At 65.0% G+C, this 451,778-nt stretch carries 420 protein-coding genes, 2 tRNA genes, 3 other RNA genes and 11 pseudogenes (2 of these 436 only partly in view); 205 read left to right on the forward strand and 231 right to left on the reverse strand.

Going from position 1 to position 451,778, the window contains the following annotated elements:
- From ACCQ03_RS10160 to ACCQ03_RS10200, 9 genes and pseudogenes are all read right to left on the reverse strand, one after another.
- Positions 1 to 272 carry the beginning of a transporter gene (locus ACCQ03_RS10160; protein ID WP_209226479.1) on the reverse strand. The gene continues 574 nt to the left of window position 1, outside the view, so 272 of the gene's 846 nt are visible here — the first part of the coding sequence; it begins with the start codon at positions 270 to 272; the stop codon falls past the left edge of the window.
- Positions 273 to 319: 47 nt separating this feature from the next.
- Positions 320 to 507, reverse strand: a pseudogene (locus ACCQ03_RS10165) (hypothetical protein).
- A gap of 91 nt (positions 508 to 598) precedes the next feature.
- Positions 599 to 1,333, reverse strand: a complete 735-nt coding sequence (locus tag ACCQ03_RS10170; protein WP_335338808.1) for a DUF2058 domain-containing protein — start codon at positions 1,331 to 1,333, stop codon at positions 599 to 601.
- Positions 1,334 to 1,351: 18 nt separating this feature from the next.
- A complete protein-coding gene (locus ACCQ03_RS10175) occupies positions 1,352 to 1,588 on the reverse strand; it encodes a SlyX family protein (protein ID WP_209226684.1) in 237 nt (78 codons plus the stop codon).
- A pseudogene (locus ACCQ03_RS10180) lies at positions 1,581 to 1,802 on the reverse strand (UDP binding domain-containing protein); the annotation flags it as partial. The gene ACCQ03_RS10175 and the pseudogene ACCQ03_RS10180, both read right to left, overlap by 8 nt.
- A gap of 59 nt (positions 1,803 to 1,861) precedes the next feature.
- Positions 1,862 to 1,930 (reverse strand): annotated as a pseudogene (locus ACCQ03_RS10185) (hypothetical protein); the annotation flags it as partial.
- Positions 1,931 to 1,955: 25 nt separating this feature from the next.
- On the reverse strand, positions 1,956 to 2,879 hold the full coding sequence (locus ACCQ03_RS10190) for an FKBP-type peptidyl-prolyl cis-trans isomerase (protein ID WP_228507876.1): 924 nt from the start codon (positions 2,877 to 2,879) through the stop codon (positions 1,956 to 1,958).
- Positions 2,797 to 2,982 (reverse strand): hypothetical protein, encoded by a 186-nt coding sequence (locus ACCQ03_RS10195; RefSeq protein ID WP_244664084.1) that lies wholly within the window; start codon positions 2,980 to 2,982, stop codon positions 2,797 to 2,799. Before ACCQ03_RS10195 ends, ACCQ03_RS10190 begins: the two co-directional genes overlap by 83 nt.
- 35 nt (positions 2,983 to 3,017) lie before the next feature.
- Positions 3,018 to 3,575, reverse strand: coding sequence for a glutathione peroxidase (locus tag ACCQ03_RS10200; protein ID WP_057678253.1), 558 nt, complete (start codon positions 3,573 to 3,575; stop codon positions 3,018 to 3,020).
- Between the two features lie 133 nt (positions 3,576 to 3,708).
- On the opposite strand from ACCQ03_RS10200, the gene ACCQ03_RS10205 reads away from it, so the two are divergent.
- The 7 genes from ACCQ03_RS10205 to ACCQ03_RS10235 all read left to right on the forward strand — a co-directional run bounded on the left by ACCQ03_RS10205 (position 3,709) and on the right by ACCQ03_RS10235 (position 8,345).
- Positions 3,709 to 3,957 carry a hypothetical protein gene (locus ACCQ03_RS10205; protein WP_081022799.1) on the forward strand — a complete coding sequence of 83 codons (249 nt, stop codon included), beginning with the start codon at positions 3,709 to 3,711 and terminating at the stop codon, positions 3,955 to 3,957.
- Positions 3,958 to 3,959: 2 nt separating this feature from the next.
- Positions 3,960 to 4,322 carry a GntR family transcriptional regulator gene (locus tag ACCQ03_RS10210; RefSeq protein ID WP_003483692.1) on the forward strand — a complete coding sequence of 121 codons (363 nt, stop codon included), beginning with the start codon at positions 3,960 to 3,962 and terminating at the stop codon, positions 4,320 to 4,322.
- On the forward strand, positions 4,319 to 5,194 hold the full coding sequence (locus ACCQ03_RS10215; protein WP_209226482.1) for an ABC transporter ATP-binding protein: 876 nt from the start codon (positions 4,319 to 4,321) through the stop codon (positions 5,192 to 5,194). The genes ACCQ03_RS10210 and ACCQ03_RS10215 overlap by 4 nt, the downstream gene beginning before the upstream one ends.
- Positions 5,191 to 6,177 (forward strand): hypothetical protein, encoded by a 987-nt coding sequence (locus ACCQ03_RS10220; RefSeq protein ID WP_041019234.1) that lies wholly within the window; start codon positions 5,191 to 5,193, stop codon positions 6,175 to 6,177. The genes ACCQ03_RS10215 and ACCQ03_RS10220 overlap by 4 nt, the downstream gene beginning before the upstream one ends.
- A gap of 10 nt (positions 6,178 to 6,187) precedes the next feature.
- Positions 6,188 to 7,006, forward strand: a complete 819-nt coding sequence (locus ACCQ03_RS10225) for a DUF4097 family beta strand repeat-containing protein (RefSeq protein WP_057678255.1) — start codon at positions 6,188 to 6,190, stop codon at positions 7,004 to 7,006.
- Between the two features lie 31 nt (positions 7,007 to 7,037).
- Entirely contained in the window at positions 7,038 to 7,568 is a 531-nt protein-coding gene (locus tag ACCQ03_RS10230) for a DUF2884 family protein (protein ID WP_057678256.1), read from the forward strand.
- A gap of 354 nt (positions 7,569 to 7,922) precedes the next feature.
- Entirely contained in the window at positions 7,923 to 8,345 is a 423-nt protein-coding gene (locus ACCQ03_RS10235) for a hypothetical protein (protein ID WP_057678257.1), read from the forward strand.
- A gap of 125 nt (positions 8,346 to 8,470) precedes the next feature.
- Here the strand turns inward: ACCQ03_RS10235 and ACCQ03_RS10240 are convergent, their stop codons facing one another.
- Positions 8,471 to 9,874 (reverse strand): class II fumarate hydratase, encoded by a 1,404-nt coding sequence (locus tag ACCQ03_RS10240; RefSeq protein WP_209226487.1) that lies wholly within the window; start codon positions 9,872 to 9,874, stop codon positions 8,471 to 8,473.
- 220 nt (positions 9,875 to 10,094) lie between these two features.
- Between ACCQ03_RS10240 and ACCQ03_RS10245 the strand changes: the two genes are divergently transcribed.
- Positions 10,095 to 11,480, forward strand: a complete 1,386-nt coding sequence (locus ACCQ03_RS10245; protein WP_209226489.1) for a hemolysin family protein — start codon at positions 10,095 to 10,097, stop codon at positions 11,478 to 11,480.
- A 10-nt stretch (positions 11,481 to 11,490) separates the two neighbouring features.
- Here ACCQ03_RS10245 and ACCQ03_RS10250 read toward each other — a convergent pair whose 3' ends face one another.
- Positions 11,491 to 12,474: a CAP domain-containing protein gene (locus ACCQ03_RS10250; RefSeq protein WP_150145778.1), complete on the reverse strand. Its 984-nt coding sequence runs from the start codon at positions 12,472 to 12,474 to the stop codon at positions 11,491 to 11,493.
- A 166-nt stretch (positions 12,475 to 12,640) separates the two neighbouring features.
- Between ACCQ03_RS10250 and purB the strand changes: the two genes are divergently transcribed.
- Complete coding sequence (gene purB / locus ACCQ03_RS10255; RefSeq protein WP_041019230.1) at positions 12,641 to 14,008, forward strand: adenylosuccinate lyase; 1,368 nt, start codon at positions 12,641 to 12,643, stop codon at positions 14,006 to 14,008.
- Positions 14,009 to 14,267: 259 nt separating this feature from the next.
- Positions 14,268 to 14,768 carry a DUF3060 domain-containing protein gene (locus ACCQ03_RS10260; RefSeq protein ID WP_057678261.1) on the forward strand — a complete coding sequence of 167 codons (501 nt, stop codon included), beginning with the start codon at positions 14,268 to 14,270 and terminating at the stop codon, positions 14,766 to 14,768.
- Between the two features lie 120 nt (positions 14,769 to 14,888).
- On the opposite strand, the gene ACCQ03_RS10265 is transcribed toward ACCQ03_RS10260, so the two are convergent.
- On the reverse strand, positions 14,889 to 15,152 hold the full coding sequence (locus ACCQ03_RS10265) for a PDZ domain-containing protein (RefSeq protein ID WP_057678272.1): 264 nt from the start codon (positions 15,150 to 15,152) through the stop codon (positions 14,889 to 14,891).
- Between the two features lie 343 nt (positions 15,153 to 15,495).
- Between ACCQ03_RS10265 and ACCQ03_RS10270 the strand changes: the two genes are divergently transcribed.
- From ACCQ03_RS10270 to ACCQ03_RS10330, 13 genes and pseudogenes are all read left to right on the forward strand, one after another.
- The gene (locus tag ACCQ03_RS10270) at positions 15,496 to 16,983 is read left to right on the forward strand and encodes a ribosomal protein uL16 3-hydroxylase (protein WP_209226492.1); all 1,488 of its coding nucleotides are present in this window, start codon (positions 15,496 to 15,498) and stop codon (positions 16,981 to 16,983) included.
- A complete protein-coding gene (locus ACCQ03_RS10275) occupies positions 16,980 to 17,912 on the forward strand; it encodes a GNAT family N-acetyltransferase (protein ID WP_209226494.1) in 933 nt (310 codons plus the stop codon). Before ACCQ03_RS10270 ends, ACCQ03_RS10275 begins: the two co-directional genes overlap by 4 nt.
- 180 nt (positions 17,913 to 18,092) lie before the next feature.
- Positions 18,093 to 20,921, forward strand: coding sequence for a 2-oxoglutarate dehydrogenase E1 component (locus tag ACCQ03_RS10280; RefSeq protein ID WP_057678264.1), 2,829 nt, complete (start codon positions 18,093 to 18,095; stop codon positions 20,919 to 20,921).
- Between the two features lie 42 nt (positions 20,922 to 20,963).
- Positions 20,964 to 22,178, forward strand: a complete 1,215-nt coding sequence (gene sucB, locus ACCQ03_RS10285; RefSeq protein ID WP_057678265.1) for a dihydrolipoyllysine-residue succinyltransferase — start codon at positions 20,964 to 20,966, stop codon at positions 22,176 to 22,178.
- A gap of 241 nt (positions 22,179 to 22,419) precedes the next feature.
- Entirely contained in the window at positions 22,420 to 23,856 is a 1,437-nt protein-coding gene (lpdA, locus tag ACCQ03_RS10290) for a dihydrolipoyl dehydrogenase (protein ID WP_209226497.1), read from the forward strand.
- A gap of 214 nt (positions 23,857 to 24,070) precedes the next feature.
- A complete protein-coding gene (locus ACCQ03_RS10295; RefSeq protein ID WP_209226500.1) occupies positions 24,071 to 24,664 on the forward strand; it encodes an LOG family protein in 594 nt (197 codons plus the stop codon).
- Positions 24,665 to 24,930: 266 nt separating this feature from the next.
- Positions 24,931 to 25,456, forward strand: a pseudogene (locus ACCQ03_RS10300) (IMPACT family protein).
- Positions 25,453 to 27,222, forward strand: coding sequence for an ABC transporter transmembrane domain-containing protein (locus ACCQ03_RS10305; protein WP_209226504.1), 1,770 nt, complete (start codon positions 25,453 to 25,455; stop codon positions 27,220 to 27,222). Before ACCQ03_RS10300 ends, ACCQ03_RS10305 begins: the two are co-directional and overlap by 4 nt.
- 241 nt (positions 27,223 to 27,463) lie before the next feature.
- A complete protein-coding gene (locus tag ACCQ03_RS10310) occupies positions 27,464 to 28,363 on the forward strand; it encodes a hydrogen peroxide-inducible genes activator (protein ID WP_057678269.1) in 900 nt (299 codons plus the stop codon).
- A gap of 89 nt (positions 28,364 to 28,452) precedes the next feature.
- Positions 28,453 to 30,141 carry an ABC transporter transmembrane domain-containing protein gene (locus tag ACCQ03_RS10315; RefSeq protein ID WP_209226507.1) on the forward strand — a complete coding sequence of 563 codons (1,689 nt, stop codon included), beginning with the start codon at positions 28,453 to 28,455 and terminating at the stop codon, positions 30,139 to 30,141.
- Complete coding sequence (locus ACCQ03_RS10320; RefSeq protein ID WP_057685027.1) at positions 30,125 to 31,210, forward strand: efflux RND transporter periplasmic adaptor subunit; 1,086 nt, start codon at positions 30,125 to 30,127, stop codon at positions 31,208 to 31,210. Before ACCQ03_RS10315 ends, ACCQ03_RS10320 begins: the two co-directional genes overlap by 17 nt.
- Complete coding sequence (locus ACCQ03_RS10325) at positions 31,207 to 32,610, forward strand: TolC family protein (RefSeq protein WP_039569039.1); 1,404 nt, start codon at positions 31,207 to 31,209, stop codon at positions 32,608 to 32,610. Before ACCQ03_RS10320 ends, ACCQ03_RS10325 begins: the two co-directional genes overlap by 4 nt.
- 440 nt (positions 32,611 to 33,050) lie before the next feature.
- Positions 33,051 to 33,245, forward strand: coding sequence for a hypothetical protein (locus ACCQ03_RS10330; RefSeq protein ID WP_008577231.1), 195 nt, complete (start codon positions 33,051 to 33,053; stop codon positions 33,243 to 33,245).
- A 274-nt stretch (positions 33,246 to 33,519) separates the two neighbouring features.
- On the opposite strand, the gene ACCQ03_RS10335 is transcribed toward ACCQ03_RS10330, so the two are convergent.
- The 6 genes from ACCQ03_RS10335 to hrcA form a co-directional block, all read right to left on the reverse strand.
- Entirely contained in the window at positions 33,520 to 34,641 is a 1,122-nt protein-coding gene (locus ACCQ03_RS10335; protein ID WP_057679957.1) for a prephenate dehydrogenase, read from the reverse strand.
- Positions 34,638 to 35,546: a pyridoxal kinase gene (gene pdxY / locus ACCQ03_RS10340; protein ID WP_057679956.1), complete on the reverse strand. Its 909-nt coding sequence runs from the start codon at positions 35,544 to 35,546 to the stop codon at positions 34,638 to 34,640. The genes ACCQ03_RS10335 and pdxY overlap by 4 nt, the downstream gene beginning before the upstream one ends.
- A 516-nt stretch (positions 35,547 to 36,062) precedes the next feature.
- Positions 36,063 to 37,190 carry a molecular chaperone DnaJ gene (dnaJ, locus tag ACCQ03_RS10345; protein ID WP_008577236.1) on the reverse strand — a complete coding sequence of 376 codons (1,128 nt, stop codon included), beginning with the start codon at positions 37,188 to 37,190 and terminating at the stop codon, positions 36,063 to 36,065.
- Between the two features lie 143 nt (positions 37,191 to 37,333).
- Positions 37,334 to 39,262 carry a molecular chaperone DnaK gene (gene dnaK, locus ACCQ03_RS10350; RefSeq protein ID WP_057679955.1) on the reverse strand — a complete coding sequence of 643 codons (1,929 nt, stop codon included), beginning with the start codon at positions 39,260 to 39,262 and terminating at the stop codon, positions 37,334 to 37,336.
- 141 nt (positions 39,263 to 39,403) lie between these two features.
- The gene (gene grpE, locus ACCQ03_RS10355) at positions 39,404 to 39,922 is read right to left on the reverse strand and encodes a nucleotide exchange factor GrpE (RefSeq protein WP_017156777.1); all 519 of its coding nucleotides are present in this window, start codon (positions 39,920 to 39,922) and stop codon (positions 39,404 to 39,406) included.
- Positions 39,923 to 40,020: 98 nt separating this feature from the next.
- Positions 40,021 to 41,052, reverse strand: coding sequence for a heat-inducible transcriptional repressor HrcA (gene hrcA / locus ACCQ03_RS10360; RefSeq protein ID WP_017156776.1), 1,032 nt, complete (start codon positions 41,050 to 41,052; stop codon positions 40,021 to 40,023).
- Positions 41,053 to 41,189: 137 nt separating this feature from the next.
- Between hrcA and recN the strand changes: the two genes are divergently transcribed.
- Entirely contained in the window at positions 41,190 to 42,854 is a 1,665-nt protein-coding gene (recN, locus tag ACCQ03_RS10365; protein WP_057679953.1) for a DNA repair protein RecN, read from the forward strand.
- Positions 42,855 to 43,537: 683 nt separating this feature from the next.
- On the opposite strand, the gene fur is transcribed toward recN, so the two are convergent.
- Entirely contained in the window at positions 43,538 to 43,948 is a 411-nt protein-coding gene (fur, locus tag ACCQ03_RS10370) for a ferric iron uptake transcriptional regulator (RefSeq protein ID WP_005988392.1), read from the reverse strand.
- A 104-nt stretch (positions 43,949 to 44,052) separates the two neighbouring features.
- On the opposite strand from fur, the gene ACCQ03_RS10375 reads away from it, so the two are divergent.
- Entirely contained in the window at positions 44,053 to 44,448 is a 396-nt protein-coding gene (locus tag ACCQ03_RS10375; RefSeq protein WP_008577244.1) for an outer membrane protein assembly factor BamE, read from the forward strand.
- A gap of 266 nt (positions 44,449 to 44,714) precedes the next feature.
- On the opposite strand, the gene ACCQ03_RS10380 is transcribed toward ACCQ03_RS10375, so the two are convergent.
- Positions 44,715 to 45,002 carry an RnfH family protein gene (locus ACCQ03_RS10380; RefSeq protein ID WP_170922369.1) on the reverse strand — a complete coding sequence of 96 codons (288 nt, stop codon included), beginning with the start codon at positions 45,000 to 45,002 and terminating at the stop codon, positions 44,715 to 44,717.
- 1 nt (position 45,003) lies between these two features.
- Positions 45,004 to 45,435 (reverse strand): type II toxin-antitoxin system RatA family toxin, encoded by a 432-nt coding sequence (locus ACCQ03_RS10385; RefSeq protein ID WP_005913723.1) that lies wholly within the window; start codon positions 45,433 to 45,435, stop codon positions 45,004 to 45,006.
- A gap of 60 nt (positions 45,436 to 45,495) precedes the next feature.
- Here ACCQ03_RS10385 and smpB point away from each other — a divergent pair, with 60 nt between their 5' ends.
- Positions 45,496 to 45,999 (forward strand): SsrA-binding protein SmpB, encoded by a 504-nt coding sequence (smpB, locus tag ACCQ03_RS10390; RefSeq protein ID WP_005913721.1) that lies wholly within the window; start codon positions 45,496 to 45,498, stop codon positions 45,997 to 45,999.
- Between the two features lie 150 nt (positions 46,000 to 46,149).
- Here smpB and ACCQ03_RS10395 read toward each other — a convergent pair.
- A pseudogene (locus tag ACCQ03_RS10395) lies at positions 46,150 to 48,599 on the reverse strand (S8 family serine peptidase).
- Positions 48,600 to 48,734: 135 nt separating this feature from the next.
- On the opposite strand from ACCQ03_RS10395, the gene ssrA reads away from it, so the two are divergent.
- Positions 48,735 to 49,131, forward strand: a transfer-messenger RNA (tmRNA) gene (gene ssrA, locus ACCQ03_RS10400).
- A gap of 164 nt (positions 49,132 to 49,295) precedes the next feature.
- Positions 49,296 to 50,480: a tyrosine-type recombinase/integrase gene (locus tag ACCQ03_RS10405; RefSeq protein WP_506185206.1), complete on the forward strand. Its 1,185-nt coding sequence runs from the start codon at positions 49,296 to 49,298 to the stop codon at positions 50,478 to 50,480.
- On the opposite strand, the gene ACCQ03_RS10410 is transcribed toward ACCQ03_RS10405, so the two are convergent.
- The 4 genes from ACCQ03_RS10410 to ACCQ03_RS10425 all read right to left on the reverse strand — a co-directional run bounded on the left by ACCQ03_RS10410 (position 50,477) and on the right by ACCQ03_RS10425 (position 53,434).
- Positions 50,477 to 50,902: a hypothetical protein gene (locus tag ACCQ03_RS10410; RefSeq protein WP_209226511.1), complete on the reverse strand. Its 426-nt coding sequence runs from the start codon at positions 50,900 to 50,902 to the stop codon at positions 50,477 to 50,479. The genes ACCQ03_RS10405 and ACCQ03_RS10410 overlap by 4 nt on opposite strands.
- Positions 50,903 to 50,923: 21 nt before the next feature.
- Positions 50,924 to 51,508: a Panacea domain-containing protein gene (locus ACCQ03_RS10415; protein WP_506185207.1), complete on the reverse strand. Its 585-nt coding sequence runs from the start codon at positions 51,506 to 51,508 to the stop codon at positions 50,924 to 50,926.
- A 756-nt stretch (positions 51,509 to 52,264) separates the two neighbouring features.
- Entirely contained in the window at positions 52,265 to 53,200 is a 936-nt protein-coding gene (locus tag ACCQ03_RS10420; RefSeq protein WP_209226515.1) for an SOS response-associated peptidase family protein, read from the reverse strand.
- 9 nt (positions 53,201 to 53,209) lie between these two features.
- Entirely contained in the window at positions 53,210 to 53,434 is a 225-nt protein-coding gene (locus ACCQ03_RS10425) for a hypothetical protein (RefSeq protein WP_209226517.1), read from the reverse strand.
- Positions 53,435 to 53,494: 60 nt separating this feature from the next.
- On the opposite strand from ACCQ03_RS10425, the gene ACCQ03_RS10430 reads away from it, so the two are divergent.
- The gene (locus tag ACCQ03_RS10430; RefSeq protein ID WP_209226521.1) at positions 53,495 to 53,698 is read left to right on the forward strand and encodes a hypothetical protein; all 204 of its coding nucleotides are present in this window, start codon (positions 53,495 to 53,497) and stop codon (positions 53,696 to 53,698) included.
- A 259-nt stretch (positions 53,699 to 53,957) separates the two neighbouring features.
- Entirely contained in the window at positions 53,958 to 54,401 is a 444-nt protein-coding gene (locus tag ACCQ03_RS10435; protein WP_209226523.1) for a hypothetical protein, read from the forward strand.
- Here the strand turns inward: ACCQ03_RS10435 and ACCQ03_RS10440 are convergent.
- From ACCQ03_RS10440 to ACCQ03_RS10565, 26 genes are all read right to left on the reverse strand, one after another.
- Entirely contained in the window at positions 54,395 to 55,120 is a 726-nt protein-coding gene (locus ACCQ03_RS10440; RefSeq protein ID WP_209226525.1) for a hypothetical protein, read from the reverse strand. The genes ACCQ03_RS10435 and ACCQ03_RS10440 overlap by 7 nt on opposite strands.
- Positions 55,121 to 55,420: a hypothetical protein gene (locus tag ACCQ03_RS10445; protein ID WP_209226528.1), complete on the reverse strand. Its 300-nt coding sequence runs from the start codon at positions 55,418 to 55,420 to the stop codon at positions 55,121 to 55,123.
- On the reverse strand, positions 55,420 to 58,857 hold the full coding sequence (locus tag ACCQ03_RS10450) for a TipJ family phage tail tip protein (protein ID WP_244664065.1): 3,438 nt from the start codon (positions 58,855 to 58,857) through the stop codon (positions 55,420 to 55,422). Before ACCQ03_RS10450 ends, ACCQ03_RS10445 begins: the two co-directional genes overlap by 1 nt.
- 23 nt (positions 58,858 to 58,880) lie before the next feature.
- Positions 58,881 to 59,483, reverse strand: a complete 603-nt coding sequence (locus ACCQ03_RS10455; RefSeq protein ID WP_209226533.1) for a tail assembly protein — start codon at positions 59,481 to 59,483, stop codon at positions 58,881 to 58,883.
- A complete protein-coding gene (locus ACCQ03_RS10460) occupies positions 59,480 to 60,235 on the reverse strand; it encodes a C40 family peptidase (RefSeq protein WP_244664064.1) in 756 nt (251 codons plus the stop codon). The genes ACCQ03_RS10455 and ACCQ03_RS10460 overlap by 4 nt, the downstream gene beginning before the upstream one ends.
- 51 nt (positions 60,236 to 60,286) lie before the next feature.
- Positions 60,287 to 60,985, reverse strand: coding sequence for a phage minor tail protein L (locus ACCQ03_RS10465; RefSeq protein WP_209226698.1), 699 nt, complete (start codon positions 60,983 to 60,985; stop codon positions 60,287 to 60,289).
- A complete protein-coding gene (locus tag ACCQ03_RS10470; protein WP_209226536.1) occupies positions 60,982 to 61,482 on the reverse strand; it encodes a DUF4376 domain-containing protein in 501 nt (166 codons plus the stop codon). Before ACCQ03_RS10470 ends, ACCQ03_RS10465 begins: the two co-directional genes overlap by 4 nt.
- On the reverse strand, positions 61,479 to 62,336 hold the full coding sequence (locus ACCQ03_RS10475; protein WP_209226538.1) for a hypothetical protein: 858 nt from the start codon (positions 62,334 to 62,336) through the stop codon (positions 61,479 to 61,481). Before ACCQ03_RS10475 ends, ACCQ03_RS10470 begins: the two co-directional genes overlap by 4 nt.
- Positions 62,337 to 62,345: 9 nt before the next feature.
- Positions 62,346 to 62,678: a phage tail protein gene (locus tag ACCQ03_RS10480; protein WP_209226540.1), complete on the reverse strand. Its 333-nt coding sequence runs from the start codon at positions 62,676 to 62,678 to the stop codon at positions 62,346 to 62,348.
- On the reverse strand, positions 62,678 to 65,899 hold the full coding sequence (locus ACCQ03_RS10485) for a phage tail length tape measure family protein (protein WP_209260564.1): 3,222 nt from the start codon (positions 65,897 to 65,899) through the stop codon (positions 62,678 to 62,680). The genes ACCQ03_RS10480 and ACCQ03_RS10485 overlap by 1 nt, the downstream gene beginning before the upstream one ends.
- Positions 65,900 to 66,037: 138 nt before the next feature.
- On the reverse strand, positions 66,038 to 66,352 hold the full coding sequence (locus ACCQ03_RS10490; RefSeq protein ID WP_209226544.1) for a phage tail assembly chaperone: 315 nt from the start codon (positions 66,350 to 66,352) through the stop codon (positions 66,038 to 66,040).
- Between the two features lie 28 nt (positions 66,353 to 66,380).
- Entirely contained in the window at positions 66,381 to 66,773 is a 393-nt protein-coding gene (locus ACCQ03_RS10495; RefSeq protein ID WP_209226547.1) for a hypothetical protein, read from the reverse strand.
- Positions 66,774 to 66,870: 97 nt separating this feature from the next.
- Positions 66,871 to 67,338, reverse strand: coding sequence for a hypothetical protein (locus ACCQ03_RS10500; RefSeq protein ID WP_039439176.1), 468 nt, complete (start codon positions 67,336 to 67,338; stop codon positions 66,871 to 66,873).
- A gap of 94 nt (positions 67,339 to 67,432) precedes the next feature.
- Positions 67,433 to 67,864, reverse strand: a complete 432-nt coding sequence (locus ACCQ03_RS10505) for a hypothetical protein (RefSeq protein ID WP_209226551.1) — start codon at positions 67,862 to 67,864, stop codon at positions 67,433 to 67,435.
- Between the two features lie 43 nt (positions 67,865 to 67,907).
- Positions 67,908 to 68,309, reverse strand: coding sequence for a phage tail terminator-like protein (locus tag ACCQ03_RS10510; protein WP_209226553.1), 402 nt, complete (start codon positions 68,307 to 68,309; stop codon positions 67,908 to 67,910).
- Positions 68,306 to 68,731 (reverse strand): hypothetical protein, encoded by a 426-nt coding sequence (locus ACCQ03_RS10515; RefSeq protein ID WP_244664062.1) that lies wholly within the window; start codon positions 68,729 to 68,731, stop codon positions 68,306 to 68,308. Before ACCQ03_RS10515 ends, ACCQ03_RS10510 begins: the two co-directional genes overlap by 4 nt.
- On the reverse strand, positions 68,712 to 69,809 hold the full coding sequence (locus ACCQ03_RS10520) for a phage minor head protein (RefSeq protein WP_209226556.1): 1,098 nt from the start codon (positions 69,807 to 69,809) through the stop codon (positions 68,712 to 68,714). Before ACCQ03_RS10520 ends, ACCQ03_RS10515 begins: the two co-directional genes overlap by 20 nt.
- Positions 69,809 to 70,165, reverse strand: coding sequence for a hypothetical protein (locus ACCQ03_RS10525; protein WP_209226559.1), 357 nt, complete (start codon positions 70,163 to 70,165; stop codon positions 69,809 to 69,811). The genes ACCQ03_RS10520 and ACCQ03_RS10525 overlap by 1 nt, the downstream gene beginning before the upstream one ends.
- Positions 70,162 to 70,674 (reverse strand): DnaT-like ssDNA-binding protein, encoded by a 513-nt coding sequence (locus ACCQ03_RS10530; protein WP_209226560.1) that lies wholly within the window; start codon positions 70,672 to 70,674, stop codon positions 70,162 to 70,164. The genes ACCQ03_RS10525 and ACCQ03_RS10530 overlap by 4 nt, the downstream gene beginning before the upstream one ends.
- A gap of 2 nt (positions 70,675 to 70,676) precedes the next feature.
- On the reverse strand, positions 70,677 to 71,207 hold the full coding sequence (locus ACCQ03_RS10535; RefSeq protein WP_209226561.1) for a hypothetical protein: 531 nt from the start codon (positions 71,205 to 71,207) through the stop codon (positions 70,677 to 70,679).
- A gap of 49 nt (positions 71,208 to 71,256) precedes the next feature.
- Complete coding sequence (locus ACCQ03_RS10540; protein ID WP_244664061.1) at positions 71,257 to 72,204, reverse strand: DUF2184 domain-containing protein; 948 nt, start codon at positions 72,202 to 72,204, stop codon at positions 71,257 to 71,259.
- A gap of 13 nt (positions 72,205 to 72,217) precedes the next feature.
- Positions 72,218 to 72,658: a structural cement protein Gp24 gene (locus ACCQ03_RS10545; RefSeq protein ID WP_209226566.1), complete on the reverse strand. Its 441-nt coding sequence runs from the start codon at positions 72,656 to 72,658 to the stop codon at positions 72,218 to 72,220.
- Between the two features lie 3 nt (positions 72,659 to 72,661).
- Entirely contained in the window at positions 72,662 to 73,756 is a 1,095-nt protein-coding gene (locus ACCQ03_RS10550) for a DUF2213 domain-containing protein (RefSeq protein WP_209226570.1), read from the reverse strand.
- 3 nt (positions 73,757 to 73,759) lie between these two features.
- Entirely contained in the window at positions 73,760 to 75,574 is a 1,815-nt protein-coding gene (locus ACCQ03_RS10555; RefSeq protein WP_209226573.1) for an anti-CBASS protein Acb1 family protein, read from the reverse strand.
- The gene (gene terL / locus ACCQ03_RS10560) at positions 75,574 to 77,142 is read right to left on the reverse strand and encodes a phage terminase large subunit (protein WP_244664060.1); all 1,569 of its coding nucleotides are present in this window, start codon (positions 77,140 to 77,142) and stop codon (positions 75,574 to 75,576) included. Before terL ends, ACCQ03_RS10555 begins: the two co-directional genes overlap by 1 nt.
- Positions 77,057 to 77,551: a terminase small subunit gene (locus ACCQ03_RS10565; RefSeq protein WP_209226576.1), complete on the reverse strand. Its 495-nt coding sequence runs from the start codon at positions 77,549 to 77,551 to the stop codon at positions 77,057 to 77,059. The genes terL and ACCQ03_RS10565 overlap by 86 nt, the downstream gene beginning before the upstream one ends.
- Before the next feature lie 121 nt (positions 77,552 to 77,672).
- Here ACCQ03_RS10565 and ACCQ03_RS10570 point away from each other — a divergent pair, with 121 nt between their 5' ends.
- Positions 77,673 to 77,954 carry a hypothetical protein gene (locus tag ACCQ03_RS10570; RefSeq protein WP_209228042.1) on the forward strand — a complete coding sequence of 94 codons (282 nt, stop codon included), beginning with the start codon at positions 77,673 to 77,675 and terminating at the stop codon, positions 77,952 to 77,954.
- 54 nt (positions 77,955 to 78,008) lie between these two features.
- On the opposite strand, the gene ACCQ03_RS10575 is transcribed toward ACCQ03_RS10570, so the two are convergent.
- From ACCQ03_RS10575 to ACCQ03_RS10630, 12 genes are all read right to left on the reverse strand, one after another.
- The gene (locus tag ACCQ03_RS10575) at positions 78,009 to 78,485 is read right to left on the reverse strand and encodes a hypothetical protein (protein WP_209226581.1); all 477 of its coding nucleotides are present in this window, start codon (positions 78,483 to 78,485) and stop codon (positions 78,009 to 78,011) included.
- Positions 78,482 to 78,628, reverse strand: coding sequence for a hypothetical protein (locus ACCQ03_RS10580; protein ID WP_209226585.1), 147 nt, complete (start codon positions 78,626 to 78,628; stop codon positions 78,482 to 78,484). The genes ACCQ03_RS10575 and ACCQ03_RS10580 overlap by 4 nt, the downstream gene beginning before the upstream one ends.
- Positions 78,629 to 78,630: 2 nt before the next feature.
- Complete coding sequence (locus tag ACCQ03_RS10585; protein WP_280514365.1) at positions 78,631 to 78,762, reverse strand: hypothetical protein; 132 nt, start codon at positions 78,760 to 78,762, stop codon at positions 78,631 to 78,633.
- Positions 78,755 to 79,033 (reverse strand): DUF7940 domain-containing protein, encoded by a 279-nt coding sequence (locus ACCQ03_RS10590; RefSeq protein ID WP_046735401.1) that lies wholly within the window; start codon positions 79,031 to 79,033, stop codon positions 78,755 to 78,757. Before ACCQ03_RS10590 ends, ACCQ03_RS10585 begins: the two co-directional genes overlap by 8 nt.
- Complete coding sequence (locus ACCQ03_RS10595; protein ID WP_209226588.1) at positions 79,030 to 79,350, reverse strand: hypothetical protein; 321 nt, start codon at positions 79,348 to 79,350, stop codon at positions 79,030 to 79,032. The genes ACCQ03_RS10590 and ACCQ03_RS10595 overlap by 4 nt, the downstream gene beginning before the upstream one ends.
- A complete protein-coding gene (locus ACCQ03_RS10600; protein WP_209226593.1) occupies positions 79,350 to 79,841 on the reverse strand; it encodes a glycoside hydrolase family 24 protein in 492 nt (163 codons plus the stop codon). Before ACCQ03_RS10600 ends, ACCQ03_RS10595 begins: the two co-directional genes overlap by 1 nt.
- An 801-nt stretch (positions 79,842 to 80,642) precedes the next feature.
- Complete coding sequence (locus ACCQ03_RS10605; protein WP_209226596.1) at positions 80,643 to 81,188, reverse strand: hypothetical protein; 546 nt, start codon at positions 81,186 to 81,188, stop codon at positions 80,643 to 80,645.
- Positions 81,178 to 81,426 carry a hypothetical protein gene (locus tag ACCQ03_RS10610; protein ID WP_064508840.1) on the reverse strand — a complete coding sequence of 83 codons (249 nt, stop codon included), beginning with the start codon at positions 81,424 to 81,426 and terminating at the stop codon, positions 81,178 to 81,180. The genes ACCQ03_RS10605 and ACCQ03_RS10610 overlap by 11 nt, the downstream gene beginning before the upstream one ends.
- On the reverse strand, positions 81,423 to 81,944 hold the full coding sequence (locus ACCQ03_RS10615; protein WP_209226598.1) for a RuvC family protein: 522 nt from the start codon (positions 81,942 to 81,944) through the stop codon (positions 81,423 to 81,425). The genes ACCQ03_RS10610 and ACCQ03_RS10615 overlap by 4 nt, the downstream gene beginning before the upstream one ends.
- Positions 81,941 to 82,162 (reverse strand): hypothetical protein, encoded by a 222-nt coding sequence (locus tag ACCQ03_RS10620; RefSeq protein ID WP_209226600.1) that lies wholly within the window; start codon positions 82,160 to 82,162, stop codon positions 81,941 to 81,943. The genes ACCQ03_RS10615 and ACCQ03_RS10620 overlap by 4 nt, the downstream gene beginning before the upstream one ends.
- Positions 82,159 to 82,332 carry a hypothetical protein gene (locus tag ACCQ03_RS10625; protein ID WP_209226601.1) on the reverse strand — a complete coding sequence of 58 codons (174 nt, stop codon included), beginning with the start codon at positions 82,330 to 82,332 and terminating at the stop codon, positions 82,159 to 82,161. Before ACCQ03_RS10625 ends, ACCQ03_RS10620 begins: the two co-directional genes overlap by 4 nt.
- Entirely contained in the window at positions 82,329 to 82,724 is a 396-nt protein-coding gene (locus ACCQ03_RS10630; protein ID WP_209226603.1) for a hypothetical protein, read from the reverse strand. The genes ACCQ03_RS10625 and ACCQ03_RS10630 overlap by 4 nt, the downstream gene beginning before the upstream one ends.
- A 71-nt stretch (positions 82,725 to 82,795) precedes the next feature.
- Here ACCQ03_RS10630 and ACCQ03_RS10635 point away from each other — a divergent pair, with 71 nt between their 5' ends.
- Positions 82,796 to 83,320, forward strand: coding sequence for a hypothetical protein (locus tag ACCQ03_RS10635; RefSeq protein WP_209226605.1), 525 nt, complete (start codon positions 82,796 to 82,798; stop codon positions 83,318 to 83,320).
- Positions 83,321 to 83,322: 2 nt separating this feature from the next.
- On the opposite strand, the gene ACCQ03_RS10640 is transcribed toward ACCQ03_RS10635, so the two are convergent.
- From ACCQ03_RS10640 to ACCQ03_RS10660, 5 genes and pseudogenes are all read right to left on the reverse strand, one after another.
- The gene (locus tag ACCQ03_RS10640; protein ID WP_209226606.1) at positions 83,323 to 83,964 is read right to left on the reverse strand and encodes a hypothetical protein; all 642 of its coding nucleotides are present in this window, start codon (positions 83,962 to 83,964) and stop codon (positions 83,323 to 83,325) included.
- A 110-nt stretch (positions 83,965 to 84,074) separates the two neighbouring features.
- Positions 84,075 to 85,430 (reverse strand): annotated as a pseudogene (gene dnaB / locus ACCQ03_RS10645) (replicative DNA helicase); the annotation flags it as partial.
- Positions 85,431 to 85,453: 23 nt separating this feature from the next.
- Positions 85,454 to 86,530 carry a helix-turn-helix domain-containing protein gene (locus tag ACCQ03_RS10650; RefSeq protein WP_209226609.1) on the reverse strand — a complete coding sequence of 359 codons (1,077 nt, stop codon included), beginning with the start codon at positions 86,528 to 86,530 and terminating at the stop codon, positions 85,454 to 85,456.
- A complete protein-coding gene (locus tag ACCQ03_RS10655; protein ID WP_209226611.1) occupies positions 86,527 to 86,718 on the reverse strand; it encodes a hypothetical protein in 192 nt (63 codons plus the stop codon). Before ACCQ03_RS10655 ends, ACCQ03_RS10650 begins: the two co-directional genes overlap by 4 nt.
- On the reverse strand, positions 86,715 to 87,353 hold the full coding sequence (locus tag ACCQ03_RS10660; protein ID WP_244664058.1) for a phage regulatory CII family protein: 639 nt from the start codon (positions 87,351 to 87,353) through the stop codon (positions 86,715 to 86,717). Before ACCQ03_RS10660 ends, ACCQ03_RS10655 begins: the two co-directional genes overlap by 4 nt.
- 113 nt (positions 87,354 to 87,466) lie before the next feature.
- Here ACCQ03_RS10660 and ACCQ03_RS10665 point away from each other — a divergent pair, with 113 nt between their 5' ends.
- Positions 87,467 to 87,772: a hypothetical protein gene (locus ACCQ03_RS10665; protein WP_209226614.1), complete on the forward strand. Its 306-nt coding sequence runs from the start codon at positions 87,467 to 87,469 to the stop codon at positions 87,770 to 87,772.
- Positions 87,773 to 88,029: 257 nt separating this feature from the next.
- Here ACCQ03_RS10665 and ACCQ03_RS10670 read toward each other — a convergent pair whose 3' ends face one another.
- On the reverse strand, positions 88,030 to 88,269 hold the full coding sequence (locus ACCQ03_RS10670) for a hypothetical protein (protein WP_209226617.1): 240 nt from the start codon (positions 88,267 to 88,269) through the stop codon (positions 88,030 to 88,032).
- A gap of 76 nt (positions 88,270 to 88,345) precedes the next feature.
- Between ACCQ03_RS10670 and ACCQ03_RS10675 the strand changes: the two genes are divergently transcribed.
- The 22 genes from ACCQ03_RS10675 (at position 88,346) to ACCQ03_RS10780 (ending at position 102,094) form a co-directional block, all read left to right on the forward strand.
- Positions 88,346 to 89,038, forward strand: a complete 693-nt coding sequence (locus tag ACCQ03_RS10675) for a S24 family peptidase (RefSeq protein ID WP_209226620.1) — start codon at positions 88,346 to 88,348, stop codon at positions 89,036 to 89,038.
- 89 nt (positions 89,039 to 89,127) lie between these two features.
- On the forward strand, positions 89,128 to 89,580 hold the full coding sequence (locus ACCQ03_RS10680; protein WP_209226623.1) for a hypothetical protein: 453 nt from the start codon (positions 89,128 to 89,130) through the stop codon (positions 89,578 to 89,580).
- Between the two features lie 149 nt (positions 89,581 to 89,729).
- Entirely contained in the window at positions 89,730 to 90,098 is a 369-nt protein-coding gene (locus ACCQ03_RS10685) for a hypothetical protein (RefSeq protein WP_209226628.1), read from the forward strand.
- Positions 90,095 to 90,316 (forward strand): hypothetical protein, encoded by a 222-nt coding sequence (locus tag ACCQ03_RS10690; RefSeq protein ID WP_209226631.1) that lies wholly within the window; start codon positions 90,095 to 90,097, stop codon positions 90,314 to 90,316. Before ACCQ03_RS10685 ends, ACCQ03_RS10690 begins: the two co-directional genes overlap by 4 nt.
- Entirely contained in the window at positions 90,313 to 90,552 is a 240-nt protein-coding gene (locus ACCQ03_RS10695; protein WP_209226632.1) for a hypothetical protein, read from the forward strand. The genes ACCQ03_RS10690 and ACCQ03_RS10695 overlap by 4 nt, the downstream gene beginning before the upstream one ends.
- A complete protein-coding gene (locus tag ACCQ03_RS10700; protein ID WP_126969031.1) occupies positions 90,549 to 90,764 on the forward strand; it encodes a hypothetical protein in 216 nt (71 codons plus the stop codon). The genes ACCQ03_RS10695 and ACCQ03_RS10700 overlap by 4 nt, the downstream gene beginning before the upstream one ends.
- Positions 90,764 to 90,886, forward strand: coding sequence for a hypothetical protein (locus ACCQ03_RS10705; RefSeq protein WP_280514366.1), 123 nt, complete (start codon positions 90,764 to 90,766; stop codon positions 90,884 to 90,886). The genes ACCQ03_RS10700 and ACCQ03_RS10705 overlap by 1 nt, the downstream gene beginning before the upstream one ends.
- Positions 90,883 to 91,137, forward strand: coding sequence for a hypothetical protein (locus tag ACCQ03_RS10710; protein WP_209228019.1), 255 nt, complete (start codon positions 90,883 to 90,885; stop codon positions 91,135 to 91,137). The genes ACCQ03_RS10705 and ACCQ03_RS10710 overlap by 4 nt, the downstream gene beginning before the upstream one ends.
- A gap of 38 nt (positions 91,138 to 91,175) precedes the next feature.
- A complete protein-coding gene (locus ACCQ03_RS10715; protein WP_209226635.1) occupies positions 91,176 to 91,784 on the forward strand; it encodes a hypothetical protein in 609 nt (202 codons plus the stop codon).
- Positions 91,781 to 92,059: a KTSC domain-containing protein gene (locus ACCQ03_RS10720; protein ID WP_209226638.1), complete on the forward strand. Its 279-nt coding sequence runs from the start codon at positions 91,781 to 91,783 to the stop codon at positions 92,057 to 92,059. The genes ACCQ03_RS10715 and ACCQ03_RS10720 overlap by 4 nt, the downstream gene beginning before the upstream one ends.
- 531 nt (positions 92,060 to 92,590) lie before the next feature.
- Positions 92,591 to 93,439: a hypothetical protein gene (locus ACCQ03_RS10725; RefSeq protein ID WP_209226641.1), complete on the forward strand. Its 849-nt coding sequence runs from the start codon at positions 92,591 to 92,593 to the stop codon at positions 93,437 to 93,439.
- Between the two features lie 2 nt (positions 93,440 to 93,441).
- Positions 93,442 to 95,196 (forward strand): lambda-exonuclease family protein, encoded by a 1,755-nt coding sequence (locus tag ACCQ03_RS10730; protein ID WP_209226643.1) that lies wholly within the window; start codon positions 93,442 to 93,444, stop codon positions 95,194 to 95,196.
- Complete coding sequence (locus ACCQ03_RS10735; protein ID WP_244664057.1) at positions 95,196 to 95,423, forward strand: hypothetical protein; 228 nt, start codon at positions 95,196 to 95,198, stop codon at positions 95,421 to 95,423. Before ACCQ03_RS10730 ends, ACCQ03_RS10735 begins: the two co-directional genes overlap by 1 nt.
- Positions 95,420 to 95,677, forward strand: a complete 258-nt coding sequence (locus ACCQ03_RS10740; RefSeq protein WP_209226648.1) for a hypothetical protein — start codon at positions 95,420 to 95,422, stop codon at positions 95,675 to 95,677. The genes ACCQ03_RS10735 and ACCQ03_RS10740 overlap by 4 nt, the downstream gene beginning before the upstream one ends.
- Complete coding sequence (locus ACCQ03_RS10745) at positions 95,677 to 96,003, forward strand: hypothetical protein (RefSeq protein WP_209226651.1); 327 nt, start codon at positions 95,677 to 95,679, stop codon at positions 96,001 to 96,003. The genes ACCQ03_RS10740 and ACCQ03_RS10745 overlap by 1 nt, the downstream gene beginning before the upstream one ends.
- The gene (locus ACCQ03_RS10750; RefSeq protein ID WP_209226653.1) at positions 96,000 to 96,155 is read left to right on the forward strand and encodes a hypothetical protein; all 156 of its coding nucleotides are present in this window, start codon (positions 96,000 to 96,002) and stop codon (positions 96,153 to 96,155) included. Before ACCQ03_RS10745 ends, ACCQ03_RS10750 begins: the two co-directional genes overlap by 4 nt.
- Entirely contained in the window at positions 96,148 to 98,661 is a 2,514-nt protein-coding gene (locus tag ACCQ03_RS10755; protein WP_209226655.1) for a DNA methyltransferase, read from the forward strand. The genes ACCQ03_RS10750 and ACCQ03_RS10755 overlap by 8 nt, the downstream gene beginning before the upstream one ends.
- Positions 98,658 to 98,873, forward strand: a complete 216-nt coding sequence (locus ACCQ03_RS10760) for a hypothetical protein (RefSeq protein WP_209226658.1) — start codon at positions 98,658 to 98,660, stop codon at positions 98,871 to 98,873. Before ACCQ03_RS10755 ends, ACCQ03_RS10760 begins: the two co-directional genes overlap by 4 nt.
- The gene (locus ACCQ03_RS10765) at positions 98,870 to 99,550 is read left to right on the forward strand and encodes a hypothetical protein (protein ID WP_209226660.1); all 681 of its coding nucleotides are present in this window, start codon (positions 98,870 to 98,872) and stop codon (positions 99,548 to 99,550) included. Before ACCQ03_RS10760 ends, ACCQ03_RS10765 begins: the two co-directional genes overlap by 4 nt.
- Entirely contained in the window at positions 99,547 to 100,182 is a 636-nt protein-coding gene (locus ACCQ03_RS10770) for a J domain-containing protein (RefSeq protein ID WP_209226664.1), read from the forward strand. Before ACCQ03_RS10765 ends, ACCQ03_RS10770 begins: the two co-directional genes overlap by 4 nt.
- Entirely contained in the window at positions 100,179 to 100,406 is a 228-nt protein-coding gene (locus ACCQ03_RS10775) for a helix-turn-helix transcriptional regulator (RefSeq protein ID WP_209226666.1), read from the forward strand. Before ACCQ03_RS10770 ends, ACCQ03_RS10775 begins: the two co-directional genes overlap by 4 nt.
- 206 nt (positions 100,407 to 100,612) lie before the next feature.
- Complete coding sequence (locus ACCQ03_RS10780) at positions 100,613 to 102,094, forward strand: tyrosine-type recombinase/integrase (RefSeq protein ID WP_209226670.1); 1,482 nt, start codon at positions 100,613 to 100,615, stop codon at positions 102,092 to 102,094.
- A 71-nt stretch (positions 102,095 to 102,165) separates the two neighbouring features.
- Here ACCQ03_RS10780 and ACCQ03_RS10785 read toward each other — a convergent pair whose 3' ends face one another.
- The 3 genes from ACCQ03_RS10785 to ACCQ03_RS10795 form a co-directional block, all read right to left on the reverse strand.
- Positions 102,166 to 103,137, reverse strand: a complete 972-nt coding sequence (locus ACCQ03_RS10785) for an IS5 family transposase (RefSeq protein WP_150147813.1) — start codon at positions 103,135 to 103,137, stop codon at positions 102,166 to 102,168.
- A 39-nt stretch (positions 103,138 to 103,176) separates the two neighbouring features.
- Positions 103,177 to 103,374, reverse strand: coding sequence for a hypothetical protein (locus ACCQ03_RS10790; RefSeq protein WP_209228048.1), 198 nt, complete (start codon positions 103,372 to 103,374; stop codon positions 103,177 to 103,179).
- Positions 103,375 to 103,450: 76 nt separating this feature from the next.
- Positions 103,451 to 103,699, reverse strand: a complete 249-nt coding sequence (locus ACCQ03_RS10795; RefSeq protein WP_039570443.1) for a hypothetical protein — start codon at positions 103,697 to 103,699, stop codon at positions 103,451 to 103,453.
- 199 nt (positions 103,700 to 103,898) lie between these two features.
- Between ACCQ03_RS10795 and ACCQ03_RS10800 the strand changes: the two genes are divergently transcribed.
- A complete protein-coding gene (locus tag ACCQ03_RS10800; protein WP_057677844.1) occupies positions 103,899 to 105,554 on the forward strand; it encodes a sensor domain-containing diguanylate cyclase in 1,656 nt (551 codons plus the stop codon).
- Between the two features lie 189 nt (positions 105,555 to 105,743).
- On the opposite strand, the gene ACCQ03_RS10805 is transcribed toward ACCQ03_RS10800, so the two are convergent.
- Complete coding sequence (locus ACCQ03_RS10805; RefSeq protein ID WP_057677830.1) at positions 105,744 to 106,049, reverse strand: hypothetical protein; 306 nt, start codon at positions 106,047 to 106,049, stop codon at positions 105,744 to 105,746.
- A gap of 94 nt (positions 106,050 to 106,143) precedes the next feature.
- Between ACCQ03_RS10805 and ACCQ03_RS10810 the strand changes: the two genes are divergently transcribed.
- Positions 106,144 to 107,118, forward strand: coding sequence for a GGDEF domain-containing protein (locus tag ACCQ03_RS10810; RefSeq protein ID WP_209225323.1), 975 nt, complete (start codon positions 106,144 to 106,146; stop codon positions 107,116 to 107,118).
- A gap of 246 nt (positions 107,119 to 107,364) precedes the next feature.
- On the opposite strand, the gene ACCQ03_RS10815 is transcribed toward ACCQ03_RS10810, so the two are convergent.
- The 6 genes from ACCQ03_RS10815 to ACCQ03_RS10840 all read right to left on the reverse strand — a co-directional run bounded on the left by ACCQ03_RS10815 (position 107,365) and on the right by ACCQ03_RS10840 (position 115,081).
- Positions 107,365 to 108,789: an efflux transporter outer membrane subunit gene (locus tag ACCQ03_RS10815; protein ID WP_209225325.1), complete on the reverse strand. Its 1,425-nt coding sequence runs from the start codon at positions 108,787 to 108,789 to the stop codon at positions 107,365 to 107,367.
- Entirely contained in the window at positions 108,783 to 109,511 is a 729-nt protein-coding gene (locus ACCQ03_RS10820; RefSeq protein WP_017159388.1) for an SDR family oxidoreductase, read from the reverse strand. The genes ACCQ03_RS10815 and ACCQ03_RS10820 overlap by 7 nt, the downstream gene beginning before the upstream one ends.
- 42 nt (positions 109,512 to 109,553) lie before the next feature.
- Positions 109,554 to 112,718 carry an efflux RND transporter permease subunit gene (locus ACCQ03_RS10825; RefSeq protein ID WP_209225327.1) on the reverse strand — a complete coding sequence of 1,055 codons (3,165 nt, stop codon included), beginning with the start codon at positions 112,716 to 112,718 and terminating at the stop codon, positions 109,554 to 109,556.
- 178 nt (positions 112,719 to 112,896) lie between these two features.
- The gene (locus tag ACCQ03_RS10830) at positions 112,897 to 114,087 is read right to left on the reverse strand and encodes an efflux RND transporter periplasmic adaptor subunit (protein WP_057677827.1); all 1,191 of its coding nucleotides are present in this window, start codon (positions 114,085 to 114,087) and stop codon (positions 112,897 to 112,899) included.
- A complete protein-coding gene (locus ACCQ03_RS10835; protein WP_209225329.1) occupies positions 114,084 to 114,857 on the reverse strand; it encodes an SDR family NAD(P)-dependent oxidoreductase in 774 nt (257 codons plus the stop codon). Before ACCQ03_RS10835 ends, ACCQ03_RS10830 begins: the two co-directional genes overlap by 4 nt.
- On the reverse strand, positions 114,854 to 115,081 hold the full coding sequence (locus ACCQ03_RS10840) for a hypothetical protein (protein ID WP_057677826.1): 228 nt from the start codon (positions 115,079 to 115,081) through the stop codon (positions 114,854 to 114,856). Before ACCQ03_RS10840 ends, ACCQ03_RS10835 begins: the two co-directional genes overlap by 4 nt.
- Positions 115,082 to 115,209: 128 nt before the next feature.
- Between ACCQ03_RS10840 and ACCQ03_RS10845 the strand changes: the two genes are divergently transcribed.
- Positions 115,210 to 116,244, forward strand: coding sequence for an XC_2801 family transcriptional regulator (locus ACCQ03_RS10845; protein ID WP_017155746.1), 1,035 nt, complete (start codon positions 115,210 to 115,212; stop codon positions 116,242 to 116,244).
- A gap of 831 nt (positions 116,245 to 117,075) precedes the next feature.
- Here ACCQ03_RS10845 and ACCQ03_RS10850 read toward each other — a convergent pair.
- The 9 genes from ACCQ03_RS10850 to ACCQ03_RS10890 all read right to left on the reverse strand — a co-directional run bounded on the left by ACCQ03_RS10850 (position 117,076) and on the right by ACCQ03_RS10890 (position 129,588).
- A complete protein-coding gene (locus ACCQ03_RS10850; protein ID WP_209225331.1) occupies positions 117,076 to 117,801 on the reverse strand; it encodes a YiaD family glycine zipper/OmpA-like lipoprotein in 726 nt (241 codons plus the stop codon).
- A 271-nt stretch (positions 117,802 to 118,072) separates the two neighbouring features.
- Positions 118,073 to 119,491, reverse strand: coding sequence for a cryptochrome/photolyase family protein (locus ACCQ03_RS10855; protein ID WP_057677825.1), 1,419 nt, complete (start codon positions 119,489 to 119,491; stop codon positions 118,073 to 118,075).
- Positions 119,492 to 119,596: 105 nt separating this feature from the next.
- Positions 119,597 to 121,027: a replicative DNA helicase gene (locus ACCQ03_RS10860; RefSeq protein WP_003483586.1), complete on the reverse strand. Its 1,431-nt coding sequence runs from the start codon at positions 121,025 to 121,027 to the stop codon at positions 119,597 to 119,599.
- A 221-nt stretch (positions 121,028 to 121,248) separates the two neighbouring features.
- Positions 121,249 to 121,803, reverse strand: a complete 555-nt coding sequence (locus ACCQ03_RS10865) for an NADPH-dependent FMN reductase (RefSeq protein ID WP_057677823.1) — start codon at positions 121,801 to 121,803, stop codon at positions 121,249 to 121,251.
- Between the two features lie 167 nt (positions 121,804 to 121,970).
- The gene (asnB, locus tag ACCQ03_RS10870; protein ID WP_209225333.1) at positions 121,971 to 123,911 is read right to left on the reverse strand and encodes an asparagine synthase (glutamine-hydrolyzing); all 1,941 of its coding nucleotides are present in this window, start codon (positions 123,909 to 123,911) and stop codon (positions 121,971 to 121,973) included.
- A 178-nt stretch (positions 123,912 to 124,089) separates the two neighbouring features.
- Positions 124,090 to 124,728: a glutathione S-transferase family protein gene (locus tag ACCQ03_RS10875; RefSeq protein WP_039570421.1), complete on the reverse strand. Its 639-nt coding sequence runs from the start codon at positions 124,726 to 124,728 to the stop codon at positions 124,090 to 124,092.
- Between the two features lie 125 nt (positions 124,729 to 124,853).
- Complete coding sequence (locus ACCQ03_RS10880) at positions 124,854 to 127,397, reverse strand: DUF3857 domain-containing protein (protein ID WP_209225335.1); 2,544 nt, start codon at positions 127,395 to 127,397, stop codon at positions 124,854 to 124,856.
- Between the two features lie 80 nt (positions 127,398 to 127,477).
- Positions 127,478 to 128,653, reverse strand: a complete 1,176-nt coding sequence (locus ACCQ03_RS10885) for an acyl-CoA dehydrogenase family protein (RefSeq protein ID WP_162267527.1) — start codon at positions 128,651 to 128,653, stop codon at positions 127,478 to 127,480.
- Positions 128,654 to 128,796: 143 nt separating this feature from the next.
- Positions 128,797 to 129,588: a glycine zipper 2TM domain-containing protein gene (locus ACCQ03_RS10890; RefSeq protein ID WP_209225337.1), complete on the reverse strand. Its 792-nt coding sequence runs from the start codon at positions 129,586 to 129,588 to the stop codon at positions 128,797 to 128,799.
- A gap of 145 nt (positions 129,589 to 129,733) precedes the next feature.
- Here ACCQ03_RS10890 and ACCQ03_RS10895 point away from each other — a divergent pair, with 145 nt between their 5' ends.
- Together ACCQ03_RS10895 and ACCQ03_RS10900 are read left to right on the forward strand one after the other, a co-directional pair.
- A complete protein-coding gene (locus ACCQ03_RS10895) occupies positions 129,734 to 129,949 on the forward strand; it encodes a DUF6116 family protein (protein ID WP_057678452.1) in 216 nt (71 codons plus the stop codon).
- Positions 129,949 to 130,716 carry a TatD family hydrolase gene (locus ACCQ03_RS10900; RefSeq protein ID WP_209225339.1) on the forward strand — a complete coding sequence of 256 codons (768 nt, stop codon included), beginning with the start codon at positions 129,949 to 129,951 and terminating at the stop codon, positions 130,714 to 130,716. Before ACCQ03_RS10895 ends, ACCQ03_RS10900 begins: the two co-directional genes overlap by 1 nt.
- A gap of 51 nt (positions 130,717 to 130,767) precedes the next feature.
- Here ACCQ03_RS10900 and ACCQ03_RS10905 read toward each other — a convergent pair whose 3' ends face one another.
- Positions 130,768 to 131,598 carry a tRNA threonylcarbamoyladenosine dehydratase gene (locus ACCQ03_RS10905; RefSeq protein WP_057678450.1) on the reverse strand — a complete coding sequence of 277 codons (831 nt, stop codon included), beginning with the start codon at positions 131,596 to 131,598 and terminating at the stop codon, positions 130,768 to 130,770.
- Between the two features lie 74 nt (positions 131,599 to 131,672).
- Between ACCQ03_RS10905 and ACCQ03_RS10910 the strand changes: the two genes are divergently transcribed.
- Positions 131,673 to 132,101, forward strand: coding sequence for a cytochrome c (locus ACCQ03_RS10910; RefSeq protein ID WP_057678449.1), 429 nt, complete (start codon positions 131,673 to 131,675; stop codon positions 132,099 to 132,101).
- Between the two features lie 132 nt (positions 132,102 to 132,233).
- Positions 132,234 to 132,713: a glycine zipper 2TM domain-containing protein gene (locus ACCQ03_RS10915; RefSeq protein WP_017155734.1), complete on the forward strand. Its 480-nt coding sequence runs from the start codon at positions 132,234 to 132,236 to the stop codon at positions 132,711 to 132,713.
- 137 nt (positions 132,714 to 132,850) lie between these two features.
- On the opposite strand, the gene ACCQ03_RS10920 is transcribed toward ACCQ03_RS10915, so the two are convergent.
- Entirely contained in the window at positions 132,851 to 133,066 is a 216-nt protein-coding gene (locus tag ACCQ03_RS10920; protein WP_003483561.1) for a cold-shock protein, read from the reverse strand.
- 227 nt (positions 133,067 to 133,293) lie between these two features.
- Here ACCQ03_RS10920 and ACCQ03_RS10925 point away from each other — a divergent pair, with 227 nt between their 5' ends.
- Entirely contained in the window at positions 133,294 to 133,779 is a 486-nt protein-coding gene (locus ACCQ03_RS10925; protein ID WP_039569613.1) for a DUF456 domain-containing protein, read from the forward strand.
- A gap of 259 nt (positions 133,780 to 134,038) precedes the next feature.
- Positions 134,039 to 135,172, forward strand: a complete 1,134-nt coding sequence (locus ACCQ03_RS10930) for a phospholipase A (protein WP_039569611.1) — start codon at positions 134,039 to 134,041, stop codon at positions 135,170 to 135,172.
- Between the two features lie 391 nt (positions 135,173 to 135,563).
- Here ACCQ03_RS10930 and ACCQ03_RS10935 read toward each other — a convergent pair whose 3' ends face one another.
- The 4 genes from ACCQ03_RS10935 to ACCQ03_RS10950 form a co-directional block, all read right to left on the reverse strand.
- Positions 135,564 to 136,202 (reverse strand): carbonic anhydrase, encoded by a 639-nt coding sequence (locus tag ACCQ03_RS10935; RefSeq protein WP_017155731.1) that lies wholly within the window; start codon positions 136,200 to 136,202, stop codon positions 135,564 to 135,566.
- A 185-nt stretch (positions 136,203 to 136,387) separates the two neighbouring features.
- Positions 136,388 to 137,023 (reverse strand): glutathione S-transferase family protein, encoded by a 636-nt coding sequence (locus tag ACCQ03_RS10940; protein ID WP_057678448.1) that lies wholly within the window; start codon positions 137,021 to 137,023, stop codon positions 136,388 to 136,390.
- Between the two features lie 109 nt (positions 137,024 to 137,132).
- Positions 137,133 to 137,228, reverse strand: a complete 96-nt coding sequence (locus tag ACCQ03_RS10945) for a hypothetical protein (protein ID WP_017155729.1) — start codon at positions 137,226 to 137,228, stop codon at positions 137,133 to 137,135.
- 37 nt (positions 137,229 to 137,265) lie between these two features.
- Positions 137,266 to 138,783, reverse strand: coding sequence for a fumarate hydratase (locus ACCQ03_RS10950; protein WP_057661651.1), 1,518 nt, complete (start codon positions 138,781 to 138,783; stop codon positions 137,266 to 137,268).
- A 297-nt stretch (positions 138,784 to 139,080) separates the two neighbouring features.
- On the opposite strand from ACCQ03_RS10950, the gene ACCQ03_RS10955 reads away from it, so the two are divergent.
- Together ACCQ03_RS10955 and ACCQ03_RS10960 are read left to right on the forward strand one after the other, a co-directional pair.
- Positions 139,081 to 140,961 (forward strand): ABC transporter ATP-binding protein, encoded by a 1,881-nt coding sequence (locus ACCQ03_RS10955; RefSeq protein ID WP_017155727.1) that lies wholly within the window; start codon positions 139,081 to 139,083, stop codon positions 140,959 to 140,961.
- A 215-nt stretch (positions 140,962 to 141,176) separates the two neighbouring features.
- The gene (locus ACCQ03_RS10960; protein ID WP_209225341.1) at positions 141,177 to 141,956 is read left to right on the forward strand and encodes a ferredoxin--NADP reductase; all 780 of its coding nucleotides are present in this window, start codon (positions 141,177 to 141,179) and stop codon (positions 141,954 to 141,956) included.
- 147 nt (positions 141,957 to 142,103) lie between these two features.
- On the opposite strand, the gene ACCQ03_RS10965 is transcribed toward ACCQ03_RS10960, so the two are convergent.
- The gene (locus tag ACCQ03_RS10965; protein ID WP_057679840.1) at positions 142,104 to 142,589 is read right to left on the reverse strand and encodes a glutathione peroxidase; all 486 of its coding nucleotides are present in this window, start codon (positions 142,587 to 142,589) and stop codon (positions 142,104 to 142,106) included.
- A 376-nt stretch (positions 142,590 to 142,965) separates the two neighbouring features.
- Here ACCQ03_RS10965 and ACCQ03_RS10970 point away from each other — a divergent pair, with 376 nt between their 5' ends.
- The gene (locus ACCQ03_RS10970; RefSeq protein WP_209225343.1) at positions 142,966 to 145,164 is read left to right on the forward strand and encodes a M3 family metallopeptidase; all 2,199 of its coding nucleotides are present in this window, start codon (positions 142,966 to 142,968) and stop codon (positions 145,162 to 145,164) included.
- A 232-nt stretch (positions 145,165 to 145,396) separates the two neighbouring features.
- Here the strand turns inward: ACCQ03_RS10970 and ACCQ03_RS10975 are convergent, their stop codons facing one another.
- From ACCQ03_RS10975 to ACCQ03_RS10985, 3 genes are all read right to left on the reverse strand, one after another.
- Positions 145,397 to 145,897 carry a MarR family winged helix-turn-helix transcriptional regulator gene (locus ACCQ03_RS10975; protein WP_209225454.1) on the reverse strand — a complete coding sequence of 167 codons (501 nt, stop codon included), beginning with the start codon at positions 145,895 to 145,897 and terminating at the stop codon, positions 145,397 to 145,399.
- Between the two features lie 66 nt (positions 145,898 to 145,963).
- A complete protein-coding gene (locus ACCQ03_RS10980) occupies positions 145,964 to 146,809 on the reverse strand; it encodes a DUF3298 and DUF4163 domain-containing protein (protein WP_057679837.1) in 846 nt (281 codons plus the stop codon).
- Between the two features lie 51 nt (positions 146,810 to 146,860).
- On the reverse strand, positions 146,861 to 147,130 hold the full coding sequence (locus ACCQ03_RS10985) for a GNAT family N-acetyltransferase (RefSeq protein WP_209225457.1): 270 nt from the start codon (positions 147,128 to 147,130) through the stop codon (positions 146,861 to 146,863).
- Between the two features lie 227 nt (positions 147,131 to 147,357).
- On the opposite strand from ACCQ03_RS10985, the gene ACCQ03_RS10990 reads away from it, so the two are divergent.
- Positions 147,358 to 147,546, forward strand: a complete 189-nt coding sequence (locus tag ACCQ03_RS10990; protein WP_209225345.1) for a hypothetical protein — start codon at positions 147,358 to 147,360, stop codon at positions 147,544 to 147,546.
- Between the two features lie 303 nt (positions 147,547 to 147,849).
- Here the strand turns inward: ACCQ03_RS10990 and ACCQ03_RS10995 are convergent, their stop codons facing one another.
- Positions 147,850 to 148,458: a rhomboid family intramembrane serine protease gene (locus tag ACCQ03_RS10995; protein WP_003483519.1), complete on the reverse strand. Its 609-nt coding sequence runs from the start codon at positions 148,456 to 148,458 to the stop codon at positions 147,850 to 147,852.
- A gap of 7 nt (positions 148,459 to 148,465) precedes the next feature.
- Complete coding sequence (locus ACCQ03_RS11000; RefSeq protein ID WP_061112159.1) at positions 148,466 to 150,046, reverse strand: POT-type proton-dependent oligopeptide transporter; 1,581 nt, start codon at positions 150,044 to 150,046, stop codon at positions 148,466 to 148,468.
- A gap of 344 nt (positions 150,047 to 150,390) precedes the next feature.
- Between ACCQ03_RS11000 and ACCQ03_RS11005 the strand changes: the two genes are divergently transcribed.
- The 3 genes from ACCQ03_RS11005 to ACCQ03_RS11015 all read left to right on the forward strand — a co-directional run bounded on the left by ACCQ03_RS11005 (position 150,391) and on the right by ACCQ03_RS11015 (position 154,763).
- Complete coding sequence (locus ACCQ03_RS11005) at positions 150,391 to 152,160, forward strand: M14 family metallopeptidase (RefSeq protein WP_150145754.1); 1,770 nt, start codon at positions 150,391 to 150,393, stop codon at positions 152,158 to 152,160.
- Positions 152,161 to 152,339: 179 nt separating this feature from the next.
- Positions 152,340 to 154,529 (forward strand): beta-glucosidase family protein, encoded by a 2,190-nt coding sequence (locus ACCQ03_RS11010; protein WP_209225460.1) that lies wholly within the window; start codon positions 152,340 to 152,342, stop codon positions 154,527 to 154,529.
- Between the two features lie 147 nt (positions 154,530 to 154,676).
- A tRNA-Leu gene (locus ACCQ03_RS11015) sits at positions 154,677 to 154,763 on the forward strand.
- Between the two features lie 130 nt (positions 154,764 to 154,893).
- Here the strand turns inward: ACCQ03_RS11015 and ACCQ03_RS11020 are convergent.
- A complete protein-coding gene (locus ACCQ03_RS11020) occupies positions 154,894 to 155,280 on the reverse strand; it encodes an STY0301 family protein (RefSeq protein WP_370512613.1) in 387 nt (128 codons plus the stop codon).
- 188 nt (positions 155,281 to 155,468) lie between these two features.
- The gene (locus ACCQ03_RS11025) at positions 155,469 to 155,855 is read right to left on the reverse strand and encodes a hypothetical protein (protein ID WP_057678308.1); all 387 of its coding nucleotides are present in this window, start codon (positions 155,853 to 155,855) and stop codon (positions 155,469 to 155,471) included.
- A 354-nt stretch (positions 155,856 to 156,209) separates the two neighbouring features.
- Here ACCQ03_RS11025 and ACCQ03_RS11030 point away from each other — a divergent pair, with 354 nt between their 5' ends.
- Positions 156,210 to 156,410: a hypothetical protein gene (locus ACCQ03_RS11030; protein ID WP_158011221.1), complete on the forward strand. Its 201-nt coding sequence runs from the start codon at positions 156,210 to 156,212 to the stop codon at positions 156,408 to 156,410.
- 32 nt (positions 156,411 to 156,442) lie between these two features.
- Here the strand turns inward: ACCQ03_RS11030 and ACCQ03_RS11035 are convergent, their stop codons facing one another.
- From ACCQ03_RS11035 to ACCQ03_RS11050, 4 genes are read right to left on the reverse strand one after another with little or no spacing between them, the layout of a single operon-like run.
- Positions 156,443 to 158,023, reverse strand: coding sequence for a DHA2 family efflux MFS transporter permease subunit (locus ACCQ03_RS11035; protein ID WP_209225347.1), 1,581 nt, complete (start codon positions 158,021 to 158,023; stop codon positions 156,443 to 156,445).
- A 6-nt stretch (positions 158,024 to 158,029) separates the two neighbouring features.
- Positions 158,030 to 159,223, reverse strand: a complete 1,194-nt coding sequence (locus ACCQ03_RS11040; protein ID WP_057678307.1) for an HlyD family secretion protein — start codon at positions 159,221 to 159,223, stop codon at positions 158,030 to 158,032.
- A gap of 10 nt (positions 159,224 to 159,233) precedes the next feature.
- Positions 159,234 to 160,724: an AdeC/AdeK/OprM family multidrug efflux complex outer membrane factor gene (locus ACCQ03_RS11045; RefSeq protein WP_057678306.1), complete on the reverse strand. Its 1,491-nt coding sequence runs from the start codon at positions 160,722 to 160,724 to the stop codon at positions 159,234 to 159,236.
- Between the two features lie 23 nt (positions 160,725 to 160,747).
- Positions 160,748 to 161,188, reverse strand: coding sequence for a MarR family winged helix-turn-helix transcriptional regulator (locus ACCQ03_RS11050; protein ID WP_017155712.1), 441 nt, complete (start codon positions 161,186 to 161,188; stop codon positions 160,748 to 160,750).
- Positions 161,189 to 161,310: 122 nt separating this feature from the next.
- On the opposite strand from ACCQ03_RS11050, the gene ACCQ03_RS11055 reads away from it, so the two are divergent.
- The 4 genes from ACCQ03_RS11055 (at position 161,311) to ACCQ03_RS11070 (ending at position 166,109) form a co-directional block, all read left to right on the forward strand.
- On the forward strand, positions 161,311 to 162,162 hold the full coding sequence (locus ACCQ03_RS11055) for an AraC family transcriptional regulator (RefSeq protein ID WP_209225349.1): 852 nt from the start codon (positions 161,311 to 161,313) through the stop codon (positions 162,160 to 162,162).
- Positions 162,163 to 162,223: 61 nt separating this feature from the next.
- Complete coding sequence (parC, locus tag ACCQ03_RS11060) at positions 162,224 to 164,467, forward strand: DNA topoisomerase IV subunit A (RefSeq protein ID WP_209228047.1); 2,244 nt, start codon at positions 162,224 to 162,226, stop codon at positions 164,465 to 164,467.
- Positions 164,468 to 164,975: 508 nt separating this feature from the next.
- Positions 164,976 to 165,215 (forward strand): hypothetical protein, encoded by a 240-nt coding sequence (locus ACCQ03_RS11065; RefSeq protein WP_057679638.1) that lies wholly within the window; start codon positions 164,976 to 164,978, stop codon positions 165,213 to 165,215.
- Positions 165,216 to 165,452: 237 nt separating this feature from the next.
- Positions 165,453 to 166,109 (forward strand): thiopurine S-methyltransferase, encoded by a 657-nt coding sequence (locus ACCQ03_RS11070; protein ID WP_057679639.1) that lies wholly within the window; start codon positions 165,453 to 165,455, stop codon positions 166,107 to 166,109.
- Positions 166,110 to 166,449: 340 nt separating this feature from the next.
- Here ACCQ03_RS11070 and bfr read toward each other — a convergent pair whose 3' ends face one another.
- The gene (gene bfr, locus ACCQ03_RS11075) at positions 166,450 to 166,935 is read right to left on the reverse strand and encodes a bacterioferritin (protein WP_003485327.1); all 486 of its coding nucleotides are present in this window, start codon (positions 166,933 to 166,935) and stop codon (positions 166,450 to 166,452) included.
- A 146-nt stretch (positions 166,936 to 167,081) separates the two neighbouring features.
- Here bfr and ACCQ03_RS11080 point away from each other — a divergent pair, with 146 nt between their 5' ends.
- From ACCQ03_RS11080 to hpaM, 3 genes are all read left to right on the forward strand, one after another.
- Complete coding sequence (locus ACCQ03_RS11080; protein ID WP_209225353.1) at positions 167,082 to 169,499, forward strand: penicillin acylase family protein; 2,418 nt, start codon at positions 167,082 to 167,084, stop codon at positions 169,497 to 169,499.
- 408 nt (positions 169,500 to 169,907) lie between these two features.
- Positions 169,908 to 172,046: a TonB-dependent siderophore receptor gene (locus tag ACCQ03_RS11085; RefSeq protein ID WP_150145752.1), complete on the forward strand. Its 2,139-nt coding sequence runs from the start codon at positions 169,908 to 169,910 to the stop codon at positions 172,044 to 172,046.
- 359 nt (positions 172,047 to 172,405) lie between these two features.
- Positions 172,406 to 173,536, forward strand: a complete 1,131-nt coding sequence (gene hpaM / locus ACCQ03_RS11090) for a type III secretion-associated outer membrane-bound protein HpaM (protein ID WP_209225355.1) — start codon at positions 172,406 to 172,408, stop codon at positions 173,534 to 173,536.
- A gap of 66 nt (positions 173,537 to 173,602) precedes the next feature.
- Here hpaM and asnB (ACCQ03_RS11095) read toward each other — a convergent pair whose 3' ends face one another.
- The 7 genes from asnB (ACCQ03_RS11095) to map form a co-directional block, all read right to left on the reverse strand.
- On the reverse strand, positions 173,603 to 175,297 hold the full coding sequence (asnB, locus tag ACCQ03_RS11095; protein WP_209225357.1) for an asparagine synthase B: 1,695 nt from the start codon (positions 175,295 to 175,297) through the stop codon (positions 173,603 to 173,605).
- A gap of 129 nt (positions 175,298 to 175,426) precedes the next feature.
- On the reverse strand, positions 175,427 to 175,567 hold the full coding sequence (locus ACCQ03_RS11100) for a hypothetical protein (protein WP_506185208.1): 141 nt from the start codon (positions 175,565 to 175,567) through the stop codon (positions 175,427 to 175,429).
- 22 nt (positions 175,568 to 175,589) lie between these two features.
- The gene (dapE, locus tag ACCQ03_RS11105) at positions 175,590 to 176,720 is read right to left on the reverse strand and encodes a succinyl-diaminopimelate desuccinylase (RefSeq protein WP_057679644.1); all 1,131 of its coding nucleotides are present in this window, start codon (positions 176,718 to 176,720) and stop codon (positions 175,590 to 175,592) included.
- A 246-nt stretch (positions 176,721 to 176,966) separates the two neighbouring features.
- Positions 176,967 to 177,323, reverse strand: a complete 357-nt coding sequence (locus ACCQ03_RS11110) for an arsenate reductase (RefSeq protein ID WP_057679645.1) — start codon at positions 177,321 to 177,323, stop codon at positions 176,967 to 176,969.
- 190 nt (positions 177,324 to 177,513) lie between these two features.
- A complete protein-coding gene (gene dapD / locus ACCQ03_RS11115) occupies positions 177,514 to 178,710 on the reverse strand; it encodes a 2,3,4,5-tetrahydropyridine-2,6-dicarboxylate N-succinyltransferase (protein WP_209225359.1) in 1,197 nt (398 codons plus the stop codon).
- 21 nt (positions 178,711 to 178,731) lie between these two features.
- On the reverse strand, positions 178,732 to 181,341 hold the full coding sequence (locus ACCQ03_RS11120; protein ID WP_017155700.1) for a [protein-PII] uridylyltransferase: 2,610 nt from the start codon (positions 181,339 to 181,341) through the stop codon (positions 178,732 to 178,734).
- A complete protein-coding gene (gene map / locus ACCQ03_RS11125; protein ID WP_008576697.1) occupies positions 181,338 to 182,114 on the reverse strand; it encodes a type I methionyl aminopeptidase in 777 nt (258 codons plus the stop codon). The genes ACCQ03_RS11120 and map overlap by 4 nt, the downstream gene beginning before the upstream one ends.
- 318 nt (positions 182,115 to 182,432) lie before the next feature.
- Here map and ACCQ03_RS11130 point away from each other — a divergent pair, with 318 nt between their 5' ends.
- From ACCQ03_RS11130 to bamA, 16 genes are all read left to right on the forward strand, one after another.
- Positions 182,433 to 182,957, forward strand: coding sequence for a Csu type fimbrial protein (locus ACCQ03_RS11130; RefSeq protein WP_057679657.1), 525 nt, complete (start codon positions 182,433 to 182,435; stop codon positions 182,955 to 182,957).
- 8 nt (positions 182,958 to 182,965) lie between these two features.
- On the forward strand, positions 182,966 to 183,736 hold the full coding sequence (locus ACCQ03_RS11135; RefSeq protein WP_039574789.1) for a fimbrial biogenesis chaperone: 771 nt from the start codon (positions 182,966 to 182,968) through the stop codon (positions 183,734 to 183,736).
- A gap of 16 nt (positions 183,737 to 183,752) precedes the next feature.
- Positions 183,753 to 186,104, forward strand: a complete 2,352-nt coding sequence (locus tag ACCQ03_RS11140) for a fimbria/pilus outer membrane usher protein (RefSeq protein WP_150145742.1) — start codon at positions 183,753 to 183,755, stop codon at positions 186,102 to 186,104.
- On the forward strand, positions 186,101 to 187,135 hold the full coding sequence (locus ACCQ03_RS11145; protein WP_150145740.1) for a Csu type fimbrial protein: 1,035 nt from the start codon (positions 186,101 to 186,103) through the stop codon (positions 187,133 to 187,135). The genes ACCQ03_RS11140 and ACCQ03_RS11145 overlap by 4 nt, the downstream gene beginning before the upstream one ends.
- 48 nt (positions 187,136 to 187,183) lie before the next feature.
- A complete protein-coding gene (locus ACCQ03_RS11150; protein WP_057679649.1) occupies positions 187,184 to 187,516 on the forward strand; it encodes a hypothetical protein in 333 nt (110 codons plus the stop codon).
- A 2-nt stretch (positions 187,517 to 187,518) separates the two neighbouring features.
- Positions 187,519 to 188,232 (forward strand): fimbrial biogenesis chaperone, encoded by a 714-nt coding sequence (locus ACCQ03_RS11155; protein ID WP_057679650.1) that lies wholly within the window; start codon positions 187,519 to 187,521, stop codon positions 188,230 to 188,232.
- A gap of 434 nt (positions 188,233 to 188,666) precedes the next feature.
- The gene (gene rpsB, locus ACCQ03_RS11160; protein ID WP_011346896.1) at positions 188,667 to 189,464 is read left to right on the forward strand and encodes a 30S ribosomal protein S2; all 798 of its coding nucleotides are present in this window, start codon (positions 188,667 to 188,669) and stop codon (positions 189,462 to 189,464) included.
- Between the two features lie 169 nt (positions 189,465 to 189,633).
- Positions 189,634 to 190,512: a translation elongation factor Ts gene (gene tsf, locus ACCQ03_RS11165; protein WP_007962895.1), complete on the forward strand. Its 879-nt coding sequence runs from the start codon at positions 189,634 to 189,636 to the stop codon at positions 190,510 to 190,512.
- A gap of 275 nt (positions 190,513 to 190,787) precedes the next feature.
- A complete protein-coding gene (locus ACCQ03_RS11170; protein ID WP_057679651.1) occupies positions 190,788 to 192,311 on the forward strand; it encodes a sensor domain-containing diguanylate cyclase in 1,524 nt (507 codons plus the stop codon).
- 105 nt (positions 192,312 to 192,416) lie between these two features.
- Positions 192,417 to 193,139 (forward strand): UMP kinase, encoded by a 723-nt coding sequence (gene pyrH, locus ACCQ03_RS11175; RefSeq protein WP_005911727.1) that lies wholly within the window; start codon positions 192,417 to 192,419, stop codon positions 193,137 to 193,139.
- Between the two features lie 189 nt (positions 193,140 to 193,328).
- Positions 193,329 to 193,886 carry a ribosome recycling factor gene (gene frr, locus ACCQ03_RS11180; RefSeq protein ID WP_057661986.1) on the forward strand — a complete coding sequence of 186 codons (558 nt, stop codon included), beginning with the start codon at positions 193,329 to 193,331 and terminating at the stop codon, positions 193,884 to 193,886.
- Positions 193,887 to 193,903: 17 nt separating this feature from the next.
- Positions 193,904 to 194,662 (forward strand): polyprenyl diphosphate synthase, encoded by a 759-nt coding sequence (gene uppS, locus ACCQ03_RS11185; RefSeq protein ID WP_057661990.1) that lies wholly within the window; start codon positions 193,904 to 193,906, stop codon positions 194,660 to 194,662.
- Positions 194,659 to 195,486 carry a phosphatidate cytidylyltransferase gene (locus ACCQ03_RS11190; RefSeq protein ID WP_003485370.1) on the forward strand — a complete coding sequence of 276 codons (828 nt, stop codon included), beginning with the start codon at positions 194,659 to 194,661 and terminating at the stop codon, positions 195,484 to 195,486. Before uppS ends, ACCQ03_RS11190 begins: the two co-directional genes overlap by 4 nt.
- 2 nt (positions 195,487 to 195,488) lie before the next feature.
- Complete coding sequence (locus ACCQ03_RS11195; protein WP_057679652.1) at positions 195,489 to 196,679, forward strand: 1-deoxy-D-xylulose-5-phosphate reductoisomerase; 1,191 nt, start codon at positions 195,489 to 195,491, stop codon at positions 196,677 to 196,679.
- A 26-nt stretch (positions 196,680 to 196,705) separates the two neighbouring features.
- Positions 196,706 to 198,052, forward strand: coding sequence for an RIP metalloprotease RseP (rseP, locus tag ACCQ03_RS11200; RefSeq protein ID WP_057679653.1), 1,347 nt, complete (start codon positions 196,706 to 196,708; stop codon positions 198,050 to 198,052).
- 83 nt (positions 198,053 to 198,135) lie between these two features.
- Positions 198,136 to 200,502 carry an outer membrane protein assembly factor BamA gene (gene bamA / locus ACCQ03_RS11205; RefSeq protein WP_209225361.1) on the forward strand — a complete coding sequence of 789 codons (2,367 nt, stop codon included), beginning with the start codon at positions 198,136 to 198,138 and terminating at the stop codon, positions 200,500 to 200,502.
- A gap of 74 nt (positions 200,503 to 200,576) precedes the next feature.
- Here bamA and ACCQ03_RS11210 read toward each other — a convergent pair whose 3' ends face one another.
- Positions 200,577 to 200,768 carry a hypothetical protein gene (locus tag ACCQ03_RS11210; RefSeq protein WP_039575407.1) on the reverse strand — a complete coding sequence of 64 codons (192 nt, stop codon included), beginning with the start codon at positions 200,766 to 200,768 and terminating at the stop codon, positions 200,577 to 200,579.
- Positions 200,769 to 200,897: 129 nt separating this feature from the next.
- Here ACCQ03_RS11210 and lpxD point away from each other — a divergent pair, with 129 nt between their 5' ends.
- From lpxD to ACCQ03_RS11255, 9 genes are all read left to right on the forward strand, one after another.
- Positions 200,898 to 201,911 carry a UDP-3-O-(3-hydroxymyristoyl)glucosamine N-acyltransferase gene (lpxD, locus tag ACCQ03_RS11215; protein ID WP_057679654.1) on the forward strand — a complete coding sequence of 338 codons (1,014 nt, stop codon included), beginning with the start codon at positions 200,898 to 200,900 and terminating at the stop codon, positions 201,909 to 201,911.
- Entirely contained in the window at positions 201,908 to 202,366 is a 459-nt protein-coding gene (gene fabZ, locus ACCQ03_RS11220) for a 3-hydroxyacyl-ACP dehydratase FabZ (protein WP_003485378.1), read from the forward strand. Before lpxD ends, fabZ begins: the two co-directional genes overlap by 4 nt.
- Before the next feature lie 25 nt (positions 202,367 to 202,391).
- A complete protein-coding gene (lpxA, locus tag ACCQ03_RS11225) occupies positions 202,392 to 203,183 on the forward strand; it encodes an acyl-ACP--UDP-N-acetylglucosamine O-acyltransferase (RefSeq protein ID WP_017155686.1) in 792 nt (263 codons plus the stop codon).
- Positions 203,184 to 203,212: 29 nt separating this feature from the next.
- Complete coding sequence (gene lpxB / locus ACCQ03_RS11230) at positions 203,213 to 204,499, forward strand: lipid-A-disaccharide synthase (RefSeq protein ID WP_209225463.1); 1,287 nt, start codon at positions 203,213 to 203,215, stop codon at positions 204,497 to 204,499.
- The gene (gene rnhB / locus ACCQ03_RS11235; protein ID WP_150145738.1) at positions 204,496 to 205,221 is read left to right on the forward strand and encodes a ribonuclease HII; all 726 of its coding nucleotides are present in this window, start codon (positions 204,496 to 204,498) and stop codon (positions 205,219 to 205,221) included. Before lpxB ends, rnhB begins: the two co-directional genes overlap by 4 nt.
- 263 nt (positions 205,222 to 205,484) lie before the next feature.
- The gene (gene dnaE / locus ACCQ03_RS11240) at positions 205,485 to 209,066 is read left to right on the forward strand and encodes a DNA polymerase III subunit alpha (RefSeq protein ID WP_209225363.1); all 3,582 of its coding nucleotides are present in this window, start codon (positions 205,485 to 205,487) and stop codon (positions 209,064 to 209,066) included.
- Positions 209,067 to 209,225: 159 nt separating this feature from the next.
- Positions 209,226 to 210,185, forward strand: coding sequence for an acetyl-CoA carboxylase carboxyltransferase subunit alpha (locus ACCQ03_RS11245; RefSeq protein WP_047693638.1), 960 nt, complete (start codon positions 209,226 to 209,228; stop codon positions 210,183 to 210,185).
- Between the two features lie 57 nt (positions 210,186 to 210,242).
- Positions 210,243 to 210,998 carry a tetratricopeptide repeat protein gene (locus ACCQ03_RS11250; protein WP_057662007.1) on the forward strand — a complete coding sequence of 252 codons (756 nt, stop codon included), beginning with the start codon at positions 210,243 to 210,245 and terminating at the stop codon, positions 210,996 to 210,998.
- A 92-nt stretch (positions 210,999 to 211,090) separates the two neighbouring features.
- The gene (locus ACCQ03_RS11255) at positions 211,091 to 211,540 is read left to right on the forward strand and encodes a hypothetical protein (RefSeq protein ID WP_057662011.1); all 450 of its coding nucleotides are present in this window, start codon (positions 211,091 to 211,093) and stop codon (positions 211,538 to 211,540) included.
- A 206-nt stretch (positions 211,541 to 211,746) separates the two neighbouring features.
- On the opposite strand, the gene ACCQ03_RS11260 is transcribed toward ACCQ03_RS11255, so the two are convergent.
- Positions 211,747 to 212,193 carry a HemJ family protein gene (locus ACCQ03_RS11260; RefSeq protein ID WP_017155679.1) on the reverse strand — a complete coding sequence of 149 codons (447 nt, stop codon included), beginning with the start codon at positions 212,191 to 212,193 and terminating at the stop codon, positions 211,747 to 211,749.
- A gap of 73 nt (positions 212,194 to 212,266) precedes the next feature.
- On the opposite strand from ACCQ03_RS11260, the gene ACCQ03_RS11265 reads away from it, so the two are divergent.
- Both ACCQ03_RS11265 and ACCQ03_RS11270 read left to right on the forward strand, forming a co-directional pair.
- Complete coding sequence (locus tag ACCQ03_RS11265; protein WP_057662016.1) at positions 212,267 to 212,869, forward strand: methyltransferase; 603 nt, start codon at positions 212,267 to 212,269, stop codon at positions 212,867 to 212,869.
- Between the two features lie 442 nt (positions 212,870 to 213,311).
- Positions 213,312 to 214,655, forward strand: coding sequence for a polyhydroxyalkanoate depolymerase (locus ACCQ03_RS11270; protein ID WP_209225365.1), 1,344 nt, complete (start codon positions 213,312 to 213,314; stop codon positions 214,653 to 214,655).
- Between the two features lie 127 nt (positions 214,656 to 214,782).
- Here the strand turns inward: ACCQ03_RS11270 and ACCQ03_RS11275 are convergent, their stop codons facing one another.
- Positions 214,783 to 215,700: a sensor domain-containing protein gene (locus tag ACCQ03_RS11275; protein ID WP_150145736.1), complete on the reverse strand. Its 918-nt coding sequence runs from the start codon at positions 215,698 to 215,700 to the stop codon at positions 214,783 to 214,785.
- Positions 215,697 to 216,059, reverse strand: a complete 363-nt coding sequence (locus ACCQ03_RS11280; protein ID WP_057662021.1) for a PadR family transcriptional regulator — start codon at positions 216,057 to 216,059, stop codon at positions 215,697 to 215,699. The genes ACCQ03_RS11275 and ACCQ03_RS11280 overlap by 4 nt, the downstream gene beginning before the upstream one ends.
- Positions 216,060 to 216,423: 364 nt before the next feature.
- Here ACCQ03_RS11280 and ACCQ03_RS11285 point away from each other — a divergent pair, with 364 nt between their 5' ends.
- A complete protein-coding gene (locus ACCQ03_RS11285) occupies positions 216,424 to 217,977 on the forward strand; it encodes an alginate export family protein (RefSeq protein ID WP_057679321.1) in 1,554 nt (517 codons plus the stop codon).
- Positions 217,978 to 218,264: 287 nt separating this feature from the next.
- Here the strand turns inward: ACCQ03_RS11285 and ACCQ03_RS11290 are convergent, their stop codons facing one another.
- Positions 218,265 to 219,641: a hypothetical protein gene (locus ACCQ03_RS11290; protein ID WP_057679320.1), complete on the reverse strand. Its 1,377-nt coding sequence runs from the start codon at positions 219,639 to 219,641 to the stop codon at positions 218,265 to 218,267.
- A gap of 440 nt (positions 219,642 to 220,081) precedes the next feature.
- On the opposite strand from ACCQ03_RS11290, the gene ACCQ03_RS11295 reads away from it, so the two are divergent.
- From ACCQ03_RS11295 to ACCQ03_RS11305, 3 genes are all read left to right on the forward strand, one after another.
- Positions 220,082 to 220,756, forward strand: coding sequence for a DUF502 domain-containing protein (locus ACCQ03_RS11295; RefSeq protein WP_209225367.1), 675 nt, complete (start codon positions 220,082 to 220,084; stop codon positions 220,754 to 220,756).
- A gap of 4 nt (positions 220,757 to 220,760) precedes the next feature.
- Positions 220,761 to 221,537: a queuosine precursor transporter gene (locus ACCQ03_RS11300; protein WP_057679319.1), complete on the forward strand. Its 777-nt coding sequence runs from the start codon at positions 220,761 to 220,763 to the stop codon at positions 221,535 to 221,537.
- Between the two features lie 274 nt (positions 221,538 to 221,811).
- Complete coding sequence (locus tag ACCQ03_RS11305) at positions 221,812 to 223,749, forward strand: DUF885 domain-containing protein (RefSeq protein ID WP_057679318.1); 1,938 nt, start codon at positions 221,812 to 221,814, stop codon at positions 223,747 to 223,749.
- An 80-nt stretch (positions 223,750 to 223,829) separates the two neighbouring features.
- On the opposite strand, the gene mmuM is transcribed toward ACCQ03_RS11305, so the two are convergent.
- The 4 genes from mmuM to ACCQ03_RS11325 all read right to left on the reverse strand — a co-directional run bounded on the left by mmuM (position 223,830) and on the right by ACCQ03_RS11325 (position 227,393).
- Positions 223,830 to 224,795, reverse strand: coding sequence for a homocysteine S-methyltransferase (mmuM, locus tag ACCQ03_RS11310; RefSeq protein WP_057679317.1), 966 nt, complete (start codon positions 224,793 to 224,795; stop codon positions 223,830 to 223,832).
- On the reverse strand, positions 224,792 to 226,189 hold the full coding sequence (gene mmuP, locus ACCQ03_RS11315; protein ID WP_057679316.1) for an S-methylmethionine permease: 1,398 nt from the start codon (positions 226,187 to 226,189) through the stop codon (positions 224,792 to 224,794). Before mmuP ends, mmuM begins: the two co-directional genes overlap by 4 nt.
- 140 nt (positions 226,190 to 226,329) lie before the next feature.
- Complete coding sequence (locus ACCQ03_RS11320; protein WP_057679315.1) at positions 226,330 to 226,755, reverse strand: hypothetical protein; 426 nt, start codon at positions 226,753 to 226,755, stop codon at positions 226,330 to 226,332.
- A gap of 56 nt (positions 226,756 to 226,811) precedes the next feature.
- Positions 226,812 to 227,393 (reverse strand): hypothetical protein, encoded by a 582-nt coding sequence (locus ACCQ03_RS11325; RefSeq protein WP_170922373.1) that lies wholly within the window; start codon positions 227,391 to 227,393, stop codon positions 226,812 to 226,814.
- Between the two features lie 748 nt (positions 227,394 to 228,141).
- On the opposite strand from ACCQ03_RS11325, the gene gloA2 reads away from it, so the two are divergent.
- The 18 genes from gloA2 to ACCQ03_RS11415 all read left to right on the forward strand — a co-directional run bounded on the left by gloA2 (position 228,142) and on the right by ACCQ03_RS11415 (position 244,428).
- The gene (gene gloA2 / locus ACCQ03_RS11330; RefSeq protein ID WP_017159538.1) at positions 228,142 to 228,531 is read left to right on the forward strand and encodes an SMU1112c/YaeR family gloxylase I-like metalloprotein; all 390 of its coding nucleotides are present in this window, start codon (positions 228,142 to 228,144) and stop codon (positions 228,529 to 228,531) included.
- Positions 228,532 to 228,725: 194 nt separating this feature from the next.
- Positions 228,726 to 229,271, forward strand: coding sequence for a hypothetical protein (locus ACCQ03_RS11335; protein ID WP_209225369.1), 546 nt, complete (start codon positions 228,726 to 228,728; stop codon positions 229,269 to 229,271).
- Positions 229,261 to 229,824: a hypothetical protein gene (locus ACCQ03_RS11340; protein ID WP_209225371.1), complete on the forward strand. Its 564-nt coding sequence runs from the start codon at positions 229,261 to 229,263 to the stop codon at positions 229,822 to 229,824. Before ACCQ03_RS11335 ends, ACCQ03_RS11340 begins: the two co-directional genes overlap by 11 nt.
- A gap of 89 nt (positions 229,825 to 229,913) precedes the next feature.
- A complete protein-coding gene (locus tag ACCQ03_RS11345; protein WP_039574777.1) occupies positions 229,914 to 230,363 on the forward strand; it encodes a DUF2147 domain-containing protein in 450 nt (149 codons plus the stop codon).
- Between the two features lie 258 nt (positions 230,364 to 230,621).
- Positions 230,622 to 232,706 carry a methionine--tRNA ligase gene (metG, locus tag ACCQ03_RS11350; RefSeq protein ID WP_209225373.1) on the forward strand — a complete coding sequence of 695 codons (2,085 nt, stop codon included), beginning with the start codon at positions 230,622 to 230,624 and terminating at the stop codon, positions 232,704 to 232,706.
- A gap of 345 nt (positions 232,707 to 233,051) precedes the next feature.
- Positions 233,052 to 233,642 (forward strand): HAD family hydrolase, encoded by a 591-nt coding sequence (locus tag ACCQ03_RS11355; protein WP_057679760.1) that lies wholly within the window; start codon positions 233,052 to 233,054, stop codon positions 233,640 to 233,642.
- 1 nt (position 233,643) lies between these two features.
- Positions 233,644 to 234,072: an Rnf electron transport complex subunit RnfB gene (rnfB, locus tag ACCQ03_RS11360; protein ID WP_057679759.1), complete on the forward strand. Its 429-nt coding sequence runs from the start codon at positions 233,644 to 233,646 to the stop codon at positions 234,070 to 234,072.
- A gap of 613 nt (positions 234,073 to 234,685) precedes the next feature.
- Positions 234,686 to 235,474, forward strand: a complete 789-nt coding sequence (locus ACCQ03_RS11365; protein ID WP_057679762.1) for a hypothetical protein — start codon at positions 234,686 to 234,688, stop codon at positions 235,472 to 235,474.
- 85 nt (positions 235,475 to 235,559) lie between these two features.
- Positions 235,560 to 235,922, forward strand: a complete 363-nt coding sequence (locus tag ACCQ03_RS11370) for a DUF4345 domain-containing protein (RefSeq protein ID WP_209225375.1) — start codon at positions 235,560 to 235,562, stop codon at positions 235,920 to 235,922.
- Between the two features lie 58 nt (positions 235,923 to 235,980).
- Complete coding sequence (locus ACCQ03_RS11375; RefSeq protein WP_003485439.1) at positions 235,981 to 236,544, forward strand: sigma-70 family RNA polymerase sigma factor; 564 nt, start codon at positions 235,981 to 235,983, stop codon at positions 236,542 to 236,544.
- The gene (locus tag ACCQ03_RS11380; protein WP_057679758.1) at positions 236,541 to 237,374 is read left to right on the forward strand and encodes an anti-sigma factor; all 834 of its coding nucleotides are present in this window, start codon (positions 236,541 to 236,543) and stop codon (positions 237,372 to 237,374) included. The genes ACCQ03_RS11375 and ACCQ03_RS11380 overlap by 4 nt, the downstream gene beginning before the upstream one ends.
- 223 nt (positions 237,375 to 237,597) lie before the next feature.
- On the forward strand, positions 237,598 to 238,596 hold the full coding sequence (locus tag ACCQ03_RS11385) for an acyl-CoA desaturase (protein WP_057679757.1): 999 nt from the start codon (positions 237,598 to 237,600) through the stop codon (positions 238,594 to 238,596).
- A complete protein-coding gene (locus ACCQ03_RS11390) occupies positions 238,593 to 239,843 on the forward strand; it encodes an NAD(P)/FAD-dependent oxidoreductase (protein ID WP_057679756.1) in 1,251 nt (416 codons plus the stop codon). The genes ACCQ03_RS11385 and ACCQ03_RS11390 overlap by 4 nt, the downstream gene beginning before the upstream one ends.
- Positions 239,843 to 240,727 carry a DUF1365 domain-containing protein gene (locus ACCQ03_RS11395; RefSeq protein WP_209225466.1) on the forward strand — a complete coding sequence of 295 codons (885 nt, stop codon included), beginning with the start codon at positions 239,843 to 239,845 and terminating at the stop codon, positions 240,725 to 240,727. Before ACCQ03_RS11390 ends, ACCQ03_RS11395 begins: the two co-directional genes overlap by 1 nt.
- Positions 240,724 to 242,019, forward strand: coding sequence for an SAM-dependent methyltransferase (locus ACCQ03_RS11400; protein WP_057679755.1), 1,296 nt, complete (start codon positions 240,724 to 240,726; stop codon positions 242,017 to 242,019). The genes ACCQ03_RS11395 and ACCQ03_RS11400 overlap by 4 nt, the downstream gene beginning before the upstream one ends.
- Positions 242,016 to 242,561 (forward strand): DUF2878 domain-containing protein, encoded by a 546-nt coding sequence (locus ACCQ03_RS11405; protein WP_057679754.1) that lies wholly within the window; start codon positions 242,016 to 242,018, stop codon positions 242,559 to 242,561. Before ACCQ03_RS11400 ends, ACCQ03_RS11405 begins: the two co-directional genes overlap by 4 nt.
- Positions 242,558 to 243,340 carry a DUF1295 domain-containing protein gene (locus tag ACCQ03_RS11410; RefSeq protein WP_017155649.1) on the forward strand — a complete coding sequence of 261 codons (783 nt, stop codon included), beginning with the start codon at positions 242,558 to 242,560 and terminating at the stop codon, positions 243,338 to 243,340. Before ACCQ03_RS11405 ends, ACCQ03_RS11410 begins: the two co-directional genes overlap by 4 nt.
- A 17-nt stretch (positions 243,341 to 243,357) precedes the next feature.
- A complete protein-coding gene (locus ACCQ03_RS11415) occupies positions 243,358 to 244,428 on the forward strand; it encodes an SAM-dependent methyltransferase (protein ID WP_057679752.1) in 1,071 nt (356 codons plus the stop codon).
- Between the two features lie 158 nt (positions 244,429 to 244,586).
- Here the strand turns inward: ACCQ03_RS11415 and ACCQ03_RS11420 are convergent, their stop codons facing one another.
- Both ACCQ03_RS11420 and ACCQ03_RS11425 read right to left on the reverse strand, forming a co-directional pair.
- Positions 244,587 to 244,934, reverse strand: coding sequence for a RidA family protein (locus tag ACCQ03_RS11420; protein WP_008578235.1), 348 nt, complete (start codon positions 244,932 to 244,934; stop codon positions 244,587 to 244,589).
- 10 nt (positions 244,935 to 244,944) lie between these two features.
- Positions 244,945 to 245,651, reverse strand: a pseudogene (locus ACCQ03_RS11425) (DUF998 domain-containing protein).
- Positions 245,652 to 245,915: 264 nt separating this feature from the next.
- Between ACCQ03_RS11425 and mprF the strand changes: the two are divergent.
- Entirely contained in the window at positions 245,916 to 248,480 is a 2,565-nt protein-coding gene (mprF, locus tag ACCQ03_RS11430) for a bifunctional lysylphosphatidylglycerol flippase/synthetase MprF (RefSeq protein ID WP_057686991.1), read from the forward strand.
- Positions 248,481 to 248,914: 434 nt separating this feature from the next.
- Here mprF and ACCQ03_RS11435 read toward each other — a convergent pair whose 3' ends face one another.
- The 7 genes from ACCQ03_RS11435 to ACCQ03_RS11465 all read right to left on the reverse strand — a co-directional run bounded on the left by ACCQ03_RS11435 (position 248,915) and on the right by ACCQ03_RS11465 (position 254,346).
- Entirely contained in the window at positions 248,915 to 250,285 is a 1,371-nt protein-coding gene (locus tag ACCQ03_RS11435; RefSeq protein ID WP_209225377.1) for a virulence factor, read from the reverse strand.
- A gap of 69 nt (positions 250,286 to 250,354) precedes the next feature.
- Positions 250,355 to 250,549 (reverse strand): oxidoreductase-like domain-containing protein, encoded by a 195-nt coding sequence (locus ACCQ03_RS11440; protein WP_057679082.1) that lies wholly within the window; start codon positions 250,547 to 250,549, stop codon positions 250,355 to 250,357.
- Between the two features lie 63 nt (positions 250,550 to 250,612).
- Positions 250,613 to 251,218 (reverse strand): HD domain-containing protein, encoded by a 606-nt coding sequence (locus tag ACCQ03_RS11445; protein ID WP_209225379.1) that lies wholly within the window; start codon positions 251,216 to 251,218, stop codon positions 250,613 to 250,615.
- A gap of 34 nt (positions 251,219 to 251,252) precedes the next feature.
- Positions 251,253 to 251,855 (reverse strand): RNA 2',3'-cyclic phosphodiesterase, encoded by a 603-nt coding sequence (gene thpR, locus ACCQ03_RS11450; protein WP_104619911.1) that lies wholly within the window; start codon positions 251,853 to 251,855, stop codon positions 251,253 to 251,255.
- Positions 251,856 to 252,128: 273 nt separating this feature from the next.
- On the reverse strand, positions 252,129 to 252,584 hold the full coding sequence (locus ACCQ03_RS11455) for a PA2169 family four-helix-bundle protein (protein WP_017158528.1): 456 nt from the start codon (positions 252,582 to 252,584) through the stop codon (positions 252,129 to 252,131).
- A gap of 221 nt (positions 252,585 to 252,805) precedes the next feature.
- Positions 252,806 to 252,976, reverse strand: coding sequence for a hypothetical protein (locus ACCQ03_RS11460; RefSeq protein WP_057679079.1), 171 nt, complete (start codon positions 252,974 to 252,976; stop codon positions 252,806 to 252,808).
- Between the two features lie 158 nt (positions 252,977 to 253,134).
- Positions 253,135 to 254,346 carry an MFS transporter gene (locus tag ACCQ03_RS11465; RefSeq protein WP_057679078.1) on the reverse strand — a complete coding sequence of 404 codons (1,212 nt, stop codon included), beginning with the start codon at positions 254,344 to 254,346 and terminating at the stop codon, positions 253,135 to 253,137.
- Positions 254,347 to 254,566: 220 nt separating this feature from the next.
- On the opposite strand from ACCQ03_RS11465, the gene ACCQ03_RS11470 reads away from it, so the two are divergent.
- Positions 254,567 to 255,685: an alkene reductase gene (locus ACCQ03_RS11470; protein ID WP_209225381.1), complete on the forward strand. Its 1,119-nt coding sequence runs from the start codon at positions 254,567 to 254,569 to the stop codon at positions 255,683 to 255,685.
- Positions 255,686 to 255,895: 210 nt separating this feature from the next.
- A pseudogene (locus tag ACCQ03_RS11475) lies at positions 255,896 to 256,157 on the forward strand (hypothetical protein).
- Positions 256,158 to 256,238: 81 nt separating this feature from the next.
- Here the strand turns inward: ACCQ03_RS11475 and ACCQ03_RS11480 are convergent.
- Positions 256,239 to 256,574, reverse strand: a complete 336-nt coding sequence (locus tag ACCQ03_RS11480) for a zinc ribbon domain-containing protein YjdM (protein ID WP_057679076.1) — start codon at positions 256,572 to 256,574, stop codon at positions 256,239 to 256,241.
- A 114-nt stretch (positions 256,575 to 256,688) separates the two neighbouring features.
- Here ACCQ03_RS11480 and ACCQ03_RS11485 point away from each other — a divergent pair, with 114 nt between their 5' ends.
- The 5 genes from ACCQ03_RS11485 (at position 256,689) to ACCQ03_RS11505 (ending at position 261,474) form a co-directional block, all read left to right on the forward strand.
- Positions 256,689 to 257,735 (forward strand): cation diffusion facilitator family transporter, encoded by a 1,047-nt coding sequence (locus ACCQ03_RS11485; RefSeq protein ID WP_209225383.1) that lies wholly within the window; start codon positions 256,689 to 256,691, stop codon positions 257,733 to 257,735.
- 340 nt (positions 257,736 to 258,075) lie between these two features.
- Entirely contained in the window at positions 258,076 to 258,549 is a 474-nt protein-coding gene (locus ACCQ03_RS11490; RefSeq protein WP_017155634.1) for an FKBP-type peptidyl-prolyl cis-trans isomerase, read from the forward strand.
- 152 nt (positions 258,550 to 258,701) lie between these two features.
- Positions 258,702 to 260,075, forward strand: a complete 1,374-nt coding sequence (locus tag ACCQ03_RS11495; protein WP_150145724.1) for an Hsp70 family protein — start codon at positions 258,702 to 258,704, stop codon at positions 260,073 to 260,075.
- Between the two features lie 189 nt (positions 260,076 to 260,264).
- The gene (locus ACCQ03_RS11500) at positions 260,265 to 260,450 is read left to right on the forward strand and encodes a hypothetical protein (protein ID WP_017155632.1); all 186 of its coding nucleotides are present in this window, start codon (positions 260,265 to 260,267) and stop codon (positions 260,448 to 260,450) included.
- Positions 260,451 to 260,880: 430 nt separating this feature from the next.
- The gene (locus ACCQ03_RS11505) at positions 260,881 to 261,474 is read left to right on the forward strand and encodes a mechanosensitive ion channel family protein (protein WP_150145720.1); all 594 of its coding nucleotides are present in this window, start codon (positions 260,881 to 260,883) and stop codon (positions 261,472 to 261,474) included.
- A gap of 181 nt (positions 261,475 to 261,655) precedes the next feature.
- Here the strand turns inward: ACCQ03_RS11505 and ACCQ03_RS11510 are convergent, their stop codons facing one another.
- Positions 261,656 to 261,922 carry a DksA/TraR family C4-type zinc finger protein gene (locus ACCQ03_RS11510; RefSeq protein WP_057679071.1) on the reverse strand — a complete coding sequence of 89 codons (267 nt, stop codon included), beginning with the start codon at positions 261,920 to 261,922 and terminating at the stop codon, positions 261,656 to 261,658.
- Positions 261,923 to 262,093: 171 nt separating this feature from the next.
- On the opposite strand from ACCQ03_RS11510, the gene ACCQ03_RS11515 reads away from it, so the two are divergent.
- A complete protein-coding gene (locus tag ACCQ03_RS11515; protein ID WP_008578215.1) occupies positions 262,094 to 262,348 on the forward strand; it encodes a DUF2789 domain-containing protein in 255 nt (84 codons plus the stop codon).
- 153 nt (positions 262,349 to 262,501) lie between these two features.
- Here the strand turns inward: ACCQ03_RS11515 and ACCQ03_RS11520 are convergent, their stop codons facing one another.
- Positions 262,502 to 262,675, reverse strand: a complete 174-nt coding sequence (locus ACCQ03_RS11520; RefSeq protein WP_003489471.1) for a DUF1328 domain-containing protein — start codon at positions 262,673 to 262,675, stop codon at positions 262,502 to 262,504.
- 376 nt (positions 262,676 to 263,051) lie between these two features.
- Here ACCQ03_RS11520 and ACCQ03_RS11525 point away from each other — a divergent pair, with 376 nt between their 5' ends.
- From ACCQ03_RS11525 to ACCQ03_RS11535, 3 genes and pseudogenes are all read left to right on the forward strand, one after another.
- Positions 263,052 to 263,579 (forward strand): M48 family metallopeptidase, encoded by a 528-nt coding sequence (locus ACCQ03_RS11525; RefSeq protein WP_033478454.1) that lies wholly within the window; start codon positions 263,052 to 263,054, stop codon positions 263,577 to 263,579.
- Between the two features lie 191 nt (positions 263,580 to 263,770).
- Positions 263,771 to 265,025 (forward strand): annotated as a pseudogene (locus ACCQ03_RS11530) (2OG-Fe(II) oxygenase).
- 156 nt (positions 265,026 to 265,181) lie between these two features.
- Positions 265,182 to 266,282, forward strand: a complete 1,101-nt coding sequence (locus ACCQ03_RS11535) for a Glu/Leu/Phe/Val dehydrogenase dimerization domain-containing protein (protein ID WP_057679963.1) — start codon at positions 265,182 to 265,184, stop codon at positions 266,280 to 266,282.
- 114 nt (positions 266,283 to 266,396) lie between these two features.
- Here the strand turns inward: ACCQ03_RS11535 and ACCQ03_RS11540 are convergent, their stop codons facing one another.
- Positions 266,397 to 269,243 carry an autotransporter serine protease gene (locus ACCQ03_RS11540; RefSeq protein WP_209225385.1) on the reverse strand — a complete coding sequence of 949 codons (2,847 nt, stop codon included), beginning with the start codon at positions 269,241 to 269,243 and terminating at the stop codon, positions 266,397 to 266,399.
- A gap of 153 nt (positions 269,244 to 269,396) precedes the next feature.
- Between ACCQ03_RS11540 and ACCQ03_RS11545 the strand changes: the two genes are divergently transcribed.
- From ACCQ03_RS11545 to pdeM, 12 genes are all read left to right on the forward strand, one after another.
- Complete coding sequence (locus ACCQ03_RS11545; RefSeq protein ID WP_057679961.1) at positions 269,397 to 270,572, forward strand: thiolase family protein; 1,176 nt, start codon at positions 269,397 to 269,399, stop codon at positions 270,570 to 270,572.
- 122 nt (positions 270,573 to 270,694) lie between these two features.
- Positions 270,695 to 271,036 (forward strand): hypothetical protein, encoded by a 342-nt coding sequence (locus ACCQ03_RS11550; RefSeq protein ID WP_003489455.1) that lies wholly within the window; start codon positions 270,695 to 270,697, stop codon positions 271,034 to 271,036.
- 228 nt (positions 271,037 to 271,264) lie between these two features.
- Positions 271,265 to 271,591 carry an XAC1346 family secretion chaperone gene (locus ACCQ03_RS11555; protein WP_011346837.1) on the forward strand — a complete coding sequence of 109 codons (327 nt, stop codon included), beginning with the start codon at positions 271,265 to 271,267 and terminating at the stop codon, positions 271,589 to 271,591.
- Positions 271,592 to 271,698: 107 nt separating this feature from the next.
- The gene (locus tag ACCQ03_RS11560) at positions 271,699 to 273,408 is read left to right on the forward strand and encodes a diguanylate cyclase (protein WP_209225387.1); all 1,710 of its coding nucleotides are present in this window, start codon (positions 271,699 to 271,701) and stop codon (positions 273,406 to 273,408) included.
- Positions 273,409 to 273,635: 227 nt separating this feature from the next.
- Positions 273,636 to 274,193: a bactofilin family protein gene (locus ACCQ03_RS11565; RefSeq protein WP_057679959.1), complete on the forward strand. Its 558-nt coding sequence runs from the start codon at positions 273,636 to 273,638 to the stop codon at positions 274,191 to 274,193.
- Positions 274,190 to 274,552 (forward strand): hypothetical protein, encoded by a 363-nt coding sequence (locus ACCQ03_RS11570; RefSeq protein ID WP_209225390.1) that lies wholly within the window; start codon positions 274,190 to 274,192, stop codon positions 274,550 to 274,552. The genes ACCQ03_RS11565 and ACCQ03_RS11570 overlap by 4 nt, the downstream gene beginning before the upstream one ends.
- A gap of 58 nt (positions 274,553 to 274,610) precedes the next feature.
- Positions 274,611 to 274,685: non-coding RNA, sX9 sRNA (locus ACCQ03_RS11575), on the forward strand.
- Positions 274,686 to 274,957: 272 nt separating this feature from the next.
- Positions 274,958 to 275,980, forward strand: a complete 1,023-nt coding sequence (locus ACCQ03_RS11580) for a ligase-associated DNA damage response exonuclease (RefSeq protein ID WP_057686992.1) — start codon at positions 274,958 to 274,960, stop codon at positions 275,978 to 275,980.
- On the forward strand, positions 275,977 to 276,210 hold the full coding sequence (locus tag ACCQ03_RS11585) for a hypothetical protein (protein WP_057677997.1): 234 nt from the start codon (positions 275,977 to 275,979) through the stop codon (positions 276,208 to 276,210). The genes ACCQ03_RS11580 and ACCQ03_RS11585 overlap by 4 nt, the downstream gene beginning before the upstream one ends.
- Complete coding sequence (locus ACCQ03_RS11590) at positions 276,207 to 277,811, forward strand: ATP-dependent DNA ligase (RefSeq protein ID WP_057677996.1); 1,605 nt, start codon at positions 276,207 to 276,209, stop codon at positions 277,809 to 277,811. The genes ACCQ03_RS11585 and ACCQ03_RS11590 overlap by 4 nt, the downstream gene beginning before the upstream one ends.
- A complete protein-coding gene (locus ACCQ03_RS11595) occupies positions 277,808 to 280,309 on the forward strand; it encodes a ligase-associated DNA damage response DEXH box helicase (protein WP_057677995.1) in 2,502 nt (833 codons plus the stop codon). The genes ACCQ03_RS11590 and ACCQ03_RS11595 overlap by 4 nt, the downstream gene beginning before the upstream one ends.
- Complete coding sequence (gene pdeM / locus ACCQ03_RS11600; protein WP_057660848.1) at positions 280,299 to 280,943, forward strand: ligase-associated DNA damage response endonuclease PdeM; 645 nt, start codon at positions 280,299 to 280,301, stop codon at positions 280,941 to 280,943. The genes ACCQ03_RS11595 and pdeM overlap by 11 nt, the downstream gene beginning before the upstream one ends.
- A 26-nt stretch (positions 280,944 to 280,969) precedes the next feature.
- On the opposite strand, the gene ACCQ03_RS11605 is transcribed toward pdeM, so the two are convergent.
- The 10 genes from ACCQ03_RS11605 to rlmD all read right to left on the reverse strand — a co-directional run bounded on the left by ACCQ03_RS11605 (position 280,970) and on the right by rlmD (position 290,886).
- The gene (locus tag ACCQ03_RS11605; protein ID WP_209225392.1) at positions 280,970 to 282,241 is read right to left on the reverse strand and encodes an FAD-dependent oxidoreductase; all 1,272 of its coding nucleotides are present in this window, start codon (positions 282,239 to 282,241) and stop codon (positions 280,970 to 280,972) included.
- A 95-nt stretch (positions 282,242 to 282,336) separates the two neighbouring features.
- Positions 282,337 to 282,543 (reverse strand): transcription antiterminator/RNA stability regulator CspE, encoded by a 207-nt coding sequence (cspE, locus tag ACCQ03_RS11610; RefSeq protein WP_003488188.1) that lies wholly within the window; start codon positions 282,541 to 282,543, stop codon positions 282,337 to 282,339.
- 87 nt (positions 282,544 to 282,630) lie between these two features.
- Positions 282,631 to 283,383 carry an S-methyl-5'-thioinosine phosphorylase gene (locus ACCQ03_RS11615; protein ID WP_057677993.1) on the reverse strand — a complete coding sequence of 251 codons (753 nt, stop codon included), beginning with the start codon at positions 283,381 to 283,383 and terminating at the stop codon, positions 282,631 to 282,633.
- An 87-nt stretch (positions 283,384 to 283,470) separates the two neighbouring features.
- Positions 283,471 to 284,025 (reverse strand): hypoxanthine-guanine phosphoribosyltransferase, encoded by a 555-nt coding sequence (locus tag ACCQ03_RS11620; RefSeq protein WP_057677992.1) that lies wholly within the window; start codon positions 284,023 to 284,025, stop codon positions 283,471 to 283,473.
- Positions 284,025 to 285,029 carry a beta-N-acetylhexosaminidase gene (gene nagZ / locus ACCQ03_RS11625; RefSeq protein WP_150145716.1) on the reverse strand — a complete coding sequence of 335 codons (1,005 nt, stop codon included), beginning with the start codon at positions 285,027 to 285,029 and terminating at the stop codon, positions 284,025 to 284,027. The genes ACCQ03_RS11620 and nagZ overlap by 1 nt, the downstream gene beginning before the upstream one ends.
- A gap of 107 nt (positions 285,030 to 285,136) precedes the next feature.
- Positions 285,137 to 286,714: a cryptochrome/photolyase family protein gene (locus ACCQ03_RS11630; protein ID WP_244663993.1), complete on the reverse strand. Its 1,578-nt coding sequence runs from the start codon at positions 286,712 to 286,714 to the stop codon at positions 285,137 to 285,139.
- 180 nt (positions 286,715 to 286,894) lie between these two features.
- Positions 286,895 to 287,929, reverse strand: coding sequence for an NAD(P)/FAD-dependent oxidoreductase (locus ACCQ03_RS11635; RefSeq protein WP_057677989.1), 1,035 nt, complete (start codon positions 287,927 to 287,929; stop codon positions 286,895 to 286,897).
- A 16-nt stretch (positions 287,930 to 287,945) separates the two neighbouring features.
- Positions 287,946 to 288,629 (reverse strand): DsbA family oxidoreductase, encoded by a 684-nt coding sequence (locus ACCQ03_RS11640; protein WP_057677988.1) that lies wholly within the window; start codon positions 288,627 to 288,629, stop codon positions 287,946 to 287,948.
- A 217-nt stretch (positions 288,630 to 288,846) separates the two neighbouring features.
- Entirely contained in the window at positions 288,847 to 289,344 is a 498-nt protein-coding gene (locus ACCQ03_RS11645) for a CYTH domain-containing protein (protein WP_057677987.1), read from the reverse strand.
- 207 nt (positions 289,345 to 289,551) lie between these two features.
- A complete protein-coding gene (rlmD, locus tag ACCQ03_RS11650; RefSeq protein WP_209225396.1) occupies positions 289,552 to 290,886 on the reverse strand; it encodes a 23S rRNA (uracil(1939)-C(5))-methyltransferase RlmD in 1,335 nt (444 codons plus the stop codon).
- A gap of 158 nt (positions 290,887 to 291,044) precedes the next feature.
- On the opposite strand from rlmD, the gene ACCQ03_RS11655 reads away from it, so the two are divergent.
- Positions 291,045 to 291,767 carry an Hpt domain-containing response regulator gene (locus tag ACCQ03_RS11655; protein ID WP_008574276.1) on the forward strand — a complete coding sequence of 241 codons (723 nt, stop codon included), beginning with the start codon at positions 291,045 to 291,047 and terminating at the stop codon, positions 291,765 to 291,767.
- A gap of 402 nt (positions 291,768 to 292,169) precedes the next feature.
- Here the strand turns inward: ACCQ03_RS11655 and recO are convergent, their stop codons facing one another.
- The 9 genes from recO to rpoE all read right to left on the reverse strand — a co-directional run bounded on the left by recO (position 292,170) and on the right by rpoE (position 301,174).
- Positions 292,170 to 292,892, reverse strand: coding sequence for a DNA repair protein RecO (gene recO / locus ACCQ03_RS11660; RefSeq protein ID WP_150145714.1), 723 nt, complete (start codon positions 292,890 to 292,892; stop codon positions 292,170 to 292,172).
- 229 nt (positions 292,893 to 293,121) lie between these two features.
- On the reverse strand, positions 293,122 to 294,021 hold the full coding sequence (gene era / locus ACCQ03_RS11665; RefSeq protein ID WP_057677986.1) for a GTPase Era: 900 nt from the start codon (positions 294,019 to 294,021) through the stop codon (positions 293,122 to 293,124).
- Positions 294,018 to 294,698, reverse strand: coding sequence for a ribonuclease III (rnc, locus tag ACCQ03_RS11670; RefSeq protein WP_017155605.1), 681 nt, complete (start codon positions 294,696 to 294,698; stop codon positions 294,018 to 294,020). Before rnc ends, era begins: the two co-directional genes overlap by 4 nt.
- Positions 294,688 to 295,095, reverse strand: a complete 408-nt coding sequence (locus tag ACCQ03_RS11675) for a DUF4845 domain-containing protein (RefSeq protein WP_081022815.1) — start codon at positions 295,093 to 295,095, stop codon at positions 294,688 to 294,690. Before ACCQ03_RS11675 ends, rnc begins: the two co-directional genes overlap by 11 nt.
- Positions 295,096 to 295,896, reverse strand: coding sequence for a signal peptidase I (gene lepB, locus ACCQ03_RS11680; protein ID WP_007970507.1), 801 nt, complete (start codon positions 295,894 to 295,896; stop codon positions 295,096 to 295,098). It abuts the gene before it with no gap.
- 97 nt (positions 295,897 to 295,993) lie between these two features.
- Positions 295,994 to 297,784 carry a translation elongation factor 4 gene (lepA, locus tag ACCQ03_RS11685; RefSeq protein WP_057677984.1) on the reverse strand — a complete coding sequence of 597 codons (1,791 nt, stop codon included), beginning with the start codon at positions 297,782 to 297,784 and terminating at the stop codon, positions 295,994 to 295,996.
- A gap of 193 nt (positions 297,785 to 297,977) precedes the next feature.
- Positions 297,978 to 299,555 carry a DegQ family serine endoprotease gene (locus ACCQ03_RS11690; protein WP_057677983.1) on the reverse strand — a complete coding sequence of 526 codons (1,578 nt, stop codon included), beginning with the start codon at positions 299,553 to 299,555 and terminating at the stop codon, positions 297,978 to 297,980.
- A 108-nt stretch (positions 299,556 to 299,663) separates the two neighbouring features.
- A complete protein-coding gene (locus ACCQ03_RS11695) occupies positions 299,664 to 300,557 on the reverse strand; it encodes a sigma-E factor negative regulatory protein (RefSeq protein ID WP_057677982.1) in 894 nt (297 codons plus the stop codon).
- On the reverse strand, positions 300,554 to 301,174 hold the full coding sequence (gene rpoE, locus ACCQ03_RS11700; RefSeq protein ID WP_017155600.1) for an RNA polymerase sigma factor RpoE: 621 nt from the start codon (positions 301,172 to 301,174) through the stop codon (positions 300,554 to 300,556). The genes ACCQ03_RS11695 and rpoE overlap by 4 nt, the downstream gene beginning before the upstream one ends.
- 235 nt (positions 301,175 to 301,409) lie before the next feature.
- Between rpoE and ACCQ03_RS11705 the strand changes: the two genes are divergently transcribed.
- Positions 301,410 to 303,491 carry a 3-hydroxyacyl-CoA dehydrogenase NAD-binding domain-containing protein gene (locus ACCQ03_RS11705; RefSeq protein WP_057677981.1) on the forward strand — a complete coding sequence of 694 codons (2,082 nt, stop codon included), beginning with the start codon at positions 301,410 to 301,412 and terminating at the stop codon, positions 303,489 to 303,491.
- A gap of 159 nt (positions 303,492 to 303,650) precedes the next feature.
- On the opposite strand, the gene ACCQ03_RS11710 is transcribed toward ACCQ03_RS11705, so the two are convergent.
- From ACCQ03_RS11710 to ACCQ03_RS11720, 3 genes are all read right to left on the reverse strand, one after another.
- The gene (locus ACCQ03_RS11710) at positions 303,651 to 306,503 is read right to left on the reverse strand and encodes a TonB-dependent receptor (protein WP_209225398.1); all 2,853 of its coding nucleotides are present in this window, start codon (positions 306,501 to 306,503) and stop codon (positions 303,651 to 303,653) included.
- Between the two features lie 316 nt (positions 306,504 to 306,819).
- Positions 306,820 to 308,427, reverse strand: coding sequence for a tetratricopeptide repeat-containing sulfotransferase family protein (locus tag ACCQ03_RS11715; protein ID WP_057677979.1), 1,608 nt, complete (start codon positions 308,425 to 308,427; stop codon positions 306,820 to 306,822).
- 33 nt (positions 308,428 to 308,460) lie between these two features.
- The gene (locus tag ACCQ03_RS11720) at positions 308,461 to 308,934 is read right to left on the reverse strand and encodes a hypothetical protein (protein ID WP_057677978.1); all 474 of its coding nucleotides are present in this window, start codon (positions 308,932 to 308,934) and stop codon (positions 308,461 to 308,463) included.
- 142 nt (positions 308,935 to 309,076) lie between these two features.
- Here ACCQ03_RS11720 and ACCQ03_RS11725 point away from each other — a divergent pair, with 142 nt between their 5' ends.
- Positions 309,077 to 310,579 (forward strand): sulfotransferase, encoded by a 1,503-nt coding sequence (locus ACCQ03_RS11725; RefSeq protein ID WP_057677977.1) that lies wholly within the window; start codon positions 309,077 to 309,079, stop codon positions 310,577 to 310,579.
- A gap of 19 nt (positions 310,580 to 310,598) precedes the next feature.
- Here ACCQ03_RS11725 and ACCQ03_RS11730 read toward each other — a convergent pair whose 3' ends face one another.
- The 7 genes from ACCQ03_RS11730 to ACCQ03_RS11760 form a co-directional block, all read right to left on the reverse strand.
- Positions 310,599 to 311,882, reverse strand: a complete 1,284-nt coding sequence (locus tag ACCQ03_RS11730) for an aspartyl/asparaginyl beta-hydroxylase domain-containing protein (protein ID WP_057677976.1) — start codon at positions 311,880 to 311,882, stop codon at positions 310,599 to 310,601.
- 158 nt (positions 311,883 to 312,040) lie between these two features.
- Complete coding sequence (locus ACCQ03_RS11735; protein ID WP_039568319.1) at positions 312,041 to 313,018, reverse strand: cation diffusion facilitator family transporter; 978 nt, start codon at positions 313,016 to 313,018, stop codon at positions 312,041 to 312,043.
- Positions 313,019 to 313,246: 228 nt separating this feature from the next.
- On the reverse strand, positions 313,247 to 314,149 hold the full coding sequence (gene mmsB / locus ACCQ03_RS11740; protein ID WP_017155592.1) for a 3-hydroxyisobutyrate dehydrogenase: 903 nt from the start codon (positions 314,147 to 314,149) through the stop codon (positions 313,247 to 313,249).
- 153 nt (positions 314,150 to 314,302) lie between these two features.
- Entirely contained in the window at positions 314,303 to 315,490 is a 1,188-nt protein-coding gene (locus ACCQ03_RS11745) for an enoyl-CoA hydratase/isomerase family protein (RefSeq protein ID WP_057677999.1), read from the reverse strand.
- Complete coding sequence (locus ACCQ03_RS11750; RefSeq protein WP_209225400.1) at positions 315,490 to 316,290, reverse strand: enoyl-CoA hydratase; 801 nt, start codon at positions 316,288 to 316,290, stop codon at positions 315,490 to 315,492. Before ACCQ03_RS11750 ends, ACCQ03_RS11745 begins: the two co-directional genes overlap by 1 nt.
- Positions 316,287 to 317,468 carry an acyl-CoA dehydrogenase family protein gene (locus tag ACCQ03_RS11755; RefSeq protein ID WP_209225402.1) on the reverse strand — a complete coding sequence of 394 codons (1,182 nt, stop codon included), beginning with the start codon at positions 317,466 to 317,468 and terminating at the stop codon, positions 316,287 to 316,289. Before ACCQ03_RS11755 ends, ACCQ03_RS11750 begins: the two co-directional genes overlap by 4 nt.
- Before the next feature lie 10 nt (positions 317,469 to 317,478).
- A complete protein-coding gene (locus ACCQ03_RS11760) occupies positions 317,479 to 318,984 on the reverse strand; it encodes a CoA-acylating methylmalonate-semialdehyde dehydrogenase (protein WP_209225404.1) in 1,506 nt (501 codons plus the stop codon).
- Between the two features lie 138 nt (positions 318,985 to 319,122).
- Here ACCQ03_RS11760 and ACCQ03_RS11765 point away from each other — a divergent pair, with 138 nt between their 5' ends.
- From ACCQ03_RS11765 to galA, 4 genes are all read left to right on the forward strand, one after another.
- A complete protein-coding gene (locus tag ACCQ03_RS11765; RefSeq protein ID WP_039568309.1) occupies positions 319,123 to 320,526 on the forward strand; it encodes a helix-turn-helix domain-containing protein in 1,404 nt (467 codons plus the stop codon).
- Positions 320,527 to 321,029: 503 nt separating this feature from the next.
- Positions 321,030 to 323,723 carry a TonB-dependent receptor gene (locus ACCQ03_RS11770; RefSeq protein WP_209225406.1) on the forward strand — a complete coding sequence of 898 codons (2,694 nt, stop codon included), beginning with the start codon at positions 321,030 to 321,032 and terminating at the stop codon, positions 323,721 to 323,723.
- A gap of 196 nt (positions 323,724 to 323,919) precedes the next feature.
- Positions 323,920 to 325,131, forward strand: a complete 1,212-nt coding sequence (locus ACCQ03_RS11775) for a glycoside hydrolase family 53 protein (protein ID WP_209225408.1) — start codon at positions 323,920 to 323,922, stop codon at positions 325,129 to 325,131.
- Complete coding sequence (galA, locus tag ACCQ03_RS11780) at positions 325,128 to 327,695, forward strand: beta-galactosidase GalA (RefSeq protein ID WP_209225410.1); 2,568 nt, start codon at positions 325,128 to 325,130, stop codon at positions 327,693 to 327,695. The genes ACCQ03_RS11775 and galA overlap by 4 nt, the downstream gene beginning before the upstream one ends.
- A gap of 237 nt (positions 327,696 to 327,932) precedes the next feature.
- Here the strand turns inward: galA and ACCQ03_RS11785 are convergent, their stop codons facing one another.
- Entirely contained in the window at positions 327,933 to 328,286 is a 354-nt protein-coding gene (locus tag ACCQ03_RS11785) for a hypothetical protein (RefSeq protein ID WP_017155583.1), read from the reverse strand.
- A gap of 166 nt (positions 328,287 to 328,452) precedes the next feature.
- Entirely contained in the window at positions 328,453 to 330,381 is a 1,929-nt protein-coding gene (locus tag ACCQ03_RS11790) for an alpha-L-fucosidase (protein ID WP_057677969.1), read from the reverse strand.
- A gap of 948 nt (positions 330,382 to 331,329) precedes the next feature.
- Here ACCQ03_RS11790 and ACCQ03_RS11795 point away from each other — a divergent pair.
- Positions 331,330 to 333,580 (forward strand): annotated as a pseudogene (locus tag ACCQ03_RS11795) (methyl-accepting chemotaxis protein).
- Positions 333,581 to 333,985: 405 nt separating this feature from the next.
- Here ACCQ03_RS11795 and ACCQ03_RS11800 read toward each other — a convergent pair.
- From ACCQ03_RS11800 to ACCQ03_RS11825, 6 genes are all read right to left on the reverse strand, one after another.
- Positions 333,986 to 335,122, reverse strand: coding sequence for an aminotransferase class I/II-fold pyridoxal phosphate-dependent enzyme (locus tag ACCQ03_RS11800; RefSeq protein ID WP_057678384.1), 1,137 nt, complete (start codon positions 335,120 to 335,122; stop codon positions 333,986 to 333,988).
- Between the two features lie 11 nt (positions 335,123 to 335,133).
- Complete coding sequence (locus ACCQ03_RS11805; protein WP_209225412.1) at positions 335,134 to 335,925, reverse strand: SDR family oxidoreductase; 792 nt, start codon at positions 335,923 to 335,925, stop codon at positions 335,134 to 335,136.
- Complete coding sequence (locus ACCQ03_RS11810; RefSeq protein ID WP_209225414.1) at positions 335,922 to 337,157, reverse strand: aminotransferase class V-fold PLP-dependent enzyme; 1,236 nt, start codon at positions 337,155 to 337,157, stop codon at positions 335,922 to 335,924. The genes ACCQ03_RS11805 and ACCQ03_RS11810 overlap by 4 nt, the downstream gene beginning before the upstream one ends.
- A gap of 24 nt (positions 337,158 to 337,181) precedes the next feature.
- Positions 337,182 to 338,633, reverse strand: coding sequence for an FAD-dependent oxidoreductase (locus ACCQ03_RS11815; RefSeq protein ID WP_209225416.1), 1,452 nt, complete (start codon positions 338,631 to 338,633; stop codon positions 337,182 to 337,184).
- Positions 338,630 to 339,724 carry a tryptophan 2,3-dioxygenase family protein gene (locus tag ACCQ03_RS11820; protein WP_244663997.1) on the reverse strand — a complete coding sequence of 365 codons (1,095 nt, stop codon included), beginning with the start codon at positions 339,722 to 339,724 and terminating at the stop codon, positions 338,630 to 338,632. Before ACCQ03_RS11820 ends, ACCQ03_RS11815 begins: the two co-directional genes overlap by 4 nt.
- Positions 339,725 to 339,803: 79 nt before the next feature.
- Complete coding sequence (locus tag ACCQ03_RS11825) at positions 339,804 to 340,331, reverse strand: VOC family protein (protein WP_057678388.1); 528 nt, start codon at positions 340,329 to 340,331, stop codon at positions 339,804 to 339,806.
- 1,370 nt (positions 340,332 to 341,701) lie between these two features.
- On the opposite strand from ACCQ03_RS11825, the gene mutS reads away from it, so the two are divergent.
- The 4 genes from mutS to katG all read left to right on the forward strand — a co-directional run bounded on the left by mutS (position 341,702) and on the right by katG (position 347,934).
- Complete coding sequence (mutS, locus tag ACCQ03_RS11830) at positions 341,702 to 344,323, forward strand: DNA mismatch repair protein MutS (protein ID WP_057686994.1); 2,622 nt, start codon at positions 341,702 to 341,704, stop codon at positions 344,321 to 344,323.
- 85 nt (positions 344,324 to 344,408) lie between these two features.
- Positions 344,409 to 344,648: a hypothetical protein gene (locus ACCQ03_RS11835; RefSeq protein ID WP_139790903.1), complete on the forward strand. Its 240-nt coding sequence runs from the start codon at positions 344,409 to 344,411 to the stop codon at positions 344,646 to 344,648.
- Entirely contained in the window at positions 344,645 to 345,259 is a 615-nt protein-coding gene (locus ACCQ03_RS11840; protein ID WP_209225420.1) for a DUF937 domain-containing protein, read from the forward strand. Before ACCQ03_RS11835 ends, ACCQ03_RS11840 begins: the two co-directional genes overlap by 4 nt.
- A 428-nt stretch (positions 345,260 to 345,687) precedes the next feature.
- Entirely contained in the window at positions 345,688 to 347,934 is a 2,247-nt protein-coding gene (gene katG, locus ACCQ03_RS11845) for a catalase/peroxidase HPI (RefSeq protein WP_209225422.1), read from the forward strand.
- A gap of 121 nt (positions 347,935 to 348,055) precedes the next feature.
- Here katG and ACCQ03_RS11850 read toward each other — a convergent pair whose 3' ends face one another.
- The 4 genes from ACCQ03_RS11850 to ACCQ03_RS11865 all read right to left on the reverse strand — a co-directional run bounded on the left by ACCQ03_RS11850 (position 348,056) and on the right by ACCQ03_RS11865 (position 350,247).
- On the reverse strand, positions 348,056 to 348,463 hold the full coding sequence (locus ACCQ03_RS11850; protein WP_209225424.1) for an RNA-binding S4 domain-containing protein: 408 nt from the start codon (positions 348,461 to 348,463) through the stop codon (positions 348,056 to 348,058).
- Between the two features lie 224 nt (positions 348,464 to 348,687).
- On the reverse strand, positions 348,688 to 349,344 hold the full coding sequence (locus ACCQ03_RS11855; protein WP_150145696.1) for a glutathione S-transferase family protein: 657 nt from the start codon (positions 349,342 to 349,344) through the stop codon (positions 348,688 to 348,690).
- Positions 349,345 to 349,402: 58 nt separating this feature from the next.
- Positions 349,403 to 350,098, reverse strand: a complete 696-nt coding sequence (locus ACCQ03_RS11860; protein WP_209225426.1) for a helix-turn-helix transcriptional regulator — start codon at positions 350,096 to 350,098, stop codon at positions 349,403 to 349,405.
- Between the two features lie 73 nt (positions 350,099 to 350,171).
- Positions 350,172 to 350,247: non-coding RNA, sX9 sRNA (locus ACCQ03_RS11865), on the reverse strand.
- 375 nt (positions 350,248 to 350,622) lie between these two features.
- Between ACCQ03_RS11865 and ACCQ03_RS11870 the strand changes: the two genes are divergently transcribed.
- On the forward strand, positions 350,623 to 352,116 hold the full coding sequence (locus ACCQ03_RS11870) for an MATE family efflux transporter (RefSeq protein ID WP_209225428.1): 1,494 nt from the start codon (positions 350,623 to 350,625) through the stop codon (positions 352,114 to 352,116).
- 254 nt (positions 352,117 to 352,370) lie between these two features.
- Here the strand turns inward: ACCQ03_RS11870 and rplS are convergent, their stop codons facing one another.
- From rplS to ffh, 7 genes are all read right to left on the reverse strand, one after another.
- Positions 352,371 to 352,778 carry a 50S ribosomal protein L19 gene (gene rplS / locus ACCQ03_RS11875; RefSeq protein WP_003484215.1) on the reverse strand — a complete coding sequence of 136 codons (408 nt, stop codon included), beginning with the start codon at positions 352,776 to 352,778 and terminating at the stop codon, positions 352,371 to 352,373.
- A 144-nt stretch (positions 352,779 to 352,922) separates the two neighbouring features.
- Positions 352,923 to 353,681 carry a tRNA (guanosine(37)-N1)-methyltransferase TrmD gene (gene trmD / locus ACCQ03_RS11880; RefSeq protein ID WP_057680058.1) on the reverse strand — a complete coding sequence of 253 codons (759 nt, stop codon included), beginning with the start codon at positions 353,679 to 353,681 and terminating at the stop codon, positions 352,923 to 352,925.
- A 57-nt stretch (positions 353,682 to 353,738) separates the two neighbouring features.
- Positions 353,739 to 354,251 carry a ribosome maturation factor RimM gene (gene rimM, locus ACCQ03_RS11885; protein ID WP_017158014.1) on the reverse strand — a complete coding sequence of 171 codons (513 nt, stop codon included), beginning with the start codon at positions 354,249 to 354,251 and terminating at the stop codon, positions 353,739 to 353,741.
- Positions 354,252 to 354,294: 43 nt separating this feature from the next.
- Positions 354,295 to 354,552, reverse strand: coding sequence for a 30S ribosomal protein S16 (rpsP, locus tag ACCQ03_RS11890; protein ID WP_003484223.1), 258 nt, complete (start codon positions 354,550 to 354,552; stop codon positions 354,295 to 354,297).
- Positions 354,553 to 354,648: 96 nt separating this feature from the next.
- Positions 354,649 to 355,446: an aminotransferase class IV family protein gene (locus ACCQ03_RS11895; RefSeq protein WP_209225430.1), complete on the reverse strand. Its 798-nt coding sequence runs from the start codon at positions 355,444 to 355,446 to the stop codon at positions 354,649 to 354,651.
- Positions 355,437 to 356,507 (reverse strand): NAD(P)H-dependent flavin oxidoreductase, encoded by a 1,071-nt coding sequence (locus tag ACCQ03_RS11900; protein ID WP_057686997.1) that lies wholly within the window; start codon positions 356,505 to 356,507, stop codon positions 355,437 to 355,439. Before ACCQ03_RS11900 ends, ACCQ03_RS11895 begins: the two co-directional genes overlap by 10 nt.
- Before the next feature lie 739 nt (positions 356,508 to 357,246).
- Positions 357,247 to 358,623 carry a signal recognition particle protein gene (gene ffh, locus ACCQ03_RS11905; protein ID WP_017158010.1) on the reverse strand — a complete coding sequence of 459 codons (1,377 nt, stop codon included), beginning with the start codon at positions 358,621 to 358,623 and terminating at the stop codon, positions 357,247 to 357,249.
- A 344-nt stretch (positions 358,624 to 358,967) separates the two neighbouring features.
- Between ffh and ACCQ03_RS11910 the strand changes: the two genes are divergently transcribed.
- On the forward strand, positions 358,968 to 359,759 hold the full coding sequence (locus tag ACCQ03_RS11910) for a cytochrome C assembly family protein (protein WP_017158009.1): 792 nt from the start codon (positions 358,968 to 358,970) through the stop codon (positions 359,757 to 359,759).
- Between the two features lie 271 nt (positions 359,760 to 360,030).
- Here the strand turns inward: ACCQ03_RS11910 and ACCQ03_RS11915 are convergent, their stop codons facing one another.
- On the reverse strand, positions 360,031 to 361,080 hold the full coding sequence (locus ACCQ03_RS11915) for an aldose epimerase family protein (RefSeq protein WP_209225432.1): 1,050 nt from the start codon (positions 361,078 to 361,080) through the stop codon (positions 360,031 to 360,033).
- Between the two features lie 237 nt (positions 361,081 to 361,317).
- Between ACCQ03_RS11915 and ACCQ03_RS11920 the strand changes: the two genes are divergently transcribed.
- Positions 361,318 to 362,901, forward strand: a complete 1,584-nt coding sequence (locus tag ACCQ03_RS11920; protein WP_209225434.1) for an alpha-N-arabinofuranosidase — start codon at positions 361,318 to 361,320, stop codon at positions 362,899 to 362,901.
- A gap of 227 nt (positions 362,902 to 363,128) precedes the next feature.
- Here ACCQ03_RS11920 and ACCQ03_RS11925 read toward each other — a convergent pair whose 3' ends face one another.
- Complete coding sequence (locus ACCQ03_RS11925; RefSeq protein WP_017159693.1) at positions 363,129 to 363,497, reverse strand: response regulator; 369 nt, start codon at positions 363,495 to 363,497, stop codon at positions 363,129 to 363,131.
- Positions 363,490 to 364,653, reverse strand: a complete 1,164-nt coding sequence (locus tag ACCQ03_RS11930) for a two-component system sensor histidine kinase NtrB (RefSeq protein ID WP_209225436.1) — start codon at positions 364,651 to 364,653, stop codon at positions 363,490 to 363,492. The genes ACCQ03_RS11925 and ACCQ03_RS11930 overlap by 8 nt, the downstream gene beginning before the upstream one ends.
- 159 nt (positions 364,654 to 364,812) lie before the next feature.
- On the opposite strand from ACCQ03_RS11930, the gene ACCQ03_RS11935 reads away from it, so the two are divergent.
- The 6 genes from ACCQ03_RS11935 (at position 364,813) to trxC (ending at position 371,862) form a co-directional block, all read left to right on the forward strand.
- Positions 364,813 to 367,986, forward strand: coding sequence for a response regulator (locus ACCQ03_RS11935; RefSeq protein ID WP_209225438.1), 3,174 nt, complete (start codon positions 364,813 to 364,815; stop codon positions 367,984 to 367,986).
- The gene (locus tag ACCQ03_RS11940; protein WP_170922300.1) at positions 367,959 to 368,807 is read left to right on the forward strand and encodes a CheR family methyltransferase; all 849 of its coding nucleotides are present in this window, start codon (positions 367,959 to 367,961) and stop codon (positions 368,805 to 368,807) included. The genes ACCQ03_RS11935 and ACCQ03_RS11940 overlap by 28 nt, the downstream gene beginning before the upstream one ends.
- Positions 368,804 to 369,388, forward strand: coding sequence for a chemotaxis protein CheB (locus ACCQ03_RS11945; RefSeq protein ID WP_057679870.1), 585 nt, complete (start codon positions 368,804 to 368,806; stop codon positions 369,386 to 369,388). Before ACCQ03_RS11940 ends, ACCQ03_RS11945 begins: the two co-directional genes overlap by 4 nt.
- Positions 369,385 to 370,515 carry a hybrid sensor histidine kinase/response regulator gene (locus tag ACCQ03_RS11950; RefSeq protein ID WP_017158000.1) on the forward strand — a complete coding sequence of 377 codons (1,131 nt, stop codon included), beginning with the start codon at positions 369,385 to 369,387 and terminating at the stop codon, positions 370,513 to 370,515. Before ACCQ03_RS11945 ends, ACCQ03_RS11950 begins: the two co-directional genes overlap by 4 nt.
- A 361-nt stretch (positions 370,516 to 370,876) precedes the next feature.
- Positions 370,877 to 371,242, forward strand: coding sequence for a DUF1428 domain-containing protein (locus ACCQ03_RS11955; RefSeq protein ID WP_039569667.1), 366 nt, complete (start codon positions 370,877 to 370,879; stop codon positions 371,240 to 371,242).
- A 173-nt stretch (positions 371,243 to 371,415) separates the two neighbouring features.
- Positions 371,416 to 371,862 (forward strand): thioredoxin TrxC, encoded by a 447-nt coding sequence (trxC, locus tag ACCQ03_RS11960; protein ID WP_057679869.1) that lies wholly within the window; start codon positions 371,416 to 371,418, stop codon positions 371,860 to 371,862.
- Positions 371,863 to 371,968: 106 nt separating this feature from the next.
- On the opposite strand, the gene ACCQ03_RS11965 is transcribed toward trxC, so the two are convergent.
- Positions 371,969 to 374,338, reverse strand: coding sequence for a TonB-dependent receptor (locus ACCQ03_RS11965; protein WP_209225440.1), 2,370 nt, complete (start codon positions 374,336 to 374,338; stop codon positions 371,969 to 371,971).
- 246 nt (positions 374,339 to 374,584) lie between these two features.
- Between ACCQ03_RS11965 and ACCQ03_RS11970 the strand changes: the two genes are divergently transcribed.
- Positions 374,585 to 376,291: a glycoside hydrolase family 43 protein gene (locus tag ACCQ03_RS11970; protein ID WP_209225468.1), complete on the forward strand. Its 1,707-nt coding sequence runs from the start codon at positions 374,585 to 374,587 to the stop codon at positions 376,289 to 376,291.
- A 104-nt stretch (positions 376,292 to 376,395) separates the two neighbouring features.
- Here ACCQ03_RS11970 and ACCQ03_RS11975 read toward each other — a convergent pair whose 3' ends face one another.
- From ACCQ03_RS11975 to ACCQ03_RS12015, 9 genes are all read right to left on the reverse strand, one after another.
- Complete coding sequence (locus tag ACCQ03_RS11975; protein ID WP_039583397.1) at positions 376,396 to 378,351, reverse strand: response regulator; 1,956 nt, start codon at positions 378,349 to 378,351, stop codon at positions 376,396 to 376,398.
- A complete protein-coding gene (locus tag ACCQ03_RS11980; RefSeq protein WP_017156593.1) occupies positions 378,341 to 379,216 on the reverse strand; it encodes a sensor histidine kinase in 876 nt (291 codons plus the stop codon). Before ACCQ03_RS11980 ends, ACCQ03_RS11975 begins: the two co-directional genes overlap by 11 nt.
- Complete coding sequence (locus ACCQ03_RS11985) at positions 379,213 to 380,211, reverse strand: ATP-binding protein (RefSeq protein ID WP_081022818.1); 999 nt, start codon at positions 380,209 to 380,211, stop codon at positions 379,213 to 379,215. Before ACCQ03_RS11985 ends, ACCQ03_RS11980 begins: the two co-directional genes overlap by 4 nt.
- Before the next feature lie 2 nt (positions 380,212 to 380,213).
- Positions 380,214 to 380,609, reverse strand: coding sequence for an ATP-binding protein (locus ACCQ03_RS11990; RefSeq protein ID WP_017156591.1), 396 nt, complete (start codon positions 380,607 to 380,609; stop codon positions 380,214 to 380,216).
- The gene (locus tag ACCQ03_RS11995; protein WP_003484273.1) at positions 380,606 to 380,968 is read right to left on the reverse strand and encodes an STAS domain-containing protein; all 363 of its coding nucleotides are present in this window, start codon (positions 380,966 to 380,968) and stop codon (positions 380,606 to 380,608) included. Before ACCQ03_RS11995 ends, ACCQ03_RS11990 begins: the two co-directional genes overlap by 4 nt.
- 1 nt (position 380,969) lies before the next feature.
- Complete coding sequence (locus tag ACCQ03_RS12000; protein ID WP_017159688.1) at positions 380,970 to 381,812, reverse strand: STAS domain-containing protein; 843 nt, start codon at positions 381,810 to 381,812, stop codon at positions 380,970 to 380,972.
- A 659-nt stretch (positions 381,813 to 382,471) separates the two neighbouring features.
- Positions 382,472 to 384,796 (reverse strand): tetratricopeptide repeat protein, encoded by a 2,325-nt coding sequence (locus ACCQ03_RS12005; protein ID WP_057679524.1) that lies wholly within the window; start codon positions 384,794 to 384,796, stop codon positions 382,472 to 382,474.
- Between the two features lie 25 nt (positions 384,797 to 384,821).
- Positions 384,822 to 386,690: an ATP-binding protein gene (locus tag ACCQ03_RS12010; protein WP_209225442.1), complete on the reverse strand. Its 1,869-nt coding sequence runs from the start codon at positions 386,688 to 386,690 to the stop codon at positions 384,822 to 384,824.
- Between the two features lie 207 nt (positions 386,691 to 386,897).
- Positions 386,898 to 388,253: a helix-turn-helix transcriptional regulator gene (locus ACCQ03_RS12015; RefSeq protein ID WP_170922306.1), complete on the reverse strand. Its 1,356-nt coding sequence runs from the start codon at positions 388,251 to 388,253 to the stop codon at positions 386,898 to 386,900.
- Positions 388,254 to 389,128: 875 nt separating this feature from the next.
- On the opposite strand from ACCQ03_RS12015, the gene ACCQ03_RS12020 reads away from it, so the two are divergent.
- Positions 389,129 to 389,920: a response regulator transcription factor gene (locus tag ACCQ03_RS12020; protein ID WP_057679521.1), complete on the forward strand. Its 792-nt coding sequence runs from the start codon at positions 389,129 to 389,131 to the stop codon at positions 389,918 to 389,920.
- Between the two features lie 528 nt (positions 389,921 to 390,448).
- Here the strand turns inward: ACCQ03_RS12020 and ACCQ03_RS12025 are convergent.
- The 13 genes from ACCQ03_RS12025 to murJ all read right to left on the reverse strand — a co-directional run bounded on the left by ACCQ03_RS12025 (position 390,449) and on the right by murJ (position 406,983).
- Entirely contained in the window at positions 390,449 to 390,835 is a 387-nt protein-coding gene (locus ACCQ03_RS12025; protein ID WP_057679520.1) for a DUF805 domain-containing protein, read from the reverse strand.
- A gap of 411 nt (positions 390,836 to 391,246) precedes the next feature.
- A complete protein-coding gene (radA, locus tag ACCQ03_RS12030; protein WP_057679519.1) occupies positions 391,247 to 392,638 on the reverse strand; it encodes a DNA repair protein RadA in 1,392 nt (463 codons plus the stop codon).
- 318 nt (positions 392,639 to 392,956) lie between these two features.
- Positions 392,957 to 394,837, reverse strand: coding sequence for a M61 family metallopeptidase (locus ACCQ03_RS12035; protein WP_209225444.1), 1,881 nt, complete (start codon positions 394,835 to 394,837; stop codon positions 392,957 to 392,959).
- 167 nt (positions 394,838 to 395,004) lie between these two features.
- Complete coding sequence (cyoD, locus tag ACCQ03_RS12040) at positions 395,005 to 395,340, reverse strand: cytochrome o ubiquinol oxidase subunit IV (RefSeq protein WP_017156584.1); 336 nt, start codon at positions 395,338 to 395,340, stop codon at positions 395,005 to 395,007.
- Positions 395,340 to 395,972: a cytochrome o ubiquinol oxidase subunit III gene (gene cyoC, locus ACCQ03_RS12045; protein ID WP_008577121.1), complete on the reverse strand. Its 633-nt coding sequence runs from the start codon at positions 395,970 to 395,972 to the stop codon at positions 395,340 to 395,342. The genes cyoD and cyoC overlap by 1 nt, the downstream gene beginning before the upstream one ends.
- Complete coding sequence (cyoB, locus tag ACCQ03_RS12050; protein ID WP_209225446.1) at positions 395,969 to 397,969, reverse strand: cytochrome o ubiquinol oxidase subunit I; 2,001 nt, start codon at positions 397,967 to 397,969, stop codon at positions 395,969 to 395,971. The genes cyoC and cyoB overlap by 4 nt, the downstream gene beginning before the upstream one ends.
- On the reverse strand, positions 397,969 to 398,904 hold the full coding sequence (cyoA, locus tag ACCQ03_RS12055; RefSeq protein ID WP_011346764.1) for a ubiquinol oxidase subunit II: 936 nt from the start codon (positions 398,902 to 398,904) through the stop codon (positions 397,969 to 397,971). The genes cyoB and cyoA overlap by 1 nt, the downstream gene beginning before the upstream one ends.
- Positions 398,905 to 399,264: 360 nt before the next feature.
- Positions 399,265 to 399,340, reverse strand: a tRNA-Thr gene (locus ACCQ03_RS12060).
- Positions 399,341 to 399,416: 76 nt separating this feature from the next.
- Positions 399,417 to 400,367: a 4-hydroxy-3-methylbut-2-enyl diphosphate reductase gene (gene ispH, locus ACCQ03_RS12065; RefSeq protein WP_014089639.1), complete on the reverse strand. Its 951-nt coding sequence runs from the start codon at positions 400,365 to 400,367 to the stop codon at positions 399,417 to 399,419.
- A gap of 66 nt (positions 400,368 to 400,433) precedes the next feature.
- Positions 400,434 to 400,952, reverse strand: coding sequence for a signal peptidase II (lspA, locus tag ACCQ03_RS12070; RefSeq protein ID WP_057677382.1), 519 nt, complete (start codon positions 400,950 to 400,952; stop codon positions 400,434 to 400,436).
- A 311-nt stretch (positions 400,953 to 401,263) separates the two neighbouring features.
- Positions 401,264 to 404,095 (reverse strand): isoleucine--tRNA ligase, encoded by a 2,832-nt coding sequence (ileS, locus tag ACCQ03_RS12075; RefSeq protein ID WP_057677383.1) that lies wholly within the window; start codon positions 404,093 to 404,095, stop codon positions 401,264 to 401,266.
- A 6-nt stretch (positions 404,096 to 404,101) separates the two neighbouring features.
- Positions 404,102 to 405,202: a bifunctional riboflavin kinase/FAD synthetase gene (locus tag ACCQ03_RS12080; RefSeq protein WP_209225448.1), complete on the reverse strand. Its 1,101-nt coding sequence runs from the start codon at positions 405,200 to 405,202 to the stop codon at positions 404,102 to 404,104.
- Between the two features lie 188 nt (positions 405,203 to 405,390).
- A complete protein-coding gene (gene murJ, locus ACCQ03_RS12085; protein WP_057677385.1) occupies positions 405,391 to 406,983 on the reverse strand; it encodes a murein biosynthesis integral membrane protein MurJ in 1,593 nt (530 codons plus the stop codon).
- Positions 406,984 to 407,099: 116 nt separating this feature from the next.
- Between murJ and rpsT the strand changes: the two genes are divergently transcribed.
- Positions 407,100 to 407,369 carry a 30S ribosomal protein S20 gene (rpsT, locus tag ACCQ03_RS12090; protein ID WP_003484323.1) on the forward strand — a complete coding sequence of 90 codons (270 nt, stop codon included), beginning with the start codon at positions 407,100 to 407,102 and terminating at the stop codon, positions 407,367 to 407,369.
- Positions 407,370 to 407,460: 91 nt separating this feature from the next.
- Here rpsT and obgE read toward each other — a convergent pair whose 3' ends face one another.
- The 3 genes from obgE to rplU form a co-directional block, all read right to left on the reverse strand.
- Positions 407,461 to 408,513, reverse strand: coding sequence for a GTPase ObgE (obgE, locus tag ACCQ03_RS12095; protein ID WP_057677386.1), 1,053 nt, complete (start codon positions 408,511 to 408,513; stop codon positions 407,461 to 407,463).
- Positions 408,514 to 408,753: 240 nt separating this feature from the next.
- Positions 408,754 to 409,014: a 50S ribosomal protein L27 gene (gene rpmA, locus ACCQ03_RS12100; protein ID WP_003484326.1), complete on the reverse strand. Its 261-nt coding sequence runs from the start codon at positions 409,012 to 409,014 to the stop codon at positions 408,754 to 408,756.
- 12 nt (positions 409,015 to 409,026) lie between these two features.
- Positions 409,027 to 409,347, reverse strand: coding sequence for a 50S ribosomal protein L21 (gene rplU, locus ACCQ03_RS12105; protein ID WP_003484328.1), 321 nt, complete (start codon positions 409,345 to 409,347; stop codon positions 409,027 to 409,029).
- A gap of 292 nt (positions 409,348 to 409,639) precedes the next feature.
- On the opposite strand from rplU, the gene uvrA reads away from it, so the two are divergent.
- Both uvrA and ACCQ03_RS12115 read left to right on the forward strand, forming a co-directional pair.
- Positions 409,640 to 412,606, forward strand: coding sequence for an excinuclease ABC subunit UvrA (gene uvrA, locus ACCQ03_RS12110; protein ID WP_057677387.1), 2,967 nt, complete (start codon positions 409,640 to 409,642; stop codon positions 412,604 to 412,606).
- Positions 412,606 to 413,010 (forward strand): acyl-CoA thioesterase, encoded by a 405-nt coding sequence (locus tag ACCQ03_RS12115; RefSeq protein WP_057677388.1) that lies wholly within the window; start codon positions 412,606 to 412,608, stop codon positions 413,008 to 413,010. The genes uvrA and ACCQ03_RS12115 overlap by 1 nt, the downstream gene beginning before the upstream one ends.
- A 116-nt stretch (positions 413,011 to 413,126) precedes the next feature.
- Here the strand turns inward: ACCQ03_RS12115 and ACCQ03_RS12120 are convergent, their stop codons facing one another.
- Entirely contained in the window at positions 413,127 to 413,555 is a 429-nt protein-coding gene (locus tag ACCQ03_RS12120; RefSeq protein WP_057677389.1) for a copper chaperone PCu(A)C, read from the reverse strand.
- 65 nt (positions 413,556 to 413,620) lie between these two features.
- On the opposite strand from ACCQ03_RS12120, the gene ACCQ03_RS12125 reads away from it, so the two are divergent.
- The 5 genes from ACCQ03_RS12125 to ACCQ03_RS12145 all read left to right on the forward strand — a co-directional run bounded on the left by ACCQ03_RS12125 (position 413,621) and on the right by ACCQ03_RS12145 (position 418,181).
- On the forward strand, positions 413,621 to 414,391 hold the full coding sequence (locus tag ACCQ03_RS12125; RefSeq protein ID WP_150145684.1) for an enoyl-CoA hydratase/isomerase family protein: 771 nt from the start codon (positions 413,621 to 413,623) through the stop codon (positions 414,389 to 414,391).
- 70 nt (positions 414,392 to 414,461) lie between these two features.
- Positions 414,462 to 415,367: an acyl-CoA thioesterase II gene (gene tesB / locus ACCQ03_RS12130; RefSeq protein WP_057677390.1), complete on the forward strand. Its 906-nt coding sequence runs from the start codon at positions 414,462 to 414,464 to the stop codon at positions 415,365 to 415,367.
- Between the two features lie 232 nt (positions 415,368 to 415,599).
- The gene (locus ACCQ03_RS12135) at positions 415,600 to 416,112 is read left to right on the forward strand and encodes a putative signal transducing protein (protein ID WP_057677391.1); all 513 of its coding nucleotides are present in this window, start codon (positions 415,600 to 415,602) and stop codon (positions 416,110 to 416,112) included.
- A gap of 109 nt (positions 416,113 to 416,221) precedes the next feature.
- The gene (locus ACCQ03_RS12140) at positions 416,222 to 417,415 is read left to right on the forward strand and encodes an RNA polymerase sigma factor (protein WP_150145680.1); all 1,194 of its coding nucleotides are present in this window, start codon (positions 416,222 to 416,224) and stop codon (positions 417,413 to 417,415) included.
- Between the two features lie 280 nt (positions 417,416 to 417,695).
- Positions 417,696 to 418,181 carry a hypothetical protein gene (locus tag ACCQ03_RS12145; protein WP_209225450.1) on the forward strand — a complete coding sequence of 162 codons (486 nt, stop codon included), beginning with the start codon at positions 417,696 to 417,698 and terminating at the stop codon, positions 418,179 to 418,181.
- Positions 418,182 to 418,347: 166 nt separating this feature from the next.
- Here ACCQ03_RS12145 and ACCQ03_RS12150 read toward each other — a convergent pair whose 3' ends face one another.
- The gene (locus tag ACCQ03_RS12150) at positions 418,348 to 418,947 is read right to left on the reverse strand and encodes an EF-hand domain-containing protein (RefSeq protein WP_150145678.1); all 600 of its coding nucleotides are present in this window, start codon (positions 418,945 to 418,947) and stop codon (positions 418,348 to 418,350) included.
- 40 nt (positions 418,948 to 418,987) lie between these two features.
- On the opposite strand from ACCQ03_RS12150, the gene ACCQ03_RS12155 reads away from it, so the two are divergent.
- A complete protein-coding gene (locus ACCQ03_RS12155; protein ID WP_057677392.1) occupies positions 418,988 to 419,902 on the forward strand; it encodes an arginyltransferase in 915 nt (304 codons plus the stop codon).
- Complete coding sequence (locus ACCQ03_RS12160) at positions 419,856 to 421,184, forward strand: endonuclease/exonuclease/phosphatase family protein (RefSeq protein WP_057677393.1); 1,329 nt, start codon at positions 419,856 to 419,858, stop codon at positions 421,182 to 421,184. The genes ACCQ03_RS12155 and ACCQ03_RS12160 overlap by 47 nt, the downstream gene beginning before the upstream one ends.
- 265 nt (positions 421,185 to 421,449) lie before the next feature.
- Here the strand turns inward: ACCQ03_RS12160 and purT are convergent, their stop codons facing one another.
- On the reverse strand, positions 421,450 to 422,652 hold the full coding sequence (gene purT / locus ACCQ03_RS12165) for a formate-dependent phosphoribosylglycinamide formyltransferase (protein WP_057677394.1): 1,203 nt from the start codon (positions 422,650 to 422,652) through the stop codon (positions 421,450 to 421,452).
- Between the two features lie 125 nt (positions 422,653 to 422,777).
- On the opposite strand from purT, the gene ACCQ03_RS12170 reads away from it, so the two are divergent.
- The 4 genes from ACCQ03_RS12170 (at position 422,778) to ACCQ03_RS12185 (ending at position 425,194) form a co-directional block, all read left to right on the forward strand.
- The gene (locus tag ACCQ03_RS12170) at positions 422,778 to 423,647 is read left to right on the forward strand and encodes an SPFH domain-containing protein (protein WP_017160216.1); all 870 of its coding nucleotides are present in this window, start codon (positions 422,778 to 422,780) and stop codon (positions 423,645 to 423,647) included.
- Positions 423,648 to 423,805: 158 nt separating this feature from the next.
- On the forward strand, positions 423,806 to 424,090 hold the full coding sequence (locus ACCQ03_RS12175; protein ID WP_017156562.1) for a hypothetical protein: 285 nt from the start codon (positions 423,806 to 423,808) through the stop codon (positions 424,088 to 424,090).
- Positions 424,087 to 424,269, forward strand: a complete 183-nt coding sequence (locus ACCQ03_RS12180; protein WP_017156561.1) for a type II toxin-antitoxin system antitoxin — start codon at positions 424,087 to 424,089, stop codon at positions 424,267 to 424,269. The genes ACCQ03_RS12175 and ACCQ03_RS12180 overlap by 4 nt, the downstream gene beginning before the upstream one ends.
- Positions 424,270 to 424,396: 127 nt before the next feature.
- Positions 424,397 to 425,194: a M15 family metallopeptidase gene (locus tag ACCQ03_RS12185; protein ID WP_057677396.1), complete on the forward strand. Its 798-nt coding sequence runs from the start codon at positions 424,397 to 424,399 to the stop codon at positions 425,192 to 425,194.
- A 75-nt stretch (positions 425,195 to 425,269) separates the two neighbouring features.
- On the opposite strand, the gene ACCQ03_RS12190 is transcribed toward ACCQ03_RS12185, so the two are convergent.
- The 5 genes from ACCQ03_RS12190 to ACCQ03_RS12210 form a co-directional block, all read right to left on the reverse strand.
- On the reverse strand, positions 425,270 to 425,944 hold the full coding sequence (locus tag ACCQ03_RS12190; RefSeq protein ID WP_033478221.1) for a DNA-3-methyladenine glycosylase family protein: 675 nt from the start codon (positions 425,942 to 425,944) through the stop codon (positions 425,270 to 425,272).
- A gap of 2 nt (positions 425,945 to 425,946) precedes the next feature.
- Entirely contained in the window at positions 425,947 to 426,333 is a 387-nt protein-coding gene (locus ACCQ03_RS12195) for a DUF423 domain-containing protein (RefSeq protein ID WP_057677397.1), read from the reverse strand.
- 81 nt (positions 426,334 to 426,414) lie between these two features.
- On the reverse strand, positions 426,415 to 427,596 hold the full coding sequence (locus ACCQ03_RS12200) for a polyketide cyclase (protein ID WP_017156557.1): 1,182 nt from the start codon (positions 427,594 to 427,596) through the stop codon (positions 426,415 to 426,417).
- 350 nt (positions 427,597 to 427,946) lie between these two features.
- Positions 427,947 to 428,588, reverse strand: coding sequence for a response regulator (locus tag ACCQ03_RS12205; RefSeq protein WP_008574699.1), 642 nt, complete (start codon positions 428,586 to 428,588; stop codon positions 427,947 to 427,949).
- Positions 428,588 to 429,784 carry a sensor histidine kinase gene (locus ACCQ03_RS12210; RefSeq protein ID WP_005915636.1) on the reverse strand — a complete coding sequence of 399 codons (1,197 nt, stop codon included), beginning with the start codon at positions 429,782 to 429,784 and terminating at the stop codon, positions 428,588 to 428,590. The genes ACCQ03_RS12205 and ACCQ03_RS12210 overlap by 1 nt, the downstream gene beginning before the upstream one ends.
- A gap of 233 nt (positions 429,785 to 430,017) precedes the next feature.
- Here ACCQ03_RS12210 and ACCQ03_RS12215 point away from each other — a divergent pair, with 233 nt between their 5' ends.
- The 5 genes from ACCQ03_RS12215 (at position 430,018) to ACCQ03_RS12235 (ending at position 433,032) form a co-directional block, all read left to right on the forward strand.
- On the forward strand, positions 430,018 to 430,617 hold the full coding sequence (locus ACCQ03_RS12215) for a GNAT family N-acetyltransferase (protein ID WP_017156556.1): 600 nt from the start codon (positions 430,018 to 430,020) through the stop codon (positions 430,615 to 430,617).
- 3 nt (positions 430,618 to 430,620) lie between these two features.
- Positions 430,621 to 431,367: a septum site-determining protein MinC gene (gene minC, locus ACCQ03_RS12220; protein ID WP_057677398.1), complete on the forward strand. Its 747-nt coding sequence runs from the start codon at positions 430,621 to 430,623 to the stop codon at positions 431,365 to 431,367.
- Between the two features lie 35 nt (positions 431,368 to 431,402).
- On the forward strand, positions 431,403 to 432,212 hold the full coding sequence (minD, locus tag ACCQ03_RS12225; protein WP_005930297.1) for a septum site-determining protein MinD: 810 nt from the start codon (positions 431,403 to 431,405) through the stop codon (positions 432,210 to 432,212).
- A gap of 2 nt (positions 432,213 to 432,214) precedes the next feature.
- Positions 432,215 to 432,472 (forward strand): cell division topological specificity factor MinE, encoded by a 258-nt coding sequence (gene minE, locus ACCQ03_RS12230; protein WP_003484370.1) that lies wholly within the window; start codon positions 432,215 to 432,217, stop codon positions 432,470 to 432,472.
- Positions 432,473 to 432,540: 68 nt separating this feature from the next.
- Positions 432,541 to 433,032: a hypothetical protein gene (locus ACCQ03_RS12235; RefSeq protein WP_017156554.1), complete on the forward strand. Its 492-nt coding sequence runs from the start codon at positions 432,541 to 432,543 to the stop codon at positions 433,030 to 433,032.
- A gap of 185 nt (positions 433,033 to 433,217) precedes the next feature.
- Here the strand turns inward: ACCQ03_RS12235 and ACCQ03_RS12240 are convergent, their stop codons facing one another.
- Together ACCQ03_RS12240 and ACCQ03_RS12245 are read right to left on the reverse strand one after the other, a co-directional pair.
- Positions 433,218 to 434,534, reverse strand: a complete 1,317-nt coding sequence (locus ACCQ03_RS12240) for a sensor histidine kinase (protein ID WP_057677399.1) — start codon at positions 434,532 to 434,534, stop codon at positions 433,218 to 433,220.
- Entirely contained in the window at positions 434,500 to 435,216 is a 717-nt protein-coding gene (locus ACCQ03_RS12245) for a response regulator transcription factor (protein ID WP_017156552.1), read from the reverse strand. The genes ACCQ03_RS12240 and ACCQ03_RS12245 overlap by 35 nt, the downstream gene beginning before the upstream one ends.
- 216 nt (positions 435,217 to 435,432) lie before the next feature.
- Here ACCQ03_RS12245 and ACCQ03_RS12250 point away from each other — a divergent pair, with 216 nt between their 5' ends.
- From ACCQ03_RS12250 to ACCQ03_RS12265, 4 genes are all read left to right on the forward strand, one after another.
- The gene (locus ACCQ03_RS12250; protein WP_057677400.1) at positions 435,433 to 437,166 is read left to right on the forward strand and encodes an ArnT family glycosyltransferase; all 1,734 of its coding nucleotides are present in this window, start codon (positions 435,433 to 435,435) and stop codon (positions 437,164 to 437,166) included.
- 99 nt (positions 437,167 to 437,265) lie between these two features.
- Positions 437,266 to 438,030: a phosphatase PAP2 family protein gene (locus tag ACCQ03_RS12255; protein WP_209225452.1), complete on the forward strand. Its 765-nt coding sequence runs from the start codon at positions 437,266 to 437,268 to the stop codon at positions 438,028 to 438,030.
- A complete protein-coding gene (locus ACCQ03_RS12260; protein ID WP_057677401.1) occupies positions 438,027 to 439,694 on the forward strand; it encodes a phosphoethanolamine transferase in 1,668 nt (555 codons plus the stop codon). The genes ACCQ03_RS12255 and ACCQ03_RS12260 overlap by 4 nt, the downstream gene beginning before the upstream one ends.
- Before the next feature lie 110 nt (positions 439,695 to 439,804).
- The gene (locus tag ACCQ03_RS12265) at positions 439,805 to 441,820 is read left to right on the forward strand and encodes a M2 family metallopeptidase (protein WP_150145674.1); all 2,016 of its coding nucleotides are present in this window, start codon (positions 439,805 to 439,807) and stop codon (positions 441,818 to 441,820) included.
- Between the two features lie 117 nt (positions 441,821 to 441,937).
- Here ACCQ03_RS12265 and ACCQ03_RS12270 read toward each other — a convergent pair whose 3' ends face one another.
- Positions 441,938 to 442,657: a hypothetical protein gene (locus ACCQ03_RS12270; RefSeq protein WP_057677403.1), complete on the reverse strand. Its 720-nt coding sequence runs from the start codon at positions 442,655 to 442,657 to the stop codon at positions 441,938 to 441,940.
- Positions 442,658 to 442,910: 253 nt separating this feature from the next.
- On the opposite strand from ACCQ03_RS12270, the gene ACCQ03_RS12275 reads away from it, so the two are divergent.
- A complete protein-coding gene (locus ACCQ03_RS12275) occupies positions 442,911 to 443,882 on the forward strand; it encodes an IS5 family transposase (protein WP_150147813.1) in 972 nt (323 codons plus the stop codon).
- A gap of 115 nt (positions 443,883 to 443,997) precedes the next feature.
- Here the strand turns inward: ACCQ03_RS12275 and ACCQ03_RS12280 are convergent, their stop codons facing one another.
- The 3 genes from ACCQ03_RS12280 to ACCQ03_RS12290 all read right to left on the reverse strand — a co-directional run bounded on the left by ACCQ03_RS12280 (position 443,998) and on the right by ACCQ03_RS12290 (position 447,005).
- Complete coding sequence (locus tag ACCQ03_RS12280) at positions 443,998 to 444,333, reverse strand: FAD-binding monooxygenase (RefSeq protein ID WP_372359817.1); 336 nt, start codon at positions 444,331 to 444,333, stop codon at positions 443,998 to 444,000.
- Between the two features lie 130 nt (positions 444,334 to 444,463).
- On the reverse strand, positions 444,464 to 445,435 hold the full coding sequence (locus ACCQ03_RS12285; RefSeq protein WP_150147813.1) for an IS5 family transposase: 972 nt from the start codon (positions 445,433 to 445,435) through the stop codon (positions 444,464 to 444,466).
- Positions 445,436 to 446,033: 598 nt separating this feature from the next.
- Positions 446,034 to 447,005 (reverse strand): IS5 family transposase, encoded by a 972-nt coding sequence (locus ACCQ03_RS12290; protein ID WP_150147813.1) that lies wholly within the window; start codon positions 447,003 to 447,005, stop codon positions 446,034 to 446,036.
- A 79-nt stretch (positions 447,006 to 447,084) separates the two neighbouring features.
- Here ACCQ03_RS12290 and ACCQ03_RS12295 point away from each other — a divergent pair, with 79 nt between their 5' ends.
- The 6 genes and pseudogenes from ACCQ03_RS12295 (at position 447,085) to ACCQ03_RS12320 (ending at position 449,566) form a co-directional block, all read left to right on the forward strand.
- Positions 447,085 to 447,447 carry a hypothetical protein gene (locus ACCQ03_RS12295; protein ID WP_139790904.1) on the forward strand — a complete coding sequence of 121 codons (363 nt, stop codon included), beginning with the start codon at positions 447,085 to 447,087 and terminating at the stop codon, positions 447,445 to 447,447.
- Positions 447,444 to 447,791, forward strand: a complete 348-nt coding sequence (locus tag ACCQ03_RS12300) for a hypothetical protein (RefSeq protein ID WP_057677404.1) — start codon at positions 447,444 to 447,446, stop codon at positions 447,789 to 447,791. The genes ACCQ03_RS12295 and ACCQ03_RS12300 overlap by 4 nt, the downstream gene beginning before the upstream one ends.
- Entirely contained in the window at positions 447,788 to 447,991 is a 204-nt protein-coding gene (locus tag ACCQ03_RS12305; protein ID WP_209227352.1) for a Ras family protein, read from the forward strand. The genes ACCQ03_RS12300 and ACCQ03_RS12305 overlap by 4 nt, the downstream gene beginning before the upstream one ends.
- A 1-nt stretch (position 447,992) precedes the next feature.
- On the forward strand, positions 447,993 to 448,241 hold the full coding sequence (locus ACCQ03_RS12310; protein WP_057677406.1) for a hypothetical protein: 249 nt from the start codon (positions 447,993 to 447,995) through the stop codon (positions 448,239 to 448,241).
- A gap of 10 nt (positions 448,242 to 448,251) precedes the next feature.
- Positions 448,252 to 448,917 carry a hypothetical protein gene (locus ACCQ03_RS12315; protein ID WP_170922302.1) on the forward strand — a complete coding sequence of 222 codons (666 nt, stop codon included), beginning with the start codon at positions 448,252 to 448,254 and terminating at the stop codon, positions 448,915 to 448,917.
- 26 nt (positions 448,918 to 448,943) lie between these two features.
- A pseudogene (locus ACCQ03_RS12320) lies at positions 448,944 to 449,566 on the forward strand (DUF6615 family protein).
- A gap of 162 nt (positions 449,567 to 449,728) precedes the next feature.
- On the opposite strand, the gene ACCQ03_RS12325 reads toward ACCQ03_RS12320, so the two are convergent.
- The 3 genes from ACCQ03_RS12325 to raxB all read right to left on the reverse strand — a co-directional run.
- Positions 449,729 to 450,133: a hypothetical protein gene (locus ACCQ03_RS12325; RefSeq protein ID WP_042821546.1), complete on the reverse strand. Its 405-nt coding sequence runs from the start codon at positions 450,131 to 450,133 to the stop codon at positions 449,729 to 449,731.
- Between the two features lie 16 nt (positions 450,134 to 450,149).
- On the reverse strand, positions 450,150 to 451,403 hold the full coding sequence (locus ACCQ03_RS12330) for a multidrug effflux MFS transporter (protein WP_057677407.1): 1,254 nt from the start codon (positions 451,401 to 451,403) through the stop codon (positions 450,150 to 450,152).
- Positions 451,404 to 451,682: 279 nt separating this feature from the next.
- Positions 451,683 to 451,778, reverse strand: the 3' end of a protein-coding gene (gene raxB, locus ACCQ03_RS12335; RefSeq protein WP_057677408.1) for a peptidase domain-containing ABC transporter RaxB. Its footprint extends 2,061 nt past the window's final position; only the last 96 of its 2,157 coding nucleotides appear in the window; the start codon falls outside the window, past its right edge; it ends in the stop codon at positions 451,683 to 451,685.

Consider the following 451,778-nt stretch of genomic DNA (forward strand, 5'->3'; position numbering starts at 1 on the left):
TCGGTACTCGCATCCGGCAAGCCCTGCTCCCAGGCAAACGCATCTGGCTGCAACGCCTCCGCAGCGAATGGAATGCCCGGCCGGTCGAACGCCGGCGCATCGCCTGACTGCGCGCTGGCATGCCCGCTAGCGACACACAGCGCAAGCATCACCGCAGCTGACGCCGTTCGGCGCGGCGCCCGCACCGGCACGCGACTGCGGGCACGCATGTCGACAGCCGCCACGGCGTTGAATTTCAGGAATTTCGACGACAGGAACATATGCAGCACCATTGGCAGGACGGAGCAACCAGGCAAGGACGAAGGCACGGCAGAGGCCCTTAGCCTGCATCGACACGAACGGCGCGCATGGTGCCGCGCCGCCCGTGACCGGCTTGTATAGCGGCGCTCTGCACGCTGTCTTCCGTGCCAGCGGTCAGGGTGCCCCGAAGGCATTGCATGAAGCACCATGATCAAGCGACAACCTGCATTGAGCGCCCGACAATCCGATGTCCGCCATCTGGCTCACGCGGTGGCTGCGCGCTTATTGCCTGCGGAAAACGCAATGAAATGGGCACCGGTGGGCGCCCATGCACGACACACACCACCCATCGCGCGCCTTACCAGACCAGGTCGTCGGGCACCTGATACTTCGGATCAGCGTACGGGTCGTCGCCCGCTGGTGCGTTCGGGTCCACTTTCAAGGCGACCGATGGGGCGAACACCGCCTCGGCTTCGGCAAGCAGCTCGGCAGTCACCAGCAGATAGCGTCCGTTGAGTTGCAGCACGCCCAGCTCGCCGGCGTTGAGCGCCTTGAGCTGATCGGCGGTGACGTAAATGCGCTTGATCTTTCCGCCATACGGAAAATGCCGGGCGATATCCGCAGCGGCGTCATTCAAACCCTTGTCCTTCACCAACGCTTCGAGCTTGGCCTTGGCTTCGCGACGCAGGCGTGCTTCTTCCTGCTTCACTCGCTCGGCTTCGATGCGCTCGTCCTTCTCGCGCTGCGCACGGATCGCATAGGCCTTGGCCAGATCGATATCTTCGCGCGTGCGCGCCGGCTTGGGACCACGACGGTCTGCAGCGGAATGCGGTGGACGCGGCGCGGAACCGGGCTTGCCGTCGTGCCGACGCTCGGGCCTGCCAGCGGGCTTGCGCTCGCCATTGCCGTCGGTTGCCGCGGCGGCATGCGACCGCTGCGGGCCCCTGCCCTGGCCCGGCCGATTCCCCCCGGGTGCTGGCTTGCCAGCATTGCCATGTGCACGCGCTGCAGGCCGTGCATCGGGTTTGCGTTCGGGCTTGGGCGCGGACTTGAAGCCCAACCCAAGCAACTGGTCACGTAAGGTATCGCTCATGGCGGTGGCAATCTGCAATCAATAGTGCGGAGGCGGCGGTTCGTCCGCTGCATCGGCAAACAATGTGGAGCGCACCTTGCCCAGATCCTCGAGCAGGTGGCGAATCAGTTCGGCATTGCGTGCACCCGTCAAACGGGCGTCTGCAAGTGCTTCACTCAGTTCGTTGAGCGCCTGCTCCTGAAAGGAGAGGCGCGTTTCCAATTCGATCAACCGCGCTTCCAGCGCGCGGTCGTGCAGCGGGAATTGCTCATGCATATAGCGAACGGCCTCGTCCAATGGCGTAGTACGCCAGACCTGCGGCTTCGATCTCCTGCGGATCGTAAAGGTTGCGGCCGTCGAAGACGACATCGTCCTTCAAGGCCTGCTTGATCTTGCCGAAGTCCGGGCTGCGGAACTGCTTCCACTCGGTGACCACCACCAGTGCGTCGGCGCCTTCCAGGGCAGCGAAGGCATCGTCGCAGAAGGCCAGAACCCGCGATTGAGGGCATCAGGCTTGGCTTGATCGATATCCACGCAGACCACCTGATGCCCCACTTCCGCCAGGCAGGCACCGGTCACAAGACCCACGTAGCCGGTGCCGAAGATCGCAACGCGCATGGAATGGAATGCCTGCTGCGGAAGATCAGGGAAGGATGCCCATCAGTTCGACATCGAACGTCAACGTTGCGTCAGGTCCGATCGGCCCGCCCTGCGTGCCGTTCGGGCCATAGGCCAGGTTGGAAGGAATCCAGAAACGGTATTTCGACCCGACCGGCATCAACGCCACGCCCTCGGTCCAACCGGGAATGACTTGATCAAGACCGAACTCCGCCGGCTGGCCGCGCTGGTAGGAACTGTCGAAGACCTGCCCGTTGAGCAGCTTGCCTTCGTAGTTCACCCGCACCTTGCTGGTCCGCATCGGGCGCTCGCCGCTGCCCTGGCGCAACACCATGTACTGCAGGCCGGACGCGGTGGTGATCACGCCCTTCTCGGTCTTGTTCTTGGCAAGGAACTCATTGCCTTGCTTGCGATTGTTGGCAGCGGCGGCACCCTGCTTGGCAGAGGCGAATGCCTGCATGGTGGCGGCGGCTTCCTGCTGGGTCAGGCGCGTGGTGCCCTTGGCGAACACGGTACGCACCGCTTCCATCAGGATCGACAGATCGATCTCGTCCTTGATGCCGGCCAGCGACGGACCAACCGCACGATCGCCGAGCATCAGACCGACATTTTCCTTGGAAGGTGCAGCCGGTGCGGCGCCCGGCGCCATGCCTGGCACCTGCTGGCCGTTGCGGGCAGCAAGCGCGGTACGCAATGCGGTGTCGGTGGCCTGGGTCTGCTCATCCGACAACAGCGGCTTGCCGCCCTTGAATGCATTTTCGATGGCGCGTTGCATCGCGTTCACATCGATGTCCTGAGCAATCGGCTCGAACGAACGTGCCACGTCCATACCGATGGCGTAGCTGACGTTGTCGCGCGTGCTCTTATCAGACGATGCATTCAAAGCTGGCTTCTCCTTGGTGGCCGCTGCGGCCGGTTGCTGCGACATCGCCGGCATCGATGCCGCCATTGCCACCATCAGTAATGACGCCGCCGCGCCGCGCTTTCCCATCTTCATTCGATGCACTTCCCAAAAGTGAAAAGACACGCCACCGATGGCGCTGAATGTGCATTGTCGCATGCGCGCGCGGCGATGCGAGCGCTGCGCTCAGCGCGCCGGCGCCTTGAGCTCGCGTTCGATTGCTGCCAGCACGCTCGGATCGTCCGGTTTGATCTTGCTGGGGAACTGCGCAACCACCCGGCCATCGCGACCGATCAGATACTTGTGGAAGTTCCAGCCCGGCGCCACGCCAGTGGCCTGGGTCAGGCGCTGATACAGCGGCGTTGCCTCGGTACCCAGCACATGGACCTTTTCGAACATCGGGAACTTCACGCCATAGGTCAGCGTGCAGAATTCCTGGATCTGCTTCTCGGATCCCGGTTCCTGTCCCTGGAAATCGTTGGATGGAAAGCCCAGTACGGTGAAGCCGCGGCTGCCGAAGCGCTGGTTGAGCGCTTCCAGTCCTTCGTACTGCGGGGTGAAGCCGCACTTGCTGGCAGTGTTGACCACCATGACGACCTTGCCGCCGTAGGTACGGTTCAGGTTGATTGGCGTCTTGCCGGCCAACGGCCGGTACTCCACATCCAGCACCGGAGTGCCGGCAGCGAACGCGGAGGTTGCAAAAAAGCCAGTCAATACAAGAGCTAGCAGACGATTGAGCAACATGAGCAATGCCCTTCCAGAGTTGAGGCGGCGCACCGCCAAGGGGTGCCATCAGTTGGGGATGACAAACAGTTGACTGCCTGCGTGTCGGTGTTATAGTTGAATACAACACCAGTCACCCAACGCAGGGGAAAGCATGAACAGCACACGCTTGACGCGACCAGTTCCGCTGTTGCTGTTCGGCAGCACCCTGTTTGCCATTGGTTGCCTGGGAGCCGCTTCCAGTCAGGTGACGGAGTCCGGCGCCGATTATGGCGTGTCGGAGGCGGTTACGGAAAACGCGACAACTCCCCCCGAAGCGCGTTCCCGGCCTGGCCGGCATGTGTGCGCTTCGCTGTCGATGCCCTATTTCTCCTTCGCGCAGGCCCTGCGCCCACGGAGCTGATCATGAACGACATTCAGTGGAGCGACGGCGCTCCCATCTACCGCCAACTCAAGGAACGGGTGATTGCCATGATGCTCGATGGAATTCTCAAGCCCGGCGATGCCCTGCCCTCGGTGCGCCAGGTGGCAGCCGATTACCAACTCAACCCCATCACCGTCTCGCGCGCCTACCAGGAATTGGCCGACGAGAACCTGGTGGAGAAACGCCGCGGCCTGGGAATGTTCATGACCCCGGAAGCCGCACAGAAGCTGCGTGGCAGCGAACGCGAGCGTTTCTTGAATGAAGAATGGCCCGCCGTGCTGGAAAGGATCCAGCGCCTGGGACTGTCCATCGACGATCTGTTGCCACAGGGAAAAACACCATGACCGCCGTCTCCTCCGACCATGTGGTCGACGCACGTGGCCTGCGCAAGGCCTACAAGCATCGGCTCGCGCTGGACAACACCAGCTTCAGCATCGCCGCCGGCCGCATCGTCGGCTTGATCGGCCCCAACGGCGCCGGCAAGACCACCGCGCTCAAGGCGGTGCTGGGGCTGACCGATTTCGATGGCGAACTGAGCGTGCTCGGCATGGACCCGCGCACCCAGCGCAATGCGCTGATGAACGAGGTCTGCTTCATTGCCGATGTGGCGGTGCTGCCGCGCTGGTTGCGGGTCGGCGAAGCGATCGATTTCGTCGCTGGCGTGCATCCGCGTTTCGATCGTGCCAAATGCGAGCGCTTCCTGGCCAACACCCAGCTCAACCGCAAATCGCGGGTGCGCGAGTTGTCCAAGGGCATGATCGTGCAGCTGCATCTGGCGCTGGTGATGGCCATCGACGCACGCATCCTGGTGCTGGACGAACCGACCCTGGGCCTGGACATCCTCTACCGCAAGCAGTTCTACCAGCGACTGCTGGAGGATTACTTCGACGAGCAGAAGACCATCATCGTCACCACCCACCAGGTCGAAGAGATCGAACACATCCTCACCGATGTGATGTTCATCCGCGACGGCCGCATCGTGCTCACCGCCGATATGGAAAGCGTCTCTGAGCGCTATACCGAAGTCCTTGTCGGTGCCGAGCAGCTGGATGCAGCGCGCGCCCTGAAACCGATCGACGAGCGCGGCCTGCCGTTCGGCAAGACCGTGATGTTGTTCGATGGCGCGCCGAAAGAGCAGCTCGCCCGTTTCGGCGAAACCCGCAATCCCGGCCTAGCCGACCTGTTCGTTGCGGTCATGAAGGGGACCTACGCATGAATGCAGTGACCAACCAAGCATCACCCGCACGTACCTTCGCCTGGCTGCTCAAGCGCGAATATTGGGAGCACCGTGGCGGCTTCGTGTGGGCACAGTTCATCACCGGCGGCATTGCGGTGTTCTTCGCGCTGCTGGGCGCGGTGATCGGTGCGATCAGTGCGCGCCGCAACATGGTCGGCGACAGCATCACCATGGACGATCTGGCCGAATACACCCGTACGCTGGGCCAGGTCGGCGACGGCCTGCTGCTGGGCGGCATCGGCATCGCCTCGGTGGTCCTGGCGTTCGTGGTGTTTTTCTACGCGCTCGGCAGCCTGTACGACGACCGTCGCGACCGCAGCGTGCTGTTCTGGAAATCGTTGCCGGTGTCGGACGTGCAGACGGTGTTGTCCAAGGCCGCCTGGGCGTTGCTGCTGGCGCCGCTGATCTCCATCGCCATCGGTGCGGCGGTCGGCATGGCGCTGTGGTTGATTGCCATCGTTGGCGCCCTGATTGCCGGTGTGCCCAGCCCCTGGGCGCTGGCGACCCATTCGCACCCGTTTTCGCTGCTGTGGCTGTTGCTCAAGACCGTGCCGATGAGCCTGTTGTGGGCGCTGCCGACCGTGGGCTGGCTGATGTTCTGCTCGGCCTGGGCCAACAGCAAGCCGTTCCTGTGGGCGGTGCTGTTCCCGCTGCTGGCCTGCGTGATGCTGAGCATTCTCTCGGCGATGCCGGGCGTGTCGCTGCCGATCGGCTGGATCTGGTACGTCGTCGTCTACCGCGGCCTGCTCAGCGCCTTGCCCGGCACTTGGTCGCCTCTTGCCGTCAGCGGCAATCTGGACAGCAGCACCCTGCAAAACCCCAGCGACCTGGTGCAATGGGCCCTGCAGCACACCGACAGCACGCGCGTCTATGGCAGCGCGGACATCTGGATTGGCGCAGCCGTCGGTATCGCCTTGATCGCCGCTTCCATCTACCTGCGCCGCCGGCGCTCCGAAGCCTGAGGGACATCGCATGCGCCTGACCCTGAGCCTGGCCATCCTGCTCGCATTGCCCGCTGTTGCAGCAGCAGAGGAGCAGTGCAAATTCTCCGAGCCACGCAGCCTGGACCTGCAACTGACCGGCGTGAAGTCGGTCCTGTTCGAAGTCGCTTCCAACGACCTGCATCTGGACGCCTCGCCCAGCGGCGGCGGGAAACTGAGCGGGCGCGCCTGTGCTGCCAGGGCCGAATTGCTCGAGAACCTGACCGTGACCCAGAAGCGCGTCGGCGACAAGCTGGTGGTGAGCTTGAACGATGACCGCCGGTTTTCCTTCGGCAACAGCTATTCCTACCTGGACCTGCGCGGCAGCGTGCCGAACACGCTGCTGGTGCAATTCGACGTGGGTTCCGGCGATGCGCAGATCAACGGGGCCGCGGCAGTGAGCGCGGACGTGGGTTCCGGCGACATGACGATTCGTCACACCAAGGGCCGCGTGACCGCCAAGGTGGGTTCCGGCGATGTCGAGCTGGAAGATCTGGGCGCCCTGCGCGTGCTGGCAGTGGGCTCGGGCGACCTCAAGGCGCGCGAGGTGCACGGTGCGGCAGAGGTGGCGAAAGTGCAGTCCGGCGAGGTCAAGCTGCACGGCGTCGCAGGCAACATCAAGATCGGCACGATCGGCTCGGGCGATGTCGATATCCGCGATGTGCAAGGCAATGTCAACGTGGAGTCGGTCGCTTCCGGCGCGTTGAACGTCCGCAAGGTGCGCGGCGATCTGAACGTGGCACGCAAGGGCAGCGGCGATATCAGGGTGAGCGATGTCACCGGCAGCACGCGAGTGCCGGCAGACAAATGACGACTTCTTTCAGGATGTGGGGAGATTGCTGATGAAATTGCTTGTTTCGGCGGTAGTGATGAGCGTGTTGCTGGTGGGTTGCGGCAAGTCCGAACCCACCGTCAACGTCTCCGGCCAGGCCAATGGTGCCGGCGTGACCTTTATCGGCAAGAGCCTGACGCTCAAGCGCGATGGCTTGCCGGCCGCCACCATCAGCGTCGATGGCGCGCTCAGCATCGACGGCAAGCCGGTTGACTTGAATGACGCGCAACGTCAGGCGATGCGCAGCTACTACGCGCAGGTGCAAGGCGTGGCCAAGAAGGGCATCGACATCGGCACCCAGGGCGCGGCGTTTGGCGCACATGCGGCAGGCGAAGCGATCAAGGGCGTGCTCAGCGGCAACTCCGACCAGATCGGCGACAGGATCGAGGCCGAGGCAGACACCTTCAAGAACAAGGCCCTGCAGATCTGCGATCAGCTGGCCACGCTGCGCACCGCACAGGATGCAGCCGCGCACCTGGTGCCGGCCTTTGCGCCGTATTCGACGCTGACGCAGCACGACATCGACGATTGCCGCAAGTAGAGCGGCCGTGCGACGACCACGCCCACCGCCGGCCGGGCGTGGTCGTCGCACGGCGCGGCATGTGCCGCTCGTCCACTGCAATGCTTGTGCGCCACACGCCTGGTTGACGACCGTTCGCGGGGATGTGGCAGCGCTTGTTTCAGCAACGCTCGGCAACTGCGTATCTCACCGCCTGCGCAGCCGGTGCGGGGGCTGAGTGGCCGGCCCGGAATGCGCTCCGAGCCGGCGATGCGTGCACGGCGACCAAACAGATCGACGCCCTGCGACATTTTGGCAGGCGCCGGACCGCCGCTTTGCCGATTCGAAGACCGGGGCGGGATTACACTAGTGCGCTCCCCTCATTCCATCGACCCCATGAACAAGTTCGTGATGCTCTGCGTGGCGCTGCTGCTGTGCACGCTTGCTGCCTGTGGCGACCAGTCGTCTCGCCGCGCCGAACGCGGCAAGCCGCGCGTTGCGGTCACCACGCAATCGGTGATGATCCGCCGCCCGCCGGCTGCCAATGCCGAAATCACCCCCGACGGCACGCTCAAGATCGACGACATCGCGCTGCCGCAGAAAGAGCCGACACGCGCCAAGCTGCAGCTGCTGTTCGGCCACCTGCAGATGCTGCGTCAGCAGGCGGTCAACGAGGCCGGTCCGGATCCGGAGTACAAGTCGATCAAGCTGACCGCTACGCCGGAAATCCAGACCCTCAGTGGCGAGTTGCTGGATGAAATTCCGTCGCTGCAGCCGTATCGCGAGAGTTTCAGTAACGTGCAAGCCGAGCGGCACTGACGCTCGGGCACCTCAGCCAGGCGACGACCAGGCCGTCAAACCTGTAGGAGCGGGCTTGCGCGCGACAGGCGTCATCGACAACGCCCCATCGCGCGCAAGTGCGCTCTACGCAAGCACTGCGGTAATCAACCCCCGCCACCACCGCCGGCCTGGATACCGCCACGCGTCAATGCCGCCGGGTCGAGCAATCGCCGCAGTTCCGCTTCGCCGAGCCCGCTGTCTTCTTTTGCCACATCCAGTACCGGGCGCTGCTCCTTGTAGGCGCGCTTGGCAATCGCCGCGGCTTTTTCATAACCGATGATCGGATTCATTGCCGTCACCAAAATGGGGTTGCGGTCCAGCGCCTCGCGGACGCGTTCCTGACGCACCTTCAGCCCGGCAATGGCGGTGTCGGCCAACAGACGCGACACGTTGCCCAGCAGGGTGATCGAATCCAGCAGGTTGTAGGCGATCAGCGGCAAGGTCACGTTCAACTGGAAGTTGCCGGTCTGCCCGGCGATGGTGATGGCCGTGTGGTGGCCGATCACCTGCGCGCACGCCATCACGGTGGCTTCGGGAATCACCGGATTGACCTTGCCCGGCATGATCGAGCTGCCAGGCTGCAGCGCCGGCAGTTCGATTTCGCCCAGCCCCGCCAACGGGCCGGCATTCATCCAGCGCAGGTCGTTTGCGATCTTGATCAGCGCCACCGCCAGCGCGTTGAGCTGGCCGGACAACTCCACCGCGTCGTCCTGTGCGGCGAGTCCTTCGAACTTGTTTTCCGCGCTCTGGAACCTGGCTCCGCTCAGGCTGGACAAGGCCTTGGCCACCTTGCCACCGAAACGCGGATCGGCATTGATGCCGGTGCCGATCGCCGTGCCGCCCAGCGGCAAGCGGCGCAAGCGTTTGAGCGCGTCGTCGATACGCTCCTGCGCCGAACTCAGCTGCGCCGACCACGCGCCGAACTCCTGCCCAAAGGTGAGCGGCATCGCATCCATCAAATGCGTGCGACCGGTCTTGACGATCTTGTCCAGCGATTTGGCGCGCTTGTCGATGGTCTTGCGCAGATGCTTGAGCGCAGGTTGCAGATGTTCCTGCACGGCGAGCAAGGCCGACACGCGAATGGCGGTGGGCACCACATCGTTGGAACTCTGGCCGAGATTGACGTGGTCGTTGGGATGCACCGCATCCGTGCCGGCACGCGTGGCCAAGGTGGCAATCACCTCATTGGCATTCATGTTGGATGAAGTGCCCGAACCGGTCTGGTAGACATCGATGGGAAACTGCGCATCGAAGCGACCCTCGGCCACTTGCAACGCAGCGGCCTGCACGGTCTTGCCGATCGACTTGGGCAGCAATCCAAGCTCGGCGTTGACGCCGGCTGCCGCGGCCTTGATCAAGCCCAACGCGCGAATGAAACCGCGCGGCATCGGCTGCCCGGACACCGGGAAATTCTGCACCGCGCGCTGGGTCTGCGCACCCCACAGCGCATCGGCGGGCACCTGCAGTTCGCCCATGCTGTCGTGTTCGGTCCTGAAACGTTCGCTCATCTGCACTCTCCGCACATTGCTGATTTGTGGTGATGGATGGCTGGCGGCGGGCGTACCCACGCTGGCGAGGCTGTCTACGATACTCGCTCGCCGCGTTGCGACGATGTCGTCGCACGCCGTCGGCTAGACTGCCTGCTGATCCTGACGAGATACCAAGCCGCCATGGGCGATGAGCCTGACTGTAGAAACGTAAGTTCCGCATCGATTTCCGCGACACCGCTTGTCGCCGCTGCACATGCGGTCGCATGCCGATGTACCGCTCCCGCAGCGCATGGAGGCGGCCATGTGGGGTAACGTCCTGCTACTGTTGGTGGCATTGCTGCTGGTGCTGTTGAATGGGTTTTTTGTCGCCGCCGAATTTGCGCTGGTCAAGCTGCGGCACACGCAAGCGGTGGGCCTGGCGCAGACCAACGACTGGCGCGGGCGTTTGCTGCTCGGTGTACACGCGCATCTGGATGCGTATCTGTCGGCCTGCCAGCTCGGCATCACCCTGGCCTCGCTCGGATTGGGCTGGGTCGGCGAGCCGGCGTTCGCGCATCTGCTGCAACCGCTATTCGACACACTGGGCCTGTCGCCGGAAGCGGCACAGTTCACTGCGCTGGCAATCGCGTTCAGCCTCATCTCGTTCCTGCACATCGTGCTGGGCGAATTGGCGCCCAAGACCATGGCGATCCGCCGCCCGGAACGCATGTCGTTGTGGACCGCCGCGCCGCTATACGTTTTCTATTGGCTGATGTACCCGGCCATCTGGGTCCTCAATACCAGCGCCAATCGCTTCCTGCGCCTGCTCGGCTGGGGCGAAGTGGAACATCACTCGCATCGTTACTCACGCGAGGAATTGATGCTGATCGTCGGCCGCCAGGACCCGAACGCCGCGACGCCCGACCAGGGGCTGGCCTTGATGAGCCACGCGTTGGAATTGCCGGATCTGGTCGCCGGCGATCTGATGCGTCCGCGCGAGCACATGCGCAGCCTGCGCGAAGGCATGAACCTGCAAGCGGTGCTGGCCGAATTCAGTGAGTCGCGCTACAGCCGCTACCCCTGGTTCGATGCCGATGGCGAGCAAGTGCTGGGCATCCTGCACACCAAGGATCTGCTGGTGGCGATGGCGCGCGGCCAGAACCTGGACGATCTGCGTCCGCTGCTGCGCCCGCCCACTGTGCTGACCCTGGAAACGCCGATTCCCAACGCACTAGAGCAATTCCGCACCGGCACCACCCACCTGGCGCTGTGCGTGGAAGAAGAAGGCCGCATCCTGGGCTTTTTCACCCTGGAAGACCTGCTGGAAGTGGTGGTCGGCGACATCGAGGACGAGCACCGCCATGTGGTGCGCGATGCCCCGATCCGTGGCCAGGACGGCTCGCTGCTGGTCGCCGGTAGCACCTCGATCTTCCGCCTGGAACGCCTGCTCGGTCAGGATCTGAGCGCACCGGACCACGTCAATTCGGTCGGCGGGCTGATTTTGTATCAGCTGCAGCGCCTGCCGGAGGAAGGCGAAACGCTGGAACTGGATGGGCACCTGCTGACCGTGCGGCGCATGGCAGGCCACCGCATCCAGGCCGTCACGGTGCGTCCGGTGGGCGAAGCCGTCGACGCGGCAAGCTGAAGCCGTCGAGTCATTCGGCGGACGCGCCAGGCGATTGGCCGATGCGAAACCAGTAACGGTAATCGCGCGACTGCCCGCCGAACCGCACCCCGCGAATGGTCACGTCGTAGATCACACCCGGCTGCAGGCGCGGCACCCGGAACTGCAGGCTGTTGGGCACCCCGAAACCTTCGTGGTCGTCGCTCAGGTTGCGCACCTGCAGTTGGCGTCCATCGCGCTCGCGGATCTGCACATGCGCATCGGCGTAGTCGACATCGCGATTGGCGAACTTGCGCTTGCGGTCCGGCAAGGCGGTGAACGACAACAGCGCATCGTCGACGTAGTAGCGGCGCGGGTACTCGCCGATCGGCCAGGCGATGAAATCCTCACGCGTGCGCGCAGCGACGCCGACGGCGGGAACCAAGCGCAGCGCAGCACCGCTACTGACCGCAGCGCCGTCGCGACCGGCCACCATGCCGAAGGCGACGCGTTGCAGAAACGGATCCAGCAGCCAGCGCCGGTGCCCCAATCCACCGGCGCTGACGTTGTTGGCGTCGGTCAGCCACTCGATCACGATCTGTTCGGCGCTGGAAAAACGCAGCAGCGGCGAGCTGACCCCGCCATAGATCAGGCTGCGGCGCGCGCCCCTGGCTGCGGTGTCGGAATAACAGCGCCAGTGAGGCGTCGGCGTATGGCTGAGGCGGCCGTTGGCGGCAATGACCAAGGCCGCCTGGGTGGCTTCGGTCTCGGCCGCCGGGTCGTCGTCGACCGCCTCCAGACCGTGCAGCCGACGGATGTCGTTGATCAGCGCCAGCACGCGTTGTCGCTGCGCCGGCTGCAGCTCGCCGGCGCGGCAGCCGGCGATCGCGGGCGGGGTGCGATACAGCGCCGCCGCCTGCGCGGCGAAGTCGGCATCCTGCGCGGCGGCGGGCAGCGCGGCGGACAAGATCGCGAAGGCGAGGCGAGCGAAGATCGGGCGCATGGCAGGCCGGAACAGCGCGGGGAGCTCTACCATAAAGTGCAGCTCGCGCCATGTCGGGGCTTCTCTGCCGCGCGGATAGCCCGCCATTCAGCCCACGTCGGCGCGGGGTTGGAGGACCGGTTTTGCAGCGCTGCGGACCTGCCCGCGGCCCTGGCGGCGTAGAATGCTGGCCCCACCGTCACCGCTGCCTCCCTTGCCCATGTCGGATTCCGCCCTGCTCGCCCTGTCCCCGCTCGACGGCCGCTACGCCTCCAAGGTGGATGCGCTGCGCCCGATCTTCTCCGAATACGGCCTGATCAAGGCCCGGGTCAAGGTCGAAATCGAATGGCTGCTGGCACTGGCCAGCGAGCCGGGCATCGCCGAACTGGCGCCGTTCTCGGAAAGCGCCGCGCAGCGCCTGCGTGCGCTGGCCGATGGCTTCAGCGTCACCCATGCCGCCCGCGTCAAGGAGATCGAGCGCACCACCAACCATGACGTCAAGGCGGTGGAGTACTTCATCAAGGAGCAGCTCACCGACGACGCCGAGCTCGGGCCGGCACTGGAATTCGTGCACTTTGCCTGCACCAGCGAAGACATCAACAACCTCAGCTACGGCCTGATGCTAGAGCAGGCCCGCCGCGAGGTGCTGCTGCCTAGCCTGGACGGCATCGTCGCCTCGCTGCGCAGCCTGGCGCATGCGCAGGCGGCCCAGCCGATGCTCTCGCGTACCCATGGCCAGACCGCCTCGCCCACCACGCTGGGCAAGGAAATCGCCAACGTGGTCGCGCGCCTGGAGCGCCAGCGCAAGCAGATCGCCGCAGTCGAACTGACCGGCAAGATCAACGGCGCGGTCGGCAACTACAACGCGCACCTGGTGTCGTACCCGGACCTGGACTGGGCGGCGTTCGCACAGCGTTTCGTGGAAAGCCTGGGCCTGGTGTTCAACCCCTACACCACCCAGATCGAACCGCACGACAATGTGGCCGAAATCGGCGATGCCAGCCGCCGCGCCAACACCATCCTGATCGACCTGGCGCGCGACATCTGGGGCTATATCTCGCTGGGCTACTTCAAGCAGAAGCTCAAAGAGGGCGAAGTCGGCTCCTCGACCATGCCGCACAAGGTCAACCCCATCGACTTCGAAAATGCCGAGGGCAATTTCGGCATCGCCAACGCGCTGTTCGAACACTTTTCCGCCAAGTTGCCGATCAGCCGCTGGCAGCGCGACCTCACCGATTCCACCGTGCTGCGCGCACTCGGCACCGCGTTCGGCCACACCCAGGTCGCGCTGGATTCGCTGGCCAAGGGCCTGGGCAAGCTCACCGTCAACCCCGAGCGCCTGGATGCCGACCTGGATGCGGCCTGGGAAGTGCTGGCCGAAGCCGTGCAGACGGTCATGCGCCGCCACGGCCTGCCCAATCCGTACGAACAACTCAAGGCGCTGACCCGCGGCCAGGGCATTACCGCCGCCTCGATGCAGGCCTTCGTGGAAAGCCTGCAACTGCCCGAAGACGACAAGCAGCGCCTGCGCGCGCTCACCCCGGGCGCCTACACCGGCCTGGCCGAGCAGTTGGCGCGCGCGATCTGAGCTGACCGAACCGCACGCGCGGAGGGAGCCTGCGCAGCGGGTCACGTCATCGACCTCATCGGCGAAGCTGCATCGGCGAGCCTGCATCGACATGACCACATGCCGATGCAGCCCGATCAGGCCCAGTGATAACGAGTCCAAGACACCTCGCACCGGACGGATTGCACGTCGTTGGCGTATTGGACGCCCGGCCAGCGCCTGCACATGGATGACCCAACCGCACTGCTATCGTGCCGGCCTCACCTTCAGGAGATCGGCGATGCGCGTCACTCACACGGCACTGTCACTGTTGACGCTGGCAAGCGTCCTTGCACTGAACGGATGCGGCGGCGAGGGCCCCGCTGCGCAGGCGCTGTCGGGGGTTTCCACTCCCCTGACCGATCCGGCCAGCGGCGCAGACTGTGCCGGCAAAGACGTCCGACTGACCCGCAATGACAGCGAATGGATCCTGCACGGCGAGTGCGGCACGGTCACCATCACCGCCTCGCGTGGCGCGATGAATCTGGACACCGCACGCAGCATTCGGCTGGAGGGAAGCAACTTCACGGTGCTCAACGAGCAACTCGGTCAGCTCAGCGTGAGCGGTCACGACAACACGCTCAATCTGACCGATGTCGACACCGTGGATATCCAGGGCAACAAGAATCTGGTGCTGGCGCGCGCCGTCAAACAGGTACGGTTTTCGGGCAACGACAACACCGTCAACCCATCCAGCAAACCCGCACTGGACGACCGTGGCAGCGGTAACAAAGTGATGTGATGCGTGCTGGTGCGACACCCGCAGAGGTGGGCGTGCGCACCAGCGCGTTGCTGCACGGCCGCGTCGTTGGACAATGCCCTCAAGCAATACCGCTTGGGACAATGCGGATGTAGAACCTCGTCACGGCCACCGCGCGGCCACCAGCGCCACCTCGCGCGGCTCGGCCGCACCACGCACGATGACCAAACGCAGGGTCTGCCCGATCTTGCGGTTGGCGGCCTGCTTGGGCACGTCGGCCCCGCTTCCGGCCACCGTGATGCCTTGCGCGGATACGATCGCATCGCCGACCTGCAGCCCGGCAGTCGCTGCGGGCGAGACCGGCTTCACCGAATCGATCGTGGCCGAGGTCAGCGTGGGATTGAATGAAAACCCCTCGCCCTCCACTTCAAAACCCAGGCCGAACCAACCCTTGTCATCGGTGGCCTGCGCAGCGCCGTGCACCCCCAGCGTCGCCGTCAACAACAGCAACATCAGCGTCCGCCGATTCACGCACCCGATTTCCCGACTAGGGGAGCAGCACCCCACGGCTGCGATGCCGCAGTGTTCCAGTCAGGGACTTCCAACTCATGTGCCGTCGGACACCCTGACCAGTGCCAAGGCAGCCGCCGGCAACGCGTGAGATGCACCCCGCACAGGTGCACATCCGGCTCGGGCAGTCGACAATAGGCCATTGGCGCCGGCCGATGCCGCGCACCGCACTCTCTTCTACATCGTGTAAGGACCCCACATGGCCGTACGTAAAGCGACCCCACTTGCCATCGAAGTCCAGGCCCGTCCGGGACAGCCGCTGGGTATGCCGGTCGAGCGCTTCCTGCGCAATTACTGGCACAAGCACCCGCTGTTGATCCGCAACGCGTTCGCGGAGTTCGCCTCGCCGCTGCAGCCGGAAGACCTGGCTGGGCTGGCCTGCGAAGACGGCGTGCTGGCGCGCCTGATCAGCCACGACCGAGCCACCGACCGCTGGGACGTGCGCACCGGCCCGTTCCAGGAAGCCGATTTCCCGGGCCTGCCCGACCATGACTGGACCCTGCTGGTGCAGGACGTGGACAAATGGGACGCCGACGTACGTGCCCTGCTGGAGCACTTCCGCTTCCTGCCGCGCTGGCGCATCGACGACATCATGATCAGCTTCGCCGCCACTGGCGGCTCGGTGGGCGCGCATGTGGACCATTACGACGTGTTCCTGCTGCAGGGCCAGGGCCACCGCCGCTGGCAGATCGACGCACGCACCGTCCAGGGCCGCAAGGCCACGCCGCTGGCGTTCCGCGACGATGTCGAGCTCAAGCTGCTGCGCGAATTCAAGCCCACCCACGATTGGGTGCTGGGCCCGGGCGACATGCTCTACCTGCCGCCGCTGATCCCGCACCACGGTGTGGCCGAAGACGCCTGCCTGACCTTCTCCATCGGCACCCGCGCCCCCTCCTCGGCCGAGCTGATCGGCGATTATCTGGACACCTTGATCGCCGATGCGGACGAGGCCGTGCGCTATCACGACGAAGACCTCAAGCTGCCGGCCGACCCCTACGAGATCGACGTCACCGCGATGAACCGCGTGGTCGCTGCGCTCAACGCGCTGCGCATGAACGACCCCGACCGTCTGGGCGACTGGTTCGGCCGTTTCATGACCACCTATCGCGCCTCCGGCGACGTGGTGCCGGCGCCCGAGCCGATCCCGCGCGAAGCGGTCGAGCAGGCGCTGGAAGAAGGCGTGCTGCTGCACCGCCACCCGTGGTCGCGGTTGGCCTGGCGGCGCGCCAAGCGTGGCGCCACGCTGTTCTGCAGCGGCCTGGAGTTTGCGCTGTCGGCCAAGGATGCGTCCCGGCTGGCTGCAGTCGAAGAGATCGACGGCACGTTGTACGCGCAGTTGTCGCCGCGTGGCCGCGAGGTGGTGCTGGAGCTGCTGGCACAGGGGCACTACCAGCGCGCCCACGAAGATGCCGAGGACGACATTTCAGACGACGACCACGCGCATGCCCTGAGCGTGTCGGCCGACCACGACGATGAAGACGTCGAGGATGATGCGCCGGAGACGGACCAAGACATCGATACCGACGCCGATGTCGAACAGGTTGCCGACGCTGCCGACACCCCGGCAGAGGCGCTGGAGGCCGATGTTGAACCTGGCGATGACGCCGACGCCGCGGAGGACCTCGACAGCGCGATCGCCGACGAGCCCGATTCCGACAACAGCCACGACGCTACCAAGCCTGCATGAGCGCGCACGCCAGACCGCAGATCGTCACGCTGGACCCGGCCGCCGACGCCGCGGCACTGCGTGCGCTGCGGCTGGCCTGTGCCACCTACACCGCTGGCGACACCGACGGTGCCGAGTGGGATGCACTGGACCCGCTCAGCCTGCATCTGGCAGCGCGCACCGACGACGGCCAACTGATCGCCTCGGTGCGGCTCACTGCCGACCGCCGTCTCGACCGACTCGGCGTGCTGCCCGGCTGGCGCCGCCGTGGCGTGGCGGACCAACTGCTCGCTGCCGCGGTCGACGCGGCACGGCGGCACGGCTGGCCCAGCCTGCGCGCATGCCCCACCCCCACAGCGGAAGCGGTCTTCGCACGCCTGGGCTTCCTGCCCGACGCTGCCCCCCTCTTTTCAGCCGAGCGCATCGGCCAGCCCCAAGATGCACCCGGCACCGTCGTGCACCGTCGCCTCGACGGCCCGATGGCAGTCGACACCTTCACCGCAGCCTTGGCCGCCACTACCGGGCTGCTGTGCGCCGCGCGCCGCCAGGTGCTGATCTACACCCGCGCCCTGGACCCGCTCCTGTTCGACAACCCCGCGGTGCTCGATGCGCTACGCCGTTTCGCCACCGCCCGCCACGACAAGCGCGTGCATGTCCTGGTGCAAGACACCGCCAGCGCCGCGGCCAGCAGCAGCGCGATGCTGCGCCTGGCACAGCGCCTGCCCAGCGTGTTCCGGTTCCGCGCGGTCAGCGACCCGGTCGATGCAAGTTTTGCATCGGCCTATGTTGTCGGCGACGACGCCTACTACTTTCGTCCAACGGGTCATCGCTTCGATGATGGCGAAACCTGGCTGTCGGGTGCAGCGCGCAGCCGCCAGTTGGAGCGCGAATTCGCGCAGATATGGGAGCGCAGCGCGCTCTGGAACGGGCCGCGCGCGCTCGGCATCTGACCCCACAGCGCCCCTCGCACGTAGGCGCGCGCGCAATTGGTCTACCCCGCCGGTCAGCTTGCAGACGCCCCCTCACTAGCGCAAGGGGGTATAATTTTTCGAGATTTGAGACCGACCGACGGGGCATCTCGCCCTGCCGCTTCCGCACAATCATCCCCACAGCAGACCCGACTTACCATCGTGGATAATCTCCTAAAGCAGTTCGCGCAGTCATCGCAGCTCGCCGGCGGCAACGCCGCCTATATCGAGGATCTGTACGAGCAGTACCTCGTCGCCCCGGACAGTGTCGATCCGAAGTGGAAGAGCTACTTCGATGGTTTCGAAGGTCGCGGTGCCGGTGACGTACCGCATTCGGCGGCCATCGCCCACATCCTCACAGCCTCCAAGCAGGCTGCCAACGCCGGTACCGGCGCAGGCGCCAGCGACGAGCGCGAGCGCAATGTTGGTCGTCTGATCACTGCCTACCGCGCCCGTGGCCACCTCGGCGCACAGCTCGACCCGCTGGGCCTGGTCCCGCCGGTCAACCCGCCCGACCTGGACCTGCCGTTCCACAGCCTGTCCCAGGCAGATCTGGACAGCGAATTCAGCACCGGCGGCATCGGTGGCCAGCCGCGGATGAAGCTCAAGGATCTGCTGACGCGCCTGAAGGCGACTTACGCCAGCAGCATCGGCGCCGAGTTCATGCACATCCAGGAGTTCGACCAGCGCCAGTGGATTTACAAGCGCCTGGAAGACGCCGGCGGCAAGATTGCCGGCGATGCGGCCAGCCGCAAGCGCACCCTGGAGCGGCTCACCGCTGCCGAAGGCCTGGAGCGCTACCTGCACACCAAGTACGTTGGCCAGAAACGCTTCTCGCTGGAAGGCGGCGATTCGCTGATCCCGATGATGGACGAGATCATTCGCCAGTCCGGCAACGATCAGGTCAAGGACATCGTGATCGGCATGGCCCACCGCGGCCGCCTCAACGTGCTGGTCAATACGCTGGGCAAGAACCCGCGCAAGCTGTTCGACGAATTCGAAGGCAAGTTCGAGCACGCCCATGACGACCGCGCGCACACCGGCGACGTCAAGTACCACATGGGTTTCTCGGCTGATATCGCAGTCGGCACCGACAAGCAGGTGCACCTGGCACTGGCGTTCAACCCCTCACACCTGGAAATCGTCGACCCGGTCGTGGTCGGCAGCGTGCGTTCGCGCCAGGAGCGTTTCGGCGATGCCGAGCGCAAGGCCGTCCTGCCGATTCTGATCCATGGCGACGCCGCATTCGCCGGCCAGGGCGTGGTGATGGAACTGTTCCAGATGTCGCAGGCACGCGGTTTCGCGGTCGGCGGCACCGTGCACATCGTGGTCAACAACCAGATCGGCTTCACCACCAGCACCCGCGACGACGCCCGCTCCACGTTGTACTGCACGGACGTGGCCAAGATGATCGGCGCGCCGGTCTTCCACGTGAACGGCGACGATCCGGACGCGGTGATGTTCGTGTCCAAGCTGGCCTACGAATTCCGCCAGCAGTTCAAGAAGGACGTGGTCATCGACCTGGTCTGCTACCGCCGTTGGGGCCATAACGAGGCCGACGAACCGGCAGCGACCCAACCGGTGATGTACCAGACCATCCGCAAGCACAAGACCACCCGCGAGCTGTATGCCGCCAAGCTGGAAAGCGAAGGCGTGCTGAGCGCCGACGAGGCCAAGGCCCTGGTGGACGGCTACCGCAACAAGCTCGATTCGGGCGAGTACACCACCGAACTGGCCAAGCGCAAGCCGGACGAATTTGCCATCGATTGGTCCAAGTACCTGGTCGGCACCGCTGCCGATCCGGTAGACACGCGCGTCAAGCGCGAGCAGCTGGACCGTCTGGCCAAGCTGATCACCACCATCCCCGAAGGCGTCGAACTGCACGCCCGCGTGGCGAAGATCTACGAAGATCGCGTCAAGATGGCGGCAGGCGACCAGCTTGGCGACTGGGGCTTTGCCGAAAACCTGGCCTACGCCACCTTGCTGGCCGAAGGTCACAAGCTGCGTCTGGTCGGCCAGGACGCCGGCCGCGGCACGTTCTTCCACCGTCACGCGATCCTGCATGACCAGAAGACCGACGATTACTACCTGCCGCTGCGCCAGCTGGTGCAGAACCCGGAAGACGCCACCGTCATCGACTCGCTGCTGAGTGAAGAAGCGGTGATGGGCTTCGAATACGGCTACTCCACTACTGACCCGAATGCGCTGTGCATCTGGGAAGCGCAGTTCGGCGACTTCGCCAACGGCGCGCAGGTGGTGATCGACCAGTTCATCGCCGCCGGCGAAGCCAAGTGGGGCCGCATCGCAGGCCTGTCGCTGTTCCTGCCGCATGGCTACGAAGGCCAGGGCCCGGAGCACAGCTCCGCACGTCTGGAGCGTTTCCTGCAGCTGTGCGCGCTGGAGAACATGCTGGTCTGCGTGCCAACCACGCCGGCGCAGTGCTTCCACATGATCCGCCGCCAGATGCGCATGACCACCCGCAAGCCGCTGGTGGTGATGACGCCCAAGTCGCTGCTGCGCCACAAGCTGGCAGTGTCGAGCCTGGAAGAGCTGGCCGACGGGCAGTTCCAGCACCTGATCCCGGACGCCAAGGCCGACGCGGCCAAGGTCAAGCGCGTGGTGCTGTGCTCGGGCAAGGTCTATTACGACCTGCTCGAAGACCAGACCAAGCGCGGCCAGGACGATGTCGCCATCCTGCGTGTGGAGCAGCTGTATCCGTTCCCGCGTGCGCAGCTGGCCGCCGAGCTCAAGGCCTATGCCAACGCCACCGACGTGGTGTGGTGCCAGGAAGAGCCGCAGAACCAGGGTGCGTGGTACCAGATCCGCCACCACCTCAACTTCTGCCTGGCCAGCGGCCAGAGCCTGCATTACGCCGGCCGTGCCCGTTCGCCCTCGCCTGCCGCCGGCCACATGGCCGACCACATCATCGAGCAGCAGAAGCTGGTTGCCGATGCGCTGCTCAACCCGTTCAACGACCAAGTCGCTGAATAACTCCTCTTCCCCAAAGAACGAAAACCCTAGGACGCTCCCCGAATGGCCACCGAAGTCAAAGTTCCGGTACTGCCCGAATCCGTTTCCGACGCCACCATCGCCAGCTGGCACAAGAAGGCCGGCGAAGCGGTCAAGCGCGACGAGAATCTGGTCGACCTGGAAACCGACAAGGTCGTGTTGGAAGTTCCTTCGCCGGTCGACGGCGTACTGAAGGAAATCAAGTTCGACACCGGCAGCACGGTCACCGGCAACCAGATCCTGGCGATCATCGAAGAAGGCGCCGTGGCTGCCGCTCCACCGGCTGAAGAGAAGAAGGCCGCTGCACCGGCGCCTGCCGCTGCTGCGCCAGCAGCCGCTCCGGCACCGGCTGCCGCCGCCGCGCCTGCGGCTGCGTCCAAGTCCGCTGCCGATGCGCTGCCGCCAGGTGCGCGCTTCTCCGCAATCACCCAGGGCGTGGATCCGTCGCAGGTCGAAGGCACCGGCCGTCGTGGCGCGGTGACCAAGGAAGACATCGTCAACTTCGCCAAGGCCGGCGGCGTCGGCAAGGCCTCGGGTGCCCGCCCGGAAGAGCGCGTGCCGATGACCCGCGTGCGCAAGACCATTGCCAAGCGCCTGATGGAGTCCAAGAACTCCACCGCGATGCTGACCACCTTCAACGAGGTCAACCTGGCCAAGGTGTCGGCCGCACGCAAGGAGCTGCAGGACGAGTTCCAGAAGGCGCACGGCATCAAGCTCGGCTTCATGAGCTTCTTCGTCAAGGCCGCCGCAAACGCGCTGCAGCGCTTCCCTCTGGTCAATGCCTCGATCGACGGCGACGACATCATCTATCACGGCTACAGCGACATCTCGATCGCGGTATCGACCGACAAGGGCCTGGTCACGCCGGTGCTGCGTAATGTCGAGCGCCAGTCGTTTGCCGACGTCGAGCAGGGCATCGCCGACTACGCCGCCAAGGCGCGCGCCGGCAAGCTGGGCCTGGACGACCTGCAGGGCGGCACCTTCACCATCACCAATGGCGGCACCTTCGGCTCGCTGCTGTCGACGCCGATCATCAACCCGCCGCAGAGCGCCATCCTGGGCATGCATGCGATCAAGGAGCGTCCGATCGCCGAGAACGGCCAGGTCGTGATCGCCCCGATGATGTACCTGGCGCTGTCCTACGACCACCGCATCATCGACGGCAAGGATTCGGTGCAGTTCCTGGTCGACATCAAGAACCAGCTGGAAAACCCGGGCCGCATGCTGTTCGGCCTGTAAGCCTCAAAGCCCCTCTCCCATCGGGAGAGGGGTTGGGGGCGCCAGGCAACTGCGTCCGACTCAGCAATGAAGAATGAGCCGCCGCGAGCCACAGGGGCGAACTATCGGCTGTTCACTAACTCCATTTCGCAGTGGTTTGCTTCATATCGGGAATACCCGGAAAGCGACCACAGCGCACCCTCATCCGGCGCTACGCGCCACCTTCTCCCGCAGGAGAAGGGAAAGGCAAAGGACTCTAGAAATGGCTGAAAACTACGACGTCGTCGTCATCGGTGCTGGTCCGGCCGGTTATCACGCCGCCATCCGCGCGGCCCAGCTGGGCATGAAGGTCGCCTGCATCGACGCAGCACTGGGCAAGGACGGCAAGCCCGCCCTGGGCGGTACCTGCCTGCGCGTGGGCTGCATCCCGTCCAAGGCGCTGCTGGATTCCTCGCGCCAGTTCTGGAACATGGGTCACCTGTTCGGCGACCACGGCATCAGCTTCAACGACGCCAAGATGGACGTGCCCACCATGATCGGCCGCAAGGACAAGATCGTGAAGCAGTTCACCGGCGGCATCGCGATGCTGTTCAAGGCCAACAAGATCACCCCGTACTACGGTTTCGGCCAGCTGCAGCCGGGCAGCATCGTCAAGGTGAGCCAGCACGAAGGCGGCGAGATCGAGCTCAAGGGCACCAACGTGATCCTGGCGGCCGGTTCGGAGTCGATCGAACTGCCGTTCGCCAAGTTCGACGGCGACACCATCGTCGACAACGTCGGCGGCCTGGACTTCACCGCCGTGCCCAAGCGTCTGGCCGTCATCGGTGCCGGCGTGATCGGCCTGGAGCTGGGCAGCGTGTGGAAGCGCCTGGGCGCCGAGGTCACCATCCTCGAAGCGCTGCCGGACTTCCTGGCGCTGGCCGATGCCGAAGTGGCCAAGACCGCACTGAAGGAATTCAAGAAGCAGGGCCTGGACATCAAGCTGGGCGCCAAGGTCAGCAAGACCGAGATCACCGGCAGCGGCGACGCCAAGCAGGTGGTGCTGAGCTACACCGACGCGACCGGCGAGCAGACCCTGACCGTGGACAAGCTGCTGGTGGCCGTGGGCCGCAAGGCCGCGACCAAGAACCTGCTGGCCGAGGGCACCGGGGTCAAGGTCACCGACCGCGGCCAGATCGAGGTCGATGGCCATTGCCACACCGGCGTCGATGGCGTGTGGGCGATCGGCGACTGCGTGCGCGGCCCGATGCTGGCGCACAAGGGCTTCGAGGAAGGCATCGCGGTGGCCGAACTGATCGCCGGCCTGCCCGGCCACGTTAACTTCGACACCATTCCGTGGGTCATCTACACCGAGCCGGAAATTGCCTGGGTCGGCAAGACCGAGCAGCAGTTGAAGGCCGAAGGCGTTGCCTACAAGGCCGGCAGCTTTCCGTTCGCGGCGATCGGTCGCGCGGTGGCCATGGGCGAGCCGGCCGGCTTCGTCAAGGTGATCGCCGATGCCGAAACCGACCGCGTGCTGGGTATGCACCTGGTGGGCGTGGGCGTGTCCGAGCTGGTGCACGAAGGTGTGCTGACGATGGAATTCAACGGCTCGGCCGACGACCTGGCGCGTATCTGCCACGCCCATCCGACGCTGTCCGAAGCGATCCACGACGCCGCCATGGCGGTCAGCAAGCGCGCGATCCACAAGGCAAACTAAGACCGGGATTCGGGATTCGGGCGTGGGGATTCGTAAACGACTCCCTCTCCTGATCCTCTCCCGGCAAGCACATGACGCCGGGCTAAAAACCCGGCGTTATGTTTTTCAGGCACGGTCAAAACAATCCGCAACGTTCATTTCGGCGGGCCTCTAGATGGCATCGACGCATCGGGCGCCCGTTTTTACGAATCCCCAATCCCCAATTCCGAATCCCATGAAAAGCATCTGCGTCTATTGCGGCTCCAATGCCGGTAACAAACCGGCCTATGCCGAACGCGCCACTGCCCTGGGCACGCGCATTGCCGAGCAAGGCCTGCGACTGGTCTACGGCGGCGGCAACGTCGGTCTGATGGGCACGGTGGCCAACGCCGTCCTCGCTGCCGGCGGCCAGGTCACAGGCGTGATCCCCAAGCAACTGGCGGACTGGGAAGTGGCCCACCGCGGCCTGACCGAACTGGAGATCGTCGGCTCGATGCACGAGCGCAAGATGCGCATGTTCGAGTTGTCCGATGGCTTCGTCGCCCTGCCCGGCGGCTTCGGCACCATGGAAGAGATCTTCGAGATGCTGACCTGGCGGCAGCTCGGCATCGGCAACAAGCCCTGCGCCTTCCTGGATATCGCAAATTTCTACGCGCCGCTGATCGGCATGATCGATCGCATGGTGGAAGAGCGCTTCCTGCATCCGGATCAACGTACCGACCTGTGGTACGGCGCAGATATCGAGCAGATGCTCGAATGGATGCAGCACTACACGCCCGCGCAGGCATCGAAGTGGATCGACGAGAAGCGTCGCTCCACCCTGGTGTGAGCGAAAGCAGCCAAGACAAACGTCGTCTCACCGCGCGTCGGCCGGCTTGCCGAGGCGCCGCTCTCTGGTCGCCCGACCCACGATGACAGGCGCACGTCGCGGCTGCAGCGGCGTCGGCAAGCACGATGCCACGTGGTCGCAACACCTGTCGTCACTGCGACCCTGCGCAGGTGCTGCAGCACGATGGCACGTACACGGCGCGGTGTTGCCAGCTTGCAACGGCAGTCACGATGGCTGCGGCAATCCGCCGTACCGCCTCGCATAGAATGGCGGCGATGCTCGATACCCTCGCCGCTGATGCGCACCACAGTCTGGACATCAAGCACAGTCGCTTTTTGGCCCACGCTGCCGCACTGGAGGCTCCCGCGCATGCGCTGGAGAGACGACGGCGAGCCAAGCGGCACCGCCGGCCGGCCGATCCTGGCCGCCATCGATGGCCAGGGCTTCGATCGGGTGGTGGTGGTGGTCACGCGCTGGTATGGCGGCATCAAGCTCGGTGCCGGCGGGCTGGTGCGCGCCTACGGCGGTACCGCGGCCGAGTGCCTGCGGCTGGCAACGCGACAACCACTGATCGCGTTGTCGCTGGTGCAGGTACAGTGCCGGTTCGACGATCTGGGCCTGGTGCACGCAGCACTGGCGGCCTTCCATGCCGACAAACTGGATGAACACTTCGACGCCGAGGGTGCAGCGTTGCGCGTGCAACTGCCTGCCGATCAGCTCGCCGGCTTGAAAACCCGCCTGTGCGACGCCACTCGCAATCGTGTCCATCTCTCAACCCCGGAAGCCGCATGACCGAGCCAGCCGCTGCACGTCCCAGCCCGTTGCGGAAGCTGGGCAGCCTGCGCACCTTGTGGCCACTCGTCCAACGCCAGCGCGGCCTGTTCGCCGCCTGGCTGGTCGCACTGTCGATTTCCGCTGCCGCCACGCTGAGCCTGCCCGCAGCGGTCAAGCGCATGATCGACCAAGGCTTCTCCGGCGATGCGCAGATCAACCAGGCGTTCTCGCTGCTGTTCGCAGTCTCGGTCGTGCTGGCGTTGGCAACGGCGGCGCGCTTCTATTTCGTCGCACTGCTGGGCGAAAAAGTGGTCGCCGACTTGCGCGGCCGGCTGTATGCGCACCTGATCGGCCTGGACGCCGGATTTCATGACCGTAGCCGCAGCGGCGAATTGGTGTCGCGCCTGTCGGCCGACAGCGAATTGCTGCGTGGGCTGATCGGCACCACCATGTCGGTGGCCTTGCGCAGTTCGGTCACGGTGATCGGCAGCATCGTCATGCTGTTCGTCACCAGCCCGCGGCTGGCCGGCTTCACCTTGATCGGCATCCCGCTGGCAGTGCTGCCGATCGTGCTGGGTGCACGCCGCCTGCAGAAGATTTCGCGCGCAAGCCAGGACCGTGTGGCCGATGCCAATACGCTGGCGGCCGAAACCCTGGGCGCAGTGCGCACCGTGCAGGCGCATGCGCGCGAGCGTTACGAAAGCCAACGTTTCAGTACGGCACTGTTGACCGCCATCGACACCGCGAAGGTGCGCATCCGCACTCAGGCCACCGTGGCCGCGGTGGCGATCATGCTGATCTTCGGTGCGATCGTCGCGGTGTTGTGGCTTGGCGCGCACGATGTGATTGCTGGCCGCATGACGCCCGGCACGCTCGGCCAGTTCGTGTTGTACGCGATGATCGGCGGCGGTTCGGTCGGGGCGCTGGCCGAGGTCTGGAACGAGTTGCAGCGTGCCGCCGGCGGCATGGGCCGAGTGAGTGAATTGCTCGACGAACAACCGCTGATCGTGGCGCCGGCCACGCCGCAGGCCTTGCCGCAGCCGCTGCGCGGCGCGATCCATTTCGACCGGGTGGTCTTCCATTACCCGCAACGCCCGGACGCGCCGGCGCTGGACGGGTTCGACCTGCATGTCAGCCCCGGCGAAACCGTGGCGCTGGTGGGTCCGTCCGGTGCGGGCAAGAGCACGGTGCTGTCGATGCTGCTGCGTTTCCACGACCCGGACAGCGGCAAGGTGCGTATCGACGACATCGACCTGCGCGAGGTCGACCCGGTCCTGTTGCGCGAGCACATCGCGCTGGTACCGCAGCAACCCACGTTGTTTGCCGCCAGCGCGGCCGACAACATCCGCTACGGGCGCCTGCAGGCCAGCGATGCCGAGGTGGAAGCGGCGGCGGCGGCGGCCGAAGCCGATGTGTTCATCCGCGCCCTGCCCCAGGGCTACGCCAGCGAACTGGGTGAGCGCGGCACGCGCCTGTCCGGCGGCCAGCAGCAACGCGTGGCGATTGCACGTGCGCTGCTCAAGGACGCGCCGATCCTGCTGCTGGACGAAGCCACCAGCGCGCTCGATGCGCAAAGCGAGCGCGCCGTGCAGCAGGCGCTGGAGCGGCTGATGCAAGGCCGCACCACGCTGGTGATCGCGCACCGCCTGGCCACCGTGCTCAAGGCCGACCGCATCGTGGTGATGGATGCCGGGCGCATCGTTGCGCAGGGTACGCATGCGCAGTTGATCGCCGAAGGCGGTCTGTATGCGGAGCTGGCGCGGCTGCAGTTCATCGACCAATGAGCGTCGCCAGGCGCCGTCGTGCCAGCGATGGCACCTGGCGCAGCCAGCGAAACGACTGCGCTCGCCGCGAGACGGGCGCGGCCTTCGCTCGGCATCGGCCTGCGCCGCTCGTACACTGCGGTGACCGCGGTTCGCCCACCCTCGCCGGACGCGCTGCCGCTGCACTCGCCCGCCGCACGTGGCCCGTCTTGTCTCACCGGCCACGCCGGCCGTGCGCTCCCACGCAATCCGATGTGACCCCATGCCCCGCCCCAAAACCACTCTTCGCCAGCTGAGCTATTTCGTCGCGCTGGCCGATACCGGCAGCTTTACCCGTGCCGCCGAGCAGATGGGCGTCTCGCAGCCATCGTTGTCGCAACAGATCCGCGCATTGGAAGCGATCATCGGCGCGCCGCTGTTCGAGCGCGGCGCGCAGGCAATCCTGACCCCGCTCGGTCGCGAGCTGCTCGACCGCGCACGCAGCATCCTGCTCGATGTCACCGATCTGGAAGAGGTCCGCGCCACGGCCGCCGATACCTTGATCGGCACCATCCGCCTCGGCGTCTCGCCCACGCTCGGCGCCTATCTGATGCCCAGCCTGGTGGCACGCTTGCATCGCGAGCATCCGGCCCTGCGCGTGCATGTGCGCGAAGGCCTGCCAACCGCCCTCGCCGCCGACCTGAGCAACGGCACGCACGACCTGGTCCTCGCGCAACTGCCGGTGGCCGGCCGCGGCCTGCACAGCGAGCGGCTGTTTCGCGAACTGCTGCATGTGACCATGGCTGCCGATCATCCGCTGCGCACCAAGGCCTGCATCACCCCGGCCGACCTGCGCGGCGCCAACCTGCTGACCTTGATGCCGGAATACCGACTGGCAGAACAGGTTGCCGCGATCGCCATGGAGGTGGGTGCCAATGTCTTGCGCGATTACGAAGGCACCAGCCTGGACGCGATCCGCCAGATGGCCGGCATGGGCATGGGTCTTGCCTTGCTTCCGGACCTGTACGTGCGCCAGGAAATCCGCGAAGGCGACGACGTGGTGGTTCGGCCGGTCAAAGGCGGGCGCTACTATAGGGAGATCGGTCTGCTCTGGCGCCAGGGCGCCGGTCGCGCACCAGCCTTCGGTTTGATCGCCGATCTGCTGCGCGCGGTGGCTGCATAGGAAAATCCTATGCGGCACATAAGCGCTTCGGCCTTGTTTGCGGGCCGGCAACTCGTCAATGCTTCACTGAACTCATCAACGGATATCGAATGGCGGCCAAGCGGATTGGATGGCGGGAAGCGGCGAGCTGGCTGACGGAAGTTGTCGGCCCGGACATGCCGTATGTGCGCCTGACCCTGGTGTACGGCGTTGCGATCAGCCTGCTGTCGCTGGCCACGCCGATCTCGGTGCAGTTGCTGATCAACAGCGTTGCCAACACCGCGCTGCCCACGCCGCTGTGGACCTTGTCCGGCCTGCTGCTGGGCCTGCTGCTGCTGGTGGCGGCACTGAGCGCGATGCGGGTGTGGGTGATGGCGCTGTTCGAACGTCGCCTGTTCGCACGCGTGGTGGCGGAGATCACCGTGCGTGCGGTGCATGCGCAGAACCCGTTCTTCGCCGACCAGAACCGCGGCGATGTCTTCAACCGCTACTTCGATCTGGTGGTGGTGCAGAAGGCAGTGCCCAGCCTGGCGGTCGGCGCGTTCACCATCGTGCTGCAGTCGGCGGTCGGCCTGATCGTCACCAGCTTCTATCACCCGTTCTTCCTCGGCTTCAACGCGCTGCTGCTGCTGACCATCTTCTCGATCTGGATGATCTGGTCGCGCGGCTCGATCCGCTCGGCGGTCGAACTGAGCCAGGCCAAGCACAACGCCGCGCATTGGCTGGAAAGCGTCGGCGGCTCCAACGGGTTCTACAAATCCAGCCGCCATCTCAACTTCGCGATGGATCGCTCGGAAAAGGTGACCGCCGACTATGTCGACCGGCATCGGCGCCACTTCCGCTACACCTTCACCCAGACGCTGGCCTTCCTGCTCACCTATGCGGTGGCCAGCGCGGCGCTGCTGGCGCTGGGCGGCAGCCTGATCCTGCGCGGCGAGCTGTCGATCGGCCAGCTGGTGGCAGCCGAACTGATTCTGAGTGCGGTGTTCTACGGCATTGCACAGCTGGGCAGCTACCTGGACACGTTCTACGACCTGGTGGCCAGCGCGGAGGAATTGTCGCTGCTGTACGCCATCCCCCAGGAGCGCCCGGTGCTTGCCGCCGGCGAGGCGCCGCGCAATAGCGGGGTCCGCCTGGACGGGGTGGTGATCGAGGGCGCGCGTTTCGATTTCGCGCTGGAAGCCGGCGAGCAGCTGGTCACGCTGGCCGATGGCGGTGCCGAGCGCCTGCTGGCCATGGTGCTCAAGCGCCACGTCGTTCCCGACCGCGGGCTGGTGATGGTGGGTGGCGCGGACATGGCCACCTTCGATATGTACCTGCTGCGTTCGGAAGTCACCGTGCTCGACCGCCCGACCATCGTGGAAGTCACCATTCGCGAATATCTGGCAATGGCCTCGGCCGATGTGACCTCCGAAGCGATGCTGCAAGCCATCGATGCGGTGGGCCTGCGCGCACGCATCGCCGCGTTGCCGCAAGGCCTGGACACCCGGCTTGCCGCGTCCGGCTTCCCATTGTGGATTGGCGAGGTCATGGCGCTGAAACTGGCCAATGCACTGCTGGTGCGCCCGCGCGTGTTGATGCTGTCGCAGCTGTACGACCTGATCCCGGCCGAGCGCCTGACCCAGGTTCTGCGACGCTTGAAGGATGCAGGAACCACGGTGCTGCTGTGCACCGGGCGGCCGGAGAACATCACCCTGGATGGCTGGTTCCGGCTGGAGCCGGAGCGCCAGCAACGCTACGCCACGCGCGCCGAGCTGATCGCATCCACGCAGGAGGTGTCGCATGCCGCACGCTCCTGATCGCCTGGCGCACTTCCCCACCCTGGCGGCGATGCGTCCGCCCAGCATCGCCAAGGCAGTGGCCTGGATGCTGCTGATCGGCATCGGCATCGCTGCGGCGATCCTGGCACTGGCGCCGTGGGTGCAGACCGCCAGCGGCAAGGGCCAGGTCGTGTCGCTGGATCCCAGCGACCGCCAGCAGCCGGTCACCGCCTTCGTGCCGGGCCGCGTCGAGCGCTGGTACGTGCATGACGGCCAGCATGTGTCCAAGGGCGACCCAATCGCGCGTGTCGGCGACCTGGACCCGGACCTGCTCACCCGCCTGGCCAGCGAACGCGCGCAGGCACAGGCGGAAATCGCCGCCATCCAGCAGTCGCGTGCGGTGGCCAGCATCGATGTGGCGCGCAGCAGGCAATTGCTGGCCGAAGGCCTGGCCGGCCGCCGCGACTACGAGCTGACCCAGATCAAGGTGGCCGAAGCCGACGCCAAGCTGGCCGAATCGCGCGCCAAGCTGACCCGCATCGACATCCAGTTGAATCGCCAGTCTGCGCAGCTGGTGCGCGCCCCGCGCGACGGCCGCGTGCAGCAGCTCAATGCCGCCAGCGGCAGCGCCATGGTCTCGCCGGGCACCGTGCTGGCGGTGATCGCGCCGGAACGGGTGGAACGCGCGGTCGAGCTGTACATCGACGGCCGCGACGTGCCGCTGATCCGCCCCGGCCGCCCGGTGCGGCTGGAATTCGAAGGCTGGCCGGCGATCCAGTTCAGCGGTTGGCCGTCGGTGGCGCACGGCATGTTCGACGGCCGGGTGCGCGCCATCGACCCCAACGCCGCGCCCGATGGGCTGTTCCGCATCCTGGTGGAGCCGATGCCGGGCAAGCCGGCGTGGCCGGCGCAGGAATTCGCCCGCCAGGGCGGCAAGGTGCGCGGCTGGGTGCAGGGCGAAACGGTCAAGGTCGGCTACGAACTGTGGCGCCAGCTCAACAACTTCCCGCTGGAATTCGGCCGGCGCCCGGCTGCGACCACGCAGGAAGAGAGCAAGGCCAAGCCGGCCACACCCAAGTCCGAAGACGAAGCGACGGGCAAGAAATGATCGGCCGTCTTGTCGTCCTGTTGATCGCACTCTGCCCCGCTGCGGCACTCGCCCAGACCGCTGCACTGACCCTGGATGAGGTACTGCAGTCGTCGGCACGCTCCGCACCGCAGATCGTCGAAGCGCTGGCGAAGGTGCGCCAGGCCGAAGGCAAGGGCATCTCGGCCGATGGCGCCTTCGACACGGTGTTCGACATCGAAGGCCGTTCGCGCGAGGCCGGCTATTACGACGGCAGCACGATCGAAACCGGGGTCAAGCGGCCGTTCGAAGAGAACGGAGGCTATTACTACGGTGGCTACCGCTCCTCGCGTGGCTCCTTCCCGATCTACGAGGACAAGTCCTATACCGATCGCGGCGGCGAAGTGAAGGTCGGCGCGCTGTACGCGCTGCTGCGCGACCGCGTGATCGACGAACGCCGCACCAAGCGCAGTATCGCCAGCACCGATATCGATGTGGCCAAGTACGAGGCGGAAATGGTGGCCATCGGCGTGCAGCGGCGCGCCGTGGATGCGTACCAGAACTGGGTCGCCGCCGGGTTGAAGTTGCGCGCCTACAACGAGCTGCTGCAACTGGCCGAGCAACGCCGCAATGCGATTTCGCGCCAGGTCACGCTTGGTGCGCGCCCCACCATCCTGCTGACCGAAAACGACCAGAATCTGGTGCGTCGTCGCGCCCTGGTGGTGCGCTCGGAACAGGACTTCGCCAATGCGGCCAACGCCTTGTCGCTGTATTTGCGCGACGACGCCGGCATGCCGCTGATCGTGTCCGCCGAACGCCTGCCGGCCGACACCACGGCGCTGGAAGGACTGGCCGGCGCCAGCAAGATCACCGCGCCGGTGGAGCGCCCGGATTACCGCGCCGTGCTGACCCGCATCGACCAGGCCACCGCACGGCTGATGCTGGCCCAGAATGATCTCAAACCGCGCCTGGATGTCAGCGTGGAAGTCAGCAAGGATCTGGGCCCGCCCGGCGTCGGCGGCCCGAACCGGTCGCTGACCGACGCCATCATCGGCTTCCGTTTCAGCGTGCCGCTGGAAAACCGCGCCGCCAGGGGCCGCGTGGCCGAAGCGCGTGCCGAGATCGAAGCGCTGGATCAGCGCAGCCGTTTTCTGCGCGACCAGATTTCGATCGAAGTGGAATCGATCGTCATCTCGCTCAACGCCGCCGAACGGCTGGCCAAGATCGCCGATGAGGAACGCGGCCTGGCAGACCGCCTGGCCGCGGCCGAGCGGCGGCGCTTCGAGCTGGGCTCGGGTGACTTTTTCCTGGTCAACCAGCGCGAGGAGACCGCCAACGACGCACGCGTACGCCTGATCGATGCGCAGGCGCGCATCGCCTCCGCGCGTGCCGAACTGGCGGCGGCCACCGCCGACCGGGATGCGTTGCAGCTAAGCCGTTGACGGGGCGGCTGTGCGTCGGGCGGACGCGGTGATGCCGCAGCCATCGCGCCGTTGTGCAAGTGACTTCGCGGTGCCGCAACGTGGTATCCGTTGGGTTCAAGCAAAGCCTACGCGACGGACGCATTCAACCGCCCCGCAGGTGTCTGGCTGCTGTGCCCAGCGACGTTTCAGCGTGCCTGAAGCCTTATCGATCCCGATAGTGCAGGTGTCTGCTGCCAGGCAGCCGCCCATGCAACACACGTGTACCCAGCCGCTTGTCGGAGCGGCCAGACACGATCGCCACCTCGCCTGACGAGCTCAACCAACCGGTCTTGCAGACCTCACTGCATCACGACATCTGGGTAACACTCGCGTGCGCATGCTCGCCATACCGGCTCGACGCCGGGCGTGCGGATCCATCGAACTCTGCACTGCAACCTTAGGAACTTTCGGAGGTGCGTATGTCTTTCCGGCAATTTCCCGCAATCGGTGCAGATGGCGAGCCCTATGTCATCATCGAATTTCGCGACGAGCAACAACCGCGCGCAAACCCACAGTCGGCGCCGCGTTACGAGCTTCCCGACGGCCGACATCTGCAACGTCAGGGGCAGCGCTTCGTCACCGACGGCGGCGAGCTGCGCCTTTCCGCGCTCTAGGAACGGCAGTCAACCCTGCGCGCGTGGTCGCCTTGCAGACGTGGGCGGCGCATGAATAATCAGGACGTAGTAGACAATTCGTGGCACGGCGGCGCTCGGAAGCTGGCGCCGTCATGTAGTTAGCTGCCTCAGGCGGCACTGGTCAATTTTTGACCACCCACTACCTGGCCCTTGCGCTGCAAGGGCTAGCCGCAGTTATCCACACGCTTGTACAAGTTTCATCCACACCCTGTGTGGATGAAATCGATCACAATGGGCGGGCTTGGTCGCGCCACTAGCCACCGGAACGCTCCAGCACCCGACCGATCCCGCTGCGATCGATCTCGCTTGCTGCTTGCGCCAATGCGGCACGATCGCTTGCCACCTCGAAGCCGATACGGAAATGCAACTCGCCCATTGGCGTGCGCGATGAGTGGATCGAGGACAGGTTCACTCCATGCCGCTCGAACACATGCAGCAAGGCGCGCAGCGAGCCGGGCTGGTCCTCGGGCAGGTACACGCTCAGTATCAACGGCTCGGTGAGATCGGCCAGCAGGTAGCCCACGCGCTCGTAGGTGTAATTGGCTGCTGCAAGCGCGTCGTGCTGCAAGGCTTGCGCGTTGTCGTGAAGGAATTGGGTGCGGAACTGCGCACGCGCGGCATCGTCGCCCTGCGCCACAAGCGCACGCAGCTGCTGCAATTGCAGCAGCAAGCGGTCGAGCATCTCGCCCACGTACGGGTTGCCGAACTGGATGTCCTCGTAGATCGAGGGATTGAGCGAAAGAATGCGCGCGATCACTGCGGTATCCAGCTCAAACGATACCGAGCGATACGGCATCAGCGCGCGCAGCTCGCCCAGCAGCGGTGCGTAGTCGCGCAGGGTGCCGGCTTGCGCCAGGTGAGTGGCATGCACCATCGCCTGCACCAGCGCCATCACGCGGTCGTGGTGCTCCGGCGTGGCGTACACGCATTCGGCCTGCAGCGCGCTGCACAAGGTCTGCACCCAGGCCGACCAGTGCCGCAGCCGCGCTTCGCAGACCACCATCACGCGCCCCTTCAAGGTCGGCGATTTTGGCGGTGCAGTCATCGGATGCAGGCCGACCACGTCCGCCTGCGAGGTCAGCATTGCGGCGACCGGCGCCTGTTTGATCGAGGTGACATCCAGCCACAACTGCGCTGCAGCGCGCGCGCCGGCGAGTTCCACATACCGTTCGATCAGTGCGGCGGTATGGCGAATCGGAGCGGCGAAAATCAGTACGTCCGCACGCTGCGCCAGTGTGGCTTCGTCCATGCTGCCGCTGTCGGCCGGATCGAACCCGATCACTTCCAGCTGCATGCGCGTGCGCAGGAACTGCGCCAGCCAACGCCCATACGCACCGGCGATGCCGACGATGCCGATCACCGGCTGCGCAATCATGCCAATCGCTCGACGGCAAATCGCGGCGTCGCGGCAAGTGCGGCCGGCGCCGCGGCCAGCACGTCGAATTCCTCGAAACCTGCGGCCAGCGTCGCTTCCAGGGCGCCATGCACCCCGCTGAGCGCATGCCCCACCGCCTGCTCGAACGGCACATCGCGCAATAGCAGCCCGATCAGCAGGGCCATCAGCACATCGCCGGTGCCTGCCACATCGACCGGCAGGTGCGGGCTGGCCCAGCGATACACCGCCGCATCGCTGACCGCCAGGGTCACCAGCTCACCCGCAGCACCGGCCACGCTGTGTGCAAGCACCCACTGCGGCCCCCGCGCCAGCAACGCGCGCGCGGCAACGATGGCATCGCCCTGCTGCAGACTCGGCAGGCCGGTCAACCGCCCCAACTCGAATGCGTTGGGCGTTACCAGCCAGGCGTGCGGCAGCAAACGCTCGGCGAACACGCGCTCCAGCCCGGGCTCTACATACGGGCCGGTGTGCGTGTCGCCAATCACCGGGTCCAGGCAATAGCGCAGCTGCGGCGCCTGCGGCAAGGTCTGCTCCAACCAGTCGGCGAAGGCTTCGCCGTTGGCCAGGCTGCCGAAATAGCCGGACACCAGCATGCGGGCACGCTGCGGCAAGCCGCGTTCGGTGGCGCCCAGCAACAAATCCGCCAGCCAGTCGGCCGGCAGGATGCGCCCGCGCAGGGTCGCGTAGAACGGCGCGTTGCTCAGCAACGTGGTGGGCACTTCGGCCACACGCAGCCCCAGGGCGCGCAACGGCGGCACCGCAGCGCTGTTGCCGGCATGGCCGTAGACCAATTGCGATTGCACCGAAATCACATCGATCGGCGAAGGGCCGTCCGGACGCTGGCGGCGACCATGGACGAGGTGGCTGTCGGTTGCATCGCTCATGCGGGCGGCCGTGCTGGAAAGGATGGCACCGATTATCCGCGCAACCTTGCAAGGATGTCGTGGACGAACGATGTCGCCGGCACGGCACTGTTGAACACGCGCATTCGGTCACGTACACCAAGGCCAGAGACTCAAAGCCGCCAGTGCAGCACGATCGGCAACACCGTCGTTGCACAAGGTCAGACGCTGAGACGCATCGACGATGCTGCAATCCAAGGGCCCGAATGCACGATCAGGGATGGCTTTGGCTCGCATTGCGGGCAGCAGCGTGGCGTCTGAAGGCACGGACGATGCTCCAAAACGCAGGTGCCATGTGCGTGCATGTCCCTGGAAATCCCACCCCGAGGCGTTGCTGAAAAGCATGCGCCGACCGGCCATTCTCACGCGCTTATCGCGTTGCATCTGCAGCGTCGTCGCACATCGGCCACGTCGCGTGCGACCTACCGGGAAAAACCAAAAAAAGCCCGACGTGCAGCAAGCCGCACGCCGGGCCATCATGACATCACGCCGCCTGGGTCAGGACGTCATCCGATCCCAAAACCCCTTGACGCCATCGATGAAGGTGGCCGACTTGGGCGAATGCTTGCGTGCATCCTCACCGGTGAACGTGGCTTCGAACTGCTGCAGCAGTTCGCGCTGATCGGCGGTGAGATTCACCGGCGTTTCCACCACCACGCGGCAATACAGATCGCCTTCGCTGCGGCTACGCACCGAACGCACGCCCTTGCCGCGCAGACGGAACAGCTTGCCGGTCTGGGTCTCGGCCGGGATGCGGATCTCCGCTTCGCCGCCCAGGGTCGCCACGCGGACGGTATCGCCGAGTGCGGCCTGCGAAATGCGGATCGGCACTTCGCAATGCAGATCGTCGCCGTCGCGCTGGAAGATCGCATGCTCGCGCACGCGCACTTCCACATACAGATCGCCCGGCGGCGTGCCGGCCGGACCGGCCTCGCCCTCGCCTGCCAGACGAATCCGGTCGCCGGTATCCACGCCGGCGGGCACCTTGATCGACAGCACCTTGTCTTCTTCCACGCGACCGGCGCCGTGGCAGGTCTTGCACGGATTCTGGATCAGCGTGCCGCGGCCGTCGCAATGCGGGCAGCTCTGCTGCATGGCGAAGATACCGCGCTGGATGCGTACCTGGCCGCGCCCATGGCAGGTGCCGCAGGTCTCGACCTTGCCGTCTTCCGAACCGCTGCCGTGGCAAGGCGCGCATTCGACCAGCGTGGGAATCTCGATGCGGCGCTCGATGCCGGCAACGGCTTCTTCCAGATCCAGTTCCAGCACGTAACCGACGTCGGCACCACGTCGCGCAGCGCGCGGACCGGCGGCGCCACCGCCGAAAATATTGCCGAAGATATCGCCAAAGATATCTCCCATGTCCGGGCCACCTGGCCCGCCACCACCGCCCATGCCGTGCTCGAACGCCGCATGGCCGTGCGCGTCGTAGGCGCGCCGCTTGTTGCCATCGGACAGCACTTCGTAGGCTTCCTTGCATTCCTTGAACGCCGCTTCGGCAGCCGCATCGCCAGGATTGCGGTCCGGGTGGTGCTTCATCGCACAGCGCCGGTACGCCTTCTTCAGCTCCTCGTCGCTGGCGCCACGGGCAACGCCCAGCACTTCGTAGTAATCGCGTTTGCTCATGACAGGGAATCGGGAATTGGGAAACGGGAATCGTTCAAAGCGCACATCCTCGGTAAATCGCAATCGAAAGTGGGAGAGTCACACAATGGGAAGGAGCGATGCCGCGGCACCGCTCCTCCCATTCTCGATTCCCTATTCCCCACTCAGGCCTTCTTGTCGTCCTTGACCTCGGTGAACTCGGCGTCCACCACGTCGTCGGCGGCCTTGGAGGCCTGCGCGTTGCCGCTGGCCGCATCGGCGCTGCCGCCCTGCTCTGCTGCCGCAGCGGCTGCATACAACGACTGGCCGGCTTCTTCCAGCGTCTTGGTGCGTGCTTCGATCTGCGCCTTGTCGTCGCCCTTCATGGCGGTCTCCAGATCCGACAGCGCCGCTTCCACCTTGCCGATCACATCGCCGCCGACCTTGCTGCCATGCTCGGTGATCGCAGTCCGGGTGGCGTGGATCAGACCATCGGCCTGGTTGCGGGCCTGCACCAGCTCCTGGAACTTCTTGTCTTCTTCGCGGTTGGCTTCCGCGTCGGCGACCATGCGCTGGATCTCTTCGTCCGACAGGCCCGAACCGGCCTTGATCTCGACCTTCTGCTCCTTGTTGGTCTTCTTGTCCTTGGCCGACACGTGCAGGATGCCGTTGGCGTCGATGTCGAAGGACACTTCCACCTGCGGCATGCCGCGCGGCGCCGGCTCGATGCCGGACAGGTCGAACTTGGCCAGCGACTTGTTGAAGCGGGCCTGCTCACGCTCACCCTGCAACACATGCACGGTCACGGCCGACTGGTTGTCTTCGGCAGTGGAGAAGGTCTGCGAAGCCTTGGTCGGGATGGTGGTGTTCTTTTCGATGATCTTGGTGAACACGCCGCCCATGGTTTCGATACCCAGCGACAGCGGGGTCACGTCCAGCAGCAGCACGTCCTTGACGTCGCCGGCCAGCACACCGCCCTGGATCGCGGCGCCCACGGCCACCGCTTCGTCCGGGTTGACGTCCTTGCGCGGTTCCTTGCCGAAGAAGTCGGCCACCGCCTGCTGCACCTTCGGCATGCGGGTCTGACCGCCGACCAGGATCACCTCGTTGATGTCGCTGGCGCGCAGGCCGGCGTCGTTCAACGCGGTGCGGCACGGCTCGATCGACTTCTTGACCAGGTCTTCCACCAGCGCTTCGAGCTTGGCACGGGTCAACTTGATGTTGAGGTGCTTCGGGCCCGAGGCATCGGCGGTGACGTACGGCAGGTTCACTTCGGTCTGCTGGCTGGACGACAACTCGATCTTGGCGCGTTCGGCCGCGTCCTTCAGGCGCTGCAGGGCCAGCGGATCCTTGCGCAGGTCGATGCCCTGGTCCTTGTTGAACTCATCGACCAAATACTCGATGACGCGGTTGTCGAAGTCTTCGCCGCCCAGGAAGGTGTCGCCGTTGGTGGCCAGCACCTCGAACTGCTTTTCGCCATCGACTTCGGCGATTTCGATGATCGAGACGTCGAAGGTACCGCCGCCCAGATCGTACACCGCGATCTTGCGGTCGCCGCCGTTCTTGTCCAGGCCATAGGCCAGGGCTGCGGCGGTCGGCTCGTTGATGATGCGCTTGACGTCCAGACCGGCGATGCGGCCGGCATCCTTGGTGGCCTGGCGCTGGCTGTCGTTGAAGTACGCCGGCACGGTGATCACCGCCTCGGTGACCTTCTCGCCGAGGAAGTCTTCGGCGGTCTTCTTCATCTTTTCCAGCACGCGCGCGGAGATTTCCTGCGGCGCCATGCGCTTGGCATCGCTGGTCTGCACCCAGGCGTCGCCGTTGTCGTGCGCCAGGATGCCGTACGGCACGTGCGAGATGTCCTTCTGCACTTCGCCGTCGGTGAACTTGCGGCCGATCAGGCGCTTCACCGCGTAGAAGGTGTTCTTCGGGTTGGTCACCGCCTGGCGCTTGGCCGAGGCACCGACCAGCACTTCGCCGTCCTTGGTGTAGGCGACGATCGAAGGCGTGGTGCGATCGCCCTCGGAGTTTTCGATGACGCGGGCCTTGCCGCCGTCCATGATCGACACGCACGAGTTCGTGGTGCCGAGGTCAATACCAATGATCTTGCCCATGGATACGCTCCTGATGAGTCTTTAGCTGTGTCCGGCGACGCCGGGTCTGGCTGAGATGTGGGGGTGGTGCGCAGGTGTTCAAGCCACCGGCGCACATCTGTGTTTCATGCCTGCGCCTGGCAGTTCAGCCGGCGCTGCGGTTCAGTCGTGCTTGGCGACCACTACCAGCGCCGGGCGCAGCAGGCGGTCGTTGAGCAGGTAGCCCTTCTGGAACACCTGCACTACGTGGCCGGGCGCGATGCCTTCGGCCTCGCCCTGGCTGATCGCCTGGTGCTGGTCCGGGTTGAACGGCTGGCCGACCGGATCGAGCAGGGTCAGGCCGTTGTCGGCGGCCACCTTGAGCAATTGCTTGTAGGTCATGTCCAGGCCGTCGCGCAGCGGGCTGGGTTCGGTGCCGGCGGCGGTGAGCCCCGCGTCCAGGCTGTCGAACACCGGCAGCAGTTCGCCGAGCAGCTTCTCGTTGGCGAACTTGCGCGCGTTTTCCACGTCGCGGGCGATCCGCTTGCGCTGGTTCTCCAGGTCGGCGCGCTCGCGCAGGGCGTCGGCCTTGACCAGGGCGATCTCGCTGCGCAGCGATTCGATCTCGGCCTTGAGCGGATCGGTCTCGGGTGGATTCTGGGACAGGTCTTCGGAGTCGAATTCGGGGTGGTCTTGGTTCATGTGCAGTTCCCGGGCAAGCGGAACGCCCGCCCCAACGTCACCCCGTATATGGGCGCCTGCGCGCGTTTCAAGCAAAGCATCGCGCCGATCGATGCCGGTTATCGCGTGCCGGGCGACTCCATGGCCGCGCCCAGCACGTCGGCGGCGGTCTGCACCAGCGGAATCAGCCGGTCGTAGGCCATGCGTTTGGGCCCGATCACCCCCAGCACACCCAGCACCTGGCCATTGGCGGCGTAAGGTGCAGTGACCAGCGAGACGTCTTCCAGCGACACCATGCCGGTCTCCTCGCCAATGAAGATGCGCACGCCCGGTGCCTGGATGGTGCGTTCAAGCAGCTGCAGGATCTCGCGCTTGCTGGCGAAGGCCTCGAACAGTTCGCGCAGGCGATCCAGGTCCGACAGGTCCTGCACGCCCATCAGCCGGGTCTGCCCGGCCATCACCATGTCGTCGGCATCGGCCGGCACCAGCGCCTCGCTGGCCAGGTCCACGCTGTGCGCCAGCAGCTGCTCCATCTCGTTCTTGGCCATGCGCAGCTCGCGCAGCAGGCAGGCGCGGATATCGGCCAGCGCGCGCCCGGCAAACTGCGCATTGAGGTAGTTGGCCACCCGTTCCAGCTCGGCTGGCTCGTAGGCGCGCCGCGGCTCGATTACGCGGTTCTGCACCTCGTTGTCGGCGAACACCAGGATCGCCAGCACGCGGCGCGCATCCAGCGCCACGAAATCGATATGCCGGAACGCGAACTGCTCGCGGCGCGGCGCGCTGACCACGCCGACGAAATGACTCATCGCCGACAGCATCTGCGAGGCGCTGCCCAGCAGCGACTGGGTCCCGTTGCCGCTGGCCAGCTCCGCGCGCAGCCGGCGCACTTCTTCTTCGCCGGGCGGCTGCATCTGCACCAGGCTGTCGACGAATACCCGGTAGCCATGCGCAGTGGGCACGCGTCCGGCCGAGGTATGCGGGGAGCTGAGCAGGCCGACGTCTTCCAGGTCGGCCAGGATATTGCGGATGGTCGCCGGGCTGACATCCAGCCCCGCATGCTGGGCCAGCGTCTTGGAGCCCACCGGCTCGCCGTCGCGGATGTAGCGCGCAATCAGGGTGCGCAGCAACTGGCGGGCGCGGGGGTCGAGCATTGGGGACTGGGACGCGCGCATGGGATCATCCGGTGAGACAGCGCATAGATAATGTCTGGCCCCGGGGATGGCAAGCGTCCGATTCCCCGTCTGCCCCTGCCACCCTAAGCTTCCCCAAAGCATTCACACTCGACCTCATGCTCAGACACCTCTCGATCAAGGATTTCGCCGTTGTCCGTGCCACCGAACTGGAATTCGGGCCGGGAATGACCGTGGTATCTGGCGAAACCGGCGCCGGCAAGTCGCTGATGGTGGACGCGCTGGGCTTCCTGTCCGGCCTGCGCGCCGACAGCGGCGTGGTCCGTCATGGCGCCGAGCGCGCCGAACTGTCGGCCGAGTTCCAGCTGCCGGCCGAGCACCCTGGGCTGGGCTGGCTGGCCGATAACGAACTCGACGACGAGGCGCAATGCCAGCTGCGCCGGATCATCCGCGCCGACGGTGGCTCGCGCGCGTGGATCAACGGCCGCCCGGTCACCTCCTCGCAGCTGGCCGAACTGGCCTCCAAGCTGGTGGAAATCCACGGCCAGCACGAGCACCAGGCGCTGATGGCCCGGCACAGCCAGCTCGCCCTGCTCGATGCCTATGCCCGCAACAGCGCCCAGCGCGAGCAGGTGCGCCAGGCCAGCCAGCGATGGCAGGCGCTGCTGGACGAGCGCGATGCGCTGTCGGCGCAGGGCGATGTCTCCGACCGGATCGGCTTCCTGGAGCACCAACTGGCCGAACTGGAGCGCGAGGACCTGGACCCGGCCGCGATTGCCGCACTGGACGTCAATCACCGCCGCCAGGCCCACGCCACCGCGCTGATCGGCGCCTGCGACAGCGTCGCCCAGCAGCTCAACGGCGACGACGGCGCCAGCGCCCTGGGCCTGTTGCAGGACAGCCGCCACGATTTGTCGCGCGTGGCAGAGCACGAACCGCGCCTGGGCGAGGTGGACGCGCTGCTGGACAGCGCTGTCATCCAGATCGAGGAAGCGCTGGCCCTGCTCGACCGCGTGCGCGACGACCTGGAGGCCGACCCGGCCCAATTCGAGGCGATGGAGCGCCGCCTCGGCCGTCTGCACGACCTGGCGCGCAAACACCGCGTCACGCCGGACGAGCTGGCCGCGCATCGCGATCATCTGGCTGCCGAGGTCGAGAGCCTGCGCGGCGCCGACGAGCGCCTGCAGCAGCTCGACAAGCACATCGAAACCGCCACCGCCGCCTGGCGCAGTGCGGCCGGCGCGCTCAGCGACAGCCGCACCACCGCCGCCGAGGCGTTGTCGGCCGCCACCACCGCGTTGATCGGCGAGTTGGGCATGGGCGGCGGGCAGTTCCTGATCCAGCTGCAGCCGCACGAGGGCGCCCGCCCCGATCCCAACGGCGCCGAACGGGTGGAATTCCTGGTCGCCGCCAACGCCGGGCAACCCCCGCGTGCGTTGCGCAAGGTCGCCTCCGGCGGCGAGCTGTCGCGCATTTCGCTGGCCATCGAAGTGGCCGCACTGGGCCTGGACAGCGTGCCCACCATGGTGTTCGACGAAGTGGATTCGGGCATCGGCGGCGCGGTGGCCGACATCGTCGGGCAGAAACTGCGCGCGCTGGGCGAAGAGCGCCAGGTGCTGTGCGTCACCCACCTGCCGCAGGTCGCCGCCAAGGGCCACGCGCATTACCGGGTCAGCAAGGCGCCGGTGGACGGCATGACCCAAAGCGCGGTCGAACTGCTCGGCCCGCAGGCCCGCCAGGAAGAGCTGGCGCGGATGCTGGGCGGCGTGGAAGTGAGCAAGGAAGCACGCGCAGCGGCTCGCAAGCTACTGCAGAGCGCCTGATCGCGTCGAGCGCTCGCAAATTCAGAGTCCCCGTTCCCTCCCCCGCTGACGAGTCTCCCTTCCCGGCTGACAAGGCTCCCTTCCCCCGCCTGCGGGGGAAGGTGCCCGAAGGGCGGATGGGGGCGAGCCCTCCGCGACGCGACCACGGCAGGCGCGACAGGCGCAACAAGCGCAACAAGCGCAACAAGCGCAAACGGTATCTCCCCGCACCCGGCGCTGCGCGCCACCGTCTCCCGCCAGCGGGACAAGCGATGCCTGGCTGCGCGTGATCTGTCGGTTGCACTGCATCTGTCGGTTGCACTGCAACCGACCACCACCTGCCCCCTTCCCCCGCCTGCGGAGGAAGGTGCCCGAAGGGCGGATGGGGGCAAGCCCTCTGCGACGCGACCACGACAGGCGCAACAGGCGCAACAGGCGCAAACGGTATCCCCGCATCCGGCGCTGCGCGCCACCTTCTCCCGCCAGCGGGAGAAGCGATGCCTGGCTGCGCGTGATCTGTCGGTTGCACCGCATCCGTCGGTTGCACTGCAACCGACCACCACCTGCTCCCTTCCCCCGCCTGCGGGGGGAAGGTGCCCGAAGGGCGGATGGGGGCATGGGCCTGCAGCAAACCCACCAACACGCCCCAGCACGCACAAGGCGGCCGAAGCCGCCCCGTCATTACATCTCTGCAGACACCGAACTCAGCGCGGACGCTTCTTGCGCACGTACAGCACCAGCGAGTGCTCTTCCAGTTCGTAGCCGTGCTTGGCGGCGATCTGGCGCTGCAGCGCCTCGATCTCCTCGCTCTCGAACTCGATCACATGACCGGTATCGACGTCGACCATATGGTCGTGGTGACCGCCTCGATCCAGCTCGTACACGGCCTGCCCGCCTTCGAAATTGTGCTTCAGCACCAAGCCGGCCGCCTCGAACTGGGTCAGCACCCGGTACACCGTGGCCAGCCCGATCTCATCGCCGTGGTCGAGCAGTTGGCGATAGATGTCTTCTGCGCTGAGGTGATGCTGGTTGCTCTTCTGTTCGAGCAATTCCAGGATCCGCATGCGCGGATGGGTCACCTTGAGCCCGACTTTGCGCAGGTCGTGGGTTTCCATACGTTCTCCGTTCATTGGCGATTTAGCGCCAGCTGCCATCAAACGGGTCGCGGCGACCGGCGGAAGTGTATCATCGGCGTGATTTCCTCAGCACTTAATCCCCGATGCGTAATCTCCTGCTGGTCGCCGCCATTGCTCTTTCCACCGCTGGCTGCGGCATCATCTACAAGCAGCCGATCTACCAGGGCAATCTGATCAAACAGAACGCCGTGGAGCAACTGCAGGTAGGCCAGAGCAAGCAGCAGGTCAGCGCGTTGCTGGGCACGCCCTCGATCCCCGACCCGTTCCATGCCCAGCGCTGGGACTACACCTCCACGCAGCGCGTGGACCGCCTGGCGCGTACCGAGATCAAGAATTTCACGGTGTTCTTCGAGAACGAACAGGTCGCGCGCTGGGAAGGCGACTATTTCCCGTCGCAGGACGAGCAGTTGGCCAAAGCCGCACCCAAGCAGTTCGGCCGCAACCTGGCACGCGACAAGAAGAAGCAACGCGGCCGTTGATACCGCTGCTCGACGGTGTCGTGATCGTCTGATCGGACCAAAACGCATCCCTTCGAACGGATGCGTTTTTCGTTTTGCCTGATGCCAAGAGGGCGCTTCAGTGACCTCGCAGGGCTGCCGCCAGGACCGATCCGCCGCGCCTTGTCCGGCATGTCGTAGGTCCAAGCGGGCCCGTTCGACTCATAGAACACATCTGATTTTGCGGGGCAAAGGCCAGCAGCGCCGGCTTTGCAGCGACCTGACCTGCTTCGCAGCGCTGGGAATCGCTAGCTATTTGAGCCTGCTTTTTTGCTTGGTCCGGCACGCCGCCGCCGCGCCTCCTTCGGGTCCAGCAACAGCGGCCTCAGCAATTCGACCCGGTCGCCATCGCGCAATACCTGCTCCGGTCGCGCGATCAGTCCGTGCACCGCATGCGCGGCAGGGGCCTGCTCCAACGCCAGACCGGACGTGGCGACGGCTTCGGCTACCGTTGCGCCCTGCGGCAATTCCAGTTGCACCGAGCTGTAGCGATCCGGCCAGGCCAGCACGACCTCGATACGCATGCCGGCGCGCACCCTAGACGTCGCCGCGGTCGGCGACGCGCACGAAGTCGTTGACCATGCGGTCGGCCAAGCCCTGAAACCCCAGCGCCAGCGCCGGGCCAAGCAGTCGCGAGCTGGTTTCGACCTCCAGGGTCAGACTCACCTTGCAGGCGCCCTCGCCCAGCGCCTGGAACTCCCACAAACCTTCCAGGCGCTTGAACGGGCCATCGCGCAGGTGCATGACGATGCGCTCCGGGCGCTCGAGGATGTTCTCGGTGGTGAACCAGGTGCGGAACGAGCCCAGCCCCAAATCCAGGCGCGCCACGATGTGCGCCTGGTCCTGCTCAAGCACATTGGCAGCGTCGCACCAGCCGAAACGGCGCGGGTAGGCGGCGACATCATTGACCAGATCGAACATGCGGGTGGCGCTGTGTTCGACCAGGGCGCTGCGACGGATGGTAGGCATTCGCTAACTTGTGAAAGACGGAAGATCGTTTGACGACACCGAATCGGCGACAATGGGCGGATGAGCAAGAAACAGACCAAGGATAAAGCAAACGGCGCGAAGGCCACGAAAACCATCGCGTTGAACAAGCGTGCGCGCCACGAATACCACCTGGAAGAACGCTACGAAGCCGGCCTGGCACTACAGGGCTGGGAGGTCAAGGCGATCCGCGCCGGCCGCGCCAACATCGTCGATGGCTATGCCTATGTGCGCTCGGGCGAGATCTACCTGATCGGCGCGCAGATCACGCCGCTGATCCAGGCCTCCACCCACACGGTGCCCGTGGAACGGCGCGACCGCAAACTGCTGCTGCACCGGGCCGAGATCGACAAGGTGCTCACCCGCGTGGAGCGCGAAGGCTACACCCTGGTGCCCACCGCGCTGTATTGGAGCAGCAACAAGGTCAAGCTGGAAATCGCCCTCGCCAAGGGCAAGCAGAATCACGACAAGCGCGACGCCGCCAAGGACCGCGACTGGCAGCGCGACAAGCAGCGCGTAATGCGGCGGCATAATCGTGATGCCTGAGGGGCCGGGATTTGGGATTCGGGATTAGGGATTGGCTACAGCGGTTTTGCGTGGCTTTTTGCACTGCTGGCTTGCGATCCACACCTGGAGAGCGGCGAGGCTAAGCCACACCGCTCTTGCCAATCCCCAATCCCGACTCACGGCTCCGAATCACGTCGCTCCAAGCATCCGCATCAAATTCGGCACTCCCCTGCCCTGCACATAGCGGTCGCGTTGCAGGTCGGTGCAGGTATCCAGCAGCAATTGCTTGACCCGGTCCGGGAAGCCGATGAACTCGCGGCGCGCCGACAAGAAGCCCGCCAGCACGCCGGAAACATGCGGTGCGGCCATGCTGGTGCCGCTCATCTCCACCATCAGGCTGGACGGGTCGTTCGGGTCGAAGTCGTAGTAGGCCGACAGGATCTTCTCCCCTGGCGCAACCACATCCGGCTTGCTGCGGCCGTCGGCGGTCGGCCCGCGCGAGGAAAAATACGACACGCCATAGTTGTGCGGGCTGCTCTTGTGCACCGAGCCGACCACGATGGCGTCTTCCAGATTGCCCGGGTCGCTGATCGACAGATCCATGTTGGCCGCATATGCGTCACCGTCGTTGCGCATCAACCAGGCCAGGCCTTCGTTGCCGGCCGCGACCACCACCAGCACGCCTTGCCGCCACAGCCGGCGTAATTCGTTGCACAACGGCGTAAACCCGCAGCCGTAGCTCTCCGGGTCGAAGCAGCCGCCCAGGCTCAGATTGACGCCATGGATGACCAGCTCGCCGGCGCGCTCGTTGATGTCGGCCACCTGCTGCACCGCCTTGATCGTCCACGAATCGCGCCCGTTTCCGGCATCGTCGAGCACCTTGAAGCCGTACAACTGGGTCTCCGGCGCCATGCCGGAGACTTCCAGCGTACGGCCGGGCGTGCCGCTCGCATCCGGGATCGACGCGCGGCACTGCCCGGCGATGATGCCGGCGATATGCGTGCCGTGGCCATGCCGATCGAGCCGGGTAAACGCCGTGCCATCGCCGCGGGTCAGCCGTTTGGGCGCACCGCGTCGCGTGCAATCCCACTGGGCCACCACGTTGTCGCGCTCACCCTTGACGAAAAAAAATGCGGGTGATCGGCCGCGATGCCGGTATCCATCACCGCCCAACCGATCTGTTGCCCGCGCGCGCGATACGCCGTGCGTGCCGCATCGGCATGCAGCACGTTACCCGATACATGGATCAACGCGCGTTTTCCGGCATCGCGCCACACCCGCCGAAAGCCCAACGCGCGGTAGCGATCCTGCAGCGATTCGATCTCGAACCGGGTCAGCCGCGCAGACACGAAACGCTGCAGGCTGTCTTCCAGCTCGATCGCCTCATCCAGCGCATCGCCGCTCAGGCCGGTGGTACGCGCAGCGGCCTGACGCACATGCTGCAACAGCAATGCGCGCACACCGGCGGGGTCGTGCCCCAACACGCGCCGATCCAGTTCGATCAGCACATCGTGTCGGTACTCCGGGCCATGCGCTTCCAGCTGTTCGCTGAGGTCCTTGATCAGCACTGCATTGGACACCGGCTGATCGAAACCCACACCCACGGCTTGGCGCACCGCGGCGCGCACCTGCGGAATCGACAGATAACCCGACGCCGAATGCGGGTTGTGCTGCCAGTCCGGATTCAAACGCGCAGCGGCCAGGTTTTCGAAACGTCCTTTCGCATTGGCGATGTCGTCGGTGAGGTCCGGGTCCAGCGCGATCGGGTCGCGCGTTTCTGCCACATTGATCCAGCGCTGTACGCACTCGGGGAACGGCAGTTTGCGCGTGCCGGTCCAGCGCTTGAACATGCTACGCACCTGCGGCAAGCCTAGTGGCGAGCCCAGGGTGAGGAACAAACTGACCTCGCAGTCGGCGGCCTTCAGCTGGCGCAGCACATCAAAGGCGATCATCGAACCCTGGCTGTGCGCCACCACCACGAATGGCCCGCCGCCTGCGCGCAGCCGCTGCGCCAGACTTTCGCGTATCAGCGCCGCACGGTCCGGCACGAAGAACAGGTCATGTACGTCCTGCAACAATGCGGCGGAAATCAGCCGTAGCAACACCCGGTTGATCGCATCGATGGCCCCCTTGGCCTGCACGCTGCCGGGCACGGACGTGCCCTGAAGCTCGTCCAGCAGCCGATGCAGATCGGCACGTTCCTGCTCGCTCTGCGCCAGCGCGTCTGCCAACAGGTGCAGGTCCTGTTCGCCCGGCACCAGGCCAAGCGTACTCAAGGCGCGCTGCACACTTTGATTGAGCGCCGGACCCACATCGCGCGCATCGCAATTGCCCGGCTCGGCCACTGGATACCGCTCGCGATTGACCCAGTACGCCAGCCGCGTGCGCTCGCCCATGGGCCGCCCGAACAAGGCCTTGTCCCACTGGCAACGCAGCACATCGGCCGGCGGCTTGTTGCCGATGCCATGGATGTAGATCACCGTACGCGCCTTGCCTTGCACGCGGGTCGCCTTGGGCTCCTCGGCGCCGGCTTGCTGCGCACGCGGAGCGCGCGGCCGCGCCGCATGTTGCGTGCTAGCAGCAGCCTTGCGCGGCAGCGCGCGTGCAGGTTTCGAACGTGGGGGCTTGCCTGTCGCCATCGCATCGCTCCTTCGTTTGCAGACTGTTCCGTCCGGTACGGGACTGAAGCCACTGTAAGCGCTGCGCATCTCACTACTTGTGACAGGGCGCGCCGATCCCTACACTGAGCCGGTCAGCGTTTTACTGCTTTCCCCGGGGGTGCACTGGTTTCGACGGGGGTCGCGAAGTCGCTTGGCGCATGCCGAGGGGGCAGCTTTCCTCGTTAATCCAGCAGCAAACTTTTAGTTGCCAACGATGACAACTACGGTTCGGACTTCGCTATCGCCGCTTAATTGGCTTTAGTTGTAGTTCTACAGCCGCCTAAGGCGAACCCCCGAACCTACTTGTGCCCGTGCTCGTAGGTGTAGGGTCATTATCACGGAACCATCGGTAGTGGCTGCCTGTCAGCTACCGGTCAGATAAAGCAGGCTGGTTTCCAGGTGCGCTTTGCCAACCGTGCTGCCTGGGAACGAGATCTAACGGAGGGCTAAGCATGTAGTGCTGGGGATGGAGTGCTTCCGGACGGCGGTTCGATTCCGCCCACCTCCACCAATGAGCGGACCGACGAGGTCCTGAGAAGGCCGGGAACCCCCGTAAAACAAGGGTTCTCGGCCTTTTTCATGTGCGACACGGTGCGTACGTGAACGTATCAAGCCCTGCGACGTTGGGGGTACATATTGGGGTATCTCGCCGACCGGCTGACACAGATACCCCCAATGCCCCTGTCTGACCTTGCAATACGCCGTGCCAAGCCCACTGATCGACCGCAGAAGCTCTCAGATGGGGGCGGCCTGTATTTGATGGTGGCCGTGAACGGTGGTCGCTACTGGCGCTGGAAGTACCGATTCGCAGGGAAAGAGAAGCTGCTGGCCATCGGCGTCTATCCCGAGGTTCCACTGGCCCTCGCCCGCCAGCGCCGCGAAGAGGCCCGCCAGCTGCTGGCCCAGGGGATCGACCCGGGCGAGCACAAGAAAGCTGCCGCCGCCGCGCGCGCAATGCTCGGCGCCAACACCTTCGAAGTGATCGCCAACGAGTGGCTGGAAAAACGCAGCTGGGTGGAGGGATATCGCGTGAAGGTGGTCGGATGGTTCAAGAACGACGTGTTCCCCTACATCGGCGCGCGGCCGGCGGCGGAACTGGATGCTCCTGAGTTCCTGGCAGTGGCCAGGCGCATCGAGAAGCGTGGCGCCTTCGAGTCGGCGCACCGGATCATGCAGAACTGCGGCCAAGTGATGCGCTATGCAATCGCCACCGGCCGCGCCAGCAGAAACCCAGTGGCAGACCTGCGCGGCGCGCTGGCGCCCGCGCCACAGCGACACCACCCCGCAGTCACGGATCCCCGCGAGCTGGGCCAGCTGCTGCGCGCGATCGACGGCTACATGGGCAGCCCCATCACACGATGCGCGCTCGCGCTTGCCCCGATGGTGTTCGTCCGTCCCGGCGAGCTGCGGCAGGCCGAGTGGTCCGAGTTCGACCTCGACGCAGCGCGCTGGAGCATCCCCGAGGTGCGCATGAAGATGCGGCAGCCGCACCTGGTGCCACTATCGCGGCAGGCGCTCGCAGTGCTGGCCGAGCTGCAGCCGCTCACCGGCCAGGGGCGCTACGTGTTCCCCAGCGCCAGAACAGCGAAACGCCCGATGTCCGACAACGCTTTGAACGCCGCATTGCGCCGCATGGGCTACGAGGTAGGCACAGTGACCGGCCACGGCTTCCGCGCCACAGCTCGAACAATACTTGATGAGGTGCTGGGGTTCAGGCCCGACATCATCGAGCACCAGCTGGCGCACGCAGTCAAGGATCCGAACGGCAGGGCTTACAACCGGACCACCCACCTGGGAGAGCGCGTTCGCATGATGCAAAGATGGGCAGACTACATGGATGAGCTGCGAAGTCTTAACTAACTAGTCGGCGTCCAAACCCATATCCCCTTTAAATCCTTGACATACTTTTGTGGGAGAAGATGGTTGTCGCAAAGCGCTGGCCCAACTACCCGCATTGCATTTTCATGCAATTTTCCACGTCTTATAGAAGGGTAGCGCAGGAGCTGTGCCTGCAACTTTTCAATCGAATATTCATGACTTATTTGGTCGCAGGCCACGAAGCTGTCATGAGTTAGAAATATATGCTCAGACGCAAAGATTTGCGGCTGAGCCTTCACGTGAGCAGTACTAGCCTGCGCAAATTCAGTCCGCTCAGAATTGATCAACACCATCCGTAGCGGCGAAGTCTGAACTACTACGAAGAACTTATCTTTCGGAGGAGCACAAAGCGTGCAACGCAGGAAGAAAACATCACCTAATGAGATACCGAGTTGCGCATTCATCCGTGATCAACAAACTCTCTACTAGTGAGCCTCTCCGGGAGCACTGTCCTTGAGATGCTTTAAGACCTTTTCCGCTTCGTCGTATTGCTCGGCAATTACCTGCATGGGCATTTCAGTTGCTTTAACCAGCCTTCCGCCCTTTTTTCGCTGCCATGTCTTGGCCCACGCGTCGTCATGACTGAGGTCGCGAACCGCCCATTTACCCAGACGTTGATAAATTCCTACAACCTCGCCCAAGCAATCCACATCAGACCCAGACAGCTCGTCATAGTCGGGCTGGATCTTCATTTTCAACTCATGAGTGCTGCGGGTGTATTCGAAGTACCGACAGGCCTCGCTTAAGGCCGCATCTTGCACATCCCCCCTGACACACTTCACCAAATTGTACGCATGACTAGGAACCGGTCCTTGCTCCATTGCGACGTAGCTGTCGCCAGCAATGAAGCGCCCGAACCGCTCCAAGTGGATCTTGTCGGCCAGGTACATCATCTTCATCAACGAGTACATTGACTCGCCGGTCTGCTCGACCAAGTAGCCGATCGCTGCGATCGCTTTTTGAACATCGAAGGATCCGCGATCCGTCGATACAAGGCCCATCATGGCCATCTCCTGTGCACCTTCATCAGTGGTGCCTCTCTCACAGTGCCACTTAGCATTCTTGGCTTCGTAATGGCCCCTTGCGGTGCTCACTTCTAGTGGTGCTCCTCAGCTTGCGGCGCATGTTGCTGCATAAAAGTGCAGTTTGCCAGTGGCTCAAGTTGCAAAAGTCGAAGCAGCAAAGGTCATCGTCACGAAAACAAAAATAGTTCTTTCCCGTCAATGACTTGCCAGATCGCGTCACTTCACATTTCCGGCACTCCTTTCATCTTCGGCTGATATCTGGCTAACTTTAGGTCCACTTTGCGCAAATTGAGACGGCCTAGGACGGCCTAGGACGGCCTAGGACGGCCTGGGACGGCCTGATACGGGACGGGCCGGGCTAGGGCAGAGCTTCTGAACTAGCGGGCTAGACTGCGTGCGAACTCGGCCGCCACCTCGAGAGCCTGAGCGATCGGCAACGTCACAGGCGGCGGTACCATTGGGCTTCCGGTGATCGTCAGCGACACAGCTGCCTCAGTCTCCCCATTACGCCGAACCCTTGCCAGGACATCTGCCCCTCCTGGACCGACACGCAAGAGGTTCCATTCGCCTCGATCGACGTTCCCGCCGATAACGGGGTTGTGCCAGTTCATGTTGAGCGGGAGAGACGGCAGCGTCACACCTTCGGGAGCAATGGCGCTCGGCTCCTTAGATCGCTGAAGTGCGGCGCGATGTGCAGATCGGGATGGCATGGCTATCTATCCTGGTTGTCGCTGCTGCTGGTCATGCTGCTAGCCGGTGCTTGTAGAACGGGTGCCGCTTGTCGTCGAAGATGGCGTACAGCGCATCCAGGTTGCGCGGATCCGGGTTGAGCCAAGCGTCGACGTGTTCGGGCTTGATATTGATGATCGTCCGGTCGTGGCCAACAGTCGCCACCTCGGGCTCCGGCTCATCGGTGATGGCCGCGAAGCTCAGCAGGTCCGGCTGATCGCCGGCCGGATCTGTCCAGCGGGACCACAGGCAGGCCACCAGCATTGGCTCGCGGTCGCTGGGCTGGAACTGCACCACACGGTTTTTGCCGTCGGGCCCCTCCACGTTTTCGTAGAAGCGACCGACGACCACCAAGCCATGGGTATAGCCGAATTGCTCGCGCCAGAAGCCCTGCAGGTTGTCACTGCGGGCGTTGTAGGTGCCGGGATACTTGGTGTCGTAGATCGGCGGCCTGCCGGCGGGCCGACACTGGTAGCGCATCGGCTTGATGACGCGCTGGCCGCCCTCGGAGATGATCACCGGCGCGTAGTAGCCCGGGAAGATGCGGTAATCCCGCGCCTTGGCTTCGGTCCGCTGCAGGTCCGCGATGCGGCCCTTGATCTGCTCGATCTTGCTGGTGGCGATGCGCTGGTCGGTTGCTGCCTTCTTGGTCGGCTTGCCGCTGGCCAGCACCCGCTCGGCATCGGCCAGGCGCCAGGCCTGTTTGAACAGTTCCTGCTCCAGGGTCTGCGTGTCCTCGGCATCCCAGGCAGCCAGCTCAGTGGCAATGTTCGCCAGCTCACCCTCCCCGCCGGCGCGAAAGGCATCGTCCATCGCCTTCGGGGTCTTGGGCCGCTTGACGTCGTTCTGGCGCAACCACAGCTTCGCGAATTCCTTCAGCGACATGGTGGCGCCGTAGTGGCGCACGAGCTTGCGGTAATCGGCCTGGATCTCGGCGGAGTAGCACATGGCGGTCCCTCAGCAGTCGCGGCCGGCGTCTTCAAGGCCATGCCAAGCCAAGATCTCGTCGAGCCGCCGGGAAACGAATTGGGCGTCCTCGCCCGTGACGGCGCCGTCGCCAATAACGTCGGCCATGCCGGCGAAGGCTTGCCAGAAGTGACACCGGTCGGGGCTGCTCTTCAGCAGCGGCTGCACCGCGGCATCGAGGCTTTCCAGATGGGTTCGGAGTTCGGCTCTATCCATGCCGCCAGTATCGGCCGGCACGTCTCACCGCTTGAGACGCGGCGCCGTAGACTGCTTTGCATGGATACCAGCGCACCCAGCCTCTTCGAACAACTGCAGCAGCGGCTCGCCTGTGCTTCAGAGCCGTTGGAAGTGCTCAACCAGTTCGAGGCGGAGCTGCTGTATGCATTCCCAGCGGAGGCGCCAACCATCGTTGAACTGGTGGCGTCATGGGGCTACCGCTTGGGCGTGCTGGCACGCGAAGACCTCGACGGTTTCGTATAAGAGCCGGACCGGCGCTGCTCAGGCGCCACGCGGGTGAGCGGCCTGTGGCCCCGCGTCCGGCATGTGTAGGTTGCCACCGGCATGGGGTCGCAGATATCGGGTGGGACCGCAAAGTGGGGTCGGATTTTTCCTCACCAGGGCTGTGCGCCGCGCCTTCAAATGAACGTTTTTTCCTGAGCACGCGCCGAGCATCTTGGCTGCGCGCCGAGATGATCTCGCGCCGCCGGCAATGACCGGTGTAGCCGATCAGGAGAACGTAATGCATCCAGTCCTCGCCACCGCCACCTTGGCGCTGCTTGGCGCCACCCTTTCGGCCTTCGCCGCCGATCGATCGCTGGCGAAATCCAGCCAGACAAAGGAACTGCACAGCGAAATGTCCGCTGCGGGTGAGAGCCTTGACGACTTCGTGGCTCGGATCGCGCCGCGCGCCCGTGCCGTGTCGGTGAGCACCCGCTCCATCGTGTGTGGCGAGGTCCTGGGTGCCGGCCCTTATAGCCTGACGCTGAAGACCGATGGGCGGCAGGATTGGTGCGAGGTGCCGAAGACCGCGGCACCCTATCTGCTGGTCAACGGCATCGCGAAGGACGCGCGCGAAGATCACATCCCGGCCATCTACTACCGCCGGCCGGGCTATCTGATCACTCCCTGGAGCATCAAGTTTCAGGACCGCACTGGTGTGCGCCGCGTAGAGTCTGCTCAGTAGTTGCGGACGTTGAGCAGTAGGCAATCCACCTGCATGGTCCCAAACGTTCCGGGCGGCGCCGGTGGTGGGCCCTGGTTGCCCTCGGCATGGTCGTAGTACGTATTGATGCCCTTTGCTGACGCTGTTCCCGGCGTATACCGAACGCCTGCAACATAGCCAAGGCGATCCATCATCCAGCGAGGGCCGCCACCAATGAGTCCGCTCACGATGGTGTAAGACGCACCGGTGTGCCCTAGCGCGATCGCCACGCCGTCCGCCTGTGTCGGAAAGTCAGTCTGCGCAGTACCTGCGGTGGCCCGCATGCGGCCGATCACCCGCATGTACTTGTAACGCGAGTCGAAAGCGATGCGCCCGGTGGCCGGGTCGCGGAACCGTACCCCCTTGCTCATCACAAATGCCATTTGCGCCACATCCGTTGTGTCAAAAACGTAGTACTGGATTTCCGTGTTCGCCGTTTCGCACACAAGCTCAAAGGTAAAGGTGCTCCCGCTCTGGGATCGATTGCGGAGGCCAACAAACGAGGCGCAGGTGACGGCGATGAGCGGGGAGTTGCCACCGCCAACGGTGACGGTGGCGAAGCCGATACCCTGAGCCGCACCTCCCGAACTGGCCCCGACAGCGGTAACAGTGCCCTTCTGCTTCAACGCGAGGTTTTCGTAGCGCGTGTCGATCTGAATGATGTTCCCGCCCTCGGGGCGGATCCTCACGCCAAGGGCCATTCAATACCTCCCGTATGTGAGCACGCCGCCGATCTGCGCGCCCATGTTGCTGCCCCCGCCGTAATTCCAGCTGATCGTCCCGGCCTGCTCGTCCACGGTGAACAGCGGCGCCTGGGCAAACTGAGCGCTGCTGCTGGCGGAGAACCAGAAGTAAATCTCGTTGGTGCCGAGAGCCGGGACGGCGACCGATCCGCTGGAGCCCGCCGCGATGCTGATTGCGCCAAACTTGCTGGTGATGCGCGTTGAAATGTCGATCAGGATGTTGCCGTCTAGATCACGTTGCCGAATACCGCGCGCCATTAGAGCAGCTCCCCTGCCTCGAACAACGCAACGCTGCCAGCAGCGTTCCAGAATCGCAGCGCCTGCTCGTTGAGCGTCATGAAGCCTCCGTTGTTCGCACCGTTCATCGACAGCGTGCCGTTCTTGTCGAGCTTCCAGCGCGGCTGGCCATTCGCGCCCACACCGTTCGACTGGATGGTGTCGCCGATCATCGCGTTGGTGATCCAGGCATTGCCGATCAGTGCCTGGTTGATAAACGTCTGGCCGCCCTGGATCACAAATGGAGAGACCACCTGACCGTTGACGACGTTGATCACACCGACACGGTCACCTTGCAGCAGAATCTGGCTCTGGAAACTGCCGTCCTGCTGCTGCTCGACGCCTACACCCAAGCCGGCAATGTAGATTTGGCCCGCACTCGTGATTTGCGCCTTGACCGTGTAGGTGGCACTGATCTTGCCGTCTAGCGCCACGACGGTCTGACTCGCCTGCTGCACGCTCGCAGACACATCGCCGATTGATGATTCCACCGTGTCCAGGCGCTGGGCCTGGGCACGATCACCTTCCGCAATGACCGATTGCCAGGTACGCGTTCCTGCGAACACGTTGCGGTCGCCCGCATGCCAATCTCGATCGCCCGCATGCCTGTTGCTGATCTGGGCCACCAGGCCTTCCGTGCGCTCGCCAATGGCTGCCAGGCCGCTCTCCGGATCATTGATCTGCAGCTTGAGCGAATTGACCTCGCCCACGATGGCACCAGCCTCAGCGATCGCGTTGCCGACGTTCTGCCACTTCGTGCCCGGCGGCTCTTCGTTGCCCGGCTCCGCTGGCACCCAGCTCCAGATGATCCCGCCCCGCACGACCGTCTGTCCGGTGCTGTAGGTCGCCGCTTCGTCCCATACCAGCGGCACCAGGTCGCTGATGGACTCGATCGGGAGGCGGAGATCCTGCGACAACTCGGTCAGGCTGATCTTGCCGGCCAGGTACGCGAGAATTGCCGTGGCATCGGTGCTGCTCTCCCCCATGACGCCGTTTGTGAGCGGATACCACGGACCGATGTTGCCGCTTCGATCAACCAAGCGCCCCCAGAAGAAGAAGCGCGCACCGGCTGCAAGGCCGAGCATTGAGTGCTTCGCCTGCGGATATGCAAAGTCGCCCAGCTTGGTTGCGACCTCCAAGTTGTTGGCCGGGCTGTACCAGATCTCTGTCCGCTCGGTGTCGGTAGCACCGGGAGGGAACGACCAAGACAGTTCGATGCCGAAGATGATGCCAGTGGCGGTGAGGCTGGCCAGCGACGGCGGCGGCTCGATCTTGCCCGTGATTTCGGTAAGCGCGGACAGCGCCGGCATGGACACTGCATTGAGCGCGTTCACCGCGCGCACGCGCGCCAGATATTGGCCGGCGTAGATGCCGCGCACTTCCAGGTTGGTGGTGGTGGCCCGGCCGGCCTTCACCCATGCCATATCGTCCCGCCGCCACTCGACGTCGTAGGCGATCGCTTTGTCTGCCGGATCCCAGGCAATCGTCAGCACGTGTTGCGCAATGCCCTGCTCGACAAAGCTGTGCGACGACAACCGCACATTGGTGGGCGGCGGCTGCACGCCGGGTGGGATGATGCTGATCGGCGGTAGCTCGACGCGTGCGCCATCGTCGATCGCGGCGAACTTCTGCGGTACGTGCTCCAGCGCGGTGATCTGGTAGGTGATTGCGTTCTCGCCACCATCGCCATCGGCGACGGCAAGCACCCGAAAAGCCTGCAGCGCCAGCTCAGCGGTGGACACCACCCATACGGAAGTGGCCACGGGCACGCTGTCCCACGGCACTGCCACAGAGACCGTGTTCCCCGCGATGCCGCTGATCGTCCGGCCCTGGCTGCGGCCATTGCTGCCCAGAACGCGGATGGTGTCGCCCACGCTCAGGCCCGGCGGCACCACGTCGAGATCGACAGAGCGCGCGGCGCCAGCCTTGATTCGCCCACCATTGCGGCGGCCGGCGCGCTTCGGGTCGGCCACCTCAATGATGTCGCCAGGCTGCGGCACCACACCCTCGAGGCCTACGCCAAACGTGACGGTCTCGGTCTCCAGGTTCTCGGTGTACAGGATGTGCAGCCCGATGCGCTGCGCCTGCGCACGCGAAGTGCAGCCCATGGCCGCCACTTCGACCTGCTGGATGCCGTAGCGTGCGATGCCCGGTCGATACTCGACCGTCTCAACCTTGGCCCGGCCAAAGTCGTCCGGATCGTTCCAGGACACCAGAGCGACCGTGTGGCGCACCTTGCGCGCAGAGCCGGAGTACACGAACCGGCCGTCGATGACGTTGGTCTGGTTGAACGTGTAGACCGGGTCCTGCGGCATGTCTGCCGAGGCGAGCACCTGCCCTGCGGCGTAGTAGGTGATGCCGCGGAACACCGCCGCCATGTCCTGCAGCATTTTGTAGGCGTTCTGCCTCGTCTGCAGGTACATGTTGCAGGTGAAGCGCGGCTCTTTTCCGCCCTGCCCGTCGCTCACCAACTGATCGCAGTACTGCGCGATCTGATAAAGCCTCCAACGATCAACCCAGGCTGCGGGGATACGGTGACCAAGCCCGAACCGATCGTTTGTGACCAGGTCGTAGAACACCCAAGCCGGGTTGTTTGTCCAAGCCGGCTTCATGGTGCCGTCCCAGATGCCGGCATACGTGCGCGCCTGCGGGTCGTAGTTGCTCGGCACGGACACGATGCGGCCCAGAACGCGATAGGCGCGGGTTGGGATGGCTTGGAACTGGCTGGCGTCCACTTCCAATGCGGCGAGAGCACAGTTGGGATAGCGCAGTTTGGCGTCGATGATCTCGGTCATCGACTGCACCAGCGTGGTGTCTGCGATCGTAGCGCTGTTGGCGTTGGGCGTGAGACGGCGCACGCGGATCTGCCACTGGCTGCCCCCGGGCAGGTCGACGCGGTGGCTGCGCTCGTAGAGCGTGGTGGTCTTGCCGGTAAAGGCGTTAGAGATCACCGTGTTGAAGGCACCGCCGTCCGTGGCCACGTCGATCGCGTAGCTGACGCTGTGACCCTCGATATCGCCGTTCTTGGTGTTGGTCTTCTGCAGCGCCTGAACCGCAATGCGCACTCGGATGGCGGAGAGATCCGAGTTGGTAAAGCTGCGCACGACAGGCTGGTCGCTACGAAGCTCGACGTTTACCGAGTTCTCGTTTTCGACGCTTGGGAAGCCAGCCAGGTGCTCCTGATCCTGCGTGCCTGCGCGCGTCTCGAACCGCACGTTCTGGAAATTGAAGCCACCATCAGCGGCCTGCAAAGGGGTTCCATCCAGGTAGACCGAGCGCAGGCCATCCTTGAGCCCCGAAACTTCTCCCTCGCTGATGAGGTCGATGATCTTGGCGAAGGCGATCGATTGCAGGCTATCCGGCGTCTCTACCGGAGTGCGGGCAGAGCTGGCGCCCTTCTTGGCGCCCTGCAGAGTCATCGCCCTCGCTTGTGCATCACCACTCATTGTTGATCCTCCGCATAAATTCCGCCGCTGATAACAGCCGAGCCAGTCCACGTGTCGCCGTATGCCACCGGTGTCGGGTTGCCCTGCGCTTGCGTGTTGACTGGTCCGTTGAAGGCATAGCTCGGACGGTTGTCCGGACTGTCTTGCGTGCCAAGCCCCTTCTGCGTCGGCGACAGCATCTGCACCACGCCTCCGATAACCATCGCGATGCCAGCGTTGGTCAGGGGAACGCCCACCGCTCCCAAGCCGTAAGCGCTCAGCACGACACCAGCGACCACCAGGACAGCACCCACAATCGTCTGCAGCACTCCTCCACGCTTGGAACCCTGCAACACCGGTGCAATGCGGATCGCGTCATCGCCAGGGGGATCGTGCAGCTGGTCCTCGCGGAGGTTGCGGCGGCCGTTGAACACGGCAAACGTCAGGCCGCAGTCCTTGGCTCCCATGAGGAATGCCTGAAACCCTGGCAGCTGCACTGATAGCGCGCGGACAGCCTCAGCCGGCGATGCCACTGCAAGCCGGAACTCCTTCCCGAACTTGGCGCGCAGGACGCCGTACAGGCGTACCACGCGCACCTTGGGCACTGCATGCATGCTCATACGGCACCGCCGGCGGCGAGCTTGTGGCGCACAACGCGCACGGTGCGGTCTGCCCAGTACCCGCCGTAGGGCACGCGCGCGGACAAGCGGTCCGCGAGGTGGTGCAGCATCTGACCCTCGCCCAGATAGACGCCGGCATGGTTCGGCACCGGCGCACGGACCTGCATCACGATCATGTCGCCGCGCTGCGGATCGTCCTGGATCTCGGAGAAGCCCTCTGTCTGCAGACGCTCCAGCGAGTAAAGATCGCCGCCGTTGTTCCACCAATCGTCGGCACGCTCGTAATGCGACAGCTGGATGCCCAGCTCCCGAGCATAGAAATCGCGCACAAGCGTGTAGCAGTCGAGGACGCCATGGGCGAACTGACGCCCCACCAGCGGCGCGACGTAGCCGCTCGGCTTGATGGTCTGCACCTCACCGCACTCCGGCACGCCGTCGACCTGGCCGACACTGATGATGTGCCAGGTCAGCGCGCTGGCTTCGCACATCGCCTTGTCCGCATCCGATGCGTGCGCCGACGCGTTGGGGTGGCTGTGCACCAGCGCCACAATCTGGCCGGCATCCTCTGCGGTGGTGTAGTCCTCAGCCGGCAGGATGAAATGCTCGCTGGGCGTGGTCGCCACGTTTCGGCACCGCAGGTACTTCTCCCCGGCGTCAGAGAGCACAATCAGCCCGCAGCACTCGCGCGGGTATTCCGCAGCGGCGTGCGCCTGGATAGCCAGAAGCGTTGCGTGTTCCATGTAGTCGCCCATGAAAAAGGCCCGCACATGGCAGGCCTTGGTGTGATGGATGTCGGCCGCGCGCTACGTGCGCAGCAGACCGGCGGCGGGGAAGCCGCCGTAAGGCAGCGGGTTGTTCGCGCCAAAGCGCAACTTGCAGGAGCGGACCTTGCCGGCGCAGATATCCAGCGACGGATCGCTCACCGGGTTGTCGTTGATGTCAGCGACAGGCGGGCCGTTGTACCCGCAGTACGGGCCGCGGTAGCCGCCGCGAATGATCCAGCTGCAGGTGTTGGCGATGATCTGGCGGCCGGGCAACTGCTCTCCGTTGAGGTCCGCTGCGGTGGCCAGCTCGAACTCGACCACCTCGTGGTCTTCGCTGACCTTGCGCTCGATGAACCAGATTTCGTCTGGGAAGTGCTCGTCAGGGTCAGCGGTAGGATTACCGCCTGCGAAGTTGGCCGGATCCAAGTACTTGGCCAAGGTCTGCCGACGAATGATCCGCGCACCCACCAGGTCGTCGAACAGGAGGCATAACGCTGTGATGGTGCCATCAATGTTGCCGACCCGCAGGCGCGGGTTCGGTGGCTGGTCGCTGGTGCGCTCGAAGCCAGTGGCCTCAACCGGCCAGGGGTCATAGACCTGGCCCTGCCAAACAATCGGGTTTGACTGCAGGTGCGAATGGAACAGCAGCGAGTCGGCACCCAGCGAGGTCACGTCCAGTTCGAACACCGTCACGCGCGCGCCTGGCTCCAGGGTCTGAATGTCGGCGAGGATGCTCATGCCGGCCATCCAAGGTCGACGTCATACGCCTGCAATGCCTCCAGGCTGTCGATGGCGTCAATCGCTTCATGATGTGCACGTTCGGCGGTGAAACAAGCCTGCACGTGCGCACTGATCGCCGCTGCGATGCCTCTGATCTCGGCGAGCGTGAGCGTCACCCAGCCGCTGTTCGCCTTGAAGTCGACTCGATCGACTGTACCCAGGTCTGCGGCAGCGAGGACCGTGCTGATTCGGTTCTGGTCCTCGGTGGTGCTACCGACCTGCACGCCACCGATAGTGATGCCGCCTGTCTCACACTCCCATCGGCGCTGGGTCGCCGCAGCGCGCAATTCCGCGCGCAGCGACTCCGGAGATTCCGGTGGTGCGAACGGCTCCGGTACGCCGCCGCTAGCGCAGTAATCCTCGAAATCATCCCACCAACGGTGCCCCCGCGGGATGGTGGCACCGTCAGCAATCCGGATAACGCGATCCCAATTTTCCGTCAGCCGATAGCTCATGACGTGATCTCCGCATCGAAGAAATACCCAGCACCGAATGCAAACGCCTGGTTTGCGTTCACGAATACTTCAACGCCAGATTTGTAAGCGTTCGACCCGATACCAGAGCAGCCGTAGACATAACTCACATTGGAAAAGGTAACTGCCGGTGCGGCACGCATGGCTGCAGCGACGTATAGGCCGACACCTGTTTGCTGGGATGTGGCGCCGCGCATGAACAGGTTTCCGGCTGCCGCGTACCACTGACACAGTGCCGCCTGTTCTCCGGGTGATCTGTACTGGAAGCCCACAAAATCTGCGCCGCGCACGATTGCGAGGTTGCGGTAGGTGGCGCTTGCCGCAGTGAACTTCACGAGCAAATTACCCGTATTGCTACCGACTGGAGCGACAAGATTCACGTAGCGGCGCCCTGCGCCCGGCGTGATCGCAGATGCGACGCCTCCGACGTCCACAGTCAAGTTGCCGCCGCTCAGGTCATCGACGGCAATGCAGAGCGTTTTGCCAAAAGCATCTCGCGGAGCCTCAATGGCTTGGCACCATGTGCCACTCGTGTGAGTGATGACGCCGGTCGATTGATTGACGCTGACGTTGCACCCTCCAGGGGCTGCGAACATGCGGTCGTAGCCGAAAGCACCAGCGGCTAATGCGCCACCGCCAAAGTTTCGCTGGTTGACGCGAAAATCGCTATTGATCAGCAAGTTCTGTCCGACGGACCTGTACAACTTCGGGAGCTGGTCGATGGACGCGTATACCTCCGAGAACATGCTATTGATCTTGGAGAAAGCGATGTATGCGTCATCGCCAATATCTCCATTAGGATAAATTGTTGTCTGGTCGATTACTTGAAGTGCCATATATCGCCTTTAGGGCTGGAATGCCTGTTCAAAGGTGGTGCTGATGGAGAGCATCTCCCCACCCTCGCCGCGATCGCTGTAACCGTCGCATTGGTAGTAGCCCTGGCCGCCAATCCTTGGCGTCCAGAGAAACGAGCGACCGACGTGTGCGTCGAGAAACGCCGCGATTTGTTCCATCTGTGCTTTTGGCCCGGTGAAGGTCAGCTGGTAGGACCGCGAGATGGGATTGATGCCGTCGGCGACGCTTTGGCTGTACCCATCGCCGAACCTCGCACGACTGACTTGACCTGTTGCAGTTCCACCGCTCTGTGATGTCGGCATCCACGGGAAAACATCGGCCATCAGCGCACCCCCGTCAGCAGTCCACCTGGTCGCATCTGCTGCGCCAGCACCCGCTTCACCTCCGGCTCGATCAACTTCGCGAGCGAGCGTCCCATTGCGTTGTCGTCCCCGGCGGTTGCCGAGGTGCTGCTATTGCCGTCGCTCTGAACCACGGTGTTGATGCTCACGTTGACGGTGGGAGTAGCCGAGCCGCCCCCGTTTCCGGATGCCAACTGATGCATTGGCACCACGGTGCCGTCGTTGCCAGGAATCAGGTAGCTGCGGCCGCGTCGGTCGTTGAAGATCTCCGGCCGGTCGAACTCGCCCACCTCGTACATCGAGGAATTGGACACGTCACCGCCACCCGCGCGGCCACCACCGAAGCTCGCCCAGCTGCTGCCGGTGAAGCTGTCCACGTTGTTGCCGAAGTTGAGGTTGCTGCCGGCGCCTGCGCTTGTACCCGTCCAGGTTCCAGAGGAACCGCCTGCCAGGGAGCCGACGATCGAGCCGACCGCACCGACGATTGCTTGTCTTGCAGCGATGCGCGCCAGATCTGCGAGGATCGACTTCGCCAGGTCCGAGAACGACAGCTTGCCCGTTTGCACGAAGCGAACGAATGCATCCTCGGCTGCGCTGAGGCCGTTGACCAGCGTCGTTGCTGCAGCTTCCGACGCATTGCCAGCGCTGAACTCATAGTCTTCCCACACGCGCCTAAAACCCGTACGCCAATCGCCGAGCAACTGCATGCGCTGCTGCTGGTAGCTCCGCTCGATCTCCAGCGAGCGCTCCCTGCTCGCCTCGAGCAGCGCGACCTCGTTCTGGTACTCGCCCTGACTGAGCGGGTTCTGTCCGCGCTGCTCCTTTTCCAGCTTCTCCCGCTCGCGCAAGTACTCGCGCTGGATGTCCAGCTGCCGTTGCAGCACCTGTGTAGCGTCAGCACCGCGGCCGATACCCATCAGGTCAACGTCCGACTGCTCCTGCCGCTGCTTCTCCAGCTGCGTCAGCCGCTCGGTGAGCGCTGCCTGCGCCACCAGGTCGCGCTGCGTTTGCTTCGCCTTCTCGGCCTGCGCATCACTCGCCTGCAACAACGGGATAGCAGCTTTGAGTGCCTCGCGCTGCGCCGCGGTCATCGTATCGGTCTTGTCGGCCAGCAGCTGTTGGGCTTGGATCACCAGCCGGTCGCTGGTCGTGACCTTGTCGCCGCTTTCTGCCAGCTGCTGGTTGGCGGTGATCTGTCGCCGAATGCTCGCTACCAGGCTCTGCGCCGCGTTGTCGTCCGTGTTGGCCCTGCCGATGCCTTCCCGCTGGTTGAACTGCTTGTCGACCTGCGCGTTGGACCGTGCAATGAGGCGCTGCATCGATCCGTCGAAATGGCGGCTATCGTTCTCCGGCAGCTTGTTGTAGATCTCGATGATCTTGTTCAGCGCCTGCTGCTTGGACGCTGCACGGTCGAGTCCGGCCATGCGAGCGTTGAGCGCCTCCGAGGCCGCTTTTTCAGCCGTTTGGCTCTCCTGCAAAGCCTTGCTGTAGTCCTCCACCGCCTTGCGGTTGTCTGGAGTTTCTTCACTGATCGGCGCCGGCAGCCCGTATGGATTGCGGGCCTGTGCTGACAACCGGCTCATCTCCTCATTCAAACCGTGCAAGAACGCGAAGCCGGTGCGCGGGCCTGCGCTGGCCAGCTTTGCGATCCAGGAATCTTGCAGCCCGCTGTTGCGGCCCACATCCGTAAGCGCGCCGCCAAAATTGACCAGAGCACCCCAGGCACCGCTGATCTCGTCCTTGATGGTGCGCCACCCTTGCGCCATCCCCGGCATTACAGCCTCGGTCTGGTTCGCAACGTTGATGGATCGCTCGTAGTACAGCTGCAGCGCTTCGGCCACGGCCTCTTGCTGCCGCCCCTCTTCCTGCAGCGTGATGATTCGCTGCAGCTGCGCGGTGTTGAGGAAGCCCTCCTGCTTGTTGAGCTCCACCAGCGCATCGACCGGATCACGCGCGATGCGCTGGAACGCCTCGACGGTCTTGCTGGTGGCCTGGCCGGTGGATGCTTCCATGCGTGCGGCGGCTTCCGCCACCATCGTGAACTGCTTGCCGGCGAACTGGCCCGACGCAGCAACCGCCGTCAGTGCATCCACAGCGCCGCCGCGAGTCACACCGGTCAGCTTGTCCAGGTCCGACACCAGGCCACGGAACTGGCTGCCGCTGATGTCCGCATTGCGCCCGGTGAGGATGAGGTTCTTCTGGAAGTCGAACAGCTCATCCTGTCCCTGCTTCAGTGCCACGGCCAACGCGAGCGCAGCAGCTGCCGATACGGTCAACGGATTGACCATGCCCATCACGTAGGACGTCACCGCCTTCGCTGCCGGGCCGATGCCACCGAGCTGGTCCTTCAGCTGGCCACCCTGCTGGATCGCCACCATCCAGATCGGTTGCCCACTCACGATGCTAGTGACGATGTCCGTCATCTGCGCCGGAATCATGCGCATCGCTGCAGCTGTCTGGCGCGCCGACATTGCGTACTGCTCGTTGGTGTTCTTCGACTTGAGCAGGGCCTGACGGCTGACCTCGATTTGCGCCTGGTACTGCTGCATCACCTGCGGCTTGATGAGGCCCAGGTCGCCGGCGCGCTCCAGCCGTTCCTCCATGTCGGCCAGGCGATTGAGTCCCGCGACGGTGGGATCGATCTGCGACAGCAGGCGCTTGAGGTTGAGCTCCTGCACCTCCGCCGCGCGCGCCGCCTCCCTGACCTGATTCGCCGTCCGCGCTTCGGCCTCCTGCAGTGCGCGTGCCCGCGCGACCGTGCGCTCCTGCTCCGTGCCAGCGCGGGACAGCGCCGACGCGTGGTGATCGATGCCGGCAGCCGAATCTCGCGCCGCCTCAGCCAGTGCACGGTCCGACACGTTGGCCGTGCGTTGCGCCTCCGCGTATGCCATGGCCTGCTGCGCGACGCTGCGGTAGCGCGCCTCCTGCTGCTCCAGCTGCCGTTCCAGCTTCTCCGATGCGCTGGCGGTTGCCGAGGCACCGGCGGCGGCGTCCTTGCCCGCACCGCTGTATGCCTGCAGGCCGGCAGCGGTACCGGTCAGCCTGCTCTCCATCGCCACCAGCGCGCTGACGATCTCCGCCTGCACGCGGTTCATGCCCTGCAGCTCGGCAATGACCGTGCCGGTACCGGCGCCAATGCGATCCAGTGCTCCGCCCAAACGGTCGCCTAGCACCACCGCAGAGCGGTCGATCGAGCGCGACATCGACTGGAAGTAGCGCTCCAGCCGATCCGCCGAGCCACTGGCCTTGTCGGCTGCGGCCGCGTTCTGGTCCAGCGCCTTGGTGCTTTCCACAAGGCCACTGGAATCGACTCGAAAGCCAAGTTCGGCGATATCCATCAATCAGCTCCAGGTGTTGCTCGGTTCGGGCGGCCGCTCACGGGCCGCGGCTTGTTCTTCGCGCACGGCTCGTAGATAGGCGTCGTCCATGGCCATGAGCATTGCCACCTCATGCGGCAGGACATCGCGGCAGGTCAGCTGCTGCCACGCGCTCAGCTCGGTGTAGGACAGGGCCTCCGGGCCGCTTCCGCGCCTTCCTGAGATCAACCAGAACCACTCCCAGACGTGCGCGGCTTCTTCCGGCATGTCCACGTCAGGGGTCGGCTGTTCGAAGCGCGCGTTGCGCTCCCTGCGCGTCTCGCCCTTCGCGTCCGGCATGTCGTACCGGACGGTCAGATACGTGGCGTCAGAGATCCGCGTCTTCAGCGCTGCGAAAAAACTCGGCGCGGTTGCCCAGCTCCACCTCCAGCTGGTCGCCGATCCACGGCAGCTCCTTCAGCACCTTGCGCAGGGATTCGTCGGTGAGCGGCGGCTTGGCACCGTGGAAGGTCAGGTCGCCCAGCCATTCCCAGGCGCCCACAGAGGCGACCAGCATGTCGGTGCGCCCCTGTTCCATCTTCGCCGCGGTGACTTTGCCCCGGCCCTGCAGGCGGTCGTCCAGCGCCTTGCGGCTGGCCTCGCGCACCTTCGGGTGGCTGTCGGGTAGCAGCGTGATGCGCAGGCCCACCGGTGCCTCGGTGGCGGGATGCTTGATGTCGATGGCGCGCTCGGCGGCCACGATGGTGGTCAATTCGGTCATGGGTGATCCTTTGCGATCGATCCGGGAGGTGAAGCAGGGGAAGCCGGCCGGATCAGATCCGGCGTGTCAGGCGGCCGCCCTATCCCCTGCTGTTCGGTTACGGAGTGACGGGCGCCGGCACTTCCACGGGCACCTGATTCAGGGCCAGCGAATAGACATGCAGCACGAAGTCCTCATTGCGGCCGCCCGGCGTACGGGGGCCGGTGACCAGGCCGCGCAGGTACTCGATTTCGCCGGACGGACGCTCGACCTTCAGTGCATAGGCGCTGGTTACCGTGGGCTGGCCAGCTGCACGCATCGCGATCTGGCCTGGGTCTGCGAGGTCGCGCGCCATCTCCACCTCGGGGTCGCCGGCATTCGAGATGCCTTTGCCCTTCAGCGATACCGCCGTGTCCCACGTGTCGTAGGTGACGATGTTGGTGGTCAGACCGCGCTCGCCGACGCTGCCGACTTTCTTGACCTGCACATAGGTCAACGCTTCGAACTGGGTCTTGGTCAGATCGCTGTTCTGCGGCGTGGCGCAGATGTAGAGCTTGGAACCACTGTTGGTTTGTGCCTCAGCCATTGCTGATATCTCCTCGCGTTGGGCATAAAAAAACCCGCCACGGGGCGGGGTTGGAAAAAGAAAGCCCGCTTCTCGGCGGGCCGTCTGCTTGGCCTTACATTTTGAAGCCTGACGTGCTGTCGTCACTTAGTCCAAGGTCGTCTGGCGTCCTGTTGATCGATAGCGCCGACTGCTCAAGAACGTCTCTTTCGAAGTCCCGGGAGTCCGTGATCATCTTTTCCAACAGGGCAATCGCCGACTTGCTTTGTGCGTCGCCGGACTTCTGTTCAAGCTGCCTATTAAACTCAGCAATCTTGTCCCTGATCTTCTTGTTGAGACGAGCAGAGTCGACTGCGATCTTTAGCCAGAAGATGGCATACCTTGCCCCTTGAAGGCTTGGCGCAGCTCGTAATATTTGCGAGCGTTGAGAGTCGATTTCTGCCTGAATGCCAACCGCCATAGCTTTCAGTCCAGATGAGAGGTCGTCTGGCAGGTCATCCAAGACAATGCCATGTAGCTCAGCTTGCAAATCATCGATATCGGACATCTGTCACCTCGGCGGTATCTGAGCGCCAAGCCTAGCACCACACTTATCCCTCGAAGCCGCGCCACATGATGGTCACCGGATGCATATGCCGCTCCGGGTCTTGGATGATGGTTGAGGTCCAGGGCATGCGGTACACGCGCATGCCGGCGAAGTTCGTGCCCTTGGCGAAGGCGGCGATGATCTGATCGGTGATGCGCGTGCCGACCATGATCCCGCCGCCGGGGCGGTAGCACGCTGACAGCTGGCCGAAGCCCTGAAGCAGCGACGGGCCATCGTCGGCCATGCCGTAGTTCTGCGTCTCATTGGGGAACCACTGCAGCTCCAGCCATGCGCCATCCGTCGGCGGGGTGAAGGCCAGGCCCGGATAGGAGCACGGCAGGCCCTGCGCCGTAGCGAAGGCGCCGACCAGGCCTGCGAAGGCGTCGTAGATCGCGGTGTTGCTCATGGGATGCGTGCCTTCACCTTCGCGGTGACCTCGTCGACGATGAAGTCCCAGTTCTGCACGGCGGCGCGCATGAAGCCGTTGCCCGCCTGCTCGTATTGCCTGCCCAGGCTGTCCTTGCCACTGAATCCATGCTCCATGCGCAGCGCATAGGCGGCAGTCCAACCGGCCCACACCGACTCGCCCAGCTGCAGGGCGGCGAACACCAGCGCGGGATCGCCGCTCTCCGATGTCGCCGGGCCGTCCTTTGACGCCGCCCTTGAGTTGAGCAGCGTGCCTGTATCGACCGGCATCTTCCCGCCTTTTTCCTTGGGTGTGTTCGCCTGGTCCATCACAGCCTGCGCTGACTCGCGGAAGATGGCCTCCTGTCGCTGCTTCGCCTTCTCCGCGAATACCCGCACCTGGTCACCGAACCTGCTTGCCACGTAACACCTCCGCCGTCATGTCGATCCGGAACTGCTTCGTACAGCGGCAACCGACGATCTCGTCTGCGCCGGCACCGAGGTTGGTGTCGCCCGGGTAGTTCATCCGCGCGCCGCTGGGCGATTCGAACGGCTCGCCGAACATGCGCTGTTGCCCGTTCATGGCCTTGTGCGTGTGGCGCGTCCGCTTGTCGCCGGTATCGGACCAGGTGCCGATGACGTTCTCGACGGCCAGCGCACCCGATTCGATCTGCTGCCGGTAGGCCTCTTCCCGTCCGGCGTTCATGCTGCTGATCGATTCGGTTCGGGCGATCATCTCGCCGCGCAGCTGCAGCAGCCGGTCTGCATAGCGGCCGGCGATCTTGTCGATGTCGGCCCGCGACGCCGGCTTGCCGGCGGCGATCGCGCGCTTGACGATGCCGTCCAGCCGCTTGTCCCTCCGCTGCCGGCCGAAGTACTTCGCCATTTCCCGTGGGTCGCCGCTGGCCAGCTGCTGCCGCATGTTGATGACGAACTGGCCCTGCTGCGCCGTCAGCCCGACCATGCCGCCGCTGCGCCTACCGTTGGTACCCACGCGTCCCACGATGTCCAGCGCGCTCTGCCGAGGGTTCTGCCCAGCCGTCATGCCCTGTACCAGCACGCCGCGGATCAGTTCCCGCTGGTCGTTGACGATGCCGGTGACCAGCTTGGACGACGCCTCACGCAGCCACCGCTCTGCTGCAGGGTTCCGCAGGTCGAACTTCGGACGCAGCGCTGGCGACTGCACGGCTGTCCTCGGGCGGTAGTTGCCGGTGATGATCGGATCGAGCGTCAGGCGCATCCGCGGCATCTCCGAAACGCCCTGCTGCCCACCGGCACTGTATGCACTGCGCAGCGCCTCGGCCAGATCGGCAAACCGCGGCTCGTCCAGCCCCATGACAGTCAGCACGTCATCTACCCGGCCGGCCTGCAGTAGGTCGGTGATGAGCTGGACGCCCACCTGGTTGGTCACCTCACGGATGGCACGCAGGAACGCATCGCGGATGGCGGGCTCCAGCCGCGTCGCCAGCTGATCAAGTTGGCGGGCGGTCGTGGCGGCCATCAGCGTCTCGCGTGGAATTCGTAGAGCAGCACCTGCCCACCAGGTGACAGTGGCTGCAGGTCAATAAAGGTAAACAGATCGTTACCCAGCACGATCCGGTCGCTCAGGGCGGGCACGGTATCGATGGCGGTGCTGATCAGTCCCAGCCTGTCGCCCTTGAGCACCAGAGTGGCGTCCCTGTTGGTGAGGCTGTATTCCAGCTCCACCACCTTGCAGTCGTGCTGCGTGGCTGGGCCCGGCTGCGGGTTGTGCGGCGGTCCTGTCGGGGCGCCTGCGCGCTGGAGTTGCGCCGCATAGCCAAACTCTTCGATCAGCTCCTCCGCTACCGCCTGCATCTCGTCGTAGAACTGGCTCATACGACCATCACCGCCAGGCCCGTGTATGGGGTTCGCAGCAGCGGCCCGAGGATCTCATCGATCGCCGTGACCACTGGACGGTTCGGCACGCCCCCATCGGCGCCCTTCTCGCTATACGCCACCTCGATGGGGCCGACCTTCTTCCGGATCGCCTGAGCGCTCGCGACGAAATCGGGGGACAGGCTCCCCGGCCTGGCCAGCTCCCGCAGGGCCGCTTCATACGTTGCCCGCTCAACCTCGCCCGGGATCTCCTCCGGACCGATGGGCGCGCCCGCGTTGTCGGTTGCACCGGACCGGGGCCACTCGTTGGGCTGGCCCCGCCCTGCGGTACGCACGCCGGAGAACAGGGACTGCCACCGGCCCGACGCGAGCAGCACCCGGTACCGGCCGTCGATGTAGTCGGTGCCGCGCACCAGGGCTGCCGTGCGTGCCGCCTCGCTGCCTGCGGCCCAGGAGGTATTCCCCCGGGCCAGGTGATAGTCGTCTGCTCCTGCCAGCGTGCCGTACATGCTCAGCTCCCGCTGGTGGTCTTCGCGTGGTCGTCCAGCGCGGCCTGCAGCTTGTCCACGCCCCAGCGCTTGTCGTGCTTGATGCCGCCGGCTTCCAGCTTGGCGATGAGGTCGAGCTTCCGCTGGTCGGCTGCGGTCTGCGCAGCGATCACCGCCTGGGCGGCTGCCGCGGCCTCGGCCTTCAGCGTGTCGAGCGATGCGCTGATGCGTGCCTCGCGATCGACTTCGCCCAGCGAGTTCCAGTCCTCCAGGGACAGGGCCGAGGCCTTGAAGGCGTGCTGCACCACGTCGTCGCGGGTGACGCTGTCGCCGCCCTCGATCAGCAGGATGCTGTCCGGCAGGTTGAAGGTGCCCAGCAGGAACGGCTCGGTGTTGTCCTTCGATTCGCTCAGCACGTTGGCGGCGAGCCAGGCCTGCACGACGGCGTTCTTCTTGATGGTCGGCCAGTTCGGCACCGTCGCCGGTGAGCCCGGCACCAGCGTGGTGCCATCCGGGAGACTCAGCGGCGAGGTGTGATTGTTGCTGATTTGCATGTGGGTGCTCCGGTGTGGCCCCGGCGGTGACGCACGGGGCCGTGGTGGATCAGATGCCGTCGACGTAGACGACTTGCTTCGGGAGGCGCACGTCCAGGCCGCCCAGGCGCATCACGCCCGGGATGTCCCAGCGCAACGGGCCGGACTGCCAGGCGGGCAGGAAGCGGTCCGGCATCGGCATGTGCAGCTTCAGCACGTTCGCGTCGTAGCGGTAGGCGATCATGCGTGCCACACCACCGGCGCCCGCCGTGTCCAGGCCGCGCAGACCGCGCATGTCCAGCTGCTGGCGTGTGGTTGCCGTGTAGACGTTGTTGGCCAGGAAGTACTGCAACACGGTGAGGTCACTGTTTTCGCTCATCTTCTTGGTGGAGATGAGCATGTACTTCGACCACGGCAGCAGCAGACGGTCAGCGATGGCGGTGGTGTTGGTGCCATTGAACACATTGATCAGAGCCGCGTTCATGTCGCCGACCATCTGGTCCGAGGTCGCGCTTCCGGGTGCCTGCAGGGTGCCCCACGCACCGGTGGGCGCCGCAACCGGGGTCACGCCGGCCGCGTTGAACAGGCCGGTGAAACCCTTGCTCGCGTCGCCGAACAGCGCGACACGATCGACCATCTCCTCCGAGGCCCGGCGCGCGGCGGCGGCGTCCTCGTTGGGCAGGTTGATGCCGAGCCGCTGAGCGCGACCGATTTCTTCCCAGCCGTAGCCATAGCCGATACCCGCAGTGTGCACGCCGGTCTGGAACTGCGAGCGGTTGGTGCCGGCCTTCGGGATGTCGTCGGCGTTGCCGTTGATCCAGTCGGCCTTGCCGTACTGGTCCTGTGAGTAATAGGTGACCGACGTGGCGAACTCGCTGCCGGAGGTATCGACCGGGATCAGGTCGCGGTACTGGATGTCCGGGTAGACCGTGCGGTAAACGCCGGGCTCGATGATCGTGGTCTGCGAGACCACGAACCCCATGACTACCTGGGCGTCGAAGAGTGGATGTGCACGCATGTGGCTTGGCTCCTTAGCCGAGACGGACGACGGCCAACTGGCCCGCCGCGGTGGTGCTGGTGTCCCAGCGGGCGCCGGTGATGGCGGTGTTGTTGGTGGCGACGTTGGTAAACGCGCCGGCCGCGGTGAGGTACACCGGGTCACCAGCAGCGACGACGACGGAAGCGGTCACCCAGATGTCGCCCTTGGTGATGACGCGCGCCGATGCACGCTGCGGAAACAGATCCGAGCCCGTGGCCGAACGATCCAGCAGCGCGATGCCGACGAACTTAACGTTGGCGCCGCCGAAGGTGACGACGCCCTTCTCTGACGGGCCTTGGGCCACGGCCAAACCGAACGCGAGACCTGCGACGTCCTCAACGGTGCGGGAGATGACGGTGGCCGGAATCATCGTGGCCTGCATGCCGCGCACGGCCGCGGGCTGGATGTCCGGATAGTTGGTTTGCAGTGCCATGGCTTAGGCCCCCTGGTTCTTGGTGCGGTAATCGAGGCCGGCGACGGACGCGCCATAGCCGTTGTCCTGCATGACGGTGCGGTGTGCGGCGCCATCGCTCAGTGCGCGCGCGACCGGATCGAACGCCTTGAGGCCATCGGCGAGGATGTCGAAGCGCGCTTCGATGTAGGCGTCGGTCTTGCCGACGATGGCGGAGTCGCCGAGCTTGCCGATGACGGCGGCTTTGCGAACGTCCGCATCGCTCTTGCCCCGGTAGTCGCCGTCGTGGATGGCCTTGGCCGTGGCCAGCAGATCGCCACGCGCCTGCACGCGCGCATCCAGGGCGGCGGCATCCAGTACCTTGCCCTGCAGGTCGTCGATGGCGGCGTCGCGCTTGGCGATCTCCGCATCCTTCAGCGCGAGCGCTGCGGTGTGCTCGGTCGCCTGGCGCGCGGCAACGGCATTGGAGTCGGAGAGCTGGCGCTGCAGCTTGTCGATGGCCTGGGCGCCGGCGTCGGTGGTTTCGACGGACAGCCCATCGACCAGGACGGTCCGGGTCTTGATGTCAGGCATTGAAGTGTTCCTCTGAGGGTTGTCGTCGCCGATACGAAGGTGTTCACCGCCGCGCGCCCGGTCGACTAGCGCGAGATGGTTGTTGCGGATGTTTCGTTGCACCGCGTCGTACGGCTCGCCCTCCGGCGTTACGCCGTCCTCGAAGACGATCTCTGCGGTGTAGCCCTGGGATAGCTCGACCTTGCCGGCCTCCCAGTCAGCGATGGCTGCCTTGTCCATGAGCACCAGCGGCACGCGCACGAACTTGTCGTCGTGCCGCACTTCGTCGCCAGTCTGGCCGACGGCGTACTGCTTCCAGTTGCTGGCGTCGACCATCACCGGCGGGTGGTCGTTGGTCATCGGCCGGTGCGCGAAGCTGCGCAGCGTGGCGTCGGAGAACACCTCCTCAGGCGGCCGGTACAGCCGCACGATGGGCATGTCGGGCTTGCCGACCTCTGCCCCCAGGTATTCCTGGATGCCGGTGCGCGCCACTTTTGCATCGGCCACGAGGTAGCCGTCCGCGGTGCGGCGGGGCGCCGACACCGAGACTCGATCTGTCAGAAACATGGTTCAGTCCTCGCGGAGCTCTTCGAAGATTTCCGGGCCCAGCACGATGCGGCCCCGATACGGCTCAACCTTCGATAGGTCGATGGGCGCCTTGGTCAGGCTGATGTGCGGCGTGTAGTCGGGGAAGTCATGCGAGGCGCCTGCGCGGACAATCTCCTCATGCCTCCACACGAGCTGCGAGGACGCGAACAGGATCACCGCCGACATGCCGCCCAGCGGTTCGATGGCACGCGGGCCGCCGCGCGGGATGACCAGCTCACCATTGCTGTCCCCACTCCACTCACTCGCATTGCCAGCCTTGATCCAGTCGAAGCGCTGGCGCGAATAGGCCACCGTCACGTGCAGGTCGTCTGCGATGTCAGTGATTCCCTGCTCTCGTGCCCATGCCTCTATCTCTGCCGCGTTGAGTACATCGCGGCGCACATACAGCGAGCGAGGCTCGGCGTCGTTCAGCGCGTTGCCCTCGCTCTTTGCGGCGGCAGCCATCTGAGCTGCGGCACGCTCATCCTCCGCCTGCTCCTCCTGCCAGTCAGGATTCTCCCTGCTGAAGTCGTCCATCGCCGACTCCAGGCCAGGCGCTACGCCCGCCTCGGTCAGCATATTCACCGCGACCTCTGCCAACACCTCGTCCGGAATGAGCTTGGTGTCGGCCAAGGTCTTGATCGTGTCGGCAGTGGTCTTGCCGTTGGTGGCGCGCTCCGTGTCGCTGGTCTGCCACAAGCTCCGCCAGCTATAGAAAACTTCCTTCGGTCGGGTGCCGAGTGCCGAGTAAATCAGGCACTCATCCAACACCGACATGGCCGGCGTGTAAATCAGTTCCTGGCCTGACTTGATGCGGTCGTAGTAGTTCCGGATGTCGTTGTCGCCGGTGCTGTTCAAACCGCCGGGCGACTGCCCCAGCAGACGCGTCAACGGGATATCCGCTGCGCCCGAGACCTGCTGCAGGAAGGCGAGCATCACATCGACCAATCCGCTGAAAGACGCCGACTTCTGCGTGTACGTCTCCTCACCATCCAGCACCAACATGCCGTTGATGCTCTTGGCCACGGCCGCGAGCTGGAGCCTCTGAAGCAGCTGCTCCTCATACACAGGGTCGTCTGCCAGCTGCGACATGAGGTTCGGGATATTCAGTACATCGACCTTCGCCTCGAACACCAGGCTGGCGATGTTGGCGCTCGTGCTGTCCGCCTGTTTCACCGCGTCGCTGGTTGCCATCAGCACCGAGTCGCCCCATCCGTCACCGTGGTCAATATCCGGATCTGGACGATGGACGCCATGCAGGATGACCAGCCGCGAGGGGTGAATCTCGACCTGGCCGGCCCGTGCCGAGGTCAGCTTGTAGAGCGCAGGCCGACCGTAGGTGGGCGACTCAGCATCGCGATCCTGCTCGCCTGCAGTCAGCATGCGCTTGGTCAGCACGTTGAGGTGCTTGATGCCCTGCTTCCTGACGCGCGCCGGATCCAGCGGCTTGCTGGGATCTATGTCGCCGGTACCGATGTAGATCGCAGCGCCGCCGAACAGTCGCGCTTTGGTGTGCGCCTCCAGCAGCTTCACCTGTAGGCCCAGGCGCTTCTCCTCCGCCTCGAGTGCGCTGATCTGAGTCTGATCGGCATTCCAAGTCCGCCAGTTCCGGCAGCCGTCGAGCGCAGGGATGTCGATGATCTTGCGAGCGAGCCACGTGCCGCGATAGGCGTTGCTGGCATCCAGATCGCTCAGCGCCGCGAGCGCGTAGTGGCTGTGCACCGCCTTGTCGCGTGACGTGCCCAGGTTGGCAACGAGATTGACCAGCCCGTCTTTGAATTGTGCGAGCTTGCCCATCAGAGTGCGTTTCCAAGGTTGTAGGTGCTGCCGGTGACCAACTCGGCGAATGCACCGGATAGCGCGTCGACCTGGTCATCGTGTTTGGCGTTGGGGAACTCGGCGATTTCGTCGAGAAACGTGGCCACCCATGGCCCGCTCACCAGCTTGATGTTCCCGGCTTCGGCCTGAGCTTCCACGGGCGTTGCACGGACCTCCTTCGATCCAGATTCGAGCGATGCTTTGATATCCCAGCCCGCCAACAGCTTGATCTGGTGCGCGGCATTGGACTTACCGGCAGCACCCGGATCCTGCGGGATGCGCACCTTGACCGTCCTACCGTCCTGACGCGCCGTGTTCGTTAGCATCCGCTCCACGCCGGCGGGCGACACCCGGTCGCGGACGACATCGAGCACGTAGTAGACGCCGGCCACCTCCCCCAGCAGCAGGCCGACCGTGTAGTCCGGGTCGCTACTGGTCTTCTCCTTCGGATCGGTCGCTGCGAAGTCCCAGCGACGAACCTTGCGCGCGGACGAAATGGCCGGCGCGGCCTCTACTACCTCGAACCATTCCCGCTTGAACGTGCCGCCGTCACGCGGCGTCGGCCGCTGCTGATACTGGCCGGCGTATGCGTAGCTGCCTTTCGCACGCTTCAGTCGATCGACTTCGGCGCGTGGGAAGCGTTCGGGGAACAGCAGCTCACCTTCCTGCGTGCGCGGATCCTCGAAGAACAGCTCGCCGTCGATGTACGTGCGGCACGGCCCGCCGGTCTTCTTTCCGTCCTTGTCTGTTCGCTCTTCCTCGAACTCCATCGGGAGATTCAGGTGGACGAAGCCCAGATCCAATTCCATCGCCACCGCTGCAATATCCCGCTGATGCAGGCGCTGCATGATGATGACCATGGCCGACGACGTAATGTCGTTGAGGCGGTCGGTAATGCCTTCGCGGAAGATGCGGACGGCAGTCTTGCGCTCGGCGTCGCTCTCGGCGGTTTCAGTCGAATGCGGATCGTCGACCTTGACCCGGTCGCCGCGGCCGCCCGTCATTGAGCTGAAGGGTCGGGCCTCACTGAAGCCGTTGCCTGTGTTCTCGAACTTGCCCTTGGCGTTCTGGTCGCCGCGCAGCTTTATCGGCCAGGCGGCCTGGTACTGAGCGCTGTCGATGAGACGCCGCAGCTTGAGATTGTCGCGCAGGACGTTCGGCTGGCTGTAGGAGGTGGCCAGCGTCTGCAGGTCTGGACGCCCGCATGGGCCCCATTCCCACGCTGTCCAGAACACCAGCACCAGCGACTTCATCATGCCGGGCGGCACGGTGATCAGCAGGAACTGGATGCGCCCTTCGGTGACAGCCTCCAGGTGCTGGCACATCGCTCGCAGCGCCCAGCCGATCTTCAGCGGCCGCGTCGGCTCCAGCACCCGCCAGTGCTCCCGGATGAACCCCTCCAGCGACTGCGAGCGCGCCCTGATTCCTTCAACATTCTCGGTAATGCGCTGGCGTTCTCGCTCAGCCGCCCGCCTGGCCCTCTCCGCTCGGATCTCCGCCAGCGTCGGCAAGCGGACCGAGGATCTGTTCAAGGCGGTCGAGTTCATCGTCAGTGATCTTGCTCAGGTCGTAGGTGCCGATCGCCCCGGTGTGATGCCGCTTCTCCACCAGCAGGCCGGCGAGCTTGCCCTTGCCCATGGTTGCTGTGACCGCCGCGCTGGGCTGCTTCTCCTTCAGCGCCATGCGGCGCGCCTGCTCCAGCTCCGCCATCAGGCTGTCGACGGTCACCTCAGCCTTGGCAGCGAGGCGCTTCTGTCCGGCGCGCACCGCAGCGGCGACGGCCGGCAGTTTCAGAAGGCGCGAACCCTGCTGCTTGGCGGTCTTCTCGCTGTAGCCAGTGCGGATCGCCGCCTGCGCGGCGTTCTGGTCCTTCAGGTACTGTGCGACGAATAGCTGCTGCTTCTCGGTTAGCCCGGCCGCTGAAAGCGCATTGGGCTTAGGTTTCTTCCTGGGCATGTTTGGCTCCCCGCATGGGGCCTATGAAGGTTTGGCAGGCACAACCGTGCGTAGGGGCTTTGGCACCGGCCTTGCATCTGCCTTTGCGCACGCTTCGTGCGACCTCAAGGAACAGATGACGATGAAGCTCAGTACGCTCTGCTTAGCCCTACTGATGACAGTGACTGCCCCAGCAGTCGCAAAGGGTCCGGCAACCTCCGATGCTCAGATCAGAAAGGCGCTGATCGCTCAGTCAATCGACGGCTACTCCGGCAGTTGTCCCTGTCCGTATAACACCGCCAGAAACGGCAGCAGTTGCGGCCGCCGCAGTGCCTACAGTCGTGGCGGCGGGTATGCACCGCTCTGCTACGACAAGGATGTGACCAAGCAAATGGTTGCGGAATACCGCGCCACCTCAAGGTAGGCAGTGAGGGCGGGCGACACTTCGGCGCCCGCCTATGTCGTGAGCTAATCGTGGTCAGGGCCGGAGGGCCTGGTACCGATCGATGGCTTCGTCGCGCTCGGACTGAGCGAGCTCGCAGGCTCGTACAACTCGCGCCGCGCTTGCCCCGCGTAGTCGATCCTGTTCAGCAGCTTCTGCGGCAGCGGTGGCACCACCGGACAGGCGGTCGGTTTCACAGCCGGCCCACAACCGCCGAACCCGGCTAAGCTCGGAGTCACGGCCAGCAACAGCAGCCGCAATGCGCGCGTCGTAGTCAGCATCGATCTTGTCCTCTCGGGCGGTGGCCTTATCGCCTGCTTGCTGCGCGGCCCCAGCCTGTTGGTGTTCAGTGGCCCGGGCGGCCTGCTCACCGGCCAGAGCGCCCAGCGCTGCGCCCGCCTTCTGCTCGCTGATGGCACCCTCAGCTCGGTCACCGCGCCAGGCCCAGCCGGCCCCAAACATGGCAACCGACCACAGCAGCGTGGCGATGATTGCAATAGCGTGGCGGTTCATGCGGTCACCGTATGCAACCAGGGCTTCACCAATTCCCAGAGCCACGGCACCAGCCAGAACAACAGCGCGAAGATCGCTGCACCGGCCACCCCGGCCACGACCAGAAGCGCAGTAAATGCGCCATCCAAGCTATTTCCATACATGGTCAGATCCTTGCGTTGGTGTAGGAGATCCAGATCCAGGCCAGCGCGGCCAGCAGCAGGCCGCACAAGGCGACGATCAGCCAGCCGGGTGGATCGCGTGGAGGCGGCAAGCCGCGGTCCCAGCGCTCACTCATCGGCCGGCCGCTTCGGTTCCAGCGACGGCTGCTTGGCGCCGCGCAGGATCAGCGACGCCGACTTGATCACCAAGCCAACGCCGGCGAGTGCAGTAAGCGACCAGGGCGGCAGCGCCGCGCGCCAGTCATCGGGCAACTGGCTGTAGGCCACCGCCACAGAGCCAACCATCAGCGCAGCGGCGTCCAGCTTGGCGGACCACCATTTGTGCCAGTTGTGCAGATCCTGGACCGGCTCAAGGCCGACGCCCTTAATCACTTTTCGAAGGATCATCTAACACCCGCCAGGCTATGGATCTCCTCGAGCGCCCAGTGATAGAGCGGCTGATCCACAACAGTCACGCGCGTGATGCGCTTGCCATTGATGTCTCGCACGCTCACATGGGTGGACTGCTGCACGGCCAGAAGAACGAAGCCGATGCGCTTTCGCAGCGGGTCAGGCTCCTGCAACACCGCGATAGCATCCCCCACCATCTCGCGGATGGTTCCGAGCAGCTCAGCGGTGGGCCGCTTTGTGCGGTTGTCCAGCACCGACAGCACGCCTTGCAGCTGATTGATCGCCGGAATGACCGGCTTGGCCTTGGCGGGCATCAGCTTTGGGCCAGTTGGCCGCCGGCGCGCTTGTAAGCGGCCAGCAGGTTATCCAGCTTGTGCTCGTGCTGTCCGTAGCCAGCGCCTGGCAGGCTCGCCCAGATGTTGGACACCTTGGCGATTGCCTCTGTGACCTTGCCGGCTTGGATCAACGGCAGCGCACGGCGCTCGCGGATCTGCTGCAGCGCGATCTTGTCCTGGCTCAGCGGCGAGAAATCCGGCAAGCCCAATGTTTTGCGGTATGCGTCGTAGTAGCGGCGCAGCAGCTGGTACCGGCCTGCGGCAGTGGACGAGATGCGGAGCTTGGGCAACGGCACCAGCACACGGGGGTGGTCGGCGTAGCCTTGGAACAGGCCGCCCCCTACCAAAACGTCATAGCCGCGATCCTTGGTCGGCTGCCGACCGTTGTCGGTGCCCTCCGACCAGGCGAGCATGTCCAAAAAGGCCACGACATTGCGGCCACCAGCTTGTTCAGGCGTGATGACCGGCATGGTCACATCTCCAGGTTGAATAGTTGGCCGGTTACGGCTCCGGCAGCTGCCTTACACAGCCGATTCCCGGGCGTCTCACGACGACGCCGGCAGGCTGCCGCGCAGCCGGTTGGCGGCGCAGCAAACACGAATAGATGCCCGTCCCGCGCTCCAGCGGGTCGCATTGCTTGATCTGGCGAGGGGATCGGGCGAACTGACGCGGGCCACCGGCAGGTTCCAGTGCTTACCCCAGATAAGCCCCCGTTTGGCTCGTCTGGACCCGCAGACACGCGAAAACCCGGCGCTTGGCCGGGTTTTAGGGGGAACTTTTGACAGTACCCAAATCATGCAGATTGGTGACGTCACGTGTCAAGCCTTGCGGTAGATCGCCATATAGGTATTCTCGAGAACAAGCCAAGCGGCGGTGCCGAACAACTTGGCCAGGGCCCCTTAGCGGGGTGCCCGAGGGTGGCTTAGCGGCTGCTCAATGGGCCGGCGTGAGCGGCCCCATGTCGACCCACTCGCCCTGAGGGACTCAGGTTCGACTGGGGACTTGGGATAACTGCAAACAATGGTTCGAATTCGGAATGGCGTGTGCACGCGCAGAACCGACGTCGTAGCAACGCGACGATAAATAAAGCCGAGATCGCCAACGCGGTCCCGGGGTACCCCTGGATCGCTCGTGCCGGGAATCCCGACATGATTAAGATCCAGTTCGAGGTCCAGGTGGACCTGAGCAAGTTGATCAGGCTGGTGCCTGCGATCTTGCTCCTCCTGGCCCAATAAGCTGCACCCCGGCGCGACAGGTCACCGCGCCGGGACTTATGCAGCGCGGTGGGCATGCGCGCCTCTCAGATTGTCCACCGCCTTGGTCAGCTCATAACGATACTGGCGTAGCGTCAGCGCCCCCCCATATTGCTCCCCCGCTATTCTCGCCTTCACCGCTTGGCTCGCAGCCACGGTGAACTCAGTGCGCATCACCAGCACGCGTAGCGGGAACTGGCGTGACATCGAAGCCAACGCGCGGTCTATCCAGCGCAGGTCGTCGGGAATACCGATGTCGATGGCGACCTCCGAATTGTCGTGCGGCCGGTCGGCGTCGTTCGTTGCCCGGATCGGATCGACTGCCCAGGACGGGATCTCGTCCAGGCCTTTCAGTCCAGCCTGCTCTGCCATGAAGCGCCTGCGCTGCCGGCCATCGCGCTCGACCAGCTCGCAGAATGCCTGCTCGACAGTCTTGGGCGCATAGTCCTTGGCGTTCTCCAGCACGTGCCGGCTACGGTCGGCGCGGCTGTAGGTGTATCGGTTTGCGTGGGCATATCCCCAGCGGCGCAGCTCATCGAGCAGCGGATCCTCATTACGCCGCATGGCGAAATTCCTCCAACGTTTCATCATCCAGCCGGAACTGGGGCAGCCTGCCGTCGTCCTGGCACATCCCCATCTGCCGGCCCTCGTTGCCTTTGCAGTGCACGATCCCCAGCGTGCGGTCCCGGCAGCTGCAGAAGGCGCACAGCCCACGCTTGCGCACCGCTGCGGCGTAACGCTTCCGCAGCAGCTTCTCGTAATAGGCCTCCGGCCGGCTCAGGTTGGTCGGGTTGAGCGTCATGCAGCCAGGGCTCCTGGCTGCGTCTTCTGCACGTGCCACAGCGCCAGCAGCAGCGCCTCGGCGCGGCCGTCGTCCTTCTTGCGCTGCAGCTGCGACGCGGCGGACGGGAACCTGCGGATGGCCAGCTGCCGCGACGCGTCTTTGTCCTGACCGATCAGCCCGAAATGGCGCTTCCAGCTCTGCGGCTCGGCCAGGCTGAAGGGGATGCCCATCACCTCGAGCACCGCTTTCGCCTTGGCGTAGCTCTCGCCGAAGTTCATCGACGACTGCGCTCCGGCCTGCCGGCCGTCCTTGGGCGGCATCGCGCGCACCCGCTCCACGCAGCCGGCGAACACCGCTCCGGGATGCTGGCTGCGGATCTCGCGAATGAAGACCGCGATCGCGCGTGCATCCACTTCCTGCTTCTTGCCGACCGTCATCGTCGGCATGTCGAGGATCGGACCGGCCTCACCATCGATCAGCGCGGCCACGGCGCCGGACATGCCGGGGTCAATGCCAAACGTCACGCGCAGGGTCATCGGGCACCCGTCTTCAGTGCGTACGCCATCTGTGCACGAGCTCGCGTACTGGCGAACGCCTTCTGCTTGCCGGCGGCGACGCGGCGCTCCACCTCCGCGATCGTTTCCGCGCCATCGCGGATGGAATCGATGCAGCGAGCGTATGCCGGATAGGCAGCAGCGAACTCCGCCACGCTCCCGAACACTTTGCCCTCGAACCGGATCGGAGTGGTGCTCATGCCGCCTGTCTCCGGCTCTGATCCTCGGCGTCCCAGCCTTCGCGCCATGCTTCACGCTGCAGCTGGCCATCTTTGCCCATGCCGTACATGGGCGACTGTTCGCGCTTCTTGCCGGCCTGGCGAACGCGGCGGCCGGTGTCCACTGCCTGTTCGTATTGATGCTGGTTCATGCTGCCCTCGTGATGTTGAGTAGTTGGTCCTGGTAGTCCTGCCAGGCTTCAGTGCCGCGGCCGCCCAGGACGTCGAACGTCCAGGCGCGGAACTCACGTGCGTGGTGCTTGAAACTGGGTCCGAAGACCTCGCGCATGCGGTCGCGGGTCATGCCGGGTATCTGGTCGCCGTCGTGGTGCCAGGCTCCGAGCGCGACAACTGCGTGCTGGCCGATCTGCTTCTGGCCATGAAGGTCGCCGAGATTGCGGTGGTGAATTTCTGTGTGGCCGCACTGGATGGCGCGCTGCAAGCCAGCGGCGATGCGCCAGCGGCAGACGACGCAGCCGAGTGCGCGCGCGGCGTCCTGATAGGCCTGCTCGGATCTGGCGGCTGCTTTGATTGCGCGACGCATCAGCTTTCAGCCCTTGCGCTTGCCTGCCCACCTGCTGCGGGGCACGATGCGCGTAGCTCAAAAGGACCGTCATGGCCGACCCGACCTACTGCCCCTGGATCCTCGAAGCTCCGTGCCTCAAGCCGGAGGTATGGGCTGCTTGGGCACAGGCCTTCCTTGCGGCAGCTGCAATATTCGCTGCCGGCTTTATTCCGACATGGCAACAAAGATCTCGAGACAGGAAGGTTCGCGCGGACTACATCCGCCTGGTGGAGAACGCTAGCGCAACCGTGGAGCTGCAAATGTCGACACTCGCGCTTAATCAATACGACGAAACGCAAAATCGCTACTTGCAGCCACTGCTCGACTTTCCAGCAGGTGTTAAGGAGGCCTTCGCGTTCGTGCGATTTGACCAGCTGCCCGACTACGCCTTGCTGCCTCCAGTTTCGGATGCTCTCCAAGCACTTAATCGATTTGCTAACTCTTGGCACCACGTTAGAACCATGAGCGCTGTCGGCATGTTGCAAAAAGAGGACCAGAGGCGGCAGATTGAAGAGCTCACTGCCACCCGCGCGATCTTGAGTCGATGCGCGCTCGACGTTCGGCATGCAAGCTGACATCACGCAGCCCTCCGTGCCGGAGCCGGCTGCGTGCCCTGCCCGTTCGCCATGAGCCAGAACTCGGCCAGCACGTCGTTGATCAGCACGTGCGCGTAAGCGCTGCCGATGTGGCGAGTGATGCCTTCAAACAGCCGGCGGAACTCGTCCTCATCCATCGAGTCGAACGCCAGCGACCGCGCCACGGTGACCGGGATCGTTTCGATCCTGGGCAGGACTTCACGCAGCATCTTCGCGGCACCAGGGCCGAAGGCTGCATCTGACGCGGCCAGCACCGCGGCGACGACCGGCGTGGCGTCCATGTCGATTTGCTCGCAGCATACGTTCGCCTCGCGCTGCAACTGCTTGATCGCCTCGTGGCTGTCCAGGCCTTCCCAGCCCTCGACGTTCTCGACCATCAGCTGCCCGATCTTGTGCAGTAGCCGGTGCCGCCAAGCGTCGCGCGGCGCCTTGATTTCCAGCCGAACCTCCTGGCCGCGCCGATAGCCGCGCTGCTTCATCAGCTCGCGGTCGACCGGGTGCTCGGCGAGCATGGCCAGCCGCTCCTCGCCGGTTTCCATTACCACCACGCGCTCTATCAGCGCGTAGATGGGGCGCGATGCTCGTTTGGCGCGGATTTTCTTTGCTGCAGCTGTCATGGTCATGCGTCGACGTCCTGACGCGGCGCGCGCGGCTTGAGGTTGCGGAAGCCGCGCGAGCGCGGGACCGGCTTGCCGTCATCGCTTTCGATCGGTGGCGGCTGCCAGTACTCGGGCAGGTTCTGAAACTTGAAGCGCTCGGGCATGTAGAGCACGCGAACCTCACCAGGAGGACCGCTGCGCTGCAGCGGAACAAGCAGCTCGGCCGTGCCCTTCCAGCGGCTATCGCGGTGATAGACCTCGTCGCGGTAGATGAAGATCACCGCATCGGCGTCCTGCTCGATCGATCCGGAGTCGCGCAGATCCGCAGGCTGCGGGCGCTTGTCCGGTCGGTCCTCCAGCTTGCGGTTGAGCTGCGAAAGCAGCAGCACCGGCACGCCAAGCTCACCAGCGAGCAGCTTCAGGCCGCGGCTGATATCGCCGACGCCATTGGCGCGGTTGTCGCCCTGGATCTCCATCAGCTGCAGGTAGTCGATGACGATCAGGCCCAGCGGCTTGCGGGCGTGCTGCCGGCGCGCCTGTGAGCTGACGTGCTCGACGCGTGCGCGGCGTGGCCGGCTGACGAAGATGTCAGCTGCGCGCAGCTTGCGCATCGCGCTGGTGACGTTGGTCCAGTCCACGTCGTCCAGATCACCAGAACGGATCCGGTGGCCGTCGATGCCGCCGACCGACGCCAGCATTCGGTCGCCCAGCTCCTCGGCCTGCATCTCGAAGCTGAAGACCGCGACCGCTTTGCGCAGATTGAGCGCGACGTGCTCGGCAATGTTCTGCGCCAGCGTGGTCTTGCCCATCTTCGGGCGCGCCGCCAGCACGTACAGGCCGCCCGGCTTCAAGCCACCCAGCAGCGTGTCCAGGTCGTCGATGCTGGTGGTGATGCCGTGGATGCCGCCGCCCTCGCGGGAGCGCTCGCCCAGGCGCTCGAACACCCGATCCATCACCGGCGCCACCGCTTCGAGTTCGCAAGGCTGGCTGTCCATCAGCGAGCCAATGCGCGACTGCGCGGAGCCGATCAGCTCGATGCTGCTTTGCCCCTCCGGGTTGAAACCGGCGTTGGCGATATCGGTGCCGACCTGGATCAGGCGGCGCAGCCGCGCCTTGTCCGCGACGATCTCCGCATAGGCGCGGATGTTGGCCGCCGACGGCGTCGTGTTTGCGAGCTCGATCAGATACGCGCCCTCGCCCACCTGGTCGAGCAGCCCCTGGGCCTCGAACCAATCGCCCAGCGTTACCACATCGAACGGACGGCGCGGCTGTGCGATGGCCATCTCGCGAATGGCCCGAAACATCAGCAGGTGGTCGCGGCGGTAGAAGTCGCCCTCTTCGACCAGGTCGGCAATGTCGTCCCATGCGCGATTGACCAGCATCAGGCCGCCTAGCACCGCCTGTTCGGCTTCCACGCTGTGAGGCGGAATGCGAAATTGTTGAAGGCGATCGGCGCGGTCGCCGCGCTCTGTGCCGTATTCGGCGGCCATGCGCTCGATGTCGTCATGCATGCTCATGCCGCCACCTTCCCTGCTTGCGCCTCAGCGTCGCGCACACGGCGGTACTGCTCGCCGATGGTGGTCAGCGTGTAGCCGGTCGCAGGATGCAGGAACCAAATCTTCTGCCAGTTGCCGCGCACCGCGTTGCGGAAGACTGCACGCCAGTCCGCATAGCGCTTGGCGTCTCCGCTGTATCGGTCCGCAAACGACAACCACGCCAGCTCGATGAACTCCTCGGGGATTGCTGCTTTGTCCGCCCAGGCGAAAACCGGGTCGTCAGCACGGATTGCGTCCTCGTCACCGAGCGATGCGTTCCAGCTGTCGAAGGTCTGCATGCGCGTCTTCGGCGAAGCACTGGCGGATGCTTCGCTGCTGTTTCTTGTAGGTTCTTTACGGTTAGACGGCATCTCCTGCGGGGGTTGGTGCACGTGCTGCGGGGGTTGGTGCACGTGCTGCGGGGGTTTGCGCATCTCCTGCGGGGGTAAGGGTGCATCTCCTGCGGGGTGCATCTCCTGCGGGGCGAGGGAGGTGCTGTGGTTTCCGCCAGCGTTTGCGGGGTTCGTCACCCGCTGGTTGAGGCACAATTTGTTGCCGACGACGTTCTCAAGAAGCTGTGTCTCGGCCCGATTCGCCTCTAGGCGCGTGGCGTACTCCGCCAAGATTTCACGCTTGCAGGAATCCTTCTCGCTGGCGAGCCATGCAGAGTGCGCTCCCGACCCGAAATAGACATCGGCCTCCGGTGCGCAGGCACAGGTGCGGCTTCCGACATAGAAGCGCCCCGTGGGAAGATGCGTTATGCGATAGACGTAGTGGGCCTCGCGAGCGGACGTCCCAGTGAACGATCCGGGTGTGAGCCAGTACCGCGTATGTCGACCGTTTGATCTGTCAGTGGTAAGGACGCCGTTACCCTCAAGCCAGCGGATCGCACTTTGGACAGCCCGCTCGCTGAAGCAAGTGCGTTCGGCGATGGTGGGTATGGACGGCCAGCAGTGGCCCTGATCGTTCGCATTGTCTGCGAGGGAGATCAGAACTGCCTTGGGGGTCGGCGGCATCTGCATCGGCCAGCACTGGGACATGATCAGCGTGCTCATGCCAAACGCCCTGCCCGCTCCATGCGCTTTATCTGGCCCGAGCTGCGGCTCTCGCATTCGCGCTTCATGTCGAGCCAGTAGGCACGCGCCAGGTTCCGCTTACCGGCAACGGTGGCGGCACGCATAGCCCTAGCAATGCGACGGATACGGCGCTCGCGCTTCCAGTCTTCGATCAGCTGCTGGATCATGCCGCAGCCCTCGCCCGATCCACGGCTGCACTGGCATGCCGGGCAATCTGCGCTGCAATCGCCTGCAGGTCGCCGCAGATTCCGCCGATGGCCAGTGCTTCATTGGCGGTGATGCGGCCGTCATCTAATGCGTCGCCAATGATCTGGCACAGCTTCCCCTTGATCTCGCCAGCATCGATCAGCGCGGCAACGAGCGAACCTGCTTCGGGAACATCAGTCAGCACGACCGTGTAGCCGTGCTCGGCGGCCAGGGCATGCAGGATGCGGTGGTCGCCCGTCAGCCCCATGATCTCGCTGGCCTCGGTCAAGGTCAGATGGTGCGTGCGGGTATTGGGATTGACCTTGCTGCGCAGAACCGCCGCAGACATTGGCTTCTCTTCGCCGCGGTCATTGGTAGAGATGAGGCGTGTGGCCAGGGCCACGCTGCCACCGGGATAGTCGAGAACGGTTTTATGTGCTGCGTCGGCGATGTGCATCGGGCTGGGTACCTGAACGTAATATTTGGCGACCGCCCTGGCCAAGATGTGCGCCATGGACGCACTACAGAGACGGCTCAGAGCAGCGAGGAAACGGGCGCCGAATGTCACGACGATCATTCGGTGGAAAGGCAGCGTGTTCGCGCTGCGGTGGGTCAACGAACGGATGGACGTTCGACTGCTACGGAAGGGTTGAGACGTGGACAGGAGAGGCGTCGCCCCCCTTGCGGTAGGCTGCTGTTTCCACACGAACAGCCCGCAAGGAGGGCAACATGGACTTAGAAGCGCGAATCGAGAGATTGGAGCGGGAAGCCGGCGCGCATCGTCAGGAGCTGGACATCCTGATCGGGCGCACGAACGCCCTACACCAGGTGCTATTCCAGTTCGCCTTGGACAGGGACAACTCCACGCAAGTCCTCATGGAAAGGCTCGCGCAAGCAAACGAGCGAGCGCTCGCCGAAATGCTGCAGAGCGACCTTCCGGAGACGACGATCTCCGAACATCGTCGAGTGGCTCAGGAGTTCGTTGCTCTGTTGAACAATGCGCGCCTTGGGTTCCAGGCACCCGAGCAGCACTGACTTCAGTCGCTCTGCCGCCTTCGGCACTTGAGCTAGATAGACCCGTGCAGAAAATTCGGCCAGTCGCGTCACGATCAAAGGCGATGGTGGGGATGCCGTATGCATGCGGCTTAGGATTGCCATGGGCATTGAGGTCGACCAGTGCAAAACGCTCTGTAGTGAGCACGATGCGGTCAGGCAGCTTCGTGCCGCTCACGCCCTCCGATGCATTCGGCTTCAACAGCCAGTCGCGCACCCACAGCCGGGGATTAAAGCGGTCAGGCAGCATCGGCCACCTCGGCGTCGGGGGTGGCGGGCGGCCAGATGTCGGGCCGCAGTTCGGTCAGAGAGACAGCCCCCTGGCTCTGAACGTGCAGCTGGCGCACCAGGCCGCCATCGAAGCGCTGGCCTTTGCTCATCGCCTTGCGGAGATAGCCAATGGAAGTGCCAGCGCGAACGGCGTAGTCGGCCTGCTCGGCTGGGGTCAAGGTCGTGAGGTAGCTGCGCAGAGTGTCCATGCGCCAAATATTACTTTTTGGTAATTCTGAGTCAATACCTTTTGGTCAATTACCGATAGGTAAGGGAAAATCGGCTATGACCTCGACAGACCCCACCATCGTTGCGCTGCGCCGCGCCCGCCTGCGCGCCTGGATCGATGACCGCCACGCCGGTGTGCAGGCATCCTTCGTGGCTGCTGTCAGCATCAATCAAGGCGAGCTTTCCGGCCTGCTGAATGGAAAGAAGTCATTCGGTGAGAAAAAAGCTAGGTCGCTCGAGCAGGCTGCCGGCATGCCAAGCGGCTATCTCGACAGTGACTCAACTGCAACCGCTGCGGCCTCTACTGTCTTAGCTGCTGAGACCCCTTCGGGATACCTTCGCCTCCAGCTTTTTGAAGGAGCAGCAGGGATGGGGCAAGGGGTGGTGAACCAGGATTTCCCAGAGGTTATGAAGGTCATGGAGGTGGCCGAATGGGAGGTTCGCCGAAAGCTCGGCTTTCTCCCGAAACCTGGGCGAATCCAAATCATCACTGGGCGCGGACCATCAATGCGCCCCAAGATTGAAGATGGCGACATCGTATGGATCGACACGTCAATCGACTACTTCGACGGCGACGACTATTACCTGATCAGCTACGACGGTGAGACACAGATCAAGATGCTGCAAAAGCGAAGCGATGGTTTGTATGTAGTGAGCGCGAATCCTGAATTCAAAGAGTGGCGCTGCGATCCAACCGATCTTGCGGTTCGTGGAAAAGCGCTCGTACACGCCGGATTTCGCAGGTTCTAACAGGCCTGCCAGGGGATTGCAGCCTTGTTGCCATTGATCGCTGCTCAACGGATGGCCAACGGTAGCCGTCCACATAAGATGGGGGTTGCATGAAGATTGGTCTGATCGCGATAGGCGTACTAGTAGGTGCTTTGCTGTCCGGTTGCCTTCAACCGACGAAGCAACCACGGGCAGATCAGATTAGAGATGTGTCTGCTGATCGGTTATTTGACTTTGGCGCCCAGGCAGAACCTACGGGTTCGATTTCTGTTATCCGCGACATTGGCATGGTCGGAGCCGGCTGTCTCTTGGGGCTTTACATAGATGGCAAGCCTGCTGCGCACCTCAACGCTGGCGAGCGCGCATCAATAGCTCTGAGCGCAGGGCGGCACGTTATTACTTCTCGATCGGTTGGCGGCCGGGGTCTTTGCGGGGTTAATAGCGAAGAGCGCCAGGTCGCGCGCAGCCACAGCCTTGAGATCATGGTCGATCCAGGGCAAACCCGCTCCTACCGCATCCACACCGTGCTCGAAGGTGAGTCCAGCATCGAGCCCGCGCTGTAAGAGTTGGGCCTGGAGCCATCACCGCAGCCGACTTTCCTATGTCAAAAATAATTACCATCTGGTATTGACATAAAATTACCGTTTGGTGATCTACCTCCATCGCAACGAACTCCCCGGATCCCACCGGGGACGTGCGACGGAGAACGTAGATGTCCAGCACCCGCCACCCGTACCACCCGCAATGCGGCTGCGCGACCTGCAGCCGGCACGAGCTGTCGGACGAGCGCGCCGACGTCCTGGCTGGCGCCCTGCACCGCTCTGGCCACGTGCTCAGCGAAGCGCTTGGCGAACTGACCGACGAGCAGCTGGGCCTCATGGCCGGCCATATTGCAGATGGCAACGACGCCGCTGCCGCCGAGATCCTGCGCATCGCCGTCGCCGACTACCTATCTCAGCTGATCAGCGGCCGCATGGACGACGTGGACTGCTCGCGCATCGAGGCGGTGCAACACTACCTGGCGGTTTACGAAGCCAAGCCGGCGCCGGTCGCCGCGATGCCATGGCGGGTGGCTGCATGAAGACCATCCCGCAGTGCGGACCGAACGGCATCTGGGATCACCTCGGCTACTCGATTGACCGGTGTGCTCGCGGCGGCCGAACCATCACGCGCCCGGACGGATCGGTGGTCGACACCATCACGCGAGCACATGAGCGCGAGGACGGCTATGCGCGCGAGCTGCGTGCTGGGAAAGCAGAGCTGGCTTCTCATGGCTTCGAGATGGAGGAAGAGGCATGAGCGCCCCTGTCAATGTGCTGGCGGTGATGGATTCTGTGATCGCTGGTGAGCGCGAATGGGGCGCATACGAAGCTGCCAATGCACTGACGAATGCCCGCGCTGCAGTGGCCGAGCTGATCGAAGCAGCGTCAGGGATTGAGGGGCTTGCGCGCTTGCGAGCCGCCCCGCTCCGGGACTACCGAGCCGCGGTTGATCGGCTTACCGCTGCCCTGGCCCGCGTTGGCGGTGCCGCATGAGCGCCGTCATCCCCTTCCCTGTTTCTGCCCGCGGCGCCGATTTGGTGCGCGCCATTGCCACGGAGCGCGGCTACGGCCCGGTGGTAGCTGGCCAGCTGGCCCGGACCTTCCGACCCGACAACCTGCGCCCTCTACGCGTGCAGGCATCGCAGCACGTTCGCGAGCCTGACGAGTCTGCGACCGCGTTCGGCGACGGCCCGGAGGCTGCGTGATGGACAAGATGGACCAGAAGGAATTTCAGCGCCACGTGCTGCGCGAGGACGTGCCGTTCGCCCTGATTTGCATGGCCATCGGCTCAGTTTTGACGCTGCTGGCGCAGGTGGTGTTCTCGTGATTGGCCGCAGCTACGCCGGCTTTGCGTGGCTGTGTGCGTCAGTGCTGTTCCTGGCCGCGCTGGCGCTGTTCGCCTACATCCGGAACGCGCACGGCATCTGCTCGGCGGTGCTGGTTGTCGGCTTCGTGCTGTCGCTGCACCTGCCCCAGAGTTGGAGCAATGCCCGAGCACGTGCGCACCGCGCCGAGCCGCCGCCGGCTGTCGACCCCTCCATTTCCTTTACCAAACAGCCGCGCCGCGGCGTCCGTTGATCCCCGCCGGCGCGCCGGCACAACCCGACGAGGTTCCAATGTTTCAACTCGATAAACACGAGGCGTCCATCGCCAACGTCAACCAGCGCATCCAGCGCCATGGCGAGGAACGTCAGCTGGCCGCCGACATCAAGTTCGTGCTGAGCGTCAGCAACGAAGCGCTCGATTCGTTCGACCCCACCCTGCGCCATGACCTGTTCCGCAAGCCGGCGAAGGGCGAGCAGCAAGATTTGCCGCAGATCGGCGGCGACGGTCTGACCGCGGTGAAGCATCCGGCGCTGGAGCCGTTGAAGCTGAGCCACGAATTCACCGGCTTCGAGATGCACCTGGACGGCCTGCTGCAAGCCGGCAACCCGATTGTGCTGGTCGACGTGAAGCTGAAGCGCTTCGTGATCGAGCCGAAGGAAGGCGGCAGCCTGGCCATGTCGTTCACCGCATCGGCCGAGGTCGAGCCGCAGGAGCTTGCCGAGCTGTCGGAAGCGCTGATCCGCGAGGACGTGCTGCTGACGCTGATCGCGCCGAAGCGCGCCGGCACTGTTGCCGAGGATCTGGCCGAAGGCAGCGACACGCTCGATGCGCAGGACTCGGCCGCAGCCGCTGCCGAACTCGCACGCTTGGCCGAAGCCGGCCAGAAGGCTGCCGCATGAACGCGCCTCTGCATATCGCGCTGCAGGACGTCGAAAGCCGCCAGATCGCGGCGATAGGCCACGACGCCGCCAGCCAGACGCTGGCCGTGCGTTTCAAGAGCTGGAAGGGCGAAGCGACATCGCTCTACCACTACGACAACGTGACCGCCGAGGACTACGCCGCGCTGCAGGCGGCCGAATCCAAGGGTGGCCACTTCAACAAGGTGATCAAGGCAGACCCGGTGCGCTGGCCCTATCGCAAGGTGGAAGACCGCCCGCTCGCCGACGCGGCCTGATCCCGAACCCTGATCCGTGGCAGGTGTCCACGGACGCGATCGCACCGCGCATTGACCCTCGAAGGTCAGACGTTAAAGGCAGGAAGGGAACCGCCCGCACCGCCGATACGTGCGCAAGAAGGAGCGGAAGGCAAAAGCCTATGCAGTCGGGAAAGACCGGCCGTCTGGAAGCCCTTGGGTAGTTTCGTTGGACGTAAAAGCACAGCAAGGGAACACGGTCGGCAAGGTGCCATGAACCTTGTCTTCCCTGGGCAACACGGCGGTGAGAGCCCCGCGCCGGAGACGTACCCGGCACCTATCCATAGCGGAGCGGCCTGCGATCAACGAGCGTTCCTGTCTGTCGTATCGAAGACGAGGCCGCTCCGCTATGGAGGGAAAAGCGAAGTAGTGACTCGCTCAAACGTGACACCAGCAAATTGCCGAAAGCAATGGCACGACTGAGGCGGATATCTGGTAAGCCGCCGCCGGAATCACACCACCGGCCCCCTCCACCCATCGACAACACGCCGGCGCCGCCGGCAGGAGATTGCAGTGAGCAACGTAGCCGTCATTCCGCAAAACCAACAGGGTGCAGTTGCCACGCAGCCGCGCCAACAGTTCGACCTCAGCCCGCAGACGTTCGAGCAAGCGCTGACCTTTGCCGATTACCTCGCCGACAGCGACCTGGTCCCGAAGGACTTCAAGGGCAAACCCGCGAATTGCCTCATCGCCATGCAATGGGGTGCAGAGCTGGGTTTGAAGCCGCTGCAGGCACTGCAAAACATCGCGGTCATCAACGGCCGGGCCGCGCTGTGGGGTGATGCTGTGCTCGCACTGGTTCGCAACTCTCCTGTCTGCGAGTTCGTTGAGGAATGGGATGCCAACGAGACGGCTCATTGCAAGGTGAAGCGGAAGGGCGAGAAGGAGACTCTGGTGACCTTCAGCATGGAGGATGCCAAGAAGGCTGGCCTGGTCGGCAAGCAAGGCCCCTGGACGCAGTACCCGAAGCGCATGCGCCAGATGCGCGCCCGCGCGTTCGCACTTCGTGACGTGTTCACCGACGTGCTACGCGGCATGGCGATCGCCGAAGAGATCATGGATATCCAGCCGACGGGCTTTGCTGGCGCTGAGCCGGCACGCGCGGCGATCGAGGGCCACGCGGAACAGCAGCTGCCGCTGTACTCGGAAGCCGACTTCTCCGCGAACCTGCCGAAGTGGTGGGACATCGTCGCCAGCGGCAAGAAGACCGCCGACGACCTGATCGCGATGTTGCAGACCCGCGCGCGCTTCACCGCGAAGCAGCTGGAGGAGATCCGCAACCCGCCGACCGACGAGGGCGAGACCCAGAGCGACGTCGCAGCCGCTGCCGGCGGCATCACCCAGACCGCGGTGGAGCGCTGAGCATGAAGACCGTCAACCTGATCCAGGGCACGCCGGAATGGCATGCCCACCGCGCTACCCACCTCAATGCCAGCGACGCGCCGGCGATGCTCGGCTGCAGCCCGTACAAGACGCGCGCGCAGCTGGTGCGCGAAGTCGCTACCGGCGTTGGTGAGGAACACGACGACGCCACGCTCCAGCGCTTCGCCGATGGCCACCGCTACGAAGCCCTCGCGCGCTCCATCGCCGAACAGATCATCGGCGAGGATCTGTACCCATGCGTCGGCGAAGAGGGGAAGTACTCGGCCAGCTTCGACGGCCTGACCCTGCTCGAAGAAACCGCGTTCGAGCATAAGAGCCTCAACGACGACCTACGGCGCGCCATGGTCGACGGTTGCACGGGCGCAGATCTGCCGCTGGTCTATCAGGTCCAGATGGAGCACCAGGCGATGGTCTCCGGCGCGGCGCGAGTGCTGTTCATGGCCTCGAAGTGGCGCGGCGATGAGCTGGTCGAGGAGCGCCACTGCTGGTACACGCCGGATCCCGAGTTGCGCGCACGCGTCAGCGCCGGCTGGGAGCAGTTCGAGGCCGATGTCGCCGCCTACGAGCATGTCGAAAAAGCGGAACCGGTAGCCAGCGGCCGCGCTCCGGATACGCTGCCGTCGCTGCACATCGCCGTGACCGGCATGGTAACCGCGTCCAACCTCGCTGAGTTCAAGGCATCGGCCATGGCTGTGCTGAGCGGGATCAACCGCGAGCTGCAAACCGACGACGACTTCGCCAATGCAGAGCAGACCGTGAAGTGGTGCAAGGGCGTCGAGGAGCGGCTGGAGGCAACGAAGCAGCAGATCCTGGGCCAGACCGCCGACATCGACGCGGTGTTCCGGACGATGGACGACGTGGCCGCCGAAGCGCGCCGCGTGCGCCTGGAGCTGGACAAGCTGGTAAAGGTCGAGAAGGACAACCGCCGCAGCCAGATCGTCGCCAACGGCGTGCAGTCGGTGCGGGAGCACTATGCGTCGATCAATGCGGGACTCGATGCGCATGCGCTGGCGGTACCGGTAACGCTGGCGGCCGACATCGGCGCGGTGATCAAGGGCAAGAAGTCGATCAGCAGCATGCAGGACGCAGTCGGCGCCGCTGCCGCCAACGCCAAGATCGCCGCCAGCCAGCAGGCCGAGCGCGTGCGCGCCAACGTGCGCGTGCTGGAAATGGAGATGGGTACTTTCGCCGGCCTGTTCCATGACCGCGTGCAGCTGTGTGCCACGAAGTCGCCGGAGGATCTGCGCAACCTGATCACCGCGCGCATCACGGAACAGAAGCGCGTCGAAGAGCAGCGGCTGGAAGCGCAGCGCGAGAAGATCCGCCAGGAAGAGACCGACAAGCTGGCGCGCGAACAGCAGGAACGCGAGGAGGCGCAACGCCTAGCCGAAGCGGTCGCCGAGCTGGCACGACGCGCCACCGCTGTGCCATCCGCGGCCGTGTCGGCGCCGGCACCGGTTGCGGCTGCACCTGCTGCTCTCTCCCCCGCTCTCTCGCAGCCGGCGAAGCCTTTGGCCGCGCAAGCGCCGGTCGTGCGCATCAAGCTCGGCGACATCAACGCCAAGATCGCGCCGCTGACGATCACTGCCGATGGCCTGGCGCAGCTGGGCTTCCTGCCGGTGACCACTGAGCGCGCCTCGAAGCTGTACGACTCCGCGCAGCTGCCGGCGATGTTCACCGCTATGCAGCAGGTGTTCGCGCGGGCCGCCACGACCAGCTATCAGCAGGCCGCCTGATGTTGCGCACCTGCACCAGCTGCGCGCGGCGCCTGCGCGAATGCCAGTTCCCGACGCAGGGCGGTCGCGTCGTCAGCGTCTGCGCGCCCTGCCGGAACGACATCAAGCGGGCGCAGACAAGGCTCGCACCGATCCGCCGGGATCCCGAGCAGATCCGGCTCAACAACGTCGCTGCGCTGTGGCATGGCCCAGTGCGGCGCACCCACCTGCTGAGGAATGCCGCTTGAACCGACAGCACTCTCGCCGCGCACCGAAGCGCAACGGCGGCTTCTCCTGGGGCCGCTTCCCGACCAGCGACGGCGCCTTCATCACCTGGCGCATGTTCCGCCGCGATCACACCTGCGCGCTCCACATGCATGCGCTGACCTTCACCGCCAAGGACGAGCCGTCCTACGTCGCCAAGCAGCTGCGCCGCGCGCGCCGGCAGCTGCGCGATCGCGTGGACGAGATCGACCTGGCCGCTATGGGAGTTGCCGCGTAATGCCGATCCTGCCCGCAAACCGTGCCCGCTACCCCAGCAATTGGAAGACGGAGATCCGGCCGCGCATCCTCGCGCGCGCCGGGAACTGCTGCGAAGGATCGCCGGATCATCCGAACTGCAGGGCGGCCAACCACGAGCCGCATCCGGAAACGGGCAGCCGCGTCGTAATCACCATCGGCCACCTTGATCACGTCCCCGAGAACTGCGACGACACGAACCTGCGCGCCTGGTGCCAGCGCTGCCATCTGCACTACGACCGCCACCACCACGCAGCTACACGGCGCCACGGCAAAGCCTTGGCCGATCTCTTGGAGCAACCCGCATGACCATGCACCCGCATGACCGCCTCGCCGCACTGGAATGGGCACTGGCTCGCGCACGCGAGGCCGGAAAGGCCGACGAGCTGGTGCGGCTGACGCACGTGCAGGCACTGCAGGAACTGCGCGACGAAGCGCAGCGGGAGGCGCGCGGTGGCTGATCCCTACCGCGAGTTCCTGGAGCGAAAGGTGCGCGTCGCGCCGTCTCTTGGGTTCGACGTATCGCCCGACGACGTGCACCCGCTCCTCAAGCCGCACCAGCGCGACAGCGTCGTATGGGCATGCTCCGGCGGGCGCCGCGCCCTCTTCCAGCGATTCGGCCTCGGCAAGAGCATGCAGCAGCTGGAGATCATGCGGCTGGCGCGCGCGCATGCCGGCGGCGCCGTTGGAATCGTGGTGCCGCTGGGCGTGCGGCAGGAGTTTCGCCGCGACGCCGGCAAGCTCGGGCTGGACACGCGCTTCGTGCGCACCAGCGCCGAGGTGGATTCGAACTTCGATGGCATCCACCTGACCAATTACGAGAGCGTGCGAGACGGCAAGCTCGATCCCAACCTCTTCACCGCGGCCAGCCTCGATGAGGCATCGGTGCTGCGCAGCTTCGGATCGAAGACCTATCAGCAGTTCCTGACCCTGTTCGATGAGGTCCGGTACCGGTTCGTCGCCACGGCAACGCCAAGCCCGAACCGCTACAAGGAACTGATCCATTACGCCGGCTTCCTGGGCGTGATGGACACGGGCCAGGCCCTCACCCGCTGGTTCAAGCGCGACAGCACCCAGGCCAATAACCTCACCCTGTATCCGCACAAGGAGCGCGAATTCTGGCTGTGGGTGGCGAGCTGGGCGCTGTTCCTGCAGAAGCCATCCGACCTGGGCTACAGCGACGAAGGCTATGACCTGCCGGAGCTGACGGTTCACTACGTCGAGGTGCCGGTGGACCACGCCAGCGCCGGCGCCGAGCGCGACGGCCAGGGCAAGCTGTTCCGAGACGCCGCAATGGGACTGAAGGATGCCGCGAAGGAAAAGCGCGACACGCTCGGCGCGCGTGTGGCTGCCGTGCAGCAGGTAGTCGGCGCCAGGCCGGACGAGCATTGGCTGATCTGGCACGACCTCGAGGCAGAGCGGCATGCGCTGCAAGCTGCTATCCCGGCGGCGGTCAGCATCTACGGCGACCAAGAGCTCGATGAGCGCGAACAGGCGGTGATCGACTTCAGCGAAGGCGTGATCCCGATCCTGTCGGCCAAGCCAGTGATCGCCGGCAGCGGCTGCAACTTCCAACGGCATTGCCACCTGTCGGTATATGCCGGCATCGGCTTCAAGTTCAACGACTTCATCCAGTCCATTCACCGCATCCAGCGGTACCAGCAGGCGCACCCGGTGGAGGTGTGGATCGTCTACGCCGAGAGCGAGCGCGAGGTGCTGGCCAGCCTGCAAGCGAAGTGGACGCGTCACGAGGAGATGGTAGAGAAAATGAGCGAGATCATCAGGGAATACGGCCTCAGCGAGGCTGCCATGGCGCAGGTGCTGCAGCGCTCAATCGGCGTGGATCGCATCGAGGCCAGCGGTACCCGCTGGACAGTCGCGAACAACGATTGCGTGATGGAGACGCGCGGCATGGCCGACGACAGCGTCGACCTGATCGTGACCTGGATCCCGTTCGCCAACCACTACGAATACAGCCCGAGCTACAACGACTTCGGCCACACCGACGACAACGCGCACTTCTGGGCGCAGATGGATCATCTCAGCACGCAGCTGCTGCGGATCCTCAAGCCTGGCCGGATCGCGGCCATCCACGTAAAGGACCGGATCCAATTCGGCGCAGTGACCGGCGCCGGCGTGCCGACGGTCAGCCCGTTCCACGCGGAGGCGATCTTCCACTATCGGTCCCACGGCTTCGACTATATGGGCCTCATCACGGTCGTGACCGACGTGGTGCGCGAGAACAACCAGACCTACCGCCTGGGCTGGTCGGAGCAGTGCAAGGACGGCACGAAGATGGGCGTCGGGTCGCCCGAGTACATTGTGCTGCTGCACAAGCCGCAGACCGATCGCAGCCGCGGCTACGCCGACGAGCCGGTGCGCAAGCAAAAGTCGGATTACACGCGGGCGCGCTGGCAGGTCGATGCGCATGCGTTCTGGCGCTCGAGCGGCCGCCGGCAGCTCACGGCTGAAGAGCTGGCGCAGCTGGGCCCGGATAAGCTGGCCAAGCTGTTCACCGAGTACAGCCTGCGCGAGGTCTACGACTTCGAAACCCACGTGCGCATCGGCGAGGAGCTGGAGGCTCGCGGCGCGCTGCCCTCAACCTTCATGTCGCTGGCGCCCGGCAGCCATGACCCGGACGTTTGGCACGACGTCAACCGCATGCTGACGCTCAACGGCGAGCAGACCCGGCGCGGCCTGGAAAACCACATCTGCCCACTGCAGTTCGACATCGTCGATCGGCTGATCCAGCGTTTCAGCAATGCAGGCGAGCTGGTGTTCGACCCGTTCGGCGGCCTGTTCACTGTGCCCTACCGCGCATTGAAGTTGGGGCGCCAGGGCCGCGCCGCCGAGCTGTCCACCGCCTATTTCATGGACGGCGTGCGGTACCTGCAGGCGGCCGAGCGCGAAATCGCCATGCCGGATCTGTTCGCGACCATCGACCTGCAGCAGGACAAGGCCGCATGAAGCCGCAGCTGTTCCCGCGCGAGCCGCGCCGGATGAAGCAGCCTGCAAAGGATCTGCTGCGTCAGCAGCTGGCCATGGCCGCCGACCACATCGAGCGGGTCACCGCCGAGAACCACGCTTTGCGCGCGATGTGCGCAGACCTCATCAACACCTGCCAGGGCAGTGCCGACCAGATGCGCGCCGCCTTGGCGAATACGGAGAAATCAGCATGAGCGAACAATCTGGCAATTCCGGACAGTTGCAGGGCGATGCGATGGCGGTTGAGGGCAGCGTTGAATTGCGCCGACGCACTGATGGTGAGCGCGCTGCATACTTCGAAGGCGTGGAACAGGGAAAGCTTATCGCCGCCCGCCAGCCGGTGGGGCAGGAGCCGGTGGCGTGGCAGTGGCGCAGCCGGATAACGGGCGGCGCTTGGGACACATGGGAAAATGGCCGGTACTGTTCCGAGCCTGCGCCTTTCATGGACGTGGAGCATCGCGCGCTTTACACCGCCCCGCCCGCGCCCGCTGCTGTGCCACCGGATGTGCTGCGCGAAGCGATGTCGCTTGCCGATGCAGTCGAGAAGAATGGGGAGTGGAACGACGGTTGCTTCTACTACAACAGGCATGCGGCGAGCGAACTGCAAACTCCGCTGACGAACCTCCGCCGCGCCCTCGCCGCCCACCCCCAGCCGGCAGCGGCTGACATCGACGCAGCGCGCTACCGCTATCTGCGTGACCAACCCGTCGAGGGCGGCCCATACGGCACGCCGCGCATCGCGATCCCGAGTTCGGAGAGCCGCGGCCAGTTTGCGAACGGCGAGGATGCCGATGCGGCAATCGATGCGGCCATTGCAGCCGCTGCCCAGGCCGACCAGCAGGCCAAGCCGGCAGGCGAGGTGCAGCCGTGACCATTCCCGCATCCCCTCTGGCCTGGCCGGCAGGCTGGAAGCGCACACCCGGTGGCGTGCGTGATAAAGCCCGGTTCGGCAAAGCCTCTCGCGCCCGCGCGGGCGGCGGCTGGGACTACGGCCGGGAGCTGACCATCGCCGAGGGTGTCGATCGCGTGCGCCGCGAGCTGCAGCGCATGGGTATAGACGATGACGACCTGGTGATCAGCACCAACCTCGAGCTGCGCCTCGATGGCCTGCCGCGATCAAACCAGCGCGAGCCGGCCGACCCTGGCGTGGCCGTCTACTGGCTGGATCGCTACGACAGGACGCAGCCGCCCAAGTGCATGGCTATCGATCGCTATGACCGCGTGGCCGACAACCTGGCGGCGGTAGCCGCAACCCTGGATGCGATGCGCGCGATCGAGCGCCACGGCGGTGCTGCAATTCTGGAGCGCGCGTTCGCCGGCTTCTCCGCCCTGCCCGCGCCGGTGGCGCCGTCCTGGCGCGAAGTGCTCGACCCCGCAGACCCCGAGGGCAGCTACCGCCGGCTGCGCTCGCAACACCACCCGGACCGCCCCGGCGGCGATGCAACCGAGTTTCGGCGCGTGCAGCGCGCATGGCACGCATACCAGCAGGAGACCTCACGATGAGCGACACGACAAACACCCCGGCCCCAATACCTGCGCCCCGCCGATTTCTGAGGATCCGCGACGTGATGAGCCGCACCGGCCTGTCCAAGTCGACGGTCTATGCCAAGATCCGGCTGAAGCAATTTCCCGCCCACGTCCCCCTTGGATCGATATCGGTCTGGGTAGAGTCCGAGATCGACGAGTGGATGGAGGAACAAGTGGCCGCTCGCGACAAGGCCGCATGAGCTGGGGGTATCTGTGGGGGCATCAAGCAACCAGCGGCTGGCCTAGCGCTTTGCGATTCAACGAGTTACGTCGAATTAAGGGTAGAGCCCACCTCACCATCTGATCGCGGAAAAGAGCAGTAAGTGCTTGATTTCGCGAAGGTTCGGCCCGGGGTTTGATGATCGATTTGAGCCTGGTCTAGGTATCAAACGAGGTATCAAACCCCGTGCCCAAGCCTTATTTTCTGCGTCGCCCTGCTGGGCTCTATGTGCGCTTCTTCGTCCCGACCGACCTCCAAGCCCTCATCGGCTCACGCTACCTCGTCCGTCCCGTTCGCTTGGCCCTTGGTGATGCTGCACGTCTGGCCGTAGCTCGAACGGCTGTGGCACTCTCCGAAGCATTCGATCGGATGCGGCAGGGAGCAAGCAGCATGAAGGACGATTTGCTGAGCCAAGCTTTGGCTGCTCTGCAAGGGAACGAAGCTCGCCCCTACACCATCAAAGTTGGTGGCATGGAGCTGTCTGCTGATGGGGCCGAAGATCATGCTCGATTGCTCGAAGCGCTAAAAAATCTTCCACTTCCCTCTTCCACAGAAGTGGCGAAGAAAGCTGGGCCTTTGTTTTCTGAACGCGCAGCCATCCATGTTCGTGAAATGAAACGGGTTGCTCGAAGTGCGACCAACATCTTTGACACCGAATACAGCTTGGGGCTGTTCGTTGCGTTGGTTGGTGACAAGCCTGTTGAAGACTACAAAGCGGATGATGTGCGGAGCTTCCTAGAAGCCATCGAGCACTATCCCAGCAACGCGAGCAAGAAGGCAGCGTTTGCAGGATTGGCTCCTGCTGACATTTTGAAGAAAGCCAAAAAAGGCGGTTACGCCAAGCTTGGGATGCGCACGAAGGAAAAGCATCGGGACCGTTTGGCTGCATTTTTTAATGCATTGGCCAGCGAAGACCTAATCAGCAAAGCCCCTCACAAGGCTATTATTAATCGGTCAAAAGCCACCACAGATGAGCCAAGTCGCAATCCATTTTCAAAAGAAGAACTCAACGCATTGTTTGAGCCTTCAAAATTTAAAATGTGGGCTTCGAAGTATCCCCATCGTTGGTTCGGCACTTTGTTGGGACTGACCACAGGTGCCCGCATCAATGAAGTTGCGCAACTTTATGTGGATGATATTGATCAAGTGGGAGGGCATTGGGGGATCCATATTCGTGCAGCACGAGCCGATCAGCGCTTGAAAAATGCGCATTCTTCCCGCTTTGTGCCCCTCCCCTCTGCGTTGATTGAAGCAGGAATTTCGGTCTATCACGATGAGGTCAAGGCAGCTGGCTTTGACAGACTGTTTCCCCATCTGCCGTATCACAGTGAACATGGCTACGGGGATGCATTGGGCGACCAATTCCGGACTTATGCTAAGAAATGCGGATTGATGCAACGACTCAAAAGCTTTCATTGCTTTCGCCACACCCTTTCCAATGCGTTGATCAATGAGCATGGTGTTTCGGTGATGACCACTCAGCAGATTACAGGGCATGATCTGACGCTCCCACCTGGGCTGAAACATTATGTTGATCCGCCCACGGTTCCAGCCCGTTTGCAAGCCTTGGAGAAGTTCGGCCCACCCGTCAATTTCCCAGCTTATCAGCCTAAGGAAGGTCTGAACAACGCGATCGGAGGATGTGGTAAGCCATATCGGTCGCGGTGACCGCGCTCAGATCCTCGGTTTTTCGCCGTTTTTGGCGCTTTTTCGGGGTATCGTCCCGATTACGGGCGCACCTACCCCGCGGCGGTAATGAACTCTTTGCGCTTCAGCCACAGATTCGACAGCGCAAACAGCATCAGCATCTGTGCGGTGTTCTTCGCCAAACCGCGATAGCGCACCTTGACGTAGCCAAACTGGCGCTTGATCACCCGAAACGGGTGTTCCACCTTTGCACGCAGGCTGGCTTTTGTGTGCTCCCAGCGCTTGGCCAACTTCAGTTCGCGCTTGTTCTTAATCTGCTTCAGCTTCGAGGGCTTCTCCGCGATCAGGTAGCGCAGTTTGCGCTTGCGCTTCATCTCCTCGCGTTTCTCAAGCCCGGTGTAGCCGCTGTCCGCGCACAGCGTGTCCTCCTTGCCGTGCAGCAGCTTGTGCGCTTGTGTGATATCGGCCACGTTGGCCGCCGTGCACTCCACGTGGTGCACCAGCCCGGAGTCATCGTCCACCCCGATGTGCGCCTTCATCCCGAAGTAGTACTGGTTGCCCTTCTTGGTTTGGTGCATCTCCGGATCGCGCTCGCCATCCTTGTTCTTGGTCGAGCTGGGCGCAGCGATGATCGTGGCGTCCACGATCGTCCCGCCGCGCAAGCTCTGCCCCTTGCGCGACAGGTGCGCGTTGACCCGATTGAACAGCTTGCGCGCCAAATCGTGCTGCTCCAACAGATGGCGGAAGTTGAGAATCGTCGTCTCGTCCGGCACCTCATCCAGCCCGCCGATCTTGGCGAAACGGCGCATCGACACCGTGTCGTACAGCGCTTCTTCCGCCGATGGATCGCTCAGTGCATACCACTGCTGCAAAAAGTGGATGCGCAGCATGGTCTCCAGCCGATACGGCTGTCGCCCCGGCTGCCCCGACTTCGGGTAGTGCGGCTCGATCAGCGCCAGCAGGTCCTTCCACGGCACGACCTGGTCCATCTCGGCCAAGAACACCTCACGCCGCGTCCGCTTGCGCTTGCCGTTGTACTCCGCGTCGCCGAAGGTCAGCTGCATCGAAATCGTCTACTCGGGTCGTTGATCGATTGTGGCAGATCACGATGGATTGTTCAGAGTTTCCCTAGTGACGTGCACTGCGTGTTCGTGCGCTTGGTGACCGTCGACCGCGTCTGCAAGTCCTCCGGCGTCTGCGCACCGCGGAACGGCATCACCGCGGAGTTGATCGAATAAGGCCAGCAACGCGCTGGCTTCCAATTGCAGCAGCACCAGGGCGCTTTTGTTGGGCTCTTCCATTGCACTTGCTCCAGGGACGCTCGACAGCGCCCTGATCAGACCAGAGCAAATCGCGTGCCAGCCGTCAGCACCTTGCTCAGGCGTGCTCGCGCTGTTCTTGCGCCTTGGCGTGCATGGCTTCCAGCGTGACCATGCCGGCAATGCGGGCGGCGGCCATGGCGCTGCGATGGTCAGGAAAGGTCGACGACAGCGCAGCGCCTGCCAGGTTCGCGCCACGGCCAATGCCGATCTGTGCGATATCCCAGCCGGCAACCCAGCCATGGGCGGGGGTATCGCCTTTGGCGGCATGACAGGTGAGCTGGTAATTGCCTAGAAAAATGACCAATGGGCGCCCTTTTCGGTGACTGCTTGCCAGCATACCGTCACGATGCTGCGGCCGGGGGCAATGCGCCGTCTGCCAGCTGACTCGGCAAAGCGAAGTGGAGCGTAGGCACGCGACTTGCATCGACCTCGACCAGACAATCGTGCCGGGGAACGCGGTGTTGACCAAAAGAACCAAACGTCGCGCTGCCGGGGCATTGCTGGTGGGCGGGCTGATCTTTGTGCTGATCGGCGTGGGTGGATATCTCACCACGCAGCGTTCGCTGTCGGACGCCGGCTGGGTGACGCACACGCAGGAAGTGATTGCCAGCATCGACGAAATCCAGGCGGGCATGCTGTCGGCGGAATCGTCGGCGCGCGGCTACGTGCTGACCGACAACGAGGCCTTTCTGGGCGTGTATGCCGATGCGATCGGCCGCCTGCCCGAGCGCATCGTGCGGCTGGACGCCCTGGTGCAGGACAACCCGACGCAGCGGCGCAATGTGGTCGTGCTGAGCCGTTTGGTGGACGCGCGCCTGGTGCAGATCGACGAGCTGTTGCATCGCTATCGCAAGCAAGGCCTGGATGGCGCGCGTGCCGCCATTGCGCGCGGGGTGTTCCAGACCTCTTCATCGCTGCGCCGCCAGGTGCAGACCATGACGGAGCTGGAGCGGCAGCAACTGATCAGGCGCAACGCGGCCACCACACGCAGCGCACAGTGGGCGCTATGGGTGACCGTGATCGGCATTGTCAGTGGCTTGCTGGTGATGCTGCTGGCCTATCGCCTGCTGTCGCGCGAGCTGGAACGGCGCACGCGTGCCGAAGACGACGCCAGCCGGACCAGCGAGCGCCTGATCGAGTCGTTTGCCGCACTCGAACGCACCTCCGCTGGCCTGGAGGCGCTGGCACGCTACTCCGGGCTGCTGCAGAACTGCCGCAACGCCGAAGAAGCGCTGGAAATCACCGCACGCACGATTGCGCCGCTGATTCCAGGTGCCGCCGGCGCGGTCTACCTGCTACGCGCCTCGCGCGATCGTGCCGAACAGGTGGTCGCCTGGGGCGAGATGGCCGACGACGCCAGTGCCAGCATCGCGCCGGACAACTGCTGGGCGTTGCGCCGCGACCGCACCCATGTGGTGATGGACGCCAGCGCCGGGATGCTATGCCAGCATGCCGGCGTCAACCTCCCGGCGAATGCGGCCACCGCCTGCATTCCGCTCTCGGCGCAGGGCACGCAGTTGGGGATGCTGGCATTGCGTAGCGAAGACCCCGACGATCTGGCCTCGTTGACCGTGGCCGAGGCGGCAGCGGAACAACTCTCCCTGGCGCTGCACAACCTGCGCTTGCGCGAAACGCTGCGCCAGCAGTCGATCCGCGACCCGCTGACAGGCCTGTACAACCGCCGCTATCTGGAAGAAACCCTCAATCACGAGTTGGCGCGCTGCACGCGCCGGGCGCTGCCGTTGTCGGTGCTGATGCTGGATGTGGATCACTTCAAGCGGTTCAACGACCTGCATGGGCACAGCGGCGGCGACCGCGTACTGGCGGCCATTGGCGAATTGCTGCTGGCGCAGACGCGTGGCGAGGACATCTGCTGCCGGTACGGCGGCGAAGAATTGACGATCATCCTGCCCGAGGTCGATCTGCCAACCGCCTGCATGATGGCGGAGAAACTGCGCGTCAGCATCGAGGCCTTGCAGGTGATGGGCGATGGCGTCTGTCTGCCGAAGGTCACCGCCTCGTTCGGCGCGGCCAGCTTCCCCGATCATGCCGCCACCGTGGCTTCGTTGGTGCAACGGGCGGACGCGGCGCTGTATCGCGCCAAGCAGGGTGGCCGCAATCAGGTGGTGAGCGCGGACGTCCTTGCATTCGTGGCCTGAACAACGGCCAGGCGTGCTTCTGCGGCCTGCTGCCAAGACGGGTGTTGCGCGGTCCACACTCAGATCCGCATCGCGCGCGCTTTGCGAACCCTGCTGCGAGCATCTACGCGAAGATGCTCGTATCGTTCGCCGGCGCCCGCATTGCAGCGACTAACACTCAAGCACCTGGGCTCATGCCAAGACGAGGCCTCAGCCGCAGGCCTGGCCCGCATCATCGGTGGGAATCAAGACCGCACCGGCCAGCATGCCGTCGATACGCGTGCGCACATAGGCGGCATCGTCCTGCGCGGCGCTGCTCAGGATCGCTTCTGCACGCGCCTGAAAATCCAGGTAGTCGAAATCCGCATCTTCATCTGCCGACAACTTGGGCAACTGTTCCTGCAACGCGTCCAGGCGCGTGGCAAGTTCTTCGCGGGTGGGCATGGCAGACTCCGACAACCAAAACGATACGTTTGCGGCAACGCCGTCAAGGATGTGCGAAGCCTTGCGCTGCAACGCTTCACTTTCCTACCCATTGCGGCGATGAAGGCATGCTCAACTTTGACCGCGCTCCGCCGATAATGATGCCGACTCCTATAGAACCTTCCCTGTGATCCTCCACCTGCGGCGGGATTTTCGACTCGGCATCGTCAAGATGCTTGGGCCAATCACCGCGCTGTTGCTTTGCCTCTATGCGGTGTACCTGGCCATGACCGGTCAGGCAGTTGCGTGTCTGGTCACCGCTGCGCTGGGCGTGCTGGCGGCATGGCGGGGCTGGCAGATGCGCAGTGCCGAAGACACCGGCGCTGGCGGCGTGTGGCTGGCGTCGATCAATGTCGGCGGGTGCCTGGTGGCGTGCTGGACCGGGGGCGATGGCGCCCTGCCCTGGCTGTTTCCGGTGCTGGCCACCAATTATTTCCTGTGCGGCCCACGGCGCGCGGTGTTGTTGAGCTTGCCGCTGCTGGCCGCCTTGTTGTTCTTGCCCGGCCTGATCACCAGCCCCGGCCAGGGCGTGTCGACGATCGTGGTGACGCTGGTGACGCTGGCGGTGGGCTATGCGTTTTCGCTGCGGATGCAGGACGACCGCGTGCATCTGGAAGAACTGGCCTCGCTGGATGCACTGACCGGCTTGCCCAACCGTCGCATGCTGGAACGTGCGCTGACCCACCAGATCGATCAACGCCAACCGCACGACCGGCTCAACAGCCTGATCATCCTGGACCTGGATCACTTCAAGGAGGTCAACGATCTGTACGGGCATGCCGCCGGCGACGCGGCGCTTTCGGACCTGGCCACCATCCTGCGCTTCGAAGTACGCGACCCGCACCAGGTGTTCCGTTTTGGTGGCGAAGAATTTGTGGTGCTGCTGCGTGCCGGCTCGCTGGCCGAACTGGAAGCGGCCACCGAACGCTTGCGCAAGGTGATACGCAACGGCTTGCGCGGACCCGGCGGGCGCATCACCGTCTCGCTGGGCGCGGCGCGCCACGATGGCGAAACGCATTGGCAGGACTGGTTTTCGCGTGCCGATGCAGCGCTGTATCTGGCCAAGAACGGCGGACGCGACAGCGTGAGGATCGCCGAATAAACGCCTGGCGGTATGCATGCGTCGGCGTCTGCATATGCACCTGGCAGATGGGTTGATGCATGGCACGAATGCGATGGTGCTGACGAAACGCCGGTCGCGCACCTGCCAGAGAGGCGAGCGAACCGATGGCGTCGGATGCATGGCCGGTATCGCCCGCCATCACCGCATACCTTCGATCGCCTCGCTGAACGCTGACGCTGCAGCCAGACCTGCGGGGCGACCCACTGGCCGCCCCGCGCGCATCGTTCAACGACCGACCACGGCCACCGGTGCCGCAGGCGCTTGATCCTGCTTCCAGCCACCGAGCGCCTTGTACACGCCGACCACGCCGACATTCACCGCCGCTTCGGCCTGCGCCAACGCATCATCGGCCGCCAGCTGGGTACGCTGCGCATCCAGCAGGGTGAGGAAGTCTTCCGAGCCCTCGCGGTAGCGGATCTGCGCCAACTGCTCGGCACGCCGCGCGGCATTGGCCTGCTCCACCACGATGGCCAGGCGCGCCTGCTGGCGGCCATAGCCGATCAACGCGTTTTCGGTGTCTTCCAGCGCCAGCAAGACGGTTTGTTGATACTGCGCCAACGCACCTTCGGCCTGCGCCTTGCTGGCGCGCAACCGCGCGCGCACGGTGCCGAAATCGAAGGCGGCCCAGCTGATCGACGGGGTCACCGACCAGGCCTTGGCATTGCCTTCGGTCAACCTGGCCGCGTCGCCGGTCAGGAAGCCGACGAACCCGCTCACGCTGATGCGCGGAAACAGGTCGGCCGTGGCCACGCCCACTTGCGCGGTGGCTGCCGCCAGCCGGCGCTCGGCGCCGCGCACATCCGGACGCTGACGCAGCAAGCCGGCGGTATCGCCCAGCGGCAGCGGCCGCGCGAACGCCGGCATATCGCGCGCGGCCAAGGTGGCATCCAAGGCATCGGGTTGCTGGCCCAGCAACACCGCCAGACGGTGGCGGTATTGCGCCTCGGCGGTTTCCAGCAGCGGAATATCCGCTTCGATCGCCTTCAACCGCGCCAGGCTGCTCTGCACATCCAGCTCGCTGCCGGCACCCAGATCCCACCGCGTCTGCGTCAGCTTCTGGGTGTCGCGCAGGTTGGTGAGCGTGCGCTTGGAGACATCCAGCCGCTTCTGGGTGCCGCGCAGTTCGAAATAATTGCGCGCCACTTCGGCAGCAACGGTGACCTGCACGTCCTGCAGGTTGGCCTGCTCGGCATCCAGGTCGGCACGCGCGGCCTCCGATGCACGCCGCTGCCGGCCGAACAGGTCCAGCTCCCAGGCCGCATCCAGACCAAGCGTGGTCTGCTCGGTCAGAAAGCGCTGATTGCCGGCGATCACCTGCTGCTGTTCGCGACGATCGAAGCTGCCTTGCGCGGTGATATGCGGCGCCTGATCCAGACGGCGCTCGACGAACACCGCGCGCGCCTGCTTGACGCGCGCCACCGCGATGCGCAGGTCGTGGTTGGCGAACAAGGCGTCGCGCACCAGCTGTTCCAGCACCGGGTCGTCGAATTGCGACCACCAGTTGCCGACCGGCGATTCGGTGCTGAAGGATGCGTCCTGCGCGCCTTGCAGCGTCACCGCCGCGGGCGGATCGGGGCGGTAATCCGGCCCGACCGCGCAACCGCTGAGCACCAGCGCAGCCAAGGCCACGCTCAGGAAGTTTCTTACCATGGCAACACCTCTCCCAGATGGGTAAAGCTGCCGGTGGCACCGTGCGCATCCAACAGCGCCATTTGCACACTGCTGGCAGCGCCCTGCTCCACCTCGAGTTCCCCACCACCGTTCATGTCGGTCTTGACCGAGCCCGGATGCACGGCATTGACCTTGATGGCGGTGTCGCGCAATTCGTGGGCCAGATGCACGGTCCAGCTGTTCAACGCGCTCTTGGAGATGTTGTAAGCCGGAATCTTGAAATCGTAGATCGGCGAGCCGGGTTGGCTATGCAAGGTCAGCGAGCCGAGGAGGCTGGACACATTGACGATGCGCCCGGCCAGCGAGCGACGCAGCAGCGGCAGGAAGGCCTTGGTCACCTCGACCACGGCGAACAGGTTGGTGTCGAAGGTGCGCTTCCATACCTCCAGGCTCTGCTGCGACGGGGTGCGCTGCAGGTCATCGAGCATGATGCCGGCATTGTTGATCAGGATGTCCAGATGGCCATGACGCTGCTCCACCGTGCCCACGGCGGCAGCAACGCTGATGTCGTCGTTGACATCGAGCTGGATGGCCTCCACCGGCAGGCCTTCGGCCTGCAACTTGAGGGCCGCGGCCACGGCGTCGTCGCGCTTGCGCCCGGCCAGCAGCGTGTGCACGCCGGCCTGTGCGAGTTGACGAACGGTCTCCAGGCCGATACCGCGGGTGGCGCCGGTGACCAGTGCGATCTTGGTATTGCTCATGTGTAAATCCTTCGAATGTATGGAGGGGGAAGTAATGCGCGCTCAGGCGTTGACGTGGGCGTGATCGTGCGCAACTGCGGGCGGTGTCGCGGGACCGCGACGGATCACCCACTTGCGCAGCGCCACGTAGAACACCGGCGTCAGGAACAGGCCGAACAAGGTCACACCCAGCATGCCGGCGAACACCGTGATACCGGTGACCGAGCGCACTTCGGCGCCGGCACCATGGCCAAACACCAGCGGCACGGTGCCGGCGATGAAGGCGATGGAGGTCATCACGATCGGACGCAGGCGCAGGCGGCAGGCTTCCAGTGCCGCTTCAACGATGCCCTTGCCGTGCATTTCCAGTTCGCGGGCGAACTCCACGATCAGGATCGCGTTCTTGCATGCCAGGCCCATCAACACCACCAGACCCACCTGCACGAACACGTTGTTGTCGCCGCCGGTGAGCCACACACCGAACAACGCAGACAGCAAGGTCATCGGAACGATCAGGATCACGGCCAGCGGCAGCGTCCAGCTTTCGTACAACGCGGCCAGCACCAGGAACGCGAGCAACACCGCCATCGGGAACACGATCAATGCCGAGTTGCCTTGCGTGGACTGCTGGTAGCTCAGGTCGGTCCACTCGATGTTCATGCCGTTGGGCAGCACCTGCGGCGCCATGCTGGACAGCTTCTGCATCGCCTCGGTGGACGACAGCACGCGCGGATCCGCCTCGCCGATGAGGTCGGCAGCCGGGTAGCCGTTGTAGCGGATCACCGGGTCCGGGCCGTAGGTCTGGCCCAGCGTGACCATGCTGCCGATCGGCACCATGTCGCCGTTGGCATTGCGCGTGCGCAGGTTGGCGATGTCTTCCACGCTATCGCGGAACTGTCCATCGGCCTGGGCGATCACCTGGTAGGTGCGACCGAAGCGATTGAAGTCGTTGATGTAGGACGACCCCAGATAGGTCTGCAGCGTGTCGAACAGGTTGGTCAACGGCACGCCCTGCGCCTTGGCCTTGTCGCGGTCGACCTTGGCGTCGAGCTGCGGCACGTTGGCCTGGTAGGTGCCGATCGGGAACTGCATGCCCGGCGTTTGCGAGATCGCACCGGACATCGCATTCACCGCACTCTGCAACTGGCCATAGCCCAGGCCGGCACGGTCCTGGATGTACAGCGAATAGCCCGAGCCCTGGCCCAAACCCAGAATCGGCGGCGGCATGAAGGCGAATGCGAAGCCCTGCTGGATCTGGCTGATGCGTGCGTTGATTTCCGCATTGATCTGCGCGGCGGTGCGGCTGCGCTGGCTGAATGGCTTGAGCGTCAGGAACACCGTGCCGGTATTGGGCGTATTGGTGAACTGCAGCGGATTCAGGCCGGGGAACGCAATGGCGTGATCCACCCCGTCGGTCTGCAGCGCGATCTGGGTGATCTGGCGGATCACTTCATTGGTGCGCTCCAGCGACGATCCTTCCGGCAGCTTGGTGCCGGCAATCAGGTACAGCTTGTCCTGGGTCGGAATGAAGCCGCCCGGCACCAGCTTGAACATGAAACCGGTACCGACCAGCAGCAGCAGGTAGACCACGAACACCGCACCTCGCTTGCCCAGCGCACGCGACACCGCACCTTGGTACTTGTGCGAGCTGGTGTTGAAGAAACGGTTGAACGGGCGGAACAAGCGGTCGATCAACCGCGACGGACCGTCCTTGGGCGCGTCGTGCAACTTGAGCAGCATCGCCGCCAGCGCCGGCGACAAGGTCAGCGAGTTGATCGCCGAAATCACCGTGGAAATGGCGATGGTCACCGCGAACTGCTTGTAGAACTGGCCGGTCACACCCGACAGGAACGCCATCGGCACGAACACCGCGCACAGCACCAGCGCGATGGCGATGATCGGCCCGGACACTTCGCGCATGGCCTGATGCGCGGCCGCCAGCGGACTCAACCCTTCTTCGATGTTGCGCTCGACGTTTTCCACCACCACGATCGCGTCGTCGACCACGATGCCGATCGCCAGCACCAAGCCGAACAGGCTCAGCGTATTGATGGAGAAACCCAGCAGATACAGCGCGGCAAACGTACCGACCACCGACACCGGCACCGCCAGCAACGGAATGATCGAAGCGCGCCAGGTCTGCAGGAACAGGATCACCACCAGCACCACCAGCAGCACCGCTTCCAGCAGCGTGTGCACCACCGCGCTGATCGAATCGCGCACGAACACGGTCGGGTCGTACGCGGCCGACCATGCCATGTCCTGCGGGAACCGCTTTTCCAGCTCGGCCATCTTGGCGCGTACCGCATCGGACAATTCGATCGCGTTGGCGCCGGGCGACTGGAACACGCCCATGCCTACCGCGTTCTGGTTGTCCAGCTGCGAGCGCAAGGTGTAGTTGCCGGCGCCCAGTTCCAGGCGCGCCACATCGCTCAAGCGCACGATCTCGCCGCTGTTGCCGCTGCGGATGACGATGTTGCCGAACTCTTCTTCAGTGGTGAGGCGGCCCTGCGCGTTGATCGAGAGCAGGAAATCGCTCTTGTTGGGCATGGGCTCGGCACCGAGCTGGCCGGCGGAGACCTGCACGTTCTGCTCGCGGATGGCGGCGACCACATCGCTGGCGGTGAGCCCGCGTGCGGCCACCTTGTCGGGGTTCAACCAGATGCGCATGGCGTAGTCGCCGGCACCGAAGATCTGGATCTGGCCCACGCCCGGCAGGCGCGACAGCTCGTCCTTGACCTTCAAGGTGGCGTAATTGCTCAGGTATAGCGAGTTGTACTTGCCCTTGGGCGAGGTCAGATGCACGACCATGGTCAGCGTCGGCGATTGCTTCTGCGTGGTCACGCCCTGGCGGCGCACGTCTTCGGGCAGACGCGCCTGCGCCTGGCTGACGCGGTTCTGCACCTGCACCTGCGCCTGGTCCGGATCGGTGCCGGGCTTGAAGGTCACGGTGACCACCAGCACGCCGTCCGAGCCGGCCACCGACTTCATGTACATCATGTTTTCCACGCCGTTGATGGCTTCCTCAAGCGGCGTGGCGACGGTTTCGGCAATGACCTTGGGGTTGGCGCCCGGATACACCGCGCGCACCTGCACGCTCGGCGGTACCACTTCGGGGTATTCGCTGATCGGCAGCAGCGGCATGGCGATCAGGCCGGCGGCGAAGATGATGATCGACAGCACCGCGGCAAAGATCGGCCGGTCGATGAAAAAACGGGAAAAGTCCATTGGGATGGTCCTGAAAGAGGGTGCCGCCGGGTGGCGGCGCGGCACGGCGGCCCCGGGCCGGCCTGATGACGAGGCCGGCAGTCATGAGCTGCGATGCAGCGATGGATCAGTGCAGCCGTGGCAGGTGGCGCGCAGTCGCCGGGAAGGCGCGACGGCGCGCAACGCGCGTTGGCGATACCTAATTGGAAGCGGTGCGCTTGTCCGCCGCCGGCGCCATGGCCACGGTCTTGGCGTCCACCGGCATGCCGGGCATGAAGATCTTCTGCACGCCATCGACCACCACGCGGTCGCCGGCGGCCAGGCCGCTACGCACGATGCGCAGACCATCGGCACTGCGGCCGAGCTCCACATCGCGGCGCTGCGCCTTGCCGTCCTTGTCCACCACGTAGACGTACTTGCGGTCCTGGTCGGTGAGCACGGCCTTTTCGTCCACCAGCATGGCCTTGAACTGGCCGCTGCCCAGCAACTGCACGTGCGCATACAAGCCCGGCGTGAATTGCCGTTGCGCGTTGTCCAGCACCGCGCGGACGCGGATGGTGCCGGTGCTGCGGGTCACCTGGTTGTCCAGGAAATCCACGCGACCGGCGTGCGGGAAGCCCTGCTCGCCGACCAGCCCGATCCGCACCGGCAACTCGCCGCCACGTTCGTCCGGGCGCTCGCCGTTGCGGGCCATCTGCGAATAGCGCAGGAAGGTACCTTCGTCGGCGTCGAAATAGACAAACACCTTGTCCAGCGACACCAGCGTGGTCAGCACGCTGGCACTGTCGCCAGCCGTGACCAGGTTGCCGGCGGTGACCATCGCACGCCCGGCGCGGCCGTCGATGGGAGCGCGCACGCGCGTCCAGTCCAGGTTGAGCCTGGCGGTGTCCACCGCGGCCTGGGCGGCCTGCAGGTCGGCATCGGCCTGATCGGCGGCGGCGCGACGTTGCTCCCAGGTTTCGGTGGAGATGGCCTGCTGCTCGGACAATTTGCGTGCACGCGCAGCTTCGCTACGTGCCAGCGTGGCCTGGGTGCGGGCACGCACCAGCGAAGCGTTGGCACGCGCGAACTCGGCGCGGTAGCTACGCTCGTCGATGGTGAACAGCACATCGCCCTTCTTCACTTCCGCACCTTCGGTGTAGTTGACCTTGTCGATATAGCCGGACACGCGCGGACGCAGTTCGACGCTTTCCACCGGTTCGATGCGGCCGCTGAATTCGTCCCACTGGCTGATCTGCTTCATCAGCACCGGCGCGACGCTGACACTGGGCGGCGGCGGTGCGCCGGTCTCGGCGGCCTTGCTGCCGCAGCCGGCGAGCACGACCGCAAGCACGGCGCCCGCCAACACGGTACGCAAGGGAAAACGGAACGGGGTGGCGTTCGTGGTCATGGGGAAATCTCTCGGGTGGGGATGGGAAATTGCAGACCGGCCAGCCGGCTCGCCGACGGTGCGGCCGGCGGGCGACGACTCACGGTCACGATGGCTTGTCCGGGCTGGCCAGGTCCGGCGATCAGGGAAACAGCGGCGCGGCCGACGTCCACGGCACGGATCCATTCCGGACAGGCGTCCTTGGCGCGACCGGGCGTGCAGACCGGCTGCTCGACCGAGAGCAACTGCACGCGGACGCCCAACGGCTTGGCTTCCTCGTGCAACACCTGGGCAAGCATGCGGGTGGCGGAGGCCGCAACCGACCGATCGCCATGCGCCGACCAGGCACGCAGCGCGCACGGACTGCCGAGCAGCAGATAGCGGCCGCCGCCGTCGGCTTCGGCCAGCAGCGGCAGCAGGTGGCGGGCGGCAGCCAGATGCGGCAGCACGTCGCGCTCCAGGCGACGACGCAGGGCGGCCACCGGCCGATCCACCAGCCGCCCGGCCTTCGGCGGGCTGCCCAGGCTGGCGATCACCGCACCCAGCGGTCGTTGCCGCTGGGCCAGTTCGGTGGCCAGGCGCTGCGCGGACGCATCGTCGGCCACCGATCCCTGCACGATGTCCAGCAGCGGCGAGTGACCATGCTGCGCGCGCAGTGCGTCCAGCTTGGCGGCGTCGCGCCCAATCGCCACCGTTGGCATGCCGGCGTCCAGCAACGCAGAGACAATGCCCATGCCCACGTTGCCCGCGCCGCCAATGACGGCCGTCTCGGATTGAACCATCCCGCTCATGGGATTTTCGCTCCCGAGATCGGGATAATTCCGCGCCGCGCCCAGCGCGCCTGCAGTCCAGTTCGCTGCGCAGGCGCGCCGCCAGCCTGCCGCCGTGGCGAGCTGGAGAATTCGCGCAAGGCACTGTCGTAAGACCGTTTTTCCGTGGAAACGACCGGATCGAAGGCGTTTTCGATTGCGCTGCGCTTGCTGGAGGACACGCCGAAGACATTGCACAACCACATGGCCGTGCTCCTGCATGGAGGGGATGCCGCATAAGTTAGGCTTCAAAGCAGCACTTGATTAGTCCGGATTTAGGGGAATAATCGTCCCGTAAGCGGTCTAATCCCTCCTGGCCCCCGGAAGGCATCCCATGACTCACGATCTCAACGACACCTTGATCTTCGTCAAGGTGGTCGAACAAGGCAGCTTCATCGCCGCCGCCAACGCGCTTGGCCTGCCCAAGACCACCGTCAGCCGCAAGGTGCAGGAACTGGAAACCCGGTTGGGTGCGCGCCTGCTGCATCGAACCACGCGCCGCATCGGGCTGACCGAAGCCGGCTCGGTGTACCACGAACATTGCCAGCGCATCGCGCGCGAGCTGGAAGAGGCCGAAAGCGCGGTGGGACAACTGCAATCGGGCCCGCGTGGCTGGTTGCGTTTTACCGTGCCGTATTCGTTGGGCATTACCTGGATCGCGCCGTTGCTGGGCGAATTCCACGCGCAATATCCGGAAATCCAGCTGGACATGCATCTGGGCAACGAGAAGCTGGACCTGATCGGAGGCGAAGCCGACCTGGCATTGCGGGTTGGTGCGCTGCCCGATTCCAACCTGGTGGCGCGCAAGCTCGGCAGCTTGCGCACCCAGGTGTTCGCCAGCCCATCCTACATCGAACGCTATGGCGAGCCGCTGCATCCGGATGAATTGCAATTCCATCGCACGCTTGCCTTGCGCAAGAACCGCAACGTGCACAACAACCGCTTCTTCTGGTCGCTCAGCGATGGCAGCGATGTACGCGATTTCCCGGTCAATCCGCTGATGGTGGCCAACGATCCGGCTGCGCTCAACGGTGCGGTGTTGTGCGGCGAAGGCCTGTTGCTGACTGGCGATGTGATGGCCAAACCGTTCGTGCAATCGGGCCTGGTGCGCCGCGTGCTGGCCGGTTGGACCGGGCCTGAGGTGGACTTCAACGCGGTGTTCGCCGGTGGCCGACTGGTGTCGCCGAAAGTACGTGCGTTCGTGGACTTTTTGGTGACGCGCATGAACTTCGATGCGGACTACATGATGGCGCAGTGCCCTGCCCGTCTGGCCGCACAAAAGGCCGACCACGATGCAAAAGTCGACGTGGGCGCAGACGCGCAGTTGCGCGCCGAAGGCAAGCGGATTCTGGAAAACGTCACGGCATAGTGGCCGATCAAGCGTGCGCCGGCGGTGCCAGCCGTCTGGCGCAGCCCATAAGTTCATCGATGCAACTCAGTGAATGCATCTCTGTCACCACACGCGTACAGCCGACGATAGCTCGGTCGGTTTGCAAATGATCTCACTGCCGTAAGCGGTGAGTTGGGAAAGATCCAGACGTCCGTCGTGGCGTCGTCGGATGCGATCACCCGATGAGCGCAAAGCCGACTCGGTCGCGCGCGCGGTACCCCCGCCGCTCGCGGGACACGCCGTCAACCCGTCCATGGGGGCTCGATGGCGGCCCATGCCGCCAACGGTCCCGCAAGCGGCGAGGACACCGCACCAGAACGTTGGTCGGTCGCTCGGAAAGCGGCCCATCGTAGGAAAGGTGGTGGAGATACCTTCGCTTGAGCACTGCGAGCTAGCCGCACCTCCTTAAATCGCTAGCGAACGCATCAATCGCTCGCACAAATACAGCGACCACTCGACTGGTCCTTGCCCGCTCACCGTCGCGGGACCTTGAGCGGCATGGATGCCGCCACGGAGCTTACATGGACGTACTTGCAGCGTGTCCCGCGATGGTGGGCGGGCAAGGGCCCTGCAACAACATTCAGATCCGCGCTTTGAAGTTCCACAGTTGCGCCGACACATCAGCGCCGATGACATCGGAAGATCGAGACCTCAAAGCCGTGCAGACCAGACGTTCTAGACCCGAGCGATTGGTTAGCTGCTCTTGATCACACCATGCAGCAGAAAAACAGGCCGCTTTCGCGGCCTGTTTTGCGTACATCAGCACATCGCGGGTGAGTCATCCGACTCGCCACGATTCACTGCATCCCCTCAACGCATGCCGCTATTGCTGGCAGCGCCTTCGGCACGCAAGGGAATCAGGCGGATTTCGACGCGACGGTTCTTGGCCCGGCCGGCGTCGGTGGTGTTGTCGGCAATCGGATAACGCTTGCCGGCCCCCATGGTTTCCATGCGCTCGCGCTGCACACCTTGCGCCGTCAGGTACTGTGCAACTGCGCTGGCGCGCTCTTCGGACAGGCGTTGATTGACCGCATCGCTACCCACGCTATCGGTATGCCCCACCACTTCCACCATGGTCTGGTTGTACTCGCGCAGCGTGGAGGCCACGCCGTTGAGCGCGGTGTAGAACTGCGGCTTCAAAGCCGACTTGCCGAAGTCGAAGGTGATGCCGTCGGGCAGGTTCAGGCTGATGTTGTCGCCCTGGCGTTGTACTTCGATCCCGGTGTTGGCGGTGCGCTCGCGCAGCGCGCGCTCCTGGCGATCCTGGTACTGGCCGATCGCCGCACCGCTCAGTGCACCGATGCCGGCGCCGATCATTGCGTGCTGACGACGCTCGGTGGCGCTATCGCCGGTGAGCAGGCCTGCAGCCACACCAATGGCGGTACCGATCAGCGCGTTGCGGCCGGTTCGATTCTGCTGTTGTGTCTGCTCGCCGTATTGGTCGCGCTGCACATACGAGCCGCCGGTGGCGCAAGCGGACAGCGCAATGGCGCTGGCCAGTGCAACGGCAAGACTCTTGGTGGCTGCTGGGGACATGGTGTTCTCCTATGGCCGGACCATCCGGCGCTCAATCGTGTGCGCGAGGATAAACAGGCCCACGCGACTGGCGCATGATGAAAACCGCCGCAATCCATGCGCAGCAGGTGCGCCATTCAGGAAAACGTTTCCGGCGATGACACGCATTCGTGCACCACCACATCAATCAGCGCAGGCCGGTCAACGACGCGCGTTGCAGGCCCTGTACTCACTCATCAAACAGCACGGTGTGCACCATGCGAACGGGCACACGCGCATCGATCAGCAGCGACTAGGCACGCGACTTCGCATACGCGGCCAGCGCCGCATCGCGGCCCTCGGCCAAGCCAATGATTGGATTGCGCGGATACTCCGGAGCAAAGCGAGCCAGCGCCAATGGATGCAACCACGGCGCGAAGCGTTCCTTCACCGCAAGCTTGCCCAGCTCAGGCACCCAGCGCGTGATGTAGGTCGCCTGCGGGTCGAATTTTTCTGCCTGCGTCACCGGGTTGAACACGCGGAAATAGGGCGCCGCATCGGCGCCGGTGCCGGCCACCCACTGCCAGCCCAGCGTATTGTTGGCCAGGTCCGCATCGATTAGCGTGTCCCAGAACCAGCGCGCGCCTTCGATCCAGTGGATGCGCAGATGCTTGCACAAAAAACTGGCGACGATCATGCGCACGCGGTTGTGCATCCAGCCGGTATGCCAGAGCTGGCGCATGCCGGCATCGACGATGGGAATGCCGGTGCGGCCACGCTGCCAGGCCTGCAATGCCACCGGGTCGACCGTTGCCCAGTCGAATCCTGCAAAGCGTGGATTGAGATTCTGGTTGGTGGTGTCCGGGAAGTGATGCAGCAAGTGATACGCAAAGTCGCGCCAGCCCAGCTGCCGGATATAGCCATCGATTTCGGCGCCATTGCGCGCAGTGCGCTGCGCTTCCAGCGCGCTGGCAATCCGCCACGGAGCAATCTCGCCAAAGTGCAGATGCGGCGACAGTTGCGAGGTGCCGACGCGATCGGGGCGATCGCGGTTTTCGCGATATCCAGACAGCGCGCCGTCGATAAAGATCTCCAGCATTTCGTGCGCGCCGGCTTCGCCGGGCTGCCAGTGCTCCCAGAAGCCCTGGTCCCACTGCAGGCTGGGCACCAACTGCAGCGTGTCGAGCGCATCGGTCTTCAAGCTCGCAGGCAGCGGCGGCAGGCGACGCGGCGCATCCATGGCGGCGGGCAATTGCAGCTGCGTCAGCGCATTGCGCCAGAACGGGGTAAACACCTTGTACGGGCCGCCCTGCTGCGTGGACAACTGCCACGGTTCGAACAGCAGCGCGGCATTGCAGCTCTGCACCTCGATGCCGCGCTCGCGCAGGTCGCGCTTGATCTGTGCGTCGCGCGGCTGCGTGGCCGGCTCGTATTTGCGGTTCCAGTACACCGCCACCGCGCCGGTCTGCGCGATCACCTCATCCAGCACCTGCGCGCTGTTGCCGGAGCGAATGACCAGGCCGCTGCCGAGCGCACGCAACGCGTCATCCAGGGCTGCAAGGGCGCGATGCCGCCAGCTGCGCGATGCGGCGCCAGGCGTCCATTCGCCCTCTTCGTGCGGCGCGTCGATGTACAACGGAATCGGGTGATGCCCCGCATCGAGTGCGGCGCGCAAGGCCGGGTTGTCTTGCAGACGCAGATCGCGACGGAACCAGACGATGGCGTATGACATACGAGCTCGGCAGCGAACGATGAGGCTGCGCAGCATAAGCCAGCGGGCGCAACGATGGCGCGATGCCGGGCGCCGGATGACTGCCCGGCCGATCCACCGCAGCGCTTACTCGAAACTGCCCACCGAGTCGTGCGCCAGGTTGTCGAAGCGGGTGTATTCGCCGAAGAACTTGAGCTTGCACGAACCGGTCGGTCCGCCGCGGTGCTTGCCGATGATGATTTCGGCCAGGCCCTTGTCCGGCGAATTTTCCTTGTTGTAGTAGTCGTCGCGGTAGATGAAGACGATCATGTCCGCGTCCTGCTCGATCGCGCCCGACTCGCGCAAGTCCGCCATCACCGGGCGCTTGTCGGTGCGGGTTTCCAGCGAGCGGTTGAGCTGCGACAACGCAATCACCGGCACGTTGAGTTCCTTGGCCAGGCCTTTCAGCGAGCGCGAGATTTCCGAAATTTCGGTCGCGCGGTTTTCGCTGTTACCCGGCACCGACATCAGCTGCAGGTAATCGATGACGATCAGTCCCAGGTCGTGTTCGCGCTTGAGCCGGCGGCACTTGGAACGCAGCACTTCCGGCGAAACGCCCGGGGTGTCGTCGATGAAGATCTTGGTTTCCTTGAGCATCTTGATCGCGCCGGTCACGCGCGCCCAGTCCTCGTCTTCCAGCGCACCGGTGCGCAGGCGCTGCGCATTGATGCGGCCATTGGAGGAGATCAGGCGCATCGCCAGCTGCGAGGCCGACATTTCCATCGAAAACACCGCCACGCCCTTCTTGGACTTGATCGCGGCGTATTCGGCAATGTTCAGCGCGAAGGTGGTCTTGCCCATCGCCGGACGCGCCGCCAGGATGATCAGGTCGGTCGGCTGCAGGCCGGCGGTCATCGCATCGAAATCGGTGTAGCCGGTCGGCAGGCCGGTGATGTTGCCGCCGTTTTCGAAGCGGTTGCGCAGTTCTTCGAAGGCATCCTTCAATGCCCCGGGCATGGCCACGAAATCGGTGCGCCCGCGCGCGCCGGCTTCGGCGATCTTGAACACGGCCTTTTCGGCCGAAGACAGCAACTCGACGCTGTCGCGCCCTTCCGGCTGAAAGCCGTCGTTGACGATGGTGGTGCCCACCTCGATCAACTGCCGCAGCACCGCCTTGTCGCGCACGATTTCCGCATACGCGGCGATGTTGGCTGCCGACGGCGTGGTGCTGGCCAGCTCGATCAGGTACGCGCCATCGCCCACCTGCTCCAGCTTGCCCTGCGACTCGAACCATTCGCCCAGGGTCACTGCATCGAACGGGCGGTCTTTCTCGTTCAGTTCGCGAATCGCGCGGTAGATCAGCCGATGGTCGCGTCGGTAGAAGTCGTTTTCGGTGAGCTGGTCGTTGACCCGGTCGAACGCGTCCGGCGCCAGCATCAGGCCGCCCAGCACCGCCTGTTCGGCCTCGACCGAATGCGGCGGTACCCGCAGCTGGTCCAGACGTGGCTCGGGACGATCATAATCGTCGTCGTCGCGATCGCGACTGCGCTTGGAACGGAAACCAGGACGAGCGGACATGGACAAACAAACCTGACGCGGGGAGACGAGGGCAGGAAGCATAGTCATCGGCGCGGCCGACGACCATGCACAACTCTGTGGATAACTGCTGTATAGCCGGTGCATCCACGTTCTACGCGGCGGCCGTCGCAGATGCCGAGACCCTTGCGCCGCTTAGGTTTCCGCCCTCGCCCAAGGCCCAGCACGGCGCCGCAGCGACGTGCGGCGCCGCTGTGGTCAACTCAGCGCTTGAGATGTCCGATCAGGCCCAGGAACTGGTCGATGAAGCCCTGCAAAAACTTGCGGCTGTCGGCATTGGCGATCTGGTCGTCGGGCCCGAACAGGCCGTCCTTGTATTGCAGGAACACTTCCGGCTGGCCAAGCACATGCATATCCAGGTATGCCAGCACGTTACGCAGGTGCTGCTGCGCGGTAGCAGTGCCGATCGCGCCGACCGAGATGCCCACCACCGCCGCCGGTTTGCCGGCAAACGCGCTATCGCCGTAGGGGCGCGAGCCGGTGTCGATGGCGTTCTTGAGCACGCCGGGAATGGAGCGGTTGTATTCGGGGGTGACGAACAGCAGCGCATGGGCGGCGCGGATCTGCTGCTTCAGCCGTGTGCCTTCGGCGGGATAATCGCCGTCGCGGTCCTGGTTGTACAACGGGATATCGCCGATCTCCAGGTACTCGAACACGGCCTTGTCGCCGGCCAGATGCTCCAGCGCGCGCGCCAGCTGGCGGTTATACGACTCGGCGCGCAGGCTGCCGACCAGCACGGCAATGGTGAGCTTGCTCATGGGAATGCTCCGTGGAAACAGGGCCCCACCCTACCCAGCCGGATGCTCAGGGCCGGTGAAACGCCGCCGGCATCTGCGCCGCAGCGGCAATACGCAAACGCGCGCGCGGCAACGCGCATCGGCGGCTTTGCCCACCCCGCCGCGTGCGCAGACCCCAGCCTCAGGCGTCAGCGCACCACGGCCGCGCGCTGTTCGCGCCAGTGTGCCTGCCAAGCCTGGAACATCAGCACCGTCCACAGATGCGTATGCCATTTGCGCTCGCCACCGTTGAAGTCGCGCCACAGGCGGGCCACGCTGTCGGCGGCGAACACGCCTTCGCGCTGCAGGGCGCCGTGCGCCAGCAGATCGTCCGCCCAGCCGTGCAGATCGCCGCGCAGCCATGCGCTGACCGGTGCACCAAAGCCGCGCTTGCCGCGGTACACCATTGCGTCCGGCAGGTAGCGGCACAGCACGCGCTTGAGCAGATACTTGCTCACTCCATCGCGATATTTCAGCGACAGCGGCAGCGACCAGGCGAATTCGGCCACGCGCCAATCCAGCAGGGGCGCACGCGCTTCCAGCCCCACCGCCATGGTGGTGCGATCCACCTTGCACAGCAGGTCGTCCGGCAGGTAGGCGGCAAAATCGGCCAGCATCATCGCGTCGGCCGGCGTACCGGACCCATGCAGCGGATCGGCCAGGCTGTAGAAACTGTCGGGTTCGGTGGCGCCCAGCACCACCGCGGCCGGATCACGCCAGCGCGAAATGCGGTTGCGGTAGATGTCGCCGATGCCGCGTGCGCCGGCTTCGGCCACCAGCGCAGCGAGCCCGCCGGTGCGCGAGGATTCGCCATTGCGACGCGCTGCCACCGCCATCAGGCGACGCAGCGGGCCTGGCACCAGGCCGTGCATGCGCCAATTGCGCAGTGCGCGCTGATATCGGCCATAGCCGAAGAACAATTCGTCGCCACCATCGCCGGACAGCGCCACCGTGACCCCGCCGCGTGCCAGCCGTGCGACCAGCGCGGTCGGCACTTGCGACGCATCGGCGAAGGGTTCGTCGAACATGTCCGGCAGGTTCGGCACCACCGCCAGCGCGTCGGCGCCGCTGACATAGAGTTCGGTGTGGTCGGTACGCAGATGCGTGGCCACCTCGCGCGCCAGCGGCGCTTCGTCGTGGTGCGAGCCTTCGAAGCCAATGCTGAAGGTGTGCACCGGTTGCGCGCTCTGCGCCTGCATCATCGCAGTGACGATGGACGAGTCGGTGCCGCCGGACAGGAACACGCCCACCGGCACATCGGCCACCATGCGCAAGGCCACCGCATCGCGCAGCACGCTATCCAACTGCGCTTCGGCCTGCGCGTCGGTACCGGTGAACGGCGTCGCCAGCGCGCGTTGCATCGCCTCGCGGGCGTTCCAGAACGGTTGCTGCGCCTGGTCGGGACGATGCGCGGCCGCGCCGGTTGCGACAGCTTGCGCATCCATGCGCAGCACCCGGCCGGGCATCAGCTTGAAGGTGTGCTCGTGGATGCAGGCCGGTGCCGGGATATAGCCCAGCCGCAGCAGCAGCGTGAGCGCATCGCGATCCACGCCGTTGTCGAAATCCGGATGCTGCCACAAGGCCTTGAGTTCGGAACCGAACACCAAGGTGTCGCCGGCCCACCCGTAGTACAGCGGCTTCTTGCCGACGCGGTCGCGGGCCAGAAACAGGCAGTTGTCGCGCTCGTCCCACAACGCAATGGCGAACATGCCGTTGCAGCGGATCAACGTCTCATCCAGGCCCCACTCCACCACGGCCGCCAGCAGCACTTCGGTATCGGAGTGGCCGCGGAAGCGATGCCCAAGCGCGGAAAGCGCTGCGCGCAGCTGCGCGAAGTTATAGACCTCGCCGTTATAGGCCAGCACGTAGCGGCCATCGGCCGAGCGCATCGGCTGATGGCCGAGCGGCGACAGATCCAGAATGCTCAAGCGCTGATGCGCCAGCGCAATGCCTGCCTGCGCATCGCACCAGGTGCCGGCATCGTCGGGACCGCGGTGGCGCAAGGCGGCCCCCATCGGCCGCACCAGCGCATCGAGCTGTTCGCCATGCAGGCGCGGCGAAGCCAGCAACATTCCTGCCAATCCGCACATCGTCAGCGCTCCTGCCGGCCGGCCACGGCCAAGCGGGAGTCGCCGGCCCGCCTGACGCGTTGCACCCGCCCGAGCAGCCGCACGGCGCATGCCGATACCGATGCAGGAGCGTCAAGACAGCCGTCCGCCGGGCACACAGCACTGACCCGGCAAGCCACCTGCAGATCGCGCAGACGGCTCATGCCGCCACCGATGCAGCGGCCGGCATCGGCACGAAACGCGGCAGCGCCTGCACGCGATGCAACCACGCGCTAATCGCTGGCCAGCGATCAAGATCGAAACCACCGTCTTCGGCGCAGTGGGTGTAGGCGAACAATGCGATATCGGCGATGCCGTAGTCGCTACCGGTGAACCAGGCGTGCTGCTGCAGATGCTGCTCCATCACCGCCAGCGCCTGCTCGCCGCGTGCGCGCAGCTGTGGCAGCTCGGCGCGGCGTGCGGCGTCGCGTGGCGTCCACAGGCTGATGAACCGCGCCACCGCCACATAGGGCTCATGGCTGTATTGCTCGAAGAACATCCAGCTCAATGCCTGCGCCCGCTGCCACGCATCGGTGGGCAGATACGGTGTGCCTTCGGCCAGCCAGAACAGGATCGCGTTGGATTCGGTCAACACGCGGCCATCGTCGCGCTCGACCATCGGCACCTTGCCGTTGGGGTTCTTGGCCAGATACGCGGGCGTGCGGGTCTGCCCGGCCACGCTGTCCACCTCGACCCAGTGATAGCGGCTGCCCAACTGTTCCAGCAGCAGGCGCACCTTGTAGCAATTGCCGGAACTGGACATGCCATGGACGGTCAACGGGGGACGCACGCTCGACATCTGGCTGGCTCCGCGACAGCAACGAGGGGGCTGGCAGTGTCACAGCCCCGCGTGCCTTTGCAAAGCCCCGCACACAACAGCGGCGCACCGATGCCGGTTTGCATGCACTGCCGCGCCGACCTGCGTCAGGCCAAGGCCACCACCGCCACCGGCACGCTCAACACCGCCATCAGGATGCCCAACGCCGCCACCGTCAGCGCCCAGGCGCCGAACGCACGCGTGCGCGCGCAGCCGGCAGCGGCGGCCGCGGCCTGCACCGAGCAGACCGACCACCACAGCGCCCCCAGCATCAGCAGCAAGATGCATGTCGCCAGCTGCGCCATGCCGGCCGGATCGGTCGCGCCGGTGCGCAGCAATGCAACCTGGCCCTTGAGCGCGACCACGGCCGCCAACAGGCATACCAGCCACGGCAAGGCGCAGCCGGCCATTGCCGGCAACACCTGCCCAAGTGGGGCTCCGCTGCCCATCCAACGCAGGATCTGCTTGAGCAGCACGCCTCCCAGCAAGGCGATTGCAACCACGACAATGACACCACCGGCCTTGGCCCATAGCGGCAGTGCGTGCAGCCACACCCACGCCGACAGCAGCGTGGTCGCCGCAAACACCGCCCAGGCGCTCCAGCGCAACCGAGCGTGCTGCGGCATCCGCGTCACCGTGGCATAGGGATCGAACATGATTCCGCCCAGGCCACCGCCGCGCCACCAGAAAAAGCAGGCCACTAGCAACACCACCAGGGCCACCAAGCCGGCCAGCGGATAGCCGAGCGCACGCCAGTCGGGCGGCTGGGTGCGCCGCTTTGGCGTGAGATCGTGATTGAAGTACAACAGGTCGCGCGCGCGTTCCATGTCGGCAGCCGCGCGCGCCACGCCGTTGGCCGGAATACGGTCGGTGAAGCGCTGCCATTCGCCCACGATGACCATTTTTCCCTCGCGCATCGCAATGCTGCGCGAGAAGCGGAACCACGGATTGGCGACCACTTGCGTGTCTGCTTCCACCTGGATCGCCGGGTCGCCGTGCACGCGCACGGTCTGCCGCGCCAGCCGCGGGCCGCCCAGCGCCAGCGGACTCTTGCGCGCCTCTTTCGGTAACGCATCCATCCACTCGCCAAGCTGGAACAACGGGAAGCCCAGCTCATCGCCCTCCTCGGCTGACCACTCCAGCCGGTAGGCCTCGTGCGTGCGCACATTGAGCGGATCGGCAGCGTCGATGCTCGGCACGCGCACCTGGGTGAGCGCGGTGTAGTACTGCTGCATGAATTCCAGATAGTGCTCGCCCACCGTCTGCGCACCATCGTCGTCGAAGCTGCTGGCGACACGCTCGCCGCGGCCCTGGCGATACATGGTGTCCACCGTGAAGCTTGCCCAGCGCTGCGGCTTGCGCAGCGAAATGGAAATTTCTTCATTCACTTCGATCTGCGGCAACGCAGGCATCGGCGCAGGCACGTCAACCAATGTGTCCTGCCCCGCAATCACGGGCAATCCGCGCACGAACGGCAGCGGCCGACGCTGTGCCAACGGACCCTCTTCGCGATCGCGCGTGGCATCCACCCACACCTCGCCCTGCGGCAGATGCGCACGCACCACCACATGATCGAAGGCGTACGGACTGGGCAACCGCTTTTCCAGCCCATGCCCTTTGTCGCTGCTGACCAGCACCGGCTCGGCGCGGATGCCGGCCAGCTGCAGCAGTGCGATCAGCAGCGTCGCCTTGTCCTTGCAATCGCCGTAGCGGTTGCGCAGCGTCACTTCGGGCGCGTGCGGGGCGTGCGAGTTTTCGCCCATATCCAGGCCGACGTAACGGATCTCGCCCTGCACGAACGCCACGGCGCGCAGCAACGCACCTTGCGGGTCGTCGCTGCGCAACATCAGGCTCTGCGCCATCTTGGCGGCCACCTGCGGCTGCTCGAATGCACGCGGATACAGCTGCGCCGCCCAGGCCGCCACCGCCCCCCAACTGCCGGCGGTGGAGACTTCGATCACGCCATACGGGTCCACATCGTCCGGCGCGTCTTTTTCTTCCTGCACCGCTGCAATGTTGCTGGCGCCGATGTCCAACTGCGTCACCCCATCGAGCGTGCGCACGTTCCGGCCGAACCCCGGCGCGCTGATGCGCCACTGCAGCGGCAACTGGGCGGGATAGCGCACCCGCACCCGGCGTTCACCCAGCGGCACGCCGTAGCGCGCTTCGAACACGTCGTAATAGCCTTTGCCGAATACCGGATTGCTGCCGCTGATGGTCACGCCATAGTCGACACGGTCACCCACGCGCAGATCCGGCAAGGTGATCGACAGCGTCAGCGCGCCATCGATCAACCCATTCTCCAGGCCGCTCTCGCGCCGCAATTTGGCGTAATGCGCCTGGCTGCGCATATCGATCCGCTTGCCGGCGCGCCAGACATCCAGGCTGTTGAGCTCCAGCTGCTGGTACTGCGGCTGGTAGTCGATGGAAATCTGCCCGGCTTCCTCCAGGCTTTTGGCGCGCTGCACGGTGTAGCTAAGCCGGCGGTAGGCCTGCGGCGCGCGGCCGGTCAGATCGACCTGGTCGGACACCAGCTCATAGCGCAGCCCGGTGGCGCCAGGCACATTCTCGGGCACGGCGTCGGCCACCACCCACGTCGGCGTCGGCGCCATGCGTGGCGCCTCGTTGGCCCGCGCTGGCGCGATTGCCATGCCCGCGAGCGAACAAACGGTCCAGAAAACGCCGCGCAGGCGTCGCCTCACATCCTTGCCGATCAAGCCCCCACTCCTCGTCAAAACGCATTGAGTCCTGTCAGCGCACGTCCCACTACCAGCTGATGCACGGTTTCGGTGCCTTCGTAGGTGATCACCGATTCCAGGTTCAGCGCATGCCGGATCGCCACATGCTCGGTGGTGATGCCGGCCGCGCCCAGCAGGTCGCGGCATTGGCGCGCCACATCCAGCGCCATGCGGCAATTATTCCATTTTGCCAGCGAGATCTGCTCCGGCTGCAGCGTCCCGGCCTCCTTCAAACGCCCGAGCTGCAACGCGAGCAGCTGGGCGGTGGAAATCCGCCGCGCCATGTCGGCCAGTTTGATCTGCGCGCTTTGCGTGGCGGCCAGCGGTCGGCCGAACAGGATGCGCTCGCCGGCATAGGCCAGCGCCTCGCGCAGGCAGGCCACTGCCGCGCCGATCGCGCCCCAGGCAATGCCGTAGCGCGCCTGGTTGAGGCAACTCAGCGGCGCCTTCAAACCGGCCGCCCGCGGCAACCGCATCTGCTCGGGCACGAACACATTGTCCAGGAACAGTCCCGAGGTGACCGACGCACGCAGGCTCATCTTGTGGCTGATGTCCTGCGCGCTGAAACCGGCGCTGTCGGTTTCGACCAGAAAGCCGCGCACGCCATCGTCGGTATGCGCCCAGATAATCGCCAGCCCCGCAATGCTGCCGTTGGTGATCCACAGCTTGGCGCCGTTCAAGCGCCAGCCATCGCCCTCGCGCACCGCGCGGGTCGTCATCGCGGCCGGGTCCGACCCGCCCTGCGCCTCGCTGAGGCCGAAACAGCCGATGACCCGGCCGGCCGCCATTTCCGGCAGCCAGCGCAGCCGCTGTTCGTCGCTACCGTAGGCATGGATGGGGTACATGCACAACGACGACTGCACGCTGACGAAGCTGCGCAGGCCGCTGTCGCCGCGCTCCAGTTCCTGGCAGATCAATCCGTAGGACACCGCGCCCAGGCCCGCACCGCCCTCGCGCACCGGCAGGCTGGCGCCCAGCAGCCCCAGTTCCGCCAGTTCCGGAATCCACTCGCGCGGAAAGCGTCCGGCATCGAAGGCATCGCCGATCGCCGGCACCACCCGCGTATCGGTAAAGCGCGCGACCGCATCCTGCACCGCCCGCTCTTCGTCGGTGAGCAGCGCGCATACGTCGAACAGGTCATCGGGGCGCACCGGCATGTTGGCTTCCATCGCAAGCTGAAAGCGCGATTATCCGCCAGTTGCCGCCCCAACATGGCAGAGCACCAGTCCGGCCCTGGCGCTAACGAAAAGAGCCGGCAATGCCGGCTCTTTTCCAACGACTGCATCGACTGCGTGTCGCTGCGGCTGGCCCGTTACTGCCGGGTGCTCAAACCGTCCTGGCGCACGTTGGAGTCGACCGCCGTCGATGCCATCTGGGTCACCAGCTGGCCATCGACCACCGGCAGACGGTCGCCGGTGGGCTTGTCGTTCATGCGCACGGTCTTTTCGAACCCGTCGTAGCGGTAGGTGACGTCATAAGCCACCACGTTGTCGGCGTCGCCCAGCGAGATGCGCTCGCCCGGCTTGCTGTCCATGCGCATGGTGCCGGTGGTGCCATCGGCATTGCGATAGGTCACGTCGTAGCCGACCACGCGCGAAGACGAGGAGTTGGCATTTTCGGTATGGCACTGACGCTCGGTGCGATCGACGACCCGGCCGCCGACGTGGTTTCGGTCGACGCGGTTACCGATGAAGCCGCCGCCCACCGCACCTGCGGCGGTCGCCAGCTTGCGGCCGTTGCCGCCACCCACCTGGTTGCCGATCAGGCCGCCGATGACCGCACCGGCCACGGTGCCGCCGACGTTACCGTCGCGCTCGGGCAGACGCTCCTGCACCACGACATCGCGGCACACTTCACGTGGCGACGTGCTGGTGGTGGTCTCGCGGACGGCGTTGCTGTTGATCATCTGCGCATACTGCGGCTCGCGTTGGGTGATGGGGGCAACCTTGACCACATCGGCATATTCCAGGCCGCGCGGCGCCGGCTGGCCGTTGGCGACAAAATCGCCAGACGATGGGCGGTTATTCATGAAAGCGGCAGTGGCGGCACCTCCGACCAGCAAGGCACCAGCAGCGACCAGTATAGTTGTCGTATTGCTCTTCATCACCAGCTCCCTGCGGACGCACCGCGTTGTTGACGGCCGTGATTCCAGCATGGGAACCCTGAACGAAAAGGCGCTCGCTCATGAACACGGCGGTTAAGTTCAGCTAGCGGTTACTTCATGCATCTCTAACAGCCGGAACATTCGCATGCGAAATCCCTTGACCGCACGCGCGCTGGATTGGGCCAGCACGCTGCGCTATCCCACCTTGTTCAAGCTGGCCGCCGCGCTGTTTCTGATCGACGTGGTGATGCCGGACCCGATCCCGTTTCTGGACGAATTGCTGTTCGGCCTGACCACGCTGCTGCTGGCCAATTGGAAAACCCGCAAGGCGCCCGCGCCGGAACCGGTGCGCCGCGACTGATGCAGCTGATCGACAGCCATTGCCATCTGGATGCAGGCGAGTTCGACCACGACCGCGCGGCGGTGGTCGCGCGCGCCCGCGCCGCGGGCGTCATGCAACAAGTGGTCCCGGCGATCACCGCCGCCAGCTGGCCGGGCCTGCGTGCGGTCTGCGATCAGGCACCTGGCCTCTACCCCGCTTATGGCCTGCATCCGCTGTTTCTGGACCAACACCGCCCCGAACACCTGGAGCTGCTGGCCGAGTGGATCGAACGCGAGCGGCCCTGCGCGATCGGCGAATGCGGCCTGGACTTCTTCGTCGACGGACTGGATGCGCAGGCGCAACGCGCCTATTTCGATGCTCAGCTGCAGCTGGCCAAGCGCTTCGACCTGCCATTGATCGTGCATGCCCGCCGCGCCACCGAGGAAGTCATCGCCCGCATCAAGGCGACAGGTGGCCTGCGCGGCGTGGTGCACAGCTTTGCCGGCAGCCCCGAGCAGGCGCAGCAGTTGTGGAAACTGGATTTCATGATCGGCCTGGGCGGCCCGGTGACCTACCCGCGTGCCAATCGCTTGCGCGGGCTGGTGGCCAGCATGCCGCTGCAGCACCTGCTGCTGGAAACCGATGCGCCGGATCAGCCCGACGCCGGCAACCGCGGCCAACGCAACGAGCCGGCGTATCTGCGCACGGTATTGGACTGCATCGCCCAGCTCCGCGGGCAAGACCCTGCGCACATTGCTGCGCAGACATCGGCCAACGCACGCAGCCTGTTCGGCCTACCGCACTAGCGCAGCGTGCGTATCAGCGCGCACGGCCAGCACGACAGCGCGCAGGCCACATCACGACGCCGCAACCGCCTCGGCCGCCGGCGTCGCTGCCGCGGCCTTGGGCTTGAGCAACATGTCCAACGCCTTGCCCACGGCCACGAATGCAAAGGTACCGGTGATATGCGTGGCCGCACCCAGCCCTGCACCGCAATCCAGCTTGAGCGTGGCATCGGCATCGAGCTGCGGGCGGATGCCGCAAACGCTGCCATCGGCCTGCGGGTATTTGACGTTTTCCAGCGAATACACCGCGGGCACGCCGAAGTAGCGCTGCGGGTTCTTGGGAAAATTGAATTCGCTGCGCAGCTTCTTGCGGATCAGCGCCAGCATCGCATCGTGCTCGGTGCGCGAGACATCGCGCACGCGCACCAGCGTCGGGTCGGTGCGCCCGCCCGCCGCGCCAACGGTCAACAGCGGCAACTTGCGCCGGCGGCACCAGGCGATGGTTTCCACCTTGACCCGAAAGCTGTCGCAGGCATCGATCACCAGGTCGAAGCCCTCACCCAGCAAGCTGTCGATATTGCCCGAGGTCAGGAAAGCCTCGACCGCGTCGGCTTCGATGTCAGGGTTGATCGCCACGCAGCGCTCGGCCATCGCACGCGCCTTGTTGCGCCCGTATTGCCCGGCCAGCGCCGGCAGCTGCCGGTTGGTGTTGGACACGCACAGGTCGTCGGCATCGATCAGGCGGATGTGCCCCACCCCGGTGCGTGCCAGCGCCTCGACCACCCACGAGCCCACCCCACCCATGCCGACCACCGCCACGCGGCACGCCGACAAGCGCTCGACCGTGCCGACCCCATACAGCCGGTCGATACCGGCAAAGCGTTCACGCCATTGTGCTTTCATCGGCGTATTTTACGCGCCCCGCCCAGGGCGCGCCCACGCTGCCGCAACGAACGTTGCGTCCCAGGAGCCATCGCATGCACGCCCCGCCTCCCACCCAATCACGCGCCGCCCGCTACGCCTTCATGCTGGTGCTGGGCCTGCTGATCGGCCTGGTCGCCACGGTCATGGTGGCCAACGCACTCCGGTCACGACGCGACCCGGTGCCCGATAGCCTGATGCAGATCATGGCCTACCAGTTACGCGCATTGCGACCGGACGCAGGCGCCACCTGCACGCCGATGCAGCAACAGCGACGGCTGCAATCGCTGCGCCTGCTGGCCGACGAAGTCGAGCCGGCCTTCCCTGCGATTGGCGAGGATCGTCGCTTCAGCGAGCACGCGCAGGCATTGCGTGCCGTGCTGGACCAGGCCGCGCGCGTGACGCCGAGCGATTGCAGTCAGCTGGGCGAACTCCACTCCCGCATCTCCGATGCCTGCGAGGCCTGCCACCGCGACTTTCGCTGAGCTTTGATGAATACGACGCTCGGGTTTCGTTAAGCCTGCAGTGTCGTAGTTGGCAGGCCGTTCACCTGGACCATCACAGGATGACGTCGCCGCGGCCCCGGCCGCCTTTTCGAACCACCCCGGAGAGATTTCATGAAGACCCGACTGCTCGTCATTGGCCTGGCTGCAACCGCAACCCTGGTTGGCTGCGCCACCTCCCAACCCCAATACGGCAGCTATCGCGGCGACCGCGGTTATGACCAGGGCTACTCGCAACCGCAGCGCTGCGTGGACTGCGGCATCGTGACCCGGATCGATGAAGTCGGCCCCACCCGCACCGCGCCGACCGGCACTGGCGCCGTGCTGGGCGGCATCGTGGGCGCGGTGGCCGGCCGCCAGATTTCCAAGGAGACCGGCGGCAGTACGGGCAACAAGAACGTGTCGGCCGTGGCCGGCGCCGCTGCCGGCGCGCTGGCAGGCAACGCCATCCAGAACAACGTCACCAGCGCCAGCTTCGACGTGCAGGTGCGCATGGACGACGGCCGCGTGATCGTGGTCAACCAGCGCGACCTGGCTGGCGTGCGAGAGAACGCGTACGTGCGCGTGGTCAACGGCAAGGTCGTGCTGCGCTGATCCTTCCGCCCGGCGGGGCCTATGCCCTGCCGCTGCGTCGCCAGTTGGCAGGCGCCGCGAACGACACCGTTGCAAACAACAAAAAGGCCCGGTGACGGGCATTTTTGTTGCGTGGCTGATGCGCTCCGCGCAGCGGCTCAGACCACCTGCACTGCATCGGCCTGCAGGCCCTTCTGGCCTTGCACGACCGTGAAGCTGACCTTCTGACCTTCCTTGAGACTCTTGAAGCCCTGGATCTGGATCGCGCGGAAATGCACGAAGACGTCTTCGCCATTTTCGCGGCTGATGAACCCAAAGCCCTTGGCATCGTTGAACCACTTCACGACACCATTTTCGCGTTCGATGTTGGACATCTCGACTGACTCCCTACGACACTGTGATGGACGAGCGGTGGTGGCTGTGATTGCAAGGAGGAAGCGAGGTACAAGGATGTAGCGGATCAGGCGATCTACCGCATCAGGCCACGATTCACGGTGACCTTTGCAAACAGCAGCGGCTGCAACTTAACCCGCACAAAATGAATTTTCAAGCACCCCTTGCGCCTTTTTGTCAAGCCTGAATTAGGACCTGTGTAACCATCATGGATACCGTCGTCGTCTACTACGTCCTGGCCACGGCGCTCGTGCTGATCGGCCTGGCTGGCGTCATCCTGCCGGCCCTGCCGGGACTGCCGCTGGTGTTTGCCGGCCTGCTGGTTGCCGCTTGGGCCGACGATTTCACCCACATCGGCTGGGTGACGCTGGTCGTGCTGGGGGTGATCACCGCGCTGTCGTATCTGGTCGACTTCCTGGCCACGCTGTACGGGGCGCAGCGGGTAGGTGCCAGCAAGATGGCATTGTGGGGTTCGGTCATCGGGGGCATTGCAGGCATTTTCTTCCTGCCGATCGGGCTGTTCGTCGGCCCGTTCGCTGGCGCCTGGCTCGGCGAGTACTACCAGACACGCAAATCCGGCCAGGCCACCAAGGTCGGTCTCGGTACCTGGGTGGGCATCATGCTCGGCACCGCCACCAAGCTGGCGCTTGGCCTGTGCATGTTGGGTGTGTTCGCCATCGGCTGGTTTTTCTAGGGCTTTGCAACGGCTCGACGGCGGTGTACGCGCGTCTTGTCCGGGAGGCGCGTAACAGCCACCTGCGCTCACTCGACTGACGCGTGGCGGGGACACTCCATGCGCATACCGGCCTTCGGCAACACGTTGCAGGCAGCTGCTGGGGCGACGCAATTCAACCGAATGTTATGCCGTCGTGTACACACTGCGTATGCAGACGCGACCGTTAAGCTGGGTATCTCTGCGCCTGCCTGGCGCCTTCACTTTGGCCAGACCGCCCATGTCCAAGCACCACACCCGCCCCCTGATGCTGATCGCACTGGCCGCCGCGCCAGTGGCACATGCGCAGGAAATCGCACCGCAGCCGGCCTCGCCGCAAGCCTGCACCTCGGTGACCTCCGATGCCGCTCGCCTGGCCTGTTACGACAAGGCGCTGGGCTACACGCCGCAGCAAACCGCAGAGGCAGATGCCGCAGCGCAACTGGCCAAGCAGAAGGACGCCAAGCCCGACGATACGCGCACCATCAGCCGGGTCGGCGATTTCTTCCGCGCCGACGGCCAGGACCAACCGAAAGAAGAAGCCGTGGCCAATGCCGGCCGCGGCTCCTTGCTGGACCGACGATGGGAACTGGCCAAGGACTCCAAGCTGGGCACCTTCCAGCTGCGCGGCTACAAGCCGGTGTACCTGTTGCCGGCGTTCTGGACCAGCGACACCAACCGCACTCCGCAGTCGCCGAATCCGGCCAACTCGCTCGACACACCGCAGCAGCTGGACAGCACCGAGCTCAAGTTCCAGCTCAGCTTCAAGACCAAGGTGGTGGAAGACCTGTTCGGCGACAACGGCGATATCTGGATGGGCTACACCCAGAGCTCGCGCTGGCAGGCCTACAACGCCGATGCGTCGCGCCCGTTCCGCGAGACCAACTACGAGCCCGAAGCGATGCTGGTCTTTCGCAACAACTACAGCATCTTCGGCTGGAAGGGCCGCATGAGCGGCATCAGCCTCAATCACATGTCCAATGGGCGTGCCGACCCGCTGTCGCGTTCGTGGAATCGGGTGATCCTGAATTTCGGGCTGGATCGCGAGAACTGGGCGCTGACGCTGCGCCCGTGGTTCCGTATCAAGGAAGACCGCGCCGACGACAACAATCCCGATATCGAGGATTACATGGGCCGCGGCGATGCCACGCTGGTGTACAACAAGGACGGCCACGAATTGGCGCTGATCGCACGCCACTCGCTGCGTGGCGGCGACCGCTCGCACGGCTCGGTGCAGCTGGATTACGGCTTCCCCATCACCAACCTGTTGCGCGGCCATGTACAGGTGTTCGATGGCTACGGCGAAAGCATGATCGACTACAACCACAAGGCAACCTACATCGGTGTGGGCGTGTCATTGCTGGAGTGGTTCTAGGCACCGCGCGCAAACCGGCTGCGTTCGCCGCAAGGCGGCAGCAGCCGGTGTTCGGCATGTACTGCTTCAGCGTTGCGAGCCCTACGCGCCGCATGTACTGCTTCAGCGTTGCGAGCCCTACGCGCCATCCGCATTGCCGGCGACGTCGTTTGATCGCCCTGGCCGCGCCCAATGGTGTTGCAGGGTGCTCACGACAAGCGCTGCTGCCGATGATCGCCGGCACACGGGCCGGCGCATCGTGCAAGGCAGTCAAACGGCGAACTGCACCGAGTTGATCAATCGCAGGCCGGCATGTGCGCATGTCGGCCTTTTTCTTCTGCACACCCATGCGGAAAGACATTGCCCGCGGACCAACGCATGTCGCGCTGGCCGAGGCGTGCCTGTGCTCGACTCAGACGTCGAAGAAGTCCACCTTGCCGTCCTGCAAGGTGTAGTACGCACCGACCACGCGCACATTGCCGGCGCGCAATGGTTCGAGCAGTGCAGGTTCGGATGCCGCGCGCAAGCGGTCGACAGTACGCTTGACGTTGGCCTTGACCGAGTCGGCCAGCAGGTTGGTACCGCCCTTGGCCTTGGCGGTCAGCACCGCCGGAACGATCGGCTCGATCATCGCGCCGATTGCGCCAGGGAAGAACGTGTTGTTCTCCACGACCGACACTGCCGCGGCCACCGCACCGCAGCTTTCGTGGCCCATCACCACCACCAGCGGCACGCCGAGCTGGCTGACTGCATATTCGATCGAACCGAGCGCGGTGGTGTCGACGGTATTGCCGGCGTTGCGCACGATGAACATTTCGCCTAGGCCGCGGCCGAACAGGAGTTCCGGTGGCACGCGCGAATCCGAGCACGACACCAGGATGACGAACGGGGTCTGGCCCAGCGCAAGCTCCAGGCGGCGCTTGCTGTCGGAGATCACTTTCTTGGGGCGGTTTTCGACGAATGCGTTGTTGCCGTCACGCAGAATCTGCAGCGCCTGCTCGGCATTCAAATCGGTTTTCTTGGACGGCGCCGCGCGCAAGGCGAACGGCACGGACGCGGCAGCAGCCGCGATCGGCGCGCAACACGCGCACTGAAGCAATTTTCGACGCGATGCGGAATGCGACATGGACGAGGCCCCCTGCTCTGTGGTTGGTGTCGCGATCGTACTATGTGGCGGACGCGACCAAACGGGCGGATGGAGATTGCGATCAAAAGGCGCGGTCCGCGGACGCAGGTTCAGGTCCAGTCCGTCAGGCCCTCCCGGCGATAGGTTTCCTGAAACGCCGGGCGCGCCTTCATCCGCATTGCGTGCGCCTGCAGCGCAGGCCAGGTATCGGTCGGCCGCGGCATGTTGCGCGACCAGCGCATCAGCATGGTCAACATGAAGTCGGCTGCCGACACGGTTTTCCCGAGCAGATATGGGCCGTGGGCCTGCAGATGCGCATCGACCTGGGCCCAGGCCGCTTCGAGCTTGCGGCGGGCGTGCATCTGCGCCGCCTCGGCCTGCCCGGCCCCGGCCGGCTCGCTCGGGTAGAACCAGGCGCGGTACGCCGGCTGCAGGGTGTTGGCGCAGAAGAACATCCACTTGTAGTACGCCGCACGCTCGGGCGTGCCGACTGCCGGGGCCAGCCCGGCCTGCGGATGCAGGTCGGCCAGGTGCAGCACGATGGCTGCAGCTTCCGTGAGCACTTGGCCATCGAGCACCAGCGTGGGCACCACGCCGGCGGGGTTGAGCGCCAGGTACTGCGGCGATTTGTGCTCGCCGCGTTCGAAATCCAATGGGTGCAGTGCGTGCGGAATATCCAGTTCGATCAGCAGCCAATGCACCACCAACGCTGCGGTACTGGGGGAGTGGTACAGCGTGGCGACCATGCGGGGCTCCGGGATCGGTAGGGACAGGCGCGCAAGGCGGGCGACGTCTGCGCGGCGCACGGCGATTGTCGTTGTTTTTACCGCGCTGTCGAAGACCTGTGCCGTGCAATCACTGCTGCACCGACGCGCGCACCGGCACCACGACGCACTCGACACGATGCGGCATGCGCGCATCGTGCCTGCAGCTCACCGGCACCGGCCACACCCGCGCAACGGCAGTGAGGCCGGCTCGATCGCCGCCGTTACTCCACCACCACCGGAATCTTGCCGATCCGCGACTGCCATTGGCGCGGGCCGGTCTTGTGCACCGATTCGCCGCTGGAATCCACCGCGACCGTCACCGGCATGTCCTTGACCTCGAATTCGTAGATCGCCTCCATGCCGAGATCCTCGAACGCCAGCACGCGCGCGGCCTTGATCGCCTTGGACACCAGATACGCCGAGCCGCCGACCGCCATCAGGTAGACGGCCTTGTTGTCGCGGATCGCGGCGATCGCCGCATCGCCGCGCTCGGACTTGCCGACCATGCCGAGCAGGCCGGTCTGTTCCAGCATCTGCCGGGTGAACTTGTCCATGCGCGTGGCGGTGGTGGGGCCAGCCGGGCCCACCACTTCGTCGCGCACCGGATCGACCGGGCCGACGTAGTAGATGAAGCGATTGGTGAAGTCCACCGGCAGGGTTTCGCCGCGGTTGAGCATGTCGATCATGCGCTTGTGCGCAGCGTCGCGGCCGGTCAGCAGCTTGCCGTTGAGCAGGATCACCTCGCCCGGCTTGAAGCTGGCGACTTCTTCCTTGCTGATGGTGTCCAGGTTGACCCGGCGCGCATTGGTCGGGTTGTAGGTGAGCTTGGGCCAGTCTTCCAGCGACGGCGGATCCAGCATCACCGGGCCGCTGCCGTCCAGGGTGAAATGCGCATGGCGGGTGGCGGCGCAGTTGGGGATCAACGCCACCGGCAGGTTGGCCGCATGGGTCGGGTAATCCTTGACCTTGATATCCAGCACGGTGGTCAGGCCACCCAGGCCCTGCGCGCCGATGCCCAGCGCATTGACCTTTTCATACAGCTCAAGCCGCAGTTCTTCGGCACGGTTGGCCGCGCCGCGCGCCTGCAGGTCGACGATGTCGATCGGCTCCATCAAGGCTTCCTTGGCCAGCAGCATGGCCTTCTCGGCGGTGCCGCCGATGCCGATGCCCAGCATGCCCGGCGGACACCAGCCGGCGCCCATGGTCGGCACGGTCTTGAGCACCCAATCGACGATGGAATCGGAGGGATTGAGCATGGCGAACTTGCTCTTGGCCTCCGAACCGCCGCCCTTGGCCGCGACGATCACCTCGACATGGTCGCCGGGCACGATCTTGGTGTTGACCACTGCCGGCGTGTTGTCGCGGGTATTGGCGCGCTTGCCGGCCGGGTCGGCCAGCACGCTGGCGCGCAGCTTGTTGTCGGGGTGGTTGTAGGCGCGACGCACGCCCTCGTTGACCATGTCTTCCACGCCCATGGTGGCGTCGTCCCAGCGCACGTTCATGCCGATTTCCAGGAACACGGTGACGATGCCGGTGTCCTGGCAGATCGGTCGGTGGCCTTCGGCGCACATGCGCGAGTTGATCAGGATCTGCGCAATGGCGTCCTTGGCAGCCGGCGACTCTTCGCGCTCGTAGGCGGCGGACAGATTCTTGATGTAGTCGACCGGGTGGTAGTAACTGATGTACTGCAACGCATCGGCGACGGACTGGATGAGGTCTTCCTGCTTGATCGAGGTCACGGCTGGCTCTACGGCTGGCGGGGGTGCAATCCGGGCATTTTAGAGCAAACCGCAGGCGCGTCCGGGTGCGGCGTCTATCGCTGCGATTGACCGATGCGGCCTTTCGCCGGTGGTCGCCGCAGTGCTGCGATCGTGCTGCGGTGATGGCAAGCCACCAATCCACCGACCGTTGCCGGCGCGGCGGCCGACGGTGAGCCCTGGGCGCCGCGAGGCGAGCACGCGCCTGCCTGGGCCCTGCCCCTTTCTTATGGTTGGCCCCACACCCCGCGCCCACGCCGGGCGCGGCACACTAATACGATGTCAGCTTCCCGTTCCGGCGCTCCTGCGCCCGCCGCCCCCCGTACCGGCCCTACCCTGCGCGAGCGCCTGGATGCGCTGCGCAATCTGCCGCCGTTCCTGCAGCAGATCTGGCAGACCAGCCGCTGGCTGAGTGCCAGCAGCATCGGCTTGCGCGTGCTGCGCGCGCTGATGCCGGTGGCGACGCTGTACATCGGCAAATTGATCATCGACGAGGCGATCCATCTGGTTGGCCAGCCGCAGGCATTCGACTCGTTCGCGCAGGCGCTGGGCAGCGGCCGACTGAACCGGCTGCTGGAACTGCTGGCGCTGGAACTGGCGCTGGCGATCGGCTCGGACCTGCTCGGCCGGCTGGTCGGTTATGCCGATGCGCTGCTGTCGGAGTTGTTCAACAACGCCGCCAGCGTGCGTCTGATGGAACACGCCGCGCAGCTGGATCTGGAGGATTTCGAAGACCCGGACCGGCAGGACAAGCTGGATCGCGCGCGACGCCAGACCATGAACCGCATGAACCTGATGAGCCAGCTGTTTGGCCAGGTGCAGGACGCCATCACCGTGGTCAGCCTGGCGGTGGGCCTGGTGGTCTATGCGCCGTGGTTGATCGTGCTGCTGGCGGTGGCATTGATCCCGGCCTTCATCGGCGAGGCGCACTTCAATGCGCTGGGCTATTCGCTCAACTTCCAGTGGACGCCGGAACGGCGCCAGCTCGATTACCTGCGCCAGGTCGGCGCCAGCGTGGAGACGGCCAAGGAAGTCAAGATCCTCAACCTGCACCGCTTCCTGATCGCGCGCTACCGCCGGCTGGCCGACAAGTTCTTCCAGGCCAACCGTGCGCTGGCACGCAAGCGCGCAATGTGGGGAGCGCTGCTGGCCGCGCTCGGCACCCTGGGCTACTACATGGCCTACGGCTACATCGCCTGGCGCACGGTGCGCGGCGATTTCAGCATCGGCGACCTGACCTTTCTGGCCGGCAGTTTCCTGCGCCTGCGGCAGTTGCTGGAAGGCTTGCTGATCGGCTTTTCGCAGGTCGCAGGCCAGGCGCTGTATCTGGACGATCTGTATTCGTTCTTCAACATCGTGCCGGAAATCCGCTCGCGCCCGAACGCGCTGCCGGTGCCGCGCCCGATCCGCCAGGGCTTCGTGTTCGAAGACGTCGGCTTCCGCTACCCGGACGCGGAACAATGGACGGTGCGGCACCTGGATTTCGAACTGCGTGCCGGCGAAGTGCTGGCGCTGGTCGGCGAAAACGGCGCCGGCAAGACCACCCTGGTCAAGCTGCTGGCCCGGCTCTACGACCCCGACGAAGGCCGCATCCTGCTCGATGGCCACGATCTGCGCGACTACGATCTGGACGACCTGCGCGCCAACCTGGGCGTGATTTTCCAGGACTTCGTGCGCTATCACCTGAGCGTGGGCGAAAACATCGGCGTGGGCCAGGTGGATGCGATGGACGACGCGCCACGTATCCGCGCCGCCGCACAACGCGCGATGGCAGGCGAGCTGATCGACAGCCTGCCCGACGGCTACGACCAGCTGATCGGGCGGCGCTTCAAGAACAGCGTGGATCTGTCCGGCGGGCAATGGCAGAAGATCGCCATCGCTCGCGCCTACATGCGCGATGCGCAGCTGATGATCCTGGACGAACCCACCGCCGCGCTGGATGCGCGCAGCGAATTCGAGGTGTTCCAGCGCTTCAAGGAACTGTCGGACAACCGCACCGCGGTGCTGATTTCGCACCGTTTCTCCAGCGTGCGCATGGCCGACCGCATCCTGGTGCTGGCCGCAGGCCGCATCGAGGCCAACGGCACCCACGACGAGTTGATGGCCCAAGGCGGCCGGTATGCGGAATTGTTCGAATTGCAGGCGGCGGGGTATCGGTGAGGTCGGGATTTGGGAATCGGGAATGGGGAATCGTTAGAAGCGGCGCTCCTGCGGCTGACAGGTACTGAGCCTGCGGATCCTGAAGAGGCACAGATCGTTCGGCACTGCACCCCATTCCCGATTCCCGATTCTCCATTCCCACCAAATGAGAGTTCATCTCATTTGGCCGGCTTGAGGTAGAATTGCCGGGTACTCTTCCCACGACACTTACCGGTATGTCTTCCGCTTTTGGCGCCGAAACGGTGCTCAAGGTCCGTCACTGGACCGATGCCTACTTCAGCTTCACCACGACCCGCGATGCCGGGTTCCGTTTCGAAAACGGGCAGTTCGTGATGATCGGGCTGGAAACCGAAACGCGTCCGTTGCTGCGTGCGTATTCGATCGCCAGCGCCAATTGGGAAGAACATCTGGAGTTCTTCAGCATCAAGGTGCCGGACGGCCCGTTGACCTCGCGGCTGCAGCACATCCAACCGGGCGACAAGGTGCTGGTCGGCAGGAAACCCACCGGCACGTTGCTGATCAGCGACCTGCACCCCGGGCGCAACCTGTATCTGCTGGGCACCGGCACCGGCCTGGCGCCATGGCTGTCGATCATCAAGGACCCGGAAACCTACGAGCGTTTCGACAAGGTGATCCTCACCCAGGGCGTGCGTTTCGTGCAGGATCTGGCCTACCGCGATTACTTCGAACGCGAGTTGCCGCAGCACGAATTCCTCGGCGACCTGCTGCGCGAGAAATTGCTGTACTACCCGGCGGTCACGCGCGAAGCCTTCGCCAACCAAGGCCGTTTGACCGAACTGATGGCCGATGGGCGCATGCAGCAGACGCTCGGGTTGCCGACATTGGATCCGGCCAACGACCGCTTCATGATCTGCGGTAGCCCGCAGATGCTGGCCGACCTGCGCACCCTGCTCGATAGCCGCGGTTTCCAGACCTCGCCGCGCATCGGCACGCCGGGGCATTACGTGTTTGAGCGTGCATTCGTCGAAAAGTGACGTGGCACCGGTGAAATACCAGCACGTTGCGGCGTTTCGTTGAAGCACCCGATGTCGTAGAAGCGCAGCCGGGCGCGACGAGGCGTTACGGGAAAAGCTCCGTCGCGCCCGGGTGCGCTCCTACGGTTCAACACCATGCCTGCCGGATCACGCGCCCAACGCGCGCTCGATGTCGGCGGCCAATGCTTCCGGCTTGGTGGTGGGCGCATAACGTTCCAATACGCGGCCGTCGCGGCCGATCAGGAACTTGGTGAAGTTCCACTTGATCGCTTCGGACCCGAGCACGCCGCGTTGTTCGTGCTTGAGCCATTGCCACAGCGGATGCGCGCCGTTGCCGTTGACCTCGATTTTTGCTGCCAGCGGAAAATCCACCGCATAGTCGAGCGAGCAGAACTGGCGGATCTGCGCCGCATCGCCCGGCTCCTGATGCCCGAATTGATCGCATGGAAAGCCGATCACCACCAGCCCACGTTCGCGATAACGCTGCCACAGCGCCTGCAGCCCCGCATATTGCGGCGTAAACCCGCACTTGGAGGCAACATTGACCACCAGCAGGACGTTGCCGGCGTAGTCGCGCATCGACTGGGTGCGGCCTTCCAGGTCGGTGAATGCGAAGGTGGAGATGTCGCTCATGGTTGCCCTGCGGTGTGCGAAACGGGCAGCGTACCGTAGCCGCCTGCACGGCGGCCACGCAGCGGCCGAAAGATTGCAGCAGGCAACCGTGCGGCAGATCGCCTGCGGCGCGGCAGGTCGGGAGCGTCAAGCAGACGCCCTGGGAGCTCGGCAAGCTCACCCGAACACAGCTAGCTCGCAAGGTGCCAAGGGGTGCAGCCGGCACACGTCCGCCGGCGGTACAGGCCCAGCTTGCATCGACTCGTACCCTCGCAACGCGAGCAACGGTTGTGCCCGCCTGCTCGCGTCGTCTTGGCCTGGCAGCCATGCCTTTTGTCACACGCCTGTCCCGACCGGCTGGGTTAGCCTCGGGGGTTCGCACTTTGGAGCAACTCTCTTGACCACCCGTCTCGCTTTTGCCCTGGCCGCCGCCCTGGGACTTGCCATGCCGTCCTACAGCATCGCCGCCCCCGCTGCCACGCAGGCCGCCACCCAAGCCAACCCCTTCTTTGCCCACAGCACGCTGCCGCTGCATTACCCGCAGTTCGACAAAATCAAGGACAGCGATTTCGCACCTGCCTTCGATGCCGGCATGGCCGAGCAGCTGAAGGAAGTCGAAAAAATCGCCAACCAGAAGGCCAAGCCCAGCTTCGAGAACACCATCATCGCGCTGGAAAAGAGCGGCGCCACGCTCGATCGCGCCACCACGGTGTTCTTCAATCTGGTGGGCGCAGACACCAACGACGCGCGCAAGAAACTGCAGGCCGACTATTCGGCGAAGTTCGCAGCGCACCGCGATGCCATTTCGCTCAACGGCAAGCTGTTTGCACGCATCCAGAGCCTGTACGAGCAACGCGCCACGCTGGGGCTGGATGCGCAGGGCGTACGCCTGGTCGAGAAGTACTACAGCGATTTCGTGCGCGACGGCGCCAAGCTCTCCGACGCCGACAAGACCACGCTCAAGGCGATGAATGCCGAGCTGGCCAACCTGGGTACCACGTTCAGCCAGAACGTGCTGGCCGAGGTGAATGCTGCCGCTGTGGTCGTGGATGACGTCAAGCAACTGGACGGTTTGTCGCAGGAGCAGATCGCCGCTGCCGCCGAAGCGGCCAAGGCGCGCAAACTCGATGGCAAGTACGTCATTGCCTTGCTCAACACCACCGGCCAGCCGCCACTGACACAGCTGAAGAATCGCGAGCTGCGCAAGAAGATCTACGACGCCTCGGTGTCGCGCGGAAGCCACGGCGGCCAGTACGACAACACCGCGCTGGTCTCGCGCATCATGAAGCTGCGTGCCGACAAGGCCAAGCTGCTCGGCTTCCCCACCTATGCCGCCTACTCGCTGGAAAACCAGACCGCCAAGACGCCTGAAGCGGTTAACGCAATGCTGGGCAAACTGGCGCCGGCCGCGGTGGCCAATGCCAAGCGCGAAGCCGCCGATCTGCAGGCGATGATCGACAAGGAACAAAAGGCCGCGCGCAAGCCGACCTTCAAGCTCGAAGCCTGGGACTGGGCCTACTACAGCGAAAAAGTGCGCCAGGCCAAGTACAACTTCGACGAATCCCAGCTCAAGCCATACTTCGAGCTCAAGAACGTGCTGGAAAACGGCGTGTTCTATGCGGCCAACCAGGAATACGGCCTGACCTTCAAGCAGCGCACCGACCTGCCGACCTACCGCGACGACATCACCGTCTACGACGTGTTCGATGCCGACGGCAAGCAGTTGGCGATCTTCATCGCCGACATGTATGCGCGCGAATCCAAGCGCGGTGGCGCATGGATGAACTCCTATGTATCGCAATCGGCGCTGACCGGCTTCAAGCCGGTGGTGGCCAATCACCTCAACATTCCCAAGCCGCCGGCCGGCCAGCCGACGCTGCTGACCTGGGATGAGGTGACCACCATGTTCCATGAGTTCGGGCATGCGCTGCACGGCATGTTCTCCGACGTCAAATACCCGTATTTCTCCGGCACCAGCGTGCCGCGCGACTTCGTCGAGTTCCCCTCGCAGGTCAACGAGATGTGGGCCGACGAGCCATCCATCCTGAAGAACTACGCAAAGCATTATCAGAACGGCACCCCGATGCCGCAGGCGTTGCTGGACAAGGTGATTGCCGCATCCAAGTTCAACCAGGGCTTTGCCACCACCGAGTATCTGGGTGCGGCGATGCTGGATCAGAACTGGCACCAGGTCAGCGCCAGCCAGGTGCCGGACGCTGCCGGCGTGATGGCATTCGAAGCCAAGGCGCTGCAGCAGGACGGCATTGCCTACGCGCCAGTGCCCCCGCGCTACAAGACCCCGTATTTCAGCCACATCATGGGCGGTTACGCGGCAGGCTACTACGCCTACATCTGGTCGGAAGTGCTGGACGCCAACACCCAGCAGTGGTTCAAGCAGCACGGTGGCCTGAGCCGCGCCAATGGCGATCGTTTCCGCAAGACCCTGCTTTCGCGCGGCGGTAGCGTGGATGCGATGGAGCTGTTCCAGAACTTTGCCGGGCATGCGCCGCAGATCGAGCCGCTGCTCGAAAAGCGCGGTCTCAGCGCGCAAGGCGGCGATGGCGCCACTCCGGAAGCGCCGCAGTCCAAGCCATAAATCGGCTGCACGATCCGCGCACGGTCATCAGGCCGGGTGCTTGGCAACAGGATCGGCATGTCCCGTGCGGGCATGCCGGTCTCCGACACCAGACGAGCCATCCAACTGCTCGCAATGTATCGGCAAGTCCTTGTTCGAGAACAGATGAGAGGACAACGCCGCCCCGGGCGATCAGGGCGGCTTTTTGCTGGCTGTAGTTGCAGCGCCTTGTCGCACGCGCAACGCGCAGTGCTTAGAGTTCGACCGCGTCCACGCCGTCCAGGAGCTTTCTCAGCAGCTTCTCCAAACGCAGCTGCTCGGCCTCGCTCATGCTGGCGGTTTCTGCATCCAACAGCGTACAGGCATCGGGCAACAGTCTTTCGATCAAGGCCAGGCCCGCGGGCCGCAGCGTCAGTACGATCTTGCGCCGATCTTCGGGGCTGCTGGTGCGCGTGATCAGGCCTTTCTCGCACAGCTGATCGGTGAGCCGGGTGATGTTGGCCGGCTTTTCGCTGGCGGCTTCGGCCACCTCGGTCGGAGTGATCGACTGCTCCGGTGTGCCATAGAGCATCATCAGAATTTCGTATTTCGGCGGACTGATGCCATAAGGCTTGAGCCGCACGCACCCGAGTGTATGCAGGCGCTTGTGGAGATGCTTGATCAGTCTCACCAATATTGCCGGCTCCCGCGGGAATGCCGGATAACGCACGCAGGTGTGGTCCACGCGACTTGCGGTTGAGTCGAAACTACTCATATCACCCGTTGGAGTACGTTGCTGAATGGCCGGGCCATTCAATCACAACATGCGCGATGCAACACCTCAGCGCGCGAAGAGATGTACATATTCCGGTGCGACCGAAGGCAATAATGTGGAGGCAGCGACCTCAGCCATCTGCGTGCCATCCGAGTAGGGACCCACCTGATAGGGCGGAAACACAAAGCGCACGGCAGTGATCTGCCCAGTTGCATTCAACACCGGGACGAACTGCGCAAAATTTTCCACCTGCGCGGCGGTGCCTTCGGCAATCATGCGGTCGGCCGACGCTACCTGCTCAGCCTGCTCTTCTACCGGCACGCGATCGGCCTGGACACGCTGGGTCGCTGCTGCATGCAATTGCGCCGCGACCTCGCGGCCGATCTTTTCCCAGCCTGCCGGATCCGGAATCAGCGCCTGCGCGGTCAATTGCTTGCGCTCCTTGACCAACCAGACGAAGCGCGCCACCAGCGGCTCGCCGTGCGCACCACCGGTGTACCTGCTGCCGTCGGCGGAAATCACGATCAGTTCCGGGGTCTGCAACACGGTTTCGAAGGCCAGCGACAGCTCATACGGCGCGGGCGGCTTGTCGTTGCCCAGACCCGAGACTGCCTGCATCAGTTCGGCACGCGCATCCTGGGCATAACCGCGAATGAGCGCAGTGAGTTCCGGATATGCATCCAGCCCGCGCGGATAGCTGATGCCCACCATGTAAGCCGGCGCATGTTCGATCACATCTTCCAGCGGGCCGCTCTGTACGACGGTCGGCTCTGCAGGCGCTGCCGCCGCGGGCGCCGCATCGGCGGCCGGCGCGCTTGGCTCTGCCGTTGTCGGTGCGCGCTGCGTACATCCCGCCAACACGGCCAGCACCAGCAAGCCCTGCACTGCCTTGACTCCAAGCAACCGCCCCATTACCACCTGCTCCCCTGATATGACTTGTGTTACGAAAAGACCCGCTGCTGGTCAGGCCAGCAAATCGTGATACTGCGGATGTCGACGCACGTATGTATCGGCATAGCTGCACGCCGCAACCACCTTCAAATCGTGTTGCCGCGCGAATGTCAAAGCGTCCTCGACCAATGCCGCGGCAATTCCGCGTCCGCTGACCGCGTCCGGTACCTGCGTGTGCGTAATGGTCATGATCTCACCCTCGCGCCGATAGGCGAGCTCGGCGCGATGTCCATCGGTGTCTATGTTGAAACGCTGCCGGTCCGGATCGTGTTCTACGTGCACTGTCGACGCCTCTCTCAAGTTCTGCGCCAGCAAGAAGTGGTGGTCAGTGTGACCAGCGCGATGCCGCGCCTGCGTGAAAGTGAATCGCTGCTGTGATCGGCTGCCCAGCTTGCGCAACGCGGCCTCAAGTTCGCCCGGGGAGCGCCGATAGCTGACCCGAAGGCAATCGCGGCAACCGGTGTGCGGTAGCAGCGACGTCTTCGTCTTACCTACGAGGGAGCCACCGCATGAACAACGATTCGGCAGGACACAGCGCAGACAGCGACAGCTCGTTGCTGGAGGGCCTGTTCCAGTTCGCCCTCAAGGGCGACACCCACAATCCGGATTTCACGCAGCTCAACGATACGGTGTACGAGCGCCTGCAGCAGGCGTACGGCGTGGCATCCAGCGCCGACCAGAAACGCAACGCGGCCTGAGCTGGCGCATCGTTGCACAGCGGACTCATCCGCTGTGCAGCCGTTGATCGCATTTCATAAGTCTGTCGAGACCGTGCCACCGCGCGGTCGGACATGACTGGGCCTTATCGAGCCGGGTTCTCGCCCGCTTCCCGCAACGGGCCGGTCCGTCCCCCCAGCAGTCGTTGGGCATCCCATCGCGCGATCTGCAATCACGCGTTCGGCGTGCAGAAGGGACGCGCTGCGCGCAATCAAACGTCACTCTGTACCTGCGGCAGCGTCCAGCGCGTCGAGCTTGGGCAGCGTAACCGCCGCGCATTGCGCTCAGCCGAAGCGCGGATTGGACAGCTGCTCAAGAAACACCTGCCACACGCGCGGTTCCATGATCAGCATGAACATCACGCCGAACGCGGCGCCGGCCAGATGCGCGCTGTGGTTGATGCGATCGCCGCCGCGGCGGTCCATCCACAGGCTGTAGCCCACATAGAACACCGCATACAGAATTGCCGGGGCCGGAATGAACAGCACCAGGATGATCGTCCATGGTTGCAGCAGGATGAAGGCAAACAGCACCGCCGACACCGCGCCAGAGGCGCCCAGACTGAGGTAATTCGGATTCTTCTGGTTCTTCAGGTAGCTAGGCAGGATCGAGACCACCAGTGCGGCCAGATAGAACAACGGATAGGTCAGCACGCTGCCGGTGAGCTGGGCCATCACGTTCTCGATCACCCGCCCGAAGAAGAACAGCGTGATCATGTTGAAGATCAGGTGCCCCAGGTCGGCATGGATGAAGCCATAGGTCACCAGGCGGTCGTATTGCTTGTGCTTGTCCACCGCCGGCGGCCACAAGATCAGCCTGTCGCTCAACTTGCGGTTGTTGAACGCCATCCACGAGACGATGCCGGTGATGGCGATCAGGATCAGGGTAATCATGCAGACCTCAGGCAGTACGGTAATTGTCGACCATGCGATACCGGCGTGCGTACAAGCCGAAGGCAAGTGCCGCCAGGAACGCGAAGGCCGCGAAGAAGAACATCAAGAAGGCCGCTTCGCTGAGCCCAGTATCGGCGATATGCGCAGTCACCGTCGCGTTGCGCACCGCCAGGTTCGACAGCAGCACCCATAGATTGCCGACGGTGGTGGTGAGATACCAGAAACTCATCACCACCCCCTTCATCGACGGCGGCGCCTGGCTGTAGGCGAACTCGATACCGGTGGCCGACACCAGCACCTCGCCGAAGGTGAGCAGTGCGTACGGCAGGATCTGCCAGGCGATGTGCATCGGCTCGCCACCGTCCATCACCATCTGGATCGCGCCTACCGCAATCCAGGCCACGCCACTGAAGGCGATGCCGCTGGTCATGCGGCGTAACGGGGTGGGCTCCCAGCCGCCACGTCGCAGCAGCGGGTACAGCACCAGGTTGTTGAAGGGGATCAGCAGCATCACCAGCAGCGGATTGAGCGCCTGCATCTGCGAGGCGGTGAACCAGGCCGGCATGGTCATCTCGCGCCCCTGCAGCACCCAGGTCGAGGCCTTCTGGTCGAACAACGAAAAGAACGGCGTCACCAGCGCGAAGATCACCAACACCCGCAACAGCGCACGCACGCCTTCCACCGCAACATCCGGATGGGTGCCCCGCGCGCGTTCCAGCTGCCACCAGGTCCCGCCGCCGATCCCGGCCAGCAACAGCACCAGCGCAATGCACAGGCACACCACGATGCCCAATTGCTCGACCAGCGCGAAGCCGGCCAGCGCCAGCAACACCGAGACGACCGCCAGCATCAGGCCCGGACGCCCCTGCCCGGGCGCGTGCGTCAATAACGCCGTACGCACCACCGCGCCGAACCCATGCGGGTCCTTCGGCGGCAGCGGCACCAAGACATAGCGCTTGCGCCCAAGCCAGAACACCAGCGTGGCCACGAACATCAGGATGCCCGGGATGCCGAATGCCCAGGCCGGGCCAAGATTCTTCAGCGCCAGCGGAATCAGCAGCGAGGCGAACAGCGAGCCGAAGTTGATGATCCAGTAGAAGGCGTCGAACACCACCTTGGCCAGGTGCTTGTTGGACTGGTCGAACTGATCGCCCATGAACGAGGCCACCAGCGGCTTGATGCCACCTGCGCCCAGCGCGATCAGGCCCAGACCCAGAAAAAACCCGTCGCGGCTGCCTTCAAACAGCGCAAGGCAGGCGTGCCCGGCGCAATACACCAGGCTGAACCACAGGATGGTGTTGTACTTGCCGAAAAAGCGGTCGGCCAGCCAACCGCCCAGCAACGGGAAGAAATACACCCCGATCATGAAACTGTGCAGGATGTGCTTGGCCTCGGCTTCGCGCCCCGGCCCGCTGATTTCCTGCAGCAACAGCGAGGTGATCAGGAACTGCACCAGGATGTTGCGCATGCCGTAGAAGCTGAAACGCTCGCAGGCCTCGTTGCCGATGATGAAAGGAATCTGGCGCGGCAGCCGCGCGCCGGCAGAAGCGCCTGGCGAGATGGAGGTGGTCAAAGGCAGTCCGGTCATGCTGAAAACAGGCCCTATCGTACCGGCGCCCGACCGCCGGCCGCCATTGCCGCCCGAACATGCCGGACGCAGGCGCTGGGCGGACGCGGCTGGCGGACCTCACCTTGGCGCGACCGGTGTCGTCCAGGTCGGCCGAAAACACCATGGCGCCAAACGTCGCACGGCAGCCGCATTGCCTGCGTCTACCTCGAATGTCGCCCACCCGGTCAACGGAAAGCCGCCACGCGTGCAGGTGAAGCCCGCGCTTGGCACCGGTCACAGCAGGACCATGACGCAGTGCAGATTGGCCTTGCACACCGGCTCGGCTACATTGCAAACGTTTTCCTGGAACACTGGACCGCTGGATGCCCCGCTTCACTCGCCTGGCCCTGAGCCTGTTACTGCTGACTTCCGCCCCCGCCGCACTGGCTGCCGCGCCGCTGACTACCCAGGCAGAGCGCAGCGGTTTCATCCAGACCGGCCGCTACGACGAAGTCATTGCACTGTGCGATGCATTTGCGCAGCGCTACCCGCAGGCGGTGCGTTGCATCCAGTTCGGCACCACGCCCGAGGGCAGGCCGATGAAGGCCTTGATCGCCTCCACCAGCGGCGCGCTCGACGCGCAATCGGCAGCGCAACGCAAGCTGCCGGTGGTCTTGGTCCAGGGCGGCATCCATGCCGGCGAGATCGATGGCAAGGATGCGGGCTTTCTTGCTCTGCGCGAGTTGCTCGACGGCAAGGCCGGCCACGGCGTGCTGGACAAGTTGGTGTGGGTGTTCGTGCCGGTATTCAACGTCGATGGGCATGAGCGCTTCGGTGCCTGGAACCGCCCCAACCAGCGCGGCCCCGAGCAGATGGGCTGGCGCACCACCGCGCAGAACCTCAATCTCAACCGCGATTACGTCAAGGCTGACGCGCCGGAAATGCAGGCCATGCTGCAACTGGTGCAGCAATGGGACCCGCTGATGTATGTAGACCTGCACGTCACCGACGGCGCCAAGTTCGAGCACGACGTCTCGGTGCAGGTGGAACCGGCGCATGCCGGCGATGCGAGCTTGCAGCGCGATGGCACACGCTGGCGCGACGCAGTGCTTGCCGATTTGAAGAGACAGGGCTCGTTGCCGCTGCCGTACTACCCGTCCTTCGTGCACGAAGACGACCCCAGTTCCGGCTTTGCCGATGATGTGTCGCCGCCACGCTTTTCGCATGGCTATTTCCTGCTACGCAACCGCTTCGGCATGTTGGTAGAAACGCATTCGTGGAAGGATTACCCCACGCGCGTGCGGATCACCCGCAACGCCATCGTCTCGGTGTTGCAGCAGGCCGCACGCCATGGCACCCAGTGGCGCGCCGATGCACTGGCGGCCGATCAGCGCGCCACGCGCTTGGCCGGCACGACCGAACCGTTGAGCTTCGCTGCGGGCCCAGACGCACGCACCGTGGCGTTTCGTGGCTACGCGTATACGCGCACACCGTCGCCGATTTCCGGCGCGCTGATGACGCGCTACGACGAAAGCAAGCCCCAAGTCTGGAAGGTGCCGCTGCGCGACCAGATCAAGCCCGATGTGGTGGTGGATGCGCCGCGCGGCGGCTACCTGGTCCCGGCTGCGCAAGCAGCCTTGGTGGGCGAAAAACTGCGCCTGCATGGCATCCAGTTCACGACCATCGGCAATGCGGCGCAGCGGCCGGTGCAAACCTTCCGCGCCGACGCGGTCAAGTTCGCGGCACGCTCCAACGAAAGCCATCAGACAGTCGAACTCAGCGGGCAATGGCGCGATGAAAGCCGCGATGTGCCGGCTGGCTCGCTGTTCGTGCCGATCGCCCAATCCAAGGCGCGCCTGGTGATGGCGATCCTGGAACCGCAGGCGCCGGATTCGCTGCTGCAGTGGGGCTTTTTCAATACCGCGTTCGAGCGCAAGGAATACATGGAAGCCTACGTCGCCGAAGACGTCGCGCGCGACATGCTCGCCAACGATGCCGCGTTGAAGGCGCAGTTCGAACAGCGCATCGCCAGCGATCCGGACTTTTCCAACAACCCGCAGGCGCGGCTGGAATTCTTTGCCAAGCGCCACGCATCGTGGGATGAGCGCTACCAGCTCTACCCGATCCTGCGCACCGCGCAGACCGACTTCTAACCGCCTGCGGATTCTGCACGCGTCGGCGCGGCATCACCGCGCCTTTCCGATTTGGGCACCTCGGTGCCCCTCGTATGTGTTTTGACCCAGTACCACAAGGATATCCCGTGCCACAGCTCGATATGAAACCGTTTACATCCCGTCATCACCGTCCACGGCCCCTGGTCCTGGCGGTCGTGATGGGCTTGGGCAGCGCCCTGGCCGCGCCGCTGGCCGTTGCGCAAGGCGCGCCATCTTCGCAGCCGTGGATGGACACTGCATTGACCCCGGACCAGCGCGCCGACCGCCTGCTGGCGCAGATGAGCGAGGATGAAAAATTCCAGATGCTGCGCAGCTATTTCGGCCTGGGCACCGACAAGATTCCCAAGCCCGAAGGCGCGCTCGGTTCGGCCGGCTACGTTCCCGGTATTGCGCGCCTGGGCATTCCCGCCCAGCAACTGGCCGATGCCGGCGTCGGCGTGACCAACCCCGGCGGCATCCGCAAGGGCGACTACGCCACCGCGATGCCCTCGGGGCCGTCGACCGCATCGAGCTGGAACCGGCAACTGGCGTATACCGGCGGCAAGACCATGGGCCGCGAATCCTGGCAGCAGGGCTTCAACGTGTTGCTCGCCGGCAGCGTCAACCTTCAGCGCGACCCGCGTAATGGGCGCAACTTCGAATACGCCGGTGAAGACCCGTTGCTGGCCGGCACCATGGTCGGCGAATCGATTCGCGGCGTGCAAAGCGAACATGTGCTGTCCACGATGAAGCACTTCGCACTCAACGATATGGAAACAAGGCGCAACTTTCATAGCGCGCAGATCGGCGAGCAGGCGATGCACGAATCGGACCTGCTGGCCTTCGAGATTGCACTGAAGATCGGCGACCCGGCCTCGGTGATGTGTTCGTACAACAAGATCAACGGCATCTATGGTTGCGAGCACGATTACCTGCTCAACCAGGTGCTCAAGCAGGAATGGAAATACCCCGGTTACGTGATGTCCGATTGGGGCGGCGTGCATAGCGGTTCCAAGGCGGCATTGGCCGGGCTGGATCAACAATCGGCCGGCGAAGTGTTCGACGCGGCGGTGTTTTTCGATACCCCGTTGCGCATGGCGGTGTCTGCCGGCGTGGTGCCGCGCGCGCGCTTGGACGACATGGTCAGGCGCGTGTTGCGTAGCCTGTTCGCACATGGCGCTTTCGATCACCCCACTCAGCGTCAGTCCATCGACGGCAAGGCCGGTCTGTTGGCTGCGCAACATGTGGCCGAAGAAGGCAGCGTGTTGCTGCGTAACGAGCAGGCCACATTGCCGTTGTCCAAAGACGTGCGTCGCATTGCCGTGATCGGCGGCTACGCCGACAAGGGCGTGATGTCCGGCGGCGGCTCCTCGCGCGTGGACTACACCATCAACGGCGGCAACGCGGTACCGGGCATCACGCCGACCACCTGGCCCGGCCCGGTGATCATCCATCCGTCCTCGCCGCTGCAGGCACTGCGTGCGGCATTGCCGAACGTGCAGATCGATTACGTGGACGGCAAGGACCGCAATGCGGCCGCACGCGTCGCCAAGGCCGCCGATGTGGCGATCGTGTTCGCCACCCAGTGGGCGGCCGAATCGGTGGATCTGCCGGACATGCGCTTGCCCGACAACCAGGACGCGTTGATCGACGCGGTGGCCAAAGCCAACCCGAAGACCGCCGTGGTGCTGGAAACCAACGGACCGGTGCGCATGCCGTGGGCCGAACGCGTGCCGGCGGTGTTGCAGGCGTGGTATCCGGGCATCGGTGGCGGTGAGGCGATCGCCAACCTGCTGACCGGCGCGGTGAATCCTTCCGGCCACCTGCCGGTGACCTGGCCGGTGGACGAATCGCAGCTGCCGCGTCCGTCGATTCCGGGGCTGGGCTTCAAGCCGGCCAAGCCGGGCGAAGACACCATCGACTACGCCATCGAAGGCGCCAACGTCGGCTACAAGTGGTTCGCCGCGCGCAAGCTGACACCACGCTACCCGTTCGGCCCTGGCCTGTCGTACACGCAGTTCCGCATGGGCGGGCTGCAGGTGGAGGCACGCGGCAGCCAGCTCACCGCCAGCTTCGAGGTGGAAAACACCGGCCCGCGCGAAGGCGCCGCCGTGCCGCAGCTCTACATCACCCTGCCCGACGGCCACGCCACCCCGCTGCGCCTGATCGGCTGGCAGAAACTCACGCTAAAGCCTGGCGAAAAACGCAGCGTGCAGGTCGTCGCAGAGCCCAGGACCTTGGCCGATTTCGATGCCAAGGCACGTCGCTGGACGATTGCCGCGGGCACGTACCACGTGCAGCTGGCGCGCTCGGCGAGCGAGCCGGTGCAAACTGCCCAGGTCACGCTGCAGGCGGCACAGTTGCCGTGAGCGCACGTGGCGCATGCAGCAATGCATGCGCCACGTGCGCCGGCATCGGGCCGGTTCGGTTGCCGTGCCGCGTACGGGGCGACAAAAAAAATGTGCCGGGTGCGTTGACAGCTTCGCGCCCAGCTTGCACAATTCGCTCCCTGAGTCGCCCAGGTGGCGGAATTGGTAGACGCACTAGCTTCAGGTGCTAGCGGGGGCAACTTCGTGGAGGTTCGAGTCCTCTCCTGGGCACCACGACTCACGGTAGATCGTAAAAAACCTCGCTTCGGCGGGGTTTTCTGCGTTTGGGCGATGTGCAAGACAGGCAGCGCGATGCGCTGGTCGACAGTACGCCCCCGCCTGCTCAACTATCCGGTCGGGCGCGCTACTGGCAGTCGAAGGATGCACTCCGCTCGGCTTCGGGCATGGGGTCGCTGCGCAAGGTGCCTGTGCAGATGCGTGCGGTATCGCTGATGCGCAGGGACACCTGCACTGCCTCACCGTACGCGCAAACCACATAGATGCCGTGCGGGTCTGCATCATCGAAACGCCAGACCCAGTGCGCCAAGCCACGCGGCTGCGCTGCTTCCGCGTTGCGCGGCACCAGGGCGGCACGCTCGCGGGGGTGGCCCGAATACACGCCAATCGACGATAACCGCAGCGCCTGGTGCGGATCGACGCCGAGCTGCGCGCCCAACGGCAGGTCCGGGCTCTGCAAGGTGCCATCGGTGATGTGCAAGGCTGCCGGGCACTGCAATGTGGGTGTGGCCAAGGCAGGCAACGCAAGCACCGGTGCGAGAAGCACCGCTAGGCACTGCAATGATCTGACGAACGACGCCCCTGCCATGATCGCAAACCCCTGATGTGCAACTGCACCGGACGAAGCGGCAATGTTGCCGTGTTTTGAAACCGGACCGTGCTGCAGACCTGGCCACGCAGGCCTGCAGCGCGTTGCGTTGCCTAGTTGCTGCCGGCCATCTGCTCAAGATAATCGGTCAGATAATGCTCGGGATTGATCTGCTCCGAGACACCGGCGTCATAGCCGACACGCGCCGGCTTCGCCGCACCTGGCAGGTACAACTCGCCACCACCTTCGTCGAGGATCAGCAGCACGTACGGACGGCCTTTCAGCTGAACCGTGTAGCGGGTGTCCTTTTGCGTAGCGGCCGTTGTTGCCAGCAGGATCTTGTCGTCGATCTCGCTGTCGGCACCGGTTACCTCCACCAGCGCCTGATTTTTTTCGCGCGGGCCGTAGCGCAAGGTCGACACCTTGACGCCATCGTTTGAGCTATACGCCTTGGCCTGCTTGGCCACCTCCGGACGTACGGCCGCAGCCTGCGTCTGCACAACGGCAGCGAGAGCAAGAAGTGGGATGAGCAATGCCGTCGCACAGACGCGACGCCATGAGGATCGAAACATCATCGAAGCTTCCTTGTGTGATGAAAAACGCAGACCGCATGCCCGCGCACGACGCCGCGCGTGGCCCTCTCGAAAAAACAGAGCCGCGCTTGGCAGCGACGCATGCTACCCCAACCCTTGCGAGAGCGCCTGGCACCTCACCTGCGCAAGCGGCCCATCGCGCGCGCCTGAAAGCGGCCTCACGCGGCCAATCAATATTGGATCCGGCCGTATTGACGACCCGCTCAAGTTGGATCGGCAGCCGCGGCGTCTTCGGTGCATCGTGCATTGGCACATGCCCGCATGTCGCCATCGGCCGGTGAGTGCAGCGGTGTGGCCGGTTCGTCGATACGTGTGGAAAGACAGCGTACTGTCGAACCGCTTGCTCACCGAAAACGCAGCAACGCGTTGCGCTGGCGTCACCGGCTGCTTGGTGTCCAGATCGGCAAGCCGCTCGACGCCGCGAAAGAGCCCCTTGCCGCTGTACACCACGACACCGCCTGACCGACGATGCCGTAACGCCCTGGATAGTGGGCTCAGTGCCCGCCAGCTGCCGCCGCACTTCCGGCCCCGGCACCGAACGGCGGTTTTGCCAGCCACAGGAAGAAGATGATCGCCAGGAACGTCCATCCAAGCAGATAGAAGATGTCGTTGAAACCCATCTGCGAGGCCTGGTGGTTGATCATGTTATTGAGCGATGCCGCACCGCGTTGCAGGTCGCCCTGCCCCATCGCGGTCACCTGCTCCTGCATGCCGGGCGTGTACACCGAAATGTGCTCGGTAATGTGCGCGTGGTGCACCTGGGTACGGCGTGCCCACAGATACGTGGTCAACGATGCGGCAAAGCTACCGCCCAGCGTGCGCAGGAAGGTGGCCAGGCCCGAACCAGCCGCGATCTCGCGGCCATCCAGATCCGACAACAGGATCTGCAACACCGGCATGAAGAACAACGCCACGCCCACGCCCATCACCAACTGGATCGTGGCCACATGGCCGAAGTCCACCTGCAGGTTGAAATTGGAGCGGAAGAAGCTGGTGAACGACATGAAGATAAAGGCGATGGTGGCCAGCATGCGCAGGTCGAAGCGCAGCGCGTATTTGCCTACGAACGGCGTCATCAGCACCGGCAGGATGCCGATCGGCGCGGTGGCAAGGCCGGCCCAGATCGCGGTATAGCCCATATCGCGCTGCAGCCATTGCGGGATCAGCAGGCTCACGCTGAAGAACGCCGCATACGCCACCACCATCGCCAAGGTACCGGCGCGGAAATTGCGATGCCGGAACAACTTGAGATCGACGATGGGATCCTTGTCCGTCAACTCCCAGATCACGAACACCACCAACGCCACTGCCGCGATGCAGGCCAGCACAACGATCTTGTCCGAAGAGAACCAGTCTTCGTCATTGCCCAGATCCAGCACCAGCTGCAGTGCGCCCACGCCAACCACCAGCAGGATCAGGCCGATGTAATCCATGTGCGGCTTTTCGAGCTGTTCGGGACGATGCCGCAACTGCGAACCGACGATGCTGCTGGCGATGATGCCCAACGGCACGTTGATCAGGAAGATCCATTCCCAGCTGTAGTTGTCGGTGATCCAACCGCCGAGAATCGGCCCGGCGATCGGCGCCACCACGGTAATCATCGCCAGCAACGCCAGCGCCTGCCCGCGTTTTTCGCGCGGATAGATCGACACTAGCAGACTCTGGGTGATGGGATACATCGGGCCGGCAACAAATCCTTGCAGCGCGCGCGCCACCACCAGCATCCCCATGCTCTGCGCAAGACCGCACAGCAGCGAGGCGATGGTGAACGCCAGCGTGGACCACACGAACAACTTGGTTTCGCCAAACCGGCGACTCAACCAACCGGTCAGCGGCAGCGCAATGGCAGTACTGACCGCGAACGAGGTGATCACCCAGGTGGCCTGCTGCGAGCTGGCGCCGAGGTTGCCGGCGATGGTCGGCAGCGAGACGTTGGCGATGGTGGTGTCCAGCACCTGCATGAACGAGGCCATGGCCAGGCCCACGGTGCACAACGCCACGCTGGCCGGGCGAAATCCGGCGGCCGGCGCCGGTGCCGCCGGGCCGCCGGGCGCGGTGGGAGCTTGCGAAGACATGGTGGCTTAGCCCGCCTTGCTGGCAGCCTGCGAGGGCAGGTTGTCCTGGATGATGCGTTGGATGTCGGCGTCGGCAGCCTTGAGCTGCTGCGCATACACGTCAGTGGAAAATACCGCGCCGTTGGCGACCTTGGTCGGCAGCACGCTGCCCTGCTGATCGTGCAGGTTCACATCGACCTTCATCGACAGGCCAATCCGCAGCGGATTGCTGGCCAGCTGCTTGGCATCCACTGCAATGCGGACCGGCACGCGCTGCACGATCTTGATCCAGTTGCCGCTGGCGTTCTGCGCCGGCAACAGCGAGAACGCGCTGCCGGTCCCCAGGCCAAGGCTCTCGATGCGACCGGTGTAATCCACGCCACCGCCGTACAGATCAGAATGCAGTTCCACCTCCTGGCCCAGGCGCATGTGCTTGAGCTGGGTTTCCTTGAAATTAGCTTCCACCCACACCTGCTCCAGCGGCACCACCGCCATCAACACACTGCCCGGCTGCACACGCTGACCAACCTGCGCCGAGCGCCGTGCGACATACCCGGACACCGGCGCCACCACGCCGGTGCGCGCATGATTCAAATACGCCTGACGCAGTTGTGCGGCGGCGGTCTGCACGTCCGGCTGGTTGGCCACCGCACTGTCGTCCACCAATGCACGGTTACGCTCCAAGCTCTCGCGCGAGCCGCTCACGGCCGCTTCGGCGGCGGCCAGTTCGTCGCGGGCATGCGCCAGTTCTTCATTGGAGATGGCGCCAGTGGCGGCCAGGTCCTTGCGCCGTGCAAAGTCCGAGCGCGCACTGCGCAGCGTGACTTCGCGTGCGGACAACTCGGCTTGCGCACCTTCCACGGTGCGATACAGACCGCGCACCTGACGCACGGTCTTGGCCAGGTTGGCTTCGGCCTGCTGCAAGGCGACCTCGGTATCGGCCGGATCCAGCTGCACCAGCAACTGGCCGCGCTCCACACGCATGCCGTCTTCGGCGCCGATGCTGACCACGGTACCGCCCACCATCGGGGTGATCTGCACCTGGTTGCCCTGCACATACGCGTCGTCGGTGTCTTCGTGCCAACGGCCGACCAGCAAGTACCACACCACCAGGCCGATGATCGCCAGGATCACCACGATGGCCACGATACGCAGCGCAGCGCGGCGCTTGCTGGGCGCAGCCGGTGCGGGTTGAGGAGAAGTTGAAGTCGTCTGGCTCATCGTCGATGTCTCAGGAATTCGGTTGTGCGGAAGTGGGCGCGGTGTGGGCGGTGTCGCGTGAGGGCTGCGGCGTGAATCCGCCGCCCAGCGCACGCTGCAACCTCACCGAGGCCAGAAGTTGTTGCGACTGCAGCCCGGCCATACGTTGGCGTGCGACGAGCAACTGCTCTTGCACGCTGAGCACTTCCAGATAGCTGCCGATGCCGGCGCGGTAACGCTGCTGGGCCAGCTCGAAGGCGGCCGTGGCGGTCTGCACGGCATCGTTCTGCGCTTGTGCGCGTTGCTCCAGCGAACGCACGGCGGTGACCTGGTCGGCCACTTCGCGCAGCGCCGCGATCACTTTCTGGTTGTAGTCGGCCACGGCCAGGTCGTATTGCGCATCGCTGCCGGCCAGGTTGGCGCGCAGCTTGCCGCCGTCGAAGATCGGCAGGCTGAGCGCCGGCGCAACCAGACCGAACACCGAGCCGCTTTCCAGCAGCTTGCCCACATCCGGATTGATCACACCGCCCAATGCGGTGAGGTTGAGGCTGGGATAGAAGCGGGTCTTGGCGACTGCGATGTCCTTGTCGGCCGCCTCCACGCGCCAACGCGCCGCCACCACGTCCGGGCGACGACCCAGCAGGTCGGCCGGCAGCATGCTCGGCAACTGCGTGGCGATGCCCGCAGCGAGTGCAGGACGGGCGATGTCCAGACCGCGATCCGGGCCCTGCCCGAGCAAGGCTGCCAATGCGGTGCGGGCTTCGTCGATCTGCTGCTGCGCCGATTGCAGCTGCTGTTGCGCGGCCGGCACCCGCGCTTGCGCCTGGCGCACCTGCAATTCGCTGTCGATGCCGGCGCTGCGGCGTTGCCGGGTCAGCTCCAGGGTCTTCTGCGCACGGCTCAATTCGTCGTTGGCCAGGTCGTGCAGGCTCCACGCGTACGCGAGCTGCGCATAGCCTTCGGCAATCGCCGACGACAGGTTCAATCGTGCCGCCTGCGCATCCACTTCGGCCGCATGCGCCTGGTCCACTGCCGCTTCCCACGCGCTGCGCTTGCCACCCCACAGATCGATGCCGTAGCGGAAATCCAGCACGACCTGCGCGCTGCCGCCGTAGCTGCCGCCGAGCTCTTCGCCGACCATGGATTCAGGCAGTTGCAGGCCGGTGTAGCCGCCGGACACCGAGAGGCTGGGGCCGCGTTCGGCCTGTGCACTGCCGATACGCGCCTGCGCCTGCTGCAGGCGCGCATCCGCCGCAGCGAGGCTGGGGCTGTGCTGCAGGCCTTCGGCGATCAGCGCGTCCAGCTGCGCATCGCCCAGCGCGCGCCACCAGTCGCTGGCCGGCCACGCGGCCGGACTCAGCGCGGTTTGCTGCGCCAGGGTGCGCTCTGCATGCAGCGTGCCGGGATCCAGCACGGCGCCCTGCGGATTCAGGCCACGGCTGCTGGCGCAGGCGGCCAACGCCAGTGCCAGGGCGGTGATAACGAGCGGCTGCGCCAGGCGCATCGAGCGCGGGCGCAGCATCTGGGTCGGGGAACTAGCAGCGTTCATGAGTTGAGTGCATCGCGGACACGGATAAGAAGTGAGGTGAGAAGTTCGCGCTCGGCCGCGGACAGGTCGCGCAGGCCGTGCTCGATGGCGCGTTCGCCGCGCAGGCGCAGCCGCTCCCAGAGCGCCACGCCCTGCTCGGTCATGACGATCTGCAGCGCGCGCCGGTCCTGCGCATGCGGCTCACGCCGCACCGCGCCCAGCGCTTCGAGCTTGTCGAGCAGGCGGGTCACCGCGCTCGGGGTCTGGTCCAGCGCCAGCGCCAGTTCGTTGGCCGTGCACGGCGAGCGCACCGCCAAGATCTTCAGGCCTACGTAATGGCTGAAGCCGAAATCGGGCAGTTCGCCCTTCATCTCGGCATCGAGCTGGCGCATCAGCGCATCGCGCACCTGACGCAGCAACAGGCCGAACGACGGCGCGGCGGAAGACGAAACATTCATGCGGCACATTTTGTTCCGAAAAATATATTTGTCAACGCAATTATCCCGCCAGGGATTAAACCGCACGCAAGGATCGCCACCTTACGCGGCGTGCGCGCTGGCTCGGTAATACAATTCGGCCAATGAGTATCGAAAACCCGCCAACCCAGATCGACGCATTGCCGCCCGGCATACGCGCCAGTTTCGAAAAGGCCGATGGGCCCGTGCTGATCGCGTTCCTGGCCGAACTGCGCGAGGTGTGGGCGCCGGAAACCGCCTGGCACGCGCATGTCCGCGGCCAGCTGATGTATGTGGAACATGGCGTGCTCACCGTGCATACCGAACAAGGCGCCTTGTCGCTGCCACCGGGTTGCGCCGGCTGGCTGCCGCCCGGGCAGCAGCACACCGTGGAGCTGGCCGGGCCGATGCGCGGCTGGGGCGTGGTTGTGCGACCGGATGCCTGCGCCGCCCTGCCTGCGCAAGGCGGGGTGATCCGGCTGACCGGTCTGGCCCGCGAGGCCATCATGCGGGCCGCCAGCTGGCCGCTGGATCAGCCCCTGGATACCGCCCAGCAACGCCTGGCTGCGGTGCTGCTGGACGAGCTATGCCAGGTGCAGATCGACCACCTGCACCTGCCGATGCCCGCCGACCGCCGGCTGCTGCGGATCGCCCGCCAGTTGCTCAACACGCCCGCCGACCCGCGCCCGCTGGACGCCTGGGCCGACTGGGGCGGATTGTCGCCGCGCAGCTTGAGCCGGCATTTTCGCGACGAGACCGGCCTGAGCTTTGCGCAGTGGCGGCAGCAGGCCCGTCTGACCGAGGGCCTGCGGCGGCTGAGCCAGGGCCATGCGGTGGCGCAGGTGGCCGACCAGCTTGGCTACAGCAGCCCCAGCGCCTTCGTCAGCGTGTTCCACCGCCATTTCGGCGCCCCGCCCGCCCGTTATCTGGCCGGCTCGCATGCGCGCGGCTTGGCATCCCCCGCCGCATCCGGATAATCGGCGCTCTTCGAGCCCGCGCCCCGGCGTGGGTTCCTCTTCACGCAGGACCTGGCTTTACATGACCAATCTGACCCGCCCCACCTTCCACGGCTTCGAACAGCTGCCGCTGCGCGAGTACGCCGAACGCGCCTATCTCGACTACTCGATGTACGTGGTGCTCGACCGCGCCCTGCCGTACCTGGGCGACGGCCTGAAGCCGGTGCAGCGCCGCATCGTCTACGCGATGAGCGAGCTGGGCCTGAATGCCGCCGCCAAGCCGAAGAAATCCGCGCGTACCGTGGGCGATGTGATCGGTAAGTACCACCCGCACGGCGACAGCGCCTGCTATGAGGCGCTGGTGCTGATGGCGCAGCCGTTCTCCTACCGCTATCCGCTGATCGAAGGCCAGGGCAACTTCGGCTCCACCGACGACCCAAAGTCGTTCGCCGCGATGCGCTATACCGAGTCCAAGCTGACCCCGATCGCCGAAGTGCTGCTGGGCGAGCTTGGCCAGGGCACGACCGACTGGGCGCCCAACTTCGACGGCACCCTGGAAGAACCCACCTGGTTGCCGGCACGCCTGCCGCATCTGCTGCTCAACGGCACCACCGGCATTGCGGTGGGCATGGCCACCGACGTGCCGCCGCACAATCTCAACGAGATCGTCAGCGCATTGCTGCGGCTGCTCGATGATCCCGATGCCAGCGTCGCCGACCTGTGCGAGCACGTTCTGGGCCCGGATTACCCGACCACCGCCGAGATCATCACGCCGGCTGCGGACCTGCGGAACATCTACGAAACCGGTCACGGCAGCGTGCGCGCACGCGCCACCTACAAGAAAGAGCACGCCAACATCGTCATCGATGCGCTGCCCTACCAGGTCTCCCCGTCCAAGGTGATCGAGCAGATCGCCCAGCAGATGCGTGCCAAGAAGCTGCCGTGGCTGGAAGACATCCGCGACGAATCCGACCACACCAGCCCGGTGCGGGTGGTGCTGGTGCCGCGCTCCAACCGCGTGGATGCCGAGCAGTTGATGGGCCATTTGTTCGTCACCACCGACCTTGAGCGCAGCTACCGCGTCAACCTCAACGTGATCGGCCTGGACGGCCGCCCGCAGGTCAAGAACCTCAAGCACCTGCTGAGCGAATGGCTGAGCTTCCGCAGCGATACGGTGACCCGCCGCCTCAACCACCGCCTGCAGAAGGTCGAGCGTCGCCTGCACCTGTTGGAAGGCTTGTTGATCGCCTTCCTCAACCTGGACGAAGTGATCCGCATCGTCCGCAGCGAAGACGAACCCAAGCCGGTGCTGATCTCGCGCTTCGCGCTGAGCGAAGAACAGGCCGAATACATTCTGGAAACCAAGCTGCGCCAACTGGCGCGCCTGGAAGAAATGAAGATCCGCGGCGAACAGGAAGCGCTCGCCAAGGAACGCGCGCAGATCATGGCGATCCTGGAAAGCAAGACCAAGTTGAAGAAGCTGATCAAGGACGAACTGACTGCCGACGCCAAGAAGTTCGGCGATGCGCGTCGTTCGCCGCTGGTGCAGCGCGGCGCCGCGCAAGCCATCGACGAAACCGAAATGGTGGCCAGCGAACCGATGACCGTGGTGCTGTCGCAAAAGGGCTGGGTTCGCGCGGCCAAGGGGCACGAAGTCGACCCGGCCGGCATGTCCTACCGCGATGGCGATGGCCTGCTGGCGGCGGTCCGCAGCCGCAGCACGCACCAGGTGGCGTTCCTGGATTCGGACGGCCGCGCCTATTCCACCGCCGTGCACACCCTGCCCTCGGCGCGCGGTAACGGCGAGCCGCTGACCGGGCGGTTCTCGCCGGCGTCTGGCGCGGCGTTCCAGGTCATGGCCAGTGCCGACAACGCCGCCCGCTTCGTGCTGGCGTCCTCGCACGGCTACGGCTTCGTCACCCGTTTCGAAAACCTCACCGGCCGCAACAAGGCCGGCAAGGCCATGCTCAACCTGACCACCGGATCGCATGTGCTGACGCCGGCCCAGGTCAGCAACCCGCAAACCGATCGCATCGTCGCGGTGACCAGCGCCGGCAATCTGCTCGCGGTGCCTGCAACCGACGTGCCCGAGCTGGACAAGGGCAAAGGCAACAAGATCATCGAGATCCCCAAGGCCAAGCTCGGCACCGAACGGGTGGTGGCCGTGGTGGCGGTCGCCCCGGGCAACACGCTGCTGGTACGCAGCGGCGCACGCACCATGAGCCTGTCGTTCAAGGACCTGGACACGTATGTGGGCGCACGTGCGAGCCGTGGGTCGTTGTTGCCAAGAGGGTGGCAGAAGGTGGATGGACTGGAGGTGCAGTGACGGTGATTCACTCGTCTGGCGCGCGGCGGCGCGACTGGCATTGCTATCGCCTCAAGCTGCTGAGGCGCGGCAGAAGGTGGATGGACTGGAGGTGCAGTGACGGTGATTCACTCGTCTGGCGCGCGGCGGCGCGACTGACATTGCTATCGCCTCAAGCTGCTGAGGCGCGGCAGAAGGTGGATGGACTGGAGGTGCAGTGACGGTAATTCACTCGTCTGGCGCGCGGCGGCGCGACTGGCATTGCTATCGCCTCAAGCTGCTGAGGCGCGGCAGAAGGTGGATGGACTGGAGGTGCAGTAACGGTCATCCACTCATCGCGCGCGGCGGCGCGACTGACACTGGGGTCTCCGCGGTCTGCTGAGGCGCGGCAAAAAGTCGATGGGCTGGAAGTGCAGTAACGGCATCCACTCACCGCGCGCGGCGGCGCGGCTGACCTGCAATCGCCCTCAGCCCGCCAAGGCGCGGATCACCCACGCACCGCACTGCGTTGTCTTGGCTGGGAGGTTCAATGCTGTACGCGGATGGCCAGGAAGCAAAAGCCGGTGATCTGATCGAGATCGACACGCGCTACCGCGGGACTGTCGTTGCCTGCATGGACACAGCCGATCATCTTCAAGGCCACGAGAGCTGGAACTATCTTGGTCACGGCATCATGGTCGACACGGACTTTTGTGGCCTGGTTCATTACGATCAGGCCTGCGCCGATGCAGAGGGACTGCGGCTCATCGCGCGTCTACCAGTCAGTTGAATCACCCCGTCACGCGATTTGATTCCGGCAAGTGCTGTAGCGTCTGAACTGACGCAGCGAACATAGTTCTGTGGCCCCTCCCAGCATGCAACCACGCAGCCGGCGATCTGATCGATGCGCCTGGCCGCAAAGCCAACTCCATCACCCGCAATACTGAGCCCCCTGCCGCGCCGCGTAGACTGGCGCGTTTTATCTTAAGCGCGGTACCACACTGGGCTGCACCAACACGACGAGACCATGGATACAGACTTCTGGCTGCAACGCTGGCACGACGGACAGACAGGCTTTCATCAGGACGAGGTCATGCCGCTGCTGCAGAAGCACTGGCCCGCACTGCAGCTGCCACATGCGGCACGCGTGCTGGTACCGCTGTGCGGCAAGACACTGGACATGCACTGGCTGGCTGCGCAAGGCCATCGTGTCCTGGGCGTGGAGCTGTCGCCGCTGGCCGTGACGCAATTCTTCGCCGAAGCGGGCCTGCAGCCGCAGCGCCACACCAGCAGCGCCGGCGAGCATTTCATCGCCGGCCCCATCGAGATCATCTGTGGCGACGCGTTCGCACTCGATCGCAGCGTGCTGGCCGATTGCATGGCGGTGTATGACCGTGCAGCACTGGTGGCATTGCCTGCCGAACTGCGCCGGCAGTATCTGCACACGACCTACGCGCGCCTGCCGGCCGGTTGCGGTGGGCTGCTGATCACCCTGGACTATCCGCAGGCCGAAAAAGCCGGCCCACCCTTCGCGGTGGATGCCGCCGAAGTGCATGCGCTGTTCGATGCGCAGTGGCAGGTGCAGCAGCTGGAACAGCGCGACATCCTCGAGCAGGAACCACGTTTTCGCGCCGAGGGCGTCACCGCACTGACCACTGCGGTCTATCGCCTGCAACGCTGCTGAGTGCCGGCGGGGTAACGCGCGGCCCATGTCCCGGGCCTGACGCTGCACTGGCTGGCGCTAATGCGGCAGCGACCTCGGGTTGCCGACGTTCGGGCCCAGTGCGTCGCTCCAGGCGCGTGCCACGCGAAGCCAGCTACGCGCCATCGTTGACGCCCTGCGTCCCGGCGCCCGCACGGCGCTCCCGCGAAACGACCCTGTACTGATCAACCCAGGCAACTTGCCCCAGCCGGTCAGCGCCTCTGCTGTGCAAGAAGAACGGCCCTGCCCAGCGCTCCCTGATGGGCAGCGCAACGCTCCGCCTCGCCGAGCGCCACACCGCGTCTGCCACGCCACTCGCCACTCAACCGGCGACGTGGCCCTTGTCGATCTTCGAGGTCTGGTACAGCTCCAGCCCGATGCGCTTGATCAGGCCAAGCTGCTGCTCCAGCCACCACGCATGATCTTCTTCGGTGTCCTGCAACTGCTTGAGCAACACGTCGCGGCTGACGTAGTCGCCATGCTCTTCGCACAGCTTCATGCCGGCAGCGAGCGCAGCGCGCACTTCGTACTCGACAACCAGGTCGCGCTCGAGCATTTCGACCACGGTCTTGCCGGGGGTGAATTCGGCCGGGCGCATGTCCGGGTCGCCTTCCAGGAACAGGATGCGCCGCAACAGCGCGTCGGCGTGCTCGGTTTCCTCCTCCATCTCATGGTTGATGCGCTCATACAGCGCCATCAGGCCCTGATCCTCGTACCGGCGCGAATGCAGGAAATATTGATCGCGGGCCGCCAATTCACCGCGCAGCAGCTGCTTGAGGTAATCGACGACTTCGGGATGGCCTTTCATGGTGTGCTCCAGCGACGCAGTGCGCGCATGGTGCCCTAAGCCGCCGGGCAATGATCTAATCGGAATCACTTTCAGTTGCGCTTGCGGCCAGACCCGCCACGGTCATGTCCGCCGGCCACACTTCACTGGGGTCCAAGGAACCGACAATGCGTAAATGGCTGGGCCGGCTGCTGCTGGGAATCGTGTTGCTGGTCCTGGCGGCCAGCCTGGGGCTGTATCTGTTGATGCGCGGCAGCCTGCCGCAGTTGGACGGCGACAGCGCGCTCGGCGGCCTGGCTGCGCCGGTCAGCGTGCAGCGCGACCGGCTGGGCGTGGTCACCATCGAGGCAGCAAACCAGCTTGATGCGATGCGTGCGCTCGGCTACGTGCATGCGCAGGAACGCTATTTCGAGATGGACCTGATGCGCCGCGCACCGGCCGGCGAGTTGTCCGAGCTGTTTGGCGCCAAGGCCGTGGACCTGGACAAGCGCAACCGCGTGCACCGTCTGCGTGCGCGCGTGCAGGCCAGCCTGGATATCGCCACCGGCAGCCAGCGCGCCGCATTGCAAGCGTATACCGATGGCGTCAACGCAGGACTGGCGGCACTGCGCGTACGGCCCTGGCCCTATCTGCTGCTGCGCCAGACACCGCGCGCATGGACGCTGGAGGACTCCATCCTCAGCGGCCTTGCGATGTACGCGGACCTGCAGGACAGCGACAACCAGACCGAACTGGCCGCCGCACGCATCCGTGCCGTGGTGCCGCCTGCGCTGGCGGCGCTGCTCGATCATCAGGGCTCCAGTTGGGACGCGCCATTGTTCGGACCGCCACAGGGCGACGCCCGCTTGCCGGATGCGGACGCGCTGGATCTACGCCGTCTACCGCATCCGCCTGCCGCGCCGCACGCGGAAACGCCGACGCCGGGCAGCAACAACTTCGCGGTAGACGGCAGCCTCACCGCCGACGGCCGCGCCATCGTTGCCGACGACATGCACCTGGGCCTGCGTGCGCCCAATATCTGGTTCCGCGCACGCCTGCGCTATGCAGACAGCAACGCGCCCGATGGCAAGGTGGATGTCACCGGATTCACGCTGCCGGGTCTGCCGGCGGTGGTCGTGGGCAGCAACGGGCATGTGGCGTGGGCGTTTACCAACAGCTATATCGACACTGCGGATTTCGCGCGCATTCCTGCACCCACACCGGGTCACCCGCAAGCACTGACCACGCATGTGGAAACCATCCGCGTGGCGGGCGCAGCGCCGGTGCAGTTCGAGGTCCGCGAAGCGGCGTGGGGACCGCTGCTGCACGTCAATGCCGACGGCAGCGCGCTGGCATTGCGTTGGGCAGCGCAGTTGCCCGGTGCGATCCGGCTGGACTTCGCCCAGATGAGCACAGCGGGCGATCTGCAGGCGGCGTTCGCGGTGGCCGACCGCTCCGGCATTCCGGCGCAGAACCTGTTGCTTGCCGATCGCAGCGGACGCATCGCCTGGCGCCTGATCGGCGCGCGCCCCGCGCGCAACACCGGGTGCGGCCCGAGCGGGATTGCCGAATTGGCGACATCGACGCCCGCGCCTGAGGCAGCATCCGGCGCAGCTGCAGAGCTGGCTGCAGCGCCTTCGATGTCTGGCACCTGCCTGCCATGGTCGCTGCGCAGCGACGCTGCGCCGGCGTTGATCGATCCGCCATCGCACCGGCTCTGGACCGCCAACAACCGTATCGTCGATACGCAGCAACTGGCAACGCTTGGCAACGCAGGTTACGACCTTGGCGCGCGGGCACGGCAGATTCGCGATGATCTTTTCGCAAAGCAGCGCTTCAACGAACGCGACCTGCTGACCATCCAGCTCGACGATCGCGCCGTGCTGCTCACGCGCTGGTGGCACCTGTTGCGTAGCGTGGTCGAGCACAGCAAGGACCCGGCACTACAACAGGTCGCATACGCCACGCGCGACTGGGATGGGCGCGCATCGACTGGCTCGGCCAGCTATCGCATCGTGCGCGAATTTCGCAGCAAGACCATCGAGGCGGTGGAAGCCGGCCTGCTGGCGCCGGCAAAAGCCGCGCTTGGGGAGGAGTTCCTGCCGCCACGTCGTGCGCAACTGGAGGGCATCGTCTGGCCGTTGCTGCAACAGCGCCCAGCCAACCTGCTACCGCCCGCCGCCGCAAGCTGGGACCAGTTGCTCGAAGATGCTGCGCGCAGTGCGCAGTCAGACGTGACTGCCGAAGACGCACAAAGCGAACCGCGCGGCCAGCACACCTGGGGCCAGCGCAATACTGCCGCCATCTGCCACCCCATCGCGCGTGCACTGCCCGCCCTGGCCAAGCGTTGGCTCTGCATGCCGCCCGATCAACTGCCGGGCGACCGCGACATGCCGCGTGTGCAAGGCCCGGCCTTTGGCGCCTCCGAGCGCATGGTGGTCTCGCCCGGCCACGAGCAGGACGGCATCGTGCACATGCCCGGCGGCCAGAGCGGCCACCCGTTCTCGCCGTTCTGGGGCGCAGGACACGACGATTGGGTGCATGGCAGACCCACACCATTTTTGCCCACTGCCACGCGTTACACGCTGCACTTGCGTCCGCAGTAACAGCGGGCGGCAACGCTGCTGCGCCGCGTCCAGCGCAGCAGGACGAAGACGTCAACGGCATCGCCGCTTCAAGCCCCTCTCCCCTTGGAAGAGGGGTTGGGGTGAGGGTACGCCCATCACACACCATGAGTGTGTGTGGACCTCTTCGCGCGTGCATGGGGCCTCGCACATACCCTCGTCCGCCCTTCGGGCACCTTCTCCCGCATGAGCGGGACACTGTTCGGCAGGAGAAGGAAGCTGCGCACGCATGCCTTGTGCGTCTCCGCGCTCCGCATCTTCGCGTCGCATGGTTGCATCCGCACACGGGCGCGCAGACGCCATCGACCATGGCGCCCAGCATCCCGTCTCCGTGATCGAGCAAACACATCATGCTAAGATGCACTTGATAACCATTCCCATTAGTGACCAATGCGCCCCACGCTTCTTGTCACCGCGCTTGCCGCTGCGCTCGCCCTGCACGCCCTTCCCGCCTTGGCTCAACACACAACCTCGCCGGCCGTGACCGAGCTGGATAGCGTGGATGTCGTCGGCCGTGCGCAGACGCTCTACAAGTCCGAAGACGCAGCCGTTGCCACGCGTACCGATACCCCGCTGGCGCTGGTGCCTCAGTCGGTGCAGGTGCTGCCGCGCGAGTTGATCGACGACCAGGCTGCGCGGCAGATCACCGATCTGTATCGCAGCATCAGCGGCATCAGCTTCTTCAGCTATGCCGGCGTGACCTTGCGCGGTTTCCGCCAGGAAAACGTGCTGTACGACGGCCTGCGCGGCGACCCGTATGCCGGGTTCTCGGTGCCGCAGCTGTTCAACATCGAACGCGTGGAAGTGCTCAAGGGTCCAGCCGGTGCGCTGTACGGCGGTGGCGAACCCGGGGGTGTGATCAACTACGTCACGCGCAAACCCGCTCATCAGGCGGCGCGCCGCATCGAACTGCAGCTGGGCAATCAATCCTTCGGTGCAGCCTCGTTCGAGGCCACCGGCCCTGCGCGCGCAGATGGCCGCATCCGTTACCGCATCGGCGCCTATGCCGATGGCGAAGACGGGTTTCGTTGGAATACCGACAGCCAGAGCCAGATCGGCGATGCGTCGGTGGCCTTCGATCTCGGCGATACCGGCGAGCTCACCCTGCAATACATCGACATCACCCAAAACCTGGGCGGCAACCGGTTGCGCGGCGTACCGGTCGATAACGACGGCAACTTCCTCACCGACCGGCGCTGGAACCACAACGAACCCACCGATTTCCTGGACATGCGTGCCAAGGTGGCGCTTGCGCAGTATCGGTTTGCGCCGTCCAACGCGTGGGACGTGGACATGGCGCTGCGCTGGTTCAAAAACCAGGAGCATCAGATCTATCACGAGCCGATGGGCTTGATCGACCGCGATCGCGACGGCACCGCCGAGTGGATGACCCGGCAGCTGCGCAATCAATACCGCGACAACGATGCGATCTCCAGCAACGTCAACGCGATATTCCGCACCAGTACCGGGGCGATCGACCACAAGCTGCTGATGGGCGCGGACTACTACCGCCTGGACGCGGATTTCCGCGCGCAAACCGCCAACACCGCCGACAGCGGACGCGTGCGTGGCCCGGTGCCTGGCATCGATTTGTTCAACCCGGTGTACGGCCGCAGCGGCTTCTACGATTACGGTTTGGATGCCCTGCCCTGGCGTGCCACCAGCACGCGCAGTCAACGCTATGGCGCCTATCTGCAGGACGAACTCACGCTGACGCCGCGCTGGTATGCAATGGCCGGGTTACGCTGGGACGGCTTCAAGGACGACGACCTGCTGAGTGGCTCGCACGTCACCGGCAACGATCTCAGTTGGCGCGTCGGCAGCACCGTGGTGTTACGCGACGGCATCAATGCCTACGCAAGCTATGCCAGCGGTTTCCTGCCGCAGGACGCGGCCAATCAGGACAGCAGCGTGGGCGGCCCGTTCGCACCGGAACGCAGCACGCAATGGGAAGTGGGCCTGAAGACTGCGCTCAATGATGGCGGACTCACCCTCAACACGGCGCTGTACCGCATCGAGCGCAGCAATATCGTGCAGGCGAACGGGCGCGTCGTCGACGGCGTCAATCAACTCTCTGCGCTTGGCTTGGTGCGCAGCGAAGGGTTGGAAGTCGACCTGCTGGCCGACCTGACCAAGCGCTGGGTACTCAATCTCACTTATGCCTACAACGATGCACGCGTGCTCGATGCAGGCACCAACGGCATCACCAATGCCTCTGGCGATCGCTTCGCCAATGCACCGCGCAACACCTTCGGCCTGTGGACGCGCTACGACCTGCCGATGTGGCGCTCGGCGATCGCCTTCGGTGCCGACTACGTGGGCGAACGCGTCAGCCTGGATGGCCAACGCGTCAAACCGTATGCCATTTACGACATCAGCTGGCAGACGCAGTGGGACGCGTGGAAGCTGCAGATCAACGTCAAGAACCTGTTCGACAAGGTCTATGCGGTAAGCGGGTTCAATACGCGCGCCGGGCACTTCCCCGGCGAGCCGCGTCGCATCTACGTGCAGCTGGCTTACAGCTTCTGACCAGCGCGCAGCGGGTATGTGGCACGCCACCGGCAAGCTGGGCGATCGACGTGCACAGCGCATCGCGCATGCGGCTGCCACCTGCTCCAAATACGTGTTGCTCGTGTTTGGAAAGACACACGGCGTCTGACACCGCACGACCACCTGCATGCGCAACATCGTTGAAGACGGGCGCAAGTCGTGGCGTGGAACTGCGAATCTGTTCAATGCAAGATGCATCGAGCGCTGACGACAGCGTTCGCAATGTGATGCCGGTCAACGCAGCGGCTTCTCGGATGGGAAAAACAGCCTCGACTGCAGCAACGTAATGAACCTGCGCCGAATCGCGCGGCTGCGCATGGGCTGGAACTTAACGTTCGGTGGGACACACTAGAGCCCGTCGCGATTGGAGTCCTGCTCCGCACATCGCCCTTCTCCCCCCACTGATCGGAATCCGCATGCCTGTGCTTGCCCGCTCCGTTTCCGCCCTGTTGCCACTGCTGTTTGCCACTGCCTGCTCGGCCGCGCCGCCAGCCAAATCCGGCCCGCCGGATGCGCCTGTGGCTGCCTGCACCGCCAAGGTACGCCCTGGCCAGGACCTGCAAAAAGCCATCGACAAACTGCCGCAGAGCGACAAACCGACGGTACTTTGCCTGGAAAAGGGCGAGTTCCCGCTCAACGGCTTGGTCTCGATCCACCGCGGCAACTTCACCCTGCGCGGCCAGGGCCCGAGCACCGTCGTGCGCATGGCCGACGGTGTGCAGCAGCCGGTGCTGGTGGTCGGCGATTACGAAAACCAGCAGCCCACCGGGGTGATCCCCAACGTCAGCATCGAAGACATGCAGATCGTCGCGAGCACAGGCGACAAGGAGTTCATGCCCGAGCGCCCCTACCTGAGCAATAGCGCGGTGGTGGTGCGGTCCGGACAAGGGATCCGGCTTGCCGGTTTGCAGGTCAACAAGTGCCGCAGCGCGTGCCTGCTGAGCGAGTACGACACCCGCGAGATCACCATCGAAAACAACGATGTGTCCGGCGCAATCTGGGACGGCGTCTCGTTCAACCGCACCGCCAAGGTCACGATGGTCAACAACTACATCCACGACAACGTGGCCGCCGGCTTGACCACCGAGCACCTGGAAGACAGCGAGATCCGCAACAACCGTTTCGAGCGCAACGGCAGCCAGGGGATCTATCTCTCTGACGCGCGGCGCAACCGCTTCAGCAACAATCAATTCGACGGCAACAAGGTGGCCGGCGTGTTTCTGGCCTGCGCGATTCGTTATCGCACACCGGAAATCTTGTGCTGGGACAACAGCATGAGCCAGGACAACGTGTTCGAGAACAACCGTTTTGCCAACACGCCGTTTACCTACACCATCGGCGTGGACCGCGCAGCCAACTGCACCTCGGCCGACTTCAAGCCGAACCTGTGGCGCAACAACCAGGCCGACATGGCCGGTGTGGATATCGATCCGCAGCGCTATGGGTACTGCGTGCGTCACGAGCAATAAGACGCGCTATTGACTGAGCGGCCGGCCATGCAGCGATGCAGGCCGGCCGCTTTAGTGACTGCAGCCTTATGACGCCAGCGCCTGCGCGTGCACCCCGGCAATCGCGCGGCCCGATGGGTCGGCCATCGCGGCAAAACTCGCATCCCAGGCAATCGCCGTTGGCGAGGAACAGGCAATCGACTTGCCGCCCGGCACGGTTTCCGCCGCCGCCTGACCGGGGAAAAACTGCTCGAACAAACTGCGATAGAAATACGCCTCCTTGGTCTGTGGCGGGTTGACCGGGAAGCGTCGGTCGGCGGCGGCCAGTTCGCGGTCGCTCACCTGCGCCTGCGCATGCGCCTTCAGTCCGTCGATCCAGCCGTAGCCCACGCCGTCGCTGAACTGCTCTTTCTGACGCCACAGGATCGATTCGGGCAGGTAGCCGGCAAATGCCTCGCGCAGTACGCCCTTCTCCATACGCGTGGCCCCGCTGCTGGTCTTGTCGATCATCTTGAAGCCGGCATCCATGCGCATCGCCACGTCCAGGAATTCGCGGTCCAGGAACGGCACGCGTGGCTCCACGCCCCAGGCCATCATCGACTTGTTCGCGCGCAGGCAATCGTAGTTGTTGAGCGCATCGAGCTTGCGTACCAGCTCTTCGTGGAATTCGCGCGCGTTCGGCGCCTTATGGAAATACAGGTAGCCGCCGAAGATCTCGTCGCTGCCTTCGCCGGACAGCACCATCTTGACGCCCATTGCCTTGATCCGCCGCGCCAGCAAGAACATCGGCGTGGAGGCGCGAATGGTGGTGACGTCATAGGTTTCGATGTGGCGAATGACGTCGGGCAATGCATCCAGGCCTTCGTCGAAGGTGTATTCGAAACCATGATGCACGGTGCCGAGCGCTGCGGCAGCCACTTCGGCGGCGGCCAGATCTGGCGAACCCTTCAAGCCGATCGCGAACGAATGCAAGCGTGGCCACCAGGCCTCGGTGATGTCGTTTTCTTCGATGCGATGACGGGCGTAGCGCGCGGCCACGGCCGCAACCAGCGAAGAATCCAGGCCACCGGACAGCAACACACCGTACGGCACATCGGTCATGAGCTGACGGTGCACGGCGCGCTCGAATGCTTCGCGCAATTCCTGCAGTTGCACCTGTACACCTTCCACCGCGTCATAGTCGCGCCAGGCGCGCTCGTAGTAGCGGCTCAGTGCGCCGGTGGCGCTGTCGTACCAATGACCCGGCGGAAATTGCGCGGCATCGGCACAGTCGTCCACCAGCGATTTCAGTTCCGACGCCACCCGCAAACGGCCTTCGCGGTCGTGTCCCCAGTACAGCGGCACCACGCCGATCGGGTCACGCGCGATGATGACGCGCCCTCGTGTCTTGTCCCACAGCGCGAAGGCAAAGATCCCGTTGAGGCGGTTGAGATACGAGGCCGGCGTATCTTCGCGATACAGCGCATTGATCACCTCGCAATCGGAGCCGGTCTGGAACGCATACGGCTGCAGCAGTTCCGCCTTGAGTTCGCGATGATTGTAGATCTCGCCATTGACCGCCAAGGCGAGCTGCCCGTCGTCGGAGAGCAACGGTTGCGAGCCGCCCGCCGGATCGACGATGGCCAGGCGCTCGTGCACCAGGATGGCGCCGGTATCGACGTAGACGCCGCTCCAGTCGGGCCCGCGATGCCGCTGGCGCTGCGAGCATTCCAGCGCCTGCCGGCGCAGCGCCTGCAGGTCGTCACCAGGTTGCAGGCCGAAAATACCGAAGATGGAACACATGGAAACACTCCTGAAGAACTGCGGGGGTTGGCGGCCGGTGAGAGCGTGCTGCAAGGATCGACACCCATAAAAAAACCCGCATCGGCCGATGCGGGTTTTTCTGGTTCCTGGGCGTTTGGTGGACGTCGCCTAGTCGCAGACCCGCATCGGCCGCGCACGATTATTCGCGCGCAGATTGTTGCGGTTGGCGTTATTGAGGTTGGCGAGGCGAGTGACCATGTCGCCGACGCTAACGGTTCGGTTGTACCGGCGCAACTGTTTCAGCGGCAACAACGGCGTCTGCGCGGTCCGCTCACTCGACTAGCAGGCGCTCGATCAACCTGCGGTACAGCGCCGGTAGCGCCTGCAGGTCGGCCACGCGCACATGCTCGTCGACCTGGTGGATGCTGGCATTGACCGGGCCCACTTCGATGCATTGCGCGCCCAATGGCGCGATGAAGCGCGCGTCGGAAGTGCCGCCACCGGTGCTTTCTTCCGGCGGCGCACCGGCGAACTCGCCCAAGACCTCGCGCGCGACGCTGCGCAACCGCCCTTCCGGGGTGTAGAACGGTTCGCCGCTGCGGTGCCAGCGCAGCGTGTAGTCCAGCGCATGCCGATCGAGCAGTGCGGTGACTTCGGCTTCCAGGCGCGGCGCGTCCCAATGCGGCGTATAGCGCAGATTGAAGGCCACCTGCAGCTCGCCAGGAATCACGTTATTGGCGCCGGTGCCGGCGTGGATGTTGGAAACTTGCAGGCTGGTGGGCGGAAAGCTTTCGAAGCCATCGTCCCATTGCCGCGCCACCAGTTCGGCCAGCGCAGGCGCTGCCAGATGGATCGGGTTGCGCGCCTTGTGCGGATACGCCACATGCCCCTGCACACCTTTCACGGTCAACGTGCCGGACAGGCTGCCGCGACGGCCGACGCGCAACAGATCGCCCAGGCGCTCGGTGGACGACGGCTCGCCGGTGATGCACCAGTCGATCGCTTGCCCGCGTTCGCGAAACACCTCGGCAACCCGGCGCACGCCATCGATGGCATCGCCCTCTTCGTCCGAAGTCAACAGCACCGCCAGCGTGCCGGGGTGCGTTGGGTGGGCAGCGACGAATTGCTCCGCGGCAACCACGAACGCGGCCACGCTGCCTTTCATGTCCGCGGCACCACGCCCATACAGCACGCCGTCGCGGATCTGCGGATCGAACGGATCGCTGGTCCACGCCTCGCGCGGGCCCGGCGGCACCACATCGGTATGCCCGAGCAATACCAGCACTGGCGCACCGCTGCCATGGGTTGCCCACAGATTCTCGACCTCGCCCAGGCGCAAGTGCTCGCAGCCGAAGCCGGCTGCGCGCAGGCGCTGCGCAATTGCGGCCTGGCAACCGGCATCGGCCGGCGTTACCGAGGCACGTGCAATGAGGTCACAGGTCAACTCCAGCACATCGCTCATGAAACGTCACCGCAGTAGAGCCGCATCGCGGCGTTGATGGAGAAAAGCGCGTCTGCATCGATCGGCGTGGTTTGATCGCAGTTGCCGTCGTGGCAGCGAATCGGTTTGCAGGCAGTACTCGCGTCATTGCCGGTGCGACATCGAACCGCTTACCCAGCCGATGCGGGCGCGATCAACATGCCAGACGTCATGCGCCGCGACGATAGCGGCAACACGGTCTGCAGCACCGTCGAAATCCGCAGTCGCTTAGCCAACGCCGAATAGCTTCTTGAAGCCGTTATCGGAAAAGCCCTGATGCAGCGCGCCCTCGTCGGTGGCGACAAGCGGCCGCCGGATCAGCTGCGGGTATTCGCGCAGCAACAGCTTCCATTCGGCCGCACTGCCCGCCGCCTTGCGGTTGTCCGGCAACTGCCGCCAGGTGGTCGAGGACTTGTTGATCAATGCATCGAATCCACCGACCTGCTCCGCCCACGCCACCAGGGTGTCCGGCTCCGGCTTGTGATCGCGATAGTCGACAAACGTATACGCCACACCAAAACGATCCAGCCACTTGGTGGCTTTCTTGCAGGTATCGCAGTTTTTGAGTCCGTAGAGCGTGGTCATGTGACATATCCCAAAGGGCGGTGCAGATCCCCTCACTTCGTGAAAGGGGTTGCGATGGAACTGCGTGCAACGCGACCGGCAAGCGATCTCACAAGCGCGCTGAGACACGCGGGTGATTGCGGCAATCGAGAGTGCCAAAGGCGCACTCTCGACCGGCGCTGCGCGTCAGCTGTTGCCGATGCGAAGCGGATTAATCCGCCAGACCACGCAACAGTTCGTTGACGCTGGTCTTACTGCGCGTCTTGGCATCCACCTGCTTGACGATTACCGCGCAATACAGCGAGTGCGAGCCGTCCTTGGAGGGCAACTGCCCGGACACCACCACGCTGTACGGCGGCACATAGCCGTAGGAAATCTCGCCGGTAGCGCGGTTGTAGATGCGTGTGCTCTGGCCGATGAACACGCCCATGCCGATCACGCTGTGGTGCCCGATGACCACGCCTTCCACCACTTCCGAGCGAGCGCCGATAAAGCAGTGATCTTCGATGATGGTGGGGCTGGCCTGCAGCGGTTCGAGCACGCCGCCGATGCCGGCGCCGCCGGACAAATGGCAGTGTTTGCCGATCTGCGCGCACGACCCCACCGTGGCCCAGGTATCGACCATGGTGCCTTCGCCAACATAGGCGCCGATGTTGGTGAAGCTCGGCATCAGCACCACGTCCTTGCCGAAATAACTGCCGCGACGCGCCACTGCGCCCGGCACCACGCGCACGCCGGCCTTGCGGAATTCGGCTTCATGGAAGCCGGCAAAGCGCGATTCCACCTTGTCCCAGAACGGCGCCGGCTGGGCGTCGATCACCGCCATCTCGTTGACGCGGAAGTAGAGCAGTACCGCTTTTTTCAGCCACTCGTTGACGGTCCAGCCTCCCTGCCCGTCCGGCTCGGCGACGCGGAACTGCCCGCTTTCCAGTCCGTCGATCACGCGATTGACAATGGCACGGCTGGAACCGTCGATCTCGTCGATAGTCAGCGTGGCGCGCCGTTCGAATGCGCTTTCGATGCCCAGCTTGAGCTCGTCGCTGCCGGCCTGCGGTGCGACGCTGTGCACGGCCTGCTCGGCAATCGGCAGCTTCCTTGCCGCCGCAGCCTTCTTTGCGGCCGGTGCAGCAACCACTTTGGTCGGCTGCTTGGCCACGCGTGGCGCAGCGGACGTTGCGGTCTTGCCGCCCGTCTTGTTTGCAGCGGTTTTCGGGCTTGCCGCATCGGATGCAGCAGCCTTTTTGCCGACAGCGCCCGCTGCTGCGCCCTGTTTGCCGACGCCAACGCCTGGCTTTGAGGCGGCAACAGCCGGCACCTTGGCGGCCTTGCCGCCCGTTGCAGCCGCGCGCTTGGAGGCTGCGGTGGTGGTCGCGCTCTGCTTGCGCGCGGTCTTCTTGCTGGTGGCCATGGGGGTCTCCGGAGTTGCTAGCTAGACAGGGTCAAGGCAGGCGCACAGCGCATCGCGCAGCGCCTGCCGGGCGGATTCGGACAACGGGCGGTCATGCTCGTCGGTGATCTGGAACTGGTCTTCGGCACGTTCGCCGAAGGTGGCGATACGCGCGTCGTGCACGCGCAGGTGCTGCATGCGCAACACGTGCGCGACATCGGCAAGCAGGCCGGGGCGGTCGGGTGCGACCAGACTGATGCGGGTGCGGCGGCCGCCGGCGCTTTCGCTGAACTCCACCCGCGGTGCGAAGCGGAAATGCCGCAGCTGGCGCGGCACCGCACGGCGTGCCGGGCGCACCTTCTGCAGGTCGCCGGCCAGCACCTGACGCAGCGTTGCCGCAAGCCGCTGCGGGTCGCCGTCGGCATAGGTCTCCTGCGGCAACACTTCGAACACGTCGAAGATCGCATCGTGTGGCGCGTCCAGCACACGTGCGCGATGGATGCCGTAGCCCTTGCGATCAAGCGTGGCCACGATGGCCGCAAACAGCCCATCGCGGTCCGGCGAATACACGAACACTTCCAGCGCGTCGTTGTCCGGCACCGCGCGACGCGCCTTGACCAGGGTCTGGCCGATCTCCACTTCGATCAGCGAGGCCGCCTGCCATGCCAATTGCTCGGGACGGAAACGCAGGAAATTCTCGTCCGGCATGCCGGCAAACTGGCGATCGATGGTGACATCGTCGTGCCCTTGCGCCTGCATCAAGGTACGCGCCGATTCGCGCGCCTCGCGTAGCCGTTCTTCGCGCGGTGGTGGGTGCTCCAGGCCTTCGCGCAACGCGCGACGCGCGGCGAAATACAGATCCGCCAACAGCCGATCTTTCCACGCGTTCCACAACTTGGGACTGGTGCCGGCGATGTCGGCACAGGTGAGCAGGTACAGATAATCCAGACGTTCGCGTGTGCCGACCAACGTTGCGAAACGGTGAATCACCTCCGGGTCGGAAATGTCCTGCTTCTGCGCGGTGACCGACATGCGCAAGTGCTGTTCCACCAGCCAGGTCACCAGCTCGGTATCGCCTTCGCTCAGGCGATGCGCCAGGCAGAACGCACGCGCATCCACTGCGCCCAGTTCCGAGTGATCGCCGCCGCGGCCCTTGGCGATGTCGTGGAACAGGCCCGCCAGCAACAGCAGTTCCGGCTTGCGCAAACGCGGCCAGACTTCATGCGCGATCGAGAAGCGTTCGTCGGCGCGGCCGGCGGCAAACAGTGCGATGTTCCGCAGCACCATCAAGGTGTGCTGGTCCACCGTATAGACATGGAACAGGTCGAACTGCATGCGCCCGGAAACGCTGGCGAATGCCGGAATCCACTGGCCCAGCACGCCCAGCCGCGCCATGCGATTGAGCGTTTCCACCGCACGCGGGCCGCGCAGCAATGCCATGAAGCGTTCCCGGGCCGTGGCATCGGCCATGTCGTATGCCGGCAGATCGCGCAGAACCTCGGCCAGCGCGCGCGCGGTCAGCGAATGCAGTCCGCGCACCTCGCGATGCGCGGCCCATTGCGCAAACAGCGCGAACACCTGCAGCACATCGCCGTCTGGCCAGCTCTCGGCGTCGGCAGCCAGGTAGCCGCGGCGCAGGCTGAAGCCGCCGCCCAGAGGCTCCGGCGTCGCTTCGCCATCGAACTGTTCTTCGAAACGCTGCAACAAGCGGTCGCTGATGCGGCGGATCAATGCAGCGCTGCGATAAAAGCGCTGCATCATTTTTTCCACGCCCAGGCTTTCCGGGTCGTCGGCGAACCCCAACCGTTCGGCAAGGGTCTTTTGATAATCGAACCGCAGCCGCTCTTCCGGCCGGTTGGCCACGATGTGCAGACCGAAACGCAGCCGGGCAAGCTCTTCGCGCTCGCGACGCAACGCGGCGGCCTCGTCGAAGCCGACATGGCCCAGCCCGACCAGGGCCTCCAGGTCCTTGACCCCGAACGCGCGCAAGGCCATCCAGCCCAGCGTCTGCAGGTCGCGCAGACCACCGGGGCCATCCTTGATGTCGGGTTCGAGATTATCGGCGGTGTCGCCGAAGCGCTGATGGCGCGCCAGCAATTCCTCGCGCTTGGCCTGGAAGAAGTCGCGCGGCGGCCACACCTGCGGCGGCGCGATCGCCGTCGCCAGCGCAGCGCGCGCGGCGGCATCGGCCACCAGTGCGCGCGATTCGATCAAGGCAGTGAGCACGGTCTGGTCGGCGGCCGCAGCAGTGCACTGCGCCGGCGAGCGCACCGCGTGACTGATCGGCAGGCCCACATCCCAGAGCAGCGCAAACAAGCGCGCCAGGGCCTGCTCGTGCTGCTGTTGCGCGGCGGTGTCGCCCAGCACCAGCACATCCACATCCGAGCGCGGAAACAACTCGCCCCGTCCGTAGCCGCCAACCGCATGCAGCGACAAACCGCTATCGGCCGGCATGCAGCGCATCCAGGCATTGCGCATCAATTGGTCGACCGCGCGGGCGCGCAGCGCCACCAGACGCTCGATCGGCTCGCCCTGGTCGAAGCGTTTGCACAGGCGCATGTCCGCATGCACCAGCAGCGGACGGGCCTGCGCGGCCCAGTCAGCGTCGCCGGCGACGCCCGGGTCGGGTCGCTCCGCCGGCGTGTCCGTCATACCGGCGCGGGCGAATTGGCCGACAGCGTCAACACATCCACGCCGTCTTCGGTGACCGCAACCATGTGTTCCCACTGCGCAGACAACTTGCGGTCCTTGGTGACCACGGTCCAGCCGTCCGGCAGCGTCTTATGGTGATAGGTGCCTTCGTTGATCATCGGCTCGATGGTGAAGGTCATGCCCGGCTTGAGCACCAGCCCTTCGCCCGGACGGCCGTAATGCATGACCTGCGGCTCGTCGTGATACACCTTGCCGATGCCGTGGCCGCAGTAATCGCGTACCACGCTGAAGCGCTCGGCTTCGGCGAACTTCTGGATGGCATGGCCCACATCGCCTAGCGTGGCGCCCGGCTTGACCGCCCGGATGCCGCGCCACATCGCTTCATAAGTCGTTTCGACCAGGCGCTTGGCCATCACCGACGGGGTGCCGACGTAGTACATGCGGCTGGTGTCGCCGTGCCAGCCGTCCTTGATGACGGTGACGTCGATATTGACGATGTCGCCGTCCTTCAACACCTTGGCTGCACTCGGGATGCCGTGACAGATCACGTTGTTGACCGAGGTACACACGCTCTTGGGGAAACCACGATAGCCGACATTGGCGGGGATGGTGCCCTGCACGTTGACGATGTGGTCATGGCAGATGCGGTCCAGCTCGGCAGTGGTCACGCCCGGCTTCACGTGCGGTGCCACCACATCGAGCACCTCGGCGGCCAAGCGGCCAGCGACGCGCATCAGTTCGATTTCTTCTTTGGTTTTCAGATTGACGCTCATGGCCACGATTATCGCCGATCCGGGCTGAATCTGAACGACCCGCGCCTGCGCTTTTTGTGTGGATACCGCAACCGGTAGCAAGCGGACCGCACAACGGAAAACCGTCGCGGCTGCCTATTCATGCGTGACGCCGTGCACGCAGCGTCAAAAAAGGCCCTAACGGAGTCATCCGTAAGACATCCCACTTTTATCAATAAAACCAGTCAAGACAGCTAGATAGCGTGTGAATTCGGCGTTATGTTTGGCACAGCTGATGCATTGCAGGGAAGGCGACGACTCGTCGCGTCATCAATGACCAGAACGGTCAAGGAAATGTCCATGCGTACTGTCCGCCCTGTCCTGCTATCGCTCGGCCTGCTCTCGACCATTGGCATCGCGAGCGCGGCAGACACCACCACCTTCAACGTCAAGATCGCGGTCACCAAGGCCTGCACGATTACCGCTGCGTCCGCCACGGACGTCGACTTCGGCTCGGTACTCTCGACCTCGACCGCCAATGCCGACGCCAACGGCAGCGTGACCGCCCAGTGCACCGCGTTGACGCCGTACAACATCGCGCTGAGCGCGGGCAGCAATGCCGGGACGGCCAACGACGTCACCACCCGCCGCATGAAAAATACCGACGCGCTGGTGACCACCAACAACTACATCGCCTACCAGCTCTACCAGGATCTGGGCCGCAGCACGGTCTGGGGCAGCACCACCGGCACCAACACGCTCAGCCGCACCGCCACCGGCCTGAATCAGGTCTACCCGGTCTACGGTCGCGTGACCAACCCGTCGGCCAACAATCCTGCGACCGGTAGCTATCAGGACACGATCACTGCCACGATCGTCTATTGAGCCCGCGCATGCCTGTGCATCACCGCCCGTTGTCACGTCTACCTGCCTGGCTGATGTCGGCCGGGCTGGCGATGACGCTGGTCATGGCCAACGGCGCCCTGCCGACGCCGGCGCATGCCGCCAGCCTGCAGCTGGCGCCCACATCGCTGAGCCTGAGCGCCCAGCAGACCGCCGACGGCCTGTGGCTGAGCAACAGCGGCAGCGCGCCGGTCCAGGTGCAGACCCGCGCCTATCGCTGGACCCAACGCGATGGGCAGGATCAGCTCGATCCCACCCAGGATCTGCTGGTCAGCCCGCCGATGCGCACCCTGGCCGCTGGCGAGCGCCAGTTGATCCGGGTCATCCGCGCCGGGCCTGCCCCGAGCGGACAGGAGCAGTGTTACCGCATCATCGTCGACGAGCTGCCCAGCGCCGATGCCGACCGCAAAGGCATGCAGTTCGTGCTGCGTTACTCGGTGCCGATCTTCTTGCTGCCGCCCGGCAACGCCGAACCCTCGCCGACCCTGAGCGCGCAAGTGGTTGCCGGCAGCGACGGCAAGGCGCAGATACAGATCAGCAACACCGGCACCGGCCATGCGCAGGTCGCCGACCTGCGGCACCAGGTCGATGGCGCAACCAAGACCGCATTGAACGGCTTGGTCGGTTATGTGCTGCCCGGGCAGACCATGCGCTGGTCGCTGGATGCGCCGCTGGCGCAGTTCGGCCGCGGCACCATCATCGCAAGGATCAATGGTGAGGCTGACGAACGTACTTTGTTGGCCGCGCCGACGGCACCGTGATGCGGCGCGGCTGGCGATGACGCTGCTTGCGACCGCCAGTTGCCTGGGCAGCGCCGCAGCCGGCGATCTGGCCGATGTGGCGTCGCTTCCCGATCAGCCGCCACCCAGCGCCACGCCACAGCCGCAAACGCTGTATCTGGACGTGACCTTAAACCAGGCCGACCGCGGCTTGGCACCCTTCGAACTGGTCGACGGGCGGCTCCGCGGCTCGGTGGAAACCCTGCGCAAACTCGGCTTCATCCTGGCCGACCGCGTGCCTGGCGAAGTGGTCGATCTGGACCGCCTGCCCGACGTGGAAGTGCGCTACGACGCCGCGCTGCAGCGGCTCGCGCTGCAGGCGCCGCTGGCCCAGCTGTCGTTGTCCACTACCGTGCTCAAAGCCGAACAAGTGGCCCCGCCCAGCGCCACCGCATCGCCAGGCATGCTGCTCAATTACGACCTGTATGCCACCCGCAACGCCGGCGTCAGCAGCGCGTCGCTGGCCACCGAAGTGCGCGCGTTCGGCATCGGGCGTGGCATGGTCGATACCACCGCGGTCTTTCTGGCCTACGACCGCCCACAGGACAACCGCTGGCGCAGCGAAGCGGTGCGTCTGGACAGTGCCTGGCAGATGGATTTCCCGGACAGCGCCACCAGCCTCAGCGTGGGCGATTTCTATAGCGGCTTTGTCGACTGGAGCCGCTCGATCCGCCTGGGCGGCGTGCAGATCGGCCGCAATTACGCCTTGCAACCGTATCGGGTGCTGACCCCAACGCCGAGCTTTCTCGGCGAAGCGGCAGTGCCTTCCACCGTCGAGCTGTATGTGGACGGCTTGCGCCAGTACAGCGGCCAGGTGCCGGCCGGCCCGTTTCAGCTGGCCGCGCAACCGGGCATCAGCGGCACCGGCCAGGCGCAGATCGTGGTGACCGATGCGTTCGGACGCGTGCGTCGGCTGGATTTTGCGTTCTATGGCACACCGCAGCTGCTGGCGCGCGGCATTTCCGAATGGTCGGCCGGCATCGGTCATCTGCGCCGCGACTACGGCGTGCGCTCGTTTTCGTATGACCAACGTCGTGTGGCCAGCGCCACCTTTCGCAAAGGCCTGCGCGAGGATTTCACGATCGAAGCGCATGCCGAAACTGGCGGTGGCGTGATCAACGCAGGCGCAGGCGGTGTGTGGCTGCTTGGCGTGGGCGGTGTGTTCAATGCCGCCTACGCGCATAGCGAGATGGACGCGCTGCGTGGCGGCCAGTACGTGCTGGGCTACGCCTGGAACAACCGGCGTTTCAACGTCAATCTGGGCAGCCAGCGCACCCATGGCGATTATCGCGACCTGGGCGCACTGCAAGGCGCCCTGCCAGCGCGCGTCAGCGACCGTGCAGCAGTCGGGGTCAACGTCGACCCGATCGGCTCGCTCGGCACCAGCTATGTGCGGCTGAGCTATCCGCAGGGCGATACCTCGCGCTATGCCAGCGTGTTCTGGTCGCGCAATTTCGGGCGCAACTGGGCGGCCAATCTGTCGGGCAATCAGAATCTGGATGTCTCCAGCGATCGCAGCCTGTACCTGTCGCTGTCGACCACCTTCGGCGAAGTGCGTCAGGCCAGCGCATCGATGCAGCGCAACGGCGACCGCACCGGCTTGGTGGCCGACGTCAGCCAGCCACTGCCTGGCGATGGCGATCTGGGCGGCATCGGCTGGCGCCTGCAAGGACGTGCCGGCGACGATGCCAGCGGCGGGCTGGCCGAACTGGGCTGGTTGAACCGGGTCGGTCGTTACAACCTCGGCGCAGCAACCCAGGATGGCGATACCTTCGGCTATGCCAGCGCCAGCGGCAGCCTGGTGTGGATGAACGGCCGCACCTTCGCCGCGCGCGATATCCAGGACGCGTTCGCGGTGGTCTCCACCGACGGCCAGCCCGGCATTCCGGTACGGCTGGAAAACCGCTTGATCGGCGTCACCGACGCGCGCGGCACCCTGCTGGTGACGCCGTTGCAATCGTGGCAGCGCAACCAGCTCTCCATCGACACCCTGAGCCTGCCGGCAGACCTGCGCGTGGACCGTGTCGACACCACGGTGACACCGCGCCAGCAATCCGGTGTGGCGGTGCGCTTCGGCATTACCCGCGTACGCGCCGCCATCATCGTGCTGCACGATGCGCACGGCGCGCCGCTGCCCGTCGGCAGCGTGGTACAGCGCGAGGGCAGTACCGAGCGCGTGGTGGTCGGCTACGACGGCGAAACCTATCTGGACAACCTGCAACGCGACAACCGCATCCTGGTCGACCTGCCCCAGGGCCGCTGCGTTGCGCAGTTCGCGTATCCGGCCGACCCGGGCGGCATCCCGCGGGTGGGTCCGCTGCAGTGCATCCCCGAGCAGACCACCCCATGAGCATGTCCACGCTTTGGCGCCTGATGCTCGCGCTGACGATCGCGATGCTGTGGCTTGGGCCCAGCGAGCGGGCGCACGCAGATACCACCTGCACCGTCACCCTCGGCACGCCATTGGCGTTTGGCAACGTGGCGGCCAACGGCACCACCGATGCGGTGGCAACCCTCAACGTTTCCTGCGCGACCGCCGCGCTCAGCGTACTGGGCTATGCACAAGTTAGCCTCTGCCTGGACCTTGGCCCCGGCAGTGCCAGCAGCGGCGCGTATGCGCCTCGTCGCATGCTCAACTCCACCAGCGACAGCCTGGATTTCCAGATCTACAGCGAGGCAACCCGTACGCAGATCTGGGGCGCCACCGGGTCGGCGGCCCCCTCGCCGCGGACATTGACGCTGTCTTACAACGTCCCGGTGATCACCGGCGGCTCGCAGACCGCCACCATCACCGTGTACGGGCGGATTCCGGCCAACCAGATTCTCTCGGTTGGCAACCACACCAGCAGCTTTGGCGGCGCCGACACTGTGCTGCGCTACTCCTACAACGAAAGCATCACCGGCGTACCCTCGCTGCCGAGCAGCTGTACGGCCGGCGGCACCGGCTCCAAGACTGCCAGCAACGCCTTCCCGTTCACTGCCTCGGCCACTGTGCCGGCACGCTGCAATGCCTACGTCACCACCGATCTGGACTTCGGCAGCATTGCCGGCAGTATCGACGCCGCGATCGATCGCACCTCTACCATCAGCCTGGCCTGCACCAACCGCACCGCCTGGAATATCGGCCTGGACAATGGCAGCAATGCCAGCGGCAGCGTGCGGCGAATGCGTCACGCAACCAGCGCCAACTACGTCAACTACGAGCTCTACAGCAATACCGGCCGCAGTAACCGGTGGGGCACCGTCATCGGGGTGGACACGCTGTCCGGCACCGGCAATGGCACCACCCAGACGGTCACCGTTTATGGACGCGCGCCGGCCCCGCAGCTGCCGATTGCCGGCGCCTACACCGACACGGTGACCGTCTCCATCACTTACTGACAGTTAATAAAGTTCGTATCGGGGGCGTCGCTATTTCTTACGTCTCCAATGCAAACGATTGCCTCCATGACGCTGGTCACCCTCCTGAAACGACTGGCCCTGGCTGCGCTTGCCTACGCCGCGACCTCTACCGCGGCGAACGCGGCCACTGCGCAGGGGCCGGAAAACTCCACCCTGCACATCGGCCTGCGCCTGCTCAGCGGTTGCGAACTGCGTACCGCGCCGCCGCGCGCCAGCTGCTCCAGGGGCACGCCGATGGCGATCGCCGAGCCGCCCAGCAGCAATGAGGCAGCCGCCGTCACCAGCACCGGCCAGGACGCCAGCGCACTTGCCGGGCCGATGCCCGCCGGCGCTGCGCGCATCACCACCATCGCGTTCTGAGCATGGCCACTGCCCGCTATCTTCGCGATCTGATGGCCTCGGCCCTGGTCCTGGGCTGCGTGGCAGCAAGCGGCGCCGCGAGCGCTGCCGAGATCGCCATCGCGCCGACCACCGCGCATATCCCGGCCGACAGCGACCAGACAACGGTCTGGCTCTACAACCAGGCCGCACAGCCATGGCGTGCCGACGCCAAGCTCTACCGCTGGCGCCAGGACGGCGAGCGCGAACTGCTCGAGCCGGCCAGCGGCGTCACGGTCAGCCCGTCGCACTTCGAAATTCCGCCGCAAGGCCGGCAACTGCTGCGCGTGATCCGCCTTGGCCCCAGCCCCAGCCAGGCCGAAGACAGCTACCGGCTTGTCGTGACCCAGCACGCGATCGGCAACGAGACCGACCTGCTGCGTTATTCCACCCCGGTGTTTGCACAGCCCAGCCAGGCCAGCGCAGTGCAACCGGCGTTGCACGCCAGCCTGGCCGGGCACGGCAGCCAGCGCGCGTTGCGTATCTACAATTCCGGCTCCAGCCATGCACGCCTGGCCGACCTGGCGTACATCGATGCCGGCGGCACCCGCCGCAACATCCGCGGCGACCTGGCCGGCTACGTCCTGCCCGGCCAGACCCGCCAATGGACCTTGCCCGCCAACCTGCCCGCAGGCAGCGGCCGCTTCGTGGCGCGTATCAACAGCGACATCGAGAGTACATTGGCCCTGGAGCCGTGAGGGCCGGGATTGGGGATTCGCAAAAGCGTTGCTGGCCTGGCCGTCCTTCGGCATGTGCGACACGACCGGTCATTCGCGATCCGCTCTAAACCAATCTCTAATCCCGACTCCCGAATCTCCCAGCGATCACTGTCAGCTGCCTCAGAACCATACCAATTGCACCAAGTCACCCAGCCAGCTATACTCCGTCGGCTGTTTTGCGTCTCTTGCGCATTGCGTCGTCCACGTCGGACGTCACCGACGAATTCACACCTGCTGCCGCCATCCGCGCCGGGGTGCCCTCACAAGGGGTTCGTCGCGGAGGCAACAGGGAAGCCCAACCCCGGAATCTTGTGCGATTTGATGCGAGTCCCTCGCAACGGCCCGCACATCCATGTGCGGACTTTTCAACAACAAGCCGCGCACGGCGATTCCGCTCTTACGGAGTTACTGCAATGCCCCAAGTCACCATGCGTCAGATGCTGGAAGCCGGCGTCCATTTCGGCCACCAGACCCGCTACTGGAACCCCAAGATGGCGCCGTACATCTTCGGCGCTCGCGGCAAGATCCATATCATCAACCTCGAGAAGACCGTTCCGCTCTTCAACGACGCGATGAACTTCCTCTCCTCGGTTGCGCAGAAGCGCGGCACCGTACTGTTCCTGGGCACCAAGCGCAGCGCGCGCGAGTCCATCAAGGAAGAAGCCGAGCGTTGCAACATGCCGTTCATGACCCAACGCTGGCTGGGCGGCACGCTGACCAACTTCCGCACCGTCAAGCAGTCGGTTGCCCGCCTGAAGGAACTGGAAGCCGCTGAAACTGACGGCACCTTCGACAAGCTGGTCAAGCACGAAGTGCTGGGCCTGCGTCGCGAGCGCGAGAAGCTGGACGCCTCGCTTGGCGGCATCAAGGAAATGAACCGCCTGCCCGACGCGATCTTCGTGATCGATATCGGCCATGAAGACATCGCCATCAAGGAAGCCAAGAAGCTCGGCATTCCGGTGATCGCCGTGGTCGATACCAACTACGATCCGGCCCTGGTCGACTACGCCATCCCGGGCAACGACGACGCCATCCGCGCCGTGCAGCTGTATGCACGCGCCGCTGCCGATGCCGTGCTGGAAGGCAAGGCTGCTGCGCCGAACTCCGCTTCTGTTCGCGAAGAAGAGTTCTCGGCCGAGTCCGCCGACGAAGGCAAGGGCCGTCGCGCTCCGGCCAAGAAGGGCGACAAGAAGGCCGACGCCGCCGAGTAATCGGCGTGCAATGCGGCCGCACCATGCTGTGCGGCCGCAGCCCCGACGGCGCCCTGTCGCTCCGTCGCCGAGGCGACTGAATACATCTACGGGGGCGGCGGCATGCTGCACCGTCTCCTACTGGCGGAATCACTTCCGCCGCACGCATTCGTCCATATGAGGTAATTCCATGGAAATCACTGCTTCCCTGGTCAAGGAACTGCGCGAGCGCACCGGCGCCGGCATGATGGAGTGCAAGAAGGCACTCGTCGAAAACGCAGGCGACATCGACGCCGCGGCCGAGTGGCTGCGCAAGTCGGGCCTGGCCAAGGCCGACAAGAAGGCTGACCGCGTTGCCGCCGAAGGCCGCATCGCCACCGCCCAGGCCGGCGGCAAGGCCGTACTGGTCGAAGTCAACTCCGAGACCGACTTCGTCGCCAAGGACGAGAACTTCCTGGCCTTCACCGAAGTCGTGGCCAATGCTGCCCTGAACTCGGATGCAGCCGATGCCGAAGCGCTCAAGAGCGTCAAGCTCGACAGCGGCGAGACCATCGAAGAGCGTCGCGCTGCGGTCATCGCCAAGGTCGGCGAGAACCTGCAGGTGCGTCGCCTGGTCCGTATCGACAGCGCCAACAACGTCGCCGCCTATGTGCACGGCGGCCGTATCGGCGTGCTGGTCGAGCTGAAGGGTGGCGACATCGAGCTGGCGCGCGGCATCGCCATGCACATCGCCGCCATGAACCCGCCGCACGTGAAAGCTTCCGACGTGCCGGCCGATTTCATCGCCAAGGAAAAGGAAATCGAGCTGGCCAAGATGTCCGAAAAGGACAAGGCTAAGCCGGCCGACATCCTGGAAAAGATCATCAGCGGCAAGATCAGCAAGATCGTCAACGAGGTCACGCTGTACGGCCAGCCGTACGTGCTCAACACCGACCAGACCGTCGAGCAGGCAGTCAAGGCCGCCGGCGCCGACGTGATCGGCTTCCAGCGCCTGGCCGTTGGCGAAGGCATCGAGAAGGTGGTGGAAGACTACGCTGCCGAAGTGATGAAGCAGGCCGGCCTGGCCTGATCTTCCCCGCTCGGGAAAAAGCCGCGGCATGCCGCGGCTTTTTTTTGCCTATTGGTCACGCATCCGCACACGGACGCGAACCTGAAGCGGACGCATCCGGCACCGCAGCAAGCGGCCTCAACTCTACAGATGTCATCGACATTGCCGTTACCCGAAGATGCCGACCAGGCTTTGGCGTTCATCACGCGTGTTTTGTGGCGCGGCGATGGCCGAGCATGGCGCGCCCCACTCAACGACCGCAGCTGTATGCTTGTGGCCACTGTTGGCGATGACTCATGCAACCAGATCTCCAGGCCGCCCTGCACTACTGCCGCAACCTGCCCTCGCCGCCCGGGGTTGCGCTGCGCATCATCGAACTTGCGCAGGATCCGGACGTGGACATGACCACCACGGCCAAGATCATCGGCATGGACATGGCATTGAGCGCACGCATGCTGCGGGTGGCCAATTCACCGCTCTACGCCAGTCGCCGCCGCATCGACAATCTCGGCCAGGCGCTGACCATGCTCGGCCTCAACGCGACCTTGAGCCTGGCATTGGGCTTTTCGATGGTGCACGGCGTGCGCAGCACCTTCATCGCCCACCCCTTGCATGAGCGCATCTGGCGCCGCGCCGGCCTATGCGCGCTGGCCAGTCGCATCCTCGGCCAGGCCTACGGCATCCGCAAACCCGAAGAATTGATGCTGGCTGGCCTGCTGCAGGACATCGGCAAGCTTGCCCTGTTGCAAGGCGCGCCCGATCTCTACGGGCCGCTGCTGGAACAGGCCGCCGACAACACCGCGCTGCTGAATGCCGAACGCGAACAGCTGGGCGCCACGCATGCCGAAGTCGGCGCCTGGCTGGCGCATCAGTGGCAATTGCCGCCGTATCTGCAGAATGCGATTGCGCAGAGCGAAGAAGAACCGGCCGGCCTGGAACCGTTCATGGCCTGCGTGGCGCTATCCGGGCGCCTGGCCGATATCTGGCTTTCGGCCAGTGCGGTCGCTGCAACCGAACATGCGCAGCAACAGGCCCAGGACGTGCTGGAGCTCGATGCCGAACGCTTCGAGAAAGTGATCGAACGCATCGCCGAATCGTTGCCGGAACTGGAGGCGCTGTTCGACATCCGCATGCCGCAGCCCGAGCACATCCAGATGATCTTCGAGCAGGCGCGTGAACTGGCGATGCTGCGTAGCCTGCGCGAGTTGCAGGACGTGGCCGAAGCGCGCCGGCATGCCGACGAATCGGAAAACCGCATGCGTCACCTGGCCGAACAGGCCAGTCGCGATGCGCTGACCGGCGTGTTCAACCGGCATCAGCTCGGTACTGCGCTGACGCATGAGTTCGAACTGGCCTCGCGCCAGGGCTGGCCGCTGTCGATCGCCTTCATCGACCTGGACGACTTCAAGCGCGTCAACGATGCGCACGGGCATCTGGTCGGCGATGAAGTGTTGCGCAATTTCGCGCAAACGCTGCAACGCATGGTGCGCACCAGCGACCTGGTGGCGCGCTACGGCGGCGAAGAATTCCTGGTGATCCTGCCCAATACACCCGCCGATGCGGCGCTGATGGTGATCGAGCGCATCCTGGCCGAAACCGCACGCACGCCGATGGCGCAACTGCAGGGCGGCCCACTGCATATCACGTTCTCTGCGGGTCTTGCCACGCACGGCGGTGCCGAGCGCCAGTTCGACAGCATCGACCATTTGTTGCAGGCCGCCGACAGCACGCTGTATCGCTCCAAGCATCGCGGCCGCAACCGCGTCACCGCATACGATGCGACCGATGTACCAACGCCGCCGAACCCGCGCGCGCACTGAGCAACCGGTCACGCCACTACCGACAAAGGAATTTTTACCACGTCAGGTGACAGGCTTCCGCTAGAATTGTCGGCGTTTGCCGATCCCCCACCCCCGAGGTTTCCCATGTCCGAACTTTCCTATCGCCGCATTCTTCTCAAACTTTCCGGGGAGGCGCTGATGGGGGACGGGGATTACGGCATCGATCCCAAGGTGATCAACCGCCTTGCCCATGAAGTGATCGAAGCCCAGCAGGCCGGCGCGCAGGTGGCCCTGGTCATCGGCGGCGGCAATATCTTCCGCGGCGCCGGCCTGGCCGCCAGCGGCATGGACCGCGTCACCGGCGATCACATGGGCATGCTGGCCACGGTGATCAACGCGCTGGCCATGCAGGATGCGCTGGAAAAGCTTGGCGCCAAGGTGCGCGTGATGAGCGCGATCAAGATCAACGATGTCTGCGAAGACTTCATCCGTCGCCGCGCGATCCGTCACCTGGAAAAGGGCCGCATCGCGATCTTCGCCGCCGGCACCGGCAACCCGTTCTTCACCACCGACTCGGGCGCGGCGCTGCGCGCGATCGAGATCGGTGCCGACCTGCTGCTCAAGGCAACCAAGGTCGACGGCGTGTACGACAAGGACCCGAAGAAGCACACCGATGCGGTGCGCTACGACAGCCTGACCTACGACCAGGTGATCCTGCAGGGCCTGGAGGTGATGGATACCGCCGCCTTTGCACTGGCGCGCGACAGCGACCTGCCGCTGCGCATCTTCGGCATGAGCGAACCGGGCGTGCTGCTGCGCATCCTGCATGGCGAGCAGATCGGCACGTTGGTGCAGGGCCGTAGCTGAGGCGGGGAATCGGGATTGGGGAATCGCAAGGCGCAGTACCGCAAGCTGTGCGGCGATCTCCAACCCGCGGACCCGGCACCTAGAAAGGGGCGGCAAGTGAACCGGCTGCGCGGGTGCTGGCGGCCCGCGAGTCGTGAAACCTCAGTCCCGGCTATAATCTCCGGATTCAGCTCCACACGGATTCCGGCGATGCTCACCCAGATCAAACAAGACGCGCAGACGCGCATGACCAAGAGCATCGATGCTCTGCGCCATTCCCTCACCACCATCCGCACCGGCCGTGCCTCGCCGGCGCTGCTGGACGGCATCAAGGTCAAGGCCTACGGCGCCGACACGCCCCTGAATCAGGTTGCCAGCATCAGCGTGTCCGAAGGCCGCTCGCTGGTCATCAGCCTGTTCGACAAGGGCATGATCAAGGACGTGGAAAAAGCCATTTATGCCTCGGATCTGGGCCTGACCCCGACCGTGGTCGGCACCGTGATCCGCCTGAACCTGCCGCCGCTGACCGAGGAGCGCCGCAAGGAGCTCAGCAAGTCCGTGCATGGCGAGGGCGAAGACAGCAAGGTGGCGATCCGTAACATCCGCCGCGATGCCAACCAGCAGGTCAAGGATCTGCTCAAGGACAAGGCCGTCACCGAAGACGAGGCCCGCAGCGCCGAAGACGACATCCAGAAACTGACCGACAAGTCCATCAAGGACGTGGATGAGGTCGTCAAGGGCAAGGAACAGGAATTGATGACGGTCTGATCGTGGCATCGCCTGCCATGCATCCCGTCCTCTCTGCTGCTGTGCCGCGCCACATTGCCATCATCATGGATGGCAATGGGCGTTGGGCGCAGCGTCGGCGGCGTCCGCGCGTCATCGGCCACCGTGCCGGCGCGCGCGCGGTCAATCGCACGATCGATTTCTGCCTGGAAAAAGGCGTGTCGGCGCTGACCCTGTTCGCGTTTTCCAGTGAAAACTGGGGCCGTCCGCAGGATGAGGTCGATGCGCTGATGAAGCTGTTCCTGCATGCGCTCGACCGCGAAGTCGAAGAATTGCAGCGACGTGGCGTGCAGGTGCGCTTCATCGGCGACCGCAGCCGCTTTGCCGCACCATTGCGCGACCGCATGGCCGGCGCCGAGCGCAGCACCGCAGCGAACTCGCGGCTGGTGCTGAGCATCGCCGCCAGCTACGGCGGCCGCCAGGACATCGCCGCGGCGGCCCGCGCGTTGGCCGAAGACGTGGCTGCCGGCCGCCTGCAGCCAGAGCAGATCGACGAAGCGCTGCTGTCCAGCCGGGTCGCCCTGGCCGACCTGCCCGCGCCGGATCTGTTCATCCGCACCGGTGGCGACACCCGCATCAGTAATTTCCTGTTGTGGCAGCTGGCTTACACCGAGCTGTGGTTCACCGAAACCCTGTGGCCGGAGTTCGATGCCGGCGTGCTGCAGCAAGCGCTGGACGACTATGCCGGGCGTGAACGCCGCTTCGGCCTGACCAGCGCACAGATCGCCGACAAGGCGACGGAGAGCTCCTCCGCATGACCAAGACTCGCGTGATTGCCGCGCTGATCATGGCGCCGCTCGCGATTTGCGCGATCGTGCTGCTGCCCACTCAATGGCTGGCAGCGCTGGCGGCGGTCCTGTTCCTGACCGGTCTGTGGGAGTGGCTCAAGCTCTCCGGCATCGACGACAGCCTGCCGCGCACCGTGCTGCTGATGCTCAATCTGCTGCTGATGGTGCTGATGGTGTGGGCCTCGGCCGGCTCGATGGTGCTGTTCCAGATTGCGTCGCTGGTCGGCGTGGCGTGGTGGCTGTTGGCGCTGCTCTGGCTGCGCTTTTTCACCTTCGGCGCCGATCATGGCAACGGCCAGGCGCGCGCACTCAAGCTGGCCGCCGGCACCCTGGCGGTGCTGCCGGCATGGGCGGCGCTGGTGCTGCTGCATGCCAGCCCGGACAAGGGCAACCTGTGGTTGCTGACCGCGCTGACCATGGTGTGGGCGGCCGACTCCGGTGCGTATTTCGCCGGCCGCGCGTTCGGCAAGCACAAGCTGGCGCCGCGGGTCAGCCCCAACAAGACCATCGAAGGGTTGCTCGGAGGCCTGCTCGCCGGGATTGCAGTTGCCTGCGCGTTCGGCTGGCTGGCCGGGCTGACCCTGGCGCATGTGCCGCAGCTGGTGCTGGTCTCCGCGCTGGCGGTGCTGGCATCGGTGCTGGGCGACCTGTTCGAAAGCCTGCTCAAGCGCCACGCCGGCGCCAAGGATTCGGGCACGCTGATTCCTGGCCATGGCGGCGTGCTGGACCGCATCGATGGCGTGCTCGCTGCCCTGCCGGTGTTCGCACTCGGCAAGGAAATTCTCGGATTCTAGGCATGGCTGGCTCTTCTCCCCGTCAGGTCGCCGTCTTCGGCGCCACCGGCTCGATCGGCGCATCGGCACTGGACGTGATCGCGCGCCACCCCGAGCGGCTGCGCGCCAGCGTGCTGTCGGCCGGCAGCAAGGTCGACGAGCTGCTGGGGCTCTGCGCCACCCACCGGCCTGCGCATGCGGTGATTGCCGAGACGACGCTGTACCCGGCACTGCGCGATGGCCTGCGCGCGCTGGGCCTGGCGACCCAGGCGCATGCCGGCGCCGAGGCGTTGGACGCACTGGCGAGTGGCGATGCGTGCGACACCGTGGTGGCGGCGATCGTGGGTGCGGCCGGGCTGCCGTCTACGCTGGCGGCAGCGCGCGCCGGCAAGCGCCTGTTGCTGGCCAACAAGGAATCCCTGGTGCTGGCCGGCGAGCTGCTGACCCGCACCGCAGCCGCTGCCGGGGCTGAAATCATCCCGATCGACAGCGAACACAGCGCTATCTTCCAGTGCCTGCGCTCCTGCGACGCCAGTCGTGGCGTGCGCCGCGTGGTACTGACCGCCTCGGGCGGTCCGTTCCGTGGCTGGGACCGTGAGGCGCTGACGGCGGTAACGCCGGCGCAGGCCGTCGCCCACCCGAAGTGGTCGATGGGACCGAAGATCTCGGTGGATTCGGCGACCCTGATGAACAAGGGCCTGGAAGTCATCGAGGCGCATCACTTGTTCGGACTGCCGGGCGAGCAGATCGATGTGCTGGTGCATCCGCAGAGCCTGGTGCATTCGCTGGTGGAATTCGTCGACGGCTCCACCCTTGCCCAGCTTGGCCTGCCGGACATGCGAACCACCCTGGCGGTGGGCTTGACGTGGCCGGAGCGGGTCGACTCCGGTGTCGCCGGACTTGACCTGCTGACCCAGGGCCGGCTGGATTTCGAGGCCCCCGACACCGCCGCATTCCCGTGTCTGCGTCTGGCCTGGGACGCATTACGGGCCGGCGGCACCGCCCCGGCGATCCTGAACGCGGCCAATGAAGTGGCTGTTTCAGCCTTTCTTCAGGGCCAGGTGGGTTTCCTAGCGATCCCTGCGTTGGTCGAACACACACTGACAACGCTCCAGCGGCACAATGCCGATTCCCTCGACACCCTGCTTTTTGCCGATGCGCAAGCCCGGCAAATCACTGAACGCGCCCTCGCCCATCACGCCCTTCATGCCTGATCGTTCCACGCACACGAGCTGCACACATGGGTGATTTCATCGGTTCGGTCTGGTGGATGATCGTCAGCCTGGGCGTGTTGGTGACCTTTCACGAATTCGGGCATTTCTGGGTCGCGCGGCGCTGCGGCGTCAAGGTGCCGCGTTTTTCGGTGGGCTTCGGCAAACCGCTGTGGATGCGCCGCGATCGCCACGGCACCGAGTTCGTGGTCGCCGCGATCCCGCTGGGCGGCTACGTCAAAATGCTCGACGAGCGCGAAGGCGACGTGCATCCGGCCGAGCAGGACCAGGCCTTCAATCGCAAGACCGTGTGGCAGCGCATCGCGATCGTCGCGGCGGGCCCCATCGCCAACCTGCTGCTGTGCATGGCGATGCTGTGGGCGATGTTCGTGGTCGGCAAGCAGGATTATTCGGCAACCGTCGGTCGCGCCGATGGCCTGGCCGCCGAAGCCGGACTGACTCCGGGCGAGCGCATCGTACGCATCGACGGCCGCAGCGTGAGCAGCTGGAGCGATGCCAGCCTGCAGCTCACCACTGCGGCAATGGACAGGCGCGATGTCCGCGTCCTGACCGCCTCCGACACTGCGAGCAGCAGCGAACACACCTTGCGCCTGTCGCAGTTGCCGGTCGGTTTCGACGAACGCCGCGTTGCCGCACTGGCCGGCATCGGCTGGCAGTTCATGCTGCAGCCACCGGTGATTGCCGAAGTGGTGAAGGGCTCGGTGGCCGATGGCCTGCTCAAGCCGGGCGACCGGATCGTGGCCATCGATGGCCAGCCGATCCGCTCGGCCGAAGACATCATTCCGCAGGTGCAGGCGTTGGGCGCCCACGGCGGGCCGGGCATGATCGAGGTGGCGCGTGGCGAAGACCGGCTGGCGCTGGAAATCGCCCCGCGCAAGTCGCCGCAGGGCCAATGGATGATCGGCGTGCGTCCGGCCGCCGCCCCGGCTCCGGCATACGACAGCCGCCAGCAGTACGGGCTGTTCGCCGCCGTGCCGGCCGCGATCCGCGAAACCGGCCGGATGACCGCCGATTCGCTGGGCATGATGAAGCGCATGCTGACCGGCCAGGCCTCGGTCAAGAACATCTCCGGCCCGGTCACCATTGCGCGCGCCGCCAACGCCTCGGCCGAACGCGGGCTCGACTGGTTCCTGTATTTCCTCGGGTTGCTGTCGCTCAGCCTTGCGATCATCAACCTGATGCCCATCCCGATCTTGGACGGTGGGCATCTGCTGTATTACCTTATCGAGTTGATCAAGGGCAGCCCGATCAGCGAACGGGCCATGATTGCCGGACAATACGTCGGCCTGGCGGTCCTGGCCGGGTTGATGGGACTGGCGTTCTACAACGACATCCTCGGCCTGGTTCCACGATGAAGCTGCTCCACTCTTTCCGCCTGTTGTCGTCGTCATACGCCGGCATCCAGCAACACCCGAATACGACTCCAACCGGATGTGACATGACGCGTCTTCCCACTCGCCGCCTGCTTGCCCTCGCTCTTGCCGCCGGCCTCAGCCTGCCGGCCGTTGCTCTGGCCGTCGAGCCGTTCGTTGCCAGCGACATCCGCGTCGACGGCCTGCAGCGCATCGCCTCCGGCACCGTATTCACCTATCTGCCGGTGAACCGCGGCGACACCGTGGACGATGCCAAGGTGGCGGACGCGATCCGTGCGCTCTACCGCACCGGCTTCTTCGAGGACGTGCAGCTGGATCGCCAGGGCAACATCCTGGTGATCACGGTCAAGGAGCGTCCGGCGATCAACAAGCTCACCGTGACCGGCGACAAGGACATCAAGTCCGAGGAACTGCTCAAGGGCCTGGGCGACATCGGCCTGTCCGAGGGCGGCACCTTCGATCGCCTGAGCCTGGACCGCGTGACCCAGGAGCTGACCCGCCAGTACAACAACCGCGGTAAGTACAACGTGGAAATCACCCCGACGGTGAGCCCGCTGGACCGTAACCGCGTCGACGTGGCCATTGCGATCAAGGAAGGCAAGGCGGCCAAGATCCGCCACGTCAACCTGATCGGTACGGAAAAGTTCGCCAACGAGGACATCCTGGACAACTGGGAATCCAAGGAGCACAACTGGGCCTCGTGGTACCGCCGCGACGACCAGTACTCCAAGGAAAAGATGTCCGGCGACCTGGAAAAGCTCAACTCCTGGTACCTGGACCGCGGCTATGTCGACTTCAGCATCGACTCCACCCAGGTCTCGATCAGCCCCGACAAGCGCGACATGTTCATCAGCGCCGGCGTCACCGAGGGCGAGCAGTACAAGATTTCCGAAATCAAGGTGACCGGCGACACCGTGCTGCCGCAGGCCGACATCGAGCGCCTGGTGATCCCCAAGGCCGGCGACATCTTCTCGCGTGCGTTGCTGGAGTACACCTCCGATGCGATCACCAACACGCTGAGCAACGTCGGCTACGCGTTCGCCAAGGTCAACCCGATCCCGACGCCGAACCGCGAAGACCGCACCGTGGCCGTGAACCTGCAGGTGGTGCCCGGCCCGCGCGTGACCGTGCGCCGCATCCTCTACAAGGGCAACAGCCGCACCTCCGACGAGGTCTTGCGCCGCGAAATGCGCCAGTTCGAAAACACCTGGTATTCGCAGGCCGCGATCGACCGTTCCAAGATCCGTCTGCAGCGCCTGGGCTACTTCGAAAGCGTGGACGTGGAAACGCCCGCGGTGCCCGGCAGCAACGACCAGGTCGACGTGGTCTACAACGTCAAGGAGACCACCTCCGGCAGCTTCGTGTTCGGTCTGGGCTACTCGCAGAGCTTCGGCGTGACCACCTCGGTGCAGTTGTCGCAGAACAACTTCCTGGGTGGCGGTAACCGCGTGGCAGTGGAGGCTTCGCGCAGCAGCTACCAGCAACGCTACGCGTTCTCCTACACCAACCCGTTCTTTACCGACGACGGCGTATCGCTGGGCTACAACCTGTCCTGGCGCGCGCTAGATTACTCGGACTTCAACACCGCGCAGTTCAACAGCAAGAACGGTTCGGCGCAGGTGGTGTTCGGCGTGCCGATCACCGAAAACGACACCGTCTCGGCAATGGTGGGTATCGACAGCAACCAGATCACGACCTTCGCCGGCACCACGCCGCAGGCGATCATCGACTACATCAATGCGATCGGCACGCGCACCTTCCATGCATGGCGCACGGAGCTGGGCTGGGCACGCGACACCCGCAACGACTTCTTCATGCCGACCCGCGGCATGTACCAGCGTGTGGGCCTGGAAACCACCCTGCCCGGCTCCACGGTCGAGTACTACAAGCTCAACTACCAGATCTCCAACTACTGGCCGATCATTCCGGCGCTGGTGTTGAACACGCGCTTCGAACTGGGTTACGGCGACAGTTACGGGAAGGACAGCACCCGCGTGCTGACCAACCCGGATGGCAGCACCCGCACGGTCACCGCCACCGGCCTGCCGTTCTACGAGAACTTCTACGCCGGCGGTACCAATTCGGTCCGTGGCTTCGAAGACAACACCCTGGGCCCGCGTTCGGAAGCGATCAACGGCTATACCCGCGGCCAGCCGCTGGGTGGCTCGTTCAAGACCGTGGGTTCGGTGGAAATGTATTTCCCCAAGCTGTTCGACAGCCCGTCAGCGCGCGTTTCGGCATTCGTCGATTTCGGCAACGTGTACAACGGCGTGGACAACTTCAAGGCCAACGAGCTGCGCGCCTCCACCGGTGTGGCGCTGTTGTGGCGCGCCCCGGTCGGCCCCATTTCGATCAGCTACGCATTTCCGCTGAAGAAGGAAGACAACGACGAGATCGAGCGTCTGCAGTTCACCTTCGGCGGCCAGTTCTAAGATTGGCACGCGCAACAATGGCGGCCCGGACGCCCGGGCCGCCATTGTTGTTTGAACACTGGTACGAAACAGCTTTAGAAGTAGTTGTTCCAGACATTGCCCAGGCAGGTGGCGGTGGCGCCCCAATCGGATGTGTCCACGCATTGCACCTGCTGGTCCCAGAAGCTCAGCGCGTTGGTGCGCTGCTGCGCGAAATCGTCGGCCGATGCACTGGTGATTGCGCCCAGCAGGATCACGCTACCGAAAATCGAGAGAACAGTTTTCATATGTTTCTTCCTGGGGTTCGCCGCATCGTTGCGGCCCGGCAAGCAATACGCTCGACTGTTTAGCCAACTGTTGGCGATGTTTTCTCACTGTTAAACCAGTCACTTACCGTTTACGCGAGGTTTACCCTGATGCGATTGACCGCCAGTGCGATTGCCGAACAATTCGGGTTGACCGTCGTCGGTGACGGCACCACCGAAGTCAGCGGCGCCGCCACCCTGGCCCACGCAGGCGCAGGCCAGCTGAGCTTCCTGTCCAACCCGCGCTATCGTCCGCAACTGGCCGACACCCAGGCCGCGGTCGTGGTGCTGCGTGCCGACGATGCCGACGCCGCCAAAGGCACCGCGCTGGTCGCCAAGGACCCGTATACCGCATTCGCCAAGATCGCCGCACTGTTCGATGTGGCACCGGTGCGCGAACCGGGCATCCATGCCTCTGCGGTGATCGATCCGACCGCCCAGGTCTCGGCCACCGCCCACGTCGGCCCCTTCGTCAGCATCGGCGCGCGCAGTCGCGTGGGCGATGGCTGCGTGATCGGCACCGGCAGCATCATCGGCGAAGACTGCGTGGTGGACGAGGGCAGCGAGTTGCTGGCGCGCGTCACCCTGGTCACCCGCGTGCGGTTGGGCAAGCGCGTGCGCATCCACCCCGGTGCGGTGATCGGCGCCGATGGCTTCGGCCTGGCCATGGATGCCGGGCACTGGATCAAGGTGCCCCAGCTCGGGGGTGTGGTGATTGGCGACGATTGCGAAATCGGCGCCAACACCTGCATCGACCGCGGCGCGCTGGAAGACACCGTGCTGGAAGAAGACGTGCGCGTGGACAACCTGGTGCAGATCGCGCACAACTGCCGCATCGGCGCGCACAGTGCGATTGCCGGCTGCACCGGCATTGCCGGCAGCGCCAAGATCGGCCGTTATTGCCTGCTTGGCGGGCATGTCGGCGTGGTCGGCCACCTGGAGATCTGCGACAAGGTGGTGATCACCGGCAAGTCTGTCGTGCGTAATTCCATCCATGAGCCGGGCGAGTATTCGTCCGGCACCCCTCTCACCGACAATCGCACGTGGCGCAAAAACGCCGCGCGCTTCAAGCAGCTTGATGTGCTCGCGAGGCGCATCCTGGCTGTGGGCAAGGAGAAAGAATGAGCCACCACGTTTACGAACTGCCGATCGACGTCAGTCAGATCCAGACGCTGCTCCCGCACCGTTACCCGTTTCTGCTGGTCGACCGCATCCTCGAACTCGATCTGGAAACCAAGTGGATCGTGGCGCAGAAGAACGTCAGCATCAACGAGCCGTTTTTCCAGGGCCATTTTCCGAACCGTCCGGTGATGCCTGGCGTGCTGATCATCGAGGCGCTGGCGCAGGTCGGCGGGGTAATGACCCAGCTCGGCCTGGGCCGCGATGCCTTGTCGCAGCTGTTCTATATGGTCAAGGTGGACAAGGCCCGCTTCAACAAGCAGGTGGTCCCGGGTGACGTGTTGATCATGGAGGTGCAGATGAAGCGCCTGATCCGCAACGTGGGATGCTTCTATGGCGAAGCCAAGGTCGATGGCGAAGTGGTGGCCAGTGCCGAGGTGATGTGCGCCGGCGCCAGGTAATCACCCGCTTTCGGAGTAAGACACGATGCGCGATTCAACACCTTTGATTCATCCCACGGCGGTCATCGATCCATCGGCAACGCTGGCAGACGACGTCCGCGTCGGCGCCTTTTCGCTGATCGGCGCCGATGTGCAGATCGGGGCGGGCACCGAGGTGGGGCCACATTGCTCGATCCACGGCCCGACCCGGATCGGTCGCAACAACCGCTTCATCGGCCACGCCGCGATCGGCGGCGAACCGCAGGACAAGAAGTACGCCGGCGAGCGCACCGAACTGGTGATCGGCGACGGCAACGTGATCCGCGAGTTCGTCACCATCAATCGCGGCACCGGCGGCGGCGGCGGCATCACCGTGGTCGGCAACGACAACTGGATGCTGGCCTACACGCACGTGGCGCACGACTGCCAGGTGGGCAACCACTGCGTGTTTTCCAACAACACCACCTTGGCCGGCCACGTCACCGTTGGCGACTACGTGATCATCAGCGGCTTTGCCGGCGCGCATCAGTTTTGCCGCATCGGCGCGCACGCCTTCCTGGGCATGGGCGCGCTGACCAATGGCGACGTCCCGCCGTTCACCATGGTGGGCAGCGACTCGCTGGGGCGGCCGCGCGGCATCAATAGCGAGGGGCTCAAGCGTCGCGGTTTCGACGCCGAACGCATCACCGCGATCAAGCGCGCCTACCGCACGCTGTACGTGGCCGGCCTGCCGCTGGCCGATGCCAAGGCGCAGCTGGCCGAGCAGGCCGAGAGCAGCGAGGATGTACGCGGAATGCTCGAGTTCATCGAAGCGGCAGAACGGCCGTTGTTGCGATGAAGAGAATCGGGAATCGGGAGTCGGGCATCGTGGACGGTCAGCGCAACGGCGCGTCAGTCGGCAGCGAACCGACGGCTCTGCCGATTCCCCATTCCCCACTCCCCATTCCCGGCGCGCATGCGCGCCCTCCCCGCATCGCCCTGATCGCTGGCGAGGCCTCTGGCGACATCCTCGGAGCCGGGCTGATCGAGCAGCTGCGGCTGCGCTATCCGAATGCCGAATTCGTGGGCATCGGTGGCGATGCGATGCGTGGGGTCGGTTGTCAGACCTGGTTCGATGCCAGCGAGCTGGCGGTGATGGGCCTGACCGAAGTGCTGCGCCATCTGCCGCGCCTGCTCAAGCTGCGCAGTGCGTTCCGCGAGCGGGTGCTGGCGTGGAAGCCGGACGTGTTCATCGGCATCGACGCGCCGGATTTCAATCTGCCGGTGGAACGCTGGCTCAAGCAGCGCGGGATCAAGACCGTGCACTACGTCAGCCCGTCGGTGTGGGCGTGGCGCGAGAAACGTGCCGAAAAAATCGGGGTCAGCGCCGATCTGGTGCTGTGCCTGTTTCCGATGGAACCGCCGATCTATGCCAAGCATGGCGTGGACGCGCGCTTTGTCGGCCATCCGATGGCCGACGATATCGCCTACCAGGCCGACCGCGCAGCGGCGCGCGCAACGCTGGGCCTGTCCGCCTCCAGCACCGTCCTGGCAGTGTTGCCGGGCAGCCGGCACGGCGAAATCAGCCGGCTCGGCGACACCTTTTTCCAGGCCGCCTGGCTGGTGTCCGAGCACCTGCCCAACCTGCACGTGCTGGTACCGGCCGCCAATCCGGGCTGCAAGCAACTGCTGGCCGAGCAGCTCTCACGCTCGTCGCTGCCGGTGATGCGCTCGCACCTGCTCGACGGCCAGGCGCGCACCGCCATGCTGGCCGCCGACGTGGTGCTGCTGGCCTCCGGCACTGCCACGCTGGAAGCCATGCTGGTCAAGCGCCCGATGGTGGTGGGCTACAAGGTCGCCCCGGTCACCTACCGCATCGTCAAGCTGCTGGGCCTGCTCAAGGTCAACCGCTACGCCCTGCCCAATATCCTGGCCAATGACGACCTGGCGCCGGAACTGATGCAGGACGACTGCACCCCCGAGCGACTGTGCGTGGCACTGCTGGACTGGTTCAAACACCCCGACAAGGTCGCCGCCCTGCAACCGCGCTACCTGGCCCTGCATGCGCAGTTGCGCCGTGATGCGTCGGCGCGGGCAGCGGATGCGGTGGCTGAGCTGCTGTCGCAGCGGGAATCGGGAATGGAGAATCGGGAATCGGCAGGAGCCGGCGCATGAGGCGCTCTACCTCCAATGGCGCGGTTGTCGTTCCGACGACGCAGGACGGGCTTTTCCACGATTCCCCATTCCCCATTCACGACTCCCACCTGGTCGCTGGCGTCGACGAAGCTGGCCGCGGCCCATTGGCCGGGCCGGTGGCCGTCGCGGCCGTGGTGTTCGATCCCGGCAAACCGCGCATCAATGGGCTGGACGATTCCAAGCAGCTCACGGCCGAGCGGCGCGAGCAGCTGTATGCGCGCATCGTCGATCGGGCGCTGGCGTGGTCGGTGGTGTTGATCGACAGCGAAGAGATCGACCGCATCAATATCTACCAGGCGACCATGCTCGGCATGCGGCGGGCGGTGGAAGGCGTGGCGCATGTGGCCGGGTTCGCGCGCATCGACGGCAACCGCGTGCCCAAGGGCCTGCCCTGCCCGGCCGAGGCATTGATCGGCGGCGACGCGCTGGACCGCGCCATCATGGCCGCCTCGATCGTGGCCAAGGTGACCCGCGACCGGCTGATGCACGAACTGCACATGCGGCACCCGGAATACCGCTTCGATCAACACAAGGGCTACAGCACGCCGGTGCATCTGGCCGCGTTGCAAACCCACGGGCCATGTCCGCAGCATCGGCGCAGCTTTGCGCCGGTGCGCCTGGCGCTGGAAGGCCGTGAACCGGGCCCCGCGACCCATGCCCCGGAACAGCTGCAGGTCGGGCAACTGGTCGCGTCGTTGTAGGACACGCCAGGGTCGGCATCGGCCTGTCCGCTTGCGCGTCGGCGCCTGAACAGCCGCACATTGCATGACGTGCGCGGTGGCTCCGGACACACATCATTCCACGCGTAATCGGTCCTGCAGGCCTCCGATGCCTGTGCAGTGCCGGCGCAGCAAGCGATTGCCCGCCTTTCCAGGTCCCCGGTCCCGGGTCCGGCCCCCTGCTGTCAAGCCTTGTTCGCCCCCGCCCCCGCCGGTACCCTGACCGCGCATTATTCCGGTCCCGCATGTCCACTTCCCGCTTCGTCCATCTGCACGTCCACACCGAGTTCTCGCTGGCGGATTCCACCATCCGTGTGCCCGAGAAACCGGATCAGGCTGACCCGAAAAAGGCCAAGCAGGCCAACCTGCTGAGCCGGGCAGTCGAACTCGACATGCCCGCGCTGGCAGTCACCGACCTCAACAACCTGTTCGCGCTGGTCAAGTTCTACAAGGCCGCCGAAGGGGTTGGCATCAAGCCGATCGCCGGCGCCGATGTGATGATCGCCACGCCGGACATGACGCCCTGGCGCATGACCCTGCTGTGCCGCGACCGCGACGGCTACCTGAGCCTGTCGCGGCTGCTCACCCGCGCCTGGATGGAAGGCCACCGCCCCGAAGGCGGCGTGGCGATCCATCCCGAATGGCTGCAGGCCGGGCACGCCAACCTGTTTGCGTTGGCCGGCCGCGACAGCCTGGCCGGGCGCCTGTTCAACGAGGGCCGCGCGGACCTTGCCGAGCAGCAGCTGGCCGACTGGCAGCGCGTGTTCGGCGATGGCCTGCACCTGGAGCTCACCCGCACCGGGCGCGAGGGCGAGGAACGCTTCAACCAGTTCGCGCTGCACGCCGCCGGCGTGCGCGGGCTGCCGGTGGTGGCCAGCAACGACGTGCGTTTTTTGTACGCCAGCGACTTCAATGCGCACGAAGCGCGCGTGTGCATTTCCTCCGGCCGCGTGCTGGACGACCCCAAGCGCCCGCGCGAGTACAGCGACCAGCAGTACATGAAATCCAGCGAGGAGATGGCGGCGCTGTTCGCCGACATCCCCGACGCCATCGACAACACCCATGCGCTGGCGCAGCGCTGCAACATCGAGATGCGCCTGGGTACCTACTTCCTGCCCGCCTACCCGGTGCCGGAAGACGAGACCCTGGATAGCTGGATCCGCAGCCAGTCGCGACAGGGTCTGGCCGCACGCCTGGAAAAGAACCCGATCGCGCCAGGCAAGACCCGCCAGGACTATGTGGACCGGCTCGAATTCGAGCTGGACACCATCATCAAGATGGGCTTCCCCGGCTACTTCCTGATCGTGGCCGACTTCATCCAGTGGGGCAAGAACCAGGGCATTCCGATCGGCCCGGGGCGCGGTTCCGGTGCCGGCTCGCTGGTAGCCTGGGCGCTGCAGATCACCGACCTGGACCCGCTGCCGTACAACCTGCTGTTCGAGCGCTTCTTGAATCCTGAGCGCGTGTCGATGCCCGACTTCGACATCGACTTCTGCATGGACCGGCGCGACGAAGTCATCGACTACGTGGCGCGCAAATACGGCCGCGAACGCGTCAGCCAGATCATCACCTACGGCACCATGGCCGCCAAGGCCGTGGTACGCGATGCCGGGCGCGTGCTGGGCTTTTCGTATGGGCTGGTCGACAGCGTGGCCAAGCTGATCCCCAACATCCTGGGCATCACGCTCAAGGACGCGATGGGCGAAGGCAAGGACTCGGAGATGGCCTCGCCGGACCTGATCCAGCGCTACCAGGTCGAAGACGACGTGCGCGACCTGATGGATCTGGCGCGCCAGCTCGAAGACCTCACCCGCAACGCCGGCAAGCACGCCGGCGGCGTGGTGATCGCGCCCGATCCGCTCTCCGAGTTCTGCCCGCTGTTCGCCGAACACGACGAAGACGGCCGCGGCAAGAACCCGGTGACCCAGTTCGACAAGGACGACGTCGAAGCGGTGGGCCTGGTGAAGTTCGACTTCCTGGGCCTGCGCACGCTGACCATCATCGATTGGGCGGTCAAGGCGATCAACGTGCGCCATGCGCGCGCGGGCATCGACCCGGTCGACATCACCGCCATCCCGCTCGACGACGTGCCCACCTACAAGGGCGTGTTCGCCTCGGGCAATACCGGCGCGGTGTTCCAGTTCGAATCCTCGGGCATGCGCCGCCTTCTCAAGGACGCGCGCCCGGACCGCTTCGAAGACCTGATCGCGCTGGTGTCGCTGTACCGTCCAGGCCCGATGGACCTGATCCCGGACTTCAACGCGCGCAAGCACGGCCAGCAGGAGATCGTCTACCCCGATCCGCGCACCGAAGTCATCCTGAAAGACACCTACGGCATCATGGTGTACCAGGAGCAGGTGATGCAGATGGCGCAGATCGTCGGCGACTACTCGCTGGGCGGCGCCGACCTGCTGCGTCGCGCGATGGGCAAGAAGGTGCCGGCCGAAATGGCCAAGCACCGCGAAATCTTCCGCGAAGGTGCGGCCAAGGGCGGGGTGAGCGCGGCCAAGGCCGACGAAATCTTCGACCTGATGGAGAAGTTCGCCGGCTACGGCTTCAACAAGTCGCACGCGGCCGCCTACGCGTTGGTCAGCTACCAGACCGCCTGGCTAAAACGGCATTACCCGGCCGAATTCATGGCCGCCACGCTGTCCTCGGACATGGACAACACCGACAAGGTGGTGGGCTTCCTGGATGAGGTGCGCAACCTCGGCCTCACCGTCAAGCCGCCGCGCGTCAACGAGTCGGCGTACATGTTCGAGGCGGCCAGCCCGGACACCATTCAATACGGCCTGGGCGCGATCAAGGGCGTCGGCCAGGGCGCCTGCGAGGCGATCGTCGAAGAACGCCAGCGCGGCGGCCCGTACACCACGCTGCTGGATTTCTGCACGCGCGTGGGCACCGCAAAGCTCAATCGGCGCACGCTGGAAGCGATGATCAATGCCGGCGCGATGGATGGCCTGGGCAAGAACCGCGCCTCGCTGATGCTGCAGCTGCCGGAGGTGATGAAAGCCACCGAGCAGATGGCGCGTGAGCGCGCCTCGGGCCAGAACTCGCTGTTCGGCGGGCCCGACCCGAGCGCCCCGGCAATGCGCCTGGACCTGCCCGAAAGCAAGGAATGGCCGCTGGGCCAGCTGCTCACCGGCGAGCGCGAAACGCTGGGTTTCTATCTCAGCGGGCACCCGTTCGATCCGCACCGCGAAGAAGTGCGCGAGCTGGTCGGCTGCGACCTGGGCGCGCTGGAAAAGATCCTGGCCTCGCAACAGCGTGGCGGCGGCGGCGATGGCGAAAAACGCGCCTGGCGCCCGGAGGTCAGCGCCATTCTTGCCGGCCAGGTGGTCGGCGTGCGGCGCAAGGGCGACAGCCAGGTGTTCGTGCAACTGGAAGACGGCCGCGGCCGGGTGGAATGCAGCGCGTTCTCCGATGCGATGGCCGAGTTCGGCCACCTGCTCACCCGCGACCGCATCCTGATCGTCAAGGGCGGTCTGCGCGAGGACGAATTCAACGGCGGCTACAGCCTGCGCATCCGCCAGTGCTGGGACTACGAGCAGATCTGCGCAGACCACGCCCAGCGCCTGTCGCTGCGCCTGGACCTGCGCGAAAAGCAGGCCTTCAAACGCATTGACACGCTGCTGGCCAAGCACCGCCCCGGCAGGACGCCCCTGCGCCTGGACCTGCTGCTGCGCGCGCCCAGCGGGGGCGTGGCCGGCATGCTCGACCTCAACGGCAACCACTCGGTGCGGATCGACCAGCAGCTGATGGACAGCCTGCGCGCCGACCCTGCGGTGCGGACGGTGAAGATCAAGTACAGCCCACCGTGGGCGTGAGAATGGGGAATCGGGAATGGGGAATCGCAAAAGCGTGGCGGCCGGATACCTTGCTCTGATTCCCGATTCTCCATTCCCGATTCCGCTCCCAACGCCCCCGTACGGGCCGAGGGCAGCGCTTCAGCTACACTCCCCGCCTTACGTTGACGACGCCATTGCATGAATCCTAACTACCTCGACTTCGAGCAACCCATCGCCGATCTGGAAGCAAAGATCCAGGAACTGCGCAAGGCCAGTACCGGGCCTGCGGTCAACGTGGAGACCGAAGTGCGGGCGCTGCGCGACAAGCTGCGCGTGCGCACCGCGCAGATCTTCCGCGATCTGTCGGCCTGGCAGGTCTCGCAGCTGGCGCGCCACCCGCAGCGCCCGTACACGCTGGATTACATCAACACCATCTGCGACGAATTCCAGGAGCTGGCCGGCGACCGCGCCTATGCCGACGACAAGGCCATCGTCGGGGGCCTGGGCCGTATCGACGGCCGTCCGGTGGTGATCATCGGCCACCAGAAGGGCCGCGACACCAAGACCAAGGTGGCACGCAACTTCGGCATGCCGCGCCCGGAGGGCTACCGCAAGGCCTTGCGCCTGATGAAGCTGGCCGAACGCTTCCGCCTGCCGCTGCTGACCTTCATCGATACCCCCGGCGCGTATCCGGGCATCGGTGCCGAGGAGCGCGGCCAGTCCGAGGCGATCGCGCGCAACCTGCTGGAAATGGCCGAGCTGAAGATTCCGGTGATCTGCACCGTCATCGGCGAAGGCGGCTCCGGCGGCGCGCTGGCGATCGGCGTGGGCGACCGCACCCTGATGCTGGAATACGGCACCTATTCGGTGATTTCGCCGGAAGGCTGCGCCTCGATCCTGTGGAAGGACGCGGCCAAGGCCAAGGATGCCGCCGAACAGCTCGGCCTGACCGCCAAGCGCCTGAAAGGCCTGGGCCTGGTCGACAAGGTGATCCGTGAACCCACCGGCGGTGCGCATCGCAATCCCGAACAGATGGGCAAACGCCTGAAAGCCGTGCTGCTCAACGAGCTGGACGCGCTGGAAAAGATTCCAGTGGAAACGCTGCTGCAGCAGCGCTACGAGCGCCTGCGCAGCTACGGTGCCTACGAAGGGCATTGATTCGCACGACGGCCTGCCGCGTCCAGTGCACGGCCATGGAAAGGACGCCACACCCGCATGTCTCCGCTCCTGCTGATCTCACTGCTGCTGCAAGCCGCCTGCTGCGTCCACGTCGTGCGCAGCGGGCGGCCCTTGTACTGGATCTTCCTGCTGCTGGCGTTTTCGCTGCTGGCGGTGCTGGTCTATGTGTGCGTGGCGGTCATCCCCGATCTGCGCAACGACCCCTATGCACGCCGTGGCCTCAAGCGCGTGCGCAGCACCCTGGACCCGCAACGCGAACAGCGCGATGCCTCACGCCGGCTGGATGTGGCCGACACACCGGAAAATCGCCGCCAGCTCGCAGAGACCTTGCTGGCGCGCGGCGATTACGCCCAGGCCGCCGAGCATTACCAGGGGGCCTTGCGTGGACTCTATCGCGACGATCCGCACCTGATGCTCGGCCTGGCCAAGGCGCAGTTCGGGCTGGGCCGACCGCAGCAGACGCGGCAGACCCTGGATGCCTTGATCGCAGCCAACCCCAGCTTCCGCTCGCATGACGGGCACCTGCTGTATGCGCGCGCGGTCGAAGGCAGTGGCGACACCGAGGCTGCCTTGCACGAATACGACACGCTGGCGCAAGGCTATCCGGGCGAAGAAGCACGCGTGCGCTATGCACAACTGCTGCAGCGCATCGCACGCAATGACCAGGCCAGGGCGGTGTACGAACAGGTGCTGCGTCACGCCGCCGCCTCGCCCAAGCATTACCAACGCGAGCAACGCGCCTGGGTCGACCTGGCGCGCAAGGGCCTGCGCGAGCTCGACACCGGCGCCTGAGAGCAGCCAACACGACGCCCGTGTAGCTGCAGGTCACGCACATCGCATCGCTCGGCAACCAATCGCTTGGCAACCTGATCAAGGCCATCACCATGCAAAGGAAGCCTGAAATCGAGGCAGGTCTGAGAGCCGAGATCGATCGTCTGCTGGAGCAATCCACACAGCGGTTTCGCAGCGGCGCCCTGGCCGAATCGCTCGCCTTGGGATTACAGGCGTGGGCGCTGATCCCCGAACCTAAGGCGAACTGGGATTATTACCCGCAAAGCCTGTCTGCAAGTTTCGTCAAGGATTACGCCGACCTGCACGATCAGGAAAACGTGCTTCGATGGATCCAGGTGATGGCACTGATGTACGACGACCCAGACCACACCGACCATCTTGTGCTGATGACCGAAGGCGAAGCGATGCTGCAGCTCGGGGATGAGGCACGCGCCTATGCTGCCTTCGGCAAAATTTACGCGCTATACGGCAGAAAGGGATTTGCCGGACACCAGAAACGGTATCTGGAGATGCTGCTCAAGCAACACCCGTCAGGCGCATGAATTCGTCGTCGCGCTCGCGCGGACCCTAAGATTCATCGGCCCTTTTGCCCGGTGCGCACATCTCCACGTCACTGGCCGTCCCTCCATGAACCACCACAGGCATGCGCGGCGGGACACCGGAATGCCCCGTATTTTTTCGGCAGTAGCAGCCTTGGCACCGGCGCGCCGGAGCCGTCAGGCGTACGCAGATGCGGTGGGCAATGCGCTCAGAACGGCTTGGCCAGCACCAACCAGATCACGCCGACCAGCAGGATCACCGGTGCTTCGTTGAACCAGCGCAGCGCCCGACCGCTGGGCACTGCACGCCCCTGTTCGGCGCCTTTGACCCAGCGCCCGGACACGATGTAATGGGCAAGAATCAATGCCACGGCAAACAGCTTGGCGTGCAGCCAGCCGCCGGCGACCATCGTCGGGAAATCCGGGATGACCCGATAACCCTGCCAGAGCACCGCCCCCAGCAGCAGTGCCAGACCGAGCATGCTGTGGCCGAATGCATAGAGCCGCCGCCCCATCAACACCAGGCGCGCGCGCACCGCGGTGTCGCTGCCGGCTTCGGCGATGTTGACCAGAATGCGCGGCAGGTAGAACACCGCGGCCATCCAGGCGATTACGAACAACAGGTGGAAGGTCTTGATCCACAAATACAGGGTCATGCGCTGGCTCCGCTGGCTCGCGTAGGATGGCCCGCATTTTCACCTATCCGCGCGCGCGAAAGCAGCCAAGCCCATGCAGCAGTCCGACCCCAAACAGTACGACGCCCACTATTTCCGCCGCTGGTATCGCGATGCCGGGCTGGCCGACCCCGCACGCCTGCGACGCAAGGTCGCACTCGCCGTGGCCCAGGCCGAGTACTACCTGGAACGGCCGATCCGCAGCGTGCTCGATGTCGGCTGCGGCGAAGCCGCATGGCGCGCGCCGTTGTTGGCATTGCGGCCAAAGCTGAGTTATCTGGGTTTCGACAGCAGCGCCTATGCGGTGCAGCGCTATGGCCGCAGTCGCCAGATCCACCCTGCCCGCTTCGGCGATTTTGCCTGGCTGCGCCCGTGCGCCCCGGTGGATCTGCTGATCTGCTCGGACGTGCTGCATTACGTGCCCACGCGCGAGTTCAACCAGGGCCTGCCGGGGTTGGCCGAGATGTGCGCAGGCGTGGCGTTTCTGGAAGCCTTCGCCGAAGAAGATGCGTTCGAGGGCGATCACGACGGCTTCCAGGCGCGATCGGCGCGCTGGTATCGGCGCCGCTTCGCCAGCGTGGGGTTTGCTGCACTCGGCTCGCATTGCTGGTTGTCGCCACAGTTGGCCGATGAGGCCTCTGCACTGGAACGCGGCTAAGCAAAACGTTGGCCGGTTGCGGCACGCGTGGCGAGTGGCTTCGCCGCGCCCCCTTACCGCAACCCTCTCCCGCAGGAGAGGGGCTTCAGTCCACGCAGCCTTCCTCGCAGGCTGAGCGGCTTGATTCCTTCCCGCCGGGAGAAGGTGCCCCGCAGGGGCGGACGAGGTACGTGCGAAGCCTGGTGGAGATCGAGCGCTGAAGAAGTTTGAGTGCACTGGGCTGCGCTCCGACCTCACGTGTTCCTCTACAGGAGAGGGACTCGTCCAGCAGGCCGCAGGGTTCTGCGCCGAACGCGCGCTTTCGGCGCGCGCAGCCGTCCAAAGCATCACCACTTGCGGCAAACCAAACCGCGGCAAATCAACGCGCTCGCGCTTGCCGTCAATCGTATGGCAGCCTCAACGGTCCGCAGCCCCATTAAGGTGCAAATGCGCCAAAACCGGTATGCTGCGCGGCAGCAAAACCGCACGGATGGGTGGAATGCTTTATCAACTGCATGAGCTGACCCGCAATCTGCTAGCCCCCTGGGTACATCAGGCCCAGGCGAACGCCAAGATGTTTTCCGACCCGGACAGCCTGTGGGCCTCGCTCCCGGGCGCCGAGCGCATGGCCGCCAGCAACGAGTTGTTCCACCGGCTGGGCAAGGAATACGAAAAACCGGCCTGGGCGCTCGACGATGTCGAGGTCGATGGCCATTCGCTACCGATCATCGAACGCGAAGTGTTGAGCAAGCCGTTCTGCCGGCTGCTGCGCTTCAAGCGTTTCAGCGACCACGTCGAGCTAATCGGCAAGATGAAGGAGCAGCCTGCCGTGCTGGTGGTAGCGCCGTTGTCCGGCCACCACGCCACGTTGCTGCGCGACACCGTGCGCACCCTGCTGCGCAACCACAAGGTCTATGTGACCGACTGGGTGGACGCGCGCATGGTACCGCTGGACGCCGGCGCGTTCCGGCTCGAGGACTACATCACCTACATCCAGGAATTCATCCGCCATATCGGCGCCGAGCGCCTGCATGTGGTGAGCGTGTGCCAGCCTACCGTGCCGGTGCTGGCTGCAGTGTCGCTGATGGCCAGCAACGACGAGCCCACCCCGCGCTCGCTGGTGATGATGGGCGGGCCGATCGATGCGCGTCGCAGCCCCACCCAGGTCAACAACCTGGCCACGGAAAACGGCATCGAGTGGTTCCAGAACAACCTGATCCACACCGTGCCGTTCCCGTATCCGGGCCATGGCCGCCAGGTGTATCCGGGCTTCCTGCAACACGCCGGCTTCCTGTCGATGAACCCCAACCGGCACGTGATGTCGCACTGGGATTTCTACACCGATCTGGTCAAGGGCGATCTGCAGGATGCGCAAGCGCACCGGCAGTTCTACGACGAATACAACGCCGTGCTCGACATGCCGGCCGAGTATTACCTGGACACCATTCGCGTCGTGTTCCAGGAGTTCCTGCTGCCGCAAGGCAAGTGGAAGGTGGACGGCCAGTTGGTCAAGCCCTCGGCGATCCGCAATACCGCGCTGCTGAGCATCGAAGGCGAGCTGGACGACTTCGCCGGCCTCGGCCAGACCGAGGCGGTGCACGATCTGTGCACCGGCATCGATGCGGCGCATCGGCGCCATCTGGTGGTGGAAGGCGCCGGCCATTACGGCATCTTCAGCGGCCGTCGCTGGCGCGAGGTGGTGTACCCGCAGGTGCGCGAATTCATCGCCCGCTACGACGCCGACCCGGTGGGTAGCCGCGACCCGGCCACCGTGACCCCGATCCGCAAGCGCGGCAAACGCGCCTGATCCACACAACATCCCCGGCAATGCCGGGGATGTTCATTTCGATCTGCGTGCAACCGCGAGACGACGTGATGCCGGCGAGCGAGCACCACCACCGACCCTGCGCACGCTGACATCTCGGCCAGGCGCATCACGCGGCCGCTTCTCCGCCCTTGACCAGCAGGTGCTTGGCGAACATGCCGTGCAACTTGCCGAACGCTCGCGCCAGGTGCAGCGTAACGAACAACAACAGCACGCCCGCTGCGAACAACGGCAGCGTCAGCCAGGCGCTGGTGATGTCCACGCCATCCCAGGTCAGCACGGCGAGGTTGTCGAACAGCACCGCGATCGGTGAAGCGGCCAGGCCCAACGACAGCGCCAGCAGCGTGCAAAACACAGTGAAATACAGAATGCCCAGCGGCAGCATCAGCAGGAAATACAGCATCGTGCTCCAGGTCCGCGCATCGGTGAACATCGCGCCGATACGCTGCAGCCAACCACCTTGCAGGCCCGGGTATTGCGGGCGACGCGGCATGCGCACGCCGAGCAGCGTCTCGACCACGCGGCCTTCCACCAGCGACAACACCCGCACCGAGCCGAAGAACAACACCAGCAGCGGCACGCCGATGATCAGGATCAACATCCCGATCGACAGGCTGGCGCCAGTCACGACCCAGGTGAAATAGAACACCCCGGTGAGCAGCGACAGCAGCATGTAGAACAAGGCGCCATAGGTGCGGGGGTCGGCGGCCACACCGAAGAACGTGCCGATCCACGATGCCCGCCTCGGTGGCACCGGGGAACGCAGTGCGCGTGCCACGGTCACCTCGGTTTCGCGGTAGATCTCTGCCACTTCCTCCGGCGCGCCGTAGCTGCTGGCCACGCCGGCAATGACCTCGGCCTCGCTCTTGCCTTTCTGTTCTGCCAGTTCCGAACGCAGATACTCTTCGGCGTCGTAAAGCGCGTCCTGGATCATTGCCGGATCTGCACCGGACAGCGCCTGGCGCAGCTGCAGCAGATAATCGCCAATGGTGGTCGGCAACGGGTGTGCCTGTGCAACTGTCTTCATGAGTGGGTCCCCTCCAGCACTGAATCAACGGAATCTCGGGTGGCACGCCAGGCGGCGGTCCAGTCGCGCAGGCAGTCACGCCCGCTGTCGGTGATGCGGTAATACCGCCGCGGTGGCCCGGAGGCCGAGGGCTCGACATGGCTGTGCAGCAACCCGGCCCCTTCCAGATTGCGCAGCACCGGATACAGGGCGCTCTGCTTGCCGCTGAGCACGCCCTCCAGACGCTCGAGCCGCTTGGCGATGAGGTAGCCGTACAGCGGTGTATCGGCCTGTGCCAGGACGGCCAGCAAGGCCAACGAGACCGTGCCCGCACTCAGTTCCTTCTGAAATTTGCGTAGGTGGATATCCGGCTCGCTCATCGGCCATCTCCGCTAGGTTGAAGGTGATGCTATGTAGAACCTAGCTATAGTGAATGTGCCGGTAGTCATGGGCGGGGATTGGGGATTCGGCATTGGGGATTGGTCAAAAAAAAAGCCGTGGTCGCTAGCTTGTTTGAGCAATTGTCGTCATCGCAGCGAGCCCCGTCGCAGTAGCGCCGCCGTTGCGAATCCGCAATACCGAATCCCCAATCCCCGCCCCACTAGCGCCCGCCTGCGCAAACCCAGTGAGTTCATGAGCTTAGAACCTTTGGGTTACTGCCTTTCTGGCACGGCTTTACTACAGTCGGTGTCCCCCCTGCCGATACCTTTCGCCTAGGGGTTTTCACTTTCGACGGGGAATACGATGCAAACGACACGCTTGGCGCAGGCGGCCATGGCTGATACTTCCTTTGGTGCCACACGGCGCTTGTGCCTTGCGATCGGGTTGGCGCTGCCGGGTCTTGGCCTGGCGCAGGTGCAGCCGGCGCCGACCAATGCCGAGCAGGCCGTTGCCGAGCCGGCGAAAGCGCCGGTCACCGCCGCTCCGGCCACCGCCAAGGGCTATCCGCTCGAAGCGCAGGGTTGGGGTGCCAAGCAAGGCGGCAACATGTGGCAGGTGCGCTGGGCCGAAGACTGGTCGTATCTGAAGGACCCGTCCAAGCGCAAGAGTCCGTTCGATCCGCTCAAGTACATCCCGCTCAACGACGACGGCGATGTATATGTGTCGCTCAGCAACGAGTTGCGCGTGCGCAGCAATACCATCACCAATCCGGGCCTGATTCCCGGCAGCCATTCGCAGCAGCAGTATCTGCTGCGCGCCTTCTTCGGCGCCGACTTCCATGTGGGCGAGCACTTCCGTCTGTACACGGAATTGGCGCATGGCAGCCTGGACGGGCGCAACGAAGGCACCAAGACCGGCACCCAGGAAAACAACGCGATCCTGCAGCAGGTGTTCTTCGACGTGAAAGGCCGTATCGGCAACGCCGACACCGGCCTGCGCGTCGGCCGCCAGGTGTTCGTCGATGGCCCGACCACGCTGATGGCGCTGCGCGACAACACCGATATCTTCGTGACCTTCAACGGCGCACGCGCTTGGGCAATCGGCGACAGGACGCGTGTTGACCTGTTCGATTTCAATTTCAACATCGATGGCACCGAAGGCCTCGGCGATGATCGCATCGACCGCTCGCGGCACTTCCGCGGCGTGGTCGGTGGCTATCGCTTGGCGACTGCCAAGCCGATGTACCTGGAGCCGTTCTTCTATCAGTTCCGCAACGACAACCAGGTGTGGGGCCGCCAGACCGCGGAAGAAAACCGCAATTACTACGGCCTGCGCCTATGGGGCAATGTGGGCAAGCTGCGCACCGATTCGTTCGTGACCGTGCAGCGCGGCAGCTTCGGCGGACGCGACCTGCGCGCCTACATGGCCAGTACGTCCAACGCCTGGTCGCTGAGCGAAACCGGCTGGAAGCCGCGCCTGGGCTTCCATAGCGAAATCGCCTCCGGTGGCGGCGGCACCTCCGGCACCGGCACGCTGCGCAACAACAACTTCCTGTACGGCAACACGATCTACTTCAGCTGGGCCACGTTCTTCGGGCCGGTGAACCTGGTCACTGCCGCACCGACGTTGACGTTCTCCCCGACCTCCAAGCTCACCGTGAACCTGGAATGGGAAACGCTGTGGCGCCAGACCACCAGCGATGCGATCTACAACAACCAGGCACGCGCCTATGCACGCACCCAGAACACCGGTGAGCGCCGCATCGGCACCATGCCGCGCATCAACGCCACCTGGAATATCGACCCGAACTGGTCGGTGACCTTCCGCGCCGAACATCTGATGGCCGGGCCCGCGCTGGAGAAGGCAGGCTACGGCGATTCGACCTTCGTGATGGGCTGGTTGAACTTCCGCTTCTGACACAGCGGCTGGGTGCGTCATGCATCCCCGACCTGCAGTGGCATCATCACATGCCGCGTCCCGCAAGGACGCGGCATGTTGTTTTTTGGCGTGCGGGCGATGCCGATGCCAGCGAACAAGGGCGCATGCGCCCGGCAGCGGGACACAGCGACGCACTGATCGTCGCTTTGACGGCTGTCCGTCGGTGGCGGCAGGCAGCCGCTGCGGATACACGCATTGCGCATGCAGGCGCAGACCGCGTGCGCCGGCGCTGCGACCTGTGCCTGGCAGTGCAGAAAGCGTCTTGTTTATCGAGCCGATGAGGCTGCCTGGGTGGCCGCGATCGCACTGGCCGGCAACGGCCAGCGATCGTTCCCTGCCACGCCCTCCCTTCGTGCGTATTGCCGAAGCGTCAGGCTCTTGCCGTCGTTTCCGGCGCCTAGCGGGCGCACCTGTCCACGCAACGCAGGCGGTAGCGCGGCGATCCGCTGCGGCAGCGGCGTTGTCTGCTCAGGATGGTCGCGCAACCACTGCAGTGCCGACAGCGCGCGCAATGCAGCGGCGGTGTCCTGCATCTTGTGCTGATAGTTGAGGTAGTCCGGATGCGACACGCTTGCCAGCAAACACCCGGTGGCATTGGCGACGCAGGCCACCGATGCGGTCTGGGGCAACGGGATCAGCGTTTGCGGAACCGGCTGATCCTGTGCCAGCAAGGTCCGCACCGGCGCGCTGCAGGCCCAGGTAAAGGTGGGCGCCAGCAAGGCCTGGGTGCGTTGGGAGTCCAGCAACCGTAACGGGAACCGGTCTTGCCAGGACGATTGGCCGCCTTGCGTCAACGCATCCTCCTGCAGCAGCGCAAACACCATCCGCGATTCGCCGTGCAACGCGTGACACAGCGCGATCTCTTCCACCGGCAGCGGCGCAAAGGCAGCGGCGCATTGCGCGGGCAGCGGATGCTGCGCCGGCAATTCGGCCAGCATGTCGGCAAACAGGTGCGCATTGCCGCGCAGCATCGCCGCGCCGATCATCGTGATTGCCAGATTGTCGCTACTGCGCATCAGCACACGGGCCACCTGTGCATCGGTGCAGACATCGGACAAGGCCTGGGTGGTGCGCCCCTGGACAAAGTCCAAGGCGCTGGCCGTCATCGACAAGGTCATGCGCGGCAGTTCGGGCAACGGCGTACCGACACGTGGACGGAACGGGCTACGGTAGTCGGCGTGTTGCGCCAACGCGCGCATCCGCGCGAGCATCGGTGCCTGTGCGGCCAGCGCCGCGGCATAGGCCTGCGGTTGTTCGCGCACGCGCTGCAAGCATCCGCCAGCGCTAGCCATGCACAGCGCAGGCGCGCCGGACGGCCAGCCTGGCAAGCGCCGATAGCCTGCAGCGGCGCTTTGAAATGCCGCCTGCTCCGGCAGCCGATTGAATCGCGCGACGTCCTGGGCCAGCACTGTCTCGCGCTGCGCCTCCGGAATCGCGTACGACAGCGACCACAGCGCCCCGAACATGTTGCTCCCGCGCAACGGCGGCAGCGGCTGGCGCAGCTGCGCCAACGCCTGATGCTGCGATTCGGGAATCGGCCAATGCCTGGAGACCATATACAGCGCCAGCACTGCTGCGATCAGGATGCAGACACCGAGCAAGGCGGCTTTGAGAAATTTGGCGAACACGTGCGAAAGATCCATCCCTGGGAGCTGCGCATCTTAGTGCCATCGGCGCAGGCCTGCGACGGGCACAGACGCACTGCGTTCTTTCGGGCCGCAGACCATCGGCAGCCGCGTGTCTGGCGACCTGCGCAACAGTGGGCAACGACACCGCGTGCTGGAACCACACCGCGCCAGCGATGGGCGATGGTGCCAGTCAGTCGTCGAAAGAATCCGGGCGCTGGCAGACGCCGCCCCCTCATCCGCCCCTGCGCGGCATGTTTCCCCAACGACTGGAGGCTGCACCGGTTGCCCGTTGCGGCTGGGCGACGGGTGCCGCCACGTCTGTGGCGATGTGGGTACCGGAATCATGGGATTGCGCCGGCTTGGGGCACGCGAAACACTTTTGCCAATGGCGAATGCCTGCTGCCAAACCCCGGCCCCAGCCCCACCGAACGTGGCCGAATGCCTACACTATGCCGATGTCCGAATCCCCCACTCCCCACGTCCGCCCTTCCCTGCAACGGGTCTTTCTGACCGGGTTGCTCACCTTGCTGCCGGTCTGGTTGACCTGGGTGGTGGTGAAGTTCGTCTTCTCGCTGCTTTCGGGCATCAGCAGCCCGTGGGTGGTGCCGTTGTCCGAACGCATCGCTGCGTCGTTTCCCGATTATCTGGGCTGGTTCAAGGCGCTGTGGGTGCAGAACACCATCGCCCTGATCGCCACCGTGGCAGTCATCCTGTTCGTCGGGATCCTGAGCCGGCGCGTGATCGGCCAGCGCTTGCTGCGCTGGTTCGAGGCCATCATGCGGCGCATTCCGCTGGCCAGCGTGGTCTACGACAGCGCGCGCAAGTTGCTGGACATCTTGCAGACCCAGCCCGGCAGCACCCAGGGCGTGGTGCTGATCGATTTCCCACATCGCGACATGAAGTCGGTGGGCCTGGTCACCCGCGTGATCAAGGAACAGGGCACCGGCCGCGAGCTGGCCGCAGTCTACGTGCCCACCACGCCCAATCCCACCTCCGGCTACCTGGAAATCGTGCCGGTGGAGCTGCTCACGCCCACCGACTGGAGCGTGGATCAGGCGATGAGCTTCATCATTTCCGGTGGCGCGGTGGCGCCCGAATCGGTTCCCTTCACCCGGACTGCGGATCGCTGACACCATGCCCCATGTGCGCACCCTCGACGATCGTGCGGTACGCCTGTTCATCGCGCTGGCGGCCTTCTTCTGCGTCAATGCGGCGCTGGCCGAGTTCATCGGCGTCAAGATCTTCGCGCTGGAAGACACGCTCGGCATTGCGCCGTTGAACTGGAATCTGTTCGGCCAGCGCGGCTCGCTCAGCTTCACCGCCGGCACCTTGCTGTGGCCGATCGTGTTCATCATGACCGACACCATCAACGAGTTCTTCGGCAGCCGCGGGGTGCGTTTCATCTCGTGGGTGGCAGTGGCGCTGATCGGCTACGGCTTCGTGTTCGCATTCGCGGCCATCGCGCTGGCGCCGGCTGGCTGGTGGGTCACGGCGGCGCAGAGCCAGGGGGTGCCCGATTACCAGGCCGCATTCGCGGCAGTGTTCGGGCAAGGGCTGTGGACCATCGGCGGCTCGCTGGCGGCCTTCCTGTTCAGCCAGTTGATCGATGTCTCGGTGTTTCACCGCATCCGCCGCGTCACCGGCGAAAAACACGTGTGGCTGCGCGCCACCGGCTCCACTGCGGTCTCGCAGGTGGTGGACAGCTTCGTGGTGATCTACATCGCCTTCGTGCTCGGCCCGCAGCATTGGTCGATCGACCAGTTCCTGGCGGTAAGCACGCTCAACTACATCTACAAGATGGGCTTTGCGGTGTTGCTGATCCCGCTGCTGTATCTGGCACGCCGCGGCATCACGGCGTACCTGGGCGCCGAGCGCGCCGAGCAGCTGCGCGAAGAAGCCGCTGCCGACTGAGCCGGGCTTCCCTCCCGGCCAGGTCATCGCGCCGCAATGGCTGCGGTGGCAGCACCTGGTCGACGGTGGTCCTGATCGCGGCGCCCCGCGCCCGCCTACCAAGCGCTGTGGCTGCACGCCGCCTCGCTGGGCATGTCGCAGCGCACCACATCGCGCGGGCGCAGCACCGTGCCCATGCGCCGCATGAATTGCCGATAGGCGGTATGCCCCCAATGGGTGGCCGTAACCGTGCGGATCGGGCAAGCTCCCCGCTCGCTTGTTTCCGGAGCCGGTAATGCCCCTCAGCTTTTCCCGCCTGCTGTCCCTGGCCATGGCCGCCCTCGTGAGCCTGTCGCTGGCGGCGCCGGCCGATGCGGCCAAGAAGAAGACCGCCAAGGCACAGACCACGCAAACGCGCGCGAAGGCGAGCAAAGGCAAGAAGACCGCCAAGCCGGCAGCCAAAAACACCAGGGGCAAGGGCAGCAAGGCTGCCACGGCCAGGCCACGCGCGGTTGCAGCGCCAGTGGTGCTGACCAAGGCGCAGCAGCTCAACCTGCTGTACGACCAGTACTGGGACGCCTCGCTCAAGCTCAACCCGCTGCAGGCCACCTTCCAGGGCGAGAGCCGCTATAACGACCAGCTACCGAACTTCCTGTCGCCGGCGTTCCGCCAGCAGTCGCACGACTTCACCGTGCTGTGGCTGGGCAAGGCCGAGGCGCTGGGGCCCGACGGGCTGAGTGGGCAGGACCTGCTCAGTTACCAGATCTTCGTGCGCGATGCGCGCAGCGCGCTGGCGGCCGAGCAGTTTCCCAGCTGGATGCTGCCGATCAACCAGTTCTACAACATCGCCAGCATTGCGGTGGTGCTGGGCTCGGGCACCGGCGCCCAGCCGTTCAAGACGGTCAAGGATTACGACAATTGGTCGCGGCGTGCGCTCGGCATTCCCGACCTGTTCGAGCAGGCCATCGCCAACATGCGGGCCGGCATGCAGGCCGGCGTGGTGCAGCCCAAGGTGCTGATGCAGAAGGTGCTGCCGCAGCTGGACGCGATCATCGCGCGCAATGCCGAAGACAGCCTGTTCTGGGGGCCGGTGCGCAACCTGCCGGCCGACATGCCCGAGGCCGACAAGCAGCGCATCACTGCCGAGTACAAGCGCATGATCGAAGTGCGCATCATGCCGGCCTACCGCGCGTTGCGCGGCTTCATCGCCACCGAATACCTGCCCGCCTGCCGCGACAGCGATGGTCTGGCCGCCTTGCCGAACGGCGCGGCGTGGTACGCCTACGACGTACGCCAGAGCACCACCACGGACCTGACCCCGGAGCAGGTGCATCAGATCGGCCTGGATGAGGTCGCTCGCCTGCAGGGCGAAATCCAGGCATTGGCCAAACAGGTCAAGTTCCGCGGCAACCTGCCCAAGTTCTACAAGTTCATGCAGACCGACCGGCGCTTTGGCTTCCGCAGCGACACCGAGTTGCTGGGCACGTACCGCAGCCTGCAGGGCCGCGTGCAGCTGGCGGTGCCGCGGCTGTTCAACACCCAGGGCATGCCGGCGCTGGAAGTCCGTGCGGTGGAACCGCAGCGTGCGCAATCGGCCGCCAGCGGCTCGTACATGCGCCCCAGCGGCGACGGCAGCACGCCGGGCATCTTCTACGTCAACACTTCGGACCTGCCTTCGCGCAAGACCTGGGAGGCCGAGAGCCTGTACCTGCACGAGGCGGTGCCCGGCCACCACTACCAGCTGGGCTTGCAGCAGCAGCTGACCGACCTGCCCAAGTTCCGCCGCCTGGGCGGCGAGACGGCCTACATCGAAGGCTGGGGCCTGTATGCCGAATCGCTTGGCCGCGAGCTGGGGCTGTATGATGACCCGTACAACTACTACGGCTATCTGCAGAACGCGTTGTGGCGCTCGATTCGCCTGGTCACCGATACCGGCCTGCACAGCAAGGGCTGGACGCGGAGCCAGGCCATCGACTACATGGTGGACAACTCCGCCATGAGCCGCGCCGATGCCGAAGCCGAGGTGGACCGCTACATGGCCATTCCCGGCCAGGCGCTGGCGTACAAGGTGGGCGAGATGAAGATTGCGCAATTGCGCGAGCAGGCGCAGCGCGAGCTGGGCCCACGCTTCGATGTGCGCGCCTTCCACACCGAAGTGCTCAAGGACGGCTCGGTGCCGCTGGATATCCTGCAGGACAAGATCCAGCGCTGGATCGCCACCCAGAAGGGGTGACGCGCGCGGTTGCGGTGGTTGGACGCTGCTGACCCGTCACGGCAGGTTGGCCTCTGGTGAGCGCGCGTTCGTAAGTCGGGTCAGTCCCGCGCACGCGCCGCCGCCAGCGCGGCGATATCGCGCGGTGCGGTGCGACAGCAACCACCGATCAAGCGCGCGCCAGCCGCCAGCCAGTGCGCATGCTGGTCGGCCAACGTGAGCGCAGCCGCGTGACCGGCATGCCAGCGCTTGTCGCTGGCGTCGTAGTGCTCGCCCGAGTTGGGATATACCACCAGCGGCAGCGCAGTCAGCGCCGCAAGGCTGTGCAATGCAGCGCTCGCCTGATCCAGCGCAATGCAATTGATGCCCACCGCGATCGCCTGCGCGCAGGCATCCAGCGCCGGCACCACCTGCGCCAGCGGCGTGCCATCGCTCAGATGCGCCGCATCGCGCAAGGTGAAGGAAAACCAGGCATGCAGCTGCGGAAATTCGTGTTGCAGCAACTGCCGCAGCGCCACGATTTCGCTGGCCGATGGCAGCGTCTCGCAAGCCAGCAGATCCACGCCCGCCTCCGCCAGCGCTGCGATGCGCGGACGATGGAAATCCATCAGGTGTTCGATCGGCAGGACGTAGTCGCCCCGATATTCCGAGCCATCGGCCAGATAGGCGCCATACGGCCCCACCGAGCCGGCCACCCACAACGGCGCAGCGTCCGGCTGCAGTTGCAAGTGGTCGGCGCGTGCCTGCGCGGCCAGGTGCACGCTGCGCGCGATCAGCGCCTGCGATTGCGCCAGATCCAGTCCACGCGCGGCAAATCCCAGCGGCGTGGCCTGATAACTGGCGGTGATCGCGCATTGCGCACCGGCAGCGAAGTAGTCGCGATGCACTTGATAGATCAGCTCCGGCTGCTCCATCAGCACGCGCGCCGACCACAGCGCATCGTTGAGATCGCAGCCGCGCTGTTCCAGCTCGGTGGCCAGCGCGCCATCCAGCACCACATACCCGTCGTGCTGCAAGACTTGGCTGAAAGGCGCATTGGCGCGCGGCTGGCGTGGAAGAATCGTCATGCGTGCAGTCTCCGGGCCGCAAGCCATTGGGTCAGTGCGTAGGCGCCATAGCACAGCGCGACGAACGGAATCCCGCACCACAGCGCAATGCGCTGCTGCGGATCGAATGCCAGCCCGATGCAGGCGAGCAGACACAGCAAAACGCCCAGGATTGGTGTCCACGGATACCACGGCGCACGATACGCCAGCGTTTCCAGCGCAACGCCATCGCGCAGCAGTTGGCGACGGAAACGGTAATGCGCCGCGCAGATGCTCAGCCACACCGCCACCACCGCAAACCCCGAGACCGCCGAGATCGCAACGAACACGGTGTCGGCCGCATACACGCCGGTGAGCAGCGCCAGCAAGCCGCCCAGCATGCTCAGCGACACGGCGCGCAATGGAATGCCGCGGCCGGTCAAGCGCGCCAGGCCGCTCGGCAACGTGCCTGCATCGGCCAATGACCACAGCATGCGCGCGGCTGCATACAGGCCGGAATTGGCTGCCGACAGGATCGCGGTGAGGATCACCGCGTTCAAGATGTCGGCTGCATAGGGAATGCCAAACAGCTCGAAGGCGCGCACGAACGGGCTGGTGTCCACGGCCGCTTGTTTGGCGGGAAGCAGCGCCGCCAGCACCAGCACCGTGCCGACGAACAGCACCACCAGCCGCACCAGCGTGGTGCGGATTGCCAGCGGAATCGCGCGTGCGGGCTGGGCGGTTTCGCCGGCCGCCACGCCGATCAACTCGGTGCCGGAAAATGCGAAATTCACCGCCACCATCGTCATCAAGATCGGCAGCGTGCCGTGCGCAAACCAGCCGTCGGCGCGCAGATGGCGCAACCCGGGTGCGGGCGAACCATCGGCCAACGGCAACAGACCGATCACCGCCGCGCCGCCCAGCACGATGAACACCACGATGGTGATCACCTTGATCAACGAAAACCAGAACTCGCCTTCGGCAAACCAGCGCGCCGACACCGTGTTCAGGCCAAAGATCAGCGCGCAGAACAGCAGGCACCACGGCCACGCCGGGCTGTGCGGAAACCAGTACTGCATGCAGAAGGCTGCGGCAGTCAGGCTCGAGCCCAATGCCACCGTCCAGGTCAACCAGTACAACCATGCCACCACATAGCCAGTCGCCGGGCCGAGGTAACGCGCGGCATACACGTGAAACGCACCGGTCTGCGGCATCGCCACCGCCAGCTCGCCCAGGCATTGCATCACCAGGTACACCACCAGTGCGCCGATCAGATACGCCAATACCGTGCCCAGCGCGCCGGTACTGGCAATGATGTACCCGGTGTTGAAGAACAGGCCGGTGCCGATCACCCCGCCCAGCGACAGCATTACCAGATGGCGCACCTGCATGCTGCGCTGGAACTGCGGGGCGGTGATCGGTGGCGATTCGGGCATGGGTGTATCTGATCGGGGGGCATCTGCATCCTGCCACGCCCACGCAGACGGGCACAGCCGTGTGCGGGCCAGCCGTGGGCGAGGGCCCGCCTCTGACTGGCGGGCGGTGATGCTGCCGATCGGTTCGTTCGCGGTGCCGGTCAGGGATCGAGCCGGCAATAGGCGCCCGGTGTGTAGCCGAAGCTCTCGCTCATCGCCTGGCGGAACTCGGCGAACGTGAAGTCGGTCGCCACCCGCATCAACACGCCGGCATAGGCACCGCCGGTTTTGCCGTTGCTGCCGGTGCCCCACTGCACCTGCCAGGTCGCGTAGGTATTACCGTCGTGGGCCTGCGCGCGCTGCAGGTCCACGCGCAGCCCTTTGACCAGTTCCATGCCCGAAATCACGCCTTCGCTGTTGGCGTAGTTGGCGGGCACTTGGATCACGGTACGGTCGTTGACCTCGCTGCGGCGGATGCCGAGATGGTTGGCGATCTTCGCCGCCAGGTAGTCGTCGAGCACATGCTTGCGGATCGCGTTGCTGGCACTGCTGAACGTGCCGGTGCCGTTGTTGGTATAGGTCGTCATGGAGAAAGTCCTCTGGTGTTGGGTGGATGACCGGATGGGCTACGGTGCCAGGCCGGTCAGAGCTGGTGCAGGCGTTCGATGAACCGCGTGCGGTCCTCGATGCGCTGGTCGGTGGCGATCAGCGGCCTGCCCTGCCAGGTCGCCTTGCCGACGCGGGCGAGGGTTGCCTCGGCATCGGCGATATCGCCGGCAGTCATCACGCCCCCGATCGCGGTCAACCGGCCATAGCGAATCAGCACCCGGTCGCGAGCGATGTAGACCACCTGGCTGGACGCGGCCGTGGTCACTTGCGCCAGCGCGGTCTCGAGCTGCTCCACTAACGCGGGCAACTGGCCCGATGTCAGCGATTCGATGCGATTGCTGTTGCAGATGCTCGACCAGCCGGCAAACATGCCGTCCTCGGTGAGCAAGGGAGCAAATTGCGGCAGCCAGGCCAGCGAAAAGCAGCTATCGACGATCAGCGCTGGCGTGCGGATGCCGATGGTGACCAGATCCTCGATGAAGCTCGTGACCTTTTCGACACCTGTGCAGTCGTTTAACTTGGTCGGTGCTCCTTGGTTGTCGACATCGCCGTGGCCGCCGCCGATCCACAGCGTGTCGTAATGCAATTGCGGCGTGCCCTGCCCGGTGCGCGGCAAGGCCGCGACGATCGCGTCGCGATCGGGCAGCGTGCCGGCCGGGTGCCGGATCACATGCACGCCCTGGGGGATGGATTTGAGATACTCCGGTTGAAACGCAAGAATGGACATTGGCAGGCTCGGTTGGCATGGAAGGACGATGCCGCGGCGGCGTCATGCAAACGCGCACCGGTACGACATCGGTGTCCAGCATCGGTTGCGTCGACAGTGCAACCCATCGGCAAACCCCTGAGATCGGCCTGCCACGCGGAGGATGTCGGCGGACAGCGCTGCGCTGCCCTTCCGCACCTGCGTCCAGGAATCGCGCATGCGGGACTGCAGGTCCGTGCAGTGGCCGTTGGCAAATCAGCCGTGCTGTCCTCGATGTGCACGCACAGGGCGCCGCGTTACCCGCAGTGCATCGCTCCCGCCCGATGTCGATCGGCCATCCTGCGACCGTGCGCGAACGGGCACAGCCGTACGCGCGCCGTGAACCAGGGCCTGCGGCTAACGAGCGGGCGGTTATGCTGCCGACTGGTTTCTGCCAGCCCTCCGACATGCCGCACCATCGCCTTCCAGCTCCGCAAACATCCGCGCACGGCCTGCCTGCTGTGGACTTGCCCACAATCCTGCCGATGCCACGGCAACCTGCGTGCGATGACGCTGCTGCGTTCCGCATCGCGAGCACGCGCCTTGCGTTTACGTGCGACGCGCCGTCGAGCGTGCCGGCACCGCGCGGCTGGTCGAGGGCACTTCATCGGAGCCCCGCATGATGCTCGCCGGCATTCACCACGTGGCCATCATCGCTGGCGACTACGCGGTCTCCAAACGGTTCTATTGCGACATTTTGGGCCTGCGTGTGCTCGACGAGCATTACCGACAGGCGCGCGACTCGTGGAAGCTGGATCTGGCGCTGCCCGATGGCGGACAGATCGAGCTGTTCTCGTTCCCCAACGCGCCACTGCGACCCAGCCGCCCCGAAGCGCGCGGCTTGCGCCACCTGGCGTTCCGCGTCGACGACCTGGACGCGGCGGTTGCGCATCTCAACGCACACGGTGTGGCGACCGAAGACATCCGCATCGACGAATACACCGGCCGCCGCTTTACTTTCTTCGCCGACCCGGACGAGCTGCCGCTGGAGTTGTACGAGATCGGCTAGCGCCTGTGCCTGCCGCAACCGCAGTGCAGTGAGGCACGCGTACCCGTCACGTCACGCGCCGAGCTTCGCCTCGCGAAGGTGTCTCAAGCGCAGGAGCGTACGGCCGTTATCGAGACGCTGGCGGCATGTCGCCGCAGCGTCGTCGCAGGCATGGATGCGGCACAGACCAACAGACGCCATGCCGGACCTGACGCATGTTTCATTTCATCCTGCGCATCGTTGTCGCCGTCGCGATCGTGCTTGCCGGCTGCGGCTTTCTTTTCCCCAAGCGCTATGTCGCGCCAAAACCCGGCGAGCCGTTCGCCACCCTGACGCTGGCCAAGCCCACCAGGCCCGCCCTGATCCCGATCGAGCCTGTCCAATACTTCGATGTCTTCGACGATGCCAGCTGCGCAAAGGGTGGCCATGGCGGATTTCTGGGCGCACTGACGCCGCCCGTCAACGGCGTACTCGGGAAGTTGAGCAACAATCAATCTCGCGAAGCGTATTCGGTTGTCCCCGACAGACCACTGTTCTTACGCGCACGCATGGTGCAAACGCTCGACTCGCGTCGTCGGAGCCTGACCACAAGCAATTGCACCAACCTGCTGGCATTCACGCCCGCGCCTGGCGAGCACTATGTCGCCAGCCAGCTCTACGATGACCAACGTTGTCTGCTCACCGTCATCGACGTCAAGACCGGCGCTGCCCCGGCGGATCTGGAAGTTGTTCCGATTTCAGGCGATTGCCATGCCGACTAGACGCATTTTCCTCACCGCGCTGGTCGCGCTTCTGGCCGGCTGCGGAATGACACGCAGCGCGACGATTTCCTTGTCGACCTTCGATGCGCCACGCGATGGGCCGCGTGCGCGTGTCCGCCTGGTCACCGAGCGACCCGCACCTGTGCTTTATCCAAACCGCACATGCGTCGGCGGAACGCTACGTGGCGCCGGCATTGCACCAGGCTCGCGGCCCGGTCCGTTCGGCACCGGCGCAGGGCAGAAGATCGGGATACCTGCCGTTGCCGTCAGCGGAGGACGCTACGTAACCGAAACGCAGGTCAAGGCAGGCGAGCCGATCACCCTCTCCCTGTCGGCAGGCGGCTGCATGGACAACCGCTGCGTGATGAACGCACCGCTGTGTACTGTAAGCCGCAGCTTTGTCCCTGAGACCGGCCAGGATTATGTCGCCACCATCCTGTCGCATGGGCAGGAGTGCGAGGTGGAAATGTTCCGCATCGTCACCCAGCAGGGACGAACACGCCTCATGGCCGAGCAGACGACGGCGGCATCGCGCTGCCCCGTTTCAAACTGAACGCCCTGACTTTCCCGCACCATACCCCGCGGTATACATTCGCGATCAGGCCGCCGACGGCGGCCCTAGCAAACCCTGGGAGGGGAACCATGCGCAAGACCTTCAAGACCCTGTTGCTCGCCCTGCCGCTGGCGGCCGCTTCGCTGATGGCCCATGCAGCCGATTCGCCGGTGGGCCGCTGGACGACCATCGACGATGAAACCGGCAAGCCCAAATCGGTGGTGCAGATCGAGCAGGCCGCCAATGGCACGCTGAGCGGCAAGGTGGTCGAGATCCTGCAGTCGTCCAAAGGGCCCAACCCGGTCTGCGACAAGTGCGAAGGCGCGCTCAAGGGCAAGCCGATCAAAGGCATGACCATCCTGTGGGGCCTCAAGCCCGACGGCACCGCGGTGTGGAGCGGCGGGTCGGTACTCGACCCGGCCAAGGGCAAGACCTACAAGTCCAAGATCACCCTCACCGATGGCGGCAAGAAGCTGCAGATGCGCGGCTATGTCGGCATCGAAGCGCTGGGCCGTACCCAGACGTGGGTGCGTGAGTAGCCGGGATTCGGGATTGGGGAATCGGGAATCGTCAGAGCAGGCGTCCTTCGGGGCGCCTTTTTTGTTCTCCAATCCGCAATGCCGGCCCGCGAGAAAAATTGAAAGGCAGGGGTGAGCGCCATTGCGCTCCCACGGCCGGCGCCCATCAACAGCGCAAGAAACTTACCCTGCCTCTACCGATTCCCGAATCCCCATTCCCCATTCCCGCCCCTTTCCCGACTAATGCGATAATCGCGTGTCCCCCGCATTACGCCTGCCATGACCCGCACCGCACTCGTCACCACTGCCCTGCCGTACGCCAACGGCCCGCTGCATCTTGGCCACCTGGTCGGCTACATCCAGGCCGACATCTGGGTGCGCGCGCGCCGGTTGCGCGGCGACAAGACCTGGTTCGTCTGTGCCGACGACACCCACGGCACGCCGATCATGCTCGCTGCAGAGAGGGCCGGGGTGACCCCGGAAGCCTTCATCGCCAACATCCAGGCCAGCCACGAGCGCGATTTCGCCGCGTTCGGGGTGACCTTCGACCATTACGATTCGACCAATTCGCCGGTCAATCGCGAGCTCACCGAAGCCTTCTACGCCAAGCTCGAGGCGGCAGGCCACATCAGCCGGCGCTCGGTGGCGCAGTTCTACGACACGGCCAAGGGCATGTTCCTGCCGGACCGCTACATCAAGGGCATCTGCCCCAACTGCGGCAGCCCCGACCAGTACGGCGACAACTGCGAGGTCTGCGGTGCGACCTACTCGCCCACCGAGTTGAAGGAACCGAAGTCGGTGATCTCCGGCGCCACCCCGGAACTGCGCGATTCGGAGCATTTCTTCTTCGAAGTCGGCCATTTCGACGGTTTCCTGCGTGAGTGGCTGGCTGGCGACGTGGCATTGCCCGGCGTCAAGGCCAAGCTCAAGGAATGGCTGGATGCCGAAGGCGGCCTGCGCGCGTGGGATATCTCGCGCGATGCGCCCTACTTCGGCTTCCAGATCCCCGGACAGCCAGGCAAGTATTTCTACGTTTGGCTGGACGCGCCGATCGGCTACCTGTGCAGCTTCAAGACGCTATGCGCGCAGATGGGCGAGGATTTCCAAGCGCATCTGGTCGCCGGCACGCAGACCGAGCTGCATCATTTCATCGGCAAGGACATCGTCAATTTCCACGGCCTGTTCTGGCCGGCGGTGCTGCACGGCACCGGCCACCGCGCGCCGACCCGCCTGCACGTCAACGGTTATCTGACCGTGGACGGCGCCAAGATGTCCAAGTCGCGCGGCACCTTTGTGATGGCGCGGACCTTCCTGGATGTGGGCCTGGAACCGGAGGCGCTGCGTTACTACTTTGCCGCCAAGTCCTCCGGCGGCGTGGACGATCTGGATCTGAACCTGGGCGATTTCATCGCACGGGTCAATGCGGATCTGGTGGGCAAGTTCGTCAACCTGGCCAGCCGTTGCGCCGGCTTCATCGGCAAGCGCTTCGACGGCAAGCTGGCCGAGGCGCTGCCCGACCCGGCGCAGTACGACCGCTTCGTCGCCGCGCTGGCGCCGATCCGTGAGGCCTACGAACGCAACGATGCAGCCAGCGCGATCCGCCAGACCATGGCGCTGGCCGACGAGGCCAATAAGTACATCGACGACACCAAGCCATGGGTGATCGCCAAGCAGGACGGCGCCGATGCGCAGCTGCAGTCGGTGTGCACGCAGGGCCTGAACCTGTTTCACATCCTGGTGGCCGCGCTCAAGCCGATCCTGCCGCGTACCTGCGCCGAAGCCGAAGCCTTCCTGTCGGCACCGATGACCAGTTGGGAAGACGTGGTCCGCCCGCTCACGGCGCACACGATCCAGCCCTACACCGCCCTGTTCACCCGTATCGACCCCAAACTGATCGACGCCATGACCGACGCTTCCAAAGACACGATGGCCGCACCTGCGGCACCTGCTGCGACCACCAAGTCCGCACCGAGCAAGGCCGACGCAAAGCCTGCCGCCGTTGCGAATCCCGAATCCCAAACCACCAATCCCGGCCTCATCGGCATCGACGATTTCGCCAAGCTCGACCTGCGCATCGGCAAGGTGCTGGTGTGCGAATTCGTGGACGGCTCGGACAAGTTGCTGCATTTCGAACTGGACGCCGGCGAACTGGGCAAGCGGCAGATCTTCTCCGGCATCCGTGGCAGCTACGGCGAGCCGGAGACGTTGGTGGGCCGCAGCGTGGTGTTCATCGCCAACCTGGCGCCACGCAAGATGCGCTTCGGCATCAGCGAGGGCATGATCCTGTCGGCCGGCTTCGACGGCGGCGCCCTGGCGCTGCTGGATGCCGACAGCGGCGCACAGCCGGGCATGCCGGTCAGGTAACGCGATTGGGGAGTTGGGATTTGGGATTGGTAAAAGCCAAACCTGACTTGCTGACCCAAGACAAATTTGATGCGTCGTCGATCTTTGACTAGTGCGGGGTTTTAAAGAAGCCCGATACCAAGCTCCTGTTTCCATGCGGTCCGGGGCGTGAAGCCCCTCTCCTGCGGGAGAGGGGTTGGGGTGAGGGTACGGGGCGAAGCTCTAGTGTCGTTGTAACTGCACGTGGCTTCGCGCGTGCCCTCATCCGCCCCTGCGGGGCACCTTCTCCAGCACGAGGGAGAAGGGAACAATCAGTCACCGCGCTTTTAACCAATCCCGACTCACGACTCCCCAATCCCAGCCCCCATGCACCTGGCCCTGTTCGACTTCGACCACACCATCACCACCTGCGACAGCTATGGGCGTTTCCTGCGCAAGGTGGCAACGCCGGCACAGGTTGCGGCAGCGAGATGGCAGGCGGGGCCATGGGTGCTGGGGTTCCGGATGGGTGTGGTGTCTGCAGCCGCACTGCGCGCGCGGGTGACGCGGCTGGTTTTCAGCGGCCGCTCGCTCGATGAGATGGAAGCGCATGGCGCCGAGTACGCGCGCACTGCGCTGCCGGGCATGCTGCGCGGGGAGATGATGCAACGCATCGACTGGCACCAGGCGCAGGGGCATGAAGTGGTGCTGGTGTCGGCGTCGCTGGATCTGTATCTGCAACCGTGGTGCACCCGGCACGGGCTGTCGCTGATCTGCAATCGGCTCGAACACGCTGCAGGCGTGCTGAGCGGGCGCTATGCCGATGGCGACTGCGGGCCGCACAAGGTCGCGCGGATTCGCAGTCACTACGACTTGCATCGGTACGACTGCGTGCACGCGTATGGCGACAGCCGCGAAGACAAACCGATGCTCGCACTTGCGCAACAACGCTGGTATCGCGGCAATTTGCTGCACTGAGATGGCCGCGACGCCCGCCCCTGCTCCCGATCTGGTCGAACGCCTCGACCGCCTGCTGCCGCAGACCCAATGCGGGCAATGCGGGTATGACGGCTGTCGTCCGTATGCGCAGGCGATGGCAGAGGGCCAGGCGTCGATCGATCACTGCCCGCCCGGCGGCGATGCCGGGGCACGCGCATTGGCGCAGGTGCTGGGCGTGCCGGCACGTCCCTACGATCGCAGTCGCGGGGTACATAAACTGCCGCAGGTGGCCTGGATCGTGGAAGCCGACTGCATCGGCTGCACCAAGTGCATCCAGGCTTGCCCCGTGGATGCCATCGTCGGCGGCGCCAAGCACATGCATACGGTGATCGCGCCATTGTGCACCGGTTGCGAACTGTGCCTGCCGGCTTGCCCGGTGGATTGCATCGCGTTGCATCCAACCGGCTGAGCGCGGCGGCCAGCGCGATACCGCGCCCAGTCGGTGCCTGCGTGGTCGTGGATTGGCGCGCATGCCAGCATGACCACCCGCTGCGATAGGCGGATTCAAGCTGCACGACACGCAGGCGAGCCCCGCTCGATCAGTGCGCTGCCGCATCCAGGTTGGAAGGCCGGCACGAAGAACATCGACACCGCCGCAAGCGGCCTGGCAGTCGTCCGAATCTCCGGGGTACGACCGCATCGGCTGCGCGCCAGTCGCATGCGCATGCAGACCTGCGCCACCGGCATGTCGCGGCGCCACGCTGCGGACCGGTGGCAATGAGCTAACCGCAGACTGCGCAGGACAACCTGATCGCGCTGCGCGCATGCACCCACCGTTCGAAACCTTGCACCACGCGCGCGCGCCTGGCATGTGCCACCACGCTTGTCGTCACTCTCGCTCGCCCATGCGGCAAGAGCACCGGTTGCCACACGACGCCGTGACGCTGCAGCACTGCCAGCGCCATCACCAACTACTCCATAGGCCAACCGCGCCAGCGCCGTCAGGAACGCCCTGACGCAGCCGGCGCATCCGTGCTGCGGCCGCGCCCGTATTGGTAGGCACTCCCATCGAGGATCCGCCGATGCGTCCACTTGCCGCCACCCTCGCCGCGCTCACCGTCCGTTGCCGGCCGATTCCGCCGTTGTTGCTGCTGGTGCTGGGCAGCCTGCCGCTCGGCGCGGCCGCGGTGACGCGGGTGGACGGCGATGCCTTCGATGGCGACAGCGGCGCGTTGCGGTATCGCGAGTCGCACTGGTTGCTCGACGATGGCGGGCGGCTGGTGCTGTACCGCTGCCCGGACGGGCGAGCGTTTGCGCGCAAGCAGGTCGACGGCGGCGGCAGCTCGCCCGACTTCAGCCTGATCGATGGACGCGACGGATATCGCGAAGGCGTGCGCCAACGCGACGGTGTTCGCGAAATGTATCAGCTCGCCCCAGGCAAACCCGAACGCCGCACCGCGCTGCCGCCTGGCGCCGGCGCGCGGGTGATCGATGCCGGGTTCGACGCCTATCTGCGCGAGCAGTGGGACGCCATCGCACGCGCGCCGCAAAAGGTGGACTTCGTGCTGCCCAGCCTGCAGCGGCAGGTGGGCTTCCGGGTCGAACGCCTGGGCGATGCCGACGGCCAGCGGCGCTTCCGCATCAGTCTGGATGCCTGGTACGGCGCGGCAGTGCCATCGCTGGAGGTGCGTTATTCGCTCGCCGACAAGCGGCTGCTCGAGTTCCGCGGGGTCGGCAATCTGCGCGATGCGAACGGCCACTATCCGCACGTGCGCATCGTGTTCCCGGACACCCCTGCGCGCGCGGCCAGTGCCGAGGAATTGCGCGAAGCGCGCGAGCAACCGCTGGCCACGTCGTGCAGCGCCTCGTGACGCACGCCCGCGCCATCTTCACGTCCGACCACGCGCGCTTGCGTACAACGGCCCGGGCACCCATTCCCCGTACAGGAGCAGCGTCGTGGCAAAAGCCTATCTCTGGATCAATGCAGTGCTCTATTTCGTTCTGGCGGTGTGGTGCACGCTCTCTCCAGCCAAGACCGCAACGGCCGTGGGCTATACCCAGCTCTCGCCGGCCGGGCAGTCGGAGTATCTGGTCATCTACGGCGGGCTGCAGCTGGGCATGGCGTTCCTGTTCGGCTACTTCGCGTGGATCGACCAAGCCCGCACCGGCCTGGTGGTCGCCCTGGCGTTCTATGCCCCCATCGTGCTGTTCCGCAGCGTCTCGCGCTTGTGGCCGGTCTCTGCGCCCACTGTTGCGCTTGCCGGGGTGGAGATCTTGTTGTTGCTTGCCGCGGTGCTGCTGTGGTTCCAGCGTAAGTGAAAGACACGCTCGGCCCAGTCCGGTAGCATCGCCCCCACCTCACCCAACGCCCGACCGCATGAGTGCCATTCCTGGCCACGACGACGATGAGACCGGACGCCTGCTGACCGCAACCGCCGGCGGCGACCGGCATGCTTTCGAAGCGCTGTATCGGCAAACCTCCGCCAAGCTGTTCGGCGTGTGCCTGCGGATGATCCCGCAACGTGCCGAAGCCGAAGAGGTGCTGCAGGACGTGTTCACGCTGATCTGGCACAAGGCCGGACAGTTCGACCCGAGCCGCGCACGCGGGCTCACGTGGCTGGCGATGATCGCGCGCAACAAGGCCATCGACCATCTGCGCGCCAACGCGCCGCAGCGCCGCAACGTGGCGCTGGACGATGCCGGCGAACTGCGTGCCAGCGATGCCTCGCCGCTGGATCGCACCGAGCGCGCCAGCACGCGCCGGCGCATCGATCACTGCCTGGCCGAGCTGGAACCGCCGCGCAGCGAGTTGATTCGCACGGCGTTCTTCGAAGGCATCACCTACGAAGAACTCGCCGCGCGCACCGATACGCCGATCGGCACGGTCAAGAGCTGGATCCGTCGGGGTCTGGCCAAACTCAAGGCATGTCTGGAACGATGAGTACGCCCTTTCCCATCGACCAGGAACCGCCACGCGACGTGCTTGCCGGCGAATACGTGCTTGGCCTGCTGAGCGCGGAAGAACGCCTGGCGGCCGAACAACGCATCGCCACCGACGGCCAGTTCGCCCAGGCAGTGCTGCAGTGGCAGGAACTGCTGTCGCCGCTGCTGGAAGAAATCGTCGCGCAGACGCCGCCGGATCAGGTGTGGGTGCGCGTGCGCCAGGCGCTGGGCTTCGATACGCCCTTACGCGCGGTGCCTTCTGCAGCGCCGGTCGGCACGTCCGCGCCTGCGGCGCCGTTGTGGAACAGCGTGCGGTTCTGGCGTTGGGCCAGCGTCGGTGGCCTGGCCACTGCAGCGGTCTGCGTGCTCGCCCTGCTCAACGTGCGTACGCCGCCGGCACCGGTGCAGCCGCCGCCCACTGGCGAGGTGGTGCAGACCCCGGTCCCCCCGCCTGCGACCAATCCCCCTGCCGCGACCGGGATCGCCATGACCTCGACCCTGGCCACCGAAGACGGTCGCCCGGGTTATGTGGCCTTGATGGACGCCGACAAGCACACCATCACGGTGACGCCGTTGGACCGCACCGCCACCGCCGACAAGGTGCCGGAGCTGTGGCTGATCACCCCCGATGGCAAGGCGCATTCGATGGGGACCTTCGACGATCAACGTGCACGCCGTGCGCAGATTCCTGATCAGTTGATGCCCATGTTGAGCAACGAAGCCATTCTGGCCGTCACGCTGGAGCCGCCGGGTGGCGCGCCCGGTGGCGTTGCCACCGGTACGGTGGTGGCTAAGGGCGGCATCAGCACGCTGGCGATGGCTCCCTGATCCAACGCGCCTAGCCTCGCCTGCGGGCACGTCGCAGGCGAGGCCTTCCAAAACAGCCTCATCCACGCCGGTATGCGCTGGCGCGGGCAATGTGTGCGCAGCTGCGCGATTCATTCGCAACGCCAAGCGAACCCCACCCATGCATGCGACGATCAAGCGGCCTGGTGCATCTGTTTGCCGGCAGCGTCCGTACTGGGTCACGACTACCTATGGAGAATCACGCGTGCCGAGCACTGGCCTGGACCCTCACGCCGCAGCGCCGCAGCCCGCCACCGCACCGCCACGCGGCGGCCTGGCCGCACGGGTCGGCAGCCTGCGTCGCTGGGTGGATTCGCAAACCAACGAGCCCCTGGACCCAGCGCGTGCCGATCGCATCGACTGGCTACGTGCGGTGCCCTTTATCGCGTTGCACCTGGCCTGCCTGGCAGTGTTCTGGGTCGGTGCGTCCTGGTTTGCGGTGGGCATGGCCGTGGCGTTGTACGCGCTGCGCATGTTCGCGCTCACCGGGTTTTATCACCGCTATTTTTCGCACCGCGCCTTCAAGACTTCGCGAGTGTTGCAGTTCGTGTTCGCCGCCATCGGGGCCACCTGCGTGCAGCGCGGGCCGTTGTGGTGGGCGGCGCATCATCGCAACCACCATCGGCATACCGACACCGGGCGCGATCCGCATTCGCCGGCGCAGCACGGCTTCTGGTGGAGCCATACCGGCTGGTTCCTGACCCCGCGCAATTTCCGCACCGACTGGGAAGTGATCCCCGACCTGCGCCGTTTTGCCGAACTGCGCTTTCTGGACCGCTTCGACATCGTGATGCCGGTGCTGCTGGCGCTAGGCCTCTACCTGCTCGGCAACTGGCTGGCAGTAGCTGCGCCCGCGCTGGAGACCAGCGGTGCGCAGTTGCTGGTGTGGGGCTTTGTGATCTCCACCGTGGCGTTGTTCCATGCCACCTTCACCATCAACTCGCTGGCGCATCGTTTCGGCAGCCGGCGCTTCGACACCCGCGACGACAGCCGCAACAATTGGCTGCTGGCATTGCTCACCTTCGGCGAAGGCTGGCACAACAATCACCATTTCTTTCCCGGCTCGGCGCGCCAGGGATTGCGATGGTGGGAATACGACATGACCTGGTACGGACTCACCGCGATGTCGTGGGTGGGGCTGGTGTGGGACCTCAAGCCGATGCCGAAGCTGCTCACCCAGCGCGCCGAACGGGTGAAACGATGAGCGAGGGCAGAATTGCCGTGGTCGGCAGCGGAATCGCCGGCCTCGGTGCAGCGTGGCTGTTGTCGCGGCGCTACGAGGTCACCTTATTCGAGGCCGCCGATTATCTGGGCGGGCATACGCACACGCACGACATCGACCTGGACGGTCAGCGTTACGCGGTGGACAGCGGCTTCATCGTGTTCAATCCGCAGCATTACCCGCTGCTCACCCGCATGTTCGCCGAGCTGGACGTGGCCGCGCAGCCGACCACGATGAGCTTTTCGGTCCACGATGCACGCAGCGGTCTCGAATACAACGCCGGCAGCCTGGGCGGATTGTTCTGCCAGCGCCGCAACCTAGTCAGTCCGCGCTTCTGGGGCATGCTGGCCGACCTGCGCCGCTTCTATCGCCAAGCACCGGCGGTGCTGCACAGCGACGAGCGTTTCAGCACGCTGGGCGCGTATCTGCAGCGGCACGGCTATTCGGATGCGTTCCGCGACCAGCACCTGGTGCCGATGGCCTCCGCGCTGTGGTCCTCGCCCTCGCAGACCATTCTCGAATTTCCGATGGGCCAGTTGATCGGTTTCATGGCCAATCACCACATGCTGCAACTGAGCGGGCGCCCGCAGTGGCAGGTGGTGCGTGGCGGGTCCAACAGCTATGTGCGTGCGCTGCGGCGGCGCTGGCAGGTGATCGAGCGCCTGTCCACGCCGGTACAGTCGATCCGCCGCACGCCCAATGGCGTGGTAGTGAAAGCTTCGCATTGCGAGGAACATTTCGACCACGTGGTGCTGGCCTGCCATGCCGACGATGCGCTGGGTCTGCTCAGCGACGCCACGCCGGCCGAACGACACATCCTGGGCGGCATCACCTACCAGGACAACGATACCGTGCTGCACACCGATGCCAGCGTGCTGCCGCGCGACCGGCGCGCCTGGGCCGCATGGAACGCGCACGTGCCGGCCGACCCGGATGCCGCCTGCACGGTGAGCTACTGGATGAACGCACTGCAGTCGATCGCGTCACCGCAGCCGTTCATCGTCAGCCTCAATCGTAATCACGAGATCGACCCCGGCAAGGTGCTGCGGCGCATGCGCTACCGCCATCCGGTACAGAACGCGGCGGCAGTGGCGGCACAAGCGCGCAAGGCCGACATCCAGGGCGTGCAGCACACCTGGTTTGCCGGCGCCGCGTGGGGCTTCGGTTTCCACGAAGACGGCCTGCGCAGCGGCGTGGACGTCGCGCATGGCCTGGGAGTGCATTGGTGATGCAGCTGCTGCGCGACGCCCACCACGACGCGGTGCCGTTGCCCCCTGCCGAGGGCAGCGGTGCCGGTCGCGTGGCGGGGCCGTTGCGCAGCGCGATCTACACCGGCTGGGTGCGACACCGGCGCTTCATGCCCAAGGCGTTGCACTTTCGCTATCGCCTGTTCCTGATGTACCTGGATCTGTCCGAGCTGGACCAGGTGTTCGCACGACGCTGGTTGTGGTCGGTGGGGCGCGCCAATCTGGCGCAGTTCCGGCGCAGCGACTATCTGGGCGATGCCAACATTCCGCTGGACCAGGCCGTGCGCGACTGCGTGCAGACGCATACCGGCGAGCGCCCCGAAGGCGCGATCCGGCTGTTGACGCACCTACGTTATTTCGGCCACGTGTTCAACCCGGTCAGCTTCTACTATTGCTTCGATCGCCACGACAGCCTGCGCTGGATCGTGGCCGAAATCACCAACACCCCCTGGCAGCAGCGCCACACCTACGTGCTGCCGGTCGCGCAGGCGCGCACACATCGCGATGTGCACGCGTGGCGCTTCGACAAGCGCTTCCACGTTTCGCCGTTCATGGGCATGCAGCACTGCTACGACTGGCGCTTCAGCGTGCCGGATGCGCAGTTGCGCGTGCACATGGATGTGCTGGACACCGTTGGCGACGATGCCGGCGGTTCCATCGACAACAGCGGCACGCGCCGCTTCGACGCCACCTTGGTGCTGCAGCGTCAACCGCTCACCGCGCGCAACCTGGCGCGCACGTTGCTGGCCTATCCGTTGATGACGGTGTGGGTGGTGGTCGCCATCCACTGGCAGGCCCTGCGCCTGTGGCTGCGCGGCAACCCCGTCCACGACCACCCTCACCCGCCTGTGCGAGAACCCCGATGAACGCCACGTCCCTGCCCGATCACGCCGCGCCGCGCGCGGCCTCCTGGACGGACCGCCTGCTGCGCAAGCGCCTGCTGGCCACGCTTGGCGAGTTGCGCGATGGGCAACTGCAGCTGCACGAAGCCGGCACCGTCACCACACTTGGCACGGCCACTGGCGCGCAGGCCTTGCAGATGCAGTTGCGCGTGATCGATCCCGGCTTCTATCGGCAGGCGGCGCTCAACGGCAGCGTCGGTGCGGGCGAGTCGTATATGGACGGGCAATGGCAGTGCGACGACCTGGTGGCGTTGATGCGGCTGCTGCTGCGCAACCGCGAGCGGCTGGACGCGATGGAGACCGGCACCGCGCGTTTGGGCGGCTGGGCCATGCGCAGCCTGCATGCGTTTGCGCGCAATACCCGCAGCGGCAGCCGGCGCAATATCGCCGCGCATTACGATCTGGGCAACCCGCTGTTCAAGCTGTTCCTGGATGAAAACCTGATGTACTCGTCGGCCATCTTCGTCGATGGCGAAGAGGCGCAGGGCGAAGCGGCGCTGGAGCGCGCAGCAACCCGCAAGCTCGAACGCATCTGCCAGAAACTGCGCCTGGCGCCGCACCATCATGTGGTGGAGATCGGCACCGGCTGGGGCGGCTTCGCGCTGCACGCCGCACGCGAACACGGCTGCCGCGTTACCACCACCACCATTTCGCGCGAGCAGTTCGAGCTGGCCAACCAACGCATCGCCGCGGCAGGGCTGAGCGATCGGGTGACGGTGCTGTTGCGCGACTACCGCGACCTGGAAGGCCGCTTCGACCGCGTGGTCTCGATCGAGATGATCGAAGCCATCGGCCACCAGTATCTGGACACCTACTTCGCCAAGGTCGGCAGCCTGCTGGCGGACGATGGCGAAGCGCTGATCCAGGCCATCACCATCGAAGACCACCGCTACAAGCAGGCGCTGCACTCGGTGGACTTCATCAAACGGCATATTTTCCCGGGCAGCTTCATTCCTTCGGTTGCGGCGATGACCGGCGCGATCGCGCGCGCCAGCGATCTGCGCCTGTTCAATCTGGAAGACATCGGCCCGAGCTACGCGCTGACCTTGCGCGCGTGGCGGCAGCGTTTCATGGCGCAGTTGCCGCAGGTGCGTGCGCTGGGTTACGACGAGCGCTTCATCCGCATGTGGGAGTTTTACCTGGCCTATTGCGAAGCCGGTTTTCTGGAACGCTCGATCGGCGATGTGCATTTGTGGCTGAGCAAGCCCGGTGCGCGCCCGCCGCAGTTCGTACCGGGCCTTGCCGCCGACGCATGAAGCAGCTCGGCAACTACCTCGGCCTGCAGGTGCTGTGGCTGGTAGCGGTCAGTTCCGCTGCGCATGCGCGCATCTGGCCAACGCTGCTGGTGCTGGCCGCATTTGCGCTGTACCAGCTGTGGCCATCGCGACGCGCGCCCGGCGACGTGCAGTTAGTGGTGGCAGCCTTATCGCTGGGCTTGCTGCTGGACACCACGCTCGCCGCGGGCAATTGGGTGCGCTACGCCGCGCCGTGGCCGGGCAGCCTGCTGGCGCCGCCGTGGATCCTGGCGTTGTGGCTGGGCTTTGCGCTCACCCTCAACCATTCGCTGGCCACGGCAATGCAGCGGCCGTGGCTGGCGGTGCTGCTGGGCGCCATCTTCGGGCCGTTTTCGTACTGGCTGGCGCAACGCAGCTGGCATGCGGTGGAATTTCAAGCGCCTTACCTGCATGCCGTGCTTGCCGTGGGCATCGGCTGGGGCGTGGCCTGCGGCGTGTTGTCGCTGTATGCACGCCGGCTGGCGCGACCATTGCCCGATGACCCCACTGGAGAACTGCAATGAATGCCTGGCCGCTGCTGCATGTGGGCGTATTCGCAAGCGTGGTGATGGTGATCGGCTGGCTATGGCAGCGTCGCAGCGGCAACGCCGGCCCGGTCGATGTGTTGTGGGCGGGCTGCCTGGCGGTGGCTGCGCCGTATTGTGCGTGGATGTCCGATGGCGCGGTGCTGCCGCGCGTGCTGGTGGCGGTGCTTGGGGGCGTGTGGGGCGCGCGTCTGGCGCTGCATCTGGGGGTGCGCGTGTTCGGTGACCCGCACGAAGACGGCCGCTACCGCGCGTTGCGCGAACATTGGAACGGCAGCCAGAGCAAGTTCCTTGGCTTTTTCCTGGCCCAGGCGGTGGTGGTGGTGCTATTTGCGGTGCCGTTCCTGGCCGCTGCGAGCAACCCAAACGCGCAATGGAGCGTATGGACAGGCATCGCGATCGTCGTGTGGTTGATCGCAGTCGGTGGCGAGGCATTGGCGGACCGGCAGCTGTCGGCGCACAAGGCCAACCCGGCCAATCGCGGCAAGACCTGTCGCGCCGGACTATGGCGTTATTCGCGCCACCCAAATTACTTTTTCGAGTTCGTGCACTGGTTCGCGTATCTGGCGCTGGCCGTCGGTGCAGGCCCGTGGCCGGTGGCGCTGTGCGCGCTCGGGCCGGTGGTGATGTTCGTGTTTCTGTATCGCTTCACCGGCATTCCTTACACCGAGCAACAGGCGCTGCGCTCGCGTGGCGAGGACTATGCCCAGTACCAGCGCAGCACCAGCGCGTTCTTTCCGCTTCCCCCTTCGTCCTGATTTGCCTGGAGAGTTGCATGTCTACCGTTATCGTCCCGCCCTCCGCGCAGCCCGAAGAAGCCTTCGCCACGCGGCTCGCCGAATCCGGCGTGCTGCCCGATGCGGTCTTGCGCTACGGCATCCGTCGCCTATGTGCGCAGCGCCTGCGCGATGAGCGCGGCAACGATGCCGATGCCAACGGCGAGCGCCAGCGCGCCTTCATCGACAGCCTGCGCGCCAGCGCAATCGCGATCGAAACCGATGCGGCCAATCGCCAGCATTACGAATTGCCGCCGCAGTTCTTCACCCTGTGCCTGGGCCGCCGGCTCAAGTACAGCAGCTGCTATTGGGACGCCACCACGCCCACTCTGGATGCCGCCGAAGAACGCATGCTGGCGCTGTACGGCGAACGCGCCGAGCTGGCCGATGGACAGCGCATCCTGGAATTAGGCTGCGGCTGGGGCTCGTTGACGCTGTGGATGGCCGAGCGCTATCCGAATGCCAGCATCACGGCAGTCTCCAACTCACGCCCGCAGCGCGCGCATATCCTCGAGCAGTGCCGCATCCGCGGGCTGGGCAACGTGCAGGTGATCACTGCCGACGTCAACGCGCTGACCCTGCCACCGGGCGACTTCGATCGCGTGGTGTCAGTGGAAATGTTCGAGCACATGCGCAACTACCGCGAGTTGCTCGCGCGCGTCGGCAGCTGGCTGGCACCGGGCGGCAAGCTGTTCGTGCACATTTTTTGCCACCGCGATCTGGCCTACCCGTTCGAAGTGGCAGGCGAAGACAACTGGATGGGCCGGCACTTTTTCACCGGCGGGCTGATGCCGGCGGCCGATACCCTGCTGCATTTCCAGCAAGATGTGGTGATCGAACAACGCTGGGTGCTGTCGGGCGAGCATTACGAAAAGACCGCCAACGCCTGGCTGGAAAACCAGGACCGCCACCGCGACCAGATCATGCCGCTGCTGAAGCAGACCTACGGCGACGATGCGCAGCGCTGGTGGCAGCGCTGGCGGATGTTCTGGCTGGCATGCGCGGAATTGTTCGGCTACGACCAAGGCCGCGAATGGGGTGTGGCGCATTACCGCTTCGTCAAGCGCTGACTGCAGCGCCGGCAGTGGTTGCGAACATGACTGCAGGCCACCATGCACCGTGCGTGCATACGTGCGCGCACTGCGATAACCGCGCAGCAGTCACTTGGTTGCGCTGAAGCGGTGCGTGCCATCGCGCGCCGCTTCAAGCGCCGCACCCAGTGGCGCGCTCAGCCCGCCGCAGCGGTCACCACGATTTCCACCTTCCACTCCGGCCGCGCCAACTTGGCTTCAACGGTGGCGCGGGCAGGCGTGAAGCCGTGCGGCACCCACTCGTCCCAGGCCTTGTTCATGCCATCGAAATCGGCGATGTCGGCGAGGAAGATTTCCGCCCGCAGGATCTTGGTCTTGTCGCTGGCCGCCAGCGCCAGCAGCTTGTCGATCTCGCCCAGCACCTGGCGGGTCTGCCCGGTGATGTCCTGGCTGGTGTCCTCGGCAATCTGGCCGGCCAGGTAACACACGCCGGCATGGACGGTCATTTCGGACATACGCGGACCCGCATCGAATCGCTGCAGCATTTCAGGCTTCCTACGGTTGATTGACCCCTGCATTGTCCCGCGAATGCGGCAGACGTGCAGCCCCGTCGCGCTCGCAGCGCGCCAACACGGTGCCCGCGCGCACCATCCACACCACGATCAGCACGATGGCGATCTTCTGGCTGGTGCCCAGAGGTGCGCTCGTCACCGTGACATGGAACAGCAACACCGCAAACGCGGCCCAGCCCAGCAGAAAGGCCGAAGGAAGTGCGCACGCCACCGCACATCGCGTCGGAAGTACCACGACTGCAGCAACACCGCGGCAATCACGCACAGAAACGTCGTATCCGCCGACAGCACATGCACCATCGCCGCTGCCTCCGGTGCCAGCTCGGGCATCCAGCTGTCCCCGATCGAGACCATGCACAGGCCCACTGCGGCCATCCAGAACAAACCCAGCACGGTGCGGCTGCGCGCGGCCGGCGCCAATGCCGCATACAGGCCCAGCGCCAGCCACGCCATCGTGGCGGCCAACAGGCAGTAGGCGGTGCGCAGCAACAGGCCATACGGGCCGTGCAGATAGGCGCTCAGTTGCGCATCCACCCACCATAGATCGCCGCGCAGCCATTGCAGCACCAGCACCAGCCCAATGAAGACCATGCCCGCGGCCGCGGCGATGCGGCCGGCGGAGCCGCGCCAGCGCGGCGGCATGGCGCGCGCGTGGGGCGCAAACCTTGGGGAATCGGGTGGATTGCGCATCAGCAGCCTGTCTGCCTTCCAACTGTCATGGCGGTCCTGTCGTGTTCGTTCGGCAAGTGTGTGCGGCTTTGCCCTATGATGCGCGCGGCCGGCCCGCACAGATACTGTGTCGGTACGATCGAACCACGGCGTTCACCGGATGTCGGCACCTTCGCAACCACGCGGCATGCACCCTCAACCCGACCGGCCCATGCATTGCAAACGCGCGCGCGGCACATCTCGTGCATGCACCCTTCTTCCCTTTCAGCAGATCCCGTTGCCCTCATGACGGATACCTCCACGTCCTCCGAAAGCTCCGCCAGCGGTTGGCGTCGCGCCCTGCCGGTCATCATCAGCCTGGCGATCCTGGCGATGGCCCTGCATGCGCTGTCGTCGCAGTTCACCGACCACGGCTATCGCCAGATCCGGCACGCGTTCCGTGCGCTGGGTGCGGGGCAGATCGCACTGACGCTGCTGCTCGGCTTGAGCAGCTACGCGTGCCTGGTCGGCTTCGACTGGGTGGGGCTCAAGCGCACCGGCAAGCAGTTGCATCCGGCACGGGTGGGCATCACTGCCTTCATGGCGCATGCGGTCGGGCAGACCTTGGGCTTTGCCGCTCTCACCGGCGGCGCCGTGCGCCTGCGCGGCTACGGCAGCGTGGGCCTGACCCTGGCCGAGATCGGCCAGGTGGTGCTGATGAGCACACTTGGTTTCATCTTCGGGGCCTGGGTGCTGCTGGGTCTGGCATTGCTGCTGGAACCGGAAGCGGCCGCGCGCGCGTTGCCGATCACCGCGCAGGCCATCCGCATCGCCGGCATCGTCCTGCTGGTCGGCTACGGCGCCATGCTGGCGCTGGTCGGCAAACAGGGCCGCGAGTTCGGCATCCGCAGCCACCGGTTCTGGTTACCGGACCGCACCACGGTCCTGGGCGTCACCGCACTGAGCGTGGTGGAGCTGGGCCTGGCCGCGGCCGCGTTCTACGTGCTGCTGCCGCCGGACCCCGGTACCGGCTACTTCGGCTTCATCGGCATCTGGCTGGTGGCCGTGGTGGCCGGGCTGATCTCCACCGTGCCGGCCGGCCTGGGCGTGTTCGAGTGGAGCCTGCTCAAACTGCTGCCGCACGTGACCCCTGCCGCGGTCCTGGCGGCGGCGCTGGCTTACCGCGTCACGTATTACATCGTGCCGCTGCTGATCTCCGTGGCCATGGCGGCCGCCTCCGGGCTGCGCGCGCCGGTACGCGTCGGCGCCAGCACCGCGCGCACCGTGTGGAAGACCCTGCGCCCGTGGCTGCCGCAGATTCTGGCGTTGGCGGTGTTTGCGGTGGGTGCCGCGCTGGTGATCGACGGCACCCTGCCGACACCGCGCGCGCGCCAGGAAGTGGCGCCGCTGCCGCTGATCGAAACCTCGCACCTGCTGGTCAGCCTGGGCGGCATGATGCTGCTGCTGATCGGCCAGGGCCTGCAGCGCCGCAGCCATGCGGCCTGGGTGCTGGCGCTGGGCGTGTGCCTGCTGCTGCCGCCATTGGCGCTGCTGCGCGGCAGCCATATCTCGGTGTCGTTGTCGGCGGCGCTGGCAGCAGTTGCGCTGTGGGCGGCACGGCGCGAGTTCTATCGCCAGGGCGCGCTGCTGGACGAAGCCTGGTCATGGCGCTGGCTGAGCAACCTGGGCCTGGTGCTGGTGGCCACGTTCTGGCTGCTGTTCTTCGTCTACAGCCATGTCGAATACAGCAACGATCTGTGGTGGCAGTTCGCCACCTCGGCCAATGCGCCGCGCGCATTGCGCGCCGCGCTGATCTTGTGCGTGGGCGTGATCGTGTTCGGCATGGCGCGCCTGCTGCGTGGTGGGCGCAGGCCGATGCCGGCCGCCGATGCCCAGACGCTGCAGACGCTGGCACCGATCCTGGCCACCAGCACCGATACCCAGGCCTGCCTGGCGCTGACCGGCGACAAGGCGTTTTTGTTGGATGAGCAGCGCCGTGGCTTTGTGATGATGCAGCGCTATGGCGGTTCGTTGATTTCCATGGGCGACCCGGTCGGTCCGCCGGAGGTGGCGTGCGCGCTGATCTGGCGCTTCCGTGAAGAGGCCGACCACATGGGCCTGCGCCCGGTGTTCTACCAGGTCGGCGAACGGTACTGGCAGACCTATCTCGACATGGGCCTGACCCTGGTCAAGCTGGGCGAAGAGGCGATCGTGCCGCTGGAGGGTTTCACCCTGGAAGGCCGCGACCGTGCCGACCTGCGCCAGGCCTGGAACCGCGGCAAGCGCGGCGGCCTGAGCTTCCGCATGCTGCCGCCCGAACAGGTGGAGGAGGTATTGCCGCGCCTGGCCGAGGTGTCGGAACAATGGCTGGAAGAAAAATCCGGCGAAGAGAAAGGCTTCTCGCTGGGCAGCTTCGATCCGGATTACCTGCGTCGCTTCCCAGTGGCGGTGGCCGAGGCCGAAGGCCAGATCGTGGCATTCGCCAATGTGTGGTGGGCACCGGCCGGTGGCGAACTCTCGGTGGACCTGATGCGGCACAGCGCGCAGGCACCGAAGGGCACCATGGACTTCCTGTTCATCGAGTTGTTCCTGTGGGGCCAGGCCAACGGCTACACGCGGTTCTCGCTGGGCATGGCGCCGTTGTCGGGCCTGGCCGAACATCGCCTGGCCGGGCGCTGGAACCGCTTCGCCAGCCTGGTCGCGCGGCACGGCGAGCGCTTCTACGGATTCAGCGGTCTGCGCCGCTTCAAGTCGAAGTTCGCCCCGACCTGGCGCCCGCGCTACCTGGTCGCCCCCGGCGGCATGCATCTGCCGGCCGCCTTGCTGGATGTCACCCGCCTGATCTCGGCCGATCCTGGGCGGCAGGAGTAAGGCCTGGCGGGACGCTGGCGCCAGGCCTGCGGGTCTGGCGGCACTGGTCACTGCGGATGCCGGAAGCGCAGGCGCACTCGGTTCCTGCAATGCTGGCCTGCCAAGAAACGGGGGCGAAACGTGAAGGCGCGGTGCCGCATTCGAGGGCGGGACCGTGCGGCGGCCTGGATCCAGCCAGAGCGCTTGCATGGATGGATTCACCTGCATCCCGACACCGGATGCGGCACCGCGGCCGCTCACCAACCTTGCGCATGTCGCTGCGGGCGTTTGCACGCATGCCATCGCCGGCGGCCGAAAGGAATCGCCGGGGCGGAAAGCACGGCGGCGGAATTGAATGATCGGACTTCTGTACATCGCCTTCGGCAGCGACGTACAGCGTCAAGACGCCGACATCGACACGTCGGCGCGCGCATCAAAGCAACCGGTGTTGCGCCTTATTTCGACAGCGCGTGCAACTGGTCCATGATCGTCTTGGCCAGGGTCGCGTAATCGCCCTTGAAATGGTGATCGCCCGGCAGTGCGACCCGCTTGGCCGCGTTTGCGGGCAGGTCCGGGCAGAGCGCATCGCCGTCGTCCTGGCCGTAGATGCACACCGTCGTGCCGGCCGGCAGACGCTGTATCTCCGGCGCGATCGGCAGGCCCTCGTCGTCCGAGCCCAGCCAATTGCTGACATGGAATTCGTAGTCGGCCAGCTTGCCGACCGACAACAGCGCCGTCATGCGCAGGTTCTGCTTGGTCGCCGCCGGCAGTTTGTTGATGGCCGCCGGCAGCACGTCGGCGCCCTGCGAAAACCCGATCAAGACCACGCGCTGACGATCCCAGCGCTGCGCATAGATGCGGGCAATGCGATCCAGGTCGTCGGCAAAGCCTTGCGGCGTGCGCTCGGTCCAGAAGTAACGCAGCGAATCCAGGCCGACCACCGGAATGCCTTGCGCGGCGAGCGCGTCGGCCACCTCTTCGTCCAGGCCGGCCCAACCGCCATCGCCGGAGACGAAGATCACGAAGGTGTCGTCGTCGCTGTCGCCATCGGGCTTGGCCGGCAGTTCCACCACCGGCAGATCCGCCAGACCGCCCGGCGGCGGCGGCAAAGCCACCCCCTTCTGCTCGCCCAACGAGCGCACCGCGGCACGCAGGCCGGGCAGGATGTCGCCTTGCGCGGAGCGCCGGAAGGTTCGCGCCTGCGGCACCTGTTTGAGGAAACCCTCCTCGGTGGCCGCGGGGCAGCGTTTGTCCTGGCTGGCGGCCAGCACCCACGGAATCTGCAGCGGCACCGGCAACAGGGTATTGGTGCCCGGGCTGACACCCGGCTGGCAGATCGCCTGGTTAGACACGGTGGCCGGGCACAGCCCGTCGGTCAGCACGCCGGCCAGCACATGCGACTTGGATTGCGCAGCGATCGCGTAGGCCAGCGCCGCGCCCTCGCCATCGCCCACCAGCAGCGGCAGGCGATAGGTGGGAATGTGGTAGAAGGCCTGCATGTAGCGCGAGAAGTTTTCTACGTCGCCAACGGAGAACGTGCAGGTGCCGCCGGCCTTGCGCAGCACCGCGTACAGGTGCGCGGTATCCACCACCGCCACCATCGCACCGTCGGCGCGCAGGCTTTCTGCCTGGGCCTGGCGCTTGGCGGCATTGCCGGCACCGGCCAGCCAGATCACCACCCGTTGCGGCTCGCCCTTTGGCATCAGCACCGGCACCTGCTCGAAACGGCCATGGCTGACCGGTCCCGGCGCCTGCGCGGCGACTATGCCCGACAGCGTCAACATCGCCGCGCCGCAGAGCGCGCTCCACATTTCAAGTCGTCGCATGTCGCACCATCGGGAAAAGTGGTTCAAAGATAATCGTTCCGGACTGCAGCGCGAAGCGCGGGACAGCGCTCATTGGGCTTCGGGGCGGCTGGGCACCGGCTGGCGCGCCTCCCACGCGGCCAGGGCCTGGCGGTAACGCGTCAGCTCCTCGGCATACAGATCGTGCACGCACAGCGGGCAGCCGCTCTCGCAACATTCGTTGGGCGCAGGCGGCTGCGGGGCGATAGGGCGTGGGTCGGGGCTGGAAGCAGCGCTGTCGTGCATGCGGGCATTGTAGCGTGCGCATCGGACTCAGCCGGGCATGCAGCCCGGCCGGGGCATGGCCGCTCAGCGCCCCAGCCGCCGGCGCAGATTGGCGCGCGCCGCGGTGTCGTGATGGGTATGGAAGTAGTCGCTCAGGAAGATGCGCGGTTGCTTGAGCACACCGGCCAGGAACCGGCGGCGATTGAGCCGGAACAGCACGCTGGGCACGTGCCCGCGATACTCCTCGGCGATGGCCCGATCATAGGCATCGAACACCGCTGCGGGCGCGGCCAGGATCGCCATGTCGCAGTCCAGGAACAGCGCGGCGTCTTCATCCACGTCCTGCGGCAGCACGTGCCCATGCCGGGCCGTGAGCAGGATCAGCGCCTGCACCCGCTCGACATCCACCTGGGCCTGCGGCCACCAGCGCGGGATGGATTCGGCCGCCATCCGTGCCGATTGCGCTTCATTGTCGCTGCGTCCGGGCTGATACACCGCATCGTGGAACAGCACCGCCAGCCAGACCTCCACCGGCTGGCGCCAGCCCGGCCCGGCGGCGACCTCTGCGTAGTGCTGCAGCACCGCGCGAACATGGCCGAAGTGGTGGTAAGCCCGCGGTGGCGTGGCATAGGCCTGTTCGAGCGCGGCCAGGTGGTCGGCGTGCAATGGCAATGGCGTGACGATGTCCATGCCGCAGGCTACCGCGTACGTGCGGTCATGCCCATCAGCGCAGCGACCAGCGGCCTTCGATCTGGTAGCGCGACTGGCCGAGAAAGCTGCGCACCAACGCAAACTCGCGCACGGTCCAAGCAAGCGCATCGCAGCGCCGCTGCGGCACCGCCTGATTGCAGTACAGCAGCGTCATGTGCGGCGTGTATTGCGCGTCGCCGGCAATGCCGACATGCGCCAGCTGCCTTCCCAATGCGCCTTGCAGCTCGTAAAGCCCACGCACCTGCTCTTCGCCACGCAGCACGCAGGGAAGCTGCGAGCGCCTGCCACCGAAGGTGCCGACGCGATCGAACTCCACCTCGAACGCGTCCATCTGCACGCGCGTCGCGGCCTGGCTGGCGCGGCTCACCAACGAGGGCGGCAGGCCACCGGCGTAATCGCCCAGATGATGCAGGGTCACATGCAGCCGTTCGCGCGCAAGCGGCTTGCCTTCGGCGTGCCCGCCTTGCAACAGGCTGTCGGCGATCCGTGCTGCATGCTCGGCGGTGGGCGCATCGGCCATCACCGCGAAAAACAAACGTTCGGTGGTCTTCTCTTCGCCAAGCCCGAGCGACAACTGCGCCTCGGCCGACGACAGGTACAGGAACTGTTGCTTCATGGGTGGATGCCACGACCGCGCAACGCGCGCCTGCCTGAAGAAGGGCGGCGGATACTAGCAGACCCGACGCGCACCGAATATGCCGAATTGCAGGATGCGGATGTGGAACCTTTACACACTGCGTGGAACTGCGACTGCGGGTCGGGCCCGGCACTCGCGCCGTGCCAAGACACAAAAAGAAACGGGCAGCCTGCGCTGCCCGTTTCCGCCTTTATCGTCTTACCCCGGAGCCGCATCGGATCGGTGACGATGCACTTCGGTTCTGCACTCGATTTATGCAGCGCTCTTCATCGCATGCTTGCGGTTACGCATGACGTCATGGCAAGCGCGCACTTCCGGCAGCAGGCGCAACGCGGCTTCGCGTGCAGCGGCCGGGGTGTCCTGGTCGGCGATGGTCTGATCGAACGCCTTCAACAGACGGTCTTCGGACTCTTCCAATTCGGCCACATAGCCGTACTTGGTGTCGCCCAGGGTTGCACGAACCTTGCCGTAGAACTGCTGCATGCTGCCCACCATGGTGCCGTGCTGTTCCGGCGTTCCACCGGCGGCGGTGACCACACTGCTCAGGCTGCTGACGATGTCGGTCTTGACGCCGGCAATGCGACGGAACAGCGTCGCGAGCTCTGCGTCGCCCACCTTGGCCGCGGCTTCTTCATAGAAGTCCTTGCCGTCGCGCGAGATGGCGATAAGGTCGTTGAGGCTATGCTCGGTTTTGCTCTGAATGCTCATGTGTGGCTCCTTGTTGGGATGGGCCGACGCTGCACGGTGCGATGACTGCGCATGCGGCGGAAGGTGAGTCAATCGATGGCTCGATTGCATTGCCGTCGCGTTGTGTACGGCCTCATCCTCGCCCCGCCTGCATAATCGATATGTGAGCGATGCGGGCGTCTTCCTCACACCGTCGTGCAGGCGATGAATTGCAATTCATCCATGCCAACAGCGGGTCAAGATCACTTCGGCTGGCGACTGGCCCACATGTTGTCGACCAGGTTCGGATACGGCCGTCCCGCTTCTTCTGCACGCTGCTTGGCCGCTGCCTTTTGCGCGTCGGTCAATGGCGTCGACTTCGCCTTGCCCTTGGGATTGGCGCGCTTCCACGGCGGTGGAGTGAACTCGGTCATGGCACTGTTCGGTCCGCTTGGTTGGGCACCAAGTCTCGCCGCTACCACGTGAGATGGCTGTGGCGACGCCATGGTCTGCGGATCGCCGCATCGCGGCGCAAGCGGCTGCCGCGTGGCGAACGTTGCCGCGAGCGCTTGCCCGTCGCGGCACCGACCACTCAGCAGTTCGTCAACACCGTGCGCTGCTGATGACGCTCCTGCCACACCGCCGCTGCATAGACCAGCAACCCACCGAGCGCGGTGGCCGCGCCGACATAGCCGGTGGAGGTCCATCCCCAACCTGCCGTGATCGCCATGCCGCCCAGCCAGGGGCCCAATGCATTGGCCGTATTGAACGCTGCATGGTTGGAGGCTGCGGCCAGGGTCTGCGCTTCTGCTGCCACGTCCATCAAACGCGTCTGCAAGGCAGGCGCCAACGCCCCCATGGTGCCGACCGCCACGATCGAGACGAACACCCACACGTCTGATAGCGCTGCCAGCGGAAACGTCAGCATCACCACCATCGACCACAGCAGCAACACCGGCACCGCGCGGAACTGCATGCGGTCGAACAACCAACCGCCCAGGATGCTGCCCAGCACCCCGCCCACGCCGAATGCCACCATCGCCAACGGGATACGCGCTGCGGTCACGCCGGTCACCGCAGTCAAGGTCGGCGCAAGGTAACTGAAGACGCAGAACATGCCGGAAAAACCCACCGCCCCGATCGCCAATGCCAGCCACACCTGCGGCTGATTGAACGCGCGCAATTCACGCAGCGGCTGCTGGCGCGGCTCCTCCGGCTGCGGCGGCAACAGGATCGCCACAGCGGCGACCGTGCCCAGCGCAATCACCGACACCGACGCATAGGCCCAGCGCCAGCTCACGATTTGCCCCAGCCAGGTTGCCAGCGGGTTGCCCACCAGCAACGCGACGCTCAACCCCAACAAGACCCGCCCCACTGCAGTGGCACGTTGATTGGGCGGGCTGATCGATGCGGCCACCAGCGACGCAACGCCGAAGTAGGCGCCGTGCGGCAGCCCGGCGATAAAGCGGCACAGCAGCATGGTGTGGTAGCTCGGTGCCAATGCGCTGGCCACGTTGCCCAGCGCATAGAACACCATCAGCATCAGCAACAAGGTGCGCCGCGGCCAGCGCGCGCCCAGGATCGCCAGCAAGGGCGCACCAACCACCACGCCCAGTGCATACGCGCTGATGACGTGACCGACCTGCGGTTCGGTGATCTGCAAGCCCTGCGCAATCTGCGTCATCAGGCCCATGGTGGAAAATTCGCTGATGCCGATCGCGAAGCCGCCCATCGCCAGCGCAAGCAGGATCAGCACGTAATCGCGCCGGGACACGCGTGACGAGGAAAAAGCGGTATCGGTCATGCCCGACTCCAGGAATGGCGGGGCGGCCTATTATTGTGCAATGCAGCAGAGCAGGAAAGCGCGACACCACGGCCTGTTCAGTCCCAGCGCCCACTCCATCACAGTTACAACGCATTCGACGCGACAGGGACGCTGTGTCCTATCTGCATCGCTCGAATCTGCTCGAGTCCGCCACCATCGCTACCGGGCACCGCGATCGGCGCGGCGTCGCGCCTGGCGCGTGATCAATTTCGACTGGCTGCTGATGTCCAAATCCACTCAATCCCCCTTGTTCTCGCCGGTGCGCCTGGGCGCGCTGGATCTTGCTAACCGCGTGATCATGGCCCCGCTGACGCGCAACCGCGCCGTCGCGGGCCAGGTGCCCTCGCCGCTCGCCGCCGAGTATTACGGCCAGCGCGCCACCGCCGGCCTGATCGTGGCCGAAGGCACCCAGATCAGTCCGCTGGGCCAGGGCTACCTCGATACGCCCGGCATCTACACCAAGGAACAAATCAACGGCTGGCGCGCCGTGACCGATGAAGTGCATCGCCGCGGCGGCAAGATCGTGCTACAGCTGTGGCACGTCGGCCGTGTCTCGCACACCAGTGTGCTGCCGCCGGGCGAAGTGCCGGTTGCGCCCAGCGCCATTCGCGCCGAAGGCAAGACCTTCACCAAGAACGGATTCGAGGACGTGTCCGAGCCGCGCGCGCTGGCACTGGACGAAATCCCCGGCTTGATCGAGGACTACCGCATCGCGGCGCGCAACGCGCTCGATGCCGGCTTCGACGGCGTGGAAGTGCATGCGGCCAACGGCTATTTGTTGGACCAATTCCTGCGCGACAGCTCCAACCAGCGCACCGACGCCTACGGTGGCGATATCGAAAACCGTACCCGCCTGCTTGCCGAAGTGGTGCAGGCGATTGCCGATGAAATCGGCGCCGAGCGCACCGGCGTGCGCTTGTCGCCGGTGACCCCGGTGTACTGCGCGCACGACTCCGACCCGCAGCCGCTGTTCGAGCGTGCGGTCGAGCGCCTGAATCTGATCGGCGGGCTGGCCTTCGTGCACGTGATCGAAGGTGCCACCGGCGGCCCGCGCGACAACATCGCCTTCGACTACGCCGCATTGCGCGCCAAGTTCGACGGCGCATGGATCGCCAACAACGGCTACGACCGCGGCATGTCCGAACACGCCATCAGCAGCGGCTACGCCGATGCGATCGCCTACGGCCGCCCGTTCATCGCCAACCCGGACCTGGTGCGCCGGCTGCGCGAGAACGCGCCGCTGGCCGAGATCGATCAGGCAACGATGTACGGCGGCGGTGCCAAGGGCTACACCGATTACCCCGCATTGCCGAAGTGATCGCCTGATCAGCACCTCACCGCGCGACCGCACCTGCCACCTGGCATGGTGCGGTTGCGTGGGTAACGCCGATGCGCTGCATCCTGCTGGTGGCCGATAAGCAGCTGCCGGTCTTGCAAATGCACCGCTTACTATGCGGCCCGACAGCCAGGGTTTGTTGATGGAAGTGCCGCCACCTCATCCCGGTGTGCACCGTCACGACCGGGTCGATTGCTGGACGGCTGCCGCGAACTCAGCGGCGCGCCGCCAATCCGCTTCGTCGCCGGGATGGGTTCGAATGCGACCTGCGGCAATCCGGGTGACAAGGTCGATGCGCTGGATGCGATAAGCCGGCGCCGGCGCACGCGGCGGTGTCGGCCAGCAAGGTGGCTTGAGCAGCGCCCGCCGCGACATGCGCTGGTGGATGCGACAGCGCGGCAGGGTAACGGCGGTGTCTCCGCGCGATCAGCGCAACGGGCCTGCACTTCCCTAGCCTCAGGTGCGCTGCGCATAGGGGCGATGCGCGCGCCGGCTTGGCGCCATCGCGTTCTGCGGCGCCGCTGGTCAACCGCGCCTATGCCTTGCGCAGGAAACAGGTCTTCAACACCAGGCCCTTGATCTTTTCCGAGTTGCCCTCGATGTGCTCGGCATCGTCTTCGACCAGGCGAATATTGCGGATCACCGTGCCCTGCTTGAGCGGGATCGAAGAGCCCTTGACCTTGAGATCCTTGATCACGGTGACCGTGTCGCCGGCCTGCAGCACGTTGCCGTTGCTGTCGCGCACCACCGTCGTGTCTGCCGCGGCATCGCCCGCGCTCCATTCGAAGCCGCACTCGGCGCAGATCGACGTCGCGCCATCGGCATAGGTGTTGTCCAGTCCGCATTGCGGGCAGGCGGGGACGGTAGGCATGCAATTCCTTGATCGAAGCGGGCGTGGATTGTAGCCGCCCGGGTGCGCGATCACGCACCCGGCACGGCGATGGCGCGATAGTGCGGCGCTTGTCGAATGCCCCGCAGGTCGCGCGTGTCCCATCAGCCAGTGTCCCCTTCCTCGCGCACAATCCCGCCCTCCCCTCGCCCCGAACAGGGCGACGCCGGCCGCGGTAACGGCCCAGGCAAGACCAAGGGGTCGCACGTGGTGGTGTACGTGGCACTGGCGGGCAATCTGGCCATTGCCGTGGCCAAGTTCATCGCCGCCGGCATCTCCGGCAGCTCGGCCATGCTCAGCGAAGGCGTGCATTCGCTGGTGGACACCGTCAACGAAGTGCTGCTGTTGTATGGCTTGCGCCGCGCCGCACAGCCGCCCACCCCGACCCATCCGTTCGGTTACGGGCGCGAGCTGTATTTCTGGAGTTTCATCGTCGCCCTGCTGGTCTTTGCGATGGGTGCAGGCGTGTCGCTGTACGAAGGTATCGTGCATTTACGCAACCCCGAGCCGGCCAAGAGCCATCTGATCGCCTACTGCGTGCTCGGCGTATCGATCGTGTTCGAAGGCATTTCGTGGGTGGTGGCGGTACGCGAATTTCGCTCCAAGAAAGGCCGCATGGGCTATTTCCAGGCATTTCGCCAGAGCAAGGACCCCACCACCTTCACCGTATTGTTGGAAGACAGCGCCGCATTGATCGGCCTGCTGATGGCGCTGCTCGGCCTGGCCGGTGCGCAATTGTTCGACATGCCCGAACTCGACGGCATCGCTTCGATCGGCATCGCCGGGGTACTGGCATTTACCGCGTTCCTGCTGGCGCGCGAAACCAAGGGCCTGCTGATCGGCGAGCCGGCGCATGCGAATGTCACCGACTCGCTGCTGCGCATCGCCGCCAGCGACCCGGACGTGCGTGCGGCCAATGGCGTGCTCACCATGCAGATGGGCCCCAACCAGGTGGTGGCGGCGTTGAGCGCCGAGTTCGAAGACAGTCGCACCACACCGCAGATCGAGGCCTGCGTCGGGCGAATCGAAGCCGCTGCCAAGCAGCAACATCCCGAACTCACCGCCCTGTTCATCAAGCCGCAGACCCCGGAAACCTGGCGTGCACGGCGTGCGCAGATCGAGAGCGGCGCAGAGCCGAACTGAGGGAGACCGGAGCGTGCGGTATGCAGATGTCGTGATGGACATGCCTATCGGTCGCTGCGGGGTTGCGCGTGTCGTTCTAACCAAGCGCCATTGCCGAACTCGCCGATCGCGCTGAGGACGGTCGGCCCGACCCACACCCCGCTTCAATCCGTGGTCGCGCTGACGTAGCCGGCGCGAGCCTGGTCGTGGCGTCGTGCCGCCAAGCTGATCCCCGCCTCAACCGCAAACCCGGCTGCGGTTGCATGATCCGGTGCGATTGCCTACGGTGTGCGTGCGGCATCTCTTCGCATCGTGAATCAGCCGATGCATTCCCCTCGATCACCCGTCATGGAGGTTTCCAATGGAAATCAGCCAAGGTCGCGTTGCGACCATTCACTACACCCTTTCCGACGACAACGGCCAAGTGCTGGACCGCTCCACGCCCGACACCCCGCTGAGTTATCTGCATGGCGCCGGCAACATCGTGCCCGGCCTGGAGCAGGCACTGGAAGGCAAGCAGCTGGGCGATACGCTCACCGCCGACGTCGTGCCCGAACAGGGCTATGGCCCGCGTCATGCGCAGCTCATCCAGCAGGTGCCCCGCGATGCGTTTCCGACCGATGTGGAAGTGGTCCCCGGCGTGCAGTTCGAAGCGCGCACGCAGCAGGGCCCGGTCCTGGTCACAGTGACCGAGGTCGGCCCTGACCAGGTCACCGTGGACGGCAACCACCCACTGGCCGGGCAAACGTTGCACTTTGCGGTCGAGGTGGTGGCAGTGCGCGAGGCCACCACGCAGGAATTGAACGACGGTCACGTGGCCGAGCTGGCGGCCTGACCGGAGCGCGCGCCGCGCCCGCGTGGCTGCGGCGCGGCCAGTGCCCGACACAGCGCCTGTGTTCGGCCACTGGCATCACCGACGCTGCCGGTCTCGACGGCAGGCGCGGCAGCCGTAGTAAAGTGCGCGGCCCGCTCTCCAGGCCCGTCTGAATGAAACTCGGCATCGACTTCGGTACCAGCAACTCCGCCGCCGCGGCGATCGTGGATGGGCAGGTGGTGCCGGTGCGCTTCGGCGAGGCCTTGCAGTTCCGCACCACCGTGTATTTTCCCGAGACCATGCGCGACCCGGACAATTTCAGCCTGACGCCAGCGCTGGAGTACGAGGTGGAGCGGCTCATCGACTCGGGCCGCCGCGATGCATTGGCCGCCGGCCGCACTCCCAACAACGACAGCCTGCGCCGCGACGCGATCCGCATCGTGCGGCGGCAGTGGATGGAAGAGCAGGTACGTGAGCCACGCAGTTCCGCTGCCCTGCTGCAGAACGCCGTCTACGGCGACGAAGCGCTGGATGCGTATTTTCTCGAAGGCGAAGGCAGCCTGGTGCAGAGCCCCAAGTCGATGCTGGGCTACAACCTGCATCCGCGCGCGCGCCAAACCATTACCGGCATCGCGACCCATGTGCTGGAACATATCCGACTGACCGCTTCGCGCCAGTTCGATGTGAACATCCGCCAAGCCACCCTGGGCCGGCCGGTGCAATTTCGCAGTTCGATCGGCGAGGCCGGCAATGCGCAGGCGCTGGAGATCCTGCAGACCGCCGCGATCGCCGCCGGTTTCGACAATGTGGACTTTCTCGAAGAACCTGCAGCGGCCGCGATGCATTACCACGTCAGCCACGACAGCCGCCACGACACCGTGGTGGTGGATATCGGCGGCGGCACCACCGACATTGCCCATGCCAGCGTCGGTGGCAGCGCTGCGCCGCAGGTACACCGTGCCTGGGGAATTGCGCGAGGCGGTACCGATATCGATCTGGCGCTGAGCCTGGCGGCCTACATGCCACTGTTCGGCCGCGGCATCACCCGCGTGCCCACCCACCATTACGTGGAGGCGGCGATGGTGCAGGACATGACGCGACAGCGCGAATTTCGCCTGCACAAGTACCAGGACGTGCCCGCCCCCTTCGACAAGCGCCTGCAGGCCCTGCAGGACACCGGCAACACCGCGCGCCTGTATCGCGGCGTGGAAGCCTGCAAGATCGCGCTCAGCGAGGCGGATCGGCACCAGGCCGCGCTCGACTTCATCGAGCGCGGCCTGGGCGTGGACGTGCAGGCCGATGCATTGGTTGCGTCCGCTTCCAGCTATCTCGGCGAATTGGCGAGCCTGCTGGAACAGGTGCGCGCCGACATGGCGGCCGCACCGACGACGGTGTTCCTGACCGGCGGCATGTCGCGGGCCGGCTACATCCGCGAGACCGTGGCCGCTGCGTTCCCCGAATCGCGCCTGGTGCATGGCGATCCGTCATTCGGTGTGGTCCAGGGCTTGGCCTGGGCCGCCGCACAGGCCCACTCGTCGGGCGATTAACACGCGCTGCCACCTCATCCCTTAGAATGTGCGGTTGCTGCTCGACGCCCAGCCGTCTTGCCTGCAATGGCACGCACACCGTGCCACCGCAATGGCGCACCGAACGCCGTCGCACTCTCGACACCGCTTCCGCGCGCGCCACCCTAGCCGCACGCGGTGTCACCGCACTTCCCCGCTACAGGAGGCCACATGGCACGTCCCGCGACCAAGCAGAAATCCCAGCCCAGCATCGCTCGCAGCGAAGGCAAGTCGCAGCCGCTCAGTCGTGAGCGCATCGCTGCCGACATCGCCGCGTTCCGCAAGACCGGCGGCCGGATCGAAGTGCTCACCACCAACTTCGGCCCGGCGCGCAACGACGGCGACAAAACCGCCTGACGCAGCCAACACCGCGGCAGGTTGCAGTGCATGGTGCCGCGAAGTTGGATTGTTGTATCGACATGCCACCGCAAGGTGGCATGTTTGTTTCTGGGGTACGTCGCTGTCATGCAGACGCATCACGCAGGAACGTACCTCCAATGCGATGTCGTGTCGCTTGTGGCGACGCCCCACGCAATGACTTCGCACAGGCTGCCGATGCGCGGCAACCGAACGCTGCGGGGCGTCGGCGCCTTGCGCCGCATCCGCGCTACCCCCCCAGGCGTGTACCTGCCGACTCCACCTGCATGCGCGTGTGGGCATGCACGCATTGAACGCGTGCAATCTGCGGCACGTCTACATGCGCAGACGCGCATGCATTCACGCTGCACACCGACAGCGCAGAGTTGGCCCGCTACAATGAATGCCCCTTTTGATCCTGCACGCTGAGATGTCTGCCGCCGATGCGTTGCCCGCCATGATCCGCAGCCTGTTGCCCCATTGGAATCCCGCATGGCTGGCGATTGCGGTGCCGACGGTCAAGATCGTGCTGATTCTGGCAGTTGCCGCGCTGGTCCGCCTGCTGCTCCGGCAATTGCTGCGGCGGCTGTGCACGCGTTACAGCGTGCCGGCCGAAATGATGATCGGTATCCGCCGCGTCGGCAGTTTCGTCATTTCGGTCAGTGCCTTGCTGATGGTGCTGCGGGTCGTCGGCGTCTCGGGTGGCACCTTGTGGACTGCATTCACCGGGTTCGCAGCCGTCGGCGCAGTGGCCTTCTTCGCTGCATGGAGCGTGCTGTCCAATATTTTCTGCACGTTCCTGATCATCACCACGCGGCCATTTCGCCTGCACGATCACATCGAGGTACTCGAAGGCGGCGACAAGCCCGGCTTGAAGGGACGTGTGATCGATATCAACGTGATCTACACCACGCTGGAAGAAACCGGCGAGCGTGCCGGTAGCGTACTGCAAGTCCCCAACAGCCTGTTTTTCCAGCGTACGACGCGTCGCTGGCGCGAGACCGGCAGCTTCAACGCCAACTAGGCGCAAGGCGAAGACGCGTGACGGCGGCGAGTTCGCCAGTGGCAGAACGCAAACACGGCAGCGTCCGCAAGCGGCACACTTCGGCGACCACGGCAGGCTCCACTGCAGCGTTGGCTTGCGGTAGCGGCGCCGGATGCCGTGAGCGCGGTCGCGACTGCACCGAGTGCATGGCCCATCAAACTCAACGCAGCTGACTGTCCTTGCTGCCGCGACGGTTGTAGCCGCTTTGCGCGGCCTGCTCCTGGTCGTGCGCCTCTTGGCAACTTACGCACAAATGCACGCCGGGCACTGCCTTGCGACGCGCCTCGGGAATCGGTGCGTCGCACTCCTCGCAGTGCGTCAGACTCGGCCCTTGATGCAGCTGACTCCGTGCGCGCTTGATCGCATCGTCGACAGTGGCATCGATCTGGTCCTGTACCGCTCCATCACCCGCCCATCCGGTCGCCATGGTCGCTCACCTCGCTGGTCTGGACACACATATGGTCATTCGCGCAGGCAAATCCAAGCCGCACGTGCACAGTACGCTCAAGCTAGTTGAACTAGCATCAAATCACCGCCACCGGCCGCACGCGCGGCAGTGAGCAAGCACTCCGCCACCCGCATCCACGAAGGAACAGCAATGGAACAGCCCGTCCACCCGTTTTCCGAACTCTTCGCCCAGCTTGGCCTGCCGTCCGACGAAGCCAGCATTCGCAGCTTCATTGCCGAGCATTCCCCGCTGCCGGGCGATATGCGCTTGGAAGAAGCGCCGTTCTGGACGCCTGCCCAATCCCAACTATTGCGTGAAGAACGCCTCGACGATGCCGACTGGATCGTGACCATCGATCAACTCAACATCGCCTTGCATACCACTGCCGACGATACCGGCGTTTAAGGCAGAAGCGCGCTCGCGCACCACGCTTGAGGTCGCCTGCAGCCGACATGCTTGCCAGCGCTTCGGTAAAAAAAAGAGCGGCCATTGGCCGCTCCTTTGCTTCACAGGCAGGATAGCAGGCCGCAACGCGCGTGCCCGGCTGTGCAATCTGCGTCAGGTCACTTTCTTGGCAATCGTCATGCCCAGCACGAACAGCACGATGGCGATGATGATGCCCGCCCAGAACAGGAACTTGGCAATCCCCATCGCCGCGCCGGCCATGCCGCCGAAGCCCAGCGCACCGGCGATCAAGCCGATGATTGCGAAAATGATGGCCCACTTGATCATGATGTTGTCTCCTCATCGGCACCGTGCCGTTGTTCGATCGTGTGCTTGCGGCGCAGCGCCACAAGACATGCATCGCACGCTACCTATTCGAATGTGCCGCACTCGTGAATACGCCTGACACACGCTGCAATACATGCGGTGCATTCAGAGAACAGGCAGCGCTTCCACGCAGGCGCGCGCGCTCGTGGAGACATCAACACAGCAGCGCGCGGGGCCGTCCGTACACGACCGAACACCACATCCGCATCGCATCGTGCAAAGCGCACTGAGCGCAACAGATGCACGCGCCTGCCACATCGACTCGGCGCGCATGCGCCCGGTGCGTAGTCACGCACCTGCACGCGTGGATTGGTCAGTAACCGATACATCGGCGATCATGCGTGCTTGCCCGCGACAGATCGCCATGGACACTCTTCGCTACCTCACCGGCTACCCGCCCGCCGTCCTGGATCAGGTGCGTGAGCTGATCGCGCAGGACAAGCTCGCCACCGTGCTGGCGCGGCGTTACCCGGACCGGCACGCAATCCGCACCGATCGCCATCTCTACGAGTACGTCAAGGCGATGAAGGAGCGCTACATGCGCTCATCGCCGACCCTGCACAAGGCGATGTACGACAATCATCTGCATGTGGTCAAACACGCCCTGGGCACGCATACGGCGGTCTCCCGCGTGCACGGCGGTCGCCTGAAGGCCAGCCGCGAGATCCGCATCGCTTCGGTGTTTCGCGACGCGCCGGAACCGTTCTTGCAGATGATCGTGGCGCACGAACTGGCGCACCTGAAGGAGGCCGATCACAACAAGGCCTTCTACCAGCTCTGCAACCACATGACCCCGGACTATCACCAGCTGGAATTCGATTTGCGCCTGTATCTGACGCAATTGGCCCTGTCTGCCGATCGCTGAGCAATGCAGGACGTGCAACCCGGCGTGGCTGACCGAACCGCTGCGCTCACCGACAGGCGGGCGCGCACGCCGCCGCTGCCCTGGATCGCCAGTCCCACTCTTACACTTTCGTGCACTGCAGTTCCGAGCGCGCCGCCAACCTGCGCCTGACGACCGCTCGCTCGGGGCGTTGGCCACTTTAGGATGCGCGCATGCAGCCCTCCTCTCTTGCAGACCTCACCCGCGCCGCGCAACGCCAGCAACCCGGCGCGATCAACGCGCTGGCCCAGGCGCTGGTGCGAGCCGGCCAACCGGAACAAGCGCTGTCCTGGTATTCGCGCAGCGCGGCCGCCGGCGATGCGCTGGCGCAGGTCGAAGCCGGGCGCATGCGGGCCTATGCGTCGGTTGCGAGGCGGACGTCGGTCAGGCGCGGGCGTACTGGGAGCTGGCCGAGCGGCAGGGCACTGCGGCAGCAGGCTATCTGCTGGCGACCCTGGCGGTGGGAGAGCAGCCGCTGGCCCTGGCCGGCACTGCGCAGGATCGACTGCAGTCGGCAGCCGCTGCCGACTACCCGCCAGCGCTACGCGCCATCGCCATCCATCACGGGCGTGTGGCGCATCCGGAGCGGCAACGGCAGTGCGTGGCCTTGCTGGAACGCGCAGCGGCAGGCGGCGATGCGGTGTCGGCCGCCCTGTTGGCCGAGCGCCTGCTGCGTGGCGAAGGCGTGCCGCCCCAGCCCGACGCCGCTGCACAGCTCATGCAGCAGCTGCAGCCCCTGGGCATGACCGCGCTACCGGCAGTGGACGTCGCGCCGCCGGACCCCGCAGACGACACCGACGATCACCGCATCGCATTCGCGCCGCGTGTTGGCCCGGTGCGACGCCACACAGCCCCACGCATCGAAGAATATGCCGCAGTCCTGTCGGCCGACGAATGCCGCTTGCTCATGCTGCTGGCGCGACCGCATCTGCGTGCCTCGAAGGTGATCGATCCCAACGATGCCAGCACCCAGCGCGCGCCGGTCCGCACCAGCCGCGGTGCGACATTGGACCTATCATCGAGGACTTCGCCGCGCGTGCCGCGCAGGCGCGGTTGGCGGCCTGCGCGCAGCTCCCGCTCGCCCACGCAGAACCGCTCTCGGTGTTGTGCTACGCACCGGGCGAGCAGTACCGCGCGCACCGCGACTACCTGCCGCCCGGAACGATCGCCGCCGACCGTCCTACCGCCGGCAACCGCCAGCGCACCGTCTACGTCTATCTCAACGACGTCGGCGCCGGTGGCGACACCGAATTTCCGGTCGCCGGCGTTCGCGTACGGCCACGTCCCGGCACACTGGTCTGCTTCGACAACCTGCATGCCGATGGCCGCCCGGACGCCGATTCGCTGCACGCCGGCCTGCCGGTCACGGCAGGCAGCAAATGGCTGGGGACGCTGTGGTTCCGCCAGCAACGCTACCGGGATTGGTGAACAGATTCATACACAACCCCCTGCCGACGTGGTTTAAAATGTTGCAACGCGACGTGATCGGACAGGATCTGCAAACGTCGCGTTTTTTGTTTCCCACGGCACGGGTGCACGCCCGGCTTCAGGGAAGGCACATCACGCAGCCCCGCGGAGCCTTCGATGCTTTTCGACACCCTCGATACCACCGGCCACGAGCAGGTGATTTTCTGTCACAACCGCGACGCCGGGCTCAAGGCGATCATCGCCCTGCACAGCACGCGCCTTGGGCCAGCGTTGGGTGGCGTGCGGATGCGCCCATATGCCAGTAGCGAGGCGGCACTCAACGACGCGCTGCGGCTGAGCCGCACCATGACCTACAAGAACGCCCTGGCCGGCCTGAATGTCGGCGGCGGCAAGGCGGTCATCATCGGCGACCCTCGGACCGACAAGACCGAAGCGCTGTTCCGCGCCTTCGGCCGGTTCGTCGACACCCTCGGCGGGCGCTACATCACCTCCGAGGACGTCGGCACGGACGTCAACGACATGGAGCAGATCTACCTGGAAAGCGAGTACGTCACCGGCGTGCACCAGGTGCATCGCGGCTCCGGCGACCCAGCGCCGTTCACAGCCTATGGCGCGCTGCAGGCGCTGATGGCCTCGCTCAACCGCAAGCTCGGCCACGAAGAAGTCGGCAAGGCCAGCATCGCGATCCAGGGGCTGGGCCATATCGGCATGGAGTTGGTGAAGCTGCTCAAGGAACGCGGCGCAAAACTCTATGTGGCCGACCTGAATCAGGCGCTGGTGGACCGCGCGGTGGCCGAATACGGTGCAGAAGCGGTGCGCCCGGATGAAATCCATCAGGTGTCGGCCGACGTGTTTGCCCCGTGCGCGCTGGAAGGTGCCATCAACGAAGACACGCTGCCGCAACTCAAGGCCAAGATCATCTGCGGCACGGCCAATAACCAGCTGGCCAGCGCCGCCATTGGCGAAGAGCTGCATCGGCGCGGCATTTTGTATGCGCCCGATTACGTGGTGAATGCGGGCGGAGTGATGAATGTGTCGCTGGAGATCGACGGCTATAACCGCGAGCGCGCGATGCGGCTGATCCGCAGCATCTATCACAACCTGGAAAAGGTCTTCGATCTGTCCACGCAGCTGGACGTTTCGCCGCAGCAGGCGGCCGACCGGATTGCCGAAGCGCGCATCGAGTCCATCAGCAAGCTCAAGCTGCCGCTGGGCCGCACTGCGCCGCGCTTCCTGCACAAACTGCGCGGCGAGTAACCGGAAACGGACGGATTGGGCATGACGATCAGCGTCGTAGGTGATCACCGTGGTAGGTGATTGCCGCCGAAAACGCCACGCCCGGGCATTGCGCCCGGGCGTCATGCACGCCGATCAGAAATCGGCGCTGTACTTCGGGCTCAGCGCACGGTCGTCGCCGCGCTCGCCCACCCGCTGGTCGTAACCGAAACGCAGCTGGCTCTGCGGGCCAACCGGCGCAGCAGCGGTGATGCCGAACAGACCACCCGAGCGTGCCGGCTGCATGCCACGCAGCGGTGCCCACGCATCCACCCCCACGAAGCTGGCCTCCAGCGTCAAGCCGTCGCTGCTCAGCGCCTGCTGCCATTCCGCATAGCCGCCCAGCTGGAGGCCGCGCCAGCGATACGCCGAGCGCACGCCGGCAAGTGCCTGCGTGCGCGATGACGTATTCGCGTTGGCACGCAATCCGAAGCCATCGCCGCCGTTTTCGCGGAAACCATCGCTGCGCAAACGCACGTAATCCAGGCCCATATACGGCGTCAGGCTTGCACGCGCACCGCCCAGGCGGTACCCGGTTTCCAGATTGCTGCTGAGGTAACTGCCGCTGTAGTCGCTGAAGGCGCTGCTGCGGTCTTCGCCCAGCTGCAGGGTGCGCTCGATCTGCCGATTGACGTTGCCAAAGCCCACTTGGCCCAGCGTGTACGCAGCGCCCAATGTCGTGCCCCAATACAGCTGCGCCTGCACCTGACGATCGCGCCCGCGTGCCCCATCCAGGTCGCCCAGGCTGCTGGAGCGCGTTTCGCCGAACGCAAAACCGGTGACCGCACCGGAAGCCAGGCGTACATCGTTGCCCATCATCCAGCCGGAGGTGGCAAATCCCGAAGTGGTTGCACCACCCTCGCCCGGCCCGCCAAGGGCCCGCTGCCAGTTGCCCAACAGACGCGGCTGTTGCGAGAGCCCATCGAAATGCGCTGCCAGTGCGCGGCGACCCAGGTCGATGGTGTCGAAGGTCATCGCCGCAGAATCGGCATGCGCACGGCCAGACAGGCTGCGCAGCGAATCGGCGGCGGCCTTGGCGTTTGGCGATTGTTGCAAGGCAGCTGCAGCGCGAATGAAGCCGCCGCTGAGCGCACCGTTGCCCTGGAACTGCTGCGCATCGACCTGCTGGAACGCCTGCTCGACGCGGATGGCCGAATCCATCGATGCGGTGCCGATCGCGCCCAGCGACGCGGCGACCGCGGTGACATCCATGCGCTGCAGCGACACATACGCGGTGTTGGCGTCGTAGCTGCGCGTGGCGCTCAGAAAGGTCACCGCCGGCCCGCTGCTCAGCGTGTCGAATGTGCCTTGCAAACCACCGGTCGCCTGCAGCACCGCGTAGGTGGTGTTGTTGACGACGTAGTCGCGCCGACCGAGCAATTGCAGGTCGCCTGCGATGGTCGCCGTGCCCGCCACATTCAAACGGTCACCCACATTCACCGCCAGGCGACCATTGCTGGCCTGCGTGTAGTTGCCGGCAATGGAGGCGGTTGCGCCGTTGACCTGCAAGGTGCCGGCGTTGTCGACCCGACCACCGACGTTGCCCGCGCCAACCAAGCGCGCGCCGTTGGCGATGCTCACGCGCGCACTCTGCAAGCTGGCCGTCTGCAAGGTGCCGCCAAGTACCTGGGTGTCGCCGGTGAAGGCATTGGCCGTGCTGCTCAATACCAAGGTGCCGGTGCCGCGCTTGGTCAGGCCACCGGTGCCACTGATGGCGTTGGCCCAGGTCGAACGCAAGGTGGTGACATTGACATCCACCGTGCCCCAATCGAAGCGTGCCGGCCCCAACACTGCCTTGCCGACGTTGAGCAGGCCGTAGCCGAAGACCGGATCCACGCCCGCAGCTCCCAAGTCGGTGGCGGTTCCCAGCAAGGTCTGGCGCACCAGATCGTTGTTGAAATACGGAAATGCCTGCCACACCAGCGCAGCCGCACCGGAGACCAGCGGCGCTGCAAACGAGGTGCCGCTGCCGTAGAAATAACGGATGTTGCCGGCAGTGGCGTCCGGGTCGATGAACAGCGACGTGCCTGGCGCGACCAGGCAGTAGCGCATCGCCACACCACAGGCGTTGGAGTACGACGCCAGTTGCGTCGGGTTGGCGGTATCCAGCGCGCCCACCACCAACCAACCGCGCTCCAGATCGGCCGCCGGCAGCGTTCCGTTGGGGCCAGGCTGACTGGGCAGCGCCGCCGTATCGGAGGGCTGCGAGCGCGATTCATTGCCCGACGCGAACACCACTAGCCCATCGTTACTGAGGATGAAGGGGCGGTATTCCTGGGCAATCTGATTGGTCACCGTCGGGTCGTTCCAGTACAGGCCGCCCCACGAGTTGTTCATGATGCGCACACCGGCACTGATCAGATCGGCGTGCACCGGTCCCAGGCCAAGCGGTCCATCGACCTCGTTACCGTCGCCGCTGCCGTCATCCTCCGGCGCACGGTCGCTGATGATGCGCGCAGACACCAGGCCCGCGCCCGGCGCGATGCCGCCGGGCCATTGCCCGACCGCACGCCCGGCGGCCAGCTCGGCCACCACGGTTCCGTGCCCGACCACATCGCCCACCGCGGTGTTGTTGGTTCGTGGGTCCACATAGATGAAGCTGTCGCTGACGCGTCCCTGCAACGCCGGATGATTGGCATTGATGCCGGTATCGATGACACCGATGCGGTACCCAGCACCCGTGAAGCCAAGCACCTGCGCCGCACGCGCGTTGGTCAGCGCCAGATGCGCATCGATCGCCGGCTCCGGCGTGGTGGGTGTCGTCACCGGTGGCGGCGGCGATGTTGGCGGCGATGTTGGCGGCGGCGGTGGTGGCGAGGTCACCGGCGGTGCGGCCGGAGTGCTTGGACGGATACCACCTCCGCCACCACCACCGCCACATGCGGTCAACGCAACGGCCAGCGCCGAGGCCAGGACAGTCCTGGCGACGTCTTGCTTCTTCATTTGTGTTCTCCCCGAACCCATTCCATGGATGGGGCCCAATCGGGCCCGAATAACGCTTTGCTTACTTTAATCGGAAAGCGTGCGCGTGGGGCGCGTGCTGGCGCGGCGCCGCCATGAGGCAGATAATCGTTTCACTTTAAACGGTATCTGCTCATGTCCGACATCGTCATCGTTGCTGCCAAACGTACTGCCATCGGCTCGTTCCTCGGCCAATTCAATGCGGTGCCGGCACCCACGCTCGCCGCGGCTGCCATCCGGGGCGCGCTCGCGCAATCGGGCATCGCACCTGCCGATATTTCCGAGGTCATCGTCGGCTGCGTGCTGCCGGCCAATCTTGGCCAGGCACCTGCGCGCCAGGCCGCGATTGCCGCGGGCATTCCGACCTCCACCGGCGCCACCACCATCAACAAGGTGTGCGGCTCGGGCATGAAGGCGATCATGTTGGGACACGACCTGATCAAGGCCGGCTCGGCCAGCATCGTGGTGGCCGGCGGCATGGAGTCGATGAGCAATGCCCCGCATCTGCTGCCCAACTCGCGTACCGGCAATCGCTACGGCAATTTCCAGGCGGTCGATCACATGGCCTGGGACGGCCTGACCAATCCGTATGACGGCCAGGCCATGGGCGTGTTCGGCGAAGCCACCGCGGAGACGTTCGGCTTCACCCGCGCCGACCAGGATGCATTCGCGATCGCCTCGGTGGAACGCGCGCAGGCGGCGCAGCGCAGCGGCGCGTTTGCCGACGAAATCGTGCCGGTGACGGTGGCCACGCGCAAGGGCGAAGTCGTCGTGGACAGCGATGAGCAGCCGGGCAAATCGGACGTGGCCAAGATTCCAACACTGAAGCCGGCCTTCAAGAAGGACGGCAGCGTGACCGCGGCCAGTTCCTCGAGTATTTCCGATGGCGCGGCAATCACCGTCCTGATGAGCGCGGACGACGCGCAACGCCGCGGCGTGACGCCGCTGGCGCGCATTGTCGGCCACGTCACCCATTCTCAGGAGCCGGAGTGGTTCACCACCGCACCGGTCGCTGCGATTCAAGCGCTGCTTGGCAAGCTCGGCTGGCAATTGGACGATGTGGATCTGTTCGAAATCAACGAAGCCTTCGCCGTCGTGGCGATGGCACCGATCAAGCAACTCGGCATCGCGCACGAGAAGGTCAATGTGCATGGCGGCGCCTGCGCATTGGGCCATCCGATCGGCGCATCCGGCGCGCGTTTGGTGGTGACATTGGTGAACGCGTTGCGCAGCCGCGGAGGCAAGCGCGGACTCGCAACGCTATGCATCGGTGGCGGCGAAGCGACCGCCATCGCTATCGAATTGATTTAATTATCTTTAACGGCGATTTTGCAAAACTGAATGCGCGTGCGCTTGACACTCGTCTTGTGGCCGTCATCATGTCGGGGGCGCGCAATAGCGCGTTGCCTAATCTAACGACGAGGATTGAAACAATGACCATCAACAAGCTGCTGATCGCAATGGCTCTGGGCCTGGCCCTGACCGCTTGCTCGAAGCCGGAACAGGCTCAGGACGCTGCTGCTTCGGCTAACGAAGCTGCTGCCGACGCTCAGACCGCTGCCGACCAGGCTGCTGCCTCGGGCTCGCAGTCGGCTGACGCCGCTCAGGCTGCTGCCAACACCGCTGCTGCTTCGGCCGACACCGCTGCTGACGCTGCCCAGGCTGCTTCCGGCGCCGCGACCGACGCTGCTGCTGACCAGGCTGCCGACGCTGCCAAGACGGCTGAAGACACCGCCAAGGCTGCCAAGGACACCGCAGAAGAAGCCAAGAAGTAATCACTTCTTGACTCCAAGCGAGTTCGAAAAAAGCCGCTGGTTTCCAGCGGCTTTTTTTTGCCTGCGATTCCGGCCTTGCACGCCGTACCCGCCGGCATGACCACCAACATCCTGCAAGACTGCGTCTGTCTACCCCGTGGCTGAATGGCCGGCTGCGCATTGACGCAGGCTGCATCGCCTCCTGCATAAGCTCCGGCTTCCAACACCGGAACAGGAACAGGACCACCCATGAAGACGATCCGCATGCTGTCGTTGAGCGCCATCGCCGCCCTCACCCTTGCTGCCTGTCAGGGCCCGGATGCCGAGCAGGCGCGCCGCGATGCCGCGTCTGCCGCCAAGCACGCCGCCGCCGCGACCGAACAGGCCGCAGACCGTGCAGCAGTGGAAGCGAAGGCCGCAACTGCCGATGCACGCGTGGCTGCGCGCGAGTTGGCCGCAGACGCCAGCCGCGCCACCGCCAATGCGGCCGATGCCACAGCCGACAAGACGCGTGAAATGGCCAACAAGGCCGAACAGAACGCCGACAAGCACGACGCCGACCACGCGCAGCACTGAGTCGCCCCTCTTTCGCGGCACCCGCCACGCGCCGGCCATGTGCCGGCGCGCTTGTCTCGGCCGACGGGTGGCTCGTGTTGTCGAGGCCGGCAGGCTAGCATTCGCATATGTCCTCTTCTTTTACGTCACGCCGGCGCAACCAGCTGGCGCTGATTTTTTCTGCGCTGATCTTCGTCGTCATCGGAATCGGCATCTTCGTCGGTGCCCGCCGTTCGCTGGCCGACGCCGCGCTGGTGTCGCATACCCACGAGGTGATCGGGCGGGTCGACGAGATCCAGGCGCGCGTGCTCGATGCCGAATCGGCGCAGCGTGGTTTCCTGCTCACCGGCAACGACGCCTACCTGCTCGACTATCACACCAGTGTCGAACGTTTGCCGATCCTGATGGACAACCTGCGCCGCCTGATCGTCGACAACCCCGCGCAGGAGCAGCACCTGGCGCAGTTGCAACGGCTGGTGGAAACCCGCCTGCGGCAGATTCAGCACGTGCTCGACATCTATACGCAAAGTGGGCTGGAGCCGGCACGTGCCGACATCCGGCAGAGCGCCTTCCGCACCACCAGCGCGATCCGCGAGCAGGCATTGGCGATGGTGCAGCGCGAACAGGAACTGCTGGCACAACGCGCGCGAAGCAGCGAACAAAGCGCCAACCTGTTGCTGGCACTGGCGCTGGCCGGCATTCCGTTCGGGCTGGTGGTGGTGGGCATGGTCTATGCGCTGTTGATGCGCGAACTGCGCCATCGCGCGCAGGCCGAACAGCTGGCGGCGCAGGCCAATCGCGAGTTGGGCGAGAGCATCGACGCACTGCAGCGCAGTACCGCCGACCTCAACCTGCTCAGCCGCTACACCGGCCTGCTGCAGAGCTGCATCAGTGCCGAAGAAGCGTTGATGGTCAGCAGCCGTACCCTGGCCAGCCTGCTGCCGGGCGTGGCGGGAAGCGTGTACCTGCTGCGCGCCTCGCAAGACCGCGCCGAGGCGATCAGCCACTGGGGCGAGCCGCTGGTGCGCAGTGCGCCGCATCTGTCGCCGGAGCAATGCTGGGCGCTGCGCCGCGGCCAGCCGCATATCGTCCACGACCTGGGCCGGGATGCGCTGTGTGCGCATATCGAAGAACCCGCACGCGATGCGTCCGTCACCACCGCGTGCCTGCCGATGTCGGCGCAAGGCACCCAGCTCGGGTTTCTGTTCCTGTCCGCGGCCGGCCCGGGGCCGATGCCGCGGCTGGAAATCGCCGAGGCGGCCGCCGAGCAGTTGTCGTTGGCGCTGAGCAACCTGCGCCTGCGCGAATCGCTGCGCCGGCAGTCGATCCGCGATGCGCTGACGGGGCTGTATAACCGCCGCTATCTGGAAGAATCGCTGAGCCACGAGCTGGCGCGGTGCGCACGGCGTGGTCTGCCGTTGTCGGTGTTGATGCTGGACGTGGACCATTTCAAACAGTTCAACGACAGCCAAGGCCATGCCGGTGGCGACCTGTTGCTGGCAGCGGTGGGCGAGGTGCTGCTGACCCGCCTGCGCGCCGAGGACGTGGCATGCCGCTACGGCGGTGAGGAATTCACCGTCCTTCTGCCCGAAGCCGATGGCGAGGAAGCCATGCGCGTGGCCGAGCAGATCCGCGGTTACATCGCCGCGCTGGCGGTCAGCGACGGTGCGCGCGCGTTGCCGAAGGTGACTGCCTCGATCGGCGTGGCCAGTTTCCCGGCCGATGGCGAACAGGGTGCGAACCTGATCCAGAAAGCCGACGCAGCGCTGTATCGCGCCAAGCGCGCTGGGCGCAACCGGGTCGAGCGACACGGTGCTGCGACGGACAGTGCGAACTGAAAGCAGCTGACAAAGCCGCGGCGCAGCTGCCAGGCCGGTGCGGCCGTGTCCGCGATGTGTCGAGCGACACTGCCGCTCCTGTACACCGCACCCACCTGGGCTCTGCCCGCGACGTTTGCCGACAGCTTCGGCACGCACGCCGTCCATCGCGGATTGCGGAGTTCGTCACACAAAAGATCCAGTTGCGCAGCGATAGTCGGCCTCGACCCCTAAAGCGAGGCAGTCCGATGTCGATGTGGCGCGATCAAGGTCCCAACAAGAAAGACGGCGTTCCGGTCACCCCCGAGGTTCCTGCTGCCGATGGCAGGCTGTTCACCGCCGAGACCAGCCCCGCACCGCCGGTGCCCGCCGCCGCAGCGCCCAGCGTCGCACCGACAACTGCAGCCACGCAGCGTCATAGCGAAGCGAAAGAGTCGCTGATCGCTGCCGACATCAGCATCGAAGGCAAGATCGAAGGCGCAGGTCATGTGCGCCTGGCCGGCCGCTTCAAGGGCGATGTCAACGTCAAGGGCGATCTGACCATCGAACGCGGCGCCAAGCTCAATGGCGGCGTGCGCGCCAACAAGGTGATCATCGCCGGCGAGCTGGAGGGCAACATCGAATCTGCCGCGCAGGTCGAACTGCAGACATCCGGGGTGTTGGTCGGCGACGTCAAGGCCGGCAGCCTCACGGTGGCATCGGGTGCGCGCATGCGCGGCCAGGCCGATTTCGGCTGGGGCGATGATGGCGGCAAGCCGGTCGCGACCAGCAAGCCGGTCGTCAGCGGAGACAGCGACGCCACATGAGTGCACCTCGCCCGGGCACGCCCGGCGCCACGCGTAGCTGTCCGCACTGCAAGGCGACGATCCTGGAAAGCGCCAGCGTCTGCCCTGCGTGCAAGCACCACCTGCGCTTCGATTCGGCGGCTGCGCAACACGCGCAGCCGGCGCCGATCGTGCCGCTCAAGGTCGACGGCACCATCCGCCACCCGGCCGAAGGCGATCCGTGGGAATACACGGTGGTGGTGGTGCGCAACGGTAAGGGCGAGGAGATCCGTCGCCAGGTGGTCGATGTCGGCGCCATGCACGGCGGCGAAGAACGCGGCTTTACCCTGGCGGTGGAAGCGAGCGCGGTGCGTTCGCCTGGGCGACGTACGCGGCATTAAGAACAGCTAACAAAACGACTGCGCAGCCAGGCGGGCGCGGCCGTTGCTCGGAATCGGTGTGTACCACGCGTACACCGCGGTTCCTTCGTACCGTCGACGCCACCTGACGGCCGCTCGCTTTGTTTTGTTGGCCGCTCTAAGGCGTCCACGATCCACGCGGCTGCCAACACTACTAAACGCGCACTGCCGGACGAACGTGGCGGTGAACTGACCGGCATGTGCCATGCGTGCACCCTTGGCCTCTGCACGCTGGCCTCTGCACGCCGACCTCTGCGCGCCGTCCACGCCCGTCCGGCGGCGGCTCGCGACGTCGTGGCACCTGCCGGTAAGCGCGTGCTGCACGAACGCACCGGCGCACGGCTCCCATTCTCAGGATCTGCACACCGGCTTGGCCAGAGTTGCCGCATGCGCAACGGCAACGATGAGACAACTCACACACGCGGCGATCTGGTGGTGCTCGGGCCGGAGGGCCTGTATTGCCCGCAAGGCGACTTCCATATCGACCCGTGGCGGCCGGTGCCGCGCGCGGTGATCACGCATGGTCACGGCGACCACGCCCGCAGCGGCATGGGCGAGTACCACTGCACGCGCGAGAGCTTGTCCATCCTGCAATGGCGCCTGGGCGAACAGGTCTATCACACGCATGCGGATGGTGAAACGTTTCAGCTGGGTCGTGCGCGCGTGTCGCTGCATCCGGCCGGACACGTGCTGGGGTCGGCGCAGGTGCGCATCGAAGTGGATGGCGAGGTCTGGGTGGCCTCCGGCGACTACAAGCGCCAGCCCGACCCCACCTGCAAGCCGTTCGAAGTGGTGCCGTGCGACACCTTCATCACCGAGGCGACGTTCGGCCTGCCGGTGTATCGCTGGCCCGACACCTCCGAGGTCGCGGCCGATATTTCCGCCTGGCGCCGCGAATGCGCCGAATGCGGCGAAGCGGCCATCCTGTATTGCTATGCGCTAGGCAAGGCGCAACGCGTATTGGCCGAATTGCGCGCGTGGGAGACGCAGCCGGCATTGCTGCATGGCGCCGTCGCGGTAGGTGTGGAGGTCTACCGCCAGGCAGGCATCCCGATGCTGGACACGCAGCCGGTCAGCGAGCATGCGCGCGGCGCCGACTATGCCGGGCAGTTGGTCATCGCACCGCCATCGGCGGCCGGCAGTGCCTGGATCCGCCGGTTCCGCAGCGCACAGCAGGGTTTTGCCTCGGGCTGGATGCGCATCCGCGGCAATCGTCGTCGGCGCAATTACGACCGCGGCTTTGTGGTCTCCGACCATGCCGACTGGCCCGACCTGCTGCGCACCATCGAAGAAACCGGCGCACAGCGCGTCATTGCCACCCATGGCAATACCGATGCATTGATCCAACACCTGCGGGAGCGCGGCGTCGCAGCAGAAGCCTTCCGCACCGATTTCGGAGCCGAGGAATGAACCCGCTGCCCGCACGTCGTTATGTTCGCGCGCGTCCGCGTATTCGCCTGAGCGGTGCGCTCGCGTTTCGCCGTCATGCGTTGGCGTTTTGCGTGCATCGCAGCGCACCAGCGGCCACCATCGGTCCACCGCGAGCGCTACGGCGCCCAGGCGTGCTTGCCGCGTTTACCCGACGCGCACTGGAACTGCGTGCTGCCGACAGGCGCGCAGCGCCACGGGCGCTGCCGTGAGGCGTTTCGCGGCGTTGTACCGCACCCTGGACCGCAGCACCGGCACGCTCGACAAGCGCGCTGCACTGGTGGCGTATTTCCGCGAGGCGCCCGCGCTGGACGCGGCATGGGCGCTCTATCTTCTGGCCGGTGGCAAGGTGGCTAGCGCGCGCATGCGCATTGCCAGCAGCGGCGAACTGCGTGATTGGATCACCGACACCGCCGGCGTTGCCGACTGGCTGGTCGCCGACAGCTACGACCATGTCGGCGATCTGGCAGAAACTCTGGCCCTGCTGCTGGACGACCCGGTCACAGAGGCGGCCGACCTGCCCTTGGCAGAGTGGATCGAACAGCGGCTACTGCCGATCGCCAACCAGGACGTGGAAATCCGCAAGGCCTGCATCGTGCAGGCGTGGCGCAGCCTGGCCTTCGACGAGCGGCTGGTGTTCAACAAGCTGCTGACCGGCGCACTGCGGGTTGGCGTGTCGCAACGGCTCGTGCAGCAGGCGCTGGCCGAATTGTCGGGCGTGGACATCGCGCGCATTGCCCAGCGCATGCTGGGCAGTTGGCGGCCGCATCCGACCTATCTTGCAGACCTGTTGACCAGCGAAGAATTGCCCGGCGACCGCCAGCAGCCCTACCCGTTCTTCCTGGCTTCGCCGCTGGAAGCGGAGGTCGAAACATTGGGCGCCATCGACGACTGGCTGCTGGAATGGAAATGGGACGGCATTCGCCTGCAGCTGATTCGCCGCGCTGGCGAAGCGGCACTGTGGTCGCGCGGCGAAGAACGTCTGGATGGACGTTTCCCTGAAATCGAACACGCCGCGATGCAATTGCCGGACGGCACCGTCATCGATGGCGAGCTGCTGGCCTGGCAACCCGAACAGCCCCTGCCGATGCCGTTTACCGCGTTGCAGACGCGGATCCAGCGGCTCAAGCCCGGGCCCAAGACCTTGGCCGCCGCACCGGCGCGCGTGGTGGCCTACGACCTGTTGGAACTGGCGGGCGAAGACCTGCGCGAGCGCCCGCTGCAGGAGCGGCGCGCTCTGCTGGAAGACGTGCTCTCCGCGCTTGCAGACCCGCGCATCGTTGCCTCGCCGCTGGTGCAGGTCAGCGATTGGCAGGCCGCAGCGCAGGTGCGCGTGGAAGCGCGCGAACGCGGCGTGGAAGGGTTGATGCTCAAGCGCGCCGGCTCGGTGTATCAATCCGGTCGCCGTCGCGGCGACTGGTGGAAATGGAAGATCGACCCACTCACCATCGATGCGGTGCTGCTGTACGCGCAAGCCGGCCACGGCCGACGCAGCACGCTCTATACCGACTACACCTTCGGGCTGTGGAATGAGGGCCAACTGGTGCCGATCGCCAAGGCGTATTCGGGCCTGGACGACAAGGAAATCCTGCAGCTGGATCGCTGGATCCGTGCCAACACCACCGAGCGTTTCGGCCCGGTGCGCGCAGTCACCGCGCAGCATGTGTTCGAGCTGGGGTTTGAAGCGGTGAACCGCAGCGCGCGGCACAAGTCCGGTATCGCAGTGCGCTTCCCGCGCATCCTGCGCTGGCGTCACGACAAGCCAATGGCCGAAGCCGATCATCTGAGCACCCTGCAGGCACTGGCGCGGTGAGCGTCACGCAGCACACATACGGCACGCCACTGCAACAGTGGCGTGCCTGGTTCGCACGGCGCGGCTGGGCGCCGCTGCCGTTTCAACGCGATGTGTGGAAGCGCTATCTCGACGGCGAATCCGGCCTGCTGCACACGCCCACCGGCAGCGGCAAGACGCTGGCGGCATTCGGCGGGCCGTTGCTGGAGGCATTGGCCGCGCGTGGGCGCACATCCCCGCGCAAACCGGGCAAACCCGCCTCGCCTGCGCGTCGCCAGCCGCAACGCAATCTGCAGGTGTTGTGGATCACGCCGCTGCGCGCACTGGCCGCCGACACCGCACGCGCGCTGCGCGAGCCGGTGGATGCGTTAGGGCTGGATTGGCAGGTGGGCCTGCGCACCGGCGATGCCAGCGCGCGCGACAAGCGGCTGGCCCGCAGCGGCAAGCTCGATGTACTGGTGACCACGCCCGAATCGCTGGCCTTGCTATTGTCGTATCCGGATACCGCGCCGCAGCTATCGGCATTGCGCTGCGTGATCGTCGACGAATGGCACGAACTGCTGGGCAACAAGCGCGGCGTGTTGCTGCAGCTGTGTCTTGCGCGCTTGCGCGGCTGGACGCCGCAACTGCGCATCTGGGGGCTGTCGGCAACGCTGGGTAATTTGTCGCAGGCACGCGATGTGCTGTTGCCGCATCGCCCCGAGGCGGCGCTGGTCTCCGGCGTCAAACCGCGCACGATGACGCTGGAAACCTTGCTGCCGGACAGCGGCGAGCGCTTTCCCTGGGCAGGCCACCTCGGTCTGGCGCAACTGGCGCGCGTGCTGCAAAAGATCATGCAGCAGCGCACCAGCCTGGTGTTTACCAATACGCGCGCGCAGGCCGAGTTGTGGCATCAGGCCTTGAGCGCGGTGTGGCCCGAAGACCTGGCCACGCTGGCGCTGCACCACGGCTCGCTGGATCCGTCGCTACGCACTGCCGCCGAACGCGGGCTGGCCGACGGCAGCCTACGCTGCGTGGTCGCCACCTCCAGCCTGGACCTGGGCGTGGACTTCCCGGCCGTGGATCAGGTGCTGCAGGTCGGCAGCCCGAAAGGCATCGCGCGCCTGCTGCAACGCGCCGGCCGCGCACGCCATCGTCCCGGCGAGTCCGGCCACGTGGTGTGCGTCCCCTCGCATGCACTGGAACTGGTCGAATATGCCGCGGCCCGTCGCGCGCTGGTGCACGGCCATATCGAAGCGCGTCCACCGCCACGGTTATCGCTGGACGTACTGGCGCAGCACTGCGTCACCCTCGCCCTCGGCGGCGGCTTCCACGCCGACGCGTTGTTCGAGGAAGTGCGCGGTACCGATGCCTTCGCCGCGCTGAAAAGGACCACCTGGAACGCGGTGCTGGATTTCATCGTGCAAGGCGGCAGCGCGCTGGCGCACTACCCGGACTTTCACAAAGTGGTGCGCGACGAGGAGGGTCTGTACCGCGTGATCGACCGACGCGTCGCGCTGCGGCACCGGCTGTCCATCGGCACGATCACCAGCGACGGCAGCGTGCGCGTGCAGTTTCTGCGCGGCGGGCGGCTAGGCGCGGTGGAAGAACAATTCATCGGCCGCCTGCGCCGCGGCGACCGCTTCCAGTTCGCCGGCCGCCTGCTGGAACTGGTGCGCCTGGAAGACATGACTGCCTACGTGCGTGTGGCCAAGGGCGGCAGCGGCGTGGTGCCGAAATGGATGGGCGGGCGCATGCCGCTGTCGTCGGCATTGGGGCGCGAGGTGGAAGCGGTCTTCGCCGCCCCCGGCGATGCGCCGGAGATGCAGGCACTGGCGCCGTTATTGCACCTGCAGGCATCGCTCTCTTCGCTGCCTGGGCCGGACCATCTATTGGTGGAAAGCGTCAAGGCGCGCGACGGCCGCCACGTCTTCGTCTACCCCTTTGCCGGCCGGCAGGTCAACGAAGGCCTGGCCGCGTTGCTGGCGGCACGTTGGGGCCGACGCCAGCGCAATACCTTCAGCTTCGCTGCCAACGACTACGGCTTTGTGCTGTCGCCGGCGCAGGATGTCGACATCGATGCCGATGTGCTGCAGGCCCTGCTCTCGCCGGCGGGACTGTTCGACGATCTGCGCGACAGCCTCAACCTCGGCGAGTTGGCCCGCCGGCAGTTCCGCGAAATTGCGCGCGTGGCGGGCTTGTTGTCGCCGTCGTTGCCTGGCCGTGCACCGCGCAGCCTGCGCCAGCTGCAGGCGTCCAGCGGTTTGTTGTACGACGTGTTGCAACGCTTCGATCCCGATCACCTGCTGCTCGCCCAGGCCGAGCGCGAGGTGTTCGAAGGCCAGCTCGAACTGGCGCGGCTTGCGCATGCGTTGGAAGACTGCGCGCGTCGCGAGTTGCGCCTGCGCAAGCCACGCAGCCTCACGCCGTTATCGTTTCCGCTGTGGGCCGAACGCGTGCGTGGGCAGCTGAGTACCGAGGACTGGAAGGCGCGCGTCTTGCGTGCTGCCGAACAACTGGAACGTAAGCATGGGCGATAGCGTGCAGCTGCAGCTGGCCGGCGAAACCGTGGAATTGCTCGGCGAGCGTGCGTTGTATCGCCCGGCACACCGTGCGCTGTTGATCGCCGACCTGCACCTGGGCAAGGCCGATGTCTTCCGACGTGCCGGCATCGGCTTGCCGGCCGGCGGCACCGCGCACGATCTGGAGCGGCTGGATGCGTTGCTGGATCAACGCGATGTCCGGACGCTGTGGATTTTGGGCGACCTGTTGCACGGGCCCGCGCCGCGTGCCGCCTGGCACCGACGCTGGAGCGCATGGCGCGAACGGCATTGCGCGTTGCGCGTGATCGCCATCCGCGGCAATCACGACCGCGCCCTGGCCGGTGCGGAGTTGCACATCGAAGCGGCCGGCGAACAGGTCGAAGATGGGCCGTTCGTGCTGCGCCATGACCCATTGCCACATCCCACCGGCCACGTGCTATGTGGGCACCTGCATCCGCTGGCCAAGCTGCCAGGGTTGTCGCGGCGCTGGCCGGCGTTCTGGTTGCGCGAGCGCGTCACCATCCTGCCGGCGTTCTCGCAGTTCACCGCAGGCATCGTGCCGACGTTGACCGAAGGCGAGCGCCTGGTTGCCTGCGTGGAAGGCGATGCGTTGGCACTGCCGGTGCGTTAGCCCTGCCACGCACGCACCGGTCGATGCTATGGCCGTGCAACTGCTTCGGCGTTAGCGTCGGCCAGCCGCACGACTGGCTGCGCCAAGGCCTCGACGAATTCAGGCGCCAGCGCCAGCTTGCCGAACCAACCGTGCTGGGTGCCGCTGAGCACACGCAACATGTGCCCGCGTCCACCCGGCACGCGTCCCATCGGGCGTAGCAGCAGATCGCGGCCATGTGCCCACAGATCGCGTTCGGACTGGAACAGCGGCGTCAGCCAGCGGCTCCAGCGGTGATAGATCGCCACGTGCGCCTGGCGTTCGCGCTGGTAGCGCTGCAAGGCAGCGTCCAGATCGGCGCTGGCGCGCAACGCATCGCGCATCGCCAATGCGTCCAGCAGCGCCATGTTCACGCCCTGCCCCAACTGCGGGCTCATCGCATGCGCGGCATCGCCGGCAAGCACGAAGCGGCCGCGATGCCAGCGCGACACCACCGCATCGCGATAGCTCGCGCGCGCCAGTGCACCATGCACCTGCACCGTGGCAAGCCGCGCGTGTGCTTCCGGCCACATCTGCGCCACCTCGTCGCGCCAGGCGGCAATGCCGCGCTGTTCCCACGCAACGAAATCGCTGCACTGCAGGCTCCAGAAAAAGCTCAGCCGCGGCGTGTCGTCGCCCGGGCGCGTGCCCACCGGCAACAGGCCGATCATCTTGCGTGCGCCGATATAGCGCTGGCGCAATTCGTCCACGAACGGCCAGTCTTCGCGTGGCAGCAGGCACCAGAGCGCCCCCCATGGATATACCCGATCCAGCTGCGTTCCCTGTGCCTGCGCACGCAACGTGGAAGCCGAGCCATCGGCGGCGATGATCAGATCGAAGGGGCCATGCCACTGCCCGCGTTGATCCTGCACGCGCACGCCCGCGTGGTCGATCGCGGTGATCTGCGTGTCTACATGCAGTTGCGCGTGCTGCGGCCAGGCCTCGCGCAGCAGCGTAAACAACGCGCCGCGCTGCATGCCCACACCCATCAGGCGCGGATCCAGATCGCGGTACTGCATGTCCATCACCGCGCGCCCGCACGGCGTGTCGCCATACAGGCGGCGCACCGGCGCTCCATGCGCAAGCGCCTGCGGCAGCAAGCCCATGTTCCAGAGCACCTGCAACCCGCTGGGTTGCAGCAGAAAACCGGCGCCCACCGGCCCGGGTGCAGCTGCGCGCTCGAAGACCTCCAGCTGATGCCCGTCGGCGCCGAGCAGCACGGCCGATGCCTGCCCCGCCGTTCCGTAGCCCACTACTGCAATACGTAATGCTCGTTGCATCGTCCCTGCCCTGTCTGGCGATCGCTGCCCGCGCACAATCGGCGCAAAAAAACCCCCGCCGTGGCGGGGTTTTTCAACCGCACAATCGAGTCAGATTACTCGACCGGCGTGATGTTCGAAGCCTGGGCACCCTTGGGGCCCTGGGTCACGTCATAACTGACGCGCTGGCCTTCCTGCAGGCTGCGGAAGCCCTTGGAATTGATCGCGGAGAAGTGCGCGAAGACATCGGCGCTGCCGTCCTCCGGTGAGATGAAGCCAAATCCCTTGGCGTCGTTGAACCACTTGACGGTACCGTTCGGCATGGTGATGCGAGACCTTTGCAATAATTAATGGGTGGTGTACGGCGGTGCGTACGCGCCGAGTATGCAAAGCTTATGCCCCGATGACAATCACCCGCGCGCAAGTTCGCCAATCAGCTCGGGCAGCCCGGACGAAGCCGCATCGACGTTGGCCAACACGTCGGCCATGGTGATTTCCTGCGCGTCGCCGCAACCGGCCGCCCAGTTGGCCACGATCGCCAAACACGCATATTCCAAGCCTTTTTCGCGTGCCAGCCCAGCTTCGGGCATGCCGGTCATGCCCACAAGATCGCAGCCGTCGCGACGCATGCGTGCGATCTCTGCAACCGTTTCCAGTCGCGGTCCTTGCGTTGCACCGTAGCAGCCGCCGGCCACCAGCGTGACGCCGGTCACTTTGGCTGCCGCAATGACCTTGCTGCGAAACATCGGCGAATACGGGTGGCCGAAATCCACGTGCTGCACTTCGCTTCCAGTCTCTTCGCAGAACGTGGACACGCGGCCCCAGGTGTAGTCGATCAACTGATCCGGGCACGCCAACACGCGCGGGCCAAACTGTTCGGTGATCCCACCCACGGTGTTGAGCGCCAGCACCCGCGAGGCGCCGATTTGCTGCAGTGCAGCGATGTTTGCGCGGTAATTGACCTTGTGCGGTGGCAGCGAATGGCCTTCGCCATGGCGCGCCAGGAAGGCCACGCGATGGCCGAGCAGCATACCGACGCGAATCGGCCCGGACGGCGCGCCGTAGGGCGTTTGGACTTCGTGCGATTGCACATCGTCCAGCTGCGCGAGCTTGTAGACACCCGTGCCGCCGATGACGGCCAATGCGATGGAATTTGCGGACACAACCGACCTCTGCAGCGAAAGACATAATGGGGAGCGCACGCGTGCGCGCCGAGCTGCCCGCAACGATGCGGGCATGGATTTGCAGCGTTACGGCTTCATCGCATAGATGGCAGGAATACCGCGCAGCTGCTCGTTGACGTCCATGCCGAAGCCGAACACGTAACGGTCGGGCACTTCCACGCCCACATAATCGGCGCTTACGCCCGGCACGCAACGGTCGTGCCGCTTGACGGTCAACACCGCCACGCGCACGTCGGTGGCGCCCTGTTCCAGGCACCACTGGCGCACGCCCTGCAGCGTGTAGCCCTCGTCGAGAATGTCGTCGACCAGGATCACGCGGCGACCGAACAATGCGGTGGCCGGACGGTGCTTCCATACCAGTTCGCCGCCGATGGTTTCGCCGCGGTACCGGGTGGCATGCAGGTAATCGAATTGCAGGTCCTGCCCGCGTGCGCCCAGCTCAAGCGCAAGCTGGCCCGAGAACGGCAGCGCACCGTGCATGATGGTGAGGTACACCGGCACTTCGCCGGCGTAGTCGCGTGCGATCGCATCGGCGATGGTGGCAACGGCGGCATCGATGGCGGGACGGTCGACCAGCAGATCGGCTTGGGCCAGGGCCTGGGAAATGGTGAGCGTGGACATCAGGCAGTTGTTCCGAAATGGGCAGAAGGAGGAGTGGTGAATGAGGCGTCGGTGCCGGCGAGCAGGCCATCCCAGCCCAGTCCGCCACGGCCGATCAGGCCGATCAATGCAGCGGTATTGAGGCTGCGGCCCTGCACGGCCTGCAGCGATTCGGCGACCAGCTCCGGGTGGCACACCAGCACCACGTCGCAGCCGGCATCCAGATGCGCATGCACCCGGCCCGCCACGCCGCCGGCACTGAAGGAGGCGGCCATGCCGATGTCGTCGGAAAAGACCACCCCGCGGAAGCCCATCTGGCCGCGCAGGATCTGCTCGATCCAGCGCTGCGAATAGCCGGCCGGCTCCGGCGCGACCTGCGGGTAGACCACGTGCGCCATCATCACGGCGTCGGCGCCGGCCTCGATGCCCGCCACGAACGGCACCAGGTCTTCGGCCTGCAGCACCTCCAGCGGCCGTGGGTCGCTGGCGTGATCGACGTGGGTATCTTCCAGCACGGTGCCGTGCCCGGGGAAATGCTTGAGCGTGGCGGCCATGCCGGCGCCGTGCAGCGCCTGCACATAGGCACGCGTGAAGGTGGCCACGATCTGCGGGTCGTCGCTGAAGGCGCGATCGCCGATGGCGCGGTTGCCGCGGCCCAGGTCTACCACCGGCGCAAAGCTCAGGTCCACGCCGCTGGCGCGGACCTCGCTGGCCATCAACTGCGCATGCGCGCGCGCCGCGGCCAGTGCAGACTCCGGGTCCTGCTCGTACTGCGCACCGAAGCTTTGCAACGGCGCCAGCGCGCTGAATCCTTCGCGAAACCGCTGCACGCGCCCGCCTTCCTGGTCCACGCAGATCAGCACCGGGCGCGGCGCGGCGGCGCGAATGGCGGCCGACAGCTCGGCCACCTGGGTGCGCGAGGCGAAGTTGCGCTTGAACAGCACCACGCCGGCAACCGCATCGTGCTGCAGCCATTCGCGTTCCTGTGCGCTGAGTTCGGTACCGGCAACGCCGATCAGAAGCATGTTGGGGGACTCCCGGGCCAGGCGCCATGGTGGCGCAGCGCGGCATTGTCGCAGATGCGCGTGGCAGCGTCAGATCGCGCATTCAGCTGCGGGCACTGCCGGCAGACTTACAGCCCCTCGAGGTGGGCGCGCCAATGCGCGGCCTGGGCCTGCACCTGTGCCAACACTTCGGGCGCCATCCCGTCGAGCTGGCGGTACGGCAGCGCCAGGCGTTCGTTGGCGCCCAACAGCGGGCGCTGGCGCTGCAGGAAATCCCAATACAGCGCGTTGTAGGGGCAGGCGTTCGGGCCGACCCGCAACTTGCGTTGGTACCGGCAACCACCGCAGTAATCGCTCATGCGATCGATGTAGGCCGCGCCGCTGATATACGGCTTGCTGCCGAGCAGGCCGCCATCGGCGAACTGGCTCATGCCCACCGTATTGGGCAGCTCCACCCACTCGAAGGCGTCGATGTAAACGCCCAGATACCAGCGATGCAGGGCCTGCGGATCCAGCCCCGCCAGCAGCGCAAAATTGCCGATCACCATCAGCCGCTGGATGTGATGCGCATGCGCGTTGGCCAAAGAATTGCCGACCGCATCGGCCAGGCAGCGCATGCCGATCTGCCCGTCCCAGAACCAGTGCGGCAGCGGCGCATGCTGGTCGAGACGATTCGATTCCGCGTAGCCGGGCATCTGCGACCAGTACACGCCGCGCACGTACTCGCGCCAGCCCAGAATCTGCCGGATGAAGCCTTCCACCGCCGCCAACGGCGCATGCCCTTGCCGCCATGCAGCTTCGGCGCGCGCAATCACCTCGTGCGGGTGCAGCATCTTGACGTTGAGCGCGAACGAGAGCAGCGAATGGAACAGGCGCGGGTTACGCGTGCTCATCGCATCTTCAAAGCGGCCGAAATTGGGCAATGCATGCGCGATGAAAGCGTCCAGATGCTGCAAGGCTTCGTCGCGATCCAGCGGCCATGGCAGGGCTTGCGCGTTCGGTGCGCCAAAGCTGCGCACGCCGGCGGCTTGGATCGTGTGCCACAGCGCGCTGTGATCGTGGGTCGTGCGCCAATCCTGGGGGACAGGCGGGTGGCCCGGCCACGGCGCACGGTTGTCGTGGTCGAAGTTCCAGCTCCCACCTTCCGGCTCGCCTGCTGCATCGAGCAGGATGCGATGCTGGCGCCGCATACGCCGATAAAACACTTCCATGCGCCATGGGCTGCCAGTGCGAAAACAGGCGGCGACTTCGTTGCGCACGGTCAGGAAATGTTCGCTGTCGACCATGCGCGTGGCAAAGGGTTGCGCGGCGCTCCAGTGCTGTAGTGCTTCGTCCAGCCGCCATTCGTCCGGGGACTGGTACTCCAGATGGTCGGCGCGGTAATGCGCCATCAATGCCTCGAGGTTGTGCGGGATCGACTGCCGGTTGCTGGCGTTGTCGATCGTCACATAGCGCACCCGATGCCCTGCACGCCGCAAGCCTGCGGCGAACGCGCGCATGGCCGCGAAGATCGCCAGGACCTTCTGCGCGTGATGCAGTACGTAGTCGGTTTCCTGCCGCACTTCCATCAACACATAGACCACCCCCGCATCGCGCGTGGCGAACCAGCTGTGCTGCGGATTGAGCTGGTCGCCCAGGATCAAGCGCAGCGTCTGCGCCGGCGTCTGCGGATTGGTTTGCGCGATAAGTGCGCTGGAATCATGCATCACAGTGGCGCCCGATGATGCGGGGCGCATGGGCGCGTCCATGCCAAGGAGGCGCATGGGCGCGCCTTAGACGCGAGAAACATCCTCGGGTCGACGCGGACGCATGCACGAACGACTGCCATGACCGCGGTATGGACTTGCACTGCACTACCCTTTAGTTCTGCACCGCTTGGCACAGCGTCAGTCGCAGACGCTGTGCGGCACATCGCCCGCACACACGCGCCGGGCCAACGCCATTGCGCTCTGCCATGCGCCCTCCACCTTGCCGCCGGCCAACCAGTCGCCACACATCCCCAAGCCCAGCGGCGCATCCCAGACGCAGCCGAGTTGCAATGCGGGGTCGCTGCTGGCCACTTCCCAGAAAAACGCATCGCAAGACTGCGGCATCGGCAAACCGAGCGCAGCAAGTTCCGGAACGAGGCTGGCGATGACCTGCCCAGGCTGGGCATCGCAATGCACCTGGCTCCACTCGGCCGTTGCATGCAGCAGCCAGGTCTCCGCCCCCACACGCGCAGGCTTGCTGGCGTTGCGCGCCACCCAGCGCAACGGGCCGGCATTGACGAACAGCGCGTCATAGCCCGGATCGATGGGCGCATCGAAGTGTGCCATCACCGCCCACGCAGGCTGCATGCGCACCTGCTCGGCAATCGTTGCCAGCGCAGGCGCAACCTGTCCGAGTAACGCAGCCGCACTCGGCGCCGGGACGGCCAGCACCACCGTATCGAACAGATGCTCTGCAGCGTCTTGCAATACCGACAGGCGCCAACCCGTTCGGCGGCGCTGCAGCGCGCGCACCTGGGCACACAGGCGAACATCCAACTGCACAGCAAGCGCACGCGCCGGCGCGGCCATCCCAGGAACACCCACGTAGCGCGTCAGTACACTCTGGGATCGGCGCAACTGCGCGCCATCCCAGCTTGCGATACGCGCCTGCCAGGGCGCGGCGATACCGGCATCGATCCAGGCATCCACGACCGCTGCAAATGCAGGACCGCGCGCGGTGAAATACTGCGCTCCGTGATCGCATTGCCACTGCTTGGCCCCGTAGTGGCGCATGCGACCGCCCGGGGTCTTGGCCTGATCGAACACCGTCACTGCATGGCCTGCCGCCTGCAGCTGCTGCGCGCAGGCCAAGCCGGCCAACCCGGCGCCGATCACGGCGATCGTCTGCGCGCGCCCGGGCGGCGTCATGCCATCGCGCACGTGCCGGTGCATGCGGCAGGCATGCGGGTCACACCGCGCAGCCGTCAGGCCCGCAGGCATCGGGCCCGCCCACTGGCGTCGATTCGGCCGCCAACTGCAGCAGCGCCTGCGCAAAACTCTCCGGCGGCTGCGCGCCCTGGATCAGCGCGCGGCCGTCGATCACAAAGCTGGGCACCGCACGGATGCCCAACGCGGCGGCCTGCGCTAGCTGCGCTTGTACCTCGACGGTGCCTTCGTCCGATTCCAGCATCGCCTGCACACGCGCCGCCGTAAGGCCGCCGGCCTCGCCGGCACGCACCAGCGTGTCGGTCGCACCCACGTTTTGGCCTTCGGCAAAATGCGCATGGAACAGCGCTTCCATGACCGCGTCCACATTGCCCTCGTGGCTGGCCAGCCAGATCACACGATGCGCACGCAGCGTGCTGACCTGCACCTGCCCACGGCCGAAGTCCAGCGGCAAGCCTTCCGCCTGCGCAGTGGCCTGGGTCTGCCCCAGGATCTGTTCGACCCGTGCCGTACCGCCGAACTTCGACGCCAGGGCCTCGCGCAAGGGCGTCGGCTCCAGGCCGGCATCTGGGTCAAGCTGGAACGCGTGGTAATGAATGTCCAAGGCCGGCGCCTGCGCGCCAAGTGCCGCAAGGGCGGCCTGGAAACGGCGTTTGCCGATCCAGCACCAGGGACACACTACGTCGGACCAGATGTCGATGCGCATGAGCTGGGATTCGTTTCTTGGGGATGGGCAAAGCATAGACGGGATAATGCAATCGCGAAGTGTTTGCCGATGCCGAATGGGGGAGCGGTGATTAAGCGCTGCTAGGCGGCCTGGTGTCGCGCACCGATCTGTTTTTACGCATCGCCCATCCTAACTCCCGTATCAGGCCTTCAAGGCACCGAGCTGCGCGCCTGCCTTTGCAAATCCAAATCCCGACTCACAAAGCCTCTTTCCACTGCTTGAATGGATGCGAGGCCAGGGCCAGGTTGTAATAGCGCACGTCGTCGGTGACTTCGGTCCCGACCCATTCCGGCGTGGCGAATGCGTCGTCGGCGCGTTCAAGCTCGATTTCGGCCACGATCAGACCGGCGTTGTCGCCGAGGAATTCATCCACTTCCCACACATGCCCCTGGTAGGCGACCAGATGACGGCGTTTGTCGATCAGGCCGCCAACGCACAGCGCCAGCAATGCGCGTGCATCGGCCAGTGGAATCGGATATTCGAACTCCTGACGCGTATGCCCCACCTCGCGCGATTTCAGATTGAGAAACGCACTTTCGCCCTGGATCCGCACCCGTACCGAGGCATTTTGCGTCCCACTGCGCAGCGCCGCCTGATCGTTGAGATAGCCCTGCGCCATCGGAATCACCGCATGCGCGGCGTTGCGCCAGCCATCGCCGGTGACCAGGAATTTGCGTTCGATTTCTAGAGGCATGGGATTGGGGATTCGGGAGTGGGGATTGGTTGAAGCAGGAGCCAGTGCCAGTGCCAGTGCCAGTGCCAGTGCCAGTGACGTCAGATCTTATCAATCCACAGATTGCAGTCGAATCCGAACGCAATAGCGAGCGACATGCGCGAAACGACAGTTGCGACGTAGAGCGAAGGTGTTCGCTTTCGCCAATGCCCAATGCCCAATCCCGAATCACCGCCTCTCAAACACCGCAATGCTTTCCACATGGGCGGTGTGCGGGAACATGTCCATCGCGCCCGCGCAGACCAGCGTGAAGCCCTGCTCGTTGACCAGACAGCCGGCGTCGCGCGCCAGCGAGCCGGGGTGGCAGCTCACATAGACGATGCGCTCGAACGTCTTCAACGGCAGCTGCTGCAGTACTTCCAACGCGCCAGAGCGTGGCGGATCCAACAACAGCTTGTCGAAGCCCTGGCGCATCCAGGGTGCGCTGCGCTGATCCTGGGTCAGATCGGCGGCGTAGAACTGCGCATTGTCCAGGCCATTGCGCTGGGCGTTCTCCTTCGCCCTTGCCACAAGTCCGGCATCGCCTTCCACACCCACCACCTCGCGCACCACGCGTGCCAGCGGCAGGGTGAAGTTGCCCAGGCCGCAGAACAGGTCCAGCACGCGGTCGTCGGGCTTGGCCTCCAGCAGCGCGACTGCATGCGCGATCATTTTCTGATTGAGCGACGCGTTGACCTGGATGAAGTCCAGCGGCCGGAACGCCAATTCCACATCCCATTGCGGCAAGCGGAACGAGAGCGGCACGTCCTGCGGCCACAGCGGATGCACGCTGTCCACCCCGCCTGGCTGCAGGAAAACCGCAAAGCCGTGCTCCTGGGCGAAGGCGACCCAAGCCTGGCGGTCGCGCTCGCTGAGCGGCTGCATATGTCTGATGGTCAAGGCCACCGCATCGTCGCCGGCGATGAATTCGATCTGCGGAATGTCGCGCTTGCCGTCCATGCCTTCGATCAGCGCGGCAAGCAAGGGAATCTTCTCGCCGATCTGCGGAATCACCGTGTAGCAGACGGACAAGTCGGCCACGAACCGCGGGTCGAGCTCACGAAAGCCGACCAAGGTCTTGTCCTTCTTCTCGACGCGACGCACCGAGAACCTGCCCTTGCGCCGATACCCCCAGTTGTCGCCGGTCAGCGCGGGCAGCACGGCTTGCGGAGTGACGTGACCGATACGTTCCAGGTTGTCCATCAGCACGCGCTGTTTGGCCACGATCTGCTGCGACTCCTCCAGATGCTGCAACACGCAGCCCGCGCAGACGCCAAAGTGCGGGCAGCGCGGGGTGACCCGTTGCGGCGATGCCTCCAGCACCTCCACGGTCTTGGCCTCATCGAAATGCCGACTGCGGGCGGTGGGTTCGGCGCGCACCAACTCGCCCGGCAAGGCGCCGCTGATGAAGGTGACCTTGCCGCCCTCGCCGTCGCGGCGGGCAACCCCGCGGCCGTCATGGCTCAGGTCGGTGACCGCGGTCTGGAAGGGGGTACGGTCGAGACGGTTTCTGGTTCTGGCCACGTGGCGACAAGCTGCGGGCAAAAAGGGTGCGTATTGTCGCAGATGCGACCGATGGAGGCCGCGCCGGTCGGCGCAACAATTGTCGCGCCCCACAAACACAGGCAAACTTCCGCTGCGCGCGACAAATCAGGACGCGGCATCGCTGACATGGAGGCAGCATGAACATGGCCACACGCCAGGAACCCCACCCACGCCTACTGCTGGTGGAAGACGACCCGATCAGCCGCGGATTCTTACAGGCTGTCCTTGAAAGTCTTCCGGCCACGGTCGACTGCGCCGATTCCCTTTCTTCCGCACTCGACCGCGCGCGCGAACGTCGCCACGACCTCTGGCTGATCGACGTCAACCTTCCCGATGGCACCGGTAGCGGGCTACTGCGTGCATTGCGCCTGCTGCATCCGGACGTGCCAGCACTGGCGCACACCGCCGACGCCACCATGTCGATGCAGCACAGCCTGCAATCGGACGGGTTTCTGGAAATGCTGGTCAAACCGCTGACCTCCGAGCGCCTGCTGCAGGCGGTGCGGCGCGGCCTGGCACGCGGTCGCTACAGCGTGGCCCCGGTGGGCGTGCTGGACATCGCCGCCAGCGACTGGGACGAGACCGCAGCGCTGAGTGCGCTCAACGGCCAGCAGCACCATCTTAATGCCTTGCGCGAGTTGTTCCTGGCCGAGCTGCCGGGCACCCGGGATGCGGTGGATTCGGCCTTGCAGATCAGCGACGAACAGGCATTACGCAGCCATCTTCATCGATTGCAGGCCAGCTGTGGCTTCGTCGGCGCAGCGCGGCTTGCCGGCGCAGTGCGCCTGCTGCGCGGCGACCCGCACTCGCGCACCGCACGCACCCAGTTCCATGCGGCGGTGGCTGCGTTGCTGCACTGAGCGAACCAACCGCAGCACCTCCTTGCCAGACGTGGTGGGCCAGGCGTCGGCGGCGGTGCGCTTCCGGCTCGGCGCCGCGGCCGATGCATCGTCGTCTTGCCGATCGAGCTGCGTATTGCAGGTGGCACCGGCTCCAGTTGCCGGCGATTGACTGCCTGGAGGAGCGCCAGGCTCGACGCAGGCGTATGCCGTTGCTGCTCGCCCGGTCCACGTCGGTGACGAGAGGAGCGCTCGTGGGCTGGGGTAGGCTGAATGGCTTTCTAGACCAACGGGCGCAGGTACTGCCTGTCGGTTCTCCGAGCACCCGCTTCGCTCAATTCGCTGCTGCGCCGTGCTATCGCCGGTCGCTGCTGGACTTTTGTCCAGCGCTAATCACGCATGCACCTTCAGCACTCCGCGCCATCAACGACGGCGCGCGAGGTCCTCGAGCATTTCCCAGGATTTCAGGCCACGCCCGCCCAGATGATGCAACAGCACGCCGCGCATGCTGCGGCGCAGGCCGGGCATGTCGTCCGCATCCGGCATGACGTCTTCGCCGAGCGCCAGCAGCGCCGCACCGGTGACGGTTTCGCGGCGATCCTGGGCTAGCCGTTCGCTCAACACACGCAAGGCGCCCTCCTGCGGATCCAGCCGGTACCGCGCTGCCGGGTTGATCGGTTGCCCGTCGCTGTCGTGCTGCAGATCGAAGGCGAACCCCAGCCCTTCCAGCACGTCGCGCTCGAACCGGCGCAGCCCCCACGCCAACGGCAGATCGGACGCAAGGTGGGCACGTGCCTGCGCATAACAGGCATAAAGTTCAGGCACCGGATCGTTACGCGGGGCCAGGCGCAGCAGCAATTCGTTGATATAGAAACCGGCCAGCATGGTGTCGCCGACCAGCCGCGGCGCGGTATCCAGCGCTTCGGCCTGGCGCAGTTGGGCCAGCTCGCCGCGCTGCACGGCACTGAACTGGATCAGCTGCAAGGGCTGCAAGGCCGCGCGCAGCGCCTGCTTGCGTGGCCCCTGCACACCGCGCGCCAGCAGTCCCACCCGCCCATGTTGCTCGGTCAGCACTTCCACCAGCAGGCTGGTCTCGCGCCAGGCCCGTACGTGCAGCACAAATCCGCGCGCGTGCTCGATCAGCACGGCAGGCAAAGCCAGGATTGGGGATGCTGAACCGGGGCCTCGGAAAAAGCGCCGGATCGGCCGTCGCCGCGCAGCGCGGCGCGGCGACAGGGAGCCGAGCCACTGCCGTCATCGCCGCACGCGACGTTGAAACATGCGAAAAAACGTCTTCCCGACAGCATGCCGACCAACTGCCTGACCCAGCTCCCGGGTCGCCGGTCCCGGGTTCCCAGTCGCGGCCTTCCCGGCCTCATTCGTAGCCGAATGCCTTCAGCGCAGCCTCGTCGTCCGACCAGCCTTCGCGCACGCGCACCCAGGTTTCCAGGAACACCTTGGCACCGAACAGGCGCTCCATCTGCAGGCGCGCCTTGCCACCGATTTCTTTCAAACGGGTGCCGCCCTTGCCGATCACGATGGCCTTCTGGCCTTCGCGCTCGACCCAGATCACCGCACCGATGCGCAGTAGCGCGCCATCTTCGGCAAAGCGCTCGATCTCGACGGTGGTGGCGTACGGCAGCTCTTCGCCGAGCTGACGCATGAGCTGCTCACGCACCAGTTCGCCGGCCAAAAAGCGCTGGCTGCGGTCGGTAATCTCGTCTTCGCCGAACATCGCCTCGGCCTCGGGCACCAGCTTGAGCAGGTCGCCGACCAATGCCTCCAAGCCCTTGCGCTTGAGCGCGGACACCGGATGCACGGCGGCGAAGGTGCGCCCCTCGCTGACCTGGGCCAGGAACGGAAACAACGCGGTCTTGTCCTTGAGCCGGTCGACCTTGTTGACCACCAGCACCACCGGCACGCTGGCGTCGCTGAGCACGCGGAACGCCAGCGTGTCTTCCTCGTCCCAGCGGCCGGCTTCGATCACCAAGACCGCCGCGTCCACGCCCTCGAGCGAGCCGCGCGCGGCGCGATTCATCACCCGGTTCATTGCGCGCTTCTGCTCGCGGTGCAGGCCCGGGGTGTCGACTAGCACCAGCTGCCCTTCCGGGAAGGTGGCGATGCCCAGCAACCGATGACGCGTGGTCTGCGGCCGGTTGGAGACGATGCTGACCTTCGCGCCGACCAGGGCGTTGGTCAGGGTGGACTTGCCGACGTTGGGCCGGCCGATCACCGCAACGCTACCGCTGCGGTGGGGGGAAGAGGTTTCGCTCACGTGTTTGAATCCAGTTGTGCGATGACAAGAGTCGCCGCCTGTTGCTCTGCGAGGCGACGCGAGGTGCCCTGACCCTCGGCGCGGGCGACGGGCTGCTCCAGAATGCAGGCGACGTGGAACTGCTTGGCATGCTCGTCGCCGCTCTCGCTGATCAGCGCGTAATGGGGCAGCGGCAGTTGCCGCGCTTGCAGCCATTCCTGCAGCCGGGTCTTGGGATCCTTTTCTGCCTTGCCCACCGGCAATGCCGCCAGCGAGGCTTCGAACCACGGCAGCACCACTGCACGGCAACGCTCGAAACCGCAGTCCAGATAGATGGCCGCGACGATCGCTTCGACCGCATCGGCCAGGATCGAATCGCGCCGGTGACCACCGGACTTCAACTCGCCTGGGCCCAGCGTGAGGCGCTCGCCGAGATTCAACGTACGTCCGATCACGGCCAGCGCACCTTCGCGCACGAGTTCGGCACGTGCACGGGTCAATGCGCCTTCATCGGCCTTGGGCCACCGTTGATACAGCGCCTCAGCGATCAGCAGGTTGACGATGCCGTCGCCGAGGAATTCCAGTCGCTCGTTATGCGGTGTCCCGGCGCTGCGATGCCGCAGCGCCTGGGCGAGCAGAGCCGGATCGGCGAATGCGTGCCCGATCGGATCACCGCGTTGGAAGGTTCTATTCGACACCGCGCTTCGTCAGATCCTGTGCCGTATCGAACTTGCCGACCACATCCAGATTGCCAACCAGCTCGCGACGGACTTCGTAGTTGACCTTCATGCGCCAGCCGCCTTCGATCCGCTCGAACTTGACGTCTTCTCTTTTTACATTTTCAGAATAGTTGATGTACAGGCGCTTGAAGAACATGTCCTGCAACTTGGACGGATCCAAGTCGGAAGTGCCTGCTTCATTTGCCAAGCCCTTCATCGACGTACGCACCGCGTAGTACTCCTGGTACATCGGAAACAGCTTCATCCCGATGTACAAACCGAACCCCACCACCGCCAGCACCACCACGAACGACGTCAACGTCATACCGCTTTGCTTGCGCTTCATTGTGCTTCCCCTGGCACGCCGTGCGTGCATTTACTGGATTCCAGTCCCGATCCGCGATGGATCGAAACTCCCCTTGCAGAACCATCCTTCGCAATTGAGCCAGATCAGGAACGCCTTGCCGCGCAGATTGGCTTCCGGCAGAAAGTGCGTTTGGGTCCAGAACCGGCTGTCCTCGCTGTTGTCGCGATTATCCCCCATCACGAAATAGCTGTCCGCCGGCACGGTCCAGTCGCCCTGGCCGGCCGGCATGTTGCGGTCCAGCCATTCCAGCACGGTATGCGTGCGGCCTGGCAGGTCCTCGACCAGCAGCGTGGTGCCGGTCATCTCGGCGCCCTTGCCCTTGCCGATGTACTCGCCCTTGACCGTGTAATGCATCGGTTTGTCGTTGATGTACAGCGTATCGCCGTGGAAGCCGATCTTGTCGCCCGGCAGGCCCACCACGCGCTTGATCCAGTTCTGGTCCGGCGCGTGCGGCGGCTTGAACACCACCACGTCGCCGCGCTTGGGCTCGCCGGTGGGAATGAACTTGGTATTGGTGATCGGCAGGCGGAAGCCGTAGGCGAACTTGTTGACCAGGATGAAATCGCCGATCAGCAGGTTGGGCATCATCGAACTGGATGGGATCTTGTACGGCTCGGCCACGAAGCTGCGCAGGATCAGCACCACCGCCAGCACCGGGAAAAAGGCGCGCGAGTAATCGATGATCGCCGGCTCGCTGTCCAGCAACCCGGCCCTCGCCGCACGGCGCTTGGCCAGAAACAGCTTGTCCAGCAGCCAGATGAAGCCGCTGCCCAGCGTCAGGACAACCAGGATGATTTCAAACCATTTCATTGATGTTCCTTTCGGAAAGGGAATCGAGAATCGAGAATGGGGAATCGGAACAGCAGGAGCACTCGCGCTCTTACGATTCCCGATTCACCATTCCCAGCTACTTATCCATCTGCAGGACAGCCAGGAAGGCCTCCTGCGGAATCTCCACGCGGCCGACCTGCTTCATGCGTTTCTTGCCTTCTTTCTGCTTCTCCAGCAGCTTTTTCTTGCGCGAAACGTCGCCACCATAGCACTTGGCCAGCACGTTCTTGCGCATCGCCTTGACCGTGGAGCGCGAGATGATCTGCGAGCCGATCGCGGCCTGAATCGCCACGTCGAACATCTGCCGCGGAATCAGATCCTTCATCTTTTCGCACAGCTCGCGGCCACGACGATCGGCGTGGCTGCGGTGCACGATCAACGACAACGCATCGACCTTGTCGCCGTTGATCAGCACGTCCACGCGCACGAACGGGCCGGCATCGAACCGCACGAAGTGGTAATCCAGCGAGGCATAGCCACGGCTGACCGACTTGAGCTTGTCGAAGAAGTCCAGCACCACCTCGGCCATCGGCAGCTCGTAGCTGATCTGCACCTGGCTGCCCAGGTAATTGATGCCGATCTGCGTGCCGCGCTTTTCTTCGCACAGCTTGATGATGTTGCCGATGTACTCCTCGGGCGTGAGGACATTGGCGCGAATGATGGGCTCGCGGATTTCCTGCACCAGGTTCAACTGCGGCAACTTGGCCGGGTTGTCCATGTTGACGATCGTGCCATCGGTCTTGAGCACTTCATACACCACGGTGGGCGCGGTGCTGATCAGGTCCAGGTTGTATTCGCGCTCCAGGCGCTCCTGCACGATTTCCATGTGCAGCATGCCCAAAAAGCCGCAGCGGAAACCAAAGCCCATCGCTTCGGAGCTTTCCGGCTCGAAGCGCAGCGCGGCGTCGTTCAGGCGCAGCTTGTCGAGCGCTTCGCGCAGGTCCGGGTAATCCTCCGCATCGACCGGGAACAGGCCGGCGAACACGCGCGGCTGCATTTCCTGGAAGCCGGGCAAGGCATGCGGCGCCGGATCGCCGGCCAGGGTCAGGGTGTCGCCGACCGGGGCGCCATGCACGTCCTTGATGGACGCGTTGATCCAACCCACTTCGCCGGCGCCGAGTGCAGGCAGCTCCTTGCGCTTGGGGGTGAATACGCCGACCTTGTCCACCAGATGGGTGCGCCCGGTGGACATCACCAGGATCTTGCTCCCGGGCTTGATCTCGCCCTGCATCACGCGCACCAGCGACACCACGCCCAGGTAGTTGTCGAACCAGGAATCGATGATCAGCGCCTGCAGCTTGTCGGTATCGCGCGGCTTCGGCGGCGGAATGCGATGCACGATCGCCTCCAGCACCAGATCGATGTTCAGGCCGGTCTTGGCACTCACCGCCACCGCGTCTTCGGCATCGATGCCGATCACCGCTTCGATCTCGGCCTTGGCGCGGTCGACATCGGCGGTGGGCAGGTCGATCTTGTTGAGCACCGGCACCACTTCCAGCCCCTGCTCCACTGCCGTGTAGCAGTTGGCCACCGACTGCGCTTCCACGCCCTGCGCGGCATCCACCACCAGCAGCGCACCTTCGCAGGCAGCTAGCGAGCGGCTGACTTCGTAGGAGAAGTCGACGTGCCCGGGGGTATCGATGAAATTCAGATGGTAGGTCTGCCCGTCCTTGGCCGTGTATGGCAGGGACACCGACTGCGCCTTGATGGTGATGCCGCGTTCGCGCTCGATCGGATTGGAGTCGAGCACCTGGGCTTCCATCTCGCGCGCCTGCAGGCCGCCGCACAGCTGGATGATGCGGTCGGCCAGGGTGGATTTGCCGTGGTCGACGTGGGCAATGATGGAGAAATTGCGGATGTTCCGCATTGAATCAGAGGACATTGAGGTGGGCGCCGGCGCAGCCGTCGTCAGGGTAACGCAGCATTATCGCACGCTCGGCCCCCTTGGGGCCGGGAATTGGGAATCGGGAGTGGGGAATCGGAAAAGCCAGGTGAGCTCTCGGCTCGCGGAGACGCTCCTGCTCTTGCCATTCTCGATTCCCGATTCTCCATTCCCGCCCTTAGCCGCCGGCCTTCAAGGCCACGTAGCTGGTCGCCTTGCCGTCGGTCACCAGCAGCATGATCACGTCGCCCTTCTTGTAGCTGGATAGCGCGCGGTTGAGTTCGGCGACGCTGCCGACCTTGGTACGGCCGACGCGGGCGATGATCAGGCCCGGCGACAGCGGGGGCTGGGTGCTGCGTGCCGCCGCACCGGTGACCGCGGCAATGCGCACGCCCTCGCCCGCTTCCAGGCCCAAGCGGCTACGCTCGGAAGCGGTGAGATCGGCCACTTGCAGGCCGAGCAATTCCACGCTCGCCGGGGCGCCGGGCTTAGCCTCATCGGCGGCGGTGCGCGGCGCAGCGTTCTCGCCGCCGTCCTGCAGTGGGGCCAGCGTGACCGTCACCTTGCGCGGCTTGCCGTCGCGCAAGACATCCAGGGTCACCTTGGTGCCGGGCGCCATCAGCCCGATCATGGGCGGCAGATCGCTGGCGACATCGATCGGCTTGCCGTTGACCGCGCGGATCACGTCGCCCACTTCGACACCGGCCTTGGCTGCCGGGCTGCCGGCCGGAATATCGTTGACCAGGGCACCACGGCTATCCGGCAAGCCCAGGCCTTGCGCCTTGAGCGAGTCGATCGGACCGACCTGCACGCCCAGCATGCCGCGACTTACGTGGCCGGTGGCCTTGATCTGCTCTGCCGCGCTGAAGGCCAGGTCGATCGGAATGGCGAAACTGATGCCCATGTAACCGCCGGACGCGGAGAAGATCTGCGAATTGATGCCGACCACCTCGCCACGCGTATTGAGCAGCGGGCCACCGGAATTGCCCTGGTTGATCGCCACGTCGGTCTGGATGAAGGGCACGTAGCGCTGGTCGGCGTACGGATTGCTGCGCCCGGTGGCACTGACGATGCCGGCAGTGACCGAGTGGTCCAGGCCGAACGGCGAGCCGATCGCCACCACCCACTGCCCCGGCTTGAGCGTGTTGGAATCGCCCAGGCGCACGGTCGGAAGGCCCTTGGCCTCGATCTTCAGCAGCGCCACGTCGTATTGCTCATCGCTCCCCACCACCTTGGCCTTGAACTCGCGGCGGTCGGTGAGCTTGACGGTCACTTCGCTGGCGCCATCGACCACGTGGTGGTTGGTCAGGACGTAGCCGTCGGCCGAAATGATGAAGCCCGAGCCCATCGACTTGCCGGCGATGCCGCCGTCGTCATCGCCGCCGCCAGGCCCCTGCCGCGGCCCGCCCGGCATCTGGAAATCCGGCCCGAAGAAGCGGCGGAAGAATTCCGGCATCTGATCGTCATCAGGCATCGCACCGCCGCCACGGCCACCCGGGCCGCTGCGCTGCTGACGCGCCATGGCATCCTTGCGGGTGATGGTGGTTTCGATATTGACCACGCCCGGGCCGACCTGCTCGACCAGATTGGTGAAGTCCGGCAGCCCCGCCACCAGCTGCGGCGCCGGCGTGGCACTGCGGTTGGCGGCGATCGGGGCGAGGTCCTTGGCAGCGGGTGCGGGCTGCTGCGCGCAGGCGGCCAACGGCAGGGTCATGGCGATCAGGCCGAACATCTGGGTGCGGATGCGATGGTTCATCAGGTTGCCTCCGATGGCAGGGCGACAGGGGCCAGACCCGCGTGGCGACACGGGCCCGGCACGATAACGGAAGGGAGATTGCCGAACGGGTGAAGGCCGGCGACAGGGTCAGTCCTGCGGGGCCTGCGCCGGTGCCGGCCGATTCGACGCCGGACTGGTCACTGCCTGTGGCGCGGGCTCGAACGGATAGAACGCCGTGCCGGGTCGGCTCTGGCGGAAACTGGCATTGAGCGAGCTTTCGCCAGCCCCGGACAAGGCCGCGCGCGGCCACGGACGTGCCTGCAGCGTGGTATCCGGATGCGTGAACGGGTTGGACGGTGTCGCCGCAACCGCAGATGCGGCCCCCGTGGAAGCCGGTGCTGCCGCAGCGACCATGCGGGTCGGCGCCTGTTGCTGACGCGCGGCGGCGTTGCGTGCGACTTGCTGATTGCGGGTTGCCGCGCCGCGGCGAGTAGAGGCCAGCGCAGCGGCAGGCACGGCAGCAGCAAGCGCGGCCACCTGATCCGGCGTCCCCGGCGCCGGTGCGGCCGGCGACTTGGGTGCCACAGGCACCTGCGGGGTCTGCGAGGCAGGCGGAAGCTGCGCAGTGCTGGCATAGACGGGGGTCTGAGCAGCGGGCGGGGCAGTGTCGGGCAGGCGCTCGCGTGCCAGGAACAAGGCAACCGCCGCGACCGAGGCGGCAATCGCTGCGCCACCGCCCCAGCGCCAACGAGCGCCCGGGCGGGCCGCAGGCTGGGCTTGCGGTGCCGGCTCGGCGGCAATGGCACTGCGCACACGCGCCGCGAAATCCAGCGGAGCGGGCGCACTGGCCGCACCGCGCAGCACATCGCCGCACAACTGCCAGCGCTCGTGGCAGCCGGCCAATTCTTCGTCGTGGGCCAGACGGCGCAACAGGAAGCGCGACTCGTCGGCGCTCAACTCGCCGTCGACCAGCGCGGACAGCTGCTGGCGATAGTGAAGTTCGAACTTGTCGGTGGTGGACATGGCAGGGTTCTGGTTCATACGCGGTGTCGCTCACGGGTAGCGCTTTCGGTCTCCAGCAGAGGCCGCAGCTCGATGTCGATGGCCTCGCGCGCCCGGAAGATGCGCGAGCGCACCGTTCCGATCGGGCAATCCATCTTTTGCGCGATTTCGTCGTAGCTCAGGCCCTCCACCTCGCGCAGGGTGATGGCCAACCGAAGTTCTTCCGGTAGCGCTTGGACCGCACGCATCACCGTTTGTTCCAGCTCCTGTCGCATCAATTCACGCTCCGGGGTATCGGTGTCGCGCAACCGGGTCGCTCCATCGAATTGTTCGGCATCGCTGATCTCGATGTCGTCGGTGGGCGGGCGGCGGTTGTGCGCAACCAGATGGTTCTTGGCAGTGTTGACGGCAATGCGGTGCAGCCAGGTATAGAACTGGGCGTCGCCACGAAAACTGTTGATGGCGCGATACGCGCGCACAAACGTGTCCTGGGCAACGTCCTGGCATTCGCTCCAGTCGGCGATGTAGCGCCCGATCAACGCAACGATCCGATGCTGGTATTTGCGCACCAGTACATCGAACGCCGCACCTTCGCCGCGCTGCACACGCCGGACCAGTTCCAGGTCCAGCTCCTGAGGTGTATCGACTTCGGCCATATCGGGCCGCACTCCTGTCAGCCCACCGAAGTCGGGCAATGAGACCGCCATTGAGAAGAAAAGTTCATACCGATCCGTACGACGTCACGCATCAGGGTAGCGGCAGCGATGCACCGCTGGCGACGCCGCGCGCAACGCGCAGATCTCCCCTGTCGACAGGTATGGGTATTTGACGTGAAGGAAACAACCTCTGGATGATAACGACCTTTCCTTCTATTGCCGGATGGCCAGACGCATGCTTCCAGGTTTCGACGGGCTCCGATTCAGCCATTGGCAGGCCGATCTGCGCGAGGACGGCGTGGTGGTGCTCAGCCTCGATCGGCAGGGCGCACCGGTCAATGCATTTTCGCAGGAGGTGCTGCTGGAGCTGGGCGCCGTGGTCGAGCGGCTGGCACTGGATCCGCCAAAGGGCGTGGTGCTGCGCTCCGGCAAGCCCAACGGCTTCATCGCCGGCGCCGATCTGAAGGAATTCCAGGAATTCGATCGCAAGGGCACGGTCAACGATGCGATCCATCGCGGGCAGCAGGTCTTCCAGAAGCTGGCCGAGCTGCCCTGCCCCACCGTCGCGGCGATTCATGGCTTCTGCATGGGCGGTGGCACCGAAATCGCGTTGGCGTGCCGCTACCGCGTGGCGTCCGATGACGGCAGCACCCGCATCGGGCTGCCGGAAACCAAGCTCGGCATCTTCCCCGGCTGGGGCGGCAGCGCCCGCTTGCCGCGCCTGATCGGTGCGCCGGCGGCGATGGACCTGATGCTCACCGGTCGCACGGTGTCGGCCAAGGCGGCGCGTGCGATGGGCCTGGTCGACAAGGTCGCCGCAGCTGCCGTGCTGGTGGATGTGGCAGCCAGCCTGGCGCTCGCCGGCACCACGCGTGCGTTCAAGCAGCGGGCCACTGCCTGGGCGACCAATACCCTGCTGGCACGCAAGATCCTGGCACCGCAGATGCGCAAGCAGGTGGCGCGCAAGGCGCGCAAGGAGCATTACCCGGCGCCCTACGCCTTGATCAACGTCTGGGAGCGGGCGGGCGGTAGCGGCATCCAGGCGCGTCTGGCGGCCGAGCGCAAGGCGGTGGTCAAACTTGCCAGCACGCCGACCGCACGCAACCTGATCCGGATTTTCTTCCTGACCGAGCGCCTGAAAGCGCTGGGCGGCAAGGACGCAGCCGGCGCGGCAGCAGCCCCGATTCGCCACGTGCATGTGATCGGCGCTGGCGTCATGGGCGGCGATATCGCGGCCTGGGCGGCGTACAAGGGCTTCGAAGTCACGTTGCAGGACCGCGAACAACGTTTTATCGATACGGCGCTGACGCGCGGCGGCGAGCTGTTCGCCAAGCGCGTCAAGGACGACGCCAAGCTGCCGGCAGTGGCGGCGCGTCTGCGCGGCGACCTGGCTGGCGCGGGCGTGACCCAGGCCGATCTGGTGATCGAGGCGATCATCGAAAACCCGCAGGCAAAGCGCGACCTGTATCAATCGATCGAGCCGCAACTCAAGCCGGATGCATTGCTGACGACCAATACTTCGTCGATTCCGCTGACCGAATTGCGTGACCACATCCAGCGCCCGGCGCAGTTCGCCGGCCTACACTACTTCAACCCGGTGGCAATGATGCCGCTGGTGGAAATCGTGCAGCACGACGGCCTGGATCCGGCCAACGTCGCGCGCCTGGCGGCGTTCTGCAAGGCCTTGGACAAGTTCCCGGTGCCGGTGGCCGGCACGCCGGGGTTCCTGGTCAACCGGGTGCTGTTCCCCTACCTGCTCGAGGCGGCCACCGCGTATGCCGAAGGCATTCCCGGCCCGGTACTGGACAAGGCTGCGGTGAAGTTCGGCATGCCGATGGGGCCGATCGAATTGATCGATACCGTGGGCCTGGATGTGGCGGCCGGTGTAGGCGCGGAGCTGGCACCATTTCTGCGTTTGCCCATCCCGGCGGCACTGGCGACCGTGGAAGCCGGCAAGCGCGGCAAGAAGGACGGCCAGGGCCTGTACAAGTGGGAGAACGGACGCGCCGTCAAACCCGAGGTTGCCAGCGGTTACACCGCGCCGGCGGATCTGGAAGATCGCTTGATCCTGCCGCTGCTCAACGAAGCGGTGGCATGCCTGCACGACGGCGTGGTGGCCGACGCTGACCTGCTGGACGCCGGGGTCATCTTCGGCACAGGGTTTGCGCCTTTCCGCGGCGGCCCGATCCAATACGTCCGCAGCGTCGGCGCAGACGCGCTGCTGGAGCGCCTGCAGGCGCTGCAGGCACGCTACGGCGAACGCTTCGCGCCGCGCCCGGGTTGGGGTTCGCCGTTGTTGCGGGAAGCGGCAGTGTAAGCCGCATACGCTCATCTTCGGCCTCAAGCAGGCACGGATCGCAACGGCAAACGATGCGTGGAAGGATGCATCGTTGCGCGGTCGCTGCGCTTGGCTCAGATACAAAAAAGAACGGCGAGCCGAGGCCCGCCGTTCTTTTTTCCCTCCCTGCAATGCGACTCAGAAACGCAGACCCACACTGGTGAAGAAATAGCGTCCAGCCTGGTCGTAACCACCCAACGAGTTGGCATTGAAGGTCAAGCTGCCGCCCACTAGCGGCGGCTCCTTGTCGGCGATGTTGTTGATACCCAGGGTCCAGGTGACGTAATCGCCCAGCTGCATCGACCCGGAGAGATCGAAGTAGTTGTACGCCGACACCTTGTTGTCCTGATTGACCAAGCGCACGTCGGTGGTACCGGCGGTGCCATCGGTGTTCCGGTAGTCCAGCTCACCGATGTAACGCCAGCGCAGGCCAACGGTGTAGCGATCGAAGCTGTAGCGCGTGCTCAGCACATGCCGCCATTCGGCACTGTTGCATGCCACGTTCACCACGCCAGCGCAGTCGTAGGTCACCTGCTGCACGCCCGGAACCGGCTCGTATTCCTGCTTGATGGCATAACTGCCCATCATCGAGGCAGTCAGGCGTCCCGGCCCGATGCTCCAGGCATAGGAGGCCGTCAGATCCACGCCCTGGAAGTGCAACGAACCGAAGTTGTCCTGGGAGTTGAAGATCAGGCCGGAGGTGTCCACATCGCTGCCGCGGAACAGGTCGCCGGTCGTGGCATTGCGGCGGATACGGCTACACAGGTCCGCATTACCGGTCACACCGCAGGCGGTCAGGATGTTGGAAGAACCAATGGCTCGGATCGCATCGTCAATCTTGATGTCGTAGTAATCCACGCTCAGATCCAGCCCCTTGACCGGGCTGGCAGCGAATCCGATGGTCCAGGTATTGGCGGTTTCCGGCTGCAGCGCGGTGTTGCCGCCGCCGATCTCGTTGTACTGCCCCGCCGGATTGGCCGCCACGCGTCCGTACTGCGCGGCCGTGACGCCGGTGTTGGCGCACTGCGCCTGGGTAAACGTGGGATTGGCACCGGCGCAGGGGTCGCTACCACTCCACAACCCGATCGTATTTTCGTTGTAAAGCTCGGTGATGTTCGGCGCACGGATGGCACGATTCCAGCCTGCACGCACATGGTACTTGCCATCCGCGAAGGTCGCTCCCAGGCCCGCCTTGTACGTACTCACGCCGCCGGAAATGTCGTAGTCCGAATAGCGATAGCCAAGCTGCATGTCCAGCTGATCCAGGCTGCCCGACTGCGCCAGCAACGGCACTGCGCCTTCTAGGAACAGCTCCTTGACGCTGATATCGCCGGAGACGTTCGAGGTCGGTCCGCCCAGGCCGGTGAAGTTGCCGGTCTGCATATTGCTGTCGGCAACACGCTTGAAGGTTTCGGTGCGGGTTTCCACGCCACCAACGACGCTGATCGGATGATCGCCAGCCCAAGGCAGGCTATAGCCGAAGTTACCGGTGACGTACGCATTGAATACACGCATCGAGGTTTCGTAGTTGACGACGCCGACGCCTTGCAATGCTTGCGCCTGTTCGGCGGTGACGCTGTCGTTCCAGACGCTGTACGGCACGCAGCCATCGAAGGATCCCGGCTGGCAGCCAAGCAATGCGTCGCGCACCCGGGTGGTCACGAAGTCGTTGATGTTTTCCGACTTGGTGGTACTGCGGTTGTAGGTAAACGAGGCGTCGTACGACCAGTTGTCGTTGATATCGCCCTGTGCGCCGGTCGTGATGCTGAAACTATTGGTATCCGATTCGGTGATGCGTGGGCCGCCCTCGACGTTGCGCTTGGCCACATACACGGTGAACTCGTCGTCGGTAATGCCGACATCGTTGCACAAGCTGCCGATCACCGAGGTCGCGCAGTTGACGTTGAGGTCGGTGAAGAACGCACCGGAGGGCGCGATCTGGGTCGAACTCTTGCGGTTGACGAACAACGTTTCGAGGTAGGGCTTGAAGTGTTCGTTGACCTCATACTTGATATTGGTACCGGCGGTGTAGCGCGTGTCCGGCCGCTGGTAATAATTCAGCGGTGCAAAGTTGTAGAGGTTCGGCGAAGCGACCTGCGACCAGGTTCCACTGGCAGAAGGCTGCACGTAGAACGCGCCGGCCGATGGCGCCACCACATAGAAATTTGCAGGATCAGCCGTTGCAGAGCCGCCGCAGGCAGTGCCGCGATTGCTCAATGCACATGCGGAGTAGTCGCGCTGTCCTTGCAGCAAGGGATCGTTCTCGCGCCAGGTGGCCCAGGCAGTTGCATGACCGGATTCGCCAAAGCTGCCACCGATCGCGAGGTCGACGTTGCGGGAGATGCCGTCCAAGCCGGAATTACCGGTGGAATAATCGTAGCCGGCCTCGTCCATCAGCCCACGCATCAACTTGTTACTGTTGTCGTGCTGATAGCCGTTGTAGCCCATATCCACGCTCACACCTTCAAATTCGTCATCCAGCACGAAATTGACCACACCGGCAACCGCGTCGGAGCCGTACACCGCAGAGGCGCCGCCGGTCAGGATGTCCACCCGGCGCACCAACGCTGCAGGAATGATGCTGATATCCGGACTTTCACCGATTCCCTTGGGAATGCGTCGGCCGTTGACAAGGGTCAGTGTGCGCTGCGCGCCCAGCCCGCGAAGGTCGACCGTTGCATAACCCTGGGACCCGTTGTTGGCGAAGTTATCGAACGAGGCAGCAAGTTGCGGGTACTGATTGATCAGATCTTCGACCTTGGTCGAGCCGGTGTACTGGAATTCTTCCTTGTTGATTTCTGCGACCGGACTGGAGGCAGTCATCGTCTGACTCTTGATACGCGTGCCGGTGACACTGATGGCGTCCAGGCTTTTAAGTTCCAGGGCGGGCTGTTCCTGCGCCATCACGGTGCCAGTCAATGCCAGCGCAGCTGCGCCGGCGGTGAGCGACATCTTGATGGCATCGCGCAGTTTGGTGGTCTTCAATCTCATCTCTCTCTCCGACGATCCGAACGGATAAGCGCAACACAAGGCAATACATCTGCATTGATGCAGAGGCATCACGGTTGCTGCGGCGTAGGCAAGGCATCGCGATGCGATGCTCACAGTGGCTAGCGGCAGGCGAAACGGCGCCCGAAAAAACGCTGCCGACCCGATGTTAAGACGATGTCGAAGATAATTAAACCCCCGTTCAGCATCGCTCCTGATTGGTGCAAGAAAGCCCCAAAAAAGTGCAGCGATCACACAATAAGTGCCTCTACGATCGCACCGGATGGGGTCGCTTGTGACGCGCCTATTCGGCTGAGCGTCATTGACCGATAGCGGCGTCCAGCCCGTTCAACTGCAGGAGCGATACACCTGCGTCCTGAAGCTGCTTCACTAGCGGCGCAAGCCCTGCCAGGTGTCGGCGGGAGCTGCGCACCGAACGTTGATGCACCTCCCCGCGCACTTGCGCTGCGCTCGCAGTAACGAACGCCACCGCGCCTAGCTCGGGCACTGTGTCGGTTGCGGCCAGCCCACAGTGGGCCAGCACGCGCGCGATCTGTTGTTCGGTCTCGCTGACCAGTGCTTCGTAATGCACATCCAGAATCCTGCCCGGCAGCACTGCGTGCCAGTGCTGCATGATTTGACGGTAGGCAAGGTAGTACTCGCCGATCTCGTCCAACGCGTAAGAAAACGGATAGGCGTTGTAAAACAAGGTCTTGTACATCGCGTAACAGGTATCGAGCGGATCGCGTGCAAGATGGATGATGTGCGCTTTCGGCAGCGCGGTCGCGATCAGGCCACAGTAGAGATAGTTGATCGGCATCTTGTCGATCGCCACCGGGTGGCCATGAACGACTTCGCGGGCGCCCCGCAGGTACTCCTGTCCGAGCGCAGCGAAATCGATTTTCAGCGATGCCTGCACCGCCGTCAGGCCTGGGTGGGCCGACACGACGCGGGCGGTCGCCTCGCCCAGAACCATGCCGAAATCCATTAGCTCTCCAGCCGAGCGCGCATCACCGTGCTGGATGAGCAGACGCTCCAGCAAGGTCGTCCCCGACCGTGGCAAGCCGACGATGAAAATGAGGCCTTCACCGCCATGACCGGGTTGCAGCGCGCGTAGCGCGGTCTCGTCGTAGCTCTTGCGCACCGCCGCGATCTGCGCGCATTCGGCAGCGACATCGTATTGCAAGGTCTGGCGCTTGCCTGTCGCAGCTGCGGTAAGAGTCTGGAACGCGTCTGCATGCAGCCCCAGATCTTCCTGTTCCTTGGCCAGCGCATACAGTGCCGCCGCCCTGGCAGAGGGCTCGGCAAGCGCCGTGTGTTGCAGCCGTTGCCGCAAATCGTCCAGATGATTGCGCTGCGCGGTCTGCCGGCGCAAGGTGGCGCGCAGATACAGCGCATCCCCCGCCCCTGGCGCCAATTGCAGCAAGCGCTGCAGGGTGGTTTCTGCGGCATCGAACTCACCACCAAAAAATTGCATGGTGGCCAGGTCGTACAACAGCGGTGGCGGTTCTCCCAACAGCCCAAGCGCCTGCTGGTAGGTGTCGCGGGCAGCACAGACATCGTGGCAGGCACTGTATAACGCACCAATCCGCCACAACGCCGTGCCATCGGTTTCAGCCAGGGCGTGCGCTTGTCGGGCGACCGACAACGCGTCATGCCGGCGTCGCAGCTGGACCAGCAGGCTGGCGTACTTGATCAACAGAGCAAGCGGTGCCGACGCGACCGCCGCTGCCCTCGCGATCCGTTCGCCTGCAGTGTGCGGGTCGCCGTGTGCCAGGTGGGCTTCGCTGGCCAATTCCAGCAAATGCGCCTGGTCCGGATACTCCAGACAGGCGCGTTCTGCCAGATGGATTGCCTCGCTGTAACGGCCCTGGCGCAGCCACTGGTACCCTTCCCGCAAGATGCTGCGCAGCTGTAACTCGGTCAATCCACTCTCCTCTCCATGCATTGCATCGGCCGCTCAATCGACGCGCCGGGCGCGCAACGCCACGCCCGCAGGCGTCACCAGCATGTAGCTGCCCATGGCCGCCTTGCGAATCACGACACGCTCGCCCTCGGCCAGATGACCGCGACTGCTCGCTTCTGTCAACGCCCAGCGCTGCTGTGTATCCAACGACACCAGGCGGGTGCCATCGGCTTGATAGGCCACGGCAAGCACGGTCGCGCTCACCTGGGACGGGGCGGACTGCGTGGTGGATGCTGCGGGCGCATGGGCCGCGTGATGCCCAAATTCGCGCATGCCTCTGTCGGCTTCCGCCGCCCGCACCGCCGCCGACGGGGGATAACTGGCGTCATAGCAGGCGAGGCGCGGCAGTGGATCGATCACCGAAGCGCATGCATGCGTCGCAGGCTCCTGCGCCGACACGCTGCCTGCGCAGCTCAGCAGGATCGGCACCCATTGCATCGGTCTGGCCATCTGTCGGTCTTCGGTCATCGCCTGCAGACGAGCATACAAGGCAAGTGGACGACGGTGGGATTGCCGCTTGTGCTTGCTGCCCGGCACCGATTGAACGGCATGTGCACCCCACCTAAGCTGCAATGGTCCAAATTGCTGCATCGCCAGCCGGAACCGCGCATTGAATACCTCTGATCAGCGGGCAGCGCACCTCCTGCAGCAAGGTCACCTGCAACAGGCGATTGCTGCGTATCAATCGATCGTGCGGGACCGCCCACACGCCGCCGATGCCTGGTACAACCTGGGGTACCTGTTCCGCCGCACCGGCGACATCCCTGCAGCATTGCAGGCGTATGCACAGGCGCTGGCATGCGGAGCGGCCGCACCGGAGCAGATCCACCTCAATCGCGCAGTACTGCTCAGCGAGCACCTCGATGACGCCGCCGCGGCGTTGCAAGAACTCGAATTGGCGCTACATTGCCGGCCGGCCTATCCTCCCGCGCTGTTGAATCTGGGCAATCTGCACGAGGAGCTGGGCGCACGTGCTCATGCCATTGCCGCCTATACGCAGCTTCTTGCCGTCGCCCCGGTCGATCCAGCGACGCGGGCACTGCAATTGCAGGCTGCTGCAAGGCTGCTGCATCTGGACCCACCCACCGCCGTCGACGACCCGCGCATGATTGGCCTGACCCAGGCGATCTCTGTGCAAGGACTGGAGCCGCCGCTTGTGGCGACCGTGCTGCATGCGTTGGCCCATGCCTACGACCGTCTTGGCCAGCATCGGCATGCATTCGATACGGCCACCGCTGCCAACCGGCACGCCTATGCGCAAGTACCCACATACGACCCGCAACGCACCCAGCGTCATTTCGACGCATTGATGGCCGCATTCGACCGCGTGGCTGTTGAATCTACGCTGCTGCCGCATGCAGGTGCACACGACGCAACGCCTGCGCTATTTATCTGTGGAATGTTTCGCTCCGGGTCTACGCTGATCGAGCATGCATTGTCGAGCCACTCACAAGTTGCTGCGGGCGGCGAGATGGATGCGCTACCCCGATTGGTCGCGCAAAGGCTATCTCCGTTTCCGCAAGCCGTCAGTACGCTCTCGCAACAGATGCTCGCGCAGCTCGCCCTCAGCTATCGGCGGCACCTCGATGCAGTCGTTCCCGACCAAGCGCAGCTGCGCTACATCACCGACAAGCGCCCGGACAATTTCCAGCTGATCGGCTTGATCAAACGCCTGTTCCCATCGGCACGGATCGTGCATACGCGCCGTCATCCGTTGGACAATGGGCTATCGATCTTTATGCAACAGCTCAATCCGCACGGATTCGGATACGCGGGCAAGCTGGAAGACATCGGGCATTTTTATGGCGCGTACCACCACTTGATGAACCACTGGATGTCGCTCTACCCGGACAGCATCCATACCTTCGACTACGATGCCTTTGTGGCCGCGCCCGGGCCGACCCTGCGCGCCTTGCTGGAATTCCTGCAACTGCCCTGGGAGCCGGCGTGCCTGGACTTCCACCTGGCGGAACGTGCGGTGCGAACCGCAAGCTACTGGCAAGTCCGCCGCCCCTTGCACGGCGAGGCTTCGGGACGCTGGAGATCGTATGCGACGCAGCTTGCTCCGCTGCGCATCGCTCTCGGCAAGGCCGGCGTCCCGCTCCCGGATTGATCAGCGAACAAGTAAGCGCTCATCCGCCCCGGTGCGCTGCGATGGCAGCTTCCATGGCATTGACCATTGCCCGCTCCTCCTGAGTGAGCAGCGGATTCCAGACGTCGAAAATCAGGACTGCCCGGACCTGCGCGCTGTCGTTGCGTGCCTCGTGCTCGATCGAATCGTCGAACACAAGCACTTTCCCGGCTTCCCAGCGTCGCCAGTCATACCCTACCCGAAAGCTGCAGTGCTCCGGCACGATCAGCGGTAGATGCGCCACCAACCGGGCGTTGGTTTCGCCATGGTGCGGAGGAATGGTGGTGTGCGGCGCCAGCACGGAAAACATGGCATTCGGACAGACGCCATCGATCTGCGCCGCATCCACCAGCGATAAAGCGTACGCGGTCGCCGGGCAACGTTGCAGATGCGCTTCCACTGGCTGGCCGTGTGCCCAGAGCGGGTAGGAACTCCATGCCGGCGAATGATTGAGGTCTTTCCATTGATTGACCGGCTGGTCGGGCGCGTAGGCGATGTAAGGAGCAAATCCGCGCGTGTTCTCATCCATCACGGCACGCAGTTCATGCGTGATCGCATCGGTATGACGCTGCAGCTCGTCGATCCAGGGAAATGCGGCTTCCGCGTGAAATGGCAAGGCCGGCAGGCGCGGAATATGCAGGCGATTGGATTGGGAATGAAATGGCCTGGTGCGACCACACGCGATCGCCGCAGCTTCGTCCCAGCGGCCGTGCAGGGCCGCGTCTACTGACGTACGCGGAATCTCCAATGCGGCCCGCAACCTGGCTTCCAATTCCAGCGTGTCCTGCTCGACCGCCTGTTGCGCGTGCAGCAGTTTGCGGCGCAACACCGCTGGCCATTGAGGCTCCGGCGGCGCGACGGCGAGCGCATCGCGATAGACCCCGGCTGCCGCGTGCGGCCGCCCGCGCGTTTCCAGGAATGCGGCTTTGGCCAGCAAGCCCGGCAAAAAATACGCATCCAGCGCCAACGCTGCGATGATGGCTTGCCACTGGCCGTCGAGATCGCCTTGCGCCTGCTTCACCACGGCGATGGTCAATACGATCATCGGATCGCCTGGATTGCTTGATCGCGCTGCCATCAAATACTCCAGCGCTGCAACCGCATCGCCACGTTGATGGGCATGGACGCCTAGGCTGTACAAGGCGTGCGGATGCGCGGGTGCCAACTGGTGGACCTGTCCCCACAGCCGTTCGGCTTGCTGCCATTGACCGGCCGATGCAGCCGTACTGGCCTGCGCAATCAGTGCGGCGATCTGCTCGTTGACCTGCTCGACCTGTCCCCCCATGCCACGTGTCGCCCGTCAGCCATTCCCGTCCGGATCATACGGCCTGGATGACCGGGCGACAGCAAGCCCGCGGCGCACCGATGACGGCATCGCGCCGCGACCCTTGGCGAAGGTGCATCGTTACCGGCTCGGAATGCTCACCCGTGCGCCACCGGCGATCAGTGGGAATGCCCGCCATGCGTGTGCCCATGCGCATGAGCGTGCCCATGGTGCGCGTCATGGCCCGTGCCTGCCGCCGGTTTGGGCGTGCCGCAAGGTTCAGTGCCGCAGTCACCGCTTTCCACCTGCAAGGTGACGTGCGCGATATCGAAGCGCTCATGCAACAGGGCGCCGAGCGCATCACGCAGACGGTCGCGGTCGGTGGTCTCATTGACCACGATGTGCGCGGTGAGCGCCGGCGTGCTGGAGGCCAGCGCCCAGACATGCAGGTCGTGCACGTCCTCGACCCCAGGGTGGCTGGTCAACGCCTGCTGCACCTGAGCCAGGTCGATCCCCTTGGGCACGCCTTCGAGCAACACGTTGATCGCCTCGCGCAGCAGCACCCAGGTGCGCGGCAAGACCCACAGGCCGATCAGCACGGCCAGCACCGGGTCGATCCACTGCCAGCCGGTCCAGCGGATCAGCAGGGCACCGATGATCACTGCCACCGAGCCGAGCATGTCGCTCCAGACTTCCAGATAGGCGCCCTTGACGTTAAGGCTTTCGCCGCTGCCGGCGTGCAGCAGTTTCATCGCGATCAGATTGATCACCAGGCCGAAGCCTGCGATCAGCAGCATGCCGCTGTACCCGATGTCCTGCGGAGCGCGGAAGCGTTGCGCGGCCTCCCACAGGATGTAGCCGCCCACTGCGAACAACAGCGCGCCATTGGCCAGTGCGCCGAGCGCTTCGAGCCGCACATAACCATAGGTGCGACGCGCGTCGGCCGGGCGACGGCTCAGGCGCACCGCGACCAGCGCGATCATCAGGCCGACGGTGTCGGTGGCCATATGCGCAGCGTCGGACAGCAGCGCCAGGCTGTTGGTCACGAATGCGCCGATGATCTCTGCCAGCAGGAAGGTGGCGGTCAACCCCAGTGCCCACCACAAGGGTGCTTCGTGACGGATTTCGCTGGGTGCGTGGTTGTGGTCGTGTCCCATGGATGTCGTGGTCTGCTGCAGTGCGCGCACCTTAGGCGCACGCGATGGCGGAGACTATTACACCTGCGCGTAATGACATCACATCACGCGAGCCGTGCGGCGGGCCGCACAAGGCGCAGTGGTTGCGCTACTGCAAGACGATAAGGAATGCAGTCAGGGTCTGGAAGCATGTCAGCACCGTACCGCCACCGCCCTTCCAGCAATTCGCGGCGCGAGCCAGGTGGCTCGCTAGACCTTGGCGACCAGCTTGACCACGCTGGAAAAATCCAGCGCCCCGTTGCCGGCCTGGCTGTTCATTGCATACAGGTTGCGCGCCAGCTCACCGAGCGGAATCGAGACGCCGGCCTGCACTGCCGACTCGGCAACCAGCCCCAGGTCCTTGAGCATCAGGTCGTTGCCGAAGCCGCCGCTATAACCGCGTGAAGCCGGCGCATTAGGCAGCACGCCGGGCCACGGGTTGCACACCTCGGTGGCCCAGCTGCGCCCGGTACTGACCGCCATCATCTGCGACAGCACCGCAGGGTCCAGGCCCTGCGCGACGCCGAGCGCCAGCGCTTCGCCGGTGGCCGCCATGATCACGCCCAGGGCCATGTTGTTGCATAGCTTGGCGACCTGCCCCGCTCCGTTGTCGCCGACGTGGAAGATGTTCTTCCCCATGGCCTGCAGCACCGGGCGCGCGCGCTCCAGCGCATCGGCAGCGCCGCCGACGATAAAGGTCAGCGTGCCGGCTGCAGCACCGGCGGTGCCACCGGAGACCGGGGCGTCCAGCATCGTCAGGCCACGCGCCCTGGCCGCATCGGCCACCTTGCGCGCAGACACCGGTGCGATGGTGCTGCAATCGATAACCAGGGCCCCATCCGGGATCTGCGCCAGGATGCCGGACTCGCCCAGGTACACACCTTCGACATGCCGGCTTGCAGGCAGCATCGAGATCACGACCTCGGCATCGACCAGCGTGTCCTGTGCGGAGCTGGCAGCCTGCGCGCCGGCCGCTGCAGCAGCATCGATGGCAGCCGGCGCGAGATCGAACACCCGCAGCTGATGCCCGGCCTTGATCAGATTGGCAGCCATTGGCCCGCCCATATTGCCCAGGCCGATAAATGCGATCTTGCTCATGGTGTCGGTTTCCAAAGTAGGACCATCTTCAATAAATAGCCGGGATCATCACCGATTACTGGTGCGCGCGGAGCCGCCGCCAGTTCCAGCTGCCACGACACAGGTCAGACATGGCAAGCGCGATGCAATCCGGCGTGGGCCAAACGGACTTCGCAAGGCGCCAGCCACTCACTGCGCACCCAACTCGCCTGCCCCCAAATCGGCGAGCGGATGCGATGCAGGCAACCAGGGCGCAACAAGGAAGGCTTCAGCCCACGGCGCATCGGCTTCCTCCAGCGATGCAGGCTGCCAGTGCGGTTGGCGGTCCTTATCGATCAACAGCGCGCGGATGCCCTCGGCAAAATCGCCGTGTGCGGCCGCATGCAACGCGACCACGTACTCGGTGCGAAAGGTATCGGCAAGCGTCGTGGTGTCCGGGTGGCGATGCAGCTCCCAGGCAAGGCGCGCCGAGCCCGGCGCACCGGCGGCCAAGGTGGCGCGCGCGGCCTGCAGCCAGCTGTCTTCGCCTTGCAGCGCCAGGATTGCAGCGACAACGTCCTCCAGTGATTCGCCGGCCACCAACTGTTCGATCAGCTGTGCATGGACTTGTAGCGGGCCCGGCTCGGTGGGTTGCGCAATGCCATGCAGGAACGCGCTGAGCTGGGTGCGGTCGTTATCGGCATCGCCCGTCCATGCGTGCGCGCTCAGCGCATCCAGCACTGCCGCGTACTGCGCATGCTCCAGGCGCACATCTGCCAATCCCGCGTAAATGGCATCGCTGGCATCCAGCGGCGCGCCAGTCAGCGCCAGAAACAGGCCGGCGCCGTGCGGCACCCGACGCAACAACCAGCTGCCACCCACATCCGGGAACAACCCCACGCTGATCTCCGGCATGGCAAGCCGCGAGCGTTCGGTGACCACGCGATGGCTGGCGCCGGACATCAGGCCGATGCCACCGCCCATCACGATGCCGTGGCCCCAGCACAGCAGCGGCTTGGGATAGGTATGGATGCGGTAGTCGAGCCGGTATTCCTCCTCGAAAAATGCGGCCGCATGCGCATTGGCCTGCGGCGCTGCGCGTCGCGCTGCACGGTCGGGCACTGCATCGCGGTGCGCACACATGCTCTGGTACAGGCCATGCAGATCGCCACCAGCACAGAACGCCTTTTCGCCTGCGCCACGCAACACCACGCACGCGATCTGCGCGTCGTCGGCCCAGGCGCGCAACTGCGCATCCAGCAGCCGCGTCATCTGCAACGACAGGCCATTGAGCGTCTTGGGCGCATTCAAGGTGGCAATGCCGATGCGATGCCCATCGGCGCATGCACGCTGCTCGAACAGCACCGGTGCGTCGTCGGTTGCGCTCACCTCTGCCATCAGCGATTGCTCCACTGCGGTGCGCGCTTTTCCAGGAATGCAGCCACACCTTCGACCTGGTCGGCGTGCTCGAACAGATCCACGAACGCTTCGCGCTCGGCAATCAATGCCGCTGCGTGCGTCCCATGCCGGGTGGTGGACTGCACCAGCCGCTTGCAGGCCGCCACACTGACCGGACTCTGTTTACCGGACCGCTGTGCCCAGGCAACCGCCAGCGCGCGCGACTCGCCCTTGCCAACCACTTCTTCCACCAGACCGATGCGCTGGGCGGTCGCCGCATCGATACGTTCGCCCAACAGGATCATGCGCTTGGCCCAGCCCTCGCCGACCAGGCGCGGCAGGTTCTGGGTGCCGCCTGCACACGGCAGCAAGCCAACGCTGGCTTCGGGCAACGCGAGCTGTGCATGCTGCTCGGCAATGCGCAGATCGCAAGCCAACGCGCACTCCAGCCCGCCGCCCATCGCATAGCCGTTGATTGCGGCGATCGACACGCCGCGAAATGCACTCAAGGCTTCGAATGCTTCGCCGAACCGGCGCGCGGCCTCGCGTGCGTTGGCCTTGTCGCCGTCGGCGAACTGCTTGAGATCGGCACCGGCGCTGAAGAACTTCTCGCCCTCGCCAGTGATCACCAACGCATAGATGCTGCGATCGGCATCCAGTGCGCGCACCAGGTCACGCAGGGCCGCCAGGCTGTGCACGGTCCAGGTGTTGGCCGGTGGGTTGCTCAAGGTCACGATGGCCACGTGCCCATCGCGCTCGACCTGCAGACCGGTGTGGAGGCGCCCTTCCCAGTCGCTCATCGCAATTCCTCCTCGCCATTGAGCAGGTGGCGCGCCACGATCATGCGCATCACCTCGTTGGTGCCTTCCAGAATGCGGTGCACGCGGCTATCGCGCAGCAAACGCTCGATCGGGTATTCGCGGATATAGCCGTAGCCGCCGTGAATCTGCAAGGCATCGTCGCAGATGGCAAAGCCGGCATCGGTAGCGAAGCGCTTGGCCATCGCACACCATACGGTGGCATCGTGGCTGCCGGCATCGAGCTTGCGCGCGGCGGTGTGCACCATCTGCCGCGCGGCCACCAGCTGCGTGGCCATGTCGGCCAGCTTGAACTGCAGCGCCTGGAAATCGGCCAGTTTCTTGCCGAACTGGCGACGCTCGCCCATGTAGCGACGCGCCGCATCCAGCGCGCCTTGCGCGGCGCCCAACGAACACGCGGCGATATTGATGCGGCCACCATCCAGCGCCTTCATCGCCATCTTGAAGCCTTCGCCTTCCTTGCCCAGCAGGTTGCCGGCCGGAATCCGCACGTTTTCGAAGCTCACACCCCGCGTGGGCTGGCTGTTCCAGCCCATCTTCTCTTCCTTGCGGCCGTAGCTGATGCCCGGCGCATCGGCCGGCACCACGAAGGCGCTGATGCCACGTGCACCGTCTTCGCCGGTACGTGCCATCACCACCAGCACGTCGGTTGCGCCGGCGCCGGAGATGAAGGCCTTGCTGCCGTTGAGCACATAGCTGTCGCCGTCGCGCTGCGCGCCAGATTTCAGCGATGCCGCGTCCGAACCGCTACCCGGCTCGGTCAGGCAGTACGAGCCCAGCTTGGCGCCGCTGGTCATCGCCTCGCCCCACTGCGCGCGCACCGCCTCGGTGCCATAGCTGGCGATCAACCAGGTGGCCATGTTGTGGATGCTGATGAACGCCGAGGTGGACGGATCCACCGTGGCCAGTTCTTCGAACACCACCGCCGCATCGAGCCGACGCATGCCCAGGCCGCCCACGCCTTCATCGGTGTAAAGGCCGCAAAAACCAAGCTCGGCGGCCTTGGCGATGGCTTCGCGCGGGAAGTGACCTTCTGCGTCCCACTGCGCTGCATGCGGGGCGAGTTCCTTGTCGGCGAAGTCGCGGGCGGCAGCGCGGAAGGCTTCCTGCTCGTCGTTCAGATCGGCCGCATTGGGGTGGAGCTGGATGGCTGCATTCATGGCGATCGGGTCACTTGAGGGAGATGGTGGTATTGACGCCATGGCCCAGCGTCTGGTCATCGAACCAGCGCGCAGTCACGGTCTTGGTCTGGGTGTAGAACATCACCACCTGCTTGCCGTACGGACCCAGGTCACCGAGCTTGGAAGCGCGCGAGCCGGTGAAGGAAAACAGCGGCACCGGCACCGGGATCGGCACATTGATGCCGACCTGTCCCACATCGATGTCTTCCTGGAAACGCCGCGCGGCCGCGCCGGATTGGGTGAACAGTGCCGTGCCGTTCCCGTTGGGATTGGCGTTGACCAGCGCGATGGCCTCCTCGAGCGTGGCCGCTTCCAGGATCACCAGCACCGGCCCGAAGATTTCTTCGTCGTAGATGCGCATGCCTGGCTTGACCCCGGAAAAGATGGTCGGGCCGACGAAGTTGCCCTGCTCGAACCCCGGCACCTGCGGCGCGCGCCCATCCAGTTCCAACGTGGCGCCCTGCTCCACGCCGGAGGCGATCAAGCCTTCCACCCGCTCGCGCGCGGCGCAGGAAATCAGCGGACCGACCTCGGTGCCCGGGGCGTTGCCGGCGCCGATTTTCAGGCTCTTGGCCTTGCTCACCAACTCCGGAATCCACGCGCGCGCTTCACCGACCAAGACCAGCGTGGATGCGGCCATGCAGCGCTGCCCCGCAGCACCGAATGCGGCACCGACCATCGCATTGAGCGTCTGCTCGCGGTTGGCGTCCGGCAGCACCACGGCGTGGTTTTTGGCGCCCATCATGCATTGCACGCGTTTGCCGGCGAGCGAGGCACGTTGATACACGTGCGTGCCCACCTTGGTGGAACCGACGAACGACAACGCCTTGATGTCGGGGTGATCGCACAGCGCATTGACCACGTCTTCGCCGCCGTGCACAACGTTGAGCACGCCCTTGGGAATGCCGGCCTCCAGCGCAAGCTCCACCAGCCGCATGGTCACCATCGGATCTTGCTCGGAGGGCTTGAGCACGAAGGTGTTGCCAGTGGCAATTGCCATCGGAAACATCCACAGCGGAATCATCGCCGGGAAATTGAACGGGGTGATGCCCGCGCACACGCCCAACGGCTGCAGCAGGCTATAGGTGTCCACGCCGTTGGCGACGTTGTTGGCCAGCTCGCCCAGTTGCAGGTTGCCGATGGCCGCGGCGTGCTCCACCACTTCCAAGCCACGGAACACATCGCCTTCGGCATCGGCCAGGGTCTTGCCCTGCTCGGCGCTCAGCAGCGCAGCCAATTCGGGCATGTTTTCGCGGATCAGCTGCTGGTATTTGAGAAAAATACGCGCGCGGGTACCGATCGGCGTCTTGCGCCAGGTCACGAAGGCGCGGCTGGCCGCTGCCACGGCGGCATCCACTTCGGCGGTGGTGGCGAACGGGACCTGGGCCAGCACCGATTGGTCGGCCGGGTTGACGACGTCCTGCCACTGCGTGCTGGCGGACACCACCAACTCGCCATCGATCAACAGGCAGACGCGGGGGACGGATTGGCGCATTGCAGGGCTCGCTTGTTGAGAAGGACATCGGGCCGTCGCAGGCCATGGCTTCGCATTGTTTGCATCGACGCCCGCCATTCCCAGCCCACAAATGCTTAATCGCGCTAAGCTTGCGACACAATCTTGCGAATCTTGCGAATGCCTCAGTCGCATGCTCAACTCCGCCACCAGCTCGGGCTGCGCCTGCAGCGGTTGCGCCAGCGCCATGGCCTGACCCAGGCCGAGCTGGCGCGCCGGCTCGAACTGTCGCCGAGCTATCTCAACCAGATCGAGCGCAACCAGCGCCCGCTCACCCTGGCCATCCAGCAGCGGCTCAAGACCGCGCTGGGCGACCTGGACGGCCTGCTGGATCTGGACGACCCGGCCGCACTGGTCGAGCCGCTGGACGAATCGCTGCGCAGCCTGGGCCACACGCTGTTGCCGGCCGAGCTGCGCGCACTCACCGGCAACCTGCCGCAGGTAGCGCAGGCACTGCTGGACCTGCACCGCGCCCATCAGCAGCTGCTCGAACGCAACGCTGCGCTGGAGCTGCAGGTCGGGGTCGAGCACGCGGCAATCCCATCGCTATCGCCCGGCGAGCAGGTGCGCGACTACTTCAACCGCGCGCACAACTATCTGCCCGAGCTGGACGAGCGCGCCGAAGCGCTTTACGCCGAACTCGGATTGACCCCGGAAAATCTGCCGCTGCGGCTGCGCCAACGGCTGGCCGATCGTCATGGCCTGCTGGTGCAGGACGCCGCCGACCTGCACCACGACAAACGCAGCATGGATGCGCAGGCGCGCGTGCTGTGGCTGCCGGCGCACTTGCGGCCGGGGCAGCAGGCATTCCAGATGGCCGCGCAGCTGGCGTTGCTGGAATGCGCGCCGCTGCTGGACGCGCGCATTGCCGATGCCGGTTTCGAAGACGCCGAACGCATCGCGCTCTCGCGCATCGGTCTGTCGAACTACTTCGCCGGCGCGTTGGTGATGCCGTACAGCGCGTTCCTGCACAGCGCGCAAACCTCGCGCTACGACATCGAATGGTTGGCCGACCGCTTCGACGTGGGCTTCGAAGCGGTGTGTCACCGGCTCAGCACCTTGCAGCGGCGCGGGGCAGCCGGTTTGCCGATCTTCTTCATGCGGGTGGACCGCGCCGGCAACGTATCCAAGCGCCACTCGGCCACCGATTTCCATTTCTCGCATGTCGGCGGTGCCTGTCCGCTGTGGATCGTGTACGAGGCGTTCAACCAGCCCGACCGCATCCTCACCCAGATTGCGCGCATGCCCGACGGCCGGCGCTATTTCTGGCTGGCCCGCCAGGTCAGCAGCGGCCCGCCCGGGTATGGCCGCCCACGCAAGACGTTTGCCCTGGCAATGGGCTGCGACCTGCGCCACGCCGATCAACTGGTGTATGCGCGCGGCTGGGATCTGAACGCGGTCGACGATGCAGTACCGATCGGCCCGGGCTGCCTGACCTGCGAACGCAGCGACTGCGTGCAGCGCGCCTTCCCTGCGCTGCCACGCCTGCCCGCGCGGGCGCGTTGGCCGGTTGGTGGGAATTGAACCTGGTCATCTGAAGTGGCCGTGCGTCGGCCTGCGATCGCAACGACAGACACACTGCCCCCGGGTCGATTGCATCGGCCCATCTGGAGGCTGCCGCTGTCGGAAAAGCGGCGACACCATCGGGCAATCGGATCAGCCCAAGTCAGCCAAGTATCCGCCCCCATGCCACAGCCTCTGTGCCGCATCACCGCCGCACCTTCGACGGGGACCAAGCAAGCGCGAGTGCCGCAGCGCAGCATTCCAAGGCGAGATAGCTGCCGCAAAATGCTTCATTGGAATGGAATGGCTTGCGCTTCTACCCTGAAGCGGACACATGCAAGACAGGGGGACGCCAGCGCGACGCAGCGCGCTTCCGGCGTCACGCAAAAAAACGACCAACACTGATCACGCAGCACAGCACCACCGACCACACCCGCGCGGATGCGCCAGACCCGCTCCACGCGGCTGGCCGCACCAGCAGCTACCACCGTCTTCGGTCACTTTGTCCTGGGAGGGATCAACCGATGTCTGTTCACCATAACGGCCATCCGGCCAGCCGGCGCCTGCGCCGCACGCCAGTGCGCGCCATCCTGTGCACCACCATCGCTTGCGTATTGGCGACCGCGTTCGGCGCGCACGCACAAGACAGCGCCCCCGCCGCCCCACCCGCAGGCGACGCCAGCCCGGCTGCGGGCAACGGCCAAACGCCGGTGACGCTGGACAACATCACCGTGATCGGCCAGCGCGCAAGCCTGAATCAGGCGGTGCAGGCCAAGCAGATGTCCGATCACGTCGTGGAAGTGATCTCCGCCGACAACATGGGCCAGATGCCCAACGTCACCGTGGCCGAAGCGCTGGTGCGGCTGCCCGGCGTCAACGGGACCCGCGACCGCGGCAACGAGAGCCTGGCCACCGTACGCGGCCTGGGCCCGCGCATGACCATGGGTACCGTCAACGGGCGCGAAATCGCCTCCTCCGAACCCAATCGCGCCGTGCGTTGGGAGGTCTTCCCCACCGAGATCGTCTCCACCGTCAAGGTCTACAAGACCCAGTCTGCGGATCTGGTCGCCGGCGGTCTTGCCGCCACCGTGGACATCTCCATCATCAGCCCGCTCGATTACACCGGGCCGGGATTCGTCGGCACCGCCGGCCCGGTGTTCTACGACCACGCCAAGGATGTGGACGGCTACAGCCCGTGGGGCAGCCGCTTCGGCGCCAGCTGGGTGCACAAGCTCAACGACAACCTGGCGGTGGCGTTCGGCGCAACCTACCAGAAGCAGAAGAACGCCAGTTCCTCGATCGGCAGCTGGGGCTATACCGATGCCACCACCTCGCGCGACGTGGATGGCGACGGCAGCGTGGACCCGACCCCATGGGGCGCGGCCGACCAGCTCAAGCTGATCGACCAGACCCGCACCGGCGCGATGGGCACCGTGCAGTGGCGCTCGGGCAATTTCGAATTGAAATTCGACGGGCTGTATTCGCGCATCGAAATCGACGAAGACCAGTTGCAGAACTGGTTCAACGGGCTGGCCTTCAGCACCTTCTCCGGCAGCACCAATCCATACACCACGCCGGGCTCGTCCTACACCATCGTCGATGGCGATGTGGTAGCCGGCACGCTGGCCAATTCCAACCTGCAGGTCGACCATGTGGTCAGCCACTACAACGAGGTCAAGACACTCACCGCCGGCGGCTTGAACGCCAAGTGGAGCGGCGATGTGTGGACCCTGGGCAGCGACCTGTCGTTCTCGCAGGCCAAGCGCGACAACACCTGGCAGGCGGTACGTTTCGGCAGCAATCCGGACACCATCTCGTTCGATTTCCGCCGCAGCGTCACCCCCACCATCAGCACCAGCTCGGACACGCCCGAATACGGCATTGCCGGGCAGACCGAGCCGCAGGCCCTGCGCGACAAGATCGCTGCGCTGGCACTCAATGCCAGCCGCGCCGTGGATGCCGGCCCGTTTACCTCGCTGGAGTTCGGCGCACGCGCCGCACGTCGCGAAAAACAGAACCGTCGCTTCCTCAGCAACCAGTCCGGCTACGACCAGCCGATCTCGGCGTATCAGGACCTGATCTACCCGGTCAACATGCCCGACTTGAACGTGCCCACGCTGACCGGCGGCAACATGGCCGAGATCGCACGCATCGGCTTTGGCGGGTTCGATCCGAGCACGCTCGACGAACAACTGCTCGACCATTGGAACGTCAAGGAAGACGTGCGCGAAGCCTTCGCCAAGGCGGTCTTCAGCTCGCAGCTGTTCGGCACCGATGTCACCGGCAATGTCGGCGTGCGCCTGGTCAACACCAAGACCACCAGCGAGGGTTTCGATTCGGTCGGCAGCACCATCCAGCCCAGCACCGGCAGCAAGGAATATACCGACGTCCTGCCCAGCGCCACGCTCAATTTCCTGATCGACGACCAGCGCATCCTGCGCTTTGCGGTGGCCAAGGTCATCGCGCGTCCGCCGCTGGACGAGCTGCGCACCGGCCGTCGCCTGGACGACCCCAGCGTGACCGTTGGCCAGCTCACCGGCAGCGGCGGCAATCCGCAGCTGGACCCGTTCAAGGCCACCCAGGTCGATGTTTCCTACGAGTGGTACTTCCATACCGAAGCGCTCGCCGCACTGGCCGTGTATCGCAAGGAAGTGGATTCGAGCATCGGCTACCGTACCGACCGCGAAACGATCAACGGCCTGGATTACCTGGTCAGCGCGCCGTTCAATGGCGGTGGCGGCTACATCAATGGCGTGGAGCTCACCTTCCAGACGCCGTTCTACTTCATCCCGCACATGGAAAACTTCGGCGTCTACTCGAACTATTCGCTGGTGGATTCCAACCTCAAGGAATTCTCGCCGGAAGACAACCCGCTGCCGTTGAGCGGGCTCGCACGCAAGACCGGCACCTTCGACCTGTGGTACAGCACCGGCTCCTTCGAAGCGCGCGTGGGCTACAAGTACCACAGCCCCTACACGGTGGTGTACGGCTGGAATGCCGCACGGCTGGCGCGCCTGCAGAGCGAAGGCACGGTGGATCTGAGCTTGAACTGGCAATACAGCAAGCAGCTCGGCTTCCGTTTCCAGGCCAGCAATCTCACCAACGAGCCACTGCGCGCCTACACCGACAACAAGCCCAATCGCCTGGCCAATCAGGACGATGGCGGCTACCAGCTGTTCGGTCGTCGTTACCAGCTGGAAGCCACCTACAAGTTCTGAGCATCGCCCGATCGGCTGCACAGGCTGCTGTGCAGCCGATCTATGGCTGCACACCTGCATGACACCGCAGCCACTGTGCGCAGTCCAGTCTGCACGCCACGATTGGACTGCGCACGGCTGCCGCACGGCAGCACGGCCGCACGGCCGCCTGCGGCATGCTGTCGCCCGCTCCACGTTGTCTCTGTCGAGGAATTGCATGCGCTCACCCCGCCGTCTCTGGACGCCCGCGCTCCTGGCGCTGGCCATTTCCACCTTCGCACACGCCGCCCCGGCTCCCGCCACGTTGTATCTCGGCGCGGACCTGTCCTACGTCAATGAGATGGAAGAGTGCGGCGTGCAATACCGCGAGAACGGCGTGGTCACCGATCCGTTCGAACTGTTCCACGCACACGGCGCCAATCTGGTGCGCGTGCGCTTGTGGAACGATGCGCGCTGGACCAAGTACAGCGACCTGTCGGACGTGAAGAAGACCATTGCGCGTGCACGCGCGCACGGCATGCAGGTGCTGCTAGATCTGCACTACTCCGACGATTGGGCCGACGGCGAAAAGCAACTGATTCCCAAGGCCTGGGCCAGCATCACCGACACCGACGAGCTGGCGCGTACGCTGTATGGCTTCACCTACGACACGCTCAGTGCGCTCGACCGCGCCGGCTTGATGCCCGAGCTGGTGCAAGTGGGCAACGAAAGCAATTCCGACCTGATGGACAGCACGCCCTCGGACAAGAAGCGCCCGATCGATTGGCAGCGCAACGCCAAGCTGTTCAACGCCGGCATCAAGGCGGTGCGCGACATGAGCGCGCGCTCGACGATCAAGCCGCGGGTGATGCTGCATATCGCCCAACCGGAAAATGTGCAGCCGTGGTTCGCCGACGCCACCAAGGCCGGCGTCACCGATTTCGATCTGATCGGCATCAGCTACTACCGCAAGTGGTCCACGCAATCGATGGCCGAACTGGGCAAGACCATCAGGCGTCTGCGCGGCCGTTATGACGCCGATGTGGTGGTGGTGGAAACCGCGTACCCGTGGACGCTGGACGCAGGCGACACCTCGCACAACCTGCTCGGCGAAGACTCGCTGATTGCCGGCTACCCGGCCACGCCGCAAGGCCAGGCACGCTACATGGTGGACCTCACCCAACTGGTCATCGATGCCGGCGGGGCGGGCGTGGTGTATTGGGAGCCGGCATGGACCAGCAGCCGTTGCAAAACGCGCTGGGGCACCGGCTCGTCGTGGGAAAACGCCAGCTTCTTCGACTTCAAGCACGGCAACGAGGTGCTGCCGGCGATCGACTTCATGCGCCACCCGTATACCGGCGTGCCTGCCTCAAGTAAGCCCAACGCAAGCCAACATGCTGCCAGTACACCAGATGGTTCCGCAGCAGCCGGCAAAAGGACACAACCATGAGCGGCATCAATCGGCGTGAGTTGCTGCGCGGCATGCTGGCCAGTGGGGTGAGCGCCGCACTGCCGGCGGGCGCAGCCGGCGCACTGGCGTCGGCCTGCGCTACGGCTGCACCGGCTGCGACCAAGCACGCCATCTCAGCATCAACGCTGGGCGATGCAGCGCTGGCACCGCGTGAGCGTCTGCTGTTCGACTTCGGTTGGCGCTTCCATCTGGGCCATGCCAGCGATGCTGCGCGCGATTTCGAGTTCGGCACGTTCCAACGCACCTTCGCCAAGGCCGGCAAGGACACCGCCACTGCCGCGCAACTGGCGTTCGACGACAGTGCCTGGCAACCGGTGGATCTCCCTCACGATTGGGCCGTTGGTCTGCCGTTTCGGCAGGAGCCGATCTCGGCCTCCATCACCGAGGAAGACCCGGCCGCCGCGCACGGCTACAAGCCGCTGGGCACGAGCTTTCCGGAGAACAGCGTGGGCTGGTATCGGCGCATATTGCAGATTCCGGCAAGCGATTTGGGCAAGCGCATCGCCCTGGTGTTCGATGGCGTGTTCCGTGAGTGCATCGTGTTCTGCAATGGGCACATCGTCGGCCGCAATGCCAGCGGCTATTGCGGCTTCGAAGTCGACCTCAGCGACGTGCTCGACTACGGCAAGCCCAACATCATCGCCATCCGCGTGGATGCCACGCTGGGCGAAGGCTGGTTCTACGAAGGCGCCGGCATCTACCGGCATGTGTGGCTGCACAAGACCGCCCCCCTCCACATCCCGCAAAACGGGGTGTTCGTGCGCAGCACCGTGCAGGATGGCAATGCCACTGCCCAGCTATCCACCGAAGTGTGCAACGACGGCGCCACGCCATGCCATTGCGTGGTGCAGGCGCGCATCACCGCACCGGACGGACGCACCGTGGCACAAGCGGCCAGCGCAGTGGTCACCGTCGCGCCCGGGCAGCTGCAGGTGGTCGAACAGACCTTGCCGCTCGGGCCGGCCGCGCTTTGGTCGATCGACACGCCCCAGCTCTACAGCCTGACCAGCAGCGTGCACAGCGATGGCACTGCAGTCGATGCGCTGGTCACGCCGTTTGGCGTGCGCAGCATCGCCTTCGACGCGCAGCGCGGCTTCCTGTTGAACGGCGCACCGCTCAAGTTGCACGGCACCAACAATCATCAGGATCACGCAGGTGTGGGCACCGCCATCCCGGATGCGCTGCACGAATGGCGCCTGCGCCAGCTCAAGTCGATGGGCTGCAACGCCTACCGCAGCTCGCACAATCCGGCCACCCCGGCATTGCTCGCGCTGTGCGACCGATTGGGCATGTTGGTGATCGAAGAAACCCGCCGCATGTCCACCGATCCTGAGGCCATGGGCGAGCTGGAAACGATGGTACGGCGTGGCCGCAATCATCCCAGCGTCATCCTGTGGTCGCTCGGCAACGAGGAACCGCAGCAAGTGACCGAGCGCGGTGCACGCATCGTGACCCGCATGCAACAACGCGTGCGCCAGCTCGATCCCACCCGCCCCACCACCTTCGCCATGGACAAAGGTTTCGGTGACGGCGTGGGCCAGGTGGTGGATGTGGTCGGCTTCAACTACCGCACCAGCCAGATGGATGGCTTCCATGCGCAATACCCCCACATCCCGATCTACGGCAGCGAAACCGGCAGCACCGTGTCGGTGCGCGGCAACTATCAGCGCGACGAGCAACGCGGCTATACCCGCGCCTACGACCTGGACCATCCCTGGTGGGCCAGCACCGCCGAAGCCTGGTGGAGCTATGTCGCGCAACGCCCGTATATCGCCGGCGGCTTCATCTGGACCGGCTTCGACTATCGCGGCGAGCCCACGCCCTACAACCGCTGGCCGAATGTGGCTTCGCAATTCGGCGTGCTCGATAGCTGCGGCTTTCCGAAAGACAATTACTGGTACTACCGCGCGCAATGGACCAGCGAACCGGTCCTGCATCTGTTCCCGCACTGGAACTGGGACGGCGTGCTGCAGCCCGACGACAACGGCCACATCGCGGTCTGGTGCCATAGCAATCTCGAGGCGGTGGAACTGCTGGTCAATGGTGTCAGCCAGGGCCTGCAGCAGGTGCCGGCCTACGGCCATGTCGAATGGCGCGTGGCCTATGCGCCCGGCATGATCGAAGCGCGCGGCTATCGCGGCGGCAAACTGCTCCTCAGCGAGCGCCGCGAAACCACGGGCACGCCGGCGGCGATTCGCTTGAGCTGCGACCGCAACGCGCTACGTGCCGATGCCGAAGATGTGGCCGTGGTGAAGGTGGAAATCCTCGATGCGCAAGGCCGCCTGGTACCGACTGCCGACAACCTGGTGCAATTTACGCTGCGCGGACCCGCGCAACTGATTGGTGTCGGCAATGGCGATCCCAGCAGCCACGAAGACGACAAGGCGCCGCGGCGCAAGGCGTTCAACGGCTTGTGTGCGGCGCTGCTGCAAACCACGCGCAGCAGTGGCGACATCGTGCTGCAGGCAACTGCGCCTGGGCTGACCGCATCCACGTTGCGCCTGCCTGCCGAGCCCATGCGAGCGCGCGCGTCGGTGGCTTGAAGCCCAATCGCCGCGTACGGCAACCGAACGTGCTGCGTGACCGGGGCCAGTAGTGGCCTCGGCAGCGTAGCGGCGCCATACGCGCGTCGAGGGCCGTCCATCGGTAGGTTTGCTGGCGGCGACGATCGAGCAGGTGATCCCGGGCTAGAAAGATCGCATGCGGGCTTTGGCCACGGCGCGCACATCGTCGGCAGCCCTGACAGGTCGGCCCCCTACGTCCGCGTCACATCGGCAGCCTCAGGTCTGCGCACTTCCGGCAGCCGGGTCGCGCGGAAAATAGCGGTTGAACTTGTCTTCCCACGCGCGGAACTGCTCCAGTGTCTGGGCATCCATCGGGCGCGGGTCGTCGGCCAGCGCTTTGTTCTGCGCCACATAGGCGATGCGCTGGGACGATAACTCATCCCACGCCTTTCTAAGCGTCACCGGATCCGGATGCGAGACCAGCATCGCCTCCAGCAGCGTGGACTGGGCCACGCGCGCGGCCAGCAGATCGCTGAGCGCCTCGGTCACCGCCTGCATCCACTCGTGTTGTTTCTGTTCCATATCCAACCAGGTCGCCTGCGTCATGCGCCGCGCACCATAGCGCCTCATCTGGAACGACGGCGTGCAAGCCAGGTTGACGATTCAGGTTCGCCACATGGTGCGACTGCGGCCAGCGCCCTCTCCATCGCGTCGCTTGACGTGTTCGACGCGCGAAACTGTCGCCACCCAGCGATACCCTCCCACGCGGCGCACGGCCGCGCGGGAGTGCACGCTCTCATCGCAAGCGTGAGAACGCACCGATCCCTGCAATCGCCAGCCGCTCGGCGGGCACCGCCGTCTCCGCGAACGACAGCCGCAGATAGCGGATCTGGCGGACCTCGGGGAAATTCAGCCGCTGGGTCGAGAGCGCATAGGCGATGTTGGAGAGCTCGCCGGCGCCGGCCGGCTGCCAGTGCTGGCCATCTTCGCTGGTTTCGGCGCGATAGCCCTTCGGCGGCGCCGCACCGGTCATCACTGCGCGCGAGGGCGTGAGGCTGAACCCGGCAACCTGACGCGACGCGCCGAGGTCGATGGTCGCCTGCACGGGATGGCCCGGCGTCGGTGCGGGCGTGATCCAGATCGTGCTGGCATCGTCGTCGAGCAACTTCTCCGCCCCTGGCGCGCTCGCCTCGACGATGCGCCAGCCGGCGGTGGACAGCACGTCCGGCGCATTCGCCACCGGGCGCGCGACCGGCACAGGCGCAACGGCGCGGAACAGGGCGAATTCGCTGATCGCCGGGCAGACCGGTGCCTCGAGCACGACCAGGCGCACCCGGCGTGCGGCGATCGGGCGCTCCAGGCGCACGATCCGCTGTGCACCGATGCACTGCGCCTCGGCCAACCGCCGCCATTGCCCATCGAACTCGGCTTCGACCGCGAAGCGGGTAACGCGCACGCCCAGCGGCAGGTATTCGCGCAACCGGATCAGGTCGAAGCTGTGCGCCGTCGACAGTTCCAGCGTCAGCGTCGGCGTGGTGATCTCATCCGGCGTAGACCAGTAGCTGTCCGGCTGGCGATCGAGCACGCGCGCCGGCTCGAACCCGACACCGCGCGACGCACTGGCACTGGCCTTGGCGCCCTTGGCCAGGTCGATGGCGAAACTGGCGCGTATCGCATCGCCGAAACTCTGCAGCACCGCCACGTCGTGGTCGGGGATGCGGCCGCGTCGGTCGGGCGGCAGATTGAGGTTCATGTTGGTACCGCGCGCCACCGAGGTGTCGAAGTAGCGCACCAGATTCTCCGGGCTGCGCACCTTGCCGTCTTCGTCAGCGTGATAGAACCAGCCCGGACGGATCGACGTATTGGTTTCGGCCGGCCACCACAGCGCTCCCCCGCGCACGCCGGAATTGCCGTTTTCCTGGGTGTACGGCGCATTGGGCATGGTCGGCCAGGACGGATCGCCAGCGATGCCGTCTTCGTTGCCGCCCCACCGGATATCGGCGCCGAGCGGATCGAAGGTACATGCCATCGGCTGATGCCGATGCACCAGCTCGATCATCCGCGGCCAGTTGTAGTACGCAGGCGCATCGATCTTGCGCGATTCGCGCGCGCCACCGTAATAGCCGTCGCCGCCATTGGCGCCGTCGAACCAGAACTCGAACAGGTCGCCGTAGCCCGTGCAGAGTTCGACGATCTGTTTGCGGAAATAGTCCAGATAGCCGGGGCGGCCATATTCGGCGTGGTTGCGATCCCAGGGGGAGAGATAGATGCCGAAGGCCAGGCCCGCGCGTCGGCATGCCGCGGCCATCTCGCCGACGATGTCACCCTTGCCGTTTTTGTAGGGCGAATTGCGGATGCAATGCTCGGTCAGGCGTGTCGGCCACAGGCAGAATCCATCGTGGTGCTTGGCGGTGAAAATCAGCCCTTTCAGATTGCCGGCCTTGGCAGCGGCGACGATCTGATCGGCTGAAAAATCGCTGGGATCGAATTTGCGCGGATCCTCGTCGCCGTAGCCCCATTCCTTGTCGGTGAAGGTATTCATCGCAAAATGCACGAAGGCGTATTGCTCCCACCGATGCCAACGCAGCTGTCGCGGGCTGGGCACCGCACCCCACGGCGCCGGTCCGCTGGCGCGCGGCGCCGGCGCGATGCCCGCTGCCGACGCGCCGAAACTGGCGGCAGCGGCCACCACACCCGTGGCAAGAAAGGTACGACGATCGATCATTGGCGACTTCCGACTTTGCACAAGTTTCGATCTTAGCTTTTCCAATGGCGAAGAGTCCTGCCCCGCAGCAACGGATGGTGATGCAAGCACCGCACACGCACTGGCGCCGTCCCGGCTGGCGTCGAAGAACGTGGAAGCATGCGACAAGCGTTCATGGTCGACGGCGAATGGTTCGCCGCACGGCGCCTTGCCGGCTTTCGCGTCAGATCGCGGAAGCGCGCCGCATCGGCTCCAGTTCCAGCAAAGAACCCTGAGCGGTGATGCTGAATTTCCATCGTTCGGGCCAACCGGCAGTCATTCGGAGATTTCGCCGCGCCGCGTCTGGTGCTGACATGTAGCAGGACAACAAGACACGCGATGGCGCGCCTATCGCAAATCTACCCGGGCACAGTGCCCGCGAGACGTGGCTTTGCATGCCTTGGGTGTTCCGGCATGCGCTCATCCGTCGGTCGTTCCACCGCGGCGACAGCCCTGCTCTGTGTAAGGACGACGATCCAGGAAGACGGTTCGTATCAGGCGTTCGGCGAGACAAGTGGAACCGGATGCGACATCAGCATCGGCTTCAGCAGCGCGCCTGGCGCAGCGCGGCCAGCCGATCGCCCGGCGCGTCGACGGCGGCACGCCATTCCTGATTGCAGTCCTCCATGCGCGGCTGTCGCACGGGTAGCTTGCAGGCAGCAGACCCGACAACTGCAACGGAATGGGCAGCAGAGGTCAGCAATGACGGCACAGAAAGCAGCCTCTGCCATGGTTTGACGTCCTCATGCAGCGCTTTCCGGCGCTGGGGTCTGAACGGCGACGTTCACAACTCGGGCCTAAATCCGAGCGGTACTGCGGGCGGTCAAGTTTGCCGATTTCCTATCGTTATCCCGATGCTGCCCCACCTTCATGCGTTCTTCACGCGGCTGACCGGACGGCGCCCATCCACTTCGATTCCGGGATTGCCGCATGACCGCCCTACTTCAACGTTATTCCGTCGGTCGCCGCCTTCGGCCTGCTGATCGTGCTTTCCGGCTTGCTGGTCGCGACCGGGCTGAGCTCGATGGCCAGCGCCAGGAAGCAGCTGGATTTCATCGTGCTGGATCGTATGGCCAAGATCCAGATGGGCAACGGGATGCTGGACGCCAACTCGTCGATCATGATCGCCTTGAGCACCTACGCCATGGCCACCAGCGAAGCGCTCAACACGCAGGCGTTGGAAGCGATCAAGGCGCAACGCCAGCGCTACAAGGAACTGCGCGAAAAGCTCGATACGCTGCCCACCTCGGAAGAAGGCCGCAAGATTCGCAAGGAAATGGATGCGCAGCGCCTGGTTTCCGGCAAGATCAATGATGAGGTCATGGCACTGGCGGCCAAAGATGAAAACGCAGCCGCGCAGGCACTGCTCAACGAGGCGGGGCGTCAGGCCAACGCCGCATGGCAGGACAAGATCCGCCAGCTGGTCAGCCGGCAGGAAGAGCAGAGCCAGCAAGCTTACGCCGACGCTGTGCAGTCGCTGACCCGCGCCAAGTGGCTGTTGTTTATCGGCGGCGTGGCCGTGGTCACCATCAGCGCCCTGCTTGCCTGGCTGATCACCCGCAGCCTCACCCACCCGCTCGCCCGCGCCACCAAGGGCGCCGAAGCCATTGCCAAGGGCCAACTGGACAACCAGGTGCAGTCCGACGCGCAAGATGAAACCGGTCGCCTGCTACGTGCCATGAGCGGCATGCAGACGCAGTTGCAGTCGTTGCTGCACGCGCAGACCGACATGGCCAAGCGCCATGATCAAGGACAGACCAGCTTCCGAATCGACGCCGATGCGCTTCCCGGCGAGTACGGCCGCATGGCACAGGACACCAACGCGCTGGTCGCCTCGCATCTTGAGGTGCAGACCACGCTCGCCCGCATCATGGGGCGCTATGCCATTGGCGATCTGAGCGTGAGCATGGACGCATTGCCCGGCGAAAAAGCCGTGCTTACGCAGACCATGAACGAGGTCAAGGCCAACCTGTCGGCGATGAACGCGGAAATCAAGCAACTTGCGCAGTCCGCCGCCAATGGCGACTTCAGCGCGCGTGGCGATGCCGGCCGCTTCCAGTACGACTTCCACATCATGGTCGACAGCCTCAACCAGTTGATGTCCACCGCAGACGGCAACCTGCAATCGCTGTCCTCGCTGCTGCGATCCATCGCTGCAGGCGACCTGACCGCACGCATGAGCGGCGATTTCAGGGGCGTGTTCGCGCAGATGCGCGACGATGCCAATGCCACCGCCACGCAGCTGGCCGAAATCGTCGGGCGCATCCAGCACTCGGCGGTGTCGATCAACGCGGCCGCCAGCGAAATCGCCGCCGGCAATCAGGACCTGTCGCAGCGCACCGAACAGCAGGCTGCCAATCTGGAAGAAACCGCAGCGTCGATGGAAGAACTCACTTCCACCGTGCGCCAGAATGCCGAGCACGCCCGCCAAGCCAATCAACTGGCGATCGGCGCTGCCAGCGTCGCCTCGCAAGGTGGCGACGTCGTCAGCAAGGTCGTCGGCACCATGAGCGGTATCGAGGCCTCGTCCAAGAAGATCGCCGACATCATCAGCGTCATCGACGGCATCTCGTTCCAGACCAACATCCTGGCACTCAACCCCGCGGTGGAAGCGGCGCGCGCCGGCGAACAGGGCCGTGGCTTTGCCGTGGTGGCCAGCGAAGTGCGCACGCTGGCGCAGCGCTCCACCGCGGCCGCCAAGGAGATCAAGAGCCTGATCGACGATTCGGTACAGCGGGTGGCAGAAGGTTCCACCCTGGTGCACACCGCCGGCACCACCATGGCGGAAATCGTTGCCAGCGTGCAGCGCGTCACCGACATCATGGGCGAGATCTCCGCGGCCTCGCAGGAACAGTCGGCGGGCATCGAACAGGTCAACCTCACCGTCACCCAGATGGACGAAACCACCCAGCAAAACGCCGCGCTGGTGGAAGAAGCAACTGCTGCCGCACGTTCGATGGAAGAGCAGGCCGGCGAACTCACCCAGGCGGTGTCGATCTTCAAGATCCAAGCCGAGCGGCCGGCCGCCATCCGCCCAGTTGCGCCCGCCGTGCTGCAGCCCACAAGCAAGCCAGTGGCCCCGCCCAAGCGCGAGCTCACCGTGGCCGCGGTCAAGCGTCCGGCCAGGCAGGCGGCAGTGGCAAGCGTCTCAAGCAACAGTGCCGACTGGCAGGAGTTCTGAGTCGGCAGACATTCCAACCACAACTGCCCTGACGATCGCGCAATCGTCGGTTGGGCGTGGCGAGTGCCGGGGATGAGATAGACCACTCACTCCCGCACCACGGTTTTGCGCACCTTCCCCGTCCGTCCGATCGCCATTCGGGGAATGTGCTCACCGCTTCGATAACAAATGGTTAGACCATGAGGCCGGCTAAGCAAGTCGCCGGCCTTGCATGTCGCCAGTAAGGCCGGCCCGGAATGTACGCCCAAGATGTGCCAGGCGGCGCATCTGCAAATCGAGACGGGGTCGACATGGCCCGCCCTCGCCACGAGGAAACGGACATCGAACACGTCACGGTTTATCCGATATCAGACCTCTGATGCGTGCAATAGGCGCACCCGCGCTGACGAACGCGCGTTCGCTGGTCTATCGCTCGTCCTGCGCAATAGACGCCAATAACTGCGCCATCCGCGCAAGCCCCAGCTCCAATTCCGGCAGCGACACCCCACCGGCTCCAAGACGCATATGCTGCGGGCAGGCATACGCACCACCGGACATCACGAACGTGTTGTATGGCGGCGCCAGCAGTTGCCTGCTGAAATCATCGGCACCGATCGGCAAATGCAAGCGTGCAAGTCCCAGCAGCCCGGCTTGCGGCGACGTCCATGTCAACGCGGGCTGCCCGGAGACAAAACGATCCAGCAACGCGATTCGTTCTTGCCCGACAGCACGCGAGTGCGCCACCGCCGGCCCGAAGTATTCCGGTCGTAGCGCAATTTCGGCGATGCGCTCCCCCAGCACGTTCATGATCTCGCTGGTGTTCTCGCGCAACACCATCGCCGCGTTCAGCAGCGCGCGGTCGCGCGTCACCATCCACCCGGTACGCAAGCCCTGCAAACCAAGCAGTTTGGAGACGCTACCGGTACTGATGCCGCGCGCGTACAGCGTTGCGATACGCGGAGTGTCCTGCCCGGTCCACTCCAGTCCACGATAGACCTCGTCGGACACAATGTACGCACCGACCCGGTCTGCGGCGGCGATGATGCGTTGCACCGTCTGCGCATCTTCCACCCGCCCGGTGGGATTGTTCGGGTTGCACAGGAAGATGAGTTTGGTCTTCGGACTCACCAGCGATTCGAGCTGCGCGATGTCCAGCGCCCAGCCAGATGCTTCCGTCCGCTGCACACGCTTGGCGACCGCGCCGATCTGCTCGGCAAGGACGAGTGGCTGCTGCCAGCCCGGTGCGTCGATGACGAACTCATCGCCCGCACGCAACAGCTGCGTCAGCACAAGGTAATTGGCCTCCTGCGCACCGGCGGTGATCAGCACATCGTCCACATCGCAGCTCGGACGATAGCCGTACTGCTCAAGCACCCGCTCGCGCAAGCTGGGCAAGCCCTGATAGTCCTCGCCTGTCCAGTCCAGCGACGACGCTGGATCCAGTTGCGACAGGAACGGCTGCAACGGCGGCGAGGGCGACAACGAGTAGGTCACGCAGGCCTCGGGCTTGGCACGATGCGCGATGAGCCACTGCTCCCAGAAACTGTTCGACGGTACAGGCATGCGTGCGGTCCTTATCCCATGACGGCCGGGCAGACACCCAGGCCGAGCGATGCATCGATGACCGCGCCACGCAGGATGCGCTCCTCCTCGCGACAGAGGTAGAAGCAGAGATCGGCGATCTCGCGCGGATGGATCAACCGCCCCCCCGGCAGCGAGGCTTCGAGCGCCTGCCTCTGCTCGGACGACAGCGCGTTCAAGGTACTGGCCTGGAACATCGGCGTATCGGTCGCGCCTGGACAGACGGTGAAGACATCGATGCCGGTACACGCGTAGGTGGCAGCCAACTGCCGGCCCAGGAACGCCACCGCCGCCTTGCTCATGCCGTCGGCCGCACGGAAGCGCGGGAAATGTGTGATGCCGCCATCCACCGAACTCATAAACAGGATCTTCCCGTGCCCGCGCGCCTGCATGCCGGGAATCAGATCTTCGCTCAACCACAACGGCCCGAGCGTATTGACGCGGAAGAACACCTCGTCCTGTTCCTTGTGGCTTGCCGCTGCACGCTCCACGGTCTTGGTGCCGACACCTGCGTTATGGATGACGATGTCGACAGGCTCGGTCAGGGCCTGCATGAAATGGGCGTGGCTATCGCGATCGCCAACATCCAGGACCCGTGCAACCACTCGATCGGCGCCATTCGCCTTTACCAGCGCGCCTGCGCGCAAGCGACTGTCTTCGCCCGGCCGATAGGTGAAGGTCACCTTGCACCCCGCCTGCGCAAAGACCTTGATCAGCTCGCTACCGATTCCGCCTGCGCCACCGGTGATCACGACATGCTTGTTCTCGAAGCAGGGAACGCTCATGCCAACACTCCTTGCGTCTCGGCATCGCTTGGTGCCGCAAGGCAGTGAGCCAAGGCCTCGCCCAGCCGGGCATAGTCGTCCAGCGTGTTGTACGCCTGCGCCGATATGCGGACCAACTGCCCCGCTGGCGTTGCCCAGGCGGCAACGGCGACATCGATCGCGTGCGCGTCGTACAGCCGATCCTGCAGTTGGGCGGCGGTGATCGTCGGAGCTTGGCACTCCATCAGCAACGCCACCATGCTGCCTACCATCGTCTCCGGCGCCACGCGCATCAACGGCAACGACTGTGCAAGACGCGCAGCTGCGCGGGTGGCCAATGCGTGGTTGCGTGCGTACAACGCGTCCAGTCCACCAGGCAGCAGCCCAGCCAGAAACTGCAGCGCTGCGGGAATGCAGAGCAGCGCGGTCGGATCCGAAGTGCCCAGCCAGTCGAATTCGAGATGCAGACGCGGCCGACGTGTCGCCGTATCGCCGTAACCGCGACTGATCACTGCCGGATGCAGGCCCTGCTGGCGATCGCCTCGCACATGCAGGAAACCCGCGCCGCGCGGGCTACACAGCCATTTGTGGCAATCCCCTGCGTAGTAGGCCGCCCCAATGGCGCGAAGATCCAGCGCCAGCATGCCCGGTGCATGCGCACCGTCCACCAGCGTGTCGACGCCCATCGCATCCAGGCGCTGCACCAGTGCTGCGATCGGGAACACGATGGCGGTGGGGCTGCTGACGTGGTCCAGCACCGCCAAGCGTGTCCGCGCGGCCACGCGGCCGAGCACCGCATCGAGGATCTCATCGGGATGGCTGACAGGCACCTGTACCCTGGCAACCACCACCACGGCCCCGGTGGAACGCGCAATGAAATCCAGCAGATTGGCACAGGACAGATAGGCGTGATCGGTGGTGAGGATCTCATCGCCCGGCACGAAGACACGCGAGCGCAGCACCGCGCTCAACGCAGTGGTGACATTGGGGACAAGAGCCAGATCCTCGGGATCGGCGCCGATCACCTCGCACAGGGCCTGGCGAGCCTCGTCCAGCAACAGCGGAAGTTCGCGCAGGACAAACGCCGCGGGTTGACGTTCCATGCGCGCGCGCAGCTCGGCTTGCCGTTGCAGGACCATGACTGGACAGGCGCCCAACATGCCGTGATTGAGACAGCGCACGTCGGGATCCAACGCAAAGTGGCTCCGAAACGGGCTTGGACTGCGGTCCAGACCCCAGGTTGCTTGTTGCATGAAGAACTCCAGGTGACCCGGTCATCAGGCAGGCGGGTGGACACAGTTGGCGGAGCGGTGCCGGTCGATGAGCTGTAGCAGTGCGTCTCGGCCAGGTTGCGATGGCGGCATGGGCTGCACGCCCAATGCGCGCACGCGCGCCAGCACATTGGCACGCGCAAAGATCGCATCGGGTGGGTCCAGCATCCCTGTGCGGCGCGCCAGTGCCTGCCAGACCACTGCGTCATGGCGCGCAGCGGCGGCAATCTGCTGTAGCGTGATCTGCCCCTGCGGCGGCGTCGGCCGGGATGGCGTACCGGCCCACAGCGCGCTGCGCGCACGGTCCTGCAGGACGCTGTCGTCGTGCCACGGCCGAATCCACTGTTGTACGAGAGCATCGGCCTGCGCCGCGAAGCGATGCGGATCGTCCAAGCCGTCTTGCTGCACTAGATCGGCAAGCGCGAACGCATGACGCATCGCCAACGACATGCCGCGGGTATAGGTGGGATTGGTCGTGCACAACGCATCGCCAACGGCGACCACACCCAGCACCACAGGCTGCCCATCGGCCATGAAGTGTCGGAAGCGGTTCTCGCAGACAGGCCAGCGCAGCACGTCCGATACCGGCTCGCAGACGCCAGGCTGCAGCCACGCTGCGATGCCGGCGTGTTGCCGCGCCGCAGCGGTGAACAGCTCTGGCGCATCGAACGCATGCAGCGCCTTGTCGGCTTGCGGCACCATCAGGGTGATCGACGCGTAGCCATTGTCCGCAGGACAGACGATGCACCCGCTTGTGGCGGCATACCCACCTGCCGAGAATCCTGCATCCAGGCGAACCGCCGGTCGACGGATCAGGCGGTACCAGCGGGTGTAGTAGGCCAGCCCGCAGTTCTCAACTGTTTCCGAAGGCGTTGCAGCACCTGCGGCGCGCAGCCACTTGCAAAGCGCGGACCTGCGGCCAAGCGCATCGATGGTCAGATCCGCGCGCACCTCGCCGTTGGCGGTCTGCACGCCGTGCACCATCGCAGCCCCCTCCCCTTCAACAAGCAGCCCGCCTACCGCGGTCTGCGCGAGCACGGTGACGTTTGGCTCGACCAGCACGATCGGCCGCAACACCGTCTCGACGAAGGCCCGACGCACCGACAACCCGAACAGGTCCGGATCGTCGCAACGCGGAGTGGCGGCAAGGCCCTGTAACTGCGCACCGAAGGGCATTTCGATGGCGCCTGCGGCGATCAATGCGCTCCACACGTCCGGCGCACGCTCCCGCAGCGTCCGCCGCCCGAGCGCGGCCAGCGCGTGCGTATGCCTGGCGTGCGGCACACCCTTACGCCATCCGTCGCTGACCGACGCCTCACAGGCAGTCTCTGCAACACGCGCTGCATCAACCGCGTCCCGCTCGATCAATGTCACCCTGGCACCACTGCGCGCAAACGCCAGCGCACTCGTCAACCCCGCGATACTGCCGCCCAGCACGGCAATGTGCTTGCCTCTCATTGGGTGACGTCCTCGCCATGCCGGACAGCATCCAGCGACGGTAGGCAGTCCTTGCGCAACAGCAGCGAACGCACGGTCCACAGGTCGGAAAACACGCGATACTGCAGCGCGGTCTGGTCCAGGTAAGCGACCCCGGGCGATCCACCGGTACCTGCACGGTGACCGATGAAGCGCTCCACCATCCGCGCATGCCGCTGGCGCCAGATCAGCATGGCCTGTTCCAGCGCGATCACGCCTTCGAGTAGCTCGCGTGGCCAGGCCATCTGCGGCAGCTCGCGATAGCTTTCCACGAAGATCATGGCCGTGCGCACCGCACGGCGCTGCGCACGCACGTGTGCCGGCGCCGACGGATCTTCCTCTGCACGCAGGAAGGCCGCCGCATGCGCGTCTTCAAGTGCCAATCGCGAGCGTTGCTGATCGATGGCCTGCGGCGCCGTCCCGTTGTCCTGCGCCAACTTCAGGCGCCAGCGGCCTTCAGCACGCAGGGCATCGAGATAGCGCTGCGCGAACCGCTCGGCGACCGCCGGATCGGTCGATCCAGCGATCGGCAGACGTTCCAACCACGCGTACAGGCTTTGTTTGAGGCTGGGACCACCTGCGATCCGCGCCTCGAGACGGCGCGCCGATGTCGAAAGGGCGCCATCGGGCAGCCTGAGGGCATCCTTGAAAGAGTAGCCCTGCCCGGTGGCGAGACGGTCGGAATCCTCCAGACCCAGCAACACCTCGATCTCGCGCAGCTGAGCGGACTGGAAGCCGCTGGCAGGCGCCAGACGGCCGCGGAACTCCAGAAAATCGCGCGCCGTCATGGTCTCCATCAGCTTGAAATGCAGATTGGCCTGCTCGAACACCGCCGTTGCACGGTCCAGCGAGCGAAAAACGGCGATGACAATACGTTCGTCGTCCGGCTGCAGTTCCTGCAGCAAGTCGCGTGTCGAGCCGAGCTCACGCAGGATGAGCTTGAACCACAACTCGTAGATCTGGTGCACTGCGATGAACAGCGCCTCGTCGTTGCCGACGGCCGTCTCGTCGTCTCCCAGCCCACCCTGCAGCGACAATAGTTGCTCCACCTTGATGTAGTCCCAGTAATTCATTGCGCCACGCTCGGCTCCGGTCACGTGCACCGCGGCGCGCTCGGAAGTGCCTGCTGGCCGCTGAGTGAATGCAGGGCGCTCATGCGGCGGCGCTCCTCTTCAAACGCTCCCACCTGGCAAGATTGGCGTAGGCATTTTTCTGCAAGTCGCTCCAGATGCCAGTCTGGGCAATGGCCGGCTTGACCAGCAGTTCCAGTCGATGTCCGTTGGGATCCTGGAAGTACCAGGAACGCGCGAGCTCGGCATGGGTATCGTCACCGGCCACGTCATGGATCACCGGTCCCTCGACCCGGGTGCCGTGTGCGCGCAACCTGGATGCGATCGTTTCGGCACGCGCCTCATCGCTTACCTCCAGCGCCAGATGCTGCGCCCAGTCATCGGCAACCGGCACCATTGCATCGTCGCTTCCCAGGATGTCGAAGAAGCAGATGTAACTGCCGTCTTCCATTTCGAAGAAAATATTGTTGTTGATCGGACGTGCCCCGCTCGACGGCACGTGATCGATCATGGCAGCGGCAAACTTCAAGCCGATCACCTGCGTGTAGAACGCAACGGTCTCGCTGGCGTCCCTGCAGCGGTATCCGACGTGATGCAGTTTTTTCAACATGACCTAGCGCCTCTCGATTGGATGGAACCACTGCATGCAGGCATCCGCACATCACGCTGCAACCGAACGCGAAACCTGGAACCGATGGCATAGGAGAGCGCTAGCTCGCTTGCGTTCGGTCGACAAGCCTTTTGAGAAATCAGCCAATTCCCGGAGCGCAAACCTATGCCCATCGATCACACCGGTATGCGTCGTTGCTGCGAAAGAGTCTGGTGAGGTCGCGACAAACGCCAGATGTTTTTTAATATCGAAACTGCACAATTGCGCCCAGAATTTCAATCATGGAAAGGCAACCAGTTTTTCGGAATCCAGCACGGATTAAGTTTTTTCACAATCCGCGATTGATCGCGATCACACAGGCCATTAAAAAAATCCTTCCCCATCGCAAAGCAAGCGCTGCGCGTCACCAAATCGCATGCCGACGATGATCTGATAGCTGTTACGCCTATTTACTACTAACGAAGTCGTCGAAGGTTTCGTCTCTCCATGCACTGGCCAGACGCTCGCTACGAAACGGACGTCGCAAACGGCGACATGGCCGCTGCCTGACCGATGCGGCGGGCGTGTACGCATCGGTATCGCGACCTGGCACGTCACCGCCTGGCCCAATAGTCACGCAGCCCGCCAGTAGGATGTCGATACCAATCGGCTGCGGCGTGGCGCACGCTGGCGTCGGTGAATCGGCACGCTTGCGGGGCGTCCGGTCAGTTGGCAGCAACTAGACTTAGGCCATGTCGCCGACGTCGTGCCGCACTGGCCGTACCTGTCCATGACATGCAGCCGCGTGCAGCGTGCCAGGTCGAACGCGATTGCGTCATCGTCCGTATCCGTTCACAGCGGTGGTCGGGTCAAGGCACTCAAGCGAGTCCTTCGCCGGCGCCCACATCTGGGTGCATTGCCATTGCGCCTGTCGTCGCCCGCGCCGCAGCGCGAGCGTGGAGCTTCCGTGTGAGGTCTCGTCGCCTTTTCTGCCGGGCGGCAGTTGCATGCGTCGCGACAACGGGTGGTCATCGCCTCCCAACCAGTGGATCTGCAGCAAGGACGGGCTCGCATTCCTTTAACGACGGGCCGTCCAACGATGTTCGCAGCGCGGGGACGCGTCGACAGGGGAGCCCGGGCAGCGCCCGGAGGCAGCAGCTCTGAATGTCACGCGGATGAACCGACCAAGACACCCTTGCTCCCCAGGGATGCGGGCGCCAGCCGCCAACGAGAGTCCAGGATCTGGCCACTCCTCGGCTAAACTGACGGCTCGCAGGCTGATGGCCCCACGGCCGCCGCAGCGCCGAGAGGGCGGGCACCATCGCAGCGTCGCTCGCGCGGTGTGCCCCCATCGTGTTTGCGCCAACTCGCCCCGATTCTGGAAGACCTTCTTGCAAAGCTCCAACGCCAAAGACACCTCCAAGCCCAGCACGTGTACTCCCGAGCACACTCCGCTGATGAAGCAGTTCTTCGCAGCCAAATCGGACTACCCCGATCTGCTGCTGTTCTTTCGCATGGGCGATTTCTACGAGCTGTTCTACGACGACGCGCGCAAGGCCGCGCGGCTGCTCGACATCACCCTGACCCAGCGCGGTAGCTCCGGCGGTGCGCCAATTCCCATGGCCGGGGTGCCGGTGCATGCATATGAAGGCTATCTGGCGCGCTTGGTGGCACTGGGCGAGTCGGTGGCGATCTGCGAGCAGATCGGCGACCCGGCGCTGGCCAAGGGGCTGGTCGAGCGCAAGGTGGTGCGCATCGTCACGCCAGGCACGGTCACCGACGAGGCACTGCTGGACGAACGTCGCGACACCTTGTTGATGGCGATCTCGCGCAGCAAGCAGGGCTACGGCCTGGCCTGGGCCGATCTGGCCGGCGGGCGCTTCCTGGTCAACGAAGTGGACAGCGCCGATGCGCTGGAAGCGGAAATCGCACGCCTGGAACCGGCCGAGCTGCTGGTGCCCGACGAAGACAACTGGCCGGACTTCCTGCGCGGGCGCATCGGCGTGCGGCGCCGGCCGCCGTGGCTGTTCGATGCCGACAGCGGACGCCGACAGCTGCTGGCGTTCTTCAAATTGCACGATCTGTCGGGCTTCGGCATCGACGACAAACCTTGCGCCACGGCTGCCGCCGGCGCGCTGCTGGGCTATGTCGAAGAGACCCAGAAACAGCGCTTGCCGCACCTGACCTCGATCGCGATAGAGGTGGCCAGCGAGGCCATCTCGATGAACGCGGCCACGCGCCGGCATCTGGAGCTGGATACGCGCGTCGATGGCGATACCCGCAACACCTTGCTCGGCGTACTGGACAGCACCGTCACGCCGATGGGCGGGCGTCTGCTCCGGCGCTGGCTGCACCGTCCGCTGCGCCTGCGCGATGTGCTGGTGCAGCGCCACCATGCGGTTGGCACGTTGATCGATGCAGGTGCCGATGCCGATCTGCGCGAAGCCTTCCGTGCGCTCGGCGATCTGGAACGCATCCTGACCCGCGTGGCGTTGCGCTCGGCGCGGCCGCGCGATTTCTCCACCTTGCGCGATGGCCTGGCGCTGTTGCCGAAGGTGCGCGCAATCCTGGCGCCGTTGGATTCGCCGCGCCTGCAGACGCTGCATGCCGAACTCGGCGAGCACGATGCCACCGCGCATCTGTTGATCAGCGCAGTGGCCGAGATCCCGCCGCTCAAGCTCAGCGACGGCGGCGTCATCGCCACCGGCTACGACGCCGATCTGGATGAGCTGCGTCGTTTGTCCACCAATGCCGATCAATTCTTGATCGACCTGGAACAACGCGAGCGCGCCAGCAGCGGCATCGCCACGCTCAAGGTCGGCTACAACCGCGTGCACGGCTACTACATCGAGATCAGCAAGGGCCAGGCGGACAAAGCCCCGTTGCACTACAGCCGCCGGCAGACGTTGACCAACGCCGAGCGCTACATCACCGAAGAACTCAAGAGCTTCGAAGACAAGGTGCTGTCGGCACGCGAGCGTTCGCTATCGCGCGAAAAACTGCTGTACGAAGGCCTGCTCGATGCGCTTGGCACCGAGCTGGAAGGTCTCAAGCGCTGCGCAGGTGCACTCAGCGAACTGGATGTGTTGGCCGGCTTTGCCGAACGCGCGCAGGCGCTGGATTGGTCGCAACCGGAGCTCGACAACGCGCCGTGCCTGCGTATCGAACGCGGCCGTCACCCGGTCGTGGAGGCGGTACGCGAACAACCATTCGAACCCAACGATCTGGACCTGCACGGCGATCGTCGCATGCTGGTGATCACCGGCCCGAACATGGGCGGTAAATCGACCTATATGCGGCAGAACGCACTGATCGTGTTGTTGGCGCATATCGGCAGCTACGTGCCGGCCAGCCGTGCGGTGATCGGGCCGATCGACCGCATCCTCACCCGCATCGGCGCCGGCGACGACCTGGCGCGCGGGCAGTCCACCTTCATGGTGGAAATGGCTGAAACCAGCTACATCCTGCATCACGCCACGCCGCAGTCGCTGGTGCTGATGGACGAGATCGGCCGCGGTACCTCCACCTACGATGGCCTGGCACTGGCCGATGCCGTCGCACGCCATCTGGCGCACACCAATCGCTGCTACACGCTGTTTGCCACGCATTATTTCGAGCTCACCGCGCTGGCCGACCAATCGCATGCCGGCGGCGCCAGTGGCATCGCCAACGTGCATCTGGACGCAGTCGAACACGGCGAGCGCCTGGTGTTCATGCACGCAGTGAAAGATGGCCCGGCCAATCGCAGTTTCGGCCTGCAGGTGGCCGCGCTGGCCGGCCTGCCCAAGGCGGCGGTGACGCAGGCGCGCCGACGCTTGGTGGAACTGGAACAACGCGGCGGCGAAAGCCACAGCGCGCAGATGGCGCCCACCGCGCTGGATGCGCCGCAACAGTTCGGGCTGTTCACCGCCCCCTCCTCCGCTGCACAGGAAGCCTTGCAGGCGCTGGATCCGGATGAGCTCACCCCCAAGCAGGCGCTGGAGGCGCTGTATCGGTTGAAGGCGTTGCTTTGAGGGGCCGGGATTTGGGAATCGGGAATCGGGAATCGGGAATCGGGAATCGGGAATCGGGAATCGGGAATCGTAGGAGCGTAGCTGCGTGACTTTCGCTTGCTGCGTGTGCGGATGCATTGCCTCGCAGGAATCGGAAATCGATTTTGATGCTGCGTTGCGGGATTTGTTCGCTGATTTTGGAAGTGGTGACGGCATGGTTGCGGGCTGCCAAGTCCTGCATCGTGCCGTGCGTAAAGCGCTTCGGGTGCAGCTGGCTGGATTGATCTGTCGGCGTGACCGGCGCACCCTGCCGCAACGCTTCGCCAGACAGGAAACCTTCCGATGATCATGTCCGCTTCGTTGACCAACCAACTCGCCGCGCAATTGCAGGGTCCGCCGCTGCAGCAACTCGCCGGCCGCCTGGGCATTGCGCCAGAGCAGGCGCAGTCGGCAGTGCAGGCCGCGCTGCCATTGCTGATGGGGGCGCTGGGCCGCAATAGCCAGCAGGCCGGTGGCACCGACGCGTTGCTGGGCGCACTGCAACGCGACCATGCTGCCAGTCCAGACCTCGGCAGCTTGCTCGGCTCGCTATTGGGCGGTTCGGCCACCGGTGCGCAAGGCAACGGTGCCGGCATCGTCGGCCATCTGTTCGGCGACAAGGCGCCGCAGGCCGCTGCCGGCCTGGGCCAGGCCACCGGGCTGGAGACCAGTAAGGCCAGTCAGTTATTGCAGCTGCTTGCCCCGATCGTGATGGCGTATCTGGCCAAGCGCTTTCTGGGCGGCGATGCCGCAGCCAGCGGCCAGCTCGGGCCTGCGCTGGCACAGGAACATCAGCAGGCGCGCAGCCATCCCGGTGCCGGCGGGCTACTGGCCAGCGTGCTGGACCAGGACGGCGACGGGCAGCTGGGTCTGAGCGATGTCATGAAGCTGGGCGGCAGCCTGTTCGGCAAACGCTGAGCCAGCAGGTCAACCGGGCGGCGGCCCCAGTTGCAGATGCGGATGACGGCCTGCCCCCATGCAATCGGCATGCGGCACGCCGGTTGGGCACCGGCGTGCTATCCATAGTGGCACGCTATCGATATGGTTGAATAATTCGAATTCACCAAATGATCGATGCTCCTTATCGTGTGCGCAACGCCACCGTGATGAGTCCGCCTGATGCGTGTCCCTGCCACCTCTGCCCGCTCGCGGTCGACCTATTCCGGGCCTCCAGGCAGGCGCTAGCATCGACGAACACAGCGGCCACGCCAGGCCGGCATCGCTCGCAACTTCCCGCAGCCCCGATGACTCAGCCTTAAGCCCCATCCGCCACTTCGACTCCAACAGCACGTGTCTGCAACCTTCGGCACGCAGCTCCCCAAGTGCCCTTGCACATAGGTATTGCCATGACCACCGAAGCAAAGTGCCCGTTCAACCACGCCGTCGTCGGTACCGGAACCACCAATCGCGATTGGTGGCCCAAGCAGCTGCGCGTGGATCTGCTCAGCCAGCATTCGAGCAAATCCAATCCGCTGGGCCAGTCGTTCAACTATGCCGACGCGTTCAAGCGCCTGGACCTGCAGGCGCTCAAGCGGGACCTGCATGCGTTGATGACCGATTCGCAGGAGTGGTGGCCGGCCGACTTCGGCCATTACGGCCCGCTGTTCGTGCGCATGGCCTGGCATAGCGCCGGCACCTATCGCATCGGCGACGGACGTGGCGGTGGCGGACGTGGGCAGCAACGCTTCGCCCCCCTCAACAGCTGGCCGGACAACGTCAGCCTGGACAAGGCGCGTCGCCTGCTATGGCCGATCAAGCAGAAATACGGCCAGGCCATTTCCTGGGCCGATTTGATGATTCTTACCGGCAACGTCGCGCTGGAATCGATGGGCTTCAAGACGTTCGGCTTCGCCGGCGGTCGCGAAGACACCTGGGAGCCGGATCAGGATCTGTACTGGGGTCGCGAAACCAAGTGGCTGGGTGGCGACGACCGCTATTCGCGCGGCTCGCCCGGCGTGGACGAAGCGCACGGGGTGCTGGTGAAGGACGACGACAGCCAGGTGCCGCATACCCGCGACCTGGAAAACCCGCTGGCCGCCGTGCAGATGGGCCTGATCTACGTCAATCCGGAAGGCCCGGACGGCAACCCCGACCCGATCGCCTCCGCACGCGACATCCGCGACACCTTCGCGCGCATGGCCATGAACGATGAAGAGACCGTGGCGTTGATCGCTGGCGGCCACACCTTCGGCAAGACCCACGGTGCCGGCCCGGCCGACAACGTGGGCGCCGAACCCGAAGCTGGCGAACTGGAAAGCCAGGGCTTGGGCTGGCATAACCGCTACGGCAGCGGCAAGGGCGCCGACACCATCACCAGCGGCCTGGAAGTCACCTGGACCACCACGCCGGCGCAGTGGAGCAACGACTACTTCGACCATCTGTTCGGTTTCGAGTGGGAGCTGAGCAAGAGCCCGGCCGGCGCGCACCAGTGGGTTGCCAAGAACGCCGACGCCGTCATTCCCGATGCGCACGACGCCTCCAGGAAGCATCGCCCGACGATGCTGACCACCGATCTGGCGCTGCGCTTCGACCCCGCGTACGAAGCCATCTCGCGGCGTTTCCAGCAGCATCCCGAACAATTCGCCGATGCCTTCGCACGCGCGTGGTTCAAGCTCACCCACCGCGACATGGGCCCACGCGCACGCTACCTGGGTGCGGACGTGCCTGCCGAAGAGCTGATCTGGCAAGACCCGGTGCCGGCGGTCGATCACGCCCTGGTCGACGCGCAGGATGCCGCCGCGCTCAAGCAGACCATCCTGGCCTCGGGCCTGAGCGTGGCGCAGCTGGTGTCCACCGCGTGGGCGTCTGCCTCCACGTTCCGCGGCTCGGACAAGCGTGGCGGCGCCAACGGTGCGCGCATCCGCCTGGCCCCGCAGAAGGATTGGCAGGCCAATCAGCCCGAGCAACTGGCCAAGGTGCTCGCGACGCTGCAACGCATCCAGGCCGACTTCAACGCCGCGCACCCGGGTGGCAAGAAGATTTCGCTGGCCGACCTGATCGTGCTGGCCGGTAATGCGGCGGTCGAACACGCGGCGCAGGCCGCCGGCCACCAGGTCACCGTGCCGTTCGCACCCGGCCGTACCGATGCGTCGCAGGAACAGACCGATGTGGAATCCTTCGCCGTGCTCGAACCGGTGGCCGATGGCTTCCGCAACTTCGCCAAGCGCCGCTACGCAGTGCCGGCCGAGGCGCTGTTGATCGACAAGGCCCAGCTGCTCACCCTCACCGCACCGGAGTTGACCGTGCTGGTCGGCGGCCTGCGCGTGCTGGGCGCCAATGTCGGCGACTCGAAGCATGGCGTGTTCACCAGCCGCCCCGGTGTATTGAGCAACGACTTCTTCGCCAACCTGCTCGACATGCGCACCGAGTGGAAGGCCACCTCGGAGGCGAAGGATGCCTACGAAGGCCGCGACCGCAGTACCGGTGAACTTCGCTGGACCGGCACGCGCGTGGACCTGGTGTTCGGCTCCAACTCCATCCTGCGTGCAGTGGCCGAGGTCTATGCCAGCGCCGATGCGCAGGAGAAGTTCGTGCATGACTTCGTTGCTGCCTGGACCAAGGTGATGCAGCTGGATCGCTTCGATCTGGCCTAAGCGTCTTCACTCATGCGCACCTGCCAACACGCAGGTGCGCGAGCCCGCACACAAACGCCCCGATCAACGGGGCGTTTGCGTTTGCGGGGTCTATTGCATGAGCGCTTGTTGCGACAGCGCGCTACAACGCGTCGATATCGCCCAATGCCGTGATCAGGCCGCGCGCGCGCTTGTCCGGTTTACCCTCGGGCGCACGGTAGCCGGTACGCTCGGCAGCGCGCTGCAGGCGCCATTGCGCGCGGGCCTCGCGCGAACCGTCGCTCTCGATGTAGAGCGCCTGCGCCACCGGCGCCGGGCCGCGTACATCGCTGAGCGCGGCAACGGTGATCTCGAAGATTTCGCCGCCGCGGTCGATACGCAGTTGTTCGCCGCTGCGCAGCGCGCGCGACGGCTTTGGACGCTGGCCGGCCACGTCGACCTTGCCGGTCTCCACTGCGTTCTTGGCCAGGCTGCGCGTCTTGAAAAAGCGCGCTGCCCAGAGCCAGACATCCAGCCTGACCGTCATCGCCTGTTCCAGCTCTAGATTCATTCGTCTTGCGGTCTCGTGTCGTGCGGTGGCTCGCGCAGTACGCATTGCATGCGTGCCAATGCTGCGATCTTGCGCAGACGCCAGCGTGGTTGCCGGCGTCGTCCTCGCCAATGGCGTGCGCCACACCCGATGTTTGGGCAACGGCTGCGAAACTCAAGCGGGCAGGACCAGGCCCGACCTGGCCTGCACCGCAGGGCGTCACCGCCGGCGGATGCCCTCCTCCGCTAGGTGTTCGCTGTGGCCACGGTGCGCGGCATGTCCGGGTTTGGATGCGCCGCGATCAACGCGTCGTCGGCGACGTTGGCGCGCAGCACCGCAGGCCGGGCGGCATGCCGTTGCGCGAAGGCGGTAAACGCAGGGCGCGGTTCCAGCATGCCGGTACGCGTGTAGAACCCCACCACCGCCGCCATGTACAGGTCGGCCGCGCTGAAGCGGTCGCCGGCCAGATGCTCGCGGCCCGCGACCGCCTGTTCCAGGGTGTGCAGAAGGTCCGCTTCGTGGCCGTAGCCGGCGCTGCGTGCCGGTGCCAGCACGCCGCTTTCCTTCGCGGTCAGCAGCGCCTCCACTGGGCCGGCCAGGAAAAACAGCCAACGGTAATAATCGGCGCGCGCCGGCGATCCCGGCGGCGGCGCCAGGTGCCGCTCCGGCACCAGGTCGGCCAGGTAGGCACAGATCGCCGCATTCTCGGTAACGACCGTGTCGCCATGACGCAGCGCCGGCACCTTGCCCATCGGGTTGATCGCCAGATAGTCCGGCGCCTTCATCGTGGTGCCGTAGTCGAGGATGACCGCCTGGTACGGCAGGCCGGTTTCCTCCAGCATCCAGCGGGCGACACGGCCGCGTGACAATGGGTGGGTGTGGAGCACGATCTCGGTGGACATGGGCAGACTTCGGTGGTGGACAGCCTGCAGTCTGGTCCTGCCTTGCTGACAGGTGCTGTCAGCAGTCGGCTCCGTAGCCGGTCGCCGCGCGCCAGCGCTTGATCAGCAGATGCCGGCGCGAGGGATAGCGTTCGCCGTCGTCGGCCAGGGCCAGCACCCGGTCGGCACGGAAGTGGCGGAAATCGCCGCGCAATTCGCACCACGCGGCGATCATGCCGTAGCCGCCGAGAAAGGCCATCGCGAACGGCCAGACCCGCCGTTGCGAGGCAGTACCTTCGGCATCGGCGTAGTCCACCCGCAGCACGTGTTCGAGCCGGATGCCGCGACGCAGGATCGGCAGCCACGGTGCGGGCGGTTGCGCGGCATCGGCCGCGGGCACCAGCAGCCCGCTCGTCTCGATCGATGCGCGCAAGTTGCCGGGCAGCGTGGCGGTGATACGCGCCACCGCGCGCTGCGCTGCCTGCGCCAGTTCCGGATCGGCCTGGCGCTCCACCCAGCGCGCGCCCAGGGTCAGGGCCTCCAGTTCGTCCTCGGTGAAATTCAGTGCCGGCAGCAGGAAGCCTGGACGCAACACGTAGCCCACCCCGGGATCGCCAAGGATGTCGGCGCCCTGCGCGCGCAAGGTAGCGATATCGCGGTACAACGTGCGCAGGCTGACGCCCAGCGCAGTGGCGAGCTGGGCACCGGCCACGGGCCGACGCCGTGCGCGCAGGGCGTCGAGCAGATGCAGCAAACGGGTCGCACGAATTTCCATCGCGACAGCATAGTGGGCTTTGCGTCCTCGCTGCTTTGGGCCGCATGGCGCTCGCGCATTCGAGTCTTAGGGCGACTGACAAAACGTAGCGAGCAGCTGTCAGGTGGGCGCGGACGGCGCGCAGGAACCGGAGTGTACGGGTGGTACATGAGGATTCCGAGCACCGGCCGCGCCCGCCTGGCGGCTGCGCAGTAGTTTTGTTAGCCGCTCTTAGACGAACGGGCGCATCCATAGGTGTCCAACTGCGATGCAGCGATCGGCCGGCGCATCGGCAGGCCAGCCGGCGACCACGTCCGACCATGGCTGCGGCCCAGCCCAAACCTGCATCCCCATCCTCGCCAGGCCCACCTGCCGCATTGCCTATTCACGCACACGCCTGCGGCTGCTTTGCATGCCGCTGCCAGACAAGGCGCGCGGCGTGCTCCACGATCGGCGCGCCCCACGCCGCCTCGCCGCATGCGCTGCATTCGGGCTCACCCGGGCAATGCTAGTGTGCGCACCTTCTGCGCGACGATACGACTGCGATGCCCAAATCCGCTGTCCTGACCGAAGGCCCGATCGGCAAGAATCTGCTGTTGTTCGCACTGCCGATCATGGCCGGCAACATCGCCCAGTCGCTCAACGGATCGATCAACGCGATCTGGATTGGCCGCTATCTCGGCGAAGAAGCGCTGACCGCGGCGGCCAATGCCAACAGCATCATGTTCTTCCTGATCGGCTCGGTGTTCGGCATCGGCATGGCCTCGACCATCCTGATCGGCCAGGCGATGGGCGCGCGCGATATCGCCCAGGCGCGCAAGGTGATGGGCACCAGCGCGAGCTTTTTCGGCGGGCTGTCGGCCGTGATCGCCGTGCTCGGCTGGTACCTGGCGCCGCATTTGCTGAGCGCCATGGGCACGCCAGCCGCCTCGCAAACCCTGGCCGAAGACTATCTGCGGGTGATCTTCCTGGCGATGCCCACGCTGTATCTGTTCGCGTTCCTCTCGGCCGCCTTGCGCGGCACCGGCGATGCACGCACGCCGTTCCGGTTCCTGTTGCTGTCGGTGCTGCTGGATATCGTGTTCAACCCGCTGCTGTTGTTCGGTATCGGTCCGTTTCCGGCATTGGGCATTGCCGGCGCGGCCTGGGCCACGTTGATCGCGCAGGTCGTCGCACTGGCTGGGTTGCTGGTGTATTTACGCAAGAAGCGCCATGTCTTGTGGCTGGGCCGGAGCGATGTGCGGCTGTTTCGCATCGACCCAGCCATCCTGCGCGCGTTGATCGTCAAAGGCGTGCCGATGGGTCTGCAGATGGTGATGATCTCGCTGTCGATGATCGCCATGTTGTCGTTGGTCAATGGTTTCGGCACCGAAACCGCTGCCGCATTCGGCGCAGGATTGCAGCTATGGAACTATGTGCAGATGCCGGCCATGGCGGTGGGCGCAGCGTGTTCGTCGATGGCCGCCCAGAATGTGGGTGCCGGCCTGTGGTCGCGCGTGGATGCGGTCGCACGTACCGGCATCGCCGCCAATTTCCTGATGACAGGCCTGCTGATCGTGCTGCTGATCCTGTTCGATCGCTGGACCTTGGCCCTGTTTCTGCCCGAAGGCAGCGCCACGCTGGAGGTTGCCCGGCACCTCAACCACATTGCGATCTGGTCGTTCCTGCTGTTCGGTGTCAGCTTCGTGGTCTCGGGCGTGGTGCGCGCCACCGGTGCGGTGATTCCGCCGTTGTTGATCCTGGCGTTTTCGCTATGGGGCGTGCGCGTGCCATTGGCCAACGTGCTGCTGCCGCATCTGGGGGCCGATGCGGTGTGGTGGAGCTTTCCGATCAGTTCGGCCTGTTCGATGCTGCTGTCGCTGGCGTACTACCGCTGGGGCGGCTGGCGCAAGGCGCGCATGCTGAGCGCACCCACGCATCCGTCGGAACTTGCGGCAGCAGCGGAAGTGCCGGCGCATCCGGCCTCGCCGGTCGCCGACCCGGCCCCGCTCACCGATGCACCAGGCGGACAGCAATTACCGCGGACGCCGCAGCGTTAGTCGCGTTTGCCGCAGGCGTACCGTCCGGTCCGCAGCCACCGCGGGTGCATGCGCTTGCAACCGTCGTGGGATCAGGGTGGCCAGCCTCCATACCTCGACCACCCTGATCGAGAGCACGGGTTGCTGGACGCATTCGCTCAAGGCGCGGTGTGCAGCATGCGTGGATGCCGCAATCGAACAGGCATTCCCACAAACGCAAACAGCCGCCCGAAGGCGGCTGTTTGGCAGTGGCGGGACAGGCCCGCCAATGGGGCTTACTCCGCCTTGGCAGCAGCCTGGCGAGCAGCCTTGGCCTGCGCAGCGGCGGCCAGATCTTCCTTGATGCGGGCAGCCTTGCCTTCCAGACCACGCAGGTAGTACAGCTTACCGGCGCGCACCTTACCGCGACGCTTCACTTCGACCGAGTCGATGATGGCGCTGTGGGTCTGGAACACGCGCTCCACGCCAAAGCCATGCGAGATCTTGCGCACGGTGAAGGAGGAGTTCAGGCCGGCATTCTTGGTACCGATCACCACGCCCTCATAGGCCTGCACGCGCTCGCGGTTGCCTTCCTTTACCTTGACGTTCACCACAACGGTGTCGCCCTGGTTGAATTCCGGCAGCTTGCGCTGGATCTGGGCGGCTTCGAAGTCAGCCAGGATGGTCTTGTTGAGTTTGCTCATGGTGGGCACCGCGTGTCTGGTGATATTGGACCGGCAGTCGCCGCACGGCGATTGCTCGAGGTTCGTAGGAGGGCCAGACGCAAGGCTGGCCAGCAAGCCGCATATTGTACCCCAATCAATCTTGCAAGAGCTAGGGGTGAGCCATTATTTCTCGTCGTCCGGGGCGAGTTCGCGGCGAAACTCGTCCAGCAGACGGCGATCGTTCTTCTCCAGCCCCGCCTCGTCGAGCAGGTCCGGACGACGCAGCCAGGTCCGGCCCAGCGATTGCTTCCGGCGCCAGCGCGCAATTGCCGCATGGTTGCCCGACCGCAGCACATCGGGCACATCGCCCCATGCGTGGGTCGCCGGATGGCTGTAATGCGGACAATCGAGCAGGCCCTGCGGGCCTTCGAAACTGTCCTGGGCGGCAGATTCGGCGTCGTTCAATACGCCGTCCTGCAACCGCGCCACCACGTCCACCAGCACTGCGGCACCTAGTTCACCGCCGGACAAGACGTAATCGCCGATGGAGATTTCCATATCCACCGCCTGCGCCAAAAAGCGCTCGTCCACGCCTTCATAGCGACCGCACAACAACATCAGGCGCGGCAACTGCGCCAACTCGCGTGCGAGCGCCTGCGTGAGCGGACGCCCCTGCGGGCTGAGGTAGATCACGGGCGCTGGCCGCGCGTCTGCGGCCTGCACCGCGCCCAGACAGGCCCGCAACGGCTCGATCAACATCACCATGCCGGGCCCGCCACCGAACGGACGGTCGTCCACGCGGCGATAGTTGCCCTGCGCATGCTCGCGCGGATTCCAGCCGTGCAATTCCAGCAAGCCGCGCTCCTGCGCCCGCCCGACCACGCCGAACGCCGCGCATTGCGCGATGAACTCGGGGAACAGGCTGATGACGTCGATGCGCACTGGCAGGGATTCGGGAATCGGCAATGGGTAAGGCAAGAGCGAAGCGGATGGCTTCGATCAGAAATCCGGATCCCAGTCCACCACGATCAAGTTGGCTTCGAAATCCACCGACTTGACGAAATCCGGGAACACGAACGGAATCATGCGCTCACGATCGCCACGCACCACCACCACGTCGTTGGAGCCGGTGGAGAACAGGTGCGACACCGTGCCCAGCTTGACGCCTTCGACGGTTTCCACCTGCAATTCTTCCAGATCCACCCAGTAATATTCGTCGGGCTTGGGCGGCGGCAAGGCACTGCGCGCGACGTAGATTTCAGTCCCGTGCATGGCTTCGACCGTGTCACGGTCGGTGACGCCAGGGAACACCGCAATCAGATTCTTGCCCTGATCGCGCCCACGCACGCCGCTGACCACCGACTCCTGTCCGGACGGCGCGCGCACGATCCACGGCTGATACCGGAAGATGGCGGTCCGTGGCTCGGTCCAGGATTCGAGCTTCAGCTCGCCCTTGACACCAAAAGCGCCGACAATCCTGCCTAACAGGATGCGGCGCTCGGTCTGCTTCATCTGCGTCGACTCTGGGCCAGGTGGCGACACCCGGCCCTCAAGTTCAGGCCGCAGCGGCCTGAGACTTGGCTTCGCGATACAGGTTACGCACCTTGTCGGTCAGCTGCGCACCGTTGCCGACCCAATGGTCGACGCGTGCGACGTCCAGCACGATGCGCGGTTCTGCACCCTGGGCAACCGGGTTGTAGTAACCCAGGCGCTCGATGTTGCGCCCGTCGCGCGCGCTGCGCACGTCGGTCACGATGATGTGGTAGAACGGACGCTTCTTGGCGCCGCCGCGGGTCAGTCGGATCTTGACCATGGTGTTGTTTTCCTAGTTGCCCAGTCGCCAGAGTGGCACGGTAAGCCGGCGATTATAGCGGGCTCCGGCGGCGAAGCCAAGCCGCCCCTGAATCGCTCAGATCGCTTGCCAGGCCTGGGTTTGCAGGGACCGCTCCAAAACCGCCAGCTGGGCGGCGCCGTCCGGCCACTGCACAGACCCGACCGCCGCCAACGCTTGTTGCCCGCGCGCATTGCAGCTGAAGCCGCCATCGAATGCGTGGAGCTCGCCCAGCGCGACCGGGCGCGTGTCCTGCTCGATGCCAAGCGCCTGCAGCCCGGCCTGCAGCAGACGCTGCCGGGTGCCGGGCAAGGCCGGCCCCTGTGGCCACACGACCCTGCCCTGCTGCCACAGGCCCAGATTCCAGAATGCACCCTCCACGAGCCGGCCTTGCGGATCGATCAGCAGCGCATCGTCGAACCCGGCAAGCAGTGCCTGACGGCGCAGCTGCAGCAGCGCAAAGGTGCCGACGTGCTTGCACAGCGGCTGCTCGCGCACGTAATTGGCCGGCTGCACGCGCACAGCGGTGGCGGGCGTCTGCGCGGCGGGCGAGAGCGCGATCAACACATCCAGTGCGACGGCGCGCGCTGGATCGCGCAGGTCGAAATCCTGCGAAAACACCGTGATGCGCACGCTCGCATCGGTGCTGCCGGCACCCGACAACGCAATGCGCAACTGCGCGCAAATGGCGTCAATATCGACGGCAGCACCAAACAAGGCTGCGCTGTCGTGCTGCAGACGCTGCAGATGCAGGTCCAGCCCAAGCGCAGCGTTGTCGCGCACCTGCAGCGTGGTGAAGTGGCCGTAATTGTTCAACGCCGCAGCACTGAGCTGCTGCGCGGTGGCGGCTACGCCATTGCAGAAGATCAACGGCACAGCAGCGCTTGCGCCTGTTCCCACCACTGCGTCACGACGTGCGCAGCAGGTTGCGCAGGCGCCATCCAGGCCGATTGGCCGGCCCAGGCCTGCATTGCATCCAGACGATTGTCGCGCGCGGCCGCCTGGCGCATCGGTGCGGTGAGCCCGCGCTGCACCGGGTATGGCGCAGGTGGTGGTGCGTCTGCAGCGTTTGCTGCACTGACATACGGTGTGGCCAGCGCGCGCCCCAACCGACCCGAGAATGCGCGGGTTGGCTGGGTGTGCTCCGGCTCTGCCTGAGATAACGCGTCGGCCCAGGCGCTCGGCAATGCAGCTTCGGGGGTGCGTAGCAGACCGGTGCCGATCTGCACCGCGCTTGCGCCCAACGTCAGCGCCGCCGCAATGCCGCGCGCATCGGCGATACCGCCGGCCGCGATGATCGGGATATCGAGACGATCGACCAGGCGCGGCAACAGCGCCAATAGTCCGGTCATCTGCTGCGCGGCGCGGCCGGCCTCGAACGCACCGCGATGACCACCGGCTTCGGCCCCTTGCGCAACCACTGCATCGGCACCTGCTGCCTGCGCCGCAAGGGCTTCGTCCAATGTGGTGGCGCAGGCGAACCAGGCGATCCCGGCATTCTTGAGACGTGCCACCTGATCGGGCCGAAAGATACCCATGATCGATGAGGCAACTGCTGGCCGCGCGGCGAGCAAGGCGTCCAATTGCGCGTCGAAATCGGCAGGTGTCGCGTCGCCCGCTGTCTCCGGCACCGGGGGCCCCCACTGCGCAAGAAACGCGCGCAGCCGCGCTTCGGTCGCCGCATCGCGCGCAGGTGCCGGGTCGGGAATCCATAGATTGACCTGCGCAGGCCCTGCGCTGGCCACACCGAATGCGGCCATCCACGCCACGATGTCGTGCGGCTGCGATAACACGGCCCCCATCGCGCCCATGCCCCCGGCGTTGGCGACCGCCGCCGACAATGGCACCGGGCAGGCGCCGGCCATGGGGCTGAGCAGGATCGGCAAGCGCAGCCCAAAGCGCTGCTGAAAGGCATCGACGTTGGAAAACCTGGTCATCAATCACTTCGAGCACCATGAGATGCCACATGGTAACCGCGACGCAGGGACGCCGATGCCGGCACAGGCACGAGCACCTGCGGCGCCCGGCTGATGGCTGCGTAGCAGATGTTCTCTGCGCATGCGCCGGCATCGGCATGCTTGCCGGTATGACTCTTCGACCCAGACAGTCTCCGACGCGAAGTACGCCGGCGCTGCGGACGCTATAGAGAAGCGCGCCACAAGCACTGATCGATAAACGCCGAAGCCGGTTGGGGGCACCGCGCCGGCGGCTCGCATAGCGCAAGCCAGGCAGCAATCGCCATCGGCACGACAGGCACGCTGCGTGCAGCTGGCCGGTGTTGCGCTCGCCACGCATGTTCCGGCTCCGGCCCACTTCTTCCTAAGACAGCACGTCCACGATGTGGCGGCGCCACTTGGGCACGGCGACATGGCGCACGGCTTGCTGGAGGCCGCGTTAGGTTGTTGTGTCGAGCTGCAGCAGGCGAGCGATCGCCTGCGCGGTACTGGTGGCGTCGCCCACGTCTTCAGCGGCGAACAATGCCGCTCGCACGCCTGCAGTGCGCGAGCAATAGGCGGTCGACACCCGCAACAACCAGTGCGATGCACCGCCAGAGAGCAAGACCTGCCGGAACGACCACCCGCCTCGATGTGGTGTGCCAGGCCAGCACAAGGACCAGCGCAAGATGCACGCACTGCGCGCCTGCGAATGCTTCGCAGCGCGGCGTGCGCAGGTTGCTCAGCGGAACGGCATGCCGCCGCGGCCGCCCATGGCGCCCATCATGCCCTTCATGTTGCGCATCAGGCCCTTCATGCCGCCACCGGCCAGCTTGCCCATCATCTTTTCCATCTGCTGGTACTGCTTCATCAGCTTGTTGACGTCGGCCGGCTGCATGCCCGAGCCGCGGGCGATGCGGGCGCGGCGCGAGCCGTTGAGCAGCGCCGGGTTGCGGCGCTCCTTCTTGGTCATCGAATTGATGATGGCGATCATGCGCGGCACTTCCTTGCCGGTGACCTGCTGCTTGACGTTGTCCGGGATCTGGCCCATGCCCGGCAGCTTGTCCATCAGCCCATGGATGCCGCCCATGTTCTGCATCTGCTCGAGCTGTTCCTTCATGTCGTTGAGGTCAAACTTCTTGCCCTTGGCGACCTTGGCGGCCAGCTTGGCGGCCTTTTCCTGGTCGACGCTGTGCTCGACCTGCTCCACCAGCGACAGCACGTCGCCCATGTCCAGGATGCGGCTGGCGACGCGATCGGGATGGAACACGTCCAGGCCATCGGTCTTTTCGCCGGTACCGACGAACTTGATCGGCTTGCCGGTGATGTAGCGCACGCTCAGTGCCGCGCCGCCGCGGGCATCGCCGTCGGTCTTGGTCAGCACCACGCCGGTGAGCGGCAGCGCCTCGCCGAAGGCCTTGGCGGTGTTGGCCGCGTCCTGGCCGGTCATGGCATCGACCACGAACAGGGTTTCGGTCGGGTTGACCGCGGCATGCAGCGCCTTGATCTCGTCCATCATCGCCTGATCGATCGCCAGGCGGCCGGCGGTGTCGACCAGCAGTACGTCGACGAAGGACTTGCGCGCATCGCTGATGGCAGCGCGCACGATGTCGACCGGCTTCTGCGACGCATCGGAGGCGAAGAATAGCACCCCGACCTGGTCGGCCAGGGTCTTGAGCTGCTCGATCGCGGCCGGGCGGTAGACGTCGGCCGAGACCACCATGACCTTCTTCTTGCGCTTTTCCTTCAGGTGCTTGGCGAGCTTGCCGACCGTGGTGGTCTTGCCGGCGCCCTGCAGACCGGCCATCAGCACGATGGCCGGTGCCGGCACGTTGAGATTGAGGTCGGTGGCGGCCGCGCCCATCACGGCGGTGAGCTCGTCGCGCACCACCTTGATCAGCGCCTGGCCCGGGGTCAACGACTTGAGCACCTCCTGGCCCACTGCGCGCACCTTGATGCGCTCGATCAACGCCTGCACCACCGGCAGCGCGACGTCGGCCTCCAGCAGCGCGATACGCACTTCGCGGGTGGCTTCGCGGATGTTCTCCTCGGTCAGGCGGCCGCGGCCGCGCAGGCGCTCCATGGTGCCGGAGAGACGTTGGGTAAGGGACTCGAACATGCGCACAGGACCGCAGAGGGGAAACGGGTGCCGATTATAGCGGCACCGGCTGGCGGCCTGCCCCGGCCTGCACGGGCCCGGCAAGGTGCCCGGTGAGGAACTCTTCGACCGTGCTGCGAGGCGGGCAATCAGCCGGGACCGAACCGGGACGCGCAGGAATGGCAGCAAGGCCGGCGAAAGCCGCGCTACTGCGTGCCAGGCGCACCCTGCTTCACCAGGCGCTCCCTCGCGACGAGAGACCGCCCGCCAGCAAAACCCACGCGACCCACGGCCCAGGCCTCCCCGATTCCCGATTCCCGATTCCCGATTCCCCAATCCCGGCCCCACCATGCGAAACTTCCACGATGACAATCGTTCTCATCGCGTTCGCCCTATACCTGCTGGCCACGGCGCTGCTCACTCGGGCAGTGTTGCGCGATGGCAACCAATCGCCTGCGCGCTGGCTGGCGCCCGCACTGGCTGCAGTGGCGTTGCATGCCGGTTACCACGTGCTGGTGGCCGTGCGCACCGCCGGCGGGCCGGACATGCATTTCTTCGCGGCACTGTCGTTGTGCGGGCTGGGCATGGCTGCGCTGACGGCGGTGTTCGGCGGTCGCGGGCGGATGGCGGCGGTGGGCGTGGTGGTGTTCCCGCTGTCGGCGATCCTGCTGGCCAGCTACCACGCCTACGGCCACGAACCCAGCTCGGATCTGGGCTGGCGACTGGAATTGCACGCGTGGCTGGCCTTGCTGGCCTACGCCACGCTGGGCATCGCGGCGCTGCTGGCAATCATGCTGTGGCTGCAGGAACGCGCGTTGCGGCGGCGCGATTTCCATAGCTGGCTGCGCGCGCTGCCGCCGCTGACCGAGCTGGAAACGCTGCTGTTCCGCACGATCACGGTGGGCTTTGTGCTGTTGAGCCTGACCCTGCTGACCGGGCTGTTGTTCGTGCAGGACTTCCTGGCGCAGCGGCTGTTGCAAAAGACCGTACTGAGCATCCTGTCGTGGATCGTGTTCGGTGCGCTGCTGATCGGCCGCTGGCGCAACGGCTGGCGCGGCACCAAGGCGGTGCATTGGACGCTGACCGCGATGGTGCTGCTGGTGCTGTCGTTCTTCGGCAGCAAGTTCGTCATCGAGCTGGTGCTGGGGCCGCGTTGAGCGCGGTTGGCCTAGCCCAGCGTCTCAGATTCGAAAGCGAGTACGGCGAACTGCGATCGCGTTGATTGCGCACATCCTGGCTGGTGCGCCGACCGCGCGCGCGCGGATCGATCTTGTGCGGCGCGCTACGGGTATCGGCCACGCCAGGTCGTTGGCAACCCAGGCTTACGGCAACTGGAGGATGCGCACGGTCAGAACTGACACTGCGATCAGCGGCGCCGGGTCGCTCCCGCACGACGCAGCCCAGCTAACTCCTCAGCGCTGACATCTCTCACGCATCCAGCGCGGCGCGTACAGCGTCCCACGGCTGGTCCGGCCCAGCATGGGCAAAGCGATAGCTGATACTGCGGCGGTAGGTCTGGCCCGGCCGCAGGATGGTCGACGGGAAGTTGGGATGGTTGGGGGCGTCCGGATAGTCCTGCGGCTCCAGGCAGACGCCACGCCCCAGTCCGGGATGGTGGGCGTCCAGATGCTGGCCTTCGTACACCTGCACCGCCGGGGCATCGCTGCCGATGCGCAGCGCCACCCCGCTGTGCGGGGAGTACAGCTCGGCAACGCAGTCCGCGTCGGCGGCCAGCACCAGACACTGGTCATAGCCCTTGCCGAGGACGATCTGCGGATGTGCCGGGTCGGTGTTGTCGGCCAGCGCGGCAGGCTGGCGGAAATCGAATGGGGTACCGGTCACCGATGCGATCTGGCCCGTGGGGATCGACTCGGCATCCACCGGCAGGTAGCGATCGGCAGGCACGCGCAGCACCTGCGCTGCGGCACGCAGCTGCGGGTCGCCGGACAGGTTGAAATACGGGTGATGGGTGAGGTTCAACGCAGTCGCGGCATCGCAGTGCGCTTCGAAGTCCAGCTGCAGGCTCCACCCGTGAAGCTGCAGGCGCGCACGCACCTGCAGATTGCCGGGGTAGCCCTCTTCGCCATCGGGCGAGTCGTAGCCCAGCACCACCTGGTCCGGCGCCTGCTCCAGCACGCTCCACACCCGTCGCCCGAAACCGCGCAGCCCGCCGTGCAGTTGGTTACGCCCTTCATTGGCGGCCAGCATGTGGGTGACGCCGTCCAGGGTGTAACGCGCACCGGCGATGCGGTTGCCGAAGCGGCCCACCAGAATGTTGAGGCTGTCGCCATCGGCAGCATAGGCGGGTAGATCCGGCAGGTTCAGCACCAGCGGCACCACACCCTGAGCGGTCGTCAACTGCAGCGTATGCAGGATGCCGCCATAGGTGAGCACCTCCGCCTGCAGACCAGCCTCGCTGCGTAACGTGAGTGCGTGGATCTCGACACCGTCTGGCAACTGCCCGAACACTCGCTGCATGGATCGTCCTGCCGATGAGATAGCCCGCGAGCATAGCCGCATGCGGTGGCTGCCGACCATGCTGCTGCGCACATCCTGGCCGGCGAGACGATTGCGGCGGCGAAGCGACTGCCGCGCTCGCCTGCAGCGCTCGCGCTGCAGCAATACAAAGAACGGCCACCGGCACTACGCTAGCCGCGCGTTTCCCATCGCAGCAGCACCCAACCGACCATCGACCAGCACAGGAGCACCGACCCGATGCAGTGGATTTCCCCCGCATTGCAGGCATCGCGCAGGCAGCTGTTGAACGCCGTTTTCGTCGCCGCCTCGCTTGCCAGCGTGCCGGCCGCCTTCGCTGCCGAGGTCAAGGTCAGCGGCACCTTGCGCGTGGACCAGCCCGGCGCGCAGGTGTCGCGGCAACTGTTCGGCCAATTCGCCGAGCATCTGGGCACCGGCATCTATGGTGGCGTGTGGGTGGGCGAGCAGTCGCCGATTCCCAATACGCGCGGCTATCGCAACGACGTGGTCGCCGCACTGAAAGCCATCGCCGTGCCCAACATTCGCTGGCCCGGAGGTTGCTTCGCCGACGAGTACCACTGGCGCGATGGCGTCGGCACGCCGGCCAAGCGCCCGATCCGGGTCAACACGCACTGGGGCGGTGTGGAGGAGTCCAACCGTTTCGGCACGCACGAGTTCATGGACTTCACCGAATTGCTCGGCACCCAGGCCTATGTCGCCGGCAACGTGGGCGATGCTGCGCCGGAGGAGATTGCGCAGTGGAGCGAGTACATGACCGCGCCGACACGCTCGAGCCTGGCCAATGAGCGCCGCGCCAATGGCCGCGATGCGCCCTGGCAGGTCCCCTACTTCGGCGTGGGCAACGAGCTGTGGGGCTGCGGCGGCAACATGCGCGTGGAATACGCAGCCGATGTGTTTCGCCGCTACCAGACCTTCGTCAAGTCGCCGGCCAACCAGAAGATTCTCAAGATCGCGCCTGGCCCAAGCGACGACGACTATCACTGGACCGAGGTGATGATGCGCGAGGCCACCAAGTTCATGGATGGGCTGAGCATGCATTACTACACCATTCCCGGTGGCTGGCCGCCGCGCGCGTCTTCGACCACGTTCGACGAAGCCGGGTGGATCCAGACATTGTCGCGCACGTTGGTGATGGACGAGCTGATCACCAAGCACAGCGCGATCATGGACAAGTACGACCCGGCCAAGAAAGTGGCCCTGGTCGTGGACGAATGGGGCACCTGGTATGCGCCATTACCCGGCACCAACCCCGGTTTCCTGCAGCAGCAAAACAGCCTGCGCGACGCGCTGGTGGCCTCCCTCAACTTCGACATCTTCAGCCAGCATGCCGAGCGCGTGCGCATGGCCAACATCGCGCAGATGGTCAATGTGCTGCAGGCGATGATCCTCACCGATGGTGACAAGATGGTGCTGACGCCGACCTATCACGTGTTCGCGCTCTACAAGCCCTACCAGGACGCCACGCACCTGCCATTGCAATTGCAGACACCGCAGTACCGTCATGGCGACACGCAGGTGCCGGCAGTGCACGGCTCGGCGGTGAAGGCGAAAGATGGCCATGTGTATCTCGCACTGACCAATCTGGACGCGACCGCAGCGGCGACTGTAAGCGTGCAGGTGGAAGGGCTGCCGCTACGTGCGGTGGAGGGACAGATCCTGACCGCACCGGCGATCACCACGTACAACACCTATGCGCAGCCAACGGCCGTTGCGCCGGCGGCATTCAAGGGCGCACGTGTCCAAGGCAAGGCAGTGAACGTGGCGCTGCCGGCGCATTCGATCGTGATGCTCAAGCTGCAATAGCGATCGGATGCAATGCGCAGGGCTGCCCAGACGCATGACGCGTCGGGCACTGCCGGCCGTGTGGACGCCGCGTTGCCGCGTGCGGGCGCGCCTTCGAAAGGGGCGCGATCGTTGCATTTCTGATGTGCCTGGTGGTCACGTCGCCGTGCCGGCGTGACACTCCGGATTGAAGGCGCCATCGACGAGGCGACTAGCAGCGCCGTCGATGCCGCACGCCCGGTCGACGTTTACGCGCTGGCCGGGGTGCTCTTGAGCATGTCGATGAGCTGGCGCAGGCGGTAGGGTTTGGGCAGGAAATCGACCTGGGCCGGCAACGGCGGCAACTGCGCCTTGGCAAACCCCGAGGCCAGAATCACGCGCGCCTGCGGCAGCAGTTGCGCCACCTGCTCGCTCAGTTCAATGCCCGACATGCCGTTGGGCATGCGGATATCACTGAACACCACATCGTACGGGCCGCTGTCGCGCACCATGCGCAATGCGCTGTGACCATCATCGGCGGTGTCGACGCTGATGCCGGCATCGCGCAGCGCTTCGCCGATCAATTCGCGCAGTTCTTCTTGGTCTTCCACCATCAGCAGGCGAAGGGATTCAGTCATGCTCGGCCTCCTCGACGGCCGGAAGAAACACGGTGACGGTGGTGCCGCGTCCAGGTGCGGTCTCAAGCTCGACAAAGCCACCGGACTGGGATGCGAAGCCATAGACCTGGCTCAAGCCCAGGCCAGAGCCCTTGCCGACATCTTTGGTGGTGAAAAATGGTTCGCTGGCGCGTTGTGCAACGTGCGCGGACATCCCCGGACCGTCGTCGCGTACCGCAAGGGCCACGTACCGGCGACTTGCACCTTGTGGGCCTGACGGTTCGGATCGTTGCGCAGCAAAAGTGAGCAACACGATGCCGCCGCCAGCGGGCATCGCATCGCAACTGTTGAAGACCAGGTTGAGCAGCGCCGCCTCCAGCTGGCCAGGGTCCACGCGCACATGCGGCAGTGCGTCGGCAAACTGCAACGACAAGCTCACACCCGGCGGGCAGGCACGCCGCAACAGTTCCAACGAACGGGTCACGACGTCGTTGACGGGGTGGCGCTCGGGGTTCAGCTGTTGCCCGCGCGCGAACGCGAGCAGTTGCCGCGTCAACAAGGTGCCGCGATCCACCGCCGTTTGCGCCACTTCGATCAGCACGCGGGTGCGCGCGTCATCGCCTGCGCGCAACGCAATCAGATCCAGGCTGGTCACCATCACCGTGAGCAGGTTGTTGAAATCGTGGGCCATGCCCAGCGTCAACCGGCCCAAGGCTTCGACCTTCTGCGATTGCAGCAACGCCTGCTGCGCCTGTTGCAGCAGCTGCTGGGCTTCATGGCGCTCGGTCAGGTCGCGGGTGATTTTTGCAAATCCCACCAATACGCCGAATTCGAGCACCGGTTCGATGACCACGCTGGCCCAGAATCGGCTGCCGTCCTTGCGCAGGCGCCAACCTTCGGCAGCGAAGCGCCCTTCCCGCTTGGCGATTTCCAGATTGCGACCGGGTTCGTCGCGTTGCGCATCCTCGGGCAGGTAGAACCGCGAGAAATGCGTGCCTAAGACCTCGCTTGCGCTGTAGCCCTTGATGCGCTCACCGCCGGGATTCCAGCTGCGAATATGCCCACCGATATCGAGCATGTAGATCGCGTAATCGGACACGCTCTGTACCAACAGCTGACACTGCCGGCTGTCGTAAGAAAGCGGCCCTGCGCTGTCGATGGCCGTTTCCGCATCCATCGCGCGATGATTCTCCGGAAAAGCGCGGGACCATATTGATAGCGGCGTGAAGGCTGCGTGCAAGCTAACCCGGCAGCAAAAAGCGTCAAATTTCCGGCGATTTGTACGTGAAAGTTATCGGCTACCATGACCGCCCTCCCAGTTCGGTCCACGCACCTTATGCAAACCATCTCGACCACACGCGACCGCTGGATTTGGGTCATCGCGGGGGCCTTGATGGCTGCAACGCTGGGCATGGAGCTGGTGACCCCGCTCGGTTATGCGGTGTGGCTGACCTACTTCGTGGCAGTGGGCGTGACGGTGTTTCAGAACCGGCCGCAGGTGCCGCTCGTCGTGGGCGTGCTGTCGTGTGTCTTGCTGGCGATTGGTTTCCAGCTCGCGCCACCAAGTACCAATTCCAGTTTTTCCTCGGTCAATCGCAGCATTGGCGGCGTGTCGTTCCTGGCAATGGCATTGGTGGTGATGCAGGCGATCCGCGCACGCCGGCAAGCCGAATTCGCACTGTGGCTGCAGCAGGCAGAAAACACGGTCGAGGCCAGTTTGCGCGGCGATCAGGCACCGCAGGAGCTGGCCGACGCCGCGGTGCGCGCACTATGCCAGACACTGGATGCGCAGGTCGGCGCACTGTATCGCATCGAGGGCGACCGTCTGCGACTCACCGGTGGTGCGGCGTTGCCGCCCGATCTGCCGCAGACCCTGCCAACCGCTGCCGGCCAGCTCGGCGAAGTGTTGAAACATGGCACGGTGCGTCGCATCCGCGGCATGGACGCCGGGCATCTGCAGATTGCCTCCGGGCTTGGTCAGAGCAACTGCCAGGAGTTGCTGCTGGCGCCGATCACCGCCGACGACCGGGTGATCGGCATCATCGAACTCGGGCGCGTGACCGACCCACGCACCGCCGGCTCGCGCGAAGACGAACTGCTGGCACGCTGCGGCGAGAACATCGGCCTGGCACTGCGCACCGCATTGCTGCGCGCGCAACTGGTGGCCTTGCTGGAAGAAACCCAGCGCCAGAGCGAGGAACTGCAGACCCAGCAGGAAGAGCTGCGCGTGGCCAACGAGGAACTCGAAGAACAGAGCCGCAGCCTGCAGCAATCGCAAAGCGACCTGGAAGTGCAGCAGGCAGAACTGGAACAGACCAACGTGCAGCTGGAAGAGCGCACGCAGGCGCTTGAGGCGCAAAAGCAGGCCTTGTTAATCGCGCAGAATCAGCTGGTGCGCAACAGCAACGAGTTGTCTGCTGCCTCGCGCTACAAGTCGGAATTCCTGGCCAACATGTCGCACGAGTTGCGCACGCCGCTCAACAGCGCCTTGATCCTGGCCAAGCTGCTGGCCGACAACAAGGACGGCACGCTCAGCGCCGAGCAGGTGAAGTATGCGCAGGCGATCCTGTCGTCCAACAACGACCTGCTGGCGCTGATCAACGACATCCTGGACCTGTCCAAGATCGAAGCCGGACACGTGGAATTGGCCGACGAAACGGTCGTCACCGGATCGGTGCTGCAGCGCCTGCGCGAAACCTTCGAACCGTTGGCGCGGCAGAAGGGCCTGGCATTGGAGATCGCGGCAGCTGCCGGCGCGCCGGCACAGTTGGTCGTGGACAACCAGCGGCTGCAGCAGATCCTGAAGAACCTGCTGGCCAACGCCATCAAGTTCACCGAACACGGCAAGGTCAGCTTGACCGTCCAGGCGCATGCGCCTGGCCGTGTGCGCTTTGCGGTGACCGATACCGGCATCGGCATCGCGCGCGAACAGAGCGAGGTGATCTTCGAAGCGTTCCGTCAGGCCGATGGCAGCACGCGCCGCCGTTATGGCGGTACCGGGTTGGGTCTGTCGATTTCGCGCGACCTGGCGCAACGCATGGGCGGCAGCATCAGTGTGGACAGCGAGCCCGGGCGCGGCAGCTGCTTTACGCTGGAATTGCCGACCGATGGCGCACCTGCGGAAGTGCTTGGCCCTGCCGATGCAGCTGCGAACCCCGTGGTAGCCGCAGTCCCGGCCTCTGGAGCCCACGTGCAACAACGCAACGGCAGCGCGCTGGGTGCGCAATCCGGCGCATCCGGTGGTGCCGTGGCCCACACGATGCCGGTGCCGATCGCATCGCCCAATGCTGCACCGATCCAGCGAGCCGACGACGATCGCGACCAACGCAGCCGCCCCGGCCGGCTAATCCTGGCGGTGGAAGACGACACCCGCTTTGCGCAAGCGCTGGTGGAACTGGCCCACGAACTGGACTTCGATTGCGTGGTGGCCCCCAACGCAGAAGAGGCCCTGCGCCTAGCCGCCGAGCTGCGCCCCAGCGGCATCCTGCTCGACATCGGCTTGCCGGATGCCTCCGGCCTGAGCGTGCTCGAACGCCTCAAGCGCGATCCGGCCACACGCCACGTACCGGTCCACGTGGTGTCGGCGTTGGAACGCAGCCAGATTGCGCTGGAGCTTGGTGCGGTCGGCTACCTGATCAAGCCCGCCACGCGCGAATTGCTGGCCGGGGCGATCCGCCAGCTGGAAGAAACCAACGCACGCGCAGTACGTCGTTTGCTGATCGTCGAAGACGACAGCGCATTGCGCGCGAACCTGCAACTGCTGCTGGCGCGCGACCAGCTGGACATCGTCGCGGTCGGCAGCATTGCCGAGGCGATGGACCAGCTGGCAGGCTCGACATTCGATTGCATGGTCACCGATCTGGCCTTGCCCGACGGCAGCGGCTACGACCTGCTCGAACGCATGGCCGGCAACGATGCGGTCGCCTTTCCGCCCGTGATCGTCTACACCGGGCGCGCGCTGACCCGCGACGAAGAGCAGGGCCTGCGCCGGTATTCCAAGAGCATCATCATCAAGGGCGTGCGCTCGCCGGAACGCCTGCTCGACGAGGTGACGCTGTTCCTGCACAGCGTGGAAGCCTCGCTGCCCAGCGATCAGCAGCGCCTGCTGCGCGAAGCACGCCGCCGCGACGCGGTGCTGGACGGCGCCACCGTGTTGCTGGCCGAAGACGATGTGCGCAACATCTTCGCGCTCTCCAGCGTGCTCGAACCGCTGGGCGTCACGCTGCAGATCGCACGCAATGGCCGCGAGGCGCTGGAGCACCTGGCCAAGCACGAAGTGGACCTGGTCCTGATGGACATCATGATGCCGGAGATGGATGGCATCACCGCGATGCGGCAGATCCGAGCAAACCGTCAATGGCAGGATCTGCCCATCATCGCGCTGACCGCCAAGGCCATGGCCGACGACCGCGAACGTTGCCTGGAAGCCGGCGCCAACGACTACATCGCCAAGCCCATCGACGTGGACAAGCTGGTCTCGCTGTGCCGCGTCTGGTGCTCGCGGCAATGAACCCGGTGGAGCTGTTCGACCTGGAACTGCGCGTGCTGCTGGAAGCGGTCTTCCAGCGCTATCACTACGACTTCCGCGACTATGCGGTGTCGTCGTTGCGGCGGCGCATGCGCCACGCGATGGCGCGTTTCGACTGCGTGCGCGTGGCCGATCTGCAGCACCGTCTGCTGCACGAGCCGGACATCTTTGCGCAGGCGATGCAGTTCTTCACCGTGCAGGTCTCGGAAATGTTCCGCGACCCGGCGTATTTCCGCGTCCTGCGCGAGCATGCGGTGCCGGTATTGCGTACCTATCCCTCGATCAAGCTCTGGGTGGCAGGTTGCAGTACCGGTGAAGAAGTCTGGTCCCTGGCCATCCTGCTGCACGAAGAAGGCCTGCTGGAAAAGGCGGTGATCTACGCCACCGACATCAACCCCGAAGCGCTGGGCATGGCCGAAGCCGGCGCCTATGGGATCGATCGTATTGCGCAGTTCAGCCGCAATTATCTGGACGCCGGTGGCCGCACCTCGCTGTCGGACTACTACACCACCGCTTACGACGGTGCGGTGTTCGACCGCCGCCTGAAACGCAATATCGTGTTCGCCGATCACAGCCTGGCCACCGACACGGTGTTTTCCGAAGTCCACTTGGTGTCGTGCCGCAACGTGCTGATCTATTTCAACCGCAGCTTGCAGGATCGCGCGGTGGGGCTGTTCTACGACGCATTGGTGCATCGCGGATTTCTCGGCTTGGGCAGCAAGGAGTCGCTGCAGTTCGGCGCGCATGCGCAGGCCTTCGAAGCCTGCGCGCGCGAGCAGCGGCTGTATCGGAAGGCCGCATGAGCCGCGCATCTGCAGCCCAGCATTTCGATGCGATCGTGATCGGTGCCTCCGCCGGCGGGGTGATGGCCCTGCAGGCGTTGTTGTCCGGGCTGCCGGCAGATCTGCCGATGCCGGTGCTGGTCGTGCTGCATCTGCCGCGCGACCGCCCCAGTCATATCGCCGAGCTGCTGGATGCGCGCTGCGCGTTGCCGGTGCGCGAGGCCGACGACAAGCAACCGCTGCTGCCCAGCACCGTCACCATCGCCCCGCCCGACTACCACCTGCTGGTGGAAACCCGCGACAGCCTGGCGTTGTCGATGGATGCGCCGGTGTTGTTTTCGCGCCCGGCGATCGACCTGCTGTTCGAATCGGCTGCCGATGTCTTCGGCGAACGCCTGCTGGCGATCCTGCTCACCGGTGCCAGCAGCGACGGCAGCGCCGGGGTGGCTGCGGTGCGTTCGGTGGGCGGTACCGCCTGGATCCAGCGCCCGGATGACGCCGCCGCCTCGCTGATGCCCGCCTCTGCTCTCGCCCACGCCGGCGCCGATGCGGTGCTGACCCTGCAAGCCATCTGCACCCGACTGGAAGCTTTTCACGCATGAACCTCACCGCGACCGGCCTGGCTGCAAGCAGCGACGACTCCGAATCGACCAAGATCCTGATCGTGGACGATGTGCCGCAGAATCTGGTGGCCATGGAAGCGCTGCTGCAACGCGACGGCATCCGCGTGCTGTGCGCAGCCTCCGGTGCGCAGGCGCTGGAACTGCTGCTCGAACACGACGTGGCATTGGCACTGCTGGATGTGCACATGCCGGAAATGGACGGCTTTTCGCTGGCGGAACTGATGCGCGGTTCGCAGCGCACCCGGCACGTGCCGATCATTTTCCTGACCGCCTCGCCGAACGATCCGATGCGCGCTTTCCAGGGTTACGAAACCGGCGCCGTGGATTTTCTGCACAAGCCGATCGAGCCGCACGTCATCCTGAGCAAGGTCAACGTGTTCATCGAGTTGTACCAGCAGCGGCGGCTGCTCAAGGCGAGAAATGCCTCGCTCGAACGCGCGCTCACGCTCAACGAAACCATGATGGCCGTGCTCACCCACGATCTGCGCACACCGCTGTCGGTGATCCTGTTGTGCGCCGACAAACTCGGCCTGGATGTCGATGCCGACAGCTCGGCGGCGCGCACGCTGGAACACCTGGAAAACAGCGCGCACCGGATGTCGCGCATGGTCGAGCAATTGCTGGATTTTTCGCGCCTGCGCACCGATGGTTTGCCGATGCAGTTCGGCCCGTGCAACCTTGGCGAGGTGGTGCACAGCGTGGTGGGCGAAGTGGCGCAGGCCAACCCGCACACCACCATCGACCTGCGCACCGAGGGCGACCTGGATGGCGATGGCGATGGCGACCGGTTGGCGCAGGTCGTGTCCAATCTGGTCGGCAATGCCGTCCTGCATGGCGGACGCCATCCGGTGCAGGTGCATCTGGATGGACGCGAACACGACACCCTGCGCCTGTCGGTGCGCAACGCCGGCAGCATTCCCGACAGCCTGATGCCGCGTCTGTTCGAGCCGTTCAAGGCCAGCTTCCATGCCAGCCAGGGATTGGGACTGGGCCTGTTCATCGCCGACCAGTTCGTCAAGGCTCACGGCGGCACGCTGCAGGCGCGCAACGAGGACGGCGACGTGGTCTTCGAAGCACGCCTGCGCCGCCACAACCTGGCCGCCTGACCGCGGCACTTTGCCGGCAACTGCAGTGCCGGTGCGCACGCAGATGTAAGACCAACGCATCTTGGCCGATGCATTGCCGCGGCCTCCAGCAAGAGGCTAGCAGTGCGCTGCCATCGATCGGCCCACGACAGATCCGCCGCCCCGCGCCAGCGAGCCCGACAGCCAGGGCATTGGCAGAACGCCTGGCTGCCCGGGTGACAGCCAACTCAAGCAGTGCCGTCGCGCACCATGCACCGTATGCTCGTGCGGCCAGCGCGCTGGACGCACGCTCCTGCCCCACTGCTCTCCGGTTGTTGGTCGTACCAGACATTCCTTGGTCATCCTCGGGTGCACACCATGCACCCCATCTGCGGAGGTGGTTATGTCGTATATCGATGGTTTTGTACTTGCCGTCCCTACAGCCAACAAAGACGCATTCATCGCGCATGCCCGCATGGGCGATGCGGTCATCATGGAATACGGCGCGCTGCGTGTGGTGGAGTGTTGGGGTGACGATGTCCAACCGGGGCAATGGACCGACTTCTATCGCGCAGTCGATGCCACCGCCGAAGAGACGGTGGTGTTTTCCTGGATCGAATGGCCGGACAAGGCCACCCGCGATGAGGGCATGCGCAAGATGATGGAAGACCCACGCATGGACCCGTCGGTCAATCCGATGCCATTCGACGGCAAGCGCATGGTCTACGGTGGCTTCGTGCCGATCGTGGCGTTGGGCCAATCGGCTTGAGCGTTGCAGCGCACGGCGGCCCGCAGGACGTTGGCCAGGCCTGCGCAGGCTGGTGCTGCCGCTGGCAGTGGGCACGGAATCTTTTGTGGTGATCGCTACACTGGGCGCATGCAGCATGCGCGGCCAGCGATGGCCGGAGACAGCGCAGGCAGTACCGCCGACTGGAGACCCACATGACCGACGCACCACTGCTGATCGCCTGCCCGAGTTGCGCTGCGATGAACCGCATTGCGCCTACGCGCCTGCGCGATGCACCCAACTGCGGCAGCTGCCATCGCCCGCTGTTCCTGGGGACGCCGGTGGCGTTGTCGGCTGCGGATTTCGACAAGCATGCGCTACGCAGTGCACTGCCGCTGGTGGTGGACTTCTGGGCGCCCTGGTGTGGGCCATGCATGAGCATGGCGCCGCAATTTGCCGCAGCCGCCGCAGCATTGGAACCGCAGGTGCGCCTGGCCAAGGTGGATACCGACCTGCATCCGGCGCTGGGCACGCGCTTTGGCATCCGCAGCATTCCCACCTTGCTGGTCATCCAGGGTGGGCAGGAACTGGGCCGTCATTCCGGCGCGGTGAGCAGCGCGCAAATCGTCAACTGGGTGCGCTCTGTCCTGAGCAAGCGGTGACGCAACCCGAAGGCCAGCTGCACATGCACACAGCTGGCCTCTCCACCTGCAGGAAACATCACTGCGGCGCAGACGCCGCAGAGACTGCGATCAGGCGATCAACCCGTTACTGCCAGTTGACGTTGACCGACACCCCAACCACACGCGGCTCGTTGTAGACCGCGGCCATGTAGTTTTCGATCACGCCCTTGAGATTCTTTTCGTTGGTGATGTTGCGCGCGAACGCCGCCACTTCCCACGCACCGTAGCCACCGGTGTAACCCAGCTTGAGGCCACCTTCGAAATTGCCGTCGGAGCGGAATTCGGTGGAATCGTACAGCACGAAGCTGGTCTGGCCTTGCTTGTTCCAGTCGGTGGACACGAAGAACGCGCCGTCGTTGCCCACCGGGATGTCGTAGCGCGCGGCCAGGTTGAGGTTGTACTTGGGCGCGTTGGGCAGCGGGTTGCCGTCGATCTGGGCGAAGGTGTTGGCACCGACGCGGATGGTCGGGTCGTTGACGGTGCACACCACCACGCCATTGAGCGCGCAGGCCTGCGCATAGACGCGTTTATCGTGGATTTCGCTGTGCAACAGGCTCAGGCCGGCGGTGATCGACAGGTTGGAAATCGGGCGCCAGTCCAGATCCGCTTCCATGCCGTAGGCCTTGGCCTTGTCGGCATTGAACAGCACGCCATTGCCGTCCGAGTCGTTGCCGTTGAGCTGGATATCGTCGACCGTGTAGGTGAATCCGCTGACATTCAGGCGCAGGCGGTTCTCGAACAGGCTGCTCTTGATGCCCGCTTCCCAGGACAGGATGGTTTCCGAATCGGCAGTGGTGAAATCGGAATTGAACACCGCGCTGCGGCCCTGGATGGTGGGGCCGCGGAAACCGCGCGCCACGCGCGCATACACGCTCAGCTGCGGGTCGATCTCATACATCGCGCTCAGATCCCAGCTGGGCTGGGTGTCGGACATGCGCACATCGCGGCGGCCGCGGTAGGTCACCACCCCGGCCGCGGTGTCGGCGGTCTTGAGCAGACGGGTTTCCTTGCTGTCCCTGGTCTGGCGGATGCCGGCGGTCAGCGTCAGCGCGTCGGTGGCTTTGTAACTGAGCTGCCCGAAGCCGGCCCACGAGGTATTGGTATTGCGCAGGCGCACCCAGTTATTCGGGTTGCGCGCGGCGGTCTGCAGGAAATAGGCACGCTGGTAGAAATCGGTGGTGTCGCGGCCGTCGAAGTAGAACGCGCCCACCTGCCACTGCAGGGCCTGCTCGCCTTCGCTGGCCAGGCGTAATTCCTGCGTGTACTGATCCAGGTCGCGGATCTGTCCCATCGACTGGCCAAAGCCGTTCGGCACGCCATTGACCGGGTAATTGGCGGCAGCACCGCCATCGGTGTCGCCACGGCTGTAGCCGGAAGTGGTTTCGTAGGCGGTGATGGAGGTCAGCGACACGCCACCGAAGTCGTAAATCGCCTTGAGCGAGCCGCCATCGGTTTGATACGCCTGCGGGTTGTCGTGCCCCTCATCGTAGGCCACGCGGTCGCGCGGCACGTCCACCTTGTCGCTGCCACGTGTGATCGCGTTGCGCAGGAACAAGGTGGAGGTGCCGTCATAGTCGCGCGTGTGCACCGAGCCCAGCAGCGAAAACGCATCGTTGGGCTTGAGCAGCAACTGCAGGCGCGCGTTGCGGTCGTTGTAACCGCCCATCGCGTCCTTGCGTGGCGTGCGCGTGCCGTCGGCGCTGCTGCCGGCAAAGGTGTTGTCCACCCAATCGTCGCGGTGCTGGTACAACGCCGATACGCGGAACGACAGCACGTCGTTGATGGGACCACCGAAGCCGCCATCCAGCGAGAGCGTGTTGTAGCTGCCGTAGCTGGCATTGACGCGGCCGATGTAGGTGTCGCTGGGCTTGACCGTATCGAACTTGACGATGCCGGCGGTGGTATTGCGGCCGAACAGCGTGCCTTGCGGGCCACGCAGCACTTCGACCTGATCCACGTCATAGACCGGATTGGATTTGAGCACGACATGCTCCAGCACCACATCGTCCTGGATGATGGACACCGGCTGCGAGGCACCCAGGTAGAAATCGATATTGCCCAGGCCACGGATATAGAAACGCGGGAAGATGCGCCCGGTGGTGGTTTCGGCATAGAAGCCCGGCACGCGGCCGGAAAGCGCCAGCAGCGTGTCATCGCCACCGGCGGTGAAGTCGCGCATCGCTGCGCCCTGCACCACGCCAACCGAGACCGGCACGTCCTGTAGGTTCTGCTCGCGGTGCTCGGCGGTGACGGTGACCGTGTCCAGCGCGGTCGGGCTGGCTTCGCCCTGGGCCGCCGGCGCTTGCTGCGCAGACGCGGTTGCCGCCAACGAGGCAAGCAACAGGCCGGCGCAGGCACGTGCGAGCGGCGTGCGCTGCACGGCGGCGCGGCGGCGCGCAGCGACCTGTGCACGAGCGGACACCGGCGACGGGAGGACAGGCGAGTACAACGACATGCGGATTGATCCTAAGTAGTGAAGCGAGGTGATGACACAGCGTCGGAGCCGTTTGGCACGGCACGCCTGATGGCGGCGCCGCGTGGCGCCGCGTGGCGCCGCGCGCACGATATGTCAGCAATGTTGCAGCGAAGTGGCAACACCCGATCCACCCACTCCGCTACACGCATGGAGGCATGCCGCCACGCAGCGCTGGCATCGCAAAACGTCATGCCACGCCGCCTTGCGTGCTGTCATGCTGGTGTCTTGCTGGCGTTGCGCCAGGGCATGGCACAAGGGGATCTCTTGAAACGACTCGCATGGTTGGCCGGCCTGCTGGCTGCAGTGAGCTGTCCGCTGGCGCATGCCGGCACCGCGTTGATCACGCAGATCGAGTACCAGGGCGACGATGGCGGCCCGGTGCCAACCGCCGCGCAGTACCGCAATCCGGTCGTGGCCGGTTTCCATCCGGACCCATCGGCGGTGCGGGTCGGCGACGATTTCTACTTGGTCAATTCCAGTTTCGGCTACTTCCCCGGCCTGCCGGTCTTCAAGAGCAGCGACCTGGTGCACTGGAACCAGATCGGCAACGCGATCGACCGTGCAACCCAGATCGACTACGGCAACGACGAACTGACCCGCGGTCTGTTTGCCGCCAGCATCAGCTACCACGCCGGCACCTTCTATATCGCCAATACCTGTTTCTACTGCGATGGCGGCAATTTCCTGATCACCGCCACCGATCCGGCCGGGCCATGGTCCGATCCGATCTGGCTGGACGCCAAGGGCATCGACCCCTCGCTGTTTTTCGATGACGATGGCAGCGCCTGGCTGGTCAACAACGACGTGCCGGCCGGCAAGATGCGCTACGACGGGCACCGCGCCATCTGGCTGCAGCAGCTGGATCTGGCCAGCATGAAGTTGGTCGGCACCCGTCAGGTGATCGTGGATTCCGGCTTCAAGCCGGCGACCAATCCCGAACACATCGAAGGCCCGCACCTGTTCCGCCGCGATGGCTACTACTACCTCACCGCAGCCGAAGGCGGCACCGGCGAGCAGCATGCGCAGATGATCTACCGCAGCCGCCAGATCACCGGGCCATACGAAACCTGGAGCGGCAATCCGGTCCTCACCCAACGCGACCTGGACCCATTGCGCACTGCGCCGATCACCTCGGCCGGGCATGCGCAGTTCGTCGAACTCAAGGACGGCACATGGTGGGCGGTATTTCTCGCGACGCGCCCTTACCAGGGCAATCACTACAACGTGGGCCGGGAAACCTTCCTGTTGCCGGTGCAGTGGCGCGATGGCTGGCCGGTGGTGCTGCCGCACGGCGCCGCGGTCCCTGCGGTGGCTGCGCGCCCACCCTTGCCGGCGGGCACGCAGGCCCTGCCGACCACCGGGCCGATGCAGTGGAGCGAGCGCTTCGGGGATGCGCGCGTGCCGATGCAATGGATGACCATCCACCCACCAACGACGTCGTGGTATCAGCCCGGCGCGCAAGGCTTGCGCGTGACCCCGGCCAAGATTGCGCTAGGCGATATCGGACGTGGTCAGCCGGCCTATCTGGGTCATCGCCTGCAGCATCATCACGCCACCTTGGTCGCCAGCGTGGATGGCAGCGCGCTGGCACCGGGCGAACAGGCCGGTCTTGCGATCGTGGCCAAGGAGAGCAATTTCCTGGCAGCAATGCTGGTGCGCGAAGCCAGCGGCGCTGCGGTGGTGCTGTATCGCCGCGCCGGACCGCAGCAGCCCGGCACCGGCACCGAACTGGCACGCGCGCCACTGCCCGATGCCACGCAACCGGTGAAACTGCGCTTTGCGCTGGATGCCGCACGCGTGCACGTGGATTACGCCGTCGGCCAGGGGCAGTGGCAGACGCTGCTCGAACAAGGCGATGCGAGCGTGCTCAGCACCGAGACGGCCGGCGGCTTTCTCGGCGCCACGTTCGGGCCGTACGCGTATGCGCGCTGAGCGGCGTGCAGGAACGGCGCTGCACGCCTGGTGCATGCGTGGTCCGGGCGCCGGCCGCGCCCACCCCGCAGCCACGCATGTGCGTTTGGGGCCGCCTTAACGCCCTACGCCCGCGCCAGGACGCTGCTGTCGAGCATCTGCCCCACCGTGTTGAGCAGATCGTTGAGGCTGAAAGGCTTGGGCAGCAAGGCCATGCCCTCTGCCAGAAATTCCTGCCGCGTGACCGCGTTTTCGGCGTAGCCGGTAATGAACAGGATCGGCAGGCCCGGGCGTAGCGTGCGCGCCACATCGGCCATGTCGCGCCCGTTCATGCCGGGCAGGCCGACATCGGAAACCACCAGATCGATGTGCACCTCGGTGCGCAAGTGTTCCAGCGCGCCGTTGGCATCCTCGGCTTCGATGACCTGGTAGCCGGCATCGCCGAGCACTTCGCTCACCATCATGCGCACCACATCGGTGTCGTCTACCAGCAAGATGCGCTCGTTGCGCGTGCGCGGCGCGCTGGGCGGCGGTGCCGGCAGCATCTCGTTGGCCGAGAGCCCGCGCGGCAGCAGTAGCGCCACCGTGGTGCCATGCCCCACCTCGCTGGTGATGCGCGCGGTGCCGCCGGATTGACGTGCGAACCCGTAGGTCATCGACAGGCCAAGACCGGTGCCTTCGCCGATGGGTTTGGTGGTGAAAAACGGCTCGAACACCTGGTCGAGAATGGCCGGCTCGATCCCGCTCCCGTTGTCGATCACCTTCACCGCGACATAGTCGCCATCGTCCAGTTCCGGATCGTTGTGCGCGGTGTAGGCCGCACTCTGGATGCGGATGGTGCCCTGCCCTTTCAAGGCATCGCGCGCATTGATGACCAGGTTGAGCACCACGTTTTCGAGCTGGTTGGCATCGGCAACGGCCACCAGCGGCGTGGAGGCAAGATCCAGCTCCAGCGCGATGTTTTCGCCGATCGAGCGCTGCAGCATGTCTTCCAGCGAACGCACACGGGTGTTGACGTCGAACGGCTGCGCGTCCAGCGATTGCTTGCGTGCGAACGCGAGCATGCGCTGGGTCAGCGCAGCGGCGCGGTGGGCAGAGCCGGTGGCGATTTCGGCCAGGCGCGGCACCCGTTCGATGCGGTTGGATTCCACTGCGAGCTGGATCATGTCCAACCCGGAAATGATGCTGGTCAGCAGGTTGTTGAAGTCGTGCGCGATGCCACCGGTGAGCTTGCCCAGCGCTTCCATCTTCTGCGCCTGCAGCAACTGGATTTCGGTGTGCTGGCGCTGCGCGATCTGATGCGCGAGCTCGCTGGTGGCGGTATCCAGTTCCTGGCGCTGCTCGCGCTCGCGCAGGCGCTGCTCGGTGACGTCTTCCACCAGCAACAGTCCCAGATCCGGCTCGCGGTAGGGCGACACCCGCCATTCGGTTTCGCAGAGCTTGCCATCGCGCAGCAGCGACAAGGTGCCGCTCCAGCGCTCGCGTTGCGCCAACGCTGTGGTCAGTGCGTGGACGGCGGCGGCCTGATCCAACCCGGCAGCGCGGATCGCGGCGCCGGGTGTGGCGCTACCGATCAGGCGCTGGAACGCGGCATTGGCCTGGTGCATGTGCAGGTTGGCGTCCACGACCGCAATCGGTGCGCTGATGTGTTCGAAGATCTCGCGGAAACGCGCCTCGCTGATCCGCAACGCCTCCTCGGCACGGCGTGCGCGCAACAGCGTGCGCAACGTGGCCAGCAACACGTTGGGGTCGACCGGATGGATCAGGTAGGCATCGGCACCGGCATCCAGCCCGGTGATCATGTCGCCGGTGGCGATCGAGGCCGCCGAGACATGCACCACCGGCAGCAACGCGGTGCGCGGCTCGGCACGCAGCGTCCGCACGATATCGAAGCCGCTCATGTCCGGCAGGTTGACGTCCAGCACCACCGCAGAAAACGTCTGCGCGGCCAGTTTGGCAAGACCCTCGGTCCCGGTGCCGGCTTCTTCGACCACGAACTGATGGTGTTCGAGCACGCGCCGCACCGAATAACGCGTCACCGCGTTGTCGTCGACGACCAGAATGTGGTGCTTACTGCCCACGTGTCTCCTCCGCTGCCAGCGTCACCGGCAGCACCACGTAAAATTCGGAACCCTGCCCGACCACGCTGTTGATCCCCACCCGGCCGCCCAGCAATTCGGCGAACCGTTTGCAGATCGACAACCCCAGGCCGGTGCCGGTCAGGCGTTTTTGCAGCGGCGAGTCCACCTGTACGAAATCTTCGAACAAGGCCTCGTGAAGCTCGGCCGCAATGCCGATGCCGGTGTCCTGCACGCCAAAGCGTACATGGCTGTCGCCTTCCAGCTGCGCGAACACGCGCACCTGCCCCTGCGGGGTGAACTTGAGCGCGTTGGAAATGAAATTGCGCAGGATCTGCGCCAGCTTCTTGTCGTCGGTATAGAGCAGCGGCAGCACCGGCGGATCCTCGAAGATCAACGTGGTATTGCCCACATCGGTGAGCGGACGGAACATGCCGCGCAGCGCCGCGAACAGGTCCATCAGGTCGAACCAGCCCGGCGAAATGGTGATGCGCCCGGCCTCGATCTTGGCCAGGTCCAGCAGGTCGTCCACCATCTCGGTGAGCTCGCGCGCCGAACCGCTGACAAAGCGCACCTGCTTGAGCTGCTCGGCATTGAGCGGCCCGTCCATGCCATCCTCCAGCAGCCGGGTGATGCTCAGGATCGAGCCTAGCGGGGTACGGAACTCGTGACTCATGTACGACAGGAAGCGGCTCTTGAGTTCGGACACCTCGCGCAGCTGTTCGGCCTGCTGGTCGAGCTCGGCATACAAGGCCAGCACGCCCTGGTTGGTTTCTTCCAGCTCTTCGCGCAAGGCCTGGTTCTGCTGACGCAAGCTTTCAAGTTCAGCCATCGCCTCGGCTGCCGGCATCTCGGTGGTCGAATTCATTGCATGCCTCCTAAGCGCATGACGAACACGCAGCAATCGTCGCGGCCGCGCGCGTAATCGCGTGCCAGCACCGCGGCAATGATGCGTGGATGGCGCGACAGCAGGCCCGGGTGATCGCGCAGGGTCCAGCGCGATTGCAGGCCGTCGCTGTGCATGATGAGCAACTTGCCGGCGGCGTGTGGAAAGTCGAACGGTTGCGCCTTGCGGAACTGGACCCCGACGATGCCCGGGTGCGAGGGCATGCCGCGCACACCATCGCCATCGCACAACGAAGCGACGATATTGCCCACCCCGGCAAAGCGCGCCTGGCCGCTGCCGGCATCGAACTGCATGACCGCCGCCGCACCGCCGCGCGTGCCGCTCATGCCGGCATGCAGGCGGGCGATGCGTTCGCCCGGCTCGCCACGGGCCGTTGCAGCAGCGCGCGTGCCGGCATCGGCTGCATCGGCCGCCCCGGCTCCATGGCCCAGGCCGTCGATCATGCTCACGGTCACCCGTTGCGCCTCGATCGCCAAATGCCAGCCATCGCCGCACACCGTTTCGTTCTGCAGCGGCATACGCAGCGCGCCGTAGGGCAGATCGGGCGTGCTCTCGGCATCGGCATACACGCGTGCCAGGACCACGGCCCCCCGCGCATCGGAATAGGCATCCAGCAAGGCGGCATGTCGCTGTACCGTGCCCAGGCCATTGCCAGGCGTGCTGCCGGTGGAGTACCCGTCCGGCAGGCAATCGGCCAGCACGAATCCGCGCCCCTGATCGAGCGTGCACAGCTCGATGCCCAGGCCATCGCGGCCGGCGACGCTGCACAGCTGCATCTGCCCGCCACCGGCATGGTTGAGCAAGTTGGTGCACAACTCGGTCGCCACCAAGGCCACGCGCCCACAGCCGTCCTCATCGAAACCGCAGGCCTGTGCAAGCGCCACCGCTTCGCGACGCACCTGCCCCACCTGGGTACCCTCTTCGACGCGGATCACCTGGGTGAGCGCGCCGGTCATGGTTACTTCCATTTGGTGATGGTGATGCGGGTGCCCTTGCCGGCTGCGCTATCGAGCACGAAATCGTCCACCAGCCGCCGGCTGCCGGACAATCCCAGCCCCAGGCCATTGCCGGAGGTCCAGCCGTCGGTCAGCGCAAGTTCCAGGTCTGCAATGCCCGGGCCCTGGTCGCGGAACGTCAGCTGCACACCCTTGCGGATGCCGCTTTCGACCAATGCCCAGTCCATGTCGCCACCACCACCGTAGATCACGGTATTGCGCGCCAGCTCGCTGGCCGCAGTGACCAGCTTGGTCTGATCGACCAGGCGCAGCCCGCACTGCACTACCAGCTTGCGCACGGTCTGCCGCGCCAGCACCACGTCCTGCTCGGTGCGCACCGGCTGCGAGCCGGCCGTCATGGAGCCGCATCGGGTTGTTGCAGCAGTCGCATGCCGCGCTCGACATCGAGCGCGGTGCGCACCGACGGCAAGGTCAGCCCCAACTCCACCAGGGTGATCGCCACCGCCGGCTGCATGCCCACCACCACGGTTTGCGCACCCATCAGCGTCGCCAGTCCGGAAATGGTGCTGATCATGCGACCGATGAACGAGTCGACGATGTCCAGCGCGGAAATGTCGATCAACACCCCACGCGCAGAGGTGGCGCTGATCTTCTCGGACAGGTCGTCTTGCAGTTGCAGCGCCAGCTGGTCGTGCATGTCGACCTGGATGGTGACCAGCAACAGATGGCCCATCCGCAGGATCGGAATACGCTCCATGTCAGTCTGCCTTGCTGACGGCAACGCCGGTGCGCTTGAGCGCCAGCGCCAAGGCATCGGCCAGGTTGGCCTTGGTCACGATCCCCTGCAGGTCCAGGCCCAGATGCACGATGGTCTGCGCAATCTGCGGGCGCACGCCGCTGATGATGGCGTCGGCCCCCATCAGCCGGATCGCGGTCACGGTCTTGAGCAGATGCTGCGCCACCAGGGTGTCCACGGTGGGCACGCCGGTGATGTCGATGATGGCGATTTCCGAGCCGGTGTCGACAATGCGCTGCAACAGCGATTCCATCACCACCTGGGTGCGCTGCGAATCCAGTGTACCGATCATCGGCAGTGCCAGCACGCCCTCCCACAGCTTCACCACCGGGGTGGACAGCTCCAGCATCTCTTCCTGCTGACGCACGATGATGTCTTCGCGGGTCTTCTGGAAAACCTTCACGGTGTACAAGCCCAGGCGGTCGAGCAATTCCGATAACGCCCACAACTGCTTGCCCAGTTCGTCCGGGCTACTGGCGTATTCGCGCTGCACCAGCGCAAACAACACGCGCTTGAGCGAAAAGATGAAGTTGGCGGTTTCCTGCGAATCGAAACCGCGCGTGGCGCGGTCGCGCGAGAGATTTTCCAGGAAGCGACGCACCTCGCTCCATTCGGCACTGTCCAGGCTGCTACCGTCGTGCTTCAACGAGGCCACCAGCAAGCGCAGGAATTCGCCAGCCTGCGCTTCGAACTCCTGCCGCGACAGACGCGCATCGTTGCCCAGGCTGGACTCCAACCATGCGGCCAACAACGCGTGTTCCTGGCCACCAATCGCATCGATCGAGCGCTGCTGCAATGCCACCATGAGATCACCCACCAAAAGAAGAGAGGTTGGGCATGCGGGCTGGACTGCGCCCGACCGACGCGGCGCCCCCACGCCGATGCGCAGCAGAATAAAGCAATTCAGATTGGCCAACCAGCGAGCCAACCTGTAGCAGTCATCCGGCCCACGCGTGCAGTGTGACATTGCGACGCACATGCCGAACGTGCGCCGGTCCACGCCTGCGGACATGCGCTGCGCCATTGCGCGTGCAAGGCAAAACCATGCCCGCAGCGTGCCATCGCCCTCAGCCCTGGCGATGGCCGATCAACGGCACGTCACTGCGTCCTGAGCCTGCGGCAATGCGTCCCGATCGGCATTGCCAGGGCCATGGCAAGCTCCCTCGGCACGATGGACACCAACAAGACCAAATGCCGCAGAAGCGGCCGTGACGGAGCGCTGCGCCTTGCGCTTGCACGCAGGGCCTGCATTTGCGTCATCGCCCTGCCGACGGTGTGGCGGCATGTCAGACGCGAGAGGGCGTGCCGGCACGGATGCCACCGCGTTGTGGAAGAGCCATGCGCGTGCTCTCGACGCCGGATGCAGCGCCGCGCATCCAGCGTGGCGCTCGAACGCACGCCACGATCGCCAATGTCCATCCCAACCCCGGCGACACCTGCCATCCAATCACGCCGATCGCTGCCTTACAGCCCGTAGCGCTCCACTGCGTCCAAATGCGGCTGCGGATCCTGGCCGCAGGCTTCGGCAAGCCGCAGCCAGCACATCGCGTGCGGCCACTGCGCTGTCGCTGCGAGCAAGGCGCGATGCAGTTCGAGCGGCGCAACCGCTTCCGGCAAGGCCACGGTGAAGAGCACCCCGGGCAGCCCCGAACCGGCCTGTTCCGGATCGAAGCTGTCCGGGTCTTCCGGGTCGATCACCCGATAGTCGTCGCGACTGTGCAGCCACAGCGTCCAGCCACGCGCTTCGACCTCCTCGCGCAACGCATTGATGGCGTCTTCGCCGGGATGCACGCCGTCGACCAGCCAGCTGTTCGCATAACCGCCGGCCTGCAGCACATGCACCTGCGCGTAGGTCGGCACGAAACGCTCGCGCTCGGCCTCGTCTTCCGGCGGCGGATACAACAGTTCTGCGTCGAAGACCACCCAGTCGCCGACATGCTGGCGCCGATGTGCAGGCGCGTTTTCGACGATGCGTGCAGTGACCGGGCCGGTACGGCGCGCGTAATACTCCACCGCTTCGCCATCGTCGATGCAGCGCACGATGACCCAGCCCCACGTTTCTTCGACCACGCCGCTGGTGTTGCTCAGCTCCATGCCGATCGCCTGCGCAGAGGCACGCACCGCGTCCCAATCCTGCGCCGCGCTGGCCGCCGTCATGTGGTCCCAATGCGCAGAGCGCGGCTCCTCCAGCAGTTCGGTCAGTTGCCGATAGACCGCGGCGGCCTCGGCAAACCGGCCGGTGTTGAGATACATGCGCGCCAGCAGCCCACGCGCACCATGCGAGCCGGGCGACAGCTGCAACAGTGCGGTGCAGGCCTGCTCCAGCGCCGGCCAATCGGCCAGCCGCTGCGCCAGTTGCGCCTCGCACCACAACGCCGCCACCGGCACCTGTGGGCGATACAGCTGCACCAAACGGCGCAGACCTGCTTCGTCGCCGCGGCCAAGCAACAGATTCATCAGGCGGAACGTTGGGCTGGTTTCGCGATCGGCATGCCGCTGCACGAACGACCACAGCAGTGCGATCGCTTCTTCGTCGGCCGCACAGGCGCTCAAGGCCGATGCGGTGGTATCGACAAGTTCGGCATCGTCCGGGCACTGCGCAACGGCCTGCAGCAGCCACTGCGCTTCGCGTTCGGGATTGCGCACCACATCCTCGCCTTGCGCGTTCAACCATTCCAGCAGGTGTGCGGCCGGTACCGGCGCAGTCTCGCCCGCAGGCGCTGCATCGATGCGCGCGGCCAGGCCATCCAGCAACTGCGTTGCGCCGCGGTCGTGGCGCAGCTTGGGCAGATGCGCGCGCGCAAGCGCCAGATGCCGCTGCGCGGTCCACACCGCGCCGCGTTGCAGTGCCAACCCGATCGCAAGCTCGGCCGCTTCGATCAGGATGCGATACGCGCCAACCTGCGCGTAATGGTCGAGCATCTGCTGCACGCGGCTGCCCAGGTCCCAGCTATTGCGCTCGGGCGCGCGCGTCACCAGCACCGCCACCGCGCGCAGCCAGTGCAGGCGATACCGCGGCGCAATCTCGCGCCATGGCAGCAGCGCTTCCATGGCCTCGTCATCGCGCTGCAACAGCGCCAATGCGCGCGCTTTCTGCAGGCGCCGCGGCTGGCTGCAATTGGCCCACTCGACGCCTTCGCGCGCGGCGTCGCGTTCGCGCTGTTCCACCAGCGCCAGCGCTTCCTGCGCACGCCCCAGCGCAAGCAGGATCGAGATGCGCATGTCCGGCACGCCGTCGTAGATTTCGCCGCCATGCGCCAGGATGGTCTGCGACTGCTGCTCCAGATACTGCAGCGCCGCGTCACCACGCCCGTCATCGAGCAATGCATCGGCTTTTTCGCAGCTCAGGCACTGGTAACACGACCAGCTCGGGTCGATGCGGCCCAGGGTTTCGTCGCACACCTCGATGCGTTCTTCCACCCAGCCCGGGCCATCGATGTTGGCATAACACGCGGCCAGATCCTGGGTCACGCAGACCGATTGCGGGCACTCCACTGCGTCGGCGCGATGCGCACGCTCGAACAGCGCCACCGCATCGCCCAGCGCGCGTTCGCCTTCGCACAGGTTGCCGACCCGGTTACGCATTTCCCAATGCCCGACGAACACCTCCAGCCACGGGTTGGCCAGCGTCTTGCCCAGCGCACGCGCCTCCGGCAGCAAGGCCTCGGCACGGTCGATCTGCAGATCGCAGATGTGGTCGGTCAGCCGCGTCAACAGCTGCGCATTTTGCGGCTGCCCGGCTTCGCCCAGATCGTCCTGCAGCTTTTCTACCCAGTTCCAGATTTCCATCGTGTCGCTCCTGCGATGCGGCGCGTCAGCGCGCCAACAATTGGGTCACGGTCTCGGCGAAATCGCCGAAGGCCTTGTTGAGATCGGAAGCACCCGATTCGGTGCTGCCCGGCTGCGGCTGCGTACGCCCTTGCGCCGAGACGATCACCTTGAGCGCACGCAGCAAGCGTGCCGCCACCACTGCCTGCCGATTGCCTGCGCGCTGCGCGCCTAGCAAGGCCTGTAGCGCCGGATTATCCAGATTCAGATACAGCCGCTGGGTCTGTCGCGCTTCGATGCGCGCGGTGAATTGCCGCGCCAGGCGCAACGCGGCGGTGGAAACGCGCTTGTCGTTTTCGTCCTGCTCCAGGCGGCGTTTGAGCTCGGCCTCGCGGTCGGGCACCACCACCAGCGGCAATTCCTGCGGGCTGAAACGCGCCGGCACCAACGCTTCGCCATCGCCAAGCTGCTGTTCCAGCCAGGCCAGTTCGTCGGCCGGCAGCGTGTCCAGCTGGAACAACTGGCGGTTGCCCTGCTCGGTGCCCAGCTCGACCAGACGCACACCCTTGACCTGCGCCCAGCGCCGCAGAAACGGCACCACCGCATAGCGGTTGCCATAAGCCACCGGCACGCCCATCGCACGGAACAGCATTTCTTCGAAACCGCTGTCGCTATCGAGGATCACATGCACCGCACCGCGCGACGGCAATTGCTGCGCTGGCAGATCGCCTTGCGATGTGGGTACCCGCACGTGTTCCAGCAGCAATTCGAACAGGCGCTCGTCGCACAACGCCGCACCCAGCAGGGCTTCGTTATGGCGTAGCAGGATGCGTCGCCATGCCTCCGGTTGCTGGCGCGCCACATCGGCCAGGCCCTGCACCAACGCCTCGGACAAGGCGTGCTGCACCGCGCTATAGACCGTATCGCGCTGCAGGTCTTCGCGGCTTGCGGTGGGCGTCAACCGATTGGATTCGATCACCCCACCGATGAAGCCTGCCCACGGCGGCAGCAACTCGCGCGCGTTGTCATCCAGCAACATGCCGCGCAGGAACACCGAGAGATTGCGGTTGTCGCTGGTGCCGTAGGTCGCACCGTCCTGCACCCACAACAGGCCGACCGCATCGCTGCCCTCTTTCGCACGCACCGGCATGCAGCACAACGGCTCGAAATTGCGCTCGAAGCGCGCGGCGAACTCGCGTTGACGGCGCCAGGCCTGCACCGGATGCAGCGGCACGGCGTCCTGCACGCGCCACGGCGGCGGCTCGGGATTGATCGGCTGGGTTGCGGCGCCGATCCAGATTGGCTCGCGCAGCAGCGCGCAATAGCGCGACAGAATCTCACCCAGCCGGCCTTCCTGCGCCAACGCCAGATACTCGCTGTGCAATTCCAGCACCACCTCGGTACCCACCTGCGCACGCGCGGGAATCGGGCTGACCGTGTACTGCTCGGCGTTGCTGGAGATGTAGCAATGGCCCAGCGTGGGAGACTGGTAGGAGGTGGTGCGCACAGTCACCCGCCGCGCCAGCACGAAGGCGGACAGGAAGCCCAGCCCGAACATGCCGATCAGGCCGCTGTCCTCGTGGCCGCCCTGGCGCAGCCCGCGTGTATAGCCCACGCCGACGGTAGCCAGGTAGTCGTGTATTTCCTGCTGGGTCAGTCCGGCACCGGTATCGACGATGCGCACGATGCCCTGCGCGGTATCGGCATGCACCTCGATGCGCGACTCGCCGTGCCAATCGGGTTGTTCCAGACGACGGCGCAGGATGGAATCGTGCGCGTTCTGCACCAGCTCGCGCAGCGCCACCACCGGGGTGGAATACAGGTGCTTGCTGAGGACCGACATCAGTCCATTGAGATCGACGCCTGCCCGGCGGATCTGCGAGGCGTCGGTCGCCCCGGGGGTGGGATCTTGCATGATCGGTCGTCGTTTCCTCGGCGACGATGCCCATCCTCGGACGCGTCACCTGGGTGCCAGTGCCAGCCGGAAAGGATAGCCGGAACCCACATTGCACGCACGTCTCAGCTTGATCCCTGCCCTCCGTTGCGTACAGCGACGCACTGCACCGCACGCCGGATTGACCTCCACGGATCGGTAGCGCTACCAACCCGTGGGTTGCGGAAATTACCGCTGCAAGGTCTCCATCGGCGCCTCGTTGAAGTGCTGCCGATAGCCCTTGGCCAACGCCGAACGGCTACCGACGCCCCAGCGACTGGCCGCCTGCAACACACTGCCGCAGCCGCCTTCGGCCAGCAATTCGTCGCGGATGCTTTGCATCCGGTAACGGCGCAGCACCTGCGTCGGCGAGAGCCCGGTAGCCGACTTGAACGCTTGCTGCAGCGCGCGCCCGGTGACCCCGATCTGCGCGGCCACTTCGTTGATCGACAGATCCGAGCGATGCGCATTGGTGATCATGTAGCTGTAGGCGCGCCGATACTTGGCCGGCAACCGGGCGGAGATATCGTCGCTGACGTGCGCGGGGGTGCCGCTTTCCAGCAAGCGCGGGGCTTGGACTTCGCTACGCAGGCACTGCACCGCGTCCAGCGCGTAGCGGTTGTAGAGCAGCAACGCTTGTTCGGTGCGCCCCATCGCCTGGCTGATCTTGGCCTGGCAGTACTCGAACTCCAGGTTCCAGCGCGGCGCATGATGCCGACCGGCACCGGCCAGCGCACGCTCGGCCAGATCGGCACGGCCCACCGCCAATGCCGCCAGCGCCAGTTCCACCTGCGCGTCCTGGCGCGCGCACGGTGGGCAGCCGGTGGCCGCGGCCGGCAATGCGTCGATCTGCGCGTCGAAGCCGAAGGTGTCGCCGCCGGCAATACGCAACAGGCTGCGGACATGCCGCATACGCTGCGCCAGCACCGGCATGCTCTCTGCCAGATCGGCAATGCAGGCGCGCAGGTCGCTGGGTTCGAACGCATGCGTGGCATCTTCCTGACGCAGCGTGGCTTGCCAGAACACGTGGTCGCTCATGCGGTCGGAGCGACGGATACGCAGCTGCGCAATCATGTCCAGACGCAGCGCAGTGGCAATCCGCAGCCAATCCGACGCCCCGCTCTCCAGCTCGGCCAGCACCTCGCGGGCACGCTCCAGGGTCTGCAAGGCCAACGTGCTCTGGCCCAGATGGAAGTGGGTCAGCGACTTGCCCAGCAGGCTCTCGCCGCACAGGCTGGGCGGCGTCTCGCGGTCCATTGCCAACTGAGCGAAACAATTCAACGCCGCGCTCAGGCGTCGCTGGCTCAGCATCAACCAGGCGGTGTTCCGGCACGACAGCAGGCGCAATTGGCGCTGATGCCCGCGCATTGCCTTCAAGGCCTGCCGATACGCATCTTCGGCCTCTTCCTGATATTCCAGGATCAGCAGCGCATCGCCGCTGGCACCGAACAAGCTCACCTCATCGTCGGCGCCATCCGCTGCGCCCTGTCCGTCGCGTCGCTGTTGGAGATGTTGCAGTCCCTGTGGCCAAGCACCAACCAGCATCCTGCTCGTATAGGTAGGAAGACGTTCTGCGTAAGACAACGCAGAGATCGCTGCAAAGTAGGTGGAAAGGATCATGCCGGTCTCTCTCTTTTGGGGGGCGGAGCAAAAGACAACAGGCGCCGAACTCGCGGGCGCAAACGATTGTATGCAGCGGGTCCAATAGAAATTCCCTCTCGGAGCCATTGAAAAAATCAAAAAAGCTCACTCTGTCAATCATCCAGTCGATGCGTTTTCTTCCGGGCGTAAAGCGCTTTGCAACGCGTCGTCGTTGTCGTACGCCAGACATTTCGTGCCATGCGGTCAAGTATTGATCTCGCCGGTCTACGCCACTCTTTCGGTACAGTCGGACAACGTCTGCGAACGCGCCGCTTGCAGACGCGTCGATGCTTGTCGGCGATGATCGAATGCGATGCCCAGTAACTGTACGGACAGGTATGCCGAGAGGCGTTTGATCGAAAAGAGCAGGCATGACACGGCGACAATCGCTGCCGACCTATTCCAGTCACGCGCGATCACACCACCAATCGCAATAGATTGGTCTAGACCTCAGCAACCGAAATGTCACTGGTCACACGCACGGTGCCAAGCGATGCATGCGGACTAGACATGCCCTCTCTGTAAGAGCTCTGTTACGTCTAAATGAGCGCGAGCTAAAGCCGCTGTCGACAAATCCGAAGGCACGTATGCAAGCGTGAAACTTTTGGCCTCCGCAATGGTACATACCATTCTGCCAGCTCCGCTGGACACTCCCCCGCCAACCGACTGGTCCGACGATGCAGCGATCTTTGAAGATGGATTTTGTCCTGGCATTGGCCAACCAGTACCGGCGCCCGTCCCATGCGTGGCTTGTACGCCGACACGCGAAGGCCGCCTGAATGAACGACCACTCCCCCTCCAACGCCGGATCGGTGTTTCTGTTGACGCAGGACGCGCGCTTGGTCTCGCAGATCAATGCCAGCCTTGCACCGCTCGCGCGCAACGTCTCGACGTTTTCCGAGGAACTGGAGCTTCTGCGTTCGCTGCGGCACTCGCCGTGCGAGCTGCTGATCTTCGATGCCAGCTGTGTCGCCGCCGATGACAGTTCACTGCTGGCCTGGCAGCGCTGCCATAGCGGCCAGCCCACGCCGCTGATCGTGCTTGGACGTTTCGATTGCGCCGACAGCATTCTGGCCTGGTATCGCGCAGGCGCGCAGGAGGTCCTTGCACTGCCTTTCAATTCGCACGAGTTGCACGTGCGCGCGGTCCTGGCGATATCGCCGGTGGCGCATGCCTGCCCGGAGACGCAGCACCTGAGCGTTGGTCCATACCAGCTGATCCGCGATGAAAATACCGTCTATCTGGAAGGCAAACCGATCGTATTGACCGCACGCGAGTTCTCGATTGCCTGGCTGCTCTTTTCCAGCCCCGGTGTGTGCTTCCGGCGTTGCCAGCTGGCCAAGGCGGTCTGGGGCAGCCATACCGAATTCACCGACCGCACCATGGAACAGCACATCTACAAGTTGCGCAAGAAACTGCAGCTGAGCAGTGACAGCAGCGCAGTCCGCATCAGAACCGTCTACTCGCACGGCTACAAGCTGGAGCTCGCGCTGCACGATACCGAGGCAACGACGATGAGCAAGGCCGTCAGCCCAAGTCTTGGCCCTGCACATCACGCAGCTGCCTGCTGAGCAAGCGCACCGCTGCAGAGAAGCCATCTGCGACCTGCATTGCGCAGTTTCGCTTGCGTTACAGCGCAGGCAGTTTGATGACACCACGTGCGTCGGCACGGCATCGATGACAGCGCGGCCTCCACGCGCCCTCGGCCTGCATGCTGTGCCGTCACTCAAGTTCTGCAGGTGTACCGGCCATGCGCCTGCAGCGGCATCGTTCGCTGCATGATGCAGCGCACATGCTGATCAGGGTCGAGTGACATCGCCGCATCTATGAAGCGATGCCGCAGCATCACATGCAGCACTGCCTGCTGCGCCGGGACCGCTCAGCGCAAGACGCCTCAAGCATGTCGCGGTGTCGCCGCCGTCCATCTCTGTGGGTCCGATGCGGGCGCGCGCTTTGCAGCGCACAGACTTGCTGGCAACTGTCACGCACGCAGCGGTGGCCGTCCGCCTCTGCAAAGCGCGCAATGGCACGATTGGCACACGCACAAACAACAACGGCGCAGGAAACTCCTGCGCCGTTGTCCGCGTTCATAACGCGAGTTACTGCTTGGGATTTTCGCCGTACTGGTTCGGGCCGGGCGTGCCTTCGATGCACATGAAGACCAGCAACACGAAAGCACCAACGTACGGCACCAGGCTGATCAGATAAAACCAGCCGGACTTGTCCTGGTCGTGCAGGCGGCGCACCGTGACTGCAATACCGGGCACGATCAACGCCAGACAAACGATCACCATGACCGCACAGATCAACCAAGCCAGCGCACCCGGGCCGTTCTCGTTCCCCAATGCCAATGCGGCGACGGCAAACAGGCCGCCAAACACGAACAGCACCAAGCACTGCATCAGCGCGAACATCCAGTATTCCTTGCGGCGCGAGCGACCGTTGAAGTCGGCGTAACGCTTGAGCGGCAGCAACATCCATTCCATCGTGATTCTCCTGAAAACGGCAGTGAGCAGTGTGTGTGATCCGGTGCACAGGGCAACGGGCCGCGCATGTTGCCATAGCCCCACTCTTTCTGAAAACGCTTTCTCGACAAGCAAATGCAAATCCCGGTGTTTGTCCGACAAACGGTTTGTGGGCGTCCGGTCGCCCTGCGACACATGCCATGCCCGCGTCCCGCAGCAGGTCCGAAGGCACGCGACGCCCCCTGCACCCAGCGTTTCTTGAGCGGCAGCACGGCCGCACCAGGGGTGACCAAGCCGGACGATGCTCGATGGTCGCCCGGCAGCTGGCCGGAACGATGGCGGCAGCTGCTCTGGAACATGCCCAGGCGGCGCTTCCGACGCATTCGCCGGCCGCCAACCCGGCCTATCGCAACATCGGCAAGGCGCGCGGCTTCAGTCGGCCGCCGCTTCCAATGCCTGGCTCAAGCGTTCCACGGCAATGATGTCCATGCCCTTGATGCTGGTGGTCTTGGGCGCATTGGCGCGGGGCACGATGGCGCGCTTGAAGCCATGCGTCGCTGCCTCCTTCAGCCGGTCCTCGCCATTGGGCACCGGGCGGATTTCGCCGGACAGGCCCACTTCGCCGAACGCGATGGTCTTTTCGGACAGCGGCCGGTCGCGCAGCGACGACAGCACTGCCAGCAGCACCGGCAAATCGGCCGCGGTTTCCTGCACGCGGATGCCGCCCACCACATTGACGAACACGTCCTGATCGCCCACCACGATGCCTCCGTGGCGATGCAGCACCGCCAGCAGCATCGCCAGCCGGTTCTGCTCCAGACCCACTGCCACCCGACGCGGGTTGGACAACGGCGAGGCATCCACCAACGCCTGCACCTCCACCATCAGCGGGCGGGTGCCTTCGCGGGTGACCATCACGCAACTGCCGGGCTGCTGGGTGCTGCCACCGGAGAGGAAAATCGCCGATGGGTTGGAGACTTCCTTCAGGCCCTTCTCACCCATCGCGAACACGCCCAGTTCGTTGACCGCACCGAAGCGGTTCTTGAACGCGCGCAACAGGCGGAACCGGCTGCCGCTCTCGCCTTCGAAATACAGCACCGCATCGACCATGTGCTCGAGCACGCGGGGCCCGGCGATGCCGCCTTCCTTGGTCACATGGCCGACCAGAAACACCGCGGTGCCGGTTTCCTTGGCGTAGCGCACCAGCCGGGCTGCGCTCTCGCGCACCTGGCTCACCGAGCCCGGCGCTGCGCTCAACGACTCGGTCCACAAGGTTTGTACCGAATCGGCCACGATCAGCTTCGGCCGCGCCACGCTGGCATGCTGCAGGATGTTTTCGATGCCGGTTTCGGCCAGGGCGTTCAGGCCTTCCAGCGGCAGGTCCAGGCGCACCGCGCGCCCTGCCACCTGGGCCAGCGATTCTTCGCCGGTCACATACAACACCGGCAACGTGGAGGCCATGCTCGCCAGCGCCTGCAGCAGCAGCGTCGACTTGCCGATCCCGGGGTCGCCGCCGATCAGCACCACCGCACCTTCCACCAGCCCACCACCCAACACCCGATCGAACTCGCCGATACCGGTGGAAACGCGCGCCTGCTCGGTCTGCTGCACATCCTTGAGTGCAGTGATCTTGGGCGCCTCGGTCTTGCCGGCCCAGCCGCTACGCCGCGATGCCGCTGGCGATGCCTTGCCGCCCGGCGTGGCGCTTTCGAGCACGATTTCGCTCAGCGTGTTCCAGACACCGCATTCGGTGCACTGCCCCTGCCACTTGGTGTACTCGGCGCCGCACTCGCCGCAGACATAGGCCGTTTTCGCCTTCGCCATCGCTCTTGCCCATCGTTGTTGAAGCAGCAGGATAGTGGCTGACGGTCTCAGTGTGCGCGACGCAGGGCTTTGCGGATTCGGGATTCGGGATTCGGGATTCGGGATTCGGGATTCGGGATTCGGGAATCGGGAATCGGGATTCGGGAATCGGGAATCGGGAATCGGGAATCGGGAATCGGGCAAGTCGACGGCTTGCTGATGTGCAGTGCAAGCGGTGACCGGCTGCGCTCACACAACGGCGGCATGACCGGTGACCACCGGCCATGCCGCTTGGATTCCGCTGATCCCACGTCGGGCAACGACGTGGGCATGCGCCACTCAGCGCGCCTTGTACAACTCGCTCAGGCGATCCGGCTTGCCGGCGATGCGTTCCAGATGCGGGTACAGCAGACCGCCGTGGTAGTCGATGCGGACGGTTTCGTAGCGGTCGCCACGCTTGACCAGCAGCTCGATCGGCGCCGTAGTGCCCTTGGCCGCCTTGATCGCATCCTTGATCACATCGGCGCTGAAGGCGCGGCCGTTGACGGCCACCAGGGTGTTGCCGTTGATGATGCCGGCATTGAATGCCGGGCTGTCCCACAACACCTCGTTGACTTCGCCCGAGCCTTCCAGCGACAGGCCCAGCGAATAGGTCAGGCTGACGTCGTTCTCGTTGCTCTCGTAGGTCTTGATCGCCAGGTTCGGCTCGTCGGTGTAGACCAGCTTCCAGCCATTGGCTTCGATGCCGCCATTCAACGAACCGTGCCCGTCCATGCGCTCGCGCAACAGGCTGGCCCAGTCGTAGGCGGCCACGCCGTTGAGCGTGCTCACGATGTCGTCGAAGGTGTACGGATTGACATCCCAATCGCCGTTCTTCATGCCGAAGAACGCCTTGGCGAAATCGTCGATGGAACGCTTGTTGTTGGTCAGCGCGCGCAGCTTGCCATCCACTTCCAGCCACATCATCTGGCCGCCGGAGTAATAGTCCTCGCTCATCTGGTAGCTGCGGTACGCCTTGGGACGCCGCATCGACATGGTCGGGTCGTTGGTGGTGTCCTGCACCGTGCGCCAGCCCATGCCGGGGCGGCCGCGCTCGTAGGTTGCCGCCACGCCGGCCAGCATCTCGCGTGCCTGGTCCTGCGTCCACAGGCCGGAACGTGCGGCCACCACTTCGCCCCAGAACTGGGTCTGGCCTTCGTACAACCACAGCAGGCTGTCGCCCATCGGCACGTTGAAGTTCGGCGTCGCCAGGTCGGCGCCGCGGCGGTATTTGCCGTTCCAGGAGTGATTGAACTCGTGCGCCAGCAGGTCGCGCATGGTCCAGCTCTTGTCCCACTCGGTGAAGTAATTCGGCGGGCCGCTGTTTTCGCTGGAACGGTGATGCTCCAGGCCGATGCCGCCCAGCTTCTTGGTCAGCGCCAACAGGAATTCGTAATGGTCGAAGTGACGCGCGCCGTACAGCTTGTCCATCTGCTGCACCAGCGCCGCATGCGCCTTGATCTGCTCGGGCTTGGCCTCCAGCGACTTGGCTTCATCGGCGAACACGTTGAGGTAGACCGGCTGCTTGCCGGTGCTCAGTTCCACGCGCTTGTAGTACTTGCCGGCGAACATCGGCGAATCGACCAGGTCGTCGAAATCGATCGGCTTGAAGCTCACCGTGTCGCCCACGCGGCGATCGGTTTCCAGTGCCGTGGCATAGCTCCAGCCGGCCGGCAGCGTGACGCTGGCCTGCGCCTTGATGTTGCGCGCGAAATAACCGGCCGGGTACAGCGCCGTGGTGTTCCACTGCAGGTTGAGCATTTCCGGGGTCATCATCACCCGGCCCTGGTTGCCGGCCTGCGGCGAGAGGAACTTGAACTCGGCCGTCAGTTCGGTGGCGCCCTGTGGCACATCCACCTTGAACGCATAGACGTCGAATTGGTCGCGCTTCCATGGCACCACCTTGCCATCGACCTTGATCACCAGGCCGGCGAGCTTGTCGATCGGCCCGGTCGGCGAATGATTGCCCGGAATCCACTGCGGGTAGAGCAGCGTCATCGGGCCGGGCTTGGCCGGCATGGTGGTCTTGACCTTGAAGATGCGGTGCGCCAGATCGGTGGCATCCACGTCGATCTTCAAGGTGCCATCGAACGGCACGTCCTGCGGCGGTGCGGTTTGCGCAGCTGCCGGCAGCGACAACGCCGCCAACAACGACACGGACAACAGGGTGGGCATTTTCATCGCAACTCCGCAGGTGACCTGGAACAGGCAAGCCCATGATGCTAAGCGCCTGCCTGTGCTTGACCGTATGCCATTGGTCATGCTGCGGGCGATTGACGCATAAAAAAAGGCCGCCAATCACTGGCGACCTCTTCCTCAACCTTGCTGTGATCCGGCGTAGCGCCGTCTCAATGCATCATGTTGACGTTCATGTTGTGCAGCACCCACAGCGAGCCGACGATCACGATGCCGATGATCAGCAGCGAGAACAGGCCAACCTGCACGTTGGAGCGCTGCTCCGGCGTGCGGTCCATGTGCAGGAAGTACACCATGTGCACCAGCATCTGCACTGCGGCCATGACCGAAATCACGACGACAGTGACGCCCTTGGAGAACGCGCCGCTCATCACCATCGCAAACGGGATGACGGTGAGGATCACGGCCATCACAAAGCCGATCAGGTAGGACTTCAGGCCGCCGGCATGCGCGTCGGCAGCGGTATCGGTGTGGTGGTGATTGGCCATTACAGCGCTCCCAGCAGATAGACGACGGTGAACACACCGATCCAGATGATGTCCAGGAAGTGCCAGAACAGGCTCAGGCACGCCAGACGCGTGCTGTTGCGCGCGGTCAGGCCGTTCTTGGAAATCTGGATCACCAGCACGGCCATCCACAGCAGGCCGGAGGCCACGTGCAGACCGTGCGTACCCACCAGGGTGAAGAACGCCGACAGGAACGCACTGCGCCCCGGGCCGGCACCTTCATGGATCAGGTGATTGAACTCCCACACTTCCATGCACAGGAAGCCGATACCCAGCAGCGCGGTGACGGCCAGCCAGCCGTACAGGCCGCCCATCTTGCGCTTGTGCGCGGCGATCATCGCAAAGCCGAAGCTCAAGCTGCTGAACAACAGCAGGAAGGTTTCCACCAGCACGAACTTCAGATCGAACAGCTCCTTGGCGGTCGGCCCGTCCACCGTGGCGCCGGAGAGCACCGCATAGGTGGCGAACAGACCGGCAAACAGCAGGCAGTCGCTCATCAGGTAGACCCAGAACCCGAAGACGGTGTTGCCACCGCCGTCGTGATGTTCGTGGTCGTGATCGTGCCCGCCCGCGTGGGCGGCGTGGTCAAGCGTGGTCGAGGAAGCCATGGTCATACCACCTTCGCGGCCTGCGCCGCCTGTTGCTGTTCGAGCAGGGCGAAACGTGCGTTTTCGATGCGCTCCACTTCGTCGGCCGGCACCCAGTAATCGATGTCGTCATCGAAGGTACGTGCGATGAAGCTGCCGATCATGCCCACCAGGCCGATGATGGCCAGCCACCAGATGTGCCAGATCAGACCGAAGCCCAGCAGCACACTGAAGGCACCGATATAGACGCCGGCACCGGTGTTACGCGGCATGTGGATCGCTTCGTACTTGGACGGACGCACCCAGCCCTTGCCATTCTGCTTGTCGGCCCAGAACTGGTCGCGGTCGTCGATGTGCGGCAGCACGGCGAAGTTGTAGAACGGCGGCGGCGAGGAGGTTGCCCATTCCAGCGTACGGCCATCCCACGGATCACCCGTGTAGTCCATATGCTCCTTGCGCTTCCACACGCTGTAACCGATCTGCACCAGGTTCAAGAAGATGCCCATGCCGATGATCGCAGCACCCACCGCGGCCACGTACAGCCACGGCGCCCACTCGGGGTGGTTGTAGGTGTTCATGCGACGGGTCATGCCCATGAAGCCGAGCACGTACAGCGGCATGAAGGCGACGAAGAAGCCGATGATCCAGCACCAGAACGAGGCCTTGCCGATCTTCTCGTTGAGCTTGAAGCCGAACGCCTTCGGGAACCAGTAGGTCAGGCCCGCCAGGTAACCGAACACCACACCGCCGATGATGACGTTATGGAAGTGCGCGATCAGGAACAGGCTGTTGTGCAGCACGAAGTCCACGGCCGGAATCGCCAGCATCACGCCGGTCATGCCACCGATGGTGAAGGTGATGATGAAACCGATCGTCCACAGCACCGGCGAGGTCATGTGCACGCGACCGCGGAACATGGTGAACAGCCAGTTGAAGATCTTCACGCCGGTCGGGATCGAGATGATCATCGTCGTGATGCCGAAGAAGGCATTGACGTTGGCACCCGAACCCATGGTGAAGAAGTGGTGCAACCACACCACGAACGACAGCACGCCGATGCACGAGGTCGCGTACACCATCGAGGTATAGCCGAACAGGCGCTTGCGGCTGTAGGTGGCGATCAGTTCGGAGAAGATGCCGAACGCCGGCAGGATCAGGATGTAAACCTCCGGGTGGCCCCAGATCCAGATCAGGTTGACGTACATCATGGCGTTGCCGCCACCGTCATTGGTGAAGAAGTGCGCGCCCAGGTACCGGTCGGCACCCAGCAGCGCCAGCGCCACGGTCAGGATCGGGAACGCGGCGATGATCAGGATGTTGGTGATCAGCGCGGTCCAGGTGAAGATCGGCATGCGCATCAGGGTCATGCCCGGCGCGCGCATGCGCATGATCGTCACGAAGAAGTTGATGCCGGTCAGCAAGGTGCCTAAACCGGACACCTGCAGCGCCCAGATGTAGTAATCGACACCGACTCCCGGACTGTATTCCAGTCCCGACAACGGCGGATACGCCAGCCAACCGGTCTGGGCGAATTCACCGACACCCAGCGAGATATTGATCAGCGCCGCACCGGCCACGAACAGCCAGAAGCTCAGCGAGTTCAGGAACGGGAACGCCACGTCGCGCGCACCGATCTGCAGCGGCACGATCAGGTTCAACAGGCCCGTCATGAACGGCATGGCCATGAAGAAGATCATGATCACGCCGTGCGCGGTGAAGATCTGGTCGTAGTGATGCGGAGGCAGCACGCCTTCGCCACCGCCGCCGGCCAGCGCCTGCTGTGTGCGCATCATCGCCGCGTCGGCAAAGCCGCGCAGCAGCATGACCAACGCCACGATGATGTACATCACGCCGATGCGCTTGTGATCCACCGAGGTGAACCACTCTTTCCAGAGATAGCCCCACAGCTTGTACTTGGTGATGGCGCCCGCGATGAGCAGGCCGAGCAGGCCGGCACCACCCAGCGCGACCATGATGATCGGCTCGTGGTACGGAACTGCCTCGATGGTGAGTTTGCCTAGCATCACTTGTCTCCAGAAGTGCACATGGCGACCGGCTCCGTAGCCGATGCCTGATGGTCGCCGTGGCCCTTACTGTGGCCCGGACCATTCATGTATTTGTCGACCAGCGAGCGGAACATGCCGTCCTGCACCGACGAGTAGTAGGTGACCGGATACTGTTCCTTGTCGTTGCGGTTGGCTGCCAGCACCTGGTACTCGGCTGCATTCAACGCGGTCGGCGAGGCCTTGACCTTGGCCACCCAGGCCTCGAAGCCGGCCTGATCGACGGCGTGCGCCTTGAAGCTCATCTTCGAAAAGCCGTGGCCGCTGTAGTTGGTCGACAGGCCAAAGTATTCGCCCGGCTCGTTGGCCACCAGGTGCAGCTTGGTTTCCATGCCCGCCATGGCGTAGATCATGGTGCCCAGGTGCGGGATGAAGAACGAGTTCATCACCGTGTCGGAGGTGATCTTGAAGTTCAGCGGCGTGTGCACCGGGAACGCGATCTCGTTGACGGTGGCGATGTTCTGGTCGGGATAGATGAACATCCACTTCCAGTCCAGCGACACCGCTTCGATGTTGATCGGCTTGACGTCCGAATCCAGCGGCCGGTAGGGGTCCAGCGCATGCGACGAACGCCAGGTCAGCACCGCCAGCACCAGGATGATCACGCACGGGATCGACCACACCACCACTTCGATGGCAGTGGAGTGCGACCAGTCCGGCTCGTAGCGCGCCTTGGTGTTGGATGCGCGATATTTCCACGCGAACGCAATCGTCATCACGATCACCGGGATGACCACGATCAGCATCAGCACCACCGAGGTGATCAGCAGTTGCTTTTCGTCGTGGCCGATCTGGCCTTTCGGATTGAGGATGGCCGAGTTGCAGCCTGCCAGCAGCAGGAAGGGCAACATCAGACCTGGACGAAGTAAACGCCCGAGCTGTTTCAGCGGAATCATCGGTCGATCCAAGTGCGAAGGAACGCCAGCCTCGTTCGTCGTATCCGTCGTGGGATGTACCCGACGCAGCTGTCTTCCTGGAGGAGATGGACTGCGCAGACCGAAGACGCGGGTTAGCGCGCTAATTTTAGTCTTTGCTGCACCTGCACGAAACCCATTGGCAATGATCTGACGCAATAAAAGCGCGCCAATTTGTGCGACATGTTGTCGCAGCGCAGCGCGAGGCAAGAATTGCGCCGTTGCGTTCGCCGAACGGGAAGCGCCTGCGTGGCTGCAACACACGCGAGCAATGCGTGAAACACGGCGCTCGACGCTTCAAAACGCAACTGTGCCGGCACAGGCCGACCCAGTCTTGTAGCGTGGTGCCGGAAATAGGAATCGAACCTACGACCTACGCATTACGAATGCGCCGCTCTACCAACTGAGCTATTCCGGCGAGCCATGAATTGTAGGAGCGCAGCGCCCCTCGGGTCAATCGCTGCGGGTGCTTTGCCCTGCCGGAGGGCGTCGCGTCAGCTGACCAGACGCAAGCGCAGCTCCTTGGGCAGCGCGAACACCATCGATTCCGGCTCGCCTTCCAGTTCGGAGACGCCGGCCGCGCCCAGTTCGCGCAGGCGCGCCAGCACGCCATCGACCAACACCTGCGGCGCAGAGGCGCCGGCGGTCAGGCCGATATGCTGCTTGCCAACGATCCAGGCCGGGTCGATCTCGCTGGCGTTGTCGATCAGGTAGGACTCCACCCCGTCGCGCCGGGCCAGCTCGCTCAAGCGGTTGGAATTGGAGCTGTTGGGCGAACCGACCACCAGCACCAGATCGCACTGGCGCGCCAGATCGCGCACCGCGTCCTGGCGGTTCTGGGTGGCGTAGCAGATGTCGTCGTGGCGCGGCCCCTGCATTGCCGGGTAGCGCGCACGCAGGGCTTCGATGATGCCCATGGTGTCGTCCACCGACAGCGTGGTCTGGGTGGTGTAGGCAAGGTTATCGGGCTGGCGGACATCGAGCGTGGCGACCTGTTCGATGTCTTCGACCAGATAGATCGTGCCCGCCCCGCGCTCGCGGCTCCACTGCCCCATCGTGCCTTCCACTTCCGGGTGCCCGGCATGGCCGATCAGCACCACGTCGCGGCCGGCCCGGCAGTGCCGCGCCACCTCGAAATGCACCTTGGTCACCAGTGGGCAGGTGGCGTCGAACACCTTCAGTCCACGCCGCTCGGCTTCCTGGCGCACCGCCTGCGAGACGCCATGCGCGCTGAAGATCACGGTGGCATCGTCGGGCACCTCGTCGAGTTCTTCGACGAAGATCGCCCCACGCTGCTTGAGGTCGTCGACCACGAAGCGGTTGTGCACGACCTCGTGCCGCACATAGATCGGCGCGCCCAGCGTTTCGATCGCACGCTTGACGATCTCGATCGCACGGTCGACACCGGCACAAAAACCACGGGGATTGGCGAGCAGGACATCCATGGCGGGCATTCTACGGGAATGAGGGGTGCGGGGTCGGACCGGGCGGCACGCGCCTGCAGGCAGGCTTCAGCGCAGATTCCCGGTTCCCTGCCCCTGCGTGCCGGATTTGTCGAACAACCCGAACACGGCAATCCCAATCGCGCCACCCACGATCGCCGAGTCGGCGATATTGAAGGACGGCCAGGTGTGGCTGCCGATGTACCACTGAATGAAATCCACCACGTGGCCGTGCATCAGCCGGTCGATCACGTTGCCGATCGCCCCGCCGATCACCAGCGCATACGGCAGCGCGCTGCGCCACTGCCCGCGCGCAGTGCGCGAGAGCCAGAACGCCAGCAGGCCGCTGATGCCCACCGCCAACGCAGTGAAGAACCACAGCTGCCAGCCGCCGGCATCGCTCAGAAAGCTGAAGGCCGCGCCGGTGTTGTAGGTGCGGTACCAGTTCCAGAAGCCGTCGATCACCGGCACCGGGGTGTACTCGGGCAGGCTGGACAGCACCCAGGCCTTGCTCCACTGGTCCAGGCCGACCACCAGCGCAGAGAGCAGCAGCCAGATCAGGGCCGAGGGATTGGGGCGTTGACTCATGTCGAAGGATCGCAGTTGGTGGCCGCTCCTCCGATGCCGGAGAAGACGCCTGGGTGGGAGACAGTGACGGCAGCGGCAGAAAACGACAGATGCACGATTGCAGGCGGACAAGGATGGCACGGGCGGCTCGACCAGCCGCGCCGCCCCGCCCCGATGCATGCCCCAAGCTTCAGCAAGCCAGGCGCACGGCGGAATGGCCGCCTCGCCGCAGGGCGACCGGGGCTACCCCGGCAGCTGACGCGGGCTGCGCCAGCGCCAGAGGCCAGCCGTGCGTGGCGAGATCCCCGCCACGCACCGCCGGCACAGCGGCGTCAGAACCAGCGACGCTGCTCGCCCGGACCTTCGATATTGCTGACGCAACGGCTGCACAGTTCGGGGTGACGGGGGTCGCTGCCCACGCTGGCCTGGTGATGCCAGCAGCGCACGCACTTGGCCTTGGTCGTGGGCTGCGCACTGACGAAGATGTCGTCGGTGCTGGCCGCGATCACGGTGACATCGCCACTGATGAACAAGAAGCGCAGCTCCTCGGCCAGCGGCTGCCAGCGCGCGGCGGTCTGCGCATCGGCGGCCACGGTGATTTCCGCTTCCAGCGCCGCACCGATCGCGCCGTTGGCACGCATCGGTTCCAGCACCTTGGCCACCTGCTCGCGCAGGACCAGCAACTTGTCGACATCCGCACCGGTCAATGCAGCGTCGGCCGGCAACGGCGCAAGGCCGTCGTACCAAGTGGAAAACAGCACGTTGTCGGCACGCTGGCCCGGCAGGTAGCCCCACAGTTCCTCGGCGGTGAAACTCAACACCGGCGCGATCCAGCGCACGAATGCCTCGGCCACGTGATACATCGCGCTCTGCGCCGAACGGCGGCCGCGTGCGTCCTCGGCCATCGTGTACAGGCGGTCCTTGGTGACATCCAGGTACAGCGAGCCCAGGTCCACGCTGCAGAAATTCAGCAGCGCCTGCACGATCTCGGCAAAATCGTAGCGCGCGTAGGCGGCCACAATTTTTTCCTGCAGCTCGTGTGCGCGATGCACGATCCAGCGGTCCAGCAGGACCATCTCGTCCAGCGCCACCAGGTGCTGCAGCGGGTCAAAACCGTGCAGGTTGCCGAGCAGGAAGCGCGCGGTGTTGCGCAACCGGCGATACGCATCGGCGTTGCGCTTGAGGATCTCCTGCGACAGCGACATCTCGTTGCTGTAATCGGCCGAGGCGATCCACAGGCGCAGGATGTCAGCGCCCAGCGTCTTCATGATGTCCTGCGGTTCGATGCCGTTGCCCAGCGACTTGGACATCTTGCGGCCGTGTTCGTCCACGGTGAAGCCGTGGGTCAGGCACTGCTTGTACGGCGCAACCTTGTCCATCGCCACGCCGCTCAGCAGCGACGACTGGAACCAGCCGCGGTGCTGGTCGGAACCTTCCAGATACAGGTCGGCCGGCTTGGGCAGGCCACGATCCGCAAGCACCGCTTCGTGCGTCACGCCGGAGTCGAACCACACATCCAGGATGTCGGTGATCTTCTCGTAGTCGGCCGCCTCGCTCCCGAGCAGTTCGGAGGCGTCCAGCGTGTACCAGACATCCACGCCGCCCTGCTCCACGCGGTCGGCGACCTGGCGCAGCAACGCGGTGCTGCGCGGATGCGGCTCGCCGGTTTCGCGATGCACGAACAAGGCGATCGGCACGCCCCAGGTGCGCTGCCGCGAGATGGTCCAGTCCGGGCGCCCGTCGACCATGCCGGCGATACGCGCCTGGCCCCAGGACGGATACCAATGCACGTTTTCGATGGCCTTGAGCGCGTCGGCACGCAGGTTGGCCTGCTCCATCGAGATGAACCACTGCGGCGTGGCGCGGAACGCGATCGGCGTCTTGTGGCGCCAGCAATGCGGATAGCTGTGCTCCATCTTGCTGGCCGCCAGCAGCACGCCGGTCTCGCGCAGCGCCTCGATGATGACCTCGTTCGCCTTCCAGATATGCAGCCCGGCCAGCACGGTGTCGCCCAGCGGCGGGGTCGACGGCAGATACACGCCGCGCCCGTCCACCGGGTTGATCTGCGCCGCGCCGTAACGCTCCAGCAGGCCGTACTGCTTGGAGACCTGATAGTCCTCCTGGCCGTGGCCGGGTGCGGTATGCACCGCGCCGGTACCTTCCTCGGCCGACACGTGATCACCCAGCAACAGCGGGATTTCGCGTTCGGCATAGAACGGGTGATTGAGCAGCATCTGTTCCAGCGCCGCGCCCTTGGCGTGGCCGTGCACCACCACCTCGCCCACGCCGTAGCGTGCCAGCGCCTTGGCAGCCAACGCTTCGGCGACTACCAGCCAGCGCGGCTGGCCGCGATCGGCGGGGCCTTCGACCAGCACATAGTCGAGCTCCGCGCCCAGACTCACCGCAAGCGACGCCGGCAGCGTCCACGGCGTGGTGGTCCAGATCGGCACCGCCACGCCCACGCCCGCCGGCAGCCTCGCGCCGAATGCGGCAGCCACCGCACCCGGGTCGCGCGCCGGATAGGCGATATCCACCGTCGGCGACACCTTGTCGGCGTATTCGATCTCGGCCTCGGCCAGCGCCGAACCGCAATCGAAGCACCAGTGCACCGGCTTGACGCCGCGGGTCAGATGACCGTTATCGACCACCTTGGCCAGCGCGCGGATTTCGTTGGCTTCGAAGCGGAAATCCAGTGTCTTGTACGGATTGTCCCAATCGCCGATCACGCCCAGGCGCTTGAAATCGCGCCGCTGCAGATCGATCTGCTCGGTCGCGTATTCGCGGCATTTCTGTCGAAATTCCGCCGCATCGAGCTTGACGCCGACCTTGCCGTATTTTTTTTCGATCGCGATCTCGATCGGCAGGCCATGGCAGTCCCAGCCCGGGATGTACGGCGCATCGAAGCCGGCCAGGTACTTGGACTTGACGATGATGTCCTTGAGGATCTTGTTGACCGCGTGGCCGAGATGGATCTGGCCATTGGCATACGGCGGTCCGTCGTGCAGCACGAACAACGGGCGGCCAGCGGCATTGGCACGCAGCTGCGCGTAGAAGCCCTCGCGCTCCCAGCGCTCCAGCATCGCCGGCTCGCGCTTGGGCAGGTCGCCACGCATCGGAAATTCCGTCGCAGGCAGATGAAGAGTGGCTTTGTAGTCTTGGGTCACAGGAATCTACCGTTGCGCTGGATCTTTTAATAAGTCCGCACACGGATGTGCGGGCTCTTGCGAGGGACTCGCATCTTTATTGCCCGCACACGGATGTACGGGCTGTTGCGAGGGACTCGCAGTGTCTACGGGCTCTTGCGAGGGACTGACCGTCGTTGAGGGTTGGTGCTCAGCACGCATCTGCGCCGCCAGCACCTCACGTGCCTGCTCTGCATCGCGGTGCATCTGCACGGTCAGCGCCTCCAGTCCATCGAATTTTTCTTCGTCGCGCAGCTTGGCGACGAATTCCACGGCAATGTGCCGGCCGTACAGATCGCACTGGAAATCGAACAAGTGCGCTTCCAGCAGCGGCTCCACGCCCGCTACCGTGGGGCGCGTACCGAAGCTCGACACCGACGGCCACGGCCGCTCGGCCACGCCGTGCACCCAGGTCGCATAGATTCCCGACAACGCCGGCGTGCGCGGAAAGCGCAGGTTGGCGGTGGGATAGCCCAAGGTACGGCCAAGTTGCTTGCCGCGCACGACCCGGCCACCAATGGCGTACGGGCGACCGAGCAAGTCGCCAGCGTGGGCGAATTCGCCGGCGCCGAGCAGTTCGCGAATCCGCGTTGCCGAAATCCGCTCGCCATGCAGGTGCACCGGCGCAATCTCGCCCGCCACAAACCCATGCTGCTCGCCAAGCCTGCGCAACAGACCGATGTCGCCGCTGCGTCGATGGCCGAAACGGAATTCCGGGCCAATCCAGACTTCGCGTGCGCGCAGCCGGCCAACCAGCGCCAGCCGCACGAAATCTTCCGCACTCATCTTGGACAGGCGACCGTCGAAACGGATCATGCCCACGCTGTCGGCGCCGAACCCGTACAAGCCTTCGATCTTGGCGCGCGCCAGGGTCAGACGCGGCGGCGGCGCGGCAGGTGCGAAAAACTCGCGCGGCAGCGGCTCGAAGCTCACCGCCACGCCCGGCACACCGAGTGCGCGGGCACGCGCAACGGCGTGTTGCACCAGCGTCCGATGCCCCAGATGCAGGCCATCGAAGGCGCCGATGCAGACCACGCTTCCGCGCGGGAACAGCGTCCCGCCTTCGACGTCTCTAAACAGCCTGCTCATTCCTCGATCCAAACAGATGCCGGCCCGCCGGCCGACCCTCGTTGATACATAACCTGCAAGTATAGCCGTGCCTGTCAAGCCGTATGGGCACCTTGGCGTGGCAGCGCGTCCCGCGTGCGGTACGCGGGGATGCGCAACCTTCAGCCAGTGCAGGCGACCGTGCCGCGCGCATTCGTTCGGCAGTGGCCTCAGCCTTCGCGCAGATGCCGCGGCCGCAGCCCCAGCGCCAACTGCGCGACCAGATACGTCGCCCCGCCAATGCCGACAAGCACCGCGAGCCAGCCGATGCGGTTCCATTTGTCCATCTGCGTAAACGACGGCAGCCACCACAGCAGACTCAACAGCACCGCCGCCATCGCCGCACATGCCAGCAGCAGACGCAGCGCATAGCCACCCCAGCCCGGGCGGCGCTGGTACACCCCCGACTTGCCCAGCCAGTACCACAACAGTCCCAGGTTGAGATAGCTCGACAACGCACTGGCGATACCCAACGCCAGATGCAGGCCCGGCTGCTTGCCCAGCGCCTGCATCACACCCTGCGCCTTGAGTTCGGGCGGCACCATGATCTGGTACACGACCGCCAGCAACGCGAAGTTGAAGACCATGTTGGCGATCAGCGCCGCCACGCCCGCCCGCACCGGCGTGCGGGTGTCCTGGCGCGCATAGAAGGCCGGCAACAGCACCTTCAGCATGGCGTAGGCCGGCAAACCGAAACTCAGACCATAGACCGACATCGCCGTCATGCGGGTGTCGAACGCAGTGAACTGGCGGTACTGGAACAATGTCGCCACCAACGGCTCGGCCAGCAGCAGCAAGCCCAGCATGGCCGGCATCGCGATCAGCAAGGTGGTGCGGAAGCCCCAGTCCAGCGCGCCGGAGAAGGCAGTGCGATCGGTCTTGACATGATGGCGGGCCAGCGCCGGAAGGATCACCGTGCCCAGCGCCACGCCAAACACACCTAGCGGCAGTTCCAGGAACCGGTCGGCCAGCGACAGCCACGACTGCGACCCATCAGCCAGGCGCGCAGCGATCACCGTATCCAGCATCAGGTTGATCTGCGCAATCGACGAGCCGAACAAGGTCGGGATCATCAAGGTCAGCACCTTGCGCACATCCGGATGATTCCAGCCCCAGCGCGGCAGCGTCAGCAGGTCGATGCCCTTGAGCGCCGGCAGCTGGAACAGCAACTGCAGCGCACCGGCCACCAGCACCGCCCAGCCCAGCGCCAGGATCGGGACGTCCAACCGCGGCGCCAACCACAGCGCGCCGGCAATCATGCACAGATTGAGGATGACCGGCGTCAGCGCCGGAATGGCAAAGCGCTGGAAACTGTTGAGCGCGCCGCCGGCCAGCGCCGTCAACGAGACGAACAGCAGGAACGGAAAGGTCAGCCGCAACAGATCGACCAACAAACCGTATTTTTCCGGATCGGTGGCCGCACCATCGGAAAACACCGCGGCCAGTTGCGGGGTGAAGATCAACCCCAGTGCGGTGATCAGCAGCAACATCCCGCCCAAGGTGCCGGACACGCGCGCCATCAGCTCGCGCAGATCGGCATGCGGGCGGGTCTCCTTGACCTCGGTGAACACCGGCACGAAGGCGGTGGCGAACGAGCCTTCGGCGAACAGCCGGCGCAGGAAATTGGGAATGCGGAAGGCCACCCAGAACGCGTCGGTCACCGCATTGGCGCCGAAGGTGGTGGAAATCGCCTGGTCGCGGATCAGGCCCAGCACCCGCGAGATCATGGTCATACTGCTGAATGAGAGCAGGCCTCTCAACATGCCGGGCTTGCTCACGCTGCATCCCTCTTGACAACTGACTTGACGTACATATCCGGGTCCATCATACTTTCGCGCTTGCTTTTTCCACCATACCGATTTTTCAGGAACCCACCACCGTGGCCAATATCAAGTCCGCCAAGAAGCGCGCCAAGCAGACCATTGTGCGCAATGAGCGCAACACCGGTCAGCGCTCGATGCTGCGCACCGCCGTCAAGAAGGTGATCAAGGCCCTTGACGCCAACGATGCTGCAGGCGCCGAAGCCGCTTTCGCCGTTGCTCAGCCCATCCTCGACCGTTTCAGCGCCCGCGGCCTGATCCACAAGAACAAGGCTGCACGCCACAAGAGCCGCCTGACCGCTCGCATCAAGGCCATCAAGGCCGCGTAAGCGACCAGTTGGCGCATTGCCGGGAGCCTGGCTTCCGGCAATACAGAAAAACCCGGCCTTGGCCGGGTTTTTTGTGTGCCTGCGCCTGCACTCAGCCCGCATCGCGTGCATCAAGCTCGTCTTCGCGCTGGCGGTCGAAGAACGCCATCACGTCTTTCATGATCGGGAACGTGCCGTCACGCCCGAGGGCGGACACCAGATACCACGGCGCCGTCCAACCCAACTCGGCCACGATGCCCTCTGCGGCGGCACGCGCCTCGTCTTCGAACATCAGGTCGGCCTTGTTGAGCACCAGCCAGCGCGGCTTCTTCAGCAACTCGGGATCGTGCCGTTCCAGTTCGCGTTCGATGGTGCGCACCTGGTCGGCCGGCGATACGCCATCCACGCCACCATCCATCGGGGCCATGTCCACCAGATGCAACAGCAGGCGGGTGCGCTGCAGATGGCGCAGGAACTGCGTGCCCAGACCGGCGCCGTCGGCGGCACCTTCGATCAGACCCGGAACGTCGGCGATGACGAAACTGCGGTATGCCTCGACACTGACCACGCCCAGATTCGGGTACAGGGTCGTGAACGGGTAGTCGGCCACCTTCGGCGTGGCCGAGGACACCGCGCGGATCAAGGTGCTCTTGCCGGCATTGGGGAACCCCAGCAGGCCGACGTCGGCCAGCAGCTTCAGTTCCAGCTTGAGCAGACGTTCTTCGCCCTCCTCACCGGTGGTGGCCTGGCGCGGCGCGCGGTTGACCGAGCTCTTGAAATGCATGTTGCCCAGGCCGCCCTTGCCGCCCTTGGCCACCAGCAAGCGGTCGCCGTGCTGGGTCAGGTCGCCGATCACTTCATCGGTCTGCACATTGATCACCACGGTACCGACCGGCACCACGATGATGCGGTCTTCGCCGCCCTTGCCGTACGCCTGCCGGCCCATGCCGTTCTCGCCGCGCTGCGCCTTGAAGGTGCGCTCATGGCGGAAATCGACCAGCGTGTTGACGTTCTCGTCGGCCACGATCCAGACGCTACCGCCGGCACCGCCATCGCCGCCATCGGGCCCACCCAGCGGAATGAACTTCTCGCGGCGAAAGCCGACACAGCCGTTGCCGCCATTACCGGCGGTGACCAGGATTTCTGCTTCGTCGACTAATTTCATGGGATGACAACCGGGAATGGAGAATAGGGAATCGGGAATCGGCACAGCGAATGACTGCTTCCTGCCGGCAAGACTGCTCGCCGGCCTGGCTGCAGAATCCGGTCGGGGAGCAGAATCGCTTTTTTCGATTCCTTATTCCCGATTCCCGATTCTCAAACGCAAAACCCCGCCGAAGCGGGGCTTTCCGTCTCGTTCGCCCGGCAGCGTTGCCGGACGAACTGGCCTGCATGGAGCGGGCGATTACGCCTCGGCAACCACGCTGACGGTACGACGCTTCTTCGGGCCCTTGGTGGAGAACTCCACCTTGCCGTCGACCAGCGCAAACAGCGTGTGGTCACGACCCAGGCCGACACCGGCGCCCGGATGGAACTGGGTGCCGCGCTGACGCACGATGATGTTGCCGGCGTCGATGGCCTGGCCACCGAAGATCTTCACGCCGAGGTACTTCGGATTCGAATCGCGACCGTTGCGCGAGGAACCTACGCCCTTTTTATGTGCCATGACTGGTTCTCCTTACTTCTTGTCGCCACCGGCGATGCCGGTGATCTCGATTTCGGTGTAGTGCTGACGGTGTCCCTGACGCTTCATGTGGTGCTTGCGGCGACGGAACTTGATGATGCGCACCTTGTCGGCGCGGCCGTGGGCCACGACCTTGGCGGTGACCGAGGCGCCCTTCAGCGCATCGCCCAGCTTGATGCCATCGCTATCGCCCAACATCAGGATGGTGTCGAACTTGATCTCGTTGCCAGCTTCGACTTCGAGCTTTTCCACGCGGAGCGTTTCGCCCTGCGCGACGCGGTATTGCTTACCGCCGGTTACCAGAACTGCGTACATGACCAGGTGTTCCTCTGTAGTTATTATGGTCGCCTGACTTGCCCGTGGGGCAGACAGGAGCGGAATTGTACTGACCTAGCCGGTTTCGGGTCAAGTCGCAAGCGGGCCCGCCGCTGCCGGCCCGAACCGGGCTGGTGGAACGCATCATCCGGCCGCCACAACGGCCCCGGCAGACTGGCATTTGGGGCAATTGCCCTCACCTAGGTCGGCGGGTAGGCTGATCGACTGCCACTCATTCCTGCTGAGCACGCTCGCACCACCGCCGGTTCGCCGGCCCGACATCGGATCCCCCATGGCGATGGATTTCATCCGCATCCGCGGCGCGCGGACGCACAACCTCAAGAACATCGACCTCGACCTGCCTCGCGACAAACTGATCGTGATCACCGGCCTGTCCGGCTCGGGCAAGTCGTCGTTGGCGTTCGACACCATTTATGCGGAGGGCCAGCGCCGCTACGTCGAGTCGCTGTCGGCGTATGCGCGCCAGTTCCTCAGCGTGATGGAAAAGCCGGACCTGGACCACATCGAAGGCCTGTCCCCGGCGATTTCGATCGAACAGAAGTCCACCTCGCATAACCCGCGCTCCACGGTCGGCACGATCACCGAGATCTACGATTACCTGCGCCTGCTGTATGCACGCGTGGGACAGCCGCGTTGCCCGGACCACGGCTTCCCGCTGGAGGCGCAGACCGTCAGCCAGATGGTCGATCACATGCTCACCCAGGACCAGGAGCAGCGCTACATGCTGCTGGCGCCGGTGATCCGCGAGCGCAAGGGTGAGCATGCGCAGGTGTTCGAACAACTGCGTGCGCAGGGCTTCGTGCGCGTGCGCGTGGACGGCGAGCTGTACGAAATCGATGCAGTGCCGCCGCTGGCGCTGCGCCAGAAGCACACCATCGAAGCGGTGATCGACCGCTTCCGTCCGCGCGAAGACATCAAGCAGCGGCTGGCGGAAAGTTTCGAGACCGCACTCAAGCTCGGCGAAGGCATGGTGGCGGTGCAGTCGCTGGACGACCCGGCTGCGGCGCCGCACCTGTTCTCGTCCAAGTACAGCTGCCCGGTGTGCGATTACTCGCTGCCGGAGCTGGAACCGCGGCTGTTTTCGTTCAACGCACCGGTGGGCGCCTGCCCCAGCTGCGACGGCCTGGGCGTGGCCGAATTCTTCGATCCGGATCGCGTCGTGGTGCATCCGGAGCTGTCGCTTTCGGCCGGCGCGGTACGCGGCTGGGATCGGCGCAATGCCTATTATTTCCAGCTGATTGCTTCGCTGGCCAAGCACTACAAGTTCGACGTGGACGCGGTATGGAACACGCTGCCGGCCAAGGTGCGCCAGGCGGTGCTGTTCGGCAGCGGCGATGAGGTGATCAGCTTCACCTACTTCACCGATGCGGGCGGGCGCACCACGCGCAAGCATCGCTTCGAGGGCATCCTGCCGAACCTGGAACGTCGCTACCGCGAAACCGAGTCGCCGGCAGTGCGCGAAGAGCTGACCAAATACGTCAGCCAGCAACCCTGCCCTGCCTGCAACGGCACGCGCTTGAATCGAGCCGCACGCAACGTGTTCGTCGCCGACCGCCCGTTGCCCGAGCTGGTGGTGCTGCCGGTCAACGAAGCGCTGAACTTTTTCCGCGGCCTGTCCTTGCCGGGCTGGCGTGGCGAGATCGCGACCAAGATCGTCAAGGAGATCGGCGAGCGGTTGGGCTTCCTGGTCGATGTGGGCCTGGATTACCTCACCCTGGAACGCAAGGCCGACACCTTGTCCGGCGGCGAGGCGCAGCGCATCCGCCTGGCCAGCCAGATCGGTGCCGGCCTGGTCGGGGTGATGTATGTGCTGGACGAGCCCTCGATCGGCCTGCACCAGCGTGACAACGAACGCCTGCTCGGCACGCTGACGCGGCTGCGCGACCTGGGCAACACCGTGATCGTGGTCGAGCATGACGAAGATGCGATCCGCCTGGCCGACCACGTGCTGGACATTGGCCCCGGTGCGGGCGTGCATGGCGGCGAAATCTGCGCGCAAGGCACGCTGGACGACATCCTGAAATCGCCGCGCTCGTTGACCGGCCAATACCTGTCGGGCAAGCGCCGCATCGAGATTCCCAAGCAGCGCCACAAGCCCAATCCGAAGATGATGCTGCATCTGCGCGGGGCCACCGGCAACAACCTGAAGAATGTCGACCTGGACATTCCCGCCGGCCTGCTGACCTGCATCACCGGCGTGTCCGGCTCGGGCAAGTCGACGCTGATCAACGATACCTTGTTCACCCTGGCGGCCAACGAGATCAATGGCGCCTCGCACACCGTAGCGCCGCATCGCGAAGTCGAAAACCTGGACCTGTTCGACAAGGTGGTGGATATCGACCAGTCGCCGATCGGGCGCACGCCGCGCTCCAACCCGGCCACCTACACCGGCATGTTCACGCCGTTGCGCGAGCTGTTTGCGCAGGTGCCCGAGGCGCGTGCACGCGGCTACTCGCCGGGGCGTTTCAGTTTCAACGTGCGTGGCGGCCGCTGCGAGGCCTGCCAGGGCGACGGCATGATCAAGGTGGAGATGCACTTCCTGCCCGATGTCTACGTGCCCTGCGACGTCTGCCACGGCAAGCGCTATAACCGCGAAACGCTGGAGATCCGCTACAAGGGTTTCAACATCAGCGACGTGCTGCAGATGACCGTGGAAGATGCGCTGCGCCTGTTCGAGCCGGTGCCGTCGATCGCACGCAAACTGGAAACGCTGGTCGATGTGGGATTGAGCTACATCAAGCTGGGCCAGAGCGCGACCACGCTCTCCGGTGGTGAAGCGCAGCGCGTCAAGCTGTCCAAGGAACTGTCGCGTCGCGATACCGGACGCACCTTGTACATCCTGGACGAACCGACCACCGGCCTGCACTTCCACGATATCGAAGCGTTGCTTGGCGTGCTGCACAAGCTGCGCGACGAAGGCAACACCGTGGTGGTGATCGAACACAATCTGGACGTGATCAAGACCGCCGACTGGATCGTGGACCTGGGCCCGGAAGGCGGACATCGCGGCGGCACCGTCCTGATTTCCGGCACGCCGGAAGATGTGGCTGCACACAAGGCGTCCTACACGGGGCAGTTCCTGGCCAAGATGCTGCCATCGGTGAAGGCGCGCGAAACGCGTCCGGCGGCGATGGCCAACAAGCCCGATGCGCGCCCTCCGCGCAAGATCAAACCGGAGAAGGTGGCCAAGGCCGCCACATCCGCCACCAAGAAGACTGCGAAGAAGAAGGCAAGCTGATGAGCGAACACAAGATCCTGGCACGCATCCCCATCAGCGTGCGCTGGCGCGACATGGACAGCATGGGCCACGTCAACAACGCCAAGTACATTTCCTATCTGGAAGAAGCGCGCGTGCGCTGGATGCTGGGCGTGCAAGGCGTGGCGATGACCGACCACATCGCGCCGGTGGTTGCGGCCACCAACGTCAACTACAAGCAACCGTTGATCTGGCCCAACGACATCACCGTCGAGTTGTTCGTCGAACGCCTGGGCACCAGCAGCGTGACCATCGGCCACCGCATCTTCGACCAGAAGGACGACAGCAAGCTGTACTCCGATGGCAACGTGGTCGTGGTGTGGATCGATACGCAGACCGGCAAGAGCGCCGCGCTGCCGGATGCGGTGCGCGCGGCCAGCAGCTGAATTCCCATCGGCTGCTTCGCTGACGTTGCAGCAGCGCGAAAGATCGGCGGCGGCTCCGTGTGGAGCCGCCGCTTTCATTTCAATGCCGGCGCACGCGCGCAACGGCCATCAGACACTCAAGACCCGGGCGCGCGCTTGCGTGCTTCCAAGGTGGCCTTGATTTGGCGACCGTCCTGCAGGGTAAAGCTCACCGGCACCTGCGCACCTTCCTGCAATGGCGCATTGGCATCCATCAACATCAGGTGCAGGCCACCCGGCGCCAGCGGCACCGATTTGCCGGCAGGCAATGCCAGTTCGGGCACCGCACGCATGCGGCTGACGCCATTGACCTGGGTGGTTTCGTGCAACGAGACATCGGCAAATACGCTGCTGTTGGCAGCAGTGATCTTCAGCGGCTGCGCACAGCCGTTATGAAATTGCCCGAACCCGGCCGCCATGCCCATGCCACCGGGCGGCGGGATGCGGATCCAGCCATTCTTGAATTCGGGCAGGCATTGCGCCGACACGCCCGCACTTGCCGCCAGCGCCAACGCCGCGAGTACCACGCCGGCCCACCTACCCCGCCTGCTTCGACTGCCGTCTATCATGACCTGACCTCCAGGAGCCCCGAATGAGCATCCAGATCTTAGACCATGGCCGTCTTCGCGAAATCCGTCTGGCGCGCCCGCCGGTCAACGCGCTGGACAGCGCGTTGTGCCAGGCATTGAGCGTCGCGGTGCGGCAGGCGGGCGAGGAAGTCGATGGCATCGTGCTGTCGGGCAGCGAGCGGATTTTTTCCGGCGGCATGGATGTGCCGCATCTGCTGGCGCACGGTACCGACCGCACGGCGCTGTTGGCTAGTTGGACCGCGTTCTTCGATGCGGCGCAGGCGCTGGCCAACAGCCGCGTGCCGGTGGTAGCGGCCATCGGCGGGCATGCGCCGGCCGGCGGCTGCGTGCTGGCGTTGTGCTGCGACTACCGGGTGATGGCGCGCAGTGCCGATACCGCAAGACCCTATACGATCGGCCTCAACGAAGTGCAGGTAGGCCTTGCTGCGCCAGAGGGGATCCAACGCCTGTTGCGCCGCGTGGTGGGTGCGCATCGCGCCGAGCGCCTGCTGATCTCCGGGCACCTGCTGCCGGCCGAACAGGCGGTCGCGATCGGACTGGTGGACGAACTGGTCGATGGCGAGCTGGTCACCGCACGCGCGGTGGCGTGGCTGCAGGAGCTGCAGCAGCTTCCCCGCCAACCGATGTTGACCACGCGCGCGATTGCGCGTGCCGACCTGCGTGCGGCATTGGCGCCGGAGTTGATCCAGCTGGAGCGCTTCATCGATGGCTGGTACGCGCCGGATGCGCAGACCGCGCTGCATGGCCTGGTGGCGCGCCTGCAGAAGGCCTGAACCCCGCCCCCGCGGCGCCCCTTGGGCGGGCCGGTATACTCGCAATCCGTTGCATGCCCAGGCCAGCCCCTTGTCCGCCACCGCCGAACCCGTCGTCTCCGAACTGATCAGCCTGCTGTCGCTGGAGCGCCTGGAAGACAACCTGTTCCGTGGCCAGAGCCGCGACATTGGCACCAAATACGTGTTCGGCGGGCAGGTGCTGGGCCAGGCGTTGTCGGCAGCGCAGGCCACGGTCGAAAACGGGCGTCAGGCGCATTCGCTGCATGCGTATTTCCTGCGTGCCGGCAATATCGACCACCCCATCGTCTACGACGTCGATCGCACCCGCGATGGCGGCAGTTTCTCGGTGCGCCGGGTCACGGCGATCCAGCACGGCAAGGTGATCTTTTTCTGCGCCGCCTCGTTTCAGGAGCGCGAAGACGGCGCCGAGCATCAGTCGGCGATGCCGGTGGTGCCGCCACCGGAAGACATCGAACCGGCCGCACCGCTGGCACCGGAGGTGTTGGCCAAGCTGCCGGCCAAGGTGCAGCGCTGGCTGTCGCGCGGCGGCCCGTTCGAGTTTCGCCATGTCTTTCCGCGCGACGAACTCAAGCCGCCAAAGCGCCCGCCGTTCCAGCAGATGTGGCTGCGCCTGAACGATCCCATCGGCGAGGATGTTGGCTTGCATCAAGCGCTGCTTGCGTACGCGTCGGATTTCCAGTTGCTCGGCACCTCGACATTTCCGCACGGCATCAGCTATTACACGCCGAACGTGCAGATGGCCTCGCTCGATCATGCCCTGTGGTTTCATCGTCCGTTCCGTACCGACGACTGGCTGCTGTACTCGCTCGACAGCCCCACCGCGCAGGGCGCACGCGGTCTGGCCCGCGGACAGTTTTTCACCCGCGACGGCGTGCTGGTGGCTAGCACCACGCAGGAAGGCCTGATCCGGGTAGTGCCTGAGGGCAGCGCGATTGCCGTGCCGGCCAGGGGGTAGACCGCACACCGCGACAGCGCGGCACGCTGCGTGAGGCCAGTGCGCACCCCGACTGGGTCGAAGGCAACCGGCCACCGCGCCCCGCGCACTGCAGACACCGCAAGCTGGCATGCTTGCCTGCCATGGGCATGCGCATGCGATCACCTGACCGCATCACCCGCACCTTGATGTTTCATCTTGAACTGGCGCCTCGACGGCGCCATCTGTTCCGGACCCAACGGCGTTTTCCACCATGCGCAAGATCTTCAGCAGTCAACGTATCGAAACCGCCGAAGGCGTGGCCAATCTCTTGCGCGATGCGGGAATCGAGATCCGCATCAGCAACGGTCGCTCGTATCAAAGCAAGCGAGGCGGCCAGTTCAGCTACCTGGAGCAGAGCAACGCCCAGGCGCAGCCCACCGTCTGGATCGTGCATGCCAACGACCAGCCGCGCGCACGCGAGCTGCTGCGCGACGCCCGCCTGCTGGACACCACCCGCCGCGACCTGCCGAATGTGGAATACACCTTCCGCGAGGGTGAAAACGGCTCCAGCTCCAATGCGCGCAGCTGGGCTTGGCGTATCCGCCTGGTGTTGCTGCTGGTGATCGGCGCCGTGGCGATGGTGGTGGTGATGCGCCACCGCAGCGCGCCGACGCAAGTGGCACCAGCGGCCCAGCCGGCATCGCAACGGACGCCAGCGCCAGATGGCGCACCACCGGCAGCAGAAGACGACGAAGTGCGCGTACGGATCCAGCCGACCCGCTGAACGCGGCTGGCCAGCGCGGTCACCCGCTGGTACGGCAGGCATGCTCGTCGGCGCGGTCACATCCGTCGCCGGCCTGCGTCATGCTGGCATCAGGACATGGATTGCGCCGATGAACGCCGACACGCTGAATCTGATGTTGCAACGCGACCTGCCCAGCGCCGCGGCTGGCTGCCAGCAGGCTTACGGGCGCATCGTGCTTGCGTGCCAGAACACGGTGACTGCGATCGCGCTGGCGATCACCCGCGACATCGCAGCCAGCGAAGACATTGCCCAGGAGGCCTTCCTGCGTGCCTGGCAGCGGCTGGCGCAACTGCATCAGCCGGCCAGCTTCCTGCCCTGGCTGCGCCAGATCACCCGCAACCTGGCGCGCGACTGGCTGCGCGCCAACCGCCATCGCGCGCTCAGTGGTGAAGCGGCCGAGCTTGCCATTGCGATGGCCGCCGACCCGGCGCCCTCGCCCGCCGAGCAGTTGCTGCAGGTGGAAGAAGAGATCGCCGCGCTCGACATCATTTCTGCATTGCCGGAAGAAAGTCGCGAAACGCTGCTGTTGTATTACCGCGAAGGCCAGAGCTCGCAACAGGTTGCCTCGCTGCTTGGGCTCAGCGATGCAGCAGTACGCAAGCGCCTGTCGCGCGCACGTGCCAGCGTACGCAGCGAGCTGCTGCGCCGGTTCGGCGAGTTCGCGCGTCGCAGCGCACCCGGCATGGCATTCGCCAGCGCAGTGAGCTCGGCCAGCCTGTTGGGCGCGCCGGGCAAGGCTAGCGCGGCGGTTGTGCTGACGGGCATCGGAGGCGCGGGAAAACTGGGCGCGAGCGGGTTGAGCGGCTCGGCGCTGGGTGGGGGCGGCGCCGCTGGCGCGCTCAGCCTCTGGCTCGGCATGCCGGCACTGTTCGCTGCGTGCGCGGTGCTGGTTGCCGGGATCGGTACCTACTGGACGTACTGGTACCTGCTGCGCTTCGCACAGACCGCCAGCGAGGCAGCGGCGATCCGTCGGTTCGTGCACGTCACCACGCTGACCTCGGTGCTGGTATGCGGCAGCACGTTGGTGCTGAAATACCTGCACGCAGGCGCGTGGGTATCGGTTCTGACGCTGTGCGCAGGCATGGCGGTACTCAACTATCAATCCCTGCGCATCCTGCCACGCGTCATGCGCCCCATGCTCGAACGCGATGCGCGCAGACACGGCGCCACCCGGGCGCCGCTGTTGTACCGCTGCATGTTCAGTCCCGGCGCGATGCTGGTGAGCACTGCGGCTGTCATTGTGCCCGTCGTGCGGCACTACATGCAGTCAGGAATGCTCTGAGCCGACCGGATATCACCGCTGGTTCGGCAGCGGCAAACTTTTCCAAGACGATGACACGCCGACGCCGAGCCAAGCGCACGCCGACGCGACAACTGCATACGGCAACCTGGTGGCGTGCGCGATGGATCCGGCTCAATGTGGTCTGCGTGCGAGGGGAGGCGCGCGGCGAGCCACGCTCCATGATCCGAAGTGATGGATTCGTATCCGACCATCGCTGTCATCGGGCAACGCCCGCGCTGCTATAAGCAGGCAGGATTCAACCAGACCACGGAGTCATGAAGTGAAGGCAAGTCTGTTCACCAGTCTGCTGATGATGGTCCGCATGAGCGCGCATGCGGACGGACTCACCAAGTCCCCCGATGGCAAGACGCTGTCGGTGAGTTTCGGAGCACCCACCTTCAAGCAGGTGCTTCACTACCGCAAGCTCTACGACAAGAAGCCGTTCCCCGACGCGGAAATCTATTATTTCAGCAACGGCATGTACAAAATCATTTCCCAGGGCGAAAACCATTACGGCGTCTATGTCCTGCAGGGAACATTCGACGACCAGACCTACACCATCCGGTTCATCTCCCTGCCCTCGGAAGACTGGGGCAACAAGACCGCGTTCCACCAGCTGACCTTCGTGCGCGGCGAGCAGCAGAATGTCTTCATCCAGAACGCCATCGTCGACACCGGCGAAGCGATCGCGCAGCAGAACGGCACCTACACGCTGGAGAAAAACACCGTCTCCAATCCGGTTCCCACCTCGTGGAAGCACGACTGAGCGTTGTGCCCGCGCTCAGCGTCTGTCCCAAACGCAAGCGCCCTCCCGCCAGGCGGAAGGGCGCGGTCGATCGGCGCCTTGTTACGTACTGCAAACAACTGGTGAACCCACCACTCACCCAAGCGGCACTCGCCAATACGCAACGAGTGCCGCAGTCGGCGATGCCTCAGCGGTTCGTCGCAGGTGCGGCGGCCGGTGCCGGCTTGCCATCGTCGCCGTGCCTGCCCATCCCACCCGGTCCGTGCCCGCCACGCCACTTGGACGCGGCATCGAACTCGGCCTTGCTCAGCTTGCCGTCCTTGTCGGTATCGGCCTTGGCAAACCACGCGTCGCGATGCTGCTGCATGCGCAACTCACGGTCGGCACGGTCGACGAAGCCGTCCTTGTTGAGATCCATCTGGTCGAAGCGTGCAGCGAACTTGGGGTCGGCCTTGGCTTCTTCGCGGCTGATACGGCCATCCTTGTTGGTATCGAGCTTGGCCATCCATTCGCCACGTCCGCCGCGCCCATCGCGCCCAGGGCCACGATGATGCGGGCGCTCGTCGCGCGACAGCTTGCCGTCCTTGTTGGTGTCCAACGTATCGAACTGCGCGGCCAGCGTCGGATCGGCAGCCGCTTCGCTGCGGTCGATCACGCCATCGCCGCTCTTGTCGAGCTTGGCAGGCCGCGGCGCATCGCCGGGAGCCGGCACGGTGGCGGCGAATGCGGTGCCAGCGGACAGCGCGGCCAGCACGGCCAGGGCGAGAAAGGGTTTGCGTGACGTCATGAGACACTCCTGGAAGATAGGAACCACACGCGGCACCTGCATGGGCCGCATCGCGTGGGTGGTGCGTGCGGATCATCCGTGCGCTGCCACCAACACCCTCATCAACGAGCCATCGCTGCGCGCGTTGACGCCCAGGCCGGACGTATTCATCCGGCGGACAGTCGCCGCTGCTGCGACGCGCAGGCGCTATCCTTCGGCCATGGCCATCCATGCCGACACCCACGACGACCTGCGCCTGTTCCAGACCGGCGAGCATGCCTGTGGCTATTGGTCCGACCGGCAGGCGCGCGATCTGGTGCTGGACCCGCACGATCCGCGCCTGGGGGCGATTTATCCGCAAGCGCTGGCATGGGGGTTCCGTCGCTCCGGCGACCTGGTCTACCGGCCGCACTGCGAACGGTGCCGTGCCTGCGTGCCGGTACGCATCGCGGTGGATGCGTTCCATCCAGACCGCAGCCAACGCCGTTGCCTGGCGCGCAACCAGGATCTGGTGGTCCGCGTGGTGGCCGCCGAGCGCACCGACGAACAACTGGCGCTCTATCGCCAGTACCTCAAGCACCGGCATCCCGGCGGCGGCATGGACGAACATGGCGCCACCGAATTCGACCAGTTCCTGATCGGCGGCTGGTCGCACGGGCGCTTTCTGGAGATCCGCGAACCGGCCATCGCGCACCTGCCCGGCCGGCTGCTGGCGGTTGCAGTGACCGATGTCACCGAGCATGCGTTGTCGGCGGTCTACACGTTCTACGCGCCGGAGGCGGCAGCGCGCAGCCTGGGCACGTTCGCGATCCTGCAGCAGATCCAGTGGGCGCAACGCGAGCGACGCGCGCACCTGTATCTGGGGTACTGGATCAATGGCCACGCGAAAATGAACTACAAGCGCCGCTTCAGTGCACTGGAAGCCTACGATGGCCGCCACTGGCGCGGCTTGCCCGCCCACGCATCGGCCGACTGAACCGCCGGATTGCGACATCGGCGTGTCGCATCCCGCATGCGAGAATCTCGCAATGATCAAACCTTTCCTGCTGCTCACGCTGACCGCCCTGTGCGCGGCCTGCGCCCACCCCGCGCCCTCGCCCACGATGCAGACCGACACCCTCGCCGCCCGGCCGGCCGCGGCACAGCTGCGCATCGCCACCTACAACACCTCGCTGTATTCGGACGAGGCCGGCGGCCTGATACGCGAGCTGCAGGGCGACAGCGCGCATGCGCGCAAGATCGCTGCGGTACTGCAGCGCGTGCGCCCGGACCTGGTGCTGCTCAACGAGTTCGACTTCGACCCGGAACACCGTGCTGCCGATCTGTTCCAGCAACGCTATCTGCAAGTGGCCCAGCCGGGCGGCGGCGAGGCGTTGCGTTATCCGTACCGCTATCTGGCACCGGTCAATACCGGCGTGCCGAGCGGCCTGGATCTGGACAACAACGGCAGCGCCGGCGGCGAAGGCCGCGCGCGTGGCAACGACGCGTGGGGCTACGGGCTGCATCCTGGCCAGTACGGCATGCTGGTGTTGTCGCGCTACCCGATCGATGCGCAGGCGGTGCGGAGCTTCCAGTTGCTGAAGTGGAGCGCGCTACCTGGCGCGCTGCGGCCGATCGATCCGGCCAGCAAGACGTCGTACTACAGCGATGCCATCTGGGCACAGCTGCGGCTGTCGTCCAAATCGCATTGGGATGTGCCGGTGCGCACGCCGGTGGGTGTCGTGCATGCGCTGGTGTCGCACCCCACCCCACCGGTGTTCGACGGTGCCGAGAAACGCAACGCCGCGCGCAACCACGACGAGCTGCAGTTGTGGCGCGCCTACCTGGACAACGCACCCGAAAGCCAACGCTGGCTCTGCGACGACAAGGGCGGCTGCGGCGGCTTGGCTGCCGATGCGCGCTTCGTCATCCTGGGCGATCTGAACAACGACCCGGTCGATGGCGCCGGCCGCCATGAGGCGATCCGCGCCTTGATCAACCACCCGCGCGTGCTGCAGTACCCCACCCCGCGCAGCGATGGCGGCCCGGAAAAAACCGCCGAATACGCCGCGTTGGGCATCGCCCACAGCGGCGACCCGCACCAGGTCACCGGCGACTTCGGCCCGCAGGCCGGCACCATGCGCCTGGACTACGTGCTGCCATCGCACCAGTTCACCCTGATCGGCAGCGGCATTTTCTGGCCGGCCAGCAACGCGCCGGAGGCGGCGATTGCCGATGGCAGCGACCATCATGCGGTGTGGGTGGATGTGGCGGAGTAGCGGGGGGTTGGGGAGTTGGGATTAGGGATTCGGAGCAGCGAGTTGCTTGCCCATCTGCGGTCTCGGCACCCGGCTGGAAAAAGATCCACGCACGAGCAGCTCGTCGGGCGCCGTGCTGCTTGCGGTGACCGATGACGTGGCGTCACCAGGGGCAATCAATCAGCTGCGTCAGGCATCCTCGGGAAGACGTCCGCATCAATCCCGAGCGCCCTTGCCGCGTCGACGCAATGCAGCCGTGCGCAGCACTGCGTCTGACCTACGCCGCTCAGGCCTGCAGCTGGATCGTCAACGCCGCAGCAGCGACGCGCGCCTTCTCACGCGCGGCATCGATGCTGTCCGCACGCGCCAGGGTGACGCCGACGCGGCGATGGCCGTCCACGCGCGGCTTGCCGAACAGGCGCAGTGCGGTGTCCGGGTCGCGCAGTGCCTCGGCCACGTTATCGAACACCGGCACGCCATTGCCGTGCGCCAGCAACGCGCACGACGCCGAAGGGCCGGCCTGACGGATCACGCCGCCGTCCTGCGCGCCCACCGGCAGGCCAAGGATGGCGCGGGCGTGCAGCGCGAATTCGCTCAGTTCCTGCGAGACCAGCGTGACCAGGCCGGTGTCGTGCGGGCGCGGCGAGACTTCGCTGAACCACACCTCGTCGCCCTTGACGAACAACTCCACGCCGAACAGGCCCCAGCCGCCGAGCTCGTCGGTGATGGCCTTGGCGATCTGCTGCGAGCGGCGCAACGCAGCGGCCGACATCGGCTGCGGCTGCCAGCTTTCGCGGTAGTCGCCGTCCTGCTGCCAATGCCCGATGGGGTCGCAGTACGAGGTGCCGCCGGCATGCCGCACGGTGAGCAAGGTAATTTCGTAATCGAAATCGATGAAGCCTTCGACGATGCAGCGACCGGCACCGGCACGCCCGCCGGTCTGCGCATACGCCCACGCCGCATCGATATCGGCCTCGCTACGCAGGGTGCTCTGGCCCTTGCCCGAGGACGACATCACCGGCTTGACCACGCATGGCAAGCCCACCGCGGCGATTGCATCGCGATACTCCTCGACGGTATCGACAAAGCGATACGGCGAGGTCGGCAAGCCCAGCGTTTCGGCGGCCAGGCGGCGAATGCCTTCGCGGTCCATGGTCAGGCGGGCGGCACGCGCGGTCGGGATGACCTTTTGGCCTTGCTCGCGTTCCAGCGCCACCAGGGTCTCGGTATGGATCGCCTCGATCTCCGGCACGATCAGATGCGGCTGCTCGCTGGCGATCAGCGCGCGCAATGCGGCGGGGTCGAGCATGTCCAGCACATGCGAGCGGTGCGCCACCTGCATTGCCGGTGCATTGGCATAGCGGTCGGCTGCGATCACTTCCACACCGAAACGCTGCAGCTCGATCGCCACTTCCTTGCCCAGTTCGCCTGAGCCCAGCAACAACACGCGGGTGGCAGAAGGCGATAACGGCGTGCCGAGAGTGGTCATGAGCGCGATCCAGAGCGAGAGGGGGCCGCCATTCTAACGGTTGCCCGCTGCCACGCCGACGAACGGCAGTTGTTTAAATGATATCACATTGATATCTTTTTACCACTCCATAAGGACTCGCGCTCATGAAAGAGAAGCCGATTGGTTCGTTACCCGGCATTCCTGTCGTCCTCGTTGCAGGCGCCGGCCTCCTCGGTGCCGGCTGGTACGTGCTGACAATGATGGCCGGCACCAGCGTCACGCCAGGCGCGTTCGTCGCTGCAGTGCTGGTCGCGGCGGCGTGCATTTTCATGTTGGCCGGCCTGTATACGCTGGAGCCCAACCAGGCCGCGGTATTGAGCCTGTTCGGCAAGTACGTCGGGACCGTCAAGGACGCCGGCCTGCGCTGGAATGTGCCGTTCTACGCCAAGCGTCGCGTCAGCCAGCGCGTGCGCAATTTCGAAAGCGGACGACTCAAGGTCAACGAGCTGGATGGGAGCCCGATCGAAATCGCGGCGGTGATCGTCTGGCAGGTGCTGGATGCCTCCGAAGCGGTCTACAACGTCGACGACTACGAGAGCTTCGTGCATATCCAGTCCGAAGCGGCGCTGCGCGCGATGGCGACCAGCTATCCGTACGACCAGCACGAAGACGGCCAGATTTCGCTGCGCAGCCATCCGGCGGAAATCAGCGAGCAGCTCAAGCGCCATCTGGACGAGCGCCTGACCCAGGCCGGCGTGGACGTGATCGAGGCGCGCATCAGCCACCTCGCCTATGCGCCGGAAATCGCCCAGGCCATGCTGCAGCGCCAGCAGGCCAATGCGGTGATCGCAGCACGCTCGCGCATCGTCGCCGGCGCTGTCGGGATGGTCGAAATGGCGCTGTCGGAGTTGCAGAAGAATGGCGTGGTGCAACTGGACGAAGAGCGCAAGGCGCATATGGTCAGCAACCTGCTCACCGTGTTGTGTTCCGATCGCGGGACCCAACCGGTGGTCAACGCCGGCTCGCTGTATTGAGGGCAACCGATAAAACAGCTGCGCTCACTGCCGTCCGGGCGCAGCCACGGTTCGGCATCGGCATGCGCCACTCGTACACTGCGCGTGTGGGCGCACCCTCCATGCCCGCCCTGGCGACGACTTGCTTCTGTTGCATCAGCCACTCCGAGATCGATCCGATGAATATCATGGTGCCCCTGGTGGTTGCGCTTTCCGGCTTGCCCGCGCTGGCCATCGCCGCGTCCATCGGCGCGGACGACGACGACCGCGCACGCGGCCTGGGCCTGCGCTGGGCGCTGATCAGCCTGGTGATCCTGGTCGGCGCTGCGTGCCTGTACTGGGCCGGCGACAACCGCGCCGGTATCTATGCGGTGGTGATCGGCATGCTCGTCGGCGTCAACGCGTTGATCGTGTCGATGCTGATGCACCTGCGCCGTCACGGCGGCCGCAGAGACGGCAAATGAGCGAAAAAAAAGCCTACCCACTGCGTATCAATGCCGATGTGTTGGCCGCCGTGCAGCGCTGGGCCGACGACGAATTGCGCAGCCTCAATGCGCAGATCGAGTACGTGCTGCGCGATGCGTTACGCAAGGCTGGCCGGCTACCGAAGCCGCAGGGCGGAAAAGAAACATCCGAAAATTGATCACGCGCCGTCGATCTTCCGGACGCGCCTGCGCAGCGGTATAGCGGTTCGTGCGTGTGGCTTGGCGCGTGGTCACAGCGCCCGGCTGGACTGGCAGCACTCACCTGGCAAACGCTAAGCTGCGTAGATGCATCATCCTCAACGTGCACTCCTCAATACCAGCGCGATCGAGCTGTGGCCGGCCGATCTGCTGCGCGCGCGCGGCAATGCGGATGCGCGTGTGCTGGCACAGGCCGACTGGCTATTGCGACGCAAACGCGATGGGCGCTATCTGGCTGCACATCTTCCGCAGGGTCTGATGCCGCTGATCCCGCGGCTGGCACGCGAGCCTGGCCTGGACGAAGCATTGGACCGTCTGCAGAGCGCAACCGGCCGCAACGGCCAGGTACACGACGATACGCTGGCGATCGACGGATTGCAGCGCCGGCTGAGCCAGCTCGGGCTCGTCGCCGACGACTACGTGCAACGGACGGGCCTGCAGTTGATCGCCGAACCGGCTGCACTGCAGTTTGCCGGACGCGATCGCTTCGGCCGTCCGTTATGGCTCAGCGCTGGTGCTGCACGCGCATGGCGACGGATGCGTGCGGCTGCGCTGCGCGCAGACATCGTGCTCGATGCGATTTCCGGCTACCGCAGCCACGACTACCAACTGGGCATCTTCGAGCGCAAGTTCGCGCGCGGGCTCACCCTGGAGCAGATCCTCACGGTCAACGCGGCGCCGGGTTTCAGCGAACACCACAGCGGCGACGCACTGGACCTGGGCACACCGGGCGAGCCGCCGGCCGAAGAGTCCTTCGAAGCCACGCCCGCATTCGCCTGGTTGTGCAGCCACACGCACGCGTTCGGCTACCGCCTGAGTTATCCACGCAACAACCCGCATGGCATCGTCTACGAACCGTGGCATTGGCGTTGGTCGGCCAGATGAGCCGGCCGAACCTCATACGCCACGTAGCGCGGCTGGAGATTACCGCCCGTCGCGTCTGACCCGCGTGCGAGCGCCCTACTCCTGCGAACGCGGTGTCGGCACCTTGGTCGCCACACTGAAGTCGGCAATCTTCCACAGATAGAACGCGGCATAGGTGCGGTACGGGCCCCAGCGTTCGCCGCGAGCAGCCAAGTCCTTGGGCGTAGGCATCTGCTCCTGCTTGTCCACGCGCTGCGCCCCTTTGCGCACGCCCAGGTCGTCGATGGGCAACAGATCCGGGCGGCCCAGGCGGAACATCAGCATCATTTCCACCGTCCAGCGGCCGATGCCGCGCACCGGCACCAGCGCCTGCACGATGGCGTCCTCGTCCATGAAAGCGAGTCTGCGCAGCGAGGGAATCTCGCCTTCGCTTTCGCGCCGCGCCAGATCGCGCAGCGCGAGCGCCTTATTGCCGGAAACGCCGCAGGCACGCAGTGCCGCATCGTCGATACGGCCGAGGGTGTCCGCATGCAGCCGCTGCGCGCCGATCGCCACTTCCACCCGCGCCACGATGGTCGACGCCGCCTTGCCGCTGAGTTGCTGAAACAGGATGGCGCGTGCCAGCGCATCCACCGGATCGAAGGGTTTGTGCCACCCTGGTTGCGGGGCGATCGGGCCAATGCGCTTCATCCACGCGCCCAGCGCGCGATCGCGCCGGGACAGGTACGCGAACGCAGCCTCCACATCGAATCCGCGGGCATGGCGCGGCATGCTCAGCGCCTCAACGCACCGATGGCCAGCACCACCCAGCCCAGCATCAGGCCAACTCCGCCGACCGGCGCCAGGGTGGTCGGCCACTGCAGCAGCGCGCCCCCGACCAGGCTACCGGTAAACAGCAAGGTGCCGAGCAACAACAGGTACAAGCCCACCCTGCCCAGCGCGCGCGTTTCGGTGGCGCCCAGCACGGTGAGGACCGCGCCATGGCCGAATGCGTACAAGGACGCCAGCTGCAACCGCGACTGCACCACCGCATCGGCAACGCCGTGCGAGGCATAGGCCGATAGACCGACGGCAATGGCCGCCAACAGGCCACCGCAGAACGCCAGCAGCGAGGGGTGTTTCTTGCGACGATCAAGCAAAGACATGCAGGCAACTTCCATAGCAGCGCCGCAGCGCAAAAAAAAACGCGCCGCAAGTCTGCGGCGCGTTTTCGTCTGGATCAGCTCATCGCGGTGAGACGATTACTTGATGGCCCAGTAGACGTCGTACGTACCGTCCTGGGTGAACGACTTGTCCACGCCACCCTTCCAGGCTTCGTACGGACGATCGGTCACGTCCATGCCACTGGTGGCAGCCCAGGCACGCAACGAGTTACGCACTGCGTCCAGACCGGCCATATGGCCTGCGTAGGTCGCAAACGCCGAACGGTGCGCCGGAACCCGCTGGTACTTCACCGGTGCTTCGGACGGAATGTTGAGCTTCAGCTCGTCGCCGGTCGCAGCCACCGGGGTTGCATCGGCAGGTGCCGCGCCAGCCGCGTCGTCCTTCTTGGCGTCGGTCTTGGCAGTGTCGGCCTTGGCGTCGGTCTTCGGAGCGCCACCAGCGCGCTTGCGCACCGGCTGCACCACGTCGAAGGCGTACTTGTCGGACGCAAAGTCGGTGGTCACGATGCGCACCGGACCAACCGCTTCAAGGCCGTTGGAATCCATCACGCGCTTGATCCACTCCTGGTTGTCCTTGATCGACTTCTTGATCGTCTCGTTGTCACGATCGATGTTGCCCGCGGTGACGACCAACAGGTCCTCGGCCGGCACATCGACGATCTTCAGGTCGCTCAACACCGGCTTGCCGTCAAGCTCGGCGCGGTAGTCGAAGTTCGGCACGGTGGCCAGCGCGGTCGCCAGACGCGACAGACCCAGCTTCAGGTCGTCGCCCACGTGGCGGCTGACGTACAGACCGGCATAGCGACCGAACAGGTTCCAGCCGTACTTGACGCTGTAATCCTGGGTGATCTTGACGTTCTTGTTGTTCTTGCCGGTCGGCACCAGGGTGAAATTGGTGACCTTGTCGTAGCCCTTGGTGGGATCTTCGATCGCGATCTCGACACGCTCGTTCTTGACGCTGTTTTTGATCTCCCAGCTGCCGTTGCCGATATAGCCCTCGGTGGAGCTGTATTCGACGCGTGCACCCTTGCCCTCTTCCGGGCCGGCCAGCTTCAGCTGGATCTTCGGGTCACGCAGCACAAGCGGGTTCCAATCCTTGAAACGACGGAAGCTGTTCACGGTGTCGTAAACAATCGTCATCCTGCGGTTGGTCTCAACACTCTCGGACATCTGCCGCTCCGAGGGCAACACCAAGCCCACCACGACAAACAAGCCAGCCACGATCCCCAAGGCGATCAGGAACTCGATAATACGGGTCATTCAGGAGGTCTCCGGGGCCGATCCCACGGCCGGGTTGAGTGAAGCGAAGCCACCATCCTAGCAGGCTTCGAGAAAGATGTTCAGTTGTGCGACGGGTAGCGCGGTCTTGCGGTGTCATTCACCGCGCAACGCAGCGCGTAGGGGATGCGCAATCCCAACCTGCACAAGGGTTTGGGCGATTGCGCGCCGCTATCATGCACATCACGTGCTGCGTGCGTGTGATGTTGCAGCTGCCAGGCGGCACCGGGCCGCCCGTCTGGCAGTCCCACCGGCGCTGCAGCGTCCTGAATGCGAGCTCCGCCCTTGCTGCAGGCTGGCGCGGCGTCGAGCTTGGCGGTGCGGCGCCGATCTCACACCAACTGCAGCTCGAACGCCTTCAGCACCGCGCGGGTGCGGTCGCGTACGCCGAGCTTGGAGAGGATGTTGGAGACGTGATTCTTGATGGTGCCTTCGGCCACACCCAGCGAGTTGGCGATTTCCTTGTTGGAGAACCCGCTCGCCATCAGCCGCAGGATCTCGGTCTCGCGGTCGGTGAGCGGATCGGGCCGGTCCAGGCTAACGAACTCGTTGCGCATGTGCTCCAGGCCCGAGAGCAGGCGCTGGGTCACTGCCGGCTGCACCAGCGAACCACCTTCGGCGACGGTGCGGATGGCGCCGACCAGTTGTTCCAGCGAGACGTCCTTGAGCAGGTAGCCCTTGGCGCCGGCCTTGAGCCCGGCCAATACCAATTGGTCGTCGTCGAAGGTGGTCAGGATGATGGTCGGCGGCAGGGTGCCGTTGCGCGAGAGCATCTGCAGCGCTTCCAGCCCGGACATCACCGGCATGCGCATGTCCATCAGCACCACGTCCGGCTGGATCTGCGGAATCTGCTCCACCGCCTGCTTGCCGTCGGAGGCCTCGGCCACTACCTCGATGCCGTCGTCCAGCGCCAACAGCGAGCGGATCCCCTGGCGCACCAGGGTTTGATCGTCGACCAGGCACACACGGATCATCACAACACTCCTTGAGTCACGGCCGCAGGCATCAGTGCCGGCGCGCCTGGAACAGCGATGCGCAGGCCAAAGCCGTCACCCCGCCGGGTTTGAATTTCGAGCTGCCCACCATACTGGTTCAACCGCTCGCGCATGCCGCGCAGCCCGTTGCCGGGCGCGACCGCATCGGCGCCGTGGCCGTCGTCGCGGGCGTCGATCAGCACCGTATCGGCATCGCGGCGCACCTGGATCCACAGGTTGCGCGCGCCGGCGTGGCGCACCGCATTGGTGATGATTTCCTGGGTGCAGCGCAGCAGCACGTGGGCGCGCTCGGGGTCGTCCAGGGTCAGCGGCTGGGCGATGTCCAGATGGATATCCAACGACGGCACCTGGGTGACCAGCGGGCGCAGCGCCGCTTCCAGGTCGATCGCACCGCTGTCGCGCAGATGGCTGACCGCCTCGCGCACATCGGTGAGCAACAACTTGGCCAGCGTGTGCGCCTGGCGCACATGCTCCTGGGCCTGCCCCTCGGTGATGTGACCGGCCACTTCGAGGTTGAGACTGAGCGCGGTGAGGTGATGGCCCAGCAGATCGTGCAGCTCGCGCGAGATACGGGTGCGCTCGTTGATGCGCGCGCTCTCGGCCAGCAACGCGCGGGTGGCGCGCAATTCGGCATTGAGCCGGCGTTGCTCTTCGCGCGCATCGGTCTGTTGGCGGGCCACCAGGCTGGTGACGAAGATGAACATCGAAAAGCCGCCGTACAACAGCGACTGCATCAACGCCGCGAACAGGGTGAAGTCCGGGCGCAGGTAGTAGAACACCGGCAGCACCGCCAGCTGGCTCAGCACCAACCACAGCACGCCCACGCGCAGCGGCAGCAGCCACGGGATCACCCCGGCCGCCACCATCATCAGGATGCTGCCGAGCCCGGTTCCGCTCAGATAGCTCACCGCCAGCGCGCAGATGGTGAGCAGCAACAGGATCAGCCGGTCGTACCAGTGCGCGTGGCCGCCGCTGTTCAAGCCGCGGGTCAACCAGAAGTAGCTGGCGCCGAAGCCGATGAAGAATGCCGACATCATCACCGCCTCGGCCACGCTGCGGTGGTCGCCCTCTTCGGCCGGCGGCCAGTACGTGTACACCAGGGGCATGACGATCATCGCCCAGGTGAACAGGCCGGCGAAGCGCAGGACGCGCGTATGACTGAGGTATCCCAACATGTCCGCATCTTAGGCGTAAGCGACCGCGCTGCCCTCTTGCCGGAAGTCATGCATGCCGGCGTGCAAGGATTGCGGATGCCGGCCCGCACCGCGCCTGTGCCGACGCGCCGTTGCATGCCGGCACCTGCCGCGCGCCGGCCGATCGCACGTGGCGGGTCGCCGCTTCAGGCCCCGCATGTAATAATCCGACGCAGATCCGATTTCGGGTCGAGGCGTTACCCCACGGAGTCCCAATGTCGATCGTCATCCGCGACGTGCGCGAGCACGAGCTCGATTCCGTCCTGGCCCTGAACAACAATGCCGGACTGGCGATCCTGCCGCTGGATTCAACCAAGCTGCAACGTTTCTACGCGCAGGCCGAATATTTCCGCGTCGCCGAGCGCGACGGCAACCTGGCCGGGTTTCTGGTCGGTTTCGGAAGCGGCAGTGCGCACGACAGCAGCAATTTCGCCTGGTTTCGGGACCGCCACCCGGAATTCTTCTATATCGACCGCATCGTGGTCGCCAGCCGCCGCCGCGGCGGTGGCGTCGGGCGGGCGTTCTATGCCGATGTGCAGAGCTATACCGAGCTGCGTTACCCGCAGCTGGCGTGCGAGGTGTTTCTGGACCATGGCGCAGATGCGGCCTTGCTGTTCCATGGCAGCTTCGGCTTCCGTGAGGTTGGCCAGAACACCATGCCCGACGTGGAAGTGCGCGCCAGCATGCTGATGAAAGACATGTGCAGCTATCGGTGGGTCAAGGAGACCTATGGCGGCAAGTTGCCCGACCACTTGCCGTGGGTGGGCCGGCCGCGTCATGCCGCCACCACCGCTAGCCCATCGACGGGGAGCTGAGTTGTGGCAAGTGTGAATGTGGATTTTGAGCAGGCCGGCGAACTGAAGATCGGCCAGGTAGGTATTGCCAACCTGCGCGTGCGGACGCTGGATGTGCCGCGGCTGGTGCAGGAAATGCGCGAGCGCGTGAGCCGCGCGCCCAAGTTGTTCGGCCGTGCGGCGGTGATCCTGGATTTCGGCGGGCTGTCGCAGGTGCCGGACCTGGCCACGGCCAAGTCCCTGCTGGAAGGTCTGCGCGATGCCGGCGTGCTGCCGGTGGCGCTGGCCTACGGCACCAGCGAGATCGACCTGCTGTCCCAGCAGTTGGGCGTGCCGCTGCTGGCCAAGTTTCGCGCGCAGTACGAGCCGAGCGCGGTCAGTCCGCCGCCGCCACCGCCGCCGCCCGCACGTGCCGAACCCGCGCCGCCGGCCGCGCGACCGGCTCCGGGCCGGATGCAGCGCACCGCGGTGCGTTCGGGTCAGCAGCTGTACGCGGAGAACTGCGACCTGACCGTACTCAGTACGGTCGGTGCCGGGGCCGAGGTCATCGCCGACGGCAGCATCCACATCTACGGTACCCTGCGTGGCCGCGCTCTGGCCGGCGCGCAGGGCAACCCCGACGCGCGCATCTTCTGCCGCGACTTCCACGCCGAACTGGTTGCCATCGCTGGCCACTACAAGGTGCTGGACGATGTTCCCATGGACCTGCGTGGCAAGGCCGTCCAGGTCTGGCTGGAGCAGGATCAGATCAAGATCGCTGCGCTTGATTGACGCGGCCCAACCACAGAAATATTCGGAGAAATCCTTTGGCTGAAATCATCGTAGTCACCTCCGGCAAGGGCGGCGTCGGCAAGACCACCACCAGCGCAAGCCTGGCTTGCGGGCTGGCCAAACGCGGCAAGAAGGTGGCGGTCATCGACTTCGACGTTGGCTTGCGCAACCTGGACCTGATCATGGGCTGCGAGCGGCGTGTGGTGTACGACTTCGTCAATGTCGTACACGGCGAAGCCACGCTCAAGCAATCGCTGATCAAGGACAAGCGGTTCGAGAACCTGTACGTCCTGGCCGCCTCGCAGACGCGCGACAAGGACGCGCTGACCCAGGAAGGCGTGGAAAAGGTGCTCAAGGACCTGGCCGCCGACGGCTTCGACTACATCGTCTGCGACTCGCCGGCCGGTATCGAAAAAGGCGCGTTCCTGGCGATGTATTTCGCCGACCGCGCGGTGGTGGTGGTCAATCCGGAAGTGTCTTCGGTGCGCGACTCGGACCGCATCATCGGCCTGCTCGATTCCAAGACCCGCAAGGCCGAAGAAGGCAAGGCCGTGCCGGCGTTCCTGTTGCTGACCCGCTACAGCCCCGGCCGCGTGGAAGGCGGCGAGATGCTCAGCATCACCGACGTGGAAGAAGTGCTCGGCCTGAAGGCGATCGGCGTGATTCCCGAATCCGGCGACGTGCTCAACGCCTCCAACAAGGGCGAGCCGGTGATCCTGGATGCCGAGTCCCCGGCCGGCCAGGCGTATGACGACGCAGTCGCCCGCATCATGGGCGAGGAGCGCCCGATGCGATTCACATCCGTGGAGAAGAAAGGCTTCTTCAGCAAGCTGTTCGGAGGGTAAGCATGGGCCTGCTCGATTTTCTCAAGAGCAAGAAGAACACCGCCGAGACGGCCAAGAACCGCCTGCAGATCATCATTGCGCAGGAGCGCAACCATCGCGGCGGGCCGGATTACCTGCCGCTGATGCAGCGCGAACTGCTGGAAGTGATCAAGAAGTACGTCAACATCGACGCCGATGCGGTGCGGGTTGATCTGGTCAAGGACGGCGAGCATGACGTGCTGGACATCTCGGTCGCCCTGCCGGAAGACGGCGACAAGTAAGCGCCCAGAACGGCACCGGGTTCGCACGGTGCCGTTGTCGCATGTGACCTGACCGCGAGCCATTGCGCGTGACCACTGCCCCCACTGCCACACCCACCGCCGCCGATGTTCTTTGCGTGGCCGATATCGGCCTGGACGCACCTGCCGCCCTGCTCGCGCGCTATGGCTTGCGCCTGCATCGTGTGGAATCGGGCGCGGCGATTCCAGGCAGTTTCTGGGGAGAACCGGAGGCCGGCATCATCGGCTGCGATGTGTATGTGCGCGACGACACACCGGTGCATTCGCTCCTGCACGAAGCCGGACATCTGATCGTGCTGCCTGCGGAAAAACGCGCCGCGGTGCACACCGATGCCACCGATTCGGTGGAGGAAGAAGACGCCACCTGTTACCTGCAGATCCTGCTGGCCGAGCAACTGCCCGGCGTGGGCAGCGCGCGCCTGATGGCGGACATGGACCGCTGGGGCTATACGTATCGGCTGGGCTCCACCCGCGCCTGGTTCGAGCACGACGCGGAGGACGCGCGCAGCTGGCTGGACGCTCGCGGCCTGCTGCCTGCCTGAAGTGGCCTGTCTGAGCGAGCGCGGCGCGTTCAAGCGCCGGCGCAATCGCAGCGAGTAGCTGTCAGCAGCGAACGGTCACTAGGCCGGTGTGGCGTTCGCAGGAGCCACGGCGCACGTGTGGCACCTGCAGGAGCGAGTACCGGACGCACCATCCGGCGCGAGCGCAGTCGGTCGCGTGATCGCCCTCAGGATCCCGTTGCCGTGGCGCCGGAGAGATCCAGCGTGGCCACCGTGCCCTGCCCGGCGTTGGAATCCAGCTGCAGGTGCCAGCCCAGGTGCTCGCACAACCGTCCGATCAGTTCCAGCCCGATGCCGCTCCCCTGGCGGGCGTTGCCGCGCGCCAGGCGCGTGTAGATGGCGCTGATCTCTTCGGGTGTCATGCCATGGCCAGGGTCGGCAATGCGGACCACGCCGGGCGCCGACAGCGAGATGCGAATGATGCCGCGGTCGCTGTTTTCGATGGCGTTGCGCAGCAGGTTGCCGATGGCCGTCTGCACGATGGCGACCGGCGCGACCAGGCTGCACGGCGGCAACGGGTCCATGACCAGTTGCAGATCCTTGTCGGCGCACAGGTGCGTGTGGTCGGCCACGATGTCCGGCAGCAACTGATCCAGCCGCACCGAATCGCTGCTGCGCACCAGCCGGCCAGGGTCCTTGGCCAGCACCAGCAGCAAGGTGATCAACTGCTCGACCGAGGCGCTGGTCTGCGCAATGCGCTGCAGCTGGTGGCGTACCGCCGGCGGCGTGCCGGGTTGCTCCAGCGCCAGCTCCACCGCATTGCCGATCACCGCGATGGGCGTGCGCAGTTCGTGGCTGGCGCTGTCGATGAAGGCGCGCTCACGGTCGACGAACTGGCTGTTGCGCTCGAGATAATCGTTGAGCGCATCGGCAATGACGTACAACTCGGCGCTGCCCTGTGGCCCGACCGCAATCTGCTGCGCGCGCTGCTCCGGCCGCAATGCGCCGATGTCGCGCGCAAGTTCCACCAAAGGGCGCACCAGCCGGGCCATCGCATACGTGCCCATCAGCAAGGTGATGCCGATCAGCGCGATGCCGGCGGCCAGCATCCAGCGGGTAAGGAATTTTTCCAGCGCTTCGAAATCGGTGATGTCCAGCACCAGGGCCAGGCGGCCGGCATGCGCGGTGTCGCGCACCATCACCGCACTCTGGCGACCGGCGATCTCCAGACCGTCGTGCAGGCCGGGATGCAGGGTGCGCAAGACCGGCGGTGTGCGCGCGACATCCTCGACGCGGTACAGCCGCAAGGTGTCCGAGTCCTGCCAGTGATACTCCGGATTCTGCACGCTGCGCTCGAGGATGCTGTCCAGTTCGGAATTCAGCAGCGAGCGCCACACGCCATGTTCGGCGCGTTCGTGCAGGTACTGCGCAGTGCCGAACACCGCCAGCGTCATCAGCAGCGTGTAGCCGAACAACCACACCAGCACGCGGCGACCCAACGGGCGCTGTTTAGACATCGCTGCAGTCGCCGGCGCCAGGTGCATCGGCCGCATCCAGCTGCGCCAGCCGGTAGCCGAGCCGCGGCAAGGTATGGATCAGTTTTTGCGCGAACGGGCCGTCCACGCTGCGACGCAACTCGTAGATATGCGAGCGCAGCATGTCGCCGTCGGGCGGATCGTCGCCCCACAACGATTGCTCCAGGCGTTGCCGCGTCACCGCGGCCGGGCTGGCCTGCATGAGCACTTCCAGCAACTTGCGGCAGGCCGGATACAGGTGCAGCACCTGGCCGGCGCGGGTGGCTTCCAGCGTGGCCAGGTCCAGGCGCAGGTCGGCCACTTGCAGCAGCTTGCCGCGGCGACGGCCGTGCGCACGCGCCAGCAAGGCTTCGATACGCACCTCTAGCTCGGGCAAGGCGAAGGGTTTGGTCAGGTAGTCGTCGGCGCCGGCGCGAAAGCCGGCAATCTTGTCCGGCAGTTCGTCGCGTGCGGTGAGCATGATCACCGGCAGTTCGGACTGGTGCTGCTCGCGCAGCCGGCGCAGCACTTCCGGTCCATCCATGCGCGGCATCATCCAGTCCAGGATCAATGCGTCGTACTGCTGGGTGGTGGCCAGGTGCAGGCCGGTGACGCCATCGGGCGCGGCGTCCAGGGTATGCCCGCGCGCTTCGAAATAGTCGAACAGGTTGGCAACCATATTGCGGTTGTCTTCAATGACCAGCAGCCGCATGAGCGGAGTTCCGGGACGCCTGGCAGGCACAGTGTGCGCATCCTAACCGAGGCCGGCCAAGTGCAACCGCCATCGCCGGTACGGTCTTCCCGATCGGTTGCGCTTCAGCACCCGCGCACGGCGATGCCTGCGCTGCGATGCACGATCACGCGGGCTCGGCTCCGACAAATTTCCGACCCACTTGCCAGATAGTGTCTGCCCGCATCTACTCAGGGCGTGCGCGTGTCGCCTGCCATCGCTGCCTCCTCATCCCGCCAGCGCGCGCTGCTGGCCGCGTTGCTGTTGATCCTCGTCAGCTTGCTGGCCGGGCTGGGCATGCGCCAACCCAATCCGCCGGACGAACCGCGCTTCGTGCTGGCCGCGCGCACCATGGTCGAGACCGGCCAGTGGCTGTTGCCGCACCGTGGCAGTGAGTTGTATGCAGAAAAACCGCCGGTCTTCATGTGGCTGCAGGCGGCAACCTACGAACTGGTACCGCACTGGCCGGTGGCCTTCCTGCTGCCGTCGCTGCTGGCCGCGCTGGCCACGCTGTGGCTGACCTGGGATATCGCGCGCCGGCTATGGACCCGGCGTGTGGCGGCCCATGCGGTGCTGGCCTCGTTCACGGTGCTGCAGTTCGGCCTGATGGCCAAGCGTGCGCAGATCGACATGGTGCTGGTGGCGCTGACCACCCTATCGTTGTGGGGAATGCTGCGGCACCTGCTGCGCGGGCCGGACTGGCGCGCATGGACGCTGGGCCTGTTTGCTGCCGGCGTCGGTACGGTGACCAAGGGCGTCGGTTTTCTGCCGCTGCTGCTGTTGCTGCCGTGGATGGCGCTGCGGCGTACGCATTGGCGCGTGTTGCCGGCGCGCGCGCTGGCAGGACGCAGCTGGGCACTGGTGCTGCCGGCGTTCGTGGCCGGTACGGCGGTGTGGCTGGGGCCGCTGGGCATCGCGCTGTGGCACAGCGACGACCCGCAGCTGCATGCCTACGCGCACGAGCTGTTGTTCAAGCAGACCGGCACGCGCTACGCGCACGCCTGGCATCACGTCAAACCGTTCTGGTACTACCTGCAGGTGATCGCCACCTTGTGGCTACCCGGCTGCCTGTTGTTGCCGTGGCTGTTGCCGGCCTGGTGGCGGCGACTGCGCCGCGGCGACCCACGCTATGTGCTGCTTCTGGCCTGGAGCGTGCTGGTGCTGCTGTTCTTCAGCGCCAGCCCGGGCAAGCGCGAGGTCTATATCTTCCCGATGCTGCCGGCGCTGTGCATCGCCGCGGCGCCGCTGCTAGCCGGGTTGTTGCGCCGGCGCGGCGTGCGGATGCTGCTGAGCGGGTATGTGCTGCTGCTTGGCGTTGCCGGCCTGGTGCTGGGCGGCGGCATTGCGCTGCATCTGCACTGGGCCGAAAACACCGCAGTCAAGCGCGGCATGGCGCTTGCCTCGCTGCAGCCGGTGGGTTTCTGGTTGATCGGCCTGGGCGTGGTTGGCCTGGCCGCAATTGCATGGTCGCGCGGTAAACGCGCGGGCACCGCGCTGGTGGTGATGACCGCCGCGCTGTGGACGGTGTTCGGCCTGGGGTTGATGCCCGCGCTGGATCCCTACAGTTCGTCCGCAGGTTTGATGCAGCGCGTGGGCCAGCGCATCGGTCCGGACGCGCAGCTGGGCATGCTGGCCTGGCGCGAACAGAACCTGCTGCAGGCCGATCGCCCGGTCACCGATTTCGGCTTCAAGGCGAGCTGGCAGGAGCAGTGGGCCAAGGCAGGCCCGTGGCTTGCGCAAGCGCCACACACCCGCTGGCTGTTCGTGCTCAAGCAGGCGGTGCCGGCGTGTATCGATCCGGCACAACGCATCGATATCGGCGAGTCCAATCGCAACCAATGGCAATTGCTGCCGGGCACGGCGTGGCATGCCGGTTGCATCGCCACCGTGTCCGACGCCGAACAGACCGGTAGCGAAGGCGATGCAGACTGAACGCTTGGCGTCGGGTTAACGGCCAAGCAACCCCGGTCCGACCGCTTTCCGACATCCGGGTTTCGAAGATGTCGGGCATTGACACAGGCCGCCATCTCGATGACAACGCTTCCCATCCGTGCGCCGGCCGTGGCGCATACCGCCAGCGGCATGAAGACGCACTTCTTCGTGCGCCATCTGTGGCTGCCCCTTGCCTGCGTCCTGTTGGCGAGCGCGCTGTTGATGGGCGCCGGTGGCGACCAATGGATCGCCGATGCGCTGTATCGGCTGGAAGGCGGGCACTGGCTACTCAAGGACCACTGGTTCACCAGTGGCGTGATCCACCGCGTGGGTAAATGGTTGAGCACGGCAGCCGGGGTCGGCGTGCTGGTGCTGGCCATCGTTGCGTGGTGCAGGCCACGCCTGAAGGTGTTGCGCTGGCCGCTGACCTACCTGGCCGCCTCCGTCGCACTGTCGACCTCGCTGGTGTCGCTGCTCAAGTCGTGGACGGCGATGGATTGCCCGTGGGATCTGAGCCGCTATGGCGGCACGCAAGCGATGATCGGGCTATTCGAATCGCGCCACGGCATTGCCGCGTCCGGTTGCTTTCCGGCCGGCCATGCCAGTGCCGGTTATGCATGGGTGGCGCTGTATTTTTGTGCGCTGGCGCTCCGTCCTGCATGGCGGTTTGCAGGTTTGTTCATAGGCTTGGCGGCAGGTCTCATTTTCAGTGTTGCGCAACAACTGCGCGGCGCGCATTTTCTCTCGCACGACCTGTGGTCGCTGGCGGTGTGCTGGGTGAGCGCACTTGCACTGTACTGCGTGATGCTGCAACGGCCGCGTCGCGCGCTTGGATTGATGTTGCTCTCGGGGGACGCAGCATGAGTACCTGGTTGCCGGAACCGCGCAAGCGTAGTGGCCTGCGCGCGCTGACATGGAGTACGCGGCCGACGGTGTCGACCGAAGCGCTGGTGCTGCTGTCGAGCCTGTTTTTTGCTTTGGTGTGCAATCAATTGTTCTGGCGCACGGCCATGGCCACGCATCCGGGCAGCATCGGGTTTGCGATCTCGTTGATGGCGCTGCTGGTGGCCGTGCATGCGCTGCTCCTGGGCGTGCTGGTCTGGCGCTGGAATGCAAAGCCGCTGCTGACGCTATTGCTGTTCACTACCGCACTGGCCGCGCACTACATGGACAGCTACAACGTCTATCTGGATGCGGACATGCTGCGCAACGTGCTGCATACCGATCACAAGGAATCGCGCGAGCTGCTCACGCCGGGCCTGATCCTCCCGCTGGTGTGCTACTTCCTGATTCCGGCCGCATTGCTGTGGCGCACCCGTTTGCGCGCACGCAGCGTGGGCAAGGCGGTGCTGGTGCGATCGGTTTTCCTGCTGGTGGTGGCGGTGGTGGGCGCTGCTGGCGCCATGCTCTCGTCGCAGGATATTTCCGCACTGATGCGCAATCATCGCGAAGTGCGTTATTTGGCCACGCCGATCAATTACATCGTGGCATTGCGGCAAAACCTCAAATCCGAATCGCCGATCAAGCGCGCGCCCAAACAGCCGATCGAGCACGATGCGATGGCCACGCCGCGTGCGCCGGGCAGCCGCCCGCGCCTGTTACTGGTGGTGCTGGGCGAGACCGCGCGCGCGCAGAACTGGGGTCTCAACGGCTATGCCCGCCAGACCACGCCGGAGCTGGCGCAGGCAGGGGTGATCAATTTCCCCGATATGCATTCGTGCGGGACCAGCACCGAGGTCTCGGTGCCCTGCATGTTCTCCCCCTACGGCCGTCGCGATTACAACGAAGACATGATTCGAGGCCATCAGTCGTTCCTGCATGTGCTGGAACACGCTGGCATCTCGACGCTATGGCGCGACAACCAGTCAGGGTGCAAGGGCGTGTGCGACGGGTTGGACATCCAGAGGCTGGACGATGCCACCACACCGGGCCTGTGCGCCGATGGCCGCTGCATGGACGAGATCCTGTTGAGCGACTTGGCTGCGCAGGTGCGCGCAAAGCCTGGCGACCGCGTGGTGGTGCTGCACCAACTGGGCAGCCATGGCCCGAGCTACTTCGAGCGATATCCGGCGCAGTTCGAACGCTTCAAGCCAGTGTGCAAGACCGCGGATCTGGGCAGCTGCGGCCGCCAGGACATCGTCAACGCCTACGACAATTCGATTGTGTACACCGACCACTTCCTCAATCAGGCCATCCATGCGCTGCGCGGCCTGCCGGACTACGACACGGCGATGATCTATCTCTCCGATCACGGCGAATCGCTCGGCGAAAAAGGCCTGTACCTGCACGGCGTTCCGTATGCCATCGCGCCCAAGGAGCAGACCCATGTGCCGATGGTGATGTGGTTCTCGCCGGAGTTCGCGCGCGATCGCGGCCTGGACGAAGCCTGCCTGCGCCACCGTGCAGGGCAATACACCGATCAGGATGCGCTGTTCCCGTCGGTACTTGGGTTGATGCAGGTCAAGACCAGCGCCTACGCGCCCGAGCGCGACCTGTTCGCCAAGTGCACCGGCACGACGTTGCGCTGATCGCCAACGCCTGCGTCTGCCTGCCGCATCGCAGGCGTGGCGTGCGTTGCCCCTTGCCCTGAAACCCGGCGCGCTCTAGCCTTCGCCGGACTTCACTGCAAGGACCACCCGTGAATCCTCGTTTGCTGTTGCTGGCGTTGGCTGTGGCTGCCGGCACCCTGAGCCTGTCGGGCTGCCGCCGGGATGCGGCACCACCGGACAAACCTGTCGCGAGCAAGGCCGCGCCGGCCGAAAGCGCCGACCAGTTCGTTGCGCGCATCAGCGCCGAATACAAGGCGACCTATCCGGAAACCACCGCTGCGCAGTGGCTGTCGTCGACCTATATCAACGGCGATTCGCAGTTGCTGGCGGCCAAGGCCAACGAACGTTCGCTGGCGCAGCTGGATCGGTGGATCGAACAATCCAAGCAGTATGCCGGCACGCCGATGTCGGCCGACAGTGCGCGTGCGCTGCAGTTGCTGAAATTGATGAGTGCCCTGCCCGCACCGCGCGACCCGGCCAAGCTGGCCGAGCTCACCCGCATCGCGGCCAAGATGGAAGGCGATTACGGCGCCGGCAGCTACTGCGTAGGCGAAGGCGAGCAGCGCCGCTGCCGCCAGCTCGGCGAGTTGGAACAAGTGCTGGCCAGCAGCCGCGACTACAACGAACAACTCGACGCCTGGCAGGGCTGGCACAGCACTGCGCAGCCCATGCGCAAGGATTATCAACGCTTCGTGGAACTGGCCAACGAGGGCGCACGCGGGCTGGGCTTCGCCGACGTCGGGGTGCTATGGCGCAGCGGCTACGACATGCCGCCGGCGCAACTGGCCAGCGAAACCGACCGCCTGTGGGAACAGGTCAAGCCGTTGTATGCGCAGTTGCAGTGCTATGCGCGCGGCAAACTCGATACGCAATACGGTAAGGACAAGGGCGAGGTCGCCGGCGGCCTGTTGCCGGCACATCTGATGGGCAACATGTGGCAGCAGGACTGGAGCAATCTGTGGGATCTGCTGCAGCCCTACCCCGGGGCCGGCGACCTGGACATCACCTCCGCGTTGGAAAAGCAGTACCAGGGCAACCTCACTGCAGTGCTGGCGCGCAACGCCGGCGGCGATGGTGGCGCGGCCGCACGCTTCAACGCCGAACGCGAAGCGCAGCTGCGTACCGCCAAGCAGATGACCGAACGCGCGCAGGATTTCTACACCTCGCTGGGCATGCCCAAGCTGCCGGACACCTATTGGCAGCGCTCGCAGTTCATCAAGCCGCTGGACCGCGATGTGGTGTGCCACGCCAGCGCCTGGGACATGAACATGGGCGGCGAGGCGAACCAGAACATCGGCGCGGATGTGCGCACCAAAATGTGCATCAAACCGACCGAAGAAGACTTCACCACCATCTACCACGAGCTGGGACACATCTATTACGACCTGGCCTATAACCCGTTACCGCCGCTGTTCCAGAACGGCGCCAACGACGGCTTCCACGAAGCGATCGGCGACACCATCGTGCTGGCGATGACGCCCAAGTACCTGCAGTCGATCGACATGGTGGGCGAGCAACAGACCGGTCGCGAGTCGTTGATCAATTCGCAGATGCGCATGGCCCTGAGCAAGGTGGCGTTCCTGCCGTTTGGTTTGATGATCGACCGCTGGCGCTGGGGCGTGTTCGACGGCTCCATCACGCCCGAGCATTACAACCAGGCCTGGTGGGAATTGAAAGCCAAGTACCAGGGCGTGGCGCCGGTCGGCGCGCGCGGCGAAGAATTCTTCGACCCTGGCGCCAAGTACCACGTGCCGGGCAACACACCGTACACGCGCTACTTTCTGGCGCATATCCTGCAATTCCAGTTCTACAAAGGCCTGTGTCAGGCCGCCGGCCATCAAGGGCCGCTGTACGACTGCAGCTTCTACGGTAACAAGGACGCCGGGCAGAAGTTCTGGTCGATGCTGCAGCGTGGTTCCAGCCAGCCCTGGCAAACCACCCTCAAGGAACTCACCGGCAATGACAAACTCGATGCCGGCCCGATGCTGGAGTACTTCGCGCCAATGAGCGAATGGTTGAAACAGCAGAATCAGGGGCAGATGTGTGGGTGGCAGGCCAGCATTCCGGTCAACAGCAGCAGCCCTGAACATCCCGTTTCGCGCTGAACCTGTGCGGCGGTTGCAGGCTACATGACCGACCTAGGGGATCTTTTGAGTATGCTGCCCCACGTCAACAGATGCGTTGGGCATCTGGCAATCAGCGCCTGTCGGCCCACCCGACGGTTACAAGCGCGCACGCAAATCAAACGAGAAGACTTGCTTCAACGCAGTACAGATTGACGTAGCCAGTTCCTCCTGCTGCTGTATGCCGAATCCGATCGAGCGATCGAAGTGCCTCGCCCAGCGAATCCTGCGCAGCGAAGAGTCCACGATTCTGAAGGAGGCCCTAATGCGCTCGGCATCGACACGCACACTGCCCTCGATAGAGTGGTTGACGCTAGCGCCAGAAAGAAGCTCTTTGGATGTCATCGCGTCGCCGTTGGCAGACGCTGCAACCGGCAACACGGCAAACGCTTCACCGAAGGTCTGGAACAATTGATCAAGTAGTTCCTCGTAGAGTCCATGCGTAAATGCCTGCCCATCGCTACGCTCCGCAATGTAGTGGATCGGCTGAATGATCAGACCGCTCCCAGGCGAAGACGGCGCAGGGTTGCGCCGCAGTATCACTGGCATGTAACTGCCAAGGGGAATACTGATCACAAGCGCCGCCGCCGCGCCCTGTTGGCAATAATAAGAATTCAGTCGCTGGCGTAAGCGCCCCACCTGCACCCTGACGACCGGATCTTCCGCCGGAACATAGTTGGCCGGGTTGCGATCGAACACGTCAATACCGATGGCGTACTCGTTGGTATTGCGGCTTCTCCCGGCAATTGCTTGCTCAACCAGGTACGTGAGTAAACGACCCATTCGCGGCGCTTTGATAAAGGCGTCGCTGCTAAGCAATGCGTTACAGGCTGATCGAATTTCCTCTTCCCCAACCTCACCCATCACCTCGGTCACGATACACCCTCATCCGTCCTGTCACTCCCATCGGGTCAGCCAAGGCCGATTTCATAAGCACAAATCATCCAGCAGGTGCACGGGCCGCGTGCGTCCTGATTTGCAAAAACCTGTCTCGCCCCGGTGCTTTAAGGAAACTCTGAACAATCCATCGTGATCTGCCACAATCGATCAACGACCCGAGTAGACGATTTCGATGCAGCTGACCTTCGGCGACGCGGAGTACAACGGCAAGCGCAAGCGGACGCGGCGTGAGGTGTTCTTGGCCGAGATGGACCAGGTCGTGCCGTGGAAGGACCTGCTGGCGCTGATCGAGCCGCACTACCCGAAGTCGGGGCAGCCGGGGCGACAGCCGTATCGGCTGGAGACCATGCTGCGCATCCACTTTTTGCAGCAGTGGTATGCACTGAGCGATCCATCGGCGGAAGAAGCGCTGTACGACACGGTGTCGATGCGCCGTTTCGCCAAGATCGGCGGGCTGGATGAGGTGCCGGACGAGACGACGATTCTCAACTTCCGCCATCTGTTGGAGCAGCACGATTTGGCGCGCAAGCTGTTCAATCGGGTCAACGCGCACCTGTCGCGCAAGGGGCAGAGCTTGCGCGGCGGGACGATCGTGGACGCCACGATCATCGCTGCGCCCAGCTCGACCAAGAACAAGGATGGCGAGCGCGATCCGGAGATGCACCAAACCAAGAAGGGCAACCAGTACTACTTCGGGATGAAGGCGCACATCGGGGTGGACGATGACTCCGGGCTGGTGCACCACGTGGAGTGCACGGCGGCCAACGTGGCCGATATCACACAAGCGCACAAGCTGCTGCACGGCAAGGAGGACACGCTGTGCGCGGACAGCGGCTACACCGGGCTTGAGAAACGCGAGGAGATGAAGCGCAAGCGCAAACTGCGCTACCTGATCGCGGAGAAGCCCTCGAAGCTGAAGCAGATTAAGAACAAGCGCGAACTGAAGTTGGCCAAGCGCTGGGAGCACACAAAAGCCAGCCTGCGTGCAAAGGTGGAACACCCGTTTCGGGTGATCAAGCGCCAGTTTGGCTACGTCAAGGTGCGCTATCGCGGTTTGGCGAAGAACACCGCACAGATGCTGATGCTGTTTGCGCTGTCGAATCTGTGGCTGAAGCGCAAAGAGTTCATTACCGCCGCGGGGTAGGTGCGCCCGTAATCGGGACGATACCCCGAAAAAGCGCCAAAAACGGCGAAAAACCGAGGATCTGAGCGCGGTCACCGCGACCGATATGGCTTACCACATCCTCCGATCGCGTTGTTCAGACCTTCCCTAACGCTGCGGGATGCATGCGCCGTCGCCACGGCGGGCACGAATGATGGGTCGGCTTTTCGATGTCCTTGACCATCTGGTCAATGCTTTGCTGATTTTTGCACTCGCTTGTGCGTTCGATCATTGCGACGCACTTCGCAGCGGCAGCCATCTGCACCTGATTCATGGCTTGTTGCTGGCTGAGCGAAATTTGCTGTTGCATGTTCTGGTTGAATATTTGTTGCGCTAAAGCAAGGTTTGCAAGAACAGCGGGCTGCTCGCCTATGGATTTTGCGTTCGATATGGCGATGGCTTGAATAATGTCGGCGGGGAGTGAGTCAGCCATTTAGGGAAGGTCTGAACAACGCGATCGGAGGATGTGGTAAGCCATATCGGTCGCGGTGACCGCGCTCAGATCCTCGGTTTTTCGCCGTTTTTGGCGCTTTTTCGGGGTATCGTCCCGATTACGGGCGCACCTACCCCGCGGCGGTAATGAACTCTTTGCGCTTCAGCCACAGATTCGACAGCGCAAACAGCATCAGCATCTGTGCGGTGTTCTTCGCCAAACCGCGATAGCGCACCTTGACGTAGCCAAACTGGCGCTTGATCACCCGAAACGGGTGTTCCACCTTTGCACGCAGGCTGGCTTTTGTGTGCTCCCAGCGCTTGGCCAACTTCAGTTCGCGCTTGTTCTTAATCTGCTTCAGCTTCGAGGGCTTCTCCGCGATCAGGTAGCGCAGTTTGCGCTTGCGCTTCATCTCCTCGCGTTTCTCAAGCCCGGTGTAGCCGCTGTCCGCGCACAGCGTGTCCTCCTTGCCGTGCAGCAGCTTGTGCGCTTGTGTGATATCGGCCACGTTGGCCGCCGTGCACTCCACGTGGTGCACCAGCCCGGAGTCATCGTCCACCCCGATGTGCGCCTTCATCCCGAAGTAGTACTGGTTGCCCTTCTTGGTTTGGTGCATCTCCGGATCGCGCTCGCCATCCTTGTTCTTGGTCGAGCTGGGCGCAGCGATGATCGTGGCGTCCACGATCGTCCCGCCGCGCAAGCTCTGCCCCTTGCGCGACAGGTGCGCGTTGACCCGATTGAACAGCTTGCGCGCCAAATCGTGCTGCTCCAACAGATGGCGGAAGTTGAGAATCGTCGTCTCGTCCGGCACCTCATCCAGCCCGCCGATCTTGGCGAAACGGCGCATCGACACCGTGTCGTACAGCGCTTCTTCCGCCGATGGATCGCTCAGTGCATACCACTGCTGCAAAAAGTGGATGCGCAGCATGGTCTCCAGCCGATACGGCTGTCGCCCCGGCTGCCCCGACTTCGGGTAGTGCGGCTCGATCAGCGCCAGCAGGTCCTTCCACGGCACGACCTGGTCCATCTCGGCCAAGAACACCTCACGCCGCGTCCGCTTGCGCTTGCCGTTGTACTCCGCGTCGCCGAAGGTCAGCTGCATCGAAATCGTCTACTCGGGTCGTTGATCGATTGTGGCAGATCACGATGGATTGTTCAGAGTTTCCTTAGCTCTCCATAATGAGCGCGTCTTGCCGAGGCGAGTGTTTGCGAAACGATGATTGAATCCTAGGGCAGGGCTCTGTCGCCGAACAAGTATCGTTACGGTAGCTTTCCGGTATCGCTATCCGTAACGCGCAAAGTGTCGCAAGCTCAATTGAATTTAGATGGGTGAAAGTGGATCGATAGCCGTTTTCTCTGTGATCTGCACCGCATTCTTTAGTCTGCGTATCGCGCCCGGAAATGAAGACTTTCTTTGGCAGTTGAGAAATTTCGCTGCCTGTCACGCAAACTGCCCTAGGTGTGCTGCGATGGATCAATTTCTTTGCTGAGCTAAATTGACGGGATATGGTTGCTCGTCTGGGGCAAGTTGCATAGGACGAGCTCGCTGAGGTCTGTCTGGTGTAGGCCCTTAAGGAAGGTCTGAACAACGCGATCGGAGGATGTGGTAAGCCATATCGGTCGCGGTGACCGCGCTCAGATCCTCGGTTTTTCGCCGTTTTTGGCGCTTTTTCGGGGTATCGTCCCGATTACGGGCGCACCTACCCCGCGGCGGTAATGAACTCTTTGCGCTTCAGCCACAGATTCGACAGCGCAAACAGCATCAGCATCTGTGCGGTGTTCTTCGCCAAACCGCGATAGCGCACCTTGACGTAGCCAAACTGGCGCTTGATCACCCGAAACGGGTGTTCCACCTTTGCACGCAGGCTGGCTTTTGTGTGCTCCCAGCGCTTGGCCAACTTCAGTTCGCGCTTGTTCTTAATCTGCTTCAGCTTCGAGGGCTTCTCCGCGATCAGGTAGCGCAGTTTGCGCTTGCGCTTCATCTCCTCGCGTTTCTCAAGCCCGGTGTAGCCGCTGTCCGCGCACAGCGTGTCCTCCTTGCCGTGCAGCAGCTTGTGCGCTTGTGTGATATCGGCCACGTTGGCCGCCGTGCACTCCACGTGGTGCACCAGCCCGGAGTCATCGTCCACCCCGATGTGCGCCTTCATCCCGAAGTAGTACTGGTTGCCCTTCTTGGTTTGGTGCATCTCCGGATCGCGCTCGCCATCCTTGTTCTTGGTCGAGCTGGGCGCAGCGATGATCGTGGCGTCCACGATCGTCCCGCCGCGCAAGCTCTGCCCCTTGCGCGACAGGTGCGCGTTGACCCGATTGAACAGCTTGCGCGCCAAATCGTGCTGCTCCAACAGATGGCGGAAGTTGAGAATCGTCGTCTCGTCCGGCACCTCATCCAGCCCGCCGATCTTGGCGAAACGGCGCATCGACACCGTGTCGTACAGCGCTTCTTCCGCCGATGGATCGCTCAGTGCATACCACTGCTGCAAAAAGTGGATGCGCAGCATGGTCTCCAGCCGATACGGCTGTCGCCCCGGCTGCCCCGACTTCGGGTAGTGCGGCTCGATCAGCGCCAGCAGGTCCTTCCACGGCACGACCTGGTCCATCTCGGCCAAGAACACCTCACGCCGCGTCCGCTTGCGCTTGCCGTTGTACTCCGCGTCGCCGAAGGTCAGCTGCATCGAAATCGTCTACTCGGGTCGTTGATCGATTGTGGCAGATCACGATGGATTGTTCAGAGTTTCCCTAAGGTGATCGCTCATGGAAATTGAAATCACAGTTAATGGCATTCCATCTACATCAGATCCAATTCTTTCCTCCACCGCTTTGAGTGGTTTGGCCATCTCACAGCAAGGCGCACTTATCTCAATGCTTGCTTACGCCAATCAGGTGGCGAGCAGCGATCTCTCTGCCAAGACCCAGATCGTTCATCAGGACGCATCCAATCGATTGCGGCAATCCATCCTTGCCAAGGCTGTCAACGGCGTACAAGCCTCGGACCCCATAAATGCAAGGTCAACTGGCTCGTTATTGACATCCAATGGCATGGCACAAAGCCTGCTCGACCTAAGAGCAACACTGAAGTCAATGCATACGCCGGCAAAACCCGTGGTGTCGGCATGAGCGACAAGCCTGACGATGCCGGTACGTCGATGGAGCATTACAACAGCCAGGTCCTGGCACTTATGGAGGGTCGCCTGCTCAGCGGCATGCAGGCTGCCCTACTGCCTCAGCCATATTACGTGATCAGACACCGCGAAACGGGCGTGATAACCACTACGGCCTCGACGACCGTCGGTAGCAGTACGAAGGATGCGATATTCGGCCCCGATACGTTTTCTGCGTGCAACACGTACATCAACTCAACGGTCGTCACCCAGCTGGCCACCAGCAGCCCGGACTTCCAGATGGACCAGCAACACCAATCTGCCACCACAACATTGCCATCAGAAGGAGCGCCCACATGACCCAACCGGAATCCATCGAGCAACTTGGGCAGGCCGTGAACGAGATCGCGGATTCGATGACCAAGGTCGCCACCAACGTCGCACTGCTGGGCGTTGATGGAAATGCAGACGAACAGATGCGCATCCTCACCGAGGAAAACAACAAGGTCTTGAACCGCATTCGCCAGCTCTACAACCTGCCGCCAATGCCGGAGAAATAGCGTGACTGCGAAGGGTTCGATCGTGACAGCTCCGCTCGCGGCTGCCGCCGCGCTGAATGCCACCGCGATCCCGAGCGCGCAGGCAGCATATGCACTGATGACCCAAGTGCTGCAGGACGAACCATCGCCCTTGATCTTTGGCTCTCTGGCCTTGAGCGCAGGTGCGATCGTGCTTGGGCTGGAGGCGTACGAGGCAACCAACGCAGCAGCTGTCGAGGTCGGGCTCGCACATGGAGCGATCGAACAGTAGGAGTCGGCCATTGCCGGCACAGGTGCTGGTGGTGGCTTTCCCGACCGCATACAAGCAGTACCCGCAATCGCAGCCAGCGGACACGCACTGTTTTTTTCTTGTCCAGGCAAACGCCACGCAGGTCCGGATTGCCTCTTACGACACCCGATGGTTGTTGCTCGAAGATCCGTCACCGATCGCGACGGGCCTGACCAAGATCAACTACCGGGCAACCGACAATACATTGGCGCGTCGCCAAGTAACGGTTCCGATCCAGGTGAATGGAACGCCATACGAGGTGGAATTCGTGCAGCAGGCCGGGCAGTTGGTGCAGATCCAGATGGTCCAGGTATTGAACTGCCCATTGAATCTGGAATGCCTGATTGCCGTTATTTTCATCGCGAACCTGATCGAGAAGATTCCACTGCCTCCGATCAAGTTACTGGTCGCCTTGATCGCAGCGCTGGCGCTTGCGGCGCTGGGCGTGATCGTTGCATTGATCAGACGTAGCTTTGCCGACGTACCTGAACCCAAGCCGTTGTCCACCGAAAACAATGGCGTTCCGATCGTGCTGTTTCCGGGAATGTCGCTGCCGAATGGCCTTCCACTGAAAACCGTGCGAGCGGAAAGCCAGACCATCGCACTACAGACCGTCAGGGAAATTTACTGGCTGGTTAAACAAGTTACCGAATCCTGATTCGATCACTCGCCCCCGTCATCGCCGTGTTCAACGCGCATTACTTCAACAATCATCGGAGCAAGACATGGAAATCAGCGAAATCCTGATGCAGCAATCCGTATGGACCTGGAACATCATGGCCGGCTCGGCCAACCTGGGCGAGATGATCCGCGAAGACGCGATCACCTCGGTCAACCTCACCACGATCAACCAGCTCGCGCTTGAAAATCAGCTACCGCTGGTCACGACCAGCTTTCAAGGCGCTCACCTCGAGGGAGAATATGGCGCAGACTGGATGTGGCGATACGGCGACCGCAATGCCTGCCTGATCCAGGCAAAACGGCTGGATGTCGTACGCAGCATCGGAGTCATGTCCTACACCTTCAACTTGCAGCAGATGGCGGCACTGATCGATGCCGCCAACGTCCTGGGCACTACCCACAACATCGATGCGATCCCGTACTACGTGCTCTACAATTCGATGATCCCCAACATGGAATCCCGGGAAAAATTCTTAGGATGCACCTGCGTCAACGCATACATGCTGTCCGCATTTATCGAAAGCAGCGGACTGCGCGCAGGGCAAAAAGAAAAAACCCTGTCGTTCCAAACCCTCATGTCACGCAAGGAACTTAACATCGGCCCCTGGTTCGGAATGTTTCCCTGAGGCAATAAGGCAGGCCGTAGCGCCGGTCCAGGAGACATTCGCCATCTTGGTTGGCGCATAGGGTTTCGTGCATTCCTGTTGATTTTCAGTCTTGCATGTCCTGTGTGGATCGAGCATCGGTCTTCGGAGTAAGCGAAACACGGGACTACGCCGCAGCCAAGCTCAATTGAGCTTGGTGCCGCCCTGCAACCGTTCGCTCAACTTGGTCTTGAACTGCTCGAACTCCATACCGTCGGCACGGGCCTCGGCATGCGCGGCGTCCTTGAGGGCGTCCGAGTAGGTCAGCCGCACCGGGGTGCCCTGGCGTTCGTGCAACTCGGCCGCGCGCATGATCAGCGCCAGCACCTGCGCGGCGCTGGTGCTTTCGCCGGCGATGCGGCCATCCATTCCCAGCACCCATTCGCCGTCGCGGCGGACGATGCCGGCCAATAGCGTGCGTTGCTGGTCGCGGAGTTCGGCATGCGGTTCGATCGGGGACACCGGCGCGGGATTGGCGGCGGCCTGGTTGCGCTGGCGCTCGGCGGCACGCTTGCGGGCATCACGGCGCAACTTGGAATCGGTGGACATGCAGGCTCCTGTGAGGTCAGAGGTGGTCGGCCGGCTCCAGAGGCACTGCCTCGGTGGCCTGGCGGTGCCGTAGACGGCGGCCGCTGCGGCGCTCCCAGCGCCAGAATAGCCAGCCCAGCAAGAAAAAGCCGGTCATGCCGATCGCCAGATGCCGCGGATGTTCACTCAGCAGCGGCGACAGCACCCCGGCCACCACCGTATTGGTCATCAACTGGGTGAAGGCCTGCAGCGACGACGCCAGGCCGCGCTGCTGCGGGTACATGTCCAGCACCGCCAGCGCCAGGATCGGAAAGATCAACGCCATGCCCATGCCGGCCAGGAAGATCGGCAGCACCGCCCACGGCAGCGCGATCTGCGCAACCGCAAAGGTGTAGGCCAGATTGGCCAGTGCCGCCACGCCGCAGCAGATGAAGCCGATGCGGATCTGCCGCACCGGCTGCATGCGCCCGGCCATGCGCCCGGACAGGAACGAGCCCAGCGTCATGCCGCCGATGGTGGGAATGAACAGCCAGGCGAAATCGCCTTCGCCCAGCTTCAGGTGCTGCATGATCAGCACCGGGGCCGAGGCGATGTAGAGGAAGATGCCGGCGAAATTGAACGACCCGGCCGCGGCCAGGCGCTGGAAGCGCGGATTGAAGCCGATGCGCACGTAATCCTGCATTAGGCGTTTGAACTGCAGCGGGGTGCGCGCCTCCACCGGGTGGGTCTCCGGCAGCCAGGTCAGGGTTGCGATGAGCAGCACCAGGCCAAACACCACCAGGAACCAGAAGATCAACGGCCAGCCGGCGCCACTGAGCAGGATCCAGCCGCCGATGATCGGCGCGATGGCCGGCGCAATCCCGAAGATCATCGACACCTGGCTCATCAGCCGCTGTGCGTCAGGGCCATGGAACAGGTCGCGGATCACCGCCCGCCCGACGATCATGCCCACGCCGGCCGACAGGCCCTGCAGCGCGCGGAACGCCAGTAGCGTGGGCAAGTCTTGCGACAACGCACAGCCGATCGAACCGGCGACAAACAAGGCCAGCCCGCCCAGGATCACCCGCTTGCGGCCCCAGGCATCGGACAACGGCCCGTGCGCGATGCTCATCAGGCCATACGCCAGCAGATAGACGCTGATGGTCTGCTGGATCGCCACCTGGTCCACCGCCAGGCTGCGGCCAAGTTGCGAGAACGCCGGGAAGATGGTGTCGATCGAAAACGGGCCGAACATCGCCAGCCCGGCCAGCAGCAGCGCCATGCGACGGGTGGAGGGAACAGCAGAAGTCATGCGCAACGGTATCCGGAGGACTCCCCACGCGCAGGCACCGGCAGCGGTGGTCAGGCCAACGAGCGCAGCGGCAGGCATGGGGCAAAGAAGCCGACACTTTACGCCAACTGCCACCGCATGCGGCCAGCGATGGAGCGCATGCGCGGCACGCAGGCATGCAAATCGCAGCCGCGTCCGCTTCATCCTGGCACCGCATCGTCATCCTGCCCAACCGAGCGGCCGCACACCTGACAATGACGGCGCCGGCAGTGCTCGGCGCCCAGTGCCCAACGGCAGCGATCAGTCGGCTGCGGTGGAGCGCTCCTGCAGCCGCTGCCAATCGGCGATCGGCTGATCGCTCACCACCCGGCCCTGCTCCAGGGTGATGACGCGCGC

This window comes from Xanthomonas sp. NCPPB 3569, from assembly GCF_041475645.2.
Classification (GTDB): Bacteria; Pseudomonadota; Gammaproteobacteria; order Xanthomonadales; family Xanthomonadaceae; genus Xanthomonas; species Xanthomonas phaseoli.

What these genes read in the sequence shown, in the direction of transcription:
- ACCQ03_RS10170 (WP_335338808.1), bottom strand. Translation starts at nt 1,333, where the DNA reads ATGAGCGATACCTTACGTGACCAGTTGCTTGGGTTGGGCTTCAAGTCC.
- ACCQ03_RS10175 (WP_209226684.1), bottom strand. Translation starts at nt 1,588, where the DNA reads ATGCATGAGCAATTCCCGCTGCACGACCGCGCGCTGGAAGCGCGGTTG.
- ACCQ03_RS10190 (WP_228507876.1), bottom strand. Translation starts at nt 2,879, where the DNA reads ATGGCGGCATCGATGCCGGCGATGTCGCAGCAACCGGCCGCAGCGGCC.
- ACCQ03_RS10195 (WP_244664084.1), bottom strand. Translation starts at nt 2,982, where the DNA reads ATGCACATTCAGCGCCATCGGTGGCGTGTCTTTTCACTTTTGGGAAGT.
- ACCQ03_RS10200 (WP_057678253.1), bottom strand. Translation starts at nt 3,575, where the DNA reads ATGTTGCTCAATCGTCTGCTAGCTCTTGTATTGACTGGCTTTTTTGCA.
- ACCQ03_RS10205 (WP_081022799.1), top strand. Translation starts at nt 3,709, where the DNA reads ATGAACAGCACACGCTTGACGCGACCAGTTCCGCTGTTGCTGTTCGGC.
- ACCQ03_RS10210 (WP_003483692.1), top strand. Translation starts at nt 3,960, where the DNA reads ATGAACGACATTCAGTGGAGCGACGGCGCTCCCATCTACCGCCAACTC.
- ACCQ03_RS10215 (WP_209226482.1), top strand. Translation starts at nt 4,319, where the DNA reads ATGACCGCCGTCTCCTCCGACCATGTGGTCGACGCACGTGGCCTGCGC.
- ACCQ03_RS10220 (WP_041019234.1), top strand. Translation starts at nt 5,191, where the DNA reads ATGAATGCAGTGACCAACCAAGCATCACCCGCACGTACCTTCGCCTGG.
- ACCQ03_RS10225 (WP_057678255.1), top strand. Translation starts at nt 6,188, where the DNA reads ATGCGCCTGACCCTGAGCCTGGCCATCCTGCTCGCATTGCCCGCTGTT.
- ACCQ03_RS10230 (WP_057678256.1), top strand. Translation starts at nt 7,038, where the DNA reads ATGAAATTGCTTGTTTCGGCGGTAGTGATGAGCGTGTTGCTGGTGGGT.
- ACCQ03_RS10235 (WP_057678257.1), top strand. Translation starts at nt 7,923, where the DNA reads ATGAACAAGTTCGTGATGCTCTGCGTGGCGCTGCTGCTGTGCACGCTT.
- ACCQ03_RS10240 (WP_209226487.1), bottom strand. Translation starts at nt 9,874, where the DNA reads ATGAGCGAACGTTTCAGGACCGAACACGACAGCATGGGCGAACTGCAG.
- ACCQ03_RS10250 (WP_150145778.1), bottom strand. Translation starts at nt 12,474, where the DNA reads ATGGTAGAGCTCCCCGCGCTGTTCCGGCCTGCCATGCGCCCGATCTTC.
- purB (WP_041019230.1), top strand. Translation starts at nt 12,641, where the DNA reads ATGTCGGATTCCGCCCTGCTCGCCCTGTCCCCGCTCGACGGCCGCTAC.
- ACCQ03_RS10260 (WP_057678261.1), top strand. Translation starts at nt 14,268, where the DNA reads ATGCGCGTCACTCACACGGCACTGTCACTGTTGACGCTGGCAAGCGTC.
- ACCQ03_RS10270 (WP_209226492.1), top strand. Translation starts at nt 15,496, where the DNA reads ATGGCCGTACGTAAAGCGACCCCACTTGCCATCGAAGTCCAGGCCCGT.
- ACCQ03_RS10275 (WP_209226494.1), top strand. Translation starts at nt 16,980, where the DNA reads ATGAGCGCGCACGCCAGACCGCAGATCGTCACGCTGGACCCGGCCGCC.
- sucB (WP_057678265.1), top strand. Translation starts at nt 20,964, where the DNA reads ATGGCCACCGAAGTCAAAGTTCCGGTACTGCCCGAATCCGTTTCCGAC.
- lpdA (WP_209226497.1), top strand. Translation starts at nt 22,420, where the DNA reads ATGGCTGAAAACTACGACGTCGTCGTCATCGGTGCTGGTCCGGCCGGT.
- ACCQ03_RS10295 (WP_209226500.1), top strand. Translation starts at nt 24,071, where the DNA reads ATGAAAAGCATCTGCGTCTATTGCGGCTCCAATGCCGGTAACAAACCG.
- ACCQ03_RS10305 (WP_209226504.1), top strand. Translation starts at nt 25,453, where the DNA reads ATGACCGAGCCAGCCGCTGCACGTCCCAGCCCGTTGCGGAAGCTGGGC.
- ACCQ03_RS10310 (WP_057678269.1), top strand. Translation starts at nt 27,464, where the DNA reads ATGCCCCGCCCCAAAACCACTCTTCGCCAGCTGAGCTATTTCGTCGCG.
- ACCQ03_RS10315 (WP_209226507.1), top strand. Translation starts at nt 28,453, where the DNA reads ATGGCGGCCAAGCGGATTGGATGGCGGGAAGCGGCGAGCTGGCTGACG.
- ACCQ03_RS10320 (WP_057685027.1), top strand. Translation starts at nt 30,125, where the DNA reads ATGCCGCACGCTCCTGATCGCCTGGCGCACTTCCCCACCCTGGCGGCG.
- ACCQ03_RS10325 (WP_039569039.1), top strand. Translation starts at nt 31,207, where the DNA reads ATGATCGGCCGTCTTGTCGTCCTGTTGATCGCACTCTGCCCCGCTGCG.
- ACCQ03_RS10330 (WP_008577231.1), top strand. Translation starts at nt 33,051, where the DNA reads ATGTCTTTCCGGCAATTTCCCGCAATCGGTGCAGATGGCGAGCCCTAT.
- ACCQ03_RS10335 (WP_057679957.1), bottom strand. Translation starts at nt 34,641, where the DNA reads ATGATTGCGCAGCCGGTGATCGGCATCGTCGGCATCGCCGGTGCGTAT.
- pdxY (WP_057679956.1), bottom strand. Translation starts at nt 35,546, where the DNA reads ATGAGCGATGCAACCGACAGCCACCTCGTCCATGGTCGCCGCCAGCGT.
- dnaJ (WP_008577236.1), bottom strand. Translation starts at nt 37,190, where the DNA reads ATGAGCAAACGCGATTACTACGAAGTGCTGGGCGTTGCCCGTGGCGCC.
- dnaK (WP_057679955.1), bottom strand. Translation starts at nt 39,262, where the DNA reads ATGGGCAAGATCATTGGTATTGACCTCGGCACCACGAACTCGTGCGTG.
- grpE (WP_017156777.1), bottom strand. Translation starts at nt 39,922, where the DNA reads ATGAACCAAGACCACCCCGAATTCGACTCCGAAGACCTGTCCCAGAAT.
- hrcA (WP_017156776.1), bottom strand. Translation starts at nt 41,052, where the DNA reads ATGCTCGACCCCCGCGCCCGCCAGTTGCTGCGCACCCTGATTGCGCGC.
- recN (WP_057679953.1), top strand. Translation starts at nt 41,190, where the DNA reads ATGCTCAGACACCTCTCGATCAAGGATTTCGCCGTTGTCCGTGCCACC.
- fur (WP_005988392.1), bottom strand. Translation starts at nt 43,948, where the DNA reads ATGGAAACCCACGACCTGCGCAAAGTCGGGCTCAAGGTGACCCATCCG.
- ACCQ03_RS10375 (WP_008577244.1), top strand. Translation starts at nt 44,053, where the DNA reads ATGCGTAATCTCCTGCTGGTCGCCGCCATTGCTCTTTCCACCGCTGGC.
- ACCQ03_RS10385 (WP_005913723.1), bottom strand. Translation starts at nt 45,435, where the DNA reads ATGCCTACCATCCGTCGCAGCGCCCTGGTCGAACACAGCGCCACCCGC.
- smpB (WP_005913721.1), top strand. Translation starts at nt 45,496, where the DNA reads ATGAGCAAGAAACAGACCAAGGATAAAGCAAACGGCGCGAAGGCCACG.
- ACCQ03_RS10405 (WP_506185206.1), top strand. Translation starts at nt 49,296, where the DNA reads ATGCCCCTGTCTGACCTTGCAATACGCCGTGCCAAGCCCACTGATCGA.
- ACCQ03_RS10410 (WP_209226511.1), bottom strand. Translation starts at nt 50,902, where the DNA reads ATGAATGCGCAACTCGGTATCTCATTAGGTGATGTTTTCTTCCTGCGT.
- ACCQ03_RS10415 (WP_506185207.1), bottom strand. Translation starts at nt 51,508, where the DNA reads ATGGCCATGATGGGCCTTGTATCGACGGATCGCGGATCCTTCGATGTT.
- ACCQ03_RS10420 (WP_209226515.1), bottom strand. Translation starts at nt 53,200, where the DNA reads ATGTGCTACTCCGCCGAGATCCAGGCCGATTACCGCAAGCTCGTGCGC.
- ACCQ03_RS10425 (WP_209226517.1), bottom strand. Translation starts at nt 53,434, where the DNA reads ATGGATAGAGCCGAACTCCGAACCCATCTGGAAAGCCTCGATGCCGCG.
- ACCQ03_RS10430 (WP_209226521.1), top strand. Translation starts at nt 53,495, where the DNA reads ATGGATACCAGCGCACCCAGCCTCTTCGAACAACTGCAGCAGCGGCTC.
- ACCQ03_RS10435 (WP_209226523.1), top strand. Translation starts at nt 53,958, where the DNA reads ATGCATCCAGTCCTCGCCACCGCCACCTTGGCGCTGCTTGGCGCCACC.
- ACCQ03_RS10440 (WP_209226525.1), bottom strand. Translation starts at nt 55,120, where the DNA reads ATGGCCCTTGGCGTGAGGATCCGCCCCGAGGGCGGGAACATCATTCAG.
- ACCQ03_RS10445 (WP_209226528.1), bottom strand. Translation starts at nt 55,420, where the DNA reads ATGGCGCGCGGTATTCGGCAACGTGATCTAGACGGCAACATCCTGATC.
- ACCQ03_RS10450 (WP_244664065.1), bottom strand. Translation starts at nt 58,857, where the DNA reads ATGACTCTGCAGGGCGCCAAGAAGGGCGCCAGCTCTGCCCGCACTCCG.
- ACCQ03_RS10455 (WP_209226533.1), bottom strand. Translation starts at nt 59,483, where the DNA reads ATGAGCATGCATGCAGTGCCCAAGGTGCGCGTGGTACGCCTGTACGGC.
- ACCQ03_RS10460 (WP_244664064.1), bottom strand. Translation starts at nt 60,235, where the DNA reads ATGGGCGACTACATGGAACACGCAACGCTTCTGGCTATCCAGGCGCAC.
- ACCQ03_RS10465 (WP_209226698.1), bottom strand. Translation starts at nt 60,985, where the DNA reads ATGAGCATCCTCGCCGACATTCAGACCCTGGAGCCAGGCGCGCGCGTG.
- ACCQ03_RS10470 (WP_209226536.1), bottom strand. Translation starts at nt 61,482, where the DNA reads ATGAGCTATCGGCTGACGGAAAATTGGGATCGCGTTATCCGGATTGCT.
- ACCQ03_RS10475 (WP_209226538.1), bottom strand. Translation starts at nt 62,336, where the DNA reads ATGGCACTTCAAGTAATCGACCAGACAACAATTTATCCTAATGGAGAT.
- ACCQ03_RS10480 (WP_209226540.1), bottom strand. Translation starts at nt 62,678, where the DNA reads ATGGCCGATGTTTTCCCGTGGATGCCGACATCACAGAGCGGTGGAACT.
- ACCQ03_RS10485 (WP_209260564.1), bottom strand. Translation starts at nt 65,899, where the DNA reads ATGTCGCGCTCGATCGACCGCTCTGCGGTGGTGCTAGGCGACCGTTTG.
- ACCQ03_RS10490 (WP_209226544.1), bottom strand. Translation starts at nt 66,352, where the DNA reads ATGCCGGACGCGAAGGGCGAGACGCGCAGGGAGCGCAACGCGCGCTTC.
- ACCQ03_RS10495 (WP_209226547.1), bottom strand. Translation starts at nt 66,773, where the DNA reads ATGACCGAATTGACCACCATCGTGGCCGCCGAGCGCGCCATCGACATC.
- ACCQ03_RS10500 (WP_039439176.1), bottom strand. Translation starts at nt 67,338, where the DNA reads ATGGCTGAGGCACAAACCAACAGTGGTTCCAAGCTCTACATCTGCGCC.
- ACCQ03_RS10505 (WP_209226551.1), bottom strand. Translation starts at nt 67,864, where the DNA reads ATGTCCGATATCGATGATTTGCAAGCTGAGCTACATGGCATTGTCTTG.
- ACCQ03_RS10510 (WP_209226553.1), bottom strand. Translation starts at nt 68,309, where the DNA reads ATGAGCAACACCGCGATCTACGACGCCTTCGCAGGCCTGGTCGGCGCC.
- ACCQ03_RS10520 (WP_209226556.1), bottom strand. Translation starts at nt 69,809, where the DNA reads ATGGCCGCCACGACCGCCCGCCAACTTGATCAGCTGGCGACGCGGCTG.
- ACCQ03_RS10525 (WP_209226559.1), bottom strand. Translation starts at nt 70,165, where the DNA reads ATGAGCCAGTTCTACGACGAGATGCAGGCGGTAGCGGAGGAGCTGATC.
- ACCQ03_RS10530 (WP_209226560.1), bottom strand. Translation starts at nt 70,674, where the DNA reads ATGTACGGCACGCTGGCAGGAGCAGACGACTATCACCTGGCCCGGGGG.
- ACCQ03_RS10535 (WP_209226561.1), bottom strand. Translation starts at nt 71,207, where the DNA reads ATGCAAATCAGCAACAATCACACCTCGCCGCTGAGTCTCCCGGATGGC.
- ACCQ03_RS10540 (WP_244664061.1), bottom strand. Translation starts at nt 72,204, where the DNA reads ATGCGTGCACATCCACTCTTCGACGCCCAGGTAGTCATGGGGTTCGTG.
- ACCQ03_RS10545 (WP_209226566.1), bottom strand. Translation starts at nt 72,658, where the DNA reads ATGGCACTGCAAACCAACTATCCGGACATCCAGCCCGCGGCCGTGCGC.
- ACCQ03_RS10550 (WP_209226570.1), bottom strand. Translation starts at nt 73,756, where the DNA reads ATGTTTCTGACAGATCGAGTCTCGGTGTCGGCGCCCCGCCGCACCGCG.
- ACCQ03_RS10555 (WP_209226573.1), bottom strand. Translation starts at nt 75,574, where the DNA reads ATGGGCAAGCTCGCACAATTCAAAGACGGGCTGGTCAATCTCGTTGCC.
- terL (WP_244664060.1), bottom strand. Translation starts at nt 77,142, where the DNA reads ATGAACTCGACCGCCTTGAACAGATCCTCGGTCCGCTTGCCGACGCTG.
- ACCQ03_RS10565 (WP_209226576.1), bottom strand. Translation starts at nt 77,551, where the DNA reads ATGCCCAGGAAGAAACCTAAGCCCAATGCGCTTTCAGCGGCCGGGCTA.
- ACCQ03_RS10570 (WP_209228042.1), top strand. Translation starts at nt 77,673, where the DNA reads ATGAAGCTCAGTACGCTCTGCTTAGCCCTACTGATGACAGTGACTGCC.
- ACCQ03_RS10575 (WP_209226581.1), bottom strand. Translation starts at nt 78,485, where the DNA reads ATGAACCGCCACGCTATTGCAATCATCGCCACGCTGCTGTGGTCGGTT.
- ACCQ03_RS10580 (WP_209226585.1), bottom strand. Translation starts at nt 78,628, where the DNA reads ATGTATGGAAATAGCTTGGATGGCGCATTTACTGCGCTTCTGGTCGTG.
- ACCQ03_RS10585 (WP_280514365.1), bottom strand. Translation starts at nt 78,762, where the DNA reads ATGAGTGAGCGCTGGGACCGCGGCTTGCCGCCTCCACGCGATCCACCC.
- ACCQ03_RS10590 (WP_046735401.1), bottom strand. Translation starts at nt 79,033, where the DNA reads ATGATCCTTCGAAAAGTGATTAAGGGCGTCGGCCTTGAGCCGGTCCAG.
- ACCQ03_RS10595 (WP_209226588.1), bottom strand. Translation starts at nt 79,350, where the DNA reads ATGCCCGCCAAGGCCAAGCCGGTCATTCCGGCGATCAATCAGCTGCAA.
- ACCQ03_RS10600 (WP_209226593.1), bottom strand. Translation starts at nt 79,841, where the DNA reads ATGCCGGTCATCACGCCTGAACAAGCTGGTGGCCGCAATGTCGTGGCC.
- ACCQ03_RS10605 (WP_209226596.1), bottom strand. Translation starts at nt 81,188, where the DNA reads ATGCGGCGTAATGAGGATCCGCTGCTCGATGAGCTGCGCCGCTGGGGA.
- ACCQ03_RS10610 (WP_064508840.1), bottom strand. Translation starts at nt 81,426, where the DNA reads ATGACGCTCAACCCGACCAACCTGAGCCGGCCGGAGGCCTATTACGAG.
- ACCQ03_RS10615 (WP_209226598.1), bottom strand. Translation starts at nt 81,944, where the DNA reads ATGACCCTGCGCGTGACGTTTGGCATTGACCCCGGCATGTCCGGCGCC.
- ACCQ03_RS10620 (WP_209226600.1), bottom strand. Translation starts at nt 82,162, where the DNA reads ATGAGCACCACTCCGATCCGGTTCGAGGGCAAAGTGTTCGGGAGCGTG.
- ACCQ03_RS10625 (WP_209226601.1), bottom strand. Translation starts at nt 82,332, where the DNA reads ATGAACCAGCATCAATACGAACAGGCAGTGGACACCGGCCGCCGCGTT.
- ACCQ03_RS10630 (WP_209226603.1), bottom strand. Translation starts at nt 82,724, where the DNA reads ATGCGTCGCGCAATCAAAGCAGCCGCCAGATCCGAGCAGGCCTATCAG.
- ACCQ03_RS10635 (WP_209226605.1), top strand. Translation starts at nt 82,796, where the DNA reads ATGGCCGACCCGACCTACTGCCCCTGGATCCTCGAAGCTCCGTGCCTC.
- ACCQ03_RS10640 (WP_209226606.1), bottom strand. Translation starts at nt 83,964, where the DNA reads ATGACCATGACAGCTGCAGCAAAGAAAATCCGCGCCAAACGAGCATCG.
- ACCQ03_RS10650 (WP_209226609.1), bottom strand. Translation starts at nt 86,530, where the DNA reads ATGAGCACGCTGATCATGTCCCAGTGCTGGCCGATGCAGATGCCGCCG.
- ACCQ03_RS10655 (WP_209226611.1), bottom strand. Translation starts at nt 86,718, where the DNA reads ATGATCCAGCAGCTGATCGAAGACTGGAAGCGCGAGCGCCGTATCCGT.
- ACCQ03_RS10665 (WP_209226614.1), top strand. Translation starts at nt 87,467, where the DNA reads ATGGACTTAGAAGCGCGAATCGAGAGATTGGAGCGGGAAGCCGGCGCG.
- ACCQ03_RS10670 (WP_209226617.1), bottom strand. Translation starts at nt 88,269, where the DNA reads ATGGACACTCTGCGCAGCTACCTCACGACCTTGACCCCAGCCGAGCAG.
- ACCQ03_RS10675 (WP_209226620.1), top strand. Translation starts at nt 88,346, where the DNA reads ATGACCTCGACAGACCCCACCATCGTTGCGCTGCGCCGCGCCCGCCTG.
- ACCQ03_RS10680 (WP_209226623.1), top strand. Translation starts at nt 89,128, where the DNA reads ATGAAGATTGGTCTGATCGCGATAGGCGTACTAGTAGGTGCTTTGCTG.
- ACCQ03_RS10685 (WP_209226628.1), top strand. Translation starts at nt 89,730, where the DNA reads ATGTCCAGCACCCGCCACCCGTACCACCCGCAATGCGGCTGCGCGACC.
- ACCQ03_RS10690 (WP_209226631.1), top strand. Translation starts at nt 90,095, where the DNA reads ATGAAGACCATCCCGCAGTGCGGACCGAACGGCATCTGGGATCACCTC.
- ACCQ03_RS10695 (WP_209226632.1), top strand. Translation starts at nt 90,313, where the DNA reads ATGAGCGCCCCTGTCAATGTGCTGGCGGTGATGGATTCTGTGATCGCT.
- ACCQ03_RS10700 (WP_126969031.1), top strand. Translation starts at nt 90,549, where the DNA reads ATGAGCGCCGTCATCCCCTTCCCTGTTTCTGCCCGCGGCGCCGATTTG.
- ACCQ03_RS10705 (WP_280514366.1), top strand. Translation starts at nt 90,764, where the DNA reads ATGGACAAGATGGACCAGAAGGAATTTCAGCGCCACGTGCTGCGCGAG.
- ACCQ03_RS10715 (WP_209226635.1), top strand. Translation starts at nt 91,176, where the DNA reads ATGTTTCAACTCGATAAACACGAGGCGTCCATCGCCAACGTCAACCAG.
- ACCQ03_RS10720 (WP_209226638.1), top strand. Translation starts at nt 91,781, where the DNA reads ATGAACGCGCCTCTGCATATCGCGCTGCAGGACGTCGAAAGCCGCCAG.
- ACCQ03_RS10730 (WP_209226643.1), top strand. Translation starts at nt 93,442, where the DNA reads ATGAAGACCGTCAACCTGATCCAGGGCACGCCGGAATGGCATGCCCAC.
- ACCQ03_RS10735 (WP_244664057.1), top strand. Translation starts at nt 95,196, where the DNA reads ATGTTGCGCACCTGCACCAGCTGCGCGCGGCGCCTGCGCGAATGCCAG.
- ACCQ03_RS10745 (WP_209226651.1), top strand. Translation starts at nt 95,677, where the DNA reads ATGCCGATCCTGCCCGCAAACCGTGCCCGCTACCCCAGCAATTGGAAG.
- ACCQ03_RS10750 (WP_209226653.1), top strand. Translation starts at nt 96,000, where the DNA reads ATGACCATGCACCCGCATGACCGCCTCGCCGCACTGGAATGGGCACTG.
- ACCQ03_RS10760 (WP_209226658.1), top strand. Translation starts at nt 98,658, where the DNA reads ATGAAGCCGCAGCTGTTCCCGCGCGAGCCGCGCCGGATGAAGCAGCCT.
- ACCQ03_RS10765 (WP_209226660.1), top strand. Translation starts at nt 98,870, where the DNA reads ATGAGCGAACAATCTGGCAATTCCGGACAGTTGCAGGGCGATGCGATG.
- ACCQ03_RS10775 (WP_209226666.1), top strand. Translation starts at nt 100,179, where the DNA reads ATGAGCGACACGACAAACACCCCGGCCCCAATACCTGCGCCCCGCCGA.
- ACCQ03_RS10785 (WP_150147813.1), bottom strand. Translation starts at nt 103,137, where the DNA reads ATGCAGCTGACCTTCGGCGACGCGGAGTACAACGGCAAGCGCAAGCGG.
- ACCQ03_RS10790 (WP_209228048.1), bottom strand. Translation starts at nt 103,374, where the DNA reads ATGGAAGAGCCCAACAAAAGCGCCCTGGTGCTGCTGCAATTGGAAGCC.
- ACCQ03_RS10815 (WP_209225325.1), bottom strand. Translation starts at nt 108,789, where the DNA reads ATGGTAAGAAACTTCCTGAGCGTGGCCTTGGCTGCGCTGGTGCTCAGC.
- ACCQ03_RS10820 (WP_017159388.1), bottom strand. Translation starts at nt 109,511, where the DNA reads ATGAGCAATACCAAGATCGCACTGGTCACCGGCGCCACCCGCGGTATC.
- ACCQ03_RS10825 (WP_209225327.1), bottom strand. Translation starts at nt 112,718, where the DNA reads ATGGACTTTTCCCGTTTTTTCATCGACCGGCCGATCTTTGCCGCGGTG.
- ACCQ03_RS10830 (WP_057677827.1), bottom strand. Translation starts at nt 114,087, where the DNA reads ATGACCACGAACGCCACCCCGTTCCGTTTTCCCTTGCGTACCGTGTTG.
- ACCQ03_RS10835 (WP_209225329.1), bottom strand. Translation starts at nt 114,857, where the DNA reads ATGAGCGGGATGGTTCAATCCGAGACGGCCGTCATTGGCGGCGCGGGC.
- ACCQ03_RS10840 (WP_057677826.1), bottom strand. Translation starts at nt 115,081, where the DNA reads ATGTGGTTGTGCAATGTCTTCGGCGTGTCCTCCAGCAAGCGCAGCGCA.
- ACCQ03_RS10845 (WP_017155746.1), top strand. Translation starts at nt 115,210, where the DNA reads ATGACTCACGATCTCAACGACACCTTGATCTTCGTCAAGGTGGTCGAA.
- ACCQ03_RS10850 (WP_209225331.1), bottom strand. Translation starts at nt 117,801, where the DNA reads ATGTCCCCAGCAGCCACCAAGAGTCTTGCCGTTGCACTGGCCAGCGCC.
- ACCQ03_RS10855 (WP_057677825.1), bottom strand. Translation starts at nt 119,491, where the DNA reads ATGTCATACGCCATCGTCTGGTTCCGTCGCGATCTGCGTCTGCAAGAC.
- ACCQ03_RS10860 (WP_003483586.1), bottom strand. Translation starts at nt 121,027, where the DNA reads ATGTCCGCTCGTCCTGGTTTCCGTTCCAAGCGCAGTCGCGATCGCGAC.
- ACCQ03_RS10865 (WP_057677823.1), bottom strand. Translation starts at nt 121,803, where the DNA reads ATGAGCAAGCTCACCATTGCCGTGCTGGTCGGCAGCCTGCGCGCCGAG.
- asnB (WP_209225333.1), bottom strand. Translation starts at nt 123,911, where the DNA reads ATGTGCGGATTGGCAGGAATGTTGCTGGCTTCGCCGCGCCTGCATGGC.
- ACCQ03_RS10875 (WP_039570421.1), bottom strand. Translation starts at nt 124,728, where the DNA reads ATGTCGAGCGTGCGTCCCCCGTTGACCGTCCATGGCATGTCCAGTTCC.
- ACCQ03_RS10880 (WP_209225335.1), bottom strand. Translation starts at nt 127,397, where the DNA reads ATGGCAATCGCGCCAGCGCGGGCCAACGAGGCGCCACGCATGGCGCCG.
- ACCQ03_RS10885 (WP_162267527.1), bottom strand. Translation starts at nt 128,653, where the DNA reads ATGGAAGCCAACATGCCGGTGCGCCCCGATGACCTGTTCGACGTATGC.
- ACCQ03_RS10890 (WP_209225337.1), bottom strand. Translation starts at nt 129,588, where the DNA reads ATGAAGAGCAATACGACAACTATACTGGTCGCTGCTGGTGCCTTGCTG.
- ACCQ03_RS10895 (WP_057678452.1), top strand. Translation starts at nt 129,734, where the DNA reads ATGCGAAATCCCTTGACCGCACGCGCGCTGGATTGGGCCAGCACGCTG.
- ACCQ03_RS10900 (WP_209225339.1), top strand. Translation starts at nt 129,949, where the DNA reads ATGCAGCTGATCGACAGCCATTGCCATCTGGATGCAGGCGAGTTCGAC.
- ACCQ03_RS10905 (WP_057678450.1), bottom strand. Translation starts at nt 131,598, where the DNA reads ATGAAAGCACAATGGCGTGAACGCTTTGCCGGTATCGACCGGCTGTAT.
- ACCQ03_RS10910 (WP_057678449.1), top strand. Translation starts at nt 131,673, where the DNA reads ATGCACGCCCCGCCTCCCACCCAATCACGCGCCGCCCGCTACGCCTTC.
- ACCQ03_RS10915 (WP_017155734.1), top strand. Translation starts at nt 132,234, where the DNA reads ATGAAGACCCGACTGCTCGTCATTGGCCTGGCTGCAACCGCAACCCTG.
- ACCQ03_RS10920 (WP_003483561.1), bottom strand. Translation starts at nt 133,066, where the DNA reads ATGTCCAACATCGAACGCGAAAATGGTGTCGTGAAGTGGTTCAACGAT.
- ACCQ03_RS10925 (WP_039569613.1), top strand. Translation starts at nt 133,294, where the DNA reads ATGGATACCGTCGTCGTCTACTACGTCCTGGCCACGGCGCTCGTGCTG.
- ACCQ03_RS10930 (WP_039569611.1), top strand. Translation starts at nt 134,039, where the DNA reads ATGTCCAAGCACCACACCCGCCCCCTGATGCTGATCGCACTGGCCGCC.
- ACCQ03_RS10940 (WP_057678448.1), bottom strand. Translation starts at nt 137,023, where the DNA reads ATGGTCGCCACGCTGTACCACTCCCCCAGTACCGCAGCGTTGGTGGTG.
- ACCQ03_RS10955 (WP_017155727.1), top strand. Translation starts at nt 139,081, where the DNA reads ATGTCAGCTTCCCGTTCCGGCGCTCCTGCGCCCGCCGCCCCCCGTACC.
- ACCQ03_RS10960 (WP_209225341.1), top strand. Translation starts at nt 141,177, where the DNA reads ATGTCTTCCGCTTTTGGCGCCGAAACGGTGCTCAAGGTCCGTCACTGG.
- ACCQ03_RS10965 (WP_057679840.1), bottom strand. Translation starts at nt 142,589, where the DNA reads ATGAGCGACATCTCCACCTTCGCATTCACCGACCTGGAAGGCCGCACC.
- ACCQ03_RS10975 (WP_209225454.1), bottom strand. Translation starts at nt 145,897, where the DNA reads ATGAGTAGTTTCGACTCAACCGCAAGTCGCGTGGACCACACCTGCGTG.
- ACCQ03_RS10980 (WP_057679837.1), bottom strand. Translation starts at nt 146,809, where the DNA reads ATGGGGCGGTTGCTTGGAGTCAAGGCAGTGCAGGGCTTGCTGGTGCTG.
- ACCQ03_RS10990 (WP_209225345.1), top strand. Translation starts at nt 147,358, where the DNA reads ATGAACAACGATTCGGCAGGACACAGCGCAGACAGCGACAGCTCGTTG.
- ACCQ03_RS10995 (WP_003483519.1), bottom strand. Translation starts at nt 148,458, where the DNA reads ATGATTACCCTGATCCTGATCGCCATCACCGGCATCGTCTCGTGGATG.
- ACCQ03_RS11000 (WP_061112159.1), bottom strand. Translation starts at nt 150,046, where the DNA reads ATGACCGGACTGCCTTTGACCACCTCCATCTCGCCAGGCGCTTCTGCC.
- ACCQ03_RS11005 (WP_150145754.1), top strand. Translation starts at nt 150,391, where the DNA reads ATGCCCCGCTTCACTCGCCTGGCCCTGAGCCTGTTACTGCTGACTTCC.
- ACCQ03_RS11010 (WP_209225460.1), top strand. Translation starts at nt 152,340, where the DNA reads ATGGGCTTGGGCAGCGCCCTGGCCGCGCCGCTGGCCGTTGCGCAAGGC.
- ACCQ03_RS11030 (WP_158011221.1), top strand. Translation starts at nt 156,210, where the DNA reads ATGTCGCCATCGGCCGGTGAGTGCAGCGGTGTGGCCGGTTCGTCGATA.
- ACCQ03_RS11035 (WP_209225347.1), bottom strand. Translation starts at nt 158,023, where the DNA reads ATGTCTTCGCAAGCTCCCACCGCGCCCGGCGGCCCGGCGGCACCGGCG.
- ACCQ03_RS11040 (WP_057678307.1), bottom strand. Translation starts at nt 159,223, where the DNA reads ATGAGCCAGACGACTTCAACTTCTCCTCAACCCGCACCGGCTGCGCCC.
- ACCQ03_RS11045 (WP_057678306.1), bottom strand. Translation starts at nt 160,724, where the DNA reads ATGCTGCGCCCGCGCTCGATGCGCCTGGCGCAGCCGCTCGTTATCACC.
- ACCQ03_RS11050 (WP_017155712.1), bottom strand. Translation starts at nt 161,188, where the DNA reads ATGAATGTTTCGTCTTCCGCCGCGCCGTCGTTCGGCCTGTTGCTGCGT.
- ACCQ03_RS11055 (WP_209225349.1), top strand. Translation starts at nt 161,311, where the DNA reads ATGAGTATCGAAAACCCGCCAACCCAGATCGACGCATTGCCGCCCGGC.
- parC (WP_209228047.1), top strand. Translation starts at nt 162,224, where the DNA reads ATGACCAATCTGACCCGCCCCACCTTCCACGGCTTCGAACAGCTGCCG.
- ACCQ03_RS11065 (WP_057679638.1), top strand. Translation starts at nt 164,976, where the DNA reads ATGCTGTACGCGGATGGCCAGGAAGCAAAAGCCGGTGATCTGATCGAG.
- ACCQ03_RS11070 (WP_057679639.1), top strand. Translation starts at nt 165,453, where the DNA reads ATGGATACAGACTTCTGGCTGCAACGCTGGCACGACGGACAGACAGGC.
- bfr (WP_003485327.1), bottom strand. Translation starts at nt 166,935, where the DNA reads ATGAAAGGCCATCCCGAAGTCGTCGATTACCTCAAGCAGCTGCTGCGC.
- ACCQ03_RS11080 (WP_209225353.1), top strand. Translation starts at nt 167,082, where the DNA reads ATGCGTAAATGGCTGGGCCGGCTGCTGCTGGGAATCGTGTTGCTGGTC.
- ACCQ03_RS11085 (WP_150145752.1), top strand. Translation starts at nt 169,908, where the DNA reads ATGCGCCCCACGCTTCTTGTCACCGCGCTTGCCGCTGCGCTCGCCCTG.
- asnB (WP_209225357.1), bottom strand. Translation starts at nt 175,297, where the DNA reads ATGTGTTCCATCTTCGGTATTTTCGGCCTGCAACCTGGTGACGACCTG.
- dapE (WP_057679644.1), bottom strand. Translation starts at nt 176,720, where the DNA reads ATGAGCGATGTGCTGGAGTTGACCTGTGACCTCATTGCACGTGCCTCG.
- ACCQ03_RS11110 (WP_057679645.1), bottom strand. Translation starts at nt 177,323, where the DNA reads ATGACCACGCTCTACGGACTCAAAAACTGCGATACCTGCAAGAAAGCC.
- dapD (WP_209225359.1), bottom strand. Translation starts at nt 178,710, where the DNA reads ATGGCCACCAGCAAGAAGACCGCGCGCAAGCAGAGCGCGACCACCACC.
- ACCQ03_RS11120 (WP_017155700.1), bottom strand. Translation starts at nt 181,341, where the DNA reads ATGACGGACACGCCGGCGGAGCGACCCGACCCGGGCGTCGCCGGCGAC.
- map (WP_008576697.1), bottom strand. Translation starts at nt 182,114, where the DNA reads ATGAGCGTCAATCTGAAAACCAAAGAAGAAATCGAACTGATGCGCGTC.
- ACCQ03_RS11130 (WP_057679657.1), top strand. Translation starts at nt 182,433, where the DNA reads ATGCGTACTGTCCGCCCTGTCCTGCTATCGCTCGGCCTGCTCTCGACC.
- ACCQ03_RS11135 (WP_039574789.1), top strand. Translation starts at nt 182,966, where the DNA reads ATGCCTGTGCATCACCGCCCGTTGTCACGTCTACCTGCCTGGCTGATG.
- ACCQ03_RS11140 (WP_150145742.1), top strand. Translation starts at nt 183,753, where the DNA reads ATGACGCTGCTTGCGACCGCCAGTTGCCTGGGCAGCGCCGCAGCCGGC.
- ACCQ03_RS11145 (WP_150145740.1), top strand. Translation starts at nt 186,101, where the DNA reads ATGAGCATGTCCACGCTTTGGCGCCTGATGCTCGCGCTGACGATCGCG.
- ACCQ03_RS11150 (WP_057679649.1), top strand. Translation starts at nt 187,184, where the DNA reads ATGCAAACGATTGCCTCCATGACGCTGGTCACCCTCCTGAAACGACTG.
- ACCQ03_RS11155 (WP_057679650.1), top strand. Translation starts at nt 187,519, where the DNA reads ATGGCCACTGCCCGCTATCTTCGCGATCTGATGGCCTCGGCCCTGGTC.
- rpsB (WP_011346896.1), top strand. Translation starts at nt 188,667, where the DNA reads ATGCCCCAAGTCACCATGCGTCAGATGCTGGAAGCCGGCGTCCATTTC.
- tsf (WP_007962895.1), top strand. Translation starts at nt 189,634, where the DNA reads ATGGAAATCACTGCTTCCCTGGTCAAGGAACTGCGCGAGCGCACCGGC.
- ACCQ03_RS11170 (WP_057679651.1), top strand. Translation starts at nt 190,788, where the DNA reads ATGCAACCAGATCTCCAGGCCGCCCTGCACTACTGCCGCAACCTGCCC.
- pyrH (WP_005911727.1), top strand. Translation starts at nt 192,417, where the DNA reads ATGTCCGAACTTTCCTATCGCCGCATTCTTCTCAAACTTTCCGGGGAG.
- frr (WP_057661986.1), top strand. Translation starts at nt 193,329, where the DNA reads ATGCTCACCCAGATCAAACAAGACGCGCAGACGCGCATGACCAAGAGC.
- uppS (WP_057661990.1), top strand. Translation starts at nt 193,904, where the DNA reads ATGCATCCCGTCCTCTCTGCTGCTGTGCCGCGCCACATTGCCATCATC.
- ACCQ03_RS11190 (WP_003485370.1), top strand. Translation starts at nt 194,659, where the DNA reads ATGACCAAGACTCGCGTGATTGCCGCGCTGATCATGGCGCCGCTCGCG.
- ACCQ03_RS11195 (WP_057679652.1), top strand. Translation starts at nt 195,489, where the DNA reads ATGGCTGGCTCTTCTCCCCGTCAGGTCGCCGTCTTCGGCGCCACCGGC.
- rseP (WP_057679653.1), top strand. Translation starts at nt 196,706, where the DNA reads ATGGGTGATTTCATCGGTTCGGTCTGGTGGATGATCGTCAGCCTGGGC.
- bamA (WP_209225361.1), top strand. Translation starts at nt 198,136, where the DNA reads ATGACGCGTCTTCCCACTCGCCGCCTGCTTGCCCTCGCTCTTGCCGCC.
- ACCQ03_RS11210 (WP_039575407.1), bottom strand. Translation starts at nt 200,768, where the DNA reads ATGAAAACTGTTCTCTCGATTTTCGGTAGCGTGATCCTGCTGGGCGCA.
- lpxD (WP_057679654.1), top strand. Translation starts at nt 200,898, where the DNA reads ATGCGATTGACCGCCAGTGCGATTGCCGAACAATTCGGGTTGACCGTC.
- fabZ (WP_003485378.1), top strand. Translation starts at nt 201,908, where the DNA reads ATGAGCCACCACGTTTACGAACTGCCGATCGACGTCAGTCAGATCCAG.
- lpxA (WP_017155686.1), top strand. Translation starts at nt 202,392, where the DNA reads ATGCGCGATTCAACACCTTTGATTCATCCCACGGCGGTCATCGATCCA.
- rnhB (WP_150145738.1), top strand. Translation starts at nt 204,496, where the DNA reads ATGAGGCGCTCTACCTCCAATGGCGCGGTTGTCGTTCCGACGACGCAG.
- dnaE (WP_209225363.1), top strand. Translation starts at nt 205,485, where the DNA reads ATGTCCACTTCCCGCTTCGTCCATCTGCACGTCCACACCGAGTTCTCG.
- ACCQ03_RS11245 (WP_047693638.1), top strand. Translation starts at nt 209,226, where the DNA reads ATGAATCCTAACTACCTCGACTTCGAGCAACCCATCGCCGATCTGGAA.
- ACCQ03_RS11250 (WP_057662007.1), top strand. Translation starts at nt 210,243, where the DNA reads ATGTCTCCGCTCCTGCTGATCTCACTGCTGCTGCAAGCCGCCTGCTGC.
- ACCQ03_RS11255 (WP_057662011.1), top strand. Translation starts at nt 211,091, where the DNA reads ATGCAAAGGAAGCCTGAAATCGAGGCAGGTCTGAGAGCCGAGATCGAT.
- ACCQ03_RS11260 (WP_017155679.1), bottom strand. Translation starts at nt 212,193, where the DNA reads ATGACCCTGTATTTGTGGATCAAGACCTTCCACCTGTTGTTCGTAATC.
- ACCQ03_RS11265 (WP_057662016.1), top strand. Translation starts at nt 212,267, where the DNA reads ATGCAGCAGTCCGACCCCAAACAGTACGACGCCCACTATTTCCGCCGC.
- ACCQ03_RS11270 (WP_209225365.1), top strand. Translation starts at nt 213,312, where the DNA reads ATGCTGCGCGGCAGCAAAACCGCACGGATGGGTGGAATGCTTTATCAA.
- ACCQ03_RS11275 (WP_150145736.1), bottom strand. Translation starts at nt 215,700, where the DNA reads ATGAAGACAGTTGCACAGGCACACCCGTTGCCGACCACCATTGGCGAT.
- ACCQ03_RS11280 (WP_057662021.1), bottom strand. Translation starts at nt 216,059, where the DNA reads ATGAGCGAGCCGGATATCCACCTACGCAAATTTCAGAAGGAACTGAGT.
- ACCQ03_RS11285 (WP_057679321.1), top strand. Translation starts at nt 216,424, where the DNA reads ATGCAAACGACACGCTTGGCGCAGGCGGCCATGGCTGATACTTCCTTT.
- ACCQ03_RS11290 (WP_057679320.1), bottom strand. Translation starts at nt 219,641, where the DNA reads ATGGATCTTTCGCACGTGTTCGCCAAATTTCTCAAAGCCGCCTTGCTC.
- ACCQ03_RS11295 (WP_209225367.1), top strand. Translation starts at nt 220,082, where the DNA reads ATGTCCGAATCCCCCACTCCCCACGTCCGCCCTTCCCTGCAACGGGTC.
- ACCQ03_RS11300 (WP_057679319.1), top strand. Translation starts at nt 220,761, where the DNA reads ATGCCCCATGTGCGCACCCTCGACGATCGTGCGGTACGCCTGTTCATC.
- ACCQ03_RS11305 (WP_057679318.1), top strand. Translation starts at nt 221,812, where the DNA reads ATGCCCCTCAGCTTTTCCCGCCTGCTGTCCCTGGCCATGGCCGCCCTC.
- mmuM (WP_057679317.1), bottom strand. Translation starts at nt 224,795, where the DNA reads ATGACGATTCTTCCACGCCAGCCGCGCGCCAATGCGCCTTTCAGCCAA.
- mmuP (WP_057679316.1), bottom strand. Translation starts at nt 226,189, where the DNA reads ATGCCCGAATCGCCACCGATCACCGCCCCGCAGTTCCAGCGCAGCATG.
- ACCQ03_RS11320 (WP_057679315.1), bottom strand. Translation starts at nt 226,755, where the DNA reads ATGACGACCTATACCAACAACGGCACCGGCACGTTCAGCAGTGCCAGC.
- gloA2 (WP_017159538.1), top strand. Translation starts at nt 228,142, where the DNA reads ATGATGCTCGCCGGCATTCACCACGTGGCCATCATCGCTGGCGACTAC.
- ACCQ03_RS11335 (WP_209225369.1), top strand. Translation starts at nt 228,726, where the DNA reads ATGTTTCATTTCATCCTGCGCATCGTTGTCGCCGTCGCGATCGTGCTT.
- ACCQ03_RS11340 (WP_209225371.1), top strand. Translation starts at nt 229,261, where the DNA reads ATGCCGACTAGACGCATTTTCCTCACCGCGCTGGTCGCGCTTCTGGCC.
- ACCQ03_RS11345 (WP_039574777.1), top strand. Translation starts at nt 229,914, where the DNA reads ATGCGCAAGACCTTCAAGACCCTGTTGCTCGCCCTGCCGCTGGCGGCC.
- metG (WP_209225373.1), top strand. Translation starts at nt 230,622, where the DNA reads ATGACCCGCACCGCACTCGTCACCACTGCCCTGCCGTACGCCAACGGC.
- ACCQ03_RS11355 (WP_057679760.1), top strand. Translation starts at nt 233,052, where the DNA reads ATGCACCTGGCCCTGTTCGACTTCGACCACACCATCACCACCTGCGAC.
- rnfB (WP_057679759.1), top strand. Translation starts at nt 233,644, where the DNA reads ATGGCCGCGACGCCCGCCCCTGCTCCCGATCTGGTCGAACGCCTCGAC.
- ACCQ03_RS11365 (WP_057679762.1), top strand. Translation starts at nt 234,686, where the DNA reads ATGCGTCCACTTGCCGCCACCCTCGCCGCGCTCACCGTCCGTTGCCGG.
- ACCQ03_RS11375 (WP_003485439.1), top strand. Translation starts at nt 235,981, where the DNA reads ATGAGTGCCATTCCTGGCCACGACGACGATGAGACCGGACGCCTGCTG.
- ACCQ03_RS11380 (WP_057679758.1), top strand. Translation starts at nt 236,541, where the DNA reads ATGAGTACGCCCTTTCCCATCGACCAGGAACCGCCACGCGACGTGCTT.
- ACCQ03_RS11390 (WP_057679756.1), top strand. Translation starts at nt 238,593, where the DNA reads ATGAGCGAGGGCAGAATTGCCGTGGTCGGCAGCGGAATCGCCGGCCTC.
- ACCQ03_RS11395 (WP_209225466.1), top strand. Translation starts at nt 239,843, where the DNA reads ATGCAGCTGCTGCGCGACGCCCACCACGACGCGGTGCCGTTGCCCCCT.
- ACCQ03_RS11400 (WP_057679755.1), top strand. Translation starts at nt 240,724, where the DNA reads ATGAACGCCACGTCCCTGCCCGATCACGCCGCGCCGCGCGCGGCCTCC.
- ACCQ03_RS11405 (WP_057679754.1), top strand. Translation starts at nt 242,016, where the DNA reads ATGAAGCAGCTCGGCAACTACCTCGGCCTGCAGGTGCTGTGGCTGGTA.
- ACCQ03_RS11410 (WP_017155649.1), top strand. Translation starts at nt 242,558, where the DNA reads ATGAATGCCTGGCCGCTGCTGCATGTGGGCGTATTCGCAAGCGTGGTG.
- ACCQ03_RS11415 (WP_057679752.1), top strand. Translation starts at nt 243,358, where the DNA reads ATGTCTACCGTTATCGTCCCGCCCTCCGCGCAGCCCGAAGAAGCCTTC.
- ACCQ03_RS11420 (WP_008578235.1), bottom strand. Translation starts at nt 244,934, where the DNA reads ATGCTGCAGCGATTCGATGCGGGTCCGCGTATGTCCGAAATGACCGTC.
- mprF (WP_057686991.1), top strand. Translation starts at nt 245,916, where the DNA reads ATGACGGATACCTCCACGTCCTCCGAAAGCTCCGCCAGCGGTTGGCGT.
- ACCQ03_RS11435 (WP_209225377.1), bottom strand. Translation starts at nt 250,285, where the DNA reads ATGCGACGACTTGAAATGTGGAGCGCGCTCTGCGGCGCGGCGATGTTG.
- ACCQ03_RS11440 (WP_057679082.1), bottom strand. Translation starts at nt 250,549, where the DNA reads ATGCACGACAGCGCTGCTTCCAGCCCCGACCCACGCCCTATCGCCCCG.
- ACCQ03_RS11445 (WP_209225379.1), bottom strand. Translation starts at nt 251,218, where the DNA reads ATGGACATCGTCACGCCATTGCCATTGCACGCCGACCACCTGGCCGCG.
- thpR (WP_104619911.1), bottom strand. Translation starts at nt 251,855, where the DNA reads ATGAAGCAACAGTTCCTGTACCTGTCGTCGGCCGAGGCGCAGTTGTCG.
- ACCQ03_RS11455 (WP_017158528.1), bottom strand. Translation starts at nt 252,584, where the DNA reads ATGAGCATTCAGAGCAAAACCGAGCATAGCCTCAACGACCTTATCGCC.
- ACCQ03_RS11460 (WP_057679079.1), bottom strand. Translation starts at nt 252,976, where the DNA reads ATGACCGAGTTCACTCCACCGCCGTGGAAGCGCGCCAATCCCAAGGGC.
- ACCQ03_RS11465 (WP_057679078.1), bottom strand. Translation starts at nt 254,346, where the DNA reads ATGACCGATACCGCTTTTTCCTCGTCACGCGTGTCCCGGCGCGATTAC.
- ACCQ03_RS11480 (WP_057679076.1), bottom strand. Translation starts at nt 256,574, where the DNA reads ATGCCTACCGTCCCCGCCTGCCCGCAATGCGGACTGGACAACACCTAT.
- ACCQ03_RS11490 (WP_017155634.1), top strand. Translation starts at nt 258,076, where the DNA reads ATGGAAATCAGCCAAGGTCGCGTTGCGACCATTCACTACACCCTTTCC.
- ACCQ03_RS11495 (WP_150145724.1), top strand. Translation starts at nt 258,702, where the DNA reads ATGAAACTCGGCATCGACTTCGGTACCAGCAACTCCGCCGCCGCGGCG.
- ACCQ03_RS11500 (WP_017155632.1), top strand. Translation starts at nt 260,265, where the DNA reads ATGGCACGTCCCGCGACCAAGCAGAAATCCCAGCCCAGCATCGCTCGC.
- ACCQ03_RS11505 (WP_150145720.1), top strand. Translation starts at nt 260,881, where the DNA reads ATGTCTGCCGCCGATGCGTTGCCCGCCATGATCCGCAGCCTGTTGCCC.
- ACCQ03_RS11510 (WP_057679071.1), bottom strand. Translation starts at nt 261,922, where the DNA reads ATGGCGACCGGATGGGCGGGTGATGGAGCGGTACAGGACCAGATCGAT.
- ACCQ03_RS11515 (WP_008578215.1), top strand. Translation starts at nt 262,094, where the DNA reads ATGGAACAGCCCGTCCACCCGTTTTCCGAACTCTTCGCCCAGCTTGGC.
- ACCQ03_RS11520 (WP_003489471.1), bottom strand. Translation starts at nt 262,675, where the DNA reads ATGATCAAGTGGGCCATCATTTTCGCAATCATCGGCTTGATCGCCGGT.
- ACCQ03_RS11525 (WP_033478454.1), top strand. Translation starts at nt 263,052, where the DNA reads ATGCGTGCTTGCCCGCGACAGATCGCCATGGACACTCTTCGCTACCTC.
- ACCQ03_RS11535 (WP_057679963.1), top strand. Translation starts at nt 265,182, where the DNA reads ATGCTTTTCGACACCCTCGATACCACCGGCCACGAGCAGGTGATTTTC.
- ACCQ03_RS11540 (WP_209225385.1), bottom strand. Translation starts at nt 269,243, where the DNA reads ATGAAGAAGCAAGACGTCGCCAGGACTGTCCTGGCCTCGGCGCTGGCC.
- ACCQ03_RS11545 (WP_057679961.1), top strand. Translation starts at nt 269,397, where the DNA reads ATGTCCGACATCGTCATCGTTGCTGCCAAACGTACTGCCATCGGCTCG.
- ACCQ03_RS11550 (WP_003489455.1), top strand. Translation starts at nt 270,695, where the DNA reads ATGACCATCAACAAGCTGCTGATCGCAATGGCTCTGGGCCTGGCCCTG.
- ACCQ03_RS11555 (WP_011346837.1), top strand. Translation starts at nt 271,265, where the DNA reads ATGAAGACGATCCGCATGCTGTCGTTGAGCGCCATCGCCGCCCTCACC.
- ACCQ03_RS11560 (WP_209225387.1), top strand. Translation starts at nt 271,699, where the DNA reads ATGTCCTCTTCTTTTACGTCACGCCGGCGCAACCAGCTGGCGCTGATT.
- ACCQ03_RS11565 (WP_057679959.1), top strand. Translation starts at nt 273,636, where the DNA reads ATGTCGATGTGGCGCGATCAAGGTCCCAACAAGAAAGACGGCGTTCCG.
- ACCQ03_RS11570 (WP_209225390.1), top strand. Translation starts at nt 274,190, where the DNA reads ATGAGTGCACCTCGCCCGGGCACGCCCGGCGCCACGCGTAGCTGTCCG.
- ACCQ03_RS11580 (WP_057686992.1), top strand. Translation starts at nt 274,958, where the DNA reads ATGCGCAACGGCAACGATGAGACAACTCACACACGCGGCGATCTGGTG.
- ACCQ03_RS11585 (WP_057677997.1), top strand. Translation starts at nt 275,977, where the DNA reads ATGAACCCGCTGCCCGCACGTCGTTATGTTCGCGCGCGTCCGCGTATT.
- pdeM (WP_057660848.1), top strand. Translation starts at nt 280,299, where the DNA reads ATGGGCGATAGCGTGCAGCTGCAGCTGGCCGGCGAAACCGTGGAATTG.
- ACCQ03_RS11605 (WP_209225392.1), bottom strand. Translation starts at nt 282,241, where the DNA reads ATGCAACGAGCATTACGTATTGCAGTAGTGGGCTACGGAACGGCGGGG.
- cspE (WP_003488188.1), bottom strand. Translation starts at nt 282,543, where the DNA reads ATGCCGAACGGTACCGTCAAGTGGTTCAACGACGCCAAGGGATTTGGC.
- ACCQ03_RS11620 (WP_057677992.1), bottom strand. Translation starts at nt 284,025, where the DNA reads ATGTCCACGCTCACCATTTCCCAGGCCCTGGCCCAAGCCGATCTGCTG.
- nagZ (WP_150145716.1), bottom strand. Translation starts at nt 285,029, where the DNA reads ATGCTTCTGATCGGCGTTGCCGGTACCGAACTCAGCGCACAGGAACGC.
- ACCQ03_RS11630 (WP_244663993.1), bottom strand. Translation starts at nt 286,714, where the DNA reads ATGCATGATTCCAGCGCACTTATCGCGCAAACCAATCCGCAGACGCCG.
- ACCQ03_RS11635 (WP_057677989.1), bottom strand. Translation starts at nt 287,929, where the DNA reads ATGCACCGGCACGTGCGCGATGGCATGACGCCGCCCGGGCGCGCGCAG.
- ACCQ03_RS11640 (WP_057677988.1), bottom strand. Translation starts at nt 288,629, where the DNA reads ATGCGCATCGACATCTGGTCCGACGTAGTGTGTCCCTGGTGCTGGATC.
- ACCQ03_RS11645 (WP_057677987.1), bottom strand. Translation starts at nt 289,344, where the DNA reads ATGCCTCTAGAAATCGAACGCAAATTCCTGGTCACCGGCGATGGCTGG.
- ACCQ03_RS11655 (WP_008574276.1), top strand. Translation starts at nt 291,045, where the DNA reads ATGAACATGGCCACACGCCAGGAACCCCACCCACGCCTACTGCTGGTG.
- ACCQ03_RS11675 (WP_081022815.1), bottom strand. Translation starts at nt 295,095, where the DNA reads ATGCACGCACGGCGTGCCAGGGGAAGCACAATGAAGCGCAAGCAAAGC.
- lepB (WP_007970507.1), bottom strand. Translation starts at nt 295,896, where the DNA reads ATGAAATGGTTTGAAATCATCCTGGTTGTCCTGACGCTGGGCAGCGGC.
- lepA (WP_057677984.1), bottom strand. Translation starts at nt 297,784, where the DNA reads ATGCGGAACATCCGCAATTTCTCCATCATTGCCCACGTCGACCACGGC.
- ACCQ03_RS11690 (WP_057677983.1), bottom strand. Translation starts at nt 299,555, where the DNA reads ATGAACCATCGCATCCGCACCCAGATGTTCGGCCTGATCGCCATGACC.
- ACCQ03_RS11695 (WP_057677982.1), bottom strand. Translation starts at nt 300,557, where the DNA reads ATGAACCAGAACCCTGCCATGTCCACCACCGACAAGTTCGAACTTCAC.
- rpoE (WP_017155600.1), bottom strand. Translation starts at nt 301,174, where the DNA reads ATGGCCGAAGTCGATACACCTCAGGAGCTGGACCTGGAACTGGTCCGG.
- ACCQ03_RS11705 (WP_057677981.1), top strand. Translation starts at nt 301,410, where the DNA reads ATGCTTCCAGGTTTCGACGGGCTCCGATTCAGCCATTGGCAGGCCGAT.
- ACCQ03_RS11710 (WP_209225398.1), bottom strand. Translation starts at nt 306,503, where the DNA reads ATGAGATTGAAGACCACCAAACTGCGCGATGCCATCAAGATGTCGCTC.
- ACCQ03_RS11720 (WP_057677978.1), bottom strand. Translation starts at nt 308,934, where the DNA reads ATGACCGAAGACCGACAGATGGCCAGACCGATGCAATGGGTGCCGATC.
- ACCQ03_RS11730 (WP_057677976.1), bottom strand. Translation starts at nt 311,882, where the DNA reads ATGGGGGGACAGGTCGAGCAGGTCAACGAGCAGATCGCCGCACTGATT.
- ACCQ03_RS11735 (WP_039568319.1), bottom strand. Translation starts at nt 313,018, where the DNA reads ATGGGACACGACCACAACCACGCACCCAGCGAAATCCGTCACGAAGCA.
- ACCQ03_RS11745 (WP_057677999.1), bottom strand. Translation starts at nt 315,490, where the DNA reads ATGGCAGAGGTGAGCGCAACCGACGACGCACCGGTGCTGTTCGAGCAG.
- ACCQ03_RS11750 (WP_209225400.1), bottom strand. Translation starts at nt 316,290, where the DNA reads ATGAGCGACTGGGAAGGGCGCCTCCACACCGGTCTGCAGGTCGAGCGC.
- ACCQ03_RS11755 (WP_209225402.1), bottom strand. Translation starts at nt 317,468, where the DNA reads ATGAATGCAGCCATCCAGCTCCACCCCAATGCGGCCGATCTGAACGAC.
- ACCQ03_RS11760 (WP_209225404.1), bottom strand. Translation starts at nt 318,984, where the DNA reads ATGCGCCAATCCGTCCCCCGCGTCTGCCTGTTGATCGATGGCGAGTTG.
- ACCQ03_RS11765 (WP_039568309.1), top strand. Translation starts at nt 319,123, where the DNA reads ATGCCTCAGTCGCATGCTCAACTCCGCCACCAGCTCGGGCTGCGCCTG.
- ACCQ03_RS11770 (WP_209225406.1), top strand. Translation starts at nt 321,030, where the DNA reads ATGTCTGTTCACCATAACGGCCATCCGGCCAGCCGGCGCCTGCGCCGC.
- ACCQ03_RS11775 (WP_209225408.1), top strand. Translation starts at nt 323,920, where the DNA reads ATGCGCTCACCCCGCCGTCTCTGGACGCCCGCGCTCCTGGCGCTGGCC.
- galA (WP_209225410.1), top strand. Translation starts at nt 325,128, where the DNA reads ATGAGCGGCATCAATCGGCGTGAGTTGCTGCGCGGCATGCTGGCCAGT.
- ACCQ03_RS11785 (WP_017155583.1), bottom strand. Translation starts at nt 328,286, where the DNA reads ATGAGGCGCTATGGTGCGCGGCGCATGACGCAGGCGACCTGGTTGGAT.
- ACCQ03_RS11790 (WP_057677969.1), bottom strand. Translation starts at nt 330,381, where the DNA reads ATGATCGATCGTCGTACCTTTCTTGCCACGGGTGTGGTGGCCGCTGCC.
- ACCQ03_RS11800 (WP_057678384.1), bottom strand. Translation starts at nt 335,122, where the DNA reads ATGCCTGTACCGTCGAACAGTTTCTGGGAGCAGTGGCTCATCGCGCAT.
- ACCQ03_RS11805 (WP_209225412.1), bottom strand. Translation starts at nt 335,925, where the DNA reads ATGAGCGTTCCCTGCTTCGAGAACAAGCATGTCGTGATCACCGGTGGC.
- ACCQ03_RS11810 (WP_209225414.1), bottom strand. Translation starts at nt 337,157, where the DNA reads ATGCAACAAGCAACCTGGGGTCTGGACCGCAGTCCAAGCCCGTTTCGG.
- ACCQ03_RS11815 (WP_209225416.1), bottom strand. Translation starts at nt 338,633, where the DNA reads ATGAGAGGCAAGCACATTGCCGTGCTGGGCGGCAGTATCGCGGGGTTG.
- ACCQ03_RS11820 (WP_244663997.1), bottom strand. Translation starts at nt 339,724, where the DNA reads ATGAATTACTGGGACTACATCAAGGTGGAGCAACTATTGTCGCTGCAG.
- ACCQ03_RS11825 (WP_057678388.1), bottom strand. Translation starts at nt 340,331, where the DNA reads ATGTTGAAAAAACTGCATCACGTCGGATACCGCTGCAGGGACGCCAGC.
- ACCQ03_RS11840 (WP_209225420.1), top strand. Translation starts at nt 344,645, where the DNA reads ATGATCATGTCCGCTTCGTTGACCAACCAACTCGCCGCGCAATTGCAG.
- katG (WP_209225422.1), top strand. Translation starts at nt 345,688, where the DNA reads ATGACCACCGAAGCAAAGTGCCCGTTCAACCACGCCGTCGTCGGTACC.
- ACCQ03_RS11850 (WP_209225424.1), bottom strand. Translation starts at nt 348,463, where the DNA reads ATGAATCTAGAGCTGGAACAGGCGATGACGGTCAGGCTGGATGTCTGG.
- ACCQ03_RS11855 (WP_150145696.1), bottom strand. Translation starts at nt 349,344, where the DNA reads ATGTCCACCGAGATCGTGCTCCACACCCACCCATTGTCACGCGGCCGT.
- ACCQ03_RS11860 (WP_209225426.1), bottom strand. Translation starts at nt 350,098, where the DNA reads ATGGAAATTCGTGCGACCCGTTTGCTGCATCTGCTCGACGCCCTGCGC.
- ACCQ03_RS11870 (WP_209225428.1), top strand. Translation starts at nt 350,623, where the DNA reads ATGCCCAAATCCGCTGTCCTGACCGAAGGCCCGATCGGCAAGAATCTG.
- rplS (WP_003484215.1), bottom strand. Translation starts at nt 352,778, where the DNA reads ATGAGCAAACTCAACAAGACCATCCTGGCTGACTTCGAAGCCGCCCAG.
- rimM (WP_017158014.1), bottom strand. Translation starts at nt 354,251, where the DNA reads ATGAAGCAGACCGAGCGCCGCATCCTGTTAGGCAGGATTGTCGGCGCT.
- rpsP (WP_003484223.1), bottom strand. Translation starts at nt 354,552, where the DNA reads ATGGTCAAGATCCGACTGACCCGCGGCGGCGCCAAGAAGCGTCCGTTC.
- ACCQ03_RS11900 (WP_057686997.1), bottom strand. Translation starts at nt 356,507, where the DNA reads ATGACCAGGTTTTCCAACGTCGATGCCTTTCAGCAGCGCTTTGGGCTG.
- ffh (WP_017158010.1), bottom strand. Translation starts at nt 358,623, where the DNA reads ATGTTCGAGTCCCTTACCCAACGTCTCTCCGGCACCATGGAGCGCCTG.
- ACCQ03_RS11910 (WP_017158009.1), top strand. Translation starts at nt 358,968, where the DNA reads ATGACAATCGTTCTCATCGCGTTCGCCCTATACCTGCTGGCCACGGCG.
- ACCQ03_RS11915 (WP_209225432.1), bottom strand. Translation starts at nt 361,080, where the DNA reads ATGCAGCGAGTGTTCGGGCAGTTGCCAGACGGTGTCGAGATCCACGCA.
- ACCQ03_RS11920 (WP_209225434.1), top strand. Translation starts at nt 361,318, where the DNA reads ATGCAGTGGATTTCCCCCGCATTGCAGGCATCGCGCAGGCAGCTGTTG.
- ACCQ03_RS11925 (WP_017159693.1), bottom strand. Translation starts at nt 363,497, where the DNA reads ATGACTGAATCCCTTCGCCTGCTGATGGTGGAAGACCAAGAAGAACTG.
- ACCQ03_RS11930 (WP_209225436.1), bottom strand. Translation starts at nt 364,653, where the DNA reads ATGGATGCGGAAACGGCCATCGACAGCGCAGGGCCGCTTTCTTACGAC.
- ACCQ03_RS11935 (WP_209225438.1), top strand. Translation starts at nt 364,813, where the DNA reads ATGCAAACCATCTCGACCACACGCGACCGCTGGATTTGGGTCATCGCG.
- ACCQ03_RS11945 (WP_057679870.1), top strand. Translation starts at nt 368,804, where the DNA reads ATGAGCCGCGCATCTGCAGCCCAGCATTTCGATGCGATCGTGATCGGT.
- ACCQ03_RS11950 (WP_017158000.1), top strand. Translation starts at nt 369,385, where the DNA reads ATGAACCTCACCGCGACCGGCCTGGCTGCAAGCAGCGACGACTCCGAA.
- ACCQ03_RS11955 (WP_039569667.1), top strand. Translation starts at nt 370,877, where the DNA reads ATGTCGTATATCGATGGTTTTGTACTTGCCGTCCCTACAGCCAACAAA.
- trxC (WP_057679869.1), top strand. Translation starts at nt 371,416, where the DNA reads ATGACCGACGCACCACTGCTGATCGCCTGCCCGAGTTGCGCTGCGATG.
- ACCQ03_RS11965 (WP_209225440.1), bottom strand. Translation starts at nt 374,338, where the DNA reads ATGTCGTTGTACTCGCCTGTCCTCCCGTCGCCGGTGTCCGCTCGTGCA.
- ACCQ03_RS11980 (WP_017156593.1), bottom strand. Translation starts at nt 379,216, where the DNA reads ATGAATTCGACCACCGAGATGCCGGCAGCCGAGGCGATGGCTGAACTT.
- ACCQ03_RS11985 (WP_081022818.1), bottom strand. Translation starts at nt 380,211, where the DNA reads ATGACCGGCGCGCTCACCCAGGTGATCCGCGTCGAAGAGGGTACCCAG.
- ACCQ03_RS11990 (WP_017156591.1), bottom strand. Translation starts at nt 380,609, where the DNA reads ATGACGGCCGGCTCGCAGCCGGTGCGCACCGAGCAGGACGTGGTGCTG.
- ACCQ03_RS11995 (WP_003484273.1), bottom strand. Translation starts at nt 380,968, where the DNA reads ATGGAGCGTATTCCGATCCTGCGGATGGGCCATCTGTTGCTGGTCACC.
- ACCQ03_RS12000 (WP_017159688.1), bottom strand. Translation starts at nt 381,812, where the DNA reads ATGGTGGCATTGCAGCAGCGCTCGATCGATGCGATTGGTGGCCAGGAA.
- ACCQ03_RS12005 (WP_057679524.1), bottom strand. Translation starts at nt 384,796, where the DNA reads ATGGAAATCTGGAACTGGGTAGAAAAGCTGCAGGACGATCTGGGCGAA.
- ACCQ03_RS12010 (WP_209225442.1), bottom strand. Translation starts at nt 386,690, where the DNA reads ATGCAAGATCCCACCCCCGGGGCGACCGACGCCTCGCAGATCCGCCGG.
- ACCQ03_RS12015 (WP_170922306.1), bottom strand. Translation starts at nt 388,253, where the DNA reads ATGCTGGTTGGTGCTTGGCCACAGGGACTGCAACATCTCCAACAGCGA.
- ACCQ03_RS12020 (WP_057679521.1), top strand. Translation starts at nt 389,129, where the DNA reads ATGAACGACCACTCCCCCTCCAACGCCGGATCGGTGTTTCTGTTGACG.
- ACCQ03_RS12025 (WP_057679520.1), bottom strand. Translation starts at nt 390,835, where the DNA reads ATGGAATGGATGTTGCTGCCGCTCAAGCGTTACGCCGACTTCAACGGT.
- radA (WP_057679519.1), bottom strand. Translation starts at nt 392,638, where the DNA reads ATGGCGAAGGCGAAAACGGCCTATGTCTGCGGCGAGTGCGGCGCCGAG.
- ACCQ03_RS12035 (WP_209225444.1), bottom strand. Translation starts at nt 394,837, where the DNA reads ATGAAAATGCCCACCCTGTTGTCCGTGTCGTTGTTGGCGGCGTTGTCG.
- cyoD (WP_017156584.1), bottom strand. Translation starts at nt 395,340, where the DNA reads ATGGCCAATCACCACCACACCGATACCGCTGCCGACGCGCATGCCGGC.
- cyoC (WP_008577121.1), bottom strand. Translation starts at nt 395,972, where the DNA reads ATGACCATGGCTTCCTCGACCACGCTTGACCACGCCGCCCACGCGGGC.
- cyoB (WP_209225446.1), bottom strand. Translation starts at nt 397,969, where the DNA reads ATGCTAGGCAAACTCACCATCGAGGCAGTTCCGTACCACGAGCCGATC.
- cyoA (WP_011346764.1), bottom strand. Translation starts at nt 398,904, where the DNA reads ATGATTCCGCTGAAACAGCTCGGGCGTTTACTTCGTCCAGGTCTGATG.
- ispH (WP_014089639.1), bottom strand. Translation starts at nt 400,367, where the DNA reads ATGGATGTCCTGCTCGCCAATCCCCGTGGTTTTTGTGCCGGTGTCGAC.
- lspA (WP_057677382.1), bottom strand. Translation starts at nt 400,952, where the DNA reads ATGAGTCAACGCCCCAATCCCTCGGCCCTGATCTGGCTGCTGCTCTCT.
- ACCQ03_RS12080 (WP_209225448.1), bottom strand. Translation starts at nt 405,202, where the DNA reads ATGAGCAGGCTGTTTAGAGACGTCGAAGGCGGGACGCTGTTCCCGCGC.
- murJ (WP_057677385.1), bottom strand. Translation starts at nt 406,983, where the DNA reads ATGTTGAGAGGCCTGCTCTCATTCAGCAGTATGACCATGATCTCGCGG.
- obgE (WP_057677386.1), bottom strand. Translation starts at nt 408,513, where the DNA reads ATGAAATTAGTCGACGAAGCAGAAATCCTGGTCACCGCCGGTAATGGC.
- rpmA (WP_003484326.1), bottom strand. Translation starts at nt 409,014, where the DNA reads ATGGCACATAAAAAGGGCGTAGGTTCCTCGCGCAACGGTCGCGATTCG.
- rplU (WP_003484328.1), bottom strand. Translation starts at nt 409,347, where the DNA reads ATGTACGCAGTTCTGGTAACCGGCGGTAAGCAATACCGCGTCGCGCAG.
- uvrA (WP_057677387.1), top strand. Translation starts at nt 409,640, where the DNA reads ATGGCGATGGATTTCATCCGCATCCGCGGCGCGCGGACGCACAACCTC.
- ACCQ03_RS12115 (WP_057677388.1), top strand. Translation starts at nt 412,606, where the DNA reads ATGAGCGAACACAAGATCCTGGCACGCATCCCCATCAGCGTGCGCTGG.
- ACCQ03_RS12125 (WP_150145684.1), top strand. Translation starts at nt 413,621, where the DNA reads ATGAGCATCCAGATCTTAGACCATGGCCGTCTTCGCGAAATCCGTCTG.
- ACCQ03_RS12135 (WP_057677391.1), top strand. Translation starts at nt 415,600, where the DNA reads ATGCGCAAGATCTTCAGCAGTCAACGTATCGAAACCGCCGAAGGCGTG.
- ACCQ03_RS12140 (WP_150145680.1), top strand. Translation starts at nt 416,222, where the DNA reads ATGAACGCCGACACGCTGAATCTGATGTTGCAACGCGACCTGCCCAGC.
- ACCQ03_RS12150 (WP_150145678.1), bottom strand. Translation starts at nt 418,947, where the DNA reads ATGACGTCACGCAAACCCTTTCTCGCCCTGGCCGTGCTGGCCGCGCTG.
- ACCQ03_RS12155 (WP_057677392.1), top strand. Translation starts at nt 418,988, where the DNA reads ATGGGCCGCATCGCGTGGGTGGTGCGTGCGGATCATCCGTGCGCTGCC.
- ACCQ03_RS12160 (WP_057677393.1), top strand. Translation starts at nt 419,856, where the DNA reads ATGGCCGCCACTGGCGCGGCTTGCCCGCCCACGCATCGGCCGACTGAA.
- purT (WP_057677394.1), bottom strand. Translation starts at nt 422,652, where the DNA reads ATGACCACTCTCGGCACGCCGTTATCGCCTTCTGCCACCCGCGTGTTG.
- ACCQ03_RS12170 (WP_017160216.1), top strand. Translation starts at nt 422,778, where the DNA reads ATGAAAGAGAAGCCGATTGGTTCGTTACCCGGCATTCCTGTCGTCCTC.
- ACCQ03_RS12175 (WP_017156562.1), top strand. Translation starts at nt 423,806, where the DNA reads ATGAATATCATGGTGCCCCTGGTGGTTGCGCTTTCCGGCTTGCCCGCG.
- ACCQ03_RS12180 (WP_017156561.1), top strand. Translation starts at nt 424,087, where the DNA reads ATGAGCGAAAAAAAAGCCTACCCACTGCGTATCAATGCCGATGTGTTG.
- ACCQ03_RS12185 (WP_057677396.1), top strand. Translation starts at nt 424,397, where the DNA reads ATGCATCATCCTCAACGTGCACTCCTCAATACCAGCGCGATCGAGCTG.
- ACCQ03_RS12190 (WP_033478221.1), bottom strand. Translation starts at nt 425,944, where the DNA reads ATGCCGCGCCATGCCCGCGGATTCGATGTGGAGGCTGCGTTCGCGTAC.
- ACCQ03_RS12195 (WP_057677397.1), bottom strand. Translation starts at nt 426,333, where the DNA reads ATGGAAGTTGCCTGCATGTCTTTGCTTGATCGTCGCAAGAAACACCCC.
- ACCQ03_RS12200 (WP_017156557.1), bottom strand. Translation starts at nt 427,596, where the DNA reads ATGACCCGTATTATCGAGTTCCTGATCGCCTTGGGGATCGTGGCTGGC.
- ACCQ03_RS12205 (WP_008574699.1), bottom strand. Translation starts at nt 428,588, where the DNA reads ATGATCCGTGTGTGCCTGGTCGACGATCAAACCCTGGTGCGCCAGGGG.
- ACCQ03_RS12210 (WP_005915636.1), bottom strand. Translation starts at nt 429,784, where the DNA reads ATGTTGGGATACCTCAGTCATACGCGCGTCCTGCGCTTCGCCGGCCTG.
- ACCQ03_RS12215 (WP_017156556.1), top strand. Translation starts at nt 430,018, where the DNA reads ATGTCGATCGTCATCCGCGACGTGCGCGAGCACGAGCTCGATTCCGTC.
- minE (WP_003484370.1), top strand. Translation starts at nt 432,215, where the DNA reads ATGGGCCTGCTCGATTTTCTCAAGAGCAAGAAGAACACCGCCGAGACG.
- ACCQ03_RS12240 (WP_057677399.1), bottom strand. Translation starts at nt 434,534, where the DNA reads ATGCACCTGGCGCCGGCGACTGCAGCGATGTCTAAACAGCGCCCGTTG.
- ACCQ03_RS12245 (WP_017156552.1), bottom strand. Translation starts at nt 435,216, where the DNA reads ATGCGGCTGCTGGTCATTGAAGACAACCGCAATATGGTTGCCAACCTG.
- ACCQ03_RS12255 (WP_209225452.1), top strand. Translation starts at nt 437,266, where the DNA reads ATGACAACGCTTCCCATCCGTGCGCCGGCCGTGGCGCATACCGCCAGC.
- ACCQ03_RS12260 (WP_057677401.1), top strand. Translation starts at nt 438,027, where the DNA reads ATGAGTACCTGGTTGCCGGAACCGCGCAAGCGTAGTGGCCTGCGCGCG.
- ACCQ03_RS12275 (WP_150147813.1), top strand. Translation starts at nt 442,911, where the DNA reads ATGCAGCTGACCTTCGGCGACGCGGAGTACAACGGCAAGCGCAAGCGG.
- ACCQ03_RS12280 (WP_372359817.1), bottom strand. Translation starts at nt 444,333, where the DNA reads ATGGCTGACTCACTCCCCGCCGACATTATTCAAGCCATCGCCATATCG.
- ACCQ03_RS12285 (WP_150147813.1), bottom strand. Translation starts at nt 445,435, where the DNA reads ATGCAGCTGACCTTCGGCGACGCGGAGTACAACGGCAAGCGCAAGCGG.
- ACCQ03_RS12290 (WP_150147813.1), bottom strand. Translation starts at nt 447,005, where the DNA reads ATGCAGCTGACCTTCGGCGACGCGGAGTACAACGGCAAGCGCAAGCGG.
- ACCQ03_RS12295 (WP_139790904.1), top strand. Translation starts at nt 447,085, where the DNA reads ATGGAAATTGAAATCACAGTTAATGGCATTCCATCTACATCAGATCCA.
- ACCQ03_RS12300 (WP_057677404.1), top strand. Translation starts at nt 447,444, where the DNA reads ATGAGCGACAAGCCTGACGATGCCGGTACGTCGATGGAGCATTACAAC.
- ACCQ03_RS12305 (WP_209227352.1), top strand. Translation starts at nt 447,788, where the DNA reads ATGACCCAACCGGAATCCATCGAGCAACTTGGGCAGGCCGTGAACGAG.
- ACCQ03_RS12325 (WP_042821546.1), bottom strand. Translation starts at nt 450,133, where the DNA reads ATGTCCACCGATTCCAAGTTGCGCCGTGATGCCCGCAAGCGTGCCGCC.
- ACCQ03_RS12330 (WP_057677407.1), bottom strand. Translation starts at nt 451,403, where the DNA reads ATGACTTCTGCTGTTCCCTCCACCCGTCGCATGGCGCTGCTGCTGGCC.